Below are 461,373 nucleotides of genomic sequence, written 5' to 3'. Positions count from 1 at the left end.
AAAGATAAATACAAATGGAATTTTAAAACCGAAAAATTACAAGAGTGCAATAAAAGCAACTTGTGATTCTGATCTGACTTATATTTTTTTTACCTCTGGGACCACCGGAACACCTAAGGGAGTTCCCATTACATTTGGAAATCTACATAGCTTTTGTAATGCCTTTGACCAACTTGATTGTCCGATTAAAAAGGAAGACAGGTGTCTTCAAATGTTTGAACTGACATTCGACCTTTCAGTAATGTCCTACTTAATACCTATCCTAAAAGGAGCTTGTGTATTTACTATTCCAAAGGACTCTATTAAATTTACCTACATTGTTGAATTAATGGAAGATCATAAAGTTACTTTTGCCTTAATGGTTCCATCGATAATTCTTTACCTTAGACCCTATTTTCAAGAAATAAATTGTCCTCATTTAAAATACAATTTATTTTGTGGTGAGGCCTTACCTAATGATGTTGTGCAGGAATGGTCAAATTGTATCCCTAATGCAAAAATATTAAATGTTTACGGGCCAACAGAAAACACCATTTTCTGTACGTCGTATACATTTGATCCAAGAGGAAATAATGAAGTTTACAATGGAATCTTATCTGCCGGTAAGGATATGTCAAATACCGAGAGCATTATTTTGGATGTTGATGGTAATGTAATTGAGGGCAACCAAAAAGGAGAACTTTGTCTCGCAGGAAATCAGCTAACCCCAGGATATTGGAAAAACGAAGAAAAGAACCATGCGAGTTTTTTCATGCTCAGTATTAATGGAGTTCCCAAAAGATATTATAGGACCGGGGATCTTTGCTTTAAGGATAATAATGGTAATCTAATGTATTCAGGTCGTGTAGATTTTCAAGCCAAGATTGAGGGGTTCAGGGTCGAACTTTCCGAAGTCGAGCTCTATGCCAAACAAGGGTTGGATAAGCAAAACGTTGTCGCTATTGCTTTTAGCAATTCTGTGGGAAATACTGAGTTAGGACTTGTTATCGAAGGTCTTCCTGTGCCTACCAGGTCCATGATTGGTCATATGAAGCGAAATCTACCGAATTACATGATACCGAAATCAATTAAATTTATTGATTCTTTTCCACTGAATACCAATGGTAAAATTGACCGAAATAAATTATCACAATTATTTGAGTCTAAATCTGACAAACCAATAACTCATTAGTTTATGGAAAAGACTACAATTAAATTGAAAATATCAGAAATTCTTTTTGAAGTTTTAGAACATAACAACTTCGAGATTCGAGACGAACTTACTGCACGCGATGTTGATGGATGGGATTCCCTTTCACACATGATTATCATTACTCAAATTGAAGAAAATTTCGGAATTAAATTCAAATTAAGAGACCTTAATAAATTGAAAAATATGGGATCGCTGGTACAAGTTATAGAATCCAAACTTTAAACTTATTTTTCTTGGTTTTTAATTCCGTCTTATTTCTTTTCTTCTTCTTACTAATTTTTACTCTATACTGGATTATTGGAGGAAAGAACAGGGTTTACCAAAATTGGTTGCTTCTGACTTCAAGCCTATTTTTTTATGGCTACGCAGAATTGCAATTTATGTTGCTAATAATAATATCTATACTCATTAATTTTATTTCTGGCTTGAAGATCCGGAACTCATCAAATGAAATAATTTCCAAATATTGGCTTTATTTCGGGCAACTTTTCAATATTGGATTGCTTTTATATTTCAAATATGTAAACTTTTTTATAGAGAATATCAATAATTTATTAGTAGAAATAGGATTTGACCAAAGTTTACAAAGTCTAAGTCTAATAGTTCCGTTAGGAATAAGCTTTTTTACCTTTCAGAATATTGGATACCTAATTGACGTTTATAACGAGGAATGCGAACCTTCAAAGAATTGGTTAGAATTTTCAATATACGTGATATACTTTCCTAAGATCCTTTCAGGACCAATTGAACGTAGCTATCATTTTTTACCCCAACTAAGTCAAAATAGGAATTTTGATCCCATTCTATTTGCTGATGGCCTGCGACAAATTCTATGGGGTCTTTTTGCGAAAGTCGTAATTGCTGAAAATTGTGCTTTCCTTGCTAATCCTATATTTAATAATCCAGCAGGCAGCAATAGTATAGAGCTATTTTCAGGTGCTTTTTTCTATGCCATTCAATTGTATGCAGACTTTGCAGGATACTCAAATATGGCAATTGGAATTTCTAAATTATTAGGCATACAGCTATCCAAGAATTTTTCAACACCCTATTTCAAAACAAATATTGCGGATTTTTGGAGATCATGGCATATGACCCTTACCAATTGGATGATGGATTATATATTCACTCCATTATCATTTACATTGAGAAAAAGAAAGAAATATGGATTAATTATTTCCATCATTACCACCTTCATTTTGGTTGGATTTTGGCATGGCGCGAACTGGACATTTATCGTGTATGGATTTCTACATGGAGTTTATTTTTTACCCTTGGTACTGTCTAAAGACAAGTTATCAAGTGTAAAATCGAAAACTAATACCAAGACAGGAATTCTTTATTACCTCAAGATGTTCGCTCTTTTTATCCTTGTGATGTTAACTGCTGTGATCTTTAATTCACGTAGTCTTGATCATGCTCTTATTTTTTATGGGGAACTATTTAAGTCAGTATCCCTAGATAACTTGATGTATTTATTCCAGCCCAATACGCTGCTTACTATAGGATTAATTGGATTTTTTTTGATGATCGAGTGGGTTAATAAAAAACACCTTCATGATTTTGAGATAAGTCGATGGAGCACACTAATTAGATGGTGCTTTTACATCCTAATATTTTGTACAATCCTTTTATTTGGAAGAAGTTCAAATTCCTTTATATATTTTCAATTTTAAAATGAGGCGGTTTATACAAAAATTATTATTATTCGGATTCCTGGCTTTAACTATAATATCTTGTATATTAATGCTTTGGGGTGGACGTGTTGATTATTTTTACAATAAGTTTACTAGTCAGAAATCTGCCTCATTAATAATAGGAGACTCCAGAAGTTTCCAAGGAATTCAGCCTGCAATTCTTAATGAATTTCTTTCAGATAGTTATTTGGAGTTGCCCATACTTAATTACAGTTTTACAATAGGCCAGGCACCTATGGGCCCTCTTTACAATCAAAGTATTAGTAAAAAGATTCTGACTAATAGAAGAAATGGACTATTTATAATTTCAGTAACGCCCTTAATGTTCACAAAAAATAAGGGTTATGATCACAAGAAGGGTCAATTCCCGGAAGCCAATCAACCTCCGCATAATATGCATTTTGTTGAATTAAATCCAAATTTTGAGTATTTGTTAAAGAATCTCTCATTTTTTCATTTTAAGGCAATTTTTAGAGGTAATGCAATAACTCATAAAGATGGGTGGTTGGAAGAAAAAAACATTTCACGGGACAGTTTGAGTTATAGAAATATGGAAAATCATCAGTTGAAAATATTCTTTCAAGATTCTGAAATACAAGGGTACTCTGATGTCAGGCTGACCGCTTTTAATGATTTATTAAAATTGTTAAGCTCAATTGGAAAGGTGTTTGTAATAAGAACACCTATAAGTAATAACTTCATTACAAAAGAGAATGAATATTTCCCAAATTTCAATCAAAAAGTAGATTCCATGGCTCAAAAATTTGATGTTCCGTTTATTGATTTCAATGAGCACCCTCTAAAACATAAATTTGAGACATATGATGGTCATCATTTAAATAAAAGAGGAGGTAGATACTTCACGGAAGTTTTATCTGACTCAATCTTATCTCGTCTATGAATTCTTAACCGATTACTTCGTGAATTATAAGCTTAGTATTATATAAAATGAAAAAACTGATAAGAATAACTACTGTTCCAATATCACTGGGCGGATTATTAGAAGGACAGAGCAAATTTATGAGTCAGTATTTCGAAGTGATTGGCATTTCATCTGGAGGTCATGGTTTAGAAAGAGTTGGAAAACAAGAAAAAATCAGGGTTATTCCTGTGGAAATGACCCGAAAAATTACACCTTTCAAAGATTTAAAAGCTCTTTGGCAACTGTACAGAATCCTAAAAAAAGAAAAGCCTTTTATAGTGCATTCACACACCCCAAAGGCAGGCACGCTTGGAATGCTGGCCGCCAGATTTGCAGGGGTACCGCACAGGCTTCATACTATAGCCGGTCTCCCTCTGATTGAAGCGACCGGCGCTAAAAGATGGTTACTGAATTGGGTGGAGCGTATCACATACAGTTGCGCAACAAGAATATATCCCAATTCTGCAGGTCTGCGTAATATCGCCATTGAGAACAACTTTGCAAAACCTATCAAACTAAAAGTGCTTGGAAAGGGAAGTTCCAATGGGATCGACACCAATCACTTTAACCCTGATTCTATTTCTGAAGAGCAGAAAAAAAAGCTGCGGGAGGAATTGAACTTAACAGAGGAGGATTTCGTCTTCGTTTACGTCGGTAGGCTTGTAAAGGACAAGGGGGTTAATGAATTAATTGAAGCATTCAATAAATTTAATTTTAATAAAAAACGGGTTAAACTTTTGTTGGTAGGGCCTTTTGAAGACGATCTGGACCCGCTTTTGCCTGGAACGGTTGAGGCAATTAAAACTACCGAGAACATACTTTATCTGGGATGGCAGGATGATGTGCGTCTGCATTTCGCCATAGGTGATTGTTTTGTTTTCCCCAGTTATCGAGAAGGATTCCCAAATGTAGTGATGCAGGCCGGGGCCATGGGACTTTTCAGTATCGTAACCGACATTAACGGATGCAATGAAATTATTGAAGATGGTATCAATGGAAAAATAGTGCCTCCAAAGAATCCGGAAGCCTTAAAATCAGCCATGAGATTATGTCTGGAATCCGGTGATGATTTAAAAAAGCAAAAACGAGTATACAGAAAAATAATCAGGGAGCGCTATGAACGGACTTTTGTTTGGAATGAGATCTTAAAGGAATATAAAAGTTTGGAAAGTTAAGATGTACAGGGCTTTTGGGAAAAGAATTATTGATTTTAGTATGGCGCTGGTCGGGTTTATCCTTCTATTTCCCCTATTCATAATTCTCTCCATAGGATTATGCATAACTCTGAAGGGGAATCCTTTTTTTGTACAGGCGCGGCCTGGAAAAAATGAAGAGACCTTTTTTATTCTAAAATTTAGAACAATGTCCAATGAGCGAGATGATAAGGGAGAATTTTTACCAGACAATCAAAGACTTACCAAAATAGGTTCACTTATTAGAAGGTCCTCCCTGGATGAACTGCCACAACTTCTCAATGTAATTAAAGGTGATATGAGTTTTATCGGCCCCAGACCTTTATTGCATAGATATTTACCCTACTACACTGATAAGGAAAAAAAACGACACTCGATAAGACCAGGTATTACAGGATTGGCCCAGGTTTCAGGCAGAAATAATCTATCTTGGGATTTACGATTGGCAAAAGATGTTGAATATGTCGAAAAGCTCGGTCCTAAAATAGACATGCTAATTATTCTTAAAACTATAAGAAAAATAATCAAGTCAGAAGATATCAATGTTTTACCCACCACACAAATGAAAGATTTGGATGAGGAAAGACGAATATAGTATTTTAAAAGCTCGGGATAATGACATAGAATTTATTCTGGAGACTATAAAACTTTCATTTAGAACTGACCTGCTTATTCCGACCATTTATCGGGCAAGAGGAGCGAATAGATATCTGCAATATCTAATAAAACAACCCCTTGGAAAGCAACGAATTGAAATAATAAACTACAATAGACGTAAAGTAGGATTCTTAATATACACGATGAATTCCAATAGTTTGTTTCTCGATTTGATAGGCATAATGCCAAACGAACAAGGCAAGGGTCATGGAAAATTCATTTTAGATTATCTGCAAGTCAAGTCAAAACCAGGTCCGTTAGGATCAATAAGACTTAATGTCTTTGAAAGTAACCAAGCAGCTGTTAAATGGTATTTCAGTAACGGATTTGAAAAAGAAGCAACAAGATACTTATGCGAAGTTTCATTGAAAGAAAAATTTGAATTGGACAACTTTTATCTATTGGATTATCCTAAATATAAATTACAAGAAGAGGTATTTGGCTTTTCAAAAATTAAAGTAGAGTATCAAGACCTTCTATTTACATTCGGACAAATTGAAGAGTCGCTCTTTTTTAATGATGATTTTTCTATGAAAGCCTTATTATTACAAGAAAAATTAAAAAGGGTATTAAACAAAGAGCGTTGCTTTTTCTATAGTAATGATTTGGATATAAATGAAAACCTCATTTTACTAAAAACGGACCCTTTATATACTTTCAGCCTAACATTTTAGAGACAATATCTAAAATAAAGAGCTGATCATCTAGAAACTATACCCATTAGACTTTATAGATTTAATTTAGTGGTTCGGTTATAATCTATTGATCAATTTTAACCAGCGATATTCTAGCCTTATGTACCAGCACTTAGTTAAAGGAGTATTTGATAAGCTTTTATCCTTTATTTTATTGCTGCTTTTTTCACCTATACTAGTTACCCTAACTTTTATCTTATTAGTTGTGAATTCAGGCAATCCATTTTTCCTTCAAAAGAGGCCTGGAAAGGATGGTAAACCTTTTAAAATTATCAAATTTAAAACGATGAGGGATCTTAAATCAAATAAACAATACGATGTTCACAATCCTGATCGTATTACTAAAGTAGGAGCAATCATACGAAAATTCTCCCTTGACGAGACATTGCAATTGATAAATGTTCTGAAGGGAGACATGAGCATTGTGGGGCCCAGGCCATTATTGATTGAGTATTTACCCTTGTATAACGAAGAACAGAGCAAAAGGCATAAAGTACTCCCAGGGATAACGGGATGGGCCCAGGTAAACGGCAGAAATGCCATTAGCTGGGATGAAAAGTTCCAACTGGATGTGTGGTATGTGGAGCACATTAGTTTTATACTTGACCTTAAAATTATGATTAAGACCATCCTGAAGGTGTTGCGGAAAGCCGATATCAATCAGGGAGAAGAAACCATAATGCCTGTATGGAAGGGGAATGATCGATATTCTGAACCAGCCTGATTTGATTATATTACATTCAAAAATGAAAAAAATAAGAATATACGGTGCTGGCGGACACTCCCAGGTAATTCGAAAAGTGTTGGAACTTTGTGGCCATCAGGTTTCTGATACTTTTGATGACAAACCCGAAGGAGTTCACCATGCCTACTCTAAAACCACTATAGAAGGAGGGGTACGAGGAGCCCTCGCCAGTTTTCCACATACCGGAGATCCGGTAATTATTGCCGTGGGTAATAATCGGGAACGGGCAGAAATTGCGCAGTTCTTAAAAAGCGATTTCGAAAAGGCTATTCACCCTTCAGCAATTATCGCCAAAAGTTCACAAATCGGGAATGGAACAGTAGTTTTCGCAGGAGCTATTATACAACCTAATACAAGTATTGGAAAACATGTAATTATAAATACAGCAGCCAGCATTGATCATGATAATATTATAGGGGATTACGCCCATATATCACCAAAAGCAGCGCTCTGCGGTCATGTCGAAGTTGGAGAAGGCTCCCATATAGGTGTTGGGGCAGTAGTTATCCCTAAAGTCAGGATTGGAAAATGGTGTACCATCGGGGCCGGAGCCGTTATAATAAAGGATGTACCAGACTATTCAACCGTGGTGGGTAACCCTGGGAAGATCATAAAAATTAAAAATCCTAAAACAGAAAAATAATTAGGGTAAAATGGCGCCTAATGAATTCAATTATGGATAAACAACCCATCAGGCTTTATGGCGCGGGAGGGCATTCTCAGGTAATTCTTGATCTGCTGGCAGACCAGCCTTTCCAGGTCACGGCAATATTCGATGATCATCCTGAGGGAAAGCATCCAAAAGCCCCAGAAGTTCATCCTGGTATCTCAGTTGATATAAAAAGTTTCCCTTTTAAAGGAGATCCATGTATTATCGCTATTGGAGACAATGCTGCCAGGGCCCGTTTATCAAAGGAATTGGCTCCGAATTTTATAACCCTCATTCACAAGACGGCTGTTGTAAGCCACTCAGCTCGTCTGGGAACGGGAACTGTGGTGTATGCCGGAGCCATCATTCAACCCAATACCCAAATCGGAGAGCACGTAATTATCAATACGGCAGCAAGCGTTGATCATGACAATGTGATTGGAGACTTTGTCCATATCTCCCCAAAGGCAACCCTTACCGGCCATGTGACTGTAGGGGAAGGCACCCATATTGGAGCTGGGGCAGTGGTGATCCCAAAAATTAAAATTGGGAAATGGTGCATCGTTGGGGCGGGTGCGGTAGTGATAAAAGATGTGCCGGATTATGCCGTGGTGGTCGGTAACCCGGCTAAAATTATTAAATACAACAAATGACACCTAAAACGCAACAAAAAAGCGGGCTTCAGGATTATCTTTTTATTGGGTCCGGGATTTCTTCGGCCTTTACCCTGTGGAATTTTCTCAATAAAATCCAAAAGGTTAAGAATTTTCGTCCCCTACAAATAACGGTACTTGACAAGTACGGGGAGTTTAATAAAGGTATTCCTTACGGAGAACGCTCCGGGAAAGCCGTTTTGTTAATTACCAATCTAAAAAGTTTCCTTCCGGAACCCGAATTAACTCCATTTATGGAGTGGCTATCTGCCAATAAATCCTGGTTATTAGAAGAATTTAAGGCGGATGGGGGCGTACGCTCAGCAGTATGGTTAGAAAAAAACCAGGATGCTATTGCAAACAATCAATGGGCCGGGATGTTTCTTCCGCGTTATTTTTTTGGATGTTACATGGCTGAACAGGTTGGAAAAATAGTAGGTATAATGGAAGCTGCTAATCAAATTCAGATTACATTCAAACAAGCTGAAGTTATAAATATAAGTCGGCTGGATGACCTCTGGATGGCAGATACCGGACATTCCGGCTGCATTACTGCCAAAAAAATAATTATGGGCATCGGATCCCTGCCTACCAATTATTTATGGAAAGAAAAGCATGAAATCAGGGAGAAAAACTTGTTGTTTCTAAATGACCTTTATGCAAATAATTTTGGTCAGGCCGTAGACCAGGTTCATAAACAAATTTCAAAACAGTCCGGGCGCAAGATCAATGTCCTTATGGTAGGGGCTAATGCCTCTGCCCTTGAAGTTTTATACCGTCTGAATGATCGTGAAGATATAGCGGTACACTGTAATAAATTTTATTTCCTCTCTACTTACGGAATTCTTCCAGATTCCGAATTGGATACCGAAAAACTAAAGACCTTTAAACCAGGTAATCTCAAGGCCCTTATGAATAAGGCCAAGATCAGCTCAGCTGAAATTAACGAAGCGGCTACCAGGGACCTGGATAAAGCAGCGAAAATTGAATTAGGCGCCTTTTCGACAGTTGGTGTGATTTCTGAGGCCATTGGAAAACTACTTGGACGTCTCGATCCTCTGGAACTTGAAAATTTTGCCTGTTTCCACGGAAACGAAATTGGCCGTCGTCAGCGATGTGCAGGAGAGCATTACGTGGAAACCGTTCGAATGCTGGAATCGGAGAAGCGGTTTGAGCATATTGCCGGAAGGTTTCACGACCTGCAACTAACAGAAGAGGGAGCCCGGGTATTTTATAGCGAAACGGAAAGTGGTAAAATTAAGTCCTTAAACGATACCGTTTCCGTCGTTATAAATTGTTCAGGAGGGATGTCTCTGGATAATCCTAAAATTCCAAAAGTGCTGCGTAAACTGATTCAGGGTGATCTTCTGGCACCAAATGCCTCCCGAATAGGATTTAAGGTAAACGACTCGCTTGAAGCACAGCCCGATTTTCACATCGTTGGTCCACTGTTGGCGGGTAATGTGATTGAGAACAAGGCTGTGTGGCATGTTGAACACTGCGGCAGGATCATTTGGCTTTCCAAGATTCTGGCAGGAATATTATCGGATCCCATTCTCTATAAAAAGGAACTGGATGAGACTGAATTCCACTTATTGCGCATTGGCCAAAGTGAAGAACATCGAAGTATCTATACCCAGGCATTAAAGGAGCTGGCCGATGGAAATCCGTATGGTTCATTTCCTTATTTTGCCCATCATCAATCAGAAGATCATGACTTGATTGCATTTCTGTTTAGATCAGGTAGCAGGACCATTGGCTTAATGCCCATGGTTTTGCGCCCAATAGCCTCTGAAGAACTCTCCGGGAACTACTATGATGTAATATCCCCTTACGGTTATAGTGGTCCCATTTTTGAAAAGGATTTACACGCCATATTTATCAGAGAATTTTGGCATCAGGCTGATCAGTGGTATAAGGAGAACAAGGTGGTTTCTGAATTCATACGCTTCAGCCTGAATCAAAACCATATAGGCTATTCCGGGGAATTACAACCTACCCTTAAAAATGTTAAGGGTAAAATTTTGCCTGACCAGACCCGGCAATGGGAAAATTTCATTTCAAAAGTTCGGAACAATTACCGAAAAGCTTCGAAATATGGACTTTCTTTTGAGGTTCTGAAAGGCGAAAGAATAGACAAGAACCTGGTTGCGGAATTTCACAAAGTATATATTGAAACCATGGACCGAAATAATGCGTCCAGCAGTTACTTCTTCTCCCTGCAATACTTTTATAATTTAATCTTCCAGAATCCGGAAAAATTCGCCATCGCCATGGTGATGAAAGATGATTCCATTATTTCTGTGGAGCTCATTATCAGGCACCAGGATACTATCTATGCATTTCTGGGAGGAACCAGGCAGGAATTTTTTGAAATGCGACCGAATGATTATCTGCGGGTAGAATTAATCCGCTGGGCTTCTTCTGAGGGTGTTTCATTTTATATTCTCGGAGGAGGCCGGAAGGATGATGATGGCCTTTACCGCCATAAAAAGTCACTGTTTCCCAAAGATCCCGATGTTATTTTTTATACCGGTCGGAAAATTATTCTTGAAGAGGAATATCGAATATTATTGAAAGAGCACATCAGGGAGACTCCCATTCATTTCGAAACAGTACAGTCTACTTTTTTCCCGACCTATCGAATTTAACACAATTCAGTTTATATTATTTCTCCTGAATTATAATTTCATAATAGCCTTACAACCTGCATGATTGAGATTATTCGAAATAAAAAGGAATGGAACGCTGTGCTGAGCAAATGCAAAGTTTTTGACACCTACCATACCTATGAATATCATCAATTATATAAAAGGGATGGGCAACCCGTGCTTCTGACCTATTCATCAAACAGAACGGTTATAGCCTTACCCCTGCTGATTCGCACCATACCCGGAACTGATTTTAAAGATGCCTGCAGTGTGTATGGTTATACAGGGCCCATCTCTAATTTGGATGACATATCCTTTGCGCCTGAAGCATATCAAACGGAATTATTGACTGCCTTAAAAAAGCTGGAAATTGTAACTGTATTTTCCCGTCTACACCCCTTTATAACCGGACAGCGCTTTCTGATAAAATCTTTAGGAAAAATCGAAGACACTGGAAAAGTTGTTTATGTCGATTTGAATCTACCTGAAAAGACTCAATTTTCAGCCTATAATCGCAGGTTGAAGTCCTATATTCGAAAGGGCAGAAGTCAATTTGAGGTCATCCAATCTAATAATGCTGCAAACATAGCTATATTCAAAGCAATCTACGAAGAGAATATGCTCAGGGTGGGTGCCCGGCCTTCTTATTTTTTTTATGAACAATATTTTAAAGAATTGCTTAGAAGCAGTGAGTTTACAGCAAGTCTTTTTCTTTTGAAAGACTTAGAGAGCGGGGAAGTAGCTTCAGGAGGGATACTTATAGAAAAAAATGGATTTGCCCACTATCATTTATCCGGAACAAAGCGTGAATTTTTGAAGGAATCTCCCTCCAAACTCCTCATAGACGAAATGCGCTTAAAAGCTATGGCTAATGGCAATCATATTTATAATCTGGGTGGTGGAAAAGGAGCCGGAAATGATTCATTATTTCATTTCAAATCTCTTTTCTCAAAGGAAACTAAACCATTTTGCACCTGGAAACTTATTGTTGATGAGAAAATATTTAGAGCATTAAATGTAGAGCAACACTCTACGAATTTTTTTCCTCCATACAGAAAGGCTTAAAATTCAATTTCTCTAAGGGAGCATACTGTAGTATTTAAGAAAATCTGCTATTTCCGCTGCTATCAGCCCCCTCCCATAATCATTCCAGTGCTGGTCGTAAATCAGGGTAACCGGTTTGGCAGCCTTATCCAGCGCAGGGCCGTAGTCCAGATACGAAATATCCTGCCCTTCTAAATATTGAATGAATCCCTCCGGAAAGGTCTTTTTATCCAGGAGTAAAACAATCTTCCCGGATTCTGCGACCCATTCTTCCCACAACTTTTTGAAGTTCGACAAATATCTCTTTTCCATTGCAGAAGGCGAGATGTCGGTATTTCCTGGCCTATTATCCGTAGGAATTAAGACCGTCTTTAGCTGTGATATGGAGCGGGTTATAGCACTCAGAAGCCCAATATTCTGGCAATAGACTAATACTTTACTATACTTTAAAAATCGGTAAATACCTTTTTCGAGCCGCATCCGTTCCTGACTTACTGAATAGGTGTCCCTTCTGAGGTCGTCCGGATATTTCAGGTAAATAAATATTTTATCGATTTTTTGGAAGACAGAGTCATAGGCCTTGATCAAGTGGAGCTCGTCGGCAAGGTCATAGCCAGCATAACCGTATTCATATACGTTGAAATCGGGTAGCTGCTCCTCTATTTTCTTCCCGATGGATTGATCATAATCCTGGTGAAACCCCTCAATAAAGGAGTCTCCAATCAAAGCAACTTCATATGCCTCAATTGTTGGGTTAAACTCCCGATAGGAATTGAAGCCGCTGGCGTTGATCCGGTATTCCCCCACATTCTGCCTGCGGTTTCCGGTTACCGAATATCCCTGTTGATTCGGAGCCCACTTCTCTACCCCGTAGGCATCAATTATACGGGAAGGCGTGTCTTTATGTAAATGAAAGACGCGGACTAAAACCTCTAACAGGCACAAAATCAGCACACCATAAATAACTATCCGTAGTATGAATTTCCGAATCTTCATGCCTTAGAATTGAAAATAAATAAAAGAGCGGTCTGTTCCGCTATCGAAAAACAACAAAAGCCCAAGGACTAAAAGTGTATAAACCAAGAGGCGCACTGCCCTTTTTTCAAAGGGAATGGGGCTTCGTTCATCCTTTCGGATACGGTATTCGTAGGTGATAAAAACACCCAGAAGAACAAAATAATCTAACATTCTGTATCCCTGGGGGTGGGAATAGTATTCAATATTGAATTGTGTGAACAACTGCCAGAGATATTCATTGGCAGCGCCCAGGTTTTCTGCCCTGAAATAGGTCCAGGCGAGAGTAACCAGAAGGAAGGTAAGACCTACCTGCAGAATTTCCCGAATATTCGTTTTCCAGCTACCCTGCCCCAGATGCGCCCCAACATAAACCCGGTTTTTCCCCATTAAAAATACAGGGATATACAAAGCTGCGTGTATCCCGCCCCAGATGATAAACGTCCAGTTGGCCCCGTGCCAGAAACCGCTCACCAGGAAAATGATAAAAATGTTCCGCAACGAACTTAGTTGGCCCTGTCGGGATCCCCCCAGGGGGATGTACAAATAATCCCGGAACCAGGTGGAAAGGGAAATATGCCAGCGGTGCCAGAATTCTGAAATATTCCTTGAAAAGTATGGGAACTTAAAATTCGACATCAACTCTATCCCAAAAAGTTTAGCCGTACCTATAGCGATATCTGAATAACCACTGAAATCCCCATAGATTTGAAAGGCGAAAAAGACCAGCCCAAGGGCAAGGGTACTCCCGGAGTAGTCCGTATGGTTCATAAAAATATCATCGACCATCACAGCCAGGGAATCAGCAATAACCACTTTTTTAAAAAGCCCCCATAGGATTAATCTCAGGCCATCCACAGCCTGCGGGTAACTGAATTTCCGCTTAGAAGTAATTTGAGGCAGCAAATTGCTAGCACGTTCAATGGGCCCCGCTACCAGTTGCGGAAAAAAGCTTACAAAGGTGGCGAAGGAAATAAAGTCATCTGTGGGTTTTAATTTCCCCTTATAAATATCCAGGGAATAGGACAAGGTCTGGAAAGTATAAAAGGAAATCCCTACCGGAAGAACGATGTTCAACGTCCAAAGGGAGGCTTCACCGAGGCCATCCGTCAAAAATGCAGCTGCAAAAGATTCTACAAAGAAATTATAATATTTGAAAAAGCCCAGCATCCCGATATTAAACAGGAGGCTCAGCCAGAGGTATTGCTTCTTCCGGGATTTGGTTTCCGAGTGGTAAATGGCCCTGCCCACGAAGAAATCTACCACACTGGAAAGGAAAATGAGGGACAGGAAACGGTAATCCCACCAGCCATAAAATACATAGCTGGCCAGCAATAAAATAATATTCTGGAGTGCAAGCTTTCGCTGGCAAACAAACCAGTAGATGCAAAAAACCGCTGGCAGGAAAATAAAATAAGCCAGGGAATTAAAAAGCATACTTTTTTATTTGGTCAGGTGAAAATTCCCGATGATCAGGTCATCCAGCCCGGTTGAAAAGAAACAACGGATCGCATCCTTGGGAGATTCTACCACCGGTTCCCCCTGAATGTTAAAGCTCGTATTGAGTACCACAGGTACTTTGGTTTTTTTACCTAACTTGTCTATGACTTCGTAATATCGGGGATGTAATTCCTTTCGGACCGTTTGCAAGCGAGCGCTGCCGTCTACATGGGTAACCGCAGGGATTACACTCTGTTTTTCAGGCAGCACGTTGCATACCTTTAACATAAAAGGTGCCTCCACTTCCAGGTCAAAGAAATCATCTTTGGCTTCTACTATGGCGGAAGGTGCAAAAGGCCTGTAGGCCTCCCTGAATTTTACCTCTGCATTGATCTTATCCTTCATATCAGGAAAGGCCGGGTTTGCAAGGATACTCCGGCTGCCCAGGGCCCTGGGGCCAATTTCCATTTTACCCTGAAACCAACCGATAATCCTGCCTTTCTCCAAAAGGCAGGCTGCTTTTTCACAGATATCTTCATGGCGCGTATACTTCAGTTTGGCGCCTTTTAGTATTTTTTCTATTTCGTCATTGGAATATTCAGTTCCCACATAAGGATCCAGATGTACAAAATTGCGTTCCTTATTAAATATTCCATTATAAAGATAAAAGGCGGCTCCTATAGCCGTTCCGTTATCCCCGGCAGCCGGCATTACATAAACGTCCTTAAACTTGCTCTCGCGGACAATACGCCCGTTCATTACACTGTTAAGGGAAACCCCCCCGGATATGACCAAGTAATCTGCCCTGGTTTTCTGGTGCAGGATTTCACAGATTTCCAGTACCCGGTCCTCCAGTACCCGCTGAAAAGCTGCCGCTACATCCATATGATGCTTCTGGAAGTCTTCCCCATGTTTCCTTCCAGGGCCAAACTCCTTATAAAATTTTGGGGACAGGCGCTGCCAGTGCATGTTCTGGAAATTGAAATAGCTCAGGTCAAACTGCAGGCTTCCGTTCTTGTCCACCCAGACCATTTTGCCAACCTTGTCCTTGTAAACCTCGGCATCACCCATGGGAGCCAGGCCCATGGTCTTTCCTTCGTCATAACTGGTGCGGAAGCCGCAATATTGGGTTACCGCTTCATAAAAGGAGCCCAGGGAATTTGGAAAAAAGCTTTCCCCCAGACAGTCAATTTTAGTTCCTTCTCCATACCCTAACCAGGTAGTTGCCCATTCCCCGGAACCATCTATCCCCAAAAGGGCCGCCTTCTGATAAGGAGAGACGTAAAAAGAGCCCGGAGCATGGCTGTAATGGTGAGGTATAAAATGAACCTTAGGTCCGTTCTTTTTGGAGGTATAATGATACTTATACCAGTTCCAGAAGCCCTTTTGCTTGTTGTAAGCATGTACAAACTCATGGTTTACAAACACCTTAAATGTATTCAGGCGACCGGCCAGATATCCCAGCTTTTTCCCCAGGTTATGGGTTGGCTTGATGGAGATGGCAATATGGTCTATATCATTAATTCCCAATCCCGCTATTTTAAGGCAGCGGTCTATCGCCATCTGTGGAAAAACCCTGGTGTGCTTATCGCGGTTCAGGCGCTCTTCTTCTATTGCCGCAACCAATTGACCATTAACCACTAAACAAGCCGTGGAATCATGAAAATAATAATTGAGTCCTAGTATTACCATAAAAGTTTACTCGTTTCAATATTGCTGGTGGGGGAAACCATGAGTTAGATTATTTAAGCTAACAAGTATAGGGCAATCCTTTTGAACTGTAAAAAATTCCTTTCAAAATACTTTTTCTCTCGACAGGAGTATTTCATTCGGTATAAATTCAAGCAAACTGGTTATATATTTAATATATCTTTTATTTTAAGTATTTAAAATTCTGCTTTATGCAGCATTCTGATAGTCGGGATTAATGGGTTTATTTAAAAGTAAAGTTCATTCTGGCTCTGATATTTAGTGGAACTCACATTTTTCTTAATAAAATCAATTAGAAATTTGAATGAATTTACTGTTGACATTGTTAAATCTGGAGTGGATTATTAACTTGGTAGATATTATCCAACATAAAAATTAGAAATCATTCGTTTAAAAATGGGAAATCCCTTTCTGTCGGGGTGTTTTCAAAGGGTATGGCTGAGTCATTTCGGAGAAGGCCGGCAGGTTTTGCGACTGGCTTCAATTCCTGAGGTTCCTTTAATAAAAAATTCCAAACGACCCATTTTTTACAATGTAGGCCAAACCCAAACTAAAGGTTTTTCTTATTCATTAAAATATTCTCATACCGATGAGGAGAAACAGGGATTATGTGTAGTATTGTTCGACATCCCTTCCTACTCCAAAAGCCCTCATAAATCAGAACGTATGCCGTTTGGGCTGCTCCGGGTACCACAATACAAAGGATATCGCTGCAATTTTCAAGAGATTAATACCCTCGAAGGGTATATGGAAAAGGTTATTAGTTCCAGAAGCAGGGGAAAGTTTGGAAGGACTCTTAGGAATTTCAATAGCAAGTTTTCTCTGGCCTGTAAATTCTACGGTCAGGGCACAAACAAAAATAAACTGGAGGAGCTCTTGGATTTGCTCAATCAATGGATGAGCCAGCGATTTTCTGAGCTTAAAAGGTATAATAACAATCTGGACCCTGACGAATGGGCTTTTCACAAGGATGTAACCCTCGCACTTATCTCGGAGGGAAAGGCAGGCTTATTCTGCGTTCTTAATGGGGATAAGCCTGTAGCCCTGACCATTCTATATTTATCGGAAACCACTGCTTTTGACGTTATACGGAGTTTTGATATTGAGTATGCAGCCTATCGCCCCGGAACCATTTGTACCATGAAGCAAATTGAATGGTGTATCGAAAATGGCTTTAAATACCTGGATTTCTCAAAGGGGCATTTCGAATATAAACAACGCTGGTGTAATGAACCTTATGACTTCGAATATCATATCTTATTTGACAGAAAATCGCTTAAGGCGCAATTTTTTGCTTGTTATTTCTTCGGGTACTATCAGTTAAAAACATATTTGAGAAGGTTGGGCCTGGACCTCATCTGGCAACGGCTGAAGTACATACAATCCTCCCATAAATGAGGAATGATATTTCCTGGAAGTCGTTTATAAAAGACTTTCGCTGCTCCTAAAAAAAACTGCGTAGATTTAAAGTATTAATTTCTCAAAAATTCAATGGTAATAAAGGACCTGCTAAGCCCTCCTTCTCAACGCGTTATTTTTGATCTGTTTCTCCCAAACAGGCGTCCTCTTATTTTTAAATCCAGACTTATTAATTCCATATCTGGAAAACCAATTGAAGTTCAAGACACCTATACAGAAGAGTTGGAGGTGCCATTCCAAATAATGGATGTGCCGGACTACCTGAAGTATAGCTTAAATGATAAAGCCGGATCTGTTAGCATAAAATCCCTGAAGCAATATAATGGATATGTGTTGGACCTAACCAATATTCAAAGTACAGAAGATTATACGCTACAGCATCTCAGCAAGGCGAGTCGGAATAAGGTATCCTATAAGCTTAGAAAACTGGAACGGCTACATGATATTACCTATAAATTTTATTGGGGCAAAATGGATCGCGGTGTGTTTGATACCCTTTTTGACAAATTTTACGAACTGTTAGAAAAAAGATTTGAAGAAAAAAAATCAGACAATAGATACTTATCACAATGGAAGGATATTGCCTCCTTAACCTACCCTAAAATATTAAACAAGACTGCTTCCCTGTTTGTTTTATTCGATGGTCAGAAACCCATCAATTTCGGACTGAACTTTCATCTCGGAGATATTTTGTTTGCCTATATTCAAACTTTTGATACCGACTACGGAAAATATAGTATGGGGGATATAAGCATGCTAAAGTACATTGAATGGTGCCTGCAAAATAAGATCTCTACTTTTGACCTTTCAATGGGTGCAACATCCTATAAGTTGAGATGGAGCAATCATCAATATACATTTCACTACTTATTGCTTTATTCAGATCAATATTGGTCTCATTTGCTATGGGTAAAAGTTATGTCGTTCAAGCTGAAAACTAAACAATACCTAAGGGACAGGAACATTATAGGAAAATACTTTTCAATGGACAGGATTAAATACATACTGGGGAAGTTAAATTTTGGTTTGTTCGGGCGTAAAGGGTAAGAAGTACTTATGTATAACAGACCATAAATGAAAATATCAACCTTAACTGCCCTCCAAGCCGCCCTCTCCGCCGGCAAAGCCATCCTTAACTACTATAACGAGGATGATTATGAGCTAGGCTATAAGGAAGACAACACTCCCCTCACCTCCGCAGACCTGGCCGCCAATACCATCATAACCGAGGCCCTTGGCAAAACCGGTATTCCCATCATCAGTGAGGAAAGCCCGAAGGTTCCGTATTTGGAGCGTAAAGACTGGGAGCAGTGCTGGATTGTTGACCCACTGGACGGGACCAAAGAGTTTGTAGGCAGGAATGGGGAGTTTACGGTCAATATCGCCCTTTGCAGACTGGGGAAGCCAGTGCTGGGCGTTATTTACGTACCGCTAAGCCGGGAGCTGTATTTAGGGGATGTGGAGGTTAAGGCTGCTTATAAACACACTCTTGGGGAGGGACACCAGTTACCGAATGAGCCTTTTGCGCCACAGCACCGAATTTATGCTGCTAAAACGGATACATCTGTATTGAGAGTGCTGTGTAGCCGCTCCTTCCGGGATCCGCAGACCGAGGCCTATATCCGGGATTTGCAAAAGAAGCATAAGAGGGTGGAGATCATCCCAAAGGGCAGTTCTATAAAGTTTTGCTGGATGGCGGAAGGGAAGGCAGATTTGTATCCGCGCTTTTCCTCCATTATGGAATGGGATACAGCAGCCGGGCAGGCCATCTGTGAGGCGGCGGGCTTGTCGGTCCGCAATATCGATAACGGCAGCCCTATCCGTTATAACAAAGAGGATCTGAGGACTCCGGGATTCATCGTCAGCAGCAATGACGCATCTAATTCAACGCATCCTTAAAGCGCTCCTTATAGGCCTTTTTATAGACCTCCTCGTACATGGGCAGGATATTGTGGATGTCAAACGTACAGGCCAGGTCAAAGGCCCGCTGTTTGAAGCCCTCCAGCGTTTTATCGTCTTTGAGGATTTTCAGGGCATTGGTGACCATGTCTTCCACATCCCCTACTTCACTCAAATATCCGGACACCCCGTGTTTGTTCACTTCCGGGATACCACCGGCATTACTCGAGATAACAGCTACCTTGTTGATCATCGCTTCCAGTGCCGCCAGCCCAAAGCTCTCGGTCTCGGAAGGCAGCAGGAACAGGTCTGAAAAACACAGGATACGGTCAATCTCGTTGCTGTTCCCCAGGAATATCACTTTATCTGAAATGTCCAGGCGCTCACAAAGCAATTCCGCTTTCTCCTTTTCAGGGCCCTCCCCTACCATGACCAGTTTGGCCGGGATCTGCCGCTGTATTTCGTAAAATATATGGATAACATCCGGTACCCGCTTGACTTTTCGGAAGTTACTGATATGGGTGATGATGCGCTCATCCTCCTCGGCCATCATACTGCGCTGGCAATCCGTAAAGTCCTGGGCGTATTTGCTTTTATCTATAAAGTTGGGGATGACCGTGATCTCCCGGTTGATTTCAAAGAGTTCCAGAGTGTCTTTCTTAAGGCTATCCGAAACCGAGGTAACAATATCCGATTGGTTAATACTGAAATTAACCGCCGGCTTGTAAAAAGGGTGATTTCCCACCAGGGTGATGTCGGTCCCGTGCAGGGTAGTGATCATGGGGATAAAGATCCCTTCCTCCTCCAGCATCTTTTTAGCCATATAGCCCGCATAGGCATGTGGGATGGCATAATGTACATGCAGCACATCAATCCCGAAGATCTTGATGGTATCCACCAGCTTACTGGAAAGGGCCAGTTCGTAAGGCTGATAGTGAAAGAGCGGGTACTCCGGAACGTGTACCTCGTGGAAATGTATGTTTTTACTGAGCAAATCCAGGCGGACAGGTTGTTTATAGGTCACAAAATGAACTTCATGCCCGCGCTGGGCCAGGGCTATCCCCAGTTCTGTGGCGACCACCCCACTTCCGCCAAAGGTCGGATAACAAACAATGGCAATTTTCATATCTGCTAAATTACAGTTTAATTCTGTTCAGAACTGATAAGGGAATCATAAATCGCCTGCTGTATGCGGGTACGGAGCCCGGAGCGGATCAGCAGTGTATTGGTGGAGGAAGGATAGGTGCGGTTGGAGAGGAAAACATAGACAATTTCCGTTTCCGGATCTGCCCAGGTATAGGTGCCGGTAAAACCGCTGTGCCCGAAACTCTTTCGGGAAACACAGCCGCAGGTAGGTCCTGGGTCTTCCAGCTGGGGTTTGTCAAAGCCCACGCCCCGGCGGACGTTCTTGTCACAGAAATAACATTTGTTGAATTTCTCCACGGTACGGGATTCTATCAAACGGGAGCCGCCATAATAGCCTCCCTGCAGGTACATCTGCATGATTTTGGCCACATCATTGGCATTGCTGAATAAGCCTGCATGCCCCCCTACTCCGCCCTGCATTGCTGCACCCATATCGTGCACATAGCCCTGGATTTTCTGGTAGCGGTAATAATTGTCCAGTTCCGTGGGAATAATCTCTTCTTTAGGGATGGTTTTCAAGGGGTTAAAGTGGGTGCGCGATGCCCCCAGCGGTTTGTACAAAGCCTCGTCTGCCAGAAGGTTCAGGGGCTTTTGCAAGGTCTCCTCTATATATTTTTTAAAGACGTAATAGGCCACATCACTGTAGCGGTAGCGGTTGGATTTAAGGCTTTGCCGGGCGATACGGTCGTAAATAGAATCCTTGTAGGCATCGGTAAGGTACAGGCGCTCGGCAACCTTAATGGAATACCCGGTTTCGCTTTTATTCCGGTAGAATTCAGAGGAAGGCTGCCGGTTTTTCCCCAGCGTATCCAGATAAAAGGCGATCCATGAAGGCAGGCGCCCATAATGGCTCAGGGCCTTCAGGACAGTTACATTTTTTAGTTCGGATTCGGCCAGTTCGGGGCTTAAATCCCCAAAAGTGGCATTCAGGCGGATTTGACCCCGCTCCTCCATTTGCATCAGCAAGGGCAGGGTTGCCAGGATTTTGGTGAGGGATGCCAGGTCATAGACATCGGTTAGCTTTACCCCTCCTTCCGCATCATAAGCAGGCTTGCCAAAGGCCTTGTGATACACTACCTGACCCTTTCTGGAAATGAGCACCTGAGCCCCCGGGAACATAAGCGAATCCAAACCATCCCGCACCAGACTGTCTACCCGGGCCAGTTTATACCGGTCAAAACCCACCCGTTCGGGAATGCTGTACCCCAGCCTCCTGAGGCCTGCTGTCTGCAGCCCGCTTCCTTCCGGAAAGGCACTGTGGGCACTCACGGGGAGCTTACCCCGGGCCGCAAAGACCCCAAAAAGCATTTCCGCGGCGGTCTGCTGTGCAATTTTACTATTCTGGTAGGCCATCACCAGGCCATCGATATTGTCGTACGAGAGGATGTCCCTGAGGATATAGGGCCTGGCAAATACGGTAAGGATAACATTAGAGCTGCGCATCCGGCTGATTTCCTCCAGCCAGAAACGCTCCTTTTCGGTAAAGGCATGCTTTTTCCAGGGCGACTCATTGGACTGGTGCATGCCAATGATAACCAGGTTAAATTCCTCCAGCTTTCGGGTAAGGCTGGCAATATCGTTGGCCGAAACTGCGGTAACATCTGCATACTGTTGCAGGCGCTCTAGAAAAGGGAGATGCGGGGCATCCCCGAATTTGACGTAAGCGATTTTTTTGTTCTCCAACCGCTTGATACCCAGAATATCCACCTTGTTCTGTAAAACCGTTATGGCCCCCTCCATAGCCTTTTCATATAAGAGCGAATCTGCCGGCTGGTTCAGGTTTGCGAACAGCCCGGGGATTATAACAGGCTTAAATTGATGCAAACCCGCCTTGTATTTGGCCTTAAGTATTTTTTTAACCGAGCGTTCCAGGCGGGCCTCGCTGATGGTACCGCTTTTATAGGCTTCCAGGAATACCGGGAAATCCCGATCCAGGTCGGGTGGCATCAAAAGCATATCATTGCCGGCGAGAAAGGCGGTCAGCGAAGTATTCTTCTCCCCGGTGTAGCCGGTAACCCCTTTCATATTGAGGGCGTCAGTGAGGATAAGTCCTTTAAAGCCCAGTTGCTCTTTTAAAACCGTCTCGATCAGCCGGGCTGAGAGCGATGTAGGTTCTGTTTCGGAACCTGTCAGGGCAGGAACGTTTAAATGCGCGATCATTACACTGCTCAGACCCTGTTTAGAGAGCCGTTTGAATGGCAGGAGTTCCACGCTGTCCAGGCGCTGCCTTTCAAATAAAATCTGTGGCAGGGCCTTGTGGGAGTCTACAGCTGTATCCCCATGCCCGGGGAAGTGTTTGGCACAACTCAGGACCCCGGCGCGCTGCATGCCTTTCATCATCAGGCGGGCATGCCAACTCACTTTTTCCGGGTCTTCCCCGAAAGATCGGTTTCCGATAATGGGGTTGTCCGGATTGGTATTGATATCCACCACCGGGGCAAAATTGATATGAACGCCCAGTCTTTTTGCCTGTTCCCCAATGCGATACCCGATTTGCTCAAGAAGGGTACTGTCCTGAATAGCCCCGAGCGTGGTGTTCCAGGGGTAGGCAAACGTAGAATCCAGCCGCATGGCCAGCCCCCATTCAGCATCCATTCCTATCAGCAAAGGGGTGGAAGAAAGCTGTTGTAAACGATTGGTCATTCGGGCCTGCCGCACCGGCCCGCCGGTACTGAAGATTAGCCCGCCAATATGGTAATCCCGGATCCAACGGCTGATTTTTTGCATTTCGGCTTCCGGCTTATCTGAAGTCGCCATCACCATAAAAAGCTGCCCGATGCGCTGCTCCGGGCTCATTGCGGCGTAGCGCTGGTTAACCCAGCCCGCCTGTTGCAGGCTATCCGCAGTCTGCAGCGGGTCCGCCTGGGCGTAGCCATAGAAAACACTGCAGGTGGCAAGGAACAGCACTAAGGCTTTCCCAGACCGCTTTAAAATAAAAATGCTCAGCAGTTTTCGTAACATGAATAACCAAATCTTGGTTGCTTTTGGGTGGGTACCCTAAAAAAACCGGCTGTGCCAGCTTTCCGATGCAGGTACCTCCCAGTCCTGTTCGTACTCGTATTTGTTGTTGACCAGGTTGTTGAAGACAATGGTTTTTGGAGAAACCGCTTTGGCTTTGGCCATTTTACGGAATTCGTCAAGCGGCTTATAGGCGATATACTCCCCCTGTTTGTAGGAAACATTCATCCGGTCCAGCAAGGTTACCCCATATTTCTTTTCCAGGGATTGTATAAAATGTACCGACGCATCGATGGAGCAGCCGGAGGCTGCCGCCTGCTGCTGGTCCAGCCCAATGACTATAAAACGATTGTAAGGCGTTGCAAAACCCGCTTTCAGGTCGGCCCCATGGGCGGTCCATTGCTGCAGGAATTGCTGCAATTCATCCTTGAGAGACTTCATCTCCTCCTCCGTAAAGGTCCGGTTTGCCTGGTATATCCAGACCCTTGCAGTTTCCGGTAAACTATCAAATGCTACAAACATAGTGTTTTCAGGGATTTAAAGATCTGCCGCGTCTGCAAGCAGTTCGGCCAGGTCCAGTACCTTTATACTCGCTTCCTTTTCCTTGTTTTTGACCCCGTCGGTCATCATCGTATTGCAAAATGGGCAACCGGCTGCCACAACATCCGGCTTTGTTTCCAGGGCTTCTTCCGTACGCTTGATATTTACATCCTGATCCCCTTTTTCGGGTTCTTTAAACATCTGGGCCCCACCGGCCCCGCAACAGAGTCCCCGTTGTTTGCAGTTTTTCATCTCCACCAGTTCTGCATCCAGTTTGCGGATCAATTCCCTGGGAGCTTCGTAAATCCCATTGGCCCGGCCCAGGTAACAGGGGTCGTGATAGGTTATGCGCTTGCCGCGAAAACTGCCACCTTCAAGGCTTAGCCTCCCGGCCTGTAACAGGTCTTTCAGGAACTGTGTGTGGTGTACAACCTCGTACTCCCCGCCCAGGTCCGGATATTCATTCTTAAGGGTATTAAAACAATGCGGGCAGGTGGTCACTATTTTTTTGATTTCATAACCGTTCAGCACTTGTATATTGGTGGCTGCCTGCATTTGGAAGAGGAATTCATTCCCGGCGCGTTTGGCAGGATCCCCGGTACAACTCTCCTCCGTTCCCAGCACCGCAAAAGAAACAGACGCCTTCTGAAGCAACTTTACGAATGCTTTGGTTATTTTTTTGGCCCGGTCATCAAAACTACCCGCACAGCCCACCCAGAAGAGCACTTCCGGCTGTTTGCCTTCCGCGAATAATTCCGCCATAGTCGGGATTTTAGGTAATTGCTCCATATAGCTGCTTATTTTTCACTGGCCCAATTGAGCCTATCCATTTGATTAAACGGCCAGGGGGCTCCGTTATTCTCAACATTCCCCATCATTACATTGAGTTCTGCCGGTGCTGCAGACTGTTCCATTACCAGGTATTGCCGCATATCCATGATGATGGATAAGGGGTCAATACTTACCGGACAGGCTTCCACACAGGCGTTACAGGAGGTACAGGCCCAAAGTTCTTCCCGGCTGATATAATCGTCCAGCAATTGTTTTCCATCCGGTTCCCACTTGCCCTTGTTCTGGTTGAGTTGTTTGCCCACTTCCTCAAGACGGTCGCGGGTGTCCATCATGATTTTTCGTGGCGATAACTTTTTTCCAGTCTGGTTGGCCGGGCATTCACTGGTACATCGGCCACATTCTGTACAACTGTAGGCATTTAAAAGTTGGATCCGGCTCAAGTCCATTACATCCGAGGCTCCAAATTTTTCAGGGGGCGCAGCATCCTCAGCAGGGGCCGCAAAAGGATCGGCATTGGGATCCATCATCAGCGCAACTTCTTTTTTTACAGACTCCAGATTGCGGAAAGCTCCCTTAGCCCTCAAATTACCCCAATAGGTATTCGGAAATGCCAGCAAAATGTGCAGGTGCTTGGAATAATATAAATAGTTCAGGAAGAAAAGAATACCCAAAATATGCAGCCACCAGGCAGTACGCTCTACCATTATCAGGCTTCCCTGGGAAAGGCCCTGCATCCACTGTGCTATTATGGAACTGATCGGAAAACTGCCGGCCTCGGCATAATGAGCAGCCCCAAGTTGCTGTAACTGGAAATCTGCCGCATTCATGGTGAGAAAAAGGCACATTAAGACCACTTCTATATACAGGATCAGGTCTGCATCCCGTTTGGGCCACCCCTTCATCTCCGGTTTCCAGAACCGCTGCAGGCGCAAGGCATTCCTTCGCATCCAGAAAACCACTACCGCTACAATAACCAGCAATGCCAGGATTTCGAAAGAGGCGATAAGGCCATCATAAACCGGCCCCAGGAAGGCGAAAATCCGGTGGGTGCCAAAGAGGCCATCTATAATAATTTCCAGTACCTCTATGTTGATTATCACAAAACCTAGATAAACAATTATATGCATAATCCCCGCCACGGGGCGGACTACCATCTTGCTCTGGCCCAGGGCAATCCGGGCCATCTGCCCGAAGCGCTCCCCCTTGCTTCCTCCCGGATGCGTCTCTTTGCCCAGCTTTATGTTGCGGATAAGTCTTCGGATGTTTCTACTGAAAAACCCGATGCCGGCTATGAGTGCCAGCAGAAATAAAATGTTGGGTAGGTACTGCATTAATTAGGGTCTTTTTCTACTGCAGGGTCATTTTCCGGCAGGGTATACTCCTTTTGTTTTTTTCCAAAAACAGAAACGTTCACATATCGTTTGGGATTCAGGCGGAAATCTTGCAGCAAGAGATCCAGTTCCCTGGAAGCTTCTGCCAGGTTCTGGTAGAGGGCCTCATCCTTCATTAGTTTTCCCATGGTGCCTTCCCCCTTCTGAATGCGGCCCATTAGCGTGTCCAGGTTTGCAAGGGTTGCTTCCATATTGCGAATGGTCTTTCCAAGCCCTGCCTGGGCCAGGGAGTCCGAAATATCCGAGAAGTTGGCCGTCATGTTTTCGATATTCCCCAGGGTGCTATCCAGCTGCGAGCGGTTTTCGCTGAGCAGCTCATTGAGGACATCCGCACTTTTTTGAAAAGATGCCAGCAACTTGTTGAGCCCGGCAACACTCTCCCTGAGGTTTTGCTTGGTGTCCAGGTCCAGCAGCTCGTTAAAATTGATAAGTAATGAATCTGCGTTGGATACAGCTCCTTCCACCTTTAATTGCAAAGGAGTTAATTTTTGTTGAACCAATTCGGTGAGTCCGGGACGAATATTCCCGGGCAGGGTATCCCCGCTTTTGGCTATGGGAGCATCGTCAAACACGGGTCGTATTTGTATCCCTTTACCGCCAATGATCCCGGTATCGTATAATTCCGCTATGCTATTGGCTGAAAATTCGAAGTCCTTATCCACAGAAAACGTGACCAGCAGTTTCCCAGAACTGTCCTTAAATTGTATGTCGTTTACTTTCCCGACACTATATCCGTTGATACTTACCTGGGTACCTGCCTGCAGGCCGCCTACATGATCGTAAACGACATAAAAGGTTTTGCTGTTATCAAAGATGGGGGAAGATTTCAAATAACTGAATCCCAATATAAACAACAGGATACCGCCAATTACGATAATTCCTGTTTTAATTTCTCTGGATAGTTTCAAATGTCGCGTTTTGGGTTCCTAACAAAATTAGAAATATTTTTCGGAAGGCACCCGATTAATTAGACAGGCTTTGCAGGGCTTCTTGTAAAGGTATACGCTTCCCGTTTTTATAAGCAACTATATAAGAAGTAGTATACCCTTTAAGGTCTGCATTGGCCTTCAGTAATTTAGCTTCTTCGTATGAGGCTGTGTTTCCGTACATTATGCGGAACATCCTGCCTACAGGCTCCTTTGAAAGCTTATTGAGCCCTCTGTAATCTGCGCGGTTCAGGTCCGGATCTTTACTCACGGCCATTAGTTGTACTTTAAATATGAGATCTGAAGCGTTCTCAGCTGTCTTAGCGGCTAATGCCTGTGTTTTTTCCGTATCAGCAGTCTCAGTCTTTGCACCTGCCTGTACGGTTTCTTCTGATGTTCGCTTTGTAACTGTTGGAGTTTGTCCTGTATCCCCAGCATTTTTGGCCACTACCTGTACTACCTCCTTTTTAGGCACGTCTTCCTGTACCGCTGCCGGCTTTTTCTCCGGCACAGCTTTGGGCTCTGCCGGTTTGTTTACAACAACCGTTTCAGGGGTGTTCTCCTTTTCAATCGCTTTCACTTGCCCACCGGCCTGAGGGACATCATTGACCCAAACCGATTTTTTGTATTCCCGGATGGCATCGGCTATGGCCGCCCCCATCTCCTTCTGTCCCTTTTTGGAATTGAGGTAATTCCCCTCTTCTTTGTTGGTCAGAAAACCGGTTTCCACCAGTACGCTGGGCATAAAAGTCTGATGCAGTACAATAAATCCGGCTTGCTTAACCTTACGGTCATTGCGTTTCAGTTTTCCGGTAAAGCGATCCTGCATCAGTTTCCCAAGCAGAATACTCTGGTCTAGGAATTCCTCCTGCATAATGGTTAGTCCGATCACGGATTCAGGGGAGTTGATGTCGTATTCAGAATACCGGCTTTCATAATTATCTTCCAGGTAGATTACCGAGTTTTCCTTTTTGGCAATTTCAAAATTCTGCTTGTTCGCGTGCAGGCCAAGCACGAAAGTACCTGCCCCATGGGCATTGGAGGTGTGCGAATCGCAGTGGACCGATACAAATAGGTCTGCCTTAGCTTTGTTTGCGATCTCCCCTCGTACATAAAGATCCACAAAGGAATCATCGTCCCGTGTATAGATCACTTTCGTGTTCGAATCGTTCGCCAGGGCCTTCCCTACTTCAAGTACAATATTCAGTGCGATGTTCTTTTCCAGGAACCCATTACCCAGGTTTCCGGGGTCATGCCCACCGTGGCCGGCATCCAGTACCACCACAAAAGTATCGTCCAGGAAGGCGGCGCTTGAAGGCCCCTGAGACCAGACATTCCCGCCCAGCAGTAACAGGGCAGCCAGTAACCCCTGCCTGTACATGCTTAATAATTTAGTGCATTTCTTCAATTTTCCCGGGGTTAAATTTGTTTTAATGTAGGCGTTGCGGAGGGAAAAATATGTAAGTTTGAGCCCTGAATCCCACGCATTCGCTTTACAAAAATAGGATTTATAGCCTTGCAAGCAAATAAACATCTGGTACTTTTCACGGGGATCTTTTTCCTGCTTACAGCAAACCTCCTGGCCCAGGAAGACTTGCCTGAACCGCTGCCAATCAAAGCCGTGGGAGATAGCCTGACGGCGCCAAAACTACCGGATTTGCTGGGCTCGGCAAGCTCGGAGCAGGACAGTGTGCTTCAGGATAGTGTTCGCCCGTCACAGGGGACCCTTCTGGACAAGATCCAATACAAGGCGAAAGACTACGTTCGCATTGATCAGAAAAAACAAAAGATTTATCTCTATAACGAAGCGGAAATCTACTACCAGGATACCGAACTCAAAGCCGGTATTATCATCCTGGATTACGTTAAAAATGAAGTATACGCCGGGCGGCTGAAAGATTCGCTGGGCAATTATACCCAACTGCCTTTTTTCAAGCAGGGTACCAATGAGGTGATTCCAGACTCCATCCGCTTTAATTTCGACACGGAAAAGGCCCTGATCTGGAACTCCCGAAGCGAAGAGAAGGCAGCCCTCGGGTCAATGGGAAGTGAATCCATGAAGGTCTATGCGCAAAGAACCAAAAAAGAAAACGACTCCGTATACTTCCTGAGCGAGGGTAAACTGACAACTTCCAAAGACACTATTGATCCCGATTATTATATCCGCATCCGCAAGGCCAAATTTGTCCCCAAGAAAAAAGTAATCGCCGGGTTCAGTAACCTCTATATCGTGGATGTGCCCACCCCCATTGCACTTCCCTTTGCCTATTTTCCGCTTACCACGGGCAGGACGGCCGGGGTGATGATGCCAACTTTCGGGAATGACCCGAACCGGGGCTATTTTCTGCAAAACGGGGGGTATTACCTGCCCATAAGCGATTACCTGGACCTGACCCTTACCGGTGACCTGTATACCAATGGAAGTTATGGCTTCCGGGGGCAGTCCGTTTATGTAAAACGCTATAAGTTTCGGGGTAATATCAATTTTCGATATGAAAACCTGGTTACCAGCCAAAAAGGTTTTGACGATTACAGCCGCTCCACCATCTACAACATTCAGATTTCCCATACCCAGGATCCGAAATCCAACCCGAACTCGCGTTTATCGGCATCCGTGAACCTGGGGAGCAGCCAGTATTTCAGGAATTCCCTGATCCAGCAGAATTTACCCAACACCCAGGTAAACAACCTGTCCTCCTCTATTTCCTATTCCAAAACCTTCCCGGAGTATCCCTCTGTGAACGTTAGCCTTACGGCAACCCATAACCAAAACACCAATACCAACACGGTAGATGTTACCCTGCCTACCCTACAGGCCAGTATGGAGCGAATCTTCCCTTTTGCCAACAGGGACGGGATCAAAAAAGGAGCGCTGCAGAATATCAACTTCCAGTATAACGTCAATGGACGCAATAGCATCCGTACCAATGATGAAGACTTTTTGACCGGTAAAATGTTTGACGATGCCCGTTTGGGGGCCCGCCACCAAATTCCCATAGCTACCAACTTCAAGGTAGCCAAATATTTCAGTGTCAGCCTGGGGGGTACCTATGAGGATGTCTGGACCTGGGATACTTTTGAACAGCGGTTCGATGCAGATACGCAGGCCGTGGTTACAGACACCATCAATGGTTTTGACCGGTTTAACCAATACAACCTGAGCGCCAGTATTGGTACCACGGTCTATGGAACCTTCAACCGTGGCGAAGACAAGAAAATACAAGCGATACGGCACGTGATGCGACCATCGATCAGTTACGGCTATGCCCCCTCCTTTGATCAGTATTACGACGAATTCCTCAATGAGGCCACAGGGGAAAATATTACCTATACGCGTTTTCAGAATACACTTTACGGCACTCCCAGCCGGGTAAAATCCAGTGCCATGAGTTTTTCCCTTGCCAATACCCTTGAGGCCAAGGTACGGGATAAGGATTCCACCGCTACCGAACCCAAGAAAGTGATGTGGCTGAACAGCCTGAATTTTACAACCTCCTACAATTTCGAAGCAGATTCCCTGAAATTGAGCCCGATCAATATGACGGGGGGAACCAACCTTTTTGAAAACAAGATGCAGGTCAACTTCGGGGCCAGCCTTGACCCGTATGCCATCGACAATAACGGGAGGAGGATCAATACCCTGAATATCAGTAATGGAGGGGGCTTATTCCGCGTCACCAGCGCAAGGCTGAACGTCAGTTATGGCTTTAGCAGCAAAGATTTTGACAAGGATGCCGAAGACGAAGAGGATGAGGATACCGACCCCTATGACGGGGACACCTATGTGGCTTCCAGTGGCGGGCGGACAGACGGGCTTTTCGGAAGGGCCAATGACTTTAACCGAAGCCGTTTTGCAGACCGGGACCCCGACGATGTAGATAACCCCGTATATGGCAGCAGTATCCCCTGGGATGTACGGCTCTCTTATGCAGCCACCTACAGCAACCGTAACCGGGACGGGGAGCTTACAAATCACTCCCTTATGTTCCGGGGCAATGTTAGCCTTTCCCCCCGCTGGCAGGTAGGGTTCTCTTCTGGTTATGATTTTAAAAACAAAGGGTTCTCCCTGACCTCCTTTAATTTTGAGCGGGACCTCAAAAGTTTCCGCCTGACTTTTGACTGGACCCCGTTTGGCAACTTTGAACGCTGGTATTTCTTTATCGGGATCAAAGCCAGCGTCCTGAAAGACCTGAAATGGGAAAACCGCAGCCAGCCACCCCCGCGTTAACCATAAAAACCAGTAAGATGAAAAAAATCATTAGAACCGAAAAAGCCCCTGCACCCATTGGCCCGTATAACCAGGCGGTCCTGGCCGGGGATACGCTCTATGTTTCCGGACAGATTGCGCTTGATCCTGAAACAGAAGCCATGGTCCTGGGTACAATTGAAGATGAGACCGAGCAGGTCATGAAAAACCTTTCGGCCGTACTTTCGGCTGCCGGCCTCAATTTCAGCCATGTGGTAAAAAGCAGCATTTTCGTAAAGGACATGCACCAGTTCGCGAGGATAAACGAGGTCTATGCCCGCTACTTTGAGCCTGCCGAAGCCCCGGCACGGGAAACGGTGGAAGTCGCGAACCTCCCCAAGTTTGTGAATGTTGAAATTTCGATGATTGCAAAAAAGCCAGCTTAACACCTGAAGGCGTTAAATTCCAAGTACCACCCCGATAGTTATCGGGGCCAAGCACCAAGCACCAAATTCTAATTGGGATCTGGTCCCGATAGCTATCGGGATGGAATTTCTAAATGGTTTCTTTATGGAATTCCACCAACCCTTCGATGGGCCGTTGGCGGATCACTCCGCAGATAAGGTCATTGCGCTCGATCACGGCTTTTAGCTCTTCCCTCAGGTAGTAGGCAATACTTCCCACAAAATGCACCGGCACCTTGGTGGCCAGCTCAAACTGCATAATGTGGTTATTGACGAATTGCTGGAACCCCTTGTCAATAACTCCTTTACAATAGGGATGTTCCTTATGCTCTACAATAAAGCGGGCAAAGGTTGCCAGATAGGTATTCGGGTTGGGTCTTTTATACAGGTGTTCCTTGATGAAATCCGCATCCAGATTGTACTCCTTGTCAAACATCAGCCCCAGGTCCTGAGGCATTTTATGGTAGAAGTAATCGCGGATCAGTTTCCGCCCGAAAAAGTTTCCGCTCCCATCATCCATCAGGATATAGCCCAGGGAAGTTACTTTTTGGATGAGCTGATGGCCATCGTAATAGCTGCAGTTGGAGCCGGTCCCGAGAATACAGACTATCCCCTGATGCCCGATCTTCGTGGTGGAATAGATGGCAGCATAAGTATCTTCCTTGACCTCAACCTTCGCATTCGGAAAAAAGCTTTTAAAGATATTCCTGAGGAATTTCCTCATGCGCGCAGTCCCACAACCGGCACCGTAAAAATGGAGGCGCTTTACCTTTTTGCTGTTTTTGGCCAGCTCAAAATTGTTGGCCATCCGCTCTTCGATGACCTCCCGGCTGAGCACTTCCGGGCTCAATCCCAGGGTCTGGGTTATAAACAACTGCTCCCCCTTCTCATCAAGGGCTATCCAGTCTGCCTTGGTTGCCCCGCTGTCTACAATTACTACCATAGGTTTATTATAGTGAAAAAGCCCCCGGGAAGGTCATATCAGCTATGACTTCACAGAGGCTTATTAGGTTGTCATCCTCTAAATTATAAACTGTGAACGTACTGGGCCAGGTCTACAAGTTTATTGGAGTAGCCTGCTTCGTTATCATACCAGGAAACCACCTTGAAGAATTTGCTGTTCAGTTCTATCCCGGCATCCGCATCAAAAATACTGGTGCGCTTGTCTCCCACAAAATCCTGGGAAACAACCAATTCCTCTGTATACCCTAAAATTCCCTTTAGCTCTCCTTCAGAAGCTTTTTTAAAGGCTTTTTTGATCTCCTCATAAGATGTTTCCTTCTCCAGGCGCACTGTCAGGTCTACCACGGAGACATCCGCTGTAGGCACCCGAAAAGCCATCCCGGTAAGTTTTCCTTCCAATGCAGGGATTACTTTGGTAACGGCTTTAGCCGCCCCGGTTGCAGCCGGAATGATATTCAGCATGGCACTTCGCCCGCCCCGATAGTCTTTTCTGGAAGGCCCGTCAACAGTAAGCTGGGTGGCCGTAGTGGCATGTACGGTGGTCATCAGGCCTTCTTCAATCCCGAAGTTGTCATCCAGTACCTTGGCCAGAGGGGCCAGGCAGTTGGTGGTACAGCTGGCATTGGATACAATGGTATCCGATGCTTTTACATCCTTGTGGTTTACGCCCATTACAAACATGGGGGCATCCTTGGAGGGCGCTGAAATAACTACTTTTTTGGCTCCCCCGTCAATATGGCTTTGTGCCATATCCAGTGTAGTGAAGATTCCGGTACATTCTGCTACTATCTCCGCCCCTACAGCATCCCACTTCAGGTTTTTGGGGTCACGTTCTGCGGTTACCCGGATGGTCTTGCCATTTACAACCAGGTTTCCGTCCTCAACTGCAACGGTCCCGTTGAAACGCCCGTGAACGGAATCGTACTTCAGCAGGTATGCCAGGTGTTCTACGTCTAGCAGGTCATTGATCGCTACCACCTCTACATTATCCCGCTCCGCGGTAGCCCTGAGAACCAGTCTTCCGATGCGTCCAAATCCGTTTATTCCTATTTTTAATGTTGCCATTTCTAAAAAGTTTTTAGTTTAAATTGTCATTATATCGGAAACCCGTATGAGCTCCCGGTCTATTTTGGTATGTCCTTTAATTGCTTCCTCTATAGGAGTAAGTACTATTTCGTTGTCTATCATCCCTACCATCAGATTGGTCTTGCCATCCATCAGGGATTCAACGGCTTTTACGCCCATACGGCTTGCCAGAACCCTGTCAAAGGCAGTTGGGCTGCCTCCACGCTGCATATGGCCCAATACAGAAACCCGCACATCGTAAATGGGCAGGTATTCTTCGACGTATTCTTTCAGTTCAAAGACGTTCTTTCCTGTTTTGTCGCCTTCTGCCACAACTACAATACTGGAAGATTTTCCGGTTTTTTTGCTGCGCTTGAGTGAATCCAGCAGGCGTTCCAGCCCCAGGTTCTCCTCCGGGATCAGAATCTCCTCTGCCCCCGCGGCTACCCCTGCATTCAGGGCTATATGCCCTACGTCCCGTCCCATAACCTCAACAAAAAATAAGCGGTTATGCGAACTAGCAGTGTCCCGTATCTTATCAATGGCTTCCACTACAGTGTTCAGGGCCGTATCGTAACCCAGGGTATAGCGGGTTCCGAAGATATCGTTATCTATGGTCCCCGGAATGCCAATGACCGGGAAGTTGTACTCCTTATTGAAAATGGTCGCACCCCTGAAGCTGCCGTCCCCGCCGATTACCACAAAACCTTCAATCCCGGCTTTGGTAAGCTGTTCATGTGCCAGTTTGCGACCTTCCGGGGTTTTAAAATCCTCACAACGGGCCGATTTCAGGATGGTACCTCCTTTGTTGATGATATTGTTCACGCTGCGCGCATTCATAGGGACAAAGTCTCCCTCTATCATGCCCTGGTACCCCCTGTAAACCGCCATACACTCAACGTCCAGGTAGGCACAGGTCCGCACAACGGATCGTATAGCCGCGTTCATGCCCGGGGAATCCCCGCCGGAAGTCAGTACGGCTATTTTCTTAAGTGCTCTCTCCATTATTGTTTTAAGAACTGCAAAATTAACAAACTTCTGCCACAATACGAACCAAAAGAGGGCATTTCGGCTGCAATAATCCCGAAATCGTTTTCGTAAATTATTTGCAAAATAGCTGCAGATTAATCAATAAATTCTCCTGATTTCAGAAAGGTTTATTGTTTTTGGAGTAAAAACGTATGATGCTATCCTGCCCCATACCCCCTTCAGGAGCGGGTCTGGCTCCCCTGTTGTTTTGTGGGCTGTCCACTCTTTCCTTTTTGGTAAAAATACGCCTGAGCAGCTCCCTGAAACTATTAAAGTCTACCTCATAGGAAAGACCTACCCCCTGGGTATACCCCTGGTTGTCTGCCAGGAATTGCTGGATTTCATTTTGGCGGTTAAAGATGCGCATACTCAGGGTCCCTTCCTCGTTTAGCAATAATTGCACCTCGGCATCTCCTGCCACGGCAGATTCGCTTACCCCGCCTACCGGCACCCCGAAACGGCCGTTAAACAAAATGCGATCGCTTATTTTTGTTGAGACCGTAACCCCGATCCGATCTTCGGTTGCCACTTCGGCATTCGGATCCTGGTACCCCCCTTCATAGGAGAGTCCCAGATTGAATTTGTCCCCGTTGCTACCGAGTACCTGGTTGACCAGGCTGGAAGCAGTCTGATACAGGTTACCGGCCACTGCCTGCTGGTTAAGCCCGCCGGTCTCGTTTACAAAAGTACCCTGTGCCAGCAAGAAAAGGGCATTCCGCTCTTCAACAGTAGGGTCTTGCAGGCGGTATTCTAGTTCAGACTTTACAATAGAACTGGTCCCCGGAAACTCGATATCGAAATCCACGGTGGGTTGTTCGAGTTCGCCGGTGAGCCTGACGAGTACTTCAGTGGGAATCCTGCGGGTATAGGAAGCATTATCCAGTAGTGGTGCCGGATTGGCATTCAGGGAGTAGATCGCCTCCATGTTCAGGATGGCTTCCAGGGGTTCCCCGTCCCAGTTTATGGTACCTCCGGGCCGAACGGAGAAGGTGCGGTTAATTACTCCGCCCAGCTTGTAATTATACTCCCCGGTGACTACAACGAAGTCACCCCACATATTGAACTTCCCGTTGGTATTGATTTCCATAAATATAATCCCCTCCCCTGTGCCTTTCAGGGAGCTGCCCGTACGCTGGTCGATTACGATGGCCACCTCCGCGTCCGGGGTGACCAGCAAGTCAAACTCCAGTTCAAGACCCTGGTAATTTCTCAGGGTCCGTTGAGCCTCCACCGACTGCCGGGCATCCTTTTCGATAAAGTTGATAAAGGAATAATCCCCCACGGAAGTAACATCACTGATGGGTATTTTTAAGGAAGTCCCCCGGGCAGAGGAGCCGTCAAATTCTATTTTCAGCGCATTCGTTGGCCCGTAAATCCGTCCGTTGCCCGTAACAAAAGCTGTCCCATAATACAGTTCATCTTCACTGAATTCCGTATTGAGGATCAGAAAGCGGTTATTACCGGTGGCCACATTCAGGTCCAGTTCCCAGTTCGAAAAGAACTCGTGGGTTATAGTGCCGTCCAGGGTAGCCTGGGTGGCCTCGCTCACGTCTGTAAGCCGGATGTTCTGGAAATCAAAGGTCTGATTCGATAAGCTTACCACAGATCCCGGGGCAAAGTCGTAATTTACATTCAGATAGGGTATACCGATTCCGGCCTCATCCATTGTGAGGAAGCCGCCGAAATCCGGGTTGCGCAAATCCCCCTGAATGGCAACGGTCCCATTGAGTTTCCCGCGAATATCAGAAATTACCCCTTCCCCCAGGGGGCTGAATGGTTCCATCTGGAAATCCTTAAAACTAGCGGAGAGGTTGGCAGTAGGAACTTCACCGGTGTTCTGCACTGTCCCGATGACACTTAATTTCTCCCGGTCCTCATCGGTAATACGCGTATTTACCGAAAACTCCGTAAGGTTTTTATTTCCAACGATCCCGATATCCAGCTGACCCATGGGAATGCCATTTACTCCAAAATCTGCAATATTCAAATTGCCGATTGGCAGGTAAATATCATCTTCCTGACGCACATTCAGCACCCCGTTGATTTCCCCGCTGAGCTTCAGGCTGTCTATTGCCGGTGTTATCTTGTTCAGGGAAACGATTTTAAACCGGAGCTCCAGGTCTTTATAGGTTGAATCGGCCAGCTGTCCCTTTAAAATGATTTCTTCCCGGTTGTCATTGTTCATGACTATTTCCTCTATCTGAATGCTGTCCAGGGTTCTGTTAACAATCACCTTATTTCGATCGTTCCCGCTGCGGTTCAGCACCCAGGTATTCCCCTTAAAACTAACATCGGATCGTTTCAGGCCAATGACAGACTTGTTTTGCCTGTCAAATGTGTGGTAGAAATTCAGGTTGTAGCTGTCATTGTATTCACTTCCGCCTTTAAATTCCGTACGGAAAAAGAGGGTGTCGTTCAAGGTGGTGTTGATCAGATTGAAATCCTTCAGGTCGTAATAGACCGTAGACACATCTTCCACGGCAACATAAGTGTTGAAAAGCGGGTTTTTATTGTCTATACGGATATCGATATTATCCAGGGTATTTCCAAAAGCTGTAATGCTGGGGGATTTGAAATTAAGCTTGAAATCCCCACGGTCGGCTATGATATTTCCCCTGATAAAAGTATTGGGCCCAAAAGATACCTGAGGAAAAAAGACATCCACAATCTTATTGTAGATCTTAAAATTGAAATTCAAGCGTTGTCCCGGGGAAATCTCGTAGGGCTTGTAGTTGGTGTAAATACTTCCAATGGAATTCTGTAGCAGGCGGCCCAATTCCCGAACCTTAAAATTCCCGCGCATATAGCCCGTAATGATATCGGGGGAGTTGATTTCGATAGTCCTAAGGGTATCTGCATCAAAGCTGGATTCAATTTTAAAATCCTCAAAATAATAGGTGTTGTTTGCGTTTTTAAACTGTGTTTTACTGAAGCGGATATCCCCGCGAATATCATCCAGCGTATTCCCGATCACGTCCATGGCCAGGTCTCCCTGAAAGACGGAGACACTGTCTTTTATAAAATTAAGTTTAAAGAGATCTGCCTGCTGTACGTTGGCAACAAAATTAAAGGTGTGCTGCTCACTCCCGAAATCTGCCAATCCTTCAAAATTAAATATAAAATTGGGGTCTCTACAGATCAGGGAGCCATCAAACAACTGGTCCTTCAGGACTCCGGATACCGATATGTCCTTATAGTCATAACCATTGAAACCGAGGCTGTAAACCTCACCAATGACCTCTGTATTCAGGTTATCCTGGGTAAAACCCTGCCCTTCCACATTTAAATCCATGGAGGTTTTACCGAGGTTGGAATCCCCCGTAAATTTCCCCAGATTAAAATCGATCAGCGAAACGAAACCTTTATAGGTGGCTTTGTCGATATTGTCTACATTGGCCAGCTGCAAATCTACATAGCTGCTTCCTACCGCGCTGTTAATATTGACCTGGGTATCAACCGAAGAGGTAGTTACAACAGACTCCCCCCTGACTGTAAACTGCCCCAGTTTCTGTAGCGCAGAAGGCAGGGAATTCCCCAATAATTCAGGCATCAGCCCGCGCAGCTGATAATAAGAAGTGGTGATGTCCCGGATAGAAGCCTCCATCCGGAAATCGCCGTCTCTTTTAAAGAGGTTATAAAAATTGAAGTTACCACGGATCCCTGTATTATCGGTTACCAGAAAGAGATCTTCAAGAACTAGTGCGTTCAGTGTACCCTTAGCCGAGGTGTTTACTTGTACTTTCTTTCCTGCCCCGAATTTCGGGTACAGTTTATTGATTTCATCCAGGGCTACCTCTGAATCCACGAAACGGGCCGTTACCTGCACCTTATCTGTAAAGGCCCTGAAATCTTCGCGCTCGTAGTCAAACAACAGGCTCCCTTCCAGGCGGGATTCAGGGGTGCGGATGCTCAGGGAATCAAATCGCATTTGCTGTTTGGTGTAGGTAAAAGAGGTGGCCAGGCGGTCTACTTGCAAGTCACGTGGGCTTTTCAGGGATAGTGCCTCTATCTGCGTACGGACTTCAGGTCCCAGAATGGTAAAATCACTCGCAGCGATGTTGAGTTTTGTAAAGTCGAGTATTTGCGGGGAGTCCAGGTTTTCGTCCCTCAGGGAAAAGCGGCTCTGTCCAATGTCTACGCGCGAGGCGAAGAAATAAAAGGGGGGCGTCCCTTCGGCCCTGGGTTTCCCATCATCCAGTTTATCTATAAAAATCCCCAGGTTGGTATCAGGCCCGTCCCTGTAAGTCTTTAAATTCAGGTAGAGGTTCTGGATTTCAATGTCGCCAAATTCAAGTTTCCCCCCGGCCAGGTCCCTCAGGCTCAGGATGGAAGTATTTAACTCATTGATAAATACCAGGGTATCTTGCTGGTAATCTTCTATATAGATTTTCTCCAGGGCCGTATCCCAGCTAATTAGCGAGATACGTAACTTATCGATTTGTATATTGGTGCCAAACTCCTTGTTTATGCGGTCTGTGGCATAGCGCGCCAGGCGTGTTTGCACGGCAGGCAGGGAAAGGATAACCGTTCCCAGTACACAAAACACCAGGACAGCCAACAGGGTACGGACAAGTATTTTACGGAATTTCCTGATAGGGCCTAATGTTTTACCTTTGTATTTCCAATTTTTATTCCAAACGTGCCGAATTCAAAAGAAATTTATATCCTCGCGATAGAATCGTCCTGCGATGACACCTCCGCGGCTGTATTACACAACCGTAAAATGTTGAGCAATGTAGTCGCCACACAGCGGATTCACGAGGAATACGGCGGGGTTGTACCCGAGTTGGCCTCCAGGGCGCATCAGAAAAATATCGTCCCGCTGGTTCACCAGGCACTGGCCAAGGCAAATATCGACAAAAAACTAGTATCGGCCATAGCTTTTACCAGGGGTCCGGGCCTGATGGGATCCCTCTTGGTAGGTACCTCCTTTGCGAAGTCTCTCTCCCTGGGCTTACAGCTGCCACTGATAGAGGTAAATCACATGGAAGCACATATTCTGGCCCATTTTATCGAGGAGCCAGGCAAAACCCCTCCATCCTTCCCTTTTCTGGCCCTTACCATCAGCGGGGGGCACACCCAGATCGTTCTGGTACGGGATTATTTTCAAATGGAGGTGCTTGGGGAAACGCTGGACGACGCCGTAGGTGAGGCATTTGATAAAAGCGCCAAACTTATGGGCTTGCCTTATCCGGGAGGACCCCTCATAGACCAATATGCAAAAGATGGGGACCCTGAAAAATTCCCTTTCCCTATTCCAAAGGTAGATGGCCTTAATTTTAGTTTCAGCGGTTTGAAAACAAGCATTTTATACTTTCTCCAAAGGGAAAGCCAGCGGGATCCGGATTTTGTGACCCGGGAACGCAACCATATTTGTGCTTCAATTCAGCACACCATTGTCCGAATCCTAATGGAAAAGCTGACTCTGGCATCGGCACAAACGGGAATTAAGGAGATAGCCGTCGGAGGCGGAGTTTCTGCGAATTCCGGGATTCGGGAGGCCCTTCGCAATGCAGAAAACGAACTGGGCTGGAAAGTACATATTCCAAAACTTGAATACTGTACGGACAACGCCGGGATGATAGGCATTGTAGGATATTTGAAGTATCTTCAGGGTAGATTTACGGATCTGGGTGTAACGGCCCTTGCCCGCTACAGCATCAATTCCGGAAATTGAACAACTGTTTTTCTCAGCTTTCTGAACCATGGCTTACAATCAACAGATAGAACAAGAACTCAACGAATTGGTTATGGAACTGGGCACTGAGATAACCGATAACATACAGGTCAAAAAAATGTTTGGAGGCCTGGCCTACCTTTTTAATGGTAAAATGACGGTAGGGATCCTAAAAGATTCTCTGATGGCCAGGGTGGTGCCGGAAAAAATGGAGTCTACCCTGCAAGAGGAGTGGGTTTCCCCTATGGACTTTACGGGGAAGGTGATGAAAGAATTTGTACAAGTTTCCCCGGAAGGTCTACAAAGCAGGAAGCAACTGCGGCATTGGTTGCTACTGGGGCTGGAACACGCAAAAAGTAAATTGGAATAGTACTAAACAATATTGATTAAATGAATTACTTCTTTAATCCGGAGCTGGAACAAAACAGTAAAAAATTTTCATTCAGCCCCGAAGAGAGCCGTCATATCGCAAAGGTTTTACGGAAAAAGGAGGGGGATGAGATCCATGTAACCAATGGTAAGGGAATTTTATTTCATTGCCAGTTAATCCAGGCAGACCCAAAAAACTGCATGGCTGAAGTTCAGGAGGTCCGTAAAAATCACCCAAAGATGTATTCGCTGCACCTGGCAGTGGCCCCGCCCAAAAAGCTGGACCGCTTCCAGTGGTTCCTGGAAAAGGCAACCGAAATTGGCGTTAACGAAATAACGCCTATTATCTGTGAACGGTCTGAGCGCAGGACCCTCAGCAGCAGCAGGCTGCAACGGGTCATACAGGAAGCTATGAAACAAAGCCTGCGTACCTTTTTGCCCAAACTCAATGAACCGGTATCCTTTGCAGAATTCCTGGAACAAGAACAACCTGTGCTCCAATTCATTGCCCATTGCGAAAAGGAAGAGAAAATGGAATTGAAGCGAAGGGTAGCGGCTGATAAGGATATTGTAATATTGATCGGGCCGGAAGGGGATTTCAGTCCGGACGAAATCGCCGCCTCCTACGATAAGGGCTTTATTCCCGTATCCCTGGGCGAAAGCCGTTTAAGAACGGAAACAGCAGCCCTGGTGGCCTGTGCCACGGTGAACCTGATCAATAACACCTGATTAAGCCAGGTATAAGCGCCACTTAATAAACCCTTATGTTCTGTTTATGTTTACAGCAGTACAAACAGAATTTATAACTTTAATCTTATGAAGTTCGATCAGAAGCGTTTTTTCTTGTCCCTTAGCTGCCTTGTGCTGTTTGGTGCCAGTGCAGCTGCGCAGAGCCTTGGACTACTGAAGTATAAAGGAGGTGGAGACTGGTATGCAAATCCTACGGCGCTGCCCAACCTGGTAGAATTCTGTAATGCCGCTATAGGGACCCAGCTTGAGGCCACCGCCCAGACGGTGGAATTGGGCAGAGATGAATTGTTTCAATATCCGTTTTTACACATGACCGGGCACGGGAATGTACTTTTCAGCCCGGAAGAAGCCGAGACCCTTCGCCTGTATTTGCTGGCCGGGGGGTTTTTGCATATAGACGACAATTATGGGATGGCTCCGTACCTGCTCAAGGAATTGCCCAAAATATTCCCGGACAAGGAATTGGAAGAGATCGGCTCAGACCACCCTATTTTCAGGGAACCCTACCGATTTGCAGAAGGACTTCCCAAAATACACGAACACGACGGCAAAAGGCCGAGGGCCCTGGGTTATTTTCACGAAGGGCGACTGGTGCTGCTTTTTACCCTGGAGACTGATCTGGGGGACGGATGGGAAGACGCTGAGGTCCATAATGATCCCGAAGCGGTACGAAGGAAAGCCCTTCAAATGGGAGCCAATATCATTCACTACGCCTTTAAAAATTAAGTTTCTATGAATTCAAGAATCATCGCCAGTGGTATCTTAAGGGCGGTAGGGATCCTTACAGGGATCGTGCTCATCCTATATTTTTTATATATGATCCGCTCGGTAATCGCCTATGTCGTGATTGCAGCGGTCATTGCGCTGATCGGCAGGCCTGTAACCCATTTTCTCAGGAAGCGTTTAAAATTCGCGAATACCCTGGCAGTTATCTGTGTAATGCTGCTGATGGTTGGTATACTGGCTGGAATAATTTCGCTATTTGTCCCGCTGATTTCCGAACAGGGGAAAAACCTATCCCTCTTAAATATTGAGGGGCTCCGCGCCAACCTGGTCTCCCTCTACAAGCAAATTACCACCTATTTTGGTGCCTCCCCCGAACAGGTGTCTGATGTTATAGAGCAAACCCAGTTCGATGCCGAAATACTGCAGGGTTTGGATATGGGCTTTATTCCAAACATCCTGAATTCCTTTATGGACATACTGAGCAATGCCAGTATCGGCCTTTTTTCCATCTTGTTTATTTCCTTTTTCTTTTTAAAGGACAGCAACCTGTTAAAGAACAGCCTTCTTACGCTGGTTCCCGATCAGAAAGAACAAAATCTAATCCACTCCTTTGAAAAAATAAATAACCTGCTCTCCCGCTATTTTGTGGGGCTCTTGTTACAGATCAGTGTGCTTTTTGTGATTTACACCATTGTTTTACTGCTGGTGGGTATAGAAGACGCAGTGGTTATTGCCTTCCTTTGCGCCCTCTTTAATGTTATTCCTTATATCGGGCCTATTATCGGAGGCGTGCTTATGATATTGCTGACCATGACCAGTAACCTGGGTGCCGATTTCAGTTCAGTAATCCTGCCGGATGTCGGCTGGGTTTTTCTCGGTATTGTAATCGGCCAACTCGTGGATAATTTCTTTTCCCAGCCCTTTATTTTTTCCAGCAGCGTGCGCTCCCATCCACTTGAAATATTTTTAATAATAATAATCGCAGGTCTCTTGTTCGGGGTAGTCGGAATGATTGTTGCAGTGCCCGGATATACCGCTATAAAGGTTATTTTAAAGGAATTTCTGGCCGAAAATAAAATTGTAAAAAATCTGACCCAGAATTTATAGTTTTACTTTGAATAAAAAAATATTAAATACTGGTGTACAGGATTTTATACGAAAAAAATTAAAGGCTGACATCCTGTCAGTTTCCCTCTCACGGAGCCCTTTTCCGGACATTGATTCCCGGGAACTGGCCCAGCAGCTCTCCGGCTTGCAAAAAGCCGAAAAAAAACTACCGCTCTGGTTTGAAAAAAGGGAGATTTACTATCCTCCCGGCCTGAATCTCGAACAGAGCTCCTCCCAACTTACAGCCGGGTATAAGGCAAGCCTGGTAGGTGGAAAATCACTGCTGGACCTGACCGGCGGCTTCGGGGTAGATAGCTTCTTTTTCAGCCGGCAGGTGGAGTCAGTTTTATATTGCGAACACAACCAAGAACTGGCCGAAGTAGCCCGGCATAATTTTAAAATCCTCGGTGTTGAAAACATCCGGGTATACGATAAAGACGGTCTTTCGGTCCTGGATGAAATGATCCAAAAAAACCAGCTTCTGGATTGGGTTTACGCAGACCCTTCGCGCCGGGATGCAGCCAAACGCAAAGTTTTCCTGCTGGAAGACTGTGAACCCAATATACCTGAAATCCTATCCCGGGTTTTTCAGCTCAGTCCGCGAATGATGATCAAAACCTCTCCGATGCTGGACCTGCAGGCCGCACGTCAAACCCTGAGCGGGGTTCGGGAGGTTCATATAATTGCTGTAAAGAATGAAGTTAAGGAACTGCTCTTTCTCTTGGAAGGCCAGTGGGAAGGACCTGGCAGAGTGGTTACGGTGAACCTGCAAACCCAGGACCAGGCCTTTTCCTTTTATCCGGAAGAGGAAATGGCGGCGGAAAGCAGCTACAGCCTACCATTGCAATATCTCTACGAACCCAATGCAGCCATCCTCAAATCAGGGGCCTTTAAACTGGCAGGTACTCGCTTCGGGCTTCAGAAACTGCATCGCCATACACATCTGTACACATCGGATAGCTTGGTTGAGTATCCGGGCAGACGCTTCGAAGTCAAACAAGTTTTACCCTATAAGCCCGGGAAACTACCTTTTTCAAAGGCAAACATCAGTTGCCGGAATTTTCCGGAATCCGTTGCACGGGTCAGAAAACGAAATAAAATCTCGACCGGAGGGGATCAGTACCTCTTTTTTGTTCGCTGCGCAGATGAAAGCCTTCAGGTTATTGAGACTTCTAAAGTCTGAGGGTACGGTGGTCATTAGGGGCATTCCCATTTAAAATCGGCCACCGCATAGGCAGATGCAGCCTTCAGATTATAATGCCACCACTCCGTCCGTATGGACCAGAAACCGTGGGCTTCCATTACGCTTTTTAAAAGACGTCGGTTTTCCAACACATGGGCCGGTAAGGCTGTGTGATCGTGATGTGCCCGGGGCCCGAAAAAATCAAAATCTGTACCCATGTCCAGCATTTCCCCGTCCGGGCTTTCCAGGGTGATGTCTACCGCTCCCCCCTTGTTATGGATAGATCCTTTTACGGGGTTCGCGACATATTGTGGGTTGGGGAAGATGTCCCACATGGCGTACTGCACACTATTGGGGCGGTAACAGTCAAAAAAACGGATGCGGTAGCCCTGGCTCTGAAAAACGGCATTCGCGGCTATAAGTGCACGCGCTGTGCTGACCCGGGTATAGCATTCCGCACATTCATATACTGCCTCCTTTAAAAAATTATTGGCTGTGGCATAGCGGAGATCATACGAAAAGGCATTACTGTAATCCGCCAGACGGATAAACAGGCTGTCCGGAAGCGTTTCCAGTGGCGGCAAGGTTGGAGCCTTAACCTCAACCTCAGTGGTGTCTGAAGGGATTGTATCGGCTGGCAGGCCCTGAAGGGCAGGCTGTTCCCGGGAAGGTTCGCCTTTGCAACTGAACAACTGTAAACTACCCGACAACAGTAAAACAGTAAGAATGACTATATAAAGGTAACTCCTATGCTTTCTCCGCTGAATCATGGGCTTAAAGATAGGAATTCCTTCCTGAGGAATATCCCGCAGGGCGCATACGTATGAACCAATTGCTTACCTTTAGGTGCAAACCCATATTTCCCTGAAATCTTGAAGAATTATATACGTTTTTTCCTGTTATTTATCCCCTTTGCCCTGAGCTCGCAGCAGCCCTGGCTCACCGGTTTCACCAAACCCGAAATTAACCCGGTATTGCAGGCGGATGCAAGTTTTCGCTTTTACTGCCCTGTGAAAAAAGACAGCGTAAACTGGCAGCAGGCCGATGTTTTCAACCCGGCTGCCATCGTTCGGAACGACACGGTTTTTATGTTCTTTCGCGCGGAGGACAACCCGGACGCCAGGCTTGGGGAACGCACCTCGCGCATTGGCCTTGCCTATAGTACCGACGGGCTTCATTTTGAAAAGTATCCGCAGCCTGTTTTATTTCCGGACAATGATGCCTTTTCCGAGTGGGATTACCCTGGCGGGGTGGAAGACCCCAGGGTGGTAGAGCTTGAAGACGGGAGTTACCTGATGCTGTATACCAGCTGGAACCAGCAGACCGCCAGGCTCTCCAGTGCGACTTCCCGGGATTTATACCACTGGACCAAACAGGGGCCTGTGTTTGAAAATGCTTATGACGGTGCCTTTCTCGATACCTGGAGCAAATCAGGCGCCGTAGTGACCGAACTGAAAAACGGACGACTGATCGCCAAAAAAATAAACGGAGAGTACATCATGTACTGGGGGGAACTTTTTGTAAATGTAGCCCGTTCCGGCGACGGAATGGACTGGATACCAGAGCGGGATTCTGAAGGACAGCTCGCTAAAAGTTTTTTGCCAAGCCCGGGCAAGTTTGACAGCCATCTGGTGGAACCCGGCCCTCCGGCACTCTACACTGAGGAGGGTTTCCTGCTGATCTACAATGGGAAAAACCTGAGCGGTCCCGGGGCCGGAACAGAAACCCCGGAAGGCACCTATTGCGGTGGTCAGGCCCTTTTTGACCGGGATAACCCTTCCAAACTTATCAAACGTCTTGAGAAGCCCTTTATCTGCCCCAGCCTGCCACACGAACTCAGCGGCCAGTACCAGGCCGGTACCACCTTTACAGAGGCCCTTGTGTATTTCAGGGATCAATGGATATTGTATTACGGCACAGCTGATTCTATGGTTGGGGTTGCAATACGGCCCGCAACAAATCACTAGTTTTGGTCTTCAGGGGGTTAATCTTTTACGGAGCTGAGCTGCTTGAGATAAGCCAGGCTCTTCGGGAGCTGCTCCAGTACGGAATCTGATTCATCTTCCAGGAAAATATAGGAAATACCCAACTCCCCTGCCCGTTTGACAATGGCTGCGATGTCTATTTGCCCCTCCCCCAGAATTACATTCGTATTGACGTCTGCCTGCCCGCTGAAATCGCCTTTATATCCCCTTTGCATGTCCTTGAGGTGCAACAGGGGAAACATCTGTGGATAGGTATTGAGAAGTTCCAAAGGATCCTGCCCGGCATGCTGTACCCAGTACACGTCCATCTCGAAACGAAAGTGCTCTGCCCTGGAGAGCAGTTCGTCAAAAAGCGTTCCGCTGCTGTAGGGTTTGAATTCATAACCATGCGGGTGATAGACCAGTTCCAGCCCTGCTTTTTCGAACAGTGCCCCGGCCTTGTTAAAGACCCTGGCCGCTTTTTCAATATCAGCCAGGCCAAATTGATTCTGGCGGTGCGGGATCCAGGCGCACATTATAAATTCAGCTCCGTATTCCCTGGCCAGGGCAAGCACTTTTTCCGGTTCACGGTCCAGATGCTCGAAGGAGGCCCCTACACTTACAGCCTGTAAACCATACCTTTTGAGCAATGCCAGGAATTCCGGGAGGGGCATCCCATAGGTATCCCCACCCTCTATATATTGAATGTTGTTGCTTTTGATAAATTGGAGCGTTTGTTCAACATCGGACTTGAACTGCTTGCGCAGGCTGTAGAGTTGCAACCCGATTTTTTGTGCGTTTGAAACCATTGAGCACATACAGAGGGCTGCAAGGATAACAATAAACCAAAAGTTGGTCTTCCCCATCAGACGAATCAGGTCAGCAAATTTCCCTCCTCGTCCCATTCAGCAATAATCCCCCGTTTGCTCTGGTCTACACAACGGGATTCCCATTCGGGATCATAGGCCATGCCATGGGCATCCAGCACGTCCTGAGGGACCCCATCCCATACGTTGGGCATATTGCCTTTATACCCCAGGTCTTCGATGCCGATCTTGGAGGTATAATACCCGCATACCGTGAGGTTGCGCATCAGATTAAAAAACTGGATCTCCAGCGGGTGGTCTCCCATGGGTAGGTCTGTGTCGTAATAGGCAATGCCGTCCAGCAGGGCTTTCTGCTTTTCGGGTTCCGTAATTTTAAATTCGGTACCAAAGTCCGTGTTACTGCGGTGGTCCAGCCACATCAGGCCGCCCCTGAGGGTGGTTTGCAATTCGGGAATGTCTTTGGCCATAAATTCAATAAATTCCGGCACTCCTGCATCTACAGCCCCTCCGGAAGTTTCATTGGGCGGCAGGATCAGGTTGGAAAGCACTGCTATCGTTTCCATTTCATGCGGATTGAAAAAGGTTTCCGCCTGCAGTTCCGCAATAAGTTCCTTTTCCTCCGGGGTTCGTCCGAAAAAGCGTTCATCCACCAGTGCCTGCAGGTCATCAGCCCCTTCTCCTGAAGGTTTACAACCGTAAAGGGCCAGCCCCCCGGCCACACTTCCCAATAAAATTGATTTTAAACTCGCTCTGCGGTCCATATCAGATATTTTGTTGTTTGAGTTGATCTACAATGTATTCCGATGCCCTCCAGGAAAGGGCAAGGATGGTCCATGTACAGTTCTTGTCTGCCTGTGAGACAAAAGGCCCCGCATCGGTAATAAATACGTTATCCACCTCGTGCAATTGCTGAAAACGGTTGGTTACCGAGGTTTTCGGATCATCCCCCATTCGGGTGGTGCCCACCTCATGTATTATCCTTCCCGGGGTTTCCAGGCCGTAATCCCATTCGGCAGCCGGGGTACTCCCCAGGGGCTCACCGCCCATGTTATAAATAATCTCTTCAAAGGTTTGCTGCATGTGACGGGCCTGCTTTCGCTCGTAATCGGACCATTTGTAGTGAAAACGCAGGACGGGTATCCCGAATTCATCTACAGTGGTCGGATCTATTTCACAATAGTTGTCCTTGCGGGCAATGGATTCTCCACGCCCCCCAAAGCCCACTACCGAACCGTAGTATTTTTTCACATCCCTGCGCAGTTGCTCTCCGTAGCCCCCGGTTTTCAGACCAAAGAATTTATTGAAATCATTGGGGTTAAAACCAAAGCCGTAATTGGGCATCCCCATGCCGCCCCACACTTCTATATGGTAACCCCGGGGGAAATCCAGATTTTTATTGTCCAGCCACCAGGGGGAATAAACGTGCATGCCCCCTACCCCGTCCTCGTTGTATATCTTCCGGTCCATCAGTGCCGGGATAAACCCGGCGCGGCTGGCCCCGGTTGAGTCGTGCAGGTATTTGCCGACTATATCACTGCTATTACCAAGTCCGTTGGGGTGTTGGGTGCTTTTTGAATTCAGGAGGATACGGGCCGAACTGCAGGCGGAGGCTGCCAGGATTACTACCTTCCCCTTTAGGCTGTATTCTTTGCGGTCTTCCTTATTGATGTAGGAAACTCCCGTGGCCTTTCCCTCGGCATTGGTAGTAACCTCCCGTACCATAGAATTTACAAAAAGGTCTACCTGCCCCCTGCTTTTCTGGGCAGGAAAAATAAGGCAGCTGCCGGAAGAGAAATCGGCATATACCTGGCAGGCACGGCTGCACTGCCCGCAATAGAAACAAACGCCCCGCTCCTTGTTAATTTTCTTGGTCAACATAGACATACGGGAGGGGATTACGGGTATTCCTGCTTTGCGCGCACCTTTGATATAATACAGTTCGTGCAGGCGGGGTTTGGGAGGCGGCAGGAAAAAGCCGTCCGGCTCATTGGGCAGGTTTTCCCGGGTTCCGAATACCCCTATCAATTTGTCAACTTTATCGTAATACGGTTTTACATCCTCATAGGATATGGGCCAGTTATCCCCAAGGCCATCCACATCCTTATGCTTAAAATCTCTGGGGCCAAAACGTAGGGAAATGCGGCCCCAGTGATTGGTACGGCCCCCCAGCATCTGTGAGCGGAACCAGTCAAAACGAGTGCCGTCTTTGTGGGTGTAGGGCTGACCCTCTATTTCCCATCCGCCATAGGCGGCATCCCATTCCCCGAATGCCCGGGTGGTCCCGGCACCCCGACGCGGGGATTCATAGGGCCATTTCATTTGAGTCTGCTGTTCGGGGTTTTTCGGATCAAAGAAGGGGCCGGCCTCCACTACCGCAACTTTCAGGCCGGCATCTGCCAGCACCTTGGTAGCCATTCCCCCTCCTGCACCGGAACCGACAATTATGGCGTCGTACACGGTGCCCTGTTCTTTAATTTGCATGTTGGTTTGTTCTTTCCTACTAAAGATACAAGCCTTCTGCTGTTTTGACCAGCATTTATTTTAAAATTTTAATAGGATTCAGAAAGGCTGAGGTAGGGACAAAATAAGGCTGTCCTTCTCGTTCAGCTGGGAAAGCGCCCTTTCAACTGTGGTCACAGGGAGTTTGCAACTGTGGTTCTGGCAGACATAAATATAGGTTTCCCCGGCTACAAAACGCTGGTCGTATAGCGGTAATTCCGAAGGCATCTTACTGGCAACCACCAGGGCATTAGGCAGGAAATTCCGGTTCATTTCCGCTTGGAGATCCCTTGCCTGATCCCCGACAATGGCCACTTCGTAATAATTATTCTGCTGTAACAGCAACAGGCTACCCCAGGCGGCGTAGTTCTGAGGGCTCTGTAAAAATCTACCGCTGAGCAGGCGGAGCATTTCCTGGTGTTGCTGCAGGTAGGCCTTGTCATACTTAAAATGGCCCAGCTTCAGAAATAAATCCGCCATTACGGTGTTGGGCGAGGGCAGTACCCCGTCTGTGGTTTTTACAATGGCTGCGATGAGTTCATCGTCTTTTTTAAACCGGTAGAGCGGAGAATCCGTTTTCCGGAAACGCGCTTCGGCCTCTGCTATCAGTTCTTCTGCGGTATTCAGGTACGCCTCATCGGCCGTTGCCTGATAGAGCCTGAAAGCCGCCTGGGCCATATAGGTGTAATCTTCAAGGAAGCCGGGCTGGGTTGCAGCTCCTTTTTTAAAGCTGTGCTGCAGGTCTCCGGAATCATAGGTCTGTTCCATCACTCTGGCAAAGAGACCTGCTGCTTCTTTCAGGTAGTCAGCATTGTCAAAGGCCTCGTAGGCTGTTACCAGGGAAGTGACCAACAATGCATTCCAGGAGGTAATGATCTTATCATCCATCCCGGGGCGTGTCCGCTGGCTTCGCTCTTGCATAAGCACTTTATGCCAGTTGCTTTTCAATGCACTTAATTCAGGAAGGGTTATGCCCCGCTTTTGGGCGTACGCCTCGTCTGACTGGCTGCGATACAGTACCCAATCCGCTTTGTTCTGGCCGGCTGTCCCTTCAATTCCGTAATAGTCCGCAAAGGTGTCAAACTCCCCACCCAGGAGTGACTTCAGGTCCGCTCCAGACCAGGTATAGTATTTTCCTTCAACCCCCTCACTATCCGCATCCAGGGCTGCATAATAGCCTCCCTCAGGGTTTTTCATTTCCTGCCTGAGGAATCCAAATATGCGTTCTGCTGTTTCCCGGAATTCGGGATCCTGATAAAATTTAAAAGCCCTTGCATACACCCCAATAAGCTGGGCATTATCGTAAAGCATTTTTTCAAAATGGGGAATTCTCCATTCAGAGTCGGTACTGTAGCGGTAAAAGCCCCCGCCCAGTTGATCAAAAACACCCCCTCTGCTCATCAGCCGCAGCGTTTTCCTGAGATGTTCCCCTGCCTGCTGATCTTTTGTAAGGTATGCGTAATCCAAGAGGAAATCCAGGTTTGAGGGCAACATAAACTTCTGCTCTCCCCTGAACCCACCCCATTGCAGGTCCCAGTCGTTTTTCCAGAGCTCCACAGCTCCTGAGATCGTCTCCATCCCCGGGATTCCTTCGGCAGCCGGTGCTTCGATCAGGTTTACTTCTGCGATCCCTTTGGCCACACGGTCTGCATATTCATTTGCCTTTTGGGGATCTTCCCGGTAGAGGCGGTTGATTTCTGTCAGGACCTGCATCCACCTTTCGGTTGGATGATACGTACCTCCGTAAAGGGGTTTTCCGTTGGGTAAAACCAAAACGTTCAAAGGCCATCCGCCCGAGCCGGTCATCAGTTGTACGGCTGTCATATACACGTGGTCCACATCAGGCCGCTCTTCCCGGTCTACTTTTACGTTTATAAAGTTTTCATTCATAAAGCGTGCGACCGAATCATTTTCAAAGGTTTCCTCTTCCATCACATGGCACCAATGGCAGGAAGAATAACCGATGCTGATTAAAACAAGCTTATCCTCGGCTTTGGCCATCTCCCAAATATTATCGCTCCAGGCTTGCCAGTGCACAGGGTTTTCGGCATGTTGTAACAAATAGGGGCTGGTTTCCCCGGCAAGCATATTGCGCCGGGAATCAGCTTCAGGTCCTTTGCATGCCCAATTTAAACAGCAAAGAAACAGCAAGAGGCAAAGAGGTTTCAGGTATACAGGGAAATGTGTTGATAGGGCCTTTTTCATAGCAGGCTAAAATACAAACTAATTCGGTATCGGGGCAGCGCTACGGGATGCTTTGGTCTGCTGCCCCATCCAATCATAAAGTAAATCCATTAGGTAGGCCTGTTCCCAGACACTATGACCTTCCCCCTGGTAAACTGTAAATTTTACCGGGTAACCCATCTCCTTTAGTTTGGCTACCATCTGCTGCGATTCGGAAAAAGGAATCACGGCATCCTCCGTACCGTGAAAGACCCAGATAGGCATGTCTTTGTCGATCCAGGACGCATAGGGAAGCGGCGTCATCCCGCAGACCACGGCCATGGCTGCAAAGGTATCCGGAAACTGCACAGCAATGTCCCAGCAGGCACTTCCACCCCGGCTGAGGCCGGTCAGATACAGACGGTCCCGGTCTACGTGGTTTACCGACACCACGGTTTCCAGCAGCTGCATGACGGCCCGGATATTCCACCATTGTTTTTCGTGGGGGTTTTGGGGCGCCAGCACAATAAAAGGGAAATCCCTGCCTTCAGCCATCATACGCGGGGGGCCGTTTTTTTTTATGGCCGCCAGGTCTGCCCCCGACTCGCCCCCTCCGTGAAGGAACAACATAAGGGGGTATTTTGAGTCTGCGTTTGCATCATAACCGGGAGGGTAATACAAATAATACCTCAATGTTTCGTCAACAGTGGTCTGCTGCTCCCCGAATACCAGCCGGGATTGGGCTTCGCAGCCTGAAGAAATCATTACAGAAAGCAGCAGGAAGCAGCTATTTTTGATCATTTTATCCATGCCCGGTGAAGATATCAAAACTATCCCGAAAAGAAGCCTCTGCACAAATCAATAGTAATTGCGAGTTATTTCTAAAAAGGCAAAAAAATAGGTGCCGGACTGATGCTTATCATAGTTCAGAAAAGACTACAATCTTAAATTTATTAATGATCCGGGCTCAAATGTCCGGCCGGAAATCAAATCGAAAAATTTAAAAATAGTAGTATGGAGCAAGCACTTCTTTATAACACAGACCTGCATTTTGAGCACAAGCTTTGGAATTCCACCCTTAATTTTTACCTGGATGAACTTAAAATTTTCAACCACCGCCTGGAGGAGTTGGTGGTACGCTACAACGATCCCGACATTTTAAGGTCCCTGGAGCATTTTCAAAATGAATTTATCCTGCACCAGGCACGGATTGAAGACCTGAAGGAAACGATTGAAGAGCATGAAATCCGAATTACCGGGCAATCTTATGACAAAAAGGAAAGTATGGACAGAATCCTGGTAAGGACACATTTGGAAACACGAAAAAGGATGGAGCAGGAAATGGCTATTTATGCCGATCTGAAGAAAGCATTTTTTGCCTTTTTGACGGAACATTATTAAACGGTTTACCTACTTGCAAAAGACCATTAAAAAAAAGGCTTACGTTCCGCTGGGTTACGTAAGCCTTTAACTTTTTAAAGCCTCTATTATCCTATCCTACCAGTGGTGGCCGGTTATTGATAAAAGGCTGGTGGTAATACCGCCTTCCGGTTGCCTTGTACATGGCATTGGCAAGAGCTCCCTGTATAGGCGGAAGGGAAGGTTCTCCCAGTCCGGTAGGGTCAATTCCGTTATCCACAAAAAAGGTTTCTATTTCTTTGGGCGCCTCCACGTTCCGGATCAGGCGATAGGTATCGAAATTATCTTGCTGGGGTTTCCCGTTTTCAAAGGTTAGGGCACTATAGGTAGCATGGCCAATTCCATCTACTATACCTCCCTCGATCTGGTTTTTGGCACTCAGCGGGTTAATAACGATCCCGCAGTCTACCGCACACCAGACTTTGTCTATTTTAGGCGTATTCCCCTGCATAGTCAGGTCCATAACCTGAGCCACATAGGAATTGTGGCAATAATAGGCAGCCACTCCCCTGGCCTTTCCACCACCATCGCTGCCCTTCCAGTTGGCCTTTTCCCTGACCAGTTTCAGAACACCGGCATAGCGCTCAGGGTCGTAATCATTCTTTTCGGGATCCCCCACCGGGTTGTTGATGGCCCGGTCAAAAAGCTCCAGACGGAACTCAATGGGGTCTTTACCGGCAGCCTCGGCCACCTCATCCATAAAGGCCTGCTCAGCCCCGGCAATAAAGTTGGATCTGGGTGCCCGCCAGGCCCCTGTGGTTACATTGGAAGACAGGCCGGTTTTTTCAGCCAGATAGTTTTCCACTGCTCCTGCAGGAAAGCGGTTTTCAAAAACCAGGTCGTCATTGGTTCCTGCTCCTCTTACGTGCCAGGCGATTAAATTGTCATTTTCATCCAGTGCGGCCCGGTACTTTACCATATAGGAAGGACGATAAGTACCCTGTGTCATGTCGTCTTCCCGGGTATAAACCAATTTGATGGGTGCCTGCATTTTCTGGGATATTACGGCAGCCTCTACGGCAAAGGTCCCATAAAGACGACGGCCAAAGCCACCCCCCATCCGGGTCATCATAATATCGATTTTTTCCTTGGGCATTCCCAGGACAGATTCCAGAGTCATTTCCAGAAATTCCGGGGTTTGGATCGGGCCCAGCAATTCCGCTTTATCCGGAGTTACATGGGCAAAAAAGTTCATGGGTTCCATGGTATTGTGTGCCAGGAAGGGCGCACTGTAGACACTTTCCACGACCTTGGCTGCCCTGCTGAAGGCTTTCTCCACGTCCCCGTCTTTACGGGCCGGTTTCTCCGGTGCCTTGCTAAGAAGGTTGGCAAGGCCTTCGCGATGGTAAGCACTGCTTTCCGGTTCGGAGGCCTGCTCCCAGGCTACCTGCAGGGCCTTTTTGGCCTGCATACATTCCCAGGTACTGTTCCCGACAACTACGGCCAGTTCCGGGATGGCTCCCCCGTCTGACCACTGTTTTTGAGCATCTTCAGGATAAACCACAATTGGGAAAACATCTTTAATTCCGGGCATGGACTTGATCCCTTCGGTCTGTACCTCTTTTAATTTCATCCCAAAGGCCGGCGGATGCACGATCATAGCAATTAACATGCCTTCCCTTTGAATATCCAGTCCAAAAAGTGGCTGCCCGGTTACAATTTTAGGGCCGTCCACATTTTTACGGTCTGTTCCAATTATTTTATAATCTTTTGATTCCTTCAATTGAACCTCTTCGGGAATTTCCAGTGCTGCAGCAGCGGATGCCATTTCCCCATAACCAGCAGATTTCCCACTAGCCTTGTGGTGTAACATCCCTTCGGTGGTGGTAATCTCATCTACCGGAACTTGCCATTGGGCAGCGGCAGCCTCTTTGAGCATTTGACGACCGGCAGCTCCTGCCATCCGGAGTCCATCCCAGCCCTGCCGGATACTCTGGCTTCCACCGGCCAGCTGACGGGTAAAAATATCTGTATTTAACGGAGCCTGCTCCACTATTACATCTTTCCAGGCAACATCCAGTTCTTCAGCCACAATCATGGGCATGGCCGTTTTCACATTTTGTCCGATTTCAGGGTTAGGAGACATGATGGTCACCATGCCGTTATCACCAACCTTTAGAAAGCCGTTAAGATCATACCATTCTTCGGGCAAGGTGGCTAACTCCTCCGGAGTCATTTTACAGGATGCCAGCCAGTTGAAACCTAAAACGAGTCCGCCTCCGGCCAGGCCGGTATTCCGGATAAATGCCCGTCTTCCTATTTTTGTTTTTACAAGTGCCATGGTATACTATTTTATGAGTTCGCTGCAGTCTTCACCGCTTTTCTTATTCGTACGTAGGTTCCGCAGCGACAAATATTGCCGTTCATTGCCATTTCTATTTCCTCATCCGTTGGATTCGGGTTTTTTTCAAGGAATGCAGCTGCAGTCATAATCTGCCCTGCCTGGCAGTAACCGCATTGCGGAACATCCACTTCCAGCCAGGCCTTTTGTACCGGGTGTTCCCCGTTTTCAGACAGGCCTTCGATAGTTGTGATTTCCTGGTTCCCAACTGCCGATACCGTAAGCATACAGGCCCTCACGGCCGTACCATCCAGGTGAACGGTACAGGTCCCGCACTGGGCAATACCGCAGCCGTATTTTGTTCCAACCAGGTTTAACTGGTCTCTCAATACCCAAAGGATTGGGGTGTTTGGATCCACGTCTACCTCCCGACGTTCTCCATTGATGTTAAGTGTAAATGTTGCCATGATTTCAAAATTCCTATTAATTTATGAGTTTTTTGACATATATAAGCGGAGTGCACCTTATTTTTTTTGAAAATTAACATTGATTCACAGCTATGGCAATATGTGATTTCAAATGAGCTGCTTAGCACCAAATGTGTCTGTCACAGCAGTAACCCAAGAAAGGCATCTATTAATTCAATCAGAATACCATAAATTGAATTAAGTTTTCTTAGTTTTGCCGAAAATTTGGCAATTTTAATTATTCTAAATTGTCAATGATTTTAATTACGGTCGCGTAGCTCAGCTGGATAGAGCATCTGCCTTCTAAGCAGACGGTCCCAGGTTCGAATCCTGGCGCGATCACTTAAAGCGCCAACCCCGCAATTTTGTTGCGGGGTTTTGTTTTTCTGAAATACGTCAAATGCTTGCATTTGTAAGTATGGAGGGAAAACAAAACCGCACTGCCTTTGGCAGTGCAGGGTTGGTATTTTCAGGCGGGAACGCAAAGGATCACCGTCAGGTAATCCTGGAAAAATTACATCCCGATAGTTATCGGGACCAAATTCCAAGTACCAAATTGTCCCTGCGAGGGAAAACAAAAAGCCGCACTGCCTTTGGCAGTGCAGGGTTGGTATTTTCAGGCGGGAACGCAAAGGATCACCGCCAGGTAATCCTGGAAAAATTACATCCCGATAGTTATCGGGACCAAATTCCAAGTACCAAATTGTCCCTGCGAGGGAAAACAAAAAGCCGCACTGCCTTTGGCAGTGCAGGGTTGGTATTTTCAGGCGGGAACGTAAAGGATCACCGTCAGGTAATCCTGGAGAAATCCCAAATTCCATCCCGATAGGTATCGGGACCAAATCCCAAAATCCAAGTTTTCCCGGGTGATATGAATTCTTTTTCATGTTACAGCACCCAGGGATCACCGCCATTAGCGAAAATATCAGAAAGGCTACAAAACTTCTTTCTTTATCTCCTCCACTACTTCCGGATTCAGCAGTGTGCTGATATCGCCCAGGTCTTTCGCATCCCCGGAGGCAATTTTCCGAAGGATGCGGCGCATGATTTTACCCGATCGGGTTTTGGGCAGGCCAGGAACAAACTGTATTTTATCGAGTTTGGCAATGGGCCCTATCTGTTCGGTGATCTGCTGGTTGATTTCCTTGCGCAGGTTATTCCTATCCCGGCCCTCTCCGGTTTCTTTCAGGATTACGAAGCCATAAAGGGCATTACCCTTGATCTCGTGAGGGAAACCAACTATAGCAGATTCGGCCACCGCCGGGTGCTCATTGATGGAGTCTTCAATGGGAGCAGTACCCAGGTTGTGTCCGGAAACAATGATCACATCGTCTACCCTGCCCGTGATCCGATAATAGCCAACGGCATCCCGCAAAGCCCCATCTCCTGTAAAGTATTTATTTGCAAAGGCAGAAAAGTAGGTGTCCTTGTAGCGCTGGTGGTTTCCCCAAATGGTCCGGGCCATGGATGGCCAGGGAAATTTAATGCAAAGCCGTCCGGAAACCTGATTTCCTGCAATTTCCTGACCCTCTTCATCCATCAGGGCCGGTTGTATCCCGATAAAAGGAAGTGTGGCGTAAGTGGGGGTGGTCGGGGTCACGAAGGGGATAGGGCTGATCATGATCCCGCCTGTTTCCGTTTGCCACCAGGTATCCACAATCGGGCTTTTCTTTTTCCCGATATTATTGTTATACCAGTGCCAGGCCTCTTCATTTATGGGTTCCCCAACGGTACCCAGCACTTTTAAGGAAGAGAGATCGAACTTTTCCACATAATCCAGGCTCTCTTTGGCCAGGGCCCGGATGGCAGTGGGAGCCGTATAAAATTGATTGACCTTATGCTTTTGTACCACCTCCCAGAAGCGGCCGAAATCCGGATAGGATGGCACCCCTTCAAACATCAGGGTGGTCGCCCCGTTGGCAAGGGGCCCATAAACAATGTAGGAGTGGCCGGTAATCCAGCCAATGTCTGCGGTACACCAGTAAATGTCGTTTTCCCGGTACTGAAAGATGTTCTTAAACGTATAGGCCGTATACACCATATACCCTCCGGAGCTGTGCACCATCCCCTTGGGTTTCCCGGTAGACCCTGACGTATAGAGGATAAACAACGGGTCCTCTGCATCCATTATTTCAGCATCACAACTGGTGGCTGCCTTATCCACCAGGGGCTGCAGCCATAAGTCCCGCTTGGGTTGCATCTCTATATCAGCCCCGGTTCGTTTGACCACCAGGACCCTTTCTACACAGGGTGAATCTTCCAGGGCCGCATCTACAATGCTCTTTAAGTCCAGGACTTTATTTCCCCTGAAGGAACCGTCTGAGGTAATGACCATTTTACATTCGGCATCATTGATCCTTGTTGACAGCGCTGCAGCGGAGAACCCTGCAAAAACCACTGAATGAATGGCCCCGATACGGGCACAGGCAAGTACGGAGATAGCGAGTTCCGGGATCATGGGAAGATAAATACAAACCCGGTCTCCCTTCCCAACCCCCTGATCCTTAAGGACATTGGCCATGCGACAAACCTGCTCGTGTAATTCGAGGTAAGAAATATGCCGGGATTTTTCAGCGGGGTCGTTTGGCTCAAAAAGGATAGCGGTTTTATCGCCCCGGGTGGTTAGGTGGCGGTCCAGGCAGTTTTCCGTGATATTCAGCCGGGCGCCTTCAAACCAGGCCACTTCCGGTTTGCTGAAATCCCAGCGCAGCACCCTGTCCCACTTTTTACGCCAGATAAAATGCTCTTCGGCAATTTCCTCCCAGAAGCTTTCGGGATCCCGTACCGATTTGCGATACACCTGGAAATATTCCTCCAGATGTTTGATATGGTAATTACTCATTTCAGTAGTTTAAATATTCTTGTCAGGGCTGACTGCCCCGAATGCAGGCTATTAAAGGTAACAAAAGATTGCTAAAATTGTCATTCCGCCAGTGGCGGAGATGGATTGTCAAAGTCGTGATCCGGGATACGGATTTCCTCCACCATCTGCTGTATCTCCTCCGGTGGTGGGCTGCTAAAGGCATTTACAATCAATGCAACGGCAAAATTAAATAGCATGGCTACCGAACCAAAACCTTCCGGCGAAATACCAAACCACCATTGGCTCTCCAAAGCCCCTGCAAACTCCTGTCCGCCGTCAAAAACCCCGAATTTAAATTTCAGGATATAGTAGCTCATCAGGCTCACCCCCGAAACCATCCCGGCAATGGCCCCTTTACTGCTCATTTTTTTATAGAAAATCCCCAGCAATATGGCCGGAAAGAAAGAGGCAGCGGCCAACCCGAAGGCCAGGGCCACCACCGCGGCTACAAAGCCCGGCGGATTGATCCCAAAATAACCTGCAACCACTACGGCAAAAGTAGCCGCCAGGCGGGCAACCCATAATTCCTGTTTTTCTGTGATATCCGGTCGGAAAACGCTTTTAATCAGGTCGTGCGAGATGGATGAGGAAATCACCAGCAACAGCCCAGCTGCCGTTGAAAGTGCCGCCGCCAGGCCCCCGGCCGCGACCAGGGCAACTACCCAGGCGGGCAGGCGCGCGATCTCGGGGTTGGCCAGCACCATTATATCCCGGTCAACATATAATTCATTGCGGTTGCGGTCTGCCAGGTACTGTATTTTCCCATCCCCATTCTTATCCTCATACTGGAGGAGGCCTGTATTTTCCCAATTCTTAAACCACTCTGGCATCTGGTCGTAGGGCTGTTCGCTGACGGTGCGGATCAGGTTTGTTTTTGCAAAAACTGCCACAGCCGGGGCGGTAGTATAGAGTATTGCGATAAAGAGCAGGGCCAGGCCGGCAGATTTGCGGGCATCCCGGACGCGTTTGACCGTGAAAAAACGGATAATTACATGCGGGAGGCCTGCGGTCCCGGCCATCAGGGCCAGGGTAATGGCAAAAACATCCGTCATAGCTTTGCTTCCATCGGTATAGGCAGAAAAGCCCAGTTCTTCTGAAAGCCCGTCCAGTTTCTCCAATAAAAAAGTTCCGGACCCGTCATTGAGGGTCCCCCCCATCCCGAGTTGCGGGATAAAGTGTCCGGTCATCTGTATGGAAATAAAAATGGCAGGCACCATAAAGGCAAATATCAGGACACAGTATTGGGCTACCTGTGTATAGGTGATGCCCTTCATCCCGCCCAGGACCGCGTAAAAAAGTACGATTACCATCCCGATGATCACACCCAGAGTAATATCTACCTCCAGGAAGCGGGAGAAAACCACGCCTACGCCACGCATCTGCCCGGCTACATAGGTAAACGATACCATTAGTGCGCAGATCACTGCCACAATCCGAGCCGTTTTGGAGTAGTATCGCCCTCCGATAAAATCGGGAACTGTAAATTTTCCAAATTTGCGCAGGTAGGGTGCTAAAAGCAAGGCCAGCAGTACATAGCCCCCCGTCCAGCCCATCAGGTAAACCGAGCCGTCATAGCCCGCAAAAGCAATGATCCCGGCCATTGAAATAAATGAAGCTGCAGACATCCAGTCGGCCGCGGTGGCCATCCCGTTAGCAAAAGGCGAAACACCGCCTCCAGCAACATAAAAATCTTTTGTGGAAGCTGCCCTGGACCAAATGGCGATCCCAATGTAGAGCAGGAAGGTTATCCCAACCAAAATATAGGTCCAGGTTTGTACGCTCACGAGCCGGGGGTATGTGATTCAGATTCCGGGGGATTAAACCCATAGCGGGTATCCAAACGGTTCATCAAAAGGATGTAAACAAAAATGAGGAGCACAAAAATGTAAATAGCACCTTGCTGGGCAAACCAGAACCCCAGCTTAAAGCCGCCCAGGGTAAATTGATTGAGCCAATCCTTAAAAAGAATCCCGGCGCCATAGGAGCACAGAAACCATATCGCCAGAAGGATTCCGACAATCTTCAGGTTTGCCTTCCAGTAAGCCCTGGCTTTTTTATGTCCTACTTCCATGGGAGCGATCTGCTGGTAGATAAAAATAGGGAATTCAACGGTTCATACAAGAAGGAAACCTTATTTGCCTCTAATGATCCAAATCAGTTCGGGGGATTTAAAAAATAAAGAACTTCGTCTTTAGGTTGAGAATTCAATCATATCAGAATAAAACAATGAACATGCCCGTTATTTTTAAACATGGTTCCAAATTAAATCGCTGGGTACAGGCTTACAGCCTGGAAGAGTTGTTTTCAAAGGCGCTGAACAGCATGAACGGGATTTTACACCCTGACTTATGCGAGCAAAAAAGGCATTCGGATTGCTGCCTGAGGGTTCAATTGAGGGCTGAAAACAGCCAGGGACTGATGGAGGATTTTCTCTCTGAGGTACTTGCACAAACCTATATCCAAAGGGCCGTTTTCTGTTATATTATTTTTGATGAACTGGAGGCCGAAACGCTTATTGCCCATATTTACGGAAGGTGGTACCAAAACCTGGAAACAGAGGTGTATTCCGTTAAATGTAAATCCACAACAAGAGCCACGGGAACGGAACAATACCAGGCAGGACTGGTTTTTGAAGTATAAGATAAGCTGGATTGCTGTATCTTTCTGTTACAGAAAAAGCGTTATCAATGGCAGAATCCCGCAAGAAAAAACCTGTAAGATATGCCCTTGCAGAAGATCAACCCTTCCTTGAGGGCCCCCGAAACCGCTTGCATGAACTTTGGTTCACCTTTAAGGTGCAGTACCATTTTATCAGGGCTTTTCGAAAATTGCACTTTATCGGACCCTGTGTAACGGTGTTCGGCTCTGCCCGTTTTAAAGAGGATAACCCCTATTACCAACAGGCGGTGGAAGTGGGCAAGGCCCTTACAGAAATTGGTTTTACGGTAATGACCGGGGGCGGTCCCGGAATTATGGAGGCTGCCAACAGGGGAGCCTTTGAAAATAATGGCCTCTCTGTCGGATGCAACATCATCCTGCCAAAAGAGCAAAACCCCAATCCGTATTTACATAAATGGATCAACATCCCCTATTTCTTTATCCGTAAATTCATCTTGCTGAAGTATTCCTATGCCTTTGTTGTCATGCCCGGAGGAATGGGCACCCTGGATGAACTCTTTGAGTCCCTGACGCTTATCCAGACTCAAATGATTCAGAATTTCCCAGTGATCCTTTTTGGGAAGGAATACCACCGGGAATTATATGAGCATTTGCATTTGATGGCGGCCAGTGGAACCATTTCCAAATCCGATCTGGACCTGTTATTCCTTACGGACTCCGTATCTGAGATGCAACAACATCTCGAAAAATGCGCTGTGGAAAAATTCGGACTGGTTCGTAAACCGCGTAAGTCTTACTGGTTTCTGGGAGAGCCAAAAACTAACAGACCCTAGAACCCTTTTAAAGCCTGTCAGCCATTTTGTTCCAGATGATCCCAGGCCAGGGCAGCAGGCCCCAGGACCGCTTCTGCGCTGCTGTAGGAAGATAATAATACCTTTATTTTACCCCGGTATACGGGAAAGAGGGAGGCTTCCAGGCTTTTTCTCACCGGGTCCAGCAAAAGATTCCCTGCCTTGCTCAGCCCCCCGGAAATAATAAAAGCTTCCGGATCCAGATGTGCGGCTGTATCTGCCATTTTCAATCCCAAAACCGTGCCGGTATAAGTGAAGGCCTCCTGGGCAATGGCATCGCCATTCAAGGCTGCTTCTGAAATGATTTTTCCGTCTAATTCCTCAAAGGCGTATGATCTAAGGACAGAATCCGCATTATCCCGGGCGAGTAACTCAAAAACGGTTCGCCTTATCCCGGTCACGGAAGCATAGGTTTCCAGGCAACCTTTAAGGCCGCAATTACATTGCCTTCCTTTAGGATATACATTAATGTGGCCGATTTCGCCCGCCATTTCATTGTGGCCAGTGAGCAGCTGCCCATGGCTGATTATACCACTTCCCAGCCCGGTACCCAGGGTCAACATTACAAAATTGCGCATCCCCCTGGCAGCCCCGAACCTCCTTTCGCCCAGCGCTGCGGCGTTGGCATCATTGGTTAAAAAAACGGGCAAATCCCAAAGCGACCTGATAGTGGCAAGCAGCGGCACCCTGGAGCCCCACTTAAAATTAGGGGGGTTGATCATGCTACCTTCACGACTGCTGGCATTAGGGGCCCCTACCCCAATCGCAAGGGGCGGATTTTTGTCTGTTATTTCCCTGTATAGCTGCAGATGATTAGACAAGCGTTTTTTAAATATTGAATACGGATCATTTGCTTGCGATTTAAGCACCTTCACTTCCCGGATATCCCCCTTTGAACTTACCAGTCCAATTTTAACGAAAGTACCCCCGATATCGATAGCCAATACCTCAGAATTGGGTATTGTGTCTGCTTCTTTTGGCATGATTTATATATTATAAATTAGAAAATCTGCTGCATCTAAAGCTTGCGCTGGAAGTAAAAGTTGAAATTAGGAAAAAAAAACGCGAAGCCCTGCAAATTAGGGATACCATTGGATATGTCAGTACAAGCCAAACTCATTCATTCCTTCTGCATTTTCCGGACCATTCACTAATTTTGATACGGTATACCACGGGCAGTCCTTCGCTGTTGGCACGGCTGGAAAAATCCTTTATAAACCTGGGTTCGGAGGCATCGGCGTCTTTTAGAATATTCCGGACCCCCTCAGCAAACCTGTGCAGATACTGTTTTGCATCTATCTGATGTAACTCTTCATAAGTGCCGTGTACCAGTACAGAGCGCCATTCATTTACCGAATCCAGTTCATAAACCCCGAGGGCGACCTGAGGATTTTCCCTCAGCGCAGCGATTTTATGGCCTTCCATTGAGTAACTTACGATGCAGTTCTCCTCCCGGCAATAGAAGTAGGTAACCGGGAGCACGTAGGGCATACTGTGGGCTATAAATGCCAGGGATCCGATGCAATTATTTTCCAGCACATCAATTAGCTGATCTTCAGTTAACTCCAGGATCAAATCATCCGATAATTCTGCCTTGCCTTTCATAAGTACTCGTATTAGTTCCGCTCTAAGGTAGTTTGAAGCAGGGGAAATTTATATGACATTGATCAGGAAGAAAGGATCCTCCCAAACTGACGCAGGTCATTTTAGGAGGGCAAACAGTATAGTATTTTTGAAACGCTGTAATCAGGTACTGTCCTGTTACGGCATCAGAAAGCAATGTTTCGCAGGGGATATTGTTTTCAGGACGGTTTGAGATTGGGGAATTTCTGTTTATAAAGCCTTGGTTTACTACTAAAGGCTGTTACAAATCGAAATTTAACAAGTTCAGACCCTTCAGGAAGAGACCGGGTCGCCTCACTGATCCGGTCTCTTTATTTATATATCCCTTTGACGGTCAAGTCTGCAAACCAAAGGGTGATCTGTCGGAATTCAGGCTTAGCGGGAATTCCACCCTCGTACATTCCCCATTTCAATCTCCACGAACCAGACCTTGTGGCTCCTGGGTAAAAGCGTGCCCGATTCTGTGGTCAGCCAATCATCCCAGCTCGCTTCAATTCCTCCGATCGGAAGGATACCCACCCACATTTTAAAGGCCCGGGGAAGGCCATTTTCATCCAGCAGCCATAGGTAGGAGTCCCCGGGAGTGCTGCCGCCTGAGGTGTAGGTAACCATCAAGCCCTCCTCTCCGTTTTCCAACCGGACCAGCCGCCTTTCAGTGCCCGGGTCAAATACCTTGTGGGGGGCTACCAGCCAGAAGGAATCATTGTTGAAATAATCTGTTGCCTTCTCTACCAATTCAGTCCGTTCTGACCCTTCCTTTAGTTCTCCTGCAATATAAACTTCACTTGCGCCGGGTTGGTTTAAATGCAGCAACACTTTGTTTTCTCCCCATTCTACGGCAACCGTTCCCTTTGTCTTATCCCAGCGGTAGTGGTGTACACCAGAAAAAGTCCATTCCAAAAAGCGGGTATTCCTGTAAGCTTCATGGTTCACGGCTTTAAGCATTCGCCTGGCTAGGGTATCTGCTTTTTGGGATGGTTCGCCTTCGGGAAGCTGTTCATTAAAAATAAGATAGGTAGCCAGCGAAAGCAAGAGGATTGTAAGTGCGGTCCATCCAAATATTTTAAATAGTTTATTAAACATGTGCGGTATAATTCGTTTTCATATGGTATAATGATCACCCGGAAAGTTCAGCTTTGTAAATTACGTACTGCGAAGGATGCGGGATGTTAAAGTTAAGACAAGTTCGCCTAGGCTTAATTCTTTTGATAGTATCTTTAATAAAATTGAAAGTATTACTATTATATACTTATGGATTTACTATGAAAATAAACATACTGGTAGTTATTATAGTCTTTCTCGGTTTCTCCATAAGTATTTCCGGACTTATGGCCCAACAGGCCGAGCCCAAAACTTCGGGTTGGAAACAGCTGTTTGAAAATAATTTGGAGGATTCGGAGCAACAAACCGACCGCGATTCGCTGATTACCTGGCAGGAACAAATATTGCTCCACCTGGACAAATCCGTCTGTAACCCGGGAGACCCGTTATTCTTTAAGGCATATACCCTTACCGGCCCAAACCGTGTACGGGCTACTTTAAGCAAGGTGCTTAAGATGGAGTTGCTGGATTCAGATAATCAAATAGTGTCTACCCAGTACCACAAAATAGAGGACGGCATGACTTCCGGGACCTTTGAGGTTTCCAAAAAATTGAAGGAAGGCACCTACACCCTTCAGGCCTATACCCGCTGGATGCAGAATTACGGGCCGGAATCCTACTTTTCCACCGATCTCACGGTAGGTGAAATAGAAGATAATACAGGCGCAGAACCGGAAATTGCATACAGGCAGGTGAACTTCTTCCCCGAAAGCGGGTATCTTGTAAACGGCTTGCAGAACCGGCTTTACCTGAAAAGCCTTAACAGGGAAGGGAAACCGCTGGAATTAGAAGGGACGATCGTATCCACAAACGGAGAAGCGTATCCGATTACCAGCTTTGGAAATGGGGTTGCATCTGTGCTGTTTACACCTTCTTCAGGCAGGCAATATCAACTCAAAACCCGTGATGGTGCTACATACGAGTTGCCTGTAATACAACCGAATGGTTATTTGGTGCAGGCCAATAACCTGGATGCAGAGTGGTTACGAATTCGGATCCAGGCAAACCAGACCCGGTCTGGCAGCCCCCTGTGGGTTACCGGCTACCTGAATGGAATCGCCTATTTTAGACAGGAAGTACTGCTGGAAGATAATTCCTGTCAATTCGAAATCGCCAAGGAAGCCTTCCCGAGTGGCACCATGAAAATTGCCCTTGAGGATGCCTTGGGAAATATTATGGCCAGCCGGCCCGTGCTTATTGAAAGGAAAGAACAGCTTAACATCCGCATCCAACCCCTGGAATTTGCCGGAGGGGAGGACAGCAGGCGTTTTAAAGTGATGGTAAGCGATGCGCAGGGGAAGCCCATGCAGACCAGCTTTTCCCTGAGTGCAGTTAGTTTAACGGGTATATTAACAATTTCGGGCTGGGATAATGATTTCCTGCAACAGGCCGGGTGGTCCCCGGAGCGAAAGAAACGCTTTGAAAGGGATATACAAGTTTTGATTTCGGGCGGCACAGATGTGCAGAATATTGTCCCGAAGCAACAAATCAAATATCCTTTTCAAAAAGGCCTGGACCTTTTTGGATATGCCTATGACCTGAACAACAATCTCCTGAAAAATACCAAAATACAAGTGCTAAGTACACAGAGCGAGGAGCTAACCCTCAAAGAAGTACAAACAGATGCAACAGGTCTTTTACGCCTCGAAGGGCTGGACATAGTAGGCGATACAGAACTCGTTTTCCGGACAGAGGGAGAATCTACAGAGTCAAGATTGGTAAAATTGAAGCCTATTCAGCAAAAATCTGCTACGGAAAAGACTTCTGGAGGTACTCAAAAAGAATCCGCTGCAATAGTTGATACCAATCCCAGACCTGGAATAGCAACAAGGCCCTCTCCCTGGGAGCCTTTTAAAGCAGATAATCTTATAGAACTGGAGCCTGTGGAGGTCAGCGATAAAAAAACAGAGAGAAAGCGCCCGATAGAACCCACCTACGGATTGGAAGCAACCGGGAAACGCTATGCCATACAAGATAACGAAAAACCTAAATTTGTCTGGCAGCTATTCAATCAAATTCCCGGGGTGAGCATGTCCGAAAATAGTCTTGCCTTTACGGGCTCCCTGGCCAGTGCTACCAATAGCCCGGGTGGAAGGGGGGACACTCCATTTCTGTCCAGCGCACTGGATGCTCCCGGCCCGCTATGGGTTATAGATGGATTCATTGTTGGGAACTCCCCCGGCCTGGACCCCACCTGGGGGATCACTATGTTGAATATTGACCGCATTGAAGTGTTACGACCTGCGGAAGGAGCCATTTACGGCAGCCGGGCCGGAGAGGGTGTGATTTTACTCTATACCCGCAACGGGTCCGAATTTGACTATACGAACCGAAAAGAGGGAGGACTGTTATTTCAAGGCTACCATCAATCTGAAGGTTTTGAATCCTATGCGGAACAGTTATCGAAAAAACCCCGAAGATACGAGGGGCGACCGGCCACCCTTTTCTGGAATCCGGATCTGCAAACGGACGCCAACGGAGAGGCCATCGTAGAAATCGATTCTCCCGTAGCCCTGGAACAGTTGGAGATAAAGGTCAGCACGGTCACTGAAACCGGGGCCATAGGCAGCACCCGGCTGGTGTTCAAGCCGTAATCAGGTAATTTAGGATTTACAGGGAGGCCTGTTGATTCCCTTGCTGCTGACCGGCCTGTTGTTTTTTTAAGGCCTGTAAAATTTTTGGATCAAAGCGTACACCGTCTGCGTGCATGTCGGCCAGTGGTAACTGGCTGCGAAAGTCTTTTCTCTTTTTCATCTTATATGATTTTCCATTAAAGTTACACTTTTTGTTTAATTTTTATCCTAGAACGTTAAACATTTTATAAATGCCTTCAAATCTTTCGTGCCCTGCCTGCTTTTTAGTATCCTAAATAGAGAAAGAAAATAACACGGATCGAACTATCTATCATCGATCCCCTCATAATTGAAAAAAGAAATAATTATATGAAATCAGAACACCGTATCACGATCAGGAAGATCGTTTCCATAACACATGATGTGCTTCAATTCACCACTGATAAACCTAAGGCATATTCCTTTACACCCGGACAGGCCACTATGATGGCCATAGACAGGGAAGGCCTGAGAGAAGAGAAAAGGCCGTTTACCTTTACCAGCCTGCCGGAAGATGCCGAATTGGAGTTTACTATAAAGATATATCCCACCCATGACGGATTAACAGATGAACTCACCACAGTGAAGGTGGGTGATTCTTTGCTTATTGAAAACGCCTGGGGAGCCATCAATTACAAAGGCCCCGGAACATTTATTGCAGGCGGAGCGGGGATAACGCCTTTTATAGCCATCCTGAAAGACCTGAACCGCAAAGGTGAAATAGACGGGAACCGCCTGTTATTTGCCAACAAGACCTCAGAGGATATTATCCTTCAAGAAAATTTAAAAAGCTGGCTGGGGGATGACTATGTCAACATACTTTCCGAGGAGGATACCGCCTCAGCAGAAAAAGGACACATCAACCGCGAACTTCTCGAAAAATATGAGCTGAATACTTCAGACTTCGTATACCTCTGCGGCCCGCCTGCCATGGCGGAGGCTGTAACTGCGGACTTATTTGCCATGGGGCTAAGCGAGGCACATTTAATAACAGAAGAATAAACCTAAAGAGCCGATTGTATACTCTAAAACTTTCAGAGAGGAAGTTTTGATTAAAAAAATTCAGAAAACGAAATGAAAAAGATACTGTATTGCTTTTTGCTGTTGCCGATTATTATTGGCTGCAAAGACCGGAAAACCCCAACCGGAGAAATCCCGGCCAACCAGTCTTATTTCACCGATGTGGATTTTGACCGGACGGTAATGGAAATCCTGGACCAAAGCCCTGAATACAACAGTTTCCTAAAGCTGGTAAACGCTGCCTCCTATTTTGACGAGATAAGGGAAATGAATAATGTTATGGTCTTTGTCCCGACAGATGAAGCCTTTGGACCCGGTCTTGAAATGATCAATGAGCTCAGCAGGCCCGAAAACCTGCCCAGGCTGACTGAAATCCTCAAATATCACTTTGTCCAGTCTGAACTGGATGCCGATAACCTCTATAGCTTTCTGAGTATAGAAGGAGATCCCCTTCAGCTGCAAACTCTGAATGGTGGTTTCCTGGCTATCAGCCTGGAAAACGGAAAACTGAAGATTTTAGATGAAAAAACCGGTATTTCCTATATTGGCGAAAGCAGCATCAGAGGCTCCAATGGAATTGTTTTTACGATTGACCGTGTGATGCGTCCCAACCTCAAGATTTCGTCTGAAACAACCGTAGTAGCATCTAAATATTAAAAGGTCAATTGAGACCCGCAGCAATGGAAGCTGAATAAATTGATCCTAATTAAAAAAATTTAAATCATGAACGGAATATCGAGTGACAAAAGGCTATTGAAGGTTTATATGAATTCCAAGGATCCGAATGACCGGGAGGCCAAAACCTACCTATCTTCCATACAAAAACGCGTTTTGTTTGTGGACCTTACAAAAGATTCTCTTACGCAACGGCAGTGGGCAGAAATTTTGGATGACCTGGATCTACACCCCAGTAAGATTGTAGACCACAATCATGAACTCCTTCAAGACAAGAACGGAAAAAAGGTAGACCTATCCCTGCAAGACTGGCTGGATGTACTGGCTAAGTCGCCACAGATCATTATGGGTACCATTATAATTGAAGGAGACAAAAGCATGTATTTTAAATCCCCTAAAGACCTTATAGAATTTGTCGCTGCAAGGCCGGAGAGTCAAAACGATTCCCGTGAGTAACGGCAAAGGAAACAATCTGCACTACTGATCGAAATAATCATTTAGTTCAATATTTTAAATTATACAGGGTGCACCTTTTCAGGTGCATTTTTTATTAGGGATAGAACTGAACAGAATTGATTTACTGTTTAGTCCGGATAACTATCGGGATCAGGATTACGCCTGCGGCATGATCCGGACCGAACGGCCAAAAGGGCTCCGGCGGAGCGCTTTTAGTGAGGGGCCAGCCGGTGCGCTGGCCAGTATTACACCGCTTCTAAATCGTGACCTTTTTGTTGGTGACTGGAACAAACCCTCCACAGCGCTTATATCTGTTGGTATTGATGTAGCACAGCTACAATAACTTGGAATTTGGTCCCGATAACTATCAGGATGGAACTCACAGGATTACGCCTGCGGCGTGATCCTGAGTGGGGGGGAGACTGAAAAAAACCCTTACTTCTGCCTTTCGGCAAGTTATCCTTTTTCTAAAAGAAATTTGGAATTTGGTATTTGGTCCGGATAACTATCAGGATGGAACTCACAGGATTACGCCTGCGGCGTGATCCTGAGTGGGGGGGAGACTGAAAAAAACCCTTACTTCTGCCTTTCGGCAGAAGTCGGTTTTTCATTCCTTCCGCCATCCTGAAGCCAGCTTCGATGGCTCCAGGAATGAAAAAACCCCGACGACTTTGTCGTCAGGGTTTTTTTCGTCGGGGTGGCAGGATTCGAACCTGCGGCCTCCTGCTCCCAAAGCAGGCGCGATAACCGGGCTACGCTACACCCCGGGCCGAGCGATCAAAAGGGCTCCAGTGGAGCGCTTTTAGCGAGGAGCCAGGCGGTGCGCTGGCGTTATTACCTCTAAGCTCAAACCTTTGACTCTGCCAGTAGCAGAGAAGAACTTCCAAATTCCAGATCCCAAATTCCAGATCCCAAATTCCAAGGAGTATGGGATTATTTTATATCTCGGCGGGAATTAATCGCCGAAGCCCTTTATAAGGGTCTATGGCGGAGAGACTGGGACTCGAACCCAGGCGACGGTTACCCGTCGACAGATTAGCAATCTGCTCCGTTACCACTCCGGCACCTCTCCAATTTCTTGCAAAGAACATCCCCATTTTTCCGTGGGGCAATTGCGGATGCAAATGTAGTTTTTCAGAATCAGGGAAGCAACTTTTTATAAGTTTTTTTAATCCTTAAAAAAGAAGCCCCAAACCTTAGGTAGTTTATTCCGGATATTCCACCCTGAGATGGTAAATATTTGTGAGGCGTTGCTTGAGTACTTTCTTCACGGTCTCAATTTCCTTAAAGGTGATATTGGCGTTAAGGAATTGCCCGCCCTGCATCTGCCCGCCAATGATCTTGTCCACAAAATCATTGATGATATTAAAGGTGGGGTTAACCAGGCTTTTGGAAGCCGCCTCCACAGAATCTGCCATCATCAGTATGGCCGTTTCCTTTGAAAATGGGATGGGCCCGGGGTAACGGAAGTGTTTTTCATCCACATTCTCGCCGTCTGCTTCCTTGGCTTTTTTATAGAAATAATACACCCGCGTAGTTCCGTGGTGGGTACGGATAAAATCGATTACCCGATCGGGCAGGTTATTCTTGCGGGCCATTTCAATCCCCTCAATAACGTGCTTTACAATGATTTCGGCGCTGGAATAAGGGTCCAGGTCGTCATGCGGGTTTACATTGGTAGTTTGGTTTTCTGTAAAATAGGTCGGGTTGCTCATCTTCCCGATATCGTGGTAAAGGGCCCCTACCCTCACTAGCATGGCATTCGCCCCAATTTCATTGGCCGCTGCCTCGGCAAGGTTGGCTACCTGCAGGGAATGGTTAAAAGTACCCGGGGCCTTGTTTGACATTTCCTTTAGCAAGCGGGAGTTTGTATCGGAAAGTTCCAGCAGGGAAACATCCGAAACCATCCCGAACATCTTTTCATAAATATAAATAAGGGGTTGGGCGAACAGGGTAATCATACCATTGAGCAGGAAAAAGCCAAAATTGACCCAGATCACATTTTCCAGATTCCCCTCGTGTATGATATGAAAGGCAAAATACCCCACAATATAGATAAGGGTGATCTGCCCCACCGAGATAAAAAGGTTGGCCCTTTTGTACAATTCGGAGACGGTGAGAATGGTCACAATCCCTGCGATGATCTGTAAAAAGATATATTCGAAACTGTTGGGAACCACAAACCCCAGGATCAGCACGGTGAGTACATGTACAAAGAGCCCCAGGCGGGCGTCAAAGAAGGTTTTTAGGATAAGGGGTAAAATACAGAGCGGTACTACAAAAACCAGGGCTTCATTATACTTAACCACCAGGGTGGTAACGAAGACCATCAAGAGTATGTTGAAAAAGATAAAGGTGACCCGCACATTGTTCCGGTAGACCTCCGGCCGGTATCGTTTAAGAAACAAGAGCAACATCATCAGCACCAGTGCCACCAGGATGGTATAGCCGAACAAGATAAAATAATAGTTCCCCGCAGCCCAGAGTTCGGATTCGTATTCGGACTTGAGGGATTCCAGGATCTTCAGATTTTCAGCCTCTACCACCTCGCCTTTGGCGATTATCAGTTTCCCTTCATCCACGCTCCCGCGAGTAAGGGAAATTCCGGCCTGTTCGTTTTCGAGTTCAATGGCAGAAAGACGCTCATCGCGGCTAACATTGGGCATTACAATCTGGAAAAACAATTTCTGAAAGGATTCCGTAAAAGCTTCGGTCCCTGTCTTCCGGGCAAAGTATCTGACTCTTCCATCCAGATCGTTGAGACGGTTGATTTCGGTGAAAAAGATTCGCCGGGCCTCAGTATCTTTTACGAGGAATACTTCTTTGGTATCAGGGACTGTACTTCCCCTCCAGAATCCGGTCTTATATAAACTGTCCAGAATCTGGTTTCCGGCTTCCCGTATCCGATTTAATTGCCTGTTGGAATAGTTCTCCCTGGAGAAATATTCCCCAAAACGATTGTCATAGGCTTCCCTTACCTCAGCAGCAATTTCGGTATCATAACGGTAATAGGGAATCTGATTTTCCTCAATGATCTGCCGTTCTGCCTTTAGTTCCTCGGGTGTTTTTTTAATCGAAAAATCGAATGGAGCATACAGGTTTTCGTATTGCCAGGGTTTCCCTTTCTGAAATTCATATTTGAATTTCCCTCCCCTTGGGAAGAAGAATACAATACAGCCAATGGTGACAAAGTAAAGCACATACTTGTAAATCACCGATTGGTATCTGTAAAGCGTATCCAGTGTCTTTGGCATAAGATATCCGTATGGGGTAAAAATAGAAAAAACCCATGGGTTACAACGGCTTTTGCCTTTTTAAAGTAAAGGGATACAGTATTAATTTAGTAATTTCGCATCAACCAAAACTGATAAAATGAAAGAGGTTGTTATTGTTTCAGCAGTACGTACACCTATTGGTAGTTTTATGGGGGCATTGTCTACCGTTCCCGCCCCGAAACTGGGTGCAGTTGCCCTAAAAGGAGCCCTTGAAAAAATTGGATTGGATCCCTCAAGCGTAGAGGAAGTGCTGATGGGGCACGTGGTACAGGCCGGTGCCGGTCAGGCCCCTGCCAGGCAGGCAGCCATTTATGCCGGAATCCCCGATACAGTTCCCTGTACTACCGTAAATAAAGTATGCGCATCCGGAATGAAAGCAGTCATGCAGGCAGCTCAGGCAATTGCCCTGGGAGACCGCTCCATCGTTGTAGCCGGGGGCATGGAAAACATGAGCCTGATACCTCATTATGTGCACATGCGTAACGGCCAGAAATTTGGTCCGGTAAATATGGAGGACGGAATGCAGAAAGATGGCCTGGTTGATGTTTATGACCAGCAGGCCATGGGCGTGTGCGCAGATGCCTGTGCAGAGAAATACAGTTTTAGCAGGGAAGAACAGGACGCGTATGCCATACAGTCTTACAAGCGTTCCGAAGCTGCCTGGGCAGCCGGGAAGTTTAAACAAGAAGTTGTTCCCGTAGCAGTACCACAACGCCGGGGGGAACCGGTTATGGTCAGTGAAGACGAAGAGTTCCGCAATGTTCGTATGGATAAGATTCCACAGTTACGGCCCGCCTTTACCAAAACAGGAACCGTTACGGCAGCCAATGCCTCAACCATTAATGACGGAGCTGCTGCCATGGTGCTGATGAGTGCTGAAAAAGCAAAGGCACTCGGCCTGGAACCTCTTGCCAGAATCCGCAGTTACGCCGATGCGGCCCAGGAACCCAAATGGTTTACAACCGCTCCGGCCAAGGCTCTTCCCCTTGCACTGGACAAGGCAGGACTGAGCCTGGATCATATTGATTATTATGAATTCAATGAGGCCTTCAGCGTAGTAGGGCTGGCAAACATAAAATTACTCGGGCTTTCCGATGAGAATGTCAATGTAAACGGCGGGGCCGTTTCCCTTGGGCATCCCCTGGGGTGTTCCGGGGCGCGCATCCTGGTGACCCTGATCCATATTTTACACCAGCAAAATGCCAGTCTGGGGGCAGCCGCAATATGCAATGGAGGCGGAGGGGCTTCGGCCATGGTAGTTGAGCGACCTTAAAGGCCCATAACCAGCATGCGCTACGGTATCTGCCCATTGAGTATTGTTCCGGTTTACGAATCTCCGGACGCCAACAGTGCCCTGAAATCACAATTGCTTTATGGGGAATTGTATAAAATCCCTGAATCGCGTAAGGTCTGGAGTCGTATCCGGTGCCAGCTGGACCAGACCGAGGGCTGGGTCCGCAATGATCAGCTTTATTTTATAGAAGAAGACCGGTACAAGGATCTCAGTACAGTTAAGAACGCCGGGGTCGCCTCAGACCTGGTCGCCCACGCCTGTAATGCAGAAGGTTTATTGATCCCGGTACTTATGGGGTCAACCGTATCGCATTGCACAGAATTAAATCATCAATTTGAGGGAGCAGTTTTTTCCGGGGGAAACCCCCGGGAGAACCTGGTAAATACCGCGCTGCTCTACCTGAACAGTCCGGAACTTTCCGGAGGTCGGTCACCTTTTGGGATAGACGCCTCAGGTCTCAGCCAGATGGTCTACAAAAGTATCGCGCAGGAATTAAAACGTTTGCCGGAACAACAGGCCATGCAGGGAACAGCGCTCAGTTTTATTGAAGAAAGCAGTCCGGGGGACCTCGCCTTTTTTGACGGGCCTGATGGCAACATCCACCATGTGGGGATCATTATGAAAGATAATTACATCATACATGTAAACGGGAAAGTGCGGATTGACCGCCTGGACCATACCGGGATTTTTAACAATGATCTCCGCGATTATACCCACCCGCTCAGGGTCATTAAACAAATCCTATAAAAAAAGCCCCGACTAACGGGGCTTTTAGAAATATCATCTAAAGGAATTCGAATTACTCTCCGAGTAATTTTTTGACCCTCATAAAGTTCTCATTGTCCCCTAAGGCTCCGTAGATATTCTTGAGCTGGCTTAGGATTCCCTGGTTATCTGGATTGTTCTTCAGGGCTGCTTCCAGTACAGTCGCTCCTTCCTGAAATAATTCATCCTTTTTCTTTTTCAGCTCATCGTATTTGGCGATGTCTGCGCGGGAAGTTCCCAAAGTATTCATTTCGTCAATCAAACTGTTGCCCTCGTTTACGTAAGTGGTGGATAAGTTCAATTGCGCATTAACATATCCCGGGTTGATTTCGATAGCCTTTTTGTAGGCTTCCCTTGCGGCCTCCAGATTTCCCTGTTCCATATTGATTACACCGATGTTATAGTGCAGATCAGGATTATCAGGAGCCATGGCAGCTGCCTCGTTCATAAGTGTCTTGAAGGTATCCTTATCACCCATCTGGTAATATAGGTTAGCTTCATTCAGTACCAGGTTTACATCATCCGGATTGTCGGCCCGCGCATCTTTGTATGCCGTTAGGGCTTCTTCATTTTTACCGAGTTGTGTATAGATCAAAGCGATATTCCTTACAACCTCAGCTTTTTTGGACTCCGTTTTCTCATCGACCGGATTCGTATAAGCTCCTGATTTTACCATCAGGTCCCGCTGCGTTTTGTTGCCAAGGTTTTCAACCTCTCCGGTTTCAACATTGGTCGCCTTGTATTCGGTTGTACTTCCGTCAAAATTGAGATCTTTCAGCTCGTTGTAATATTTCAGGGCTAACTCATAATCCCTTCCATTAACCGCACTGCTGGCTGCATAGTATAAATACATGGTGTCCTTTGGGCTCAGCTTGAAACTTTTGTACAGTTTTTGAGCTCCCGCAGTGAAGTTTTCATTTTTATTGTCTTCAACGGCTGCGTTTACAAGGTCTGCAGACATGGATGTCAATTGTCCATTGGCTTCATCCGAGTAACGGACTTTCCCGCTGGCTTCTTCAACTTCCACCACTTTTCGGAAAGCTTCTATCGCTTCATCAAAAGCAGCATCGTCTCCCTTTTTGGCAAGGTCGGTGAAGACCTGTCCGCGGACAAAATAATACTGGGCTTGCAGTTTTTCATCTGCTCCGGAAATCATCCCCTTCGCGGCCTCTAGGCTTGCTTTGGCTGACGCCGCATCCCCATCTTTGAGGGCTTTCTCTGCATCCCTTATTTCTGATTTTTGTGAAATTCCGACCGCACTTATCAACAAGGCAGCCAAAAGTAGCATTCTGGTTCTCATGAAATTGTGTTTATTCAAAATTACTATTTTAATATTTATTTTTCTGATTCCGGACTATCCTTATCAATAGCTGTGCCATCTTCGGTGTCTACCTCCATATTTAATATTTCGGCATCGTCCAGGTCATCTTCTTCCTTCATGACCTTGGCTACTGCAGCAATGGAATCATTTTCACGAAGGTTGATTAATTTAACCCCCTGTGTGGCCCTGCCCATGGTGCGCAGATCTTCCACACTCATTCGTATGGCGATTCCGGATTTATTGATAATCATCAGGTCATCCGAATCGGTTACGTTCTTAATTGCCACCAGTCCGCCCGTTTTCTCGGTAATAGAAATGGTTTTGACCCCTTTCCCCCCTCGGTTGGTAATGCGATAGTCTTCAATACTGGAGCGCTTGCCGTAACCATTTTCTGAAACCACCAGGATTTCATCGTCAAAGTTGTGCACGGAAACCATGCCGATCACCTCGTCTGAATCATCCGCAAGGGTTATTCCCCTGACCCCGGAGGCATTACGCCCCATAGGCCGTGTCTTGCCCTCTTCGAAGCGGATTGCCTTCCCGGATTTCAAGCCGAGGAAGATCTGGCTGGAACCGGTCGTCAGTTTGGCTTCCAGCAATTCATCCCCTTCCCGAACGTTAATGGCAATAATTCCATTTTGTCTCGGACGGGAATATTGTTCCAGGGAGGTTTTTTTAACGGTCCCTTTTTTGGTTGCCATGATCACGTAGTGGCTGTTTACGTAATCCTCGTCCTTTAGGTCCTGAGTACATATAAAAGCCTTAACCTTATCATCTGTAGAGATATTGATCAGGTTTTGAATGGCCCGGCCTTTAGAGGTACGGCTGCCTTCCGGGATTTCGTATACCCTTAGCCAGTAACACTGCCCCTGCTGGGTAAAAAACAGCATATACTGGTGGTTGGTACCTACAAATAGGTGCTCCAGGAAATCTTCGTTCCTTGTGGATGAAGCCTTTTGCCCCACTCCTCCCCTGTGCTGTGTTTTGTATTCTGTGAGCGGGGTCCTTTTGATATATCCGGCATGAGAGATAGTGATGACCACCTGCTCGTCCGGAATCATGTCTTCAATACTGAGATCCCCTCCGGCATAATTGATTTCCGAGCGGCGTTCGTCCCCGTACTTTTCTTTGACCTCCAGCAATTCTTCCTTAATGATTTCCATGCGGCGGTCTTCACTGGCCAGGATATCTTTGAGGTCTGCGATGGTTTTAATGATTTCTTCGTATTCAGAGCGCAGTTTGTCCTGTTCTAGGCCGGTGAGCTGGCGCAGGCGCATCTCTACAATGGCCCTGGCCTGAACTTCTGTCAGTTCAAAGCGTTTGATCAGGCCTTCACGCGCCTCGTCGGCATTTGAAGAGGCCCGGATGATCTGTATAACTTCATCGATATTGTCCGATGCGATGATAAGCCCTTCCAGGATATGCGCCCGGTCTTCCGCTTTTTTAAGCTCGTATGTTGTGCGCCTTACCACTACTTCGTGACGGTGGTTTACGAAGTGGGTAATCAGCTCCTTGAGGTTTAACAACTGTGGCCGTCCGCCTACCAGAGCAATGTTGTTTACACTGAAAGAAGATTGCAATGCCGTATATTTATACAGCATGTTCAGGACGATATTCGGAATGGCATCCCGCTTGAGTACATAAACTACCCGCATCCCCTTCCGGTTGGATTCATCCCGTATACTGGCGATCCCTTCGATCTTTTTATCGTTTATCAGGTCCACGGTCTTTTTGATCATGTCCGCCTTGTTGATCTGATAAGGGATTTCCGTAACCACAATACATTCCTTCCCCTGTACTTCTTCAAAATTGGCTTTTGCACGCATCACCACCCTGCCGCGACCGGTGTGGAAGGCTTCCTTTACGCCCTCGTACCCATAAATGATCCCGCCGGTTGGGAAGTCAGGCGCTTTGATGTGCTCAATGAGCTCATCTATTTCAATGTCCCGGTTATTAATAAAGGCTACAGTGCCGTCTACCACTTCGGAGAGGTTGTGGGGAGGCATATTGGTGGCCATCCCAACAGCAATACCTGAGGCTCCGTTTACCAAAAGGTTTGGGATCCGGGTTGGAAGTACGGTAGGTTCCTGCAGGGAGTCGTCAAAATTGAGCTGGTGGTCTACGGTTTCCTTGTCGATATCTGCCAGCATGTCGTCCGCAATCTTGCGCATACGTGCCTCGGTATATCGCATAGCCGCCGGGCTGTCACCATCTACGGAACCGAAGTTCCCCTGCCCGTCTATCAACATGTACCTGAGACTCCAGTCCTGCGCCATCCGCACCATAGTATCGTATACCGAGGTGTCTCCGTGCGGGTGGTATTTACCCAGAACCTCCCCGACAATACGGGCCGATTTTTTATGTGAGCTGCTAGATCGGACTCCCAGTTCATGCATTCCGTAAAGGACCCTGCGGTGAACCGGTTTTAGCCCATCCCTGACATCCGGCAGGGCACGTGACACAATGACCGACATTGAATAATCAATGTAGGCAGATTTCATTTCATCTTCGATATTGATCGGGATCAATTTTTCTCCTTCCGCCATCTTGTATTCTTAAACGCTTTTTGGGGTTAAAAAATCATGCCAATATACGTAAATTCATAGCTTTTGAGTCAAACTCCGCGGCATTTATTAAAGAATTTATCAACACTTTTGACCGGTTATCAAGTTGATAAATTGCCTGTTAAATATTTTGTAAATCAGTGTTTTTTTCGTCATTTAGTTCGGGTTTATCGAATATGGGTACGGTATTTGACGATCTTCCAATTAGATTTACTAATTTTAAAGTTGAATAAGCAGGATTTATGGATGATAATTTTTCACCGAGGGTAAAGGACGTTATTGCATACAGCAAAGAGGAGGCGTTGCGGTTGGGCCATGATTTTATTGGTACCGAACATTTGATGCTTGGATTGCTGCGCGATGGCAACGGGAAGGCGATAAGTATACTGGATGCACTGGAGGTAGATCTGGACCACCTCAGGCGAAAGGTTGAAATCCTGAGTCCCGCAAACCCCAATGCCAATACCCAACCCAAGGATAAGAAAAACCTGCACCTGACCCGTCAGGCAGAACGCGCCCTGAAAACGACCTTCCTGGAGGCTAAATTGTTTCAGAGTTCCTCAATCAACACCGCACATTTATTGCTGTGTATTCTGAGGAATGAAAACGACCCCACTACCAAACTACTTCACAAGATGAAAGTGGATTACGACGGGGTGAAGGAACAATTCAAGAGCATGATCACCAGCGACGACGATTATACAGACAGTCCTACTTCCGAGTCTTTCCCAAGCGACTCCGATGACGCCACTGAAGGCAAGGAAGGCGCCTTTGGAGGAAGCAGCTCCCAAAAAGGGAATAAGAAATCCAAAACACCCGTACTGGACAATTTCGGTCGCGATCTTACCCGCCTGGCCGAAGAGAACAAGCTCGATCCGGTTGTGGGGAGAGAAAAAGAAATTGAAAGGGTATCTCAGATATTGAGCCGGCGCAAGAAAAACAACCCCTTGCTGATAGGGGAACCGGGAGTAGGTAAAAGTGCCATCGCAGAAGGCCTGGCCCTGCGTATTATCAATAAAAAGGTTTCCCGAATCCTCTACAACAAACGGGTAGTTACCCTGGACCTGGCATCCCTGGTGGCAGGCACTAAATACCGCGGGCAGTTCGAGGAACGGATGAAGGCGGTGATGAACGAGCTGGAAAAAAATGACGACGTCATTCTCTTTATTGACGAGATACACACCATTGTGGGCGCCGGAGGCGCAACGGGAAGCCTGGATGCTTCCAACATGTTCAAACCGGCCCTGGCCCGTGGAGAAATACAATGTATCGGTGCAACCACCCTGGATGAATACAGGCAGTACATCGAGAAAGACGGGGCACTGGAGCGTCGCTTCCAGAAGGTTATGGTAGAGCCTACTACCGTGGAGGAGACCATAGAAATCCTTAAAAACATCAAAGGCAAATACGAAGATCACCACAACGTAAATTATACGGATGAAGCCCTGTTGGCCTGCGTTAAACTGACAAACCGTTACATGACAGACCGCTTCCTGCCGGACAAGGCCATAGATGCCCTGGACGAAGCCGGGTCGCGGGTACACATTGTCAATATGGACGTACCCAAGCAGATCCTCGAACTGGAAAAACAGCTGGAGGAAGTACGCGACCTGAAAAACAACGTGGTCAAAAAACAGCGTTATGAAGAAGCCGCCAAGTTAAGGGACGATGAAAAGCGCCTTGAGAAGGAACTGGCCCTGGCACAGGAAAAATGGGAAGAGGAAAGCAAGCTGAACCGCGAAACGGTATCAGAAGACAACGTGGCGGATGTGGTTTCCATGATGAGCGGAATCCCGGTAAATAAGATAGCGCAAACGGAGAGCAACAAGCTGGCCGAATTGCCCCAATTAATCAAAGGGAACGTAATCGGACAGGACGAAGCGGTTGCCAAAGTGGCCAAGGCCATACAGCGGAACCGTGCAGGGCTGAAAGACCCGAATAAACCCATTGGCAGTTTTATCTTCCTGGGGCAGACCGGAGTGGGTAAAACCCAATTGGCCAAAGTCCTCGCTAAAGAACTCTTTGACTCGGAAGACGCTCTGGTGCGTATTGACATGAGCGAGTATATGGAGAAATTTGCTATCTCAAGGTTGGTAGGAGCCCCTCCCGGATATGTCGGCTATGAAGAAGGTGGCCAGCTCACTGAGAAGATCAGGAGAAAACCGTATTCCGTTATCCTCCTGGACGAGGTGGAAAAAGCACATCCGGATGTTTTCAACATGTTGCTGCAGGTACTGGATGACGGTTTCCTTACAGACAGCCTGGGTCGAAAAATCGATTTCAGGAACACCATCATTATCATGACTTCCAATATCGGGGCGCGGCAGATCAAAGATTTCGGGCAGGGTGTTGGTTTTGGTACGGCAGCTAAGAAATCTCAGGCAGACAGCCATCAGAAAAGTGTTATAGAAAATGCCCTTAAAAAGGCTTTCGCTCCTGAATTCCTGAACAGGATAGACGATGTTATCGTCTTTAACCCACTGGAAAGGGAACATATACACAAGATCATTGATATTGAACTTGAAAAGCTTTACCAGCGAATCAGGGATATCGGATACAACCTCAGCCTTAGCGACAAGGCCAAAGACTATATAGCCGAAAAAGGCTTTGATAAGCAATATGGAGCACGCCCGTTAAAGCGCGCAATCCAGAAGTATATTGAGGATGCCCTGGCGGAAGAAATCGTCAATTCTAAACTGAACGAAGGGGATAGCATCAAAATGGATCTGGATGAGAAAAAAGATGCATTGTCTATCACCATAAAAAAGGGCAGTAAATCTTCCAAGGAAGCCTGATCGGGTAGGAAAACAGTTTCAAAAGGGGTCATCTATCCATGACCCCTTTTTTTATGCGGTTTCAGAGCTTCGTAAGAATCGGGGTACAACTTTATGGTCGGCCCAACCGTATAAACGATAAATAGGCCTTTAATCTAATATTTTTCTTCCCCAATTGCCTTGCTCCTACTTTCGTTACCGGACACTATAATGAACATGGAATGAAAATCGGACCGGTTAAAAAGACCGTCATCGTAAGGGAGTACCTGCTCGATGTTGGCAAAATACAGGTATATGAGAATTACATGGTATCGATCTTCGATGAAGGGGCTACACTAACCCTTGAGCGAGCGTACCAGATTATCGGAATATCTGAAATCCACTTCAGGGACAAAAACTTTGGTTTTATCTCTTTCCGCAAGAATTCTTACGCCATAGATCCGATTGTCTACACCTATTTAAGGGAACTGGACAACCTCAAAGCATTCGCCATTGTATCTTCCAAAGAGGTGGACATGCACAACTTTAACATCGAAAAGATGTTTTATAAAAAACCGATGAAGTTTTTTATAGACTACAATAACGCCCTTAGGTGGGTCCGCAGAAGGATAAGTTAAAACAATTGCTACCCTGTCTGCTGCTTATTTCAAACTCAGGAAGCTTCATTTTCTCCATTATCCGAGGCCGGTTCCGAATGAAATAAGTCCAAAAAGGCGAGCCGGATTCCGCTGATCAGTGTACCGGCAGTAAGCGCTTCATATCCGTATTCAGGAAGCTTTAAATCTCCTGCCTTACTGTGCAGGTAAACACCCAGGCAGGCTGCCTCCATGGGAGGATACCCTTGGGCGAGCAAGGCCGTAATCATCCCGCTAAGGACATCGCCGCTCCCGGCTGTGGCCATACCCGGATTCCCATGAATATTGACAAAACCCTGCCCGTTACCAAATATAAGGGTGTAGGCCCCTTTTAAAACAAGGATACATTTGTACCGGTTTGAAAACTCCCATGCTTTTTCAATTTTATCGAAATCGTCGGACCAGGAACCCATAAGTCGCTGCATTTCGCCGGGATGCGGGCTCAGGATACTATTTTCAGGTAGATGCTCCAGAGCCGAGGGGTATTTACTCAGTGCATTGAGGCCATCCGCATCGATAAGGAGCGGCTTTTTGTGCCCCTCCAGCCATTTTACAAAAGCTTTTTGTACCCCATCGGAGGTACCCATACCCATCCCGACACCATAGGTATGCCGCTCTGAAAGCTTCGGGAAGGTATCAATTTCATGTTCTGCCGAAGCCGTTTCCACCATAATCTCGGGCTGAGCAGACTGCAAAGGCAGCGCTCCGCACTGGGCCGTATATGCCGTAACCAGCCCGGCCCCAGTTCTCAGGCAAGCGCCTGCGGCCAGGGCCAGGGCCCCTATTTTTCCATAACTGCCTCCAACAAGCATGGCATGCCCGTAGTGCCCCTTATGGGTAAACCGCTGCCGGGTTCTGTACAGGGTCCTGGCTTCTGCTTTTCCAAAAAGCTGAAACCGGGTAATTACCTTCTCCAGGAATTTCGCATCCAGGCCTATATCCAGAATCTCCCACTCTTTGGTGAAAACCCCTGTTTGCGGCAGGAAAAATATAAGTTTTGGGGTCCCCAGGCTCAAAACATGGTTCGCTCTGATGGCCGTTTGAAAGGACTTCGGGAATTGGTGCATATACAGGCCGGACGGGATATCCACAGACAAAATAAAGTTACCTGAATCATTTAGCCGTTCCATGATGGAAAGAACCCAGGGGGCTGGTGGCCGGTTAAGTCCAATACCAAAAATGGCATCTACAATAATGTCGGCAGAATCCAGCTGTGGCATTTCACTTCCCTCTTTGAGATAGGTGGGCCATAGCCTTCGCTCTTTTAAACGGGCAAGATTGATCAGGAAATCCTCAGATCGCTTTTCACTGTAGTTCACCACATAAACATCGATATGATAACCGTGTTCCAGCAAATGCCTTGCAAGTGCCAGCCCGTCACCGCCATTGTTCCCGATTCCGCAAAATATATGGATATGGACCGGGGCTCCCTGCAGCTTGTGGTGCATCCAGCCAAATAGCGCCTCAGCAGCGCGCTCCATTAACTGCTCACTGGAGATACCCTGCCTTTCCAGTGTTATGCGGTCTGCTTCGTAGATCTGAGCCTGACTGAGCACTTTCATATATCTATCTCTTGGTAGCCTTAGGGCTTTAATTATTACCCGAAAATTAGACAAATCGGCGAGGATTCGTAAAGAAAATAGTTCAAAATATATCGAGAAGCCAAAAATGAACTGAAAATTTGCGAAGGATTGCAAATATGCTACTTTTGACGGGTATGAGAATCGCTATGCTTTTAAAACAGTCTTTTCTGGGTTCAGGGGTCTTTTCTTTCCGGACCAATCCCGTAGTCCCCGGGACGCGCACCCCTTTGGGGTAGACAAGTCTTTTAATTCCGCAATCTGAACACGATCTTTCGTACCTTTTTAATCCATAGACACTTTTTACATGAAAATCCTGAAATTCGGAGGAACCTCGGTTGCAACCGCCGAAGCCATACGAGCCACTCAAGCCATTGTCAGTTCAACACCAGGCCCGGTTGCCGTGGTGGTCTCCGCCCTGGGCGGGATTACCGATCTGTTACTGGAAATGGCTTCCAAAGCGGCTTCTCAGGACCCCGGCTATGTTCAGGTGCTGCAGGACATCGAAAAAAGACACCTGGATTGCATCCGCCAACTGATTCCGCCTTCAGAACAATCGGCTGTAATCGGGAAGGTCAAAACAGATCTGAATGTTCTTGAAACCCTGGCTGAAGGTGCTTTTCTGATCGGGGAGACTACCCCTAAATTGCTGGATAAGATGGTTAGTTTCGGTGAATTGCTTTCCTCCTTTATCATTGCAGCCTACTACCGGAGTTCCGGTCTGGATAGCCGCTTTAAGGACAGCAGGGAACTCATCACAACTGATGATGCTTTTGGCGGAGCCCGGGTTCAACGCGATAAAACAGCTAAAAGTGTAATAGAGTACTTCAAAGAACCCTCGCTTATAACCGTGCTTCCGGGATTTATTGCTGCTTCAGAAAACGGAGAAACCACCACCCTTGGCAGGGGAGGTTCAGATTACTCTGCAGCCCTTTTTGCAGCTGCCCTGCTTGCTGAAGAATTGGAAATATGGACCGATGTTAGCGGCATGTATACGGCAAATCCAAAAATTGTAAAACAGGCCAGGCCCATTAAGGATATATCCTATGAAGAGGCCATGGAACTGTCTCACTTCGGAGCCAAGGTATTGTATCCGCCCACCATACAACCCGTACTGGAGGTCGGAATTCCTATTGTTATCAGGAATACTTTTGAACCGGAAGCTGCAGGCACCCGCATTCACCAGGAAGGGAACCCAGGAGGCAGGACGGTAAGGGGAATCAGCCATGTGCCTGATATTGCATTGCTGACCCTGGAAGGACCCGGCATGATCGGGGTCCCCGGTATCAGCAAAAGACTTTTTGAAACGCTTTCACAGGTAGGGATCAGCATTGTCTTTATCACTCAGGCATCTTCTGAACACTCCATTTGCCTGGGGATTGCCTCTGCCTATGCCCCTCTGGCTGAAAAGACGGTTAACGAGGCCTTCGATTTTGAAATAAGCAAGGGGAAAATAAAGCCGGTGGCAATGGAATCCGGCCTGGCCATCATAGCCCTAGTTGGAGACCAAATGAAACAGCATCAGGGACTTAGCGGTAAAATGTTCAGTACCCTGGGCAAGAACAATGTGAATATCCGGGCGATCGCCCAGGGAGCGTCTGAACGGAATATTTCAGCAGTAATCCGGAAAGAGGATGTCAAAAAAGCCCTGAACAGCCTTCACGAGGCATTTTTCGAGGCCCGGGTCAAGCAGTTGAATATATTCATAATGGGAGTGGGCAATGTAGGCTCGCGACTGCTGGAACAGATCCGGAAACAGCAAAAAGTTTTGAAATCTACCCTTGGCCTACACCTCCGGATAGTGGGTATCGCCAATTCAAAAAGAATGCATTTCGATGCCCATGGCCTGGATATAGAAAACTGGTCTGATTTACTGCAGCAGGGGGAAACCTCCGATCTGAAATCATTTTTCGAAAAGGTGAAAAAGCTGAATCTGAGAAATTCTATTTTTATTGACAATACTGCAAATGCAGCGGTGGCCTCCAGCTACGGTGCCTACCTGAAGGAAAGCATTGCCGTGATTACCTGCAATAAAATTGCGTGTTCGGACCGCTATAACACCTATGCCAGCCTCAAACAGCTATCGCGAACCTATGCCGCCCCCTTCCTGTTTGAAACCAATGTAGGAGCCGGTCTTCCGATAATTGATACCCTAAAAAACCTGGTCCTCTCAGGGGATCGTATTTTGAAAATCCGGGCAGTGCTTTCGGGTAGCCTGAATTTTATTTTTAATAATTATCGGGCAGAAGCCCCTTTTCATGAAGTAGTTCAGCAGGCGCAGCAGGAGGGATACACCGAACCGGACCCCAGGATAGACCTAAGCGGAGTGGATGTGATGCGCAAAATCCTGATACTGGCCCGGGAAAGCGGACACGCCCTTGAAATGGAAGATATAACCAACAATGCTTTCCTTCCGCCAAGCTGTCAGGAGGCATCCGATGTTGCGAGTTTTTACAAGGAGTTGCAAGCGCATTCCGAGCACTTTGAAAAATTATACAAGGAAGCATCGGAAAAGAGTTGTCGCTTGAAATATGTAGCCAAGTTTGATCAGGGAAAGGCGGCTGTAGGATTGGAGGAAATTCCGGAAGGTCATGATTTTTATCATCTGAGCGGAAGTGATAACATTGTACTTTTCTACACCGAGAGATATCGCGAACAACCCCTGATTGTAAAAGGGGCTGGCGCCGGCGCCGAAGTAACGGCATCCGGTATATTTGCCGATATCATCCGCAGCGGTAATTTTTAAGCTTATGGAAAATCCTGCACAAAAAAGCATTTCAATTTTTTCTCCGGCTACCATAGCCAACCTTTCCTGCGGCTTTGATGTTCTGGGGCTGGCACTGGATGGGGTTGGAGATAAGATGAAGATTGGGCTCTGCGCTGATCCGGGTTTGCGTATTACCCGCATCACCGGCTGCGACCTGCCCATGGATACAGATAAAAATGTTGCCGGAATTGCAGCCTTGGCCCTGCTGGACGAATCTACATACCGGGGAGGCGTGGAAATTGAAATCCATAAGCAGATAAAACCAGGCTCGGGAATTGGCAGCAGTGCAGCCAGCGCAGCCGGAGCGGTTTGGGGACTAAACAAGTTATTGGGAAACCCCTTTGAGGCAACCGAGCTGGTTCGTTTCGCTATGCAGGGAGAAAAGCTGGCAAGCGGAGCGGCACACGCCGATAACGTTGCTCCTGCAATTTTTGGTGGGATAACGCTGGTGCGCTGCTCAGACCCGCTGGACATTGTGAGTATTCCCTGTCCGTCGGAAATGTTTGCCTGTGTATTGCACCCGCAGATTGAGATCAAGACTTCGGATTCCAGGGGCTTATTAAAAACGACTATCCCCCTTAGCAAAGGCATAAGACAATGGGGGAATGTTGGCGGGCTGGTGGCCGGGTTTTTCAAATCAGACTACGGCCTGATAAGCCGCTCCCTGGAAGATTGTATCATAGAACCAACGCGCTCCCTGCTGATACCGGGCTTCGCGGAACTAAAAACCGCTGCCATGCAATCCGGGGCGCTTGGGTTTGGGATTTCCGGTTCTGGGCCTTCCATGTTTGCGCTCTGCAGGGGCAAGCAGCAGGCCCGGAAAACGGCACGGGCCATGGAGGCTTCTTTTACAACCAAAAGTATACCCTTTGAAATGCACATCTCCCGAATTAATAGCGATGGAATTCGCGAAATAGAACATGACGGTAAACAGGAATCCTGAAGCTTTTCATCCTATGCAATACTACAGCCTGAACCAAAACGCACCTAATGTCAGCTTCAAAGAAGCCGTTATCCGGGGGATTGCCCCTGACCGAGGTCTTTACTTTCCTCTGGAAATTCCCAAATTTCCCACACACTTCTGGGAGCAGATTCCTTCACGCCCCTTTAAAGAGGTAGCTTTTGACCTTATGCTTCCCTTTACAGGAGATAGTATTCCGGAAAACGTCCTGAAAGATATCCTTGAACATACCCTCGATTTTGAATTTCCGCTGGTCGGGCTTAACGATCAGATAGCGTCTTTGGAACTATATCATGGCCCCACCATGGCCTTTAAAGATGTGGGATCCCGCTTTATGGCGCGCTGCCTGGGACACTTCTCCGAAAGCGGCAGTGCAGATATTACGGTTTTGGTTGCTACCAGCGGAGATACTGGTGGGGCTGTTGCCAATGGTTTTTTGGGGGTTCCCGGGGTTCGCGTGGTAATTCTCTATCCGGATGGCAAGGTCAGTGACATTCAGGAAAGACAGCTTACTACACTGGGGAAAAATATTTACGCACTTAAAGTGAGTGGAAATTTTGATGATTGCCAGCAAATGGTGAAACGGGCCTTCCTGGAAGATCAAATCTGCAGCAGCATGCAACTTACCTCTGCCAACAGCATTAATGTGGCCCGATGGATTCCCCAGCTATTGTACTATGTATCTGCAATCCGCCAGCAGCCTAACCAGCAACCTCCTGTTTTTTCAGTGCCCAGCGGGAATTTTGGAAATATTTGTGCGGGGATGCTCGCCCATCAGATGGGGATGCCCTGTTCCGGGTTTATTGCGGCAACCAATGTCAATGACACCGTTCCGAGGTACCTGGCAGGTGAAGCATATGAGCCCAGGCCCGCGGTACCGACTATTTCCAATGCAATGGATGTAGCAGATCCCAGTAATTTCATACGCATCCGCCAATTGTTTGAAAACCGGTTCGAGGACTTGAAATCAGTATTATCTGCCTATTCCTATACCGATGAGCAGACGCGGGAAGCCATTCGCGAATTGCAACTCAAATACAATTACACGGCAGACCCCCACGGGGCTATTGGGTATTTGGGACTGTCTGACTACATCCGGGAAAATCCGGGGGCAAAGGGTATTTTTCTGGAGACGGCTCATCCTATTAAATTCAGGAAAGAGGTGGAGGGCTGCATTGGAAAGGAGTTGGAAATCCCGGCCCAAATTCAAAGGGTTCTGAACAAGGAAAAATCGGCTACTGCAATTGCTTCCTTTGGAGAGTTACAGGATTTTCTGCTGTCGATGAAAACGGAATAAGCTTAATGCCAAAGAGCCTGCATCGGCTGCCTTCGGATCGAACATTTTTCAATACATTTGCCCTGAATTTAAAACAGTCCGATGAAAGAGACAGCGCTGGCCCAAACACACGTGGCCCTTGGAGCAAAAATGGTCCCATTTGCGGGGTATAATATGCCGGTTTCCTATGAGGGAGTGAACGCAGAGCATCAAACGGTTCGCGAATCTGTAGGAGTTTTTGACGTCTCCCACATGGGGGAGTTTCTGGTAGAAGGCCCTAATGCTCTTGAACTCATACAGAAAGTTTGTTCCAACGATGCCGCCAAACTGGAGGTTGGCCGGGCACAGTACAGTTGCTTCCCCAATGAAAAAGGGGGTATTGTGGATGACCTGATTGTCTATAGAGTAAAGGAGGAAACCTACCTGCTGGTAGTAAACGCTTCCAATATTGAAAAGGACTGGAAACATCTGTCTAAATACAATACTGAGATTGGAGCGGAAATGCGCAACCTTTCGGACGATTATTCGCTGCTGGCCATACAGGGGCCCAGGGCTGCCGAGGCCATGCAATCCCTGAGTTCGGTCGATTTAAAAGGCATTCCCTTCTATCATTTTGTAATCGGCGATTTCGCCGGAATTCCCCATGTTATCATATCGGCAACCGGCTATACCGGTTCTGGCGGCTTCGAAATTTACTGCAAGAATTCAGAGGTACAACAGATTTGGGACCGGGTAATGCAAGCTGGAAAAGACTATGGAATCAAACCCATCGGCCTGGCTGCGAGAGATACCCTGAGGCTGGAAATGGGCTATTGCCTCTATGGTAACGACATCGATGATACCACCTCCCCCCTGGAAGCGGGATTGGGCTGGGTTACCAAATTTTCCAAGGAATTTGTCAATTCAAAGGCCCTGCAGCAGCAAAAAGAGGCGGGCGTAACGCGGAAACTGGTTGGCTTTGAATTGATGGAAAAGGGGATTCCCAGAAAAGACTATGAAATAACCGATGCTAACGGACAGCTTCTTGGCAGGGTCACCTCTGGTACCATGTCCCCCTCCCTGGGGAAAGGTATTGGCCTGGGTTACGTAAACACAGACCAGGCAGGTATCGGGAATACAGTATATATTCAGATTCGTAAAAACAGCGTCCCGGCCACCATTGTCAAACCTCCATTTTACAAAGGATAGATAAAAATACCTAAAGAGAAAAGCGTGGAGGAAGGCGGAAAGCGGATTTTGATTTTAGGGGGTAGTGGCTTTTTGGGGTATGCAGCCTATAAGGAGCTCTGTAATTATTACGATACCTATGCGACCTATTGCAGTTCGCGCAAGAGATTTGAAGAAAACCAGCAATTCCTCCGCTATGACATGCTGGAAGATGACGTTTATGTGATCCTTGAAAAGTTACGGCCGGATATCATTATTTCGGCCCTTCGGGGGGATTTCGGGGCCCAGATACAGGCACATTCTCATATAGCGGAGTACCTCAGCAGAAACCCCGCTCAATTATTATTTCTCTCCTCTGCAAATGTGTTTGATGCCTATAGCAAGTTCCCTTCCTATGAGTTTGATAAAACCCTGTCCGAAAGCATTTACGGCAGGCTTAAAATCCGGATAGAAAATATGTTGCTGCGGCTGCCCGGCAAGAAAATGGGTATCCTCAGGCTTCCGATGGTCTTCGGAAATACGTCCCCCAGAACACGGGAAATAAAGGAATCACTGCAGTCAGGAGAGGCAATAGAAGTCTTTCCAAACCTGATCATGAATGTTACTACGGATGATAAATTCAAACAGCAGTTGCACTACATCATCAACCGTAAAAAACACGGAATTTTCCATTTGGGGAGCAAAGACTTGGTTCACCACGAAGATTTTATACGCGAGATCACAGCCCACCTTTCTCCCCGCAGGCCCCTATTTAAAAGAGTTTTTACTACCAATGATGAGCGTTATCTGGCCGTGCTCCCAAAACACAACCTGTTACCCAAAAATCTGCAATTGAGTTATCAGGAGGTTATTGACCACCACATCAAACAATAGTGCCCGAAAATCCATATCTTCCAGCTAAATCAAAATATTTAACATGGACAAATTAAGCCCCTCCGAAATTGAAGACCGCCTTAAAGAGTTAAGCGGCTGGGAATTCCATGAAAATGCCCTGGAAACCACCATTGAGTTTGAGAATTTCAAGGAAGCCTTCACCCTTATGTGCCGGATTGCTTTTGAGTGTGAAGCCCAGAATCACCACCCGGATTGGTCCAACGTTTACAATCAGTTGCATATTCGCCTGAATACCCATGATGCGGGTGGCGTAACGGATAAAGACTTCCGTCTCGCCCGTTCTATAGACAGGCTTATCAGTACTTCGGATTAGGCAGTTAATTGCCCTGACAGCCACTTGAATTTGCATTGGGATTTGCTAAATTTGCAGGGACCAAAAATCTAGAACATTCCCATGGGAAGAGCATTTGAATTCCGGAAAGCCAGAAAGTTAAAACGCTGGGCAGCTATGTCCAAGGCTTTCACCCGAATTGGCAAGGACATTGTGATGGCCGTTAAGGAAGGTGGACCCGACCCCGATGCCAATTCACGCCTGAGAGCGGTCATTCAGAATGCCAAGGCTGTTAATATGCCCAAAGACAATATTGAACGCGCCATCAAACGCGCTACAGATAAATCTCAGGGCGATTACAAGGAAGTCCTTTTTGAAGGTTATGGGCCACACGGGATAGCGATCCTGATTGAAACAGCCACAGACAACAATACCCGAACAGTAGCTAACATCCGCTCTTATTTCAATAAATGCAACGGGAGCCTGGGAACCTCCGGCTCTGTGGAATTTATGTTTGACCATACCTGTAATTTCCGTATTCCGGCAGATGGAATAGATCCGGAAGAACTGGAGCTGGACATGATCGACTTCGGGGCTGAGGAAGTATTTGTTGATGAAGACGGAATTCTGATATATGCCCCATTTGAGTCATTCGGGGCCATTCAGAAGGAGCTCGAATCCAGGGGAATTGAGATTCTGTCTTCCGGCTTTGAGCGCATCCCTCAGGTTACCAAGGAGCTTTCCGAGGAAGAGGCTGAAGACATTGAAAAACTACTGGAAAAGATCGAGGAAGACGACGATGTCCAAAATGTGTATCACACCATGAAAGAATAAGGGCCTTCCCCTGATGAGGGAGGAACGCAGGGGTGGTTTATTCAAAACTATACTCGGGTATTTTACCTTTGACCCCCTTGTAAAATACCCGATATTTTTCATAGTCCTTATCATACTCCCCGCTGGGCTGCATAGCCTCAGAAATGCGCACTTCTTTTTTGGAGTAGTCAAAGGCCACCAGTACAATGGGAACTTTTGCTGCCAGCGCCATATAGTAGAACCCTGTCTTCCAGGAGCTCACTTTTTTGCGGGTGCCCTCCGGAGCAAGGGCCAGTCGGAACTCTTCCCGGGAATTAAAGATATCGGCTACCGCCTGTACTGTGTCTGCATTTTTAGAACGATCCACAGGAGCGCCGCCCATTGCTTTAAAAAACCAACCAAAGGGCGGTTTAAAAAGGCTGTGCTTGCCGATATAGTTAATGGGTACCCCGATCAGTTTGCGAACAAACAGCCCGATTATAAAGTCCATCCAGTGGGTGTGGGGTACCACAATTACCACGCATTTACGAACCTGCGGGAAAGCGCCCAGAATTTTCCATCCCATAAGCCCTTTAAATATCCAAGCTGAAAGCCATTTCATTCAGTATTCCGTATTAAATTTTCAGGTAAATCTCCTTCAAATCGGCAGCACTGATGAGCGATTCCCAATTTTCCCCAAGGGCATTTTCCCATAATGGGGTCATCTCCATCGCTACACGCACCATGGTGTCCAGCTCAGATTCAGAAAGCTCCTGGCAAACGCCCTGTGGCAACTGTATCTCATGTCTTTGAAGCATTTTCTTGAAATTTCTTACCCCTTCCGGATAGAAGGCCTCCAGATGTTGAAAAACCAGGCAGTTACCAAGGCCATGAGGAGTTCCCATTACAAAAGAGAGCCCGTAACTCAGGGCGTGGGCCACTCCCACCTGTGAATAGGCAATGCTCATCCCCCCGTGCCAGGAAGCCATCATTAGTTTTTCACGGCTTTCCTCTTCCGGTAAATCCTTTAAAAAAACCTCCTCACAAAGCGCCATGGCCTTTTCTCCGTAGCTCTGGCTGAAGGCATTCAGATAGGTTCCCTGAAGCGATTCCACACAGTGTATAAAACAGTCCATCCCTGTATAAAACCACTGTTCCTTGGGTACACCGGCAGTTAATTCCGGATCCAGAATTACCTGATCAAAGGTGGTGTGGTCCGAATTAATTCCCAATTTGCGTTCAGGCCCCATCAGGACTGTGGTCCGCGATACTTCTGCCCCGGTGCCGCTGAGGGTGGGTATCCCTACATGATAAATGGCTGGTTTGGCGACAAGGTCCCAGCCCTGATATTGCGAAGAAGAACCCGGGTTTGTGATCATTATGGCCACCGCCTTGGCCAGGTCCAGCAGTGTCCCTCCTCCTATTCCGATAATTCCAGAGGGTCGATATTCGTAGGAATTCAGGATTTTATCAACCAGTACATCCACCTGTGCTGTCTTGGGTTCTTCGCTGGCAGAGATCAGAATTATCTGGTCTTCAAAGATCGCGGGGATGCGTTGCAGTAATTCATGATCCTCGAAAACATCGTCTACCAAAAATACCATGGGTGCCTCAGCATGCTGTCGCTTAGGCATGAGTATCTCCCCCAGCTGTGCAAAACTCCCTTTACCGTAAACCACTCTGGGAACCATGGGAAAGTTGCGGAACCCGGTTTTGGCCCCTTTGGAAGGCTGCTTAGAAGGATTGTTTTTCACTTTAATCGGTTCAGTTGACATATTTTAACAGTTCTCTTAAATTACTAATGGTCAAATGTTTATTATCGTGCGCGTCATCCGGTACTTCTTCATGTGCCCAAGTGGTATGAAAGGGTATATGTACCGCCCTGGCCCCGATGTTTAAAATAGGCAGCACATCGGATTTCAGGGAATTCCCAACCATCAGAAATTCTGAAACATCTATCTCCAGGTGCTCCAGTAATCGTTTATAGTTTGTTTCTTTTTTATCGCTGAGGACTTCCACATGGTGGAAATATTCCAGCAGGCCTGAGCGCTCCAGCTTTCGCTCCTGATCCAGCAGGTCACCTTTGGTCAGTACCAGCAAACGATATTTCCCCTGAAGCTGATGCAAAACCTCTTCCACCCCGTCCAGAAGTTCCAGTTTATGCGAAATCATATTCTTGCCGATATTGAGAATCTCAGCAATGCTATTAGCGGGTACCCGGTTATTAGATAACTCAAGGGCCGATTCGATCATGGAAAGAACAAATCCTTTGATTCCATAGCCATACAGGTTCAGGTTGCGCATCTCCATTTTAAAAAGCTCCTGGTCTATGGTATTTTTTGTTTCATAGCCATCCAGCAAAGAGGCAAATTCCTCCTCGGCTTTACGGAAATAGGTTTCATTCACCCACAGGGTATCGTCCGCATCAAAGCCGATTGTAGTTATATGTTTAAAATCTAATTCCATGCAGCCTTGGCTTTTTCCAAATCCTCGGGGGTATCTATCTCGATCCCGCTGATACGGGTTTCTACCATTTTTATTTTCTTGCCATATTCCAGGTAGCGAATGGCCTCAATTTTTTCGACGGCTTCCAGGGGTTGCATAGGAAGCCGCCTGAAATCCATCAGGGCGCTTTTGCGGAAGGCATATATCCCCTTGTGCTTGAAATATCGGGCCTTCTCCGTTTCAGAACGCTGGAAGGGAATAGGTGCCCTGGAAAAATACAGGGCAAAGCCCCGGTGATCGGTAATTACTTTTACCGTATTGGGGTTGCTGATCTCTTCCGGATCTGTGATTTCTGCCATCAAAGAAGCCAGGTCTATCTCGCCTGCCTTATCTTCCCGGAATACCCTGAGGAGTTTCTCCAGGCTCTCCCGTTCGGTAAAAGGCTCGTCTCCCTGCACATTTACGACAATATCTACCGCCAGATCGGAAACAGCTTCAGCGATCCGGTCGCTTCCTGTTTCGTGTGCCTCCCTGCTCATGATTACCTTCCCTCCTGCCGCTTCAATGGTCTGTTGAATTTCCACACTGTCGGATACTACAATTACCTCCTCAAAAAGACCCGTTTTCTGGGCTGCCTCATAGGTCCTCAGAATTACCGGCTTTCCCGCCAGGTCTTTCATTAATTTCCCGGGAAACCGCGAGGCAGCGTAACGGGCCGGTATCATTGCAATTATTTTCACTTTAGCTTAGGATGGTTACGATTTCTATTTACAAATGTACATTAAATTAAATGCCATCAGGAGCGCCTTTTTGGCCTAAGTTTACGGTAAATCCTAAAGATAAGCGCAAGTACCAGGGTTACCAGAAATGCGGCCAGAACCGGGGCCAGAACAGAAACGATGCTCAGGGTGGTGGCCACCGAAGTCTCAACGGCGGCAAGGGCGGGGTTTGCCAACCCTCCTGTAGTGGCAGTAGAGGCCAGCCGACTTCCGGCTGCAGCCCCTTTAATGGCCGTAGCTGTCCCGCCTCCCGCAATGATAGCCAAAGACCAGCTTACAACCGGATCGAGCCCCGCAACCGTGGAAATAACAACGGCTGTGCCGGCAAGTGCGGTAAGTGGAACGGAGATGGTATCCAGTAAATTGTCCAGCCAGGGAATGAAATACGCCAGGAGTTCCACCAGGCTGGCCACCCCAAAGGTTATTAGAGCGGTGAGGCTTCCGATCCATTCCCAGTGCTCATTTAATTCCCACCTACCGGTATAGGCTGCCAGGCTCAGAACCAGCAAAGGGAGAAAGACACGGAAGCCTACAGAAGCAGCCAGCCCGATTCCCAGGAAAATACTCAGAATAGTGTCCCCACTCATCAATAGCGCTTTTCCCCTAAAATACGTTATTCGGCGTTCAGAAAAAAATCGCTGCGGAACCCGATCAGGTACAGTTTGGTTTTAGCCCGTGTCACTGCCGTGTAGAGCCACCTGAGGTACTCCCGGTCTATTTCTCCGGGAAGGTAAGGCTGTTCCACAAAAACAGTTTCCCATTGTCCGCCCTGAGATTTGTGACAGGTTATGGCATAGGAAAATTTGACCTGTAGTGCATTGAAAAAAGGATTGTTCTTCACACCCAGGAATTTCTTATAGCCGGATGTTTCATGCTGGTAGTCTGCCATGACCTCCTGATACAGGCGATTGCCCTCCTCATAGGAAAGTGCAGGGCTTTCAGCTTTTATAGTGTCCAGCAGTAGAACCGTTTCAAAGGGCTTTTGCCTGGGGTAATCCACCATGCGGACCTTGACCTCAGCAAAACGAAAGCCATAGAGCTCCTTTATTGCAAAAAGCTCCAATATTTCAAGGATATCCCCATTGGCAATAAACCCGGCATCCGAAGAGCTTTTCAACCAGAAATAGTTGTTCTTTACTACCATCATATAATCGCCAACGGCAATTTCATTTTCCAAAAACAACAGGCGACTGCGGATATTTTCATTGTATAGGTTAGCACGCTTGTTGGAACGCACTATCACGGCCGTTTCTTCCTTTCCATTTTCATCAAAAGCCCGGTTAATGGCATCCTGTATCTCGTAGCCATCTATCAGGCGGACGATATCCTGAAAACCTGATACCTCAAAGCGAAACCCTGACAGGCTTTCCTGTTCCAGAGACTCCCTCAGGTGGGTGGCATTCATAAGAATTCCGGAATCCTCGGCCTGGCGTACAACCTCATCCAGTTCGATCTCGGTTATATGCTTATTATACTGCAATTCAAGCAATCCGGCGTTCAGTGCAGGACTTAGGGACAGCTTTACAGGAGGCAACTGTGCCGTGTCTCCCACCAGCATTAAACGGCATTTAAACCCTGAATAAACATACGTCATTAAATCATCCAGCAGTGAGTTCCCGGGGTTTTTATCCCCTGGAGCAGGAGAATCGGGTATCATTGAAGCCTCATCTACAATAAAGAGCGTATTGCGGTGCCGGTTCGGCGCCAGGGTAAACCGAACACCCCCGGACCTGTCTTTTTTTGGGAAATAAATTTGCCTGTGGATGGTAAAGGCCTGGGTACCTGTATAAGAAGACATTACCTTGGCAGCCCTGCCCGTGGGGGCCATCAGCACCGCCTTTTTTTTACAATGCCAGAGGTTTGAAATCAGGGTTCCCAAAAGCGTTGTTTTCCCGGTACCTGCAAATCCTTTCAGGAGAAAAATCCGGTCAGGAGAATTGTCCATTGTAAATTCCGCAAGTGATTTGAGGGTTTCGGATTGTTTCAGGGTGGGCTGATGCGGGAATTTGTCGAGCAAAAGCCCGTAAAAAGAAGCGGCTGTAAGGGAATCCATAGGCCTTCAAAGATAAAGAGGTTTTTGAGGCAAAACCTTTTACGATTAAAAAAAAATTGTAGATTTGTGAATAACCACTAAGTCAAAATAACACCGCAAAAATGAAAACCGTATTACAAATTGTTCTTTGGATTGCTTGTATTGTATTGGGGTTCCTGATTTATCGCTCCGTTACCGGCCCTATCGAGTTTGATAAGGTCAAAAAAGAACGTTTTGCCGAAGTAATTGCAAAACTAAAAGATATACGCAAGGCTCAGGAAGCATACAAAACGGTTACGGGAAAATATGCCAATAATTTCCCGTCCCTGATCACTTTTGTGGATACAGCTAAATACACCATTACCCAGCAAAGGGATTCCTCTTATATGGAGTTTGACAAGACCTATCAGATTGACATGCTGAAAGAGGTTAAAATTATAGATACCCTGGGCTTTGTCTCGGTGAAAGATTCCCTCTTTAAAAACAGCGATCGCTATAAGAACCTGGCCTCGGTACCTTACGCTCAGAACAATGAGCAATTTACCATAAAGGCAGATATGGTTGATAAAAGTGGATACAGGGCACCTGTTTTCGAAGTAAAGGTGGATAAAGACATTATTCTTTACGACCAGCCTAAAGATTTGAGAGACCGTGAAAATGCACATGTGAGCGTAGAAGAAGTTAACGGACCAGCCATCAAGGTTGGATCCCTCTCAGAAGTGAGTACCAGTGGTAACTGGCCACCTATTTATGATAAGAAAGGAGATCAATAACAGCCTGGAACACACAGAAGATAGTTTTCAAAAATTGTCCATTCAGGTAAGCCTGAATGGACTTTCTTTTTGTGTACTCGATACCATTGGCAAAAAACTGGAGGTTAGTTTTTCAAGGACTTTCCACAAGGAACTCACACCCTTTGAACTTGAAAAAGAACTCAGGGATGCGCTGGGAGAAAAAGACATTCCCAACTATCGTTTTTCCGAAGTGGTGGTCATCCACAAGAACGCCCTTTATAGCCTGGTACCACAGGCCCTGTTCCAGGAAGAAGAACTTTCGAATTACCTGAAATTCAATGCGAAAATTTTTGCCACAGACCATCTGGATTACGATGTAATGGAGAGTCTGGAGGCCGTTAATGTTTACGTCCCCTTTGCGAATGTGAACAACTACGTTTACGAACTGTTCGGGGAGTTTGAATTCAAACATTCTGCCACAGTCTTACTGGAAACTCTAATCAAATTACCCCTGTCCGGACAGGGCAAAAGTTGTTATGTGCATTTGTCAGAATCCCAGATGGATATGGCCGTTTTTTCAAACAAACAGCTCCTTTTTTTCAATAGCTACTGGTACACAACAGAGGAAGATTTCATGTATTACCTCCTGTTTGCCCTGGAACAGCTGCAACTGGATCCCGGCACCCTTAAGCTGCGTTTAATGGGTGATGTGGAAGAAGGGGATCCACTGGTAAATATTTGCGGGGAATACCTGGAACAAGTCTCATTATTTATCCCCGCAAGCCAGAACTTTGAGGAGCTTGAGAACGGCCCACCATTAGATTTTACCCTTAGCAGCACCCTGTGATACGGATCATTTCAGGCAAACATAAAGGAAGGCGTATCAAAGCTCCGCAAAAACTGCCTGTTCGGCCTACTACCGACAGGGCAAAAGAGGCCCTATTCAATATTCTGCAAAACCAGTACTTCCTCTCAGACCTCAAAGTCCTTGACCTGTTTGCAGGGACCGGAAATATCAGTTTTGAATTTGCTTCCAGGGGCACCACCGAATTGATCGCGGTAGACGCGCACCCGGGTTGTGCAGCTTTTATCAGGACTACAGCTGAAACCCTCGATCTGCCTATCGCAACTGTCAAAAGCGACGTAATCAGCTATCTCAAACGCTCAACAGGGGTATTTGATCTGATTTTTGCAGACCCACCCTATGATTTTAGTGAAGAACAACTATTGGAACTAATCGGCCTCTGCACAGCACCTGATCAATTGAAGCCTGAGGGGAGTTTTATTCTCGAACACACCAAAGAGAAAGATTTTAGCAGCCATCCAAGCCTGAGCGAATCCCGAAAATATGGAGGATCTGTTTTCAGTTTTTTTGAACTGAAAAAATAAAAAGCAGGTCATAAGCCGGATTCTGTCTACCCGGCCGAAACCGGGCTACTTACCATTTATCTGGACCCACGGTTACCCGGGGGTTCTATCCGCCTACCCGTCAACTCAGGCGTGCCGCCCTCAAATGTTGAACTACATGGCGTTTCACCGCATAGAGTTTGCCGATTTCACTACAGCCGAACTGTACTTGCTTTCTGTTGCACTGGTCCTCACCTTTCGATGGACGGGCGTTACCCGCTATGCTGCACTTTGGTGTCCGGACTTTCCTCCCCGCTGCCTTTGCAGTGGAGCGGTAAGCTGACCTGCTGTTCTGCAAAGGTACGACTATTGTTAATAAAATAAGCGGCCTCAAAGCAGCATTACGGCCGTATTAATAGCCGTGATATGTATATTTGTATACAAGAGGTTAGCCCGTAAAAGCAAACCTAAACTGCAGATCATGGAGCCCTTTATCGTTTCGGCCAGAAAATATCGCCCACAGCAATTTGAAGAGGTAGTAGGCCAACAGGCTATTACCCAAACCCTGCTCAATGCGATTGAAAATAACCACCTGGCCCAGGCACTATTATTCTGTGGTCCGAGGGGCGTGGGAAAAACGACCTGTGCCCGTATCCTCGCAAAAAAAATCAATGAGGATGGCAGTGAAAGCAGGGATGAAGATTTTGCTTTTAACATCTTTGAGCTTGATGCCGCCTCCAACAATTCTGTTGATGATATCCGCAGCCTGATCGATCAGGTCAGGATTCCCCCGCAGGTTGGCAAATACAAGGTCTATATCATCGACGAAGTCCATATGCTTTCGCAGGCGGCTTTCAACGCTTTTTTGAAAACCCTGGAAGAACCGCCCGGGCATGCCATTTTCATCCTGGCAACAACAGAAAAGCACAAGATCATCCCAACCATTCTCTCACGCTGTCAGATTTTTGATTTCCGCAGGATAACCGTTATGGACACCGTATCCTATCTCAGTGAGATTGCAGAGAAACAAGGGGTAGAGGCTGAGGAAGAAGCCCTGCAAATCATTGCCCAAAAAGCGGATGGCGCCCTGCGTGACGCACTTTCTATCTTTGACCGGGTTGTGAGTTTTGCCGGGAAAAGGCTCAGTCGAAAGGCAGTGGCGGATAATCTCAATGTCCTGGATGTGGAGGTGTATTTCAAAACCACAGATCTGATACTGAAACAAGACATCCCTTCCCTGCTATTGCACTTTAACAAAATCCTCAGCCAGGGGTTTGAAGGGCATCACTTCATCAGTGGTCTGGCCTCACATTTCAGGGACTTGATGGTCTGCCGGAACCAGGAAACCATAGACCTGCTGGATGTTAGTGAAAACACTAAAAAACAATATCTGCAGCAGGCGGAAAATACCTCAGCTGAGTTCCTTATTCTAGCTCTCGATTTGGCCAACCAATGCGACCTGAATTACAAGGCGAGTAAGAATCACCGCCTTTTGGTGGAATTATGCCTGATGCAGCTGGCTTCCATCGGTACAGAACAAAAAAAAAAATCCAGTAAAGGAAAGGCGCCCGAATTGATTCCGGCCAGCCACTTTCACAACCGGGAGGCTTCGGAGCGAATATTGACAGACCCTGAAGTTACCCCAGCCGCAAACGAGCAGGGAATTGCTGAGCCAGAACCTATGGCTGCTGAAGAAGCTAACACCGCAATACCGGATAAGGCCTCACCGGCCCAGACCGAGGCAGAAGCCCCGGCACAAAAGAAGGTAACCATCAATATTCCCGGAAGGCAGACCGAAAAAGTGTCTGGCTTGTCACTTTCCAGCATCCGGGCGAAAAAGAAACACCTCGCCGAAAAAAAGGCTGCTCTGCCCGAAGAGGAAAACCTTCCGGCCGAACCCTTCAGCGAGGAAGACCTGAAAACATACTGGGAACAGTACATCGCGCAAATAGAGAACGAAGGAAGAAAAATTCTGGCTTCCAGCCTGGCTACGGACCAACCAAAGATCCTGCCGGAGCACACTATCTGGATTGAACTGCCGAACAGTACAATGAAGAAGGAAGTGGAACGGGAACAACTGGGCGTCCTGACTTTTCTAAGGGAACAGCTCAATAACTACCACCTCAAATTGAAAATAACCGTCAATGAAGAAGTGGCCAAGCAATTCGCCTTTACCCCGGAGGAGAAATATCAGAAGCTCCGGGAGAAAAACCCGGCTATTGACCTGTTGCGTAAAACCTTCGACCTGGACCTTTAAAGGGCTCCCGGCCAAAACGGCTTTCCTGCCCGGAAAGTTTCTTTTAACTTTACAAAAATTTATACCATGCTGGGACTGAAACTACCCACAGACCCCCGTTGGGTCAATATTGTAGAGAAAAACATAGATGAAATTCTGACGGATCATGCCTTTTGCGAACAAAAAGCTGCCAGCACTGCCATTTCACTGATCGTAACCTTTCCGGAATACCCGGAACTGGTAAATGAAATGGTCGCTCTGTCCCGGGAGGAAATGGGCCATTTTAAAATGGTTCACGACCGGATTTTGGCCCGGGGTAAGACCCTTGGAAAATATCGCAAAGATGAATACGTAATAGAACTTATGAAATTCTTCCCCAAGGGTGGGGACCGCACAACCCAGCTTGTGCACAGGCTTTTATACGCCGCGCTGATCGAAGCCAGGAGCTGTGAACGTTTCCGGCTCCTATCTGAGGAATTGGAAGATAAGGATCTGGCTGAATTCTACAGGAAACTCATGATTAGTGAGGCCGGGCACTATACGCTTTTCTTAAAGTTTGCGCGAAAATACGGAGACCGCAAAACCGTAGACGCTAAATGGGAAGAATTACTGGCTTATGAAGCTGAAATAATGAAAAAGCTGGGAACCAAAGAAACCGTTCACGGGTAGTCTTTAGTTTAAAGGTTTCCGGATTTCTCAATTCCCGGATTGATCTACCTGTTTTTCGTATAGTTTTCGGATAATTCCATCTGCCAGGCCAATCTGTGGCACATGAATCCGTTTGGCTTTACTCCATTTGGCAGCCAGCACAAAGATTCTGGTGGCAGGTATGATCACATCGGCCCGATCCGGATTCAGGCCCAGGTCCCTTACCCTTTGTTCGTAGCTCATGCTACTGAGAACCTTGTATTGTTCGTTCAACCAAAAATAGGACAGTGACTGGCCCGGTTTACGGCCCGACATTTTATAAAGCTTGTTGATATTTCCCCCGGATCCGATTATGGAGAGGTTGGTTAAATCCCCTGTTTTGTCGCGGATCCAGGCCTCAAGTCCTTTCCAGTCATCCTCACTTACCTGTTCGTTAAGCAGGCGTACCGTACCGATCTTAAAGGATTGCGAATCATTTACAGAGCCCTGCGTAAATAGCGTGAATTCTGTGCTTCCGCCACCCACATCCACATAGAGGTAGGTTTCATCCTGCTGTATGAGGGCTTTTAAATCTGTTGAAGCGATAATCTGAGCCTCCAGGCTCCCGTCGATCAAATCCACTGAAATCCCGCTTTCCCTGTAAATTTGTTCCAGTACCTCTTTGCCATTCGAGGCTTCCCGCAGGGCTGAAGTGGCACATGCCTGGAATTGCTCTACCCCGCTTACCTCCATCAGCAGGGAAAAAGCCTTTATAGTCTTTACGATACGCACTGTATTCTGCGATGAAATTCGCCCCGGGCCAAAACTGTCCGCCCCCAGCCTGACCGGCACGCGAACCAGGGCATTTTTAAAGAAGCGGGCGGGTTCGCCGGGTATCTCGATAACATTCTGCACCAATAACCGGATGGCATTGGAGCCAATATCTATTGCCGCGAACTTTCGAATCCTCACTGATTTAATTCAAGTTTTCTGAGGTAGTAATCGTACATTTCAAACTGAGACCGAAACAAGGGCTCATCGTTTTTCCGGTATTCATTGTTTTGTTCCACATTGAATACGCGTGCCTTTACATTATCCTTCCAGGAAATTTCGAAGGTATCGATCAGCTCCTGCTTTATATCGGGATCGTAGATAGGACAGCCTACTTCAACCCTGTGGTCCAGGTTGCGGGTCATCCAGTCGGCAGAGGAGATGAAAACGTCCGGGTCCCCGTCATTTCCGAAAATAAAGATTCTGGGGTGCTCCAGAAACTTATCCACAACACTGATAGCCTCTATATTCTCACTCATGCCCTTAACGCCGGGGATCAGACAGCAAATGCCCCGTATCACCAATTGTATCTTTACGCCCTCCTGACTGGCCTGATAGAGCAGGTCTACCATATCGTATGAAGTAAAGCTGTTCATCTTGATTTTAATATAGGCCTCCTTCCCTTCACGGGCATTGGAAATTTCCCTGTATATGAGTTTTTTAAAACGGCTGCGGGTGTAGTGGGGCGAAACGATCAGGTGTTTGTACGTCTTGATCTTATAGGTAGTCTCGAAGAAATTGAAAATTTTATTGAGCTCCTTTAAAATGGAATCATTCGCCGTAAACAGGGTATAGTCCGTATAGATACGGGCGGTGGCTTCGTTGAAGTTTCCGGTACTGATAAAGCCGTATCGTTTCAGCCCTTCAGACTCCTCTCTTTCTATAACACAAATTTTGCTGTGCACTTTAAGTCCCGGAACCCCAAAGATCAATTTGACGCCTTCCGCCTGAAGCTGTTCCGCATACTGTATGTTGGCCTGTTCATCAAAACGCGCCTGTAATTCAATTTGTACGGTAACCTTTTTCCCGTTCTTTACAGCATTGATCAGCGACAGGGCTACCTGTGAATTATCAGCCAGGCGGTAGACCGTTATCTTGATACTACGCACTTTAGGGTCCAGAGCAGCTTCCCTCAGGAACTTCAAAACATAATTAAAGGTGTGGTAGGGGGTGTACTGCAGAAAATCCCGTTCAGCAATCCGCTCCAGTAAACTGCCCTCAAAGCTCAGTCCCTTAATTGAAAGCGGCTTGATCCGCTCGTAGAGAAGATCTGTCCGGCCCAGGCTGGGAAAACCCATATAATCCCTTCTGTTGTGGTATCGGCCGCCGGGAATAACACTGTCGGTATCTTCTATTTTCATCTTTTCCTTTAAGAAATGCAGCGTATCGGAAGCGATGTCCCTGTCGTATACAAAACGTACCGGGTCACTGATTTTCCGATGCTCCACACTACTGGATATTTTCTCAATAAAACTTTTACTCAGGTCGTTATCGATATCCAGCTCCGCATCTCGTGTGATCTTGATCATATGGGCCGAAATATTTTCAAAAGAAAACATATTGAAAATACTCCTGAGTGAATAGCGTATCAGGTCGTCCAGGATAATGATGTAATTCTTATCTCCTTCCTTGGGAAGTTCGATAAAGCGGTTAATACCCTTGGGAATTTCAATGAGTGCATAGCGGTTTTCTTCCCGGTCCATCCCGCCATTTTCGGTGTCAATCAACTCCATCTTGACGGCAAGGTAGGCCGCAGTATCTTTCAGCATGGGGAAACCGGTATGTTCATCCAGGATGATGGTCATCAAAACCGGGCTCACATTTTGCATGAAGTAAGATTTAAGGAAATCTTCCTGCTGGGGCTGAATCTGTTGCTCATCGATCAGGATGATATTCTCCTGCTCCAGTTCATCCTCTATCTCCTTGAGAATTTCCAGGCTCTCGTTTTGCTGATTGATTACAATATTGGTGATTTCGTCCAGCAGGTCCTTTGCCTTTTCACCGCCCAGTACACTTTTACCTGATTTGCCGGCCTCAACTATTCTTTTAACGGTGGCATAGCGTACCTTGAAGAATTCATCCAGGTTATTGGAAAAGATTCCCAGGAAACGAAGCCTTTCAATAAGCGGTACCCGTTTATCCGCACTTTCCTGTAACACCCTTTCGTTAAATCGCAACCAGCTGATTTCCCGATTGATATATTGATTTTTTGCCATATGCTATTTTAGTTCCCTGGGGAAAAGGGTTTTTTGTGTTTTACCGTAGGCTACCCCTTCCCATGAGGTTGTTTCGAATGATAAGTGAACAAAGCCGGCCGTTGGAACATTGTCTATATACCTGCTTCCCCAGCTATTGGCCAGGTTCGTAAAGGCATGATTATGCCCAAAGATCATTACCTGATCCAATTGGTCCGGTAAAGAATGAACAAAGGCCTTTACGCTGCTCCCCGAAAAATCATAGAGATCCTTATTTATGTTTAACAAATCTAAAGATAACCCCAGCTCCCTTATCAGGATTACAGCTGTATGAAGGGCACGGCAGGCCGGGCTCGAATATACGGCTTCTATTGGTGGTATCCTGTCGGTTAACGCCTTTGCAATTAAATGAGCATCCTTAATCCCCCGTTCACTAAGCGGGCGATCCGAATCTCCCACATCGTATTCCCACGAGGACTTTCCGTGTCGGATAAGTATCAGGTGTTTCATGTTTGTTCACTAATGCTATTGGTTGTTTTGTTTATGGTTGTCCAAAATGCATTCCATCAGGGTGCCAGGCGTTCCAGAATCCAGTCTAAATCCTGACCCAGGGTATACCGCAGCCTGTCGTGCAGCCGATTGGGCCGCCCCTGCCAGAATTCAACGGAAGACGGGCGAACCAAATAGCCTCCCCAATAAGCCGGCCGTTCTATTTCCTTTCCTTCGTATTGGTCTTCCAGGGCTTTCAGACGTGTTTCCAGGTAATCCCGTGAAGGAATTACTTCACTTTGCGGGGATACGATCGCACCCAGCTTGCTTCCCTCAGGCCGGGATTCAAAATAACCATCTGAAAGGTTTTCCGCAAGTTTTTCTGCTTCACCTTTTACAATTACCTGCCGTTCCAGATAGGGCCAGAAAAAGGAAAGACAAATTTTTGGATCTGCCGCAATTGCACGGCCTTTTTCGCTCTGGTAATTGGTATAAAAGACAAATCCTTCATAGGTAAACCGCTTTAGCAGCACTACCCTGCTTTTTGGGAAACCATCCAGGCCATTTGTAGATACGGTTACGGTATTGGGTTCATCTGTACTTCCACTGCTTTCCAACTCATGGAACCACCTTTTAAACAGTTCCATAGGGGATTCAGGAGCATCCTTTTCAAGGAGTTGCTTTTTAGTATAGGATTTTCTGTAGTTTCCGAGGTCTTTTTGCATGGATTTATCTCTATTTACAAGATAAACAAAGTTGCTAAAAACTCACGGAAGGCTCAAAAAAATAAGCCCTTAAAACAAAAGAAAGCCCAGGTTAACTACCAGGAAAAAATTTTGCCGTCTTCGGCCAGTTCCACACGCGGAAAAAATGCAAGGGCCTCTTCCCTGAACCTCGAAAGGTCTTTATAGCGGGACGAATAGTGCCCCAGAATCAGGGATTCAACCCCGGCAGCAGCCGCAAGGCGAGCAGCCTCCGCAGCAGTGGAATGCCCGGTTTTCATGGCCAGATGTTCTTCGGTTTGCAGGAAGGTGGCTTCGTGGTAGAGCCTGTCTACCCCTTTAATACGTGGTGCCAATTCAGGGTCATAAGCCGTATCGGTACAGTAAGCATAGGTTTTCGGGAGTTTAGGAGGGGTGGTCAATTCCTCATTGGGAATAACTTTACCGGTCTCACTGATCGCATCTGCCCCCTGTTTAATCTTCCTGAAATACGCTTTATCTATCCCGTACTTTTCAGCCTGTTCTGCTTTTAGACCGCGCATTCCGGATTTTTCTGTAATCAGGAAGCCATTTGTATAAATCCTGTGTTTCAGCGGAAGGGTGCTGATGGAAATACCTGAATCCTCATAAATACACTCGGGTTCCTCAGAGGTCAGTTCATGGAAATGCAAGGGATACTGCGTCCAGGAATCGCCCAGTTTTAAAAAGAGTGTGATGGCTTCCTTCAGCCCTTTTGGCCCGTATATATGCAAAGGGGTTTCGCGGCCCATCAACCTGAAAGTAGCAACCAAACCGGGTAATCCAAAAAAATGGTCCCCATGCAGGTGGGAGATAAATATCCGATTTATTCGTGAAAATTTGACTTTATACCGACGCAGCTGCATTTGGGTACCTTCCCCGCAGTCCAGCAACATCAGTTGATTTCCCGCTTCGAGCACCTGTGCGGTGGGGGCAGCCTGAACTTTTGGAGTTGCAGCATGGCATCCGAGAATCTGTAATTTCACCCTTCGTATTTACAAGCCTCATTCATAGATCCAGGTCCCTTTCTATCTCCTCCATCTCAATCATATCGCGTGCTTCCTGAATGGAGGGAACCACACAGATTTCATCGGGCACCTCGTCATATGAGATGGCATCTGTTACCAGTACAAAAGATTTACCCGAAGCCCTGTGGGTATTGGAAAGATCCAGAAATTCCAGGATATCTCCGGTCTTCAGGGAATTAAATGAAAACAGGTTGATTATCAGGTGATCATTCTTCAGTTTGGGATAGGCCGATAAGAGGTTTTCAATAAAAACCTTCAGGGAAACTTTTTCCTGTAGTACAATTGTGGTGTTGCCTTCGTTATTAAAAACCATCTGTTACTGTTTTATCTTGGAAGCGAGTAAATAAATCACGGCCATTCGGATGGCTACACCATTTTCCACCTGGTTCAGGATAATGGATTGATCTGAGTCTGCCACATCGGAAGTAATCTCCACCCCCCTGTTTATAGGCCCGGGATGCATAATTACAATCTCCTTGTCCAGACTGTCGAGAAGTGCTTTATTGACCCCGTACTGCCGAATGTATTCCCGGGTTGTGGGAAAATAACTCATATCCATGCGTTCTTTCTGTATCCGCAGCATATTGGCCACATCGCACCAGTTCAGAGCCTTCTTTAAATCCGGTTCTACCTGTACCCCGAGAGATTCCACATGCTTCGGCATCAGTGTTTTGGGTCCGCAAACCCGTACTTCAGCCCCCTGAAGCTTCAGGGCAAAGATATTGGAAAGGGCGACCCTTGAATGCAGAATATCACCCACTATAACAACTTTTTTGCCAGCTACTCCTCCTAATTTTTCACGAATCGAATACGAATCCAGTAAAGCCTGGGTGGGGTGTTCGTGTGCCCCGTCACCGGCATTGATAATAGAGGCTTTCACATGGCGGGATAAAAAGATTCCTGCGCCCGGATTCGGATGGCGCATCACCACCATATCTACCTTCATCGAAAGGATATTGTTGACCGTATCGATCAGGGTTTCGCCTTTGCGGACAGAAGACTGTGCAGCCGAAAAGTTTACCACATCTGCAGACAGTCGTTTTTCGGCCAGTTCAAATGAGAGTTTGGTCCGGGTGCTGTTTTCAAAAAAAATATTGGCGATGGTAATGTCACGCAGCGAAGGGACTTTCTTAATGGACCGGCTTAAAACTTCCTTGAAATGGTCTGCCGTTTTAAAAATGAGGTCCAGGTCTGACTGCTTCAGGTACTTGATCCCTAATAAATGTCGCACACTTAATTCACTCATTTCTAACTACTTATAAGATATACTGCATCCTCTCCGTCATTTTCCTTCCAACAAACTTTAACCTTTTCCTTATTGATGGCATCCACCTGCCTGCCCCTGTAATTGGGTTGTATCGGCAAATGGCGGCTAAAACGCCTGTCAATCAGGGTCAGCAATTCAATTTCTTTTGGCCTTCCAAACGATTGAATTGCCGTTAGCGCCGCCCGGATGCTGCGCCCCGTATACAATACATCGTCAATAAGGACAACCCGTTTCCCTTCTACCAGAAAATCAATGCGGGTTTTGCTGGCTTCCAAAGTTTTATCCCCTCGCCTGAAGTCATCCCTGTAGAAAGTAATATCCAGTAAACCGTATGGAATACCCTGTACCTTGTAGCTGGTCCTCAATAAATCAGTGAGTCTGTTTGCCAGGTAGGTACCACGGGGTTGTATGCCTATAAGAACGGTATCTTTAAAATCGAGATGATTTTCTAAAAGCTGGCAAGCCAATCTGTGCAGGATTATCTGGATCTCTTTGGAGGAAAGCAGCACTTTTTGACTCATAGATGCTCGGCCATATGACATTCGGTAAGCAAAAATAGGCAATTCTGCCTAATTGAATGTGCTTTTTGATCATGTGGAGGGCTCTAAATAAAAAACCCCGGATGAACCGGGGTTTTATATCGCTATAAGCGGAGAACAAAATTATTTCTTTTTGCTCCCAGCTTCCATCTTATCCTTCAATGCCTGAAGTTGTTCATTGGCATCTCCAAGGGTTGGTTTGGATTCATCAGCCGCAGCAGCCTTTTTCTTGGCAGCGCGAACATTCCTTTGCTCTTCTGCTTTAAAAATGGCTGTATGGCTGGCTACCACACGCTTATATTCCTTGTTGAACTCGATGATTTTGAATTCGGCTTCCTCCCCGCGGGTGAGTTTTTTACCGTCTTCCTTCTCCATATGCCGCTGTGGTACAAAGGCGGTGATGTCATCATTGAATTCAATGATGGCTCCCTTGTCCACTATTTCGGTAATGGCTGCTTTATGGACAGTGTCCAGGCCAAATTCCTTTTCGTATTTATCCCATGGGTTTTCGGTAGTCTGTTTGTGGCCAAGGCTCAGTTTACGGCCATCCACATCCAGTTCCAGTACTTCAACCTCCAGGGTATCCCCTACGTTTACAAACTCAGAAGGATGCTTGATTTTCTTGGTCCAGGAAAGGTCTGATATGTAGATCAGCCCGTCTATTCCTTCTTCCAGTTCTACAAACACTCCAAAATTGGTAAAGTTCCTTACAATTCCCTTGTGACGGGAACCTACCGGGTATTTGGTGGTAATATCAGTCCATGGGTCAGGCGTCAGTTGTTTGATTCCCAATGACATTTTACGGTCTTCGCGATCCAGGGTAAGGACAACGGCTTCCAGTTCATCACCCACTTTTACGAAATCCTGGGCGGATCGCAGGTGGGTAGACCAGGACATTTCCGATACGTGGATCAATCCTTCCACACCTTCAGCAACTTCCAGGAAAGCTCCGTAGTCTGCAATAACAACTACTTTTCCTTTTACCTTGTCTCCAACTTTGATTTCATCACCAAGGGCATCCCATGGATGCTTCTCCAATTGTTTCAGACCCAATTGAATCCTGGATTTGTTATCGTCAAAGTCGAGTATAACCACATTGAGTTTTTGGTCCAGTTCCACCACTTCATTCGGATGGTTGATACGGCTCCAGGAAAGGTCGGTGATATGGATCAGTCCGTCAACGCCACCCAGGTCAATAAATACTCCATAGGAAGTGATGTTTTTCACAACACCTTCGAGTACCTGTCCTTTTTCCAGCTGGCTGATGATTTCTTTCTTCTGCTCCTCTATATCCGCTTCAATAAGCGCTTTGTGGGAAACTACCACGTTCTTGAATTCCTGGTTGATCTTAACCACCTTGAATTCCATGGTTTTCCCAACGTATTGGTCGTAATCCCTGATAGGCTTCACGTCAATCTGAGATCCGGGCAGGAAGGCTTCAATTCCGAAGACATCCACAATCATACCTCCTTTGGTACGGCATTTTACAAAACCGGTAACTACTTCTTCCTTGTCATGGGCCTCGTTAACACGCTCCCATGCCTTTATGGTGCGGGCTTTACGATGCGAAAGGACCAGTTGTCCGCTTTTATCTTCCCGAATATCGATCAGGACTTCAACCTTATCCCCAATCTTCAGGTCAGGGTTGTAGCGGAATTCATTCAGGGAAATTACCCCTTCGGATTTTGCATTGATATCAATAATCGCTTCGCGGTCAGTGAGGTGAGTAACTGTACCCTCCACAACTTCTTCGTCAGCGGTGTCGACAAAGTTCTCCGCTACCAGTTCCTCAAATTCCTTCAGTTTGGAATCGTCTACCTTCTCAATACCTTCTTCGTACTTCTCCCAATCAAAATTTGAGAGGAATTCCTGAGGATCCTGCTTTTGTGCTGGCGCTTCGGCCTGTTTTACGGTTTCTGCAGTTTCTACTGCTTCAGCCACTTTTTTTTCTTCAGCCATGTGCTGATTTTGTTTTGTATTTCAGATTCCCCTAAGATTTAAACGCCTCCTCTGAAAGTTATTTATACATTGTTTTTCTACCCTTTTTTCTCTTAGGTCATCGTAAAAAAGGTTTGCAAAAATACAACTTATCCGCGGTTTTACAAACTATTTGGATTACTGCCTTTGCATATGTGTAATAATTGTATTGAAACCATCAGAAAACCGCACTATTTCGTATCTTTTCTACTGGAATTAAATCAATAAATAAATTAACGAGAATGAGTGCAAAAGACAAATACCAGGCTGTCCTGGAATTGGGCGAAAAACTGGGCATTAAAGAAGGGAAAGTAAGCGAGGAAAATGGAGTCCTGAAAATCAAAGGGACCGCTTCCACCCAATACGAAAAGGACATTCTATGGGATAAGATTAAGGCCATTGGCGGGGAAAAACCGGCAGATATCATGGCTAACATCTCCGTGGAAGATGCATCAGTATACCACAGGCATACTGTAAAATCAGGGGAATCCCTCAGTAAAATAGCCAAACACTATTACGGAGATCCTATGAAATACAAGCAGATTTTTCAGGCCAATACCAATATCCTAAAAAATCCGGATCTGATTCACCCGGACCAGGTCCTGGTTATCCCAAACCTGTAAAAACAAAAAGGCGCTCAGAAGGGCGCCTTTTCTTTTTGGACAATCACGCGAAGTGCATGGGCGTGTATCCGTTCAAATTGTTCTTTAAGACTCATATCGCTATTGTCCACCTCAATGGCATCATCTGCCTTTTTCAGCGGTGATATCTCGCGGGTAGAATCCAACCTATCCCGGTGTCTTACATTTTGCAGGACGGCTTCATAAGATACCGAATCCCCTCTTTCCAGTAATTCCTTATAGCGTCGGTTGGCCCTGATTTCCGGGCTGGCAGTCATAAATATCTTCAGGTCCGCATCCGGGAATACTACCGTTCCAATATCACGGCCATCCATTACCACCCCCTTTTCCTTTCCCATGCTTCGCTGCAATTCCACCAGCTTATGCCTGACCTCCGCTATTGCCGAAATTTCGCTAACCTTCCGCGACACCTCAAGGCTTCGGATTTGTTTTTCAACATTCTTACCATTCAGGTGGATTTCAGACTTGTTATTTTCTGGATTCAGGTCAAAATGCAACTCAATTGAAGTGAGTTTGCCAAGTAGTTTTTCGGGATCCAAAAGGTCGTGTTCCAGAGCATACAGGGTTATAGCCCGGTACATGGCACCTGAATCGATGTAGACATACCCAAGGGCTGCAGCCAGTTGCCTGGCCAGGGTACTTTTACCTGTAGAGGAAAATCCGTCAATGGCTATGGTAATCTTCTGCATGCTCAAAAATAGACAAAAATCAAGCGGAATCCGTTAATGTGATTTAACAGTGGTCTAATTCCGTGTCTATAACTGTTTGGGGTTTTTAACTTTTTGACTGGTGATCGCCATTTCTATTACTTCCCGCATCTCGCTAACATAATGGAAGGTAAGCCCTTTGAGGTATTCTTCCTTGATCTCCAGAATATCCCTTCGGTTTTCCTCACAAAGGATTATCTCTTTAATCCGGGCGCGTTTGGCAGCGAGGATCTTTTCTTTGATCCCGCCAACCGGCAGGACTTTACCCCTTAGGGTAATCTCCCCTGTCATGGCGATACTCTTTTTCACTTTCCGCTGCGTAAAGAGGCTCACCAGGGAGGTAAGCATCGTTATTCCGGCACTGGGGCCATCTTTAGGGGTAGCTCCTTCCGGCACGTGTATGTGTACATTGTACTTCTCAAAAACCATCGGGTCAATCCCCAGTTCTTCTGCATTTGATTTAATATACTCCAGGGCAATGGTGGCAGACTCTTTCATCACTTTCCCAAGGTTCCCCGTAATATTCATGGTTCCCTTCCCTTTGGAAAGGATGGATTCTATAAAGAGGATATCCCCTCCTACACTGGTCCAGGCCAGGCCGGTAACTACTCCGGCAACCTCGTTGTTTTCATACTTATCACGCTCCAGACGGGCCGGCCCCAGGACTTTTTCAATATCGTCCCGGCTTACTTTAACAGGATATTCCTGTTCCATGGCAATATTCTTTGCCGCATACCGCACCATTTTTGCGATTTGTTTTTCGAGGCCGCGTACCCCGGATTCCCGGGTATAGCCTTCTACTATTTTTTCCAGCTCCCTTTTCCCGATTTTCAGGTCTTTAGGCGTTAGCCCATGCTCCTTCAATTGCTTGGGCAGCAGGTGGCGTTTCGCTATTTCCACCTTCTCCTCAATGGTATAGCCGGTTACGTTGATAATTTCCATCCGGTCGCGCAGGGCAGGCTGGATATTGGACAGATTATTGGCCGTTGCAATAAACATCACTTTGGAAAGGTCATAGCCCATTTCCAGGAAGTTATCGTAAAACTCATTATTCTGTTCCGGATCCAAAACCTCCAGCATGGCTGAAGAGGGATCTCCCTGATAGCTGCTGGAAAGTTTGTCGATTTCGTCCAGGATAAAAACGGGGTTGGACGTGCCGGCCTTTTTAATGCTTTGAATAATTCGCCCGGGCATGGCCCCTATATAAGTCTTCCTGTGCCCCCTGATCTCGGCCTCATCCCTAAGACCTCCCAAAGACATACGGACATATTCCCTTCCGAGTGCCTCCGCCACAGATTTCCCCAGGGAGGTTTTTCCAACTCCGGGCGGGCCATAAAGGCACAAAATGGGGGACTTCATATCGTTTCGCAGCTTTAACACGGCCAGGTATTCAATGATCCTCCGTTTTACGTCCTCCAGCCCGTAATGGTCCCGGTCCAGGATTTTCTCCGCCCTTTTCAGGTCAAATTTATCGGCAGAATACTCATTCCAGGGTAAATCCAGGAACAGATCCAGATAGTTGCGCTGAATGGAATATTCGGCTACCTGCGGGTTCATCCGTTGCAGTTTGGCCAGTTCCTTTTCAAAATGCTCGCCAACCTTCTCGCTCCATTTTTTCTCCCTGGCCCTTTCCTGCATTTCGTCCAATTCCTCGTCATAAGAAATGCCCCCCAGTTCCTCCTGTATGGTTTTCATTTGCTGGTGCAGGAAATATTCGCGTTGTTGCTGGTCCAGGTCAGACCGGACCTTTGAATGCAGTTCGTTCCTCAGTTCCAGCTTTTGCAGTTCTGTATTCAGGTGTTTAAGGGTAGCCAGGGCTCTTTCCTGTAAATTTGGAATTTCCAGCAACTCCTGTTTCTCCTTCACGGTCAGGTTCATGTTGGAGGAGACAAAATTGATCAGGAAAGAATTACTCTGAATATTTTTGATAGCGAAAGCGGCTTCACTGGGGATGTTCGGATTGTCCTTTATTATTTTGAGCGCCAGCTCTTTAATAGAATCGATAATGGTAGTGAACTCTACATCAGTTTCATCGGGCCGTTGCTCGCGCGTTTCCCTCACCGTTGCCGTGAGATAGGGCTTTTCAGTAAGTATTTCAGCTATTTCAAATCGCTTTTTCCCCTGAATAATAACCGTTGTATTACCGTCGGGCATTTGTAAAACCCGCAGGATGCGAGCCACTGTACCCAGGGTATTGATGTCTTTAATCCCCGGATTCTCAACGGATTCGTCTTTCTGAGATACCACTCCAATTACCTTGGACCCGTTGTTTGCGTCTTTGATAAGGTGGATGGAGGCATCCCTGCCCGCTGTAATAGGCACTACCACACCAGGGAATAATACTGTATTCCTGAGGGGAAGTATTGGGAGGGTTTCAGGTAATTCTTCACTATTCATTTCCTCCTCATCTTCCGGAGAAAGCAGTGGAATCAATTCAGAATCCTCATTGAGGGACTGTAGCGACAAATTGTCAAATGAACTAAATTTCGATGTTGCCATATGTATTTTTTCCAGCCATTCTGTCAGAATGACCGTTTATTTATCCTTTTCATTAAAACTCCTTTAAGCTGTACTTTATTGATTAACAAAGAATTAATGTGCCAAAGGGAGCCTATCTTTCCCTATTCAGGGCAATTCCTGTGCCAATAGCGAAACTTTGTGTTCCCGAAACTGTAACAATCCGTAAATTGATTCATCTATAAGACAAACGAACAACTTTTTGAGCCAGCTTACTGAACATACTGATGTGCTGTTACAGGCGTGTTTAAGGGGTGAGTCCCGTGCACAAATGGAAATGTATGATCGCTATTACAAAGCCATGTACAATACGGCCCTGAGGATTGTAAAGGATTCTGCCACGGCGGAAGATATTATGCAGGAATCCTTTCTGAGTGCCTTTACCAAATTAAACACCTTTAAAGGGGAGGTAACTTTCGGAGCCTGGTTGAAGCGAATTGTAGTTAACAACAGTATTTATCAGTACAGAAAGCAACAAAAACAAAATGAAGTACCTCTTGAAGGTGTATTGTACAAGGTCGAAGACAAGGATGAAACTGATGCTGATTCCGGGAGTACAAAACAAATGGCTCAAAAAGTGATGGAAACCATGAAACAGCTAAAAGACAGTTACAGAATTTCTTTGACCTTACACCTAATAGAAGGCTACGACTACGAAGAAATTGGAGAGATAATGGACATGAGTTATGGCAATTGCCGCACCACCATTTCAAGGGCAAAAGAAAGCCTTCGGAAAAAATTAAGCTCACAAAGCGTATGAAAGATTTTGACAATATAACAGACCTCTTTGAAGAATTAAAGGGAAGTTTTGACCTGGAGGAACCACGGGGAGGTCACCGGATGCGTTTTGAAGAAAAACTCAATGAACAGGCCGGATCAGCAAAGGGGCGCTATGCTTCTTCCTGGTGGAAGCCTTTATCCATAGCTGCTTCCATTGCCCTGCTGCTAACAGCATCTGTTTTCTGGCTGGGGCCCGAAAACTCGGAGCAACAGCAACTGGCGGCAATTTCACCAGAGGCCTCACAGACTTCCTATTATTTCAACAACCTGGTCGCACAGCAGGTCAGCGAGTTGGAAAAATTAGGGTCGCCTGAAACCAGGCCCCTTATTGATGATGCCATGAAACAATTAGCTCAGTTGGAAAAGGATTACGCCAGGCTGGAACAGGACTTGCTAAATGGTGGGAACAGTAAGTTTATACTGGGAGCCATGATTACGAATTTTCAAACGCGAATAGACCTCCTGAAGGACGTTATGACCACAATCGAACAAATAAATCAATTTAAAAATGAATCCAATGCGACGAATACAATTTAAAAATCTTTGCCTTGCCCTTTTCTTATCGATGGGGGTCAGTCTGGTCTACGGCCATGATTTCAAGGGAAAGCACACTAGGGAAAAAACCATTAAAAAGGAGTTCAATGTCAATGAAGATGCACTGCTGAAAATTCGCAACAGCTATGGCAACCTGGTATTGAATTCCTGGAATGAAAATCGGGTGGTTATTGAAGTTCACATAACTACCAACGGAAACAACGAGGAAAAGGTGCAGAAAAAACTGGATGAAATTACCGTTGAATTTGAAGCCAGTGCCTCTATGGTCTCTGCACGCACCATTTTTGAGAAAGAGAATGACTGGGGTTGGTGGGGCAAGAAAAACAATGTTAACATGCAAATCAACTACACGGTTAAGATGCCTGTTAAGAACAGCGTACACCTCAGCAATGATTACGGAAATATTACCCTGGACAGGGTAGACGGACACGCCAAGATCAATTGCGATTACGGCAGGCTTGACCTGGGCGAACTGCAGGGACGCAACAATGAATTACGCTTCGATTACACCTCCAAATCCCGGATCGGTTATATGCGAAGTGGGCAGATCATGGCAGATTATTCAGGCTTTACCCTGGAAAAAGCGGGGGATCTGTCCATCAAGGCAGATTACACGAATTCCGTTATAGGGGAAATGGGTAATTTACAATACTCAAGCGATTACGGATCCCTCGAAGTAGGCACGGTGGAAAATGTACAGGGCAAGGGCGATTATATCGGCATAAAACTGGGGACCGTACACGGCAATATAGACCTGATGTCTGACTATGGCTCCATCCTAATCGAAAATATGGCCGCAGATGCCGGAAACCTGAGTATCCGATCCGATTACACAGGTATCAAAATCGGGTACGACCCTGCCTACCATTTTGATTTTGAAATCAGCACCCAGTATGCCGGGCTTAGCGGGAAAGATGATTTTGAAATCAGTATCAGCCGGGAGAAATCTAACGACAGATACTACGAGGGCTATTACGGCAGTAAGGGCAGTGGAAAAAGAGTTTCCATCAACAGTGAATATGGAGGGGTTACCTTTAAAAAGAATTAATCAAACACAAATAAATCTTTAAAATCACCAAAATGAAAAATAGTATTATACTGGTTCTCAGCCTCTGTGCTACCTTTAGCCTGAGCGCCCAATGGGGAAATGGAAAACAAGTAAAGGGCAACGGGAATGTTGTAACGGAGGAGCGTTCCGTAGGGGAATACCAGCAAGTGAGCCTTTCAGGAAGTTTTGATGTGGAGCTGGTAGACGGAAAGGAAGGTAACCTCATCCTTAAGGGAGATGAAAACTTACTGGAATACCTTATTACAGAAGTTAAGGACGGCAGACTGGTTATAAAGGTTAAAAAGGGGTATTATCTGAAATCTTCTTCATGGAAATCCGGTGGTATTCTTATTACCGTTCCGGTTGAAGAGATTAACGCAGTGTCCATGTCCGGTTCCGGAGACATCGTTGGAAAAAAGACCCTCAGGGCAGAAGACTTTGAAGTGAGCATGTCAGGCTCAGGGGATATTCAGCTCGATCTGGATGCCCGAAATGTTGAAGCATCGCTTTCAGGTTCAGGGGATATGCTTCTTAGTGGCGCAAGCAGCAGCTTTTCGGTTCGTATTTCCGGTTCAGGAGATATTGAGGCATATGACCTGGAAGCCGATGATGTGGAGGTTGTGGTTTCCGGTTCTGCAGATGCCCAGGTAACCGCCAGAAAATCACTTCGGGCAAGGGTTTCCGGTTCAGGGGATGTTTATTATAAAGGGAATCCTGAAAAAGTTGACACCAAAACATCCGGTTCCGGTGATGTTAGCAAAGGGTAAATATTAAATCAAAAAACAGAGCAGTCGCCCGGAGGCCCTTCAATCAGGCCTCCGGGTTTTTTATTCAGCAGCATCGGGGGTCTTTTCATTCAGCCGTGGAACTCTGGAAAGCAGGAAAATCCCCAGTAAAAAGAAGATCCCAAGGAAAATGGTAGCATTGCGCATACTTCCGGTATACTGGGCTACAAAGCCGTATAAGAAAGTGCCGATTACTATCCCTATTTTCTCGGCAACATCGTAAAAGCTGAAAAAGGAGGTAGTGTCTTTGGTTTGGGGCAGGAATTTTGAATAGGTAGACCTGGAAAGGGCCTGTATACCCCCCATGACCAGCCCAACAAAGCCGGCAGCTATATAAAAATCCAGGGGGCTTTTAACGAAATACGCATAGATACATATAAAAACCCAGAGAAGATTGATGATCAGAAGGGTTTTGATATTTCCCATTCTACCCGAAACACGGGCTGTAAAGGTTGCCCCGGCTATGGCTACCAGTTGGATAACCAGTATACTGACGATCAAGCCTGTGGTGCGTTCCGAGTCAGTTCCCCAGGCTATTTCCTCTTCACCAAAATAGGCTGCAATCAACATTACGGTTTGCACGGCCATGCTGTAAACAAAAAAGGCCGCCAGATAGCGCTTGAGCCTCAAAATGGATCCGAGTTGCTGCCAGACGCTTCTTAGTTCCCGAAAGCCATTGAGGATGATATGCTCCTTTTTCCCTGCTTTTTTATAGCCCCTGGGCAGGTGGTAAAAGGTATACTGACTAAAGAGGATCCACCAAATCCCCACAGATACAAAGGAGTATTTCATCGCCAGGATTTCGGCTGCTTCCCCACCCCGGCTGCTGATTCCAAAAAGACCGGGCTTCAAGACCATTGCGAGGTTCAATAATAAAAGGAGGACGCTGCCGATATAACCAAGGGAAAAGCCTTTGGCACTGATGCGGTCTTGCTGTTCGGGAAAGGCAATATCGGGCAGGTAGGAATTGTTGATGGCGAAACTAACCCAGAAGCCCACCAGGCCAAAAAAATAGGCTACCAGTCCGAAGTAGATGTTTTCCAGTGAAAACCAGTAAAGCCCGATACAGGAAATACCTCCCAAATAGCAAAAGAACTGCATAAATACCTTTTTGTTACCGAGGTAATCCGCTATTCCGGAGATCAGCGGAGTAAGCAGGGCGATAAAAACAAAGGCAATGGAAGTGACATAACTGATCAGCGGGGCACGCGCAATTTCCCCTCCAAAAACCATTACTTTCTCTATCCCGGCAATCCTGAAAAGGGCCCCGTAGTAGATTGGGAAAATTGCGGAGGCGATTACCAGGCTATATACAGAATTAGCCCAGTCATAAAAGGCCCAGGCATTTAAAAGCTTTTTACTCCCCTTTAGTGCAATAATTTTAGACATAAAAAACCATTCGGCTAAGAATGGTTTCAAGATACAATAATAAAATTGGCGCTGCTGCCTTATTGAAAGGTGGTAACGCCAAACTTGCGGGCTTCCTGTTTGGCCGCCGGCGCCCACTGCGTAAGATTATTGATACGGGTATCATTGGAGGGATGCGTGCTTAAAAATTCCGGAGGCGCCTGATTTCCACTGTTCGCTTTCATACGCTTCCACAACTCTGCGGCCTCGTCCGGATTATACCCGGCAATTGCCATAATCTGCAGGCCAATACGGTCTGCTTCTGTTTCATGGCTGCGACTGAAAGGGAGCATCCCCCCTACCGTAGTCCCTATCCCATAGGCATTGTTGAAAATATTCAGGGTTTGCTCATCCTTGATGGCTACATTCCCGATAACTGCCCCGGCCTGTTGCAGGGTACCGGCACTCATCCGCTGGGCCCCGTGATCTGCCAGGGCATGCGCAACCTCGTGCCCCATAACAACTGCGACCCCAGTTTCTCCCTGACAAATGGGTAAAATCCCGGTATAGAAAACGATTTTGCCCCCGGGCATGCACCAGGCGTTGACCATCTCATCAGATACCAGGTTATATTCCCATTTATAATCCTTCAGGTAGCCGGGGTAGCCGTTAGCTGTTAACCATCTTTCCGCTGCAGTGGAAATGCGCTGGCCTACCTTGGTAATCATCTCAGCTTCTGAGGTCCCCTTTACCACCTTATTTTCTTCAAGGAACTGGTTATACTGCGCAAAGGCAGTTGGGAAAATCTGGTTATTTGGATAAAAATTGAGCGTGCTTTTACCTGTAAATGGATTGGTTTTACAAGCCGATATGACTAATAAAAACAAAATCAGGCCAACTACTTTTTTCATAATAACTTCTTTTTCAGAGAATTAAAAATACAAAAATTTTACTTCCCAATAATTTGAAGCTGGGTGAAATTCTTGCTGATTTCGATGGTGTTATCCCCGTTGAGGCGAACATCTTTGAGGTTTACTTTTTCATTATCCACCAGGACCTTATCAATCCTGAATGGAAGACCAATTAGATTTACCTTGAAGTTCTCGTAAGTGGTGATAAAATCCCCATCCTTAAACTGCTGGATAATGATCTCTTTCTCCTTTCCCTGGAACTTAAAATTCCTGAGGCTAAAGCCCCCTTTTTTATAATCGTAGCCGTCCTGATCATCTTCATAAATGGTAGACTGCTCGGTTCCCATTTTGTAATATACATTCAGGGTAAGCTGCTCAATCTTCAATTCTCCCACATACTGCTGCACGGGATATTTCGGGATGATGGCGCCCTCCTTTATAAAGAGCGGAATCTTGTCAATATCGGCAACCACCCATTTCTCAGAGCCTCCTTCTACGATTTCCCCGGTCCAGTAGTTGTGCCATTTCCCTCTGGGCAGATACATTCTGCGACCTTTGGCGTTTGGTTCCTGAATGGGACAGACCAGGATTTGTTCTCCAAACATAAACTCATCCGTTCTGAAATGGGTCTGTTGGTCTTCCTGATCATAGTATACCAATGATTTGATCATGGGAACCCCCTCTTTGGCGTATTTCCAGAACATGGTGTACAAATACGGCAATAACTGATACCTCAGCTCAATAAATTTACGGACGATACCGGTAACTTCCTCATCAAAGGACCAGGGTTCCTGGTCTCCGTGGTCTCCGCTGGAATGCACCCTGCAAAATGGGTGGAATACGCCCAGCTGTATCCAGCGTGCAAATAACTCCCCATTGGGTTGTTCCGCGAAGCCTCCAATATCGGTACCCACAAAAGAATATCCGCTTAGGCACATTCGCTGTACCTGTACATTGGCAATCCACAAGTGTTCCCAGGTAGCTACATTATCCCCGGTCCAGGTGCAGGAATACCGCTGTGTACCGGAATAGGCCGCACGGGTAATCACAAATGGCCTTTTAGGGAAAACATATTTCTTGACCCCTTCATAGGTGGCACGTACCATCTGCATCCCATAAATATTATGTGCCTTTCGATGGCTGCAGGGGTGCCCGTCATAATCGTGTCTCACATCCAGAGGGGCCGTTTTGGAAGGCACCTCCATTACCGCCGGCTCATTCATATCGTTCCAGACTGCATGCACTCCTGAATCCTTGATCAGGCCCTTATACAGATCTGCCCACCAGGCCCGGACTTCCGGATTGGTGTAATCGGGAAAACTACAGGGGCCCGGCCATACCTTGCCCTGCATGATGGGCCCGTCTGCCCTTTTACAGAAATAATCGTTTTCCAAAGCTTCATTGTAAACCCAGTAATCCCGGTCTACCTTGATCCCAGGGTCAATCATGACCACGGTTTTAAAGCCGTCCTTTTCCAGCTCCCCAATCATTTTCTTTGGGTCTGGAAACCGCTTATTATCCCAGGTAAAGCAGCGAAATCCATCCATGTAATCGATATCCAGATAAATGGCATCACAGGGGATTTTAAGCTTGCGAAATTTGCGGGCCAGTTCCTTTACTCGTTTTTCAGGATAGTAACTCCATTTAGACTGGTGATAGCCCAATGCCCATAGTGGCGGAAGTTCCGGAGTCCCGGTCAGGTCTGTATAGGCCCGCACCACGCGTTCCATTTCCGGACCGTAGAAAAAATAGTAATTCATCTCCCCTCCGTCTGCCCAGAAACTGGTGATATTCCGGCGTTCATGGGAAAAGTCAAAATGCGTACGGAAGGTATTGTCGAAAAAGATCCCATACGAAATATTCTGGTGCAGCCCTATAAAGAAAGGAACCGCCTTGTAGAGGGGCTCCTGGTCTTTGCCATAGGCGTACTGATCAGTTACCCAATTGTTGACACGTTTTCCTTTGAGGTTGGTATGCATGGCCTTGTCCCCCATCCCGTAGAAACTTTCAGAGGCCTGGGTAATCTTGCTCATCTTTACCGTATTCCCACCATAGGTGTAGTTCTCCTCCCAGTGAAAACCGAGTTCGTCCTCATTGATAATATTCCCTTCCAGGTCCGAAATCTGTACCCTGAAATTTTTCTTATCGATCAGCACCTTTAATTTGGAGGTGTAAATCAGGTATTCGGTATCCGTTTCTTCATCTCGTAAATCGCTATACCCACGGCTGTGGTCAGGGTCGATGGCATAAGAAAAGTCCGGCTCGAAAACATGCTCAGTGGCATATCTGAATCTTAAAACACTATTGCGGATGACCGTTACCTCAAGGATAACGCCATTTTCAGAAGTGTAGTAAAATTTATTGGAATCTTTATGGGTTTCTATTATGTGGTTGGGATATAAATTGCCTTTATACTCCAGTTCAGTATTCGTAATCATAGTTGGTTACTTTTTAACCTCGCAAAAGAAAGACATTCGGGGCAGAAATTGAAATCCACCCGCCTCCAAATATAAACTACAACGATTGCGGTTGTGATTTTATCTGAAAACTACTACTCCAAGGGGCGGGAGATTCACTTCGATGGATCTCTCATATCCGTGCCAGGGGGTTTTACTGACCGAAGCAGTAGTATTTTCCATCCCGCTGCCTCCGTATTTTTTAGCATCACTATTAAAGATTTCTTTTAACTGACGGGTTTTAGGCACCCCAATCCTGTAATTTTCACGAGGAACGGGAGTAAAGTTGCAGGCTATGATAAGATCGTCCTTTTTGGCGTTCCCCTTGCGGATATAGGTCAAAACAGAATTTTCGGCATCCCCGTAATCTATCCACTGAAAGCCTTCCGGGCTGAATTGTTTCTCATAAAGGGCCGGATACTCCCTATACAGGCTATTCAGGTCTTTTATAAGCTGCTGCACTCCAATATGGAAATCGTATTGCAGCAAGTGCCAGTCCAGGCTTTGCTGGAAGTTCCATTCGGATGACTGTCCGAATTCGCCCCCCATAAAGATCAGGTTGGCTCCGGGGTGCGTAAACATATAACCAAAAAGCAGCCTGAGGTTGGCAAAACGCTGCCATTCATCTCCGGGCATCCGATACAACAACGATTGCTTTCCGTAAACCACCTCATCATGCGAAAACGGAAGCATAAAGTTTTCCGTAAAGGCGTAGGTCATACTAAAGGTTAGGTCGTTCTGGTGGTGTCTTCGGTAAACGGGTTCTTTTTTAAAGTACTCCAGGGTATCGTGCATCCACCCCATCATCCATTTCATGCCAAACCCGAGTCCGCCTATGCTGACCGGCTTGGAAACCATTGAAAAAGAAGTGGATTCTTCGGCTATGGTCTGTACCCCGGGGTAATTCCCGTAAACTTCGGTATTGAGCTCCCGGATAAAAGAAATGGCCTCCAGGTTTTCATTATTGCCATAAATATTGGGTTCCCACTCGCCTTCTTCTCTTGAATAATCGAGGTAGAGCATGGATGCCACTGCATCCACCCGCAGGCCGTCTATATGGTACTGGTCCAACCAGAATAGCGCGTTGCTGATCAGGAAAGCGCGTACTTCGTTACGCCCGTAATTAAAAATGAGGCTTTTCCAGTCAGGATGGTACCCGCGGCGCCTATCGGGGTGTTCGTACAGGTGAGAGCCATCAAAATTACCCAGGCCATGGGCATCTTCAGGAAAATGCGAAGGAACCCAGTCCAGGATGACTCCTATTCCGTTCTGGTGCAGCGCATCTACCAGGAGCATGAAATCTTCAGGCTTCCCGAAGCGGGAGGTTGGGGCGAAATAACCTGTTAACTGGTACCCCCAGGAAGGATCATAGGGGTACTCCATGATGGGCATAAACTCAACATGGGTAAAATTCATTTCCTTTACATAGGCAACCAGGTCTTCCGCCAGTTCTGCGTAGGAAAGGAACTTATTATCCTTGGTGCGTTTCCAGGAGCCCAGATGTACCTCATAGACAGAATAGGGCCTGTCCAGGGCGTTGTGCTCCGCTCGCGTTTCCATCCAGCTGGAATCTTTCCATTTATGTTTTGGATTCCAGACAACAGAAGCCGTTTTGGGTGGTGATTCACACAATCGGGCAAAGGGATCTGCCTTTTCGGTCTTTACATCGTGATTGTGCGAGTGGATTTTATACTTGTAAAGGGTACCCTGTTCCAGGCCGGGAATGAACCCCTCCCATATCCCACTGGCATCCCAGCGGACATTTAAGGGATGCTCCCCTTCCAGCCAGTAATTGAAGTCTCCCACAACGGAAACAGCCTTGGCCGTAGGTGCCCAAACCGCAAAGTAGACGCCTTTAACTCCATCTACTTCAATTTGGTGGGAACCCAGTTTCTCATAAAGCCTGAAATGTTTTCCGGACTTAAATAATTCAATATCAAAATCTGAAAATAAACTATGCGGGACTACTTTACCCATAATATTTATTTGTTTAGTCGTTTATAATACTTCGGATTCCCTCCAGGGGAATCACCGCCCAGCTTGGACGTGAATTCATTTCGTACCCCAATTCATAAACCGCCTTTTCCAGCATACAGTACTTTAGTAAAAATATACGCTCGGCACTGTAGCCGATGTTTAGGTTGTGTTCTTGAATGAGTTGTACATAGTTTTCCAGGAAGACCCCTATAAAATATCGGTACAGGATCTCACCGGCCTTAAACAAAGATTCCTGGGGAAAAGGGTATTTATCCGGGTTGTTGAATATTGTTGCATAAATGGCATAATGGAAGGAGCGGAACATCCCGGCAATATCTTTTAGCGGGGGCTGCTTTACCTTGCGGTCCCGGATCGTGCTCTCCGGCTCGCCCTCAAAGTCCAGCAGGTAAAAATCGTCTCCCTGAACCAAAACCTGCCCGAGGTGGTAATCCCCATGAACGCGGATACGTTCCCCCTTTAACTTGGTCCAGTCAAAATTAACAAAGCGCTTCCGTATCTCGTTTTTACGTTCCAGAAACTCCTTGGCCAATTCCAAAGATAGCCCTTCCAGCCGACTTAGTTTGTTTTCAACCATATTCAGGCGGTTCTGGAACTGGTACAACAAGCGGTTCTTGAGCCATACCTCATAGTCCCCGTTAAAATGTGTGGGCGTAAAGGCAGTATCTTCAAACTCAGATCCCAGCGCAATGTGCATTTCTGCGGTCCGCTGGGCAAGTTTCTGTAACCTCAGGAAAACCTTAAGGCCTGCCCAGTCTATAATTTCAGGGGGCACGTCCCGGATTTTCAGCCGTTCAAACAGGGGGATATCCGGCAAACGTTCAATTCGGATACCCTTGTATTCGAGGTTGCTGAATACCTTGTGCAATTCCTTGAGCAGGTAGTCCCAGGCATCTCCCTGATTGGGTACCAGCTCCTGCATTAAGGCTATGGTTATATTGGCATTATCCGTATCCATAATACTCAGGCTGCCCTGATAGGCCGGGGTATTCTTAAACCCTTTACGTTCCGAAAGAAAGCGGCTCATCTCATAATCCGGGTTCTTGTCTGCATAAATCCGTCGAAAAAATTTGATGACTGATTTCCCATTGATGATTATGGAAGTATTGCTTTGTTCCAGCCCCATAAACTTGGAACTTTCGTATTCCGTAGCCTTAAATTCAACGCTTTTGTGATAGCGCACCCGGGTAGTGTCATTGGGTTCGGCGCTCAGGATACGTTCGTACACCAATTTCCGGAAAGCTTCCAGGTTTACCGCATCGATAATATAGCCCTCCTGTCCTTTAATGCTCACCGGGAGGATACGGTCTTTTTCTGCAAAATTTTCATCGGAAACAAAGGCGATCGGCAAAAAATAGTGCTGGTAAAAAGCTTCTTCAAAATTGACTTCCAGCAACAAGCCGTAATAGACCTCTTCCCGCTGTTGAATCCGGAAATACTCCTGAAGTTCAATATACTTAAGGGTACTGGACTTTCCGCCGTACCACCGCTGTTTCTGAACATACTGCTCCAGGACCTCAGAGAGGAAAACTTTCATAAAACTGCCATCGTCCAGGAGTTGTTCCCAGGGAACATCAAAACTGTAATGGTTTTTCTTTTTGGTATCTGATTCCGTCTTTGACATAATCTTTTAGCGCCTGATATGAAATATATGAAAGGGTAAATTGGGCTGGAGTTCGATAAAATTCCATTCTAATCCCCATTTGTAAGTGGTTTGTGTCAGTAAATCGTGAAATTCAAGAGGAGTGCCCTCCTTTACCCCCATAACCTCAAGGGGGAGTTGGACATACCCCTGCTGTAGGTGGTGGGCATCCAGACTAACTACAATGAGCAGTTCATCCTTTCGTTCTTCATCCCATTTATAAAAAGCAAGCAACTGCTCGTTTTCGATTCTGCAGAAATGAATATTATTGGTTTGTTGCAAAGCCGGGTGGTCTTTTCGGATTTGGTTGAGTTTGGTGATCAGGTGAATCAACTTATTCTTTACATTCCAATCCCAGTGTTTGATCTCGTATTTTTCCGAATTCAGGTATTCTTCTTTGCCCGGATAGGGCTCGGTAACCATATACTCGAATACAGGACCGTAAATACCCAGATTTCCGCAAAGGGTGGCGGCCAGACCATAACGTATAATATGCATGGATTCGTTAGCTCCCTGCAGGTGGTAGGGATTGATATCGGGGGTGTTTGGCCAGAAATTGGGGCGGTAATACTCCCGCATATCTGTCTGGGTCAGCTCAATCATATAATCGATGAGTTCCTGCTTGTGTACCCGCCAGGTAAAATAGGTATAGGATTGTGAGAAACCCTGCTTGGCCAGTTGTTGCATGATACGCGGGCGGGAAAAGGCCTCCGCGAGGAATAATACATCTGGATGTTTCTTTTTGACCTCGCCGATTAGCCAGTTCCAGAAATAATACGGTTTTGTGTGGGGGTTGTCTACCCTGAATATCCGTACCCCGAATCCTACCCATTTCAGGGTTACTTCAAGCAATTCCTGCCACAGGGCTTCATAAGCCTCGGATTCAAAATAAAAGTTGACGATATCCTGGTATTTTTTGGGTGGATTTTCGGCATACTGCATGGTCCCGTCCGGCCTTTTGCGAAACCACTCCGGATGTTCGCTAATATAAGGGTGGTCCGGGGCTGCCTGGAAAGCCAGGTCCATTGCAATTTCCAAACCTGAATCGTTCGCCTTGCTTATCAAGGTCCTGAAGTCCTCCTCTGTTCCCAGTTCAGGGTGTAATTCCCGGTGTCCTCCAAATCGCGACCCGATTGCCCAGGGAACTCCGGAATCTCCTTCCTTAGCCTCCGTGGTATTATTTTTTCCTTTCCTGTTTTTCTCACCAATCGGATGCACAGGTGGAAAATAAAGGGTATCAAAACCCATCTCTGCGATCCTGGGGAGCAGGCGTTCGCAGTCTTTAAATGTTCCATGTTTTCCGGGTTCTTCCGAGGCCGATCTTGGAAAAAATTCATACCAGGTACTGAAAGCCGCCTGTTTGCGGTCTACATATACCTGCAGTTCTTTTGAAGTATTGGCAAGCCTTCGCTGCGGAAAATCCAGGAAGAGCTGGTGCAATCGATCCGAAACGGCCCCTTCCACGGCCGGAACGTACAAATCCGGTTCCTGAAAATACTGAATCAATTCCTCTACATAGGCCTGGTCTGAAGTGCCAGCCTCCCCCAACAAATATTCCAGGTATTGCACGCCGTCCAGCAATTCTGATTTCACATGCTGCCCATCCTTGATTTTAGCCTCAATACCGTGCTGCCAGTTCAGGGCATAGTCTACCCAGCCACGAATCTTATAAGCGTAAAAACCCTGCTTCTCTACCCGGAAATCGGCCCGGTACCGGTCATTCTCCAGTGGATGCATGCGCTGTGTCCGCCACTGTTTCTGGGCCTCGTGCTTGTACATGACCTCTGCCTGCATCACATCGTGCCCATCGGGTAACACATCTGCTTCCACCACTACTTTCTCACCGATTACCCGTTTAATAAAAAACCTGCCACACTCCAGTTGTGGAGTGATGGCATCAATAACAACCCTTTCTTGTCTTAACATGTCAAATTCTTGCTGTACTTCTTAAATGTAATTATTTATTACTGTTTCCTAAAATAATCAATAGCCGGACACCGCCCGCAACCAATCTTTAAAATACTATACTTTCCTGGTGCCTCAACCCACTTCACTTTCCGAAATGCCGGCCGTATCGTGAACTCTCAGGGTAAGCAGGCCTGCAAGTAGCATGGAGCAACCGCCAACTATCAGGGCATAAATCGGTTCTCCCCCAAACAATGCACTGACCAGAAAACCCAGAATGGTAGCTGCCACCATCTGTGGAATCACGATAAAGAAATTAAAAACGCCCATATAGTATCCCATTTTCTTGGGAGGCAGCGCCCCGGAAAGCATGGCATAGGGCACCGAAAGGATGCTGGCCCATGCTATGCCCACCCCAATCATCGAAACCAACAGCCAGTCCGGGTCGGAAATAAAGTAAATGGATATCAGTCCGGCCCCGCCCAGGCTGAGGGCAATCAGGTGGGTAAGTTTCCGGCTGGTCATTTTAGCCAGCACCGGCAATAAAAAAGCCACCAGGGCCGCAACCCCATTATATAGCCCAAAAAGAACCGTAACCCAGTCTGCACCATCATTGTAAAGTTGGGAGGCTGTGTCATTGGTTCCGTAAATATGACCTGTAACTGCCTGGGTGGTATAAATCCACATTGAAAACAAAGCAAACCATGAAAAAAACTGCACATAGGCCAGTTTTTTCATGGTGCCTGGCATATATAAAAGATCCGTCATGATAATGACGAACCCGGTACGCCCCTTCAATCTGCGGGCAACCGATGCGATCAGGAACAGACAACCCACTACAAATACGCCAATAGTTAGGATGTATAATTCTTTCTGCAGCTTGTAATAATAGGGTAATAGCGTGGTAAGGAAACCCAGTGACATAAAAATCAGTCCGAATCTGCGAAGCTTGTCAATGCGGTGGGCGTTTTCTTCCGGGGTAATTTCCGGTGCCTCATGCGACTTGTTTTCTTCAAAGGCTTCCAATTCTTCCGGGCTGTATTCCTTGGACCGGATCACTGTCCAGAGCACTGCACTGAAAAAAACAATAGCCCCAACATAGAAAGACCATTTCACCGAATCCGGGATAACGCCCTCCGGGGCTGTATTGCTGATCCCCAACCAATTGGTAAAAACATATGGCATTACAGAGCCTACTACAGCTCCCACCCCAATAAAAAAACTCTGCATGGCAAAACCCAGCGTCCGCTGGTCTGATGGAAGGTTATCTCCCACAAAAGCCCTGAAAGGTTCCATGGAAACATTGATGGAGGCATCCATTATCCATAACATCCCGGCTGCGACCCAAAGTGCCGGGGAATTGGGCATGATGCACAGTGCGATAGATGCAAGAACAGCACCGACAAGGAAATACGGACGGCGCCGCCCCAGGCGGGTCCAGGTCCTGTCACTGAAATATCCGATAATGGGCTGGACAATTAGGCCGGTAACCGGAGCAGCAATCCAGAGGATAGGGATGTTGTCCACCTCGGCTCCCAGGGTTTCAAAAATCCGGGATGTGTTGGCATTCTGAAGCGCAAATCCAAATTGAATCCCCAGAAACCCGAAGCTCATGTTCCAGATTTCCCAAAAGCCCAGCTTTCTTTTTTTCATGTTGTCTGGTTTGGTCAGCCGCAGAAAGGCAAAGGTTTTCCAACACCTTGCAGCCCCTAAATATAGCATATTTTTTGAGGATTGAAGGCCATGATGGCCTCCCGGAACCAGGGTTTCGATCACTGTAATAATTTAACGATTAGCGACCGGAGGAAGCCTTACAATTATTTTTTGGAACGCTTTTTGATCCTGTCAATAAAAATAAATAGTCCATTCGTGGTATTCATACCCTTAAAAACCATTCTTATGAAAAAATTCAGTTTATTATCCGCAATGATTATTGCCTTTTTCAGTCTTTCCTGTGAAGGGCCTGTAGGACCTCCCGGCTTTGATGGCCTTGACGGCCTTGACGGCTTGGACGGGGTCAACATCCTCGGTACGGTTTACGACATTACCGGAGACTTTACCCCTGGAAATGAATATTCCCTCTTCTCCGAATTTTCACTGGATGCCCCGGGCCTTGAAGTATTTGAGACCGATGTAGTTCTGGTGTATATATTGTGGGACCAGATCCCGGATGCCCAGGGAGGTGCACCCATTGATATCTGGAGGCTACTGCCGCAGACGCGCCTGCTGGACCAGGGTATTCTGCAGTATAATTACGACCATACCTTCCTGGATGTAAGCATTTTCCTGGAGGCAGATTTTGACCTGGCTACCCTTCCCCCGGGGGATACGGATAACCAGACCTTCCGTATCGCCATCCTGCCTGCCGACGGCATAGGCGCCGCCAAACTGGATGTTTCAAACATGCAGGCGGTTCTGGATTATATGAATGTGCAGGAATCGACCATTCAGAAAGTATATACGGATTAAGCGAATCCGGCATAAAAATCCCCGCCTGCTGGTCGGGGATTTTTTTTTGGCCGTATTTTTGTCAGGAACAAGGGACTATTTCGTCCAAAAGAAAAACTGACAAATTTGAATAATGCTATGAAGAAAATTATGTTAGCCCTGGCGTGCACCTTTATTTTTGGTTGCCAGGGAAATTCCCAGAAGAAAAATGAGGTGGCCAATACGGCGAAAGAGGCCAAAGAGCAGTATGCCGTACAGAAAACGGATGCGGAATGGAAAGCCGAACTTACGGCTATGGAGTATTATATCCTCAGGAAAGCAGGCACCGAAAACCCGGGCAGCAGTGATTTGCTCTACAATAAAGAAGCGGGCACTTATGTTTGTGCAGCCTGCGCTACCCCCCTTTTTAAAAGTGAGCATAAATTTGAATCGGGCACTGGCTGGCCCAGCTTTGACCGTGAAATTGAAGGAAATGTTGCCTACAGTGTGGATACCGCTTATGGTATGACGCGTACTGAAGAACACTGCGCCACCTGTGGCGGGCACCTCGGTCATGTTTTTGATGACGGGCCCGCAGAAACTACCGGAAAAAGGCACTGCATAAACGGTGCGGCCCTGGATTTTATTCCCGAAAAATAATTGGAAAGAATTTGAAAAAGACTGCCCCCGGGCGGTCTTTTTTTTTGAGTGCTATTCTACGGTTTCCAAACTGGGAGCATTCGGAATGGTTTCGTACCTTTGGCACTCAAAATTTGAGAATTAAACCACTATGAGCACCTTTGACGTAATTGTACTGGGAAGCGGCCCGGGAGGCTATGTAACGGCTATCAGGGCATCCCAGCTGGGATTGAAAACAGCTATAATCGAAAAAGAAAGCCTTGGGGGCGTTTGCCTGAACTGGGGGTGTATCCCAACCAAAGCCCTTCTGAAATCAGCCCAGGTATTTGAATACCTTCAGCATGCCGGAGACTATGGACTAAAGGTTGAAGGGGCCGACAAGGATTTCGGAGCAGTTGTTAAACGCAGCCGGTCTGTTGCCGAGGGAATGAGCAAGGGAGTGCAATTCCTGATGAAAAAAAATAAAATTGAGGTTATTGAAGGTTTTGGAACGCTGCAGCCCGGTAAAAAAGTAAGTGTTAAAACTTCAGACGGGAAGGAAACTACCTATAGTGCGTCCCATATAATTATAGCCACAGGGGCCCGTAGCAGGGAACTCCCCAGCCTGCCACAGGACGGAAAGAAAATTATCGGATACCGGGAGGCCATGACTCTTGAGAAGCAACCCGAAAAAATGATTGTGGTGGGTAGCGGTGCCATAGGGATAGAGTTTGCCTATTTCTATAACTCCATGGGGACAGAGGTTACTGTAGTGGAATTCCTCCCCAATGTTGTTCCCGTGGAAGATGAAGAAATATCCAAACAACTCGAGCGCAGTTTCAAGAAGAATGGCGTAAAAATTATGACATCTTCTGAAGTCACAAAAGTGGATACCAGCGGAAAAGGCGTCAAAGCCACTGTAAAGACGTCCAAAGGAGAAGAAGTCCTGGAGGCAGATATCGTGCTTTCAGCAGTGGGCATCAAAACCAATATTGAAAATATAGGCCTGGAAGCGGTTGGGATTGCAACCGACAGGGATAAAATTATTGTGAATGATTATTACCAGACCAATATCCCCGGCTATTATGCAATCGGAGATGTAACACCGGGGCCTGCTCTGGCACACGTGGCTTCCGCAGAAGGGATCCTCTGTGTTGAAAAGATCGCCGGCATGCATGTGGAAGCCCTGGATTACGGGAATATACCCGGATGTACCTACTGTAGCCCGGAGATTGCTTCTGTGGGGCTTACCGAAAAACAAGCACGGGAAAAAGGTTTCGATATCCGGGTGGGAAAATTTCCTTTTTCTGCCAGTGGGAAGGCGAAAGCTTCAGGAAATCCCGATGGGTTTGTAAAAGTGATCTTTGATGCCAAATACGGGGAATGGCTGGGCTGCCATATGATAGGGGCCGGCGTTACCGATATGATAGCCGAGGCTGTGGTGGGTCGCAAGCTGGAAACCACCGGACATGAAATCCTGAAGGCGGTTCACCCGCACCCCACCATGAGTGAGGCGGTTATGGAAGCTGTGGCAGATGCCTATGACGAAGTAATCCACCTGTAAACGGGATATATAAACACCTTATGTTTAAAGTCTTTCGATCGGTAGCCCTGCTGGAAGGGGTATCCTATTTGATGTTATTTGCCCTGAGTATGCCGCTAAAGCACTGGGGCGACATTCCTGAACCCAACCTGTACATCGGCTATGCGCACGGATTTTTATTCCTGGCGTACCTGGCTTTGGCTGTAATGGTCTGGATGGAGCGAAAATGGAAGATAAAGCAGTTGATTATTATGGTCGCCGCAGGCCTCCTGCCTTTCGGGACCTTTTATTTAATCAACCACTATTTCAAATACCGGTTTAAATAAGAAAGCTGCGAATAGCCAGCTCATAGCCCTTCAGGCCGAAACCAAAAATTACCCCAGCTGCTCCCGCAGAAATGTGGGACTGGTGCCGGAAAGCTTCCCGAGCCGCAATGTTGGAGATATGTACTTCCACTACAGGGGTCTCTATGGCCTTTACGGCATCCCCCAGACCCACTGAAGTATGCGTATAGGCTGCTGCGTTCAGGATTATCCCGTCGTAATCAAAACCGACCTCCTGAATTTTCTCAATAAGTTCCCCTTCAATATTGGATTGAAAATATTCCAGCTGTACCTCTTTGAATTTGAACTGCAGCTTACTAAAGAAGTCTTCGAAAGTTTCTGAACCGTAAAGTTCCGGTTCTCGTTTCCCTAAAAGGTTCAGGTTTGGGCCATTTATAATGATCAGTTTCATATACCGGGAGTTCCAAAAAAGGGTCTCAGCCCTTCATTTAAGGGTTAAATGTACAAAGTTCCTGAAAATAAAAGCGGGTCCCTGTGGAACCCGCCTGTAATGTAATGCTGATTTTCTCCTGTAGGATCAGAGGTGTAAAACAAAACCAACCCGGATTTCGAAAATCCCGTCTTCTGAAAAATCATTGTTCAGGCTGAAATTGTAACGTGCCCCCGGTTCTATGCTTACATACTGATTCAGGAAAATAGCATATCCGCCCTGTAAACCGAGCCAGAGTGGGTTTATATCAGAATCCTGAATACTGGCCCCGGTAATGTCTACCTGGAAAGGGATCTGGCTGTTTACGTAATATTTCGCGCCAATCTTATACGAAAATAAGCTGAAACCGTCCAGGTCAGTATACCCCAGGCCAGCCTTTAGCGCAAGGTCATCCTTAATGAAGTACCCCCCCTCAAATCCAAGGGCCCAAATGGTGGTCCCGTCAGAGGTTGATAATCCGAAGCTGGTATTAGCGCCGTTACCTGCAGCGTCTCCAAAACCGGTATTGGCTTCAATGAGCCACTTACCTTCCACAGTTTGCCCCCCGTCTGCATCCTGGGCCAGTACGCTACCCAAAGCACACAATCCGAGAAACACAAAAATTCCAAATTTTTTCATATCTGTTTATTTAAAGGTTTTATTAAAGGTATTACATTGGAAAGAAAAAACGTACAAAAACAATCTGTTTCTGTACCCATAAAAACCCTTTTACACAATCGGCAGGGGATAAAAAAAAGCGAAGGGAAGACCCTTCGCTTTTCTTATGTTCTGTAAGTGTTTGTTACAGGGACAGCATCAGTCCAAGATTCAGGGTATCCCAGCTACCACCATCAAGACTGATTCCGGTATAGGAAAAAGTAAGGCCTAATTTCTCGCTTAAAGAATACCCCACCATTGGGCGGTAGTAAAAACCACCGTCATTTCCGTCACTGATTCCCAAAGCATACCCAAGGTCTGCACCCAGGCTGAAATCTTCACTTACGTGAAAACGTCCTGCAGCCGCTAAAGGCAGGAACTGAACATCTTCGATTTCAATGGATCCGATTTGTGTATCAATGGTTTTCCCAAAGGCATTGGTAAAACCAACAGCTACACCAGCGTCAAGTGACTCAGCGGCAGACCATAAGTAATTGAAGTCTACACCTATACTGAATCCCGAAAAATCCCCGGCATCTCCAATAGGAAGTCCCAGATTAATACCTGCGTTTGCTCCTTCCTGAGCCTGCATGCTAATTCCGGCTACCAGAAAGGCAGCAATAAATAATACTTTTTTCATGTGATTAAATTTTAGTTGAGGCCAAAACTACTCCCAATCCCTATTTCCAGCCATAATAAAGTTGTAAACGGGCCATTCCCTGTGGTAAGAAGGCACAAATCAGTGGTTATAGCCCAGGATCAATGGTTAAAAACTGTACAAAAGACAGCTGTATTGGCCTATATTTATCCTATGAAATGGACCGATGCCCTAAATGACTACCTGCATTACCTCCGGCTGGAACGGGGCTTGTCCGCCAATTCTATAGATAATTACAGAAGGGACCTAAAGAAACTGATGGCCTTTGCCGGGAAGGAAAGCAGCCAAATAGACCCGCTTGGGGTTAGCCGGCAGGATCTCGAAGATTTTGTTCACGAATTGGGAAATCAGTTACACCCCCGTTCCCAGGCCCGTATCCTTTCTGCACTGAGGGGGTTTTTTGGGTATCTGGTGTTTGAAGGGTACAGGGAGGACAACCCCATGGAATTGATTGAATCACCCAAGACCGGGCGAAAGCTTCCCGATACACTCTCCGTGGAGGAAATAGACCTGCTATTGGGTGCTGTTGATCGCTCCAGGGCTGAAGGGGAACGGAACCGGGCCATGCTGGAGACGCTTTATGGCTGTGGCCTTCGGGTTTCCGAACTCCTTAACCTGCGGCTGAGCGACCTTTTTTTTGAGGAGGGCTTTATTAAAGTAACCGGCAAGGGTAATAAACAACGCTTTGTTCCTCTGGGCGATTTGAACGCAAAAATCCTGCAATTGTATTTGAAGGAAATTCGCGTGCAATGGCAGGCCCAGAAAGGGCACGAGGACTTTCTTTTTTTAAACCGGCGCGGTAGAAAACTGAGCAGGGCCATGGTTTTCACAGTAGTAAAGCAATTAGCAGAAACCGCCGGGATCCAAAAAAACATCAGCCCTCACACTTTCAGGCATTCCTTTGCCACCCATCTGCTGCAAAACGGGGCAGACATCCGCGCCATACAGCAAATGCTGGGGCATGAGAGCATTACCACTACAGAGGTCTATATGCATCTGGACCGAAAACACCTGGCAGCTGTGGTCCAGCAATACCACCCCCGGGAAACAAGAAGTTGATGCCTTCATTTTCCTATACTTTAATTTAAGGGGTAGCTGCGGGGATGTCCCCCTAAATCAGGTCTTTTAAGGTGATTGAATTTTAATTAACTTTAGCAGCCAGCCTTAGCCGGAACTGAAAAAATTTTCCTGAGGCCCCTAAATGTTCAAAAAACAAAATTTCCATAAATACTAAATCATGAAATACCGCGTGCTACTTTCTTTCCTCATCCTGGCCATAAGTTTACAGGCTCAGAGCGAACAACTGCAGGAACTGGATCAAAAGACAAAAACCTACGGTGCAATCGCCCAACAGATATGGGAATGGGCCGAAATGGGGTATCAGGAAGAACGCAGTTCTGCTTTATTGCAGCAAACCCTGGAAAAAGAAGGTTTCCGTATACAAAAAGGAGTAGCGGGAATACCCACAGCCTTTGTTGCAGAATACGGTAAAGGAGGCCCAGTAATTGGGATATTGGGTGAATTTGATGCCCTTCCGGGACTATCACAACAGGCAGTGCCTGAAAAAAAATCTGCCGGGGGTGCTGCCGGACACGCCTGCGGGCATCACCTTTTTGGTACAGCATCTGCAGCAGCTGCCATTGCGGCAAAGAACTGGTTGCAAAGCAGCGGAAGCGAAGGAAGAGTGCGCTTTTACGGTTGCCCTGCAGAAGAGGGCGGGTCCGGAAAAGTTTATATGGTTCGCGCCGGGCTTTTTGATGACCTGGACGTAGCCCTGCACTGGCATCCGGGAGACCGCAATGATGCAAGCGCCGGGGCGGCCCTTGCCAACAAGTCTGCCAAATTTCGGTTTTACGGGGTATCTGCCCATGCAGCCGCTGCCCCGGAGAGGGGACGTTCGGCACTGGATGGGGTGGAAGCCATGAATGCCATGGTCAATATGATGCGGGAACACATCCCGGAGCGGGCCCGCATCCATTACGTAATTACAGATGGCGGAAAAGCCCCTAATGTGGTCCCTGATTTTGCAGAGGTTTATTACTATGCCCGCCATGAAAGGCGGGATGTCGTTATCGATATCTTTGACCGTATTATTAAAGCCGCAGAAGGTGCCGCACTGGGTACGGGAACTACCATGGACTATGAAATGATCGGGGGCACCCACGAACTGCTCCCCAACCTGCGCCTGCAGCAATTAATGTATAAAAACCTTCAGGCAACCGGAGGGGTGAGCTACAATGTTGAAGAAAAGGCCTTTGCCAAAAAAATAGCCAGCTCGCTGGGAGAGAAAGAACTGCGAGAGGATATCGCCTCCGGGGTACAGTCCTTTAAGGAAGTTGGTAGAGCCGGAGGCTCAACAGACGTAGGGGACGTTAGTTTTGCGGTTCCCACGGGAGGTTTGCGGATCGCGACCTGGGTACCCGGCACCCCTGCCCACAGCTGGCAGGCTGTCGCAGCCGGCGGGACTTCCATTGGAACCAAAGGAATGATGGTGGCTGCCAAAACCCTGGCTGCCACTGCTATTGATCTTTTTAATAACCCGGATGCCATAAAGGAAGCCCGGGCAGAATTTGAAGAAAGAAGGGGAGCAGATTTTCAATATATCCCGCTGCTGGGAGACCGGGAACCTGCCCTTAATTACAGAAACTAAGCCCTTACAGGAATTATTAAGCAGATTGGCCTTTCCGGGCCGGTCTGTTTCTTTTTTCGTCCAAAGGTTTGTAACAAATGTCTTCAGAAGCCTACTAATAAGCTAGAACCAACCAGGGGAGTGACAAAAGAACTTGAGCACCAATTCGTATCGGAACTTGAGAGCAATCAGAATATTGTTCACAAAGTATGTAGCCTGTATACGGATAACCGTGAAGCTCATAATGACCTTTTTCAGGAAATTACCATTCAGTTGTGGAAAGCGTATCCGAAGTTTCGCGGAGATGCCAAATTCAGTACCTGGATGTATAGGGTTGCACTGAATACAGCTATTACACTGTATCGTAAATCAAAGAAACAACCCAGGACACAAGGGGTAGATTCGGTGATTTACAAAATCCGTTCAGAGCCCTATGACCCTACTGAAGAACGGCAGATCGCACTGATGTACAGTGCCATCAAGGAATTGGGAGATATCGACAAGGCCCTGGTCTTCCTTTACCTGGAAGATAAAAACTATCAGGAAATAGCAGAAACCCTCGGTATTTCAGAGGTGAATGCCCGGGTGAAAATGAACCGGATCAAAACCAAGCTAAGAAAGATACTCAATCCGTAGACGTATGATGGATGAACTGGAATTATTGAAAAAGGACTGGCAGAAACGGGAACAGGACCTGCCCAAGCTCAGCTATGATGAGATTTACCAGATGATCTGGAAAAAATCATCCTCAGTGGTCCGCTGGATATTCTATATAAGTATTATTGAGTTTTTGCTCCCGCACCTGCTCTACCTCCTGCCCTCCTTCCGGGAAGGAATGAACTATGACTTTTCGGAACAACTGGGAATCAGCAATACCCTGCTGGTACTTACCATTTTACAATATTCAGTCGCCATTTATTTCATAGTTCAATTCTACAGGCGGTACCGTGAAATTTCCGTACTGGATAACGCCAGGAACCTGATGATCGGCATTTTAAGGACCCGGCGTACCGTTAAACACTATGTGATTTTTGCCCTCTCTATGGTCCTGATTTTCTTCGGGGTTTTCATTGTTGGGATGTACCTTGATGAAAACCTGACCGAGACCCTGAACCTGAATCCGGAGAATGCCAATACCAGTCCGGAACAACTCAAGTGGATAGTTATGGGCGTTATGGCTATTGCAGGAGTACTTTTTACCGCGCTGATGGCCGGAATTTATTTCCTTTTATACGGCCTGCTTACCCGAAAGTTATTCAGGAATTACAAAGAATTGAAACGGATTGAGAATTAGTCCTTTTTACTTCTGCGCCATTGCCGCTGTTTATGGGCGGCCTCATAGGCTAGTAATTCTTCTTTGGGAATTACTTTCAGGAAAGACGGATGCTGTTCTATTGCGAATTCGAGTTTTTCTAAGATCTCCTCTATTGTTTCATTATCGTAGTCTATCTGTAGTGGCTCCTTGATTACCATAGACTGCAATATTCCTTTTTTCTTGATAAACAATCCCTTCTTGTCAAAAGACCTTCTGAAACCATCTATTACCACAGGAACTACCTGTGGTTTATATTTTTTGATAATGTGTGCGGTCCCTTTTCGCAAAGGTTTCCAGGGGGTAGTAGTACCCTGCGGGAAGGTGATGACCCAGCCGTCATCCAGGGCGATCCCGATATTGGTGATATCACTCATCTTCACCTGACGGTTAACGTCCTGCCCGTCTGCCCTCCAGGTCCGTTGAATACTTATGGAGCCGGCATAGGCCAGGATTTTGGTAAGCAGGCTTTTTTTCATTGTTTCTGCCGCAGCCACGTAATAGATATTCAATTTCGGATTCCACAAATAGCCTACGTTCTTTATGGAATCATCTCGGCCACTTATACTCGCATTAAAAACATGAAACATGGCAACTACATCGGCAAAATACGTTTGGTGGTTGCTTACAAAAAGCACATTGGTTCCGGGGAGGCTCTTAATAATCTCAGAACCTTCTATCTCCAGTTTATTAAACCCTTTGTAACGCTGATGGGTCATCAGGCCCAGGATGCGTATGAGCCACTTCTTGAGGAAAAGAATATGCCCAAAAGGATTTCTCTTAAAAATTGCCATAGACGGTAAAAATAAGAAATTAGGTTTAGAAGATTTCTTTTAAAAGGGTCCGTATTTCATTTAACATCATCGCAGTGGCCCCCCAAACCAAATGCTCGCGAAAAAGAAAGGCCGGTACTTCAATGTTTTTGGCATAGGAGGTGTTAAGGCTCTCAGTGGTGAGGTTACCTGAATCCAGGATGTCTTTCAGCGGTATCTCAATCAGGGCAGCCACTTCTGATTCCTGAGGGACAAAGCTGGGGGTTTCCCTGCTAATCCCCATAAAAGGACTTACTGCAAAATTGCTGGGCGGGATGTAAAGCGGGCTGAGAGACCGGATAGTTTCTACCATTGCAGCAGGCACGCCCACTTCTTCTTCGGTTTCCCTGAGTGCGGTGTGCAGGAGGTCTCTGTCTGATGCCTCCAGCCGCCCTCCCGGAAATCCAATCTGATCGGAATGTACCCCGGGATAGGATTTTCTCAGAATAAATAAAAGATGTGTTAAACGGTCTGCCCCAGGGTAAAAAAGCGCCATTACCCCGGCTTCCCTGGCGTTTTCAGGAATCTTTCGCAGGTGTTCCAGCTCGCGCACGCGCATCTCAGGGGCCATCTGAAAATGCGCTTGCTGCCCTGGTAGGGGAAGATTCTTTATTTTTGGAACCGAATTGGCAAAATCCTTAAAATTCATGAAGTCTTATTTGCAAATTGCGTCTTTACTTTTATGGTTTGGCTGCCTGCTCAGTTGCGGGCAGCAAAATAAAGAAAAACCATCGAATCCATCCGAATCAAAACAGGCTGATACAAAGGCAGACAGTCTCACCCTGCCGGAAGGGGCGGCATCTGAAGCAGCATCAGAAGAAACTGCGGCTGACAGTACTTTTGTACTAACCGAAGATAACGCAATTGATTTTTTCTTTGAATACCAAAAAGACCTGAAAGTCAATAAAGTCAGGTTAACCACAAGCATGGGGAACTTTACCGTTCAGCTTTACGATAATGTTCCTTACCACAAAGCTAATTTTATTTACCTAACCCGAAAAGGCTATTTCAACAATACCATGTTTCACAGGGTAGTAAAAGACTTTATAATACAGGGAGGCAATGCAGATAACGTAGAGACTGCACGGAAAAGGAGTGAAATAGGGCGGTATCTGCTCCCTCCGGATACCCGCAAGGGCTACCGGCATGACAGGGGTACTATTTCCATGCCCTCATCGGAGATCAACAACCCGCATATGCTCGCTTCTCCCTACGAGTTCTTTATTGTGGTGACCCATCCGGGTTCCTACCACCTGGACGGGGATTATACGGCCTTCGGAAAAGTCATTGAAGGAATGGATGTAGTGGATGCCATCAACCAGGTAGAAGTTGATGACGGGGACTGGCCCATGAAAAATATCTACATTAAAAAAGCAGAGGTACTCCGGTAAGCCGGATCAGTTCTCCTGTTTTCGATATATATTCGGGAGGGATATATGGTAGTGCACTGCCAGCAGCCTTATGGCAATAACCAGCAGTATCCCGGAAACGTATGAAAAGCCCTCCGGGATATATAAATTGAGCATCAGAAAATACACTGCTCCCCCCAGTATACAGGCTGTCGCATATATTTCCTTGCGAAAAATAACAGGGATTTCATTACACAGGATGTCCCTCAAAACCCCTCCAAAACTGGCTGTCATCGTTCCAAGGGCTATGCAAATGATCGGGTGTAAACCGGCTCCCATGCCCTTTTCTATCCCCACCAGGGTATATAGCCCAATCCCAAGGGTGTCAAACAGGAAAAGAGAGGTCCTGAGGTACTTCAGGCGGCTCTGAAAAATAACCGCTACCCCTACTGTTCCGAGAATTACATAGATATATAGCAGATCCCGCATCCAGGTAACCGGGGTTGCGCCGATTAGGAGATCACGGAGGGTACCTCCGCCTATCGCCGTAACACTGGCTATAATAAGTACCCCAAAAAGGTCCAGCTTCTTGTCCATGGCAACCAGTACCCCGGAAATCGCAAAGGCGATGGTCCCCAGCAGATCGGCCGCTAAATAAACCTGTTCCAAAATCAATTTTTTGTTGAGCCACCAAAGGTACAATCCCTGCTTACGGAATTAAAACATCTGAATATAATTTACTTAAACAATTTCCGCCTGGCCACCTTAGCCAGTATTAAAAATGAAATCCCCTCAATCTTCGTAACTTTTAAGTCAAATAACCAAGGATATGGAGAAAATCGACATAAAAGAAGGCCCCAAAATTGAAGATTACCGCGCCTACAGCAGCCTGAAAAGCACTGTAGACCATTTTCTGGAGGCTGCCCCCGGGCACATTGCTGCATTAAAAGGGCGAACTGTCTGGATGGTCAATTCTACCGCAATAGGCGGTGGGGTAGCAGAAATGCTGCCAAGCCAGTTACGAATAATGCGGGCCATGGGCCTGAAAATAGAGTGGCTGGTCATAGAAACGGCAGATACTGAATTTTTTAACCATACCAAGCGAATCCACAACGCTATTCACGGTAGTGGTGACGGGAGGTTTTCAGAGGCCGACCGTGAAATTCACGAAAGGGTAAACCGAAAAAACCTGGATCGTGCCCTCGCCTTGATTGCTAACGGTGACATAGTGGTGATCCACGATCCACAGCCGATGCCCCTGGCTCGGATGCTCAAAAAAGAAAGGGATATTTACTGTGTTTGGCGCTGCCATATAGGGCTGGAAGAAAGCAACTCGGTTACCAAAGGCGTTTGGTCTTATTTGCAGGAGTATTTTGAAAGTTACGACCGTTTTGTTTTCAGCCTGGAGGAATATGTATTGCCTGATATAGCTGATCGGACCAGCCTGATCCCACCCTCCATAGACCCGCTCAGCCATAAAAATCGTACCCTGCAGATGCACAAGAGTGTCAGCATCATGGCCCAGGCTGGTATCCTGGAGCCACGCGGGCCGCAGCTATATGAGCCTTACGCCCACCAGGTTCGTCGCGTTATGCCGGATGGGAGTTTTGGGCGGGTTAACCAACAAGATCCTTTTGATCTGATTTACCGGCCCATAATTACCGAAATCTCCAGGTGGGATCGCTTGAAGGGCTTCGAGGAACTGATGCGGGCCTTTGTGCATATGAAAGAAGAAAACCGCAAAAAGAATGATCCGGACTCCATTGCCTATAAAAGATTGGAACTCTGCAGGTTGGTTTTGGGTGGCCCCGATCCTGAGTTTGTAGCCGATGATCCGGAAGGCGAGGAGGTTTTATCGGAACTGATAGCTTTCTATAAAACCCTGCCGGCAAATATTCAGAAAGATATTGGCCTTTTCCTTTTACCGTTGGATAACCCAAAGGAAAATGCCCTTATTGTAAATGCTCTTCAGCGATGCTCCCGGATTGTGGTGCAGAATTCCATACAGGAAGGTTTTGGACTGACCGCCACAGAAGCGATGTGGAAACAAACACCTGTGCTGGTATCCGGGGCCGCCGGCTTAAAATTTCAGGTTGCCGATGAAGAAACTGGAAAAATAAATGAAGACCCCAAGGATATCCAGGGCCTGGCCACTACACTGGAATATATGATTAACCATCCCAAAGAACTGGATAAATGGGCCTTTAGCGCACAAAGTCGTGTTGTGGAGCGCTTTACCCTTTTCAGTCAGATCCAGGCCTGGCTCCAATTATTCAATACAATGGTTACAAAAAACTAAACCTTAACAAATGAAATTGTACCTACTCCTGCCATTGATTTGTTGTTTTTCATTTCAGTTGTATCAGCAAACTCCCATTAAAACAGATAGTGTCCGCCTAGCAGCTACCATGAAGCAACTTTCCACTTTTGGGAAAACGGATTTGGGGCAACCTAATCGGGTAGCCTTCAGTGACGGGGATCTGAAAGCCAGAGAATATGTAATAGAAATAATGCGTTCAGCCGGGCTACAGACCCGGGTGGATGCAGCAGGAAACATAATCGGCAGGCGGAATGGCACAAAGAGTAATCTGAAGCCTATTGCCTTTGGATCACATATAGATATGGTCCCGCTTGGAGGGAATTACGATGGGTGCGTTGGCTCCATGGCAGCCATTGAGGTGATCCGAACTCTGAATGACAGAGATATCAGGACTTCACATCCGCTGGAAGTCATCATTTTTTCCAATGAAGAAGGAGGGGTAATGGGGAGCCGGGCCATGGTAGGGGCTCTTGGTAAAAATGCACTTAGTGTTGTGAACAGTACAGGCTATTCTATGGGAGAAGGAATACAGCGCCTGGGCGGAGACACCACCCAACTGGCGTCGGCCCGGCGCGAAAAGGGTAGTCTGGCCGCCTTTGTGGAACTGCATATTGAACAGGGAGGGATACTGGATACCCGCAAGCTGGACATCGGAATCGTGGAAGGGATCGTAGGCCTGAACTGGTGGGATGTGCATTTTAAGGGAATGGCCAATCACGCCGGAACTACACCCCTGGATCTCAGAAAAGATGCCCTGCTGGCTGCAGCCCGGTTTATTGAAGCTGTAAATGAAGAAGCCAGGGCCCTGAGCGGGCAACAAGTAGCAACCGTGGGCCGCATTAAAGCTTTTCCGGGAGTCCCCAATGTGATTCCCGGTGAGGTGGTTTTAAGCCTGGAAATCCGCGATTTATCTACGGAGGTAATTGAGCAGCTTTTTGGAAAAATCAAAGCAAGGGCAGATGGGATAGCAGAACAATCCGGGGTGGCTATTGAATTCAAGGCACTGGATACCACGGGCAAACCGGCGCTAACCTCGGAGGCCATTCAGAAAGCCATTGAGTCGGTAGCCGATAATCTCGGGCTGAGCCATCTGTATATGCGCAGCGGGGCCGGCCATGATGCGCAGGATATCGCCCTGATCGCTCCTGTAGGTATGATTTTCGTACCCTCGAAAGGCGGGATCAGTCATTCTCCAGATGAATTTACCTCAGTGGAAGACATGGCAAATGGAGCCAATGTATTACTAAATACCATTCTGAAACTTGATAAGCAGCTCAACTAAGCCTGGAGTGTTGAAATTTCCGAAAGGGCCTGTCTGAACTCCTCCATCATCTGCCTTACAATTGTGGCAGCAGGCAGAATGTCGTGAATGATGGCTGAGACCTGCCCGATTTCCAGCTCCCCTTCTTCCAGATCGCCTTCAAACATCCCGCGTTTGGCCCGGGCCCGTCCCAAGAGTTCCTTCAATTCTTCGGGACCGGCACAATTGGAATAGGCTTTTCGGATATCCTCATAAAATTTGTTCTTCAGTAGCCGAACAGGCGCTAACTCCTTTAGCGTCAATTCTGTATCCCCTTCACCTGCCGCAACAACCTTCTCCTTAAAAGCGCGATGTGAGGAGGCTTCTTCACTGGCCACAAAACGACTGCCTACCTGTACCCCATCGGCCCCAAGTATCATAACTGCCAGCATGGCCCTTCCGGTGGCAATTCCCCCGGCCGCAATAAGCGGAATACGCAGTTGCTCTTTCACTGCAGGGATAAGGGTTAAAGTGGTTGTTTCATCCCGGCCATTGTGCCCCCCTGCCTCAAAGCCCTCGGCCACCACGGCATCTACCCCGGCCTGCTGGGCTTTAAGAGCAAATTTTACGCTGCTTACCACATGGACGACCGTTATCCCCTTTTCTTTCAGGAAGGACGTCCAGGTTTTTGGGTTTCCGGCAGAAGTGAAGACAATTTTCACCCCTTCCGCAACCAGAATTTCCATGAGCTTGTCAATGTCCGGGTATAACATGGGAACATTCACACCAAACGGCCTGTCAGTTGCAGCCTGGCATTTTCGGATATGCTCCCGCAGAACTTCCGGGTACATGCTCCCGGCCCCGATCAGGCCGAGCCCACCTGCATTGGATACAGCGGCGGCAAGTCGCCAGCCACTGGCCCAGACCATTCCCGCCTGGATAATCGGATATTGTATATTGAATAGTTTTGTTATGACATTCTCCATATAGTGTTGTTTGGAAAGCCAGAGGTATGGCCCTATCAGGAAATCACCCCGGAACCGATCAGTTCATCTTCCTGATACCAGGCTACAAACTGCCCCTCGGTAATGGCAGCCTGTTTATTTTCAAAATCGACATAAAGCCCCTGAGCTATTTTATATAAGGTAGCTGGTTGCAACTCCTGTCGGTAACGTATACGGGCCATTACTGCCATCTGCTGGTCCGGCTCAAGTGCCAGGTCTGGCCTTACCCAGTGCAATTCATCCTCAGAAACAAAGAGGGCTTTGCGATATAAACCGGGATGACTTTTTCCCTGCCCAGTGTAAATTATATTATTGGCTACATCTGTCTGAATGACAAAGAGGGGCTCAGGAGTACCCCCTACATCAAGTCCCTTGCGCTGCCCAACCGTAAAATAATGTGCGCCCTGGTGGGTGCCAACTACCTTCCCGTCTTCAGGGGAATAGACCAGTTTATCGGAATAATATGAAAGTTCTTCAGCCCTGGATTGGAAGACCGGCAATGGCTGGTGGAAAGCCGGGTATGATTCAGGTACTTCCACTATCTCTCCTTTTTTCGGTTGCAGTTGTTGCTGCAGAAACTCAGGCAAACGCACCTTGCCAATAAAGCAAAGACCCTGGGAGTCTTTCTTCCCGGCTGTTATCAGGTCGTTTGCCGCGGCCACCTCCCGCACCTCCGATTTTAGCATATCCCCTATTGGAAAGAGGGCTTTGGAGAGCTGCTCCTGGTTTAACTGGCACAAAAAATAAGACTGGTCTTTATTGGGGTCCTTCCCGGCCAGTAAGCGGTAATGGGTATTCCCGTCGGAATCGGTACCGGTAGCCTTACGGCAATAATGGCCGGTAGCTACAAAATCTGCGCCCAGGTTCATGGCAATTTTCAGGAAGAGGTCAAATTTGATTTCCCGGTTACAAAGCACATCAGGATTGGGCGTACGGCCCTGTTCGTATTCCCGGAACATATAATCCACAATCCGTTCTTTGTATTCACTACTGAGGTCTACCGTCTGGAAGGGAATGCCCAGTTTTTCCGCTACGATCAAAGCGTCGTTGCTGTCATCCAGCCAGGGGCACTCCTTGGATATGGTAACGGAATCGTCGTGCCAGTTTTTCATAAACAGGCCGATTACCTCATATCCCTGTTGCTTTAGCAAAAGAGCTGCAACACTGCTATCCACACCTCCGGAAAGGCCTACCACTACTTTTTTCATGCTGAAGAATTCCCTGCAAAATTACAAAATATTCACGGCATCGAAGCAGCAGCATCCCCTCCTGCGAAATTCCTGTAATTCGTCTGAAAAATGGTTAGACTCTCTATCAGGTCAAGTGAAGCTTCTAGGATTTTTCGTTTTAACCGCTTGATTTCATGCAACTTAAATAATTTTTCTGTTAAACTTTTATTAAGTCCTCTATTTTTGTTTAACTATATTCCTAATTTCGATAAACAAAATACAAATCTTTAAAAACAATCCTATGAAAAAGAACTTGCTCCTATTGAGATCTGCCTTTTTGGGTCTCTTCCTTTTAACCGCAGTTTCCTGTTCCGATGATGACGGAGATGGCAACAACCAGGCTGGCCCTACAATTGCTGACCTGGCCGCGGCCACAGCAGACCTCAGTAACCTGTATGCCGCCCTAGAACGTGCTGATCTGGTAGCCACACTGGATGGATCTACCGAATACACGGTCTTTGCCCCTACCAACGCTGCATTCGAAACTTTTTTGGCTGACAACAACTTCAGCGGCTTAGAAGATGTACCTGTTGACGTTCTTACTCAGGTATTGCTCAATCACGTTGTGGTTGGAGAAGCCCTGTCAACATCGCTTAGCACTGGATACGTCAGTTCTGCCTCTACGGCAGGCCCTGGTGGTGCTAACCTTAGCTTGTATGTAAATACTGCTTCCGGTGTTTCGGTAAATGGTGTTTCTAATGTAACAGATGCAGACATTGATGCATCAAACGGGGTTGTACATATTGTAGATGCGGTAATCGGCCTGCCAAATATTGTAGACCACGCTGTAGCCAATGATTCCTTTAGCACATTAGTGACTGTCCTTACTGCAGGAGGAAATACCACTTTTATAGACCTGTTATCTGATGATACAGAAACCTACACCGTGTTTGCACCTGTAAATGACGCTTTTGCAAGTTTCAATAACACCAATGGAAACGACATAAACAACATCCTGTCAAACCATGTGATTGCAGGAGCTGCTGCTTTCTCAAGCACGCTTACCAATTCATATGTGAACACTCTGGGAACCAATGCAGACGGAGACTTCCTGAGCGCCTACATCAATACCGATACCGGTGTAAGCATCAATGGAATAGCTGATGTAGCTGTGGCCGATGTAGTGGCTACCAATGGGGTAATCCACGCAGTAGACGCGGTAATCGATATCCCAACCGTTGTGACTTTCGCTGTTGCTGATCCTAACTTTTCCACCCTGGTTCAGGCACTAACCGAGTTGACCCCCGCAACCGATTTTGCCGGAATCCTTTCCAGGACAGAAACCGGAAACGGAGATGGAATCGATCCCGACTTTACCGTTTTTGCCCCGGTCAACAGTGCTTTTGATGCATTGTCTGCCATTCCAGGCGAGAGTGAATTGACGCCCATTCTGCTGCACCATGTGGTAGCAGGTGCCAATATCCGTTCAGGAGACCTCAATAATCCTGGAAACACTCCTGCAACTACCCTTGAAGGAGATGATATCATCATTACGCTTCCTGCTACCGATAACGGTGTAAACATTGCAGACGTGACCGACGGTTCAGGCAATACAGGCATTGGAATCATCGCAGTGGATGTACAGGCCGGAAACGGGGTAATCCACGTACTGGATCAGGTACTGATCCCGGATACCTCAAACTAAAACCGTTTTATTGCAAAGCAAAAACCTCCCATCTTGGGAGGTTTTTTTGTTTTTACAGGGAGGGTACTACTAACAACTTCCGGTTAAAACATGCCGCATTTCCTCAACTGAAATGCCGCTGAGCTGCAACAGGCAAACAAAAAACCCTGAAAAGACTTTCAGGGTTTTATCAGCTTAAGGCTGGGCTATTCTTCTTCTTCAAGCAATTCGGTTATTTCAAAACCGTCATCTACTTCTTTATAAACGGCATTGTTTAATTCGTAGGAAGTAACCCCGTCCAGCACAATTTCTTCAGCATCTTCAGGGAGTTCGGGAACCACAGCACCCACAGGGGTTTCTGTTACTTCGTACTCCTCATTGGTCTTGGTGTAAAAAACACCTTGTGCATACCAGTAGGGTCTTCCGCGAACCACAATCCTTAGTGGGGTAACAGCCAGGGTCCGGACACGGAACCCCCGTGGAGGAAAGGTCCTTACATATACTCCTTTTCTGGCGATAAAGTATTGCCCGCGTACGGGGTAATAGGAAACGGATCTGAAGGCAACAGCCCTGGTTCCGGCAGGAAGGCACCTGAGGGTTCTGCGATGGATACGACGCTTGGTCCTGCGGACTTTACGCTTTGCTGGACGGTTTACTTTTACTACGGTTGTACGGCTTGCACGCCTTACCTGTGCCTCTGCTTCTGCAGGAAGCGCCATCATCAGGCTAAAGAACAGGATACCGATCAGGGATGAAATTTTCATGGCATTATTTTTTTTGGTTATTACAATGCTTTGACCTGTAGAACGAAAGAAGGTTTAAAAGGGTATTGGATTTTCGATGAACGGTACAATTTTTTCCCTTAAACCATAGGATTTTCCAAAAATAAAGCCCCGAAGGCGGGGCTCTATTAATTCCAAAGAACAGGTACTCGCTTATTTTTTGCCTGCCTTTTTCTGCTGTTCTGCCTGTTCCATCATCTCTCGCATCTTGCGCTGGAAGCGATTTTCTTTTTTGGGCTTTTGTTTTTGCTCCTGTATCTGGGCATGAATCTTATCCTGGTCCAGGATAACATTTTTAATGACGAGCATTATACCGATGGTAATCAGGTTGGATACAAAATAATAAAGACTCAGCCCACTTGCGTAATTGTTGAAGAAGAACAACATCAGCAGCGGGGACAAATACATGATAAACTTCATATTGGGCATCCCGGGCTGGGTTTGCATGTTTTGTCCGGTAGTCATCATCATATAGAAAAAGATGGCGACTGATGCCAGGATGGGAAAAAGGCTGATGTGATCCCCATAAAACGGTATACTGAAGGGCAACTGGGCAATGGTATCATAGGAAGAGAGGTCTTCCGCCCAGAGGAAAGACTTCTGCCTTAGTGCAAAACTCGTCGGGAAAAACATAAACAGCGCGTAGAAAATAGGCAACTGCAACACGGCAGGGACACATCCGCTCAGGGGGCTGACCCCGGCCTTGTTGTAAAGTTTCATGGTTTCCTGCTGCCGCTTCATAGCGTTGTCTTTCAGCCGTTCGTTGATTTCTGAAATCTCAGGTTTCAGCACCTTCATCTTGGCCTGAGACAGGTAGGATTTATAAGTAACCGGAGACATGAGGATCCGAACAATAATGGTCATCACCACAATAGCAATCCCAAAGGGCAGAAAGGAGCTCAGGAATCCGTAAAAAGGCGTAAAAATATACCGGTTGATCCAACCAAAAATCCCCCATCCATAAGGAATGGAATCTGCAAGGGCCAGGTCTTCGTACTCTTGCAATACCTCAATGTCTGTAGGTCCGAAATACCAGTGCATTGCCCGGGACAGTTCTCCCGAACCAGCACCCAACTCGGTACTCAATTCAAATTCTTTGGTAAAAACGGTTTCCTTGCTTTCTTCCTCGACAAGATTCTGAGAGCGCAGGCTAACCTGTTCAAAGGGCTCACTGGCCGCCAGGATAGAGCTGAAAAAGTGTTGCCGGAAAGACATCCAGCGAACATCCGCCTCAATTTCCTCATCGTCGCTGGTTTCTGAAAGTTTGCTGATCTTATCCTCTTCGTGCCGGTAGGTCAGACGGGTATAGCGGTTTTCGTACTGTACACTTTTGTTATGTCGGATCCCGCGAAGTTTCCAGTTAAGGGCCACCGGCTGATTGCTGTTCAGTATCCCGTTAAGACCCCGGGTCTGGATGTCAAAATCCAGCAGGTATTCTTTTGGTTTGAGCGTATACCTGTATTCCAGGTACTGCTCCGGGCCTGCCTTGGCCCGCATACTGAGGATGGTATTGTTTCCATCCTGCCTTAAATCCGGCTCAAAAAATAGCTCGGATGTATTCAATACCCGGTTGTCTGTAGTGGTAAATTGAAGGCCAAAAGCAGAATTGCCGTCTTTTACCAGATATACCGGAATAGAATCGTAAGTTACAAAGGACTTCATCCGGGCATGGACTACCTGCCCGCCCTTATTTGCGATCTCCAGGTATAGCACCTCGTTCTCAAGAACAGTAATCCCTTCTTTGGCCGGCGTATATGAAAAGGCGCCCAGTTTCTGGCTATAGGCCAGTTGAGCGAGGGAATCATTCTGGTATACAGGCTGCGATTCGGGAGTTGCCAGGGGTTGGGGCTTTTCATCTTCCGCTACCTGATCGATTTGTTCGCTGGCTTGCTTCTGCGCTTCAAGCTCTTCAGGAGTAGGCTGATTCTGATAGAACCAGAATAATAGAATTCCAAAAATGAGTATGAATCCAATAATGGAATTTATGTCGAGTTTCTTTTCTTCCATGAATGTTTATTTACCCCGGCCGGGTAGTTTTACCTGGCCTGAATGTATAAAGGTTTGCAAATATAGGACCAATTGGACGGTTTATGCCAAATGGGCATTGGTTCTTTGCATTTTATGTTGCAGCACTGCCTGTACAAATCCTACGAACAACGGGTGCGGATTGGCGACGGTACTCTTGTATTCCGGATGGTATTGAACCCCTATAAACCATGGGTGGGAAGGAATTTCTATAATCTCCACAAGTCCGGTTTCCGCGTTAATCCCGGAAGCGATAAGTCCGGCTTTTTCCAGGGCCTGTTTATAGTCATTGTTAAATTCATACCGATGCCGGTGGCGCTCCGAAATGGTCGGGATCTGTTTATAAGTTTTATATACTAGGGTATCCTCGGTGAGTTCGCAGTCCCAGGCACCTAGGCGCATGGTCCCCCCTTTATTGACAATGGTCTTCTGCGCCTCCATCAGGTCAATTACCGGATGGGTGGTATTCTCATTCATCTCGGTAGAATTGGCGTCTTCCATGCCCAGAACGTTCCGGGCGTATTCGATGACCGCCATCTGCATCCCCAGGCAAATCCCCAGAAAGGGAATGCCATTTTCACGGGCATACTTTACAGCCTTAATTTTTCCTTCTATACCCCGCTCCCCGAAGCCCGGAGCTACCAGGACCCCGTCCAGGTCTTTCATTTTCTTTTCCAGGTTGTTCTCACTGATGTGCTCCGAGTGGATGGAAACAACATTTACATGGACCTCATTAGATGCGCCGGCATGAATAATGGACTCCTGAATACTTTTGTAAGAATCCTGCAGTTCCACGTATTTCCCGATAAGGCCGATGGTGACTTCCGTTTTTGGGTTTTTAAGCCTTTGAAGAAATTCCTTCCATTGTTTCAGGTCCGGTTCTGAAGTGCCGGATAGTGCCAGTTTTTCAAGTGTAACTTTATCCAGGCCTTCTTCCTGCATCATTAGTGGAACCTCGTAAATAGTACTGGCATCTATAGACTGAATAACCGCCTCTTTTTTCACATTGCAGAACAGTGCCAGTTTTTGCTTGATTTCCTCCGAGAGTTCATGCTCGGTTCTGCAGACCAGGATATCTGCCTTAATCCCACTCTCCATAAGTGTCTTAACAGAATGCTGTGTGGGTTTGGTCTTGAGCTCCCCCGCCGCGGAAAGGAAGGGCACCAGGGTCAGGTGCACCACTATGGCATTGGAATCTCCCAATTCCCATAATAACTGGCGGACAGCTTCAATATAGGGCAGCGACTCGATGTCACCCACTGTTCCGCCTATCTCGGTAATGACCACGTCGTATTCTCCGCTATTTCCAAGGATTTGAATACGCTCTTTAATTTCGTTGGTAATGTGGGGTACCACCTGTACCGTCTTTCCTAAAAATTCGCCCCGTCGCTCTTTCTCAATAACGCTTTGGTAGATCCTCCCGGTAGTCACATTATTAGCCTGGGAGGTGCGAACGTTCAGAAAGCGTTCGTAATGCCCAAGGTCCAGATCCGTTTCGGCACCATCATCCGTAACATAGCATTCCCCATGTTCATATGGGTTCAGCGTTCCTGGATCAACATTAATATAGGGATCGAGTTTTTGTATCGTGGTCTTCAAACCACGGGCCTGAAGCAGTTTGGCAAGAGAGGCGGCAATGATTCCTTTCCCCAAAGATGAGGTTACTCCCCCCGTAACGAAGATGTATTTGGTAGCTGGCATTTGCGGGATGTTTGTTACGGGATTCAAAGATACGAATTGCCTGAGGAAATCAAGAGGCTTCCTCGGGAAAATCTTTTTGAATACGGTAAATCAGGGCTTCCAGACCATTCTCCCGTATCTCTAGCATACTTTGTAAAAATTGTCCCAACCGCCCCTCGGGAAAACCCTTCTGGCGAAACCAGAGCAGATATGGCAGGGGTAGCTGTACCAGGTAACGTCCTTTGTATTTTCCAAACGGCATGCGGTAATGTGCCATTTTGATAAGTTGTTTCCGGGCCAGGTGATTGGACATAGGTAAATTTAATATCTTATCTTTAATTAAATCTGTTTGCCGCGTGAAAAGAAGACGATTTGTTCAGCGATCCCTCCTGGCTTCCACCGCAGCCCTGAGCCCCGCGCTTAGCCTTGGTAAAGACGGGCATTTACGAGCTGACGGAGCGGGCTTGAAATTAAAAAACAATATCCACCACAGTGTATGTTACTGGTGCTATAACTCCATTGAACTGGATAGTTTCCTTGGGGCCCTGGCAGCAATGGGCGTAAAGGCGATAGACCTGGTTGGGCCGGATGACTGGCCCCTTCTCAAAATACACGGGATACATGCCTCCATGTGCTGGGGAGCAGAGTTAAACCTTACCGATGGCTGGAACGACCCCAATTTCCACGAACAACTTATTGCGAATTATACTGAGATGATTCCCAGGGTTGCAGCTGCGGGTTATACCAACCTGATCTGTTTCAGCGGAAACCGCCGCGGCATGGATGACCTGATCGGCCTACAGCACTGTGTTGAAGGCCTGAGCCGGGTACTACCCCTGGCCGAAGAACACGGGGTGGTGTTGCAAATGGAACTCCTCAATTCCAAAGTAGACCACAAAGACTATATGTGCGACCATACGCTTTGGGGCGTCGAATTGTGCCGGCGGCTGGCTACGCCGAATTTCAAATTGCTATTTGATATCTATCACATGCAGATAATGGAAGGGGACATCATCAGGACCATAGAAGAATACCACAGTTATATTGGGCACTACCATACGGGCGGCAATCCGGGACGGCACGAAATTGACGAAAGCCAGGAACTGAACTACCCGGCTATCATGAAAGCCATTCTGAATACTGGGTTTACCGGCCACGTGGCCCAGGAATTTATTCCTTCCTGGGAAGATAAACTCGCTGCCCTGCAACAAGGGATATCCATTTGTGATGTGTGAGGTCTTTTCAAAGGTCTTTCCCCAGTTCCCTGGAAATCCTGGCATTCCATTCCAACTGGGCCCCGCGGTTCCGGGAAAAATCCGTTTCCAGATCATAGCGGTCCTGAAAAAGGGACAATTCACGATTGATTTCGGTAAATAACTCCCTTACTTCTTCCCTGACGTTTTCAGAAAAAACCCTTTGGGATAAAATCTTCCTGAATTTACGCGCAAAGAGTTCAGAAATATCAAAATGAAGCTGTTCGTGGCTCAGGATTACAGAGTCTACAAGATCCGGATGATACCATGATTTATCGGGATAGAAAAAAGTATCTACCTGGAAATCCAGTTTGTATTTTCCATCCACCCCTTTTGCCGAGTAATTATAACTCAGGCCGCTGGCGGTGGTTGCCGCTACTTTCTTCCCAACGGGAGGAGCTGCCCTGAAATCTCTCCATTGCAGCGCATTTTCAGGCTGCCACAAGATGGCGCCTTCCTGGGCAAACAAAGATCCGGCGGATAAGAAAAAAAGTAATAGTATGTGTTTTATAAATCCCAAAAAAATCGAACTTCTTTCTCAATAGCTTCATGCAGACTATACCAGACCGGACAGGTTCTCCCTGTTTTTTCAAGAATTTTACGGTCTTTTTCCCCGATGGATGAAGGTAAATGCAGATCCAGTTCAATTCTGGAAATCCTTCTTGGGTCGGCAGCCATATGTTTGGTTACCTCCCCGTATGAACCTTCCAGATTGGCGTCCATCTTGTCGGCCTTTATGCCCATAACAGTCAGCATACAGCTTGCCAGGCCAGTAGCTACGGTATCAGTAGGGCTGAACGCCTGGCCCAGGCCGTGATTATCCACAGGGGCATCGGTAATAAAAGTATTACCGGATCTGAGATGTGTACATTCCGTGCGCAGGGCGCCTTTATAAGTTACTTTGGAGGTCATTGTTCGGATATTTCCCTGATTTGCAGGTTTTCGTATTTCAGGATATAGAATGATGTATTGTAGTAGCCGGATTGTGGATCTTTGATATAGTTGAATTTGTTACCGGTATAACGGGTTTCCCCTATCTGGTCTGCCACATCAAAAAGGTTCATTTTATAAGCCAGGCGCAGCAAGAGGTCCATTCCCAGATCAAAACCCCGGACAGCGTAACGGTCCGGGTCGCCGCCAAACCTCCTGCGATACCTGCTGATAAATGCAGAATTCGGGGCCTCCCGATAAACCGAAGGATAGGTAAATTCCAGATTGGATAAATGCGTTGCTGAAATCACGTCGCTATCAAAGGCCCTGTTTTTATTGGTAGTGAACATCCTGATGCGGGTGGTATCGGCATTGGAAGAATTCAGGATGGAGGTTACACTGGAAAGGATTTTAAAATTATCGGTTTCAACAAAAACCCAGTTGTCCTTTTCCTCAACCAGCCGGGACCGGAAATCTTCCATATCCAGTGAAATATTCTTCTCCTCTTCTTTCAGGGGGATCAGGTCCGCATCCGGAAAGGATTCCAGAATACGTCCCTCAGCATCCCTGTTTTTCTGATCGGAGATTATCATGATATGCTGATCCGTAACCGCTTCCTCCATGTACTCCAGCATCCGTTCCCGCAACAGCTTCTCGGTGGTGTAGGTGTAAAAGATATTTTCAAGAGGTAAATCCGAATCCACCGGGACCGGTGCTATTACAGGGACCCCCAGGGAAGCCGTACGGGCAGCTACCTGACTTATGGCTCCTGGTTCCAGTGGCCCGATAATGGCGCTAAGGCTACCCAGATCTTCCCGCATGATCAGGCTGTTAACCTTTTCGGCATTTAATTCGGTATCGTAGGTTTTCACATCTACCGAAACCCCCATATCGGCAATTGAATCCATAGCTACCAGCAATCCGGAATACAGGCCCAGACTGTATTTCAGGGCATTGTTCTGCTCTATACGTTTTTGGGTACCTGCTTCATCCTCCAACCTGAGGCGATCCAACCTGAAAGGAAATAAGATCATGAGTTTAGGGGTATTCATGACATTGATGCTATCTCTCAGGTCAAAGGCATCCAGGACCAGCGCATTCTTTACCTCAAGGCTGGCCGCCTTGTCTCGCGGGATCTTCAGGACCATCCCCGCTTTCAGGCCCATGGCAAGGTCCGGATTCAGGTCCAGTAATTCGCGATATCCCAGGCCCAGCTTGCGGGTAAGGGAATATTCGGTCTGTTTGGGCTTTACCTCGTAGAAAACAAAATTCTCAGTGTTGATTTCAGTAGAGTCTGCCTTCCTTTCCGGCAGGCGCAGTACCATGCCTTGTTGCAGGTTCCCCCTCTCGATAATCTCCGGATTCAACCGTATGATCTCTTCCCTGCTGATTTTAAATTCCTGACTCAGGCTGAAGAGGGTCTTTTTGGGAGGTACGGTATAGGATATATAGAGTTCGGTTTCCTTCTGCTCCACGTCGCTCCCGGCCGGTTTTGGGAGCTTCAGTTCCTGCCCTATTGCCAGATAGCTTGAAGATTCAGATAGCTCCGGGTTCAACTTCAACAGACTGTCAATGGAAATACCGTTGGCATGTGCAATACTCCAGCGGGTTTCCTTGGGTTTAACCGTGTAGGTAATCAACTCTGTTTCTTGGGCTGTCTCAGCATCCCGTCCTTCCGGATATACGGGTATCCTCAGAACCATCCCCTTCTGCAGGGATTCGGAATAGAGTGCAGGGTTATATCGCTTGAGCTCATCTTCCGTAATTTCATATCGCCTTGTGATGCTGAAAAGGGTTTCCCTCCGCCGCACCCGGTGGGACCGGAAAGCCGTGGGTTTATTCAGGTCGGTACTGTCGGTTGGTTTTGATATTGTTGAAGCCGCTTCCTCAACCCGGGTTCCACCGGGGATAACCAGGATGGTATTGGGTCGCAAGGGCGCATCTGCCCGTAATTCTTTATTGTATTCCAGTATTTTAGCCGGGGAAATCTGGTATTTCCGGGCTATGGAACTGATTGTCTCCCCTTTTTTTACAGCGTGCGTCCTGAATTGCTGGCTGCTGGCTTTACAACCAATGAGGAGGACTGTAAAAAGCAGTATCACATACCTGTAAGCGAAATTCATCTTATTCCCATTCTATGGTTGCCGGGGGCTTGGAGCTGATATCGTAAACCACTCTGTTCACACCCGGAACCTTATTGATAATATCATTTGAGGTCTTCTGCAAAAACTCATAGGGCAAATTAACCCAGTCTGCGGTCATCCCATCCGTGCTTTCCACTGCCCGTAAAGCTACACATTTTTCATAAGTCCTTTCGTCTCCCATAACCCCAACACTGTTAACGGGAAGCAGCATGGCCCCGGCCTGCCAGATCTTATCATACAACCCCCACTGACGGAGGCCACTGATAAAAATATGATCCACCTCCTGTAAAATGGCAACCTTCTCCGGAGTAATATCGCCCAGTATACGGATGGCCAGACCCGGGCCGGGAAACGGATGCCTTCCCAGGCGCTCATCTTCTATCCCCATACTGGCCCCCACACGGCGGACCTCATCTTTAAAAAGCATTTTCAGAGGCTCCACGACCTTTAATTTCATAAAATCTGGCAGCCCTCCTACGTTGTGGTGGCTTTTTATGGTTGCCGAGGGTCCTCCGGAAACCGAAACGGACTCAATAACGTCAGGGTAAATGGTCCCCTGCCCCAACCATTTGGCGTCTTCCACCATATGGGCTTCATCGTCAAAAACTTCTATAAAGACCCTCCCGATAATTTTTCGTTTCTTTTCCGGGTCTTCTTCTCCCTTGAGGGCATCCAAAAAACGTGCCGAAGCATCTACCCCCTTGACATTTAAACCCATATGCTTGTACTGCTCCAGCACTTCTGCAAATTCATTTTTTCGCAGGAGCCCGTTATTTACGAAAATACAATGCAGGTGAGGCCCTATAGCCTTGTGCAACAAAACGGCGGCAACCGTTGAGTCTACCCCTCCCGACAGGCCCAGGATAACCTTGTCACTCCCTATTTTTGCCTTCAACTCCTCCACAGTGGTTTCCACGAAGGCATCCGGGGTCCAGGTTTGTTGCAAGCCTGCTATATCTACGAGGAAATTCCGCAGAATGGTTGTCCCCTCCTTGGTATGGTACACTTCCGGGTGAAACTGAATCCCGTAAATCTTTTCTTTTTCAATCTTGAATGCTGCATTTTTCACATCATGCGTGCTCGCCAAAAGCTCCGCACCTGTCGGTAATTCTTTGATGGTATCGCTATGGCTCATCCATACCTGGCTACCGTTGCCAACATCCTTAAAAAAGGGGTCTTTGCTGATTGTGGTTAAATTAGCCCGTCCGTATTCCCGGGTATTTGAAGGTTCTACCTTACCCCCGCTGAAATGAGCAATATACTGGGCACCGTAGCAAACGGCCAGGATAGGCTTTTTACCGCGAATATCTGTAAGGTCAGGATGCGGTGCATCATCTGCACGTACCGAGAAGGGTGATCCTGAAAGGATAACAGCTTTGTACTCACCGAGGTCTTCGGGAAGGTGGTTATACGGTTTTATTTCACAGAAAATATTGAGTTCCCTGACGCGCCTGGCGATCAATTGGGTATATTGGGAACCGAAGTCGAGGATCAGAACGTTATTTTGCATGGGCAAAAATAGTAAAATGCCCAAACTAAGATCAGCGCTTATGTAGAATATTTTTTATAGATGTCAACATTTAAACCTGGGGCCAAAAATTTTCCGGGCCCTCATTTTTCACTAAAAGAAAAAGGACTGTAGTTCAGCCGGGGCTGATATCTCAAAGAACCGCTGGTACAGAAATACAGCTCAGGAAATAGTCTTTCTCCCTGAGAAAAAACCAAAATAAAGCTTATCTTAATTATATAAACTTATTAATTAAATGATAATTCTTATATAACTGGTTATTATAATTTTAAATCAATTCCTACAAATTATTTTTTGCCGTATGCCGGCCAATTTTTTCAACTTTTCAGGGAGTTGTGCCTGTACCAAAAAAAATCCCGGTGAAACCACCGGGATTCTTTCTTCCCCCGGTCTCCCGGGATCAAAACCAACCTAAACACATGAACTAATTATGACACAAAATTGACTAATTCAATATTTTCTGTGTTGCTTTGGAAAGCCTCCCTCAGATTGTTGTGACAGCTGAAGAGAGGCGTATTAATTTCCTTTTTCATAGCAACTTTGATATTATAACAACCCAGCTCTGAAATACCCTACCCCTAAATGGATTTTTTTTTTAACTTTAATAAAAGATTCAAAATTGAACGAACACTATTGGCAGGAATTAAAGGAAGATTTGCAACAGGGTTGCAGTAAGAAAGATCACCCTTTTCGCTACGCTACCTTCGCTACTTTAGGCCTGGACCGGATTCCAAGATTGCGCACCATTGTCTTAAGAGAAATGAACCCGGAAGACATGGAATTGTTGTTTTATACAGATTCCAGGTCCAAAAAAATTCTGCACATAAAGGAAAACAAGCAGGTAAGCTTATTGTTCTACAATCCGGATAAGTTGATGCAATTGCGCATTGAAGGCATTGCGATTCAGGAGAAAGACCCAAAAATCGTTCAGCAGCACCGGGAAGGGGTGGCAGCCAGCTCCCGTAAAGATTACACCACCAAGGCCGCTCCCGGATCCGAAATTGGCAACCCGGACCAGGTTGAATACCTGGATAGGGGCGATTTTTTTACTCTGGTGCGCATTTACCCCTTTAAAATTGAATACCTCAAACTCAAAAGGCCAACACATCTGCGGGTACGCTATTCCAAGGTAAAGGACGGAGATGGCTGGAAAAGTGAGTTCCTAGTCCCTTAAGGTATCCAGGATCATTTCAATATCCTTTTCCTGAGTATCCGGATTGATAAAACAAAATCGCAGTACGGTTTCGGCCTGCTGGCCATGACCCCACTTTGTAGGGGTAACTAAAGCCAAGCCCGCTTCGTGGTTGCGGTAGGTCCATTCCGTATAGTCCGAAGGCCCCCAGGCAGGCTTTCGAAAAAGGACGCAGGACAGGCTTGGTTCCCGTACCAGTTCCAGACCTTGCCGTTCCCTGATCATTTCCCCGGCCCGGTTCGCCAGGTGTATTCCCCTTTCGACTGCCCATTTATATTTATCCGTTCCGTGTGTTGCCAGTGAATACCATAAAGGAAGCCCCCTTAGCCTGCGGGTAAGCTGTATCTGATAGTCTGCAGGGTTAAACCCCCTGGCCCCCTCATCCTTGAAAATATCCAGATAAGAGCCCTCCTGTGAATGAGCTTTTTGCGCCAATTCAGGATTTTTGTAAATGATCGCTCCGCAATCATAAGGAGAGAAAAGCCATTTATGAGGATCAATGGTCACGCTGTCTGCAGCTTCTATCCCGTTGAATAAATGCCTTACGGAATCGGCAGCAAGTGCTCCGCCCCCATAGGCAGCATCAACATGGAACCAAAGTTCTTCTGTTTTACAAATGGCCGCGATACCCTGCAGGTCGTCAATAATTCCTGCATTAGTAGTCCCCCCGGTGGCCACGACCGCGAAAAGGCGGTCCCGTCTGGTTGCGTCAAGAGCTGCGATGCTTTGCTGTAACTGCACCCCTCCCATCCGGTCTTCAGTATCCACAAGGATTACCTCAGCATCAATAACCTGGGCCATGGCCTTGATGGATGAATGTGCCCCAATAGAGGTAATGATAATTCCTTTTTGCTGGGCGTGCCGGCTTTCGGAGCGCCAGTGCTCCCTTGCCGTTACCATTGCAGATAAATTGGCTGCCGTGCCACCGCTGGTAAATACCCCAAAAGCCCCTTCCGGCATTCCGGTCAGGGAGACGAGCCAGTCCATAGCCCTGTTCTCGCAGAATATGCCACCGGCCCCTTCCATCCAGTAAGCCCCGTGTACAGACGAAGCAGATGTAATCAGGTCAAACAGGATTGCAGCGCGGGTAGGGGCTGCCGGCACAAAAGCCAGATGCCTTGGGTGGTCAATGGGGACCGTAGCTTTGATCAGCACGTCCCTGAATAACTCAAATGCCTTCTCCCCTCCTATCCCGGCCCGGGTAATGGTTTCACCAACAACTGCTTTGAGGTCTTCTTCTTTCCGGGGTTTTCCCAGTTCCGGGCTGGTATTGGTGATACGGCTGATGGCATATTTCATCACATCCAGTGTCATTTCTACCGTGTCGATATCTAGCTGATGCATATCTGTGGGTTTAACCACAAAGATACGGCAGGCCGGATGATAATTCCGTAAGTTTCAGGGATAGATCAGAATGGAAAACTCCTGTGAAAGGGGGTTAAAGGCCTCAAGCAATTCATCAATCAGGCCGGGGCCGGATGCTATGTAGAATTCAGCAAAGTTCATGCTGCGTTCCTGCAGGTTTCCATTGGGGAAAAGGGCGTTCTGAAGGATGGTAAGCCGGTTGAGGTGGTCTTTTAATTTGCGTTTCTGCGCTTTTAGCAACCGTTTTTCAAGATGGTCCAGGCCCTTCAGTTGCTTAACTTCCTGGGCTTTTACCGCCCCCAGAAAGGATTTGTCCGTTTGTTCGGCCAGGGCGTATAATTCCCTGAATTGTTTTTGCAGATGCTCGCGCTGCGGGCTGAAATCAATATCGATTTCGGATATCTCACGGACCTTTTTGTCCAAAAGACGCTGCTGGTCCAGGAATAGTTCCTGCAGGCTAATATTCAGTTTATCTGCTTTTCGTGCCTGTTTCTCCGATACCAGTACTGCAGAATTTCTCAGAAGCAAAATGGGAAAGGGAACCTGGCTTTTTTGAAAGTATTTCTGCAATTCCAGCCAGTAAGCCAATTCCCCGCCCCCACCTATATAACAAAGGTTGGGAAGGATGCTTTCCTGATAGAGCGGTCTTGTAATCACGTTGGGTGAGAACCGCTCCGGGTATTGCTTTAGTTCGGCCTTCAGATCAGCGGGACTGAATTTCAAATCCGTGTTCAGGACATGAAAGAAGCCGTTTTCCTCCACCAGCCGCTCCCGTATTCCTTCCTGCAGATAAAAATAATTGATTTCCCTTGGGCTTACCTGAACCGGATAGGCCCGCTCCAAGGCTTGCAGCTGTGCTAGCTGTTCATTTACGGCCGTATGTCCGAGATTGTCAAAAATATCTGCTTCCATATAGGGGGTAAAGGCAGCTTTCAGCTCTTTGTCGTCCCCGTCCAGGATTACCAGACCGGTTTCTCCAAAAAGCCTGTTGACCAAAAATCTGGTGGCATCCGTAAGTTTAGAATGTTCCAGGTATGCCTCACGGAACAATCCTTTCAAGGCTGAAGCTGCGTCCCCCGGACCGAGGTCTGCCGCAAACTGACGGTAAACTTCCTGCAACCCCTCTGTAGACATCCTCCCAACAGCCCCGCCACTTTCCCGGTTCCAGTGAAATGCCTTCCCGCGGAAGTTAAAGTGGTTTATTTCCTCAAAATCGTGGTCTTCGGTTGCCATCCAGTAAACGGGAACAAAGTAATACTCCGGATAGTGCTGCCGTAACAGCCTGGTTAGCTTTATAGTGGAAACGATCTTGTGAAAAAAGTAAAAAGGTCCTGTAAACAGGTTTAGCTGGTGCCCGGTGACTACCGTAAAGCAATTTTCATCAAGAAGAGCCTCCAGGTTCCGTGAAGTTTGGGAACTTGTCCGCATTCCCTTGTATTGCCGTCTCAGCGCCTTTACCAGGGTGTCCCGGTTCGCGTTGGGGTAATGACTCCCTTTTTCCCTTATTTGCTCTTCAAAGGCCTGGATTTCGGGAAATCGGCTATAAAACTGGCTTAGGTCTGGGTCCTGGTCCAGGTAATCTGTGATCAGACTGGAGAAATAACCGGTTTCCTTAAAAGGGATACCCTCTGCTTTCATCTGTTGGTTTGATTGTTCCAAAGATAGTATTCCGAAGGCTAGGATATCCTAAAAATACGTTAAGAAACCTTCCTGAACCCCTTAGGGCTGCCACTTGTCGAATATTATTTTGAGCAGAAAAGATATGCTTTAGATTGTTTAGATTTGGAGACTTAAAAACCCGGGAATACCTTATGAAGTACCTCTATTTGATCCTTAGCCTGTTTCTTGCATTCACAAGTACAGCACAAAAACTCCAATCTCCTGCTGAGTTTTTGGGGTACCAGCTGGGAACACAATTTACCCGGCACCATGAGGTTTTGAAGTATTACAATTATGTTGCCGAAACCCTTCCAAAGCAGGTGCAACTGCAAAGCTATGGCAAGACCTACGAGCGCAGACCGCTTATGCTGGCCACCATATCTTCAGGTGAAAATATGGCCCGGATAAACGAAATCAGGGTGGAGCACATGAAGGGCCTTGAAGGAGCCGGGGCCTCAGAAATTGCAATCGTCTGGCTCAGCTATAACGTACACGGGAATGAAAGTGTCAGTACGGAAGCTTCCATGCAAACCCTCTATGAATTGCTGACTTCCAAAAAAGGGTATCTGGAAAATACTGTGGTTATCATAGACCCCTGTATTAATCCGGATGGAAGGGATCGATACGTAAACTGGTATAACCAATACAAAAACACCCCTTTCCAGGTAGACCCCAACAGTCGGGAACATCACGAAGGCTGGTGGTCCGGGAGAAGTAATCACTATATGTTTGACCTGAACCGGGACTGGGCCTGGCTTACGCAGACTGAAAGCAGGCAGCGCCTGGAAAAGTTCAATCAGTGGTATCCGCACATACATGTAGATTTCCACGAACAGGGCGTGGATGACCCCTACTATTTTGCTCCGGCAGCCGAACCTTACCACGAAGTAATTTCAAACTTTCAACGGGAATTCCAGGAAACTATCGGGAGAAACCACGCACGCTATTTTGATGCAGCGGGATGGTTTTATTTTACAAAAGAAGTGTTTGATTTATTCTATCCGAGTTACGGAGATACCTACCCCACCTACAATGGGGCCATTGGAATGACCTATGAGCAGGGGGGCAGCGGCCGGGCAGGACTGGCCATAACCACCTCAATCGGAGATACCCTTAGTCTGAAAGACCGTTTGGAGCACCACCTGACCACAGGCCTGAGCACCGTAGAGGTAGCTTCCGGACATGCCCAGCGCCTAACGGATGAATTCAGGGCTTTTTACAAAAAACTCCCCGCCTTTAAATACAAGAGTTATGCGCTCAGCGGGAATCCTGGAAAAATTAAAATTCTCACAGACCTGCTGGACCGGCACCAGATTAAATACGGCCGGGGAGTTTCGGGGACCGCCAGGGGTTTTTTATACAGAAGCGGGAAATCAGGATCCATCAAACTGGATTCCAGCAGCCTGATTGTGTCTACAGACCAGAAGAAGGGCCGGCTCGTAAAAGTACTTTTTGAACCCAATGCACGCCTGAGCGATTCCCTGACCTATGATATTACTGCCTGGTCCCTTCCGTATGCCTACGGCCTGGAATCTCTGGCATCAGAAACCCAGCTACCCTCCCGGCCCGGAAGTTGGGTACTCCCGGCTTCAACAGCCCAGCCATCAAAAGGGGAGGCTTATGCCTATCTCGCCCCCTGGGGAAGTATGGAAGACGCCCGTTTTCTGGCATCCCTGCTAAATGAGGGCATCAGGGTCCGGCGGGCTGAAAAAGCCTTTAAACTGGAAGGTCGCAGCTGGGAGCCCGGCACCCTCATCATCAGCAGAGGGGATAACAAGTCAAATGTGGACTTCACGGCCCATCTTAGCGAAAAGGCAGCGAAGCATGGTGTAATACTAATCCCAGCTCCTACAGGTTTTGTTGATAAGGGCAAAGATTTCGGTTCGGATGCGGTAAGAGTTGTTAAAGCGGCAAGGGTTGCTGCCCTCTCGGGAGAACCCGTGTCAACCCTCAGGTTTGGCGAGGTCTGGCACTTTTTTGAACAACAACTGGGATATCCGCTCACCGTTTTGGGCTCCGACTATATCGACAGGATAGATCTTTCGCAGTACGATATCCTGATATTGCCCTCTGGTTATGGCTATGGCGAAATCCTGAATGAAAAGATGCTGGCAGAGCTTAAATCTTGGGTCGCCACTGGCGGTCGGCTCATCGCCATGGGTTCAGCCATAGGGAAGCTCGGAGGAGAAAAAGGATTTAAAATAAAGACCAAAGAGCCGCCGCAGGAGGAAGAAGACCCTGAGTTACTGGCCTATTCGGAAAATCAGCGGGAACGGATAAGGGATGCTATTACAGGCGCTATCTTCAAAACCCGGGTAGACAACACCCATCCGCTTGCTTTCGGTTATCCTGAAACCTACTTTAGCCTGAAGCTCGGAAACGCAGCCTATGAGCCCCTTAAAAGCGGGACGGTGGTACACCTGGAGGACAAAGCAGGTCCAGTGGCGGGCTTTGCCGGGAGCAATGCCCTGGACAAAATCCCCAACAGCCTGATATTCGGCGTTGAAAATTATGGCAGGGGCGAAGTGGTTTATTTGGTAGACAACCCCCTTTTCCGGGGCTTCTGGGAAGGCGGAAAACTCTTCTTCGCCAATGCCCTGTTCATGTTGCCATAAAACCCTTCAGCTACAGAAAACGGATTAGCAGATCCTAAACCGGCTGTCCCTTAAGCTTCTCAGAAACGTCCTCCGGGCTGCCAAGCAACACCTGGTCCAGGTCCAGGCCTTCAATCTCGGCTACCCGTTGTTTCCGGGCATCCCATTCTATCCTTCTCCCGAGCTTCCAGGAAAGGCCTGCCATATGGGCAGAGATGGCTTCCTCGAAACCCTCCTGAATCCCGCAGCTTAACCCATGGTTATTCCTGAAGCTGCTGAGCCATTCGCGAAGGTGCAGGAAAGTGGAATCGACCCGTTTCCCATCTATATAGGTCCACATCAGGCCCTTATCTGCAAAATATTGGGAAGTCGCAGAAGAAACACCGTCCAGGGCACTGCTCGATGGGTCGTAGGAATAGATCGGACTCCTGGGGTTCATCTTACCTTCCTCCAGCAGGTTTGCATAGCGGGTGGAGCTGCCATCCGGCCAGATGGTGAGGCGGTTGCCCAATTCCAGGCTGGCATCATGCCCCATAAGCATGGTAGGCCTGCTCAGACCATTACCAAGCGTAGCGCTATAGGTAAAGGTCATCCCCCGTTCTTTGCCTTTTACCTGGCTGCTGCCGGTGCTGAAATCCGGAAACTCCATATTCACCTGTAATACATCGGGAACATTGCGCCCGTCACGGTGCGTATAAATGCCCCCTGATGCCATAACCGCCTTGGGAATACCCATATTCAGGACGCAGTTCAGGCGATCGTAATCATGGGTAAGAAGGTCTCCGGAAAGTCCCGAGCCGTATGCCCACCATTTGCGCCATCTGAAAAAATGATTTTTATTAAAGGGTATTTGGGGGGCCGACCCCAGGAATTGTTCCCAATCGATAGTCTCAGGGCTCGCCTCCGGATGTAAGTCGTAATTCCAGGCCCCGTTGTCATCATTCCGATTGGTATTGGTGGTAATAAGGGAAACATGCCCCAGCACCCCCTTATCAATAATATCCCGGGCGGTTTTAAAACTGAGGGTCTGACGGTGCTGATGCCCGATCTGTAATTTTGCCTGAGACGCTTCGGCCACTTCTTTTAGCTCGTAGGTTTCGGCCAGGGTATGGGTCATGGGCTTTTCCAAATATACGTGGACATTACTGCGAAGGGCCTCCATCGCCATGGGTGCATGCCAGTGGTCCGGGGTAGCAATAATTACCGCCTCCACTTCCCCGCTGCCAATCATATCTTTATAAGTCCGGAAGCGTTTAACAGGATTTCCTTCCGAACTAAAGGAACGAATCGCTTTTTGTGCGCGGGCATCAAAAATATCACAGACTCCTGCGATAGTTACATTTAATTTTTCCTGGTTCCTGAAATCTTCCAGGGCAGTAAAAGGCCTGCCCTCAGCTTTGGCTACTTTTGCTTCCTCCTCCATCTCCAGTAGCCACTCGTCTGTTGCAAAGCCCAGTGAGCGACAGAGTTGTTCCCCCCTGATCCCGAAACCAATGATTCCCATGCGCACAGGTTCTCCTCCTATTGCAGGAATGGCTTCCGGCAATGAAGGCTGTATATTGAGGGTTTTCAAAAGGTTTTCCCGTTCTTTTTTAAGGCCGGTTGCCGAGGCGGCACCTGCCCACCACACTGCGCCTAAAATGGGTATTCCCCCCAGCCCTAATAATGCTTCTCTTCGCGTCCAGCTCATGATAATTCCGATTTAGATGTTGTTGTTTTTTTTACTAAAATGCGCCCGAGGCCAAAGACAGAACCCGTAGGTTGCAGATATAAGAGGGAACAGGCCACTAATTCTATCAGGTTTTTATTGACAAACCAGTAGCTTCCTTCCACGTTTATCTGATCCAGCCAGGGAAAGGAAGGGTGTGCCAGATAATAAAGTGCAAGCAGCAGCATCCCCACCAGGGCACCTGCGCGTTCGAAAACTCCTAGCAGTAAGGTGAGTCCCGTAAAAACAAGCGCCAGCCAGTTAAGGGTATCTACCCAGGGCAACAAATCCGGGTTGGCCAGATAGGCAAACAATGACTTTAAAGGCCCCTGTGCAGAGGCGAGGTATCCAAAACTGGTCCAGTCCGGATTGTATAGCTTTATCACCCCTTCGTACAGGAAGTGCCACCCTATAAGGATTCTAAGAAGGACCAGGCTTTGCCTGAAACCCCATTTTCCATTTGTAGCTGACATAGTATCGTGTTTAGAAATTTATTGCAGGATTCTTCGGGATTTTAATAAATGCCAAAATGCAACCTTAAAAGTAAGATAGCCCCAAGACTGAGCCTATGACCATTATCATCTTTTTGATAGCCAGGACTCCAATGTTCATCAGGCCCTCCTGGCCAGGGTTTTCATCGCCTCAATAAATGCGTCCAGTTCTTGCATACGGGTATAGACATTGGGGGTGATACGACAGCCTTTTACGGAAGGACTGTTAATGGCTACCGTAAAGATTCCGAATTCATCCAGCAGGGTTTCAGACAAGGCGGCCGGCTCCATCCCCAGTATACCGACATTGGCAATGCCACAGCTGCGCTCTTTGGCCTCAGGGGTGTTCAGTTGTATTTTATCTACACCTCTCAGGGCGTCTGTCCAATAGCGCTGAAGGCTTTGCAGCCGTTCCGCTTTGCGCTCCAGACCCATCAACTCCAGGTAATCCATGGCATTCTCAATGGCCAGATCTGTATGCACCGGATGTGTCCCTGTATGGTTCAGTTTTCGGATATGTCCGGGCTCTGGTTTGTGCTCGGCCAGCAGCGGCCAGATTTTTTCCACCTTATCTTCTTTTACGTATAAGATACCTGCCCCCAGGGGAGTACTCAACCATTTATGTAAACTGGAGCCGTAATAATCGCAGTCCAGCTCGGTGAGGTCTACAGGGATATGCCCTACGCAATGGGCCCCGTCTACCATCACTTCAACCCCATGACGGTGGGCCATATCGCAAATTTTACGCACGGGAAGGATCTGCCCGGTAATATTAATCATATGGCAGATCATCAACAAGCGGGTCTTCGGGCTGATCTGTTGTTCGTACAGGTCTACCAGTTCCTGGTCGGAAGCAGGATGGCTGGGGACCGAAACCACTTTGTTTACTACCCCGTACCGCCTGGAAATCATCCGAAACTGATCTTGCATGGCGCCGTAATCCTGTTCTGCAAAAATGGCCTCATCTCCCGGTTTCCAGGGAAAGCCGGAAATCACAAGGTCAAGCGATTCAGTTGTATTTCGGGTTATGGCCAATTCGGATTCCCGACAATTTAAAAAGCGGGCCAGCCTTCCGGCTATCCTACTTTTATTCTCCCATTGAACCGTGCGCATATAATAAGACCCCTCATAATTAATACGGGATACATGTTCCATAAAGCGGGAAAGGGTTGGCCGCGGAATGATATTGTAATAGCCATTTTCAAGATTGATATAATCGGGCTTGAGGGCATAATCTTCCCGTATTCGTTCCCAGAAATCGGGCTCATCTTTGCCAGGATAAGGCCTGGGATAGGGAGCGGCCATTATTTGGGGTGCGGATAACAGACAGGGAGCAGCCAGGGTGAACTGGCCCATGCGTTTCAGAAAGGTTCTTTTTTCCATCTCAGGTTGTTTGTATACTACAAGATAAATAATGTATGGCGAAGCCGTACAGGGATTATGTATCTTTAATTAAAAAAAGACCTTAAATGAATACGGAAATTATAAATCGTCATACCCTTTTTGTTTTATGCCTGCTTTTAATTTCATCCAGTATGTCCGCACAAACCTCCAAAGATTCAGACCTGCCCTACCAACAGATTCCCGATTATCCCGAAAATTATGGAGCCGAAACCGTTGTAAAGCGGCTTCTGGACGGCCTGGGTTTTCGATTTTACTGGGCAACAGAAGGCCTGAAGGAGGCAGATTTAAGCTATAAACCCTCTCCTGAGGGCCGTTCCCTTCAAGAAACCCTCGACCATATTCTCGGTTTATCGGAGGTAATCCGCCAATCCGCCCGAAAAGAAAAGGTGATCAGGGGAGAAAGGCCTGCTGCCGGGCTCAATTGGCAGGCAAAGAGGGCTTTGGTTCTTCAAAATATACAGGTGGCCTCCCGCTTATTCGAAACAACCGAATCTCTGGACATACATCCCATGATATTCAGCTATCCCAAAGGCGAACGCAGCTATCCCTTCTGGAACATGATAAATGGACCCATATCTGATGCATTATGGCATTGCGGGCAAATAGTTTTACTCAGAAGAGCTGCAGGAAACCCCATGCCAATAGGGGTAAATGTACTGGAAGGAATCCGAAAAGGCTCCTGATATATAGGGTCTTCCCAGCCACTGGCATCATCTGAATATTTACTACCTTTACAGGGGTATTAAAACAGATTTAAATAAAGTAATTACAAGACATTTCAGTACAAAAAGCCGCATGCTAAGAGAGAGAATTTTAATAGGAATTTTACTGTTTTTGGTATTTTTCAAAATGCCGGCCCGGGCACAGGAAACTGCCGAACAGGAACCTTTCCAGTCCTTTCGCGGGGTAGTCCTGGACGCTATAAACAAGGACCCCTTGATTTTTGCCACCCTGAGCGTGGAAAGTCTCAATATTAGTACAATCACCAATTCTGAAGGGGCTTTTCTTCTTAAAATACCAGAGGGAAATACGGAAGCCGAAGTAGTCGTTTCTTTTCTGGGGTATAAAACAAAAAAGATACCATTGCTGCAATTTCTGCAGGAGGGTAATGAAATAATGCTGGAGGTATCGGTTACACCCCTGGCAGAAGTGGATTTGGTGGTTCCCAGGAATGCCGAAGTTCTGGTAAAAGAAACCCTGAGAAAAAAAGGCGACAATTACATTCAGGACCATATCCGGATGACTGCTTTTTACAGGGAAACCATAAAAAAGCGCAGGCGAAACGTATCCCTTTCCGAGGCAGTGGTAACCATATACAAAACACCTTATTCGTCTCCCAGAAGAGACGTGGTGGAATTGTATAAAAGTCGTAAGAGTACTGACTATGATAAACTGGATACCGTAGCCCTGAAATTACAGGGAGGCCCTTTTAATGCCTTATATGTGGATATTATGAAGTATCCGGAGTTCATTTTTTCAGATGAATATATCGATGACTATGAATTCTTTTTTGAGCGGAATACCCGAATAAATGACCGGATGATTTTTGTTATCGGTTTCAGGCAAAAGCCGGAAGTTAACGAACCGCTGTACGCTGGTAAATTATTTATTGACGGGGAGCGAAAATTACTGACCAGCGCCATCTTTTCTCTGAACATTACCAACAGGGAACTGGCCAGCAGGATGTTTGTAAGACGCAAACCATCCAACGCCTCTGTTTACCCCACTGAGGTGGCCTATCGGGTAGATTACCGTGAGAAAGACGGTAAATGGTATTACGGGTACAGCAACGCCATATTGGAATTTAAGATAGACTGGGACCGGAAATTATTCAATTCCGTATACAGCCTAACCTGTGAAATGGCCGTAACGGACTGGGAACCCAATCCTGAAGCAATAGTTCCGAGAAACAGGGACCGCATCCGTTCCAATATTATCCTCAGTGAAGCGGCATCCGGTTTTTCGGATCCTGATTTCTGGGGTGCCTACAATATAATTGAGCCCGATAAGTCCATAGAATCGGCCATCCGGAAAATCCAGCGCCAGTTAAGGAGGGATCAAAGGGATAGTGGAAAGAACTAACAGGTTGCAACAGATTACCTTTTACTTATAAACAATTGTTTATATCTACGGTTAATATTATGTAGATTACTTTTTCGCATAATTATTTGCTAATGAGGAAGATAAAAGCTACTTTAGTTTTGCAATCGAGTAGTTAAACCAGTCCATGGTTCTAAACGAAAGGTCGCTATAAAGTTGACGTTCTTTATACTGTTGATTAGTCTCACAAAATAAATAGCAGCAATGCCCATTTATTTCAAAGACGAGCGAGATTGCGGGGGCTGTAGCTCCGGTAAAATTCGTGGGGACTTTTACGTTACGTTGCAAACCCAGGTTGGTCACGTAAGATGAAAGAACTAAGCAGCAGGACGAAATGCTGTCTGATTGCTCAGTTGAAAAACAGAGCAGCAACGCTTTTCAAACGTTGAAACAGGGATACAGACGCAATCAATGGTTGCAATGCCAAGCCTCGGCGGGTATATATGATCTGAGAACTGTTTCTAGAAAGCCATGTCAATGTACTCGTTACAATGATATGGCTTTTGTTTTTTTGCCTCCCCGAATTTATAAGGTCCACATTCCTTTATTATATCCACTGCCGGCTTATTATGCCTTTCTAAGCTGCATTAAAATTGTATATTTGCTGCGCTTTAAAGAAGACGGAATTTATGGCCACAATACACTATACAAAAACCGATGAAGCGCCTGCCCTTGCAACGGCTTCATTTTTACCCATTGTTAAAGCGTTTACAGGCACTGCCGGGATACAGGTGGAAAGCAGGGATATCTCTCTGGCTGGAAGAATTCTGGCCGTCTTTCCGGAATACCTCACTGAATCCCAGCGCATTCCGAATGATTTGGAATTTTTGGGAGAACTGGCCAAGTTGCCGGAAGCGAATATCATCAAGCTCCCGAATATATCTGCCTCAATACCACAATTAAAAGAGGCCATAGAAGAATTACAATCCAAAGGATACGCACTGCCCGATTATCCGGATGAACCTTCCAACGGGGATGAAAAAGAAATTAAAGCCCGATACGACAGAATAAAGGGAAGTGCCGTCAACCCGGTTTTACGGGAAGGTAATTCGGACAGGCGTGCCCCGAGGCCCGTTAAGAATTTCGCGAGGAAAAACCCTCATAGTATGGGTGCCTGGAGCCGCGATTCCAAAAGCCATGTTGCAAGTATGGCTTATGGTGATTTCAAGGCCAATGAGAAATCAGTTACGCTCGCCAAACCTGCAAACCTCAGCATAGTATGGTCTGACGGAAAGGGAGCCTCAAAAGTACTCAAGGAGGAAATCAAAGTACTGGCCGGGGAGATTGTGGATTCAAGTGTTATGGAGAAAAAGGCCCTTCTTGAATTTTTGCACACCCAATTAAAGGATGCGAAAGAAAAAGGGATTCTTTTTTCAGTACACCTGAAGGCGACAATGATGAAGGTATCGGACCCCATCATTTTCGGGCATGTATTGAAATGTTATTTTGAAACGGTTTTCGACAAACATGCCGATACTTTTGAAAAATTGGGCATTGATCCGAATAACGGACTGGAAAGCCTGCTGGAAAGCCTGGATAAATTATCGGCGGCTGCATCTTCAGAAATCCAAACCGATATTGACAAGACCATTGAAAACGGTCCGGATCTGGCCATGGTTAATTCTGATAAAGGGGTTACCAACCTTCATGTGCCCAGTGACGTGATCATTGATGCCTCCATGCCTGCCATGATCAGAAGCTCAGGTAAAATGTGGAATAAGGAGGGCAAACTACAGGACACCAAAGCTGTTATCCCTGACAGCAGTTATGCAGGCGTTTATCAGGAAACCATTGATTTTTGTAAAGAGCACGGGGCTTTTGACCCGAGAACCATGGGAACGGTTCCCAATGTTGGGCTGATGGCACAGAAAGCCGAAGAATACGGTTCGCATGACAAAACCTTTCAGATAGAAGCCAGTGGTGTTGTACAGGTGGTAAACAAGGAAACCAATGAGGTTCTGATGGAGCACCCCGTTAACCAAGGCGATATCTGGAGGATGTGCCAGGTAAAAGACCTGCCTATACAGGACTGGATCAAACTGGCAATAAGCAGAGCCCGGGATTCTGAAACCCCGGCGGTTTTCTGGCTAGACAGTGAGCGGGCTCACGATCGGGAATTAATCAAAAAAGTTGATCAGTACCTCCCCGAAGCGCTCCGCAAAGAATTGGACATTCGGGTGCTCTCCCCTGTAGAAGCTACCCGGTTTACACTAAGCAGGTTAAAGGCCGGAAAAGATACCATCTCCGTAACCGGAAACGTCCTGAGAGACTACCTGACAGACCTGTTCCCTATCCTGGAGGTAGGAACCAGTGCCAAAATGTTGTCAATTGTCCCCCTTATGAATGGCGGGGGCCTGTTTGAAACCGGTGCGGGAGGCTCTGCGCCCAAGCACGTTGAACAATTCAGGGAAGAAGGCCACCTCAGGTGGGACTCCCTTGGCGAATTTATGGCGCTGGCTGTATCCCTGGATCACTACGGGAAGAAAAATAAAAGCCGGGCAGCAAGTATTCTGGGAAAGGCCCTGGATGATGCCACCGAAAAATTCCTTGAAGAAAATCGCTCTCCTTCCCGCAAAGTAGGAGAACCGGATACACGCAGCAGTCATTTCTTTCTGGCCTTGTACTGGGCAGAAGCCATGGCACAGCAGGATGAAGATTCAGACCTGAAACAACGATTTGCCCTGGTGGCGAAAAGCCTGCAGGAGCATTCTCAGCAGATTCAGCAGGACCTTATTACCGCACAGGGAAAGGCACAGGACATCGGCGGTTATTACCTGCCGGATCCTGAAATGCAGACCCGTGCCATGCGGCCCAGCGAGCGTTTCAACCACCTTCTTGAAAACCTCTGACAAAGGAACCATTTAAGAAGATTTTGACGGTCATTGGTCTTTCCCAAGTCTTTGGTAGATGATTATTATTTTCCCTATTTTTAGGGAAATAACTTGCATGAAAAAGATTTGCTGGGTGCTGCTCACCCTTCTTTGCACGTCAATTTATTCCGAATTGATTGCCCAGACCCGCTACACGCTAAGCGGGACCATTACAGAGGCCAGAAGTAACGAAACACTTATAGGGGTAAGCATAGTGGTTCCCGAATTGCGCACAGGGGTTACCACAAACGAATACGGCTTTTATTCATTGAGCTTGCCTGAAGGATCCTATGAGGTGGTAATCTCCTACCTCGGGTTCCAGGAGATTCGACAGCAGCTGGATTTCAGCTCCAACCAACGCCTCAATTTTCAGCTTGAAGAAAAAGCAGAACAACTGCAGGAGGTAGTGGTTACGGATGATGCTGAGCGCCTGGATATCCGAAAACCACAGATGAGCGTAAATACCCTCAAAGTAGAGACCATCAAAAATATTCCTGTGGTCCTGGGGGAGGCAGATGTCATCAAATCCATCATTCTGCTTCCCGGGGTAACCAATGCAGGAGAAGCCTCTTCCGGCTTCAATGTACGCGGCGGGGCGGTAGATCAGAACCTCATTCTGCTGGATGAAGCCACTATCTTTAATTCTTCCCACCTCTTTGGCTTTTTCTCGGTCTTTAACCCGGATGCCATCAAGGATGTAAAACTTTTTAAAGGAGGGATCCCTGCCCGCTATGGGGGAAGGGTATCATCAGTGCTTGAGATCTTTCAAAAAGAAGGGAACAGCAAAGAGTTTAAAATGAACGGGGGCATCGGAGCCGTTGCCAGCAGGTTGCTGGCAGAGGGTCCTATTGTCAAGGACAAGGCTGCCTTTTTAATCGGCGGCAGGGCATCTTATGCCCATTTATTCCTGCCCCTCTTCGATATTGATAACCGGGCGTACTTCTACGACCTGAATACCAAACTGAACTATAAGATCAATTCCAGGAACAGTTTGTTTTTATCCGGTTATTTCGGTCGCGACTTGTTCAGTATCAATGACCTCTTTGTCAATACCTATGGGAATGCCGTTTTGAATTTCAGGTGGAACCACCTTTTTTCTGATAAGCTCTTCTCCAACCTGTCCCTGATCTATTCCGACTATTATTACGGGCTTGAGCTGGATTTTGTAGGCTTTGAATGGGATTCAGGTATCCAGAATTTCAATATTAAATACGATTTAAAAAACTATATAAACGACAAGTTCCAGATCAATTACGGGATGCATAATATTTACTATGTGTTCAATCCTGGAAAAATTATCCCAAACAGGCCTGATTCGGGAATCCTCCCGGAGCAATTAACCAAAAAGTACGCCAATGAAAATGCCCTCTATGTAGACTTTTCACACGAAGTGAGCCCAAAATTAAGCCTTAGTTACGGACTCAGGGTGAGTCAGTTCAACCGCCTGGGCCAGGACGAATTTTTTGTCTACGAAAATGGAAACCCCGTGGAATTTGATCCCTTCAGCCTGGTATACCGCGAGGGGACGCCTACGGATACCATTAGTGCAGGGCGTGGGGAAACCCTGGAGAAGTTCCTGAACCTGGAACCAAGGGTCTCGCTTTCCTACGCGCTCAATGACAATAATTCCTTTAAGGCCAGTTTTATACGCATGGCTCAGTATCTGCACCTGCTATCCAATACCAGCTCTCCCACTCCCCTGGATGTATGGACTCCCAGCGGTCCATACGTAAAACCTCAGTTGCTCAACCAGTATGCCCTGGGGTATTTCAGAAATATCGCCTCCGGAGATTACAGTTTTGAAACCGAGCTGTTTTTTAAAGAAGTGGACAACCGAATCGATTATATAGACGGAGCCAACCTGATTGCAAATGAGGCTATAGAACAGGTCATCCTCAATGGAGAGGCCCGCGCCTATGGCTGGGAAGTGCTGTTGCGTAAAAACAATGGCCCGCTTACCGGCTGGCTGGCCTATACCCTCTCAAAATCCGAACAGCGTACCCCGGGCAGGCCTCCTTTTGAAGACAATGGCCGTTCCAATCAGGAAACCGGAATCAACTTCGGAGAATGGTATAATACCCCCTTTGATAAAACCCATGATATAGCACTTTATGGAAATTACGAACTGAATAAGCGCTGGAGTTTTAACGCGAATTTTATTTTTCAAACCGGACAGCCGACCAATTATCCCGTGGGTCAGTTCGAGTTTGAAGGCCTGGTGGTGCCCTATTATGGACTGCGAAACCAGGAAAGGCTTCCGGATTACCACCGCCTGGATATTGGGGTGAGTCTGAAACCTACCCCAAAGAAAAATTCAGGTTTCAGAGGGGAATGGGTCTTCAGTATATACAATGTTTACAACCGAATGAATGCCGCCTCCATAAATTTCCGGCAGAACCAGGATACGGGGCGCAATGAGGCTATACGAACTTCTATTTTTGGGATAGTTCCGGCCGTAACTTATAATTTCAGTTTCTGATGCGAAATAGGCATTTTTATATCGCGATACTACTGGCGTTGGGAATGGGATGTGAAGATGTCATTGATGTAGATACCCCATCGGAAGCTCCGCGACTGGTTGTAGAAGGCCTGCTCCGGGTAGACCTGGCAGAACCTTTTATCCCTATCGCTATTCGGATAACGGAAACAACGAATTTTTTTGAGACCTCCAGCCCGGTGAGCAACCTGGAAAGCATTGTTATCATTTCAGAGGTTTTCGAAGATGGTATTTCTCAAAGCACACGGGTTTCGAGCCTTGCTGAATTACAGCCGGGAAGCGGGATTTATGAACCAGACCCCACCTTTGACAGTGACCAGCGTATCCCAACCAGTGTATTGAGCCAGGACGTGGTATTTACCCTGGTCATACGGCATAACGATAAGGGATATGCCGCTCAGACCAGATTCGTGCCTTCTGTGACGATTACATCCCTGGAACAGGGTACAAATACCCTTTTCGGGGAAGATGAAACAGAGGTAAAGGTGGGGTTTCGCGATCAGCCGGATGAGGATAATTTCTATGTTTTTGACTTTGGTTCCGGAAATTACCTCCCTACCGAGGACACCTTTTACCAGGGACAACTTTTTGAATTTTCATATTTTTACGACCAGCAGTTTGAAACGGGCACAAGCCTGGAGATAGGATTATTAGGCGCCGATCTGGATTTTTACAATTATATGAGCCTTCTGGTAGAACAATCCGAAGGACCGGACGATCCTTTTCAAACCCCGGTTGCCACCGTCCGGGGGAATGTTTTTGACATAACCGACCTGGATAACCTGAATAATTTTGATAATACCAACCAGCCGGAGGTCTTTCCTTTAGGATATTTTGCCGTTGTAGAGGAATATACGGCCCAACTAACTATTCAATGATGAATGCTATGCGAAACTTTGGTGTTTACTTCATGTCACTTGCCCTTATACTGCTAAGCACGGGTTGTGAGGAAGTTATTGAGCTGGAATTGGAGGGGGAAGCCCCGCGCCTGGTGGTAAACGGCCTTATACGGGTGAATGAACTGGAGGCCTTCGTGCCGGTCAAAATACGGCTTACGGAAACCAATAATTTTTTTGAAGAAATCCCGGTTACCCAGGCCGAAAATGCAATCATAATTATCGAACGCTTCGACAATGGGGAACCCATTGAGACCTTTACTTCATCACTGGCAGAAGAAAGTCCGGGAAGCGGTGTCTACATCCCAGATCCGAATGCGTCCTTTGACCAGCGAATTCCCGTTGAGCTGCTCAATGACGAGACGCGATTCACCCTGCAAATTACCCATAAAGGCAGGCAATATGTGGCGGAAACGGTTTACCAGCCAGTGGTTCCCATAGATTTTGTCGTTCAGGGCAACCGCACGCTGTTTGAAGGGGATGAAACGGAGGTCATTGTTGCTTTTACGGACCTTCCGCAAAATGATGATTTCTATGTTTTTGATTTTAGCTTTGGAGAGTTTCTGGTAACCGAAGATACATTTTACCAGGGACAATTGTTTCAGTTTTCCTATTTCTACGAGGATGAAATTGAGGCCGGGACGCAGGTTCCTATCAGTATAATGGGCGCAGATGAGGCCTTCTATAATTACATGGACCTGCTGATTACCCAGAGCGGGGACCTGCAGGGGCCTTTTCAAAGCCCCGTGGCCACGGTTAGAGGTAACATTATTGATGTTACCGGGATCAATAATCAGGATATTTTTGACAATGCTTCCCGCCCGGATGTTTACCCCCTGGGGTATTTTGCGGTTGTTCAGGAAGACATAGAGATCCTTACTATCAATTAACTACTTCATCTTCTCAAACCAGCGGGAAACTGCTTCTGTTGTTAATTTGGCGGCATGCTCCATGTTGTAAGCCAGGTCTTTATCCGGATGGGCTATTTCTATAACATCGGTAAGCCCTGCCCTAGCCAGTATTTCCCTGTCTGCGGTGCAAATTCCACATACGGCCAGAACAGGTATTTCATGTTCCAATCCCAGATTCAGCACCCCTTCAATGACCTTTCCTTTCAGGGTCTGTTCGTCTATTTTCCCCTCGCCGGTAATAATGAAGTCAGGAGTATTTTGTTTCAGATAGTCGGCAACGCCGTTAAGTTTAAAGATGTAATCGGTACCGCTGATGAACGAAGCATTGAGAAAGGCATGCAGACCATAGGCCGTTCCTCCTGCCGCCCCAGCTCCCGGCAACGAACCTGCCTCTTTGCCAAGCTGTTGGATTACGAGCCTGTCCAGGTGCTGCAAACCGGCATCCAGCTGGTCCACCATCGCTGGAGTCGCTCCTTTTTGAGCTGCGTAAACCCTTGCTGCCCCATCCGGGCCCCACAGCGGGTTATTGACGTCATTGACAGCTACTATGCTAACGCCATCCGGTAACACAGGGTCCTTTGGGGGCAGTATGGTTTTAATGGCATTCAGCTTACCCCCTACCGCTTCCAGTTCCCTTCCGTTTTCATCTATAAAAGTAAATTCAAAAGCTGCAGCCAGGCCTATACCCCCGTCATTTGTCGCGCTTCCGCCCAGCCCAACATAAATGGTTTTCGCGGATTGTTCCATAGCGTATTTCAGGAGCTGGCCCGTACCCAGAGTTGATGTCAGCAAGGGGTTCCGCTCAGCCTCATCAAGAAGTACCATGCCGGAGGCTACTGCCATTTCAATAAAAGCCTCAGAGGTATCGTAATCTATAAGAAAAGAAGCTTTTACAGGGCGCCCGAGAGGATCCTGAACGCTAACTTCGCATTCTGAAACCCTGCGCACAGCCTTTACGGCTTCCAGGAACCCATCCCCCCCGTCAGAGACTGCAAAATTCCGGAATCTTGTATCTGGAAACCGTTCCCTGATCCCGGATTCCAAAGCCCTTCGGACCTCTTCTGCCGTAAGGGATCCCTTGAATTTATCCGGCATTAAAACAATATCCATATACAGTATTTAGCTTTAAGAGACACCTTACTTTAAAATTTTACAAACCGCTGCTTAAATTCCCGCCCCAAAATTCTTCTTGTGCGCTCTAATAGAGATTGTGGGGCCCAACCCCAGGGGGGCAATTGTAATATAGTAAATCTTAGTATTTTTGAGGTTTAAATCAATACTAATGGGAACAGATAAAGGTTTACTCGTAAAAGGCCTGCAACGCCTTTTTTTTACGGCGGCATTAATGTTTGCGGGGCCTATAGTTCTCTACCAGGCTTTTAAGAATACAGAGCATCCTATGTTTATTCCGGTGCTGATATTCGGGATTATCCTGGCCCTGGGGGCAGTACTGATGGGTTTTTACAGCATAAAGACCCTGTTGGACGCTTTGTTTAATTCCAAAAACTGATTCCCGCCTGCTTACTGTTACAAATGGTTGCCTGCCAAGGCGGCAGGTATTATCTTTGCTTGCTTTTAGCCAATACAAAATGATTCAGATTACACTTCCGGATGGAAAACAAGTAAAACACCCCAAGGGTACAACCCCCCTGGAGGTGGCCCATTCAATTAGCCCTGGCCTTGCGAGGGCTGTGATCTCTGCCAGATATGACAACCGTAAAGTGGAGGTAAACACCCCGCTTACCGAAGACGGGGAGCTGGTATTGTACACCTGGAACGATGAAGAGGGCAAAAAGGCATTCTGGCACTCCAGCTCACATGTTGTAGCGCAGGCCCTGGAAGAACTCTATCCCGGAATCAAACTGACCATTGGCCCTGCTATTGATGCCGGTTTTTATTACGATGTGGATTTTGGGGATCACAGTATTTCCGAAAAAGATTTCCCCGCTATTGAAAAAAAGGCCATCGAAATTGCCAGGGGAAAGCATGATTTCAAAATGCGTGAGGTCTCCAAAGAGGATGCCCTTGCCTATTATCGCAAGCAGGAGAATCCTTACAAGCTCGAGCTGATAACAAATCTGGAAGATGGTGACATCACTTTCTGCGATCACGATACCTTTACTGACCTCTGCCGCGGAGGGCATATCCCGAATACCGGGCTCATCAAGGCAATCAAAATACTCAATGTAGCCGGGGCGTATTGGCGAGGCGATGAGAACCGTCCGCAGCTCACCCGTGTTTACGGGATTTCTTTTCCAAAACAAAAGGAACTCACAGAATATCTCGAACTGCTGGAAGAGGCCAAAAAAAGGGATCACCGAAAGCTTGGAAAAGAGCTGGAACTGTTCACTTTTTCCCAGAAGGTAGGGCAGGGTCTTCCTTTATGGCTGCCAAAAGGGGCGGCACTTCGGGAGCGACTGGAACAATTTCTTAAAAAGGCACAAAAAAAAGCAGGGTACGAAATGGTGGTCACACCCCATATCGGGCAAAAGGAATTATATGTTACCAGTGGTCATTACGCCAAATACGGGGAAGATAGTTTTCAGCCCATCCATACCCCGAAAGCAGATGAAGAATTCCTGCTAAAACCCATGAATTGCCCGCACCATTGTGAGATTTACAATGCCAAGCCTTTTAGCTATAGGGAGTTACCCAAGCGTTATGCCGAATTTGGCACCGTATATCGTTACGAACAGAGCGGGGAACTGCACGGCCTTACACGGGTAAGGGGTTTTACCCAGGACGATGCGCATATTTTCTGTACGCATGACCAGTTGGATCAGGAATTCAAGAATGTGATAGACCTGTCACTCTATGTGCTGGGCTCCCTTGGTTTTGAAAACTTTACCGCCCAGGTTTCCGTACGGGATCCTGAAAAACCGGAAAAATATATCGGTTCGGTAGATAATTGGGAGAAAGCAGAGGCAGCTATTATCAATGCAGCCCGTGAGAAGAATCTCGATTTTGTAATAGAACCCGGGGAAGCTGCATTCTACGGTCCAAAACTGGATTTTATGGTCAAGGATGCCCTGGGAAGGCAATGGCAACTGGGTACTATACAGGTAGATTACAACCTCCCGGAACGATTTGATCTTACGTATAAGGGCAGTGACAACGAATTACACCGGCCCGTAATGATCCACCGGGCTCCCTTCGGGAGTTTGGAACGCTTTGTGGCACTGTTACTAGAGCATACCGGTGGGAATTTCCCGCTTTGGCTCATTCCGGACCAGGCCATAATCCTGCCCGTTAGCGAGAAGCACGAAAAATATGCCGAAAAAGTTTTAAATTCACTGGAAAATCACGAAATTCGCGCCCTCTTGGACGCTCGCAGCGAGACAGTTGGCCGGAAAATCCGGGAAGCGGAGATGAATAAGCTCCCTTTTATGCTGATTGTGGGAGACCAGGAAATGGCTCAGGGCACTATTGCGGTGCGCAGGCACGGGGGGGAAGACCTTGGTTCAATCTCCGTGGAAGATTTTGCCGCCTTGGTAAGCAGTGAAATTAATAGTACCTTAAAGTCGTTTAAAAATTAGTTTAATTAAAACCATAAAGTCATAGCAATACGAAGAAGATTTAGACCTCAAACCCAGAGGGAAAACAAAAACCCTCATAAAATCAATGAAAAAATCACGGCCCCAAAGGTCCGTTTGGTTGGGGATAATGTGGAAATGGGAGTTTACGGAATCCGGGAAGCCCTGAATAAATCAGAGGAATTAGGCCTGGATCTGGTGGAAATATCCCCCACGGCTGACCCTCCGGTTTGTAAGATTATTGATTACAAGAAATTCCTGTACGAGCAGAAAAAGCGCGAAAAAGCCATGAAGGCCAAAGCGACCAAAGTAATCGTAAAGGAAATCAGGTTTGGTCCGAATACAGATGACCATGACTATGAGTTTAAAAAGAAACACGCAGAGAAATTCCTGAAAGAAGGGGCTAAATTAAAGGCCTATGTATTTTTTAAAGGAAGGTCCATCGTGTATAAAGATAAAGGGGAAATATTGCTTTTACGCCTGGCCCAGGAACTGGAAGATTACGGGAAAGTAGAGCAAATGCCCAAACTGGAAGGGAAGCGCATGACTATGTTCATTGCGCCGAAGACCAAGAAATAAAGAGAGAGCGAGGAATCCATCATAAATCTGTTAACAGACAAGACAATGCCTAAAATGAAGACTAAATCCAGTGCCAAGAAGCGATTCAAGCTTACTGGTACCGGTAAAATCAAGAGAAAGCACGCTTACAAGAGCCATATCTTGACCAAGAAATCCAAAAAGAGAAAATTAAAACTCACACATTCTACTTTGGTCCATGAGGCCGATGAGAATAGCATCAAAGAACAGTTGCGCCTGAAATAGGGAATGCAAGTGATTCGGTACTAGTGTTTAACCATGGAGTCAGGCCTATAAAAGAATCCGCTAATGCGGGACGCCTGCTACAAAAAAACGAAAAGAAATGCCAAGATCAGTAAATTCAGTCGCTTCACGGGCCCGTAGAAAAAAGGTCATGAAGCAAGCCAAGGGGTACTTCGGAAGACGTAAAAACGTCTGGACAGTAGCCAAAAACGCGGTGGAAAAGGCCATGTTATATGCCTACAGAGACCGCAGAAACAAAAAAAGAACCTTCCGCTCCCTCTGGATTGCGCGAATTAATGCAGGAGCCCGTTTGCACGGAATGTCCTACTCGCAGTTTATGGGAAAGGTAAAAGCCAATAACATCGAGCTGAACCGCAAGGTGCTCGCAGATCTGGCCATGAACCACCCGGAAGCATTTAAGGCCATTGTAGACAAGGTCAAATAAAGATTTCAAATCGCTCTTGAAAAACCCCGGTAAACTCCGGGGTTTTTTTATATACCCCAAAGATTCAGGACCAGCCTGCGACCCGATGCCCGGTTGCGATGTTCACAAAGGTAAATCCCCTGCCAGATTCCCAGGTTGAGCTTTCCGGAAGTCACAGGAATCTGAAGGGAACTCCCCAGCAAGGAGGCCTTTATGTGTGCCGGCATATCGTCGGGACCTTCCAGGGTGTGCATATAATAGGCCGCATTTTCGGGGACCATTTGGTTGATATGGCTTTCGAAGTCTTTCCGTACCGTAGGATCCGCATTTTCATTAAGGGTTAGGCTGGCCGAGGTGTGTTTTATAAATACCTGCAAAGTACCCATTTGAAAATCGGCAATTTCCGGTAGTTCTGCCAGTATCCTGGAGGTAATCAGGTGGAAACCCCTTGAAAATCCGGGTAATACAATTTCCTTTTGTATCCAGCTCAAATTGGTTTGCAATTTCATTATTAACGGTTTTGACACCTTCAATTTACACAGAAAAAATACCTTTGCCCTCATACTTGTACTAAATGGACCTGAAAGATATTCGCCTGGTTGTCACTGATATGGATGGAACCCTGCTCAACAGCCGGCACGAGGTAAGTGAGCGCTTTTTTGAACTGCAGGCAGCATTGCAGCAAAAAGGCGTTCGCTTTGTGGCTGCGAGCGGACGCCAGTACCGCAGTATAGCAGATAAACTGGACCGCATACAGGAAGAGCTCATCTTTATTGCTGAAAATGGAGGTCTGGTACGATACCGCGGGGAAGAATGGCTGTCTACCCCCCTGGATAAGTCCTTGAGGCAGGAAGTATTGGAGGTACTTTCAGGCGTTGAAGGGGCTCACAGCGTGCTCTGCGGAAAACAGCAAGCCTATCTGGAAGATCCGGGGCAGGCTTTTTTGAAACACCTGGAGGAATATTATTCTGATTATGAAATAATCGACAATCTCCGGGGATTCCAGGGAGAGATCATGAAGATAGCCGTCTACCATTTTGAAAACTCCGAGGCCTTTATATATCCTGCCGTTCAACCCTTTGAAGACCGATTAAAAGTAAAAGTTTCCGGCAGGCACTGGGTGGATCTTTCCGACCGGAAAGCACACAAAGGGTATGCGCTGCAATTAGTACAGCAAACCCTTGGGATTGGCCCGGAACAGACCCTCGCCTTTGGCGATTACAACAATGACCTGGAAATGTTGGGCCGGGCAGCCTTTAGTGTTGCCATGGGCAATGCCCATCCCAATGTTAAACGGGTGGCGCGCTTTACCACCGCCAGCAATGACCAGCAAGGGGTTGAACAGGTGCTTGAGGAACTGCTCGGGCAGCTTTAGGTTTTCTGCTTCTTTTTACGGGCAGCAGGAAAGAGTACATTGTTGAGGATCAAACGGTACCCGGGGGAGTTTGGATGCAGTTCCAGCTCGGTTTTAGGATCCCCTACCCTGTGTTGATAGTCCTCGGGGTCATGTCCTCCGTAAAAGGTAAAAAACCCTTTTCCCTTTATACCATGTATATACCTGGCCTCTCCATTAAGGCGGTTTTCACCTAATACCAGAACCGTTGGTTTCACCTCTTTTCGGTTAAAAGCCGTGGTTTGCCCCATAAATCCCTTTACCAATGCTGTGTGATTCTGGCAGAGCATGGTGGGGACAGGATCCCATTTAGCAGAAAAATCCATCAGGCTGAAATAATCAGACTCCATGCGGATGCCTTCCCGCTGGTTGGTCATATCGATAGAGGAAAATTCATACCTGAGCGGGTTGCGTTCCAGGGTGAAATTCGCAAATGCAAACGTCTTACTAAAATCAAGGCGTTGCTGGTAGTTGGGATCGGACGGATCTCCGTCAAACATGGGTTCACAAATATCCACGCCCTCGGCCGCCAGGGCAATGTCAAAACTATCGGTGGCAGAGCACATAGCGAACATAAAGCCGCCTCCTATAACGTAATTCCTAATTTTCTGGGCTACAGCACTTTTTTCATCGGAAACTTTTGAGAAACCCAGCCGATTTGCAAGCGCTTCTGCCTGATTTTTTCCTTCTATATACCAAGGGGTAGCCCGGTAGGCCGCATAGAATTTTCCATACTGCCCGGTGAAGTCCTCATGATGCAGGTGCAGCCAGTCGTAAAGCGCGAGCTTATCGCCCAGTACCTCTTCGTCATAAACCGTAACATAGGGGATTTCCGCATAGGTGAGGACCATGGTTACCGCATCGTCCCAGGGTTGATTGTCCTTTGGGGAATAGACCGCAATTTTGGGAGCCTTTTCCAGAATAACCGCCTCCTGGTTCTGAGAAGGGCTGGAGATCCCATCCAGAATGGACTCGGCTTCTGCATCCGAAAGGACTTCAAAGGAAACCCCCCTGATCCTGCACTCGTTGCGGATCGGGTCTCCATCGGGTAAAAGGAAGGAGCCGCCCCGGTAATTCAATAACCATTGCACCTTTTGCTGCTTGGTGAGCACCCAATAGGTTATACCATACGCCTTTAGATGGTTCTCCTGGCTCTCAGCGTCCATGGGAATAAGGATTACAGATGCGGATGCTGCAAAACCATACCCAAGGGCGATTAAAAGAAGGAAGAGAGATTTAAAATTATCGGCTATTCGTGCGTGAATCAGGCTAAAAAGGTACATCATTGTCATCCGGGTCTGCATCGGGAAAATCGTTCAGGGAACTTCCAAAAGCCTGATCTGCATCAGGTAGGTTTTTGGTTATAAACGGATTTTCACCATCGGCATTCATTTTGGATTGAAACTCAAATGGAGAATCAAAGTCATCCAAATTATCAAATTTACCCAGTTGCGCAATGAATTTTAACCTAATATTATCGAGTCCTCCATTCCGGTGTTTGGCAACGATGAATTCTGCCTGACCCTGAGTAGGGGTGCGTTCCTCATCATCCCACTCGTCAATTTTATAGTACTCGGGACGGTAAATAAAGGAAACGATATCGGCATCCTGCTCAATTGCTCCAGACTCCCTAAGGTCGGAAAGTATAGGGCGCTTACTCCCGCCACGGGTCTCTACAGCACGAGATAACTGGGATAATGCGATCACAGGGACATTTAATTCTTTGGCCAGGGCCTTGAGGTTCCGCGAAATGGTGGATATTTCCTGTTCCCTGTTCCCCCCTTTCTGACTCGCTCCCGAGGTCATCAACTGCAGGTAGTCAATTACTATCAACTGTATCTTGTGCTGTGAAGCCAGCCGCCGCGCCTTGGCACGGAGGTCAAAAATTGACAGGGATGGGGTATCATCAATAAAGAGCGGGGCTTTCTCCAGAGCTTTTACCTTTACATTGAGTTGTTCCCATTCGTGCTTCTCCAGTCGTCCGGTTCTAAGCTTTTCTGAAGACAGACCGGTTTCAGATGAGATCAGTCGTGTAATTAACTGTACCGATGACATCTCCAGAGAGAAAAATGCAACAGGGATATTGGAATTAACCGCAATATTCCTGGCCATTGACAGGGTCAGAGCCGTTTTACCCATCCCGGGACGTGCCGCGATAATAACCAGGTCACTGGGTTGCCAGCCGGAGGTTAGTTTATCCAGTTTGTCAAAGCCGGACGGAATGCCGCTTAATCCCTCCTTATTGGATATCTCCTCGATTTTTTTCTTGGCCTGTATAACCAGGTTCTGGGCTGTTTCAGCAGATCGTTTCAGATTTCCCTGTGTAACATCGTATAATTTTGCTTCGGCATTATCCAGCAAATCAAATACATCCGTGGCCTCATCGTAGGCCTCTTCAATAATTTCATTGGAAATCTTGATCAGGCTCCTTTGAATATATTTTTGCAGGATTATTCTGGCGTGGAATTCAATATGTGCGGAAGAAGCTACTTTTTGGGTAAGTTTTATCAGATAAAAATCCCCTCCGACGGCCTCGAGCTTCTCATCCTGCTTCAATTGGGCCGAAACGGTTAATAAATCCACCGGTTCCGAAGTTTCGAAGAGCTTAAAGATGGCCTCGTAAATGAATCGATGCGCATCCTTGTAAAAAACATCAGGGTGCAAAATATCGATAACCTCATCTACCCCTTTCTTGTCAATCATCATGGCCCCGAGAACAACCTCCTCTAAATCAACTGCTTGCGGAGGGAGTTTCCCCCTTTCCAAAGGGATTACCGCAGATTTCCCAATGCGTTGTCCTACAAGTGTCCTCGATTTTTCCATTGGTGTAAAAGTAGGGAATTAACACTAGCTTAACTTGAGCAGACCATTTGCGATATCCACCATTACTTAACAATTGACCTGTTAATAAGTTACGATTTTTGTTTATAACCAAAAAATCCGGAACGCTAAATTCCGGATTTCCCTGACTTATTGAAGTATAGCCCAATTATCCGTGAAATACACCCATGGAACTATATTTTTCCATCCGCGTATTTACCAGATCTTTTGTAGATAACTTTTTAAGGTCCTGATAGTGTTTTGCAATTTTGTTTCTGACAATTTCAAAAGCCTTCTCCCTGTCACTATGAGCACCTCCCGCAGGTTCTCTCACAATCTCGTCAATCAGCTTTAATTTTTTCATGTCTGTGGCTGTCAGCTTTAAAGCTGCCGCAGCCTGTTCTTTATATTCCCAACTCCTCCACAGTATTGACGAACAGGATTCAGGTGATATCACGGAGTACCAGGTGTTTTCAAGCATTAAAACCTTGTCACCCACTCCTATCCCCAGGGCTCCCCCGGAGGCACCTTCGCCGATAATCACTACTATTATTGGAACTTTTAGCCGGGTCATTTCCAGGATATTCCTGGCAATGGCTTCCCCTTGTCCGCGCTCCTCTGCTTCTATCCCCGGATAGGCTCCGGGAGTATCGATAAAGCAAACAACAGGAATGTCAAATTTTTCGGCAGATCTCATCAATCGCAGGGCTTTGCGATATCCTTCGGGATTAGCCATCCCAAAATTCCGGTATTGCCTGGTTTTAGTATTGTATCCTTTCTGTTGCCCGATAAACATATAAGACTGGTCCCCAATTTTCCCAAGACCCCCTATCATGGCCTTATCGTCCTTTACATTTCGGTCTCCATGCAATTCCAGAAAAGATTCCCCACAGATGGCCCGGATATAATCGAGCGTGTAGGGACGGTTGGGATGCCGGGAAAGCTGCACCCGCTGCCAGGCTGTAAGGTTTTTGTAGATTTCCTTTCGGGTTTCAGCCAGTTTTTTTTCGATTTGCTTACAGGTCTCCGTTACGTCGACCTCGCTCTCTTCGCCTATGATCTGGCATTTTTCTAGTTGTTCCTCAAGTTCTTTGATTGGAAGTTCAAAATCCAGGTATTCCATGGAAATTCAGCATTTAAGTAATCAGCGCTCCAAAGATAAACTATATCTTTAAACCTGCCATAAATGATAAAAATTTCCGGTAAAGGCTAGCGCTTGGCCTGTTGCAGCAGGTAATAGCCCAGTATTCCAAATAATATATTCGGGATAATTACAGCCATTAATGGCGGAAAGCCAGATTGTTCGGCTAGGGTGCCGAAAACTTTGTCCATAAAGATATAGATAAAGGCAACCCCGATCCCGAAGGCCAGGTTTACACCCATCCCCCCTCTCCTTTTTATAGAGGAGACCGCTACCCCAATAACAGTCAGAATAAATGCAGCAACCGGCAGAGCCCATCTTTTATATTTGACCATTATATAGGTGTTGATATTAGAAGCCCCTTTCCTTTTCTGGTCCTCAATAAATTGATTCAATTCGAACAGGTTTTTAGTTTCAGCCACGTAGGAAACGGGGGTCAGGTCTTCAATCTGGAAGTTAAATACCGTATCGAGCCGCCTGCCGGTCATCACCATTTCTACCGAGTCCTTTAAAGTGCGCATACTGTAGCTGGTCAGACGGTAAACGCTGTCTTTTGGAATCCACCTGATATTGGCAGCTGCCAGTTTATATTGCAGTTTGCCGTCGGGCCCGAAATGTTCTTTGGTAAAATTATATCCGATTAACCGGGCCGGGTCAAAACTGCTTACATAAATATAATCCTGATCTCCCAGCTGGTTGAAAATGTTTTGTGTGATCCGGTCTTGTTTGCCCTTTTTCAGGTACTTGTATTTGAATTCGTTATATCCTTTGCTGGCAGATGGGACAATAAACATCCCCATAAAGAACATCAACAAGGCAATAATGGTCGCGCCAATCCAGTAAGGCCTCAGAAACCTCCCAAAAGAAACCCCTGAAGAAAGGATGGCGACAATTTCGGTATTGTTTGCCAGCTTGGAAGTAAAGAAAATGATGGAAAGAAAGAGGAAAATGGGAAACAGCAGGCTTCCTATATAGATGGTGAAATTTACGTAGTAGATCACGATCTCGATCAGTGGGGCCTCATTGTCGATCATTTTTCCGATCTGCTCTGCCAGGTTCAGCATAATCCCGATCGGGATGAACAAGAGCAGCATCAGTCCAAAAGTGAACAGGTATTTTTTGAGTATGTAGCGGTCTATAATGGTCATCTCAAAGGCGCTTGTCCATTTGTTTTACCATTTTTGATTTCCAGGGACCAAAGGTACCGTCGAGAATCCTTCTGCGTGCCTCTCGAACCAGCCAAAGGTAAAATCCCAGATTGTGAATGGTGGCAATTTGTTTTCCAAGATACTCATTGGCAGCAAATAAATGGCGCAGGTAGGCCTTGGTATATTCCGTATCCACAAAGGTATGCCCCATGGGGTCGAGGGGGGAAAAATCATCCTCCCATTTCTTGTTTTTAATATTGATAGTGCCCTCCGAGCTAAACAACATGCCATTGCGGGCATTTCGGGTGGGCAATACACAGTCAAACATATCCACGCCCAGGGAAATGTTCTCCAAAAGGTTGACAGGGGTACCCACCCCCATCAGGTAACGCGGTTTGGATGCCGGAAGGATATCGCAAACCACCTCCGCCATAGCATACAATTCTTCTGCAGGCTCTCCCACAGACAACCCCCCTATTGCGTTTCCGAAGGCATCAGCCCCGGCGATATACTCGGCAGACTGCTTCCTCAGTTCTTTGTACACAGAGCCCTGAACTATGGGGAAAAAAGCCTGCTCATAGCCGTATTTGGGCGGTACGCGCTGCAGTTGATCCATACAGCGATCCAGCCAGCGATGGGTCATATGCATAGACTGTTCAGCATAGCGGTATTCGCAGGGATAAGGGGTGCACTCGTCAAAAGCCATAATGATGTCTGCGCCGATGCTGCGCTGCAAATCCATCACATTTTCAGGGGTGAAGACGTGGTAAGACCCGTCAATATGCGATTTGAATTTTACCCCTTCCTCTTTTATTTTACGGTTGGCAGAAAGGGAATAGACCTGGTACCCACCACTGTCAGTAAGAATAGCCCGGTCCCAGCCCATAAAACTATGCAGCCCACCCGCACGCTCAAGAATGTCCATCCCAGGCCTCAGATATAAATGGTAGGTATTCCCCAGAATAATATCCGGATTAATATCATCCCGAAGTTCCCTCTGGTGCACTCCCTTAACAGAAGCAACTGTCCCAACAGGCATAAAAATAGGGGTTTCAATGGGGCCATGGTCTGTTTCCAAAAGCCCGGCACGGGCCTTCGTATCTGGATCGGTATGTTGGAGTGTAAATTTCACTGCATAGACTTCTTCAGCAGCTGCCAAAGATACGCAACTCCCTACCATTTGTCCTTAAGAAAAAAATAAAGTTCCCTTTCTCAATCGTTGATAACTACTTAAAAGAACCTTTGGGAAGCAGCAGGAATGCTATTATTTTTGGTTTTCTATAAAAGCAACCGACATGGCTGACATTAAAAAATTGGAAACGCTTGTACAACAGGTCCGCAGGGATATCGTCCGGATGGTCCATAAGGTGAACTCCGGGCACCCGGGAGGATCTCTGGGATGTACTGAGTTTTTTGTGGCCCTCTTCAATGAGGTAATGGAATTAAAAGAGGGCTTTGATATGGATGGGATAGGCGAAGACCTGTTTTTCCTTTCCAATGGCCATATCTCCCCTGTTTACTACAGCGTTCTCGCACGCAGGGGGTATTTCCCGATAGAAGAGTTAAATACTTTCAGGCTGATCAATTCCCGTTTACAGGGCCATCCCACTACACATGAGGGCCTTCCGGGAGTGCGCATCGCTTCAGGTTCCCTGGGACAGGGCATGTCGGTCGCCATCGGAGCCGCCCAGGCAAAAAAACTAAACGGGGACAAGCACCTGGTCTACAGCCTGCACGGAGACGGGGAATTACAGGAAGGCCAGAACTGGGAAGCCATAATGTATGCAGCAGGTAAAAAGGTAGATAACCTTATAGCAACAATTGACCGCAACGGCCAGCAGATAGACGGCGGAACGGAAGAGGTGATGCCGCTGGGGGATGTAAAGGTCAAGTTTGAAGCCTTTGGGTGGGAGGTACTCTCCCTTGACGAGGGAAATGACCTGCAGGCCATCATTCGCACCCTGCAAACGGCAAAGGAGCGAAGCGGGAAAGGAAAACCGGTTGCCATCATCATGGAAACGGTTATGGGCCATGGGGTGGATTTTATGATGCATACCCATGCCTGGCACGGAAAAGCCCCGAATGACGATCAACTGCAAGACGCCCTTGCCCAAAACCCTGAAACCCAATTAGGGGATTATTAATATCAAAATCCATTTGAACATGAATCAATATAAAGACCAGGGAAAACAGGATACACGAAGCGGTTTTGGCGCCGGGCTCACGGAACTGGGAAGAAAAAACCCCAAAGTAGTTGCCCTGTGCGCAGATCTGGTGGGATCACTTAAAATGGATGATTTCATCGCGGAAAACCCTGAGCGTTTTTTCCAGGTGGGGATTGCCGAAGCCAATATGATGGGAATTGCCGCCGGGATGACAATTGGAGGCTATATCCCGTTTACAGGCACATTTGCCAATTTCTCCACCGGAAGGGTATACGACCAGATTCGTCAATCCATAGCCTACTCGGATAAAAACGTGAAAATATGTGCTTCCCATGCAGGGATAACCCTGGGAGAAGACGGGGCAACCCACCAGATTCTTGAGGACATAGGGCTTATGAAGATGCTCCCGGGCATGACTGTGATCAATCCTTGTGATTTTAATCAGACCAAGGCCGCAACCCTGGCAATTGCCGATTATCACGGCCCGGTTTATCTGAGATTTGGCCGGCCCAAAGTAGCCAATTTCACCCCTGTAGATCAAAAATTCGAGATCGGCAAAGCCATTATGCTGCAGGAAGGCACGGATGTGACTATATTGGCCACAGGCCACCTGGTCTGGGAGAGCCTGCTTGCTGCAGAAACCCTTGAACAAAAGGGAATTTCTGCAGAGGTAATCAACATACATACGATCAAACCCCTGGATGAGGCAGCCATCCTTAAATCTGTAAAAAAGACCGGCTGTGTGGTAACTGCCGAGGAGCATAATTACCTGGGCGGGCTGGGTGAAAGTGTTGCCCGGGTACTTGCGGTTAACCACCCTGCCCCGCAGGGGTTTGTGGCCACCCAGGATACCTTCGGGGAAAGCGGTACACCTGAGGAATTGATGGAGAAATACGGCCTGAACAATAAAGCCGTAACAGCCGCCGTTTTAAAGGTGTTAAAAAAGAAAGCCTGATTCCTGGTATTGTTTTTGATACCACAGGCTCAAAAAGAACACCATTATGAAACGTACCTTAATTAGTTGCCTGCTGATTCTATTCAGCCTGTCTGCCTTTGCGCAAAACAATCCCGGATTTGGAATAAAAGCGGGGTTAAATTTCAATTCCAATGGGGATTACAAATTCGATCAGGCCCCAAACCTGAGTGCCGATTCAAAGATCGGGTACCATCTCGGGGTTTTCGCCACTTTTGGCGACGATATTTACCTGCGCCCCGAACTGATTTTTACCAAAACCAAATCAGACTACAGCGGAGACGACTTTGACATGTCCAAGCTCGACCTTCCTGTCTTACTCGGATTCAAAGTGATTGGTCCGCTGTCTGTTTTTGCCGGACCGGATTTTCAATATATCCTGAATACGGATTTTGATGGGGTTACCCTGGGCGATGTCGAAAATGACTTTACCGTTGGCCTCCACCTGGGTGCCGCTGTAAATCTGGGCAACCTTGGGGTAGACCTGCGTTATGAAAGGGGACTCAGTTCAAATGAAGCAAACTTCGTCGGTTTAAGCGACCGGCGCCTGGATACACGCCCAAGCCAGTTTATCCTTAGCCTTTGGGTGAAATTATAAGGCGAGAATAAAAAATTAAAAAGCCCCTGAATCGGGGCTTTTTTTATTTCATCAACTATTGTCTTTATCCAGATAATCCGGGATGCCATCCCCGTCTGTATCCGGGAAGGTGATACTTCCGTCAGGATTGATTATTATTTCCTCCCGGGTGGGGGTATCGTCGCCGTCATCGTCATTATCCAGGAAATTAGCGGTAAGTAAACCTCCGAAAGCACTGCGCTCCTGGGATTCATTGGTGTTGTCATTGTACAGATAGCCATCGCCATCGAGATCTTCCTGAATAGAGGGAATGCCGTCCCCGTCGTGGTCTGTCTGCTCCACTGCAAATATTTCAACCGTAAAGATCAATGGGCTGTAGGCAGCTATTACACTCCCCTGAGGCGGCCGGTTGTAGAAGCCGAGACCCGAAGGCATTATTATAAGGCCTACACCCTGGTTCTGGGCCGAAAGCGTCCCATCGGGGTTGACTGATATTCCTGTGGCTGCCTTAAAGAAGCGCATGCCTTCCGTAAAACCCCTGGCACCCTGCAAGGGTCCCTGCAAACGGGCAAGGTCAAACCAGACGGGTTGTGAAAAAGAACCGTCAAAGTCCCTTCCATCCAGTAGCGTCCCCCGGTAAGCCACAAAGGCCGAATCCGCAACTGTAGGGGCTTCCCCCCCGCCTTCCAGTGCTTCCAGGTAATACAAATTATGTGTAACATCCGGAGCTTCTTCCAGATTAAACTCTTCAGAGCGCACGGTAATCTGTGTAATCTGTACCTGGTCGATCAGCGGTATTTTGGAAGCGTTATCTCCGGCTATGGTATCAATGACTATACGGAAGTCAAAATCGGCCGGCGGGGTCTCAAATTCTTCATAATTATAAAAGTGGGTGCTCAGAAAATCGCGAATGGCCGCATCGTCCTCCGCGAGCACGTCACTCAAGGGTTCCGGGGGTACAACCTCTATATTTAAGCCATCATCGTTCCCGCAGGCTGCCAATAGTAAAAGCCCCAGTAGCCCAACACAATTTTTCTTCCATCCCATAAAGCCAGTTTCTTAAAGGCGGCAAGATACAATTTTCCCCTATTTTTGTGGAGCGGATTAACAAAGATTTTATTAATGCGAATCGATAAATACCTCTGGTGTACCCGATATTTTAAAACCCGGTCTCAGGCCACAGAGGCGGTCAAAAAGGGACAGGTGCGCATCGGGGGAGCGGTATGCAAGCCCTCCCGGGAAGTATTGCCCATGGATGAAATAAGCCTTCGCAAAAACCAGCTCAACCTACAACTGAAGGTCCTTGATATCCCTCCACAAAGGGTTGGGGCTAAATGGGTGGGTATATATCGGGAAGACATCACGGATCCGGCAGAGCTGAAACACTTCGAATTAATGCAGGCCAGCCGGGAACATTATCGAAAAAAAGGGGAAGGACGGCCCACTAAAAAAGATCGACGCGATCTGGAAGATTACCTGGATGAATCTGAATAAGGAATACTGGGAGGCCCGGTACCGGGAAAACCGTTTGGGCTGGGATATAGGGTATGCAGCACCCCCAATCACCAAATACATAGACCAACTTGAGGACAAAAATATTCGGATTCTTGTTCCCGGAGCCGGAAACGGCTATGAGGTGGAATACCTGTTCCGAAGTGGTTTTAAAAACATACAGGTTCTGGATATTGCAGGCCCGCCGCTAAGGAGCTTGCAGGAAAAACTTCCTGGCCTGCCGCGTACAGCCTTCCTGGAAATGGATTTTTTTGAACTAAAGGAAGAACCGTACGACCTGATCCTGGAGCAAACCTTTTTTTGCGCCCTTCCGCCAGCAAAAAGAGACCGCTATGCAACTAAAATGGTTGAACTACTCAGGGAAGGCGGTGCCCTGGCTGGTCTGTTATTTGACTTTCCCTTATCCTCTAAAGGGCCACCCTTTGGAGGTTCAGCTACAGAATACCGGCGGCTGTTTCAGCCGTACTTTACAATAAAAACCCTGGAGCGGGCCACAAACTCTATTGCGCCAAGGCAGGGAACCGAACTCTTTTTTATCTTTGAGAAGAAATAGCGCTCCTATGGACAACAAAATCCTATCGCATCAGCAGATTAAGTACAAAATCAACAGGATTGCCTATCAGATATATGAATCCAATGTTGAGGCCGAACAAATTGTTATTGCCGGAATAGAGGGAGGTGGGCTGGATTTTGCCAAAAAAGTGAAGGCAGCACTTGAAAAAATTACCCCGGCTGAAATTCTGTTATGCAGGGTGAAGATGGATAAATCCGACCCGCTGAAGAGCGGGATCACTACTTCCCTGAAACCTGAGGAATACCAGGGGAAGTCTGTGGTTTTAATCGATGATGTACTGAATTCGGGAAGTACCCTTATCTATGGGGTACACCATTTCATTAAGACTCCGCTGAAACAGCTCAAAACAGCCGTGCTCGTAAATCGCAATCACAAACGATACCCCGTCAAAGCCGATTTTAAAGGATTGTCCCTCTCAACCTCCCTTAATGAACACGTGCGAGTAGATCTGAGCTCAAGGGAATACGCCGTTTTCCTAGAGTGATTTCCGGTGGATCTCTTCCACCAGCTGCTCAATTCCCTTTTCCTGAACAGCGATGTGATGGGGTGCCATATTGTAGAATTTTACCCGCTCAAACATATGTTTTCCGATAAAATCTGGAAGTTCCTCTGGTTTCAGGTGCGCTATCAGCGGACGTTTCCCAGACTCATGTTGTAGCCGGGCGGCTAATAGGGGAACGCTGAGCATCAGGTAAAATACCCGGGAAGTGTGGGATAAGACCAATTCCATATTCCCGGCATAACAGGGTGCTCCACCCCCCAGGGCCAGTACCAGTTCGTCATTGTTTTCCAAAACTTCTTTCAGTAATTCGTGTTCCTTTTTCCTGAAGTAGATTTGCCCTTTCTCCTCAAATAATTCCGGAATAGTCTTTTCTGATTTCTCTTCTATATAGGTATCCAAATCCAGAAACGGAAATCCCATAGATTCTGCAAGGGCCTTGCCAACGGTAGATTTCCCGCTTCCCATATACCCGATAAGTACGATTATCATCTTCGCCATTTGTTCGCTGATTGAGGTAAATATGCAGCTTTTTCAATAAATCTGAAATTTATAGCCATTGAACTTGAAAAATAAAGAATAGGTAGTATATTTGCAGCCGCAAACCGCGATAAGTTGCGGTTGTTTTTTTTGACTTGGTAGCTCAGTTGGTAGAGCATCTCCCTTTTAAGGAGAGGGTCCTGGGTTCGAGCCCCAGCCAAGTCACAATCAAGCGCAAAACCCCCGCCAAAATGGCGGGGGCTTTTATTTTGAGAGAAATCGTGAGCTTGCTCAAAGATTTCGAACGGAATAAAAACCTTTCGGCCTGCAGAAGCAGGCCGGGGGTTTTGCATTTGGAGCATGGGGCTGCTGGGTCCAACAAGCGCAGCGAAGTTAACCCCAGCCAACACAATTGGAAATTCCAAATCCCAAAATCCAAATACCGATCCTTAAGTCGGCATTTGCAGGCCAGCGCACCTGCTGGCCCCTCTTTACAAAAGGTCCACCGGACCTTTCGCGACCGTTCGGTCCGGGTCCAACAAGCGAAGCGAAGTTAACCCCAGCCAACTTTGTTGGAAATTCCAAATCCCACCCCGATAGTTATCGGGGCCAAATTCCAGTAGAGTTTTCTTTTGCGGCCCAATGTACAAGCTGCCCCATATTACTGACCGTTTATAATTATTTTATGATCAGAAAGATTTACAGCGCATAAACAAGTATTCTGTAATATGCCTAAGCAATGGGTTTAAGGAATTTTATTCTTTCTAAATTCTTTTTTTGCCTTTTCCAGAATAAGTAATGCCCTAGAACTATTGCCAAACCCTTGGGAAGTAATTAAATCAGGGCCTTTGTAGTTCGAAAACCATATTTGTAATATATCACAAACACCATTAAAATACAGTTGTAATTCTTCAATATCGTTTATGTCACCGAATGGTGAATCTACTGAAACTGCTATCAATTTATCGTCATGTTCTCCTCGGTCCTTAAGGAAGAGTACTCCTATTATTTTCGATTTTACTAAATCTCCCCGCTCAATTGGGGGACCAAGAATTATCACATCCAAAGGATCGCCATCTCCCCCAAGCTCTTTTGGCAACAATGTGTTCGGGATAAACCCATAATTGGCGGGATACCCAAGATAATTAATAATGCGTGGCACCCCTTGAACATGCTCTAATTCAATTGCGCCCTTCAATTTGTTGTATTCCCATTTTTCATTCGTCCCTGCTGGAATCTCTACAAGCACATCGACAAAATACTGGTCCTCCCCTTCTTGCAATTTCTTATTCTGCCACCCAACGTTTTTGGAATCTTGTTGAGACACAACTTTATCGACATGCTTTCCCTCTCTTTTGCAAGATAAAACCAGAACAATGATTAAGAATAAAGCATACTTTTTACTGAAGAAAATCATAATAATATTCTATAGATCCAAAGTCCAAAATGGAATTTAATTTCTGTTAGATAAAATGAAGGATTAGAAGGTTCGTATCTTCCTCAATCAAGCGGTAAAATCATAATACAGAAAATTAAGATGCTTTTCGCTCGTGGACTATTCCAGCGAACTATCCATTAATTAAATCTATAGATTTAAAACCTCTCACGTATTTTGAGTTACGCGTAATTACCAGTTTCAAGTCGTCCAGGAATCCAAGATTTACGTCTTCATCCCTATTGAATTTTACCTCCATGACGTTATTTTCCTCCTTCTTGGAGAAGAATGTCTGGGGATTTGTATACTTTATTTCCGTATCCAGGGTTACCCTAATTTTTAATGAATTTTCAAAATATTGCCTTTGATATTGGTTGATAAGGGTAGGCTTCATAATGCAGTGGAGCCTGTCATTTATAGTGCGGGTTAAACTTTCGAGAAGGAAATTGACATCCTTTTGATCACTATATGGCTCCTTTTTAAGCTTGATAACCTTTTTTCTCCCCAAATGAGAGGCTTTTATCTTTTGTTCAAGGAAAAGATCCTCGGTGAAAATATTATGGAAGCCTCCGTACCATCGGATTCTTGTTTTAGATCGATCCCTGTAACCCTCGATATTTTCTACTAGCGCACTAAAATTAAAGTAATCAAAATATATATTATTGATTTGTCGGTCCATATACGACATAAAAAATCCGTTTTCAATCAGTTTCGATTTGATTGTAAAGAGGTCATCACTTTTAAAGCGAAATTTTATTTCATTTCTCATTATCGCTTGGAGGCTTTACCGTAGAGGTTTCCATACATGAGGTCCTCTACTTTTTTGGTTATAGTAATTTTTTCATCGAAGTAAGGTATCACGTATGACTTTTTTTCGATCAGATAATTTTTCTCGTTCAGGACGTCATTATAAATAAGGAGGGGATCATTGTAAAAATCTTTCTTCATAAATACGGCTATGTCAACGGTGTTTCCTGCAAAAGAGTCCTTTTCGGTCTCCAGGACAGAGCCATCTTTAACTACTAACCCTATACTCGAATCTACCATCTTATTGTTGTTGGATTCAACATTGGAATATTCCCCTGCACTAATACATTTATCTCCCACGTTCGTAAAAACATTATTCTCGAGAAGAATATCAGAACCGCTGAAATCAACGCCATCATTACCAATCCTTAGAAAATTGGAATTTGAAATAGTTCCTTCCGAAAAATCAGAATCTATGGCGTCATTTGGGATATCTTTGAACATAGTTGCATCAACGCTAAATTGGGATGCGTAAAAATTCACAAAATCATCTCCGGTAATATTGCTGAAAAACGTACTATTTCGAATAGTAACATTTGATTTTATAAAAGTTAAACCAGAGGGCAGTGTGAAACTATCTGACGTGTAATTGGAAATTCCCGAAATCTCAACAGAATCTATTATAACTTTGGGACAATTGCGCATTATGATTGCATTTTGGCCCATCGCGATTATTTTAAGTTTCCTAAAATCAATTTCACAATTGTCGAAAAATAGATTAGCCTTTCCATTTAATGTGATCGTTACCTGATCAGTATTATTTATTACCATATCCTCAAAGGAACGGTCTTCGATTAATTCAAAGTCCTGCTCAAAAGTTTTCTTTTTCGTACGCTCTTTGGATTCAGATTCTTTAATGTTCCCTGATTTTATCCGTTTAAAGTTTCCCTTAATCAAATCAGGCAAAACAGTATAGCCTTTGGATAGGGGATCTTTCAAGTAAATAAAACGGTCAATCTGATACTTCTTTCCTTTTCTTTCAAAAACAAGATTATTCTTCGTTCTTGAAATTATCAAGCTTGTATCCGGGATTTCATTAGTAAAAAAAGCAAATCGTTCATTGGACAATTCCATGTTTTCCTGGTCGATAAATGGCACCATCAGGTACTCTTTTTCATCGTATGGATTAAATCGGACGGTTATTGGATTGGCTTCGATCTCTGATCTACCATGGAGATTCAATCCACCGTTCTTAAGACCTTCAAGGAGAATAACCTTTCGATAATTCTTCCAGATATTTTCCTTGGAATCCAGAATTAATCCATGATCAATTTTTTTTACGATTACTTCCACGGAGTCATAATTTGTTTTTATGCCTCTTATCTGATACAATGGGTTACCGACGTCTAATGAAATGATTTGCTTGCGCGAAAGATTAATTACATGGTAATCATTAGCAGGCTCCTTATGGAAGAACATAAAGTAAAGGACGACCAATCCCAACATAAAAAGATATGGTAAACTGTCAATAAACTTCATGAATCAGGTTTATATTTGTAGTGTCGTTGACATACTCATTTATTAACTCCAAAGAAAGAATTTTTTCCGCGAATGGAATTAGATTCTCAGTGAACTTAGTCCTGAGTTTCTCATTATCCAAGCCATATTCCACAGGATTGATATTAAATTCATGTTTATTGTTGATTAAGACTTTTAAATCGACATACGTCTCGGAAGTAATTCGTAAAGTGTCATTTTCGTGTATAACGAAACTCAATCCTGTTTTTAAGTACTCCTTAAACTTTTCTATATTAAAATCTAAATTTTTTTTAAATGTTTTTTGCCATAAATCTTGTAAAAAGAACTCATCATTATAAGTCAAATGTTTCTCATAATTAGATAGGAATAATTGATCAAAGTCAGAGATAAGTTCTTCTTTCTCAGAGATCATTTTTTTAAAAATTCTATTTCTTTTAGTTCTTATTGAATCATTGGTCAATAATTGCCTAAATAAGTCATAGGAGGGTGCACCGGGATGATGGCTAAAAATAACTTCGTCAAAGGCTGATTTAAAAACTGTGAGTGCATTCACACCATTTTCATTTCTAAAAAGAGGAACCAAATTGTTGTTTACGTTCAACCATTCTAAGTTGTCACCGGTAATTTGATGACCATTTCCAAATAAATAGATCAAAGCCAGATATCGACCCAAATAATCAATTTCGAATTCGTTAGGAGTGAAATTGAAGTTTTTTAACGTCCTCCATTTATGGAACCCTATATTATCTTTTATTTCAAAGTTCATTCTATCCTCAACGTTATAGTATAGATTGTCGAATGGACTTGTGTGTGTGAGCCAATTTTTATGGTTCTTATAAATAAAATGCAAAGTATCTCCGAATTCCTTAAGGACATATTCAGCATCGAACTCGGGATAAAGAAATCCATCTCTTAAAACACCGTTAAATCTATAAGAAACAATTTCTCCTTGATCCTGAGTGTAAACACCATACTTTCGACCGGTCTTGTTTGCATAAATTGTTTTATAGTCCATTTCAGAACCAGCAATGATGTTAAATGTTTTTAATCCATTAATTTTTTCTTTTGATTTAACTTTAACACTATAATCACCCATAATGTATGGGTATGGATGTGAACCTCTTAGTTTGAATTTAATCTTGAAAAGGGAGTCTTTATATATTAGTTCCGCGTTACGGTATTTCTTAGAATCTTTAGTAAAAATTCCCCGTTTTATACCTAGGAATACTACACTATCAACTATTTTTTTATCATTAGCAGATAATAAAAAATTAAACTCTGGTGATTTCTTCTTAAATAACGACTTTGGATAATATAACTTCCATCTTAATGTTCTTAATTTTAGCATTAGGGACTCGTAATTGCTCAAATACCCCCATCTAGGTTGAAGATACAAACCATCGGTTGCAGTTGACCATTCCCTTCTATTTTTTTGTGTATCTAAATGCTTAATCCCGATGTAAATGGCAATTAAAGTCGATAACAGTATCAAGATTTTATACCTCCAATGTACTCGTTTCAAACGCGTAATCATTATTTAACTCGTTATAATATTTTAAAATAGAATCTAATTGCTCTTTGGACTGTACTCGGTAAACCAAGTTAAGATAGTCATCAAGACTCTTGTTCATGTAAATTAGGTTTTGTTCAAACTCATTGCTAATCACGGAGCCTATCTCACCTTTATCAGGCTTAATTTTAATGTTTATCTTATAGCCATTAGAGCTATCAGATTCTTTTCGGTTAAGGAAATAATAGGAGATAAAGTAAAATGCCAGCAAGATGATAGCCAAGAGTTCTTTTTCTGCTGCGATTGATACCGCACAACCCATCACAAGCAATAAAATAATGATTTCTTCAGGTTCCTTTATGGCTGTCCTGAATCGGATTATGGACAAAGCCCCTATCAAACCAAGCGATAAAGCCAATGAAGACTTGATTACAGAAACGATAATCAAAATTGATATTCCAAATGGAATTAAATTCTTCGAAAATTTCAATTTGTTATTGTAAGATTTGGAAAACTTCACATAAAACTGAGAAATAATCAAAGTTTGGGCTATCAACAAGAACACTCCAAATATTAATCTCAAATAGTCAATTTGTACAAAATCCTCTTTAATAAATTCGTCCATAATAAAAAATTTATTCGCAAAGAATTAATAAATATTTAACTAATCAAAATAAAATCATTCAAAGAACTAAAAGACAGACAAAATGCCACTTCTTATCCTAAAATTTAAAAGTACTGCATTTAACCATTATTAAATTGATAAACAACTTTAACAGAGTTAATCTTGGTTTCCACAGTTGATAATCCCAAATTTCAATATCTGCCCTGCTAGGTTATACTACTTCTTTAATCCTCTTCCTCATGCCTTTTAGCCTAAATATGGTTATCTTGTGATAGCGGTATGGGTCTCGTACATCATTTTTAAGGTCCTGTAAATTACGATCCCTACTACTGCTCCAACCCAACCAGATACCACATGAACAAAACCACCCTCTTCCTTTGCTTTATACTGATTTCCCTGACAGCCTGCACTTCTAGAAAGTCGGATGAATCTGCACTGACAGTCTTGCAGGGAGCCACCATCTTCGATGGTAACGGTGGTGTCCTTGAGCAGGGTGTAATCATTGTACGGGATGGCCTGATAGAAGCTGTAGGCGGTTCGGAAGTACCCATTCCAGAAAATGCGGAAATCCTGGATTTGAAAGGGAAATATATCAGCCCGGGGCTGGTAGATTCGCACGTACATTTTGGCCAAACCGGTTTTTTTGATGGCAGGCCCGATGCCCTGGATATCAGGGATACCCTTGGTTATGTTGAACTGCAAAGCTATCTGCAACAACACCCTGAACGCTATTATGAGGCCTATCTACGTTCGGGGGTCACAGCTGTCTACGATGTAGGCGGGTACCTCTGGACCCTCGGCCTGCAGAAAACGGCCGAAGACAACCTGAATGCGCCTCATGTGGCCGCTGCAGGCCCTTTGTTGTCGCCAGTCCCGGATGCCAACCTGGTAGCGGTCAATACCCCTGGTCAAAAACAGCTTTTACACCTCTCCTCGGCCGATTTTGGCCGGCAAACGGTACGCCAGAATACAAGCCTCGGGGCTACCGGGATCAAAATCTGGCAAATAAACCTGGAGGATCCCCAGTTCATGGAAGCCCTTGCGGCAGTGGTTGATGAGGTGGCATTGCAGGGTAATAAGCTCATTGTACATGCCACGGATTTGGACCAGGCAACCGAGGCCCTGCGGATGGGAGCACAAATCCTGGTGCACAGCGTGGACGATCAGGTGGTGGATTCCACATTCCTGGACCTGGCCAAAAAATCGGGAGTTATCTACTGCCCTACCCTTATAGTCGGGAGGGGGTATCTGAATGCTTATAAATCCCTGAAAGAAGGCTTTGGTATTTCGGACCCGAATGGGGTGGTCGATCCCCAAACCAGGAATTTACTTTTATCAGCAACCAAGTTCTTCAAATACTTGCCCAATCCGGATGGCTATGAAACCATGATATCCAACTATAAAAGCTATGTGGCAGCCAGCGAAAAAAATATGTTTGAAAACCTCCGCCGGGTTCACCAGGCGGGCATTCCCATTGCCGTTTCCACAGATGCAGGCAACCCGGGAACCCTGCACGGAATTTCCATTTACGATGAGATGGAGACCATGCAGCAAAATGGGATCCCTGCCCGGGATATATTAATCATGGCTACACGCAACGGAGCACTGGCAATGGACCGCTTGGATGATTTCGGCACCCTGGAAAAAGGCAAGATGGCTGACCTGATTATCCTGGAAAATGATCCGACCGAGGATATAGCTAACATGAGGTCTGTTACCCATGTGATGCGCGCAGGCCTTTTGCGGCCGGTAAATGTTCCTTTTGACAAAACCGGCAAACAAGAATAAAATGCATTGACCGACTCCTTATAATAACACACTTTAATAACATTTTCAATGAGAAAAGCACTCCTACTCTTCGCCCTCACCCTTTCTTTCTCTATGAGTACATTCGCACAGGCCGTTGGTACAGCGGATCTGGAAAAACTCGATGCTTATTTCTCCCAAATGGTAAAAGACTGGGGTATCCCCGGGGTATCCATCGGAATCGTAAAAGACGGGAAATTGGTATTCACCGGCAATTACGGGCTGCTTGAGGTCGGAAAGAATCAAAAACCGGATGAAGACACCCTCTATGCCATTGCCTCTAATTCCAAGGCTTTTACCTCAGCCATCATCGGGATGCTGGTACAGGAAGGAAAACTCAATTGGAATGACAAGGTGAGGAAATACATTCCCTACTTTGAACTATACGACAGCTATGAAAGCGAACATACCACAATCCGGGATATCCTGAGTCACAGGGTGGGCCTGGGCACCTTTAGCGGGGATAATATCTGGTACAAATCGGAGCTGCCTGCATCCGAAATTATTAAGCGAATACAATACGTCCCCAAAGCATATGAATTCCGTGCCGGGTATGGCTACTCGAACCTCATGTTTATAACGGCAGGGGAGATTATCGAAAAAGTTACCGGAAAGAGCTGGGGCGAAAATGTAAGGGAGCGCATTTTAGAACCCCTTGGCATGGAACGCACCCTCTATACAATAAACGATTTGGACAAAATGGGGAATTTTGCCAGCCCTCATGCCATCAAGGAAGGAAAAAACTATCCGATCCCCTGGACCAGCTGGGACAATGTTGCAGCCACAGGCGGTCTGGTTTCCTCGGTTGCTGACCTTTCCAAATGGATGATCTTCAATCTGGATCACGGAATTACAGGGACAGATACCCTGCTGAGCAAACGCACCCGGAACATGGTCTGGACGCCTCACAACAACCATATGGTAGACCACACCAGCGAAAATGACTTTGACAGGCATTTTAATGGCTATGGGCTGGGCTGGGGGCTCAGTGATTACAAAGGACGCCTGAAGGTAGGGCATACCGGGGGTTATGACGGGATGATAACTGCCCTTACGCTGATACCGGATGAAAAACTCGGGGTGGTTGTCCTGACCAACGGGACAAAAAGCCCGATTATGGCTGCTACCTATTACGCACTTGACACCTTCCTGGATGCAGAAAGCGAGAAAGACTGGTCTGCGGATTACCTGGCAGCTGCCAACAGGCGAATCAACGCGGATACCCGCATTGCCGAGCGCATAGCGAAACGGGTGAGCAACACCCAACCCAGCATTTCGCCGGATGCCTTTGCGGGCCGCTATCATTCTGATTTGTACGGGGAACTGAGCATTGTCCAAAAAGATAACAATCTAAAGCTGGAGTTTTCACACTCCCCCCTGCTATCGGCTACTTTAACCCACTGGCACTACAATGTCTGGAAGCTCAACTGGGACCACCCGCAGGCCTGGTTCAGTTTCGGGACCATTCAAATACAGACCAACAATATGATGGAGGTAAGCGGCTTTGCATTTGATGTGCCCAATGACGACTTCTTTTTTGAAGAAATAAAGCCGAAAAAGATCAAAATGTAGGATCCGAATCTGTTATCCCTTTTAAAAAGATAACGGTTTTAATTGACTAAAGACCGGATCACATAGCTGTAATTTCAATTGTTTCAGCTAATAGCTACAGCCTATCCCTGTCCCGGCAGCTTCCGGGTTAACCACCCCCGGCGGTTGGCTGTTACAATGGCATAGGGGGTAATCCAGAAAAGACCAAAAGTATAGAGGATACTATACGAATACGCCCAGAAAGATTCCCTGAGGTTGTACTTCCGCGCATAAAAAATAACCGGGAAAGTAGCAGCCAGTAAAATCCCGAATAAGGTAGAACTTAAAAACAGTAAGGGGTGAGACAGCAGAAAATAAAACATAAGGATCAGGAGGGGGTAACACATAATTATCTTAAGTGCCTGTCCCATAAAGAGGATTCGGGTGCCGGCTTTTGAACCTTCCCTGAAGCCGGAAAATACATACTTTGCCATCTCTATGTTTTCCCTGACGTTGCTCCTGCCCCAGCGAGTAAACATCTTATACAGGCCTCTGTACTTTTCAGGTACATTGGTATAGGCAATCGCATTCTTCTGAAAAAGGACATGATAACCCTGTTTCAGGATCATATTGGTCATGGCGCGGTCTTCCCCTATATCGGAGGGCTGCCCCATAAAGGTCTGATTGATCCACTTATCCAGACAATTGAAAACTGCCTCCCTGCGATAGGCGGCCAGGGCTCCCGGCGTACACAAAACAGAATTTAAGGTGCTTTCAGCGGAACGGATGAATTCAAAGCTCAAAACAAAACTCACATCCAGCATTCTGGGCAATAATGCCTTGCTGGTATTCAATACCCGTATATTACCTGCTACTGCCCCGCATTTCGGATTAACCACAAAGGGACTCACCAGATTTCTGAGAGTGTCGGCATTTACTTCGGAATCGCTGTCTACCGTAATAAAGACCTCTCCTTTGCCAAGTTTGAAACCGCGGTAAAGGGCATGGCGTTTCCCCATGTTCTTTGGTTGCTGGAATATTTCCACTTCCTCTCCCAACTCGCATTTGGCCTGTTGCATCCATTGCCAGGTATCATCGGCACTGCCGTCATCAATACTGATCAGTTGTAGTTTCTCTTTGGGGTAATTGCTGCGCGCCAGACTCCTCAGGGTGGCCCAAACCTGTTTTCCTTCATTATATGCAGGTACGATTACTGTACATAGAGGTAAATCTGAATCGCTGACGGATTTGATTGACTTGTATTTAAAATAGCGGAACAGAACAAATAGAAAATAAAAAATTCTGAAGAAAAACATCCCGGCAGAAACAGCGAGAAATATCAGACCAACAGTCGTGTTGACACGATTCAGCCGGTACTGTTCAAAATCGCTTTGCAAAATATACACCAGGTAAACTGCACCTGTTAACAAAACGAAGGTACTCCCCTGTATAAAAATGCTCCAGGCATCTGCTGTGTCTAAAAAGGTTTTGAGTCTATTAGTTGCTAAAAGTTTTAAATTTTTTGTTTTCTGCCCAAAGCGGTTAAGCGGGTTCATATGGTTCATGAATGTATTTTATTCCTGTTTGGTAATTGAATGCTTCTCAAATACGGTTCAGACTGGCCTTTAGATTCCCGTTTTTAAAGAATTAACACAAATTTTAATCCCCGGCCGCCACACGATCCAACTCCTGAAACTCCGTTTTTGGAGTAGCCCTATTAGTATCAAACACTTACAACAAAAAAGGCATCCCGAAGGATGCCTTTAAAAGATTGGAATAAATAAATTTTAGTTTGCTAAAACGCCAGCCAGTTTACCATTACTGCGGTTCGGTCTTTTAAACCATTTTTTAAAGGGATGAAAAATACTCCCAAGGCTAAAGGGTTTAAAGTCGAATTGCATCAATACCTCTCGGTCTGCATCCGTCTCGATTTTCAGTTCTGAATCCAATTCAAAATCGATGTGCTCAATTCCGGATAAGGTTTCACGGGACCGATCGGAATAAACAAAACTGTTTTCCCCGTCCGCCAGGTAAAACCTGAAACCGGTATAGCTGCCTTTTTCAACTGATAAGGTAGCTTTTTGCCTCACAAAGAATTCTGTATCCATACCTTTTGAATGGAGTTCAACATAAGAAGGAAAATCCTTTATAATATGTTCCACTCTGGCAGTATCGATAGCTGTTACTTTGGAAAGCTGCAGGTGCATTTTTGATACCTCCAGTTCTCTGGCCGTTTTATTACTTAGTTGCAGGGGCTTGGCATTGACGCCCCTCTCCCATTCATCTACCAATGCAAATGCAATAAAGTGTTGTTGATAGGCGAAGGGATTCGTATGAAATGTTGTTGGATAAAATGTTCTTTTACTCATAATGCAGTTTTTTAAAAATTGCAATACAAAATTGCGAAGAACGGTCCGGGCAGAAAAGATGTATATTGGCCAATATATGTGCTATATTAACATCAAAATACGCCAATGCATGCTTATTGTGGTAATATATGTTATATTTATGTTAAAATTAATGAGGAGATATACAACAGATACGTCCTGATTATCCCATTAAAGCTTTTGACAGGGTATTACCCGCATCCTGCTTTATGATTTGATTCGCTTTCCCTTTATCAGCTGCAATTCGGAATTCTTCAGACGGGTATTGAGCTGATCGACCTCCACCTCCATAAAGCTTTTGAATTTCTGGTTTACCGCTTCCAGGCGCTTGTTGAAGATGCTGTAAACCTCGCGTTGCTGGTCCGTAGGCTTAAAATCGGCTCCAAAACCGCTAATATCGCTGGCCAGAGCACTCAGGCGGCCATATAGTTTCATGGGAGATCGGAAGGCATCTTCCCGGGCTCCGGTCAGGTGGATATCGTAAAGGCTTGCTGCAATATTAACTGCCATCTCCCGTAAGCTTTCCGCCTTTTCAAGGTCTTCGGCTTGTTTAAGCCTTGGGATGATTTCGGACAATTCCGCCCGAATGCTTTCAATCTGGTTGATCATGGTAACAGACTGGTTAATGGCGTCCCGCAATTCCAGGGAAAAAGCCACCTGCTGTTTTATTTCCTCCAGGCTTCCCTCAGAAACGGGGTCCTTCTTTACAACCAATTCCCGGGTATATTCTTTGTCACCCACAATTAATTTTACCGTATAGGTGTCCGGCACAACCCTCGGGCCATATTGCCCTCGCATCAGATCCAGATCCCAGGTAACCAGCGGACGCCATCCTTCTCCGTTAAGCTGCACCCAGGGCCTGCCGGGGGGCGTGGTTTGGAGTCTGGGCTTATAGGTGGGTTCATATCTCAGGTCCCAGACCACACGATGAATACCCTCCTTATTACTGGCTTCCAGGGTACGGATGAGTTCCTTATTTGCATTCAGAACCTGGACTTGTACTTGCTGCTCGGTACTGTCCCTGAGAAAGTAATGGATATCTGCCCCGTAGGCGGGGTTTTGACCGGAATTCAGGCTGGGGCCGTCTGTTTTGATGCTTTGGCGGTTTACAAACCGATAAGCAGGTCGCAGGCTGAACAGGTGGGCTTCCTTCCCGGCAGCTTCCAGATCGAATTCACGGATGGGAGCTATATTATCCAGGATGTAGTAACCCCTTCCGTAGGTACCCACAACCAGGTCGTCGAAGCGTTCCTGAATATCCAGCCAGTAAACCGGGGCCGGCGGCAGGTTGTTCCGCAATCTATTCCACTTTCTTCCGTCATCCACGGAAAAATAAAGGCCATTATCGGTGCCTGCCCACAACATCCCTTCCCGTTTGGGATCTTCCCGGACCACATGTACAAAACTGTGCACAGAGCGGGGAATACCCCCGCTTATAAGCCTCCAGTTTTGGCCGTAATCTTCGGTTTTATAGACATAGGGATCAAAATCCGCCATCTGGTGTAAATCCACGCTAATGTAGGCCGTCCCTTTTTTAAAGCGGGAAGGTTCAATATTCGCAATAGTCCCCCAGGACGGCAGGTCCGGGATATTTTTGGTGACATTGAGCCAGTTTGCCCCGCCATCCCGGCTGAGCTGTACCTGTCCGTCATTGCTCCCGGTCCAGATAAGCCCGGGTTCCAGGGGGGATTCTGCAATGCTGAACAGTACCGAGCCGTCAAAGGTCATCAGGTTATCAATGGCTACGCCCCCTGAATTTTGCTGATGTGTTTTGTCGTTCAGGGTAAGGTCCGGGCTGATCTGCTGCCAGCTCTGGCCCCCATCATCACTCTGGTGGACAAACTGACTACCCGCATATACCCGATGAGGCTTATGGGGAGAAAAAGCCAGGGGGAAATTCCAGTGCCAACGGTATTTCAATTTACCGGGTTCCCAGCCATATCCGGCTTCCGGCCAGACCCTGACGTCCCGGGCATGACCTGTTTTTGTATTGTACCGCTGCAATCCCCCGTCATAACACCCCGACCAGACTATATCATTGTCAAAGGGATCCGGTTGGGCAAAACCGCTCTCACAGCCCCCTACCCCTGTCCATAACCCCAGGGGGATATAACCCTGCAGGCTGTTGCTTGGGCCTTTGTAGGAATACCCATCCTGCCGGTTTCCATAGACATTATAGGGTATCTGATCGTCTGTGGTCACATGGTACATTTGGGCTATTGGCAGCACAACCCTCTGGAAACTCTCTCCATGGTTCAGGGTAATACTGGCACAGCCATCGTGGGCCACCATCATCCGGTCCGGATTGGTCGGATCCAGCCAGATATCATGGTTGTCCCCTCCTGCTTTATAACCTCCCTTAATCGTTTTACCCCCGTCTTTGGAAGTGCTGAATTTCACACTGGCAAAATACAGTTCATCGGGGTCTCCGGGAGACACCGCCATTCGGGTATAATAGGGTGCCCGCTCGGCAATATCGTGATTCCTGGTTTGCAGGGTCCAGCTGTTCCCAAAATCGTCCGAACGGTAAAGGGCCGGGCTGTCTATTTCAAAGAGGGCGTAAACTATATCGGGATCTGAAGGTGCAATAGCCACGGCAGTTTTCCCAACCTCCTGCCCCTCACCACCCGGCAATCCATAGGCAGACAGGGCTTCCCAGCTATTTCCGGCATCCGTGCTACGATATATCCCGCTTCCGGGACCACCACTGCGCAGGCCCCAGGTATTGATGTGGACAGACCACATGGCTGCCATAAGCCGGTCCGGGTTTGAGGGGTCCAGGGCCAACTCGGCAGCCCCGGTATTTTCATCTATAAACAGTATGCGTTCCCAGTTCTTACCCCCGTCGATCGTTTTGTATACCCCGCGCTCCTGCTGGGGACCGTAAGTATGCCCAAGTGCCGCGGCATATACGATATCCGGGTTTTTGGGATGCACGATAATCCTCCCGATCCGCCCCGTTTTTTCCAGGCCCATATTTTTCCAGGTCTTGCCGGCGTCCTCTGATTTGTAAATCCCGTCTCCCATTGCATGCGCCGGCCGGATTACGAAAGTCTCTCCTGTACCTACCCAGACCTGTTCCGGCTGGCTTGGAGCTATGGCCAGGGAGGCCACGGAGGAAACATCCTGATCATCAAAGATCGGATCCCAGTTGATGCCGCCATCAGTGGTTTTCCAAAGTCCGCCAGAAGCAGCTCCGATATAATTGATCATTGGGTTTCCTGCTACCCCGGCTATGGCGATGGCCCGGTTGCCCTCAGGCCCTATAAAACGAAATTTTAGTTCTTCAAAAACACTGACGGGGCTTTGTGCAGAGAGCATCAGATTAAACAGGAGCAGTACAGTGACGGCGAATATTCTGGAATTCATAACAAGGGGATAAGGTTGGTTTGTATCAGCTCTAAGATAACCAAGTTTTGCTGAATGGCCTTTTCCTGATTTTAGCTCCCTGTTCTTAAAAGTTACTATTATTTTGCCCCTTTCTTTTTAACTTTATAGATAGTGGGAATAGCAATTGCTGAGCCGGCAATATTTTAGACCATTCCAGCCCTATTAACCGATAAACAACAAACTATGAATCGATTATTTCTTGTTACGATCTTCCTGATCGGAGGGTTTATCTGGGGGTGCAGGACACAACAAACGGAAATAGCCTCTGCTCCTGTACATGAAGACTGGTCAGAACTACCCGAAGGGTTTAAAGCCGGGGCACTATGGGTGCCGGAAAACCACGATGATCCCGAGGGTACCAAAATCAAAATCTCCTATTTTATTTTAAAAGCAAAAGACAGCAGTTCTAATGAGTATCCTGTGGTTTTTTTCTCAGGAGGCCCCGGAGGCAACACCCTTGATCCCGACATGCTCGATTTTGTGAGAGATCTCCCCCAGAGGGAAAAACGGGATGTGATCTTTTTTGACCAAAGAGGTATCGGTTATTCCTCCGCCATGCCGGACATGTCCTTTGCTGCCTTTGAGATTTTGGCAGCAGATGCGGATGAGCAGGAGGAACTGCAGCTCACCCGGGAAATGCTGGCCGATTACAAGAAGCAGTGTAGGGATAAGAATATCCACCCGGAATATTACAACAGCCTGCAAAATGCCCGGGATGTGGGGATGCTTTTCAAAAAACTGGGATATAAAAAATACAACCTGATGGGGGGCTCTTATGGAACCCGCATTGCGAGGGTAGTACAGGATATGTACCCCGAATACATTCATGCTGCTGTCCTGGATTCCCCTTCCCCCCTGAGTGGAGATTTCCTGATGGACCGTCTTTACAGCTACTCCCTGGCTTTATCGCGTATTTTTGAGTATTACGAAAATCAGGAGGAATGTTCAACAACCCATCCCAACCTGAAACAAGATTACTTCCGGGCCATTGAACGGCTTGAAAACAAACCCCTACAGATAAATTTCAATGATTCCATAGAGGTAACCATCAATGCCCAGGATGGCATCTATTTGCTCCGGCGGCTTTTATACATAGGCAATGCCCGCGAAAAAGCCCCGGAACTCATTCAGGCCTTCCTCATCGGGCAGGGGGAAGTACTACAGGAAGTGCTGCAATTTGAATACGCCCTTACCGGAGGGCTCAACCTGACTATGTTGCTTTCGGTAGAACGTTTTGAGCAATTCAATGAGGAAAACAATACCGAAAAGATTGAAGCCGCCTACGCCAATTACCCCTTGATTCCCGTAAAGCTGGGGTTCTTCGATGCCTTTTATCAGGCCGGAATGTCCTGGCACGAGGCGCGCTTACCAATGGAAGATCGCGTTTTCAGGGATTCGGATATCCCCACCCTCATCTTTGTTAACCGTTATGACCCGGTAACCCCACCCAAAAATGGTCACCTCTTTATGGAAAACCTGTCTAAGGGAAAGCTGTTAATACTGGATGAAGGAGGCCATGGCAGCGGAAATCAGCAGTGCAAAGACAGTGTGGTAAGCGCTTTTCTGAGCAACCCGCAGGCAACTCTGGATACCGGCTGCCTGAATCTGTATCAGGAGTGATTCCTGATAAGACATAAGTATAAAGTACTGGCACAGATTCGGACTATATTTTTTGTATCTTAATTATCACTTCTGTCAGCCACAGAAACGACCTGTAGCCATACTTTTAATGAACCCTAAGCTGTAAACCATGAAACCACTACGCAAAGAAGATATCCGACAGGAAGTATTTGACCTCTATGACAAGTATGCCCATAATAAGCTGCAACGCCGTGAATTCATAGAAAAACTATCGCTCTATGCAGTTGGAGGGGTTACGGTTGCCTCCCTGATGAGCTTTTTGATGCCCAATTACAAAGACACCCTGCTGGTACGACCCGATGACCCGGAATTGGATTCGGGATTTATAACCTATAACTCACCAAAAGGCGGGGGTGAAATCAGGGGATTGCTCTCCAGGCCTAAAGCGATTTCTGAAAAACTGGGCGGGATCGTGATAGTACACGAAAACCGCGGCCTTAACCCCTATGTTGAAGATACGGCAAGGCGGGCAGCCCTTGCGGGCTTTATCACCCTTGCTCCTGATGCCCTGAGCCCGCTGGGCGGGTATCCCGGGAATGACGATGAGGGCCGGGCCATGCAAAGACAGCGAGACCGAAATGAAATGCTGGAAGATTTTATAGCAGCCTATGATTACCTGAAAGGCCGGGAGGAGTGCAATGGTAAAATTGGAGTGGTTGGATTTTGTTTCGGGGGCTGGATTTCCAACATGATGGCTGTTAGAATACCCGATCTGGCCGCTTCAGTTCCGTTTTACGGCAGTCAGCCCAAAGAAGACATTGACAAAATAAATGCCCCGCTTCTATTGCAATACGCCGGGCTGGACGAGCGCGTAAATGCCGGATGGCCGGATTATGAAAAGGCTCTGAAGGCGGCCGGGAAAGCATACCAGGCCTACATCTATCCGGATGTAAACCACGGATTCCACAATACTTCAACTCCCCGGTATGATAAGGCAGCTGCAGAGCTGGCCTGGAAGCGCACCATTGAATTCTTTCAAAAGCACCTGAGCTGATCCGGCAGTAGACCCTTTTCAGTAATTCTCAAACCAGGAAAAGCGTTCCTCGATAATCCGGTCTTTATCGGCTTTTATATATTTAAGAAAGGCCTCGGCCGTAGGCGATAATTTTTTGGACTGCAGCCAGATCAGATTCCAATGGGTAATGATGGGAAGCCCCCGGTATGGGATAATCTCCAAATCTTTGTTTTTCAATTCATTTTTCAAGCCGATCAAAGGCATAATGGAATATCCTAATCCGGCCACAATGGCTTGTTTTAACGCTTCATTACTGGTGAGTACCAATTTTTTGGGGTTGGTAAAACCTTTTGAACGCATAAAGGTTTCCATAGCATTACGGGTGGCGGAACCACTCTCCCGATAAATAAGGGGTTGCTCCTGGAAGATCTTCCCTTTCGGATACTGAGACGGCAACTCCCGATTGCTGCCCCCGACCAGAAAAAGTTTGTTTTGCATTAATTCCACCCGGTTTATTTTAAGGTGGTCCGGGAGAACCGATACCATGGCAAAATCCAGCTCATTCTGTTCCAGGCTCTTGATTACCTTGGCCTTGTTGGTTACGTCCACACTGAGATCTACAGCCGGGTTGGTATCCATGAAATCCGTAAGGAAGTAAGGCATTACATATTTGGCAGTTGACACCGTGCTGATCTTCAAACGACCGGCAATTTGCCCCTCATAGGCGTGGGTCTTGTAATTAATGGCTTCTACCTGGTTCAGGATTTCTTCTGCTGCCCTGGCAATTTCCCTTCCAAAATCTGTGATAAAAAGTTTGCGCCCCACCACTTCTGTAAGGGGAATGGAGAACTGATCCTGAAAATTTTTCAATTGAATGGAAACAGCAGGCTGGGTTAAATGCAGCTCTTCCGCAGCTCGCGTTATGCTCTGATTTTGTGCAATGGTGTAAAAGATGTTCAGTTGGTTGAGCGTGTAATTCATAAAATATGATTATGTATTTCACTCTAAATATAAATTAGATTATATGAATAATTACATAAATACAAGCAATAACTTATCTGTTCCGGCTTTGATCCCGTAGGATCACAACTGACTTTTATCATTTTTATCCTCAGGCAATTGGGGTAATTTGAAGCTATTATTAACAGCCAAAATTAATAGCCATGCAAGTAAAGAAGAATCCTAAGGCAGACTTGAACAGAAACAGCGGGCTCTATTTTGTAATGGGCCTCACCCTGGTATTATTCCTGACGTGGAGGGCGTTGGAATACAAGTCTTACGAAGACACCCAGGAAGATATTGTACAATTAGTGGTTGGTGATAACCTCGATGAAGACGTTCCGGTAACCGAAACGATCCGCACTGCACCTCCTCCACCCCCACCTGCTGCTCCGGAAGTAATTGAGGTGATTGAAGATACCGAGGAAATAGAGGAAACGGTAATAGAGAGTACAGAGATCAGCCAGGAAACGGTTATTGAAGATGTAGACCTGAATGCCTCTGATATAGACGTAGACGAGGTAGAAGAGGAAATTACAGTTCCCTTTGCCGTAATCGAAAACGTACCTATTTTTCCGGGTTGTGAATCTGTATCCAAAGCAGAACAAAGGGCTTGTTTCCAGGAAAAGATGCAGGAACATATTATCAAAAATTTTAAATATCCCAAAACAGCCGAAGAATTGGGTATTCAGGGACGTGTTTTTGTACAATTTGTAATTGGTACCGACGGATATGTAACAGAAATCAAAACCCGCGGGCCAGACCTGCTGCTGGAAAAAGAGGCTAAAAGGATTATTGCCTCTTTGCCTAAAATGATACCAGGACAGCAACGAAAAAGACCGGTTCGGGTTCCCTACAGTATCCCTGTTAATTTTAAATTACTGTAACTTATGGGGAAATAGTTCTGTATCGTGCTGATACCAACCTTAATAACCTTATATATCTTAGTGGCAATATCAATTGTCATCAGCCTCCTGCTGAATGGTGTCCGACCCTCGAAGACATTGGCTTGGCTGTTAGCCATCTTCACCATTCCGGTAGGAGGCATTATTTTATACCTGCTCCTCGGGAGAAACCGCAGAAAACAAAAGCTCTATTCCATTGCTCCAAATAAACCTGAAATATCCCCTGGGGATGCAGACCTCAGCGGCCTCAGTAACCGTTCCAGGCAAATTTCAATGCTCATATCCAGGCATACTGGTTTCCCTGTAAGTGCAAAAAACAGTATAAAACTCCTGCGGAACGGAGAGGAAACCTTTTCAAGTATATTCGATGCCCTGCAGAAGAGTGAAGAATACATTCATTTGCAATACTACATTTTTGAAGAAGGAGAGCTGGCCGACCGTTTGCTGGAACTCTTTCGCACCAAAAAGGCGGCAGGAGTAAGCATCAGACTTATATACGACAATATAGGTAGCTACTCTCTGAGCAATAAATACCTCAGGAAATTGAAGGAATTAGGCGTGGAGGTTTACTCCTTTTTTCCGTTTCGCCTGGGAAAATTCATAAGCTCTCTCAATTACAGGAATCATCGCAAGATTATTGTGGTAGACGGGCATACTGCGTTTACCGGGGGGATCAACGTTTCTGATAAATACCTGAAAGGGGATACTGCTCTGGGTACCTGGCATGATATGCATTTAAAAATCCGCGGGGAAGGTGCCCATCATCTGAATTGCGTCTTTGTTCAAGACTGGAACCTGGTTAGCCAACAGAATATTGAAGCTATTGCTCCAAAGCAAATCCCGGAAACGGGCAAGGTAAAACTGCAGTTGCTTGCCACCGGACCCGATGATGATTTTCCGTTTATGGAACAATTGTATTTCTCCCTGATTAACAGTGCCCGAAAACACGTATATATAACCAACCCGTATATCATTCCCAGCCATGCTATACAGATTGCATTGCAGACCGCTGCATTAAGTGGCGTGGATGTAAGGCTGATGGTATCTGCCAAGGCAGATTCAGCCCTGGTTAGCTGGTGCGTGCAGTCGTATTTTCAGCGCTTTTTAAAAGCAGGAGTAAAAATATATTTATACCCTGAGGGCTTTTTGCACAGCAAGATTATTACGGTAGACAACAAATTGGCTACCATTGGCACCGCCAATGTAGATGACCGGAGCTTCCAGCATAATTACGAAGTAAATGCGGTGATCTACAATCGCAATACGGCAGGCCACCTGAGTGAAATTTTCCTGAGGGATTGTGCCATAAGTGAACAGCTGGAATTTGAAGTATTCAGGCAACGCCCCTGGTCTCATAAACTCGCCGAAGGAGCTGCCAGGACTATTAGTCCTTTATTGTGAAGATAATTGTGCAGCACCAATGATCAGTTCCTCCGCCTGCATTTGTTCCAAGACGAGTTTTACATAATCCCTTACCACCCGATCAGAACTACCGGGGTTATTGATTTCGTAATAACTCCTCCAGATCAGGTCAATATCTTTACCGACACAAATACAGTAAAGGGAGGTTTCTGTCAGGTATTTGGTTGTCTTTTCATATGACTCCGGGTCCAGGTAGATACCCTGGTGTGCCAGATAATCTTCACTGAAACTTTTAATAGCAGTCCCCTGCTCATCGGTATTCTGACGAAGCATGGTCTCGGTCTGTGCATCCACAACCTTGGTGAACAGGATGGCATCAAAATCCTTCTCCAACAGCTGTTCTTCCACCCGGGCCAATTCCTCACGGGAACGCCGTGAACTGGTAAAATCCACATCAAAGAGGTCAATGCTCTTCATGGTTTCTATGCCCCTTTTTGAAAATTCCAGTTGCAGGGAAGTTTCAAATGCATCGCGCAAACAAACCTCGGAGGTCATCCCAACTACCAGCAATTTATTGGCGTTAAATAGCACGATATCAGGATTGCGATAGGTTTTGTGTAATCGAACAGAAGAGCATCCCAACAAAATACTGAGTATTGAGATTCCGATAAGCAAATGTTGCTTCATGCAGTTAATTTAGCTTCCTTGTTCCTACAAGGTACCAAAAATTATTCATTCATATTTTGTCAGCCATATATTCCCAGATCTCTGATTTCCAGATCCAGAAATTGCGCTCGAATAATTTTAGGTCATTGCTGCCATCTATCTGCAGTTTTTTGAGTTCCGCCATCAGTTCAACCCCTCGGTTCTTAAAGAGCTCCAGGCGCTCAAAAAGGTTGGGGGCATCCGACGGAAATTTGCAGGAGCAAAGTAATTTGTTTGTGAATTTCAAATCATTTTCCATGGCCGTGAGGCGGAAAACATTCTGCTCGTCCGAAGTAGCAGTTATTCCGGGTATGTGAATAGGATTGTACATGATTGATGATTTTTAATTACATAAAGTAATTGTTTTTGAATTCAGGTGAAATGATAAAAGTCAGTTGCTTGCTAGGGCAGGATAGTGACTGTTTGAAACAAGGCGGGAATAGTACTGTTCCAGTTCCGCTCCATCTTTAGCTTTATGCGCAGCGCCTCGGTAGCCGTGGGCTCTCCATGCACCAGAAATATTTGTTGGGGCGGGCGCTCCAACAGGGCTGTCCACCAAAGCAATTCACCCTGGTCTGCATGGGCCGATAGGGTTTCCAAAAGGTGTATCCTTGCAGCAACCGGAACATATTTGCCGAAGATCTTCAATTCATGTGCTCCTTCCTGCAGGTTACGCCCTCTGGTCCCTTCTGCCTGAAACCCCACAAGGATTAGCCGGGTAGCGGGGCGCTGAAGGTATTTACTAAGATAAGTCAGGACCCTGCCGCCACTGAGCATCCCGCTGCCGGCTACCACTACTTTCGGGCGTGAATCATCAATAGCTTCCCAGGTTTCTCCATAATGGCTGACAATGTTCATTGCTGCTGTCATTGCTTCGAATTCCCCGCTTTGAAACCGGTGCCAGTCCGGATATTTTTCAAAAACTTTCAGAACATTATTACCCATTGGGCTGTCTATGTAAACTTGTAGTGGAGGAATTCGATTCTTACGGATTAGTCTCCATATCAGATACATGAGGGTCTGCAGGCGTTCAACAGCAAAGCTTGGGATTATGCAAGTACCGCTTTCCCTTATGGTTTCCCGGATTATTCGAGCCAGTATTTCCTCTGTATCCTCATCCGGATGCAGCTTATTGCCATAGGTGCTCTCCAGGATCAGTACATCGGCTCTCTCAGGTCTCTCGGGATCCTCAAGGAGAGCGTCTTTTGGACGGCCCACATCTCCGGAAAAAACGAATCGCTTACCCCCTGCATCCATTTCGATAAAGGCAGCCCCCAGTATGTGACCTACCTTACGGAATCGGAACTGAAGGCTGCCAAAAGTCTTCCATGTGTTGGCTTGCAGAGGATGAAACTGCTGAAGGCAGGCCTGAACATCGGAAGTTGTATACAGGGGCAAGGGATTTTTATGTCGGCTGTACCCTTCTTCTGAAGCCCTTTTAGCCTCTTCTTCGTGAATTTTGGCACTGTCCTCCAACACGATCCTGGCAATTTCCAGGGTAGGTGGTGTTCCAAAAACCGGCCCCCTGTAACCATCCCTGACCAGGCAGGGTAACATCCCTACATGATCCAGGTGCCCGTGTGTCAGGAGCAAGGCATCTATTGTTGCAGGAGCCATTGGCCATGCGCTCCAGTTTAATTGTCTGACGGATTTCAGACCCTGAAAGATCCCACAGTCAATAAGCACTTTTTCCAGATCCGTTTCCAGCAGGAATTTTGATCCAGTTACCTGCCCTGCGGCCCCCCAGAAATTGAGTTTCAGCTTGTTCATGGCCTGAAAGGATTACAAAGCTGTTGAAATTCACTCAGAATCCGTCTTTTCCTGGAGTCAGAAACCCCCAGATGGTCAAGGTAATGCGGATGTTTCAGCAATTCCTTTCCGAGTACGACCTCCCTGGCAAGTAAAAAGTCCTTTTCCCTGGAGCTGAGTAACATACTTACGGTAATTGGATAGAGGTAGTAACGATCTATGCGGGCTTTCAGACTGTCTTTTTCAGGATAATTCCAGCTTAAAAGATACAGGCCGGCACACTTGCCGTATTCCATGGCATCTGATGTAAAACGGGTATTGGTAACTACCCAGCCCGGCGTAAACTCCCTCCGGGGGTTATCTGCTGTATTTTTGAGAATATCCCGGTAGCGGGAATCTATATACAGTGGAACTTTAACATTGCACTTACGGCCTTCGTCCGAATGAAACTTACATTCAATAAGGGTAACGGCTGTTCCATTAACGGCTTCAACATCTACCTCGTGGGAAATACAAGAGCCCCCGTAAACCACGTTGGTCCGGGCGCGGTAACCCGATAAATTCAGAAGTGCGCTAATAAATTTCTCAAAAGGAAAACCAGTAGGCCCCAATTCATAAATAGCCTTTTTTAGCTTGTAGCGGGAAGCACAGGATTTCTTGTATTTTTTGAGTAATGCAAAGGCACGGTTGTAAATCTCCCGTGTGGTCATCCCTTCAAAGGACTCTTTTGTAAGCTGGTCTGTAATGGCAGCAACCACCCCCGGCTCAGCCCCGCTGTGCTGTAGCGAATTTTTCAATTTTTCAGCGGAAAAGGGAACCGGTTCCCCTGAAGATTTGACAATTAGCAAGGGTGATTTTTTTTCCGCGTTTTTCATGTTCCTGCTGCAGGAGACTCGGAAAAGTAATCCCGGACTTTGGCTTTAAGCTGATTTAAAGTCATTTTGTCTGCGGGCATCACCAATTTCACTTTTGCAGCCATGGAAGGTTCCGCCTCATCCAGCCACTTTTTAAATTTTCGATTAGTTCCTGCAGGACCGTACAGCACTATTGCTTCAGAACCTTCAAGAGCCTGGTGCAAATTTTCAAAGTATTGTCTGAGCTGGTGTTTTTCCCTTTCCAGATAACGACTATCCTGAACCACTTCCTGTGGACCCCATTTGGTCTTGGATCGGGAACCACCTTTGGGATTAAAAAATTCAACATCTGACTCCAGGCTGAGGGAATTGCTCTTTTCACCATCCCAGTTAACAACCTGTGCTTGTTTTTTATCCATCCAGATACCTGTTACTTTCATGATCTTTGTATTTTAATTAAGCTTCCGTTCCTTTTGTTTGAGTCAGTGCTTTTTGGGCCGGGGGTAACACCATAAAAGGGATCTTTGAATGAAACCCGATCACGTCTATTACCGGGGTAACCAGCAGGTTTTCAAGAAAAGTATGCGTATTGCGAACCATTAGCAGCAGCTGAACAGGGGTCCTGCCTGCAAATTGGTTTATAGCTTCAATAATCGGTTGCTGTCCTTCTTCGGAGATTTGAAAAGACAAGCCTTTCAACAATTTTTGAAGTTGTTTTTTCCCTTCAGTTCGCCTCTTTTCCGAATCAGCCGGATCATAAGTATGCAGTACAAAGAGCTTCCTGCCAGCCCCGGACAGGATGCCAAATAGTACTTTTAGCTCCAGGTTTGCAAAGTCCTGAGAATAGTCGGTAGGAAACAGGATGTTCTGCAGGGCTGCTACTTTTGCCTGTTCCGGGATTAGCAGTACCGGACAACTGGCCTTATGCACAACCTGTACGGAATGGGAGCCGAAAAGGATTTCCCTGGCACCGGTGGCCCCCTGTGTACCCATTACAATTAAATCGAGGGCTTCCTTTTCTGCCATTTCCTCCATTTCATGGGCCAGGGTATTAAAAGCAGCATGGCAGAAATACCGGTGGTCTGCATCCCCGGATATTTCTTGCAACTCTTTTTTAAGGGCTTCCAGACGGTCCAGTTCGCGTTGTTTGTAAACATCCCCCAAACCGAGGTTCCCGGGGCTGGAAAAGAGGTATTCGGCCCGGTATACTGCCGGGGTGTAGGTGTGCACTAAAAAAAAAGTACATTGATCTTCCCGGAACAAATCAATGGCGTACCGCGCTGCTTTGAGTGCATTATCGGAATAATCTGTCGGGATGGCTATTCGCAGGTTCATTGAAATGTCTTAAGGCTTTATCCTTAAAATTAGCCAATTCAACCCGCCCGATTCATGATTTACATCATATACAGTTTTGGTTGGTCCGCCGTACTTTTGTAAGTGTAATATCTGTAATTATGAAAGGTTCATTTAATAAAATTATTCAATCAGAAATTCCTGTATTAATTGACTTTTATGCAGATTGGTGTGCCCCCTGCAAAGTGCTGACTCCTATCCTGAAGGAAGTAAAAGAGGAGCTGGGAGATGCAGTCAAGATCGTCAAAATAGATATAGACAAAAATGGCTCTATTGCAGGTCGTTTTCAGGTCAGAGGAGTTCCTACCATGATCTTATTTAAAGAGGGTACGGCCCTTTGGAGACAAGCCGGGGTACTGCCTAAAGATCAATTACTGACTACCCTGAGGCAATATATATAAGGGTCCGTCATGTTTAGCGGATCCGATCCCAGCGAAGTAGCAGCAACATGATTCCCAGAAAAACGACATTTTTTATGATATACTGACCCACCAGTGTAAGCCCAAAGGGGATTTCTGTAAAGCACCATTGCGGGAAAAAGATCAGAGGGAGGAATGTACAGCAAATATGGACAATGGCTGCCTGCAGGGCAATTCTTTTAAAAAGACCCGTGAGTAATAGCAATCCCACCACGGTTTCCCAAACCGCCAGCAAGAACAAACCCGTTGGCGCATCCAGCAGGCCCAGGGTCAGTTGTGAAATAGTGGCCCCGGCCAATTCTTCTGCCGGGCTAAGACCCGAAAAGAATTTTAAAAATCCAAACCAGAGGTAGACCAGCCCCAAGCCCCTTAAAATGAGCCAGGTTCTATCAATTCGCCTAATAATGACAAGGGGGTTACTCAGCATCTGTATAGTGTTTAGCGGGCAAAGTAAATTTTTATCATACCTGAAAAAATGATAAACGTCATATTTGGGCTAATTCCGATAGCTGGCCTACTCTGGATAGGCTCTCCCGGGCGAGTTCGGCAGCCTTTGATTCGTTATATCTGAAAATATATGTATCCCGGAGCTGCCCACTGCTAAATGAGATTTATCATAAAAGAACGAAGGCAGTTGGTGTAACTTACCAAAATACAAATGAGGTACCCATGGCAATAAATCGGAGGTTAGTAAAGTATTCCGGATTTCTGGCGGTTTTTTGGTTGGTGGCCTGTGGATCGGGTGATCCGGCCGTATATCCTGAAAAAAGAGATATTACGGCTTCCGTATATGCCTCTGCAACCGTTCAGCCCGATAGTATGTACCGCGTACACGCTGCTGTAAGTGGTATTCTCGAAAAAAACCTGGTAAGCGAAGGGGATTTGGTTCTTCCTGGCACCCCCCTTTTGCAGATTGCGGACAAGACCCCCAGAATTCAAACAGAAAATGCCCGGGTCGCCCTGGAACTGGCAGAAGAAAAATACCTTGGGGAGTCCTCCCTGCTGAATAATCTAAGGGCTCAAATCCGAACCGCAGAATTAGGTTTTAAAGACGACTCCCTTAACTACGAACGTCAAAAAAAGCTCTGGTCCCAACAAATAGGCTCCCGCACACAGCTGGAAAATCGCCTGCTGGCCTATGAGCGATCCCGAAACAATTTACTCCAACTAAGAACGGAATTGGAACGAAGCAGCAATGAACTGGAGTCTGCAAGGATACAGGCGCGAAATAATTACGAAGCCTCTCTTGTAAATGAGCAGGAGTTTACCGTTCGAAGCACCATCAATGCCATGGTCTATGCCCTGTATAAAGAACCCGGTGAATTGGTCCTGCCCAATGAGCCCCTGGCCATGCTGGGAAGCCCCGATACTTTTATGATCAGCATGCTGGTTGACGAAGTGGACGTAGTGGAAATCCGCTCCGGACAGAGAGTGGCCCTTGCCCTGGATGCCTACGGGGAAAAGGTATTTGAAGCAGCGGTTTCAAAAATTTATCCGCAAAAAAATGAGCGAAACCAAACCTTTACTGTAGAAGCGAGGTTTCTGTCGGCTCCCACGAGACTGTATCCCGGCCTTTCAGGAGAAGCAAACATTATAATTTCTGAGCGGCGGCAGGCTATGGTAATCCCGAAAAATTATTTGCTGCACGGAAACAGCGTACGCACCCAAGATGGAATCAAAGAGCTGGAGCTGGGAATCGAAACCCTGGAGTGGGTAGAGGTCCTCTCGGGCCTGAATATGGAAACTGCGCTGCTTAAACCGGAAGAATGAAACAGTGGAAACTTATCCTGAGCATTGCCAGAACGCATTTGCTCACCAAACTGAAATCTACCGTTACCGCGGCGCTTGGGGTAACTTTCGGGATAGGGGCCTATATTACCCTGGTCAGTTTTATGACGGGGCTCAATCACATGCTCGATGACCTTATCCTGAATCAAACTCCCCATATCCATTTGTACAATGAGGTACAACCTTCTCAGCGGCAACCCCTTGAAAGAATAGCCGCCTATTCAGACGACCTGCTCGATCTGCGGTCTGTCCGTCCCAAACAGGGACAACAAAAAATACACAATGCGCTCCCCATCCTGGACTTCCTTAAAAAAGACCCAAGGGTTTATGGCGCCAGCCCACAGTTGCGAGCCCAGATATTTTATCTTTCAGGCTCCCTGGACCTGGGCGGAGTACTATTGGGGGTAGATATCCTGGAGGAAGAACGGCTCTCCAATATCGGAGATTACATTTTAGACGGTTCTGCCCAGGCCCTCGAGAATTCGGATAATGGGATTATTCTGGGGATGGGCCTTGCCAAAAAAATGTCGCTGGCCCCAGGAGACCGGATACAGGTTAGCACAACCGAAGGCGCAGTCTTCCCTTTGAAGATAGTAGGCCTGTATCAGAGCGGCATTGCAGAAATCGATAATTCCCAAAGCTATGCCAAGCTGAAAACCGTACAGCAAATCCTGGGAAAACCATCTAACTACCTTACAGACATCAATATTAAGCTGTATACGATTGAAGAGGCCGTGCCCATGGCACGGGAACTGGAAAGGCAGTTCCGGGTCAGGGCAAGGGATATTCAGGACGCTAATGCACAATTCGAAACCGGCACCAGTATCCGGAACCTGATTACCTATGCGGTTTCAATAACCCTGCTGATTGTGGCAGGCTTCGGCATCTACAACATTCTCAATATGCTGATTTATGAAAAGATGAACGACATCGCCATTTTAAAGGCAACAGGCTTTTCGGGAAGGGATGTGCAGAATATCTTTATGAGCCAGGCACTGTTGATAGGTTTGGCGGGTGGCTTGCTGGGTTTGCTAATCGGTTGGTTACTCACCTTGCTAATAGACACCATCCCTTTTGAAACGGAAGCCCTGCCCACCATAACTACCTTTCCGGTAAACAAGAATCCCTGGTATTACCTGATTGGAATCACCTTTGCATTATTATCGACCTTTATAGCCGGATATTTGCCTTCTGCCCGGGCCAGAAGGATCGATCCTGTGCAGATCATAAGGGGTAATTAAATCGTGCTGATGAAAACGGTCCTGAACGCCAGAAATATCGATAAGTACTTCTACAAGCCGGTGAAATTCCACGTGCTCAAGGATATCAATTTTCAATTAAAAACCGGAGAATTTATAAGTATCATGGGGAAATCAGGTTCCGGAAAATCGACCTTGCTGTATATCCTCTCCACCATGGATACAGATTATGAGGGCTCACTTTATTTGCAGGAGGAACTCATCAGCGGAAAACCAAAGGATTACCTGGCCCGCCTGCGCAATACGCATATTGGATTTGTATTCCAGTTCCACTACCTGCTTGGGGAATTCAGTGTGCTGGACAATGTGATGCTCCCGGCCCTTAAACTGGGGTTGAAAAGCCCCGAGGAGATCCGTCAGGATGCCCGGGAAAAATTAAAGATGCTGCATATTGAGAAACTGGCAGAAAAAAGGGCCTCCCGGATTTCCGGGGGCGAAAAACAGCGGGTAGCCATTGCGCGGTCCTTGATCAATAACCCGCTGATCCTCATGGGAGATGAGCCCACCGGGAATCTGGACAGTTACAATTCAGAAAATGTCTTTCAGATATTAAAGCAATTGCAGCAGGAAGCCGGTCTTTCGCTACTTGTCGTTACCCACGATGAAGATTTTGCCAATAGGACAGACCGTATCCTGGAACTGGAAGACGGAAGAATTATCCGTGGAAATGAGTAACCCTGTTTATGTGCCGTAGCGCCCCAAAGCTCTTCTGAGTTGCAGTACTTCTTCTTCCAGCTGCTGTACGCGGTTCAGTAAATGATCTACGGCCTGAAGCCCCTGTGGGTTAATATGCAGGTCCCTGTGCAGGCGCAGCAATCGCTCCAGCCGTCGCAGTTCCCTCCTGTGGAATACCTCTTCCTTTTCCAGCTTCTGAATGGATATCAATTCGAATTCCTGCAACTCGTACAGAAACCGGGTCTCCAGCCCGTGCCCTTCACAAAAATCAATGATTCGGATGTATTTGTCTCTTTCCATATTGCTTATAAATTCGATTTTTTTAGTGCCTCAAACAGGCTTTTCTGTTCTGCATTCAGCTTATCAGGCAATTGAACCTCGTAGGTGATAATCAGGTCGCCAAAGGATCCTTCCTGTTTGTATTTTGGAAATCCTTTGCCTTTTAGTTTTACCCGGGTATTGTTCTGCGTCAGGGGTTTCACATTTAACTTTACTTTCCCATCAAAACTGTCTGCGGTGAGTTCCCCTCCCAGAACAGCTGTAGTAAGGGGTATGCGTATGGTCTTGTACAGGTTGGCTGCATCCCTGCGGAAATTGGTGTTATTTACAATATTAAAGGTGAGGTAAAGGTCCCCTTTGGGCCCGCCGTTTATCCCCGGGCCGCCATATCCCTTAATTTTGATCGTCTGACCATCTTCTATCCCTGCCGGAATGGTTATACGGATATTCTTATCTCCAATAGTTAAGGTTCGTTTATGTGTCCGATAAACATCCTTTAAGCTCAATTGCAAACTGGCGTTAAAATCCTGACCCTTAAAACCCTGCTGTGACCTTCGGCCGCGTCCTGCCCCAAAGCCGCCAAACATGGATTCAAAGAAATCGGAAAATTCGCTTTCTCCTCCCGTAGAATAGGTATAACGCCGCCCAGTCCCCCCGGGTTCTTCACGGGCCTTTCGCGCTTGTTCGAAGGCCTCTGCATGTTCCCAGTCTTTCCCGTACTGGTCGTATTTTTTCCGTTTTTCTGGATCGCTTAACACCTCATTGGCCTCATTGACCTGCTGGAACTTTTGCTTAGCGCCTTCGTCATTCGGATTGAGGTCCGGATGGTACTTTCTGGCGAGCTTGCGGTATGCGCTTTTGATCTGCTTCTCAGTCGCATTTTTATCCAGCCCGAGTATTTTATAATAATCTATAAATTCCATCTCTGCAAAGACTTAAAGATATTATCGGCGTATTATCCCTGCCGGGCTTCTATCCGGTATGCACCGGAAATATCGGTATTCCCAGACCGTGCACCAGGAGGGTTAAAACGCCTATAAAAAGTAACAAAAACAATACAAATTTTCTAAATTGATCCTGGCTGATTTTATTCAGGATCAGCTTCCCAAGATAGGTACCCACAATACTGACCACTATCAGAATGGGAATCAGGTACAAGTCGTGTTTATGGATATAGCCGTTGTAGGCATATACAATTGACCGGCTGAAATCAATGCCCAGGTCTATTGCCGCAGAAGTGGCAATAAATTGTTCCTTGGGCAATTTAAACGCAGCCATGGTGGCACCCCTGATAGCCCCTCCCGTTCCCAGCAGCCCTGCCAGGATACCAGACAGGGCACCGCCGGAAATGGCGTTCGTTCTATTGGGTCTTATCTGAATTCCCTTCTTAATTAAAAAAACCAGACTGAAAAGCGTCAGGAAAATCCCCAATGCAATACTCAGGTAAATGGGATTGGCATAACGGCTCAGAAAAGCACCCAGGGACACAAACAAAACTGCAGGTATTCCCAAATTAAGGATCAGGCTTCGGTTAAAACCTTTCGAAAAGAAGGAGATTTTAGTGATGTTGCTGGATAGGTGAAAAAGGGCTGTAATCCCTAAAACGGATTGAAAATCGAGATAGTAACTCGCCAGGGGAACAAAAAAAACTGAAGAGCCAAAACCTCCTACTGTTCCGAGAACCTCTGCAAGCAAAGCGAGGATTATAAACCAGGGTAAAAGCCGAGTAAGCATGTGGTTTTACTTGTCTGACAAGGTAGTAAACCCGGGTATTTTCGGGGATGATCTTTATCAGGGCCGGCCAATTTTACTGCTGCGGAATTATTTTCTTCCTTAAAGTATTGTCTGAGTTGGAAAAAGCGGGTTATATTTGTGCCGCTTATTTAAGCCCACGTGGCGGAATTGGTAGACGCGCTACCTTGAGGGGGTAGTGTTCTTATGGACGTGCTGGTTCGACTCCAGTCGTGGGCACTTAAAGCGTAAACCTCGCTCGCAAGAGCGGGGTTTTCTTTTTTGGGGATCCGTCAGGGATTTATTCCTGTAAGGAAACCCGGAAAAGAAAAGTACAGGGCGGCAGCCCTGCAGGTTGGCATTTTCAGGCGGGGCCGCAATGGAGCACCGCATAGAAAAATAAGGTACTCCAGTCGTGGGCACTTAAAGCGTAAACCTCGCTCGCAAGAGCGGGGTTTTATTTTTTAGGGGAACCGTCAAAAATTTATTTTTGTAAGGACTTCCTGGGGGAAAAGGCAGGGTGCACTAAATCGCCAGCCGCATCGTCTCGCGCCTCACTGCAAAAGGTCCACCGGACCTTTTTCTGATCGTTCGGCCGAATTTTCAGGTGAGGCCGCAATGGAGCACCGCATAGAAAAATAAGGTACTCCAGTCGTGGGCACTTAAAGCGTAAACCTCGCTCGCAAGAGCGGGGTTTTCTTTTTTGGGGATCCGTCAAAAATTTATTTTTGTAAGGACTTCCTGGGGGAAAAGGCAGGGTGCACTAAATCGCCAGCCGCATCGTCTCGCGCCTCACTGCAAAAGGTCCACCGGACCTTTTTCTGATCGTTCGGCCGAATTTTCAGGTGGGGCGGCAATGGAGCACCGCATTAATAAAATAAGGTAACCCAGTCGTGGGCACTTAAAGCGCAAACCTCGCTCGCAAGAGCGGGGTTTTGTTTTTTTGCGGATGTTCAATTCAGATTTCGGACCAAATGGGTACTTTAGCAAGTGCTTATCCTAGATAATCTATGAGCAAGAAAATTGTTGTGATAGGAGGAGGTATTATGGGCCTTAGCAGCGCCTATTACCTCCATAAAGAAGGGTGTGAAGTTACCGTGTTGGACAAGGGCGAAATTACAGCCGGAGCATCTTTTGTAAATGCCGGCTACCTCACCCCCAGCCATATTATCCCCCTTGCCGCCCCAGGGATGATGGCCAAAGCCATAAAATGGATGTTTGACAGCAGCAGCCCATTTTACATGAAACCCAGGCTGGATACCAATTTTCTGAAATGGGCCTGGAGTTTTAACCGTTCCGCACGTTCTTCCAGGGTACGCCAGGCCATTCCTGTTATTGCCGAAATCAATACATTGAGCAAGTCGCTTTACCAGCAACTTCTTGAGAGTGGTGACTTAGGGGAGTTTCAGCTCGAAAAATCGGGTCTGCTTATGCTTTACAAGTCGGCGGAACTGGGTGAAGCCGAAAAAAAAGTAATGCAAAGAGTACTGGATTTAGGCCTTGAAGCCCGGGCCCTTAGCCGGGAAGAACTCCTGGGCCTGCAGCCAGGCCTGAAAGAGGATGTTCAGGGTGCGGTCCACTATGCCTGCGATGCCCATACAACCCCGGGGCAAATAATGCAGCGAATGCTGGCCTATTTGCGAAAAAAAGGGGTTGCCATCCATACCGGTACAAACGTAGTTGGATTTGAGTCAGAAAATGGCAGGATAGCCCGCATAAAGAGTAACCAGGGTATTTTCGAGGCTGACGAAGTAGTGCTGGCTGCCGGGGCCTGGAGCCCTAAGTTGAGCCAAAAACTGGGGTTAAATCTGCTGCTGGAGGCAGGAAAGGGGTATCGAATTGATATAAGTCGGAATACCCCTGTAAAAATTCCAGCTATCCTGATGGACTCTAAAGTTGCCATAACCCCTATGGAAGGATTTACCCGTCTGGCGGGAACGATGGAATTTTCAGGGATTAACCATAAAATCCGAAAAAACCGGGTAAAGGCAATAGCCTCTGCAGTAGAGAGCTATTATGAAGGTCTTGCAGTACAGGAGAAGGAACTGGATCAGGCTGCCTGTGGATTGAGACCCGTTAGCCCGGATGGACTTCCCTATATTGGAAAAGTTTCTAAATGGAATAACCTGTATCTGGCCACCGGGCACGCCATGATGGGATGGAGTCTGGGTCCTATTACCGGAAAGCTGATATCCGAACTGATAGGCGGAAAACCAACTTCCATGGATATAAAACCTTTTGAACCGGAAAGACGGTTTTGATTGTTTGGTCCTATATCGCTGATTAAATAACAAACCCACTAAAAATAAGGTCCTAAAAATACGTACTGCTTAATTTTGGTCAATTTTAACGATTCATGTAGCCCTAACTGCATTAAATTTAATATTTTTGTTTAAGCTTTAGGTAAAAAAAATGAACAGCGTTAAAAAATCATTTGGGATACGAGATCTTGAAAATCTTTCAGGAATAAAGGCACATACAATTCGGATCTGGGAAAAACGCTACGGACTTTTCGCACCAGAACGGACCTCAACAAATATCAGGACCTACAGTCTTGAAAGCCTGCAGAAACTGCTCAATATTACGCTGCTTTACAACAATGGTTATAAAATATCTAAAATAGCCAGTATCCCTGAGGACGAACTGGCTCAGCAGGTGCGCGAAGTAGTCGCACAAAATTCTGTAAAAAGCCACGCAATTAATGCCTTTAAGCTGGCCATGGTAAATTTTGACCAGTCCCTTTTCCAGAAAACCTATGCGGGTCTCTTGGCAGAAAAATCTTTCAGGGAAATCTTTTGGGAAGTGTTTATGCCCCTGTTGCACGAGCTTGGGCTTCTGTGGCAAACCGACACTATTGGTCCGGCTCATGAGCACTTTATCACGCACCTGATCAAACAAAAAATATCCACCAGCACGGAAAAGCTGCAATCTCTTGAACCAACACGAACCGACAAGGTTTTCATCCTTTTCCTCCCGGAAAATGAAATCCATGAAATTGGCCTGCTCTTCGCGAACTACGAATTGGTGTTAAGGGGTTACAAAACCATATATCTTGGGCAGACCATTCCCCTGGAAAGCCTGGTAGACCTGAAAAAATACTACGACGACCCCCATTTTGTATCTTATTTCACGGTTACCCCTACCAAACCGGATCTGGCCAAGTATTTATCTGACTTTAAAGAAAATCTCCAGCAGGACAGCGAGAGCCACCTCTGGATACTCGGCCGGCAAACCGAACACCTTGCAGAGTTAACACTGCCCAAAAACATCAGTGGCTTTAGTTCTATTGAACACTTGCTGAGCGCACTGTAATGCCGTCTCAATACCAATCTTCAAAGGAATGAAAAAGAAAGCTGCAATCATTGGGTCGGGCTTCTCCTCCCTATCGGCTGCGTGTTATCTGGCCAAGGCCGGATACAGTGTGGATGTATACGAGAAAAACAGCCAGTTGGGCGGCCGGGCCTCACAATTGAAACGAGAGGGGTTTACTTTTGATATGGGCCCAAGCTGGTATTGGATGCCCGATATCTTTGAAAAATTCTTTTCTGATTTTGGAAAAAGCAGCTCCGATTACTACTCCCTGGACCAGCTGGATCCTGCTTACCAGATCTTTTTTGAGGATGAAGTGGTAACTATCGGGAGTTCTATGGATGCCATCTGCAGCGAATTTGAGCGGATTGAACCCGGCAGTGCCGCACCGCTTCGCAAATTTATTTCCAAAGCGGCCGAAAACTATGACATTGCCATAAACAAAATGGTTTACAAACCGGGGAAATCGCCACTGGAGCTGGTTTCTTTAGAAACAATGGCCCGCGTAGGACAATTTTTCAGTACTATCAGCCGGGATGTTCGCAAGCAATTCAAAAACCCTAAACTTATCTCCATTCTGGAATTCCCGGTCCTATTCCTGGGAGCCAAGCCATCCAATACCCCTTCCTTTTACAGTTTTATGAATTATGCAGATTTCGGCCTGGGTACCTGGCATCCAAGAGGAGGAATGTATAAAATAGTAGAAGCTATGGAAGCTTTGGGTAGCTCCCTGGGGGTTACTTTTCATACCAATGCCGAAGTTTCGGAAATCAGGCTGGATAAAAGCAAGGCTTGTGGCTTGCAGATTAACGGCAATTCGGTACATGCCGACCTTATAATCAGTGGGGCAGACTACCATCATACCGAGAGCCTGCTGCCTGATGATTTCCGACAATATTCCGAATCGTATTGGGAAAACAGGACCTTTGCCCCTTCTTCCCTCCTCTTTTACATCGGCTTTGATAAAAAGCTAAAAAATATCCGGCATCACAATTTATTCTTCGATACAGATTTCGAACAACACGCGGTAGCCATATACGACCAGCCGGAATGGCCTAAAGATCCTCTCTTTTATGCCAATTTCCCGTCTGTTACTGACGCAGAAATGGCCCCCGGGGGTAAGGAAACCGGTTTTTTCCTGATGCCACTGGCGCCGGGTTTGGAAGACAGCACCGAGCTCCGGGAAAAGTATTTTGATATTATAATGGATCGATTTGAATTGCGGACCGGCCAGAAAGTGAGAAATAATATTATATTTAAGGAAGCTTTCTGTGTGAAGGATTTTGTTGAACGTTATAACTCCTATAAGGGAAATGCCTATGGAATGGCCAATACCCTCAGGCAAACAGCGTTTTTAAGGCCCGGGCTGGAAAGTAAAAAAGTAAAGGACCTCTATTTTACGGGGCAGTTAACCGTTCCGGGGCCAGGAGTCCCACCTTCCCTGATATCAGGTAAGTTGGTCTCTGAACTAATAATACAACAAAACGATTAGCAAAAGGGCATGAAATCTTTATTCGATACGGTTTCCCACGGATGCAGTAAGCTGGTTACCCGGCGTTACAGCACTTCCTTTTCCCTGGCGACCAAAATGCTGGCCAGGAGCATCCGGCAGGAAATCTACAATATTTACGGGTTTGTGCGCTTTGCTGACGAAATTGTGGATTCCTTCCACGATTACGATAAAAAAGAGCTGTTCGATCGCTTTGAAGAAGACCTGGAACGGGCTCTGGAGCAAGGAATAAGCCTGAATCCTATTTTGAATGCCTTTCAGGAAACCTATCACAAATACAATATCCCACACCACCTGGTAGATGCTTTTATGAAAAGCATGCGCATGGACCTGCACAAAAAAGTCTATCGAACGGAGGAAGAGTACAAGGAATATATCTATGGTTCTGCAGATGTTGTAGGCCTGATGTGCCTTTGCGTATTTGTAAAAGGGGACAAAGCCCGTTATGAGGAACTCCGGGAGGAAGCCATGGCATTGGGATCGGCATTCCAGAAGGTTAATTTCCTCAGAGACCTTAAAGCAGATTACGATGGGCTGGACCGCTCCTATTTTCCGAATACGAACCTGCTGGAACTGGACGAGGTCTCCAAAGCGAGCATAGTGGAGGAGATTGAAGCAGATTTCCGTAAAGGGTATCAGGGAATCCTGAAATTGCCGGGGGAATCCAAGTTCGGGGTCTATATGGCCTATCGTTACTATTCGAAACTACTGCACAAATTGCAAAGACTGCCTTCCGTAGAAATAAAAAATGCCCGGGTGAGAGTACCGAATTATCAAAAAGTTGGGTTACTGGCCCGCTCTTATGTTCGCTATCGACTAAATTTGGTATAAAATGCAAGTGATTTACTGGATTGGAATTTTTTTGTTAGCCTTCTGTGTTATGGAATTTATGGCGTGGTTTACCCATAAATATATCATGCATGGCTTTTTGTGGAGCCTGCACAAAGACCACCACCGCAAAGATCACGATTCATGGTTTGAGCGCAACGATGCCTTTTTTATTTTCTACGCAATCGTGAGTATGTCCTTTATAATGATTGCCTCTGAAACTTCCTTCTGGCAGGGCTACCCCATTGGCCTGGGAATCCTGGCCTACGGAATTGCCTATTTCCTGGTTCATGACATTTTTATACATCAGCGTTTTAAACTGTTCCGAAATGCCAACAACTGGTACGCCAGAGGTGTGCGTAGGGCGCACAAAATCCACCATAAACACCTTGGAAAAGAAGAGGGTGAATGCTTCGGGATGCTCTTTGTTCCCTTCAAATATTTTAAGAAATAATCAGGCATGGCCAAAGCGTGCATTGTAGGTGCCGGTATCGGAGGGCTTGCTACGGCTATCCGTCTCAGGGCCAAGGGATATGAAGTCAGTGTTTTTGAACAGAATTCCTATCCGGGCGGGAAATTACACGCCGAGCGATATAAGGGGTACCGCTTTGATCTGGGACCGTCCCTTTTTACCATGCCGCAATTGGTGGATGAGCTCTTCGAGCTTTTCGGGAAAGATCCAAAAAACTATTTCAGCTATCACCGCAAAAAGGTCCTTTGCCATTATTTCTGGGAAGACGGAACAAGGTTTGAGGCCCCGGCAGAGCCAGAAGCTTTTATTACTGAAGCATCAGACGTTTTTGGTGAGCCAGGGGAAGCATTGAGGGGATATCTGGATCGCAACCGACGAAAGTATGAACTAACAGCCCCTTTATTCCTTGAAAAATCCCTGCATAAAATCCGGACTTACCTGAATACGCAAACCTTTCGGGCTGCCACAGCCATGGCTGGCCTGGGGATATTTAATAGCCTGGACCGGGAAAACAACCAGGCTTTTAAAAATGAGAAGCTGGTGCAATTGTTCAACCGCTATGCAACCTATAATGGATCCAACCCCTACCAGACCCCCGGGATTATGTCTATGATCCCGCATCTTGAGATGCAGCTGGGCACCTATTATCCAAGGGGTGGAATGCATGAAATTACCAGGAGCCTTTTCGAGCTGGCAAAGGCAGAAGGGGTCCGCTTTCATTTTCAGCAAGGGGTTGAACAGATTCTTACCAGCGGCGGTTCTGCCTGTGGAATTCAAACCTCCAAGGGAAATTACCACTTTGACCTGGTTGTTTCCAATATGGATATTTACCCTACCTATAGAAAATTGCTGCCGGGAGAAAAAGCCCCTGAAAAAACCCTGAAACAAGAGCGTTCCAGCTCCGCATTGATCTTCTATTGGGGAATCCGGAAATCCTTTCCGCAGCTCGATCTGCACAACATTCTGTTTAGTTCAGATTATCAGGCCGAATTCAACTGTATCTTTAATGAAAAAAGCCTGTTTGAGGACCCTACGGTTTACCTGAATATTACCAGCAAGGAAAGCCCGGAAGATGCTCCTGAAGGATGTGAAAACTGGTTTGTAATGGTCAATGCACCAGGCGATTACGGCCAGGACTGGGATTCCCTTATCAGCGAATGTCGCAGCAATATCATTGCAAAAATCAACAGAATACTCAACACAGATATCGAAAAATTGATCGAGGTAGAAGAACTGCTCACCCCCATAGGGATTGCGGAGAAAACGAGTTCTTACAGGGGTGCGCTGTATGGTGCCGCCAGCAACAACCGTTTTGCAGCCTTTCTCAGACATCCCAATTTCAGTTCCAGGCTTGCCAACCTATACTTCACGGGCGGATCTGTGCACCCGGGTGGGGGCATCCCGCTTTGTCTGTATTCGGCTAAGATTGTAAGTGAAACGATTCCAACTGCGAAATGACAGAACTGAGAGCCCTTTTAGCAACCTACAGGACCACAATAGGGGTATTTCTGGTCTGGCTCTTTCACCTAAGCGGGCTAATTGGAATTTATCTGGGATACGAAGACTGGTTTATTTCCAAAACCCCTCTGAACCTCTTTCTAAGCGGTTTGCTCTTTATCTGGATCTATCCGCTTTCAGGAAGGAAAGCCTGGTTGCTATTCCTGCTTTGCGGCTTCCTGGGCATTGCAGCCGAATGGGTTGGTGTACACACCGGATGGCTTTTTGGAGCTTATGCCTATGGGGAAAACCTCGGCCCCAAAATTTTTGAAGTACCTCTGCTGATTGGCCTCAACTGGGCATTGCTGACCTTTATAACGGGAAGCCTCAGCCGTCGCTGGCTTCAGAACAGGAAACTGCAAATGCTGGCGGGAGCCTTGCTGATGCTCCTGCTGGATTTTTTTATGGAGGCGGCAGCGCCACACTTCGACTATTGGGAATTTAAAGGGGGGGTCGCCCCGTTATGGAATTACGCCTGCTGGTTCCTGCTGGCATTTTTGTTACAGGCTATCTTTCAGAAGACTGAACAGCTTGGAAACACGCGTTTTTCGGCACAATTGCTTTTGGCTCAGCTTGTTTTTTTTATCGCTATGTTTTTTCGGTACTGAATTCTTGCCTAAGCAGCTCCATTCCCTTACAATCAGACCAGTTCCCCAACATTTTGAAAGGCTGGAACCTGGCAAAAAGTTCTTCGCTGTACCAGCCCAGTTCACGGGTACGCCTGATAGCCCGCTGATGTCCGTCAGCAGAATACGCGAAATCCATCATGCTCTGCATATCTTTCCAAAGACTGAAAGTGGCCATATGAATAAAGGGGGTTTCTCCAATACCCTTGGTATACAAAAGGCCCTCCCGTTGTTCCAGGGATTCGCGGGAAGCGGGAACCGAATTCCAGAACTTCCATAAATATTGCCGTTTGATAGTGGCACGGGTGATTACCGCCAGCAAAGGAATCGAATTGGCTTCGGAGGTTTTGGCTTCAAAAGGGTTCTGGCCATTCCACAGGCCTTTCGAGCGAAGCGGGCGCATAAAAAGGGTCCAGTTTTCAACAGAGCGGTTCCTGTATTTTTGCAACCACTGGTGCTGCCCAAAGAAGTTTTCGGCATCCCCGAGGCTCTCCCAATGTTGTAATAGGGAAAAAACCTCCCAGTCAGGAGAGGTGCTGAACCCCTGTTTTCCGGTACCCAGCAATTTATAAAACAGCAGGCCGTTCACCTTATTCAGAAAGGGTTTGGCGAACTGCATCTGCCTCAAAGCCCAGAATTTACTTCCTGCCCCCTTAAAACGAAAAAAGCTGATTGTGCTTACTGAACCCATATACAAAAGCTGTTTCTGATCCGAATTACTTCCCCAGTAAGACGTCCAGTAATTCGTGAACCCTTGCAGAATTCCAGTCGGCAATGCCCTGCTGGTTTACCACAACGTAGCCCTCCTGGTCTATCACATACGACCGGGGTGGGTCTGAGGTATCCACGGGACTGCGATTGCCAATAATCAGGTAAGTAACCGGAAAGGTAAACCCGTATTCTTCCATAAAGGTTTCAACCGGTTCCCGTTCTTCATCGGTTATGATATAAAAATCTACCTGGTCTCCGTAGGTATCGTAAAGCTTCTGTATCCCTTTAAGCTCGGGAAGACTGGGAAGTCTCCAGGAAGCCCAGAAGTTGATAAACACCACCTTTCCCTCAGAGCGCTCGAAATTAAAAAAATTCCAGTTGGCGTCCTTCAGTGTCCAGTCGTAGTCAGTAATCTGTTCGCGTTCCGCCTCTTCTGTCACTTCCGGGCTGAATGCGAAAAGCTGCATCAGCCAAATCTTGGAATGGTGCCCCAGTGGTGTCACAAAAAATGACAACACAAACAGGATGATCGCAATGTTGATAACCGTCTTCTTGCGTATTTTCATCTGGTATTTTCCAGGTAGTTGGCCCTCACTTAGGAAGCGTTTTCTTTTTTAATCACATTCAGTGCGGAACCTTCCCGAAACCACCCGATCTGTGTGGCATTATAGGTGTGGTTTGCTTTTATGTAATCTTTACTTCCATCGTCGTGAACTACCTCTATTGTAAGGGGCTTATCGGCTTGGAAATCCGCTATATCCGTAAAATTGAAGGTGTCATCCTCCTGTATCAGGTCGTAATCCGATTCGTTGGCAAAGGTAAGCGCCAGCATCCCCTGCTTTTTGAGGTTGGTTTCATGGATACGGGCAAAAGATTTAACCAGTACCGCTGCAACCCCAAGGTGCCGTGGTTGCATGGCTGCGTGTTCCCTCGAGGAACCCTCACCGTAATTGTGGTCTCCAACTACAATGGTTTTTATACCCCGGGCTTTATAAACACGTTGCGTATCGGGTACGCCACCGTATTCACCGCTTAGCTGGTTCTTTACAAAATTGGTTTTCTTGTTGAATGCGTTTACGGCTCCAATAAGGGTGTTGTTTGCAATATTATCCAGGTGTCCCCTGAAGCGTAACCAGGGCCCTGCCATGGATATATGGTCTGTGGTACATTTCCCGAAGGCTTTGATCAGCAACTTCATACCCTGCAGGCTTTCATTTGAAATGGGCTCGAAGGGATCCAGTAATTGCAGGCGCTCTGAATCCTTGGCGACCTTTACCTCCACGCTGTTGCCATCTTCTTTGGGGGCGACATAGCCTGAATCCTCAACCGCAAAGCCCTCCGGAGGCAATTCATAGCCCCTGGGCTCATCCAATCGGACTTCTTCTCCTTCCTCATTGATCAGGGTATCTGTAATCGGGTTGAAATCCAGCCTTCCGGCTATCGCTATAGCGGTTACCAGTTCAGGAGACCCCACAAAAGCTAGCGTGTTCGGGTTCCCGTCTGCGCGTTTGGCAAAATTGCGGTTAAAGGAATGAACAATCGTATTTCGCGGACCATCTGAAGCTTTATCTCCATAGCGATCCCACATCCCGATACACGGGCCGCATGCATTTGCAAAAACGGTTGCCCCAATATTGTTGAAGGTATCGATAAAGCCATCCCGTTCTATGGTAAAACGCACCTGTTCAGATCCCGGGGTTATGGTAAAGTTCGATTTAGTCTTTAGTTTCTTATCCGAGACCTGCTGAGCCAGAGATGCGGCTCGCGAAATGTCTTCATAGCTGGAATTGGTACAGGATCCGATCAGGCCGTATTCCACTTTTAAAGGCCAGTCATTTTTACGGGCAGCCTCTTTCATTTTGGAAATAGGGGTCGCCAGGTCTGGTGTGAAAGGACCGTTTAAATGGGGTTCCAGCGTTGAAAGATCAATTTCGATTACCTGATCGAAATAGGAATCAGGGTTGTCGTATACTTCCGGATCAGCTGTCAAATACTCCGCTACCTTATTGGCCGCATCTGCAACGTCCGAACGGTCGGTAGCCCGAAGGTAACGATCCATAGAAGCGTCATAACCAAAGGTCGAGGTAGTGGCGCCGACCTCTGCACCCATATTGCAGATAGTGCCCTTCCCGGTACAGGACATGGAGATTGCCCCAGGTCCGAAATACTCTATAATCGCCCCTGTACCCCCTTTTACAGTAAGTATTTCAGCAACCTTCAGGATTACGTCTTTTGGTGCGGTCCAGCCAGACAAACTCCCTTTGAGCTTTACCCCGATAAGCTTTGGAAACTTGAGTTCCCAGGCCATTCCAGCCATTACATCAACGGCATCGGCACCCCCAACACCTATAGCTACCATCCCAAGACCACCGGCATTTACGGTATGCGAATCGGTTCCGATCATCATTCCACCAGGGAAAGCATAGTTCTCCAGTACTACCTGGTGAATAATCCCGGCCCCGGGGCTCCAGAACCCTATTCCGTATTTATTGGAAACAGATTCCAGGAAGTCAAAGACCTCATTGCTGGTTTGATTGGCCCTTTTCAGATCGGCATCTGCGCCAACCTTGGCCTGTATCAGGTGATCACAATGTACCGTAGTTGGAACAGCCACTTTGGGTTTCCCTGCATGCATAAACTGCAACAGAGCCATTTGTGCTGTGGCATCCTGGCAAGCTACCCGGTCAGGTGCGAAATCAACATAATCCTTACCCCTTCGAAAAACCTTATCAGGGTTGCCATCCCAAAGGTGGGAATAGAGAATTTTCTCGGAAAGGGTCAGAGGTCTGCCTACCAGCTCCCGGGCTTTATCTACCCGCTCCGGCATGGAAGCGTAGACCTTTTTGATCATGTCTATATCGAATGCCATTGTTTATAAGGTTTATCTATTAAAATTGTTGCCCAAAAATACTAAAAAGCAGAGGGAATTAAAATAATTACAGCACTCAATATACGCCTTTTGCGAATGTTTGGTGTACTGAAAGATGAATTGTGAAAGATGATCAGGTCTGAACGGGTGCAAGAGCGTTACCCTCCCCTTTTCAAAGTAACTTTGATATAATATCCTCATCAGATATGCCCTCGGCTTCAGCCTTGTAATTTCTGAGGATCCTGTGTCGCAATATTCCCATAGCAACAGCCTGCACATCAGCAATATCCGGAGAAAACCTTCCGTCTACGGCCGCGTGGGCCTTTGCTGCCAGGATCAGGTTTTGTGAGGCTCTTGGACCGGCACCCCAATCCAGGTACTGGTTTACCAAATCTATGGCACCGGCCTCCCCGGGTCGCGTTTTATGTACCAGTTCAACAGCATAGCGTACAACATTATCCGGAACGGGAATACGACGGATAAGGTGTTGTACTTCCAGTATTTCTTCCGCACTGAAAAGGGTTTTGAGCTCCGTTTTCCGATCGTCCGTGGTTTTTTTGACAACATCGATCTCCTCTTCCACACTGGGATATGTAAGTTCAATAGCAAACATAAAACGGTCTAATTGCGCTTCCGGAAGAGGATAAGTACCTTCCTGCTCAATCGGATTCTGAGTAGCCAGCACAAAATAAGGCGCCTTCAGCTTATACTGCTTCCCGGTAATGGTAACCGCCCTTTCCTGCATAGCTTCCAAAAGGGCCGCCTGTGTTTTGGGAGGGGTCCTATTGATTTCATCTGCCAGCACAATATTGGCGAATACAGGACCTTTAATAAATACGAAATTGCGATTCTGGTCGAGTACTTCACTTCCCAGGATATCACTGGGCATCAGGTCCGGAGTAAACTGTATGCGTTTAAAATCCAGGCCCAGGGTTTGCGCAATTGTATTGACCATCAGCGTTTTTGCCAATCCGGGTACCCCGATCAGCAGAGAATGCCCACCGGTGTATATAGACCAGAGTATCTGATCGATTACGGCATCCTGGCCTACAATTACTTTTGCAATCTCTTTTTTTAGGGCCTGGTGCCTGGCAACTAACTTCTCTACAGCCTGAACGTCCGACATCCTATTTTTTTAACCAGTTATTGGCGAAATTACAGTCGCGGAACGCCCCATTAACGCTTATATAGGTTTCTTCGATATGCGTTTTCATCCATTCCCTGATGGCCTTAAACTGTTTATCCCGCAATGCCAGTTCCTGGATTTTCAGGTAATCCCTTGCAAAGTCAGCCTCATGTTCATCATAGCGGTTTGTCACCATCAGGATTTTATAACTGGCCGGGCCACCCCTCGGATCTTCTTCCAGTATGGGGTTGGATATTTCATTATCCTTCAGGTTTCTGACCTGGTTATAAAGGGTGGGATCCATTTTGGTGAGTTCAAAACGGGATCCATAATCACTGGGGTTTCGCAAAACACCGCCGTCGAATTTAGTCTCCTTCTCATCCGAGAAGTTACGGGCTGCTTCTGCGAAAGTGTACTTCCCGTCCATCACCTGCTTGCGGATAGTATCCAGTTCCTTTCGCGCATTGTCCATGGCTTCCTGCGGAACCTCCGGCTGGATAAGGATGTGCCGTAAATCCAGCTCCTGCCCCCTAATTTTTTCAATGTAGATGATATGGTAGCCAAAATCAGTTTCAAAGGGCTCGGAAATCTCCCCCTCCTGCAAACTGAAAGCCACATCCTTAAACTCCTTCACAAAGTTGGTTTTACGGGTCATGCTGTAAAACCCTCCCCGTGATTTTGAGCCCGGATCCTGAGAATACAGTATGGCCTTAACCCTGAAATTGGCATCATTATCCTCTACATCTGCCTTGATTTCATTGAGCTGGTCTATTACCTTTTGTTTCTCCTCTTCAGGGATCACAGGCCTTTTAACTATTTGAGCAATTTCCAGTTCTGCGCCAAAAACGGGCCGCTGATCTTCCGGAATGCTATTAAAAAACTGCCGGACCTCTTCAGGGGTTACCTGAATCTCCCCCACCACTTCCTGCTGCATCCGCTGAGAAAGCATTTGCAGCTTATTGATTTTGTAAAGCTCATCCCTCAGGTCTTCTACCGATTCCTTTTTGTAGAATGCAAGTACTTTTTCCATCGATCCGAGACGTTGCACAAATTCCTGAAGGTACTGATCACTGGAACTGTTCACCTCATCATCCGAAACCAGGATACTGTCCTGAACGGCCTGATGGGCGTAAAGCCGGTCTTCCATAAGCTTCCCCAGTAAACCGCAACGATCAATGTCCTGGGCTGTGGCCCCCTGGTTTCTCAAATCAATGAGGGTTTTTTCCACATCTGATTCAAGAATCACATAATCGCCAACCACTGATGCAATCCCATCCAGTTTAATGCGCTGAGTGGCACTGGCCGGTTTGCTGTCTGCCAGATCATCTGGCGAAACAGGAGTTTCAACAGGGGTTTCTTCTGTCTGAGGAACCGTGTCCTGTACCTGTGCGCTAAGACCTGCTGTCAGGACAAAAAGGCTAATTTGTAATAGTATTTTCTTGTGCATTGTCATAAATTTCAAATTCATTCCTTCGTATCGCTTCATTGATCAGATCTGATTCCAGCTCGCGAAGATACTTCATCTTTCTTCTGTTCAGCAAAACCTGCCGAAGCCTGGGTTCTATATAAGAAAGCGGGGCAATCTCATTGACCCCGAGTACGTCTGTCACCTTAATCAAATATACCCCTGAACCATCCTCCAGCTCTATAAATTGTGATTTTTTTAAGTTATCGCTCTCATTCTCTGCCGTCAGCGGTGGGATTTCATCCAGAATTCTCGAAACAGGGACCCAAAGTGAATCGTTAAAGTGCAGTTTACGGAATTGTACCCCTACCGAGTCCAGAAAGCGCAGATCGTTTTCGTTAAAACGCCGCAACCTTTCAGTAACCTCCTCACGGTTCAAAAATTGCAAGGGCAGCTCTATAAATCGCAACTGCACAATTTTTTCCTGCAGCCGAAAATTAACCCTTTCTTTTTCGTAGAATTCACTGAGTTCACTGTCCAGTATGAGTGTATCTTCTGACTGTGCTACCAGGGCTTCTTTGTAGGCGCGGGTATACAGATCTGCTCGATAATCCGAAATCAGGGATTCAAATTCTGCTATTTTATCCTCGGAAAGGTTGAATTTGGCCCTGGAGAGTAACAGGCGCTGGGTGGCCCATTTGGTAATCAGGTTGGAGGCCAGCGCGATGCTGTCTTCTGCGCTGAGATTATCTGCAAATAAATCAGAAATATCGTCCAAATACAGATATTCTTCACCTACCCTGGCTACAACCTCCCTTTCAGGCTCCTTCTTCCCGAAGGAATCGCATGAAATACAGAGCAGCCCGGCCAGCAAGCAAGTACCCACCAGTAAGAATTTCAGCGTTCCGATTTTTACAAGGCGCATCCGGCAAAAATAATAAATACCCCACGGGGAACAAGTAAAGTTCGGATGGATTAACACATTTTTATCAGGCATCCTATCCCAATTTTTTAGTAACTTGAAGAGTAAACAGACGCCTTATGAAGTACAGCTGCGAAATTACAATCCAGCTCTCCAGGGAACGTATGCTGGAAATTCTGGACAATCCAGAGAATATGAAACACTGGCAAAAAGGGCTTCTGCGCTATGAGCATACATCAGGTCCGCCTGGAGCAGAAGGCTCCCAGATGGAATTGGAATATCAGATGGGAAAGCGAAAAATCACCATGATAGAGACGATCATCAAAAAAGATTTGCCCGAGGAATTCCATGTAACTTATGACGCCAAAGGGGTACATAACCTCCAGAAAAACTACTTTGTTGAGCTCGATAAAAACAGCTGTAAATGGGTGTCTGAAACCGAATTCACCTTTTCAGGATTTGCAATGAAACTCATGGCACTGCTAATGCCTGGGGCATTTAAAAAACAATCTATGGCCTATCTGAAGGATTTTAAAAACTTTGCAGAATCCGGCCAGTCTGTTGCAGGTCTTTAAGCCATTGAATATGCAAAAAAGAATAAAGGTTATTTGGGATTTCAGGGGACCTGCTGCTTCCCAAACGGCCAGGCACTACTGCAATCACTTAAGGGAATATCCGCTGCAACCAGGCCCATTGGAAATTGGATCTAAAGACGTGAGTGCTATTCACAGCATGGCCTATATGGTAATATTGGAAACCGAACTGGCCGAAATACGGGATTCGCTTAAACCACATCGTGGCGAGTATGTGTAAATAAAAAATATGGATGCAACACATTGCCGGATTATGAGCCTTATTAAATCCCTTTTCCTGCTTTTGATAAGCTGCAGCCTCCTTGGTTGCCTCTCTGCGAGCCGCGAAAAGGACCCGCTTAAGGAAATCCTGAATTCAAGGGATCCTGCCATCCGTAAGGTCATGAAAGATCCAGGCCTGTACGAAGTCCAGATTCGCTATACCCGCATACTGAGGGAAGGCGGGGCTGTCCGTTTTAAAGATTACGATTTCAGAGTTGATTCTGAGGTGTATTTTTATCCTGCCTCCACTGTTAAATTTCCTATCGCAGTACTGGCACTAGAAAAACTAGGCACCCTGGATAGCCTGAATCGGGATACCCGCTATTATATCGAGGGCGACAGTGTGGAAAACAGTTTTGCAGAAGATATTGTCAAGGTCTTCGCCGTAAGCGATAATCACGCGAACAACAGACTGCTGGAATTTTTGGGGCAGGATGCCATCAATGAGCGCCTGGGGAGCCTGGGGGTGGAACCTGCCAGGATCTCGCACAGGTTGGGATTCCATAGCGATGATGTGAGTACGCGCCCCCTGATAGTGTATCTGAATGACAGCACCACAGTACAGTCCAAACCAATTGTGAACCATCCGCCTGTTCCCCTGGAAATTTCCGCGGTTTTAAAAGGCCGGGGCTATTACAGGGATGATTTCCTTTATATGGCACCCTTTGATTTCGGGCTGAAAAACTACCTGCCGGTTGCTGCATTATCCGGGCTGATGAAAAGAGTGGTCTTCCCGGAGACCTTTTCAGAAAATGAAAGGTTCCGTCTCAATCCGGATCAACGCGAATTCCTTTTAAACAGTATGAAGATCATCCCTCGAAAGGCGGGTTATGATCCTGTAATGTACCAGGACGGTTACTGTAAATTTTTTATCTATGGAGATACGGAAGATCGTATCCCCGATCATATCTCTATTTACAACAAAGTGGGGTTTGCCTATGGCACATTAACGGATTGCGCCTATATCACTGACAAAGAAAATGGGGTAGAATTTATGCTCACTGCCACCATTTTGGTGAATTCCAACGGCATTTTTAATGATGACCAATACGAGTATGACGAAACTGGGCTGCCTTTTCTGGCGGCATTGGGCAGGGCTGTCTATCAGTTTGAACTGGAACAGCAATGAAACTATTCAGGACTCAGACACCAGAAAAAATACTACTTTGCCACGTTAACCGAACGGGTTTCCCGAATAACGGTAACCTTTACCTGCCCGGGATAAGTCATATCAGTTTGTATTTTCTGAGAAATTTCAAAAGACAACTGGGCAGCCTTTTCATCGCTTACCTTCTCGCTTTCTACTATTACGCGTAGTTCCCTTCCGGCCTGTATGGCATAGGCCTTTTGAACCCCTCCAAAACCAAAAGCGATTTCTTCAAGATCCTTTAATCGCTGTATATAGGAATCCAGTACCTGCCTTCTGGCTCCTGGCCTGGCTCCGCTGATGGCATCACAAACCTGAACTACCGGCGAAATGAGGGTAGTCATTTCAACTTCGTCATGATGGGCCCCGATTGCGTTGCATACTTCCGATTTCTCTCCGTATTTCTCAGCCCATTGCATTCCTAGTATTGCGTGTGGGGTCTCCATTTCGGCCTCCGTATTGGGCACCTTTCCAATATCGTGAAGCAAACCGGCCCGTTTGGCCAATTTCGGGTTCAGCCCCAATTCTGAAGCCATAACCCCACAGAGTTTAGCTACCTCCCTGGAATGTTGCAGGAGGTTTTGCCCGTAGGAAGAGCGGTACTTCATGCGCCCGACCACCCGGATCAGTTCGGGATGCAATCCGTGTATCCCCAGGTCAATAACGGTCCGTTTCCCAACCTCTACGATCTCCTGTTCTATTTGTTTTTCCGTTTTCCGTACTACTTCTTCAATCCTGGCCGGGTGAATTCGCCCATCCGTGACCAATTTGTGAAGGGATAAACGGGCTACTTCCCGGCGTACCGAATCAAAGCAGGAAAGGATGATGGCTTCCGGGGTGTCATCAACAATAATCTCAACTCCGGTTGCTGCTTCCAGCGCCCGGATATTCCGACCTTCCCGTCCGATGATACGGCCCTTAACATCATCTGATTCCAGGTTAAAAACCGAAACGCAGTTTTCAACAGCTTCCTCAGTCCCGATTCGCTGAATGGTATTAACGATTATTTTCTTTGCCTCTTGCTCAGCCGTCATTTTGGCCTCTTCAATAGTTGTCTGCAAAAAGGCCATGGCATCCGTTTTGGCCGTTTCCTTAAGCGATTCTAAAAGCTGAGTCTTGGCATCCTCTGCAGAGAGGCCCGAGATGACTTCCAGTTGTTGCACCTGGCTGTTGTGCAATTTCTCCAGTTCCCCTTGTTTCCGTTCAAAGAATTCCCTTTTCTTGTCCAGTTCCCTGGCCTTAGACTCCAGCTGCTCATTTATTTTTTTGGTCCGTGCCAATTCACTGCTAACCTGCGATTCTTTATCACGGGTGCGTTTTTCCGCTTCGGCAATTTTTTTATCCTTGTTGATAATGACCTTTTCGTGCTCGGCCTTTAGTTCAAGAAACTTTTCCTTTGCCTGAAATATTTTGTCCTTTTTGATATTCTCAGCCTCAGCATTAGCCCCTTTCACAATGGAAGCAGCCTCTTTTTTGGCTGCATCAATGGTTTTGGAGGCTTTCCCTTTTTCCAGGATTTTGGCTATAATAAAACCTATCCCCAGGCCTATGACCAAAGCGATGATTCCCGTTGTAGTGTCCATTTGTAGTTCTTTTTAGTTTGCCTGTTCAGGCAATGAATACGAGTTCATGCATAGCAAGGGTTTTTTGCCCCTATTTCAGGTAGAAAATTCAAAAAAAAACCCACATTGGTGAAGTTTTGTACAAACTCCAAAAAACAGGTTTAGGGCTAACAAATTGCTCAAGGATCCTTTCTGGAAGGCCTGCTTTTACAACTTAAACTCACCCTTTTTAATTAAAATAATGTTGAGTTTGTCAAAAATAAATACCAATGTGGGCAGTATTGTTTTTGCTATGTAAAAGAACTTAGTGCATGCTCATTTTAGAAGCCACCAATGCATCGAGCGATTTTAAACGCTCGGTTACTTCCTGTGTGTCTTCTTTTTGTTCTATACCCCCCTGCTCCAATTTGGATGCAAACTGTAAGGCACACATGGCCAGTACATCCTGTTTATCGCGAACGGCATAGTTCTGTTCAAACTTTTTGGCAAGCTGTTCGATGTTCTTTGCTGCCTTTCTGAGCCCCTCTTCCTGAGCGGGATCAATGGTTAGCGGGTACACCCTGTCAGCTATTGAAAGCTTTATTTTTAGCTTCTCCTGCATATTTGAACGTTTGCATTACTCAGATAATTGTACGATACAATGATCTAGTTCTCTGATTAATGCGTTTATTTTGAGCTTGGCTTCTGTTTTATTCGTTTCACTGCCCAACATTGAATTAGCCATTTTCAGGGAATTGTATTTCTCCTCCCATTCAGCTGCAGTTCTTTGGGCGTCCTCATAGGCTTTATTAAGCTGATCGAGTTCCTTCTTCAGGTCTTCCCTGCTGCGCTGGGTCAATTCCAGTTTATGCAACAGTTTACTGATCTTATTTTCTAATGAGTCTACAATTTCGACCAATTCACTCATTGGCTTCCTTCAATGTATTTACACAAAGTTAAGATTCCCCGGCCGACTTCGCAATAGTTTTTCGTTAATAAAGCAATTATGGTCCCCGGTGGCCCGGTATAACAGGGATGAAGCAGTAATCCCAGCGGAAATTGAAGCTTTTGTGTTTCAGAATTGCATCCTGAATGTTTAATTTCGCATTAACTAGCCGTCTATGAAAAGAATTTTATGCTGTTTGATGATGCTCTCAGCATTGGGTATGAATGCCCAATATGCGGGCCCTGATAGCGATTTTGCCCCTCCCCTGGACATCCCCCTGATTCTCGCAGGAACCTTCGGGGAATTGCGGTCTAACCATTTTCATTCCGGAATAGACATCAAAACCCAGCAGCGTCAGGGACTGCCCGTATACGCCATCGCTGAAGGCACCGTGAGCAGGGTCAAGGTCAGCCATTGGGGGTACGGAAAAGCTTTATATATTTCACATCCAAACGGCTATACCTCCGTATACGCCCATTTGCAGAAATTCAGTCCTGAAATTGATGAATATGTAAAAAAGCTGCAATATTCCAAACAATCGTATGAGGTAGAAGCCTTCCCTGAATACGGCACCTTAAAAGTGGCCAAGGGGAGTGTGATTGCCTATAGCGGTAACACAGGAGGGTCTTCCGGGCCACACCTGCATTTTGAGGTACGCAGCAGCCTGGACGAGAAGCCTACCAACCCATTGCTCTACAACTTTGAGGTAAGGGATGCCACCAATCCCGTATTGGAAAAAGTATACGTATATCCATTATCCGAAAAATCACAGGTGAATCAAAGCGCGGAAAAAATTGAGATCCCGCTTAAACGGCAGGCTGATGGCAGTTACCTGGCAGACACTGTATATGCAGACGGCAACATAGGGTTCGGAATTGTGGCATTTGACCGCCAGGATATGGCTGCCAACAAAAATGGCGTGTTCCGTATTGAGCAAAGGGTAAATGGAAAAACCTATACCCGAATTGATTTCGATAAATTTTCTTTTGGGGAAACACGGCTGATCAATACGCTCATAGATTACCCCCATTACTACAAATACCGGGACCGGATTCAAAAATGCTTCCGGGCAGCCGGTAATAAATTAAGTTTATTCGAAGCTTTTCAAAACAATGGCGAAATAGCCATTCGGCCGGGTTTAAGCTATCAGGTGGAGCTTGAGCTAAGCGATGTTGCCGGGAATCGTACCCTGGTCCGCATTCCGGTTGAAGGCAAAAAACAAGCCGTACTGATCAGTTCGAAAGATTCAATAACGTCCAATTTCATATTGGCTTCCAAGCCCCATAGTTTTAGTGCGGGCAGTGCCCGGGTCTATTTTCCGGCCGATACCTTTTATGAGAATTTCTACCTGCAGCTCTCACATTCGGGCGATACCCTGTACCTTCACAACCCATCAGTTCCGGCACACCGAAATTTTACGATCACTTATGAGGTTTCCAAGTACTCCCCTGAGGAGAGAAGAAGACTTTTTGTTGCCAGGCTGGGCAGAAATAACAGATTGGAATACGAGCGAACCTATAAGCGGGGGAATACGTTTAATATTCGCAGCAGGGAATTGGGCAGTTTTGTGCTGGCCCAGGATACAATCCCACCCAAAATTTCCCCAAAAAACTTCAAGGAAAATCAATGGCTTACCAATTACCGTTACCTCAGCCTGAAGATTTCCGATGACCTCAGCGGTATTGAAAGCTATAGTGCTACCCTCAACGGCAAATGGATCCTGATGGAATACGAGCCAAAGACCAACACAATCACTTATAATTTTGACGACCAAATTCTGAACGAACGCCAGTGCCGACTAAAGGTAGAAGTTACAGACAATGTAGGGAACTCTAGTGAATTCACAGCAAATTTTTACCGGAGATAGCCAGCTAATTACCCCCCTTTAACCTAGCCACTTTTTTGCGTATTTTTGCACTGCCAAATATCTCGAATAAAGAGAAGTACTGGTTTCGAGAATATAATGAGTGAATTGAAACGCATGAATAAGCTTATTTTTCTGTTTGCCCTGTTTACCGTATGCGGGTTAAGCGCCCAGAAAGACATCTTTCAAAGCAACCGCTTTGACCAGCTAAGCAGGAATCATAGAACGCTGGCGATTATTCCATTCTTTGTACATCTGGACCTGGACAACGGGCTTTCAGGAAAGGAATTGAAGGTGCTGGAGGAAAAGGAAGGTTATGCTGTGCAAAACGCCCTGGAGACCTATTTTGGAAGAGGGAAAAAGCGTAAAAAATTTACAGTGGCCTTTCAGAATAGCGAGGACACCAATGCCCTTCTGGCCAAAAAAAATATTTCTTATAACAATATAGACCGGTATACTATCAGGGAACTTGCTTCTGTCCTGGATGTAGACGGAATTATCAGCGGTAATTTAGACATAAACGTATTGCTTTCGGAAGGCCTTCCTGAAGATTTCAGTTTTATGGATTATATCCTGGGTGATGCCGATTACGGCAGAATCGGGATAAAAATAAGCGATGGGGACTCCGGAAAGCTACTCTGGAAATACGAGCAGGAAATCAACAAGAAATCAGGAAAGAATACAGATGACCTGATCGATAAGATGATGAAGAAAGCGGCGAGGAGATTTCCATACGACAAAGAGAACCGCAGGGACAGAAGCTAATTCAGGCAGCAGCAAATTCCTGTAGCACCTCTACCACATAATCCAGTTCCTCCCGGGTGTTGTAGTGTGAAAACGAGAATCGGATGGAGGGTTGTTTCAGCGCCTCTTCGTCCAGAATTTCGTTTAAAACATGAGAGCCCGTATTACTGCCGGACTGGCAGGCACTCCCTTTAGAACAGGCTATTCCTTTAAGATCCAAATGAAAAAGGAGCATTTGCCCCTGTGCTTCGGTAAAGGGCAGGCGAACATTTACCAGGGTGTACGTGCTTTTTTCAGGATCCCCAGACAGGCCATTGAAAGTAACGCCAGGGAGGCTTGAAGTCAATTTCTCTATAAAATATTCCTTTAGCTGTTTCACGTAGTCCCGTTCTTTGGCCATGTCCTGATAGGCTGTCCTGAAGGCCGCTTCCATCCCGATAACATTGTGATAGGACTCTGTGCCCGCACGAAACCCCCTTTCCTGGGAGCCTCCCAATATAAGCGGCTTCAAGCCGGTATTCTTCCGGATAAAGGCAAAACCAATCCCTTTAGGGCCGTGAAATTTATGGGCCGCAGCTGTAAGAAAATCTACCGGTACCTGTTGTACATCCCAGGGGAAATGCCCGATGGACTGCACAGTATCAGAATGAAACAAAGCCCCGGACTGCCGGCACAGATTACCGATTTCTATTAAATCGATCATGTTGCCGATCTCATTGTTGACATGCATCAGGCTAACCAATTTACTTGAACCATCCGCAGTAAGCAGGGTTTGCAGATGCTCCATTTTCGGGTTTCCCGAATCGTCCAAATCAACAAACCGCAATGCAATACCGTATTCCACAACCAGGGCCTCAGCCGTATGCAGGACCGCATGGTGCTCAATTTTTGAGGTGATCAGGGTTTGAACACCCAGGTCTCGCACCGCTGAGCGAAGAATCATATTATCAGCCTCCGTACCTCCGGAGGTAAAGATGATTTCGCTGGGTTGGGCCCCCAGCTCTGCAGCGATGCTTTTACGGGCCTTTTCGATTCCGGTCTTGGCAGTTCTGCCAAAGGCATGGGTAGATGAGGGATTGCCGTAGCATTCGCAAAGCGCCTGATGCATGCTTTCGATCACTTCCTCCCTTAGTGGAGTGGTGGCTGCATTGTCCAAGTATACTTTATGCATGGTCTGCTTTTTTTTGCGTTTTCAAAAATAACCGTTTCAAATGAGATTCAAATAAAATTGCAGCAAAACGTTTGGGATATTAGGTGCCTAATCCAGTATCTTTGAAATTATGAAAAAGGGAATACTGCTTGTTTTTGCCGTTAGCCTGCTAAACTGTTCCAGCGGGGACCTGCAAATTGAAACCCTGGATTTTAACGCTGCTTCCATACAGTTTTGCGGAAGCCTTACTACTGCCACCCAGGTTTTCTTTAAACTTAACGACCGGGAGGCCCTTATTCTGGAATTGCAGAGCGGTCTGCTGCAGAATAGCCCATCCGAAAACAGCATCAGCAGTGCCATTCCATCCCAGTCTCAGCTTCGATACCGTGCATTCTCAGGTACCGTAGACAGTGGTTATTTTTGTGATGATGTCCCCCCTGTCGATCCGGTGGTGATTGAGGAAATTTCTGCGGCCGAGGGAAATGTTCTTATCAGCACCGTACAAAATCCAAGCGATACTACTCAATTTACACATACCATCAGCCTGGAGGGGGTCTCTTTTGTAAATGCTGCCGGAGAAAGACTTACCAACCTGGCCCTGGAAGATTTCGGGGAAATCATTACTTCAGAGAATTAGTGCATTAAGCGCTGTGGAATATAAACTTCAGTTGCGCCACTCCCATAATTCCGATAATCGGCTTCCTTTATTGTGAGGCCTTCATATCGCCTCAGGCGGGTATGTAATTCGGCCTTCAGGACCCCCTCCCCCAATCCGTGAATAAAGACTACCCGCTGAATCCGCTTTCTCATAGCAAAGGCAAGTTGCTGCTCTGCGGTATCGAGTTGAAAATCCAGGGCTTCGTATTCTGAGAGTTGTTTACCACGGGGCAGTAATTTTTCCAGGTGCAGGTCCACCTCCAGTACAGGAATAGATTTTCGGCTGCCCCCGGTATTTCTTTTTTTTCTCTCTGTCCTGTCTTTTGCAGTCTTTTCAAGAAATGCAGCCTGCTCGGTTCCCGTTGGGAGATCTGGCTTCTCCGGGAGTAAAACAACTTCATTTGCAGGCAGTTCCAGCTCAAATCCTTCAGGAGTTTCTATGCGGACTTGCCCGTCTGGGCTAACCTCCAATACCCTTCCCCCCAGATCTTCATCCAGCAGCTGTACCCGGTCTCCTTTTTTAATCGGATTCATTTCCATTTGATTTGTCTGTATCTTCTGCCTTACCGGAATCTTGTGAGCGCGATATCCCGTACAGTCCGAACATAAGCAATACAAAGCCGATGGCCAGGCCGAATTCTTTCCGTATAAGCGAAGGCCCGGCAATAAGGCAAGTAGCACCCAGCAGCATCAACCCCAAATAAATAGGTTGTTTTATTTTCATTGCTCAAAAATAATAGTAATTTTCCGACTGTGAACCAAGTGAAATGTTCGATCTGATCAGCCGGATATATTTAGGGATTGAAGGGTACATGCTCCCCTGTATGAGCAAACAATTATTTGGCCTGGAATGTCCGGGATGCGGGTTTCAGAGAGCAGTCCTATTTTTATTGAAAGGAGACCTGGTCGCATCTTTTAAAATGTACCCGGGGCTGTTTCCGATGATCTTATTATTTTCATTCCTCTTCCTGAACCAGTTCAGAGAAATCCGGAATGCTTCCAAAATCATTATTGGGCTTGCTTCAGTCACCATCATCTTTATACTGACAAATTTTGTTTTAAATTTAATGCACTAAATAATCATCAATGGAACAACAAAAATTACCCAACGTTACCCTTTCGCTGGTTCTGGCTATCTTATCCTTCCTGTGTTGTTGTTTTGCCGGATTACCTGGTACACTGCTTGCAGCCATCGCCTTTTTCCTGCTTAGAAAGGACGAAAAGACCTATATTGAGGATCCCGAAAAATATTCGAATTACAAGCAATTAAAAACCGCCAAGATCATTGCGATTATCGGAATGGTTATAGGTATTCTGTATTTCCTTCTGAGCATCTACAACATCCAGCAAATGGGTGGATGGGATGCCTACATGGAAAAAGTACAGGAAATGAGTGAACAATGGGGCGGTTAAATCCAAAACAAAACTAACAGATGAGTCAACAACCATTACCCGGTGCCAGCACGGCCATGACCATGGGAATTATCTCTATAGTAGGAGCCCTGGTTTGTTGCGGGCCTTTTGCGGCTATTTTCAGCATCATAGGGCTTTCGAGCGCAAAAAAAGCAGAAACTGCCTTTAATGAAAATCCGGAACTGTACGGCGGGATTGAAAATGTAAAAACAGCCAGGGTACTCTCTTACGTAGGCCTTGGATTATCACTGGTAATGCTGGTGTTCGCCATCATCTATTTCGGGGTAATTATTGCTATGGTATCGTCTGAATTTCGGTAAGGTATAAAAAACCCGGCGCTAAGGCCGGGTTTTTTTAATTCGCCACCTCGCTCATAAATTTAAGCCGGTACAGCCGTAGTTCGTCATCCTCGTATTCCCCGTCGAACTCAGTCATTGCTGCTTCAATATTGTCCGTTTCGGCTTCCAGAAAATACTCGTGTATTTCATGTTGCTGGTCTTCATCCAGGATTTCGTCTATCCAGTACCCCAGGTCCAGCTTGGTGCCGCTAAAAACGATTTGTTCCATTTCTTTGACCAACTCGGGAATCTCAAGTCCTTTAGCCGCAGCGATGTCATCCAGGGGTAATTTCCGGTCCACATTCTGGATGATATATAATTTTAGGCCTGAATTTGCGCCGGTACTTTTCACCACCAGGTCATCCGGACGGGTGATGTCATTTTCGGATACATAGGTGGCAATCAGATCGAGAAATGGTTTTCCGTATTTTCTGGCCTTGCCTTCACCCACCCCATGCACATTAATTAATTCTTCCTGGTTTACCGGATATTTTAAAGCCATGTCCTCCAGGGATGGGTCCTGAAAGATAACAAAAGGTGGGACTTCCCGTTTATGCGCCTCTTTTTTCCTGAGGTCTTTTAATAATTTCAGCAGCGTAGTATCGGAAGCTGCCCCGGCAGATCGGTTGCCGCCAACAGGGCTTGCATCAGCGGTAGCCGAATACACGTGGTCCTTGGTCATCATAAAGGACCGCGGATTCTTCAAAAAGGCTTCCCCTTTTTCAGTAAGGTGCAGTATTCCGTATTGTTCAATTTCCTTGTGGAGCAGGCCAGCTACCAGCACCTGACGGATCAATGCCATCCAATAGGCCTTATCCCGGTCCGACCCGGAACCGAAAACTTCCTTTTTCTCTGTTTTGTGTGAAGCAATCAGGGCATTTGTGGATCCTGTAAGAGTTTTAACTATTTCCTTTGCCTTAAATTTTTCCTTGGTCTCTTTTACAGCTTTAATAAGTTTGACGACGTTGTCCCTGGCTTCTTCTTTTTCTTTGGGGTTGCGGACGTTGTCATCCATATTCGCCCCCTCCCCGTTTACCTCGTCAAATTCCTCGCCAAAATAATGGAGTATAAACTTTCGCCTGGAAATGGAGGTTTCGGCATACGCCACTATTTCCTGTAAAAGGGCATTCCCGATCTCTTGTTCGGCCACGGGCTTCCCGGCCATAAATTTTTCGAGCTTTTCTATATCCTTGTAGGAATAAAAGGCAAGGCAGTGGCCTTCTCCCCCATCCCTTCCGGCCCTTCCGGTTTCCTGATAATAACTCTCAATGCTTTTGGGAATATCATGGTGGATCACATAACGCACATCCGGTTTATCTATCCCCATCCCAAAGGCAATAGTGGCTACTACCACGTCTACCTCCTCCATCAGGAACATATCCTGGTATTTGGAACGGGTTTTCGCATCAAAGCCGGCGTGATAGGGAACCGCACTTACACCGTTTACCTGTAATACCTGTGCCAGTTCTTCCACTCGTTTTCGGCTAAGGCAATAGATAATCCCGGACTTACCGGCATTTTTTTTGACAAAACGGATGATATCTGCATCCACCTCCTTGGTTTTGGGCCGGACCTCGTAATACAGGTTTGGCCTGTTAAAGGAGGCTTTAAAGACATGAGCATCGGGCATCCCGAGGTTCTTAAGGATGTCCTCCTGTACTTTGGGCGTTGCGGTGGCTGTAAGGGCAATTAATGGGATGTTGTCTCCCAGACGGTTGATAATACTCCGAAGGTTGCGGTATTCCGGCCTGAAGTCGTGGCCCCATTCGGATATGCAATGCGCCTCGTCAATGGCCACAAAAGACAGTTCCACCCCTTTCAGGAAATCGACATAATCTTCCTTTGTAAGGGACTCGGGAGCTACATAAAGCAATTTGGTCACTCCATCTTTTATATCCTGCATCACCTGCCGGACATCTGCCTTGGAGAGGGATGAGTTCAGCACATGTGCAATGCCGGCCCTGTCCGATACCCCGCGGATGGCATCAACCTGGTTCTTCATCAGCGCAATTAAAGGGGAAACAACAATAGCCGTACCGTCTTTGATAAGCGCTGGTAGTTGATAACACAGCGATTTCCCGCCTCCTGTAGGCATTATTACAAAGGTGTCTTCTCCCTGAATGATTTTTTCAATAACGTCTTCCTGAAGACCCTTAAACTGGGAAAAACCAAAGTACTTTTTTAGTGATGCCTTAAGATCAATTTCATTCAAAGTCATGCCTCAATACTTTATTCATGTGCGACACCCGCTGTTATGGGCGGCTTCACCGATCAAATAAATTGGTAGGTTGTAAAACGAGTAATTTGATTGCGAAATTTGAAATGCAGATAGATTAGATGCTTTCTAATAAGTTTGCGTAATTTTGTTTTCTTAAATATAAAACAAAGTTTTAGAAGTAGGTCCCTTTTTAAGCACATTTTAAGGAAACTGAAACACCTTTGTTAATTCTTGCAAAACCTTGAAGGACAGCAAAGCGATACTTGACATAGCCCGAGAAACGATTACCGCTGAGGGCAATGCCATACACCACCTGGCAAGCCTTATTGACCCCCAATTTTCAGAAGCTGTAAACTGCATTCTGAAAGCGGAAGGCAGGGTCGTGATCAGCGGGATAGGAAAAAGCGCCATAATTGCCTCAAAAATTGTGGCAACTCTAAACTCTACGGGTACCCCGGCCATTTTTATGCATGCGGCTGATGCCATCCACGGAGACCTGGGAACCATACAGCGGAATGACGTGGTAATCTGCATTTCCAAAAGCGGAAATACCCCGGAGATAAAACTGCTGGTACCCTTACTTAAAAAAGGTGCCAATGCTCTTATTGGCATGACCGGAAACGCCGAATCCTATCTGGCTCAGCAATCCGATTTCGTGCTGAATACCTTTGTGGAGAAGGAAGCCTGCCCAAATAACCTTGCCCCTACCACCAGTACTACTGCCCAGTTGGTTATGGGTGATGCGCTGGCCATTTGCCTCTTGAAGCTAAGAGGGTTCAGCAGCAGTGATTTTGCGCGTTTTCACCCGGGAGGCACCCTGGGAAAAAGGCTCTATCTGCGCATCAGCGATATCATTCTCCAGAACCAGGTACCCCAGGTTGGGCTGCATACCCCCGTGAAAGATGCTATAGTTGAAATTTCAGAGAAAATGCTTGGGGTAACAGCGGTGATGGACGATGACAGGCTCGCCGGGATAATTACCGATGGGGATATTCGGAGAATGCTCAATAAGCATGACAATATCAGTGGATTGGTAGCCAAGGATATAATGAGTGCCAACCCCAAAACAATCGGGTTGGATGCCCTTGCTGTAAAAGCCCTGGATATAATGCAACAAAACGATATTTCTCAATTGCTGGCAGTGGAAGGAGACCGGTACAAAGGCGTCGTACATATCCATAATCTCATGAAAGAAGGTATTCTCTGATGGCACAACAAACCAAGGACCCCAATGAAATGTCCTTCCTGGATCACCTGGAGGAGCTTCGCTGGCATTTAATTCGTTCCACCGTGGCCATAGTGCTTATCGGAATTATCGCCTTTCTGATGAAGGATTTCATTTTCGATACGGTGATTTTCGGACCTAAGAAAATGGATTTCCCAACTTACCGTCTCTTCTGCAGGATTGCTACCTGGTTGGGATTCGAATCGGCTTTTTGTGCTGAATCCCTTCCTTTTACCATTCAAAACCGCACCATGGCCGGGCAGTTTTCTGCGCACATATGGACTTCCATCTGGGCCGGTTTTATTGTTGGTTTCCCTTATGTGCTGTATGAATTGTGGAAATTTATCAGCCCCGGCCTCTATGAAAAGGAGCGCAGGAATTCGAGAGGCTTTATCCTGATAGCTTCCCTGCTTTTCTTTATCGGGGTCTTATTCGGCTATTATGTTGTAGCCCCCTTGTCGATTAATTTCCTCGGGACCTATCAGGTTAGTAAAGAGGTTTTAAACGAGATTGATATCAGTTCATTTATCTCTACCGTCAGGGCATCCGTTATTGCCTGTGGGATTATGTTTGAACTTCCTATAATCATTTACTTTTTTACCAAAGTAGGGCTGGTAACACCCGAGATCCTCAAAAAATATCGGAAAATAGCCCTGGTGCTGGTACTGGTCCTCTCGGCTATCATTACGCCACCGGATGTGGCCAGCCAGATTATTGTTGCCGTGCCCGTCCTGATATTGTACCAGGTAAGTATCTATATCTCTTCTGTTGTTTTGAAACGGGAAGCTAAAAAAATGAAAAAGAATGCCCAATCAAGTTGATGAATTCAACGCCTATCGTTCGCGGATGAACGAGAAGCTGCTGGCAGAGAACAACAAACTCGTCAAGCGCATTTTTAATCTGGATACCAACGCCTATGCCCCTGCGGTACTGGACAAGAAAACCAAAGAGTTCTTAGGTCTGGTAGCTTCGGCAGTCCTCCGCTGTGACGACTGCGTGAAGTACCACCTGCAGGCACTATACGAATCAGGAGCCAGCAGGGAGGAAGTAATGGAAACCCTTGGCATCGCAACTCTGGTAGGTGGAACCATCGTAATTCCCCATCTGAGGAGAGCCCATGAATTCTGGGAAGCCCTGGAAGAGAAGGGTTAAATAAATCTCAATTGCTTTCGCCTGCCGGGCAAAATTGCTAGTTTTGACCTTATGTCCATGAAACTTAGAGCGGAAAACATCATGAAATCCTACAGGGGCCGCAAGGTCGTCAAGGGGATTTCCCTGGAGGTCAACCAGGGGGAAATAGTAGGTTTACTGGGGCCAAACGGAGCCGGGAAAACCACATCCTTCTATATGATTGTAGGTCTTATCAAGCCCAACGGGGGCAAAATTTTCCTTGACCAGACCGAAATCACCCGTTTTCCGATGTACAAACGGGCACAATACGGGATTGGCTACCTGGCCCAGGAAGCATCCGTGTTCCGCAAACTGAGTGTAGAGAAAAATATCCTGAGTGTGCTGCAACTCACCTCTCTGAGTAAGAAAGAGCAGCATATGCGTATGGAAAGCCTGCTGGAGGAGTTCGGGATCACCCATATCCGTAAAAACAGGGGCGACCTGCTGTCTGGTGGCGAAAGGAGGCGGACCGAAATCGCCAGGGCCCTGGCCACCGACCCCAAATTCATACTGCTGGACGAACCCTTTGCAGGGGTAGACCCGGTTGCTGTGGAAGATATACAGCGCATCGTCGGGCAATTGCGGAATAAAAACATTGGTATCCTAATAACGGATCACAACGTACAGGAAACCCTTGCCATTACAGAGCGCTCTTACCTGATGTTTGAAGGTGGTATCCTGAAATCTGGCGTGCCCGAAGAACTGGCAGAAGACGAAATGGTCCGCAAGGTATACCTTGGGCAGAACTTCGAATTGCGCAAAAAGAAATTATTGTTTTAATCCAGCATTACCGTCGGGATTCGTACCAGCTGAGATCCTGATATCAGCCCTCCATCCGGGGCCATCCCTTCAATATAAACCCTTATTTCCGGGATAGGGGTCCGGACCATTTTAAACCCTCCTTCTCCCTTTTGATCGAGGGATAGCTCTGCCTCCCAGTGGACTATCCCGAACGCCTGGTAGGAACGATCAGAATAAGTGGGATACTTTGGGGAATAATAGGTTTTAGCGGGCTCGAAACCACCCTCAACCAGGAATTCGAAGGCATTCTTCTTAACCCCCGATCCTGTTGTAAAAGTGAGCTCTTTCCCCCTGCGTGTATACAGGTATAAGACCTCTCTTCCATTGCTGAAAATACCTTCCCTTCGGGAAAGTTTATCGAAATAAAAACTTTCTATCTGGGTCATGGGCAGGTTATAGAGTACGTTCAGGCTGGGCTGGCGTACCCCATCCAGTATCAGTGCAAGACCTCCCCCCCTGTAAGAACGGACATCTAGCAGGTCCCCCCCCCCTACAGAGACTTTGATATCATACCCCCGCATCCGGATCAGGTCGGTAACCAGGGGAAATTTTATTGCGAAATCCTGGTCCACCTCCTCTACCTTGTTCCAGAGGTAGGGGGGTATAAATATGTTCTCCTTCACTTTTTTGCGAAAGCGCTCTGTTCCCACTGTTACTTCGTCCAGAAAAATAGTGTTTTCTGCAAATTCCGGCGGTGTCAGGATGGGGTTTCCAGCTGCTTCCTGGAAGGTCCGATCAATAAACGGTCTGGATTCCGGAGGAGAGAATGAATTGGATTCAGTCTGTTCCAGAATTCTCAGATAGGTCCCGGGTTTTGTCATTTTACCTTTGCGGTCCATCAGGGAGAGGTAGATTTTTTCGCCATTTTGAGGGAAAAACTCAGTGATCATAAAACTTGATTTCTCCTCATCCAGTTCGAGTAGCTGCATCCCGTGATTCTCAGATGCATGGAGTACTATTTTACTTCCTGCTTCAGTATTGACGCCATTGAGCGACCCAAGGAGTTGTAACCCGTTATCAAAAGGAAAACCCAGTTCCGGGGGGCCTTTATAAACATTGTCCCAATTGTACTTGCTCCATCCCTGGGTAAGCAGGAGCAAATCCATTTCATACTGTTTGCGTACAGTTATATTCCTGAAGTAATCCCCGGCGTTTTCCACCATCCCTTTTACATAGGGTTGTAAATAAAACTGGCTGTAAATGGTATTATCGTGTCCGTAGGCCAGTGTTTCCGGGGGTAATACCGAAACACTCAACTTATAGTCCCGGGATATGGAACTCTTGATTTTCAAATCCAAAGAATCAGTGGAAGCACTTCCGGCAAGGATTCTCAATTCCGGAAATTCGAGTCCGTTATAATTAAAGAATAGCCTTTCTGCAACCGGTTTATTGTCCGGGGAAAAGACCGTAAAGATATTCATCCCCGGGTTTAATTTTTCCGTTTGGAACAAAAGGGAAGCTTTGTTGCTATTGTTGTCAAATTCGAGTGGATGCTCGGAATACAGCTTTTTGTTATGAATATATAGGGTGTAGTTCCCTCGGTCTGGATCTGCGGGTAGATCCCCATTGGCAAATAGTTCAAAAGTTAACTGCCCCGTTCTCGGGTTGCTCTTTAGGGAAAGCGCTAGGCCGCGCCTGGAAGCCTGTGGTAGCGGAAAAACAGCCTGGGTCCCGTCGGGAAACCGCAAAAGGGCCTTGTAGGATTTATCCTGATGGGGATATAGCTCAAATTTGCCCAAACCGTTGCTATTGGTAGTGAAATTCGTTATTTGAGACCCTTGTTCGTCTACTATCAGGGCCTCCTTTATTGGGGTGCCATATCCCAGGGAATTAGTCGCCTTTACACCGATGGTATTTCTTACCCCGGTTAAGAGATTACCGCCTTCCGGCAGGAACTGCAGGTCGTATTTAAGGGGATCTGGAGTTTGGGCAACCAGGGTGTCTGACACAATCCGGAGCTGCTGTGTATAGCTCAAGTCTTCCTTAAAATTGCGCATCCAGTTGGTGGATGCCTTTATAAAATAGGCCCCGGATTCGTAAAGGGAATCTATGGGCAGTTGTCCCTTCGTATACCCCCCCTGGCAGTAGAACAATTTTTTAGTCAGCAATTCCCCCTGTTCGTTGTAGAGGGATACATAGAGGTTTGAAGTCTCAAGTAAGGGCCTGCCGGCTTTGCCATTGTAGATATACCCGCTAAACCAGAGCGTTTCGCCCGGGACATACAGGTCTTTGTTCAGGTGCAGGAAAACGGATTCCCGGGCGGGTTCAAAATACTTTTCCAAAGCCGCCTGCACATCCGGTTTTGAAGGGGGTTCCTGTGCGGATACCGTCAGGATTGTAAAGGACAAAATAAAGGTCAGTATCTTACAAGGAGGATAGGGCATTTTTTCTTTTGAAAATAGCCTAAATATTGAGATTAAACAAAAGGCATACCCGGTTGAATCCTGTAATAAGGCCACAATGCAATCTCAATAGATTGATTGTATGAAAGTTAGATTCATAAGAATTGTCGTACAGAAAATCAGGTCTCCTCTTTCCCTGACCGCAGCAGCTGCGAAAAAACAGACATACCTATATAAAGCCCAATAATAAGCGGAACCGCAAGAAACTGCAGGGTCAGCAGTAATACTGCACTGATTATCAGAAATATATATTTATCTCCATTATCCCTGAAGTTGGTGTTTTTAAATTTAAGGGCAAACAATTGTAACCTGGAATTGAGCAGATAGGAACTCAGCAGGGTCAGGATCAATAACACCCATGGATTCAGAATAACGTCATTGGTAAATTCGCTGCCATTGTAATACAAAATAAGTGGCAGGGATAGGATCCAGAGGGCATTGGCCGGGGTAGGTAATCCGGTAAAGGAACTCACCTGGTTTTCATCTATGTTGAATTTGGCCAGCCTGAAGCCCGATGCCAGCGTAATGAGCAGGCCTGAAAATGGAATCCAGTTTTCCAGCCACTGGTCTCCCTCAAACGCATTTATAAAAAAACTTTCAGAGTTCCAGCCTCCGTCCATTGCCATTCCGAGCAACTGGCACATCACCAGGCCCGGCACGAGCCCACTGGTCACCATATCGGCCAATGAATCGAGCTGCACCCCCAGCTCAGACTGAACGTTCAGCTTACGGGCAAGCAATCCATCCAAAAAATCACAGATAACACCTGCCATAAAACAAAGGGCTGCCCATTCCAAATGGTTCAAAACTGCAAAAATGGCTGCCAGGGACCCGAAAAAGAGGTTCAGAAGGGTTATAGCGTTGGGAATGAATCGCATACTTGTATTGGTTTGAGTAAAAATAGGATAATTCCTGTAATCCAATGCCGGATTAATACACTGCTTTGTAACAGCAGGATTGGCTTTTGATAAAATATTTGGATATTTGTCCCGGTTTGATTCCCCCATGACCCATGACTGCTACCTGATGAAACTCAGTTACTTCCTTTTATTCTTTTTATTCCTGGGGATCCACGGTTCCGCTCAGGCACAGGAAATCTCGCTGGGGCCGGAAGCGAAAATCAGCGTTATCAGTTGTGGCCCCGGAGAAGACCTCTATGCCTCTTTTGGCCACAGCGCCTTCCGGGTTCAGGATCCATCCCAGCATATAGACTGGGTATTCAATTACGGCACCTTTGATTTTGATACGCCCAACTTCTACCTGAAGTTTGCCCGTGGCAAACTCCTGTATGCCTTAAGTTTACAGCGGTTTGAAAATTTCCTCTATACCTATCAGCTGGAAAACCGATGGGTACGGGAGCAGATACTCGACCTCAACGCGGACCAACAAAACAGTCTTTTTAAGTTCCTGCAGGAAAACCACCGCCCTGAGAATCGGTATTACAAATACGATTTCCTTTTTGATAACTGTGCAACCAAAATTCCGGAGATTCTCAAAACCGTACTGGGTCCTGAACTGGGATACGAATATACCTTTGCAGCAGCTGATAAAAGTTTCAGGGACCTGATACAAATGAACCTGAAGCGGAACAGCTGGTCGAGCTTCGGTATTGACCTGGCCCTTGGATCTGTAATAGACCGGCAGGCCCGCCCGGAAGAATTTATATTCCTGCCTGAATTTGTTTACAGCCAGATGAAGGAGGCCAGCCTGAACGGCAAACCATTGGTTCAGCGGGAGCGCCTGATTCTGGATTTAAACAACCCAAATGTCGAAACGTATTTTACGGTAACCCCACTCTTCTGGCTACTAATATTGTTACTCTTTACCTTGGCTTTCACGCTGATAGATTACAGGAATGATACAAGGAACCGCTGGTTTGACTTCCTGCTCTTCAGCTTCAGTGGTTTGTGCGGCCTGCTTATTGCGTTTTTGTGGTTTTTTACGGACCACTCCTCCACCCAGTGGAATGCCAATATCCTGTGGGCCTTTCCCGTCAATCTCATACTGGCTTCCTTGCTGATACAGAAGGTGCCATCGTCAAAATACCTTATCCCCTATTTAGTGCTTTTACTGGCCTTTTTAGTAATTGCTGTAATTCTCTGGATTTCTGGCGTCCAGGAGTTTGCCCCGATAATCGGAGTCTTATGGGGCTGCCTTGGCCTGAGGTATGTCTTTTTGATCTGCCATTTTAAACCCCGCCTGTGAACCTGCTAAGTGCTGAAAATCTTTCTAAGAGTTTTGGGGAGCGAAACCTCTTTACCGATTTGTCTTTCGGGATCAATCAGGGTCAGAAGATCGCATTGATCGCCAGGAACGGGACAGGAAAAACCACCCTTCTGAACATACTGGCAGGGAAAGACCAGGCAGATTCGGGCAGGCTCAGCTTCCGTAAAGGGCTCAAGATGGCGTATTTAGAGCAACAGCCAGAACTGGAACCCCATCTGACCGTTGGGGAAACGCTTTTTAGTTCTGAAAATGAGGTAATCGGCATCATTGCCAGATATGAAGAAGCCCTCACAAAACCTGAAGATCAAAAAGGCTACCAGCGTGCTTTTGAGGCAATGGAACGAGCCAATGCCTGGGACCTGGAAACCCGATTCACTCAAATACTGTCCAGGCTGCAATTAAACGACCAAAGCCTTAAAGTTGCCACCTTATCTGGTGGGCAGCGCAGGCGCCTGGCCCTCGCCCATGCACTGATTGACGACCCGGAACTGCTTATTCTGGACGAACCTACAAACCACCTGGACCTGGAGATGATCGAATGGCTGGAATCGTATTTTGCGGCGCATAACGGCAGCCTTTTTATGGTTACACATGACCGGTACTTCCTGGACCGGGTCTGCAATGAAATACTGGAACTGGAAGACGGGCAGCTGTACACCTACAAAGGAAATTACGCCTACTATCTGCGGGAAAAAGAGGCCCGCTCCACCCTGGAAGCAGTTAATGCACAAAAAACAAAGGCTTTGTACAAGAAGGAACTGGAATGGATGCGCCGGCAACCCAAGGCGCGCACCACCAAATCCAAATCCAGGATCAGTGATTTTGATGAGATAAAGGAACGGGCACTAAACCGTCGTAAATCTCACCAAATGGAATTGGAAATCAACATGCAACGCCTGGGTACCAAGGTAGTGGAACTACACAAAATCTCTAAATCCTATGGAGATAAATTACTCTTTGAACCCTTTACCTATACCTTTAAAAGAGGTGAGCGAGTGGGGCTGATCGGGAAAAACGGAACAGGGAAGACCACTTTTCTCAATATCCTGACCGGGGCAATCCCTGCAGACAGCGGAAAGGTCGTACACGGGGAAACCCTTCAGATAGGGTACTATACCCAGGCAGGGCTGGATATTAAAAGCGGGCGTAAAGTCATTGATGTGATCCGGGATTACGGGGACTATATCCCCCTGAAACAGGGTCGGCAGATATCTGCCCAGCAGCTGCTGGAGCGCTTTCTTTTCGATCGGAAAAAGCAATACGATTTTGTGGAGAAACTCAGCGGGGGAGAGCAAAAAAGGCTTTTCCTCTGTACGGTCCTTATCCAGAACCCCAACTTCCTTATATTGGACGAGCCCACAAACGATCTGGATATCCTGAGCCTGAATGTGCTGGAAAACTTCTTGCTGGATTATCCGGGAACGCTTCTGATCGTATCCCACGACCGCTATTTTATGGATAAAATCACGGACCATCTCCTGATTTTTGACGGAAAGGGGAATATAAAGGACTTTCCGGGTAATTATTCGGACTACAGGGAATTTGCAAAGACGGAAGAGGAAAAACAACCCAGGACAACACCACAGACAGACCAGAGCGAAAAAAGGAACGATAAAACTCGGAAACTCAATTACTCCCAGCAACAGGAATTCAAAAAACTCGAAGAAGCCATCGCCGGTTTGGAGGCACGTAAAGCGACCATTACTGAGCTTTTTTCAGATCCCGGGCTGGAAGGGGAAAAACTTAATGAATTGTCCAAAGAGCTTTCTGAAATTGTATCGGAACTGGAATCCAAAACGGAACGCTGGTTCGAACTGGCTGCCATTGCAGAAGGAGAATAAAGCCGACTACCCATGTTAAACCGAATTCTTTTTTGGCTTCAATCCAAAAACCGTCATGGAATCCATTCTCCTTTTGTTTATAATTTTTTGGACAGGGCCCTCTACCAAAAGTCTTTACAAAAATATACGGCCCAAAAAAGACTCCTCCTGGCCATAACGGATTACCTCCCCTTAAAAAAAGTAGGGTACCCGCCTGAGGCAGCCGGATCCTTCCAATGGTTGGTTCAAGAGAGGGCTCTGCTGGAAGAAGGCCCACCACCCTACGATCTGTATATATTCGATCGGCCTTCGCAAAAGGTTTTGCAAACCCTGGGGCAGAAGCATATGTGGCATAACAACAGTGTTGTATTTGTCGGGAAGCTGGATCGAAATAAACCAGATTTCGCCTTTTGGAAGCAGGCCTGCAGGCAGCCTGGGGTCTCTGTGGTTCTTGAAGGGTATAGCGCAGGCCTCATATTTTTCAGGAAGGAACAGGCCCAGGAGCATTTTAAAATCCGGATTTAAAGGAGTAATTTTAAAGCCGTTATGAACAATGTTATATTCTACATTCTGGGAGGGCTGCTGGCCGTGTATTTCCTGATTGCCATGTATAACAAAAGACAGGGGCGCCAAAGAAAATCCAGGTCATTTATGGAAGGAAGGCGTCTGAGGGACCGCAAGGAAGATCGGGAGAATACCCGCTCAGATCAATAGCCGGTCTAAATATTTTTTTGCTATGAAAATTTACACAAAAACAGGGGACCAAGGAACTACTGCTTTGTTTGGGGGAACCCGGGTTCCCAAACACCATATCCGAATACAGAGTTACGGGACCGTAGACGAATTGAATTCCTGGCTGGGGCTTATCCGGGACCAGCCCATTGACGCCCGGCACAAAAAGGTCCTGATGGGGATACAGGACCGCCTCTTTACAGCCGGGGCCATGCTTGCTACTGATCCGGAAAAAGCGACAGACAAGAAAGGGAAAGAACGCCTTAACATTCCTAAAATCCAGACTTCCGATATTGAATTCCTAGAAAAAGAGATGGATACCCTGGATCTGGAATTACCCCCCATGACTCATTTTGTACTTCCCGGTGGAAACACAGTTGTGTCATACTGTCATATTGCCCGTACCGTTTGCAGAAGGGCCGAACGAATGACCACCCTTTTACAGGAACAAAGCCCGGTGGATGCATTGGTGCTGGCGTACCTGAACCGATTGTCTGACTATTTGTTTGTCCTCTCCCGAAAATTGGCAAAGGAGTGCGATGCGGATGAAATAAAATGGATTCCGGACCGCAAACAGGAATAAATTCACAATTTCTTCGTTCTATTTTTGCTTAATCCGGATTTTTTGATTTATTCTGGTAAATAAACGTCCATTTTCTTGGCGGTTTAGGTTTAAAAATTATTTTTGCAAAAATTATAAAACAAGCGAATTACGATGTACTGGACATTAGAATTGGCCTCCTACCTGAGCGATGCTCCCTGGCCCGCAACCAAAGATGAGTTAATTGATTACGCCATTCGCACCGGGGCTCCGCTCGAGGTTGTGGAAAACCTTCAGTCCATGGAAGAAGAAGGAGGTGAAATTTATGAATCCATCGAAGAGATCTGGCCGGATTACCCCACGGAAGAAGATTATCTCTGGAATGAGGATGAATATTAAAAGCCTCTAAATAAGCTAAAAAGTCTCATCAGAGGCTTTTTTTTTATGTAATTTTGACAGCCCTGTCAGGTCAGGCGGGGGGTTTGATGAAATTGGAACGCCTTTTGAGTACCATTGATGATGTTTCGCACAAAAAAACGCCAATATTGCCACGGCGGCTGTTTTCAGAATAACTTCCGGGGAACGGCACCAAAAATATACTAGCAGTTATGAGTTTTATAAATAGCGTCCTTAAAGCTTTCGTTGGAGATAAGGCCAAGAAAGATGTTAAGGAATTACAACCTATAGTAGCCCAAATAAAAACCTTTGAAGCTTCCCTCGAAAAGCTCAGCCATGACGAGCTTCGTCAAAAAACAGCAGCCTTTAAAGAGCAGATACAGGAGGGGATTCAGGAAATTCAGTCGCAGATAAGCGAATTGAAAAAACAGGTACAGGAATCTGACGATATAGACCAGAATGAAGAGTTGTATGCGCAGATCGACCAGCTGGAGGAACAAGCCTACGAAAAAACCGAAAAAATCCTGGAAGAGATTCTTCCTGAGGCATTTGCTGTTGTAAAAGAGACAGCTAAAAGATTTGTGGCCAATGAAACGCTTAAGGTAACTGCCTCAGAATTTGATCGTTCCCTCTCAGGAAACAGGGATTATGTGCAACTGGATGACCAGTATGCCCTCTGGAGCAACTCATGGGATGCTGCCGGAAAAGAAGTGACCTGGGATATGGTTCATTACGATGTTCAGCTTATTGGCGGAATTGCGATGCACCAGGGTAAAATTGCCGAAATGCAGACCGGGGAAGGAAAGACGCTTGTAGCAACGCTGCCTGTGTACCTCAACGCCCTTGCAGGCAAAGGTGTTCATTTGGTAACGGTTAACGATTACCTGGCCAAGAGGGACAGCGCATGGATGGGACCCATTTTTGAATTCCATGGGCTCTCCGTGGATTGTATAGACAAACACCAGCCCAATTCTGAAGGCCGCAGGGCTGCCTACAATGCAGACATTACTTACGGAACCAACAATGAGTTTGGCTTTGACTACCTCAGGGACAATATGGCGCATACCCCCGGAGACCTTGTACAACGGCCCCATAACTACGCAATTGTGGATGAGGTGGATTCCGTACTTATAGACGATGCCCGGACCCCGCTGATTATTTCCGGTCCGGTCCCTGAAGGAGACCGCCACGAATTCAACGAGCTCAAACCCAAGGTTTCAGAACTGGTACAAAAACAGCAGCGCTACCTCACCGGAGTGCTGGCGGAAGCCAAAAAGAAAATAGCAGAGGGGGATACCAAAGAAGGTGGCCTGCTTCTGCTCAGGGTTCACCGCGGGTTACCCAAAAACAAAGCGCTTATCAAATTCCTCAGTGAGGAGGGAATCAAACAACTGCTGCAAAAAACAGAAAACTTCTATATGCAGGACAACAATCGGGAAATGCCGACTGTAGATGCCGAGTTGTTGTTTGTAATCGATGAGAAAAACAACCAGATTGAACTGACAGACAAGGGAATACAGTACATCTCAGACGACCAGCAGAAAGATTTCTTTGTCATGCCCGATATTGGGACCGAAATCGCCAAAATCGAGAACCAGAACCTGGAAATAGAAAAAGAGGCCGAACTCAAGGAAGAGCTCTTCAAGGACTTTGCTGTAAAAAGCGAGCGCATCCATACCATGACACAATTGTTAAAAGCCTTTGCCCTCTTTGAAAAAGATGTGGAGTATGTGGTTATTGACAACAAGGTAATGATAGTGGATGAGCAGACCGGACGGATCATGGAGGGACGTCGCTATTCTGACGGCCTGCACCAGGCTATAGAGGCCAAGGAAAGTGTAAAGATCGAGGCCATGACCCAGACTTTCGCCACGGTTACGCTGCAGAATTATTTCCGGATGTACCGCAAGCTCTCCGGGATGACCGGAACGGCTGTAACGGAGGCCGGGGAATTCTGGGAAATCTACAAACTGGATGTGGTGGAAATCCCTACTAACCGGCCCATCGCCAGGGATGACCGCCATGACCTCATCTATAAGACCAAGCGGGAAAAATACAATGCCATTATTGACGAGGTAACGGAGCTTTCCAATGCAGGCCGGCCTGTTTTGATCGGAACCACTTCGGTTGAGATTTCCGAATTACTGTCACGGATGCTCAATATCCGCAAAATGCCGCATAACGTGCTTAACGCAAAATTGCATAAAAAGGAGGCAGACATTGTTGCAGAAGCTGGAAACCCGGGGGTTATAACCATTGCGACCAATATGGCCGGTAGGGGTACGGATATCAAGCTTACTGAGGAGGTTAAGAAAGCAGGAGGCTTGGCTATTATCGGTACCGAAAGACACGATTCGCGCAGAGTAGACCGACAGCTCAGGGGACGCTCCGGACGACAGGGAGATCCGGGAAGTTCGCAATTTTATGTTTCCCTGGAAGACAACCTGATGCGATTATTTGGTTCGGAGCGCGTGGCTAAGATGATGGACCGCATGGGGTTAAAAGAAGGGGAAGTCATTCAGCACTCCATGATGACCAAATCCATAGAACGGGCCCAGAAAAAGGTTGAGGAAAACAACTTCGGGATACGAAAGCGCCTGCTGGAATACGACGATGTGATGAACGCACAGCGGGAAGTGGTATACAAGCGACGGCGGCATGCATTGCAGGGTGACCGCCTCAAGGTAGATATCGCAAATATGATTTACGATACCTGTGAGGTAATCGCAGAGACCAACAAAATGGCAGGCGATTACAAAAATTTTGAATTCGAGCTCATCAAATTCTTCTCCATAACCTCACCAATTGAAGAAGAGGCCTTTGGGAAAATGAGTTTCCAGGAGATTGCTCAGAAAATTTATGCCGAGATTTATACCCATTATCAGGATAAAATGCAGCGATCTGCTGCAACTGCCTATCCGGTAATCAAAAAGGTATACGAGGATAATGCCAACAATTTCGAACGCATTGTAGTACCCTTTACCGACGGTATTAAAACCCTGAACGTAGTCACCAATCTTAAAGATGCGTATGAAAGCAACGGAAAGCAGCTGGTTACAGATTTTGAGAAAAATATTACCCTGGCCATCATAGACGATGCCTGGAAAACCCACCTGCGCAAAATGGACGAGTTAAAGCAGTCGGTACAACTGGCTGTCCACGAGCAGAAAGACCCGCTTTTGATTTATAAATTTGAAGCCTTTGAGTTGTTTAAGGGCATGATCGAAAAGGTAAATAAAGAAGTGGTTTCCTTCCTGTTCAAGGGAGAACTGCCCAGCGGGAACACTCAGGAGATACAGGAAGCCCGGCAGGTACGCAGGCCTAAGGAGAAGTTACGCACTTCCAAGGAAGAAATCCCGAACAGCGATGAACTGGCCGCCCGGAACCGGGCTGCAGGGCAGCATCAGGGACAGCGTCCTCAGGTTACAGAAACGATCACGCGTGAAAAACCCAAAATTGGACGAAACGAACGGGTCACCATTAAAAATGTGATGTCCGGGGAGAATAAAACCTTGAAGTTCAAGCAGGCCGAACCCCTTATTGCCAAAGGCGAATGGGTGCTAATTGAAGATTAAGGCTTAAAAGCGTTTAAAAAAGATCCCTTAGCGGGATCTTTTTTTTTTGCAGATACTTCCTTCCTAGCCCGATTTTGAAGCATATCTAAAAAATATAAGTAGATTTACGTCAGCTAAGGATACAACCCGCTTAAACAGAGTATTTGCCTATGTCCGAAAAGCCGATTTTCATTAAGATGAAAAAAAAACTGAAGCATCAGGAACGGCTTAGAGATAAATCTGCCCTATTCTTTAAACTCAGTAGCCTGGCATCTCTCGCTGCACTGATCCTGGGGTTATTGTGTTTTTTCCTGCTGAATATACGGGAAATTATTCCATGGGTGCTTTTTGCTTTTGCAATATTAAATGGGCTGAATATCCTGTTGTTTCGCTTCCATCAAAACCTGGATATTGCCTACCACATCAGTTCTGTTATGGCACTGGTAGGGACCCTGACCATAACCCTTTACAGCGGTGGAATAAGCAGCCCTTTCCTCTTTATATTGGCATTATTGGTTTTTACGGGCTATGTAAGTACACGAACCTATGGCAGAATTTACCTCGGGGTAAGCCTTTTGGTGGCCCTGTTGCTATTTATCCTGCAGAAGAGCAGCTACGGCCTGCCGGAATCTGTAATTCCCGGGCCTTCTGAGGAGCCCTTTGCCCTGATGATCCTTTTGGTTGTCATTCTGATGATGGGCGCAGGTTACGGTCGCTACCTGCTCAGTACCCACCATCGGCTTTATCACGTAAAGGGAGAGGTAGAACAGCGCCTTCAGGAAAAAGAAATGCTCTTGAAAGAGGTGCATCACCGGGTAAAAAATAACCTGCAGACCGTTTCCAGCCTTCTGCGGATGCAGGGCCGTGAAATTGAAGATCAAACCACACGGAATCTCATCAAAAGCAGCCAGAACCGGGTAGTTGCTATGGCCATGGTCCATGAAATGCTCTACATGCGGGAAGACCTCTCAAAGATTCAATACAGATCCTATGTGGAAGAATTGGGGGAATACCTGATCAAATCCATTAAAGGGCCTGAAAGCAAAATAAAACTGAATATCGATATTCCACAGATTGAGCTTGGAATCGATACGGCTATCCCGCTCGGGCTGCTAATCAATGAAGCCGTTACCAATGCTTTGAAATACGGATTTAAGGATCAGGATGAAGGGGAAATCAGTATTCTACTGGAAAAGGAAGATGCCAGTGAGTACGTTTTAAGAATCGGTGACAACGGGATAGGGTTCCCAGAGAATATTGACCACAAAACCACAAAATCCCTTGGGTTAAAATTGATTCACAATCTCAGCCGCCAGCTTAAAGGCAGCGTCATCAGGGATTTATCCAAAAAAGGGACCTATTACATCATCAGATTCCAGGAAACCAATCAGAATCCGCTTCATACCCTGAGCTGAACCGGGTTCCATTTCGGGTGCTAAGGGCTTTAAAGTATCTGTCAATTATTCTTATATTTAGAATTCATTCTAAATTGAAATTCCAACCCATGCGCAAGCTGTTTTCTTATCTGCTCCTGCTGAGCATTTCCATTTGTTATTCACAGGATTATTTTCTCAAACAATACGAACCTTTTGACCAGGACATTCCTTCTCCGGAAGATTTTCTGGGGTACGGGATAGGATCATACCACACCCGCCATGACCGTATTGTGCATTACCTGCAAACCCTGGCTGCCGCTTCAGACCGGGCCGAAATTGAAGTATACGGAGAGACCCATGAAAAACGCAAATTGGTTATCCTGCGCATTAGTTCGGCTGCTAACCTTCAGAATCTGGAATCCCTCAAGGAACGTCACCTGAGCTATGTAGACCCTACGGCCAGCCCTGCTGTGGATGAAAGCCTGCCGGCCTTTATCAACCTGGGTTACAACGTACATGGAAATGAGCCTTCCAGCTCAGAGGCGGCCCTGCTTACGGCTTATATCCTCCTGGCCTCTCAAAACCCGCAAATTGTGCGTTACCGAAATGAGGCCGTTATATTCCTGGATCCGACCATCAATCCGGATGGAAGGGACCGGCATACCCAATGGGCCAATTCCTACCGGGCTAACCCACTGGTTTCGGATCCGCAGGATGCAGAACACAATGAATATTTCCCTGGAGGACGTACAAACCATTACTGGTTTGACCTCAACCGCGACTGGCTTCTGGCCATCAACCCCGAGAGCCGCGGCAAATTAAACTGGTACCATACATGGTACCCCAATGTGGTTACTGATTTTCACGAAATGGGCACGCAGAGCACCCACTTTTTTGAACCGATGAAAGCCAATGGCTCCCTGTACCCGATCATGCCCAAAGAAAACTACGAAGACCTGAATGAACTTTTTGGCACCTATTTCGCCAGTGCCCTGGACAGCATTGGCTCCCTATACTTTACAAAAGAAGTATTCGATGGCACCTATCCGGGATACGGTTCCTCCTATCCGGATTTACAGGGAGGGTTGGGCTTGCTTTTTGAACAGGCCAGCTCCCGCGGGCATTCTCAGAAAACCGCCTACGGCACCATTGATTTCCCCTTTACCATCCGGAACCAGCTGGTCTCGGGGATGGCAACGGTAAAGGCAGCCGTGGAGAATAAGGACCTGCTGCGGAAATACCAGCAGGATTTCTTCAAATCTGCCCTTCTCAGGGCAGCGACGTCCAGGGTAGAGGCCTACAAAATTGAGGAAAAGCAGGATAAAAACCGGATGAAGGCCTTTCTGGATAAATTGCTTATCCACCGGATCGAGGTATATAAAGATGGGAAAGACGCCTTTGTGATTCCGACCCGCCAGCCCCAATTCCGTATGGTGCAAACCTTTTTTGAGACCTACAACCGGTACAGGGACAGTGTCTTTTACGATGCCTCCGCCTGGTCCGTCGCCAATTTCTATAATATTGACTACCGCCCATTGCGCAGTTTCAGACGGGGCGAGGCGGTTACCAGTGTCGAAGGACTTTTCCCTGTCTCCCCGGTTCAAAAGACTGACTACGCCTATATTATCGATGGCAATGACTACAATTCCATAGCCCTTGCCTATCAGCTGCAAAAAGAAGGAGTCGTTGTTGCCTCAGCCTTTAAACCCTTTACCACCCGGGTAAATGGGACGGAAAAAAGTTTTGATTATGGCAGCATGGTTGTTGCTGTGAGCCCGCAGGAGAAATCATCTTCAGATATCCACAAAATACTTACGGCAGCCCAGGAACAATTTCAGGTACCTGTTTATGCCGTAAAATCGGGCTATCACCTCAAAGGTGTAGATCTGGGCAGCCGCTATATTCGGCCCATGGAACAGCCCAAAGCGGCCATGCTTATCGGGGAAGGCGTTCGCTCTTACGAGGCCGGGGAGGTCTGGCATTTGCTGGATACCCGGGTACATATGCCCATTACAAAGCTGCCCTTACGGAATTTTGACGGCATCGACCTGAAGCAGTACAATACCCTGGTTATGGTCAGTGGCCGGTATCGCCTATCTGATAGCCAGCAACAGCGCATCAAAGACTGGGTAGCCGCGGGCAATACGCTGGTAACCATAGCCGGGGCGGCTTCCTATGTTATCGACAAGGAATGGGTAAGCGAAAAGCGCCGTAAAGCAGAAAAAGACAGTGCGGCACTAACGGAACGGCTTCCCTATGTGGATGCCCCGGAAAATATTGGCAAAGAAAGTGTTGGTGGCGTTATTCTGGAGGTAGATCTCGATCCTACTCACCCTCTGGCTTTTGGTTACGGCAATGCGAAAATTCCGGTCTACAAGAACAACGAGGTGTGGATGGAACCCAGTAAAAACCCTTATTCTACGGTGGCCCAGTATACTGAAAACCCCCATATAGACGGGTTTTTAACTGAAAAAAATAAGAGGGAGTTCCTCAAAGGAGCTGCCTCCCTCCTGGTCAGCAAACTGGGTAGTGGCAGGGTAATCCTCTTTGCAGATAACCCTAATTTCAGGGGGTCCTGGTATGGCACAAACCGCCTGTTTTTAAACGCACTTTTTCTCGGAAATCACATTCGGATTCCCGAATAAATCTCAGATAATCCTGTAAAAAGATCAACCAAGCATGAAAAAATTCAGCCTATTAATTTTAACTGCCTTATGGGGTGTTACCTTCGCTTTAAATGCCCAAAATTCCTTTTCAGAAGGCCCGTTTGAACAACTGCTTATAAGGGGCGCGATGCTTATAAACGGGAATGGTGCCCCACCCATCGGCCCTGTGGATATTGTAGTTCAAAATAACAGGATTCGTCAGGTAAAGGTTGTCGGATATCCCGGGGTTGCCATAGACCCTGCTAACCGGCCGCAATTACAAGCCGGAGGAAAGGAAATCAATGCCGAAGGCATGTATGTCCTCCCGGGATTTGTGGATATGCACGGGCATATCGGGGGTACCGCCCAGGGGGCTGAACCAGACTACGTTTTTAAACTATGGATGGGACATGGGGTCACAACCGTAAGGGAACCCAGTGGCCGGGGGGTAGATTTCACCCTCGATTTAAAGAGAAAAAGCGCGGCTAACCGGATTATCGCCCCCAGGATTCTGGCTTATACCGGTTTCGGACAGGGAAGTAATGGCCCCATCAGCACTCCCGAACAGGCCCGGGAATGGGTCAGGGCCAATGCCAAAAAAGGTGCGGATGGCGTCAAGTTTTTTGGGGCCGCTCCCGAAATCATGGCTGCAGCCCTGGATGAAAATAAAAAGCTGGGGTTGCGTTCGGCCTGCCACCACGCCCAAATGGATGTAGCCCGCTGGAACGTGCTGCATTCGGCCCGTGCCGGGCTCACCAGTATGGAACACTGGTATGGCCTGCCAGAGGCCCTATTTGAGGATAAAACCGTACAGAATTACCCTTTAGACTATAATTACAACAACGAACAGCATCGTTTTGAAGAAGCCGGGAAATTGTGGGAGCAGGCAGCTGCCCCCTACTCCGCTCACTGGAACGCGGTGATGGATGAATTGCTGGAGCTTGATTTTACCCTGGATCCCACCTTCAATATTTATGAAGCCAGCAGGGATCTACACCGTGCACGCAGGGCAGAATGGCATGAAGAATATACCCTGCCTTCCCTCTGGCGTTTTTACGCCCCCAGCAAAGTCTCACATGGCTCCTACTGGCATTATTGGGGAACGGAACAGGAAGTGGCCTGGAAGCGGAATTATCGCCTCTGGATGACCTTTATAAATGAATATAAAAACCGGGGTGGCCGGGTCACGGTAGGGTCTGATTCAGGGTTTATTTACCAACTATACGGTTTTGCTTATATCAGGGAGATGGAATTACTGCGGGAAGCCGGGTTTCACCCGCTTGAAATAATACGAGCGGCTACCTTAAACGGGGCAGAGGCCCTGGGGATGGATGCCGATATCGGGACAGTGGCCGTTGGGAAACTTGCCGATATGGTAATCGTTTCGGAAAACCCCCTTGAAAACTTTAAGGCCCTATACGGTACAGGTGCCATCAAGCTGACCGAAAACAATGAAGTGGTTCGGGTTGGGGGCGTTACCTATACCATAAAAGACGGTATTGTTTACGATGCCAAGGCATTGCTTGAGGATGTTAAAAAACAAGTTGCTGCAGCCAAAGCAAAGGAAGGTTTTGAGATAAGACAACCCGGGAGGGATTAGGGGTAATTCCGTTCTGAACGCTCATTAAAAAAGGCCCCTCAGAGGAGCCTTTTTTAATTAGTTGAAAGCCTTATTTTATCCTTCTTTTTCCAGAGTGCACGCGAACAGGCTTAAGTTTTCGAACGGACAGATAAAGTAAAACACTTATTCCTGAAAGTGCAATGATTGTCAACATCATAAGATTAGGTTTTAAATGGCACTATTTGGGTCTAATTCAAATAACGCCTAGCTAATATAGGAGACCCCTTACAAAGACTGCAAGATTTGGGTTAAAGGGTGTGTTTTTTAGCTAAAGTGCTCATTTTGAAACAAATCAACCCTTTTAGACTGTCAAGATTTATAGTTTGAACACTGGACGGCTCATTTCCTGCTGATATTACTTGCCAAAAATCCGTATCTTGACAGGGCTATGAAGAAATTACGCTTTCCCATACCGGGACACCGTTTATTCGGCTTGTTTCTCTGCCTTATATCCCTGCCGCTAATTTGCGGGGAGGGCCTGGCACAGCAATCACGGCCTGAAGATAAGCTGTTCGATTGCATCCGGGGTGCTTATCCAAATGCGGGGCTCAGCCTGGACAGCCTGATGCTTACCTTTGAAGGGGAACTTATAGAAGAAGGGCTGCTTGAAACAAATTCAGCGTCAGATTACCGGGGCTTATTGCAACAGATTGCTTCAGGGCAGCGCATAATCCGACCCGTAGAACGCAATTTTGGGCCAAGGTTCCTGCAATTGGAGAAAGATTCACTGGTATATCTGGATTGCCGGGATATGCAAAGCAAACTACTCTCTGTAACTGAGGAAAGTACCTTATATCGTTTTGCGATTACCAAAAATAATTTACTGCAACAACAGGCTAGCGCTTCGGTTGAAGCGGCAAACTTGTTGGAAGTTTTGGCGGACACAGACTTTGAGCTTCCCTACTACAGGCTTTTTACCTACTATATCATCGATATGTCGGCAACGGAGGTTAGCCTCGAGCTCCCAAGCCTGGCCGAGCTACAGGCAACCGGAGGCCTTCAAAGTTCCGGGGCAAATATTTTAAGGATATACCTTAACGAGGAACAACAACTTGTTGTTAATGATAACATATACAGTCTGGAACAACTCAAGGAAACCATCAGTACCCATATACTGCAGTTTCAGAAGGATGCCGTATACATTCTGGAAGTGGAATCGGACGTAAAATACAGCGAGCTGACCCGGTTGAAAGATGAAATTGCACTGTCAATCACTACGGTGCGCAATAATTACGCACGAAGCCGGTTCAATAAAACCTTTCTGGAACTGAATCCTGAGGAAACCGCCCTGGTGACCCGGCAGTTCCCCATCCTGATTGTATCCCCTTAATCCACTTTTTTCTTAGATTTAAGTGATTAATACACTTTGATGGAGAAGCTCATTGTACGGGACTCGAAAAGACAGCAAATCATCTGGGGGGTACAGGCAGTAATTTTTACCATAATTGGAATCCTAAATTTTACCCTTGAGGATAACCCTTTTTGGCTGGATTATGCCTGGCTTTTCTTAGGTCTAGCCTATGCAGGAGGTTTCCTGTGGTACCGATTCCTGCCTTATGCAAGCCTGGAATCCGGTACGCTTACCGAATACAGTTTTCGCAAAAAAGAGGTTGATCTGAAGGAATTAACCACTTTAAAAACCTTTGCGGGAGAACTGATCCTGCAATCCCCGGATCAGAAAATAAAATTGAATTTGGGTATTATAAATCCCGGGGACAAGGAAAAATTAATGAATGCGCTAGAGCCCTTCGCGCCGGAGTACCTGCAGGGGAGGGCTGTTTAAAACCGGCCGGCTGTTGAACAATCCTATTCCCAGCACCAACAGGCTAATGCCCGGAACCACTACCAAAAAGGGTATCCAGGAAGGGATAAAACTCATTTCAAAGACGCCGTAGGCCAGTAACTGAGTGGCTACCAAAGCGAGAAGAGAACCCATAATACTTCCAATTGCCCCCAGGAACAGGTACTCCAAAGCCGTAATTTTAAGGATCTGGCTGGTACGGGCCCCCAGGGTCCGCAACAAGACACTTTCCCTGATCCGTTGTACCTTGCTGGTGCGGACGGCCCCGAGCAGTACAATCAGGCCCGTAAGAATACTGAAGAAGGCCATAAAACGGATAATCCAGCCAATTTTATCAAGGATATCCCCAACAACCTCCAGCAGCTGCCGGATATCCAGAACCGAAATGTTCGGAAAATCCCGTACCAGTTCCTGTTGCAGGGCAGCAGAACGGCCAGCATCTTCGGCATAAGTCGTCAGGACATGGAAACGGGGAGCTGCCTCCAGTACCCCGGTCGGAAACACAATAGAGAAATTCAGTTGCAAACGGCCCCAGTCCACTTCACGGATACTGCCAACCACAGTTTCCATCTGCACACCCTGTACGTTAAACAATAATGTATCCCCAACCACTACTTCGGCATCCTGGGCCACATTGGAAGAAAGGGAAATAGGAACTGGTCCCGTTTGATTTTTAAATTGCGGAACCCATTCGCCAGAGAGCAGTGTTTCAGATCCAATAAGGGAATCCCGATAGGTGGTTCGGAATTCGTGGTTCAAAATCCAGCCATTTACGGTAGCGGTAGTATCCTTACGGAGGTCCTCAACCGTGCGATCTTTAATTTTTTCAAGGCGCATGGTAACAATCGGGATATTTTCAAGCACCGGGAATCCCTTGGGCTCTATTTGGGAAGCCACTTGTTGTTCCTGTCCAGCCTGTACGTCCAACAAAATAAGATTGGCTGCAGGGGTTTCATCTTCCAGTTTTGCCCTCGCCAGCAGCATATCCTGTGTAAAATACAGGGTACTTATCAAAAAACTTCCGATTCCAATGGCCAGAATCAGTACCAGAGTCTGATTATTGGGACGAAAAAGGTTCCGTAGCCCCTGCCTTGCCTCAAAATTCCAGGAATTTGGGAAATACCTTCTGATAAGCCGCATCAGACCCCAGGCGATCAGTGCCAGAATGGCAAAGGTACAGGCAAGCCCGGCAACAAAGCCCAGGGCCCGAAGGGGTCGTCCCAGAATCTGGTTGGCTACCAGCCAGATACCCAAAAGAATTAAAGCAAAAACCAGTGTTTTCAGACGCTTTGAAATCGCAGGGCTTCCTTCCTGAATCCTGAGGACGGCCAGGGGGCTTACGAACCAGCTGCCCAGTAAGGGAAGCAAACCAAAAAGCACAGACATAAATACGCCAAGGCTGAGTCCGAGCAGAACAGGAGTCCAGTGGGTTGCCCATTCCAGGTCAACCGGCAAAAAATCCTGAATAAAAAAGGGGAAAACCTGCTGCAGCAATAAACCGACAGATGTCCCCAAAATACCCCCCAGTAAGCCAATGCCTACAATCTGAATCAGGAAAATTAGGAAACTCTGTTTTCGGGAAGCTCCCAGGCATTTCAAAATGGCCAGGAATTGCCTTTTTTCCTTCATATAAATATGTACCGAACTGGCAATCCCCAGGCAGCCCAGCAAGAGTGCAACAAAGGCAACCAGTTTCAGGAAACGCCCTACATTGTTGAAGCGGCGCCCGAGTCGCTGGCTGGTATCGGTGTGCAGGTCCATATCGGCGCCATTGATATCCAGTTCCGGATCCATCAAATTGTAATGTGCTTCGAGATCAAAACCGCCAGGTGCCTTGTAGTAAAAATTATAGCCCACCCTGCTGCCAGTCTGAATAAGCCCGGTAGCGTCCAGCTGATTATAAGGTATCCATACTGCCGGGGCTACGGAGGTGGTTACAGCCGTATTACCCGGGGCTTCGAGTATACTCCCACCTATATGAAAGATGCGGTTCCCCAATTTAATGGAATCTCCGGGCTGTAGCTTAAATTGGAGCATCAGGGAAGCATCCACCAGGGCTGTTCCATTTTGCTGGTAGCCGGATGCTGCTTCGGAAGGTTTCGTGAGCAGCTCCCCATAAAAGGGGTAATTCCCCTCCATAGCCCGTACCCGCACCAGTTTGGTGCCCGGCTTTTGTTGGAACGATGCCATGGATACAAAGCTGGCTTCCCTGGCCGAGGCAATAGCAACACTGTCACTTTGCCTGAGCAATTCCGTGGTTTCCTCCCCGGGAAGGGCATCCATATCGATTAAAAAATCCGCCCCCATCAATTCCTTGGATTGCCCTGCAATGGTCTCTTCCAGGGTTATCCCGAAATTCTGGATGGCGACCAGTGCCGCAATCCCCAGGACAATAGCACTCATAAAGAGGAAAAGCCTGCGTGTACTGGCTTTTCCATCGCGCCATGCCATTTTTAAAAGCCAGCCCATACCGGCCTTGTTATTTCTTTTGGTAGTATCTATCATCCCGTAACGGCTGAAGATTCCACTACAATCTTCCCGCCCTTAAGCTGCAGGATGCGATCGCATTTACGGGCCAGTTCCAAATCGTGGGATACGATTACAAGAGTGGTCCCGGCCTCCTTATTCAGGTCAAACAATAAGTTTTCTACCTTCTCTCCGGTATGGTCGTCCAAATTTCCGGTGGGTTCATCTGCGAATAAGATTTTTGGGCGATTGGCAAATGCCCTGGCGAGGGCCACCCGTTGCTGTTCTCCCCCGGACAACTGGCTGGGGTAGTGATGTCCGCGATCGGCCAGCCCAACTTTATCAAGGAGCTCCTTTGCCACTGGAAGGGCATTACGGACTCCCTGCAGCTCCAGGGGGACACAGACGTTTTCCAGTGCTGAAAGCGTCTGGAGCAGCTGAAAATTCTGGAAAATAAACCCAACCTGCTGATTTCTGAGTACTGCCCGCTGGTCTTCCGACAACATTTCAATCTTTTCCCCACAGAGTTCAATACTACCGGAATCCGGAGTATCCAAACCCGCACAAAGCCCCAATAAGGTGGTTTTCCCGCTCCCTGAGGGCCCTACAATTGCAAAACTGGTTCCTTCCGGTACCGAAAACGAGATATCCTGAAGGACTTTAAGAGGCCTCCCGCCACTGTTGTAGCTTTTCTCCAGCTGGTAAACGTTTAATATATTTGACATGTCTGTATCTTTCATCTCCCAAAAGCGCTGAAAATACGGAATACTAATCAAATACCCGTTTTGGAACCATGCCGGAAATCTTAAAGTTTCGTTATATTTTTTTATGCCTGATGTGCCTGCTGCTCAGTTGCGGGGATACCGATAAAAAAGCAACTCCTCAGGACGATTCAACACCAGAAGAACAGGTTGCCGAATTGGGAAATGAGCAAACGATCCTTTTTTTCGGGGATTCCCTTACAGCAGGTCTGGGGCTTGATCCGAACCAGGCTTTTCCGGGCGTCATCCAGAAGCGCCTTGATTCATTGGGGTACCCATATACAGTGGTCAATGCCGGGCTTAGCGGAGAAACCACAGCTAGTGGTAAAAATCGACTGGATTGGGTACTTCGGCAGGAGCCGGCCGTATTTGTCCTTGAACTGGGTGCCAATGATGGCCTCAGGGGCATCCCGCTATCGGAAACCCGGGCAAATCTTGCGGAAATTATTAGTAGAGTACGAGAGAAATATCCGGATGCCCGCATTGTTCTGGCAGGCATGCAGCTCCCTCCCAACATGGGCCCGGAATATACAACGGAGTTTCGCCTAATTTTCCCTGAACTGGCAGAGGAACATCAATTGGAGTTGATACCCTTTTTGCTGTTGGGGGTTGGCGGGGACCCCGAATTGAATCAGGCAGATGGTATCCACCCTACCGAGGAAGGTCATAGAATTCTGGCTGACAATGTCTGGGAGGTGCTGGGGCCGCTACTGGAAACCGAACCCGGCAAGACATCTTAAGCGATACCCCTGTCCCTTTTGGTAGAAAAGCTCAACGCCTTTTTTACACGTGCATTAGGACGACGATACAGACGGGCTACTTCAGTGCTGCTTATCTGCTTCTTGTTAACATCGATCTTAGTGATCTCCACCATTTCCATTTGAACAGTTTCAACTTTTAATTCCTGGGCTTTCTGAGCCTGAGCAGCGATTCCGATAAAGAGAACAAATACGATGGTAATTATAGCTTTCATGACTTGGGGTCTTTTACTATAATTAAAACGGGCAGGAGCGTGTTTCAACGGCTTGCATTTCGCCGAAAAACCCTTATTTTTCGGTATCTGGCAAGAATCCGGATAAGCGGTAAAAAAACATCGGTGAACGGATCGGACACCCGAAACCGCTTATCGGTTTAAACTGTTTTTAATCGACAGGAAGATGGATTAAGACGGCTGTATTTTTACATACAGCCGCTTAATCACAGCATTGGGGTTGCATCAATCTGAAAGCTATAATTGATCTTATCCCTTTTACCTTACTGAATATTTCTTTTACACTGGAATATCCGGCCTGTTGGTTTATGCATGGCGAGCCATTCCTTTAATATCTAATTGTATTTTCCCAGTATCCTGAATTTTCATTTACTAGGCTACCCCTCTGTCCCTTTTGGTAGAAAAGCTCAAGGCCTTTTTTACACGTGCATTAGGACGACGATACAGACGGGCTACTTCAGTGCTGCTAATCTGCTTCTTGTTAACATCGATCTTAGTTATCTCCACCATTTCCATTTGAACAGTTTCAACTTTTACTTCCTGGGCTTTCTGAGCCTGAGCAGCGATTCCGATAAAGAGAACAAATACGATGGTAATTATAGCTTTCATGACTTGGGGTCTTTTACTATAATTAAAACGGGCAGGAGCGTGTTTCAACGGCTTGCATTTCGCCGAAAAACCCTTATTTTTCGGTATCTGGCAAGAATCCGGATAAGCGGTAAAAAAACATCGGTAAACGGATCGGATAGCCGAAACCGCTTAGCGATAAAATGGGTAGTTAATCCGTAAACCTTTTACTGATAGTTTAAAAAAATGAGCGGATCGGGGCAATTCTGCCGGTAAAAATCCAGTGAGGATGCGGTACAGACCCCGGGATAGTCCCCGGAATAAGACTCTAATTCCCGAATGAGTTGAAAGTGCAGGTGCGCTGCATAGCCCCCATTAACCTCTACATCCCCAAGATGGGCCAAAACCTGGCCCTGACGAAATACCTGGCCCTGATGCAGCCCCTGCAGGTCTGCAGGGGCTAGATGGCCATATAACGTATGCATCTTCCCGGAGCCAAAATGGTGTTCCAGAATAATAACAGGGCCATAATCTCCGGCATTTTGTCGATTGGCCCAGCTATGGACCTGCCCATCTAGAGGAACCATTACAGGGCTGCCTGCAGCTGCCCAGAAATCAACCCCAAGGTGAATGTTCCGATCTTCTTTAAGGGTATCCTTAAAGTGCGCAAAAGAAGAATACAGTGCGCGTTGCTCGAGGTATCCGCCATAGGCTATCCCGGCACCGTGTTGCCGCAGTTGCTCGTCCAGGTAGGCCTGACAGGCCTCCGGATCCCGTACAGAAGCCCCCAGATCCGGATTGGATACAGATAAATCAACCCGCAGGTATTTCTCCCGCTCAAAAGGGATATGCATTAGTGGTAAAGGCATGCCGGTCTTTTCCATAATTGGTCTCCAAATATCTAAAATACTTTTGGCTGCCGGGAGGCTTCCGGGATAATAAATTCGTGATACCTGAGAATTAACATTTCTTAAAGGCACCCGCAGGGCTGTAGTTCGTATTTTCGAAAAAGAAAAAGAAACCATGAGAAAAGAATTTAAATTATTGATTACCGCCTGTTTATGCCTTTTGATGGTATCCTGCCAGTCCAGGCCCAAAAAAGAAGATCAGGCAGCTAAAATCCCAGAAATAGCAGAAAATAAAGAAGTCGCAAAAGGCTTATCCCAGCAAGACTTATCGCAATACGAAACAGCCTATTTCGCCAGCGGGTGTTTCTGGTGTGTTGAAGCAATCTTTGAAAGTGTAAAGGGTGTAAAGGAAGTGGTTTCCGGCTATGCCGGGGGGACTGAAAAGGATCCTACTTACGAACAGGTCAGTTATGGTCGCACCGGTCATGCAGAGGCAGTTGTGGTATATTATGACCCTGAAGCAATCAGCTTTTTTGAACTGGTACAGGTTTTCTTCGGGTCTCATGACCCAACCACCCTCAACCGGCAGGGCCCGGATCAGGGAGCACAATATCGATCCATCGCCTTTTACGAGAATGAAGAAGAACAAAAAATTATCCTGGCCTATATGCAGGCACTCAGGGAGAATAAGGTTTACGACCGGCCTATCGTTACCGAGGTAAGCCCCCTGACTAAATTTTACCCTGCAGAAGACTACCATCAGGATTATGAAAAAAAACATCCGAACAATCCGTATATCCGAAATGTTTCCATTCCGAGGCTCAACCGGTTCAAGGCAAATTTCCAGGATTACCTGAAGGAAAATGCGCATTAAACCTGTGAAAAAAAGATAGTTTTTAGGAATGCGGCCTATTTACGGGCCGCATTTTTATATCTGTATCCAAGAAGGAAGTATCTTTATTTATAAGAATTCCGGAAGCTTAGGACCTCCATAAGACGCCGAAATTATTATCCGAATCCGCCCAACAATAGAAATATGAAAAGAATACTGTTTGTCGCAATGCTCCTGCCCCTGCTGTTCTCCTGCTCAGGGGAACGTCAAAAAGAAAACCATCAAATAATCCCCGTAAACAAAAGCCGTTCGGAAATTGTGCTGGACGGCAATGCCCAGGAGGCCAGCTGGGATGAACAACAATGGTATACCCTGGATCAGAACTGGCTGGGCGACACCTATGATTTTGAAGATTTTTCTGGCCGCTACAAGCTCTTATGGGATGATAAAGCACTTTATCTCTATGTGGAAATTACGGATGACACGCTTTACGACCAGTATTCGGACCCCCTGAAACTCTGGTGGGACGATGATTGCCTTGAAATTTTTGTCGATGAAGATAATTCTGGGGGCCTGCACCAATACAACCACAATGCCTTTGCATACCACGTAGCTTTGGACGGAAACGTAGTAGACCTGGGTCCTGACCGGGAACCACATCTGTATAATGAACACGTCAGGTCTTCCAGGAAACAAGTGGGGAATATCAGTAGTTGGGAAGTGGCCGTTGCACTATACGGGGATGACTATACAGAAGGCGGGAAGCATAGCCCGGTAGACCTGAAAACGGATAAACAGATAGGCTTTGCACTGGCTTATTGCGACAATGACGGGAGTAAGGAACGGGAAAATTTTATAGGGTCGGTTTTTGTTCCGGGAACAGATAAAAACCAGGGGTGGATTAATGCGGATATATTCGGGACGCTGCTGCTGAAGGACTAATCAGTTGTTAAGGTTTACCTGACTATAAGAGGCGTTAATTACGATGGAACTTCCCGAACCCTTTTTCAGGAAATATCCTTTACTGGCTGATCCTGCAGCCCCTTTTCCGTTTTCCCAGGTAATCCCCTTGGGAAGCAACACTTCAGAGGCTTTGTTGTTCAGGCTAATAGCATAGGCTACAGTCGGCAATTTCCCATAAAACTCCCCATTTTGAACAGATACTTCCAGTTCTCCAAAATTATTTGATAACGAATGAATGGTCAGGGAACCGAGGTTGTTTTGTATGGAGGTTTTTCCCTGTATCCGGTCTATTTCAATATTGGAAGATGTGCTGTTGAGCACCAGGCGGGCCACTGCATCCAGTGTTATATTATCCGAAAAATCGGCACTGAGCTTCCCTCCCTTCCAGGATTTGACCGAAATAGGCGAATATCGGGCCTCTATAAGCGTATTTTCGCCTTCGAGGGCCGAAGCAAGCAAACTTGAATAAGACAAGTTTGCTCGCATGTTTAATGTATTTCCGGCCATTTTCACCTCTCCGTGCCTTACATTCATTTTCAGGCGGGTGTTCTTTGGCATTTTTATTTTAATCGTCTTTTTGATGGTAAAATTTTGCCTGCCCTTAGCTCCGCGCATATAAAAAACGGAGGCTTTATCCCTTGCCTTTTCCCGTACCTCAGCCCTTGCCTTCGCAGCTTCCTCTCGGGCCTTTGCCACCTCTGCACGTATTTTATCGCGTTCGGCTGCCATTTTTGCGCGCTGCTCTGCCCGCATTTCTGCCTGTTCCTCCAGGCGCTCCATCCTTTCGGCCTTGCGCTCTTCCCATCTCGCTGCCCATTCACCGGCACGGGCCTCCATTTCCCTGGACCATTCTTCCATTTCCTTTTGATACTCCTTATCAAAGCTTTTCTCAAACTCCTTTTGCCATTTTTTCATATAGGCCTCACCGTCTTTCTGATACGCCTCGTAATCGAAGTTTTTGAAAGGCATCGGGGGCATGGGGGGCATTGCAGCTATCTCGGGGAGATCAGCCATTATATCACTGATCATGGGGGCTAAATCAGGCATTTCGGGAATCTCGATATTAAAATCACCCATATCGAAATTCGGAGCATCCATCCTCCAGCTCCAGGCTTCATTTCCCCTGGTGCTGATCATCACTGTGGAACTATTCCCCATTATTTCGATTCCGGCACCCTCAAAATAATCCTTTGCTTCTTCTTTAGAAGCCCCTTCCAGAGTGATTACCGCCTCTACTACCACCTCATTTTTATCCCAGGTTTCAAATTCGATATCTGCATAGGAAGTGTTCAGTTCAATAACCGCATCTTTATCTACCCTGAAGGATTCCTTATAGGTCTTTGAATTCTGAGCCAGAGCGGGTTGCATACAAAGCAAACCACATATTATCAGGCCTTTAAACGCTATTGACGTTAACTGTTTCATTTTTTGTTGATTTTAATTCGTTTAACTTCGATTTCAGTTTTAATAATAATTGCAAACGGTATTGAAAATTCCTGATCATAGCCGAAATGGTTTGCTCATTCGGGCCAATTTCATTTAACTCCTGGCTCAATAACTTGTATTCAGAATCCAGTTCCCTGAGCCGGGCTATAAAATCATCCGCAACCATCCTGTTTTCCTCGGAAATATCCAGACTCGCCAGTTCCATGTTTATATTGGTGGTGTAATACTGTTCGAGTTTTTTAAGATCCGGTGACAGGTCTCCCAGCGAGATGGCAGCAGGAGTTTGGGTACTATCCCGGGCTACCACTGTTTGCGAATCTTCAACCGCTAACTTTCCGTCAGGCAGGAAGTACCAGATTCCAAAGCTCAGCAACAAGGCAAGCGAGGCAGCTATTCCCAACCAGGAATAGGAGCTTTTGCGCTTTTGCGGAAAAGATTCCTGAAGTCGTTTTCGGAAACGGCCCTCATGTCCCTCCGGCATTGGGTGCTCCTTCTCCCGATCTGCTTTTAATAAGTTCCTAAGATCTTGCGACATGGCTTTCTTTTTTTAATAGTTCTTTCAGATACCCTTTGCCCCGCATCAGACGGGTACGACAGGTGGTTTCATTAATCTCCAGTATTTGGGAAATTTCTGAATGGTCATATCCTTCAACCAGATACAGCTGCACCACAAAACGATATTTCTCGGGTAACTCATCTATACAGTTTTTGACCTGTTCCACGGATACTGCATCAGAAACAGTCCAGTCATCTTCCTCCGCAATGCTAAGCCGATGTTCTTCCAATTCTACAAAATGCTGGCGCCGGGCTTTCAGAAAATCAATACAACGGTTTACCACTATGCGTTTCAGCCAGGCCCCGAAACTTACCTCTCCCTGGAACTGATCGATCTTCTGGAATGCCCTAATAAAGGCTTCCTGGGTTACGTCTTCCGCATCTGCAGTATTTTTCAAAAACCGCATGGCCACACAAAACATCCCATCGGCATACTTGCGATAAAGCTTTAATTGAGCCTTTTGGTTATGTTTTCTGCACTGTGAGATCAGATCTGACTGTACAAACAAAGTTTCCAGCTTGGTATTTTTTAGTTGCTATCTTAAGGACGACACAAAATATGCAGTGTTTCAAAAAAGAGTATTTTTAATAAAATTTTTGTAATCCTCTTGGAACAAATTACAATAAAAAACAGCCATTTAGAGCTAAAAGCCCTGAATTACGGGGCGGTCATTCAAGCCTTGCAATTTCGTGCCGGGAACGGCAACATTCAGGACCTGGTAGTGGGGCTGGACCAGCCACTGGACTATCTGGAAGACCGGTATTCCCTTGGGGCCTGTATAGGGCGATATGCGGGCAGAATTGGAGGAGAAACCCTTCAATTATCTGAAAATTCCTTCCCTTTGAACCATACGGACGGTATTGTTCTGCACGGGGGTACCAAAGGCCTGGCCAAGAGGTACTGGACAATAGAGTCCGTCAAGCAGGACGGGGAAGAACCCTTCATTCATTTTTCCTATCGCAGTCCGCACCTGGAAGAAGGATTTCCCGGCAACGTGAGTATCCACCTCTGGTATATCCTGCAGAAGAACAGCCTTTTGATCCGGCATAAAGCCACCTCTGACCAACCTACCGTTCTGAACCTTACGAACCATACCTATTTTAAGATTGATGATGAAGCGGGGATCGCACATTATGAAATGTGCTTAAACAGCCGCAGGAGGCTGGAAACGGATGAGGATTTAATCCCTACGGGAGTCATCCTGGAGAATACCGGAATTTATGATTTCAGCAGTCGAAAAACCCTGGGGAACATAAAACTGGACACCCCTTTTGTCCTTGAAGAAGGGGTAAAACAGGCAGCTGAACTTTTTTCAGGGATCTCTGGAATTCGATTACGGGTGTACACCAATCAGCCGGCAGTTATTGTGTTTACCCCGGAGACATTTGCAGGAATCTGTTTTGAAACCCAGAATTACCCGGATGCCCCCAATCATCCAAACTTCCCCTCGGCCATTCTCCTCCCGGGAAATACGTATCTGAATGAATCACTTTTTACTTTTGACCTGCCTTAACATAGATTAAAGGCCACAGATAAGTGAGGTAATCCCTGATCGGGAAAATTAGTCCACGGCAACTGGAATGTTATCCTTAAATTAGGGCTAGCAAATAAAAGTAAGATGAAAACACTAAAATGGGTACTGGGCATAATTCTGGCATTTCTGCTGCTCTTTTACTTTGTGGGGATGCCTTACCTGAGGGAACAAACCAAAAAACACAGTCCTGAAAAAACGGCTACCTATGAATCCGGAGATACGCTGCTCAGCGTAAATTACAACAGTCCTTCAAAGAAAGGCAGGGATATTTTCGGGAAATTGGTTCCCTACGGCAAGGTCTGGAGAACCGGAGCCAATGAACCCACAACCTTTAAAACGAGTACTGCGATCCGGGTTGCCGGAAATACACTTCCCGCAGGGACCTATTCCCTGTGGACTATTCCTGCTCAAAAGCAATGGACCGTAATTTTCAACAAAGAAGTTCCTGACTGGGGGGTTACGCTCTTAAGCGGAGGATCTGAGACCACCCGCAATCCGGAAGCCGACCTCCTTCAGATTGTGGTACCTGTGATGGTAAGCCAGCAGCCTTCCGAAAATTTCCTTATAGATTTTGAGGAAGGGGATCAAAATATTTTTTTAAGTCTGAAATGGGACCAGACGGAAATCCGGGTACCCTTAAAGCTGTAACATTTGGCAAAATCACCATCCGCATCGGAAAGCAAAATAGCACGTATACGCGATTCCCGAAGGGCACAACGGGATATCCCCACCCTGATCAAAGCCATACGCGAGGGAGATACGGTAGCCCTGGCACGGGCCATTACCCTGGTTGAAAGCACCCTGAGCTCAGATTATGAGGCCGCCCAGAAAATCATCGAGGCAACCATCAGCCAGGCAGGACGATCGGTCCGCATTGGGATAACAGGGGTACCCGGGGTAGGAAAAAGTACCTTTATAGAGGCCCTGGGCTTACAATTGCTGCAGCAGGGTAAACGGGTGGCCGTACTGGCAGTAGACCCGAGCAGCAGCCTGACCAAAGGGAGTATACTTGGCGACAAAACAAGGATGCAGGAACTCAGCAGGGCCCCTAAAGCCTTTATTCGTCCTTCCCCTGCGGGAGACTCCCTTGGGGGTGTGGCCCGAAAAACACGCGAGAGCATTATTCTGTGTGAAGCGGCCGGGTTTGATGTGATCCTGGTGGAAACCGTTGGGGTCGGTCAGAGCGAGGTTGCCGTGCACGGCATGGTAGATTTTTTCCTTTTGCTCAAACTTGCCGGTGCAGGAGATGAATTACAGGGGATCAAAAGAGGAATTGTGGAAATGGCCGATGCTATTGTCATTAACAAGGCAGACGGCACCAACCTGCCTCAGGCCAAACTGGCCCGTAAAACCTTCGAAAATGCCCTGCACCTTTACCCCCCTAAACCCGGAGGCTGGGTCCCTAGAGTGCTGCTGTGCTCCTCGGTTGAAGGCAGCGGGATTGCAGAGGTCTGGAAACTGATTACAGACTATGTCAAAAAGGCTAAGGAGGCGGCTCTTTTTGAGGATAAGCGTCGGGAACAAAACCGCAACTGGCTAAAACAGCGTATAGAACAGCAACTCAGTGCTGACTTTTATTCGCATCCCAAAATTGCAGGCATATTGGCGGAAATAGAGGCCCAGGTCCGGGAACAACAGATTACACCCTTCCAGGGAGCCTCAAAATTACTGGAGATTTACAGGTCTGAGGGCGATAACCGCTAAACTTCGAATTGCCCAAAAAAGAATTACCTTTGGCAGCAAATCAATGTACCATTACATGGATGTGATTACCGACGAACTGCTTTCCATTGTTGTGCCCTTGTATAACGAAGAGGAAAATGTTGGGCTGCTAACGGAAAAAATTCACCAAAGCCTTAAAGGGTACCAGTACCAGATCGTTTATGTAGACGATTTCTCAACCGACCGCACCAGGGAAGTGGTCCGCGAATTGAAGGACCCGAAAATCCATATGATCGCCCTGAAAAAGAATTACGGGCAGAGTCTGGCACTGGCAGCCGGTATTGATTATGCCTCGGGTGAATACATCATTACCATGGACGGGGACCTGCAAAACGACCCTTCTGATATCCCCAATATGCTTCCCTACGCCCTGAGCGGAGAATACGACGTAGTTACCGGGATCCGTCAAAAGCGGAGGGATTCACTGGTCAAGAAGATCCCCTCAAAAATTGCCAATTTCCTGGTAAGACGCGTCACCAAATTAGACATAAAGGATAATGGCTGCGCCCTGAAAGTATTTACCAAAACCATTGCCAAAGACCTCAACCTGTATGGAGAAATGCATCGGTTTATTACGCTGCTGGCTCATTTGGAGGGCGCACAGATCAAACAGCTGCCGGTAAAGCACCACGCCCGTCATGCGGGGGTTTCCAAATATGGCCTGGAACGTGTTTTCAAGGTCATAGCAGACATGATGCTACTGCTGTTTATCCGCAAGTATTTCCAGAGGCCCATCCACTTATTTGGGATCTTCGGGGTTTTACTGATTATTCTGGGAGTGCTCATCAATGTGTATCTGCTAATTGTCAAGCTTGGCTTTAACGAGGATATTGGTACCCGCCCGCTGCTGATTTTCGGGATGATGTTCATTCTGGGAGGGATACAGCTCTTTACCATCGGAATAGTGATGGAATTGCTTATCCGCACCTACTACGAATCACAGAGCAAGCGCCCATACCGTATTAAAAATATCCAGATCGGTGGGGAAGTTGCGTAAAAAAGGGACTACCCTCTTAAAATTCATTTTCAGTGCGTTACTCCTTTATCTGGTATTCAGCCAGATCCCGCTGCGTTCCGTTTGGGAGGTTTTAAGCCAATGCAGCCTGCTGCTGCTCCTGCCCGCCCTGCTATTCTTTATGCTTTCCAAATGGGTAGCGGCCCTTCGGCTGAACCGATATTTCCATCAGATAAACACCCCCCTGACTCATAATGCCAATTTGAGATTATACCTTCTGGGGATGTTTTACAACCTTTTTTTGCCCGGGGGAATCGGAGGGGATGCCTATAAAGGGTACCTGCTTAATAAAACGTTTGACAGCCCGACAAAAAAGCTTGTTGCCGTGCTCCTGCTCGACCGCATCAGCGGGATGTATTTACTTTTCCTTTACAGTGGGGCGTTACTGCTTTTCCTAGCTCCCGAATGGTTAGACGGGTATCAGATATGGACTGTGTTACTGCTGGTAAGTAGCCTTGGGATATATTGGGTTGTCCACAACAAATTTTTCAGTTACCTGCAGGTCGTGTTTTGGGGGTCACTTGGGTTTTCGGCAGTGGTACAGTTCTCACAACTGATCTGTGTGTATTTCATTTTTGCGGCACTGGGCCTTGAAGAGGGCCTGCCAATCTATCTGTTTGTCTTCCTGGTCAGTAGTATTGTTGCGGTACTTCCCTTTACCATAGGCGGGGTAGGCAGCCGGGAGCTTGTTTTCTACTACGGAGCCCTATGGCTCGAATTAAGGGAGGATACAGCTATTGCCATCAGTCTTGTTTTCTTCCTGATAACCGCCCTATGCTCGCTGCTGGGGATCTACTATCATTTTAAAAAGCCGGTCTTGAGCCTGACAACTGAAGCTGAAAAGAAGTTTTAGGGTTTGGTCATACGCAGCAGGTGCCGCTTACGAAGCAATTTTTCCCTGGTCCCGGGGTTTAAAAAACGGGCTTGTAGCCTGCTGATCCTGAACTGGTTTACTGTATACTGTTCCTGCCATCCCAATCCCATTTCCCTGAGGTTTTCCAGTTCCTGTTCTGTGGCGTAGACCCAGAGCACTTCCTCTGACGCAATATCCCCGGTTGAAATCGTTTTCAGCGGTTTGCCAAAATAGAAATCCAGGGCCCAGCTATGGTCTTCATTGAGTTTGTAGATGGTATTGATTTGCAGGTTCCTTTTTTCGATCAGTTTTGCCATCTCAGATCCCGCCTGGTACTTAAGCAATTCCGGATAAAAATGCAGATTCAGTACACTGTTTAACACAAGGCTGGCCAACAGGCTGATTCCCAGCAGGCGGGGTAATGGGGCTTTATGGCTTCTGATAAACCATACACAAAATACCGTAACCCCTCCGACCAGGGTTACCGCCAGGAATACACTCAGAGGAAATACCCAGAAAACGATAAGGGACACGGCCAGCAGCACAATCCCAAAAATCCCCAGCTGAAAATACGAGGCTTTTAGCAGCCAACTGCTACGACCGGAGGCAGCCATCGTATCCAGGAACCCGGCGGTAAGTACGGCAAAAAGGGGGATTGTGATATTGAGGTAATGAGGCAATTTAAATTGTGCAAAACTGATGATCAGAAAGATGGTAGTAATCCCCCCAAGGGTGAGCACCTCGGTGGATCCCGTCCTGCTTTGTGCCTTTTTCAGAAAGGTTTTTGCCCGGTCCCAGTAGGCGGCCAGCCCCAGCAGTGTCCAGGGCAGGAATACCCATAAGAATGTGTGGAAAAAGAAGAAGTAATCTGAGCTGTTCTTTCCAACCCCTTCTCCGCTAAGGCGTTCAAAACTCTGTTCCCACAGGATAAAGAGGATCCCGGAACGGTTATCCCTCCCTCTGATCATCTTCTCAGGATGTAAGTCAAATTGCTGATAATAGGCATAGAGCATGGGGGTGATAACGATCCCAAAAACAACCAAAGCCCAGATTATTTTTGGATTGAACAAGCGTTTCCAATTCCGGGTATAGCCCAGCTGACAGATCAGGGGAAGCCCGATTACCACAATTGCAATCTGCCCCTTGGTAGAGAAAGCTATTCCGGTTGCCGCTGCCCCGATAAGCAGTGGCCTGAGCCTGCCGTAGCGCAGGTATTCCATCAGTTTCCAGATAGCCAGGACGGTAAAGCCGGTTAAAACGGCATCGGTCCGGACATCGATCAGGGAAAGTACTATGGTCTGGGAACTGAGAAAAATCAGGGCCGCAATTTTCCCCGCATTCCTGCTATACAACAACCCTCCCAGGCCATAGCAGCTATAGGCCCCCAAAAGAGTTGCCAGAATTGCAGGGATTCGGTAGGCCCAGTCTTCTATCCCAAATAAACTGTAAGAAATGGCAGCAAGCCAATAATGCATATGGGGTTTATCCAGGTATTCCTCCGTGCCTTTCCACAGGCTGAAGAAGTCCTGTTCCTGTACCATGCGCATGGCCATAACGGCGAACTGGGCAGAGTCATTTTCCATCAGGGTTGCAAACATCCCGGCCAGGTATACGCCAATTAACGCAAAGAGAAAGGCCCAAAAAAAACGAGCGGAGATCATGATGCGAATTTTAAGGATGCAAAAGTATAAAGTCTGTGGAATAACCAGCCGAAAAAGCTACCGGCCATGGCACCACTTATAACATCCAGCGGATAATGCACCCCGAGATAAATTCGGCTGAAACCAACCGCCAGGGCCCACATAATCAGAAAAAAGCAGAACCAGCGCCAGGCCTTCCCAAGAAAGAAACAAAAAAAAGTGGCCAGGCCCATGGCATTTGCCGCGTGGGCTGAAAAATACCCATAGCGTCCCCCACAACGGGCCTTTACCAGCCGTACTACAGATTGAAGGTCCGGGTCGTGGCAGGGCCTGAGCCGGCCCACCCCGTATTTAAAAAAATTAGCCAGCTGGTCGCAGACTGTTATCAAAAGGGCGATAAATATTAAAAACAAAAGGGTCTTTTTCCATCCGAGCCTGCGAAAGCTTATAATCAGCAGTAATAAATAGAGGGGAATAGCTGCCCACTTATCGGAAAGAAAAAGCCAGAAACCGTCCCAGGCGGGTGTTCCCAGGCCATTCAGGTACAAGAATAACTCCCGATCTTTTTCGATGATCGCATCCCACATATCAATCCTCGTATCTGGCAATTTCCCGATCGTAGAATTCGGTTGCCTGTCTGATAAGTCCTTCCGTTTCCTCAGCTAATTCCGCTTCATCCTCAGGGCTGAATTCCTCCAGCCACTCCACCTCGTCATTCTCAAGATTGATAATAAAGCGGGGGTACTCGGTATGGATGATAAAGATAGCCGACGGATAATCCGTATTATCCCCCAGCAAAAATTTAGGTAAGTCCATCTTAACTCTGTCTTAAGTACTGCTTAAGCCTGTTTTAACAGCAAGCGGTTGGTCATATAACGAAATCGAAGATACAACATTATTGCCGAGGCCGTAAGCCCGGTTAACAACCCAACCCAGATGCCGATGCTTTTCAGGGCAGTGTGAAGGCCCAGGTAATAACATATCGGGAAAGCGATCAGCCAGTAGGAAATAAAGGTAATCCAGGTAGGGATTTTTACATCCTGCAACCCGCGCAAGGCGCCCAGGACTACCACCTGCAGCCCGTCGGATATCTGGAAGAAAGCTGCGATCAGCAAGAGTTCCGACGCCATCCCCATTACTGCCAGGTTGTCTGTCCGGTTCACCATATCGTTCACATCGAGGTAGAGGGTGGGGAGCCAGTTGCGTCCGAATAAAAAGAGGAGTGCAAACAGCACCTCCAGCAGAGCAGTCATTAAGAAAATAGAGGTAGCTATACGCCTGAGCTCTGAATAATTGCGCAATCCCTTCTGATTCCCTACCCGAATCATAGCAGCCACGCCCAGGCCCATTCCGAACATAAAGGTCATACTACTAAGGTTCAGGGCGATCTGGTTGGCCGCCTGCGGGTTTTTGCCCAGCACCCCGCTGATCCAGACTGCTGCGGTAAATATGCCAACCTCGAAAAACATCTGGAGTGCTGAGGGAAACCCCAGGTCCATAATTTTCCGCATCATTTTCTTGCGGATTTTACCAAACTGCAGCCCTTCCACATATCTCTTAAAAACAGGGCGCCTGCTCAGGATAAACCAGAGGAAAACACACATGCCAATCCGCGCTACCAGGGTACCAATAGCTGCCCCTACAATTCCTAGTTTGGGAAACCCGAGGGATCCGAAAATCAGTAAATAATTGAGGCTGATATTGATGATATTAGCCACTATGGTGGCATACATCGGATGACGGGTTTGAGAGAGTCCTTCCGAGAATTGTTTCAGGGCCTGAAAGATAATCAGCGGAATCAGAGAGAAGGCCACCAAATCAATATACGGTCCGGCAATAGCAACCACTTCCGGTGGCTGGTCCATCAGGTACATCAGGGGTTTGGAGAGCAGTATTAACCCGAACAGGGCTATTCCAAGGAGGGTACACAGCAGCAGGCCGTGCCGGAGTACAGAACGTCCGACCTCCGTGTCCCCTGCCCCGTCTGCCTCAGCCACAAGTGGCGTAATGGCCGTCGAAAACCCAATTCCCAAAGACATGGCAATAAAAACAAAGCTATTGCCCAGGGAAACAGCCGCCAGCTCGGCTGTCCCCAGCTGGCCCACCATGATATTATCCGCAAAGGCAACGAAGGTGTGCCCCAGCATCCCAAGGATTACCGGGGATGCCAGTCGGATGTTGTATCGAAACTCTTTAGTATAGGCCTTAAACAAAAAACTAAGGTTTATGAGGTGCAACTGCCGGGCGAACCTCTTATTCGTTACAGAAGCTTCCTATTCCAGGTTTTTGGCTGCCTCCCAGTGTACATCCATTTCGGCAAGGGTCATTTCCGAAAGGGTTTTCCCTACGGATTTTGCCTGAGCCTCCAGATATTGAAATCTCTGAATAAATTTTTTGTTGGTACGCTCCAGAGCATTCTCCGGATTGATTCCCAGAAAACGCGCATAGTTGACCATGGAAAAAAATACATCTCCCATTTCTGCCTCCAGTGCTTCAGGGTTCCCATTTTGCTGTTCTTGCTCCATCTCTGCCAGCTCCTCACGGACTTTTTCCAGTACCTGCTGTGGGTTCTCCCAATCAAAGCCGACCCCGGCCACCTTTTCCTGTATTCGGTTGGCTTTTACCAGGGCAGGCAGGCTGTCCGGAACGCCCTGCAAAACACTTTTCTTACCCTCTGATAACTTGATCTTTTCCCAGTTCGCCTTAACCTCAGCCTCCCCGTTCACAGATACATCTCCATAAATATGCGGATGACGGCGAATAAGTTTATCACAGATATCGTTGGCTACATCCGCAATATCAAAATCGCGGGTTTCCGAGCCTATTCGGGCGTAAAATACAATGTGTAATAAGAGGTCTCCCAGTTCCTTCTTTACCTCTTCCAGGTCGTTCTCCAGGATGGCATCCCCCAACTCATAGGTCTCTTCAATGGTCAGATGCCGGAGGGATTGCATGGTTTGTTTCCGGTCCCAGGGGCATTGCTCCCTGAGCTCGTCCATGATGGTCAGTAAACGATCAAACGCCTTAAGCTGTACTTCCCGCTTATTCATAGTCCTGAAATTTCGGCAAATGTACGAATACCCCTTTTTGGTTACCAGCCGGATTTACAGTAATTTTAAGAGACAACAACCTATCTGATAAGATGAACAAATACGCTTTGTCCTTTTTACTTGCCGTATTACTGACGGTTAGCTGCAGCACTTCGCCCTCTTATGACCTGATTATCCGTAATGCACGCATCCTGGATGGTACCGGTAACCCGGCTTATGATGCGGACCTGGCCATACAGGCAGACACCATTGCCTTTATAGGTGACCTGAGTAAAGCAGTGGCCGCTGAGGAGCTGGATGCCTCTGGCTTGCACCTGGCACCCGGCTTTATCAACATGCTTAGTTGGGCGAATGTGACCCTGCTGGTGGACGGGCGTTCACAAAGTGATATCCGGCAGGGGGTTACCCTGGAAGTAATGGGGGAAGGCAGATCCATGGGGCCACTCAATGCGGAAATGAAGTCAGAAATGATAGAAGGCCAGCAGGAATTGCAGTACGAAGTTCCCTGGAACACCCTTGGAGAATATCTGGAACATTTGGAATCTAAGGGGGTTTCTACCAATGTCACCTCCTTTATTGGAAACGGGACCCTTCGTAAGTATGTGATGGGATACGAAAAACGCCCGCCCAGTTCAGAAGAAATGGATAAAATGAAATCCCTGGTCCGGCAGGCCATGGAAGAGGGGGCAGTAGGCATGTCTACCTCCCTGATCTATGTCCCCAGTGGACATGCCGGAACAGCGGAAATAACGGAACTGGCCAAAGTGGCGGCTGAATATGACGGCATGTATATCTCCCATATCCGCAATGAGGAAGACAGCCTTCTCTTTGCCGTAAAAGAACTGATTCAAATTGCCCGGGATGCAGACATCCGTTCTGAAGTTTATCACTTCAAGGCTTCCGGAGAAGCCAATTGGCACCTTTTGGACAGCGCCATCAGCCTTATTGATAAGGCAAGGGAAGAGGGGCTGCAGATTACTACTGATATGTATATGTACAATGCGAGTTCTACCGGCCTGAATGTCCTGCTGCCGGCATGGGCTAAAGACGGTGGCCATCTGGCCACTATGGAACTTATGGCAGATCCCGCCCGGCGAAAACAGATGATTGCAGAGGTGTCCTTCCACGTACCCCCGGAAAATATTCTGCTGGTGGGTTTTAAAAATAAAGACCTGCGGGACCTTATAGGGAAAACCCTTGCCGAGGTGGCAGCCGAGCGGAATATCAGCCCGGCAGAAGCGGTTGCAGACCTGATCTACGAAGATGACAGCCGGATTCAGGTGGTTTATTTCTCCATGAAGGAAGAAAATATTGAGAAAAAATTGAAGCTACCCTATATGGCTGTTTGTTCAGATGCCGGGTCTTACACAAACGAAGGGCCCTTCCTGGCACAAAGCACCCATCCCCGGGCATACGGATCTTTCAGCAGGCTGCTGGCACATTACGTCAGGGAAAGAAAGCTAATTTCCCTTGAAGAGGCCGTACGAAGGCTGAGTGGGTTACCGGCTGAAAACCTTAGACTAAAAAAACGAGGCTTGCTCAAAAATGGCTATTTCGCAGACCTGGTACTGTTTGATCCTGAAAAAGTACAGGACCATGCCACCTTTGAGAAGCCTCACCAGTACGCTACTGGGATAACCCATGTTTTTGTAAACGGGCAGGCCGTTATTCGAAACGGGGAACATACTGGGGCTTTTCCAGGCAGGTTTGTAAGGGGACCCGGTTACGGAAAGAAAGTCAATAAATAATCCCTGCAGGGCTAACACTATTTCAAATGGCGCACAAAATGTCACCTTTACTGCTATTTTGCCTCCTTTACCTGGGATGCAACCCTGGTGGTAACAAAGGTAACTTCGGGCAGGGCTGGCAAAAGATACCCATAGAACTGATTGAAGCAGATCCGGATACTATTGAGAATCTGCGTTCATCGCCGGGGAGATTGCGGTTACTGACGGTCTGGGCCAGCTGGTGTGAATCCTGTAACGAAGCATTTCCAGATTATATGAATTTGCAGCGGAAATACGGTTCTGGAAAATTCGAGGTTGTGACCCTTTCTGTTGATCAGCTGGCTCATAAAGAATCGGTACTCGAATTTCTGAAGCAAAAGGGAGCAGCCGTGCCCAACTACATTGCAAGGGTATCAGTGGAAAATCAAATTATAGAGAATCTTGATCCGGATTGGGCAGGCGAGCTCCCCTTAACCCTTCTGCTTTCGCCTGAGGGAGAAGTACTTTACCGGCAACAAGGCCTCGCGGATATTGAGAAAATCCAGTTTTCGATTGAAAATCAACTGTTTAAAGAATATCTTGACCCAGAATCCTTAAAAGAACAAGAAAAAGAGTCTGCCCAGAGCTATTAAAAAAAATAAAAAGTATCCTAAATTCAGTAACTTTCGGAGATAAACAGAAGGCGGTATTTTACTGGAGGATAGTTGCTTCTGCACTATTTTTGACAAAACGTCCTGCCCGAACCCATCAAATTCAATTGCTATGACCTCGAGACTTAAATGTTTTGGATTTTTTCTTTTGATACCGTTGTTTTTATCCGCTCAAACGGAACAAATTCGGGTTGCCCATGAGCCCGTGCCAGGCGTCAATTGGGAAGGGGGAGAAAAAGACTATTTTTCTAACATCTGGCAGAATCAGGTAATAACGAATGTGTCGGAACCCGTGATGGAGGTCTTTTACCCGCCTGCAGAGCAGCATAATGGGGCTGCGGTTATCATTGCCCCCGGAGGAGGGTTGTATGCGCTGAGTATCGAAAGCGAAGGACGGGAAGTGGCAAGATGGCTTAGCGAAAAAGGATTTACGGCTTTTGTCCTGAAATATCGCCTGGTTCCCAGCGGGGAAGACGGGGTGCAGGAAATAACGGTCCTCAGCCAACAAAACCCTGCCAAAATTATGGAAGAGGTTTCAAGGGTAATGCCCTATTCCGTGCAGGATGGGCTCAATGCCATTTCGCACATTCGAACCCATTCAGATAAATATAACATCAACCCTGCCAAAATCGGCTTTATGGGGTTTTCCGCAGGAGGTGCGGTTACTATGGGGGTAACCTATAGAAGCGAGGCAGCTAACCGCCCTGATTTTGTGGTTCCCGTCTATGCCTGGACCACAGCTTATCCAGTGGAAGCGGTCCCACAGAATGCTCCGCCTATGCTGGTTATCTGTGCATCTGATGACCCCCTTGACCTGGCCCCCGGCAGTGTGGAATTATACAATTCCTGGCTGGAAGCAGGCAAGGTAGCCGGCCTGCATATGTACAGTACCGGAGGGCATGGCTTTGGAATGAAAAAACAAAACCTCCCCTCCGACCAATGGATTTCCCGATTTTACGACTGGTCCGGGGTACACGTACTAAACGATTCCAGATGAGCCTTACAGGACTTCCGGGCAAACTCCTTTCCGGATCCCCTTACAGATTTTACCTTTTTTTAGCGTTTGTACCTGCCCTCTGCCTCCAACTAAATGCTCAGGATCCCCGTCGCTTTAAAACGGAGATAGAAGACCTGGCCAATAAATACGACAGTATTTGGAACCCTGAGCAGGCTACAGTTGTCTTTACCGGTAGTTCCAGTATTCGACTATGGAGCGGGCTGGATAGTGTTTTCAGTAAAAAGCAAATCGTAAACACGGGGTTCGGGGGTTCCCAGGCTACAGACCTGCTTTACTACCTGGATGTATTGGTTTTGAAATACAAGCCTGAACAGGTTTTTATTTATGAAGGGGATAATGATCTATTTGAAAAAAAACGACCCGGGCAGGTCCTGAGCACCTTAGCCGAAATTGTGGGGGAAATACACGCCCGATTTCCGGGAATCCCCCTGGTACTTATCTCGGCCAAACCCAGTGTAAGTCGTTGGCGTCTAAGGGGTAAATACCGGCGATTCAACCGCAAGCTGGAACAATTCGCCAGCGAAAATGATCTGTTGTATTTTGCAGATGTATGGAACCCGATGCTGAATGGCAAAACACTGGATCGCTCTCTGTTTATAGAAGACGGCCTGCATATGAACCGGAAAGGCTATATCATATGGACCCGAACCCTCAGTCGCTTTTTTGAATTAAACCCGAAAAATAATACCCGTAAACCATGAGATTATCCCGATTGCTTTTCCAATGCCTATTTTGCTTTGCCCTTTTGGTCATCTTCAGCCAATGTGCAGACAATAGCGTCCCCCAAATCCAATTTCCCAAGACCGACCTGGCCGCCGTTCCCCTTATTCCGAAGCCAGCCAGTGTTATTGCAACTGAAAACGCGTTTGGCCTGGACCAGCATACCGCTATCTATTCCGGTGCCGGCGATGCCGGGCTTGCCGAAGTAGCCGCTATGCTGTCAGATTATATTAAGGAGCAAACGGGCCTGGAAGTCCCGTTGAACGGTGCGAATACCGCTGAAATTCACCGTGCGGTTTATTTAAACCTTTCTGAGGCAATGGCTGAAGAAGCCTATGAACTTTACATCAGCCGGGATACGGTCCTGGTCAATGCCGGAAGTGCAGCAGGTGCATTCCGAGCCGTACAAACCTTTCGCCAGATCATCCCCGAAGCATCCAATGACACCCTTGCACCCTACCCCATCTGGCCCCTGCCCAGCGGAAAAATCACAGATGCCCCACGTTACGCCTACAGGGGCAGCATGCTGGACGTGGCCAGGCACTTTTTTTCTGTAGAGGATGTCAAGAAATACCTGGATGTGATGGCTTATTACAAAATGAATGTCCTCCACCTCGGCCTGACCAATGATCAGGGCTGGCGAATCGAAATCAAGTCCTGGCCAAAGCTTACGGAGGTGGGTGGAAGTACAGAGGTAGGTGGCGGGCCCGGCGGGTTTTATACCCAGGAAGAATACCAGGAGCTCGTAGCTTATGCGGCGGCAAGGCATATAACCATTGTTCCCGAGGTGGATATGCCCGGGCATACCAATGCAGCCTCTGTTTCTTACCCCTTTCTGAACGGTAATGGGAAAACCCCGCAACTATACACAGGGACAGCTGTCGGATTCAGCACTTTCGACACCCGCAAGGATACAGTATACGCCTTTATAGAAGATGTGGTACGAGAAATCTCCGCGATGAGCCCGGGGCCTTATTTCCACATTGGGGGGGATGAAAGCCATTCAACCCGCAAATCAGATTATGTTTATTTTATTGAAAGAGTTGCACCCATTGTCAAAAAATACGGGAAACGTGTAATCGGCTGGGATGAAGTGGCCACAGCAAAACTCGACAGCAGTGCCGTAGCCCAGTTCTGGGCAGATGAAGAGAATGCTACCCTGGCTGTGAATCAGGGGATGCAGGTACTTTTTTCCCCGGCTAAAAAAGCCTATCTGGATATGCAATACGATTCCCTTTCGGTCTTCGGGCTGCACTGGGCGGCTTATATACCAGTAGATACGGCCTATTCATGGGATCCGGAGTCTTACGTACCCGAAATCGGGCAGGAAAATATCCTTGGGATAGAAGCACCACTCTGGTCTGAGACCATCAGCAACATTGCCGAATTGGAATATCTGGCCTTTCCCAGGTTGATTGGCTATGCCGAGATTGGCTGGACAAAGCCTGAATTACGGGAGTGGGAAGACTATAAAAACCGATTGGCAGCCCAATTGCCCTATCTCACTCGTAAAAAGATTCAATTCTATCCTTCAGAACGGGTCCCCTGGGGAAAGCCCGACTCCGAGCTCCCCTGGTATACAGAAAAGTAATCGGGACTACTCTTCGGTTCCGGGTAGCCCTTCAGGTACGGGCGTATTCCATGGAAATGGCCCGGCTTTTTTAGGTTCCGGCCATACCTCATCCAGCGTATCGGCCTGGTAAACCCTGCCATTCTTGATCACATAGGATATTTTAGTGGTATTGCTTAAATCATCCAGCGGGTTTTCATCCAACACCACCAGGTCTGCCAGTTTTCCAGGCTCCACCGAACCGAGATCCCCCGACAGGCCAATGGCTTTGGCTCCTTTGATGGTTGCGACCTTCAGGGCGGATAGATTATCCATTCCCCCGCTGGCCACCGCCCAGAGTTCCCAGTGATAGCCCAGGCCCTGCAGCTGCCCGTGGCTGCCAACCCCTGCCAATCCGCCTGCCTCTACCAAACCTTTGATAAAGGCCGCATGTTTTTTAAACACATGTTCTTCCTCCATAAACCATCCCGGCCTCCTTCGCGACTTCTGGGCAAGCTCTTTGTAAGGGGTAAATCGCTGTAATTTTTCATTGCCCCAAACATCCTCCGTGGCATAAAAGTAGTTTTCAGCCCAGGGACCTCCGTAGGCTACCAGCAGGGTTGGCGTTACTGCCATCTGGGAGCTGGCAATCGTATGGGTGACATCTGAATAAATGGGATAGATAGGGAGGGAATGTTCATGACCTGGATACCCATCGAGCAATTGGGTCATATTCAACTTAAAATCCAACCCGCCTTCAGTGGTGGGCATCAGTTCCAGTTCCTTAGCTGCCATAACGATCCACTGGCGGTGCTGCCGGTTACCGGTCAGATACATTTTAATGGTCTTGGTATTGTAATAGTCACTGTACTGACGGAGTATTTTTCGGGTCTGGTTCAGACTGCTCAGCTTATACCTCCAGAAGCCAACTCCAGGGCCGGTACTGTAAATTCTGGGGCCAGGCATACGCCCGGCATTGACCATATCCGCATAGGTAAGCACATCAGTAGTTGCCGTTTGGGGATCACGGGTAGTGGTAACCCCATAAGCGAGATTGGCAGCATAATTCCAGATTGTATTTTTGTGTACTCCCCAATTGGGCCACATATGGGCGTGGGTATCCACAAAACCTGGCACTACTGTTTTCCCGCTTAGGTCCATGCGTTCAACCTTACCTGGAACGTCAAGTGTTCCCGCAGGTCCAATGGCCTGTATCCGGTTATTACGGATAAGGATATCCGCATTCTCCAGAACTTCATCCCCTTTCATGGAAATGACCCGGACACCTTGTAACAATAAATTCCCTTTGGGGATATCCTGTGTATAGTTCAGGGCTATCCTGAATTCGCTGGCCCGAAATATTTTATCTTCTTCTTTGGAGTCATCTTCCTTAACCTGGGTTGAATCCTTTGCAATTGCTTCTTTTTTTGCCTTTTCAGCCGCAGCCAGACTGTCTTTAAATTGCTTTCCTGCAAGCAGGTCATACCTGAAATGGCTGGCCCCAAGGGACCAGTGTACATACTTGCTGTCATAAGACCATGCAGGGAATTCTCCTCCCAGTTCCGTTAATTTCTCGGCAGGAAAACTGGCAGTCTCGGGTTTTGCCACAGAGATAACCGGGGTTTTTCCATACCTGGGAATGACCACTGAATAGACATCATTGTTAATTTGGGCAAGGGCGCGGCTGCCATCTGGAGAAATCCGGATTTCAGTAGGCCGGGAAGCTTTGTCATTGTTTTCCATACCGGCATCGGCTTCCGGCAGTACATGGTGGTCTTCCGGATGATCAAATATATCGCTGGAACCATAGGTTACAATTCCCTTGAGTTTTAAATGCTCCTTTTCGTCCGTCCCATCCCAGCGAACCGATAAGAGGCCTTTAGTGGGATGGCTGAGGTAAATTCGATCGTCTGTTTTTGAAAAATGCGGGCTGTTTCGTCCTTTGGCTTTGTCGATAACCCGAATGTCGCCGCCCTCGGCCGGGACCCACGCCAGATCCTCCTGAGCCCTGGCAGCGGTTGGTCCGAAAGCATTCTGATAGGTTTGTGCGGAGCCTTTTAAAAATACAATGCGGTTGGAATTGAAAGACCAGGATGGCTGGGTGTAAATACCGGCTTCCCTGGTAAGTTGTACCGGATTCCTGTTACCACTTATCTGGACTTTATACAGATGTCCCCCATCCGTTTTCCAAATCGTAAACACAATAGACTTCCCGTCCGGGGACCAGGCCGGATGCGCTTCGGTAAAATCATTGCGCGTAAGCCTTCTGGGGGTCCCGTCAGGCAATTCCATCAGGTACAAACGGTTAAGTGCTGTAAAGGCCAGGTGCTTTCCGTCCGGGGAGGGCACCCCGTCCCTGATTTGGGTAACCGCCTGTTCGGGTGAATCGGAAATGGGATACTCAAATTCCAGTCTGGGGCCCATTTCCAGTTCCACCTGGGCGTTAAATGGGATATCACGCGCAGTCTTATCAGCAATAGAAACCGCTTTAATTTTTCCTCCATAGGATACGATCAGTTCTTTACTATCCGGCGTAAATGCCATTCCCGGTAAGACCCCAAGCGAAGCGATGGATTCCTGTTCATCCCTTTGAACAGGATAGGCAAGCCAGGATTCGGCACCACTTTCAAGGTTACGCAGGACCAGGCCGGTTTTTTCCTCGAATCGCGTCCCGTAAACCATCCATTTTCCATTCGGTGACAGGGTAGGTGTAAAAGCAGAACCGTAACGCGAGGTAATTACTTGTTCATCCCCATCTTCCATATCATAGGTTCCAATCTGGTACTGCGGCAATTGCGCATTGTAATTCCAGGCGCGGTTGCGGCGGGAGTAATAAAGCAATGACCCGTCAGCACTAAAGGCAGGATCTATGGTTTTCAGGTTATCCGGTTTGTCGATAAGTTGTGAACCTACTCCCCCGTCTTTATGAAAGAGGTGCATTTTTATATTTCGCCGCCCTTTGGCCCCGGCGATATAGTCGCCATCAGGAGTCCAGTCGGCAGAAAAAAAGTGCTGATCCTTATCCTTGGTAATCTGTTTCTCTTCTTTAGTCTCCAGATCCATTATCCAGATATTTTCAGAGCCGCTTTTATCAGAAATATACAGTAGGGATTTTCCATCCGGACTAAAACGCGGATGCACCTCATACGCCAATCCCCTGGTTAGGGGCTCAGCTGTACCACCCGAAATCGGAAGGGTGTACAGGTCTCCCATCAGGTCAAAAACCAGTTGTTTTCCATCCGGGCTAACATCCAGGGAAATCCAGGTGCCCTCGCGAGTCTCAAATGAAATGTTTCGCTCCGGTTCCAGCGGTAATTCTTCGGTAGCTTTTTTGGTGGAATCTTTCGGAGAGGTCTCCTTTTGTCCGTACAAGGCGGTGCACCCCAGCAGCATAAATATGCTCAGGCGCGCAAGGAAAGTTGGTCGCATCAGTTGTCTTTAAAAGTTACAAGATGCTAAATATAGAAAATTAAACAGGTCGTATCACCCTGTTTGTGAGCTTATTCCCCTTCTTCTGAAGTTTCGGAATCCTGGGCAGGGGTTTCCGGTTCTGAAAAGTCATCAAGGCCCTTGGAGATAAGCAAATTATACCACTGTATTATCTTTTTAATATCACTGGCATAAACCCGGTCTTCATCGTAATTCGGCAAAATTTCAAAGAAGTACTCTTCTAGTCGAATTTTCTCGGCCTTATGATCGATCTCGGTTTGCTGACCGTTTTCTTTCTGCTTGATTTTTTCAAAAACAGTCCTCAGGGGGAGCTCCTCCTCCAGGGTATAAATTGCGATCTCGGAAAGAACACTTACGTTCCCGCTGAGACCAACTGTCAGTTTCCGGCCATCTACCAGAGATTCGGCTACAAAGCCCGATCGGGTCTGGGTAAGCAAGCGGTATAATCCGGGTTTACCCCCTATTGACAAAATCTTGTCTAAACTCATCTCTTTTTCAATTTTTGCGCAAAGATGCTAATTTCTTTTTCTTCGGTGTAATCTCTGGGAAATTTCATTACTCATTTGCAGGGTGCAGGTATGTCTGTTTAATTACGGCCCTTTTTCATAGCCGGAAAACGCATTTTGTAATCTACTTCAATTTTCCCCTTTGAAATATTGGTGAGTTTCCCTTTTAATAATCGTTTCTTGAGGGAGGAAAGTTTATCTGTAAAGAGTATTCCTTCAATATGGTCGTATTCATGCTGGATTACCCGTGCCAGTAAGCCGTCAAAGGTCTCGGTCCTTTCTTCAAAATTCTCATCCTGGTAGGTGAGGGTAATGGTATCCTTTCGGCTCACATCTTCGCGTATATCCGGAATGCTGAGGCAACCTTCATTAAAGGCCCATTTCTCCCCGGTTTCCGAATCCATGCGGGCATTGATAAATACCCGTTTAAAGCCCTTAAGTGCTGCTCTTTCAGATTCGCTTAGTTCTTCATCTTCTGCAAAGGGTTCCGTATCGACCAGGAATAGACGGATCGGCCTGCCAATTTGAGGGGCAGCCAGCCCCACCCCATTTGCATTGTACATGGTCTCCCACATGTCGGATATCAACTGCTCAAGATCGGGATAATCCGAATCCAGGAAATCTGCCTTTTTGCGGAGCACCGGGTCTCCATAAGCTACAATTGGTAAAATCATATAATTTTCTTACTTAAAAAAGACTGCAGGATCAGGGTGGCGCTAATTTCATCGATTCGCCCCTTTTCCCTTCTTTTTTTCTTTTTCATGCCGCTTGCTATCATACTTTTGACGGCCATTTTGGAGGTAAATCGTTCATCCTGACGTTCAACAGGTATCCCCGGAAAACGCTTTTGCAATTTGCGGATAAACTTCTGTATGGCACCCTCTATTTCCGAAGGGGTATTATCCATCTGCCTGGGTTCTCCAACTACAAATAATTCTACCTCCTCTTCTTTCAGATAGCGCTGCAGAAAATCAAACAGTTCTCCGGTAGGCACCGTACTGAGACCGGAGGCAATAATTTTAAGATGGTCCGTTACCGCAATTCCCGTGCGTTTATATCCGAAATCAAAGGCCAGAATTCTTCCCAAGCGTCATTTTTTGCAAAAATAGGGCAATAATTGTTATAGCTGAAAAAATCCGGGTTCAATTCCCTCATAGCCCTTATCTTTGAACAAAATTTTTAAAATGACAGCCATTCGCCAGCGTATAGAAGCAGCATGGGATAACCGTGACTTGTTAAAGGAGCCTGAAACCCAGGCAGCTATCCGGGAAGTTATCGATCAGATTGATCAGGGTAAACTCCGTTGCGCCAGTCCGGGGCCGGATGGCTGGGAAATCAACAGCTGGGTCAAAAAAGCGGTGGTGCTCTATTTTCCAATACAGAAAATGCAGACTCTGGAAGCGGGTATATTTGAATATCACGATAAGATCCCTTTAAAGAAAGGGTATGAAGCAAAGGGGGTACGGGTAGTACCGCATGCTGTGGCACGGCACGGTGCCTATCTGGCGCCCGGAGTCATTATGATGCCGAGTTATGTAAACATAGGTGCCTATGTGGACGAGGGAACTATGGTGGATACCTGGGCTACCGTAGGGAGCTGTGCCCAAATTGGCAAAAATGTTCACCTTAGCGGTGGAGTGGGTATTGGAGGGGTTCTAGAACCCCTGCAGGCATCCCCAGTCATTATTGAAGATAATGCCTTTATCGGAAGTCGCTGTATAGTGGTGGAAGGGATCAGGGTTGGAAAAGAAGCGGTATTGGGTGCCAATGTTGTTTTAACCGCTTCCACAAAAATCATTGATGTGAGCGGGGAGGAGCCCGTGGAACACAAGGGGTTTGTCCCTCCGCGTTCAGTGGTAATCCCCGGGAGTTATACCAAAAAATTTGCAGCCGGCGATTATCAGGTGCCCTGCGCCCTAATCATCGGACAGCGGAAAGCCAGCACCGATAAGAAAACATCCCTGAACGACGCCCTCAGGCAATACAACGTTTCCGTTTAGAAGCCATTGCGCCTTGGGATATCCACATTAAAACCAGGTATAATTTAAGGGATGAACAGCATGCCATGTGCTTTTTTGAAAGGTTCATAAATTACAGAAACATCCCACAAATTCCTGATTTTAAACAATTTTTTCCTCGTTTCTTTGTTATGGTTTTACGTATTCGTTTAGTAAATCACAATGCAACCAGAAAATCAAGCCCATATCTCCGCCCTTGTCATTACCTATAATGAAATCGGGTATATTGAAAAATGTCTTGAATCCGTCACCTTTGCCGATGAGATCATCGTTGTGGATTCCTACAGTACGGATGGGACATACGAATACCTGAAACAACAGGAAGGCATAAAGGTTATTCAGCATACATTTGAGAATTTTACGGCCCAGAAGAATTTTACACTACAGCAGGCTTCCCACGACTGGGTACTTTTTGTGGATGCCGATGAGGTGGTAACCCCACCCTTAAAAGATGAAATCCTCAAGACACTGGCTGATCCTACTCCGGGAGTAGATGCATACTGGTTTTATCGTAAATTTATGTTCGGAAAGCGGCCCTTGCAGTTCAGCGGATGGCAGACCGACAAAAATATTCGCCTCTTTCGAAAGAGCCGGGCAAAATATTCCAGTAAGAGATTAGTACACGAATATCTGGAACTCCAGGGAAAAACCGCCTGCCTGAAGGCAAAACTGGACCACTACTGCTACAAGAATTTCGAGACCTACAGGCAAAAAATGTTGCTATACGGACAATTAAAGGCCAGGGAAGCGTTTCGTAACAACAAGCGATTCACCTATGCGAAACTACTCTTGAAGCCATTCTGGAAATTTTGCTATAATTTCTTCTTCCGCCTTGGGTTCCTGGATGGGATAAACGGACTGACCATCTGCTACCTAGGAGCACTGGAAGATGTAGAGCGATATCGCGCGCTCCGAACTGCCGAACAACAATACCGCCTGCAACAAGCAGGTTACAAAGGCGTTGCGAAAAAGGTTTATAAGGTTGAACCCTTAGCAAACTAAAAGCATCTGCCTGATTCCTTGTTTTCCGTAAATACATACCTCCCAAAAAAAATTCAGGTGAACCTGAAAGTTCACAGCCCTTCCGTAGCTTTGTGCTTATGGCATACAATCTAAGATTGGAAGGGGAAAACCTGCAGGAAGCAGAATCATTGCTGGAGCAGGTCTGCCAGCTCATGGAATCCGCAGGCATGACCTACTGGCTGGAGGGAGGGACTTTATTGGGTATCCGAAGAGAAAACCGATTACTTCCCTGGGACAACGATATAGACGTTTCCATGATGTCTCCCGAACTCCAACACCTCGATACTTTCCTGCGAAAACTTAAAAAAGCCGGCCTTCGGGTCCGAATACGTAAGTTTGGACCTGGCCAACCTCCATTTGAAGCTGGAAACATCAGGATGATAAAGGTGCGAAAACGGCGTCTCTTTGGCTTACTCAAAGGAAAGGTAACCCTGGATATTTTTATTAAATACAAGCATGGAGATAAGGCCTTCTGGATGATTGATGGAAAGACAAAATCCGTGCCCTTCGCGTATTACAGCAAGATCAGTTCCTTACAATTCTTAAACCATTCCTACAGCGTTCCTGCGGATACAGATGGATATCTGACCTACCGTTACGGGGATTGGCAAACGCCCAAAAAAGACTGGGATACCACTAAAGACGATAAAGCCCTTTCCTAATTTCTGGGGTTTAGGGTAAGTTTCAGCGTATCCTTAAGAATAGTGCTGCTGATACTTTTTGTGTACGGGAAATATTCCATCTGACAGCTAACGGCAGGGTAGCGTCCCTTCCAGTCATCTCCAACTGAAATCGCGTCAATGCGGTAGGTGTCTACAATCTTTTGTTTGTTTTTGTCCACCTGGGGGATCACCTGATCTACATACGATATGGATTCCAGAACCCTGGCCCGTTCTTCGTAAGGAATGACCGGGCGTCTTCCTTTTTCTTTCTCGATTAACTCATCGGTGGAGACTCCTACAATCAGGTACTCACACAGGTCCTTGGAACGCTCCAGGATATTGAGATGTCCAAAATGGAAAATGTCAAAACATCCGGAGGTATACATGCGCTGATATTTTTTGGGAGCGCGGTTTACCACCTTAATAATGGTCTGCGAACCGCCATGAATACAAATTTGCAGATCCCCTTTTACATCTGAAGCCTGAATCGCCTGTACCAGTTCGGAGGTATTGGCAGCCGCCTTCTTTCCGGCGGATGACAGTATCCATCCCTCAGGCCCTGCATCCACAAAATCCCACTCCCTGAACTGCGTCCTTAAGCTGTCTACCTGCGATTCATTCATTGCAATTGAATTTTGTGGCAAAAGTAATAAAATCACATCAATAGCTTTGAGACACTGCCGAACATACCAACATTCCCTGCCAGAGCCACCTATTTCACCAGTTACCCAAGAAAGATTACCTTTGCGGCAATCCGGTTCCAAAGCAGGAAATGGCCTTGCAGGGACCTGAAAATCGACAAGATGAAGATTGTTATTTTAGCTGCAGGCATTGGTTCGCGTTTGGGCAATCCTTTTCCCAAACCTCTTACGCCTCTGGCTAATCAAAAAAGCATTATGAGAATGCAGGTTGAAAACCTGTCGCGCTATTTTAACGTAGACAACATACAGGTAGTGGTAGGGTTTAAAAAAGACCTCATCATGGAGCGTTTTCCCGAACTGACCTATATTTATAACCCTTTCTTTGACCAAACCAACACCTCCAAAAGTTTGCTCAAAGCCCTGAAAAAGAACCAGGGAAATGACATCTTATGGCTAAACGGGGATGTAGTTTTCGATCACCGGCTCCTCGAGTCACTATTACCCTCCCTTGAAAAGGGAAATTCCTTTGTGGCAGTAAACACCAACAAGGTTGGCGAGGAGGAGGTAAAGTATACCCTTAACGGTGAAGGCAGCATAGACCAACTTTCCAAAGAAGTAGAAGGTGGTCTGGGAGAGGCTGTGGGTATTAATTTTATAGCCGCTTCGGACCTGGAGGCCTTTATCCGACGTCTGGAGGAATGCGGCAATAACGACTATTTTGAAAGAGGTCTCGAACTTGCCATCCAAAAAGATGGAATCAGGATAGAGGCCCTGGATATCTCCAGCTATGACTGTATGGAGGTGGACTTCAAGGAGGACCTTGATGATGCCAATTCGATGTTCCGCCAATGAAGGTTATTCTTTTTTGCCAAAATGCTTATGCCTTCGGGATTATGGGCCCGATCCGCGATGCCCTGAAAAAGGAAGGGCATCCCTACATCTGGTTCGTTACCGAAAAACTTCTTGACGGCTTCCCATTCGGGGGAGATGCGTATTCCAGTCGGATATTGGATCTGCAGCATTTCTCGGCAGATGTGATTTTCGTACCCGGCAATGAAGTCCCCCATTATTTAAAGGGTGTAAAAGTGCAAATCTTTCACGGGCTGGCCGGAGAAAAGAAAGGGCATTTCAGGATTCGGCACTACTTCGATTTGTATCTGACCCAGGGACCTTATTTTACGGATCGCTTCAGGCAGCTCATGAACAAACACGGGAATTTCGAGGTTCATGAAACGGGCTGGCCCAAGCTCGACATCTTATGGAAACCAGCGCTGCGCCAGGAATGCGCCGCGGAAAAATCACAACTTTTGGAGGAGCACCGGGCTTCCCGGGTACTTTTGTACGCCCCTACCTTCTCCCCCAGCCTTACTTCGGCTCCATTTTTACTGGATGAAATTCAAGATCTGGCCAATGATCCTGAATACCTCGTTTTGATAAAATTCCACGACCTTATGGAAGCCAGGGTAGTGCAGCAATACCGGGATTTAGCCGCAAACCATCCCCGTATTCGGGTGGTTGATGAGAAAAATATTGTGAAATACCTGATCCTTTCGGATCTACTGATCAGCGACACCTCTTCCGTTATTTACGAGTTCCTGCTATTGGACAAACCGGTAATCTCCTTCCGTAGCATTGCAGAAAACATTCGATGGGAAAATACTATGGAGTATAAAGACCTGCGAAAATTAGTAGCCTCTAACCTGCTCGATGACCCGTATCAAAAAGAACGGACGCAAATCAAGCAGTCTTTTCACCCCTACGAGGACGGGAAATCTGCCGAGCGAATGATTCGGGCAGCACGGGAATACATAGAACTACGGGGCGTACCCGATAGACGCGAATTATCCTGGTTCCGAAGATTGAAGATCAGATATCTTTTTGGACCCCACTTGACCAATCCATACTCAGGTAGCATGGCAACCCCGATCTCTGCCCTGCTGATCACCTATAACGAAATTATCCATATCCGTAAAAAACTGGAAAACCTGAATTTTGCAGATGAGATAATAGTGGTGGATTCCTTTAGTACAGACGGAACGGCAGCTGTTGTTAAAAACCACCCCAAGGCCAGACTCCTGCAAAGGCCTTTTAAAAATTTTACCGATCAAAAGTCCTTTGCTTTGGACCAGGCCAAACATGACTGGGTCACTTTCACCGACGCAGACGAACGGATCCCCGATGCGCTCCTGGACGAAATATACCAAAAAGTAAACGAGCCGGAAAACCCGGTCAGTGCCTATTATTTCCGCAGAAGATTTATGTTTAAGGATAGGGTTTTGCGATTTAGCGGGTGGCAGAGCGATAAAAATTACAGGCTTTTCCGAAAAAGCAAATGCCAGTTTAACGACAGTAAGATCGTGCATGAAACCCTGAAAGTTGACGGGCCTTCCGGTGTCCTCGAACACCAGCTTATACACTACTCTTACAGATCTTATGAGGACTACAGGGGGAAGATGCTCCGATACGGACAAATGAAGGCCCTGGAAGAATTCCGGAAAGGGACCCGTTTTAACTGGCTGGCGATGCTGCTCAGACCGACATACAAGTTCCTGAACCACTTTATACTGCGCCTCGGCATACTGGATGGCCGGAAAGGGCTGATCATCTCATACCTTAATGCCCTGGGGGTATATTCGCGCTACAAAGAACTGAAGCGATTAGGACGCAATCAACAATAGAAATCAATAATTGTATTTCATTTGACAAGCGCGAAGTGGTACCTTTGCACCGTTAATTTAAACCCCTTTGGAACTGGCCTGGGGGTAGCCCTGAATTCTTTAGTATGCCGTCTGAAAAATTCTATACCGAAGCACTTGAAAACCCGGTTTTTAAATTGATTGGGCAGGCCGCCAGTGAAGGAGCTATGGAGGCCTATGTAATTGGGGGATATGTCAGGGATTTCTTTTTGAACAGGGGGCAAAAAAAAGATATTGACATCGTTGTCCTGGGCAGTGGTATAGGGCTGGCCAAGGCTGTGGCGGCAAAACTTCCCGGGAAACCCAAGGTTACCGTCTTCAGGAACTTCGGAACGGCCATGCTCAAACAGGGAGACCTGCAGCTGGAGTTTGTAGGCGCCCGTAAAGAGAGTTATAATCGGGACAGTCGTAAACCAGTGGTGGAGGACGGTAGCCTTGAGGATGATCAGAATCGGCGGGACTTTACTATAAATGCCCTCGCCCTTTCGCTTCAAGAGGATTCCTTCGGGAAATTATCCGACCCTTTCGGGGGGCTCGCAGATTTGGAAAGGAAATGCATCCGAACCCCTCTGGAACCCAGTAAAACCTATTCAGACGATCCTCTGCGCATGATACGGGCTATCCGTTTTGCCGCGCAGTTGCAGTTTGAAATAGAAGAGGCCTCCCTCGAAGCCATTAGCGCGCAGCGCAACCGGTTAAAGATTGTATCCAACGAAAGGATTACGGAGGAGCTGCATAAAATCCTGCTTACAGACCAGCCCTCCGTAGGCCTGGAATTATTGCACCGCACAGGACTTTTAAAGCTGATTATCCCCGAACTGATAGCCCTGCAAGGAATAGAGGAAATTGAAGGACAGCGGCACAAGGATAATTTCTGGCACACCCTGGAAGTGGTAGACAATATCTCCAGAGCTACCGATGACCTGTGGTTGCGCTGGGCGGCCCTCTTGCACGACATCGGCAAAGCTCCAACCAAGCGATTTGACAAAAAGGCCGGATGGACCTTTCACGGACATGAATACGTAGGTTCCAAGATGGTGTATAAGCTCTTTAAACGCCTGAAACTGCCTTTAAATGAAAAGATGAAGTATGTGCAGAAGCTGGTTATGATGAGTTCCCGCCCAATTGTACTTGCCAATGACTATGTTACCGACTCGGCGGTGCGCCGGCTTATTTTTGATGCTGGGGAGGCCATTGAGGACCTGATGACCTTGTGCGAAGCCGATATTACCACCAAAAATCCAAAAAAACAGAAAAAGTACCTTCGGAATTTTAAGCTGGTCCGGGAAAAAATAAAGGAAGTAGAGCAGCGCGACCACATCCGCAATTTTCAACCCCCCGTTAGCGGGGAGGAAATAATGGAGGCTTTTAAACTGAAACCCTCCCGGGAGATTGGAATAATCAAAGACGCCATCAAAGAAGCTATCCTGGATGGAGAGATCCCAAATGAGCGAGAGTCTGCATTAAAATTTATGCTGAAAAAAGGAATGGAAATTGGGCTCACCCCTGCAGCGGAGACTTCAAAAGATAAAAAGTAAAACAATGAGAACCCGAATAAAAATGGCATTCCCGGCACTGGCCCGAACTTCGCTGATACTGGTCTATCTGGTAATCCTCGCCGGGGCTGTTGTACGCATGACCGGAAGCGGGATGGGTTGCCCGGACTGGCCCAAATGTTTTGGATACCTGATTCCGCCTACCGAGAAAGCGGAATTGCTTTGGACACCGGAAAAGGAATATCCCAAAGGCGCCGTCATTATTGTTGATGAAAAACTTTTGCTGTCTAAAGAGGAATTTATCAGTGGTTCACAGTACAATCCAAAGAATTGGGAACCCTACGCCAAACACGATTATGCAGAATTTAATGCAGCCCATACCTGGATTGAATATATCAACCGGCTACTGGGGGCCCTGGCCGGGCTGAGTATACTGTTGATGCTTATCTCCTCCCTTTTCTGGTGGAAAGAAAAGTCGGGCCGCTTTGTCTCTTCCCTTATCGCACTGGTCGCGATTGGTTTTCAGGGCTGGCTGGGGGCAACGGTGGTTTACTCGGTACTGGAGCCTGTGAAAATCACACTGCACATGTTTATGGCCCTTGTAATCGTTGCAATTCTTATCTATATCGTCCACCAGTTAAAGCCCCAGGATCCGTTAAGGCGGAACAATACCCAAACCCTGCGACTTTGGATCCTCACTGGTATTCTGAGTCTTGCCCAGATCCTGATGGGAACCCAGGTCCGGCAATTTGTGGATGAGCAAAGTGAGTTGTTGGGAGCTGAAAACAAGCAGTTATGGCTGCTGGAACCTGAATTGATCTTTTATATTCACCGCTCTTTCTCTATCATTGTCCTGGTATTGCACCTCTGGGTGGCTTACCGGATTTATTCCCGCAACCTGGGTTATCCAAAGATCTACCCGCTGCTGGGGATACTGTTTATGATCATTTTTACCGGGGTAGCAATGAATTACCTGGATTTTCCCTGGGGAAGCCAGCCGATCCACCTGGTCATGGCCGCATTGCTGTTCGGCCTGCAATGGAAGCTGCTGCTGGAAATGATTCAGGCCGCCAGAACGCGCATTTCTTTGTAACTTTGCCGGAATTTAAAAATGAACAGTTGATGATTTATAAAATCAGGGTCATACTGGATGCAGAGGAGGATATTTTTCGGGACCTCGAACTGGAAGCCGGAAGCAATCTGGAGGAATTGCACAATGCAATTACACAGAGCTTTGGATTTTTGGGAGAGGAGATGGCTTCGTTTTATACCTGTGATGAAAATTGGGTTCAGGACGAAGAGATACCGCTGTTCGACCTTTCCGAAGGAGATCAGGACGGACATCTGATGCGGGCGATCACCCTTTCGGATGTGATGGATGAGGATTCCCCCAAATTGCTTTACGTATACGACTTTCTCAATATGTGGACCTTCTTTGTTGAGCTGGCAGATATCACGCCTAAGGAAGACGGCAGAAGCTATCCAAATCTCCTCTTTAGTTTCGGGGAGGTACCTGAATCTCCCCCGGAAAAAAGGTTTGAGGCCGATGAAGGTCCTGAACTCGATGAGCCTTTTGGCAGCTATGACGATCTGGACTTTGACGAAAACTGGAATTAATCCGCAGTAGCTGAAATATCCCAATTTAAACACAATTTTATATGCTTAACCTCTACGCCACACAGTTAGAAGCCGTTTCCCTGCATCGGGTCGGAAACAAACATCGGGCAGAACCCCTCTTTTTATCTGAGAACCCTTATCGCCTCAACGATGAGATCAGCGGGCTGCTTAAGGAATTTTTCTTTAAGCCTTTTAGGGAGAAAGAGGAAAATTATTATCGGTTTCAACACGATGCCGGGCTGGAATTCCATTCCATATTTGAGGCAGCCAGCCGCGTTTTTGAGCAACCGTCCAGCCTGCACCAGGTTTCCAAGGATATCGCCACCCACCTGTTTTCGCAATCCAACCACCCGCATATCAAAAGCGGAGAATGCTATGTAGCTTATTTTACGGACGTTTTGCTGGATAATGAGAAGACGGATGCCCTCGGGATCTTCAAAAGTGAGTTAAAACAGGATTTTTTACAATTTCAGGAAAAAGGGGCTGACCTGGACATGCTCATTCAGCAGGGGGTAAACCTGCATCGCCTGGACAAGGGCTGCCTGATATTCAACCGGGATAAGGAAAATGGGTATAAAGTTCTTTCTTCAGACAGCAATCGCTACGATGCCAAATACTGGCTGCAGGAATTTCTGGGGCTGGCGCCACTTACTGACGAAACCTTTTATACCAAGAATTACCTGAAGTTCTGCCAGAATTTTGCCAAGGACGTTGTTTTCCCGGCTGAAGACAAGCAGCAGGAGGTCCTTTTTATGAACCGGGCGGTAAACCACTTTGCCAAAAATGACACCTTTGAAGAGAGCCAGTTCCTCAATGAAGTGATGGAAAACCCGGAACTGATCCCGGAGTTCAAGCACTACAAGACCGAGCGTGGCCCCAAATACAGTATTGAAGACGTCTCCAATTTTCAAATAGCGAATAAAGCCGTTAGCGATTCCCGAAAGAAAATTAAAAACGTCATACAGCTGGACACCAATATTCAGATCAAAATGGATTTTATCAACCCGGAGTCTGCTGAAAAATTTGTAGAAAAAGGATGGGATGAGGAACGGCAGATGTATTACTACCTGGTATACTTTAACCGGGAGCAGAAAAGTTAAGTATCCTCGTTAGTTATTTGTTTACTCGTGAACCTGAAATTTTACAGGCCCGTTTGCCGGCAGCTGGCTTCCAAAGGCTTCGCCTGAGCGCAAATAAGTATTGAAATACCTTCGGAGGAGCTCCCTTCCCACTTTAATTCCCATATCGGGAGGGATTGTATAATTATAGGCTGAAGGGCTCAAATAGGGGCCATCCGTTAAAGAGTTATGTCCAAACCCTTCTAATTCCAGCATAAAGACCGTACGGCTGCGGTTGTCTATTAGACTGAAATAATTTTCCCTGGCATAGGGCCATGTACCGCTGCTACACAGCATGGCAACAGGAATTTCCAACTTCCCCTCATAGCGAATGTCCCTTGGCGGAATCCCTTCCATAGAAATATAAGCAGCTACCCTGGGTTCTTCAAATGCAAATTGCCCTGCTATCCGGCCCCCTAGCGAATGTCCGAATAGGCCTATCTGGCTCATCCCTATTTTCCCAAAGAACCGCCCGGCAGGATTTTCTGAATTCAGTCTACTGATATTTTCCACTGCCAGGTGCAGGTCCAGGACACCCATCCGGGTAGGAGTTTCAAAAAAAGCATCTACTTTTTCATAAGGCCCGCCCATCATGCCGGGAGGCGTCTGAAATTGCTGCGAGGGTTCAATCCGACTACCGTCTGCGTAATCTACATTTCCGATCTGGGGCATATTCACCACGGCAACAATATAACCATGGCTGGCGAGATCTTCAGCAATTGTTGAATAGAGATATCCAGCTGTACCCCTGCCTGGTGCAATCAGGACCAATGGGTGGGCAGCATCTTCAGAAATGGGTAAAGCCCCTTCGAAACTATTGGTCTCAACCCTGGCATAACGTGAGTCAGCAGGCGCGTAAGTTGTTTTCAGGGAGCTGGTTTCGTGCTTACAGGGATACCATATCCGGACCGAGATAACTCTTGGTCCGCCAGCAATAGAATCCTGCATGAGTTTCCTTACCGGGTCCTCCCACTCAAAATTGGCCGTGCCCACAAGGTTTTCCCCCGTTGCTGGCAATAAGGCGAGATTCTCTTCCTGTGCGTTTACCTGAAGGCAACAGCAGAGACTAACCAGCAGGCTTATGGTAACCAACCCTCTCACAATCCGATTTTATTATTGAATTTTGATCCGCTTTTCAATGATCTGCTTCATGCTTACGTCTTCGTAGTTCCGCTTGACAAAGTCCAGGGCTTCCGCCAGGATCTCCCCCATGGTCTCACATTTTTTAAAATTCACGTCCAGGGTGAGGTCGTGAATTTCCGTCCGCAGCCGGTCTACATTTTCCGGAACGGAGATCTTATCCCCTACTGCAATCTGGATAAGCCTGCGGATGCGATTCCCGGAACTGATGATCCGTTTGGCCACAATAGACCGCTCTTCCACCTTGTATTGCTCCACGGAATCGTTCAGCAGCTTGTTGCCGACCAGATTCACCATCGTATTGTTTTCCTTAAAAAATTGGGGTAGGTACACCTTTAATTTCCCTTCGTAACTCTGCTGGTCAAAATCAATCGCACGGATCCTGTATACCACATGGTCAAAATCGTGGACGGGTACAATCACGTAATTGTAAGAGCGCATATCCCCGAGTAAACGGATCATACAGCGCTCATTGAATTTAACAAACTCCTTGGCCAGCTGCGCTTTTTCAGATTCTGTGCAATCGGGTAGCATATCCTTTATAAAAACATCCCCGGGAATACCCGCAATATGTTCTTCAATCAATGTATCCTGGAATACCAGGAAATTCAGGTTGTACGGGGAAAGCATATGCTCCAGCTCCAGCCCGTAGATTCGGGAAGCATCCGTTTTCTTTACATAGAAATACGTAAAATTGTCATTGAGGATGTTCCGAACCCTGATGCGGAAAGGTTTTGAATTGCCAAAAGTGCAATAATCCACGGCATCCACATTGAGGTACTGAAAGATGCGGTCGCTCCCATCTGAATGCAGGATGGAATAAACCCGTTTCAGGCTAAGGTCAATTTCCAGCCGGTCGGAGTCGGAATAATATACCCGAACCCAGAGGGTGTCTTCCCCCTCATTGTCGTAAACCACCACAGAGCCAGCAAAACGCAAGAGGTCATCATAAAAGATCGGGATCTCGATTTTGCGGTTATACTGATCCAGATAGGCATCCAGGGCCTTACACACGGGGAAAGCGGGTTTTTTTTTGGACATCAGGCGCTCTTGGGCCATATGGGAAGATTTATTATTTGTTTGTAACAAATTACGGATTTCTTCGTCAACTAACTAGAGTCACCACTAAATAGATACTCTTTGAAAACCATTTTAACTGTAACCAACCTCACCAAAAAATTTGGTCATCTGACCGCTGTCAAGGACCTTTCCTTCACAATTGAAAAAGGCAACGTATACGGGATTTTAGGTCCGAACGGCAGTGGGAAATCCACTACGCTGGGGATAGTCCTGAATGTTGTAAACCGGACCTCCGGCAGCTTTAGCTGGTTTGGGGGAAATACCTCAACCCATCAGGCGCTTAAAAAAGTAGGGGCCATCATAGAAAGGCCCAACTTCTACCCCTATATGTCTGCGGTGCAAAACCTCAGGCTGGTCTGTAAGATCAAGGAAGTACCCGAATCCCGCATTCAGGAAAAATTGGAACTGGTGGGCCTCTGGGAGCGCAAAGACAGTAAATTCAAGACCTATTCCCTTGGGATGAAACAGCGGCTGGCCATAGCTTCTGCCCTGCTGAATGATCCGGAGATCCTGATCCTTGACGAACCCACCAACGGGCTGGACCCTCAGGGCATCCATCAAATCCGGGAACTGATCAAACAAATTGCCGCCCAGGGTACTACTATCCTGCTGGCCTCACATTTGCTGGACGAGGTGGAAAAGGTGTGTTCACACGTGGTCATCCTCCGTAAGGGTGTCAATCTTTACTCTGGTTCTGTGGATGGCATGATGGCGAGCCATGGATATTTTGAACTTAAAAGCGAAACCCCGGACAGACTCCTTGAATTCCTTAAAAACAGTGATGATTTTGTCAATATCAAAAATGAAGATGATCTGATTATCGCCTATCTCGCAGAGCCCATGGAAGCCGCTCATCTAAACGATACCTGCTTTAAAAATAAGATAGTGCTCTCCCACCTGGTTAAACGCAAGGAAAGCCTGGAAAAGCAATTCTTAACCATAACCAATAACCACGACGCCCAACAGCGTTAATCCACAACTGCATGAAACGCTTGCTTCAAATAGAATTCATTAAACTCTGGAATAATCGTTCCAGCAAATTCCTGATCCTGTCCTATTTTATTTTGCTGACCTCTATCGCCTTGATAGCGGCAATAAAATTCGACATTGGGCCCATAGAATTCCACCTGGCCGACCAGGGAATTTTCAATTTTCCCTACATCTGGCACTTCAATACGTTTGTGACAGCCATTTTTAAATTATTCCTGGCAATTGTGATTGTCTCCATGATGTCCAATGAGTACAGTAACAAAACCATCAAGCAAAATCTGATAGACGGGCTTTCCAAAAAAGAATTCATCGCCTCAAAATTCCTGACCGTACTCAGTTTTGCAGGCATCTCAACCGTTTTTGTCTTTGTGGTTTCCATGATCCTTGGCCTTATTTACTCGGACTATACAGAGTTATCCATTATTCTTTCCGATTTGGAATTCCTGCTGGCATTCTTCGTTAAACTGGTAGCGTTTTTCAGCTTTTGCCTCTTCCTGGGTATTTTGGTCAAACGATCTGCTTTTGCACTGGGTTTTCTGATTATCTGGGCCATTCTGGAACAAATTATTTTCGGGATCCTGGGGTGGAAATTTACCAGCTGGGACACGGCAAACATCATCAAGGATTTCTTCCCCCTCGAATCCATGGCCAATCTGATAAAAGAACCCGTAACCCGTCTGAATGCCGTTCAATCGGTCGCCAAACAGGTAGGGGAAACCCTGGAGCTGAACTACCAGGTACACTGGTATGAATTCCTGATCACCCTGTTCTGGACTGCCCTTTTTGTATACTGGTCTTATGCCTTGCTGAAAAAAAGGGACCTGTAGGGCTCTCCCTTAAAACCCGCCTTTGCAGAAAGGCTTAACCATTGATCCTGAATGCTATTACTCTTATCGGGTGAAACGCATCAATAGAGCAGAATTTCGTATTTTACAAGGCGCGGGAAATATGAAATGTTAAAAAAATTGCTGCTATTTATGAGCCTCGCATCCGGCCTGTCCGGCTTTGCGCAGGAATGCCCGGAACCCACGTTCCCCTTACCAGGGAGCACTGGAGTACCCGTCGATGTCACCATCAGCTGGGAGGATGTGGTGGGTGTTACCGGTTACCTCATTGGTATCGGCAGCAGTCCCGGGGCGACGGATATTGCCAATACCACATCCGTGGGTAGTGCCACTAGCTTCAATCCGCCCTTTGGATTACCCGGAAACACAGAGGTTTATGTAACCATATCCCTGTTCCTGCTGAACCGGCCCAACATAATCTGTCCGTCTTTCTCCTTTACCACGGCCCCGATAACCTCCGCTCCGCTATGTACCGAACTGGCCAGCCCGGCAGCTGGGGCAACCAATGTGCCAGTTTCTTCTGGTATTCGTTGGGATTACAGTCCCACGGCAGAGGAATATGTCCTAACCATTGGTACCAGCCCAGGAGGATCGGATATTGCCAATAATGTTGTGATCAGTAACGCCCTGGAATACAATCCCCCTGCTGATTTACCTCCGGAGACAGATATCTACGTACGAATTATCCCCAGGAACTCCGTTGGATCTGCAGTTGGCTGTACGGAATCGGTATTCACCACCGGACCACTGGCTACCCTACCGGCTTGCTCCGCCCTGTTAAACCCTGCTGACAACTCCCTCAACAACCCATTGTCAACCGGGCTTCAGTGGGCTAGTGTTGCAGGGGCCGAAGGTTACCGGGTCTTTATAGGAACCTCCCCCTTTGAAAATAATATCCTGGAAGGGGGCGTCTTTACCACTAATTCGACCAACATTTTTCAATTGGAACCCAATACGGTTTATTATATACGTATTGTCCCTTTCAATGTTGCCGGAGAAGCCCAGAATTGCCCGCAACAATCCTTTGCGACTACCCTGGGTTGCGGCCCGTATTTTGATCCGGGAGGCAACCTGGTCGATTTCAGTCCTGAGGTCAGCTTTCCGGATACAATAGGTATCTGTGAAAACGACTCCTTTGTTGTTTCTGCGACCGATGCTGCAGACGGATATCGCTGGTATGCAGTAGATAGCCCTACTCAGGAACGCCTACTGGCTGAAACTCCGGATTTCCTAATTCCAGGTCAGGGGGAATACCGTTATGAAGTATACAATACAGTCAGCGGGGCATCGGGAAGCCTGGAGTGCTCCAATTCACAGGTGTTTTCAGTGGTAACTTCGGAGGCTCCAACAATTGAGGGTACTGACGTCTCCCTGGGAATTGGGGTCATCACCATATCTGTGGATGTAAGCGGCGGCGGGGACTATGAATTCGCGTTAAACGATATAACCGGGCCCTATCAGGACAGCAATCGATTTGGCAATTTACCCGTAGATACATATCGGGTTTATGTACGGGACAAAAATGGCTGCGGTACCGCAGAAACCCTTGTACAACCCGACCTCACCCTCGAGGGCTTTCCAAAATTCTTCACCCCCAATGGGGATGGGGTCAATGATCTCTGGCAGTTTATCCTGCCCGAATCCGGGATTAACCCCATCCGCTCCATTTACATCTTTGACCGCTTTGGAAACCTGCTGGCGCAGCTGGACCCTTCTTCGCCAGGATGGGATGGCACCCTGAACGGGAGGCCCCTGCCCGCCAGCGATTACTGGTTTCGGGCCATAAACAATTCCAATTCAGAAGTACGCGGGCATTTCAGCCTGAAACGCTGAATATTTTACGGGACCAGGGCTACCACCCGGACATACAGTTTTGTATTTTTGAAACATGAAATTTAAGGTAGTATCTGAATTCAAACCTACCGGGGATCAACCCCAGGCCATATCCCAGTTATCCAGCGGGATAGTGGAAGGGGATAAGTATCAGACCCTGTTGGGGGTCACTGGCTCGGGAAAGACCTTCACAGTGGCCAATGTGATTTCCGAAGTACAGCGACCTACCCTGGTGCTGGCACACAACAAAACGCTTGCAGCCCAATTGTATTCGGAATTTAAAATGTTTTTTCCGGAGAACGCCGTGGAGTATTTCGTTTCGTATTACGACTATTATCAACCAGAGGCCTATATCCCTACTTCAGGGCTTTATATTGAAAAAGACCTGTCCATAAACGAAGACATTGAAAAATTAAGGCTGAGTGCTACCTCCTCTCTCCTTTCAGGGAGGCGAGATGTACTGGTGGTGGCCTCCGTATCCTGCCTATACGGGATCGGGAATCCTATAGAATTTCAAAAAAATGTGATCCATTTGCATCAGGATCAGGTCCTGGCGCGAACAAAGCTGATGCATATGCTGGTTCAGAGCCTGTATTCCAGGACCACAGCAGATTTCAGGAATGGGAATTTCAGGGTCAGGGGCGATGTGGTGGATATCTTCCCCAGCTATGCCGACCACGCTTTCAGGATCCATTTCTTCGGCGATGAAATAGAAGAGATAGAAGCCTTCGACCCTTTTAACAACACGGTTCTGGAAACCTATGAAAACCTGAATATCTATCCGGCGAATATGTTTGTGACTTCCCCGGATGTATTGCAGAATGCCATCCATCAGATTCAGGATGACCTGGTGGCGCAAATTGACTATTTCAGGGAAATCGGGAAACCCCTGGAAGCGAAACGACTGGAAGAACGCACCAATTTTGACCTGGAAATGATCCGGGAACTTGGCTATTGTTCGGGCATCGAAAATTATTCGCGGTACCTGGATGGACGGGAACCGGGGACCCGTCCTTTCTGCCTTCTCGATTATTTTCCGGATGACTACCTGATGGTAGTCGATGAAAGCCATGTAACCATCCCGCAGGTCCACGCCATGTATGGGGGAGACCGCTCCCGAAAAGAGAACCTGGTAGATTACGGCTTCCGGCTACCTGCTGCCATGGATAACCGGCCCCTTAAATTTGAAGAGTTCGAGGCCCTGCAAAATCAGGTTATTTATGTTAGTGCCACCCCAGCAGATTACGAGATGCAAAAAAGCCAGGGAATTTATGTGGAACAAGTAATCCGCCCCACTGGTTTACTGGATCCTGTGATTGAAGTAAGGCCCAGCAAGAATCAGATAGATGACCTGGTGGAAGAGATACAAACCCGGGTACAACTGGACGAACGCACCCTGGTGACCACCCTGACCAAGCGCATGGCCGAGGAATTAACGAAGTACCTGACCCGTATTGACATTCGCTGCAGGTATATACATTCGGATGTGGACACCCTGGAGCGGGTTGAAATTATGCAGGATCTCCGCAAGGGAATCTTCGATGTATTGGTTGGGGTCAACCTTCTTCGCGAAGGCCTGGACCTGCCCGAGGTGTCCCTGGTTGCCATAATCGATGCGGACAAGGAAGGCTTTCTGAGAAGTAACCGCTCCCTCACCCAGACGGTAGGCCGGGCAGCGAGGCACCTGAACGGGAAGGCCATTATGTATGCGGATAACATTACGGACAGTATGCAGCGAACCATTGACGAAACCAATTACCGGCGCGAGAAACAACTGGCCTATAACAAAAAAAACAACGTTACCCCAAAGGCCCTCAACAAAAGCCTGGACAATGTTCTGAGTAAAAATTCAGTATCCACGTTTCATTTTGAGAAGAAAGCCCAGGAATCCCGGGAACCTGACCTGAAATACCTGACCGGTGCCCAGAAGGAAGACCTGATAAGACAGAAACGAAAAGCCATGGAAAAGGCGGCCAAGGAATTAGACTTTATGATGGCCGCCAGGCTTAGGGACGAAATAAAGGTGCTGCAGCAGGAGTCCACATAAAAAAAAGCGCCCCCGCAAAGGAGCGCTTTCCCTAACTAACCAACTAAACAAACCAACCATTATGAGGCCCGTTAGGTGGGCCAGCCATAATCTTATTTGCCTGCTATCTCAACCAGCCTTTTCGGCTTTGGCAGGGCTTCTTTCTTCTTGGGAAGACTGAACATAAGGATCCCGTTTTCATATTTGGCCTCAATTTTATCGGCATCTACCGTTTCGGGTAGCGTAAATGCCCTTTTAAAGGCACTGTAATTGAATTCTCTGCGGGTATATCCACTATCCGTTTCTTCCTGTTCTTCCTTATTTTCCATGGAAATAGTGAGCAGGTTGTCATCGATTTCCACGTTAAAATCTTCTTTTTTCTTCCCCGGGATTGCAAATTCCAGGTAAAATTCTTTTTCTGCTTCCCGGATATTAACTGCGGGAAGGTTGTGCGTTTGATTGGTTCCGCCAAACCAGTCTGGGGTTAGCCAATCATTCCACATATCAGAAAGTACTGCAGGTTTTCTTCTTACTATTGTCATTTGTATATGCTTTAAGAGGTTAGACTTCAAATTCACCTCTTATAGAGCAAAGGGTATACCGCAGTGAAAATACTGCCGTTTTGGCGGTTATACGGATAATTTAGGTGTCATTTTGACAGCAATTGAGTGCTGCTATTCCAATTAATTGTAATGTGCTTTAAAAATATTGAAGAGCACCTCGGGGGGTACAATTTTGTCCGGATAGCGGTGCATGAGGACTAACACCTGATCAATTGCAGAAGGCGGCAGGCCCATATTAAGGCCAATATCGTGGATTTTCCGTATCTCGTTCATCTCCTGTTTACGGTCCACATTCATTAAAAGAACCAGGCGGTGAAACTGCAGAATACGCTCGGGCTGAGACTTGGGAATTATCTTTTTTACTTTGGAATTGAAAAGTTTTTCAAAATCCTCCTGATGCACCCCTAATAATTCTGCCACCCCCTGTAAAAAACTGAATTCCGAATCTTTGATTTCTCGCTCTGCGCGCGCAAAGGAAATCATTTCGGATATAATACTCAGTTTTTCTTTATAGCTGCTCATACTGTCCGTTTGTAAGGCGTTAGTATGTTAACTCTGTTTCGCAAACTTTCGTATGTTTTTTCGGGCAACTACCCGTTTAAGCCGCTCTTTTCGACTAACCACCTTCCAGAGCATAAAAAAACCCGGTTTATACCGGGTCTTCATTTGCTCCTGTAGCGTTTTAGCTGGTAAAGCGGATAGCTACCCTGTAGGTCTTCCCTTCTTCCAGGCTGCTATTTCCCAATTTGTGGTAATTCAGGCGGTTTTTGACCAGGCTTTCGATTGCTTCATTCTCCGTATTTACAGATAGCACAACGATTTCATTCTCACTGTTTACCGTAATGCGAACCCAGGCGTACAATTCCTCATTGTCTCCTATTTGAATGTCATTCTTGTGAAGGAGTTCATGGATTTCTTCGGAAATCTTTACTTTGGGGTTAATTGTAGCCGGATTGGTGGCCCAAACGCTTCCGCTGAATAACAGGGCAGCAGCTGCAAATAATACACTTGCTTTTTTCATGATTATGATTGTTTAATGATTGATGAATAATTGTTGTTCTTCTAAATAGACGCGGCGTGGTAGGAGATGTTACGATCTAGTCAGTTTTTAACAATTTTTTAGGCCAAAAACGGTTTTACCCGTAGTTTTTAGCCAAAAATGGCATGTTTTTAAAGGTTTTTGCCTGATTTGTCCTGGGGGTTCAAGAAAAAAAAACCGCACCCCTGGGGGTGCGGCATATGCTTTATAAAATATAAAAAAACTAGGAAAGAACCTCCTTTACCTTGTCTGCAGCTTCCTGGAATTGTACGGCCGAATGCACAGCCAAACCAGAGTTGTCCAGAATTTCTTTGGCGAGTTCTGCGTTGGTACCCTGAAGCCTGACAATGATGGGCACCTTAATGGCATCTCCCATATTCCGGTAGGCATCCACAACGCCCTGGGCTACGCGGTCACATCGCACAATGCCCCCGAAGATATTAATCAGGATGGCCTGTACATTGTCGTCTTTCAGGATGATCCGGAAAGCTTCCTCTACCCTTTTGGCATCGGCAGTTCCGCCAACATCAAGGAAGTTAGCGGGTTCACCCCCGGCCATTTTAATCAGGTCCATGGTTGCCATGGCCAGACCGGCGCCGTTTACCATGCAACCGACATTGCCGTCCAGGTCTACATAATTCAGCCCAACTGCCCGGGCTTCCACTTCAATAGGGTTTTCCTCCCTTAAATCCCGCATTTCGGCATATTGCTTCCTTCGGTATAAAGCATTGTCATCTATGGACACCTTGGCATCCACGGCCATAATTTTATCGTCGGAAGTCTTTAAAACTGGGTTAATCTCAAAGAGGTTGGCATCACTTTGCTCGTAGGCCCGATACAATGCGCTTACAAATTTGGTCATTTCCTTAAATGCGGTTCCTGAAAGCCCCAGGTTAAAGGCTATTTTCCTTGCCTGGAAAGGCAACAGGCCCGTGGCAGGGTCAATTTCCTCCGTAAAGATCAGGTGGGGTGTTTTTTCGGCTACCTCTTCAATATCCATCCCCCCTTCGGTGGAGTACATGATCATGGTACGCCCCTTGGACCGGTTTAGCAGAACTGACATATAGAATTCACTGGTCTCGCTGGGTCCGGGATAATACACATCCTCCGCCACCAAAACCTGATGTACTTTCTTGCCTTTGGCCGAAGTCTGAGGTGTTACCAGGTTCATCCCAATAATGTTGCCTGCAATTTCTTCCACCTCTTTAAGGTTTTTGGCAACCTTTACACCTCCGCCTTTTCCACGCCCTCCGGCATGTACCTGCGCTTTTATCACATGCCAGCTGGTACCCGTTTCCTGGGTAAGCTGTTTGGCTACATCTACGGCTTCTTTGGCATTATGCGCAACGATTCCGCGCTGTATGCGGACGCCAAAACTGGCGAGGATTTCCTTTCCCTGATATTCGTGTAAATTCATCTGTAGTTCATTCAGTAGTTGATTGCAAAAATAGGAAACCGAAAGCATTTCCCCTAATGCTTGCCACGAGCATTTATTCCAGTTTGAAATCTTTAAAATCCAGGGGGTCGAAGTTCCGGAAATGGCCATTCATTTCGATGAGTTCCCGGGTCCGGTTTAATTGTTTTAATACGCTAATGGTCGCCTGAAGATGGTCAATCAGAAAGCGCAAGCGGATTTTTTCACTGGCCAGTTGTAACAACTGGTATTCCTGTTTAAAAGACAGGCCCATCTTATGGGCGAGGGTGTAGCTGTTGAAAACTTCTTCTTTGATGGGCCCGAAAGGAATTTCCATAAGCTCGTATAACTCCCTGCATGATTCCAGCAGCATATGGGTAAGTTCCGGGGCTGCATCTTTAATAGGATCCAGAAATTGTACTTCCCCGCCGGCATAGAGTTTTTCTCCCATTTGGGGCTCAAAGGTGAGAACCTTGAAGACTTGCCGCGCCACGCACAACACGTCCATGGATCCGTCCGCATAGGTTGTAACCACTTCCTTGAGCTGCACTTCCGTCCCGAAAGACAATTGATCGTCAATATAAACCGGAATTCCAAAGGTGGCTGCTTCATTTCGGCAATCCGAAATAAGCTGTTTATAGCGTTCCTCAAAAATATGCAGGGGTACGGTTTCGCCAGGAAAAAATACGGATCTCAATGGAAAAAGGGGGATCTTCATAATCGTTTTCCTTAAAACTACAAAGCCGGAGCGAAACTATCAAATCATATGCCGCGGCAAGTTGTTTTATTTATAACATTTTGTTTTAATTTAAAAAATACTGAACTCTTTTTTTGGGAAGAAACCAAAGTGATTTAGCTTTGTTGCAAACTTGGATTCATGAAAGCCACTGATTTATTGGAAATTGCCGGAGAATACGGCGCTCCTGTATACGTCTATGATGCCGAAAAAATCAAATCGCAATACAAAAGACTGACCGAAGCGTTTAAGGTTGTTCCCAGGCTTCAGTTAAACTACGCCGTTAAAGCCCTATCCAATATCAGCATCCTTAGGTTGATGAACCAGCTGGGAAGCGGTCTGGATACGGTTTCTATTCAGGAAGTGCAGCTGGGCCTTATGGCAGGCTTCCGACCAGAAGACATTATTTATACGCCAAACGGCGTTTCCCTTGAGGAAATAGAGGAAGCGGCAGGCCTGGGGGTCCGCATCAATATCGACAACCTCTCCGTTCTTGAACAATTTGGGAGTAAACACCCGGACATCCCCGTATGTATCCGCATCAATCCGCATGTAATGGCGGGCGGCAACACAAATATTTCGGTTGGCCATATCGATTCCAAATTCGGGATCAGTATTCACCAGATTCCGCATCTGCTGCGCATAGTGGAGCTGACCAAAATGCGGATTAACGGCATTCATATGCATACCGGGAGCGACATCCTGGATATTGACGTATTCCTCTACGCCTCCGAAATCCTTTTTGAAACGGCAAAACACTTCCCAAACCTGGATTTTATAGATTTTGGAAGCGGTTTTAAAGTACCCTATAAAGCTGGTGACATACAGACCAATGTGGAGGAACTCGGCGAAAAACTGGGCTCCCGTTTCAATGAATTTTGCCGGGAATACGGGCGGGACCTCACCCTAGCCTTTGAACCCGGAAAATTCCTGGTAAGCGAGGCAGGCTTTTTCCTGGCGCGTGTTAATGTGGTCAAGCAGACTACCTCAACGGTTTTTGCCGGGGTGGATTCCGGTTTTAACCACCTTATCCGGCCCATGCTCTACGGGTCTTCCCACCAAATCGAAAACCTCTCCAACCCGGAGGGCAAAGAGCGTTATTATTCAGTGGTAGGCTACATATGCGAAACTGACACCTTCGGGAACAACCGACGTATAAACGAAATTACCGAAGGTGACATTCTCTGTTTCCGGAATGCCGGGGCTTATTGTTTTACCATGGCCAGCAATTACAACTCCCGATATCGTCCGGCAGAGGTACTCTGGATGGATGGAAAGGCCCATCTGATCAGGAGCCGCGAAACCTTTGAAGACCTGATTCGGAACCAGACAGACACCCAGGAACTCTTTTCGTCTATCAAAGCCAGGCCAACATTGAAATAAAACGGAGATTTTATCGTTAAATTTGTATTGAAAGAAGACCTGTGTCTCTTTAGCGCAATACTATGAAAGACAGACTGACAACCGCCCTGGTATTTGTAATGATCCTGGCCGCCTCCCTGGGGCAGGCACAGGAAATAGAATGGATGAGCTGGGACGAAGCCGTAAGCCGGGCTGCTTCAGAACAAAATCCCAAAAAGATATTTGTGGACGTGTACACAGACTGGTGTGGCTGGTGCAAACGAATGGACAAGGATACCTTTCAAAATCCAAAGGTTGCCGCCTACATGAGAGACAATTTCTACATGGTTAAGATGGATGGCGAAGGAAAAGAGCCCATTGAGTTCAACGGGAAAACCTATACCTACGTACCTTCTGGCAGAAGGGGGTATCACGAACTGGCAGCGGCCTTGTTACAGGGGCGCCTGAGTTACCCTACCGTAATCTTCCTGGATGAAAATGTCAAGATGCTTTCCCCGGTACCCGGGTACCAGAAACCGGACGCCTTTATAAAAATTGCGCGCTACTTTGGCGAAGACATTTATAAAAATACCGACTGGCAGACCTACGATAGGGATTCCAGATAAGCCCTTCAGGCACCTTTAAAATTACTCGCTTTTATCGACTGTAATTAGGAGATTCCTTCGTAATGGTTACATTATGAGGATGGCTCTCGTGTATCCCGCTTGAGGTGATCTTGACAAATTTCCCTTTTTCCTTCAGGGTTTCAATATCCTTTGCCCCGCAGTAGCCCATCCCGGCACGAAGCCCGCCTACAAACTGGTGTATACTTTCATAGAGATCCCCTTTATAGGGAACCCGACCAACAATCCCTTCCGGGACCAGCTTTTTAATATCATCCTCCACATCCTGGAAATAGCGGTCTTTACTCCCCTGTTTCATGGCTTCCACGGATCCCATCCCACGGTAAGACTTAAATTTCCGACCTTCATAAATAATGGTCTCCCCTGGTGATTCTTTTGTACCTGCAAGCAGGGAGCCCAACATGACACAATCCGCCCCGGCGGCAATGGCTTTTGGTATGTCTCCGGTGTAGCGGATACCCCCGTCGGCAATTACCGGAACTCCGCTGCCTTTAATGGCGGCGGCTACTTCAAGCACGGCTGAAAATTGGGGAAACCCGACACCGGCAACCACCCGGGTAGTACAAATGGAACCCGGACCGATCCCTACTTTCACCGCATCGGCACCGGCATCAACCAGGTAGCGTGCCGCCTCAGCCGTGGCAATATTCCCAACAATGACTTCCAGGTCGGGAAAGGCTTTTTTGATCTCCTTTAAGACCCCTACCACCCCACGGGTATGGCCATGGGCCGTATCTATGACTACGGCGTCCACCCCCGCTTTTACCAGGGCTGCTGCCCGATCTTTGGCATCGGGGGTAACCCCGATGGCAGCTGCCACCCGAAGCCGGCCGTACTGATCCTTATTGGCAATGGGCTTCTGGGTGAGTTTGGTAATATCCCTGAAGGTAATAAGGCCAACCAGTTTATAATTCTTGTCAACAACCGGTAATTTTTCAATTTTGTTTTCCTGCAGTATATCCTCTGCCTCTTCAAGAGAGGTTCCCTCACTAACAGTCACCAGGTTTTCTGAGGTCATTACCTCTGAGATGGGCCGCTCGTTGTTTTTTTCAAAACGCAGGTCCCGGTTGGTGACAATCCCTATGAGGATACCGGCATCATCCACAATGGGGATACCACCTATACTGTGTTCCCTCATATTCTCCTTTGCGTCCCTTACCAGGGCAGTAGAAGGGAGGGTTACCGGATCCAGAATCATCCCGCTTTCCGCCCGCTTTACCTTGCGCACCTTCATGGCCTGTCCTTCAATACTCATGTTCTTATGCAGGACCCCTATTCCCCCTTCCCTAGCAATGGCAATAGCCATACGGGATTCGGTTACCGTATCCATGGCTGCGGATACAATGGGAATGTTAATGCGGATATTACGCGTAAACTGGGTCTGAATGTTCACTTCGCGGGGAAGGACTTCCGAGTAGGCAGGTACGAGCAGTACATCGTCGTAAGTAAGGCCTTCTCCAAGGATTTTTGAAAGGTGGGCTTCCATGGCAATTAAGGATTAATTGCGTGCAAATATACTACTTTTAATCATTGCATCTTTTATTCCGAAAATTTAATCCTCCTAACCTGCTGATTACAAAATCCTAAGCCGTTTTCTATTTATATTTATTCTAAATAAACTTTGAAATTTCCAAAGCTGGAATTACTTTTGCCTCTATAATTTTATTTATAATTAGTCTAAATAAATCAATGAGAAGGTATTTAACTGTATTTTGTTTTAGCATGGCCCTCGGCCTGTATGCTCAGCAAGACACAACCCAGACCGGTAAACTGGTCCGCCTCAATGAGGTGGTATTGCAAGCCAAGGTAATTTTCGGGAGTAAATTTGAAGCCCGGAACCGGACGGGTTCCTCTTATTATATTTCCCCTCAGGAAATCCAGCGATTTAATTATACGGATGTCAACCGTACGCTCAGAGCCGTTCCGGGGGTAAACGTTTACGAAGAAGACGGCTTTGGCCTCCGTCCGAATATCAGCCTCAGGGGTACCTCCCCAGAGAGAAGTTCCAAAATTACGCTGATGGAAGATGGGGTCCTGATCGCCCCGGCCCCATACAGTGCCCCGGCGGCCTATTATTTCCCCACCATAGCGCGTATGCAGGCGGTAGAGGTCCTGAAAGGGAGCAGCCAGGTACAGTTTGGCCCATATACTACAGGAGGGGCCATCAATATGGTGAGCACAGAGGTGCCGGAACGCTTCAGGGCATTCGTCAATACTACTTACGGCAGCTTTCAGTCCGGGAGGATCCATGCCCAACTGGGGGACAGCCAGAAAAACTTTGGATACTCCATCGAATATTTGAACTATAACTCCAATGGTTTCAAAGAACTGGATGGTGGAGGAGACACCGGCTTCGATAAAAATGACCTGGTGGCAAAATTCCGGCTGAATACCAGTCCCGGGGCGGCCATTGCACAGGCTCTTGAATTTAAATTCCAGTATTCTGACGAAACCTCAGACGAAACCTACCTGGGGCTGACACAGGACGATTTTGAGAGCAACCCCTTCAGAAGGTACGCCGGTTCACAGGAAGACCAGATGAACACGGAACACAACCAGTTTATGCTGAGCCATACCCTGGATTTCAGTGATTATTTCCGGGTTACCACAGTTGCCTATCGCAACAATTTTAAAAGGAACTGGTACAAGCTGGATTACCTTACCCTGAATGGGGAAAGGGAGGGAATTGCCGATATCATATCCAATCCTGAAAGCTTCGATGACTACTACCAGGTAGTTAGCGGCAATGCAGACAGTGGGGCTGATGCGCTAACCCTTAAAAACAACAACCGCGAATACTACTCCACCGGGATACAGACTAAATTGGACGTACACTGGACAGGGGAACGCACTTTCCACGATGTGGAAGTTGGCCTGCGTTACCACTATGACGAGGAAGACCGCTTTCAATGGCTCGATGACTACGCCATGCTGAACGGGCAGTTATCCCTTACCACAGCAGGTGTTCCGGGTACAGACGCTAACCGCATCAGTGACGCCCGGGCCTTTGCCGCCTATGGAATGTACAAGTTCAAATACGACAACCTGACCCTAACCCCGGGGATCCGTTACGAGAATATCAGCCTGTCCAGGGAAAACTTCGGAAGCAATGACCCGGCACGAACCGGAACAGACCTGAGTACCCGCGAAAACCAGGTAGATATTTTTATCCCCGGTATCGGTTTTAATTACAACTTTCAGAATGTATCTGTTTTCGGAGGGGTTCACAAGGGCTTCTCTCCCCCGGGTAACCAGGAAGGACAGCTTCCGGAAGAGAGTATCAACTACGAATTGGGAAGTCGCTTCAGCTATGGCGGTTTCAGCGGCGAACTGGTCGGTTTCTTCAATGATTTCAGCAACCTGCTTGGAAGCGATCTGGCTGCTACCGGGGGTACGGGTTCCCTGGAGCAATTTAATGCCGGAGAGGTTAATGTTGCCGGCCTTGAGGTGCTCGTAAATTACAACCTGCTGCCCAACAGCAATCAATTTATTTTGCCAGTTACCTTTGCCTACACCTTTACGGATACCGAATTTCAGAATAGTTTTGGAAGCGATGACGACCTCTGGGGAGAGGTAACGGCAGGAGATGAATTGCCATATTTGTCCAAACACCAGTGGAATGCTACCCTGGGCCTTGAGCACAAAGACTTTGAACTGAATTTCAATGCACGATACAACGGAGCTTTTCGTACACAGGCAGGCTCCGGAAGCATTCCTGCTTCAGAATTGGTGGATAATAATTTTATTCTCGATTTTGCCGGGAAGTACCATTATAACGAGCATATAAGCCTGACAGCCAATGTGATCAACCTCCTGGATGAAACCTATGCTGTCTCCAGGGTGCCGGCTGGTTTGCGCCCCGGACATCCGTTTGGAATATACGCCGGGATCTCCCTGAGGTATTAATTTGGATTGATTCTGTTTAAGTGTTTTTGTTTGCACCCGGACTGGTTCCGGGTGCTGCCTTTTCAGGCATAGGCGGAAAATAATTCGGAAGCCTTGTTAAAAGCTGCCTCAAAAGCCATCCACTTTACCCCGGTATCCACTTTTTTGGCAGTAAAATAAGAGAGCATTTTCTCGGTGGGCATATTTCCGGTAAGCTCGTCCCTGGCCATCGGGCAGCCCCCGAAGCCCTGTACGGCCCCGTCAAACCTGCGGCAACCGGCACTGTAGGCAGCATCTACTTTCTCATGCCAGGTATAAGGGGTAGTATGCAGGTGTGCCCCGAATGTTACCTCAGGGTACCTGGGGATCAGGCCGGAAAATAATTTGGAGATAACCTCTGGGGTTGAACTCCCAATAGTATCGGAAAGGGAGAGGATGTTCACCCCCATCCCTACCAACTTTTCAGTCCAGTCTGCTACAATTTCGACATCCCAGGGATCTCCGTAAGGGTTTCCGAATCCCATGGAAATATAGGTAACTACTTCCTTATCGTGCTTTTTGGCCAGCTCCAGGATCTGCCCTAACACCTCAACGGACTGGGCAATGGTCTTATGGGTATTGCGCATCTGGAAATTCTCGGAAATGGAGAAAGGGTAGCCCAGGTAGTCTATCTGTTCGAAGCCAACCGCAGTTTCAGCCCCCCTCAGATTGGCCACTATAGCCAGCAAGCGGGTGTCGGTCTCGGAAAGGTCGAGCCTGGACAGGACCTCAGCTGTATCCGCCATCTGCGGAATAGCCTTGGGGGAGACAAAACTTCCGAAATCCAGGGTATGAAAGCCGCAATTCAGCAATGCCTGCAGGTAGCGTGCCTTTTCAGGGGTGGGGATAAAATCCCGTATCCCCTGCATTGCATCGCGTGGGCATTCAACAATATTAACAGTGTCTGACATCTGAAGCCTGATTCGATCTCAAAATTACCACTATTTTAAATGAATTTGATAAGATCCCCTTAAGTAGCAGATAAGCCGAAAATAAACAGGTATTAAATACCTGTTAACCAAAACATTCAGGCTTCGGGCGTCTTTAATCGGCTGTGGTCTCGAGAAGGCGCCGGTTGATTCGCTTTACAAGCCCCGGCCCCTCGTAAACAAAGCCCGTCCATAATTGAACCAGGCTGGCTCCAGCCTGTAGTTTTTCAAGGGCATCCTCCGGGCTGTGGATCCCTCCCACCCCAATCACTGGAAAGGCATTATTGCTCTTTTCCACCAGAAACCGAATCACTTCTGTACTACGCTCCCGCAGGGGTTTCCCACTTAGCCCACCATTTTGTTCCACAAGAATATAGTCTGATTTCAGCTTGTCACGGGCAATGGTGGTATTGGTTGCAATAACCCCATCCAGCCGTGTCTTCGCAATGATGTCAATAATATCCAGGAGCTGGGAATCGGTAAGGTCCGGGGCTATTTTGAGCAAGATGGGTTTTTGTGCAACTCCATTTTGTTCAGCAAGCCGTTTATTGTCCTTTTTAAGCATCTGCAAAAGTTGGGTAAGGGGTTCTTTCTCCTGCAACTCCCGAAGCCCGGGTGTATTGGGGGAACTAACGTTTACCACAAAGTAGTCTACGTATGCAAAAAGCACCTCAAAGCAAATCAGATAATCTTTGGCTGCCTCCTTGTTGGGAGTGGTTTTATTTTTCCCAATATTCCCCCCCACCAGGACCTTGTGCCCTGTTTTTAAGTGTTCCACGGCTTCCAGGACCCCTTTGTTGTTGAATCCCATCCTGTTGATAATAGCCTGGTCTGCCTTCAGGCGAAATAAGCGTTTTCGGGGGTTCCCGGCTTGGGGCTTGGGGGTAAGGGTCCCTATTTCGATAAAACCAAACCCAAAGTCTGACAATTCCCTGAAAAGGCGTGCATCCTTGTCAAACCCGGCTGCAAGGCCTACGGGATTCGGGAATTTTAACCCAAAGACTTCGCGCTCCAGGCGGGGGTCCTGCAAGCTGTAAATTTTGCGGATCAGAGGGGAAAGCCCAAGCCTCCTGCTCCAGCTGATGGCCCAAAAGGAAAAATGATGTACGGCTTCGGGGTCAAAAAGGAACAGCAGTGGACGAATGAAAATACGGTACATAGGGGTGCCAGAATTTGGGGCAAAAGTACAAACTTATGTAGTACCTCCCGGGGCGGATACTGACTAATTTTGATCCGGCAGTTCCTCCTCCGGGTCCTTCCAGGGGGCGAGGGGTTCCCTGGATACCGCCTTACAGAGCTCCAGGTAGCGGGCGTATTGCAGCTGGTTTAAAATGCCGAGTAATCTGCGGTCATAGGAAATAGTAATCTCAAGGATTTGTGCCCGGAGTGCTTCGTATTTACTGCCCAATGCGACCAGTTCGGATTCCGTTTCCCTCGGGTGTGTTTCCATCAATGCCGTAAGCTTCTCCATAAGCCGATCCGTTTCCTTGCTGAGTTCCCGTTGCCATTGCCCCATCTTTTGCAGCTGGGACTCGTTTAGTTGAAAAGCACTGGCAATATTGGTAGAATCTGCCCCGCTGATATTCAGGGTGCATTCCTGCCCAAACGCACCACCCAGGCCCAAAAAGAGTAAGGCAAAACTGATTTTCTTGAGTATCTTCATCTTTTTAATTCCGCGTATTACACAGCAAGATAGGCTGTCGCGGTTTAATTGCTAACTCAAAATTCAAATAAAAAGTATATGCAGCCATTGGTTTCCCGTTTCCTGAAATACATCGCCATCGATACGCAAAGCGATCCGGACTCTCCCAGTACTCCGAGCACCGAAAAACAATGGACCCTCGCAAGGCTGTTGGCAAGCGAACTCCGGGAATTGGGTCTGGAGCAGGTAAAACTGGACGAGCGGGCCTATATAACTGCCACCCTGCCCGCCAATATTGAAAAAAAGGTGCCAACAATCGGCTTTATTTCCCATTTCGATACCAGTCCCGACTTTTCTGCTGAAGCAGTCAACCCCCGGCTGGTAAGGGATTACGATGGAAAAGATATTATCCTGGACGAGCAGCAGGGGATAAAACTTTCGCCTGATTATTTCCCGGAATTAAAACAATACACCGGCCAAACGCTCATTGTCACGGATGGAAAAAGCCTGTTGGGGGCAGATGACAAAGCGGGCATCGCAGAAATTATGACTGCTATGGAGTACCTGATTGCTCATCCGGAGATTCCACATGGGGATATCCGTATCGGTTTTACCCCGGACGAGGAAATCGGCAGGGGTGCGCATCATTTTGATGTTAAAGGCTTTGATGCAGACTGGGCCTACACGGTTGACGGCAGCCAGCTGGGGGAACTGGAATACGAGAACTTCAATGCTGCCAAAGCCCGAATTCAGATAAAGGGGAAGAGCGTACACCCGGGCTACGCCAAAGATAAAATGATCAATGCCATCTCAGCCCTTACGGAACTACTGGCTTCACTGCCCCCGGAGGAAGTCCCTGAGAAGACAGAGGCCCGGCAGGGATTTTTTCACGTCCACGAGATCTCGGGCAGTATTGAAAATGCCGTTGCTTCCCTGATTATACGGGACCACGATGCCGAAAAATTTAAGGCCCGTAAGGAACGGTTAGCGGAAATCTGCAGCCGTATCCGAAAAAAATACAATACCGATCTGCAGGTGGAAATCAGCGATCAGTATTACAATATGCGGGAAAAGGTAATGCCTGTATTTCACATAGTTGAAATTGCGAGGGAAGCCATGTTACAGGTGGGCGTAAAACCGATAATCAAACCGATACGCGGTGGGACAGATGGGTCCCAGCTAAGTTATATGGGGCTGCCCTGTCCGAATATTTTTGCGGGCGGACATAATTTCCACGGGAAATACGAATACATCCCGGTAGAAAGTATGGAAAAAGCTGTTGACGTTATCGTTAAAATTTGCGAACTTACTGCTCAGACTTCTGCCAATACTAATGGATAAAGCCGCCAGACTGAACGCCTATTTTGAGAAGGAGCAACCCTTCCGCGACGGGATTGCCCGTTTGCGGGAAATTGCCCTGCAATGTGGGATGGAAGAACGGCTAAAATGGAATGCCCCAGTATATTGCGTGGAAAATAAGAATGTCTTAGGCATCCTTGCCTTTAAAAATCATTTTGGGCTTTGGTTCTTTGACGGGGCTTTTCTATCCGATCCCTTATCCGTTCTGGAAAATGCGCAGCAGGGCAAAACCAAAGGTATGAGGCACTGGAAGTTTTACGAGCCGGGCAATATCCCAATAGAAATGGTACGGCAATACATTGAGGAGGCCATTGCAAATGCGATAAAAGGCATTGGCCTGAAACCGGCCAAACCCAAAAAAACAGAAATACCTGCCGGCTTATATAAGGCGCTTCAGGCCTCCCCTGAATTACAAAAAGCATTTGATGGGCTAACCCTCTACAAACAAAACGAGTATGCCGAATATATAGCATCCGCCAAACAGGAGGCTACCAAACAGAGGCGGCTACAAAAAATACTTCCCATGATAGCGGCAGGAAAAGGGTTAAACGACAAATACCGTTAAAGCCCACAGCACAGTACAAATAAAAAAACACCGGCTGCGGACCGGTGTTTTTACAAGGCAGGTGTTTTACAGCCTTAATCTTTACTCGTATTCAGCTTTTTACTGAGTTCCATGGAAATGGCAGAGCGGTCGAATTTCATTCGTCCCGCCATGGTTTCGATAATGCAGGAAAAATCCTTGTCATTCAAATCGACAACCTTGCCGTAAAGGCCACTCTTGGTAATGATTTTGTCTCCCTTTTTCAGGGCAGCCGCGAACTTTTTCTCGTCTTTTTGTTTCTTGATCTGCGGTCGGATCATAAAGAAATACGCCACTGCAAAAATCAGCAGCATAGGCAAAAATTGACCTATGTTATCCATAAAGGAATATCTTATTTAAATTATTGTTGTCTTACCGGGCCTACAGCAGCGGAAGTATTGGACTTTGGATTGACAAAGGCCTTGATGCGGAGCATCTCCTGCCCTTTTGCCGTATTGGCCATTACTGTTACTGTTTTGGTGACCTGGTTCATCCCGGAGCCGTTAAACTTCACCTTGATCTCTCCTTGTTCACCCGGAGCGATTGGGGTATTCTTGGGATAATCAGGAACGGTACATCCGCAACTGGCGGTAGCATTGGTAATGATCAGCGGGGCATTTCCCGTATTGGTAAACACAAAGGAAGTTTCCTGTGGCGTGTTTTGTTCAATGGTTCCAAAATCGTGTTCAGCCCGGTCAAAAGTCATTACCGGCAGGTTTTTGGCAGCTTCATCGCGTTGTGCAGCTACCTCCACATTGGTGGCTTCGATCTTTTCAGATGCTTTTTCCTTGCAGGATATAAAGGCCGTAAGGGCCAGGGCACCTAAAATGACAGTTGCTTTTCTCATGATGTTATTTTTTTTAATTCCATGCAAAATTAAGGAATAATTACTTACAATAAACCCCGGCCGGTCTTTTTAAGTTTTCCTTCCTTTTTGTAATCTTTCACCAGTTTATCCAATATGCCATTGATAAAGATGCTGCTCTTGGGGGTGGAATACTCTTTGGCAATCTCCAGGTATTCATTAATGGTAACCCGCTCCGGAATAGAAGGAAAATACAAAAGCTCACAGATAGCCATCTTAATTAGGATGCCGTCTATATCGGCTATACGCTCCTTATCCCAATTGGGGGTTTTGCCCTCCATCTCCTTCTCCAGTTCCTCATACCGCAACAGGGTTTTCTTTAAAAGCTCCTGTCCGAATTCCATGTCTTCCTGATTTTTTAACAATCGGGGCATAAAAAATTGTTCGGCACTACCTGGTTTCAATTTTTTGAGCTGTTTGAGGATATAGGTATTGACAAGCGGCAGGTCGTCTACCCAGGTAATACCTTCGTCTTCCAGGAAGTCATAGACTTTTGAATTGGGGGCAATTACCTCCTTAAAAGTCCCGATCAGAAAATCCCGGTCTTGTTCATATGCCCCGGCTACAGGCAGGTATTCCCTGTAGCGCTCGCTTTCCAGTATTTCTCTGAACAGGATTTTGATGTATTCCTCATTGAGATACCACTGCTTAAGTTTGCGTTTCTTGAATGCCTGGTCCAGTAGGGTATTGCCGGCAAGCTGTTTGAGGATGCTGTTTTTTGCGAGGGCGTCAGGCCCTGCTTTGTCCGGGGAATCCAGGTATTTACGGGAAGACTGCTGCAGATGCAATTCAGCCAAATCGTGGAGTTCCCTGAAGATACCGAGGATTAAGAGGTAAAGGGTAAAGGTTTGGGCAATGCTTTGGTTCAAAAATTTTTGCTGTTTCTCCATGGAGTCTTCCCTGGATGAGGAAAGGGCGTAAATGCATTGCATTACTTTAATCCTGATGTGCCTTCTCGTGAGCATGTAAAGAACTTTGCGATTATGGAATCGCGGCAAAAATAGGAATTGATTTTGAATCCTGCTTTCAAAAACATCTTATAATTATTATAACAGTCCCATCCGCAGCAATCGCCTATATTTGCGAAAGCAGCCGTAAGGGCTGCCAGACCAGCTGCAGCTCAGACCTATGAAAGAACTCAAACACCTCAATAAATACTTCCGCAAATACTGGTTTAAATTACTGATGGGGATACTGATTACCATCATTGCCCGGGTATTCCAGTTGGTTATGCCCTCTTATGTAAAGAATATCATAGAGACGGTGGAGCAGTATCTGGAAGGGGGGATTACAGAAAGCCTGGCCCGGGAACAGTTGCTGGAATATATCGGGATTATTATCGGGGCGGCCCTGCTTTCGGGCTTTTTCACCTTCCTGATGCGCCAAACCATCATCAATGTCTCCCGCTATATAGAATACGACCTGAAAAATGAGGTTTTTGACCATTACCAGCGCCTGAGCCTCAATTTTTACAAAAGCAACCGCACCGGCGACCTTATGAACCGGATCAGCGAAGACGTGAGCCAGGTCCGTATGTATGCCGGGCCCGCCATAATGTATGGGATACAAACCCTCACCCTCTTTGTCTGCCTGATTCCGCTGATGTTTATAAAGGCACCCACCATTGCCTTCTATGCCCTGCTACCCCTGCCGGTTCTCTCTGTACTGATCTACTGGATCAGCCGGGTAATCCACCAGCGCAGTACCCGGGTACAGGTATACCTGTCTACCCTCTCAACCTTTGCACAGGAAACCTTTTCGGGAATTTCGGTAATCAAGGCCTATGTGATGGAACCCCGTATCAACAATGAAGCCGGGGAACTCGCCTACGAGGGCAAGGACAAAAGCATGGATTTGGCCAAGGTAAATGCCTGGTTCTTTCCGCTGATGATACTGCTGATTGGGGTCAGCAACATATTCGTGATCTATGTGGGGGGGTTGCAGTACCTGAAGGGGGAAATAGATACCCTGGGAACTATCCTGGAATTCATCATCTATGTGAACATGCTTACCTGGCCAGTAGCCATTGTAGGGTGGTTGACGTCCATTGTACAGCGTGCTGAAGCTTCTCAAAAACGGATTAATGAGTTCCTGAAACAGGAACCGGAAATCCAGAACAAAGAGGAAACCCCCAGCGAGATAGTGGGCAAAATTGAATTTGACCAGGTTAGTTTCACCTACCCGGATACCGGGATACAGGCCCTTTCCGGGGTTTCTTTCAGTCTGAACCCGGGTGAAACCATGACCATACTAGGGAAGACCGGGGCCGGGAAATCTACAGTGCTGGAACTTATTGCCCGACTGTATGATGTACGTTCCGGTACCATCCGCGTGGATGATACTCCCATAGAGGAACTGAATCTGAACTCCCTGCGATCTGCGATCGGGGCGGTACCACAGGATGCCTTTTTATTCTCCGATACCATTGAAAACAATATCCGCTTCGGGAAAGAGGATGCCACCGAATATGAAATAGAGGCTGTGGCCAAAATGGCCGTGGTACACGAAAATATAATAGGCTTTGCGAAAGGCTATCAAACCATACTGGGCGAGAGGGGAATTACACTAAGCGGTGGCCAGAAACAGCGCGTTTCCATCGCAAGGGCCCTGTTAAAAGACCCTGTAATCTATTTGTTTGACGATTGCCTTTCCGCGGTGGATACGGAAACGGAAGAAACCATTCTCTCCAATCTAAAAAAGGCTTCCCAAAACAAAACCACCATCATTGTAAGCCACAGGGTTTCTTCAGCCATCAATGCGGATAAGGTGATGGTGCTCGAAAACGGAAAAATAATCCAGTTTGGCAAACACGAGCAGCTTGTCAGTCAGGAAGGCTATTACAAAGAGCTTTATATCAATCAGCTGTCAGAGAAAGAAAACTAGTTTTTTTTTGTTGATTCAGCATTTTTTTCACATTTTTGATAGCCTTAAACGATCTTCTTTTAACATTACGGACTCATGAGTGATAAAGATTTAATGGATCAGGAAGAGATTTTTTCCAAAGTATTGCGGGCCGGCAGAAGGACGTATTTTTTTGATGTTCGCAGCACTAAAGCAGGTGACTATTACCTTACGGTAACCGAAAGCAAGAAATTCACTCACGACGATGGTTCCTTCCATTACAAAAAACACAAGATTTACCTTTACAAGGAAGACTTTGAATCTTTCCGGGAAATTCTCTCGGAAATGATGGATTATATCATCGATGAGAAGGGGCACGAAGTGATTTCCGAAAGACATCAGAAAGACTTTAAGAAAACCAGCCCTTCAGAAAACGGCACCATAGAATCCACAGGTAGTAATTTTACCGATCTGGACTTCGACGAACTTTAGTAAGATATCCTTAAAAGGCCCTCTATAAGCGGCCTTTTTTTGTTATTGTTTCTTACTGTCGGCTACATTCAAACAACCAAACCACATCAACAACATTCGGGCAGGCCCCTGTGGCCCTGACCCATAAAACATATATTGACTATGCAACTTATGAAGCGATTTACCCTTATTTTGTCATTGATGATGTGCCTCACAGCACTGGCACAGGAAGAATCCGGGCTTTCGTATTTCCTTCCGGACGGAATCAGTTACGATCCGTCTATCCCCACCCCCGAAGAGGTAATCGGCCATGAGGTAGGTGCCTGGCACGTGACCCACGACAAGCTGGTAATGTATATGCAGGCACTGGATAAGGCCAGTGACCGCATTTCACTGACCAGCAGGGGGGAGACTTTTGAAGGCCGGCCCATTTTGTTACTGACCGTTACGGCTCCCGAAAACCATCAGCGGCTGGAAGACATCCGCCAACAACATCTGTCACTGACCGAGTCCGGCAGCGCTTCCGCCGACATAGACCAGATGCCGGTAGTGGTCTACCAGGGTTTTTCCATACACGGCAATGAGCCCAGCGGGGCCAATGCAGGGCTAGCATATGCCTACCATCTGGCTGCAGCCCAGGGAGCTGAAATGGAAGCCATGCTCAAAGATATGGTAATCCTGATGGATCCCTCCTTTAACCCGGATGGCTTGCAGCGCTTTGCCTACTGGGCCAATACCAATAAAAGTATTAACCTGAATCCCGATAATAACGAGCGTGAATACCATGAGGTATGGCCGGGCGGTCGGACCAACCACTATTGGTTTGACCTGAACCGCGACTGGTTGCCCGTGCAATTACCCGAAAGCCGGGCGCGTATTGAAACCTTTCATAACTGGATGCCCAATGTCCTGACAGACCACCATGAAATGGGTACCAATGCCACTTTCTTTTTCCAGCCCGGGGTACCCAGCAGGGTTCACCCGCTCACCCCGAAAATCAACCAGGAACTCACTGCGGAAATCGGGACTTACCACGCCAGGGCACTGGACCAGATCGGTTCGCTCTATTATTCAGAAGAAGGGTACGATGATTACTATTACGGGAAAGGATCCACCTTTCCGGATGTAAACGGAAGTATCGGAATCCTGTTTGAACAGGCCAGCTCCCGGGGGCACATACAGGAAAGCGAAAACGGCATCCTGACTTTCCCCTTTACCATCCGCAACCAGTTCACCACAGCCCTCTCTACGATAGAGGCGGCCTGGAATATGCGGACCAAACTACTGGATTACCAGCGGGATTACTACCAGGACATTCAGTCAGAAGTAAAACGCAACCGTACCAAGGCCATTGTTTTTGGGCACCCTAAAGACGGAGCCAGGGCATGGCACCTGGCGGAGATCCTGAAACGGCACAAAATCCGGGTACACCAATTGACTGCCGACTGGAATCACAATGGCAAAGAGTACAAAAAGGATATGAGTTTTGTGGTCCCCATGGACCAGAAAAACCCCAGGCTGATCCAGGCCATGTTTGAAAGGCGGACCACTTTTACCGACAGTTTGTTTTATGATATTTCTGCCTGGACCTTCCCGCTGGCCTTCAACCTGGAATACGACGAGCTCAGCAGCCTTCCTTCCGTAGGCCCGGCATTGGAAAAGCTACCTGAAATAAAGGGGAAGGTAGATCGGAGCAGCAAATACGCCTATCTTTTTGAATGGCACCAGTACTACACCCCTAAGGCGCTGAACCACATCCTGCAAAAAGGACTTCGGGCCAAGGTAGCCACCAAGCCCTTCCGCCTTCTCGGACGGGATTACGATTACGGAAGCATAATGGTTCCCGTACAGGGACAGAACCTGGCTGCGGACGAATTACACGCATTTCTTAAGGAGGTCGCAGCAGAATCCGGCCTGGAGATAATGGGCGTAGATACCGGCCTGACTGAGGGCATAGACCTGGGAAGTCGTGATTTTGAGGCCCTCAAGCGGCAGAAAGTAGCCATCATTGTGGGAGACGGAATCCGCTCCTACGATGCCGGCGAGATCTGGCACCTCTTCGATACGCGCTACGGGATGCAGCTTACTAAAATCGATACGGAATACCTCAGTAGGGTAAACCTTAATTCCTATACGGATATAATCGTTCCCGGTGGCTGGGGAAGCGGCGGGCTTTCCGATGGGAACATCGCCAAACTGAAAGATTGGGTCAGCGAAGGGGGTACCCTTATCGGGTATCGCAATGCGGCCAACTGGCTGGAGAAGAACGAATTTTTGAAATTAAATTTCAGGAAAGACACCCTCGTTGCGAAAGACATCAGCTTTGTTGAAAAAAGGGATTTTCAGGGGGCCCAGGTTACCGGGGGAGCCATTTTTGAAGCGAAACTGGACCTTTCCCATCCCATCAATTACGGGTACACCCGGGATCGGATTGCACTGTTCCGGAATACCAATATTTACCTGGACCCGGAGGAAAATTCATACGACAATCCAATACTCTACACACAAAATCCATTGCTGAGTGGTTACATTTCCGAGGAAAACGCTGCTCTGATTTCCGGGAGCGCCCCCTTTAAAGTACAGCGCTCCGGTCGCGGGAGGGTAATCCTCTTTACGGACAACACTAATTTCAGGGCTTTTTGGTATGGGACCAATAAACTACTGATGAATGCTATCTTTTTCGGAGAATTTATGTAGCAGCCTGGCCGGTTTTTACATAAAGGAGGTTGAAAAGAAAGAGCAGCAGTACTCCTGCCAGGGCATATCCCGCTCCTGCCAAAAAGAACAGGGTTATTCCCAATAAAGTAAAATACAGGGGATAGATCAGGAAAGCATAGCCAAACCGAAAGGTACTGAGAAACTCGGGTTCCCAGACCTTATTGGCTGCGAACCATTTCCAGCCCAGCAAAACAGGAAGGTTCGATATTGTAAAGAACGGGTGGAGGATTCTGTGCAGGCGCGACCAGGCATTTCGACGACGGGGAGGTTCTGTTTGTTTATCCAGAATAAAATAATTTACCGCTTCCGGCTGCAGAAAATCGGCTTGAAACTCATGCAGGGAGGCTGCAACTTGCTCGTAATCTGCCTCAGGTGGAATATGTGTGGTAAGCCGGGTAAGTGAAGAAAAAACGGCCTCTTTCAACAGGGGTACCCAATGGGAGTCTTCCTGGTTTGCAAAATAATCCGATACAGCAATTTGTTTTCCGAACCGGAAACAAACGCTATCGGGAAAGCCGGCCGCCTGCTGGTAATTGATCCCCACCGGGACAATACGGATATCCAGATCCGGATACTTTTCCAGGGAAGCCTGCAGGATGCGCGTAAACCCCTTGCTAAGAGGGCGCACCTGTCTCCTGAGGTTGTGATTGGCTTCGGGAAACAGGAGCAGCTGGGCATTTTCCCGAAATAGATCCGCACAGCTATCAAAAATCCCCTCATTATATTTCAGGTTCTCCCTGCCATCGCGAAAGCGGTAAATGGGGATCATATGAAGCATTTTAAAAAAACGCTTCAGCCACGGCCGTGTAAAAACATCAGCCCGGGTAAGGAACCATGGGCGAGCGGCAGGTGCATAGGCCGCATACAACAGAGGGTCCAACAATGCATTCTGATGGTTGGGCAAAAGCATTACCGGCTTATCTGCCGGGATATTCTCAAGGCCTTCCCAGCGCACTTCCCGGTAGTAGCAGAAAAATCCAAAACGGACTAATATTTTTAAAAGGGCGTAAATCATCAGTCCTGTATTACAGTTGATTTTTTCAAGGGTTTGCGGGCCCAGTATCCGGCCAGGAGCATCCCGCTCACCAGGTGCCAGATACCCCAAAATGCAGCTATCAGCGCCATTCCCCCCATGCCGTCAAAGAATGAAAAAATAAGCAAAAGGCCCAGGCCTGAATTTTGAATCCCGGTTTCCAGAGTTATTGTTTTAACGGCTGATGCTTCCAGGCGAAAAAGCCTTGCCAGCAGATTCCCGCTTCCAAGGGCTATCGCATTATGTACTAAAACGACTAAAAAAACCAGGCTTACGTAATCCCAGAAAACTGTGCGATTATTATATAAGGCCAAAGCGATAAGGCCAATAAAGAACAGGAGCGATCCGTACTTAAAACGTTTTGCCAGATAAGCGGCCGGCCCCGGATACCAGTATCGGACGGCCATCCCCGCCAGCAGCGGTATCCCCAGAAGCAGCCCCACCAGTTGAACCATCTCCAGGATGTCTACACGTACCTGCTGAAGTAGTGCTGCAGAGGGCTCATACAAGCCTCCCCAAAATTGAAGGTTCAGAGGGGTCAGCAATACGGCAAAAAGCGTGGCAAAGGCAGTAAGACTTATAGACAGGGCCGTATTACCACCCCCCAAGTGGGTCATAAAATTGGAAACATTGCCGCCCGGGCAACAGGCAACCAAAATCATCCCCAGGGCAAAGCTGGGAAGCGGCTCAAAAAAGGTTACCAGGCCAAATGTCAGGGCCGGCAATAAAAGGAACTGGGAACCAATGCCAACCAGCAGTGGTTTGGGTGCCCGTATTAACTGCCTGAAATCGCTCAGGCGGATATCCAGAGCAATCCCGAACATGACTAGCCCCAAAGCCAGGTTCAGCATCCACAGGGCCTCCGTATCAAACTGAATACGGATCTGATCGATGTCTGCAGGTATCTGGCCGGACTTCAACGGTCAATTTTAAGCTTGGCAATAATATCCGCGGGGATACTACCCGAATAGGCACCATAGGCATCAACCAACAGCCCTTTATGCCCGTCCGAGGTTTCTACAGCATACAAAATACTGTTATCTCCCGGATCTGTCTTTCCTTCAAAGCGATAAAACTTCCTCACATGAAGTTCCGCTGCCGGATAAATACAGTTTTTCCGCTTATTTTCCAGCCCGGAATCACAGAAGTTCAGGTTTTCGGTATAGCCCTGCTCCTGCAGATCTTCAATGGCTTTTGAAAGCGAAGAATAGGAGTGCTTTTGGTTCAAAATAATATACTTTTTTAGAATTGGTAATGCTTTCCAGAAGATAAGCATCTGCTCAGGAATACGCAACTAATTTAATACCTTTGCAATACACCCATAACTTCAATCCCATGGCAAGAACACCCAGTAATATGCTGGCATTGGGAACCCGGGCCCCGGGTTTTACCCTCCCCGACACCTCATCCGGCAATACGTATACGCTCGAAGAGCTTCAGGGTAAAAAGGCTACGCTCATCATGTTTATCTGTAACCACTGCCCTTTTGTAAAGCATGTAAACAAAGCTTTGGTTAGCCTGGCAAATACCTACCAGCAAAAGGGAATTTCCTTTATTGCCATCTCCAGCAACGACGTGGAAAATTACCCCCAGGACCATCCGGATAAAATGAAAGAAACGGCCCGGGAAGAAGGATATCCTTTTCCATATTTATACGATGAAAGCCAGGAGGTGGCCAGGGCCTACGACGCCGCCTGTACCCCTGATTTTTTTCTGTTTGACAGCAATCTGGAATTAGTGTACCGTGGCCAGCTGGATGATTCCAGGCCGGGCAACGGCATTCCGGTTAGCGGAAAGGACCTGGAAACCGCCATGAAAAACCTGCTTGACGGGCTGCCGATCCCCGAGCTACAAAAGCCCAGTATTGGCTGCAATATTAAATGGAAGGAAACCGCCTGAACCATTTATGAAATCCGAAACTATCCCAAACCTCCGGGAGCTGGATGCAGCAGGGATTCCGCTGTATATTCAAACGGGAACCCACGCCTACAACGACCATTACCGTCATCTCTGGCCCGAAGGGAATACCACGCCCTATCTCAGCCATAATTTTACCCGCAAAAAGCTATTAAATGAATTGCAGCAGCCCGGGGTCAGGAACTGGATTGTAGAGGCTTCCGCTGAAGCAGTCGGAATCTGTAAACTCGTTTTTAATAAAAATCTGGAGGCTTTCAGTGCAGACAATGGCCTGTTTATTGAAAAAATTTACCTGGTCCGTACAGCTACCGGGATGGGGTACGGCAGCCGTCTTTTTGCCTCATTTGAGTTAATGGCACAGGAGGCGGGCCTGCAGTATATCTGGCTGGAGGCCATGCAGAAAGGTCCGGCCCTGCAATTTTACCTGCAAAATGGATATCGCATCTTCGGGCCTACGCGAATCCCATTTTCGCAGGCCATTGAAGCGGAAAGACCCATGTGGATCATGCTCAAGGAACTTTAAAGCTTAATCCAGCCAGCCGCGTCGTTTCAAAAGGTTTTCTATATGTGCCAGATGGTGGTTGCCATGCCAGGCATAACGCCCGATATTCACTTCCAGCGTAGACTGCTGGTTGCCATCGGGATGAACAAAGGTACGTTGCAATTGCGCCTCCGTTAGCCCGCGTAACAGGTACACCAGTTTAGCGTGGACCACCTCCAGGTGTTTCAGGGAGAAATCAATGGGGGCAGACCTGGAATCAAATAGATCGGCCCAGGCCTTTTCGTCATAGGGTTTGATAGTAGGGTTTTCTTCCGTCAGGGCCCATTTAAACCTGAGGTAACTGTTATGGTGGCTGTCTGAGATATGGTGCACCAGTTGGCGGACGGTCCAGCCCTCGGGTCGGTAAGGGGTTTCCAGCTGTTCTTCCTTCAGAGGAACAACCAGGTCCGATACCCGAGTAGGAAGGGCTTCCAGTTCAGCAATCCAGTCATTGCGCGTGGCCCGGCTGATTGTATCCGGGGCAACAAAGTGCCCGATCGGGTACCTCAGCTCTTCCAGTTTTTGTGTTTTCATCTGTAGTGTGTTTTTACTAATGTTCTATCCGATACTGCACAGCCCGAGTGACTCGGGACATTTCCGATCAGACCCGCTGCATTCCTTTAAATTTAATACAAGTTTAACCAGAAAGCAAAGCGATCTCCATATTAATCTATTATTTTTATAGGCTAAATATACTATTTACTTATGGCGACATTACGATTGGGCGATACCGCCCCTGATTTTACAGCAGACAGCTCTTTGGGACAGCTGAATTTTTACAATTATCTGGGAGACGGATGGGGAATACTCTTCTCTCATCCGGCAGACTTTACCCCGGTCTGCACCACTGAATTAGGCACTGCCGCCAAATTCAAATCGGAATTTGACAAGCGAAACGTCAAAATGCTGGCCCTGAGTGTAGACGGGGCAGCCTCCCATAAGGAATGGATCAGGGATATTGAGGAAACCCAGCACACCCAGGTCAATTTTCCAATTATCGCAGACGAAGACCACAAGGTGTCCGACCTTTACGATATGATACATCCCAATGCCAATGATACCCTTACGGTGCGTTCTGTGTTTATCATCGGGCCAGACCGAAAAATAAAACTGATCCTCACCTACCCTGCCTCTACCGGCCGAAATTTCTTTGAACTACTGCGGGTTATTGATTCCCTGCAACTGACAGCCTACCATAAAGTGGCCACGCCGGCCAACTGGAACGAAGGGGAGGAAGTAGTGGTAAGCCCGGCTATCCCTACAGACGAGGCTCGAAATATCTTTAAAAAGGGCGTGAAAGAAATAAAACCTTACCTGCGTATGACCCCGGACCCACGGGCTTAATTCCTTTATTTTTAGGAATTTATTTTAAATAAATGACCGAAAAGCGAGTATGTTTCAAATTTAACACTACCTTTGCGGCTTATTAATTATTTTATTTTTATTTATTATGAGTTCAGGAACAGTTAAATTCTTCAATGAGTCCAAAGGTTATGGTTTTATCACTGAAGATGGTTCAAACACCGATCATTTTGTACACGTCTCCGGTCTTATTGATGAGATTCGCGAAGGTGATGTTGTAGAATTTGAACTACAACAGGGAAGAAAAGGATTAAACGCCGTAGATGTTAAAGTCGTAGACTAATAAAACATTAGATTTCTTTGTTAAACCCCGGCAGATGCCGGGGTTTTTTTATGTCTTTAATCCGGCTTCAGGAAATCCCTTCCAGGGATACATCAAACAGCAGTGGTGCATTGGGTGGAATCACCCCTCCGGCACCCCTGGCCCCATATGCCAGTTCAGCAGGAATCAACATACGGGCCTTATCTCCTACCCGAAGCAATTGTATTCCTTCGTCCCAGCCCGGGATGACCTGTCCTTCCCCCAGCAGGAATTCTATGGGTTCTTTTCGCTGAAAGGAGCTGTCAAAAACGGTACCGTCCAGCAAAGAGCCTTCATAATGCACAGATACCCGGTCACCTTTGGCCGGTTTTGGGCCTTCTCCCGCTTCCATGATCAAATACTTCAAGCCTGAGGCAGTGGTTTCGAACCCTTCAGAGATTTCAGCCATTTTTTCCTCCATCTCCTTTCTTTCTTCGCGCAGGCGGGCTTCCTTGGATTTTCTGAAGTTTTCAAAGGCCCCTAAAGCATCCCAGGCTTCGGCCTCAGCACCTATTCGTACTATCTCCAGAGACTCTATGGAATCGCCCTGAGCAATGGAGTCTACAACTTCCTGCCCCTGGGCTACGTGTCCAAAAACGGTGTGTTTACGGTCCAGCCAGGGAGTGGGGACATGGGTGATAAAGAACTGGCTCCCATTGGTGCCCGGGCCGGCATTGGCCATGGAAAGCACCCCCGGTTCGTTATGTTTGAGGTCTGGGTGGAATTCATCATCGAATTTGTAGCCCGGGTCTCCGGTTCCTGTCCCGGTAGGACAGCCCCCCTGAATCATAAAATCGGGGATTACCCGGTGAAATTTTAGCCCGTCATAATACGGTTTCCCGGCCTCCCGGACGGCATTGGGTAAACTCCCTTCGGCCAGGCCCACGAAATTCCCCACGGTCCCGGGGGTTTTATCGTGGGTCAGTTTGACAAGGATTTCACCTTTAGTAGTATTGAATTTTGCGTATACTCCTTCCTTCATGTTTTTGCATTTTAGGCGGCAAAGTTAGGCATTTAATTGCTTTTGGCAGGGCCGCAGCCCAGCCCATTTACTCCCCTTTGCCGGTGTCCCCGGCCGGTAAACCATAGCGGTCTACCAGATATATCAAACTGGCCATGGCCGCTGCCCCCAGTTCCAGTTCCCTGCGGTTTACAGCCTCAAAAGTGTCGCTTTCTGCGTGGTGGTAGTCAAAGTAGCGCTGGCTGTCCGGTCGCAGCCCGGCCAGGACCGGACCCTGAGACCTAAGCGGACCGATATCGGCCCCGCTGCCGCCTTGCACAAAATGATAGACCATATAGGGCTCGAAAAGGGGTTTCCATGCCAACAAGCGGGCAAATTGCGTTTCTGAACAGTCAAAAGAAAATCCTTTAGGGCTGAAACCCCCGGAATCGCTCTCCAGGGCAAAGTGGTGGGTTTCCCCTTTGCGCTGGGCTTCCTCTGCGTATTTTCTCCCCCCTCTGAGACCATTTTCCTCATTCATAAAGAGTACCACCCGCAGGGTCCTTTTGGGACGATAACCCGTTTCCTTCAAAATACGCAGGACTTCCATACTCTGAACACATCCTGCACCGTCGTCGTGTGATCCATCGCCCAGGTCCCAGGAGTCCAGGTGACCGCCTACTACTATAATCTCATCTGGAAACTCGCTCCCGCGGATCTCGCCTATCACGTTATAGGACTGTACGTCCTCCAGTTGCCGGCAATTCTGTTTAAAGTAAAATTGTATTTCCGGGTTTAACCGCAGGGTGGTACTGAGCAGCTCGGCGCCGTTGGTACTGATGGCCGCTGCAGGGATACGTGCATTAAGCGGCTGTTCCCCATAGCGCATGGTCCCTGTATGCGGGTAATTGTCCAGGCGGAGGCTCATGGAACGCACAATTACGCCCACCGCCCCGTACTGGGAAGCCTCTACGGCCCCTGAAGATCGCTGGTTTACAGCCCCTGAATACGCTTCAAAAGTATTGATCTTGGCAGGGTCCATCGGCCGGTTAAAAAAGACTATCTTCCCTTCAATGGCTTTCCTGCCCAGGCGTTTTAATTCCTCAAAGTCCTTAACTTCCACCACCCCGGCTTTCAGGCCTCCGGGAGGGGTAGCTACTGACCCCCCAAGAGCACAAATAGGAACATTGTTTGTATTTCCCGGGGTACTTTCTATATAAGCAAATTCCGGGATGCCCCTTACCCACTTGGGAACCATAACCGGCTGCAGCCAGACGCGATCCAGGTCCAGGGTTTCCAGTTCTGCCCTGGTGTAGTCAACGGCCTGCTGGGCCTGGACCGAACCGGACAACCGGCCCCCTATCTGATTGGAAAGGTAATTCAACCAGTCATAGGACTTGCCCTCCTGCAGCGCCTTATCATATAGTTTGCGGATCATTTCGGCGTCCTCGGCCTGGGCATTCAGGGCCAATGTAGCCGCCAGGAACAAAAACACACAAAAGGATCTGAGGAAAAAAGAATGGGGTTTAGAATTCATTGTATAAGATTATTTTCCCGTTTGCTTGGCCTGGGCTTCCAGTTGCCTTCGGTACTCTTTCAGGTTGGACTTGATTTCTTTGGATAATTCGGGTTCGCGAATGTCTTTGTATTGTTGCATAGACTGCAGCAGGATGGAAGCGACAATTACCCTGGCAGCAGGTTTATTATCCGCCGGGATCACATACCAGGGGGCATGCTCCTTACTGGTCTTTCGGATGGCATCCTGGTAGTATTTACGATACTGGTCCCACAATTTGCGTTCTTCCAGGTCGCTGGCCGAGAATTTCCACTGTTTCTCGCGCAGGCGCAGGCGCCTCAAAAGGCGTTGGCGCTGCTCCTCCTCAGAGAGGTGCAGGAAGAATTTAAAGACCAGGGTCCCATTCTGGTGGAGTGTTTTTTCGAAATTGTTAATCTGCTCAAAGCGGCGGGCCCAAAAGGCATCGTCTACATCTTCCACCGATTGAACATCAGGCAGAAATTCCCCCAGGATGTATTGTGGATGCACCCGGGTAACCAGTACGTTCTCATAATGGGTGCGATTAAAAATCCCGAATTTCCCCCTTGCCGGGAGTGCGATATAGTGCCGCCATAAAAAGTCGTGCTTGCGTTCCAGTTCAGTGGGTACCTTAAAACTGTGTACAACCACCCCCTGGGCATTAAAGTCCTTGAATACTTCCCGGATCAGGCTGTCTTTCCCGGCAGTATCTATTCCTTGCAGGCAGACCAGGACGGCATATTTACCATGGGCGTACATCACATCCTGAAACTTTCCGAGTCGTTTGCGCAGGGTTACCAATTCCCGCTTGAGTTTTTTCTTTTCCATCCCAAAATCCTGGTAGGTGGGAATAGCATCCAGGACTATTTCCGAATGGGCCTTGTAGTCTTCTATGGGTACATGTTTCATGGGATCAAGATAAAATAATTTGATCGGTCGCAGGGCATTCAACCCCCAAAAAATGCCGTTTATCCGCACAAAATTGACGGGTATTACCGAAAATCCGCAGAGTTTGGCCCCTGGTCGAAAAAAATGGGGTACAGCAGGGCCCCGGCCTATCTTTAACCTAACCAAATCCCTTTCTGCGCCAGCAGGATACAAACCTACTGTTATGCAACTACTCAGGATTTTTATTTCTGTTACTGGGGCTTTTCTGCTCCTATCGGCAAGTCCGAACCAGGCCTGTATCAATGCGGGATCCCTTATCGGATTTATAAAGAACCACACCCAGAATGCCCTGAAAGCGGATGATCTGGAGATCAGTAAATACCACACATACAAGGCCCTGAATACCCTGGACAAGTCTAAAGACCAATTTGAAGCCTGCGGCTGCGATTATGCCCAAAAAAGCATATCAGAGACGCGTAATGATCTGGTTATGGCTACAAAAATAGGCTCGCTCAATGGAGCTCAGGTTCTGCTCAAGCGGGCCCTGGAAAATGCCACAGACAGTATGGATGCGCTTATGGAGCATGAAGAAACGCATAAAAGCGATTATGACAGTGACGTACTGGCTCTAAATACAAAAGATTATACTAAATCCCGCCTCAAAGAGGAGGAGGTAGAAGCCAAAATAGACAGCTCCCTTCAAAAATACCGCAATTCCCTCGAGAAAGTAGTGAACGAGGTTCCCTGTGTGGAAGCGGTGGTATTTGTACGAAGGATTTACGAACACTGCGAGCGACAGCTGCTGAAGCCCAACCTCAGCCCTGCCAAGCGCTATTACAACCTGCAAACCAAAGAGATTACAGAGCAGGCCCTGCAGCAACTCCAAAGCTGCGATAGCCGTTAACTATTTGGAAGCAAAAAGCTCCACATCCTCCTCGGACACCTCTTTTCCGCCCAGGATAATGAGGCGTTCGACCACATTGCGCAATTCCCTGATATTTCCAGTCCAGTTGTAGTCCTGCAATTTGGCCAGTGCCTTCTTTGAAAATTGCTTGGGCGAGATACCCTGTTCTTCTGCTATCTTGCCTGCGAAATGGCTAACCAGCAAGGGAATATCGTCCCTGCGGTCATTCAGGGAAGGCACCTTGATCAGAATTACCGCAAGGCGATGGTATAAATCTTCCCGGAATTTTCCATCTTCAATCTCCTTTTGCAGGTCTTTGTTGGTAGCCGCCACTACCCGCACATCTACCTTGATATCCTTGTCTGAACCCACCCTTGAGATTTTATTCTCCTGCAGGGCCCGTAATACCTTTGCCTGGGCAGAAAGGGACATGTCTCCAATCTCATCCAGGAACAAGGTGCCGTTATTGGCAGTTTCAAACTTTCCGGCCCGGTCTTTTACAGCCGAGGTAAAGGCCCCTTTAACATGCCCGAATAATTCACTCTCGATGAGTTCGGAAGGAATGGCTGCGCAGTTCACTTCTATAAAGGGTCCTGCAGCGCGGGCACTTTTTTGATGGATCCAGTGGGCAACCAGTTCTTTTCCGGTACCATTTGATCCGGTAATTAGAACCCTGGCATCCGTAGGGGCTACTTTTTCAATCATTTCCTGTATGGATTTGATCTCCGGGCTTTCCCCTACCATTTCAAAGGATTTACTCACCTTTTTCTTCAGGATCTTATTTTCAACCACCAGCTCTTTCCGGTCCAGGGCATTGCGGACAGTGGTCAGCAGGCGGTTCAGGTCCGGGGGTTTGGAAATATAGTCGAAAGCCCCCAGGCGCATAGTCTGTACTGCCGTATCCAGGTCGCCATGGCCGGAAATCATGATAAAGGGGATTTCCGGTTTGATCTTTCGGGCTTCCTGCAGCACTTCCACCCCATCCATCTTGGGCATTTTGATATCGCAGAGTACCAGGTCGTAATCGTTCTTTTTGATATGGTCCAGGCCCGAACTACCGTTTTCAGCCTCTTCCAGCTGGTACTGATCGCTTTCTTCGGAGAGGATTTTTACAAGAACGCGCCGGATGGCCGCCTCATCTTCTATCACCAATATTTTTGACATATATTTTGCTTTGAAAGTCCCAAAGGTACAAGCACCGTGCCAGAAATCCCAGCCTTGTGCGCCCTAAAGGGTTCATTATTACTGCCCGTTAACGATCTCGGTTTGCTGGTCGGTTATGCTCATCATCTGCAGTTCCATGGTAAAGGCCTCCAGCTGCATCTCCATTTCCATCTGCATTTCGGAATGGTAGGCCCGGAAGAACTGCTGTTGAACGTCGTACGTTACTTTTCCGGTGCCCGTCCCGCTGGCATTGATTTCATATCCTTCTACTGCTGTTTTCATCTGTAACTGCTGGTCCACCTTAAAAAAGGCAAGGCCCCCTTCCACCCTTTCAAGCAGGTAATCGGAGATGATGTCCATTTCCAGGACTATTGGCCCCAGGGGGAGCTTTAAGGGAACGGCGTGTTGAAACCCTTCGCCAGGGCTGAGCTGCTGCTCCGGAAACTGCATTTGGTTCATCATGGATTCTACCGCGCCCATAACCAATTGCTGCATCTGCTCGTCCATAGCCGAATTGGCGATGGAATCGATACGGGCCAGGCCCCCTTCTGAGAAACCATAAAACATCGTACCCTTTCCAAGGGCAGCATTGGAGGATTCCAGCATTTCAATTTCAATGGGAAAGTTGTCCGGGGACCCCGGCCCGGTTCGGGTAAGGCTAACCGTTATGGTGGAGTCTGTAACCACGGTTGGGTTGGTAACCCCACCCTGCTCCAGCTGGGCCAGCATTTCCTCGGATGCGATATAATTGATGGTATTGCGCGATATCTGCTGCTGGCTGAGTCGGTATTGGGTATTGGGCTGATACCCCACCCTAAAGGTTATGGTTTGCTGGGCAACTGCCGGCATAACGATCAGGAAAAGGAGGGCCGTAAAGGCGCTCCCAAATAGGTATTTCATATTTTAAAATTAGTCCGGTTCGGAACCATCTTGCTGCCCTGCCTTGCGTTTTCGATCCAGGCCTCCCCCGATGGCGATTCCCAGTACAATGCCCAGGCTGATCCACAGGCCCGGCTTCTGGGTAGCCACCCCGAGGGCCGCCCCTATTCCGGCTCCCAGGGCAATGCCCGTGGCTGTGTAGTTTTTTGGTTTCATGAATTTAAAGGTAGGGGTTTTTCTTTTTCTTTCTTTTCTCTCTTCATTTTCTTTGCTTGTCCAAAGAAAACGAAGCAAAAGAAACGACACTTTCGCAAAGGCGTTTTTGCAGTTTTCACTGCAAAACCGGAAGTAGGAAGCTAAATTCCCTCCAAGGCTTCGCGAATTTTTTACGCTTCCCACTTCCTACGCTGATGCGAAAGCAAATCCAGAAATAATTTTTTGGTATTTATGCCTGAAGCCATTTCAAATGTGAAGCAATTTTATAAACCTCATCTTCATTAAAAAGGGCATCAAAATGTTTTATGTAATCATTTAGCTCGTCCAGTGTTTTGACCTTCACATGCTTAAACTTCTCCTTTGGTTTATGATTTATCATAACTATCAGGCTTTTGATAGGTACTTGTTTTTCGCCCCAATGATGTGAATCGAATGACAGGTTCCCTCCCGATTTATGACTATTGAGCAACACAAAAAGGGCGTAACTTACCCGTTTAATTTGATCAACCGGAGAACGAAGATCCAGGTTTGCAAGGGATTTTTTACTCCAGTTTTTTGTCTCTATGACAAATATTCCGGCATGGGTTACGAGCAGGTGGTCAATTTGTATACTAAAAATTCGATCCCCTGTTTTCTTGTTGTATATCGGTGGGTCAAAATGCAAAGAGAAGTCATTGAAGAGCACACAATCCTCAGGTAACTTGCTTAACTCTTTGGCCACTCGGTTTTCTCCGATAGCCCCAGCAACCAATGGGTTTAATTCGGATACCAAAGCCCGGGTTCGTTCCAATTGCCGAGATTCTTTTCGATAGCGTACTGAAATCAGATTATGTTCATTTGCCTGTAACCAGTATAAATGTTTGCGTGCTTTATCCAGTTCAGCTTCTGTGTGTTTGGTTCTTTGCCTAAGGATTGAATTGTGGCGCCTGGTGAGGATAAATTTTAACCCCAATATTAGTTGTAGATAATACCAATCAGCCAACTCCAACACAGCATTTGAAGCCGTTTTGTTGCGCAAGTGTTCACTCTTAGTATTCAACCTATCTAAGCGTTCTGTAAATTTTGATGCTTTATCGGCCTTTTCATTATCGAGTCGTTTCTCCAGGTCTTCAACTCGTTCTATAGCTTTTTGTAAACTATCAGCATAGTCCTGCTCAATGTTAAAAAGTAATTCTTCCTGGTATCTTTCGTAGCGAAGCGTGAACCGATTCAGGTCTTTAACGGAATTAAACCGGGTAATACCTTCTTGGTTTAATCTTTCTCGGATACGTTTAAGGGATTCTATTTTACCAAAAACTCTGGCCATTGAAGCAAAATATTCGAAAGCTTTATAAGAACGAATGAAAATATGGATAATTGTCTCTAAAAATCAATTCGAATCTATTGCAAACTGCAGAAAAGTCAATAATCATTTATATTACTAGAACTGACGCAGAGATAGTATTTCTTCAATTATTTCAAGTAGTATAATCCCCTTTTCCGGGGATGATGTTCCTCACCCCCCCAACAGGATTATTCACATCTCCTTTTCTTCTGGGGATTAAATGCATGTGGCAATGATTCACCGTTTGCCCGGCATCTTTCCCGATATTGAAGCCAATGTTAAACCCGGAAATTCCCGGGTCCTCTGTTATCAATATTTCCCTGTGTTTATGGGCAAGCCTGTGCATGCTATTTAATTCAGCCTGGGAAATCTCGAAATAGGTCTTACAATGCCTCTTTGGAATCATCAGTAAATGACCCTCAGTAACTGGATATTTGTCCCTGATAACAAAGGCGAGTTCATTGGAATCGATAATACGTCCTTTGTTGATGGTACAAAAAATACAATTCTGCTCCCTATGGGAATACACTGCATTCATTTTTCTGAAATCCGTATCGTCGGTATCCCTTTTATTGGCATTACATGTAAAACATAACGCCTGGTAATTGTCCAGCGAATCTTCTCCCCCATGGTTCTTCGGCACGATGTGGTCAACTTCCAGGGCCTTTTCTTCCATTGAAATACCGCATAGTTCACACCTTCCCTTGGCCCTTTTTAAAACTTGGTAACGGATGGAGCCCGGCACAGCCTTCCTGTTTCGCCTCCTGTGCTCCCAGATTTTATCCCCCCGCTTATCAATGTATTCTGCAATTTTGGATTCGCATAATCCGATTAATGCTTCCACTTCTTCAGCAGACAAATCCTTGAAACTGATCAGGGAATAGTTGTCTTTTTCCTTCTTCGCAATCCCATTTTTCCTCAGTACCCGTCCCACCATATTATTAGTTATCCTTATATAATATTCAACCTGTGATATATCATAAGACAGAATATCCTTCGCAATTGCTTTTTTGTGAGCCACTCCCCCATTTACCAGCAAGGTTTTGATCATTACCGGCTGATAAACATGAGACATGCTCATTTTATTCTCGATATAGTCTTTTAAAGTACCCATGTACAATATTCAATTTTCGAATTGAAGATAAGTATATTGGATTTTATAGAAACCCTTCCAGTTTTATTGGATTAAAAGCCAAGGAAATCAAGAGTTTGTCTGGTATGTAAACAGAAGTGTTTTGTACTAAAGGCGAAATTAGGAAACCAGCCTATTTTCCCGTTCCGTAAGAAATCAAGGAGGCCTTGCCCCTGGCATCAGGAAGCCGTTCCCACAAGGGTGTAACCCTGAGGACTGAACGGCGCGGCAGCAAGGGCTCCGTAGTATTTCAAGAAACGGAAAATAAGACTAGCGTTTTTTGGTTCTTTTTTGGGCAATGCAAAAAAGAACAAATAAAAGAAAAGCCGATTTCGGGTCCTAAAGCCTATTCCTTGGAGGTATTCTGAAGCACAACAGGAGACCTCTGATAAAAATGCACATCCCTCTGAGGAAACGGAATCGTAACCCCATTCTCACGGAACAGCGCATCAATCGAATAGCGCAACGCACTCTTGGTGCGCAGCTCTGAAAAGGCGTCCGTAATAAAGAAATTAAGCGTAAAGATCAGGGCAGAGTCCCCGAAATCGTCAAACAGCACAAAGGGCTTGGGGCTTTTCAGCACCGCCTTCTCCTGTTTGGCCGCTTTGAGCAGTAATTCTGTGACCAGTTGCACGTCACTGCCGTAGGCCACCCCCACGCTCACAGATTCCCGGGTGGTACGGTGGTTTTGTGTGTAATTGAAGATGATATCGGAGATAAACTTGTGGTTGGGGATTACCAGCACTTTGTCATCCCGTGTGAGCGCCCGGGTAGTGCGTAGTTTTATTTCGAAAACCTTCCCGACAATGCCATCAACCTTTACAATATCGCCTACCCTGAGGGACTTGTCTACCACAATCAAAATCCCGGCAATGATGTCCTGGAAGAGTTCCTGCAACGCCAGGCCAACCCCCACAAAAAAGGCGGCAGAAGCCGTGATAAGCAGCGTAATATCAATCCCCGCTGCACTCATTGTGATCAGGATCACTATTACATAGATCAAATAACGAATGTACTTAAAGACCGAAATGAATTTCTGTTTGTCTTCCTGTTCCATCTTGCGGGTAAGCAGCTTGCGCAGGGATTTCATCACAAAACTGGTCGCCACAAAAGCTATAGAGAGCAAGAGCAACAGCCCTATGGTGATGTGGATGGAATTCTCCCCTTCCCCCAGGTGCAAACCCAGGTTAAGGAACTCCTTGATGGCGGTGAGTACATCGGTTTCTATAAAATCTTTGACGGGTGTTTCCTCCTGTATCATATCAGTATTTTAACCATTTGTACAATTCCTTATAGGTAGGCTTTTTACCGTACATCAATATCCCGGTACGGTAGATTTTGGCCGCCACCCAGACAATTCCCAAAAAGGTTACGGCCAGCAGCGCAATGGAGGCCAGCAGTTGCCAAAGGGGTACGCCCCCTTCGCCCACTCCCCCGGGCAGGCGCATCAGCATTACGATGGGCGAGGTAAGCGGGAAGATGGAAAAGCCCACGGCAATGGGCCCATGGGGGTTAGAAAACACCGAAAAGAAGCCTACGTAAATGGCCAGCATTAGCGGCATGATGATGGGGAAAATAAACTGCTGTGTATCAGTCTCGTTGTCTACGGCGGCCCCTATGGCTGCATAGATGGAGCTGTAGATGAGATACCCCAGTAAGAAATAGATGATAAAGCAGCCTATCAGCAGCGCCATGGGGATCTTGATAAATTCTTCCATTAGCAGCAGGGTGGTCTCGTCTGTGGGCAGGTTATCCGCATCAAGGCCAGCCTCCATTCCGGGTGGCAGGTTGGTACTGCCCATTAGCAGGGCCGGATCCAGGTCCAGGAAAAGAAATACCAGTACCATCAGGAACCCGGCGGAAATGATCCAGATGATAAACTGGGTAATGCCCGCCAGGGAGGTCCCCAGGATCTTGCCCAGCATGAGCTGGAATGGCTTTACCGAGGAGATAATTACCTCAATGATGCGGCTGGTTTTCTCCTCAATTACCGAACGCATCACAAAACCGCCATAAATGATGATAAACATCATAATCAGGTATCCGAAGGCCCCGCCCACAATCGCCTTGAATTCGTTTATACCCTTGCCGCTTACCTGCCCGTCAAAAGTAGCCGTCTGTATTTCGTACGTATCGCGAACCTGGGCATATTGCTCAGGGGAAACCCCTAATTGCTGCAAGCGGTATTGCCGAAGCGGTTCTTCCAGGATACCTTCTATCTTCTCCAGCACCATGGTGTTGGGTGCCTCTTTGGTATACAGGAAGGCCCGGCGGGCCACTTCTTCCAGGGGCTCTGCCAGTGGCAGGTGCAACAGTCCGCTAAAGCCCATGGCCTGGGTACTGTCTTTAGCCTCAGCCAGGGAAATATCCTTAAACTGTACAAAGGAAACCCCCACCCGGGGTTCAAATTCCTGCTGGAAATAGCCGCTTTCATTCAGCACGGCCACTACCCGTTTTTCGCTGTCGTTTACCTGGGTGAGGTAAGCAATCAGCACAATCAGGCCTACGATCAGGAAAGGGCTTAAAAAGGTCATGATCACAAAAGACTTGTTGCGGACCTTGGCCAGGTATTCCCGTTGGATGATCAGCCAGAGTTTAGTCATTGCTTTCCTGTTTTTGTACGGTTCGTATAAAAATATCATTGGCCGAGGGAATCACTTCCTGAAAGGACTGTATGCTCCCTTTTTCCGACAACACTTGCAATAAGTTCCCTTTTTCGGTTTCCTGAAGTTGCACGGTAAAATCCCAGCTGGCTGAATCCTCGTCAAAATGGCTGTTTTCAAAAGCGTAGCCGTTCCTGAGGGCCTCCAGATCGCGGAAGGCTGCCCTGGGCGCCCAGCGCAGGCGGAATCGTTGTTGTTTATAGGCATTTTTGATATCGGAGAGCTTCCCTTCCAGGATTACCTGAGATTTATGGATCAGGGCGATATGCTCACAGAGTTCCTCCACCGATTCCATTCGGTGGGTGGAAAAGATGATGGAAGCCCCCTGTTTTTTCAGTTCCAGTATCTGGTCTTTGATAAGGGCTGCGTTGATGGGGTCAAAACCGCTGAAGGGCTCATCGAATATCAGCAACCGGGGTTTATGCAGCACCGTAACGATAAACTGTATTTTTTGGGCCATCCCCTTGGAGAGCTCCTGTACTTTCTTGTTCCACCAGTCCCCGATTTCCAGCCTTTCAAACCAGTATTTGAGTTGGGCACGAGCCTCTGTTTTGGACAGGCCTTTGAGCCGGGCCAGGTACATGGCCTGTTCCCCCACCTTCATGCTTTTGTACAGCCCCCGCTCTTCGGGCAGGTACCCGATTTGGGCCACGTGCTCGGGCCGCAAGGGTTCCCCGTTAAGCAGTACCCGGCCCGAATCCGGATAGGTAATCTGGTTGATGATGCGGATCAGGGTGGTTTTTCCTGCCCCGTTGGGCCCCAGCAGTCCGTATATGGTATGTGCCGGGATCTCCAGGGATACCTTGTCCAGGGCCTTGAAAGGCCCGAAGGATTTGCTTACCTCCTCAATACTGAGAATGCTGCTCATGAATTGCAATTTTTTTGGAATTTAAAGATAGGCATTCGCCCTAAATTTTATGGCCTTGGGGTAATGAAAGGTCCTGAAAAGAAAAACCCATCCTTAATAAAATTAAGGATGGGAAAAAAATTGCTATGAAAAAGAAAATTAATATTGGAGTCCCAATATTAATCCAAATATACGTTTTTTATTTAAAAACCATCAGAATTCTCGTTAAGAGAACATATCCTTTACTTTTTCAAAAAAGGATTTGTCTGATTTCTCGGGTTTTGGGCTGAAATTATCGTCTTCCTGCATGCGTTCGAAAAACTCCCGCTGCTCCTTGTTGAGTTCTTTGGGCGTCCAGACGTTTACATGTACCAGCAGATCCCCGGTTCCGTAGCCGTTTATGCTTTGTATCCCTTTGTTTCGCAATCTCAGGATCTTGCCGGATTGCATCCCCGGTTCCAGTTTAATGCGCACTTTGCCCCCAACGGTATCGATTTCCTTGGAAGTTCCCAGCACGGCATCCGGGATGCTCACGTATAAATCGTAGTGCAGGTTGTCCCCTTCCCGCTTGAGGGTAGGGTGTTCTTTGGTTTCAATAGCTACCAGCAGGTCTCCGGGTACCCCATTCCCGGGGGCCTGGTTTCCTTTTCCGGAAACTTTTAGCTGCATACCCGATTCCACTCCAGGCGGGATCTTGATGGAAACCGTCTCTTCTTCCAGGTGCATCCCCTGGGAATCTGCATCTTTGGGTTTATGGTCAAGCATCTGCCCGGCCCCGCCACAGGTATTACAGGTGGTAGCGGTTTGCATGCGGCCCAGGATGGTATTGGTGATCTTGGTTACCTGCCCGCTTCCACCGCAGTTACTACAGGTTTTATAGGTTACCCCCGGGGCCTGAACCTTCCGTTTTACTTTTACTTTTTTCTCAACACCATGGGCTACTTCTTCCAGGCTCAGGCTTACGCGGATACGCAAATTACTGCCCTTAACGCGTCGCTGCCCGCCGCCAAAGCCACCGAAGCCACCAAAGCCACCGCCAAAAGCGCTGCCGAAAATATCCCCGAACTGGCTGAAAATATCTTCCATGTTCATGCCGCCGCCGCCAAAACCACCGCCTTCAAAGGCTGCATGTCCGTATTGGTCGTAACGGGCCTTTTTATCCGGGTTGCTCAGCACCTCATAAGCCTCTGCCGCCTTCTTGAACATTTCTTCGGCCTTGGCATCCCCTGGGTTTTTGTCCGGGTGATACTCCAGGGCCTTTTTGCGGTAGGCCTTTTTAATTTCAGCTGCGGAAGCCCCTTTGGAAATTCCGAGTACTTCGTAATAGTCCTGCTTCATAATATTAGTTTCCTACAACTACCTTGGGATGGCGGATAATGCGATCCCCCAGTTTGAATCCCTTCTCGATTACGTCTATCACCTTTCCTTTAAGGCTTTTTTTAGGAGCCGGGATCTGAGTTACGGCCTCGTGCAGTTCCGCATCAAAGGTGTCACCCTCCTTTACGGTAATTTCTTCCAGGCCTTTGTTCTTAAGGGTTTCGCGAAACTTGTTGTTGATCAGACCCACCCCTCTGAAAAGTTCTTCATCTTCCGATCGCTTGAGTTCTTTAAGGGCACGGTCAAAATCGTCCATTACAGGCAAAAGCGCTGTAATTACTTCCTGCCCGGCAGTTTTAAAGAGCTCCATACGTTCGCGGGTAGTACGCTTTTTGTAGTTCTCAAATTCAGCAAACAGCCTGAGAAATTTGTCTTTTTCGGTTGCCAGGGCTTGCTCCAGTTGTTCCGTCTCGCTAAGAGATTCAGTCTCGTTTCCCGCTTCAGACGCCTCGGGATTGTCCTGTTCGGATACACCGGATTGCTCAGCCTGCGCCTCAGGGGCCATCTCCTCCGTATTATCTATATCGTTGTTCCTGCTCATGGATTATACTTTTGTAGTCTATGCTTTTCACAGAACGGCAAAAGTACTGCCATTTCTTTAAAAATGTCAAAATGTCACGAAAAATAAGGGGATTATCCGCCAGCTGAGGCAGCCTGTATCACAAAAGGTCCTGCAGGGCCTGATGAATGTTGGGAAATTGGAATGAAAAGCCTTCCATCTGTATCTTTTCACAGCTGACACGCTGGCTGGCCAGCAGGATATAGGCCATTTCCCCCAGCACAAGTCGCAGCAGACCGGCAGGTATACTGGGAAGGAATACGGGTTTGGAAAGCACCTCCCCTATTTCTTTGGTGAGTTTACGGTTGCAAACCGGATTGGGGGAAACCGCGTTGTAGATCCCCTCCAGGCGCTGATCCACCAGAAAAGTAATCATACCGCTAAGGTCTTCCAAATGGATCCAGGATTGCCACTGATCTCCGCTGCCCAAGGGGGCACCGACATAATATTTTACGGGCCTGGCAATCTGTGGAAGGGCTCCTCCATCAGCAGTCATCACCAAACCAATACGCACAATACTGTAGGGGATTCCGAGTTCCTCAAAACCTTTCATATGCTCCTCCCAGAGTTTTACTGTTACCCCCAGAAAGGAATCGTCCACCGCTGTATTTGCCTCAGTGTAGTATTCGGTCTGTGAACTGGGATAAATGCCGATGGCAGAAGCGCCCAGAACATACTCCAGTTCAGAGGTCCCGTAGGATTGCAATCCCTTTATGAGGGTGTCAATGCTTTGGGTCCGGCTCTCGATAATGCGTTTTTTGTTTTTGGCAGTCCAGCGCTGGGAAATAGAGGACCCGGCCAGGTTGATCAGTACACTAACGCCCTCAAAACAGGCCGTATCGATCTCCCCTTCTGCAGGGTTCCAGTAGAAACCGCGGTAATCCGGGTCTGCTTCAACTTTTGATTTTCGGGTAGTGAGATAATGAACGGATACGCCTTCAGAGCGGAAGGCCTTCGTCAGGGCCGTTCCTACCAATCCTGTAGCGCCGGTAATAAGTACTTTCAAAGGAATTTTTTTGCAAAGATACCGGTTCTGACCCCGGCAACCCGGGGCTTTAATTTTGATTTAACAAATGACCCGGAGTCTTTAGGTATCCGGGCGCGTGGCCCGTAACATTTCCCGTTTTCCCGGTGGCCCCGGCAGACGTTCTACGGTAAAGCCAACCGCTTGCATGGCCCGACGGACACTTCCTTTGGCAGCATAGGTGACCAGGCGTCCGCCGGGTACCAATGCTGCGAACATGGCGCCAAAGATCTCCTCCGTCCAGAGATCGGGCTGCACTCGCGCACCAAAAGCGTCAAAATAAACAAGGTCAAAACACGGCTTGGATAAAAAATCTTCAAACCGCTGTTGTTTCTTATGCAACTCAAAAAAAGGCGTAATCTGGCTCACTTCTTCCCAGGGGGCCTTATGCAGGGCCCGGAAATATTCGGGAGCGTCCTTTTTTTGAAGGGCATTTCCGTAATCAAGGGCTATCCATTCGGCCTCAGTAACCGGATAGGCCTCGAGGGCCGTGTAGGAAATCTGAAGGTTTCGGGATGGTGCCTCCAGCAGGCTGATCAGCGCATTGAGCCCGGTCCCGAAGCCCATCTCCAGGATACGGACCGTACTATTTTTATAGCAATCCAGGCCCTTGGAAATAAAGACATGATAGGCTTCCTGCAGGGCTCCGTGCATGGAGTGGTATTGCTCCTGCCACTCCGGCAATTGCAGGGTTGCAGAACCATCTGCCGTCTTAACGATCCTGCGTTTCACTTTCATTGCAGGATTCGGACCCCGATGGCTTCAAAGCCCGGAGCTGCTTCGGCGCCTTCAATCGCGCGTATTTCCTCTTCGCTGGCACCCCCGTCCTGGGCCAGGTGCCGGCGCTCCTCTTCAGAAACTTCTGAAATAAAAGCAAGGCCTTCCACTTCCACAGTTTTCCCGGCGATGTCTTTGGGCACAAAGAAACCGTAATCTTTAAAGCGGACCATTACGGTCTCTTCTTCCGGTAGCTGCAGGCGCATCCAGCAGCCTTTGGCCTGGCACACCTCCAGAACTTCTGCCCTGAAAGCGGTTTTAAGGGTATCGGAAACGACAAGGGTATCAAATACCTGTCCGATTTCCGACTGGTTTTGTATCTCCACACCCGAAAAAGGGGCCCCAACTTCAATATAGGCCATTTCCGTTTCAGTTTCTGCAACTGCTGCCGCCTGAGATTCTTTTTCCTTACAGGCACTGACAAGGCAGAAAACGATAAGGATTATGTTAAAATATTTCATGTTTGACACTGTTCTGATTACATCTGCAAAACTCCGGATTTTCTTGCTTAAAAAGCAAGATTTACTGCCAATATTTATGTAATTTTAGGGGTTTAAATGACGCATGTATGGACCTATCTTTAAAGCAGATCCGTGTCGAGAAGACACCCCACTCCCGGATAAAAAGTGTAAATTTTGACAAGCTCCCCTTTGGAAAGGAAGTTTCGGATCATATGTTTGTTTCCAACTACAAGGATGGTAGCTGGCAAGACCCCAGGGTAGTACCCTATCAACCCCTTTCGCTGGAGCCCTCAGCCAAAGTCTTCCACTACGGACAGAGTATTTTTGAAGGCATGAAAGCCTATAAGGATGCCGAGGGAAAGGTATGGCTGTTCCGTCCTCAGGAGAACCAGCGTCGGTTGAATACATCGGCCAAGAGGCTGGCCATCCCGGAAGTGCCTGCAGAACTGTTTATGGAAGGCCTGAAGGCGCTGCTGGAGGTAGATTCTGACTGGATCCCAACCTCGGAAGGCAGTTCACTTTACATCCGCCCCTTCGTATTTGCATCCGGGACCGGCTTTCACGCCTCCCCGGCAGACGAGTATACTTTTATTATAGCAACCAGTCCCTCCGGGGCATACTTTGGGGGTAAAATTGGGGTCAAAATAGAAGAAAAATATTCCCGTGCCGCCAATGGGGGTGTGGGATACGCGAAAGCCGGGGGAAATTACGCCGGGCAATTCTACCCTACCCAGCTGGCCGTAAAGGAAGGCTACCAACAGGTGATCTGGACCGATGACCACAAGCACGAATTTATTGAAGAAGCCGGGGCCATGAATATCTTTATACGAATCGGGGACACCCTGCTCACCAGCCCTACCAGCGACCGTATTCTTGACGGGGTAACCCGCAAGAGTATCCTGAGCCTGGCAGAGGCCGAGGGCATTCCGTTAGAGGTCCGCAAGGTTCGAGTTTCGGAATTAGTGGCAGCGGCAGAAAATGGCAGCCTGAAAGAATTATTCGGGGCCGGGACGGCCGCAGTGGTCTCCCCTATCCACAGTTTTGGGTATAAAGACAGGCGTTTTGAGCTCCCGGAGCTGCCAGAAAGCTATGCTTCCCATTTCAAAAAACGCATCACGGATATTCAGTATAACCGCGCAAAAGATCCTTTCGGTTGGCGTTATGCCGTTAAATAATGAAAAGCCCCGCCAAGAGCGGGGTTTTTTTTAGCTTTCCAGTATGGCCTGTATATCTGGCTTAAAGTAATTGGGACCTTTCAGGACCTTCCCGTCTTCCCGGTAAATGGGGTTTCCGTCAGCTCCCAGTTTGCTCATATTGGAGCGCTGTATCTCTTCAAAAACCTCTTCAATCTTATATTGCATCCCATGCTCCAGGATAGTCCCGCATAGTATGTAGAGCATATCGCCCAAGGCATCCGCCACTTCCACCAGGTCGTTATTCCCGGCAGCTTCCAGATATTCTTCATTTTCTTCACGCATCAGCTTATAACGCAACAGATTTTTATCCGTTCCCAGGTCGGCTTTGGGCTCGGAAGCAATTCCCAGGCCAAAGGCACGGTGAAAATCAGCAACAGCAGCAATTTTTCGTTTCATTCTCAAAAGAAATTAGGTTAGTTTTGCCCTAAAAGTAACAAGATGTTCTCCACCGGACAAATCGTTTTTGCGCTGCTCTTTTTAGTGGTTTTTATACTGGTCATGATCAGGATGTACCGAAAGGACAGCAGCTGGCACAAAAAGCAATATAAGGGATCTCAATGGGTACTGCTTTTCTTTGTCATTTTCATAGCCTTGTTGCTCTTTCTTAAGTATATACTCAAATAAAAGGCCCTAAAAACGCATAGACCACAAAAATTGCGGTCTTGACAACCATTTCCTACAAATCCTTCGTATACTATACCAAAAGGCGTAATTTTACGTTACCTAATAAACAAACAAGATCGATGCTTGCATTTTTCGCCATATTTTTGGGTCTGATCATTTTAAACATCCTGCTTCTGGTCTTTAGTTCTTCCCTTAAATTAAGGTCAAAGAACAAAACAAGCCTTTCCTTGTCTTCCCCCATCAAAGGAAAGATCTATTCGTTGCACCGTCTAGATCCAAAATACCAGAAGGCAGTATAACCTTAAGATTTTTTACTAAGTTTACATCCGATAAAGCCTGTAAACGGGCTTCCTTGCCTCAGACTGTACTTAAGTGGTTAACGGATGAAACACCTATTACTGGTTATTCTGGGTGGCGGATTGGGCAGCGGCCTCAGATACGCCATCAGCCGATACCTCAACCCGCTCTTTCCGCATTTTTACCTGGGAACTTTTACCGTTAATATAATAGGATGCCTGCTAATTGGTCTGGTGTTCGGCCTCAGCCTGCGAAATGAGTTCATCACTCCTACCCAGACAGCCCTTTTCGCCACTGGTTTTTGCGGCGGGTTTACCACCTTTTCTTCTTTTAGCTTTGAACAATTGATGCTGCTGCGGGAGGGCGCTTATTTCTCTTTTATAGGATACACCCTGGCAAGCCTGGCCTTTGGATTAGTAGCGGTAGGGATCGGATTATGGATTTCCCGAATGCTATAGATCAGCTCGTTTTTGCAATTTCCTTCCATTTTTATAAACAATTTAGGCCTCTTGTTAACAATTACGCAATAATTGTAAGAATTTACACTAAGAATTGCAGTCTTTTCGGGGTCCATATCATAATTTTTCAAGGATATGCCAAAATTATAGTTTTTAAAATGTCCTACCCCTAATTTAATGGGGGTAAGATTATTAGTATCATAAAAATGACCTGTATACCCCCTCAAAATTAGGAGGGGGTTTTTTTATTCCTATATATTTGGCCCGATCAATTAAAACTTATACCAATGAAGAAAGTGGAAGCTATTATTCGGAAATCGAAATTTGATGAGGTAAAAAAGGCCCTGCATCAGATTGAAGTTAACTTTTTCAGCTACTGGGACGTAACCGGGGTTGGCAATGAAAAACAAGGACATGTATACCGAGGTATTGCATACAGTACTTCAGACATTCAGCGAAGGTATTTATCCATCGTTGTTTCAGATGAATTCCTGGAGCGAACGGTCAATACACTCCTGGAGTCGGCCTACACCGGAAATGTCGGGGATGGTAAAATTTTTGTCTCCGACGTTATCAACGCCTACCGGATCAGGACCAAAGAGAACGGGGAAGCCGGAATTAACTAACTAACGCACAAAAAGCTTTATATTATGGATACAGGATTATTTACAGCAAACAATATATGGATGATGGTATGCACCGCTCTGGTGTTCTTCATGCATGCCGGTTTTGCCTTTCTGGAAATCGGACTGACACGACAAAAAAATACCATCAATATCCTTTTTAAGAACATCTTTATTATTACCGTTGGCCTGCTGATGTATTATATAGGCGGGTTTAACCTGATGTACCCCGGGGAGTTCAACGGATACCTCGGCTTCGCAGGCTTTGGCCTGGGAACCGATGCCGCGGGGCTTACTCCTGAATACGCAGACGGGGGTTATACCTACTGGACAGACTTCCTCTTTCAGGGGATGTTTGCGGCAACAGCAGCAACTATTGTTTCAGGAGCAGTGGCCGAACGGATCAAGATTGGCCCGTTTATGGTCTTTACCCTGATTTATGTAGGCCTGGTCTACCCGATTGTCGGTTCCTGGCAGTGGGGTGGTGGCTTCCTCTCTACCCTGGGTGGCGATGAGGCTGGTTTTTACGATTTTGCCGGGTCTACCCTTGTTCACTCTGTTGGAGGTTGGGGAGCCCTGGTGGCCATCTACTTACTGGGTGCCCGTATCGGAAAATTCGGCGAAGACGGAAAACCTAAAGCTATCCCGGGACACAACATCCCGCTGGCAACAGCAGGGGTACTGGTCCTCTGGCTGGGGTGGTTCGGCTTTAACGGGGGCTCTGTCCTCTCCGGCGATCCGGCCCTGACTTCCCTGGTATTGGTGACAACCAGCCTGGCTGCAGCAGCAGGAGGGGTTAGTGCCTTTGTTGTATCGGCGCTGGCTTACAAAAACTATGACCTTACCATGTTCCTGAACGGAATCCTGGGCGGGCTGGTCGGTATAACGGCCGGTGCAGACCTGATGTCTCCTAACGAAGCGGTGATTATAGGTCTGATTGCAGGTGCTGTTATCGTTGGCGGAGTAGCATTTATTGACCGGATCCGTCTGGATGACCCTGTGGGTGCCGTTACGGTTCACCTGATCTGCGGAATCTGGGGAACCCTGGCCGTAGGGATCTTCGGGGACAAGGCAGGTTTGGATCAATTCCTCTACCAGTTGGCAGGGGTTGGAGCTGCAGGGCTCTTTTGTATCCTTAGCGCTTTTATAATCATTTTCAGCCTGAAAAAGACTGTGGGAATACGCGTAGACCGCGAAGAAGAACTGGACGGTCTGGACCTGCACGAGCATGGGATGGATGCCTATGCAGACTTCAGGTTGAACCAGCATTAAATAAAAAAAGCGGAGCGTTTGGCAGAACGCTCCGCAAAAACAAATCAATTCAACAACAATGTAGATCATTAACCAACTCTCATTGAGAGAGTTAAAAACACTGTATTATGAAATCGATTATTTTCTCAAATTACATAAAATATTTGCTTTTCGGAATAGTCCTGAGCCTGGGAATAAACCTGCAGGCACAGGAAGAAGAAAGTCCGAGTCCGTTTACCTTATCCGGAAGTGTTGATGCCTATTTCAGGACCACCTTTAGTGATGCCGGAGCGGCTACAACAGCAACACCAACCTCTTTTGCCAACCAGACTGGTTTTGCATTGGGTATGGCCAACCTGATTGGTACTTATGAAGCGGGTTCGACTGGTGTAGTAGTGGATTTGGTATTTGGCCCCAGGGGTACAGAAGCCACATTCGAAAATGACGTTTTAAACGGAATAATCAATCAGGCTTATGCCTATTGGAATGTCTCTGAAAATACTACGCTCACCATTGGACGTTTTAACACCTGGGTAGGTTATGAGGTAATTTCACCGGCGGCGAACTTCAACTATAGCGTTTCTTACTTATTCTCCAACGGGCCCTTCTCCCATTTAGGGGTGAAAGCAGATTTTACATTATCTGATGACATTAGTCTCATGCTGGCGGTAACCAATCCCTGGGACACAAATGACATTAGCGGTAGCGGGGAGTATGCCCTCGGTGGGCAGTTAGGAGCTTATGGGCAGTACCTGAACCTGTATTATGACAGCGGTTCGAATGGTGGTTTGGGCTTTGAGATTGATTATACCGGAGGATTTGACCTCACCGAAGACTTCTTTATGGGTATCAATGCAGCTTACAACACCAATTCCGAAACAGATCTTGGATTTTATGGCGCAGCGCTGTATCCCCAATTGAAAACTTCAGACGATTTTGCCGTTGGATTACGAGGTGAATACTTTGCCTTTACAGAAGACGGCTTTGATGATGTTCCTGTTTTTGGACTGACATTAACCGGAAGTTTTACCAAGGAGAACTTAATTATCAAGCCAGAAATCCGGTTGGATAGTTTTATGGATGACAATGAACCCTTCCTGGACAGTGATGGGATTGCCACGAACAACCTGTCGTCTTTCTTAATTGCAGCCATCTACTCCTTCTAGCAAAAAGCCTGACCACTTTTAGTTTAGTTTAATTTGAGCGAAGCCCCGGCCAAAAAGGCCGGGGCTTTTCGTTTAGGGTTTAAAGTCTTTAAGGCCTGCACTTACCGGGATCTGCAGATGGTTTACCCGGGGTACCAGCGGGCAGGAATATTTGGGGTTATAAACGCAGTAGGGGTTGTAAGACCGGTTAAAATCAAGCAGGATGGAATCTCCTTCAGGGATTCTGAGGTCCAGGTAGCGTCCGCCGCCATAGGTAGCCTCCCCATTGGTCTGATCGGTAAAGGGCAGAAAAAGGTAATCTTCATAACCTTCTTCTATCATCAGCTCAGGGCTCTGATAAACCTCCAGGCTGAAATCCTGGCCTTTCAGTTTAAAATACAAAGTACCGTATTTACGCTCCACCGCCTTGCGGTCGGTGGTTGTGGGCATGTCAAAAGGCAGGGCCGAAGGGCTTCGCTCCAGCCGGGCCCACACCCTGAAGCTGGTATCCGGGCTAAAAAAGTCCAGGCCCTCAAAATTCTTGCGGTAGCGGTCCGGCAAAGGAGAAGTTTCCGGGTCCCGGAAAAAGGCATTGGTTTCCTCCTGAAAGGCCAGGATTCCGCGAAGCAAACTGTCTTTTTGATCTGTTAGCTGTACAGGGGTCTGGTCGTGATAGCGCTTGGCTTCCCTGCAACCGATTAAAAGGCAGCCCGCCATAAGGCAGAATACCCATAAAACCTTAACCTGCGATTTCATATTTTTATCAATGAATGTATCAAACGGATTGGCAGCCAGGCCTGCCATACAAAAATAACAATTCCAAGCTGGATAAAATCGTAACTTGACCCTATGGGACTTTATAAGCTACATGTTTCGTTCAGGCGTTTACTGTTATGTAGTTGCCTTTTGATAGCAGCTTGTCAGGAACAGCCCAAAAACCGGATTGAAAGCGCATCACCAAACTTCCCTGACAGTCCGCATTACAAAGTTGGATTCCTGATAATGGACGGGGTGTATAATACAGAACTCACCGCCCCTTATGATATTTTCCAGCACACCATCTACCGGGAAGGGATAACACCTATGATCCCCTTTACCCTGGCCAAGGAACCCGGAGCGGTACGCACATTTGAAGGCATCGAAATTTTACCGGACTTTGTTTACGGATCTGGCAACTGGCCGGAGATTGACATCCTGGTCGTCCCCAGTGCCGAGCACCATCTGGACACAGACTTGCAGGACAGCACCATGATCCGCTTTGTTCAGGAGGCTGCCAAAAAGGCCCGCTTTGTAACTTCCCATTGTGACGGGGCCTTTGTTTTGGCACAGGCAGGTTTGCTGGATGAGGTAGTCAGCACCACATTTCCAGCAGATATTGAAACCTACCGGCAGCGGTTCCCGCAGCTGCAAGTGGTCGATTCTGTTTGGTTTGTACACGATGGCAAATTTATTACCTCTGCCGGAGGAGCCCGGAGTTTTGAAGCGGCCCTCTACCTCTGTGAGTTGCTCTATGGGGAGGCTATTGCACAGGACCTGGCCAGAGGCCTGGTGATTGACTGGGACCTCAATACGGTCCCACACCTGCTAGTCCCTTAGTCATAGCGCGCATCTTCCAGATATTTGGAAACCAGTTCGTTGAATTCCGGACTGATCCTGAGCAGGGCTGTATGTTCCAGCCCGTACAGTTTTTGTTTATCCGTAAAGCCTTTTTTGAGGGCCTCTTCCAGATAAAAAAGGGCTGTTCCGTAATCTTCGTATTTTGAGGTAAGGGATACTACTTTTAAGTAAGCTTCAAAATCCGTGGACTCCGTTATCGTTTTTAACATGTAAAGCAGAATCAGTGAATCGTCGTCTATAGTTTCCTGTGCGTTGTGGAAGCGGATATACTCGTTAATAAGTGTGTTCACATAATCCTGGAGCCGTTCCCCCATACGTTTTTCGGCGAGTTTTTCACTATCCTTTAATTTGGTCAAAACCCCCATCTGGTAATTCCACCAGCCCAGGTTATTGAGGTTAAAACGTTCCATGTCTTCTTCCAGGTAATACAGATAGTCCTCGCGCATAAGTTCTTCTTTAAATCGCAAGTTATCCACTACCCTGCTCTCGTATTTATAGGCCGACATTTTACGGACCCGTTTCTTTCGGCTCCACAAGGTTTCCTCAACCTTAAAAGGCCTGAACAGGGATATACCTTCTTCTATCTGATCCATGGCTGTGGTTAAATCCCCGGTTCTGATATACCGGTCAACTAGTCCCAGATAATCATCCAATTGAGAGCGTACATAAGCCGAATCAGCTGGAATCTGGTTTTTGGCCATCCCTGAAAGGGTAAAAAATTGCAGGGCCCTGCCGATATATTCTGTATCCGGCCACTGGTGGCCTCCGTCGAAATACTGTATAAACAAAGGAAATCTCTTATTGACAAGAACCTCCTTATCGTTGATAAGGCTCACGTACCTTGAATCAGTAAGCCCCATTAATAAGGCAATTGGGTAGGAAGTTTTAGGGTTGAGAAAATCCGGGCTGGGCACCATTGATCCAACCGCAAGGCTGCCATTAAAATTTTTAAGCAAACTGGGCACAAGGGTTGCCAGTTGCCCGCCTGCCCCGAAACCCGCGGCAATTATGCGCTGGTTATCCAGGGGAAAGATGCCGTTTAAATAGGAAAAGGTATTGTATATATCCAATATTTTGTCAGTCAGGCTCGCGGAATCCTGCAGGTTTTTGGAAGCGACCAGGATATACCCGTTTTCATTGGCCAGCTCTGCCAGATAGCGCATACTGATAAGCGATTTATCCTGCTCATCACAAATAAAGAGCAATGGCCAGCTTTGCTGCTGGTTAAAAGACTCCGGAAGTAACAGCCGAATTTGAGAGCCAATAGAATCCTGAACCGGCAGGGAATCCATCACCATTCCTTTTTTTAGAGCGAATTCCTGTGTGTGGGCAACAGGAACACACATCAGGGACAGAAAGAAGAGCAGGTAAATTTTTTTCATATGCAATTCCCATCAAAAATCCCGCCAAAAATTAAATTTCAAGGCAGAAGGCATTCGGGGTTCATTTTTGTATTCTAATTTAAACATTATTCGGCTTCCCATGGCAATCCATCCTGAACTTCCCTTTGGCAGGTTTGTTTTCTCATGATTTCCGGATTTGTCTAATGGGGGCATCTGTTATTACCTCAGACAGTATAATATGTGTTCGGGTTTCCCCATACTGGATAAGCTGGTCAATAAACTGCTCCAGATGATGCTGGTCTTTGAGGACTACCTCCATGATAATATTTTCGTTTCCCGTGATCCGGTAACAATTAAGCACCTCATCAAAGCTCTTTACTTTTTCAAGGAAGGGTTTTAGTTTTCCCACGAAGGCCCTTAAGGTAATCATCGCTTTGAGTTGGTACCCCGCCCGGGTATGCGAAACCATTGTACGGTATCCTTCTATATACCCCAGGTCTTCCAACCTTTTTACACGTTCGGCCACGGCAGGAGGCGTAAGGCCGATAGCCCTTCCGATCCCGGCCAGGGAGGCCCGGGCATTGGTCTGTAAGGCCTTTAGGATACTCCAATGCAGTTGATCTAATTTAAATTCCAAAGCAAATAGTTAATAATACTTTATAATATAAGGTAAGATAGTATTTTAAGTTTAATTTTTAAATATAAATTTAGCCAGAATGCGCTAATTTTATATAAAATTGAGAAAAAGAAATGTCCTACAAGCGGATACATAAGCTTCCTGTTTACCGGAAGGCCGTTGCCCTGCGTACCCTCAGCCGGGAAATTGCCTCCTTTGTCAGCTACAATAAAAACCTGCTAACCCTGGCACAATCACATAGCCACAGGGACCATATTGCCGATGCTATCCTGACGGATGCCATCCTGATTCCGCAGCAGATTGCAAAAGCGGAAAGTGCGAATTCCCTGGCCATTCGCCAGCGGAGCATTGATTTCATTAACGTGATGATACGCAATCTCAGCACCTACTGTACCGGCCTGGAGAAAGACGGGGTTCGGGAAAAAGAATACCTGGACTTGCTTCGCAGAGAAGTTAAAAGTTTCCGACAGTCCTTTAAAAAATGGCGCAAGGGGCTTAGTATCTGACATATGTCAGAAATAAAACCGGAATGAGGCTTACATATTACGCCTGTACTGCCCGCCTACCTCAAAAAGGGCCTGGGTAATCTGTCCCAGGGAACAATATTTGCAAACTTCCATCAGCACTTCGAACATATTTTCATTGGCAACGGCAGCCGCCTTGAGCCGGTTAAGGGATTCCGCTGCTCGGCCTCCGTATTGTTTGTGTACCCTTTGCAGGGTAGCTATCTGTGCCTTTTTCTCATCTTCGGTAGCCCTGATGACTTCCGCCGGCAAAATGGTAGGGGAGCCTTTGGAGTTCAGGAAGGTATTGACCCCGATAATCGGGTATTCCCCGGAATGTTTCAGGGTTTCATAGTGCAGGCTTTCATCCTGTATGCGGGCCCGCTGGTACATGGTTTCCATGGCACCCAGCACCCCTCCCCTTTCGGTTATTCGGTCAAACTCGGCAAGCACAGCCTCTTCCACCAGGTCGGTTAGTTCTTCAATTATAAATGAACCCTGTAAGGGATTCTCGTTCTTTGCAAGCCCCAGTTCTTTGTTAATGATCAACTGAATGGCCACTGCCCGCCTTACCGACTCCTCGGTTGGGGTGGTAATCGCCTCATCATAGGCGTTGGTATGCAGGGAATTGCAATTGTCATAAATGGCGTACAAGGCCTGTAGTGTGGTACGGATATCGTTAAAATCGATTTCCTGTGCATGCAGGCTGCGGCCTGAAGTCTGAATATGGTATTTGAGCATCTGCGCCCTGGGGTCTGCTCCGTATTTTTCTTTCATGGCCTTGGCCCATATCCTTCGGGCTACCCTACCGATAACAGCGTATTCCGGGTCTATCCCGTTGCTGAAAAAGAAGGAAAGGTTGGGGCCGAACTTGTTGATGTCCATCCCCCGACTCAGGTAATATTCCACATAGGTAAAGCCATTGGAAAGGGTAAAGGCCAACTGGGTAATCGGGTTCGCTCCGGCCTCAGCTATATGGTAGCCGGAAATGGATACCGAATAGAAGTTGCGCACCTGCTGCTCTATAAAATACTCCTGTACGTCCCCCATCAACCGCAGCGCAAATTCTGTCGAGAAAATGCAGGTATTCTGCGCCTGGTCTTCTTTGAGGATGTCTGCCTGCACCGTTCCCCTAACCTGCCGCAGGGTCTCTGCCTTTATTTTATTGTAAATCGCTTCGGGCAAAACCTGGTCTCCGCTTACGCCCAGCAGCATCAGCCCCAGCCCGTTGTTCCCCTCGGGTATCTCTCCTTTGTAGGTCGGTTTTTCAATTCCCTGTTCCCTGAACAGGCTGTCGATTTTTTCCTGTACCTCTGCCTGCAAGCCTTCTTTGAGAATGTATTTCTCGCAGTTCTGGTCTATGGCCGCGTTCAGGAAAAAACCAAGGAGCATGGGGGCAGGACCATTGATGGTCATACTGACCGAGGTTTTCGGGTCGCTCAGGTCAAAACCGCTGTATAATTTTTTGGCGTCATCCAGACAACAGATAGATACTCCTGCATTCCCTATTTTCCCGTAAATGTCCGGACGGTGGCCCGGATCGTGCCCGTACAGGGTTACCGAATCGAAGGCCGTGGAAAGCCGCTTGGCAGGCATATCCAAGCTGAGGTAGTGGAACCGCCTGTTGGTGCGTTCCGGCCCGCCTTCCCCGGCAAACATGCGGGTTGGGTCTTCCCCGGTCCGCTTAAAGGGGTACAGGCCAGCTGTATAGGGGAACCGCCCAGGTACGTTTTCCTGTAAGCTCCAGCGAAGAATGTCTCCCCAGCTCCGGTATCTCGGCAAAACAACTTTGGGAATCTGCAGGTGGGAAAGGGATTCCGTATGGGTTTCGATCCGCACTTCTTTCCCCCTGACCTGAAAACTGTATACCGCTTCCGAATACTGTTCCTTAAGGGCATCCCATTGCAGTAACAGGTCCCAGTGATGCGGGTTCAGGTTTTTGCGTTCTGCCTCGAATGCCGCCAAAAGGGCTTGCAGCACCTTTTCATCTGAATTCCCGGTATTGCCTGGCAATTGCTCAACATCAAGGCCGGAGCTACTGAGATACTTTTTACCGGCTTCTGCCTCCTGCCCGGAAAGGTTCAGAATAGACAAATAGTAACCATAAAGCTTTTCAGCAATGCGGGCCTGTTGTTCTACCTGTGCATCATAGGCCCGGTTGTTTTCCGAAATTTCAGAGAGGTAACGGGTCCTGGCCGGAGGGATGATAAAAATCTTCTCGGAATCCCCGTCAACTGCTGTGGTGGCCTCCCCGGCCCAATCCAATCCATTCGCTCCCAGGGCCTGCATAATAGCCGCATACAGGCGGTTCATTCCAGGATCATTAAACTGAGATGCAATGGTTCCGTAAACCGGTAGATCTTTCGGGTCTGCCTCCCAAATGCCATGGTTGCGCTGGTATTGTTTCTTAACATCCCTAAGGGCATCAGCAGCCCCTCGTTTATCGAATTTGTTGATGGCCACCAGGTCTGCAAAGTCCAACATATCGATTTTCTCCAGCTGCGTGGCAGCCCCGAACTCCGGGGTCATTACATATAACGACAGGTCTGAATGTTCCAGGATCTCCGTATCGGATTGCCCGATCCCCGAGGTTTCCAGGATAATAAGGTCAAAGCCGGAGGCCTGTAAAACAGTAACCGCTTCTTTTACATGCTTTGAAAGGGCCAGATTGGACTGGCGTGTGGCCAGGGATCGCATGTAGACATTCGGATGGTGGATGGCATTCATCCGGATACGGTCTCCCAGCAGCGCCCCTCCCGTTTTGCGTTTGGACGGATCTACCGAAATAATCCCCAGACGGCGATGCGGAAAATCATTCAGAAACCGTCGTACCAGTTCATCTACCAGGCTGCTTTTCCCGGCCCCGCCAGTACCGGTGATTCCCAAAACCGGTGCGGTTTTTTTAGGTTTAGGGAAGTGAGGCTGTAGCTCGCTGAATGCGTCGGGCCGGTTTTCCGCCAGGCTGATGAGCCGGGCAAGGGTTGGCACGTTTTTATCTGTCATCTTTGCGGCCAGCTTTTCGGGCTCCGCAATAGGGATGTCTGCCACTGCATGATCGGCACTACCCACCAGGTCATTGATCATACCCTGAAGCCCCAATTCCCTGCCATCATCAGGCGAATAAATTCGTGTAATCCCGTAATCCATCAGCTCCTCGATTTCAGAAGGAAGGATCACCCCGCCTCCACCGCCGAAGATCTGTATATGTCCTGCCCCTTTTTCCTGCAGCAGGTCGTGCATGTATTTGAAATATTCGTTGTGCCCGCCCTGGTAAGAAGTCATTGCAATGGCGTTGGCATCTTCCTGTATAGCGCAGTCTACCACCTCAGCTACCGACCGGTCATGCCCCAGGTGTATTACCTCTACCCCCGTAGCCTGTATAATCCGCCTCATGATATTGATCGCAGCATCGTGCCCGTCAAAAAGGGAAGCGGCCGTTACAATTCGTATTTTGTGCTGGGGCTTGTAAGGAGGTTTGGCTTTCATAGAAAGTGGAACAACTAAAAGTCTATATTAAAATAATAAAAGTCTTATTTAGCGAAAATGAAAAAAACAGGTCTTTCCATTTAGAATTCAACAAAAATACAAAGGTATTTCCCATTTCTATTCCTAATCCCGTAATTTTAAACCAAAATAATGACGTGGTTGTTACACTTTTAATGCATTGCCGGGATCAGCCCGGGATCATCAGCGCGGTTACGGGTTTTATACACGGCTGTAAAGGCAATATCATCTATCTGGATCAGCACGTGGAACCAGAGATAGGTATCTTCTTTATGTGGCTGGAGGCACAGCTGAGCTTCGAATCCGGACGGGAGCCCTTTCTATCGGATTTTGAAAGTGAGATCGGAAAAAGGTTTTCCATGTCCTGGGATGCTTTTTTTGAAGACAGCCTGCCCAATATGGCCCTCTTTGTCAGCAAATACAACCACTGCCTCTATGACCTGCTAAGCCGTTATGAAGCCGGAGAATTAAAAGCCCACATCCCCTTTATCCTGAGCAATCACCCGGATTGCGAGCCCATCGCCAGGCAGTTCGATATCCCTTATTACCACGTCCCTTTCTCAAAGGAGCATCGGAAAACGGCAGAGGCAAGGCAACTGGAGATCCTCAGGGATCACAAGGTAGATTGTATCGTGCTGGCGCGTTATATGCAGATAATTGGTCCTGACCTTATCGGGGCCTATCCCAATCGCATTATCAACATACACCATTCTTTCCTGCCTGCATTTGCAGGAGCCAAACCCTATCACGCGGCATTTGAACGCGGCGTAAAGATCATCGGGGCCACTTCGCACTATGTTACTGAAGAGCTGGATGCCGGGCCTATTATCGCACAGGATGTTATCCCGGTATCACACAGCCACCGGGTGGCCGATTTGGTTGAAAGGGGAAAAGACCTGGAAAAAATAGTACTGGCCCGGGCTGTGCAACTGCACCTGAAACGGAAAACCCGGGTTTATGGAAATAAAACCATCATTTTTAACTGATTTGGCATCAGTCGGGAAGTTTCCAACTCATCATTCTAAAAAAGATTAAGAGGCTTCATACTAAAGCCCTGAATAATAACGTTATAAGTAGAACAAGGGCATTTTCATCAAACCGCTCCAAAGAGTGGCTGAAAAAATTATTTGAGTTAGTATTTTTTGAGTTAGTTAGTTTTAAAACCCCTGATCCGGAATGATCAGGGGTTTTTTTGTTTTGTTTGGCAAGCCCCTTATTCTTTTTTGCGGTACAGCCCGTCAAAAACAACCTGTACTGACTTTCTATCCTGCAGCAGCTCCCAAAGTTGCCTGACGCTTCCGTCCTTGTTCAGGGTCCAGGTAATGCGGTTAACAGATGATACCCCCTGGGCATTCAGAAAAGGTTCCGAAGAGAGGATCATCTGATCACCCTGCCTGTTGCCGCTCAATTTTAGTACATTTCCCGAGCTATCCACCCACAATTGCTCCCACTGCCCAACCGCAGCATTGTAGAAATTCAGGCTGGTTCCGGTAAAGCCCTGGGATGCACTGCTCCAGAACTCCTGTAAGACACATCCATTTTGAGACCTTACAATACGATTGGTGCCGGCAGGCTGCCCAGTGGCCAATTCCACCTCCCACTGGCCTATCCAGAAATCAAAAGCCCTGTGGTTTTCTGTACAACAGGGACAGGCAGGAGTTTCCGGTAGTTGCTGGGCGCTTGCGAAGATGCTGCCAATACTGAATAGCAGAGCAGCCGCTCTAATTTTGTTCATAATCGTATTCTTTCCTTAAAGATAGGAAATCCTGCCCGGCCGACTGGCCAAAATACACGCTCCTTTTCAAGGGAGGCCCAAAACCATCCTATTGAAAAAGAAGCTTCATAAGAAGAAGTAATGAAAATGTTAATAAATAGACAAATTACCTGATTATTAGTTAAATAGACGGTATTCTCAACATCCCTGAGCGTTTTTTCAACGTATATTTGTTAAAAGCCTAGTTATGGAAAAGCAACATTGCAAAGTTGGCGCCCAGAACCCCATCCCCGGCGGCAACAAGGCTATCAGAAGCCTGCAGTTACAACAACAATTTTTTATCAGAAAAGCCCAGGAAGCTTCCGGGGCCAACCGGCAACTCATGGATTTTTTCGAAGCAAAAGCGCGAAAGATAGAGCGGATGCTGGCTGAGATTGCCTAAGCTCACCCTTTTTCCAGGATTTTTGCCATTTGGGTTTGCAGAGCCCTGGCTTTTTGTGCCGCTTTTTCAGCGAAGTCTTGTTCTGCAGAGGCGTAAATAATGCCCCGGGAGGAATTGATTAGTAAACCTACGCCCTCATTCAAACCGTACCTGCACACTTCTTCCAGGCTACCACCCTGTGCCCCCACCCCGGGGATCAGTAAAAAAGCTTCAGGGATGATCTTGCGAATGTCCCTGAGATATTCCGCCTTGGTGGCCCCTACCACATACATCAATCGTTCAGAGTGCCGGTAGTTGCTTGCCGTTTTCAACACCTGCTCAAACAGGCGAACACCGGCATCTTCCCGGGTCTGGAAATCAAAGGCTCCAGGATTGGAGGTCAGCCCCAGCAGTATGGTGTATTTCCCTTCGAATTCCAAAAAGGGTTCCACCGAATCCCGCCCCATATAGGGTGCAACGGTTAACGCATCAAAATCCATAGTCTCAAAGAATGCTTTGGCATAGCGGGTGGAAGTATTCCCGATATCCCCCCTTTTAGCATCGGCGATTGTAAAAATTTGAGGGTACTTTTCGTTGAGATAGGCGATGGTTTTTTCAAGGGAGCGCCAACCTTCAGAACCATAGGCCTCGTAAAATGCTGTATTGGGCTTATAGGCCACGCAAAGCTGATGGGTAGCATCAATAATGGCCTTGTTAAAAGCGAAAAGCGGATCGGGTTGTTCCCGCAGAAATGCAGGGATTTTATCCAGGTCCGTATCCAGGCCAATACACAGGAATGACTTTTTGGACCGTATTTGTTGTTCGAGTTCTTGAGGGGTCATGGATGGTTAAAAAATCTCGGAGGCCTCCTTTAGTTTTTCGGTGTTTTCCACCAGCATCAGCTCGTCTATGATTTTCTGAATATCTCCATTGATGATATTCTGAAGATCGTACAGGGTCAGGCCAATGCGGTGGTCGGTTACCCGCCCCTGCGGATAATTATAGGTGCGGATCTTGGCAGAGCGGTCTCCGCTGCTCACCTGAGAATTCCGCTTGGCGGCATCGGCTTCCTGCTTTTTGGCCAGCTCCATATCATAAAGTCGGGAACGGAGTACCTTGAAAGCCTTATCCTTGTTTTTGTGCTGTGATTTCTCATCCTGGCACTGGGCCACAATCCCTGTGGGAACGTGGGTAAGCCGGACAGCTGAATAGGTGGTATTCACAGACTGCCCTCCCGGCCCGGAAGAACAGAAATAGTCGATACGGACATCCTTGGGATCTATCTGTACATCGAAATCTTCCGCTTCAGGCAAAACCATAACGGTAGCTGCACTGGTATGTACGCGTCCCTGTGTTTCGGTCTGCGGCACGCGCTGCACCCGGTGTACCCCGGCTTCGAATTTCAGGGTCCCGTATACATCTTCCCCGCTTACCTCGAAATGTATCTCCTTGAAGCCTCCGCTGGTGCCCTCGCTCAAATCGATCACGTTGGTCTTCCAGCCTCTGGATTCACAATATTTGGTGTACATCCTGAAAAGGTCCCCGGCAAAAATACTGGCCTCATCACCCCCGGTCCCGGCACGGATTTCCATTACCACATCCTTGGCATCTTCCGGGTCCCTGGGGATCAGCATCAATTTGATCTCCTCCTCCAGAGCCGGCAGCGCCTCCCGTGCTTCTTCCAGCTGCATTTTAGCCATTTCGACCATTTCGGCATCACTGCCATCCGAGAGGATTTCCTCAGCTTCGGCAATACGGTTCTGCAGTTGAATATACGTCTCCCGTTTATCCATGAGCTGCCGCAGGTCTTTGTACTCCTTGTTGAGCTGTACATAGCGCTTCTGATCCGATAGGATATCGGGCTGTATGATCAGGTCGGAAACCTCGTCAAAACGTTGTTTTACGATATTTAATTTATCGAGCATATAGGGATGAATTCCCTGCGAAGGTACAATTTTTTTATGCGGAAATCCAGCCCCTGCCAAGCTGAAAAACGCAGGTGCGCGAGGGAGCTACTCCCTGAAACGGAAGGTATATTCAATACCGAAAACAGCTTTGTTCTTATTCGAAGATGCGCAGGAGGTCCCCATTGAGGGAGGTCTGGAAAATCTTCAGCGGGTTCTGGGTGATGGCATTGAGCGGGGTGCCGTTCTGATCGAACTGAGACCCGTGCACAGAACACTGGAAGATACCGCCCTGGCTTTGCACAAACCGGACCTGATCATACCCCTGATGACTACAAATCTGGCTGGCTGCCACAAAGTTTCCTTCCAGGTTTCTGACAACTACAACGTCATTTCGGAGTATAAAATCACCGTTATTTTGCAGTGCCGTCCCATCCGGACCGCTCAGGTCTACAGTAAAATCGATACCTGTGGGGATGGGTTGTCCTCCCCCATCACCATCCTTGGAACAGCCCTGGACACAGGGAAATGTCAGGGCAAAAGCGGCTCCTGCCCCAAGGGTTCTTAAAAAAGCTTTCCTTTCCATATTGAATCTTTTTGGCAGAGCAATGTGCTCTTACCCAAAACGCAGAAGGGGCTTAATTCGTATGCCCTAATAGTTAAAGTCTCCGTAAGGGCCGGAAATAGTGAGTTTTTTGGAAGGGGCGGCTTCCACCCGACCCACAATTTGGGCCTCTATATTAAAGGATGCTGCCAGTTCGATTACGGATTGGGCCAATTCCTGGGGCAGGTAGACCTCCAGGCGGTGGCCACAATTGAAAACCTGGTACATTTCCCTCCAGGAAGTCCCGGACTGCTGTTGTATCAGTTTGAACAAAGGAGGCATAGCGAACAAATTATCTTTGATAACATGCAGGCCTTCAATAAAATGCAGGATTTTGGTCTGGGCCCCGCCACTGCAATGGATCATCCCATGAATTTGTTCGGGGCTGTACATTTCCAGTAGTTTCCGAACCACAGGCGCATAGGTCCGGGTGGGTGAAAGTACCAGTTTCCCGGCATCCAGCGGGGTGTCCGGTACCGAATCCAAAAGGGAAGTACTGCCGGAATACACGAGGTCCGAAGGGATATCCGGATCATAGCTTTCCGGGTATTTTTCAGCCAGGTAGGAGGAGAAAACATCGTGGCGAGCAGAGGTAAGCCCGTTGCTGCCCATTCCCCCGTTGTAGGAGTCTTCATAGGTTGCCTGCCCGAAAGATGCCAACCCGACAATTACATCACCTGCCTGTATGCGGCTGTTGTCTATAACCTTATCGCGACGGATCCGGGCGGTAACCGTAGAGTCCACAATAATGGTCCTGACCAGGTCTCCCACATCGGCTGTTTCCCCACCCGTACTGTGTATATTCACTCCCCATTTCCGCAGATCAGCCAGCAGCTCTTCTGTTCCCTGAATAATGGCGGCGATTACCTCCCCGGGAATCTTGTTTTTGTTCCGCCCAATGGTAGAACTCAACATAATATTGTCAGTGACCCCAACACACAAGAGGTCATCCAGGTTCATTACCAGGGCATCCTGGGCAATTCCCTTCCAGACAGAAAGGTCTCCCGTTTCCTTCCAGTACATATAGGCAAGGGAAGATTTGGTACCCGCACCGTCTGCATGCATAACAATGCAGTAGGCATCGTCTCCACCCAGGTAATCGGGTACGATTTTGCAGAAAGCCTTAGGGAACAGGCCTTTGTCTACATTTGCTATAGCCTTGTGAACATCTTCCTTGGTGGCTGAGACGCCTCGTTGCTGGTATCTTTCGGATGCATTGCTGCCCATGTTTCGCTTTTAGGATCTGTCACAAAAATAGGGGAAAGCCACGGAAATACCCCTGAATTTCCCTTTCAGATCGGGAGATTTTTTACCTACTTTATAAACAGCAGGTCTCTGTATTTCGCCATCGGCCAGCATTCATCGGACAAGAGGCGCTCCAAACGGTCTGCATGGTATCGTATCTCCCCGAAATAAGGAAGTACAGACTCGCAGTAGCGCACGGCCTTTTCCTCCACCTTCTTTGTAGCGTTGGCAACTTTGCGTGCTTCCGTCATGGCATCTGTTTTCTCTTTGAGTTGCTGCAGGTGTTCCGCACAGGCCTCCAGGATGTTGAGCTGGGCGGCTGCCAGCTTTTTATGGGCTGCCCCATATACCTCCTTCAGGCCGTGAATATTCTGCAGGAGGCTGTTCTGGTATGAAATGCTAGCCGGTATTAGCTTGTTATAGACCAATTCACTGAGGACCCTCCCTTCTATCTGGGTCTGCAGGATGTAGGTTTCCAGTTCCACCTCTTTGCGCGCCCTTACTTCTTTCTCTGTGAGCACCCCCATATTTTTGAAGAGTTCAAGGGATGATTCCTGGGTTAATATTTCCAGCGCAGCCGGGGTGTTTTTATTATTGCTCAGTTTTCTCCGGGCCGCTTCGGCTTCCCACTGCCCGCTGTATCCATCCCCGTCAAAACGGATGCGCTTGCTGGCCTTAATATATTCCCGCAGCACATTGAAGATTGCTTCATCTTTTTTTAGTTTCTTTTTGCGGATCAGCGTATCCACCTCAGATTTAAAAGCAATCAACTGGCTGGCCACGATAGTATTGAGGACCGTCATCGGTTTGGCGCAGTTGGTTTTGGAACCCACCCCCCGCATCTCAAATTTATTTCCGGTAAAGGCAAAGGGAGAGGTGCGGTTGCGATCTGTATTGTCGAGCAGGATTTCTGGTATTTTTCCGACAACGTTCAGCTTTAGCTCCGTTTTCTCCTCCGGGGACAATTTTCCCTGGGAGACCCCTTCCAGTTCATCCAATACTGCAGACAGCTGTTTTCCCACGAAAATGGAAATAATGGCCGGGGGAGCTTCATTGGCACCCAGGCGGTGATCATTGCTGGCAGAGGCTATAGAAGAGCGAAGCAGTTCTTCGTATTTATCCACAGCCATGATAGTGTTTACAAAAAAGGTCAGGAACTGCAGGTTTTTCATAGGGGTAGACCCCGGGCTTAGCAGGTTGGAACCCGTATCGGTACTCAGCGACCAGTTATTGTGTTTCCCCGAACCATTAATACCTGCAAAGGGTTTTTCGTGAAAAAGCACCATCAGCCCGTGGCGGTCTGCCACCTTATCCATTACATCCATCAGCAGCAGGTTGTGGTCTACGGCCAGGTTGGCTTCCTCAAAAACAGGGGCCAGCTCAAACTGGTTGGGAGCCACTTCGTTGTGGCGGGTTTTAACCGGGATTCCCAGCAACATGCATTCCCCTTCCAGATCCTTCATAAATCGGAAGGCTCTTGCCGGGATCACACCAAAATAATGATCATCCAGTTGTTGTCCTTTGGCTGCGGCCTGTCCGATCAGCGTCCGGCCGGCCAGCAGGATATCGGGGCGGGTCCGGGCCACTGTCTTGTCAATCAGAAAATACTCCTGTTCCCAGCCCAGGGTGGCAATTACTTTATTTACGTTCTTGTCAAAGTAGCGGGCAACGGCTGTGGCCGCCTCATCTACAGCATGCAATGCGCGCAGCAGCGGCGCCTTATTGTCAAGGGCCTCGCCGGTGTAGGAAACAAAGATGGTTGGGATACAAAGTGTGCTCCCATAAATAAAGGCCGGGGAGGTAGGGTCCCAGGCCGTATAACCTCTGGCTTCAAAGGTATTGCGAATCCCACCACTGGGGAAACTGGAAGCATCCGGCTCTTGTTGCACCAATTGATTGCCTCCGAACTTCTCAATAGCCCGCCCATCGGGGAGAAGGTCAAAAAAGGCGTCGTGCTTTTCTGCAGTTGCCCCAGTAAGGGGCTGGAACCAGTGCGTGTAGTGGGTGGCCCCCATGCTTATGGCCCATGCCTTCATGGCCTCGGCAACCTGATCGGCAATTTTACGGTCGATCTTGGAACCCGAATAAATAGCTCCTTTTACACTCCTGAAAGCATCCTGAGTGAGGTACTGTTGCATCCTGTCTTCATTAAAGACGTGCTTTGCAAAGATCTCTGAGCGCCTTGAGGCAGGTATTTCAGAGGGGTTTTGGTGTTGGGGATTCCCGGATGATAGGGTCATATATATAAGGTTATGATTTGTGTGGATTTTAAACGGGCGATAAAATTAAACAATTCGCATAATTATTTTAAATTATTCGATTAATGACAATATACCCCTTAAAAAAAGGGGGTGTTGATAAATATGCCTTTATTTTTGAAAATTTACCCCCAAAATATTACGGATCGCTTACTAAAAACCATATTTTTGACGCTCGTAAAAATAAACTATTTTAAACTTTGGAATTATGAACAAAGCAAAATTAGAATATATCTGGTTGGATGGCCATAAACCAACGGCCAACCTCCGGAGTAAAACCAAGATCGAGTCAGATTTCAGTGGTAAATTGGAAGATTGCCCAATATGGGCTTTTGATGGAAGTTCAACGGAACAGGCCGAAGGTGGTTCTTCGGACTGCCTCCTGAAACCCGTTGCCATTTTCCCGGATCCGGGTAGAGAAAACGGATACCTGGTAATGACTGAAGTGCTCAATGCTGATGGAACTCCGCACCCATCCAACTCCAGGGCTACTATCTCCTCCGATGTAGACGACGATTTCTGGTTTGGTTTTGAGCAAGAATACTTTATTATGGATACCCAAACGGACTTGCCACTCGGCTTTCCTCCAGGGGGATATCCCGGTCCACAGGGTCTGTATTACTGCTCTGTTGGCGGAAAAAACACCCACGGACGCGACCTGGTAGAACGTCATGCAGACTACTGCCTGGAAGCCGGCCTGAATTTTGAAGGAATTAACCAGGAGGTTGCCTGCGGACAATGGGAATTCCAGATTTTTGCCAAAGGAGCGAAAAATGCGGGAGACCAGATCTGGGTGGCACGTTACCTCCTCGACCGACTTACCGAAGATTACGGTTGGTATATTGAGTACCATCCCAAGCCGGTTAAAGGTGACTGGAACGGGAGCGGAATGCATGCCAACTTCTCTAATACCCTGCTTAGAACCTGTGGTTCGAAAGAGATCTATGAAAAGGTTTGTGAAGCCTTCCGTCCTGTAGCAAAAGAACACATCGCTGTTTATGGTGCTTACAATGACGAGCGACTGACCGGAAAGCATGAAACTGCTTCTATCAACGATTTCAGTTATGGGGTATCGGATCGAGGTGCTTCTATACGTATCCCGATCCTGACGGTTGAAAAAGGCTGGAAAGGCTGGCTGGAAGACCGCCGCCCTGCTTCCAATGGAGACCCATATAAAATCGCTGCAAGGATAATTGCCACGGTTGAAGGCGCCGACGTATAAAAGCAGCTGATCCTTATTATATAAATACAATCCCGGGCTTGCCCGGGATTTTTCTTTAAGTAAAGGTGGTATACAGGAAAATACCGTAAACCAGCAATAAAACAAGGCCATCCCTCCAGTTAAGCCGTAGCCCCTTGGGCAGGAATACCAGGGGAAGGATCAGGAAGGAAATCGCCAGCATCCAAATGACATCGTGGTGCAGCAGGGCCTCATCCTCAATACGAATAGGCTGTACCAGGACGGTAATCCCTAAAACCGCCAGCAGGTTAAAGATGTTTGATCCGATCAGGTTTCCAACAGAAATAGCCCGCTCTTTTTTCAACATAGCGATTACGGATGCCGCCAGTTCCGGAATACTGGTCCCTACCGAGACTATGGTAATCCCTATAATACGGTCGGAAACCCCGAAATCCTGCGCCAGACCAACTGCCCCATTAACCAGGAACTCAGAACCCGCCCAGAGGGATACCCCTCCTATTCCCAGAAAAAAAGCCGTTTTGTAAAGAGGCAGAACGGTAATGAACTCAGGCAATTCCTGTACAAAGGCCGGTTTTTGAAAACGCAGTAAATAAATCAGGAACAAGAACAAAAGTACAATCATGATCAACCCTTCGTGGCGCTGCAGTTCCAAATCGAAAAAAATAAAACCAAAGAATACGAACGAGGCAATCATCAGCACCGGCCAGTCCGTAAAGTAAAAACTTCTGCGAACCTCAACGCTGCCCAAAAGCAGGGTTATTCCCAGGACCAGGCCCAGGTTGGCAATATTGGAACCCACAACGTTCCCCAGGGCCAGATCCGGGAACCCGTCCATGGCTGCCTGAATACTAACGATAAGTTCCGGGGCTGAAGTAGCCAGGGAAACGACTGTCATCCCGATAATAATTTTGGGGATGCTCAGTCTCAGGGAAAGATCCACAGCTGCTTTTAAGAGCCAGTTTCCTCCGGCCACAAGCAGGAACAAACCAATTACAACCAGCAAGCTGTCTATTATCATTAAGGGTCGGTTATTTCTGCAAATGTAGCATTACTGATGAGATATGAAAGACTGCCGCTGAGCTAATCGAATTCACTAATTTTATAGTTTTTTAACTATTTTTTTAGTTAACGAACTATTTTTTTAGTTATGTTTGTTCCAAAGTAAAATCACACATGCAAAAACTCACCAATAAGGAAGAGGAAGTAATGCAACTCCTCTGGAAACTCGAAAAAGCCTTTGTAAAGGAGCTCCTGGATGCTTTCCCGGGAACGCCAAAACCACATTACAATACCCTTTCCACCATGGTACGCAACCTGGAAGAAAAGGGATTTGTGGGGCATGAGGCCTTTGGCAATACCCACCGTTATTTCCCTGTGATTAGCAAAGAGCAGTACCGGCAGAAGTATATTGGGGAGACAGTTGCGGATTATTTTGACCACAATTATAAAAACCTCGTCTCCTTCTTTGCAAAGGAGGAAAAGATCTCAGTACAGGAGTTAAAGGAAATCATCAATCTAATCGAAAAAAAATCGTAGATGGAAGCACTGGGCTGGTATTTATTAAAAGCATCTGTGGTTTTAGGCCTTTTTCTGGGTTTTTACCACCTCTTACTTAAACGGGAAACACTTTTCAGGCTCAACCGCGTATTCCTGCTGAGCGGCCTGGGCACTGCGCTTATCTTGCCGCTGATTACCATAAAAAAAGAAATCATCATCCCGGCCGGGATCAATCAGGCAGGGGCGGCCCCAATTAGTGCCCAAGAGGCCCTTGCAGGAACTGGTTTTGCCTGGGAAGGCTTGCTTACGGCTGCTTACGGCATTGGCCTGTTTTGCTGCGGGATTATGCTGCTTTGGCAATTGCTGAAGATCTTCAAACTCATACGGTCCCAGCAAGGGGTACGCCAACAGGGCTTTGTTTATATAGCTACCCGGAATACTAAAGCCCCTTTTTCCTTTTTCCGCTATATTTTTTACAATCCGGACCAACACGAGGAAAAGGAACTGGAACTGATACTGGAGCACGAACGGGCACATGCGGGGCAATACCATTCCGTGGACATCCTTTTCGGGCGGCTCTTAACCATAGTCCTCTGGCTGAACCCCTTAAGCTGGCTGTATCAGAAAAGCATACAACAAAACCTGGAGTATTTGGCAGATGCGGAGGCTATCCGGAAGGTTTCCTCCGTCAAACAATACCAGTATACCCTATTAAAGGTATCCGGCAATCAGTTAACCCCCAGTCTGGTTAACACCTTTTACAGTTCATTAATCAAAAAACGAATAGTCATGTTACATCAAAATCAAAGCAAAACCATTCACGCATTTAAACACCTGTTGATCATACCGGTACTGGCCCTTTTCCTGATGGCCTTTAATACGGAGAAGGTCTATGTGCTCGAAACCCCATCTGCCCTTTTCGAAGTTTCAGACAGCAAAAAAATAGAAGTCACCATAGACAAGAAAACTACGGAAGAAGAGCTTCAGAAAATGAAAGCGGACCTGGCCAAGGATAAGATTGATTTTTCCTATAACACGGTGCGCAATGACGCCAGGGAGATCATCGATATCTCCATACAAATCAGTGGCGAAGCCGAAAACGGGAGCACCTTTAGCGGATCCTATAATGCCGATTCGGAAGAACCGATTGAGCCCATTCTGATAAGTATCGATACAAACGGCAGCTTGTTTATAGGGAATGCCGCCAATGTTTCGAAGGAGATTCACTTTGGCAAAACCGATCACACTACAGTCTGGGTAGATGAAGACGGAAACAAAACCACTGAAATCATCAAAATAAAATCAGATAAGGGGGAAGATATGATCTGGGTTGACGGAGAAGAAGTTGATGAAGAAAACATTAGCGAAGATGCCGATGGCAATGTATTTGTCATCCAAAAGAAAATCGACAAAGACGGGAAGCACGAAATTCATAAAATAAAAACCCGGAAACTGGATAAGAGTAAAAACGTTATGATTATTTCCGATGAGGATACCGAGATGGATTTCGGGGAAGATGAGGACGCGGACTACAAAAAAATTAAAATTCGGGTTACTAAGGACGATGATGACGAACAGGTCAACACCTTTGTCATTAAAAGCTCGGACGATGCCAGTGAGTTTAAGGGAAAAAGCCAGGTGCGAATGATAAGTGATTCTAAGGCACTGATCTACATTGACGGCAAAAAAGCTTCCCGAAAAGAAATGAACCAACTGGACCCCTCCGAAATTAAAACCATCAACGTGTGGAAAGGGGATAAGGCTACAGAGAAATACGGTAATAAAGCCAAAGAGGGCGTAATCGAAATAACAACCAAAAAAGGAAACTAACCGGCAGCCTTTAAACAAGCTGTTGCAAACCGGGAAACCAGGCCTTATGCGGCCTGGTTTTTTGTTTAAAAAAATGAAAAGGGCCTAAAATGGGTTAAAACAGCCTCTTTTCCCTCTAGGAATTCAAAAACAGACTGAAAAAGCCCCTAGAAATATTACTGTTTTTTAGTTAAAATACAGATATGGCTTAATTAATGTAAGCTTATTGTAGAGTTAAGTATTACATATTTAAATCATATTAATTTTTACACTTACATACCCGCAGGCAGTTTCATTATTTTATCCCATTTTTCTTGGCGGATATATACTACATCAGATATCTTTCGATTTCGATTTTTAAAAAAACACTGATTACAACCATTAAATTACAATTGAAATGATCGCTTTGGCAAAATACATCCTCTACTTTTTACTGACTATCCTGGTGGTATTTCTATAGGGAAGGACTGCGAACATATTGGTTCCATTTTGCTGAACTACTTTTAGTGACTTTTGCCGGAAATGGTATCTTTACACCATGCAAAAAGCACTATTTAAGGCCCTGGCAAAACTCAACAAATGGGTTTTACCTTCCCTGACCAAAAGGAAAAAAGACCTTGCAAAAGCCTCAAAGCTGGAACTTGCACTTATTGGCTGGCGCTACTATGTGACCACCCGCGCCCTTGACTAGTATTCAATCAGGGAGCGATAAGGGGTTCCCGGCAATTTATCTGAACCATTCAGGAAAGTAAGTTCAATCAGGAAGTTACACTGTACCACCTCCCCACCCAGGGAACGTATCAGGTCACATATGGCCCGGGCCGTCCCCCCAGTGGCCAAAACATCGTCGTGCACCAAAACCTTATCTCCGGGGCTGATGCTCTCGGCATGGATTTCCAGGGTATCCGTCCCGTATTCCAGTTCGTATTCCTGTTTGAGGACCTGTCTGGGTAACTTACCAGGCTTGCGGGCCGGGATAAAACCGGCTTCCAAATGGGCCGCCAGCAAGGGTGCAAAAAAGAACCCCCGGCTTTCAATGCCTACCACCTTGTCTATATGCAAACCATCCGTAAAATGAAACAGGGCCTCCCCGGCCTTTCGGAAGGCAACAGGGTCTTCCAGTAATGGAGTTATATCTTTGAAAACGATACCCTTAGAAGGGAAATCAGGCACTTCTCGAATATAGTTTTTAAAATTCATGGATTTAGACAAGGAGTTATTTTGCCCTAAATGTAAAAAGAAATATATTTGCATCCCTTTTTAAGGGATTTACACAACGGCCACGTGGCGCAACTGAATAGCGCATCTGATTACGGCTCAGAAGGTTCCAGGTTTGAATCCTGGCGTGGTCACATCAAGCAGGAAACCCCGCTCTATGGAGCGGGGTTATTTTTTTGGACACGGCGTCAAAAGCAAGCTTTTGTAAGGCGGGGACGAAAAAAGAACCGCAGCCCGGTAGGGCTGCTGGGTTTCCCTATTTGCAGAAGGGTCTTAGGCAAGGATCAGGAACTAATCCTGGCGTGGTCACTATATTACAATTAACCTATTGATTAACAAGGGGTTATTTTTTTTATGTGCCCTAAATTGTGACCAATATTAGTAATTGAGATTCAATTTCTTCAATCATTATACTTGCAAATCCAAACGAGTAAAACGTACCTTACCTTCTTTATCAAATGTGGGCTCTTCATTCTGTTTTACTACAAGAATCTTGTTTTGGTATAGTGATTTTAAGTAATTTCTTTTAGTTTAAAATTTGGAATATTAGGCTTTAAAAGTCCTATATTTGAATAAAATCCAACTTAACTAATGCCTGATCAAAAAGAACTAAAGTGTAAGTACATCTTTTCTGATGATTATAATCCGACGTATGTAAATGGAGCACATGGAGGGATTACTCCCAAAGGTGAAATATCAATAAATTTCTTTTTTGAAAGAAATGCTCTTCCAAATTCACAGACCTACAATGTTAATGAGCAGGGCGGATTAGCAGGTGAAGTGCTCGAAAAAGCAGAACCAGAGGATCTCAATTCTAGTTTTGTCCGATTTATTAAAACTGGAATAATCATGAATTACAATTCAGCAAAGGCTATACATGTTTTCCTTGGAAAACATATTGACACCTTGGAAGCAGTACAAAAAACGATCTCAGAAGAAAAATGAAATTACTAAAGGCTTCAACCACAGTTCCTGTATTGACTCCATTGGCAATAATGACAGTCGCTGACACTGGAGTAGAAAAATTCGTGAGTGATAAAACCGAAACTGATTCAGAAAAAGAATTTCTTTGGTTATTATCAAATTCTACTGAATTGGATAATTCTCTACCCTCCCTTTTCTATGCTATCAAAAGAAACGTTGATACCTTAGATGAATTTTTGGGATTTCCTGAAAATTGGAATGGCCATCATGGTGAAAAGTTCTCTGCGCCATTAATTGGGCGAGTTAAATCACTCGTTCAAGAATTAAAATTTCAGCCAGAAATATTTCCAACTGGCAGAGGCTCAATCCAATTAGAATATGATCACAATGAAAATTACTTAGAAATTGAAATTTTTGAAAATCAAGTTCAAGTTCTCATTGAACGAAATGATGTTGAGATTGAAAAAGAAATTGCTTTCAATCAAATCGATCAAGAGATTGAAAACTTTTTTTCAGAGTGATAACTTACCCACAGAAATCCAAGACCACGAATTTGTTTATCGTGGAATTATCCGAAACAATTGGAATTTTAAACAAAATAGAGTGTCCTCCTCTGCATTCAAAGATTCCAAAGGTTGTTCCGTAGATAGAAGTGCAAATAGATCGGATATCGACTGCATTTCCTTTCTCTGTTCTAATAGCACCAAAGAATTTGTTAAGGTCGCAAAGGTTAATAAAGGCTTTATCGTCAACGAAGTGCAGGTTCAGGTTCGGTATTCCCCGAAACCCGAAAATACTTTTCATTCAGAGATTCATAGAAACAATAATACACCCGAGTTAACCACGGGTCAATCAAGAAATATTTGTAAGAATTCGGAGATATTACAAAGTTTAAATGGTTAGTTTTGTGGTTATTAGATCAAATAATCAACTCATTAGTTATTTATTAAATCGACAAACTAATCGAAATGAATAAATATTTGCAAGTTGCCATCTTTAGGGAAAGTCGGACCTTTATGTATCTTTCATATCCCTTCTTTTCTCCTTCTCCTTAAGTATTTGATCCACATATTTTTCTAGTGCTTTTTCATTTTGCACTTTATTCTTCTTTACGTATCCTATAATATCGTTCAATTGATTAACCGATAATTCGTATCTATCGAGAATAAATTTCAAAATGTTATCTGTTACCATTTTAGGATTAAAAGGTTTCATAGAAACAATATCAAATTCATTTATTGGCTTTAGAGGTTCTTCTCTTATTCTCAGCAAATCAAATCCTGCCGATAAGATTTGCTCACTTTTTATTTGATCAAATTCCCTATTCCCCTTATGCCAATAACTACCATCGAACTCGATTGCTAAATTCAATTGGCTAATAAAAATATCTACCGAATGTAAAGTCCCATTTATCCTCGTCTTGAATCCTTTTGGGTTAATTTGAAAAAATTGTTGTAATTCAAAACTGATCGTTAACTCTTGACGTGATTGCGGTGTAAGTGTACAGTACGGACAATCTGTTCCTTTATAGGTCCTACTATCTATAGAAGTTTTCCATTCGTGAGTTGGATTTCTTTTGCATTGCCACCACACCCTTTTACCAGATTTTAACGGAACGTCTTTAGGTGTAAGTTTCCCATTTTTTGTAGGGTGCCATTCTTGGGCTACTCGTTCATTCAGAGTTGCAAGGCTATTAGAATTAACTACAGTTAATCCCCTGCATACCGAACATCCCTGCCCACGTGTTCTACTTGAAACCTGTGCTTTCCATTCATGGTCATCTCCCTCTGGACATTTCCACCAAACTTTTTTATGACTATTGGCCACTACATCATTTGGAGATAAGTCACCATTTTTAGTTGGGTGCCACTCCTTTGCTATTTCTGGATACAGTGTTGAAAGTGCATTAGAAACTGATGTCTTTCTTCCTGAACAGATTGGACAATTTCTTCCGTTGGTTCTTTTAGCAACTGACGTTCTCCATTCATGGTCATCTCCCTTTGGACATTTCCACCAAACTTTCTTATTTGAAAGGGGGGTTACATCTCTTGGTGTTAATTTTCCATTCTTGTAAGGATGCCAATGAACGGCAATTTCAGGATTTAAGGTTTTCAGACATGTAGAATCAACTACAACCAATCCTCTACACACCCCACAACCCTGTCCTTTGGACCTGTTGCTTATAGATGACAACCAAATATGGTCATCTCCCTTAGGGCATTTCCACCATACTTTTTTACCACTATAAGGAGTGACATCGTATGGAGTTAACTTTCCATTGCGAGAATGACACCATTCTTTAGATAATTCTGGATTAACAGTTGCCAGGCAGTTTGAAAGAACAACTTTTTGTCCAGTACATACTGGGCAACCTTGACCTTTCCCTCTAGTCCTGTTGTTAACTGTTGACTCCCATTCATGGTCTTCTCCTTTTGGACATTTCCACCAAACTTTCTGTGCAGATCCATAGGAAACATCAAAAGGTGATAAATCTCCATTTTTCGTAGGATGCCATTCTTTACTTAAATCAGGATGAAACTCCCCTAAGGTATTTTTCACTAGTTAACTAATTATGATTCTCAAAGCATGTAGTAGTTTAGTCTTATTTAAATTGAAGATCGGTAGGGGATTTTTGATTTTAATATTGCGATGCTTCTCTCTGTACATTTGGAATATAATCTCGATTTAAGAAAATTTATTTTGTCAGTAGGGCTTATACTAGGACCTATTGTTAATTGTGTTATTGGCAGCATAAATCTTTGTTTAATTTCAAGCAAATCTCTTAATTCAACATAGGGTCTTTCTCGTAGATATTGGACTCTTTTGTCAAATTCTTGACTTAAGGAAGGGATATAAACGAGTCTTGCCTCTCTTTCATCAATAAATCCTTCATGTTTAAAGATTGATGGGATAAATAGGCAAACAAGGGCTCCGGCCTCAAAAATTTCGTTTATCGAAATAGTTCCAAATTTTTCCTCTAACTCAAAATTCAGATTGCCTTCCGTTCCTCCACTAAGTTCACCACGAAAGTTTAAAATAAGATCATAGATTACTCTAAAAAACGATTTCAAGAAAAACTCTTTTTGATTTTCCTTATAAATCACATCAACTAAATATAAACCCGGAATACCCTCTATTAAACTACTAAGTCCAGTATATTCAAAACCTATACAAACGCCTTGCCCATCTTTTGCATAGCCTCTCCACATTGATAAATTATCATGAGGCCATAAGGTGTCACCAGGATCAATTATTTCAGGGAATCTGGGTTTACTAAAGGAAGTGATGTATGCAAACCAATTCTTGTTTAAAACCTCATATTCCTTAATCAACTTTGAATAAATGTCATTAAGAACTTCTGTTTCATATTCTGATCTTTCATAATAATCATCCCTAATTTCATTTTTATAAAACTTCGGTGGATTATTAAGAGGATCAAAAAGATAGTATTTGACTTTTTCCAATCCATCTTCATATTCTTGTTCATCATTACAGTAGCGAGAATCAAATAGCCATAAATTATCAGAATTGAGGATCTCACTAAAAGTATTCAAGTTAGTATAGTGGAACAACAGTTCTCCAAATGTTGACAAAGTCACTTCTTTGTTATCTAAAAAATTTTCATTTAGTAATTGATAATTATGTTTTAGAATAGCCTCAGCAATTTGTAAACTTTTACTCTTCATATAATCGTTATCAGCAAAAATTTAAGAATTTTTATCTGGATATCTTATGAACTTAAACCTAAATATTAAGTATTCAATTTGCTATATCCCAGTCTATTGGTTCATTTATTGTATGTAATGCACTGTTAATCCTTGGAAAAACGTATGGCATTAATTTAATGATTACATCGAGCCTATCTTTAGTAGATAAATTATCAAGTTGAGTTCCTATTGTCTGCAACTCCTGATACAATATCTCTTTGAGAATCGTTCTTAACTCTTTTGTTAATCTATTTGGCGTTCCTTTTTTTCTACCTTGAAGACATAGGTGTCCGAAAGCAATTTGAAATAGCGTTCGCTGCGTTCGAAGATTTCCCCGGCCCAGGAACAGGTGCGCCAGGACAGGCCCAAAACCCCGTAATCCTCAATCTTCATTTGCTGCCCGACCCGAATCGAAAAACCGGGACCCAGTTCTTTATCCAATATTTCATGGAGCTCGAAAAAATGGTCGGCCGGGACCGCCTGAATACCATCGAGTGCGTCATGGGGAGTAGGCAAGCGCTTCAATGCCTTGGCACTGATCCCTTCAGCCAGGGCACAGTTTACCATTTTTCGGTAAAGGTTTATCGAAATGTACTTCAAATCAGGGAGGTGCTATGAGAGTTCCTTATTGATTCATTATAATGACCTTCAAGTTACTAAAAAACCTAAAAGCAGATTGCCCCTTCCTTTCCAACTTATCTATTTAACAGGGAACAAATCAGGAAAAGAAATCCCAATGGCTATCTGGGCCTAACTGCTGGTCCGGGGCGGTGCCATTTTTGCATTTTCAGCTTTAAAGCACCTTTTACCCTCTTTTGCTTCTTAAGCGAGACTGAATAAATATGTGAATTATGTAACTATTTGTGCCCTATGTGTAAGCCTATAAGGGTATTTCTGTCAGACCTTTGCCGTATAATTCAAAAATTATAATATGAAAATTAAAATTTTAACCCATACTGCCATATTTATGGTATTCGGCCTGCTCTTTATAGGATGCAAGGAAGAAACAAAGCCTATAGATACCTCTGCAGAGAAGGTACAGGAAGCCGAAAAAGAGGTTGTGGCTGCCAAACAGGACCTTGCGGATGCCATTGCGGTTTTTCAGAAAGAATCTGCAGCAATCATTACAGCAAATGAAAAACGGATCGCCGAAATAAAGCTCGAGATAGCTGAAGAAGCCATGGATAACAGAGATGAATTCCGGCAGGAACTGGCCAAAATAGAAGAAAGGAATGCCCAGTTGAAGAAGAAACTATCAGACTACAGCAGCGATGGAAGTCAAAAATTGGATGCTTTCAAAGAAGAGTTTAACCAGGACATAAAAGAGTTGGGGAAAGCCTTCGGTGATTTAACCGTTATCAATACCAGGTAACAGGCTAATACAATCCCATAGTTCGGAAAACTAATTAACGGGACATTTCTGGAAGTCGGTTCGGATTATTTGGAAATCGCTATAAACCTAAATAATGTACATGTACCAGGCCCGCATGTTTTAAAATGTTTGTTTTTGTTGGGGGGGGCCTACTCCCCCACCCCACATTCAAATTAACCTTCCATCCTGCAAACTACAATCGGCATCCCAAAAAAGACTAAACCTTTACTTACTGAAACCCAATCTCCTCAATGGCCTTACGGCTCACCTTAATGGCTTGCAGGGGCTCCATGGTAAAAGTCCGGTCCTGCTCCACCATATAGTATTCCATCCCGGACTTTTCTTTGGCTTCCAGGATCCTGCCAAAGTCGATGGTCCCCTTCCCTACCGGGGCGAACCGCCCCTCTTTATCCATGTCCTTAACATGCCAGGCTTTAAAGCGGCCCGGGTAGCGCGCAAAATAATCGAGCGGGTCTGCCCCGGCCCTGGTAACCCAGAAGAGGTCCATCTGGAAGTTTACAAATTTCGGATCGCAATTCTGAAGTAAATAATCGATTACGACCACCCCGTTTTCATCTTTTTCAAATTCAAAATCATGATTGTGATAAAGCAATTTCAGGCCAACCGTAGACGCTTTTTTTCCAAGGGTATTCAGGATCCCCGCCAGCTTTTCGGCTCCCCCGGTCATCCCCATCTCATTCGTTTCAGCATCATAGGTAAACATTCCCATGGGCGGGATGGGCACTACAAAGTATTCAAAGCCTGCTGCTTTAACATCAGCCATCATCTGGTCTGCATTCTCCAGGGTAACACTACCCTGATGGGCGCTAAGGGGGTTCAGGTTCAATTCTGCCAACAAGGACTTAAAATCCTCCGGTGACATTCCGTAAAACCTACCATCTTCATACCCTGCGGATTCTATATTCTTGTATCCTACCTCAGCCACAGCCTTTAAAGTTCCCACCGCATCTTTTGCCATTTCATTGCGAACCGTATAGAGTGCCAGCCCGCCCAGGCGCTGCTGTCCTATCGCAAAAACGCAGGTAAAACCGATGAGCAGGGCTGCGAGTGCATACTTTTTACATTTTAATCCTATTTTTAGCATAATAGCCTGATTTTTATTTGATTTATTGCCAGAGAAAGGTACTTATTTGTTGCGATTTATCCGATGTTCATGATTAGAAGTTTATCCCTCAAAGCTAAAAGAAACCTGGCCCCATCGGAAACGTATAAGTATAATTCTGTTGGCAGGGTGCAATTAAAAGGACGGGAAGCACCCATTGAACTCGTTTCGGTAAGCCGCCGGTGAGTGCATACATCTACAGGAAATGAGTATCTTGTAAGGTAGCAGCACTGCTGTCCCAAAGACCGTTTTTATACCGATCAATCAAACTGATAAAATAGGACCAATGAAAGCCGACCTGGATTTTATCCGCTCCCAGTTTCCAGCCTTTTCAGAGCCTTCCCTGGGTGGATGGGCCTTTTTTGAAAATGCCGGGGGTTCCTACCCCTGCAAACAGGTTATCCAAAAACTCACTGATTTTTACACCCTCAACAAGGTGCAGCCCTATTATCCTTATCCTGCCTCCCAGAAGGCCGGGGCTCAGATGGATACCTCCTATCAGCGGATGGCAGAATACCTGAATGCCGATCCTTCTGAAATCCATTTCGGGCCTTCCACAACCCAGAATGTATATGTGCTGGCCAATGCCATGAGACCCATGTGGAAAGACGGGGATGAAATAGTGGTTTCCTGCCAGGACCATGAAGCCAATGCAGGAGCCTGGCGCAGATTGGCCGAAAGGGGTATCAAAGTAGTGGAATGGCATGTAGATTCAGAAACGGGCCTGCTGCATCCCGAACAACTGCAGCAACTGATTACCTCCAGGACGCGACTACTCGCCTTCCCGCATTGTTCTAATATCATCGGGGAAGTGAACCCGGTTAAGGAAATTTGTAAGACCGCCCGTGAAAAGGAAATAGTTACGGTAATAGATGGTGTTGGATACGCTCCCCACGGCTTTCCGGACCTTAAGGAGTTGAAGGCAGATGTTTACCTTTTTTCGCTATACAAAACCTTCGGGCCACACCTGGGGCTGATGTATATCAAAAAATCCCTGATGGGTAAAATGCAGAACCAGTCCCACTTCTTTAAGGAGGGGATTACCCGCAGCATGTTTACCCCGGCCGGGCCGGACCATGCCCAGGTTGCTTCCGTTTCCGGTATTCTGGATTATTTTGATGCGGTTTACACCCACCACTTTAAGAAAGAAGCTACAGGGCCCGCAAAGAACAAGGCGCTAAATGCTTTATTTCAAGAGCACGAGAGCAGTCTGCTTAAACCCGTACTGGAATTCTTTAACGCCCGGGAAGGTGTACGTCTGTTGGGCAGTTACAGGCTTGGGACCCGGGCCCCTATAGTGTCCTTCCTGCCCTTAAAGAAGACTGTCGAGCAGGTTTACAAAGCGCTCATTGACCATAAACTGATGCTGGGGATGGGGGATTTTTATGCAGCACGTCCGCTAATGGATATGGACATCCCCAGAGAACCAGGGGTCATCCGCATCTCCTTTTTGCATTACACCAGCCGCGAGGAGATTGATCAGTTGCTGGAAGGACTTCAAATATCCTTATAGCCCATAAGCACTTTTGATCCTTCCTTTGAACTTTATGATTTCATCTTTTTTACTATTTTCACCTGAATGCTGATATATTTTAAAAAAATCAGGACCCATCTGCTCCGGTCAGCCGCGTTTCGTAAATATGTACTTTACGCCATAGGGGAAATAGTGCTCGTCATGATCGGGATACTGTTGGCCCTGCAGGTAGATACCTGGAATACGCAACGGGAACTTCATAACAAAGAGTTGGTGTACCTTAGGGAAATTAAGGGCAACCTTCAGGCAGACCGGGAAACTTTAAAAAACGTTCTTTCCTTCAATGCCTTAAAGGACTCGGTGCTGGACACCACTCTGAAGATGTTTTTTTCCGATAGCACCGAAGTGGCTTTTGCGCTCACCTTTGAATCCAGTATGCCCTTACTGGCACAATACCAGGTCTTTGAGTCCAACAGGATTGCCTTTGAAAATATGTTAGGTGCCCAAAGTATCGATATTATAAGGGATGACTCACTGCGCATTTTGCTTTCCAGCTATTACAGGGACCGGGGATTTGACGATGGGACCCAGGAGCGGGTAAAGCAACTGACCCGGATATTCGTTGACAATATCACCCCAAAATTGATGAATGCTGAAATCATTCAAAAATATTACGGAAAAGCCTCGGACTTTGAATCTGCTGCGGAAATCAGTATGAAAAAAGATCGCGAGCTGTTCGGGGACCTTTTCGGGATGCAGCAAAACCTTTTTTCGCATAATATCTATCTGGAGGATATTAAATTGGAAGTAAACACCTTGTTTGCCGCAATTGAATCCTATCTGAACAGGATGGAATAACTGGCTCTTGATCCACCGGAGGCCTTAATTTTTTCGTATCCGCAAGGGCCCGTTTTCAGTTGAAAGGAAAAGCAAAGACCCTCCGCCATTGATACTGGTACGGTAGCTTATGGGGTAATTAGCATACTCTGAAATGTTCAGCTCTTTGATATCGGCCGCTCCCTGCAGCTGAAAATCTGAGCGAATAAATCCATTTTTCCGGGAAATAAGGCGTACTTCACGAGATGCATCCTCCGGGAGTGACACACTAACCTCCCCGTTCATGGTAACCAGGGAAACAGGCTTACGGGGGTCCAGACTGGCAAAAGAAGCATCAATGGAGCCATTAGCAGCATTTACCAGGGCATAGTTCCCAAGGGCTTCCAATCTGACTGAACCATTCAGAATATTGACCTCCAGGCCACCTTTTAATCCATGGACATAGATGTTGCCGCCCCTTATCAATTGAAGGTTCACAAATAGTTCTTCGGGTAGCCTCAGCTCCATGTCCACAGATTCGAAGCCCTTTGGTTCACGCGCCTTAATATAGAGAACTTCCGCTTCTTCCGTTATGGATATAAAGGGCGCCAGATCTCTGGATAGCCGTTGTTTATTGTGTGAAGTATCTGTGTAGGCAGCGCTGAGTTGAAAAGGTCGGTTATCACCTTTTTTTGTTGCGGTTACGGATAATTCACCCCATTGGGAAACAACAAAAACCGACTTAACATTTTGGTATTCTGAAAGATTCGTTTGGCCATATCCCAGAAAGGAAGCCAACATTAGGAGTAATACACCTGCATTTTTCATGATGATTGAATTTTGATTAATGATTTATTTAAGCTTTTGATAGACTTCAGAAGCGCGTTCGGCCACTGAAACATCCAGGTCCTGCCGGCTCGAAAAATCGCGTATTGCTTCCCGGGAGAACGGCTCCTCAATTTGTTCCAGTACATGCAATAGTGCCATTTGTACTGTGGGAATCCGGGACTGCCGTAATTCTGCCGCGAATTGCCGGCTGAGCTTATGTCGGTTCTGATCCAGCAAGTCAATCAGCGTGATTTTTATATTTGGCTGTCTTTCGCCTTGCAATAATCCTTCAAGCCAGTGTACTTCAGAAGGCTTTAGTTCCCGACTGTTCAGACTGTAGATAAAAGCCAGTCGATCTGCATTGTTTTCAAGGGAAGCATAGGTTTCCTTTAATTTTTCATCTTTTCCGAACCATAGAAATACAGCCAGTAATAGGGAGGCCGCCATTGCTATTGCAGCTATGTACTTGCGCTTGTTCCACAACGGCTTGCGGTTCTGTATTTCCGTTTTTTCAAGAAATTTATAAAATCGGTTCTTTTGCTTTTCAGAAGTAGCAGGATAACTCAAAGTATTGAGTTCCTCCAGCAAATCCCGTATTTGCACAGCCTCCCTTTTCAATTCAGGGGTCTTGGGTTCTGAGTCCTTTTCTAAAAAGGCCATTATTTCATTTATTTCATCTTCCTCTTTCATATCCCTGATGTTTTTAGAAGTTTGTTTAGTTTTCGAAGGCCCCTGCAGACCAAAATCCTGGCGTTGTTTACGGAAATGTTTTCCTCTTTGGAGATTTCTGCATAGGTCATTTCCAGCAGGTAATACATATGGATTACGCGTTTCTGGGCGATTGGCAATCGATCCATAGCTCGTCTTAAGAGGGTTTCACGTTCTTCCCGAGCCCCTGGGTATTTAAATTCTACTGTTCCTTCTCCTTCTTTAGATTCAAATGCGGATTTCTTTTTTTTCCTGAAATAATCCCGGAGGCAGTTATTGGCAATCTGGTACAACCAGGGGCGAAAAGCACTTCCCTCTTTAAAACTCCTGCGGTATGAATATAGCCTCTCAAAGGTTTGCATCAGCAGGTCATTACTTGCATGATAATCTCCTGTAACGCCTGTAAAATATCCCATCAACCGCCCCTGATAACGATTGTACAGCGGTTCGAGATGTTTTATTCCCTCGTTTACCAGCTGTTGCATGATTATTTCATCGGTAACAGGTTTCATATATGATATATACTCGCCAAATTGGAATTCATTTCAAAAAAGTTGCTATGCTGCCTATTTATTTGAAAATAAGTATCAGCACCAATATTTTTAAAGCAGATAAATCTTAATAAAAGAGATCAAAATCCTGTATAAGCCCCCACAAGAATGGCAACAATCCCAATGCCAAAAAGGATCAGAATTGGCTTCCAGACAAAAGCAAGCCATTTATCATAACTTACACCCCCCAGGGCTATAACCGCCATCAGGGCCCCGTTGGTTGGTACCACCATATCCATCAGTACGGCCCCGTACTGGTAAGCAAGCACGCAAACCTGACGGGAGAGGCCTACCAGGTCTGACAAGGGAACCAAAATGGGCATGGTCATAATGGCCTGGCCGGAATAACTGGGTACCGGCAGGTGCAGTACGGCATGGGCCAGCAGCATGCTCACTCCGGTCAGGCCGCTGGGCAAATTTCCAAGAGGACCAAACAGCCCCTGAATAATACTGTCAATCACCATCCCTTCCTTGAGTAAGAGCGTAATGCTGTAAGCCAATCCAATAATGACCCCGGCAAAGATCATTTCCCGAAAGCCTTCAATATAGGTTTCACCGGTTTTGTTGATTCCCATTTTCCCCAGCAGGCCCGCCACAAGGCCCAGTAGGAAGAAACAGGCAGAAAGTTCATTAAAGCTCCAGTCCCACTGCAGCAGGCCGAAGGTCACCAGGCCAAAAGTCGCCACCAACAGGCTAAGGATAAGGAAACTCCCGGAGTCCATTTTATGGTGGTCCGTATCCAGGGCAATTTTCTCGACCCGGTTTTTACGTGCATAGCGCAGCAGATAGGCCGAATAAACAATAAAGGCAATAACCAGTACCACAAGTCGGAAGCCACTCCCGGAAAGCAAAGGAAGCTCTGCTTCTTTCTGGGCGATCAGTACGGCAAAAGGGTTCATGGGGCTGAAAGCGCTGCCCAGAACCGTAGCCCCGTAACTAACCCCAATCGCAACGAAGGTATTGTAGCCCAGGGCCCGGCTGAATAAAATAAGGACCGGCATCATTCCTATTACTTCTTCCTGCATGCCTATTGTAGCCCCAGCAGTTGTAAACATGGCCGTTACCGCTATCAGAGCAATACCTTCTCTGCCTGATACCAGGGAAACGATTTTCCCCAACCCCTGTGCCAGGGCCCCTGTTTTCTCGATCACATAAAAGCAGCCCCCAATCAGGAGTATAAGTACGATTAAATCGGCACGCCCTATTAAGCCATTGGGGATACTGAGCAGGAAATCCATTACCGATACAGGATCTCCCTCTATTTGATGGTAGGTATCGTTAACGACCCGGCTGATACCCGTTGCCGGATCCGTAACCCGCTCGAAGGACCCCTGCGGGATGATAAAGGTGAGCATCCAGGCCAGGAAAATAGCTCCCAGCATAATAATAAAGGCATTCGGAAATTTCTTCATGGGTGGTCGGGTTGGTAAGGATTCTGGTCCCCAAGCTAAATATATACCAAAAATGGCTATACCTCTGGCTTGGCAGGTCTAATTCTGTACCAGTCAATACCGACAAGAAGACCCCTGATAACTCACTTTAGCTGAAGGTCACAAGAGAAGCTCTCCTACCTGCTGCCAGTCTTCGGCCCTTTCAAACCCGGTAGTGTGTATATTATGAGGAGAGGTGAAAAGGATACTGCGCCCCTGAAAAGACTCCAGGTTGTGGCTCCTGTCATCAATAAGGACATCCCCCCTTAAAATATGTTTGTCCCCGCAAAGGATGCGGTTGCGCCAGTTAATAAAGGGAAAATGTTCATCCAGCCACTGATGCTTTTCGATCAGGGAATTGGGAAACTGCATGGCAGCCGAGGCTACATAAACCTCATATTTCCCGCTTAAAGCCTGTAAAACCTCCCGGCTGTAAGGAATGGGGTCCAGATTCCTGAAAAATCCGGGTTCGTAATAGTGTTGCCAGAGCTGATCCCGATGTTCGGGGACCTGCTGCCAGACTTCCCCTCCCATGCATTGTTCGCGCGTCAGGCTCGCTCCGAATTTCCGGTTGTATCTGCGGATGTGCTCGCCGTAGGTATCGGCGATTACCTCATCCATGTCCACGAAGATGGTCATATAACAATTTTTTACGAAGTACTTAAAAAAATTGTTGTAAGTCAAAATCAATGATACTCCTGGTACCTTTAAAGAAGGCAAATATCTGGAGTAATCATCTGAAGCCAGGCAATGTTCATCCCGAAATACAAACAATTTGTTGCCCTGAAATGGAATGAGTATCTTGTTGTAATCTATAATTTTAAAGCGATGCGGCTTTTTGTTATTGGCTTATTATGCCTTTTGGCCCTTTCCTGTTCCAAAAACGATGACGGACCTTCAACCAACCCGAATCTGGCGCTGGTAACCGGCACCTGGAACCTGAGCACCCTGCAGATAAGTCCGGCTCAGGATATTGACGAGGATGGAACAACTACCAATAACATCCTTGAAGAACTCAATTGCATCTCAGCCACCCTGGTAATTAATGAAAACAACACCTGGGATTTTAATGGGAACGATGTAATAATTACGACTATAACGGGAGGTCTGTTCAAGTTTTTTTGTGATGCCCCGCCCCGAAGCAATTCCGGGGTATGGGACCTGCAGGATAATATCCTGAGGCTGTCAGACGGCGTTTCGCTTACTGAACTGGCAATTGACGCAGAGAACCTGACCCTTACCAATACCATTGGGGAATCACTACCCGGTTTGCAGGCCGAAGTGTATACCAAACAGTAATCCCCTTCAGCCGCACTTAGTGTAGCGCTAAAGGGGTTACTTGTCTTGTTGATTAAAGATATACCCTTATTTGCTCTACTTTCCCGGTCCTCCTGAAAATTTCGTCACTATGGGATGCGTCCAGCTTGAGCCCCTCAAACCGCTTAACGGAGCCGTCATTAAGGTGAAGCTCCACACTTCCTTTATTTGCCTGTGAATAGACAATCGGGACCTGACAATAGGTGAAGGCCAGGCTCCCCGCCGGAACATCCAATTGTTGTTTCTTTCCATCGCAATCCACATAGTTGAATACAGAAGTGGTTTTCAGGTATTCGGCTTCCTGGAAAATTCCCTTGCCAAAATGCAGGCATCCTCCCTGAATCCTCAGACCCAGTTCATCCTTTCGGGCCAGGATATCCTCCTTGACCTGTCCGGTCATTCCTGGCTGCTGCGCTCCCCTGTGGGCAGGGGTATGCGAATAAGGATCGGTGGGAAAGGCCCCGTAGAGTGCAGGCGGTTTATGAAATCCTATCCCTTTGTTGATATGCTCGTAGTGTTCAATGAGTCTGTTGGTAATTGAAGCATCAGCCCCACTGTCCAGTGCCTGCAGGCAGCATTCCTCAACAGCCAGCAGCAGTTTTGAAACCATATGCCAGTATATAGACCCGAGACCTTCATATCCAAAGAAGGTGCCCGAACGCCCCGTAAATGATTTATGGTCAAAGACAGCTTCAAAAATATCCAGAACTTTTTCCTTATCGGATTTAACGAGGTCCTGGTATTTCTCAGGCAAGCCTTTCAAGGCCTCCTTCAGGGAGCCTGCATTGATGAAATTTCCATTAAAGTGGTAATCCCCGTCCACATCCTGCTCGATAAGCTGCCGGTTGCCGTCTGCAACTAATTGTTTGAGCAAGTCAGAAGCTTTAACCTCTTTTGCGGGCACCGTGTTTTTATCCACAAAGCGGGGAAGGTTTTTATCCGGGTAGAGGATATAGCTGTACTGGTCTTTCCGGTACAGTGCACTTTTACGCAAGGCATCCATGACTTGCAGGGCGGCCGCTGGCTGCAGGTACCCCGAACTGAGCACAGCAACCTGTCCTTCCAGCATTTCATTCAGGTAAGAAATACCAATACCATCTCCCTTAACAGACATCAGGTTATACGAATGATATAACTTATCTGCACGTTCATTGGCCACTATAGTATGGTCCAGATATTCCAGGGTAGTATTGGTAAAGTGCAGTAGGCTTTCCGAAGATACGGCCGCTTTTGCTCCGGAATAACCATTCTTATAGATATCCCAGCGATAAGTACTTGCAGCCTTGCCAAGAGCATCTACAATGGCTTTGCGCTGTTTATCGGATACTTTTCCCTTTAAAACCCCCTTATGGGATTCCAGGGTGTCCGACATACTGCTAAAAAAGTCATTTAACTCGCTGGAAATATGAACTGATTCCGGTTTATAGTTCTCCAGCATCTCCCTGAAATAACTCAGGAACCTGCGCATGTAATAAAGCGTCACCATGGAAACACCGTTGCCTACCAGGGCGTTGTTGGCGTCATTCCACTCGGGGCGTTGGGTATTGAGCCAGATCCCGCCTTCCGGGATAAAATTGGATACTTTGGCCAACAGGGATGCCAGTAATTTTTCAAGCAGGTTAACATGATGGGGGCGCTGATCTTTTGACCAGATCACGGCCCCGTCTGCACCCAGACCATCCTTTCGTTTAACAATAGCGTCTTCCAGTTCGTGATCAAAATCAATGGTATCCTTAGGATTCTCGAGTACCTCCTGGTAGGTTTTAATTTTATAAGGAACATTGGCATAGACAAAGATTTCTGCGCCCCAGTAGTCCATTAAGCGGCCCGGGTAGTAGTCTTCAATAAACTCCAGGAACTTTAGCAGGTAAATTATCTGATGGTCTCCCCAGTAGCCAATGTAAGACCAGGGGTCATCCGGTTCAATCACCTCCCAGTCAATCCCGGATTTGGTTACTCTGTAGGGGTTATATCCGTCAAAGGTGGAAGCGTTCAGGAACTTATGGATCATACTGTCAATAAACTCGGGATACGAGTGGGCCAGAGCTTCCCAGTTCTGGAATATATCACGCCAGTTCCCTTCGTAATCCAGGATTTTTGAACCGTCAATTTCAGATTGGGTGTTAATCGAAAAGCGATTCCAGGGACGGCTGGGGTCTCCGTGTCTTCGGCTAAATTTTAAGGGGAGGTATTCGTAGGCCAGTCGCATAAAATCAGCATCGGAACTGCCGGAGGCCAGCTTTCTGAGGGCAAACAAATCAAATATCTCGGGAAGCGCCTGCAGCTTGCTGGCCTGCCGCTCATATACGGCCTTATTGGCCTGTTTCAAATAGGGCAGGAAATCCCGCTTTTCCAGTTGGTAGTTGGAGTCGATAATCCCGCCGCGCATAATATTGTACATCACATTGGAATAGTGACGCATGGTCCGGATGCGGTCTGCTGTAAGCTGTAATCCGTCTGCCGAGGCAGTTAAATGCACCAGGCGCTCGGTACCTTTGTCGATATCTGCAAGCAGTTCTTTTTTTAGTTCAGAAGGATTTGAAAGGGACTCCAGCATTCGGGCAATATCTGTAGGCCCCTGGTTTACGTTGGCTACCAGCATCCACCGCTCTATTCCTCCTGCTTCCAATTCCATCCGGGTATGAATGAAATAGGCACCTTTTTCCCCACGGATATCGCTTTCCTGCTCCAGGTTTTGGCCCGTACGGAATGCATCAAGCTGCATGGAGGATATTAAATACAGGGGCTTCTTAACTCCCAGAGACCAGACAATATTGGCCTTGAGGGCTTCTGCCGGCTCTGCCTTATCCACAATGATAGCGCTCAGGGCATAAATCCCCAGGCCCTGCTTTGCCTCCAGCTCACTTTTCTTATAGGCATCCACCAGGTTACTCCTTGAGTTCTGCACTTCCGGATTTACACCGTAGGGGATAATATTCTGCAGGCCGTCCAGCAACTCGACGGCTGCCTTTCCTTTTCCATGGTTTTCAATGGAGGCCTTCTTGACGAAACCGTAAAGGTTACTGCTGTTCCATTCATACCTGAAGGTCAGTTGCAGGTCTTTGTTGACTTCCTCGAAGATGATCTTATTACAAAAAGCATTTTTATAGAGATTCCGCTGTATCTCGTACATGCCCTTGTACCGTCCTGAAAAAGGCTCCCACAGGAAAACCTTCTGGTCCCGGCTCAGCCGGACAAGGGTTTTACTACCCGTAATATCTGCAGATTCGGTTATTTTATCGTCCGTATAATACGGGAATAAGGCGAAGTCACTGTTTTTTCGCCCTGCGGTTAGGCCACCATTGCTGGAGATAAACATCCAATGGTTGGAGTCACTAACCACACTCATAAAAAAGGGCCGCATCCGATCACTATTGCTGATCTTGTAAAAGGTTTCCCCGTCCATTTCGACAAGTTCTCCCTGAACCGGGGAGGAATTAGGCTGATACTCTGTTTTTGATACGTATATTGACTGACTCATAGGTATTATTTTCTTACTAATAATTCTTCTACTTCTTCCAGGGTCCTGCCTTTGGTCTCAATTACAAATTTCTGGACAAAAAGCACGGCGCATAGCGATAAAATAGCATAGATAAAGAAGGTCATGGTGGGACCCAGGTTGGACAGCTCCCAGGGGAAGACCTGGGTAACCGAAAAGCTCACCAATGAATTGAAAAACCCGACAACCGAAATGGCAATCCCCTTGATTTTACTGGGGAATATCTCTGAAATCAGGGTCCACATCACCGGCCCCAGCGAGATGGCAAACGAAGCCACATACAACAGTATGGCAATCAATACCAGGGTTGCATTGATTTGTATAAAATTGGTGATTTCATTTCGCTTGAAATCGAGGAATTGCGCTTCGCTTACCCGGCTGCTGACGGCTTCAAAAAGCACGGCCTGTCCGTCAAAGGACTTTCCTTTAAGATCCGTGAGTTGCTCCCTCAGCTCTTCATTACCCATTTTGGCAAGGGTCTGCTCATTAAAATCATAGGTGGCATTATTAAAGGCAAGGGTAGCCATTAACAGTGCAATTGTCATACAGGAGGTTCCCAATAACAACAGGGGCTTCCTCCCCAGACGGTCGATCAGCCAGATGGCCACCAGGGTAAATACCAGGTTGGTAAGGCCTACTACAATGGCCTGCAGGAAAGACGAATCTGTACTGCCCCCTGCCTGTTCGAAGATGGTTGGCGCATAGTAAAAAATAGCATTGATGCCGGTTATCTGCTGGAAAAATGCAATTCCCAGCGCAATGATCATGATGGTGGTGTATTTACTGTTAAGGATGTCGGAGAGTTTTCCCTTGGTCTCTTTTTTATCGACTCCTCGCTGAATCTCATCTATTGTGGCCTGGGCGTAGTGCTCCCCTCCTATTTTTTCCATTATCTGCCGGGCCCTGGCCGCTTTGTTGCGTTTCTGTATCAGCCAGCGCGGACTTTTAGGAACAATAAAAAGGGTAAGGAAATAAATAAGGGCCGGGATAGCTTCCACCCCCAGCATCCACCTCCAGCTATCCTCTCCCAGGTTGACCAGGAAGTAGTTGGAAAAATAAGCCACCGATATCCCGATCACAATGTTCAACTGGTTAAAGGAGACCAGACTTCCCCTTAATTTCGGGGGCGCAATTTCAGCGATATAGACCGGGGCAATCAGAATGGCACCTCCAATCCCAATCCCTCCGATAATACGGGCAATGATGAATTCTGTGTAACCTGTTGCCAGGGCAGACCAGGTTGCCGAGATCGTAAAAAGGGCCGCAACAACAATGAGTACGCTTTTTCTTCCAAAACGGTCGCTAACCGGGCCGGCCAGCAGGTTTCCGGCCATTGCACCAAATACGACACATCCTACCGAAAACCCGAGCATCCACTCGGTCATTTCAAAATAAACGGTAATCCCGCGGACCGCTCCTGAGATCACGGCACTGTCAAAGCCCAGCAGAAAACCGCCTAAAGCCACTATCAGGCTAATTAATACGGTATAGGTTTTATTCATCTTATTAACTGCAGTCTCGGTTTGCATGGTTGGTTTTTTAATGGTTGATCTGTCCACCATTTGAGCCGGAAAGGGTTTCCATCCCAAACGTCGAAAAATACGCATTTTATTAAAAAAACCTTCACCTTTTAGCAAATTGCTGATGATATTCAGATATAATTTGAGGGCAATGAGACACTCCGGAAATATGGGGCAATGGCATACTGAGGTGCCTAAAATTCAAACAAACCTGATCCTTAAGGAGGTAGCGAGGCTTACTGCTGAATGCATTCTTTATAAAAGACAATAATCAAGAATAGTTGGTTGCACTAATTTTTGTTCAATAATTTGATAGGAGTAAAAACAAAGGCGGTGGAAATAAATTACACCTACCATTCTCAACTATTCAACAAAATAGAAACTGTGAGCAAAATAAAGTAAGAGACTTGGAGGTTGAGGCACGTTGGGGCAAGGGGGTCTATTATAGATTCCGGTAAATCCGAATTTACAGGTTCGCTCTAAACGATCTCAGCACTCAGTCCTGCCTGCAACAATCGGGAACAGCGCGGTTTCAGGTCATCGTACTCTCCTGTTTTAACGGTGCATTTCCCATTGTGATGCACAATAAGGGAACACTGTTCGGCCTGTTCAGGACTGTGGTCACATACCTCGATCAGCGTCTGAATCACGTGGTCAAAGGTGTTAACCTCATCGTTAAAGAGGACTATTTCATTGAGGTGCTTTTCCAGTTCCTCAACTTGCAGGGACTCCAGTAAACGCTCTTTGGTACTCATATACAGGGGGTTTGCTACGAATATAATAAAATTTTATTCTCGTGAAGAGTGTTTATAAAAAGTTATAACCCAAAGATATTCATGCCATTACAGATTGCTTATACAAAAAGATTCTCAAATATCCTTTGAAAAACCAGCAAGGGCCCACTGCTCTTTAAATGATGTGCCCTGCTTGAGCAGCCCACAGTTATATGCGGTCTGCTCCAGGTCCGGTATGTCCTCCCCGTAGAAGCCGCTCAGCAGGAGCAGCCCGCCGGGATTAAGTGCTTTCGCGTAGCTGGGCAGATCGGCCAGCAGAATATTTTTATTGATATTCGCCAAAATTATATCAAAGGTAAGACCCTGGATTTTTTCTGCTCCCCCCTGTAGTACTTCCGTTAGCTTTACTTCATTGGCTAGGGCATTTTCGATGCAGTTTTCCACGCACCAGGGTTCAATATCTACCGCAAATACGGGAGAAGCCCCTTTTTTGGCAGCCAGAATACCCAAAACACCGGTTCCGGCCCCCATGTCCAGAACGGCTTTTCCTTCAAGGCTTTCCATTTGCAGCAGGGCTGAAAGCATCAGGTAGGTGGTTTGATGATGCCCGGTCCCGAAGCTCATTTTTGGGGTAATTACCAGGTCATAAGTTACGGCTTGGTCGGGCTTTGGGTGGAAATCAGCCCGTACCACACATTGATCTCCAATGGTAATGGGCTGGTATTCGGATTCCCATACTGCATTCCAGTTCTCCAGGGGTACCCGGTCTATCTGATATTCCACAGACCAGTCCGGGTGGTTGTGATAAGCTATGGCCGCAAAAGCCTGTTCATCCCAGTGTTCTTCCTGAATATAGGCCTTCAGGCCATCATCTGTTTCTTCGAAACTTTCAAAACCCAGTTCTGACAAGGCGGCAATAAAAATCTCGGCAGCCGGCTGAGGCGGGTTAAGGGTCAGGGAACATCGGATATACATACCGCTCAGCCTATGGCTTTAACAATAGCCATAAAGTCATCCCCTACCAGGGAGGCTCCTCCGATAAGACCTCCGTCTACATCCGGTTTTGAAAAGATTTCGGCCGCATTTCCAGGCTTTACGCTGCCCCCGTAAAGGATGGATACCTTTTGCGCAATACTGTTTGTATAGGCATCTGAAACAATTTTACGGATATAAGCGTGCATTTCCTGTGCCTGTTCCGGGCTGGCCGTCTCCCCCGTTCCAATAGCCCATACCGGTTCGTAAGCCAGGACAATTTGCGCCCAGGCAGACTCGGGAAGGTCAAACAGGCCATTCTTTAATTGTTTGGCCACTACATCGAAATGCTTGCCTGCCTTTCGGTCATTGAGCTCCTCCCCGAAACAAAAGATGACCCGCATATTTTTCTCAATAGCCTGTTTTACTTTTTTAGCAAGCAATTCATCCGTTTCATGGAAGTAAGCCCGTCGTTCGGAATGCCCCAGGATAACAGTATCTACCTCAATATCCAGCAACATATCCGCGGCTATTTCCCCAGTATAGGCCCCATTGTCCGCAAAATGCATATTCTGGGCTACAACCTGAATAGCCGAACTTTCCAGTTGGCGTACAGCATCCGTGAGGTTGACAAAGGTGGGGGCCACCATTACCTCGGCATCCGTGTCCGGCAATTTGGCGGATAATTCATTCAGCAGGATTTCGGTCTCCCGGGCCGTTTTGTTCATTTTCCAGTTTCCGGCAACAATTTTTGTTCTCATTGTGTGGCTTGTTTTTGGCGTTCTTGAATTTCTTTGACTTCTTCCATGCTATAAACACGGTAAGCTTCCCCATCCAGTATTTGCAGGGCATATTCCTCAACTGTCTGGGAAAATCCCGCAGCTCTCCTGCGCGCGTTTACCTCAGTCGGATCCTGGATGGGCCAGATCAGGTTTACCTGTTCCGGGCTATTCCAGAAATAGGTCATGGCCTGGGTGCCGTATTGCTGGGGCCGCCCCTGATTCATCAGGGAACGGTCCAGCATCATGGCATACAGGCGGAAAGGGAGTTCCCCTGTTTCAGCTGCTATTTTTATTTGAGGCAGGTATTGCTCAATACGGTCTGAATGCTGAGTTACGTACCAGGCCGCCTGGTCCGTATTCGGACCCACCAGGCTGGTACCCGGGTATCCGTAGTGAGCGATGATGGAATCGATATAGATAATGTTTTGCTGGTCAATCTGATTTTGTTTGCCCATATTTTCCGGGCTGGGGTTTCCGCGGTACAACTGGTCCAGCTCCAGGATGCTGTCTAAGCTTTTCTTCAAGGGTTGCAGGTACCGCTCTTCTGCCGGAAGTTCTTTTAGTTCCAGCTGATCCAGGTCGTTATAGTGCAACTTTTGCACAATGGTACCTTGCTGCAGAAGCAGTACTCCCGGGTTGGACCGCACAATAGTCTTCAGGGTGGTCTGGTCCGTAAAATACCAGGGAAAGGACAAGCCGTATTGCTGATTTAAAGCTTGCGTTTGTTCCGGCGAAGAGGCAGACATGCCGATTACCGAATATCCCTTTTTGATGGCCGCGTCAGTTAAGGTTTTGAGTTCATCAAATACCTTTGGTTCGCTTTTGTTCAGGTCATAGGCGATTACCATCAGCAGGTTTTTTCGCTTCAGAATCCCTGAGGCCAGGTCTGTCCCCTCTTTTTCAATAGTGAAATCATGGATAGGGGGCTCGTAACCGGGCTGTATTTCCCGGGTCCCGTCCAGGCCTACAAATTCCCCTTCTACTTCCGGATAGGCCCCATTGGTAGTAATAACCTGATCTTCCCCATTTATGCGGAAGCGCCAGTCATACTCAAAAACAGGTTTGGGGGCATCTTCCGGGATTTCCATTCCGCGGGGGATACTGGCACCAATATGATAGGGTCTGAAATCCACCGATGGTAAATGGTTGAGCACCTGGTTTGCAAATAGGATACAGGCTGCGACGGATAAGAGCGTAATTCCCAGTCTGACCTTCGGGCTGCCAAGTGGGGTCAGATACTTTCTGCCCCAGAATAAAAGAAGAATCGCCACCAGTAATACCACATCCTTTGTAAAGGATTCCCAGGGGGTCAGTTTAACAGCGTCGCCGAAACAGCCGCAATCTGTTACCTTATTGAAATAGGCCGAATAAAAAGTCAGGAAGGTGAAGAACACAATCATTGCAAGCAGTGTCCACAGGGTGAGGTTTTTGCGGAATCCAACCAGCAGGGCAACCCCCAGCACTACTTCCAGGATTACCACAAACAAAGCAATGGCCAGGGCATAGGGTTCCAGGAAAGGGATATTCAGTACGGCCGCACTGAAATATTCCTCCAGCTTAAACGAAAAACCGACCGGGTCGTTGAGCTTGATCAGCCCGCTGATGATAAACAGCATACCTACAAACAGGCGAAGGAACCAGGTGAGGATTTTCATGGGCAATCAGGATTTTAGGGCAGGTTGGCTATTCTCTTCCAGGTGGATCATAGCGAAGACCGCATAATTGATGATGTCCTGATAATTGGCATCCACCCCCTCGCTAACTTCCGTTTTTCCCTGATTGTCTTCTATTTGTTTTACACGCAGCAGTTTCTGCAGAATCAGATCGGTAAGCGAACTAACCCGCATATCCCGCCAGGCTTCCCCGTAATCGTGATTCTTTGCCTCCATCAGGGCTTTGGTCCGGTCAATGTGTATATCGAAAAGTGCCAGGGCTGCCTCGGTATCCAGATCTGGGGTTTCCACTACCCCTTTTTCAAGCTGAATAAGGGCCATTACAGAATAATTGATGATACCGATAAATTCGGCCTCCTGCCCTTCGGCCACCTTTTGAACCTGCTTTTCCTGCAGGCTGCGGATCCGCTGGGCCTTGATAAAGATCTGGTCTGTCAGGGAGGGCAGTCTCAGAATACGCCATGCGGCTCCGTAATCCTTCATTTTCCGTCCAAAAAGGTTACGGCACCTGGCAATTACCTGATCATAAGCTTTTGAAGTTTCCTTCATAGGTTGCTTTAATTTATGTACTTTTCCTGCGACTTTTAACAGGGCTTAAAAGTACTTTTTTTCTCGGAGCAATCCGACTAAACCTTCCAAAGGTATTGATTTATGACGATTTGTTGTAAGGGCAGGCTTATAGACCTCAGCATCCCCAAAATAATGGGTATTCTGAACTGCACCCCTGATTCCTTTTACGATGGCGGGCAGTACAACATACCCGAACAAGCCTTCAGGCAGGCTGAGACCATGCTGGAGGAGGGGGCAGACTTTATAGACATAGGCGGCTACAGTTCCCGGCCGGGAGCTCTGGATATTTCGGAATCCGAGGAGGCAGACCGGGTGCTCCCTGTAATCGAAAAGCTGTTACTGGCCCACCCGGAGGCACTTATTTCCATAGATACTTTTCGTTCTCAGGTTGCCCGGCAGGCCCTCGAGGCCGGGGCAGCCATGGTAAATGACATCAGCGGGGGCCTCAGGGATGCCGGGATGTTACCTTTAATAGCTGACAAGAACGTACCCTGTATCCTGATGCACATGAGGGGAACTCCCCAAAATATGGCGCGGCAGACGGAGTACGATAATTTGCTGATCGATCTGCGCTATTATTTTTCAGAACGCCTGTCCGAAGCCCGGGCCCTCGGGATTACCGATTGTATTATCGATCCTGGTTTTGGTTTTGCCAAAACCAGGGAGCAGAATTTTGTCCTGCTTAGGGAACTAAGGACCTTGGAAATCCTGGAGGTCCCAATCCTGGCCGGGATCAGCCGGAAATCCATGATTTACAAAACCCTTGATATAACTGCCCGGCAAGCCCTTAACGGCAGCACTGCCCTGCACATGATCGCACTGCAGAACGGCGCCAATATTTTGCGGGTCCACGACGTAAAAGAAGCGGTTCAGTGCGTCCGGCTGCATCAGCAACTTCAAGCAGAGTAAATGGAAGCTGGTTCTGTTAATTTTTCTACTTTTACAAAAAGCTGCGCAGATTGGACTTCTTAAATTTTCTGGATTTCAGGGTAACGGATTTTATAGACATCCTGCTGGTAGCTGTGTTATTATTTTACTTCTACCGCCTGGTGCGAGGTACCGTTGCCATCAATATTTTTATCGGGATTGTGATCATCTGGGCGTTCTGGAAACTCACCGAGCTTCTGGATATGCAAATGACCAGCAGCATGGTGGGCGGTTTTATGCAGGTAGGCTTAATTGCGCTGATCATTGTCTTTCAGCAGGAAATCCGAAAATTCCTCCTGGTCATCGGCTCCACGAACTTTGCGAATAAAAAACGTTTTATCAAACACTTTAAATTCCTAAAACAGGAGGGATTGGGCACCCTGCTGGATGTGGATGCAGTAATGAGTGCCTGTGAGCGGATGGGAAAAACCGGCACAGGGGCCATCCTGGTCATTGAAAGGGATACCTCCCTGGATTTTATCCGCTCTTCGGGCGACCCCATGGAGATTGAGATAAATCAGCCCATAATCGAAAGTATTTTTTACAAAAACAGCCCCCTGCACGACGGAGCGGCCATCATCAAAGGGAATTACATAGTAGCTACCCGGGTGATACTCCCGGTATCGCGGGAGCGTTCCATCCCGCAGCGATTCGGGCTGCGGCACCGTGCGGCAGTGGGTATCACAGAGCGCTCGGATGCACTGGCACTGGTGGTAAGCGAGGAAACCGGGCTGATTTCCTATATCAAAAACGGGGAGTTTGTACTCTATAAGGATATGGACGAACTCGGCAAAATGATCCGAAAAGACCTGAATTAAGATGCAGTGTAAGAATTGTAAAACCACCCTGAGAACTGATTTTTCCTTTTGCCCCGGCTGCGGTGGAAAAATTGTGCTGAAACGGATTACCTTCAAGGGACTGGCCTCCGATTTTTACGACCATTACTTCAACCTGGACAATACCTTTTTACAGACTTTTAGAGATCTTTTTGTAAAACCAGGTGCGGTGCTGCAAGCTTATATTGAAGGGGTCCGTCGCCGGTATGTAAACCCCATGAATTACCTGGCAATTGCGCTGGCCCTTTCCGGAATCCTGCTATTTGTAATGAAGTGGCAGATTGACAAAATCGATATGGAATTATTTGGTTTTGGAATGGGCACGGATGCCACTCGCAAAATCATGGACGTAACTATAGAGTACAATGCCCTGATTTTTCTTCTATACATACCAATTATTGCTCTGGCTGGATATCTTGTTTTAAATAAGAATGATTATAACCTGCCCGAATACACCACAGCGGCTACTTATGTGTTGGCCCATTACAGTATTTTCAGTTTTCCAATAAGCTTGGTTCTCTTAGTCTTCGCCCCTGAAGGCTATATGGGATACTCCCTTATTGGTCTCCTAATGATTTTAGGTTATACTTTATACGCCCTTGGGCGCTTTAATGGAGGAAAACTGAGAAGGCAGATTTTTCGGATGTCTATCTTTATTATCCTCTTTTTAATAGGCTATTTTGGAATCTCTCTTCTGCTTAACCTGATCTTTTTCCTGACCGGGATATTGGAATTAAAGGATTTCGTGCCCAATAAGGGCGTTTAGGCAACCTCTTCCGCCATAAACTGGGCCTCGTACAGCTTGCTGTAATAGCCGTTTTTGGCCAGCAGAGATTTATGGGTACCTGTTTCAACGATTTCACCTGCCTCCATTACCAGTATTTTGTCTGCCTTCTTGACGGTTGCCAGGCGGTGGGCGATGATGATGGAAGTGCGCCCCTCGGTTACTTTTTCACTGGCTCGTTGTATAAGTTGTTCGGAATAGGTATCCACTGAAGAGGTGGCCTCATCCAGTACAAGGATACTGGGGTTACGCATATAGGCCCTTAAAAAGGCAATAAGCTGCCGCTGACCGCTGGAAAGCATACTTCCCCTTTCCTTTACATTGTACTCGTATCCCCCTGGCAGGCTGGAGATAAATTCGTGAACGCCTATCTGCCGGGCCGCTTCTTCAATGTCTTCCCGGGCTATATTGGGGTCGCGCAGCGAAATATTATTGGCAATGGTGTCTGCAAACAAAAAGACGTCCTGCAATACCACGGCAATGTTATTCCGCAGGGAAGCCAGTTTGTAGGATTTAGAATCATGCCCATCCAAAAAGATGCTGCCCGAATGGATTTCGTAAAACCGGTTCAGCAGGTTAATAATCGTAGATTTTCCGGCCCCTGTAGCCCCAACGATAGCCACTTTTTCCCCGGGCTTGGCCTCAAAAGAAATCCCGTGTAAGACTTCCTCATCTTCTACATACCCAAAACGCACATCTTTAAAAGAGATGGCGCCTTCCATGTGCTCCACTTCTATAGTCCCGGTATCTTCTATACGGCTGTCGGTATCCAGGATTTTAAATACCCTGCTGGCAGCCACCATTCCCATCTGCAGGGTATTGAATTTATCTGCAATTTGCCGCAGTGGCCTGAAGAGCATTTCTATAAAAAGGATAAAGGCAAAAATAGTTCCCGCTATATCCTGATCGATGTTGGCGATATTCTGCAGGCCTCCGTACCAAACTACCAGCCCGATGGCTATGGAGGTCACTATTTCAGCAACCGGGAAAAAGAAGGAATTGTACCAGACTGTCTTTAACCAGGCATTCTGGTGCTTTTCATTGATCTTCCTGAATTTTTCAGATTCTATGGCCTCCCGGGTAAACAATTGTACGATTTTCATCCCCGTTAATCGTTCCTGAACAAAGGAGTTCAGGTTGGAAACCTGGGCGCGCACTTCCGTAAAAGCCACTTTCATCGCTTTCTGGAACAACCGGGTGGCATAGAGGATAACCGGAAGGATTGCAAAGACTATAAGCGCGAGTTTCCAGTTGAGGATCAGCATGATCAGGGACGCTGCCAGCATCTTGAGCAAATCAGCCACAATGGTAAAAAAACCTTGTGAAAAAATTTCCCCTATCCGTTGCAGGTCGGCCACTGAACGGGTAACCAGCACCCCTATGGATGACTTGTTGAAATACTGCATCCGAAAACCGATCATCTTTTTAAAAAGGTTGATCCGCATGTCCTTGATAACCGATTCCCCCAGCCAGTTGGCATAGTAGGTAAAGAGCAATTGGCAAACTACCTGCCCCACTAAAACGGCCAGCATCAGCAGCGAAAGGTTGAAGAGCAACTCCCTGTCCTTGCCCGCAATGGCATCATCTATGATATCCCGCAGAATAAGAGGGGACCAAACCGAAAAACCTGTCAGCAGGATCGCCGCCAGGGCCGTTCCGTAAAAGGTAAGCATATAGGGCTTGGTGTAGGCCAGCACCCGCCTGAACAAAAAGAGGTCAAAAGCTTTTCCTGTTTCTTTATCCATTGCTTTGATATATCCGGTCCGGATAAACGATTTCCGTCAAATATAGCCCTTTTGCAGGTACAGAAACCCCCGCACGAGACCGATCCCTGCTTTTTATAATAGTCTTAACATCTGCCACCGTCAGACGGCCTTTCCCTACCTCCACCAGGGTGCCGACAATGGCCCGAACCATATTGCGAAGGAAGCGATCTGCTGTAATATGGAAGATCCACAGCTCCCCGGAGGCTACCCATTCGGCACGGCTAATCTCACAGTTATAGGTCTTAACATCCGAGTGCGCCTTGGAAAAGGCTTTAAAATCCTTAAATGCAATCATACTGGCTGCAGCCCGGTTCATGGCATCGAAATCCAAAGGGAGGTTTACATGCCAGGCCGATTCCTGTGCAAACGGGTTTTTTTCCTGTACCAGGTGGTATTCATACGATCGGCTGAGCGCATCAAAACGGGCATGGGCTTCATCGGATACAGGTACAATGCTTTTTACCGCAATATCAGCGGGAAGGAAGGCATTCAGCCGGGCTATAAAGTCTTCGGGCGGCGGTCCCTCCAGGTCAAAATGCGCCAGCATTTTCCGGGCATGCACCCCGGCATCTGTACGCCCGGCCGCTGTAAGGGCTACAGGGGCACCCAGCAGGGTACTGCTGCGCTCTTCAAGCACTTGTTGTACGCTCAGGGCATTGGGCTGCCGCTGCCAGCCATGGTAGTTGGCCCCGTTATAGGAAAATTCCATAAAATACCGCATAGGTCTGTGGGTATGGGAGTGCAAAGATAATGAATCAGACCTCCTTTGGCCTTCCTTTTTCATGGAAGCGGGTATTTGCTGAACTGATTGGTTTTTACAGTGGGAACGGGTAAGTTGTAGTCAGGGGGCGGGGGCTTCCCCGGGGCCCGAAAATTATGTGCCCCTTAAGTTGTACTTAAGCCCTGCTTATCTCTTTCGCCTTCCGGGCTGTTCAGACCTTCCCCCTTTTCCCGAGTTCGATTACTTCCAGGTCTTTGATATCACTGCCGTCAACCGCAAAACGCAACATGGTGCGAATTTGGTGGAACCCGGAAACACCACAGGCCCCAGGGTTCATGTGTAAGAGATTAAAGCGTTTGTCATATTGCACTTTCAGGATATGTGAATGTCCGCATATAAAAAGCTTTGGTGCATTTATATTCAGTTCCTCCCGAACCCTTTTCTGATAGCGCCCCGGATACCCTCCAATATGCGTAATCCAGACAGCCACATCCTCGCAACTGAAGCGGTTATCCAAAGGAAATTCCCGTCTTATTTTGTCATTGTCTATATTCCCATAGACCCCCCTGAGCGTTTTTAATTGCTGCAGGGCATCGGTAACTTCAAGGGAACCGATATCCCCGGCATGCCAAATTTCATCGGCCTCCCCGGCATAGGTAAGTATCCGCTCATCTATGTGGCCATGGGTATCGGACAATAATAATATCCTGGTCATTTGCTTGGCTAAGGGGCAAATATAAAAAGGGTGCCTGAACTATATGAGCCTCAGGAATTAAAAATTAAGTTTCAATCGATGGTTTTTTAGTAACTTCCTGCAAGAATAGCTTCACCTCAGGTGAGCCACCACAATTTTCATTCCCGATGAATTACTGGCAAACATCCGTTGGATTTAAATTTAGGACCGCTCCATGCGCATGAATCCAAACCTGAATAAACTCAAGGATGTAATATCCGCTTCCAGGTCTATTTCCCCTGAAAAAAAGGAGGAATTGCTAGGACAATTGAGGGAAACTGAAAACCTGCTCGCAGAAAATGAAAACAAACTGCTTTCCCAACAGCGGGAACTGGAAATAGAAGCAGCTCAAGAACGCGTGCGGGCCCGGTCCATGGCCATGCAGTCTTCGGATGAAATAAGCGATGTGCTCAGCCTGCTTTTCCAGCAATTTGATCTTTTGGGTATAAAACCCCTCACCGTATGGCTGACCCTCTGGAACCCCGATAAAAATACCTTCACCTACCAGTCTACAGGGACTTCAGGGCATCGGATTCAGGCTCAGCAGGAAGTAGCTATAGCGGGGATGCAAATCTGGCAGGAGTTATATGAAAAATGGAAGCGGGGGGACTCTGAGGATGTAGAAATACTCTTTTATTCACAGGAGGACGCCCGTCAGCTGTTCAGCCTTATGCAGGAGACCTTTTCTGCCATGCCCGAGGAAGAACGTCTGACAGCCGAGCATTTCCCGGAAGGAGGCTACAGCGTGCAGGGGCACTGCAAATTCGGGTATATCGGGTATACCCACACACTTAAACCCACAGAGGAAGAAATTGAAATACTCACTCGTTTTGCCACTGAATTTGGCAGGGTATACCAGCGTTTTTTAGATATCCAGAAGGCGGAAGCCCAGGCCCGGGAAGCCCAAATCGAAGCTTCGTTGGAAAGGGTCCGGGCTGCCTCCATGGCCATGCATAGAACAGCGGATATCGCATCAGTGGTACAGGTGCTCTTTGAAGAGTTAAAGCAGCTGAATATCCCTTTCGAGCAGGCCTGGATAAACATTTTCCATTTGGAGGAGGGTTATTTAGATGTCTGGTTCTCGCCATTAGACGGTATTTACGAGGAACCCACCCATTTTAAGATGCCCACCGCCCCATTTGAAGAAACTGCCATTAAATCCTGGAAATCGGGCGCTACTTTCTCCTATACGTCGCTTAAAACAATGACGGAAGTGGATCAATTTATGGAGGCTTGCGATCAGATAACCGATTCAAATTACTTTACCAAATCCCAGAAAAAGCTCAAGAATAATCGACTGGAATTCCTCGAGGCGCGTCACAACTATGGTTTCCTTAGCAAAACTACGGTAGAAGAACCTACAGAAGAGGATAAAGCCATCATGCAACGATTTGCAAAAGTCTTTGAACAGACTTATACGCGTTTTCTGGACATCCAAAAAGCAGAGCAGCAGGCCCGGGAAGCACGAATTGAAGCATGCCTTGAAAAAGTAAGGTCCCAGTCCCTGGCCATGCACAGCACCAGTGAAATGCAGCTGGTGGCCAATGCGATTTACGAACAGCTAAGTGCGCTGGGGCTTGAAATGGATGCTGTTGGGATGAGCGGGGCCATTGAAGCAAAGCAGGATTACGATGTATGGGTAGGCGGGGCACCAATGGGTCAGGCCCTGCGCATTCCCTATAACGAAGAAACCAAAGTACAGCGCGATTACAATAAGATGCTCAGAGACCGGCCGGAATTGTTCGCAAGAACCTATTCGGGGCAGGTCAAAAAGGAATACATAGATCGCTTGCTCACCCATGGGGAATTTCCGAAAGCGCTCAAAAAAAAGATGGTGTCTTCAGACGCATTCACCACCCTGATCGCCCCTAAAAAAAATTCCGGGATACAGATAGTGCGCTATAATGACCAACCATATACCGAACAGGATGCAGAGATCCTGAAACGGTTCGCCGGGGTTTTTGAGCAAGCCTATATCCGCTTTATGGACCTGCAGAAGGCCGAAACACAGGCCCGCGAATCTCAAATTGAAGCTGCTTTGGAACGGGTTCGGGCACGAACCATGGCGATGCACAATAGTAGTGAACTGGGCGAAGTGGCGGCCGTTTTGTTCGAACAGATCAGCCAGCTGATATATACACCGGAGCGATTTAACATCGCAATTGGCGACCCGGAAAAGAAGCAATTTGAAATATGGGTTACCGATCAGAAAGGCCACGAGGTAAACAAGCAATTTAACTTTCATGTAGACCAGTCACCGGTGGTAAAGGAAGTTTACGAAGCCTGGGGAAAAAAGCCATATATCGTTCAGCATTTGCACGGAAAGAAGCTGGAGCAATGGATAAGCTACATGCATCGGGAAGTTGGAATCCCATTTGATAAAACGCAATTAAAAGAACACCGATATATCAATTCAGTATTCTTTGCGCAAGGCTGTATCGGGATCACCACCAATGAGCCCCCTGCGCAGGAATCCCTTGAAATAATTGAACGCTTTGCCAATGTGTTTGAACAAACCTATACCCGATTTCTGGACCTTCAGAAGGCTGAGATTCAGGCAAGGGAGGCCGAAATCCAGCTGGCTTTGGAACGCGTCCGTGCTAAGGCCATGGCCATGCAGGGAACAGAAGAATTGGGGGATGTACTGTGTGTGCTGTTTGAACAATTTGATTTTCTGGGAATCAACCCCGCACTAACCCACCTGACCCTCTTTGACGAAGAAAACGAAACCTTCAGCCTGCGGATCACAACCAGCCCCGGCAATAAGGTCCTGGCCGAACAGATCATCGATATTGAAGCGGTGGAAAGCTGGAAGGCCTCCTTTGAAAACTGGAAAAAAGGAGGTGACCACACCATAGATTGCATCGAATATCCACCCGAAATACTCCCGGCTGTCTGGGAGATCATGGATGTAGTAATGACTGCGCTTCCGGAAGGGCATAAAATATATCCGTCCGATTTCCCCGATGGCCTGTTTACCACACAGGGACATTGTCGCTTTGGATATATTGGCATGAACCATACACGTCCTGCCACCGAAGAGGAAAAGGTTATTGTGGGCCGTTTTGCCAGTGAATTTGGCGTAGTTTACCAGCGTTTCCTGGATTTACAAAACGCTGAAGAACGGGCCCGGGAGGCGCAGATTGAAGCAGCCCTGGAACGGGTACGCGCCCAGACCATGGCCATGCATAAAAGTTCTGAATTAGTGGATGTGGCCGATGTGTTATTCAAGCAACTTCGGGGCCTGGGTGGCACTTTGACGGAACACTTATGGGGGTGTGGGGTTGTAATCTGCAAACCTAATTCAACAGATGACGAGGTTTGGTTTGCCAATGAGCACGGAGTAGTGCCTCCGGTATCCATGCCTCATACAGAAGATCCAGCTCATAGAAAGCTGTACGAGGGCTGGCAAAAGGGGTTGGAGCAGTTCGCCACCTTTGCCGGGGGAACCGAACTGGAAACCCACTACAAGTACTGGTTATCCCTTCCAAAAACGCGTCCGATCTTCGAATCCATGCTAGAGGCCCACCACTCATTCCCAAAATGGCAAAAGTGGCATGCAGCTTACTTTTCCCAAGGTTATCTGCTAATCATTACTACTGAGGAGTATGAGGACGAAAAACTATTTACACGCTTTGCCAGGGTATTTAACCAGGCTTACACCCGCTTTCACGATCTTCAAAAAGCCGAAAAACAAGCACGGGAAGCCCAGATCGAAGCGGCCCTGGAACGGGTACGGGCCCGATCTATGGCCATGCACCACAGTAGTCAGTTATATGAAGTGATTACCAAACTCTGCGAGCAACTTGGGGAATTGGGCATCCATATGGATGCTGCCATGATTAATGAGGTAAAGGAAAATACAAAAGACTGGTATATCTGGCTGGCAATCTCCTCAAACAGTCCGGAAGTTTACCAGAAGACCGAAAAGGTTTATGTACCCTATCTCCGCAGTGCTGCCTTTGACAGAATACGTAGTGCCAGAAAGAAGAATTTAAGGGTGTTCTCAGATCAGCTTACAAAAGCACAGAAGGACCTGCTTTTTAACCATTATTTCAATAAATCGAATCATTTGGATGTGCCCAAAGCCCGGCAAGATTTTATTTATGACAGCCCGGGGATATCCAGGACCACTATTCTCAATCAAAATTCCTTTATACAGTTTTTCCGATACAGTAAGAAAGCATTCACTGACCAAGAGAATGAAATCCTGATGCGGTTCGGAAAGGTCTTTGAACAATCCTATACGCGCTTTTTGGATATCAAACGCGCCGAAGCCCAGGCCAGAGAGGCTCAGATTGAATCATCCCTTGAAAAGGTAAGGGGACGTTCACTGGCCATGCACAACAGTTCCGAATTGCAGGAGGTGATCAAAACCGTTTACGATCAATTCCTCAATCTGCAACTGGATATTAGCGGAGGGGCCTTCATTACAGTAAACGAAGACATTGATAGGGAGCTCCTGTGTTGGGGCGCCGGCGGTGCTGCCCATTATATTGAAAGAGTACACATTCCTTTTTTAGATATGCCCATTTACACGGAAATACTAAAAGGAATAAAGAAAGGGCCTGGTTTTTTCACGGAATCTTTTACCCAAAAAGAGAAAAAGGCTTTTTTTGAGGAGCTTTTCAAAAACCCTCCCTATAATAAAACACCAACCCCCCAAAAAAATGAAATCCTGGGCAGACCCGGCGGATACACCCGTTCCTGTGCCGTCTTCAAACACACCAGCATCTTTATCATCAATCACCACGGAAAGCCATTCTCAGACCAGGACAACGATGTTTTAAGGCGTATGGGCAGGGTTTTTGAACAGGCCTATACCAGATTCCTGGATTTGGAGAGAGCTGAGCAACAAGCAAGGGAATCCCAGATTGAAGCGGCCCTGGAGCGTATTCGGGCCAAGACCATGGCCATGCACAACACCGATGACATTGCCAATACGGTTATCACCTTTTTTGAAGAGCTGCTGGGGCTGGGATTAGACAAATCCATGCGGGCAGGCATCGGCATCCTGAGCCAGTCTGATCTCATGGAAGTCTGGACGGCATCCATCCCGGAGACTTCCAAAACCATTCTGCACAAGGGCTCGCTGGATATGACAACGCATCCCTTGCTGGTGGGAGCGAAACGTGCCTGGGATCAGGCAGATCCTTTTTTCACCTATAAACTTGAGGGAGAAGACCTAAAAGATTATTTCCGCAACCTCACTGAGGCACCCGACTATCCTGCGGAATTCGATCTGGACAAGCTTCCAAAAATCGTGAATCACCGTAGTATTCCTTTCGCAGACGGGTTTTTATTCACCTTTACGGAATCTCCTCTGCCAGACGAAATCATCCGTATCCTGGAACGCTTTGCAACCGTCTTCGGGCAAACCTACACCCGTTACCTGGATTTACAAAAAGCAGAGGAACGCGCCGGGGAGGCCCTTAAACAGGCCTCTATTGAACGGATTCGGGGGGAGATCTCCAGCATGCGTTCGGCAGCAGACTTAAAACGCATAACCCCTCTTGTCTGGAACGAACTAACCACCCTGGGCGTGCCGTTTTTCCGTTGCGGGGTCTTTATCGTCAATGAAAAAGAAAAAAAAATCCTTTCATTCCTTTCGAACCCCGAAGGCGAATCCCTGGCTGCCTGGCAAATCGGGTTCGGAGTTATTCCTGTGTTTGACGAAATGGTGAAAAGCTGGCAGATGCAGGAGGTATTCCGCACTGTATGGGACCGGCAGGGCTTCCTGGATTTTTCACGACAGCTTATTGAGCACGGGTTGGTCGATGACCAGGAACGCTACCAGTCTGGCAAAAATGCCCCCGAAAACCTGGTGCTCCACATGCTGCCTTTTAACCAGGGGATGCTCTATGTAGGCAGTCAGGTTCATCTGGATACCGATCAAATTGAGCTGGTCCAATCCCTTGCCAATGCATTTTCGGTAGCCTATGCGCGCTACGATGATTTCAGGCAACTGGAAAAAACCCTGGCCGACCTGAAAGCTACTCAAAACCAGCTGGTACAGTCTGAAAAAATGGCCAGCCTGGGGGAACTCACAGCAGGTATTGCCCATGAGATCAAAAACCCCCTGAATTTCGTCAATAATTTTTCGGAGGTAAGCAAAGAACTGCTGGAAGAGTTACAGGAAGAACTGGCCCGTGGCGATATGGAGGAGGTAAAGGCCATTACCGCAGACCTCATCCAGAACCTGGAAAAAATAGTACACCACGGGCAGCGGGCAGATGGTATCGTAAGGGGGATGCTACAACACAGTCGCAGCGGGGACGGTAAAAAAGAACCCACTGACATCAACGTCCTGGCAGATGAATACGTACGCCTGGCCTATCACGGTCTAAGGGCCAAAGACAAATCCTTTAATGCCACCATTGAGACGGCCTTCGAGGAGGGTATCAAAAAGGTGGAACTGATTCCTCAGGATATCGGGAGGGTACTGTTAAACCTGCTGACCAATGCCTTTTACGCAGTAAACGAAAAGCAACACCATTTGAAAGATTCCGCCAAAAGCAGCTTTAAGCCCACTGTAAGTGTTAAAACCCAAAGCAACGGGGAACACATCCTTATTTCAATACGTGATAATGGAAACGGTATCCCTGAAGAAGCAAGGGAAAAAATCTTCCAGCCCTTTTTTACCACCAAGCCCACAGGGCAGGGAACCGGGTTGGGCCTCAGTATGAGTTTTGACATTGTCACCAAGGGTCATGGCGGAAACCTCTATTTTAATTCAATTGCAGGAGAAGGAACAGAGTTTATAATGGAAATACCAATAACGGCCAACTAGAAAAAAACATGAGAAACCCAGAGTTTCATACCATTTATTGTTGTTTTGGTTTCTTGCTGACGGTTTTTTGCGTTGCGCAACTCAGCGGACAAAATCTGGGGGTCAACTTCAAATTGATTACACGAGTTGATGAGGTAAAACTGGGCAAGATAAATGCCATCACACAGGATTCATACGGCTATTTATGGTTTTCAGACCAAACCAACCGCAGCCTGCTCCGGTACGATGGAAGTACCATTGAGGAGTTCGCCTTTGATCCCGGTAAACCAGATGGCATCGGGGGGTATTATCCCAAATGCCTGGCAAGCGAACAGAACGGGGTGATATGGATCGGGTATAATGACAGCGGGCTGGATTGTTTCGATCCGAAAACCCAGACGTTTACCCATTATGTTAATGATCCGAATGATCCAGCAAGCCTGATTGATAATACGGTCAGCGTCGTAATGGTAGACAGGGACGGTCTTGTATGGGTGGGGACCAATAAGAGTGTAGACCGATTGTACCCCAAAACCGGAAAGTTTACCCACTTCCAGCCGTTTTTTACCACCATGCCCACAGGGCAGGGTACCGGACCCGGGCTTTCGCTGAGTTATGATATGGTAACCAAAGGACATGGGGGGGATTTAAAGGCAGAAAAAGTCCGGGGATGGGGGACAGCCATGATCGTTTTACTTCCTATTCAGAAAATGAGATGATCATGAAAAAAAAGAACCGCTATATTCTGTATTTATTTCTCCTAATCATTTTTAACATCCGATCACAGGATCTGAAAATTAGCAGCGTAAAATTCCCCCCATTACACAAACTATCCACAATTTCAGGCATGACGCAGGATCATCAAGGAAATATATGGATGACCAGCGAGGGGCTTATGAAATACGATGGGGAAAACTTTATTGATTACTCTCACATCTCAGTTGAAAAAGACGATATCAACTCGATTAATTTAGAGTGTATTTACACAGACAGAGATGGCATTATCTGGATAGGGAGTAAAGATAGAGGTTTGATTCGATTTGACCCTGTTACCGAAACTCATACTTATTTTCAACATAAGAAAGGAGACCCCGGGAGCGTCGCATCAAACGCCATAAAATCGATTGTTCAGGACCATGATGGCGGTTTATGGATTGGTACGCTGGAAGGTCTTGATTATTTCGATACGAAAACAAATCAATTTCAAAACGTATTCGGCAATAGCGCTGATGAAAAAATACTGAGCTCAGGAGAGGTCAGGGTATTGTATGTAGATCGTTCAGGAACCTTATGGGCTGGGGTTGGAAATCCATTTTATTTTGGAAACATGTCAGAAGGTGGTTTGTATCAAATTGATATTAAGACCAAAAAAGTAAAGAGATATTCCAATTCTCCTGATCCAAACAGTCTTGTGGACAACCGAGTGACCGCTATACTTGAAGACAGTAAGGGTAATTTCTGGGTGGGTACGGCTGAAGATGGTTTACACATAATGGACAGGCAAACCGGAGACTTTACGCGATATCCCTATGACCCGCGCAATCCTGAAAAGTTGAGTCGCCCTCCCCTGAAAGAACTTCACTATGGAGCAGATCATATTCGTTTTATTGTTGAGGATATTAAAGGGTTTATATGGATCGGCACAATAGGTAACGGTATTAACCGATATGATCCCTTAAACAAGACCGTTAGTCATTTCGGCCCTTCAGAAAAAGGAGTCCAAAAGCTTCCTTGGAATCACTTTTGGAGCCACCTTCAAACCAAAGACGGATTACTCTGGGTAGGTGGCTGGCTTTTTGAGCCTGGAGATGATAAAGCGGGAGCCCTTATGAAAATTGATTTATCTCCGATTGGCTTATTTGAAGGGGAACTTGGTATGGGCCGCATTCAGTCCTTTATAGAAGACAATGCAGGAAATATCTATATGATCTCTGGGAATAATTTGGTACAGGCAGATAACCTTGGGAATGAAAAAATAGTATTTCAATTCAATGATTCCAACCAGGCAATATTATCTGATATCGTCAAAGATGAAACAGGTAATTTCTGGATTTCAAGTAATAGAGGCTTGTTCTGTTATAGCCCTGAAACCAACTTATTAAAATCATTTTTCATTGATGAAAAAGCGTCTCCGGGACAGGGCAACCAATTAAACACCTTGGAATTTATTAGTGCAGACAGCCTTATTGTTGGTGCAAGAAACGGGCTTTATTTATTTCATAAAAAGCAAGAAAAATTTACCGAAATTCCTTTAAGCACCCAAAATAGAACTATTTCGAACCCCAATTGCACCAAAATATTCATCGATTCTAAAAACGTCATTTGGTTAAGTTTCAGGGACGATGGTCTGAAACGATTAGATTTAAGCACAAATGAAGTTGTAGATTATCCGGTAAGGAAAGATTCACTGGATTGGGTAAACACAATATATGAGGATGAATATAATCACCTTTATATAGGGAACAATCAGGGCGGACTTCATAAATATGATCGTATAAAGGATCGCTTCAGTTTGGTCAAAGATCAAACAGGACTTCTAAATGAAGATACTCAGATCTTTGGAATTTCAAGAACAAGAGATTCAATCCTTTGGCTGTCAAACCTGAAAGGCCTTATAAAATATGACCTGGTTTCAAATAAAGCATTCATGCTAAGTGAAATTTGGGGTGTACCGTTTCCCAACACCTCCACCATTTACAAATCTTCCAATGGAAACCTATACATGGGAAAGGATGGACCGGGTTATATAAAATTTCGCCCTGAAGAACTGGAGAAAAGCAAGGATGTTGATAAAAAGCCCTTTATTTCCAGTTTTAGAATGGATGGGAAGTTAATGCCCATTTCAGAAAGGGCACAAGAAAATCAACTCATTTTCAGTCATAATCAGAACAATATTATACTGACACTTGGCTATGTAAACTTTGATACGGGCTTCAGAAATACCACTTTTCAATACAAATTGGAAAACTATGATGAGCAATGGCGAGAGGCTAGAAAAGAAGAAAAAATATCATACTTTAAATTAAAACCCGGGGATTACAACTTTACTTTTAAGGTAATTGATATTTATGGCGAGACCTTGGCAAACTCGCTTTCATTTAAAGTAAGGCCTCCCTGGTGGTTTACCTGGTGGGCATACTGCATTTATGGTTTGTTATTTGCTCTGGCAGTATGGGCCACCCATCGCTTTCAAAAAGCAAAAGTTTTACGGCAGGAAAGGGAAAAAATTAAAGACAGGGAACTGGCCCATGCACGGGAAATCGAAAAAGCCTATTCCGAATTAAAGCAGACCCAAAACCAGTTGATCCAATCCGAAAAAATGGCCAGCCTGGGGGAACTCACCGCAGGCATTGCCCACGAAATAAAAAACCCGCTGAATTTTGTCAATAATTTTTCAGAAGTCAGCATGGAACTGCTGGAGGAGATGCAACAGGAAATAAAAGAGGGCAACCTGAAAGAAGCCGGGGAAATCGCCAAGGACCTCACACAAAACCTCGAAAAAATTGTCGGTCACGGCCAGCGTGCGGATGGTATTGTAAGATCCATGCTTCTGCACAGCCGAAGCAGCGACGGCAAGAAAGAACCCACAGACCTCAACGCCCTGGCCAACGAATACCTCCGCCTGGCCTACCATGGGCTAAGGGCACGGGACAAATCTTTCAACGCGGCCATGGAAACCGACCTTGACCCCAAACTGCCAAAAGTGAATGTTGTTCCTCAGGAAATCGGACGGGTACTGCTTAACCTGTTTACGAATGCCTACCAGGCTGTAAGTGACAAAAAGCAGGACGCACCCTCCGGCTTTGAACCCAGAGTGATTGTCAAGACCCGGAGAACATCACTGGGCGTGGAAATTACCGTAATGGATAACGGAAAGGGAATTCCTGAAGCGATAAGGGATAAAATCTTCCAGCCCTTTTTTACCACCAAGCCCACCGGGCAGGGAACCGGGCTCGGGCTTTCCCTGAGTTATGACATCGTAAAGGCACATGGAGGGGATATTGCGGTAGAGTCTGAAGAAAATGCTTTTACGAAGTTTACAATCAACCTGCCCTTGTCATGAAGAATAAAAAAGTGGAAAAATTTGACGGACATTCCATTTATGAGCGGTTGATTGCCGTCTTGCTGGATTTTAAGCCCGTGGAAGACCTGACGGACATAGTCCATCCGGATTTTATGGGGTATGGCTCGGCTGCACACGAAATTTTCAGGACGCGTGAAGACGTGAAGAAAATGGCCGAGATGCAGGCAGAGCAACTCAAAGAACAGGGCCTCAAGTATACCCGAACTTCCCGCAGGGAACGTCTGTTTGCCAACGGAGCTATTTATTTGATCCTCGAAGAATTCCACCTCTATTTTCCGGAAAACGACCACGAATTACTCGTACGGGTTTCGACCTTGCTTGAAAAAGTAGAAGGAAAATGGCAGGTAACCCATTTTCATGGCTCCTCTCCGGATTCGGATATTGCAGAGGACGAAGCCTTTCCGGATCAGGGACTGCGCAAAAAGAATGAAGAACTGGAAGCAAAGATCAGGGAAAGGACACGGGAACTGGAAGTTGAAACAGCTCTGGAGCGGGTAAGGGCCCGCACCATGGCCATGCAGCACAGCGATGAACTGGCGGAGGCTTCCCACCTGCTGGACGAGCAGGTCCGGGTACTGGGTATTAAAACCTGGGGCTGCGCCTTTAGTATCTACCGGGAGAAGGATTCAATAGAATGGTTCGGCAATGAAGCCGGGCTCTTGCCCACCTATACCGTTCCCAGGGAAGGAATTTTCAAGGAGTATTACGAGGCCGGCCAAAAGGGCGAAACCCTTGTTGTAAAAGAATTTTCCGGGGAGCAGTGCGTTGCCCACTACGAGTTTATGAGCACCCTGCCTGTGGTGGGCGAAGTATTACGACAACTCAAGGAGACCAATGGCTCTTTTCCCGAATATCAGATTGACCATGTCGCGTATTTCAAGTATGGCTACCTGCTGTTTGTTACCAGAGAATCCGTTCCCGAAGCCCATGATATTTTCAGGCGTTTTGCAGGTGTTTTTGAACAAACCTATACCCGCTTCCTGGACCTCAAAAAAGCTGAAGAACAGGCCCGGGAAGCTCAGATAGAATTGTCTCTGGAACGTATACGGGCCCAGGTTACGGCCATGCAGGAATCTTCCGAATTGCTGGACATTGTGGTTACCATGCGTTCAGAGTTTTTCAAATTAGGGCATGAGGCACATTATTTCTGGCACATGCGCTGGCTGCCTGAGCACTATGAGAAAGCCATGACCTCCGGAGATGGCACAAGGATAGGTATGGTCATGAAACTGCCCAGGCATATGCATGGTGATATTAAACTGCTCGCCAATTGGGAGAAAAGCCAAACCGCTACGGTGGTTTACGCCATGGATGCGGAGGAGGCTGTGGCCTATGTAGATAAAATGGTCTCCCTTGGGGATTTTCAGCAAATAGACCCTCAGGCCCCTTCAGCGGATGATATTCGGCACATCGGGGGGCTGACCTTTGTAATGGCTCGCACAACCCATGGGGAAATTGGTTTTAGCCTTCCCGGGGTAGTCCCCAACCCGCCTGAAGAATCCATCGAAACCCTGGTCCGTTTTGCTGCGGTGTTTGACCTGGCTTACCGTCGTTTTGAGGATCTCAAGGAATCGGAAAGGCAGAAGCGAGAGGCCGAAATAGAACTGGCCCTGGAGCGGGTCCGGGCACAAACCATGGCCATGCACCAAAGCGAGGAATTAGAGGGGGTTATCAAGCTTATCTTTGAACAGTTTGTATCCCTGGGATTGAATGTAGACCACACAGGGTTTATCCTGGACTACAAGACGCGGGATGATATGCATATCTGGCTGGCAGACCAAAATGCAATAGTTCCGGAAATAACCTTTCCCTATTTTGACTCCCCGCACTGGAATAGTTTTTTAAAAGCCCGAAAATCAGGGGAAAGCCTGTTTACCAACCTCCTTTCCTTTGAGGAGAAAAACCAGTTCTACAAAGACCTTTTTGAACACCTGCCGGAAATTCCGAAAGAAGTTCGGGCTCACTATTATAAAGTACCTGGCCTGGCCATATCAACTGTCCTTCTGGATACCGTGGGCCTGTATATAGAAAATTTTAAAGCTGCCCCCTACTCGGAACATGAGAATGAGATTTTGATGCGTTTTGGAAAGGTCTTCCAGCAGTCCTATACGCGCTTCCTCGACCTGAAAAAAGCCGAAGCACAGGCCCGGGAGGCCCAAATAGAAACGGCCCTGGAACGGGTCAGGAGCAGAACCATGGCCATGCATAAAAGCGAGGAACTTGCGGAAGTTGCTACGGTCCTTCATATCGAATTGACGAATTTGGAGGTCAGTGAGTTTTCGGATGCTTCCATAGTCATCTTTGACGAGCCCAATAACCAGCAAATTGTATGGGGTGCCCGAACGGAATCCGAATACCTTGAAAAATCCATACTGCCGCTTCTTGGGGATCAAATCCTCCAGGAGCTTTATGATAATTGGCATTCGGGGGAGACGTTTTTCACGGTAAAGGTCGGTGGATCAAGGCTTAAGAATCATAATGAATTTGTTTATCCCGTATTCCAGCGAACAGAATTAGAGGATCGGGTTCTAAAAAATATGCCGGATCCAACTTTCTTTCATTGCGCCGTTTTCGCTATGGGGTATCTTGAGTTAATGTCGGACCGGGAGATAAGGGAAGAATCTGCATTATTATTAAGGCGTTTTGCAAATGTTTTTGATCAGACCTACACCCGCTTCCAAGACCTCAAAAAAGCCGAGTCACAGGCCCGGGAAGCCCGGATTGAAGCGGCTTTGGAGCGCGTGAGAGCACGGACAATGGCCATGCATCACAGCGATGAACTTTCGGAAGTAGTCGCGCTTTTATATAAACAAATTCAGATCCTTGGTTTTAACGATTGGGGCTGTTCAATAATTATTTGCAACGAAGAGGCCCGGGTCATGCGTTATTGGTATGCCGAAGTAAACCTGTCGAATTTGCCTTTTTACTGCGATGTGCCCTTAACCCATAAAATTGTAAAAAAGACCTGGGATTTATGGCGGTCCGGGACATCCCAATTTGAAATCAGCCTTTTGGGTAAAGAAAAGGAAGACTACACCAACTTTATGCTGAATGATACAGCCTATAATCACATCTTGCCTGAAGATGTCAAGGAGGAATGGAGAAAACCCAAAGACATATTCTTTTCCTATTTCACATTTAAATATGGCTTGCTTGAGATTGTAGATGTAAAAGCTATAGATAGTGGGAATTATCCAACCTACCGTCGCTTTGTACAGATTATTGAACAAACCTATACCCGCTTCCTTGACCTTAAAAAGGCAGAAGCACAGGCCCGGGAGGCCCAAATAGAAACGGCCCTTGAAAAAGTCAGGACCCGGACGATGGCCATGCAGAAAGGAGAGGAACTCAAAGAGGTCGCCGTCCTTTTATATAAAGAGCTTATCGCACTTGGGGTTACCAATTTTGTAACCTGCGGATATGTGGAAGTAAATGAGGAGGCCAAAAGGCAATTTACCTGGGTCACCTCCCCGGGCGGGGATACCATGGATTTGTTTTACCTGCCCTTAAACGGGGATGCTACTTTTGATGAGCGCTATGCGGCCTGGAAACGACAACAAACCATCTTTCACCAAACCGTGGCGGGTGAGGTGCGAAACAGCCATCTGGAATTTGCAATAACCACCTTTAATTCCAAAGCAGCTGAGGAAATGGTACGCAGCCAGTTTCCGGACCCAACCGTATTTTATTGTTTTAACTTTTCCCATGGATACCTGCACCTGGTATGCCCGTCTGTGTTGACGGAACAAGAAGAAGTTTTACTGGCCAGGTTTACCCGGGTTTTTGAACAGACTTATGCCCGATTCCTCGATCTTAAAAAAGCGGAGGCACAGGCCCGGGAAGCCCAAATCGAGAATGCCCTGGAGAAGGTGCGCTCCCGCACCATGGCCATGCAGCACAGTGACGAACTGCCAGAAGCGGCCAATGTGCTTTTCCTGGAGGTACAGGCCCTGGGTATCGCGGCCTGGAGCTGTGGCTACAATATCCTGGCGGAGGACAAAAAATCAGCTACTTGCATCATGAGTAGCGAAGGGACGTTGCAAACACCTTTTAAACTAAGGCTCCAGGGAGAACGTTCATTCGACCAATTTGGGGAATTTGCAAGGAGTGATGAGGATTTCATGATTCAGGAACTGGAAGGGGAGGCACTTGTTGCGCACTACAACTTTATGAAATCCTTTCCGGATCTGCAGCCTACCTTCGAGGAGATAGAACGATTAGGCCTGGACCTTCCCACCTACCAGATCAACCACCTCTCAAAATTTACCCATGGGTTCCTCCTTTTTATAACCTACGAACCGGTGCCAGAGGCACATGACATATTTAAACGGTTTACGGCGGTATTCGAACAAACCTATACCCGATTCATGGACCTGAAAAACATAGAAGCCCAGGCGCGGGAATCCAAGATCGAAACGGCCCTGGAGCGCGTTCGGGCGCGTGCGCTGGCCATGCAGGAGCCTGAAGAACTCACCAATGTTGCCGAAGTACTTCGCTCCGAGATGGGACTATTGGGGGTGGCGGAACTGGAGACTTCCAGTATCTTTATTTACGATACGGAATCCAACAAGGCCGAGTGCTGGTATGCCATAAAGGATATCCGAACCGATCAAAATAAACTGGTAAGCGACCAATTTGGACTGGACCTCAAAGCCACAAGGGTAGGCCGGCAAATGCTGGAATTCTATACATCGGAGGAAGAGAAAACCTCTATCGCGATGAAGGGGCCAGACCGAAAAGAATGGATTGCCTATTGTGAAAAACAGTCCAAACCTCTAAAAGGGTACTATGGAGCCGAAATACCCGATCGCACCTACCACCTGTACAAGTTCTCACACGGGGCTATTGGGGCAGCCTCGCCTGCTGCATTATCTGAAGAGAACTGGCGCCTGCTACAGCGTACCGCATCTGTTTTTTCGCTGGCCTATTCCCGTTTCAAAGACCTGACTCAGGCCCGAAAAGACCTGCAGCAGCTTAAGATGGCTAAACAAAAGGCGGAAGAGGCCTTTTCTAACCTGCAGGCCACCCAACAGCAACTGGTTCATGCCGAAAAGATGGCTTCCCTTGGTGAGCTTACTGCAGGAATTGCCCACGAAATCCAAAACCCCCTGAATTTTGTCAATAACTTCTCCGAAGTAAGCGAGGAGCTCCTGGAAGAGCTATTGGAAGAATTGGAAAAAGGGGACCTTGAAGAATCAAAGGCGCTTTTGCAGGACATAGTCCAGAATCTGCAGAAAATCAGCCACCATGGCAAAAGGGCGGATGGTATCGTCAAGGGAATGCTTCAGCATAGTCGTAGCGGAAACAGCGCGAAAGAACCTACCAACCTCAATGCGCTGGCAGATGAATACCTGCGCCTGGCCTACCACGGCCTTAGGGCCAAGGATAAATCCTTTAACGCCACCCTGGAAACCGACTTCGACCCGGCCGTAAAGAAGGTAAATTTGGTTCCCCAGGATATCGGCAGGGTGCTGTTAAACCTCTATACCAATGCGTTCCATGCCGTTGATGAACGCAAACAAAAAGAAAAGAAAGATTATACCCCTACTGTTTCTGTAAAAACGCAAAAGACCAAAGAAGGGGTTGAAATTACAGTAAGTGACAACGGGGACGGGATCCCGGATAATATCAGGGAAAAGATCTTTCAGCCCTTCTTTACCACCAAGCCCACAGGAGAAGGCACCGGGCTGGGGCTTTCCATGAGTTATGATATTGTTACCAAGGGGCATGGGGGGACCCTGGAAGTTGAAAGCAAAGCTGGCAAAGGCAGCTGCTTTACCATCATATTGCCTATAAAAAACCAGCTTGCCACATGAGAAAAATACTTGTTCTTCTAGCTTTACTTCCCCTGAGCCTTATGGGCCAGGACCGGATTTATTCGGCCCTGGACAGTATAGAATATTCCGGACGCTGGCTTTGGCTAGGCAGTGATTGGCGATTTCAGAAAGGGGATAACCCGGACTGGGCCCAACCCGAGTTCGATGACAGCTCCTGGAAAAGCTTTACCCGGACCTCAAATCTGGTAATACTGGATTCCGTCGAGACCCTGGGGATTAACGAGATCGTCTGGTACCGAAAATACCTCAAATTAGGCCGTAACCTGAATGATATCCTACTCCTGAGGGTATTTCAAACCGGTGCCATGGAAATATTCCTCGACGGAAAACTCCTCTACAGTTTTGGAACCATAAACCAGGACCCCAATAAGGCTGAAGCCCACAATCCCTGGACCAAAGAAATGTTTCCCCTGCCATTAAGTCCTTATGACGAGCATACTCTGGCGATACGCTTTATGAATCTCAAACCTCCGGGGCCCGTTTTGGCCAACCCACGTTTATCAGGGGCATTTCTGAGAGTAATTCCATTTTCCCATATTAATCCCAAGGAATTCAAGCTAACTTATGGAGACGCCCAAAAAGAATATTGGACCAACGCGATGTATTTGGTGTCGGGTATTGCCATCTTTATGTTCGTCCTATTCCTGTTGTACTTCCTGTTTTTTCCAACAGAACGATTAAATGGTTATTTCGCCCTCTGCGGCCTGCTCTTCTGCTTTTTCATGGTCGCCAATATAATGAACCTCGAAAGTATAGGCTCCGGGTATTACAGCAACCTGGCGGTTGGAATCTTAGCGATCCTCTATTTCTTGCTTTTTCTCTATTGCATATATCGAATCTTCGAAAGGCCCCTTGGTAGATTTTTTTGGGGCGTAACCCTATTGGGTGGTGGATGTATCATGGGGTTTATTCTCTTCGGACTGGATGTCCTGCTCCCCATTTTCGGCGGGCTTGTCATTTTTGAAACCATCCGAATCAGTATTTTATCTTTAAAAACTCACAGAGTAGGAGCACTAATATTCTTGGCATCAGGTGTTCTGCACATTATTTTCATGGCGATAATTTTTATTGATATACTGGATATTTTTGAAGAGCAGGATTTTCGAAATTACTACCCCTTGGGCTTCGTGGTTTTGCCTATGTGCATTGCCATCTACCTGGGTTATGCCTTTGGAAAACGCAGCCAGGAACTACGTCTTAATCTGGAACGGGTTCAGAGACTCTCAGAAGAAAAAGAAACTATCCTGGAAGGGCAGAAAAAAAACCTGGAAAAACAGGTAAAGGAACGCACGAAATCCTTGAATGCGTCCCTGCGCCATTTAAAAGATACCCAAACCCAACTCATACAATCCGAAAAAATGGCCTCTTTGGGCGAGCTCACCGCCGGGATTGCCCACGAGATCAAGAACCCCCTGAACTTTGTCAATAATTTCTCCGAAGTGAGCCGGGAACTCATCGACGAGATGAAGGCAGAGATAGCTGCAAAAGATTTTAAGGAAGTAGAAGCCATTGCTGAAGACCTGAAACAAAACCTTGAAAAAATCAACCACCACGGACAGCGGGCTGACAACATCGTCAAAGGCATGTTGCAGCACAGCCGCAGCGGGGACGGCAAAAAGGAACCTACCAACCTCAACGCCCTGGCAGACGAATACCTGCGCCTGGCCTACCACGGCCTCAGGGCCAAAGACAAATCCTTTAATGCCACCCTGGAAACGGACTTCGACCCTGCCGTAAAAAAAGTAAATGTGATTCCCCAGGATATCGGGCGGGTGCTGTTAAACCTCTATACCAATGCGTTCCATGCCGTTGATGAACGCAAACAAAAAGAAAAGAAAGATTATACCCCTACTGTTTCTGTAAAAACGCAAAAGACCAAAGAAGGGGTTGAAATTACAGTAAGCGACAACGGGGGCGGGATCCCGGATAATATCAGGGAAAAGATCTTCCAGCCCTTCTTTACCACCAAGCCCACAGGAGAAGGCACCGGGCTGGGATTGAGTATAAGCTATGACATAGTGACCAAGGGGCATGGGGGAGATTTACGCATGGAAAAAAATGAACCGCAGGGTACAAGATTTATTATTAACTTACCTATTCAGTAGTGCAGTTGACCAATTACTTCGTTCCCTCCCCTGACCCTCCGCATCACTGAAACCAACCGAGTTATACCATGCCAAATAAAAAAGGGCTTTACTTCTTCAGTTCACTTCTGTTCTTCTTAATGGGCCTGTTTGGCGCATGGGCCCAAAAGGATAAAATTGCTTTTGAAAAATACGGAGTGGCCGAGGGGCTTCCGGAGGAAATGGCCCGTTATCTGGTACAAGATACAAAGGGCTTTATCTGGGCCTCTTCCCAAAATGGCCTGGTGAAATTCGATGGCTATAAAATAAAAGTTTTCAAAAAGTGGCTTGAAAATGAAACCACCTATCAGCTTCGCAACATCAATGGCGGGTTGCTGATAAGCCGGGAGGGTCTTTTGTGGATAGGGGGTGTCCGTGAGGGAGGAGGACTTGTCTCCCTTGACACCAAAACAGAAAATTTTACCGCATATCCCATCGATTTTGAAGATCCGACCAAAGTACCCTATAGAGATTGCCTTTTGCTTTTTGAAGATGTCTTGGGCAATATCTGGTTTAATTCGTATGATTACTCGGGTAAAGCAATCCTTTGCTCAATAAATCCATATACTGGAACCGTCTCACGCTATGATGTGTCTGCAGGAGGAGGCAGGGTAAATGACATTGTTCTTAATTGGAGCATCGCTGAATCCAGGAGAGACAGCAGCCTGTGGATCAATACAAACGACGATCAACTGATGCGATTTGATCGCAAAAAGGATACTTTTGAGATCATCCTGCAGAAAGGTGAAGTTATTCCAGGGACAGATCGAATCGATTCCATACAGGATGTTATTATGCCCGGAAATAGCGGATTGATCCCGATGGGCAATAACAGGCATCTCTACCTTTGGGATCCTATCAAAAGGAAGGCGGTAAAAACCTATGATTTTACAACAAGGAAAGACACTGCCTACTTTGGAGCTTTCTTTGAAGACAAGCGAGGCAATATCTGGAATACCTCATTTGAAGAAATTGTTCGCATTGACCTGAAGGATTCCAATAGGACCGTGTACCATGTTGGGCAAGGAGTTCTGGATTTTGAAGATGCACCCGAAAACATCAGGTCCATAGTACCAATTTATCAGGATATTGATCTCATAGTATTTGAGGTAATTGGCAGCAACTTAAGGGAAAAATGTTACCTCCAGTATATTTTTGATTCAGAGACTTTTATGTGGTTTGATCATAAATTTAATGACCCAAAAAATGAATTTGTTTTAAATGGATTTGGATATAACCTTATAAAGGACAGGACAGGGCTTTTTTGGATAGGGACACGTCCGAATATGTACAAAATGGCTCCAAAAAAGCGCCAGATTAAGCATTACCAGAGCGATTCTGAGGCTGAAAACAGTCTTCACAATGATACTATTTACAGGCTGTTTGAAGACAGCAAGATGCGCCTCTGGATCGGTACCCGGAATGGGATTTCCCGCTTGACAGCTGAAAATACATTTAGGCAATATTTCAGTAGCCCCAACAGAGTAGCCAAAAAATCTCTGGGCGGTATTCGGAAAATTTACGAAGATTCTCAAGGCCAAATATGGGTAGCCACCTGGAATAATGGTCTTTTTCGATGGAAGGAAAATTCTGAATATTTTGAACCCATTCCTTTTAGTCCAGGGGTTAGGAATATACAGGGCCTGGAGGAAGACGGAGACGGGAACCTATGGGTTGTTGCCTGGGGTATTGGAGTTTTTGTACTGGATTTAAGTTCGGGAGAAATACGTAAGTCTTTTAAGCCCGAGGACAGTGATCAACATTTGTTAACCAGCACATCTACAGGTGTTCTTTTTAAGGATCTATATAACCAAATCTGGTTAGGAGATCCAAGGGAAAATGATCAGGGCCTGTTCAGGTATATAGAGGAAAAGAATCAGTTTGAACACTACAAATTTGACCCTGAAGACACACTTTCAATAAACAGCAATGAGCTACGCGGCATGGGAGAAGACGATCTCGGCAGATTATGGGTTGGCACTGACGGTGGCCTGAACCTATATGATCGGGAAAAAAACCATTTTCTCAGAAATGATAATTTGGTTTCTCTTCCAAGTATTTCAGGGGCTGCCAAGGCAGGAGACGGAAGGCTTTGGGTTATTAGCTACAGTGGCGATGGCCTTGTCCTGGTAGGGCCTGGAGTGAATGATATTGAGATCTTCGGGGAAGAGAAGGGCTTATTGCACAACGATGTATTGGGTAATCAGGGTATTTTGCAAATGGATGATCTTGGCCAAATTTGGCTGCCCACAGAAAGGGGTTTATCGGTTTTTGACACAAAAACCAGGACTTATTCGAGTTACTTCAGGAAAGATGGTTATCAGGATTACAATGAAGTAAACACCGTTGCCCGAACAATAAATGGCGACATCTGGATTGGTGGTAATCAGGGCCTTAATCACATAGTACCCGAAAAACTGGCTGCCAAAGACAGTACCCTTCCCAGTATGGTTATCACCAAAATGGAAATCATGGACAGGGTTTATTCAGCAGCCGATGGCGACCTGTTTGAAAGAGCTGTTTCTTTTACAGAAGAACTTACCCTTGATCATTCCCAAAGGGATCTCACCTTCGAATTCGTGGCCCTTCACTACCTCCGCCCCGAAGAGAACCTCTATTCCTGGAAGCTCGAGAATTACGACGATGACTGGTCGGAACCTTCCAAAGACCGGCAGGCCAAATATACCAACCTCTCTCCGGGGACGTATACCTTCAGGGTTAAAGGATCCAACGCAGATGGTGTCTGGAACGAAGAAGGGGCACAGTTACAAATCACGATTAATCCTCCCTGGTGGCAAACCTGGTGGGCCTATGGTGCCTATTTCCTGATCTTTTGCTTCCTTGGCTACAGGTTCCACCTGTTCCAGAAAGCGCGTACGCTGGCCAGGGCCAAAGAAGAAGCCCGTGCAAAAGAGCTGGAGCAGGCAAAAGAGATCAAAAAAGCCTATGCGGAACTCAAAGCCACACAGGACCAGTTGATACAGTCCGAGAAAATGGCCAGCCTGGGGGAACTAACCGCCGGGATTGCCCACGAAATCCAGAATCCGCTCAATTTTGTGAATAACTTCTCGGAGGTAAACCGCGAACTGGTAGAGGAACTCAAAGAAGAAACTGCCAAAGACCTTAAAACACGGAATTCGGAGCTGGAGCAGGAATTGCTTACCGATATCGACCAGAACCTGGAAAAAATTTCCCACCACGGCAAGCGGGCCGATTCGATTGTAAAAGGGATGCTGCAGCACAGCCGCAGCAGTGACGGGAAAAAGGAACCCACAAACCTGAATTCCCTTGCAGACGAATATCTGCGTCTGGCCTACCACGGCCTGAGGGCGCGAGATAAGTCTTTCAATGCCAACATGGAAACAGAATTTGACCCGGCCATCGGAGAGGTCAGTATAATCCCTCAGGATATCGGGCGGGTACTGCTCAATTTGTTTACCAATGCCTTCCATGCCGTTATGGAAAAGAAAAGAGAAACTACTGAGAGCTATGAACCAACGGTCACAGTTCGGACCCGTAAGACCACAAAAGGGGTTGAAATACAGGTAATAGATAATGGGAAGGGAATCCCTTCTAGCGTACAGGACAAAATCTTCCAGCCCTTTTTTACGACAAAAAAGACCGGGGAAGGCACGGGCCTGGGCCTGAGCATGAGTTATGACATTGTCACCAAAGGGCACAACGGCCGGTTAAAAGTAGAAAGCACCGAGGGCAAAGGGGCTGTATTTATTGTTATCTTACCTACAGATACTGCTAAGCAATGATTCCAGGATTACGCAATACTACCTCCGCTTTTTTAGTGCTTTGGATATGTTTTTCCTTCCATGTCAGTTATGGGCAAAAAAGTGAAGCAGCAACTGATCCCGGGCTGGACCTTTTCTTTGAGGTACTGGAACTCCCCAATGGCCCGGAGGGCAACAGTGTACAGGCAATTGTGCAGGATTCCCTTGGCTATATGTGGTTCGGCTCCCAGGACGGCCTGCATCGGTACGACGGGAAAAACTTTACCAGCTATTACTCCGATCCCATCAATCAGAATACACTCATCAGCAATTATATTGAAGCCCTGTATCTGGAGAGCAACGGAACACTATGGCTAACACATTGGTCCGGAGGGGGGCTCACTGCGTTTAGGCCTGACAGTGGAACGTTTACCCGTTACCTTCATGACCCATACGACCCGGAATCCATAATGTCAGGGGAAACCGGGGTGATGGCTCAGGATGCTGCCGGTAATCTCTGGATCGGAGGCAGACAGGGCCTCTCCGTGCTCGATATGGAATCGGGGAAATTCAAACGGTATTTTCACAAACCGGAGGATCCCACTTCCCTTTCAGATAACGATGTCCGGGACCTTTATGTAGATTCAGAAGGGACCTTATGGGTAGCCACCGGAATGGCCTGGAATCTGGACGGCAAAGGCGGGCTCAACCGGTATGATCCGCAAACCGATTCATTTGAACGGTTCCTGCATGATCCGGACAACCCCAAAAGCCTCAGCAACAATAAGGTAGGGAGCCTGTTTGAAGATAGCAATGGAAACTTTTGGGTGGGCACTGCAGAAGACGGGCTACATCTTTTTGATAGAACCACCAAAACTTTCGAACGATATAAGTTTGATCCCACAGACGCCACGCGGCCGTCTATGCCTTTCCTTGAGGGTGAAGACGTCGGAAATACCCAGCAGTATACCCACATCACCTCTTTTTTTGAAGATAGCCAGAACAGGCTCTGGATATCTGCTGTATACAGCGGCCTGAACATCTATGACCCCGGGGCTGGAATGAACTGGCATTTCGAGGCCCGGGAAGGAGACTCGGACCTGAAATCCAATTTCATCTGGCAGGCGTACCAGAGTGATGATGGTACCATCTGGGTCTCGACGGCCGGGGAAGGCAGGACGGTTTATAAAGTCCTGGAAAACAAATTCCGTTTTCCCTACTACACCTTTCCCGAGCTTAGGGATACGCTAACTGTCAAAAGGGGCATCCTCGAAGACCGGAACGGGGACATATGGATAGCTCAGTCCCCTCCTAATCCCATTGTCACCCCACAGATTTCATCCCTGTGGAGGATTGATAATGAAACCAATGCCATTAAAAAAATAAAACTGGATGCAATTGGAACATCGGATAACCTGCAGGGGTTTATAGGAAGCCTTACCACTGATGTGGCAGGTAACATCTGGGTGGGGACCAGTGTCGGTTATTTTATTGGCGATCCAGATACGGAAGAATTCGAAAAATTCTTGCCCGAATTTGCCAAGCCGGAAGATTTATGGGTTGCACCCATATTTCAGAGCAGTTCAGGGGCTATTTGGATACCCTATTGGAACCACGGCCTGATCCGTTATGATTCCGACTTGGAAGAATACAAGATTTTTGAGTACGACGCAACGACCCCCGGGGGTATTTCCGGGCCCTTTGTATGGGCCATCCGGGAAGACGGGGCTGGTGCTATTTGGATAGGCGGCGGAGATGCCGGATTCAATGCGGATTATCCTCCATTTGTGGATCGATTCGATCCCGAAACAAATGTTTTTGAACCCTACATATCTACAATATTATCCACTGGGATTATTTCTAAATTGGTTGTGGATTTAAACGGGAATTACTGGTTTATTGACTGGAATCAGGGATTTTATAAGCTGAACCCAAAAAATAAGGAATTAAGACGTTTTTCAGCCAGTAACAGCCTTTTGCCCGGAAAAAACATCAACGGGATTTTAGCCCATCCCAATGGGCAAATCTGGCTTAGCACCGAAGACCAGTTAATCGCTTTTGACCCTCTGCTTGAAACAATTTCTGCATATGATTCCTATCATGGCATACGGCCAATTTCAGGCAGCACCAACATTGGTACAATAAGCCGCGAAGGAGACCTCTTGTTTGCCCGCTGGAATGGCTACCATGCCTTTAACCCGAATGCGCTTCTCAGTAAAGCTGAAGCAAAGGAACCTGATTTGAGAATTACGGGTTTTAAATTAATGGATGAGACTATGGCCAGCGGTATTACAGGACAAACAGGAAATGTCCTGAAAAAACCAATCTGGGAGACTAATGAAATAGTCCTTGGTAGCGGCGAAAACACCTTCGCATTTGCCGTGGCCTGCTTTGACTTCTATCGGCCGGAATCCAACAGCCTCCAATTTATGCTGGAAGGATATGACAGGGGTTGGCGCAGTGACCTGCGCAATGGAGAGACACCCTATTACGTCAATGTAGCCCCCGGCGAATACACCTTCCGCATACGAGGGTCTAATGGGCTTGGGGTGTGGAATAAAGAGGGCATTCAAATGCAGGTCACTATAAACCGGCCTTGGTGGCAAAGTGGGTGGGCTTATCTTCTTTATTTTATTTTAATATCTTTTTTCGGATATCGCATCCACCTCTACCAGAAAGCGCGTACCCTGGCAAGGGCCAAGGAGGAGGCTCGTGCCAGGGAACTGGAGCAGGCAAAAGAGATTAAAAAAGCCTATGCAGAACTCAAAGCCACCCAGGACCAACTAATACAGTCCGAGAAAATGGCCAGCCTGGGGGAACTCACAGCTGGGATTGCACATGAAATTCAGAACCCGCTCAACTTTGTAAATAATTTCTCAGAGGTAAACCGGGAATTGATAGAGGAACTCAAGGAGGAGGCCACCAAAACACCCAAGGAGCGCAACTGGGCACTGGAGCAGGAACTACTGACAGACATCGATCAGAACCTGGAAAAAATTGCCCATCACGGAAAGCGGGCAGACTCCATAGTTAAAGGGATGTTGCAACACAGCCGGGCCAGTGATGGAAAAAAGGAGCCAACAGACATCAATGCACTAGCCGATGAATACCTCCGACTGGCTTACCACGGCTTCCGCGCCAAGGACAAATCCTTTAATGCAGAGCTGGAAACCCATTTTGATCCCGAGCTTGGTAAAATCGCGGTAATTCCGCAGGATATCGGTCGGGTAATGCTGAACCTGATTACCAATGCCTTCCACGCCGTCCAGGAGAAAAGCAAAGCAGACGGAGCAACTTTTAAGCCAACGGTTGTTGTGAGCACCAGAAAAACCAGAAAATCAATACAAATAGAAGTAAAAGACAACGGCTCGGGTATTCCCGAAAAAATCATCAAGAAGATTTTTGAGCCCTTTTTCACCACAAAGCCATCCGGGCGGGGAACCGGACTGGGCCTTAGCATGAGCTATGAAATAATCACCAAAGGCCATGGGGGGGAACTAAAAGTTGAATCTGTAAATGGAGCGGGAACCACATTTACCATCGAATTGCCTGTAGGTCAGGGAAGTAAATCGAAGGAATAAAACATTAAACCAAACAATAATCCAGAATACCCATGAAAATATTGGTAGTAGACGACGAAAAAGACGTACAATTACTCTTCCAGCAACGGTTTCGCAAGGAAATCCGCAAGGAGGTCATTGAATTCGTTTTTGCCTTTTCAGGCGAACAGGCCCTTAAAAAACTCAATGCCATGGATCATGAAGCCGTATTGATTTTATCGGATATCAATATGCCGGGGATGAGCGGTCTGGAATTACTGGAGAAAATCCGCAAGGAATATGATAACCCCCCTCCGGTGGTAATGATGATTTCGGCCTACGGGGACGAGCAAAACCGTTCTACAGCTGCCCGGCTGGGAGCCAATGAGTTCCTGACAAAGCCTTTGGATTTCAGTCTTTTAAAAGACAAACTATTAAATCTCTCATGATGGCCAAAATATTAGTGGTAGACGATGAGACCGATCTGGAAGTACTCATCAAACAAAAATTCAGAAAACAAATCCGCGAGAATGAATACGAATTTGTTTTTGCAATCAATGGGATGGATGCATTGGAAAAATTACAGGCTAACCCCAATACGGACCTGGTCCTGAGCGATATCAATATGCCGGAAATGGACGGGCTTACGCTGCTGTCCAAGCTAAGTGAGGTAAACCCGCTCCTAAAATCCGTTATTGTTTCTGCCTACGGAGACATGGAGAATATCCGTACGGCCATGAACCGTGGGGCTTACGATTTTATAACCAAGCCCATCAATTTTGAGGACCTCACCATCACCATGGAGAAAACCCTGAAACATGTAAGACAGCTGAAGGAGACCTTAAAAGCCATCAAGGAAAATAACATCCTGAAGATGTACGTAGATGAAAACGTGCTGAACTTTATGGGCGGGCAACAGGTGGAAAACACCATCATGACCAACGAAAATATCGAAGCCACCGTAATGTTCATTGATGTATGCGGGTTTACGGCCATCAGCGAGGAAACGGAGCCAGATACGGTGGTGACCCTTTTAAATGCCTATTTTGATTTGATGGTAGGGGAGATCATTACCCATGAAGGCTATGTAGACAAGTTTATGGGAGATGCCGTAATGGCTGTTTTCCGGGGCGATTACCACCTGGACAAGGCCATTGATACCGCCCTGTCCATAAGGTCAAAAATAAACCAGTTTCCCGAATCGGATGCCCAGACGGATTACCGCCCCAAGGTTTCAATCGGGCTCAAGAGCGGAGAGATGGTTTCCGGAAATATCGGATCTGCCAGCCTGAAAAGGCTGGATTATACCGTAATCGGGGATACCGTGAATGTAGCTGCCCGGCTGCAGGGGCTGGCCGCTGAAAACCAGATTGTAATATCAGAAGCCTGCTACCTGCAGGTCAAAGAGGCCTTTAAATGCAAAAAATTGGGCGATTTTGAACTGAAGAACAAGGCAAAGCCGGTTACCTTGTATGAAGTGCTGGAGTAAAGTCCGGAAATGGAATGGGCCCTGCATGCATCATTCAGCTTTGAAGAGTAATTTTAAACCGGGGGGTTTAGGGGGGCTTTCCCCGGGATGTCAACCCTGTCCCTAAAAATGCAAAACCCCGAAGTAGAGCAGAGCTCACTACGGGGTCATCGCACTAATACTACTAAGATATAAGGCTTATCGCAATCGATCCACAGATTTTACGAGATCTTCATCCTTTTTGATAGCCCTGTTGGCCAGGACCAGTAAAACGATAGAAAAAACAGGAATCAGCATCCCAATACCCTTCTCAGAGACCGCCGTCCCTCCGGATAAATTTAGGGCCCGATACACGAAAAATCCTAGTAAAAAAAGTTGTAATAAGATATTGAAGCGATTCAATACAAATTGTGATTTTCTGTTTTTAAAGCGCAATATAGATACCACAGCCAGCAGGGCTGCAGCGTAAAAGGCAAGGGATACGGCCATTTCATCACTGGCATATACTGGGGTTCCGGAATCTTCCGTCCATAAATGCAACCAGTAAGGTAGTACCCCTGTTAACAGGGCTACCAAAAGCAGGTAAAGCGTTTGTATGCGTTGTATCAAAATACCTCTTTATTGCGGTTAGCAAAAATAAAGAGATTTTATATTTTAAGTAAACAAAGGCGATAAAACTTTATAAGCCTCCATTAAGCAATACTTAACGATTCATTATTAAGGGCTTATCTTCAGATATGCTACTTAAATTCCTTTCAAAAAGCAGGAATGTGGAAAATTATTCGTAATATTGCCTCGTTATTCGTTATAGCACTCACCACAAGGAAAACTCTTTTCCTGCAATATTCAAATAACATTTCTTCAATTTTTTAGATAACGATACAAGAAGTATAACTTTTTTCACCATTACATGTTTGAAATTTCCGAATTAAAGGCGAAGAAGCTCCCTGAGCTTCAGGACATAGCTAAAAACCTGAATGTCCCTAAATACAGAAGCCTTAAAAAATTAGATCTGGTTTACCAAATCCTGGACCTGCAAGCCAGCAACCCCAATGCAGTTAAAGAACAAAAGGCCGAATTAACCGATGGGCAAAGCCCCGCAGCAGAGCCAAAAGAAACCCCTCAAAAAAGGAACAAAAACCCCCGATCCGGTTCCCGTCCTCAGCCAAAAGCTGCTCAAAGACAAAATGGGCAGGATACAAAAGACACCCGATCAGAAAGCCAGGATTCCGGCAAACCGGATTCCAGTAAGCAAGAGTCCAGCAAACCGGAATCAAGACAAAAACGCAATGACGAGCGCCCAGCCCGAAAGGAGCAGGATTCAAACCCTAAAAATCAGGGGCGTAAAAAAGATCATGGCAACAAACACAGCGGGCACGACAAGAAGAGCAGCAGCCACGATAAAAAAAGCAGCAATTTTGACAAAGACCTGAAAAACAAATACAAGCAACCCGAATACGAGTTCGACAGTATTATTGAAAGTGAAGGTGTACTGGATATCATGTCTGACGGCTATGGGTTTCTGCGCTCTTCAGATTACAACTACCTCTCCTCTCCTGACGATATTTATGTTTCCCAGTCGCAAATCCGATTATTCGGCCTGAAGACAGGGGATACGGTTTTAGGAAATGTTAGACCTCCCAAAGAAGGCGAAAAATATTTCCCGCTTATTAAGGTCAATAAAATAAATGGCCTTGACCCGCAAGTGGTCAGGGACAGGGTTTCTTTTGAGCACCTTACCCCTTTGTTCCCAAAGGAAAAATTTAAGCTGGCGGAACGGCAAAGTACCATTTCCACCCGTATTATAGACCTCTTCTCCCCTATCGGAAAAGGGCAAAGGGGTATGATCGTTTCCCAGCCCAAGACCGGTAAAACCATGTTGCTGAAAGATGTGGCCAACGCTATAGCGGCCAACCATCCGGAAGTTTACCAGATCATTCTCCTGATAGACGAGCGTCCCGAAGAAGTTACCGACATGCAGCGCAATGTGCGCGGGGAAGTGGTTGCTTCAACTTTTGACAAAGAGGCCACCGAGCACGTAAGGGTAGCCAATATTGTACTGGAGAAAGCCAAAAGGCTGGTAGAATGCGGCCACGATGTAGTGATCCTTCTGGATTCCATTACGCGTCTGGCCCGTGCCTACAACACCGTACAACCGGCTTCCGGGAAAGTCTTAAGTGGGGGTGTGGATGCCAATGCGCTTCACAAACCCAAGCGATTTTTTGGTGCAGCCCGAAATATAGAAAATGGCGGTTCGTTAACCATTATCGCCACGGCACTTACCGAAACCGGATCTAAAATGGATGAAGTGATCTTTGAGGAATTCAAAGGTACCGGAAACATGGAATTGCAACTAGACAGAAGGATCAGCAACAGGCGAATTTTCCCTGCAATAGACCTGATTTCTTCCAGTACGCGTCGCGATGATCTATTGCTGGATGAAAACACCATACAACGCATGTGGATTATGCGTAAATACCTGGCCGATATGAACCCAATAGAAGCCATGGAATTCATGGAACAGCGCATCAAGCAGACCAAATCCAATGAAGAATTCCTGATGACGATGAGTCAGTAAAACTGATTAAAAATTAGTCAAAAGCCCGATATTTTAAATACCGGGCTTTTTTTATGCCTTCTTGCCCGAAGCTCCGGCCTGCCTGTAGTCCTAAATAAAAATTATTATAGTATTTTTAGTACAGTTTCCCCTCAAAACAAATAAATATCGCGAAAACCAATTCCATGAGAAACATCAGTTACTTTCAAAAAATCACCCTTTTTCTGGCTGCCGCCAGCCTGTTACTCAGCTGTAATGAAGCAACCAAAGGTGCAGAATCACAGTCAGAACCCGTACCAGCCCCCAGACAAATTATCAGCCTGGAAAAAGCCCAGAAATTGTATGGGAACTATACCACCAGACGGGTACCGCTGATACGGAAATACGAAGATTCCATCAACCTGAGGATGGCGGACCCAAAAATGCAGGAAGAAGCGCCCAAAAAGTTTGATGTGGCCCGTTACGGCTATTACGATTACAAAACCCTAAAACAATACCTCGCCTACATTGAACAGGAAACCAAAAAAACGGGAGACAGTATCTCCACCATCCGTATCTATTTTGCAAATTACCCTGATGAACCGGGTTACGTCCATAAAAGGCAGAGTTCCTTTATGCTTATGCCAACCGTAAAAAAAGGGGGGCGTGAATACGCATATGCCATTTCGGAAGGGGAAAAGCCGGAGGCCATCCTGATTGGGGATGACCTGCAAACCGCAGATGCCGCTCAGGCCTTTTTCGGTGAGGCAATAGACCGGAAAGCTGCAGAAGCCAGCTTAGTTCCCATGTTGTCACCCAAACCTCCGGCAAATCCATTTCAGTTGGGAGGAAGCCTGATCCTGAATGAATCTCAGATGGTGCCCCCACCCTATAACTAAGCCTTTCTGGTCCTTGGATATCATTTATATTTTACTGGATTATTCGTTTTTACCGGTGTATACCCTTACCCTGGTATTATCGTTAATGCGTTTTCCGAAATACTTCGATACTCCCCTGAGGTTTTTTCCGATTATTGTCTGCTACACGCTTATTACGGAACTTCTGGGATTTATCATTCGCACCTTCGATGAGTACGACTTTTTCTTTAACGAGATCTACAACAATTACAATACGCCCATTTACAACGTGTACAATGTTGTCTTTTGTCTGTATTTCTTCTATGTATTCAGGGCCTATATAGAATCTGAAAAAATTAAAAATCGCATCGAATACGCAAGCATCCTCTTTGTTGGGATTACCCTGGCAAACCCCTTATTGCAGGATTTTCTGACCCAGCCCCAATTTTACAGTTACATCTGCGGGGCGCTCTTATTGCTGTATTGTGTTTTTGAGTATTTCAGGCAAAACCGGCGTATGGTAGGGGTATATTTTCAAAATCGGGACCTGCTTTCCTGGATAGGCCTGGGGATGGCTATTTTTTACACGCTCTATATTCCCATCAAAATAATTAAGCATGTGTCTTTGATTACATCCGTGGAGCAGGCGATGATGGCTCGCCGTATCACCCTAAGCCTCATTATCCTGATGTACGGGTGTTACTGCCTGGGCCTTATACGAATGTTCCGGATGCGATACCAGAAGAACTAAGCGGCCCGTTCGTTTGAGTGAGCAGTAAAATAAAACCCCCGAAACCAAAGGCTCCGGGGGCTATTTTTTTAAAAGTAACAGCCAGTTACAGGCCAGCTACCTGCTTCGTCAGTTTACCCTTGAGGTTGGCAGCTTTGTTTGCATGTATGATGTTTCGCTTGGAAAGCTTGTCAATCATACTAACCACAGAAGGTAACAATGCCTCTGCTTTTTTCTTGTCCGTCTCGCTTCTCAACTTCTTGATCGCGTTACGCGTGGTTTTGTGCTGATACCTGTTGCGCAGACGAACAGCCTCATTTCTGCGGATTCTCTTTAAAGCTGACTTGTGATTTGCCATAATCTACTTCTTACTATCTTGTTTGTAATACAACTTGTAGCCCGTAGGGGAATCGAACCCCTGTTACCAGGATGAAAACCTGGCGTCCTAACCCCTAGACGAACGGGCCATTATTTCAATTAAACGGGATCCTACAAAGGTTAATTCCCTTTTTGTAGCCCGTAGGGGAATCGAACCCCTGTTACCAGGATGAAAACCTGGCGTCCTAACCCCTAGACGAACGGGCCATACCTGTTAAGCTCTATTGAGATCTCAATTAGGCAGGTGCAAAAATACAATTATTTTTGAGTCGAACAACAACTCCAGGAGATTTTTTCGACTACTAATAGGCTTTGGCAAAAAGGACCCGAAAAGGAGAAGGTTTTCCCGTTACCACGCAGGTACCTGCCTCTTTTTTAGGCTGCAGTGGAATACACCGGATGGTGGCTTTTGTCTCCTCTTTGATCCGCTCTTCGGTCTCGGCACTACCGTCCCAGTGGGCGGAAATAAAACCGCCCTTTTCTTCCAGCACCCTCTTGAAATCTTCGTAGGAATCTACCTCGGTAATATGCGCATCCCGATACTCCTCGGCCCTTTTATAAATATTATCCTGTATTTCCTCCATCAGACCTTCAATATGACCTACTACCTTATCTGCCGGGATGGTTTGTTTTTCAAGCGTATCCCGCCGGGCCACTTCAAAGGTGTTGTTCTCCAGGTCCCTTTGCCCGATGGCCAGCCTTACCGGTACTCCTTTTAGTTCGTATTCGTTGAATTTAAATCCGGGTTTGTGCGTATCCCGATTGTCAAACTTAACCGATATCCCTTTTGCCCGTAATTCTTTCAAAAGAGGCTCAATTTTTTCGCTGATGGCTTCCAGTTGGTCCAGACCCTTGTAAATAGGGACAATGACTACCTGAATAGGGGCAAGTTTTGGAGGTAACACCAGGCCGTTATCATCACTGTGGGTCATGACCAGCGCCCCCATCAGGCGGGTTGACACCCCCCAGGAAGTTGCCCAGACGTAATCTTGTGTACCCTCCTTATTTGCAAATTTCACATCGAATGCCTTTGCAAAATTCTGACCCAGAAAATGTGAGGTTCCGGCTTGCAGGGCTTTTCCATCCTGCATCAGGGCCTCAATACAATAGGTTTCTATAGCTCCGGCAAAACGTTCGCCCGGAGTTTTGGTCCCCCTGATTACAGGAACGGCCATATGGGCCTCGGCAAATTTGGTATAGATGTCCAGGATGGTTTCGGCCTCTGCAATAGCTTCGGCTTCTGTGGCGTGAGCTGTATGCCCTTCCTGCCAGAGGAATTCAGCAGTCCGGAGAAATAAGCGGGTCCTCATTTCCCAGCGCACTACATTGGCCCACTGGTTGATAAGTAGCGGCAGATCCCTGTAGGATTGTATCCATTTCCGAAAGGTATCCCAGATAATGGTTTCCGAAGTAGGGCGTACAATCAGCTCTTCTTCCAGTTTAGCGGTTTCGTCTACCACAATGCCACTGCCATCCTCCGCATTTTTCAAACGGTAATGGGTAACTACAGCACATTCCTTGGCAAAGCCTTCTACATGACTCGCTTCTTTGCTCAGGTAAGATTTCGGGATAAAAATGGGAAAATAGGCATTCTCATGGCCCGTTTCCTTAAACATCTTATCCAGGGCTGCCTGCATCTTTTCCCATATTGCATAACCGTAGGGTTTGATGACCATACAGCCACGTACTCCGGAATTTTCAGCCAGGTCTGCCCGGACTACCAATTCGTTGTACCATTTGGAATAATCCTCGCTCCGTTTCGTTAAATTTTTACCCATCTTTAGTAGTTTGGCACAAAACTTGTGCCTTTATAGTCGAAAATAGTTCGTCAAAACTAACTATTTTTAGTATGTTCAACAATATAAATTTGCATCGATGATACTTTCATTACCCCACAAAAAAATACGTTTTACCGCCCTGGTAGGCCTTTTAGGATTGCTGGGCGTCTCCTGTGGTTCCTATCAGCAGGCATCTTATTACGATAATGA

Annotated in this window: 413 protein-coding genes, 8 tRNA genes and 2 other RNA genes (2 of these 423 cut by a window edge); 209 read left to right on the top strand and 214 right to left on the bottom strand. The window is 46.8% G+C overall.

What is annotated here, in order from left to right; translation table 11 throughout:
- The 12 genes from ACT6NU_RS12175 to ACT6NU_RS12120 all read left to right on the top strand — a co-directional run.
- A protein-coding gene (locus tag ACT6NU_RS12175; protein ID WP_445381943.1) for an AMP-binding protein crosses the window boundary here: on the top strand, window positions 1–1,171 show its 3' portion. It extends 347 nt beyond the left edge of the window; 1,171 of the gene's 1,518 nt are visible here — the last part of the coding sequence; its start codon lies off the left edge, out of view; its stop codon occupies window positions 1,169–1,171.
- Between the two features lie 3 nt (window positions 1,172–1,174).
- On the top strand, window positions 1,175–1,414 hold the full coding sequence (locus ACT6NU_RS12170; protein WP_445381942.1) for an acyl carrier protein: 240 nt from the start codon (window positions 1,175–1,177) through the stop codon (window positions 1,412–1,414).
- A gap of 203 nt (window positions 1,415–1,617) precedes the next feature.
- Window positions 1,618–2,868, top strand: coding sequence for an MBOAT family O-acyltransferase (locus ACT6NU_RS12165; RefSeq protein ID WP_445381941.1), 1,251 nt, complete (start codon window positions 1,618–1,620; stop codon window positions 2,866–2,868).
- Window positions 2,828–3,790 (top strand): hypothetical protein, encoded by a 963-nt coding sequence (locus ACT6NU_RS12160; RefSeq protein ID WP_445381940.1) that lies wholly within the window; start codon window positions 2,828–2,830, stop codon window positions 3,788–3,790. The genes ACT6NU_RS12165 and ACT6NU_RS12160 overlap by 41 nt, the downstream gene beginning before the upstream one ends.
- Window positions 3,791–3,837: 47 nt before the next feature.
- Window positions 3,838–4,986 carry a glycosyltransferase family 4 protein gene (locus tag ACT6NU_RS12155; RefSeq protein WP_445381939.1) on the top strand — a complete coding sequence of 383 codons (1,149 nt, stop codon included), beginning with the start codon at window positions 3,838–3,840 and terminating at the stop codon, window positions 4,984–4,986.
- Window position 4,987: 1 nt separating this feature from the next.
- A complete protein-coding gene (locus ACT6NU_RS12150) occupies window positions 4,988–5,599 on the top strand; it encodes a sugar transferase (RefSeq protein ID WP_445381938.1) in 612 nt (203 codons plus the stop codon).
- Window positions 5,580–6,335 (top strand): GNAT family N-acetyltransferase, encoded by a 756-nt coding sequence (locus tag ACT6NU_RS12145; RefSeq protein WP_445381937.1) that lies wholly within the window; start codon window positions 5,580–5,582, stop codon window positions 6,333–6,335. Before ACT6NU_RS12150 ends, ACT6NU_RS12145 begins: the two co-directional genes overlap by 20 nt.
- Window positions 6,336–6,456: 121 nt before the next feature.
- Complete coding sequence (locus ACT6NU_RS12140) at window positions 6,457–7,080, top strand: sugar transferase (protein WP_445381936.1); 624 nt, start codon at window positions 6,457–6,459, stop codon at window positions 7,078–7,080.
- 22 nt (window positions 7,081–7,102) lie between these two features.
- A complete protein-coding gene (locus ACT6NU_RS12135; RefSeq protein WP_445381935.1) occupies window positions 7,103–7,744 on the top strand; it encodes an acetyltransferase in 642 nt (213 codons plus the stop codon).
- 20 nt (window positions 7,745–7,764) lie between these two features.
- The gene (locus tag ACT6NU_RS12130) at window positions 7,765–8,403 is read left to right on the top strand and encodes an acetyltransferase (protein WP_445381934.1); all 639 of its coding nucleotides are present in this window, start codon (window positions 7,765–7,767) and stop codon (window positions 8,401–8,403) included.
- Window positions 8,400–11,054: a GNAT family N-acetyltransferase gene (locus tag ACT6NU_RS12125; protein ID WP_445381933.1), complete on the top strand. Its 2,655-nt coding sequence runs from the start codon at window positions 8,400–8,402 to the stop codon at window positions 11,052–11,054. Before ACT6NU_RS12130 ends, ACT6NU_RS12125 begins: the two co-directional genes overlap by 4 nt.
- A 60-nt stretch (window positions 11,055–11,114) precedes the next feature.
- Window positions 11,115–12,119, top strand: coding sequence for a GNAT family N-acetyltransferase (locus ACT6NU_RS12120; RefSeq protein ID WP_445381932.1), 1,005 nt, complete (start codon window positions 11,115–11,117; stop codon window positions 12,117–12,119).
- Between the two features lie 12 nt (window positions 12,120–12,131).
- Here ACT6NU_RS12120 and ACT6NU_RS12115 read toward each other — a convergent pair whose 3' ends face one another.
- From ACT6NU_RS12115 to ACT6NU_RS12105, 3 genes are read right to left on the bottom strand one after another with little or no spacing between them, the layout of a single operon-like run.
- Window positions 12,132–13,094 carry a hypothetical protein gene (locus ACT6NU_RS12115; RefSeq protein ID WP_445381931.1) on the bottom strand — a complete coding sequence of 321 codons (963 nt, stop codon included), beginning with the start codon at window positions 13,092–13,094 and terminating at the stop codon, window positions 12,132–12,134.
- Window positions 13,095–13,097: 3 nt separating this feature from the next.
- Window positions 13,098–14,549, bottom strand: coding sequence for an MBOAT family O-acyltransferase (locus tag ACT6NU_RS12110; protein WP_445381930.1), 1,452 nt, complete (start codon window positions 14,547–14,549; stop codon window positions 13,098–13,100).
- 6 nt (window positions 14,550–14,555) lie between these two features.
- Complete coding sequence (locus tag ACT6NU_RS12105; RefSeq protein WP_445381929.1) at window positions 14,556–16,244, bottom strand: carbamoyltransferase family protein; 1,689 nt, start codon at window positions 16,242–16,244, stop codon at window positions 14,556–14,558.
- A gap of 414 nt (window positions 16,245–16,658) precedes the next feature.
- Here ACT6NU_RS12105 and ACT6NU_RS12100 point away from each other — a divergent pair, with 414 nt between their 5' ends.
- The 3 genes from ACT6NU_RS12100 to cysQ all read left to right on the top strand — a co-directional run bounded on the left by ACT6NU_RS12100 (window position 16,659) and on the right by cysQ (window position 19,580).
- The gene (locus ACT6NU_RS12100; RefSeq protein ID WP_445381928.1) at window positions 16,659–17,660 is read left to right on the top strand and encodes a GNAT family N-acetyltransferase; all 1,002 of its coding nucleotides are present in this window, start codon (window positions 16,659–16,661) and stop codon (window positions 17,658–17,660) included.
- A 93-nt stretch (window positions 17,661–17,753) separates the two neighbouring features.
- Window positions 17,754–18,728 (top strand): GNAT family N-acetyltransferase, encoded by a 975-nt coding sequence (locus ACT6NU_RS12095; protein ID WP_445381927.1) that lies wholly within the window; start codon window positions 17,754–17,756, stop codon window positions 18,726–18,728.
- Between the two features lie 27 nt (window positions 18,729–18,755).
- Window positions 18,756–19,580, top strand: a complete 825-nt coding sequence (cysQ, locus tag ACT6NU_RS12090) for a 3'(2'),5'-bisphosphate nucleotidase CysQ (RefSeq protein ID WP_445381926.1) — start codon at window positions 18,756–18,758, stop codon at window positions 19,578–19,580.
- On the opposite strand, the gene bshA is transcribed toward cysQ, so the two are convergent.
- The 7 genes from bshA to ACT6NU_RS12055 are packed head-to-tail and all read right to left on the bottom strand — an operon-like array spanning window position 19,561 to window position 28,714.
- Entirely contained in the window at window positions 19,561–20,706 is a 1,146-nt protein-coding gene (gene bshA, locus ACT6NU_RS12085) for an N-acetyl-alpha-D-glucosaminyl L-malate synthase BshA (RefSeq protein ID WP_445381925.1), read from the bottom strand. The two genes, cysQ and bshA, sit on opposite strands and share 20 nt — an antisense overlap.
- A gap of 17 nt (window positions 20,707–20,723) precedes the next feature.
- On the bottom strand, window positions 20,724–23,687 hold the full coding sequence (locus tag ACT6NU_RS12080; RefSeq protein ID WP_445381924.1) for a glycoside hydrolase family 3 N-terminal domain-containing protein: 2,964 nt from the start codon (window positions 23,685–23,687) through the stop codon (window positions 20,724–20,726).
- 36 nt (window positions 23,688–23,723) lie between these two features.
- Window positions 23,724–24,206 carry an ABC transporter ATPase gene (locus ACT6NU_RS12075; RefSeq protein WP_445381923.1) on the bottom strand — a complete coding sequence of 161 codons (483 nt, stop codon included), beginning with the start codon at window positions 24,204–24,206 and terminating at the stop codon, window positions 23,724–23,726.
- Window positions 24,207–24,221: 15 nt separating this feature from the next.
- A complete protein-coding gene (locus tag ACT6NU_RS12070) occupies window positions 24,222–24,986 on the bottom strand; it encodes a (Fe-S)-binding protein (protein WP_445381922.1) in 765 nt (254 codons plus the stop codon).
- Window positions 24,987–25,021: 35 nt separating this feature from the next.
- Window positions 25,022–26,347 carry a 4Fe-4S dicluster domain-containing protein gene (locus ACT6NU_RS12065; protein WP_445381921.1) on the bottom strand — a complete coding sequence of 442 codons (1,326 nt, stop codon included), beginning with the start codon at window positions 26,345–26,347 and terminating at the stop codon, window positions 25,022–25,024.
- Window positions 26,347–27,315, bottom strand: a complete 969-nt coding sequence (locus ACT6NU_RS12060) for an MlaD family protein (protein WP_445381920.1) — start codon at window positions 27,313–27,315, stop codon at window positions 26,347–26,349. Before ACT6NU_RS12060 ends, ACT6NU_RS12065 begins: the two co-directional genes overlap by 1 nt.
- Before the next feature lie 55 nt (window positions 27,316–27,370).
- The gene (locus ACT6NU_RS12055; RefSeq protein ID WP_445381919.1) at window positions 27,371–28,714 is read right to left on the bottom strand and encodes an N-acetylmuramoyl-L-alanine amidase; all 1,344 of its coding nucleotides are present in this window, start codon (window positions 28,712–28,714) and stop codon (window positions 27,371–27,373) included.
- Between the two features lie 135 nt (window positions 28,715–28,849).
- Here ACT6NU_RS12055 and ACT6NU_RS12050 point away from each other — a divergent pair, with 135 nt between their 5' ends.
- Both ACT6NU_RS12050 and ACT6NU_RS12045 read left to right on the top strand, forming a co-directional pair.
- Complete coding sequence (locus ACT6NU_RS12050) at window positions 28,850–31,561, top strand: putative LPS assembly protein LptD (protein WP_445381918.1); 2,712 nt, start codon at window positions 28,850–28,852, stop codon at window positions 31,559–31,561.
- Window positions 31,562–31,578: 17 nt separating this feature from the next.
- Window positions 31,579–31,965 carry a RidA family protein gene (locus ACT6NU_RS12045; RefSeq protein ID WP_445381917.1) on the top strand — a complete coding sequence of 129 codons (387 nt, stop codon included), beginning with the start codon at window positions 31,579–31,581 and terminating at the stop codon, window positions 31,963–31,965.
- A 109-nt stretch (window positions 31,966–32,074) separates the two neighbouring features.
- On the opposite strand, the gene ACT6NU_RS12040 is transcribed toward ACT6NU_RS12045, so the two are convergent.
- The 4 genes from ACT6NU_RS12040 to ACT6NU_RS12025 form a co-directional block, all read right to left on the bottom strand.
- Complete coding sequence (locus tag ACT6NU_RS12040) at window positions 32,075–32,926, bottom strand: N-acetylglucosamine kinase (RefSeq protein WP_445381916.1); 852 nt, start codon at window positions 32,924–32,926, stop codon at window positions 32,075–32,077.
- Window positions 32,927–33,009: 83 nt separating this feature from the next.
- The gene (gap, locus tag ACT6NU_RS12035) at window positions 33,010–34,011 is read right to left on the bottom strand and encodes a type I glyceraldehyde-3-phosphate dehydrogenase (RefSeq protein ID WP_445381915.1); all 1,002 of its coding nucleotides are present in this window, start codon (window positions 34,009–34,011) and stop codon (window positions 33,010–33,012) included.
- Window positions 34,012–34,029: 18 nt separating this feature from the next.
- Window positions 34,030–35,016, bottom strand: a complete 987-nt coding sequence (pfkA, locus tag ACT6NU_RS12030; RefSeq protein ID WP_445381914.1) for a 6-phosphofructokinase — start codon at window positions 35,014–35,016, stop codon at window positions 34,030–34,032.
- A gap of 142 nt (window positions 35,017–35,158) precedes the next feature.
- The gene (locus ACT6NU_RS12025; RefSeq protein WP_445383862.1) at window positions 35,159–39,601 is read right to left on the bottom strand and encodes a translocation/assembly module TamB domain-containing protein; all 4,443 of its coding nucleotides are present in this window, start codon (window positions 39,599–39,601) and stop codon (window positions 35,159–35,161) included.
- Window positions 39,602–39,679: 78 nt separating this feature from the next.
- Here ACT6NU_RS12025 and tsaD point away from each other — a divergent pair, with 78 nt between their 5' ends.
- The 6 genes from tsaD to ACT6NU_RS11995 all read left to right on the top strand — a co-directional run bounded on the left by tsaD (window position 39,680) and on the right by ACT6NU_RS11995 (window position 44,852).
- On the top strand, window positions 39,680–40,717 hold the full coding sequence (gene tsaD, locus ACT6NU_RS12020; RefSeq protein ID WP_445381913.1) for a tRNA (adenosine(37)-N6)-threonylcarbamoyltransferase complex transferase subunit TsaD: 1,038 nt from the start codon (window positions 39,680–39,682) through the stop codon (window positions 40,715–40,717).
- Window positions 40,718–40,745: 28 nt separating this feature from the next.
- Window positions 40,746–41,087: a TfoX/Sxy family protein gene (locus ACT6NU_RS12015; protein WP_445381912.1), complete on the top strand. Its 342-nt coding sequence runs from the start codon at window positions 40,746–40,748 to the stop codon at window positions 41,085–41,087.
- Between the two features lie 20 nt (window positions 41,088–41,107).
- Complete coding sequence (locus ACT6NU_RS12010) at window positions 41,108–41,815, top strand: 16S rRNA (uracil(1498)-N(3))-methyltransferase (RefSeq protein WP_445381911.1); 708 nt, start codon at window positions 41,108–41,110, stop codon at window positions 41,813–41,815.
- 87 nt (window positions 41,816–41,902) lie between these two features.
- Window positions 41,903–42,562: a DUF4159 domain-containing protein gene (locus ACT6NU_RS12005; protein WP_445381910.1), complete on the top strand. Its 660-nt coding sequence runs from the start codon at window positions 41,903–41,905 to the stop codon at window positions 42,560–42,562.
- A 6-nt stretch (window positions 42,563–42,568) separates the two neighbouring features.
- Window positions 42,569–43,669, top strand: coding sequence for an AI-2E family transporter (locus tag ACT6NU_RS12000; protein WP_445381909.1), 1,101 nt, complete (start codon window positions 42,569–42,571; stop codon window positions 43,667–43,669).
- A gap of 7 nt (window positions 43,670–43,676) precedes the next feature.
- Window positions 43,677–44,852, top strand: coding sequence for a THUMP-like domain-containing protein (locus tag ACT6NU_RS11995; RefSeq protein ID WP_445381908.1), 1,176 nt, complete (start codon window positions 43,677–43,679; stop codon window positions 44,850–44,852).
- A gap of 14 nt (window positions 44,853–44,866) precedes the next feature.
- Here ACT6NU_RS11995 and ACT6NU_RS11990 read toward each other — a convergent pair whose 3' ends face one another.
- Window positions 44,867–45,622, bottom strand: coding sequence for a M15 family metallopeptidase (locus tag ACT6NU_RS11990; protein WP_445381907.1), 756 nt, complete (start codon window positions 45,620–45,622; stop codon window positions 44,867–44,869).
- Window positions 45,623–45,724: 102 nt separating this feature from the next.
- Between ACT6NU_RS11990 and ACT6NU_RS11985 the strand changes: the two genes are divergently transcribed.
- Complete coding sequence (locus ACT6NU_RS11985; protein ID WP_445381906.1) at window positions 45,725–46,819, top strand: glycoside hydrolase family 130 protein; 1,095 nt, start codon at window positions 45,725–45,727, stop codon at window positions 46,817–46,819.
- Between the two features lie 17 nt (window positions 46,820–46,836).
- On the opposite strand, the gene ACT6NU_RS11980 is transcribed toward ACT6NU_RS11985, so the two are convergent.
- The 5 genes from ACT6NU_RS11980 to ACT6NU_RS11960 all read right to left on the bottom strand — a co-directional run bounded on the left by ACT6NU_RS11980 (window position 46,837) and on the right by ACT6NU_RS11960 (window position 53,115).
- Window positions 46,837–47,721, bottom strand: coding sequence for a sugar phosphate isomerase/epimerase family protein (locus ACT6NU_RS11980; RefSeq protein ID WP_445381905.1), 885 nt, complete (start codon window positions 47,719–47,721; stop codon window positions 46,837–46,839).
- Window positions 47,691–48,404 carry a gluconate 2-dehydrogenase subunit 3 family protein gene (locus tag ACT6NU_RS11975; protein ID WP_445381904.1) on the bottom strand — a complete coding sequence of 238 codons (714 nt, stop codon included), beginning with the start codon at window positions 48,402–48,404 and terminating at the stop codon, window positions 47,691–47,693. Before ACT6NU_RS11975 ends, ACT6NU_RS11980 begins: the two co-directional genes overlap by 31 nt.
- Window position 48,405: 1 nt before the next feature.
- Window positions 48,406–50,124, bottom strand: coding sequence for a GMC family oxidoreductase (locus ACT6NU_RS11970; protein WP_445381903.1), 1,719 nt, complete (start codon window positions 50,122–50,124; stop codon window positions 48,406–48,408).
- A 78-nt stretch (window positions 50,125–50,202) separates the two neighbouring features.
- Window positions 50,203–52,347, bottom strand: a complete 2,145-nt coding sequence (locus tag ACT6NU_RS11965; protein ID WP_445381902.1) for a thioredoxin domain-containing protein — start codon at window positions 52,345–52,347, stop codon at window positions 50,203–50,205.
- An 18-nt stretch (window positions 52,348–52,365) separates the two neighbouring features.
- The gene (locus ACT6NU_RS11960; protein WP_445381901.1) at window positions 52,366–53,115 is read right to left on the bottom strand and encodes a carboxylesterase family protein; all 750 of its coding nucleotides are present in this window, start codon (window positions 53,113–53,115) and stop codon (window positions 52,366–52,368) included.
- A 204-nt stretch (window positions 53,116–53,319) separates the two neighbouring features.
- Between ACT6NU_RS11960 and ACT6NU_RS11955 the strand changes: the two genes are divergently transcribed.
- On the top strand, window positions 53,320–53,706 hold the full coding sequence (locus ACT6NU_RS11955) for a hypothetical protein (protein WP_445381900.1): 387 nt from the start codon (window positions 53,320–53,322) through the stop codon (window positions 53,704–53,706).
- Window positions 53,707–53,797: 91 nt separating this feature from the next.
- Here ACT6NU_RS11955 and ACT6NU_RS11950 read toward each other — a convergent pair whose 3' ends face one another.
- Together ACT6NU_RS11950 and ACT6NU_RS11945 are read right to left on the bottom strand one after the other, a co-directional pair.
- The gene (locus ACT6NU_RS11950; RefSeq protein ID WP_445381899.1) at window positions 53,798–56,005 is read right to left on the bottom strand and encodes a molybdopterin cofactor-binding domain-containing protein; all 2,208 of its coding nucleotides are present in this window, start codon (window positions 56,003–56,005) and stop codon (window positions 53,798–53,800) included.
- Window positions 56,006–56,016: 11 nt separating this feature from the next.
- Window positions 56,017–56,472 (bottom strand): (2Fe-2S)-binding protein, encoded by a 456-nt coding sequence (locus tag ACT6NU_RS11945; protein WP_445381898.1) that lies wholly within the window; start codon window positions 56,470–56,472, stop codon window positions 56,017–56,019.
- Window positions 56,473–56,740: 268 nt separating this feature from the next.
- On the opposite strand from ACT6NU_RS11945, the gene ACT6NU_RS11940 reads away from it, so the two are divergent.
- A tRNA-Arg gene (locus tag ACT6NU_RS11940) sits at window positions 56,741–56,814 on the top strand.
- A 58-nt stretch (window positions 56,815–56,872) separates the two neighbouring features.
- Window positions 56,873–57,301 (top strand): hypothetical protein, encoded by a 429-nt coding sequence (locus tag ACT6NU_RS11935; protein ID WP_445381897.1) that lies wholly within the window; start codon window positions 56,873–56,875, stop codon window positions 57,299–57,301.
- Between the two features lie 105 nt (window positions 57,302–57,406).
- Here ACT6NU_RS11935 and acs read toward each other — a convergent pair whose 3' ends face one another.
- From acs to ACT6NU_RS11920, 3 genes are all read right to left on the bottom strand, one after another.
- Window positions 57,407–59,314, bottom strand: coding sequence for an acetate--CoA ligase (acs, locus tag ACT6NU_RS11930; RefSeq protein ID WP_445381896.1), 1,908 nt, complete (start codon window positions 59,312–59,314; stop codon window positions 57,407–57,409).
- An 80-nt stretch (window positions 59,315–59,394) separates the two neighbouring features.
- Window positions 59,395–61,119, bottom strand: a complete 1,725-nt coding sequence (locus ACT6NU_RS11925) for a sodium:solute symporter family protein (protein ID WP_445381895.1) — start codon at window positions 61,117–61,119, stop codon at window positions 59,395–59,397.
- The gene (locus ACT6NU_RS11920; protein WP_445381894.1) at window positions 61,116–61,406 is read right to left on the bottom strand and encodes a DUF4212 domain-containing protein; all 291 of its coding nucleotides are present in this window, start codon (window positions 61,404–61,406) and stop codon (window positions 61,116–61,118) included. Before ACT6NU_RS11920 ends, ACT6NU_RS11925 begins: the two co-directional genes overlap by 4 nt.
- Window positions 61,407–61,567: 161 nt before the next feature.
- Here ACT6NU_RS11920 and ACT6NU_RS11915 point away from each other — a divergent pair, with 161 nt between their 5' ends.
- Together ACT6NU_RS11915 and ACT6NU_RS11910 are read left to right on the top strand one after the other, a co-directional pair.
- Window positions 61,568–61,975, top strand: coding sequence for an archease (locus ACT6NU_RS11915; protein ID WP_445381893.1), 408 nt, complete (start codon window positions 61,568–61,570; stop codon window positions 61,973–61,975).
- A gap of 47 nt (window positions 61,976–62,022) precedes the next feature.
- Window positions 62,023–62,787 carry an LOG family protein gene (locus ACT6NU_RS11910; RefSeq protein ID WP_445381892.1) on the top strand — a complete coding sequence of 255 codons (765 nt, stop codon included), beginning with the start codon at window positions 62,023–62,025 and terminating at the stop codon, window positions 62,785–62,787.
- Between the two features lie 17 nt (window positions 62,788–62,804).
- On the opposite strand, the gene ACT6NU_RS11905 is transcribed toward ACT6NU_RS11910, so the two are convergent.
- From ACT6NU_RS11905 to ACT6NU_RS11895, 3 genes are all read right to left on the bottom strand, one after another.
- Window positions 62,805–63,788: an ROK family protein gene (locus tag ACT6NU_RS11905; protein WP_445381891.1), complete on the bottom strand. Its 984-nt coding sequence runs from the start codon at window positions 63,786–63,788 to the stop codon at window positions 62,805–62,807.
- A gap of 133 nt (window positions 63,789–63,921) precedes the next feature.
- Complete coding sequence (locus ACT6NU_RS11900) at window positions 63,922–64,410, bottom strand: pyridoxamine 5'-phosphate oxidase family protein (RefSeq protein WP_445381890.1); 489 nt, start codon at window positions 64,408–64,410, stop codon at window positions 63,922–63,924.
- A gap of 393 nt (window positions 64,411–64,803) precedes the next feature.
- Entirely contained in the window at window positions 64,804–65,511 is a 708-nt protein-coding gene (locus ACT6NU_RS11895; protein ID WP_445381889.1) for a hypothetical protein, read from the bottom strand.
- A gap of 179 nt (window positions 65,512–65,690) precedes the next feature.
- Here ACT6NU_RS11895 and ACT6NU_RS11890 point away from each other — a divergent pair, with 179 nt between their 5' ends.
- Complete coding sequence (locus ACT6NU_RS11890) at window positions 65,691–68,123, top strand: TonB-dependent receptor (protein ID WP_445381888.1); 2,433 nt, start codon at window positions 65,691–65,693, stop codon at window positions 68,121–68,123.
- 16 nt (window positions 68,124–68,139) lie between these two features.
- Here ACT6NU_RS11890 and ACT6NU_RS11885 read toward each other — a convergent pair whose 3' ends face one another.
- Window positions 68,140–68,283 carry a hypothetical protein gene (locus ACT6NU_RS11885; protein WP_445381887.1) on the bottom strand — a complete coding sequence of 48 codons (144 nt, stop codon included), beginning with the start codon at window positions 68,281–68,283 and terminating at the stop codon, window positions 68,140–68,142.
- A 188-nt stretch (window positions 68,284–68,471) separates the two neighbouring features.
- On the opposite strand from ACT6NU_RS11885, the gene ACT6NU_RS11880 reads away from it, so the two are divergent.
- The 4 genes from ACT6NU_RS11880 to ACT6NU_RS11865 all read left to right on the top strand — a co-directional run bounded on the left by ACT6NU_RS11880 (window position 68,472) and on the right by ACT6NU_RS11865 (window position 70,635).
- The gene (locus ACT6NU_RS11880; protein ID WP_445381886.1) at window positions 68,472–69,143 is read left to right on the top strand and encodes an FAD-binding oxidoreductase; all 672 of its coding nucleotides are present in this window, start codon (window positions 68,472–68,474) and stop codon (window positions 69,141–69,143) included.
- 72 nt (window positions 69,144–69,215) lie between these two features.
- Window positions 69,216–69,818 (top strand): fasciclin domain-containing protein, encoded by a 603-nt coding sequence (locus ACT6NU_RS11875; RefSeq protein ID WP_445381885.1) that lies wholly within the window; start codon window positions 69,216–69,218, stop codon window positions 69,816–69,818.
- A gap of 66 nt (window positions 69,819–69,884) precedes the next feature.
- On the top strand, window positions 69,885–70,292 hold the full coding sequence (locus tag ACT6NU_RS11870; RefSeq protein WP_445381884.1) for an arsenate reductase family protein: 408 nt from the start codon (window positions 69,885–69,887) through the stop codon (window positions 70,290–70,292).
- Between the two features lie 82 nt (window positions 70,293–70,374).
- The gene (locus ACT6NU_RS11865; RefSeq protein WP_445381883.1) at window positions 70,375–70,635 is read left to right on the top strand and encodes a hypothetical protein; all 261 of its coding nucleotides are present in this window, start codon (window positions 70,375–70,377) and stop codon (window positions 70,633–70,635) included.
- A gap of 349 nt (window positions 70,636–70,984) precedes the next feature.
- On the opposite strand, the gene ACT6NU_RS11860 is transcribed toward ACT6NU_RS11865, so the two are convergent.
- The 3 genes from ACT6NU_RS11860 to ACT6NU_RS11850 form a co-directional block, all read right to left on the bottom strand.
- Window positions 70,985–71,059 (bottom strand) — tRNA-Pro (locus tag ACT6NU_RS11860).
- A 218-nt stretch (window positions 71,060–71,277) separates the two neighbouring features.
- A tRNA-Ser gene (locus tag ACT6NU_RS11855) sits at window positions 71,278–71,364 on the bottom strand.
- 133 nt (window positions 71,365–71,497) lie between these two features.
- Window positions 71,498–73,546 carry an HD family phosphohydrolase gene (locus ACT6NU_RS11850; RefSeq protein WP_445381882.1) on the bottom strand — a complete coding sequence of 683 codons (2,049 nt, stop codon included), beginning with the start codon at window positions 73,544–73,546 and terminating at the stop codon, window positions 71,498–71,500.
- A gap of 118 nt (window positions 73,547–73,664) precedes the next feature.
- On the opposite strand from ACT6NU_RS11850, the gene ACT6NU_RS11845 reads away from it, so the two are divergent.
- Together ACT6NU_RS11845 and ACT6NU_RS11840 are read left to right on the top strand one after the other, a co-directional pair.
- On the top strand, window positions 73,665–74,840 hold the full coding sequence (locus tag ACT6NU_RS11845; protein WP_445381881.1) for an acetyl-CoA C-acyltransferase: 1,176 nt from the start codon (window positions 73,665–73,667) through the stop codon (window positions 74,838–74,840).
- A gap of 15 nt (window positions 74,841–74,855) precedes the next feature.
- Window positions 74,856–75,608, top strand: coding sequence for a C40 family peptidase (locus ACT6NU_RS11840; protein WP_445381880.1), 753 nt, complete (start codon window positions 74,856–74,858; stop codon window positions 75,606–75,608).
- Between the two features lie 52 nt (window positions 75,609–75,660).
- Here the strand turns inward: ACT6NU_RS11840 and ACT6NU_RS11835 are convergent, their stop codons facing one another.
- Window positions 75,661–76,926: a tetratricopeptide repeat protein gene (locus tag ACT6NU_RS11835; RefSeq protein ID WP_445381879.1), complete on the bottom strand. Its 1,266-nt coding sequence runs from the start codon at window positions 76,924–76,926 to the stop codon at window positions 75,661–75,663.
- Window positions 76,927–76,961: 35 nt separating this feature from the next.
- Window positions 76,962–79,493: a DNA gyrase subunit A gene (gene gyrA, locus ACT6NU_RS11830; protein ID WP_445381878.1), complete on the bottom strand. Its 2,532-nt coding sequence runs from the start codon at window positions 79,491–79,493 to the stop codon at window positions 76,962–76,964.
- 260 nt (window positions 79,494–79,753) lie between these two features.
- On the opposite strand from gyrA, the gene ACT6NU_RS11825 reads away from it, so the two are divergent.
- Complete coding sequence (locus ACT6NU_RS11825; RefSeq protein WP_445381877.1) at window positions 79,754–82,306, top strand: ATP-dependent Clp protease ATP-binding subunit; 2,553 nt, start codon at window positions 79,754–79,756, stop codon at window positions 82,304–82,306.
- 200 nt (window positions 82,307–82,506) lie between these two features.
- On the top strand, window positions 82,507–82,902 hold the full coding sequence (locus tag ACT6NU_RS11820; protein WP_445381876.1) for an STAS/SEC14 domain-containing protein: 396 nt from the start codon (window positions 82,507–82,509) through the stop codon (window positions 82,900–82,902).
- A 35-nt stretch (window positions 82,903–82,937) separates the two neighbouring features.
- Here the strand turns inward: ACT6NU_RS11820 and ACT6NU_RS11815 are convergent, their stop codons facing one another.
- On the bottom strand, window positions 82,938–84,482 hold the full coding sequence (locus ACT6NU_RS11815; RefSeq protein WP_445381875.1) for an NAD(P)H-hydrate dehydratase: 1,545 nt from the start codon (window positions 84,480–84,482) through the stop codon (window positions 82,938–82,940).
- Between the two features lie 325 nt (window positions 84,483–84,807).
- Here ACT6NU_RS11815 and thrA point away from each other — a divergent pair, with 325 nt between their 5' ends.
- From thrA to ACT6NU_RS11780, 7 genes are all read left to right on the top strand, one after another.
- The gene (thrA, locus tag ACT6NU_RS11810) at window positions 84,808–87,246 is read left to right on the top strand and encodes a bifunctional aspartate kinase/homoserine dehydrogenase I (protein ID WP_445381874.1); all 2,439 of its coding nucleotides are present in this window, start codon (window positions 84,808–84,810) and stop codon (window positions 87,244–87,246) included.
- Window positions 87,247–87,250: 4 nt separating this feature from the next.
- Window positions 87,251–88,210 (top strand): homoserine kinase, encoded by a 960-nt coding sequence (locus ACT6NU_RS11805; protein ID WP_445381873.1) that lies wholly within the window; start codon window positions 87,251–87,253, stop codon window positions 88,208–88,210.
- A gap of 13 nt (window positions 88,211–88,223) precedes the next feature.
- Entirely contained in the window at window positions 88,224–89,525 is a 1,302-nt protein-coding gene (thrC, locus tag ACT6NU_RS11800) for a threonine synthase (protein ID WP_445381872.1), read from the top strand.
- An 81-nt stretch (window positions 89,526–89,606) separates the two neighbouring features.
- The gene (gene gcvT / locus ACT6NU_RS11795; RefSeq protein ID WP_445381871.1) at window positions 89,607–90,692 is read left to right on the top strand and encodes a glycine cleavage system aminomethyltransferase GcvT; all 1,086 of its coding nucleotides are present in this window, start codon (window positions 89,607–89,609) and stop codon (window positions 90,690–90,692) included.
- Window positions 90,693–90,716: 24 nt separating this feature from the next.
- Entirely contained in the window at window positions 90,717–91,544 is an 828-nt protein-coding gene (locus tag ACT6NU_RS11790; protein WP_445381870.1) for a sugar nucleotide-binding protein, read from the top strand.
- A 43-nt stretch (window positions 91,545–91,587) separates the two neighbouring features.
- A complete protein-coding gene (locus tag ACT6NU_RS11785; RefSeq protein ID WP_445381869.1) occupies window positions 91,588–91,878 on the top strand; it encodes a 4a-hydroxytetrahydrobiopterin dehydratase in 291 nt (96 codons plus the stop codon).
- Window positions 91,879–91,959: 81 nt separating this feature from the next.
- Window positions 91,960–92,670 carry a YebC/PmpR family DNA-binding transcriptional regulator gene (locus ACT6NU_RS11780; protein ID WP_445381868.1) on the top strand — a complete coding sequence of 237 codons (711 nt, stop codon included), beginning with the start codon at window positions 91,960–91,962 and terminating at the stop codon, window positions 92,668–92,670.
- A gap of 37 nt (window positions 92,671–92,707) precedes the next feature.
- Here ACT6NU_RS11780 and ACT6NU_RS11775 read toward each other — a convergent pair whose 3' ends face one another.
- The 6 genes from ACT6NU_RS11775 to ACT6NU_RS11750 form a co-directional block, all read right to left on the bottom strand.
- The gene (locus ACT6NU_RS11775; protein ID WP_445381867.1) at window positions 92,708–93,214 is read right to left on the bottom strand and encodes a lysophospholipid acyltransferase family protein; all 507 of its coding nucleotides are present in this window, start codon (window positions 93,212–93,214) and stop codon (window positions 92,708–92,710) included.
- A 49-nt stretch (window positions 93,215–93,263) separates the two neighbouring features.
- Window positions 93,264–94,319 (bottom strand): iron-containing alcohol dehydrogenase family protein, encoded by a 1,056-nt coding sequence (locus ACT6NU_RS11770; RefSeq protein ID WP_445383861.1) that lies wholly within the window; start codon window positions 94,317–94,319, stop codon window positions 93,264–93,266.
- Between the two features lie 73 nt (window positions 94,320–94,392).
- Window positions 94,393–95,094, bottom strand: a complete 702-nt coding sequence (locus ACT6NU_RS11765; RefSeq protein ID WP_445381866.1) for an HAD family hydrolase — start codon at window positions 95,092–95,094, stop codon at window positions 94,393–94,395.
- The gene (gene kdsB / locus ACT6NU_RS11760; protein WP_445381865.1) at window positions 95,085–95,798 is read right to left on the bottom strand and encodes a 3-deoxy-manno-octulosonate cytidylyltransferase; all 714 of its coding nucleotides are present in this window, start codon (window positions 95,796–95,798) and stop codon (window positions 95,085–95,087) included. The genes ACT6NU_RS11765 and kdsB overlap by 10 nt, the downstream gene beginning before the upstream one ends.
- Window positions 95,799–95,869: 71 nt before the next feature.
- On the bottom strand, window positions 95,870–96,439 hold the full coding sequence (locus ACT6NU_RS11755) for a DUF4126 domain-containing protein (RefSeq protein ID WP_445381864.1): 570 nt from the start codon (window positions 96,437–96,439) through the stop codon (window positions 95,870–95,872).
- Window positions 96,440–96,465: 26 nt separating this feature from the next.
- Window positions 96,466–97,905 (bottom strand): ATP-dependent DNA helicase, encoded by a 1,440-nt coding sequence (locus tag ACT6NU_RS11750; RefSeq protein ID WP_445381863.1) that lies wholly within the window; start codon window positions 97,903–97,905, stop codon window positions 96,466–96,468.
- A gap of 101 nt (window positions 97,906–98,006) precedes the next feature.
- Here ACT6NU_RS11750 and ACT6NU_RS11745 point away from each other — a divergent pair, with 101 nt between their 5' ends.
- The 3 genes from ACT6NU_RS11745 to ACT6NU_RS11735 are packed head-to-tail and all read left to right on the top strand — an operon-like array spanning window position 98,007 to window position 100,007.
- On the top strand, window positions 98,007–98,657 hold the full coding sequence (locus ACT6NU_RS11745; RefSeq protein WP_445381862.1) for a hypothetical protein: 651 nt from the start codon (window positions 98,007–98,009) through the stop codon (window positions 98,655–98,657).
- Window positions 98,635–99,465, top strand: a complete 831-nt coding sequence (locus tag ACT6NU_RS11740; protein WP_445381861.1) for a DUF3822 family protein — start codon at window positions 98,635–98,637, stop codon at window positions 99,463–99,465. Before ACT6NU_RS11745 ends, ACT6NU_RS11740 begins: the two co-directional genes overlap by 23 nt.
- A complete protein-coding gene (locus ACT6NU_RS11735; RefSeq protein WP_445383860.1) occupies window positions 99,465–100,007 on the top strand; it encodes an RsmD family RNA methyltransferase in 543 nt (180 codons plus the stop codon). The genes ACT6NU_RS11740 and ACT6NU_RS11735 overlap by 1 nt, the downstream gene beginning before the upstream one ends.
- Here ACT6NU_RS11735 and rnpB read toward each other — a convergent pair.
- Window positions 100,004–100,316: RNase P RNA component class A (rnpB, locus tag ACT6NU_RS11730), an RNA gene on the bottom strand. The two genes, ACT6NU_RS11735 and rnpB, sit on opposite strands and share 4 nt — an antisense overlap.
- Window positions 100,317–100,446: 130 nt before the next feature.
- Between rnpB and ACT6NU_RS11725 the strand changes: the two genes are divergently transcribed.
- Together ACT6NU_RS11725 and ACT6NU_RS11720 are read left to right on the top strand one after the other, a co-directional pair.
- Window positions 100,447–102,222 (top strand): DNA polymerase III subunit gamma/tau, encoded by a 1,776-nt coding sequence (locus tag ACT6NU_RS11725; RefSeq protein ID WP_445381860.1) that lies wholly within the window; start codon window positions 100,447–100,449, stop codon window positions 102,220–102,222.
- Between the two features lie 66 nt (window positions 102,223–102,288).
- Window positions 102,289–102,870, top strand: a complete 582-nt coding sequence (locus ACT6NU_RS11720; protein ID WP_445381859.1) for a tRNA-(ms[2]io[6]A)-hydroxylase — start codon at window positions 102,289–102,291, stop codon at window positions 102,868–102,870.
- 27 nt (window positions 102,871–102,897) lie between these two features.
- Here ACT6NU_RS11720 and ACT6NU_RS11715 read toward each other — a convergent pair whose 3' ends face one another.
- From ACT6NU_RS11715 to rpsA, 9 genes are all read right to left on the bottom strand, one after another.
- A complete protein-coding gene (locus ACT6NU_RS11715) occupies window positions 102,898–103,800 on the bottom strand; it encodes a Ppx/GppA phosphatase family protein (protein ID WP_445381858.1) in 903 nt (300 codons plus the stop codon).
- Entirely contained in the window at window positions 103,797–105,875 is a 2,079-nt protein-coding gene (gene ppk1 / locus ACT6NU_RS11710) for a polyphosphate kinase 1 (RefSeq protein ID WP_445381857.1), read from the bottom strand. Before ppk1 ends, ACT6NU_RS11715 begins: the two co-directional genes overlap by 4 nt.
- Window positions 105,876–105,878: 3 nt before the next feature.
- The gene (locus ACT6NU_RS11705) at window positions 105,879–106,364 is read right to left on the bottom strand and encodes a SixA phosphatase family protein (protein ID WP_445381856.1); all 486 of its coding nucleotides are present in this window, start codon (window positions 106,362–106,364) and stop codon (window positions 105,879–105,881) included.
- Window positions 106,365–106,420: 56 nt separating this feature from the next.
- Window positions 106,421–107,068, bottom strand: a complete 648-nt coding sequence (pdxH, locus tag ACT6NU_RS11700) for a pyridoxamine 5'-phosphate oxidase (protein WP_445381855.1) — start codon at window positions 107,066–107,068, stop codon at window positions 106,421–106,423.
- A 95-nt stretch (window positions 107,069–107,163) separates the two neighbouring features.
- Complete coding sequence (locus tag ACT6NU_RS11695; protein ID WP_445381854.1) at window positions 107,164–108,069, bottom strand: ribonuclease Z; 906 nt, start codon at window positions 108,067–108,069, stop codon at window positions 107,164–107,166.
- 22 nt (window positions 108,070–108,091) lie between these two features.
- Window positions 108,092–108,424 (bottom strand): ribonuclease Z, encoded by a 333-nt coding sequence (locus tag ACT6NU_RS11690; protein ID WP_445381853.1) that lies wholly within the window; start codon window positions 108,422–108,424, stop codon window positions 108,092–108,094.
- Window positions 108,425–108,427: 3 nt separating this feature from the next.
- Complete coding sequence (locus tag ACT6NU_RS11685; RefSeq protein WP_445381852.1) at window positions 108,428–109,357, bottom strand: aspartate carbamoyltransferase catalytic subunit; 930 nt, start codon at window positions 109,355–109,357, stop codon at window positions 108,428–108,430.
- 2 nt (window positions 109,358–109,359) lie between these two features.
- The gene (gene pyrR / locus ACT6NU_RS11680) at window positions 109,360–109,899 is read right to left on the bottom strand and encodes a bifunctional pyr operon transcriptional regulator/uracil phosphoribosyltransferase PyrR (RefSeq protein ID WP_445381851.1); all 540 of its coding nucleotides are present in this window, start codon (window positions 109,897–109,899) and stop codon (window positions 109,360–109,362) included.
- A 141-nt stretch (window positions 109,900–110,040) separates the two neighbouring features.
- Complete coding sequence (gene rpsA, locus ACT6NU_RS11675; protein WP_445381850.1) at window positions 110,041–111,876, bottom strand: 30S ribosomal protein S1; 1,836 nt, start codon at window positions 111,874–111,876, stop codon at window positions 110,041–110,043.
- 260 nt (window positions 111,877–112,136) lie between these two features.
- Here rpsA and ACT6NU_RS11670 point away from each other — a divergent pair, with 260 nt between their 5' ends.
- Window positions 112,137–112,517, top strand: a complete 381-nt coding sequence (locus ACT6NU_RS11670; RefSeq protein WP_445381849.1) for a LysM peptidoglycan-binding domain-containing protein — start codon at window positions 112,137–112,139, stop codon at window positions 112,515–112,517.
- A gap of 14 nt (window positions 112,518–112,531) precedes the next feature.
- On the opposite strand, the gene cmk is transcribed toward ACT6NU_RS11670, so the two are convergent.
- Both cmk and lon read right to left on the bottom strand, forming a co-directional pair.
- A complete protein-coding gene (cmk, locus tag ACT6NU_RS11665; RefSeq protein ID WP_445381848.1) occupies window positions 112,532–113,224 on the bottom strand; it encodes a (d)CMP kinase in 693 nt (230 codons plus the stop codon).
- A 66-nt stretch (window positions 113,225–113,290) separates the two neighbouring features.
- The gene (gene lon / locus ACT6NU_RS11660; RefSeq protein ID WP_445381847.1) at window positions 113,291–115,741 is read right to left on the bottom strand and encodes an endopeptidase La; all 2,451 of its coding nucleotides are present in this window, start codon (window positions 115,739–115,741) and stop codon (window positions 113,291–113,293) included.
- A gap of 220 nt (window positions 115,742–115,961) precedes the next feature.
- Here lon and ACT6NU_RS11655 point away from each other — a divergent pair, with 220 nt between their 5' ends.
- Genes ACT6NU_RS11655 through ACT6NU_RS11640 form a run of 4 tightly spaced genes read left to right on the top strand, consistent with a single transcriptional unit; the run spans window position 115,962 to window position 118,909 of the window.
- Entirely contained in the window at window positions 115,962–116,519 is a 558-nt protein-coding gene (locus ACT6NU_RS11655) for an RNA polymerase sigma factor (protein WP_445381846.1), read from the top strand.
- On the top strand, window positions 116,516–117,076 hold the full coding sequence (locus ACT6NU_RS11650) for a hypothetical protein (RefSeq protein ID WP_445381845.1): 561 nt from the start codon (window positions 116,516–116,518) through the stop codon (window positions 117,074–117,076). The genes ACT6NU_RS11655 and ACT6NU_RS11650 overlap by 4 nt, the downstream gene beginning before the upstream one ends.
- Window positions 117,057–118,142: a hypothetical protein gene (locus ACT6NU_RS11645; RefSeq protein WP_445381844.1), complete on the top strand. Its 1,086-nt coding sequence runs from the start codon at window positions 117,057–117,059 to the stop codon at window positions 118,140–118,142. Before ACT6NU_RS11650 ends, ACT6NU_RS11645 begins: the two co-directional genes overlap by 20 nt.
- Window positions 118,143–118,174: 32 nt before the next feature.
- Complete coding sequence (locus ACT6NU_RS11640) at window positions 118,175–118,909, top strand: head GIN domain-containing protein (RefSeq protein WP_445381843.1); 735 nt, start codon at window positions 118,175–118,177, stop codon at window positions 118,907–118,909.
- A gap of 60 nt (window positions 118,910–118,969) precedes the next feature.
- Here ACT6NU_RS11640 and ACT6NU_RS11635 read toward each other — a convergent pair whose 3' ends face one another.
- From ACT6NU_RS11635 to ACT6NU_RS11605, 7 genes are all read right to left on the bottom strand, one after another.
- The gene (locus ACT6NU_RS11635; RefSeq protein ID WP_445383859.1) at window positions 118,970–120,316 is read right to left on the bottom strand and encodes an MFS transporter; all 1,347 of its coding nucleotides are present in this window, start codon (window positions 120,314–120,316) and stop codon (window positions 118,970–118,972) included.
- Between the two features lie 59 nt (window positions 120,317–120,375).
- On the bottom strand, window positions 120,376–121,185 hold the full coding sequence (locus tag ACT6NU_RS11630; protein WP_445381842.1) for a M48 family metallopeptidase: 810 nt from the start codon (window positions 121,183–121,185) through the stop codon (window positions 120,376–120,378).
- Window positions 121,186–121,223: 38 nt separating this feature from the next.
- A complete protein-coding gene (locus tag ACT6NU_RS11625; protein WP_445381841.1) occupies window positions 121,224–123,623 on the bottom strand; it encodes a glycoside hydrolase family 31 protein in 2,400 nt (799 codons plus the stop codon).
- A gap of 99 nt (window positions 123,624–123,722) precedes the next feature.
- Window positions 123,723–125,618, bottom strand: coding sequence for a 1,4-alpha-glucan branching protein GlgB (gene glgB / locus ACT6NU_RS11620; RefSeq protein WP_445381840.1), 1,896 nt, complete (start codon window positions 125,616–125,618; stop codon window positions 123,723–123,725).
- A gap of 13 nt (window positions 125,619–125,631) precedes the next feature.
- Window positions 125,632–127,260, bottom strand: a complete 1,629-nt coding sequence (locus tag ACT6NU_RS11615) for a maltokinase N-terminal cap-like domain-containing protein (RefSeq protein WP_445381839.1) — start codon at window positions 127,258–127,260, stop codon at window positions 125,632–125,634.
- Between the two features lie 6 nt (window positions 127,261–127,266).
- Complete coding sequence (locus tag ACT6NU_RS11610; protein ID WP_445381838.1) at window positions 127,267–129,204, bottom strand: alpha-1,4-glucan--maltose-1-phosphate maltosyltransferase; 1,938 nt, start codon at window positions 129,202–129,204, stop codon at window positions 127,267–127,269.
- Between the two features lie 114 nt (window positions 129,205–129,318).
- Window positions 129,319–130,836, bottom strand: a complete 1,518-nt coding sequence (locus tag ACT6NU_RS11605) for an MFS transporter (protein WP_445381837.1) — start codon at window positions 130,834–130,836, stop codon at window positions 129,319–129,321.
- A gap of 246 nt (window positions 130,837–131,082) precedes the next feature.
- Between ACT6NU_RS11605 and ACT6NU_RS11600 the strand changes: the two genes are divergently transcribed.
- The 4 genes from ACT6NU_RS11600 to ACT6NU_RS11585 all read left to right on the top strand — a co-directional run bounded on the left by ACT6NU_RS11600 (window position 131,083) and on the right by ACT6NU_RS11585 (window position 134,097).
- Window positions 131,083–131,652 carry a collagen-like protein gene (locus ACT6NU_RS11600; RefSeq protein ID WP_445381836.1) on the top strand — a complete coding sequence of 190 codons (570 nt, stop codon included), beginning with the start codon at window positions 131,083–131,085 and terminating at the stop codon, window positions 131,650–131,652.
- Window positions 131,653–131,769: 117 nt separating this feature from the next.
- Window positions 131,770–132,270, top strand: a complete 501-nt coding sequence (gene msrB, locus ACT6NU_RS11595) for a peptide-methionine (R)-S-oxide reductase MsrB (RefSeq protein ID WP_445381835.1) — start codon at window positions 131,770–131,772, stop codon at window positions 132,268–132,270.
- Between the two features lie 130 nt (window positions 132,271–132,400).
- Window positions 132,401–133,792 carry a dihydrolipoyl dehydrogenase gene (gene lpdA, locus ACT6NU_RS11590; protein WP_445381834.1) on the top strand — a complete coding sequence of 464 codons (1,392 nt, stop codon included), beginning with the start codon at window positions 132,401–132,403 and terminating at the stop codon, window positions 133,790–133,792.
- A 20-nt stretch (window positions 133,793–133,812) separates the two neighbouring features.
- Window positions 133,813–134,097 (top strand): DUF3817 domain-containing protein, encoded by a 285-nt coding sequence (locus ACT6NU_RS11585; RefSeq protein ID WP_445381833.1) that lies wholly within the window; start codon window positions 133,813–133,815, stop codon window positions 134,095–134,097.
- Here the strand turns inward: ACT6NU_RS11585 and aroQ are convergent.
- From aroQ to ACT6NU_RS11570, 3 genes are all read right to left on the bottom strand, one after another.
- Window positions 134,090–134,506, bottom strand: coding sequence for a type II 3-dehydroquinate dehydratase (gene aroQ / locus ACT6NU_RS11580; RefSeq protein ID WP_445381832.1), 417 nt, complete (start codon window positions 134,504–134,506; stop codon window positions 134,090–134,092). The genes ACT6NU_RS11585 and aroQ overlap by 8 nt on opposite strands.
- Before the next feature lie 126 nt (window positions 134,507–134,632).
- Window positions 134,633–135,163 carry a hypothetical protein gene (locus ACT6NU_RS11575; RefSeq protein ID WP_445381831.1) on the bottom strand — a complete coding sequence of 177 codons (531 nt, stop codon included), beginning with the start codon at window positions 135,161–135,163 and terminating at the stop codon, window positions 134,633–134,635.
- 163 nt (window positions 135,164–135,326) lie between these two features.
- Window positions 135,327–135,821, bottom strand: coding sequence for an outer membrane beta-barrel protein (locus ACT6NU_RS11570; protein WP_445381830.1), 495 nt, complete (start codon window positions 135,819–135,821; stop codon window positions 135,327–135,329).
- A gap of 171 nt (window positions 135,822–135,992) precedes the next feature.
- Between ACT6NU_RS11570 and xerD the strand changes: the two genes are divergently transcribed.
- The 4 genes from xerD to ACT6NU_RS11550 all read left to right on the top strand — a co-directional run bounded on the left by xerD (window position 135,993) and on the right by ACT6NU_RS11550 (window position 139,762).
- The gene (xerD, locus tag ACT6NU_RS11565) at window positions 135,993–136,898 is read left to right on the top strand and encodes a site-specific tyrosine recombinase XerD (protein ID WP_445381829.1); all 906 of its coding nucleotides are present in this window, start codon (window positions 135,993–135,995) and stop codon (window positions 136,896–136,898) included.
- 178 nt (window positions 136,899–137,076) lie between these two features.
- Window positions 137,077–138,489 (top strand): amidohydrolase, encoded by a 1,413-nt coding sequence (locus ACT6NU_RS11560; protein ID WP_445381828.1) that lies wholly within the window; start codon window positions 137,077–137,079, stop codon window positions 138,487–138,489.
- A 120-nt stretch (window positions 138,490–138,609) separates the two neighbouring features.
- Window positions 138,610–139,104, top strand: a complete 495-nt coding sequence (locus ACT6NU_RS11555; protein WP_445381827.1) for an RNA polymerase sigma factor — start codon at window positions 138,610–138,612, stop codon at window positions 139,102–139,104.
- Window positions 139,105–139,108: 4 nt separating this feature from the next.
- Complete coding sequence (locus ACT6NU_RS11550) at window positions 139,109–139,762, top strand: hypothetical protein (protein ID WP_445381826.1); 654 nt, start codon at window positions 139,109–139,111, stop codon at window positions 139,760–139,762.
- Here the strand turns inward: ACT6NU_RS11550 and ACT6NU_RS11545 are convergent.
- On the bottom strand, window positions 139,759–140,574 hold the full coding sequence (locus ACT6NU_RS11545) for a lysophospholipid acyltransferase family protein (protein ID WP_445381825.1): 816 nt from the start codon (window positions 140,572–140,574) through the stop codon (window positions 139,759–139,761). The two genes, ACT6NU_RS11550 and ACT6NU_RS11545, sit on opposite strands and share 4 nt — an antisense overlap.
- A 25-nt stretch (window positions 140,575–140,599) precedes the next feature.
- Entirely contained in the window at window positions 140,600–141,241 is a 642-nt protein-coding gene (locus ACT6NU_RS11540) for an NUDIX hydrolase (RefSeq protein WP_445381824.1), read from the bottom strand.
- On the opposite strand from ACT6NU_RS11540, the gene ACT6NU_RS11535 reads away from it, so the two are divergent.
- Complete coding sequence (locus ACT6NU_RS11535; protein ID WP_445381823.1) at window positions 141,240–141,983, top strand: peptidylprolyl isomerase; 744 nt, start codon at window positions 141,240–141,242, stop codon at window positions 141,981–141,983. The genes ACT6NU_RS11540 and ACT6NU_RS11535 overlap by 2 nt on opposite strands.
- A gap of 6 nt (window positions 141,984–141,989) precedes the next feature.
- On the opposite strand, the gene ACT6NU_RS11530 is transcribed toward ACT6NU_RS11535, so the two are convergent.
- The gene (locus ACT6NU_RS11530) at window positions 141,990–142,610 is read right to left on the bottom strand and encodes a trimeric intracellular cation channel family protein (protein ID WP_445381822.1); all 621 of its coding nucleotides are present in this window, start codon (window positions 142,608–142,610) and stop codon (window positions 141,990–141,992) included.
- Window positions 142,611–142,770: 160 nt separating this feature from the next.
- On the opposite strand from ACT6NU_RS11530, the gene ACT6NU_RS11525 reads away from it, so the two are divergent.
- Window positions 142,771–144,240, top strand: coding sequence for a glycosyltransferase (locus ACT6NU_RS11525; RefSeq protein ID WP_445381821.1), 1,470 nt, complete (start codon window positions 142,771–142,773; stop codon window positions 144,238–144,240).
- Window positions 144,241–144,250: 10 nt separating this feature from the next.
- On the top strand, window positions 144,251–145,543 hold the full coding sequence (locus ACT6NU_RS11520) for a Zn-dependent hydrolase (RefSeq protein ID WP_445381820.1): 1,293 nt from the start codon (window positions 144,251–144,253) through the stop codon (window positions 145,541–145,543).
- On the opposite strand, the gene ACT6NU_RS11515 is transcribed toward ACT6NU_RS11520, so the two are convergent.
- Together ACT6NU_RS11515 and mnmA are read right to left on the bottom strand one after the other, a co-directional pair.
- The gene (locus tag ACT6NU_RS11515) at window positions 145,540–146,523 is read right to left on the bottom strand and encodes an NAD(P)H-dependent flavin oxidoreductase (RefSeq protein WP_445383858.1); all 984 of its coding nucleotides are present in this window, start codon (window positions 146,521–146,523) and stop codon (window positions 145,540–145,542) included. The genes ACT6NU_RS11520 and ACT6NU_RS11515 overlap by 4 nt on opposite strands.
- On the bottom strand, window positions 146,523–147,713 hold the full coding sequence (gene mnmA / locus ACT6NU_RS11510) for a tRNA 2-thiouridine(34) synthase MnmA (RefSeq protein WP_445381819.1): 1,191 nt from the start codon (window positions 147,711–147,713) through the stop codon (window positions 146,523–146,525). The genes ACT6NU_RS11515 and mnmA overlap by 1 nt, the downstream gene beginning before the upstream one ends.
- 262 nt (window positions 147,714–147,975) lie before the next feature.
- On the opposite strand from mnmA, the gene ACT6NU_RS11505 reads away from it, so the two are divergent.
- Window positions 147,976–149,379, top strand: coding sequence for a fasciclin domain-containing protein (locus ACT6NU_RS11505; RefSeq protein WP_445381818.1), 1,404 nt, complete (start codon window positions 147,976–147,978; stop codon window positions 149,377–149,379).
- A gap of 185 nt (window positions 149,380–149,564) precedes the next feature.
- On the opposite strand, the gene ACT6NU_RS11500 is transcribed toward ACT6NU_RS11505, so the two are convergent.
- From ACT6NU_RS11500 to ACT6NU_RS11485, 4 genes are all read right to left on the bottom strand, one after another.
- On the bottom strand, window positions 149,565–150,122 hold the full coding sequence (locus tag ACT6NU_RS11500; protein WP_445381817.1) for a DUF6515 family protein: 558 nt from the start codon (window positions 150,120–150,122) through the stop codon (window positions 149,565–149,567).
- 171 nt (window positions 150,123–150,293) lie between these two features.
- Window positions 150,294–152,147: a membrane protein insertase YidC gene (yidC, locus tag ACT6NU_RS11495; RefSeq protein WP_445381816.1), complete on the bottom strand. Its 1,854-nt coding sequence runs from the start codon at window positions 152,145–152,147 to the stop codon at window positions 150,294–150,296.
- 81 nt (window positions 152,148–152,228) lie between these two features.
- The gene (locus tag ACT6NU_RS11490) at window positions 152,229–153,866 is read right to left on the bottom strand and encodes a CTP synthase (protein WP_445381815.1); all 1,638 of its coding nucleotides are present in this window, start codon (window positions 153,864–153,866) and stop codon (window positions 152,229–152,231) included.
- 49 nt (window positions 153,867–153,915) lie between these two features.
- A complete protein-coding gene (locus tag ACT6NU_RS11485) occupies window positions 153,916–154,158 on the bottom strand; it encodes a DUF3820 family protein (protein ID WP_445381814.1) in 243 nt (80 codons plus the stop codon).
- Window positions 154,159–154,201: 43 nt separating this feature from the next.
- On the opposite strand from ACT6NU_RS11485, the gene ACT6NU_RS11480 reads away from it, so the two are divergent.
- Window positions 154,202–155,080 (top strand): hydroxypyruvate isomerase family protein, encoded by an 879-nt coding sequence (locus tag ACT6NU_RS11480; protein WP_445381813.1) that lies wholly within the window; start codon window positions 154,202–154,204, stop codon window positions 155,078–155,080.
- 7 nt (window positions 155,081–155,087) lie between these two features.
- Here the strand turns inward: ACT6NU_RS11480 and ACT6NU_RS11475 are convergent, their stop codons facing one another.
- Genes ACT6NU_RS11475 through guaA form a run of 4 tightly spaced genes read right to left on the bottom strand, consistent with a single transcriptional unit; the run spans window position 155,088 to window position 159,682 of the window.
- Window positions 155,088–155,567 (bottom strand): DUF922 domain-containing protein, encoded by a 480-nt coding sequence (locus ACT6NU_RS11475; RefSeq protein WP_445381812.1) that lies wholly within the window; start codon window positions 155,565–155,567, stop codon window positions 155,088–155,090.
- 38 nt (window positions 155,568–155,605) lie between these two features.
- On the bottom strand, window positions 155,606–156,010 hold the full coding sequence (locus tag ACT6NU_RS11470) for an OsmC family protein (protein WP_445381811.1): 405 nt from the start codon (window positions 156,008–156,010) through the stop codon (window positions 155,606–155,608).
- A complete protein-coding gene (locus tag ACT6NU_RS11465; protein WP_445381810.1) occupies window positions 156,007–158,151 on the bottom strand; it encodes a LysM peptidoglycan-binding domain-containing protein in 2,145 nt (714 codons plus the stop codon). The genes ACT6NU_RS11470 and ACT6NU_RS11465 overlap by 4 nt, the downstream gene beginning before the upstream one ends.
- 1 nt (window position 158,152) lies before the next feature.
- Window positions 158,153–159,682 carry a glutamine-hydrolyzing GMP synthase gene (guaA, locus tag ACT6NU_RS11460; protein WP_445381809.1) on the bottom strand — a complete coding sequence of 510 codons (1,530 nt, stop codon included), beginning with the start codon at window positions 159,680–159,682 and terminating at the stop codon, window positions 158,153–158,155.
- 637 nt (window positions 159,683–160,319) lie between these two features.
- Here guaA and ACT6NU_RS11455 point away from each other — a divergent pair.
- The gene (locus ACT6NU_RS11455) at window positions 160,320–160,874 is read left to right on the top strand and encodes a pyridoxamine 5'-phosphate oxidase family protein (protein ID WP_445381808.1); all 555 of its coding nucleotides are present in this window, start codon (window positions 160,320–160,322) and stop codon (window positions 160,872–160,874) included.
- Here ACT6NU_RS11455 and ACT6NU_RS11450 read toward each other — a convergent pair.
- Window positions 160,863–162,236: a pyridoxal phosphate-dependent decarboxylase family protein gene (locus ACT6NU_RS11450; RefSeq protein WP_445381807.1), complete on the bottom strand. Its 1,374-nt coding sequence runs from the start codon at window positions 162,234–162,236 to the stop codon at window positions 160,863–160,865. The two genes, ACT6NU_RS11455 and ACT6NU_RS11450, sit on opposite strands and share 12 nt — an antisense overlap.
- A gap of 54 nt (window positions 162,237–162,290) precedes the next feature.
- On the bottom strand, window positions 162,291–163,895 hold the full coding sequence (gene bshC / locus ACT6NU_RS11445; RefSeq protein ID WP_445381806.1) for a bacillithiol biosynthesis cysteine-adding enzyme BshC: 1,605 nt from the start codon (window positions 163,893–163,895) through the stop codon (window positions 162,291–162,293).
- A gap of 173 nt (window positions 163,896–164,068) precedes the next feature.
- Here bshC and ACT6NU_RS11440 point away from each other — a divergent pair, with 173 nt between their 5' ends.
- Window positions 164,069–166,531: a M14 family metallopeptidase gene (locus tag ACT6NU_RS11440; RefSeq protein ID WP_445381805.1), complete on the top strand. Its 2,463-nt coding sequence runs from the start codon at window positions 164,069–164,071 to the stop codon at window positions 166,529–166,531.
- A 34-nt stretch (window positions 166,532–166,565) separates the two neighbouring features.
- Here the strand turns inward: ACT6NU_RS11440 and ACT6NU_RS11435 are convergent, their stop codons facing one another.
- The 3 genes from ACT6NU_RS11435 to ACT6NU_RS11425 all read right to left on the bottom strand — a co-directional run bounded on the left by ACT6NU_RS11435 (window position 166,566) and on the right by ACT6NU_RS11425 (window position 170,092).
- Window positions 166,566–168,200 carry a Gfo/Idh/MocA family protein gene (locus ACT6NU_RS11435; protein ID WP_445381804.1) on the bottom strand — a complete coding sequence of 545 codons (1,635 nt, stop codon included), beginning with the start codon at window positions 168,198–168,200 and terminating at the stop codon, window positions 166,566–166,568.
- Window positions 168,197–168,691 carry a DoxX family membrane protein gene (locus ACT6NU_RS11430; RefSeq protein WP_445381803.1) on the bottom strand — a complete coding sequence of 165 codons (495 nt, stop codon included), beginning with the start codon at window positions 168,689–168,691 and terminating at the stop codon, window positions 168,197–168,199. Before ACT6NU_RS11430 ends, ACT6NU_RS11435 begins: the two co-directional genes overlap by 4 nt.
- Window positions 168,692–168,829: 138 nt before the next feature.
- Window positions 168,830–170,092 carry an aminotransferase class V-fold PLP-dependent enzyme gene (locus tag ACT6NU_RS11425; RefSeq protein ID WP_445381802.1) on the bottom strand — a complete coding sequence of 421 codons (1,263 nt, stop codon included), beginning with the start codon at window positions 170,090–170,092 and terminating at the stop codon, window positions 168,830–168,832.
- 86 nt (window positions 170,093–170,178) lie between these two features.
- Here ACT6NU_RS11425 and ACT6NU_RS11420 point away from each other — a divergent pair, with 86 nt between their 5' ends.
- The 6 genes from ACT6NU_RS11420 (at window position 170,179) to ACT6NU_RS11395 (ending at window position 179,366) form a co-directional block, all read left to right on the top strand.
- Window positions 170,179–170,796: a DinB family protein gene (locus ACT6NU_RS11420; RefSeq protein WP_445381801.1), complete on the top strand. Its 618-nt coding sequence runs from the start codon at window positions 170,179–170,181 to the stop codon at window positions 170,794–170,796.
- Between the two features lie 112 nt (window positions 170,797–170,908).
- Window positions 170,909–172,195 (top strand): carboxypeptidase-like regulatory domain-containing protein, encoded by a 1,287-nt coding sequence (locus tag ACT6NU_RS11415; RefSeq protein ID WP_445381800.1) that lies wholly within the window; start codon window positions 170,909–170,911, stop codon window positions 172,193–172,195.
- Between the two features lie 647 nt (window positions 172,196–172,842).
- Entirely contained in the window at window positions 172,843–175,062 is a 2,220-nt protein-coding gene (locus ACT6NU_RS11410; RefSeq protein WP_445381799.1) for an NADP-dependent isocitrate dehydrogenase, read from the top strand.
- Between the two features lie 97 nt (window positions 175,063–175,159).
- A complete protein-coding gene (locus tag ACT6NU_RS11405) occupies window positions 175,160–177,562 on the top strand; it encodes a TonB-dependent receptor (protein ID WP_445381798.1) in 2,403 nt (800 codons plus the stop codon).
- The gene (locus ACT6NU_RS11400; RefSeq protein ID WP_445381797.1) at window positions 177,562–178,458 is read left to right on the top strand and encodes a DUF4249 family protein; all 897 of its coding nucleotides are present in this window, start codon (window positions 177,562–177,564) and stop codon (window positions 178,456–178,458) included. The genes ACT6NU_RS11405 and ACT6NU_RS11400 overlap by 1 nt, the downstream gene beginning before the upstream one ends.
- A gap of 32 nt (window positions 178,459–178,490) precedes the next feature.
- A complete protein-coding gene (locus ACT6NU_RS11395; protein ID WP_445381796.1) occupies window positions 178,491–179,366 on the top strand; it encodes a DUF4249 family protein in 876 nt (291 codons plus the stop codon).
- Here the strand turns inward: ACT6NU_RS11395 and ACT6NU_RS11390 are convergent, their stop codons facing one another.
- Complete coding sequence (locus ACT6NU_RS11390; RefSeq protein WP_445381795.1) at window positions 179,367–180,497, bottom strand: glycerate kinase; 1,131 nt, start codon at window positions 180,495–180,497, stop codon at window positions 179,367–179,369.
- 172 nt (window positions 180,498–180,669) lie between these two features.
- Between ACT6NU_RS11390 and ACT6NU_RS11385 the strand changes: the two genes are divergently transcribed.
- The 5 genes from ACT6NU_RS11385 (at window position 180,670) to rplT (ending at window position 184,184) form a co-directional block, all read left to right on the top strand.
- Entirely contained in the window at window positions 180,670–180,897 is a 228-nt protein-coding gene (locus tag ACT6NU_RS11385) for a DUF6095 family protein (RefSeq protein ID WP_445381794.1), read from the top strand.
- 79 nt (window positions 180,898–180,976) lie between these two features.
- Window positions 180,977–182,923: a threonine--tRNA ligase gene (gene thrS, locus ACT6NU_RS11380; RefSeq protein WP_445381793.1), complete on the top strand. Its 1,947-nt coding sequence runs from the start codon at window positions 180,977–180,979 to the stop codon at window positions 182,921–182,923.
- Between the two features lie 81 nt (window positions 182,924–183,004).
- On the top strand, window positions 183,005–183,499 hold the full coding sequence (gene infC, locus ACT6NU_RS11375) for a translation initiation factor IF-3 (protein ID WP_445383857.1): 495 nt from the start codon (window positions 183,005–183,007) through the stop codon (window positions 183,497–183,499).
- Window positions 183,500–183,544: 45 nt separating this feature from the next.
- Window positions 183,545–183,742 carry a 50S ribosomal protein L35 gene (gene rpmI, locus ACT6NU_RS11370; RefSeq protein ID WP_445381792.1) on the top strand — a complete coding sequence of 66 codons (198 nt, stop codon included), beginning with the start codon at window positions 183,545–183,547 and terminating at the stop codon, window positions 183,740–183,742.
- A 97-nt stretch (window positions 183,743–183,839) separates the two neighbouring features.
- Entirely contained in the window at window positions 183,840–184,184 is a 345-nt protein-coding gene (rplT, locus tag ACT6NU_RS11365) for a 50S ribosomal protein L20 (protein WP_445381791.1), read from the top strand.
- A 47-nt stretch (window positions 184,185–184,231) separates the two neighbouring features.
- On the opposite strand, the gene ACT6NU_RS11360 is transcribed toward rplT, so the two are convergent.
- Window positions 184,232–184,654, bottom strand: coding sequence for a secondary thiamine-phosphate synthase enzyme YjbQ (locus tag ACT6NU_RS11360; protein WP_445383856.1), 423 nt, complete (start codon window positions 184,652–184,654; stop codon window positions 184,232–184,234).
- 83 nt (window positions 184,655–184,737) lie between these two features.
- On the opposite strand from ACT6NU_RS11360, the gene ACT6NU_RS11355 reads away from it, so the two are divergent.
- Window positions 184,738–185,538 (top strand): HAD family hydrolase, encoded by an 801-nt coding sequence (locus ACT6NU_RS11355; protein ID WP_445381790.1) that lies wholly within the window; start codon window positions 184,738–184,740, stop codon window positions 185,536–185,538.
- Here ACT6NU_RS11355 and ACT6NU_RS11350 read toward each other — a convergent pair.
- The 5 genes from ACT6NU_RS11350 to tgt all read right to left on the bottom strand — a co-directional run bounded on the left by ACT6NU_RS11350 (window position 185,535) and on the right by tgt (window position 191,797).
- A complete protein-coding gene (locus tag ACT6NU_RS11350) occupies window positions 185,535–186,842 on the bottom strand; it encodes an asparagine synthetase B (protein ID WP_445381789.1) in 1,308 nt (435 codons plus the stop codon). The genes ACT6NU_RS11355 and ACT6NU_RS11350 overlap by 4 nt on opposite strands.
- Complete coding sequence (gene dnaB, locus ACT6NU_RS11345) at window positions 186,826–188,379, bottom strand: replicative DNA helicase (protein ID WP_445381788.1); 1,554 nt, start codon at window positions 188,377–188,379, stop codon at window positions 186,826–186,828. The genes ACT6NU_RS11350 and dnaB overlap by 17 nt, the downstream gene beginning before the upstream one ends.
- A 166-nt stretch (window positions 188,380–188,545) precedes the next feature.
- Complete coding sequence (locus ACT6NU_RS11340; protein ID WP_445381787.1) at window positions 188,546–189,499, bottom strand: acetyl-CoA carboxylase carboxyltransferase subunit alpha; 954 nt, start codon at window positions 189,497–189,499, stop codon at window positions 188,546–188,548.
- An 86-nt stretch (window positions 189,500–189,585) separates the two neighbouring features.
- Window positions 189,586–190,665, bottom strand: a complete 1,080-nt coding sequence (locus tag ACT6NU_RS11335; protein WP_445381786.1) for an LptF/LptG family permease — start codon at window positions 190,663–190,665, stop codon at window positions 189,586–189,588.
- 1 nt (window position 190,666) lies between these two features.
- The gene (gene tgt, locus ACT6NU_RS11330) at window positions 190,667–191,797 is read right to left on the bottom strand and encodes a tRNA guanosine(34) transglycosylase Tgt (protein ID WP_445381785.1); all 1,131 of its coding nucleotides are present in this window, start codon (window positions 191,795–191,797) and stop codon (window positions 190,667–190,669) included.
- Window positions 191,798–191,960: 163 nt separating this feature from the next.
- Here tgt and ACT6NU_RS11325 point away from each other — a divergent pair, with 163 nt between their 5' ends.
- Genes ACT6NU_RS11325 through ACT6NU_RS11315 form a run of 3 tightly spaced genes read left to right on the top strand, consistent with a single transcriptional unit; the run spans window position 191,961 to window position 194,401 of the window.
- Complete coding sequence (locus ACT6NU_RS11325) at window positions 191,961–192,809, top strand: transketolase (RefSeq protein ID WP_445381784.1); 849 nt, start codon at window positions 191,961–191,963, stop codon at window positions 192,807–192,809.
- Between the two features lie 19 nt (window positions 192,810–192,828).
- On the top strand, window positions 192,829–193,785 hold the full coding sequence (locus ACT6NU_RS11320) for a transketolase family protein (RefSeq protein ID WP_445381783.1): 957 nt from the start codon (window positions 192,829–192,831) through the stop codon (window positions 193,783–193,785).
- Window positions 193,786–193,831: 46 nt separating this feature from the next.
- The gene (locus ACT6NU_RS11315) at window positions 193,832–194,401 is read left to right on the top strand and encodes a porin family protein (RefSeq protein ID WP_445381782.1); all 570 of its coding nucleotides are present in this window, start codon (window positions 193,832–193,834) and stop codon (window positions 194,399–194,401) included.
- Window positions 194,402–194,452: 51 nt separating this feature from the next.
- On the opposite strand, the gene ACT6NU_RS11310 is transcribed toward ACT6NU_RS11315, so the two are convergent.
- Entirely contained in the window at window positions 194,453–195,427 is a 975-nt protein-coding gene (locus tag ACT6NU_RS11310) for an FKBP-type peptidyl-prolyl cis-trans isomerase (protein ID WP_445381781.1), read from the bottom strand.
- A gap of 75 nt (window positions 195,428–195,502) precedes the next feature.
- Here ACT6NU_RS11310 and ACT6NU_RS11305 point away from each other — a divergent pair, with 75 nt between their 5' ends.
- Genes ACT6NU_RS11305 through ACT6NU_RS11295 form a run of 3 tightly spaced genes read left to right on the top strand, consistent with a single transcriptional unit; the run spans window position 195,503 to window position 196,950 of the window.
- Window positions 195,503–195,874 carry an RNA-binding S4 domain-containing protein gene (locus ACT6NU_RS11305; RefSeq protein ID WP_445381780.1) on the top strand — a complete coding sequence of 124 codons (372 nt, stop codon included), beginning with the start codon at window positions 195,503–195,505 and terminating at the stop codon, window positions 195,872–195,874.
- Window positions 195,861–196,445: a methyltransferase domain-containing protein gene (locus ACT6NU_RS11300; RefSeq protein ID WP_445381779.1), complete on the top strand. Its 585-nt coding sequence runs from the start codon at window positions 195,861–195,863 to the stop codon at window positions 196,443–196,445. Before ACT6NU_RS11305 ends, ACT6NU_RS11300 begins: the two co-directional genes overlap by 14 nt.
- A 7-nt stretch (window positions 196,446–196,452) precedes the next feature.
- Window positions 196,453–196,950: a phosphoribosyltransferase family protein gene (locus ACT6NU_RS11295; protein ID WP_445381778.1), complete on the top strand. Its 498-nt coding sequence runs from the start codon at window positions 196,453–196,455 to the stop codon at window positions 196,948–196,950.
- Here ACT6NU_RS11295 and ACT6NU_RS11290 read toward each other — a convergent pair.
- The gene (locus ACT6NU_RS11290) at window positions 196,942–197,466 is read right to left on the bottom strand and encodes a shikimate kinase (protein ID WP_445381777.1); all 525 of its coding nucleotides are present in this window, start codon (window positions 197,464–197,466) and stop codon (window positions 196,942–196,944) included. The genes ACT6NU_RS11295 and ACT6NU_RS11290 overlap by 9 nt on opposite strands.
- A 131-nt stretch (window positions 197,467–197,597) precedes the next feature.
- On the opposite strand from ACT6NU_RS11290, the gene ACT6NU_RS11285 reads away from it, so the two are divergent.
- Window positions 197,598–197,670: transfer RNA gene (locus ACT6NU_RS11285), tRNA-Lys, on the top strand.
- A 520-nt stretch (window positions 197,671–198,190) separates the two neighbouring features.
- Here ACT6NU_RS11285 and ACT6NU_RS11280 read toward each other — a convergent pair.
- From ACT6NU_RS11280 to ACT6NU_RS11260, 5 genes are all read right to left on the bottom strand, one after another.
- The gene (locus ACT6NU_RS11280; RefSeq protein WP_445381776.1) at window positions 198,191–198,862 is read right to left on the bottom strand and encodes an inorganic diphosphatase; all 672 of its coding nucleotides are present in this window, start codon (window positions 198,860–198,862) and stop codon (window positions 198,191–198,193) included.
- A gap of 151 nt (window positions 198,863–199,013) precedes the next feature.
- Complete coding sequence (locus ACT6NU_RS11275) at window positions 199,014–199,649, bottom strand: VTC domain-containing protein (protein ID WP_445381775.1); 636 nt, start codon at window positions 199,647–199,649, stop codon at window positions 199,014–199,016.
- Window positions 199,649–200,980 carry a right-handed parallel beta-helix repeat-containing protein gene (locus tag ACT6NU_RS11270; protein ID WP_445381774.1) on the bottom strand — a complete coding sequence of 444 codons (1,332 nt, stop codon included), beginning with the start codon at window positions 200,978–200,980 and terminating at the stop codon, window positions 199,649–199,651. Before ACT6NU_RS11270 ends, ACT6NU_RS11275 begins: the two co-directional genes overlap by 1 nt.
- Before the next feature lie 172 nt (window positions 200,981–201,152).
- Window positions 201,153–202,688 (bottom strand): hypothetical protein, encoded by a 1,536-nt coding sequence (locus ACT6NU_RS11265; protein ID WP_445381773.1) that lies wholly within the window; start codon window positions 202,686–202,688, stop codon window positions 201,153–201,155.
- Window positions 202,663–203,301 (bottom strand): DUF4956 domain-containing protein, encoded by a 639-nt coding sequence (locus ACT6NU_RS11260; protein WP_445381772.1) that lies wholly within the window; start codon window positions 203,299–203,301, stop codon window positions 202,663–202,665. Before ACT6NU_RS11260 ends, ACT6NU_RS11265 begins: the two co-directional genes overlap by 26 nt.
- 354 nt (window positions 203,302–203,655) lie before the next feature.
- Here ACT6NU_RS11260 and ACT6NU_RS11255 point away from each other — a divergent pair, with 354 nt between their 5' ends.
- On the top strand, window positions 203,656–205,089 hold the full coding sequence (locus ACT6NU_RS11255; RefSeq protein WP_445381771.1) for an amidohydrolase family protein: 1,434 nt from the start codon (window positions 203,656–203,658) through the stop codon (window positions 205,087–205,089).
- Between the two features lie 48 nt (window positions 205,090–205,137).
- Window positions 205,138–206,679: a serine hydrolase gene (locus tag ACT6NU_RS11250; protein WP_445381770.1), complete on the top strand. Its 1,542-nt coding sequence runs from the start codon at window positions 205,138–205,140 to the stop codon at window positions 206,677–206,679.
- 101 nt (window positions 206,680–206,780) lie between these two features.
- Here ACT6NU_RS11250 and ACT6NU_RS11245 read toward each other — a convergent pair whose 3' ends face one another.
- The 3 genes from ACT6NU_RS11245 to ACT6NU_RS11235 all read right to left on the bottom strand — a co-directional run bounded on the left by ACT6NU_RS11245 (window position 206,781) and on the right by ACT6NU_RS11235 (window position 212,393).
- Window positions 206,781–208,193, bottom strand: coding sequence for a glycosyltransferase (locus tag ACT6NU_RS11245; protein WP_445383855.1), 1,413 nt, complete (start codon window positions 208,191–208,193; stop codon window positions 206,781–206,783).
- Window positions 208,194–208,424: 231 nt separating this feature from the next.
- Window positions 208,425–209,006 (bottom strand): hypothetical protein, encoded by a 582-nt coding sequence (locus ACT6NU_RS11240; protein ID WP_445381769.1) that lies wholly within the window; start codon window positions 209,004–209,006, stop codon window positions 208,425–208,427.
- Window positions 209,007–209,231: 225 nt separating this feature from the next.
- Window positions 209,232–212,393, bottom strand: coding sequence for a WD40/YVTN/BNR-like repeat-containing protein (locus ACT6NU_RS11235; RefSeq protein WP_445381768.1), 3,162 nt, complete (start codon window positions 212,391–212,393; stop codon window positions 209,232–209,234).
- Window positions 212,394–212,597: 204 nt separating this feature from the next.
- Here ACT6NU_RS11235 and ACT6NU_RS11230 point away from each other — a divergent pair, with 204 nt between their 5' ends.
- Together ACT6NU_RS11230 and ACT6NU_RS11225 are read left to right on the top strand one after the other, a co-directional pair.
- Window positions 212,598–214,034 carry an alpha/beta fold hydrolase gene (locus ACT6NU_RS11230; protein WP_445381767.1) on the top strand — a complete coding sequence of 479 codons (1,437 nt, stop codon included), beginning with the start codon at window positions 212,598–212,600 and terminating at the stop codon, window positions 214,032–214,034.
- A 130-nt stretch (window positions 214,035–214,164) separates the two neighbouring features.
- A complete protein-coding gene (locus ACT6NU_RS11225; protein ID WP_445381766.1) occupies window positions 214,165–215,049 on the top strand; it encodes a dienelactone hydrolase family protein in 885 nt (294 codons plus the stop codon).
- An 18-nt stretch (window positions 215,050–215,067) separates the two neighbouring features.
- On the opposite strand, the gene ACT6NU_RS11220 is transcribed toward ACT6NU_RS11225, so the two are convergent.
- Complete coding sequence (locus ACT6NU_RS11220) at window positions 215,068–215,991, bottom strand: LysR family transcriptional regulator (RefSeq protein WP_445381765.1); 924 nt, start codon at window positions 215,989–215,991, stop codon at window positions 215,068–215,070.
- A gap of 182 nt (window positions 215,992–216,173) precedes the next feature.
- Here ACT6NU_RS11220 and ACT6NU_RS11215 point away from each other — a divergent pair, with 182 nt between their 5' ends.
- Window positions 216,174–216,896 carry an energy transducer TonB gene (locus ACT6NU_RS11215; protein ID WP_445381764.1) on the top strand — a complete coding sequence of 241 codons (723 nt, stop codon included), beginning with the start codon at window positions 216,174–216,176 and terminating at the stop codon, window positions 216,894–216,896.
- 24 nt (window positions 216,897–216,920) lie between these two features.
- Window positions 216,921–218,315 carry a cardiolipin synthase gene (gene cls, locus ACT6NU_RS11210; protein ID WP_445381763.1) on the top strand — a complete coding sequence of 465 codons (1,395 nt, stop codon included), beginning with the start codon at window positions 216,921–216,923 and terminating at the stop codon, window positions 218,313–218,315.
- Here the strand turns inward: cls and ACT6NU_RS11205 are convergent.
- The 6 genes from ACT6NU_RS11205 to ACT6NU_RS11180 all read right to left on the bottom strand — a co-directional run bounded on the left by ACT6NU_RS11205 (window position 218,307) and on the right by ACT6NU_RS11180 (window position 222,919).
- Window positions 218,307–218,963: a hypothetical protein gene (locus tag ACT6NU_RS11205; RefSeq protein ID WP_445381762.1), complete on the bottom strand. Its 657-nt coding sequence runs from the start codon at window positions 218,961–218,963 to the stop codon at window positions 218,307–218,309. The two genes, cls and ACT6NU_RS11205, sit on opposite strands and share 9 nt — an antisense overlap.
- Before the next feature lie 49 nt (window positions 218,964–219,012).
- On the bottom strand, window positions 219,013–219,312 hold the full coding sequence (locus ACT6NU_RS11200) for a hypothetical protein (protein WP_445381761.1): 300 nt from the start codon (window positions 219,310–219,312) through the stop codon (window positions 219,013–219,015).
- Between the two features lie 71 nt (window positions 219,313–219,383).
- Window positions 219,384–220,751 (bottom strand): MBL fold metallo-hydrolase RNA specificity domain-containing protein, encoded by a 1,368-nt coding sequence (locus tag ACT6NU_RS11195; protein ID WP_445381760.1) that lies wholly within the window; start codon window positions 220,749–220,751, stop codon window positions 219,384–219,386.
- Entirely contained in the window at window positions 220,748–221,605 is an 858-nt protein-coding gene (locus ACT6NU_RS11190; protein WP_445381759.1) for an ATPase, read from the bottom strand. Before ACT6NU_RS11190 ends, ACT6NU_RS11195 begins: the two co-directional genes overlap by 4 nt.
- Complete coding sequence (locus ACT6NU_RS11185; RefSeq protein ID WP_445381758.1) at window positions 221,602–222,024, bottom strand: hypothetical protein; 423 nt, start codon at window positions 222,022–222,024, stop codon at window positions 221,602–221,604. The genes ACT6NU_RS11190 and ACT6NU_RS11185 overlap by 4 nt, the downstream gene beginning before the upstream one ends.
- A 16-nt stretch (window positions 222,025–222,040) precedes the next feature.
- Entirely contained in the window at window positions 222,041–222,919 is an 879-nt protein-coding gene (locus tag ACT6NU_RS11180) for a universal stress protein (protein WP_445381757.1), read from the bottom strand.
- Window positions 222,920–223,038: 119 nt separating this feature from the next.
- Between ACT6NU_RS11180 and trxA the strand changes: the two genes are divergently transcribed.
- Complete coding sequence (gene trxA / locus ACT6NU_RS11175) at window positions 223,039–223,338, top strand: thioredoxin (protein WP_445381756.1); 300 nt, start codon at window positions 223,039–223,041, stop codon at window positions 223,336–223,338.
- 13 nt (window positions 223,339–223,351) lie between these two features.
- On the opposite strand, the gene ACT6NU_RS11170 is transcribed toward trxA, so the two are convergent.
- Window positions 223,352–223,783, bottom strand: coding sequence for a doxx family protein (locus tag ACT6NU_RS11170; protein WP_445381755.1), 432 nt, complete (start codon window positions 223,781–223,783; stop codon window positions 223,352–223,354).
- Window positions 223,784–224,025: 242 nt separating this feature from the next.
- On the opposite strand from ACT6NU_RS11170, the gene ACT6NU_RS11165 reads away from it, so the two are divergent.
- Genes ACT6NU_RS11165 through ACT6NU_RS11155 form a run of 3 tightly spaced genes read left to right on the top strand, consistent with a single transcriptional unit; the run spans window position 224,026 to window position 227,078 of the window.
- Window positions 224,026–225,126 carry an efflux RND transporter periplasmic adaptor subunit gene (locus ACT6NU_RS11165; protein WP_445381754.1) on the top strand — a complete coding sequence of 367 codons (1,101 nt, stop codon included), beginning with the start codon at window positions 224,026–224,028 and terminating at the stop codon, window positions 225,124–225,126.
- Window positions 225,123–226,385 (top strand): ABC transporter permease, encoded by a 1,263-nt coding sequence (locus ACT6NU_RS11160; RefSeq protein ID WP_445381753.1) that lies wholly within the window; start codon window positions 225,123–225,125, stop codon window positions 226,383–226,385. The genes ACT6NU_RS11165 and ACT6NU_RS11160 overlap by 4 nt, the downstream gene beginning before the upstream one ends.
- Before the next feature lie 9 nt (window positions 226,386–226,394).
- A complete protein-coding gene (locus tag ACT6NU_RS11155; RefSeq protein WP_445381752.1) occupies window positions 226,395–227,078 on the top strand; it encodes an ABC transporter ATP-binding protein in 684 nt (227 codons plus the stop codon).
- 6 nt (window positions 227,079–227,084) lie between these two features.
- On the opposite strand, the gene ACT6NU_RS11150 is transcribed toward ACT6NU_RS11155, so the two are convergent.
- Genes ACT6NU_RS11150 through ACT6NU_RS11140 form a run of 3 tightly spaced genes read right to left on the bottom strand, consistent with a single transcriptional unit; the run spans window position 227,085 to window position 229,091 of the window.
- Window positions 227,085–227,378, bottom strand: a complete 294-nt coding sequence (locus ACT6NU_RS11150; RefSeq protein ID WP_445381751.1) for a chaperone modulator CbpM — start codon at window positions 227,376–227,378, stop codon at window positions 227,085–227,087.
- Window positions 227,379–227,383: 5 nt separating this feature from the next.
- The gene (locus ACT6NU_RS11145; protein ID WP_445381750.1) at window positions 227,384–228,280 is read right to left on the bottom strand and encodes a DnaJ C-terminal domain-containing protein; all 897 of its coding nucleotides are present in this window, start codon (window positions 228,278–228,280) and stop codon (window positions 227,384–227,386) included.
- Window positions 228,281–228,329: 49 nt separating this feature from the next.
- Window positions 228,330–229,091 (bottom strand): sulfite exporter TauE/SafE family protein, encoded by a 762-nt coding sequence (locus ACT6NU_RS11140; protein WP_445381749.1) that lies wholly within the window; start codon window positions 229,089–229,091, stop codon window positions 228,330–228,332.
- A gap of 153 nt (window positions 229,092–229,244) precedes the next feature.
- Here ACT6NU_RS11140 and ACT6NU_RS11135 point away from each other — a divergent pair.
- From ACT6NU_RS11135 to ACT6NU_RS11100, 8 genes are all read left to right on the top strand, one after another.
- Window positions 229,245–229,328, top strand: a tRNA-Leu gene (locus ACT6NU_RS11135).
- Between the two features lie 770 nt (window positions 229,329–230,098).
- A complete protein-coding gene (locus tag ACT6NU_RS11130) occupies window positions 230,099–231,349 on the top strand; it encodes an NAD(P)/FAD-dependent oxidoreductase (protein WP_445381748.1) in 1,251 nt (416 codons plus the stop codon).
- Between the two features lie 151 nt (window positions 231,350–231,500).
- Entirely contained in the window at window positions 231,501–232,400 is a 900-nt protein-coding gene (locus ACT6NU_RS11125; protein WP_445381747.1) for a MerR family transcriptional regulator, read from the top strand.
- A gap of 28 nt (window positions 232,401–232,428) precedes the next feature.
- Window positions 232,429–233,889 carry a phytoene desaturase family protein gene (locus tag ACT6NU_RS11120; protein WP_445381746.1) on the top strand — a complete coding sequence of 487 codons (1,461 nt, stop codon included), beginning with the start codon at window positions 232,429–232,431 and terminating at the stop codon, window positions 233,887–233,889.
- 9 nt (window positions 233,890–233,898) lie between these two features.
- Entirely contained in the window at window positions 233,899–234,738 is an 840-nt protein-coding gene (locus ACT6NU_RS11115; protein WP_445381745.1) for a phytoene/squalene synthase family protein, read from the top strand.
- Window position 234,739: 1 nt separating this feature from the next.
- Window positions 234,740–235,189, top strand: coding sequence for a sterol desaturase family protein (locus ACT6NU_RS11110; protein ID WP_445381744.1), 450 nt, complete (start codon window positions 234,740–234,742; stop codon window positions 235,187–235,189).
- A gap of 6 nt (window positions 235,190–235,195) precedes the next feature.
- Window positions 235,196–236,665 (top strand): 1-hydroxycarotenoid 3,4-desaturase CrtD, encoded by a 1,470-nt coding sequence (gene crtD, locus ACT6NU_RS11105; protein ID WP_445381743.1) that lies wholly within the window; start codon window positions 235,196–235,198, stop codon window positions 236,663–236,665.
- Entirely contained in the window at window positions 236,662–237,312 is a 651-nt protein-coding gene (locus ACT6NU_RS11100; protein WP_445381742.1) for a carotenoid biosynthesis protein, read from the top strand. Before crtD ends, ACT6NU_RS11100 begins: the two co-directional genes overlap by 4 nt.
- Here ACT6NU_RS11100 and ACT6NU_RS11095 read toward each other — a convergent pair.
- The 6 genes from ACT6NU_RS11095 to ACT6NU_RS11070 form a co-directional block, all read right to left on the bottom strand.
- Complete coding sequence (locus ACT6NU_RS11095) at window positions 237,293–238,021, bottom strand: DUF3291 domain-containing protein (RefSeq protein ID WP_445381741.1); 729 nt, start codon at window positions 238,019–238,021, stop codon at window positions 237,293–237,295. The genes ACT6NU_RS11100 and ACT6NU_RS11095 overlap by 20 nt on opposite strands.
- A 25-nt stretch (window positions 238,022–238,046) precedes the next feature.
- On the bottom strand, window positions 238,047–238,607 hold the full coding sequence (locus tag ACT6NU_RS11090; RefSeq protein WP_445381740.1) for a redoxin domain-containing protein: 561 nt from the start codon (window positions 238,605–238,607) through the stop codon (window positions 238,047–238,049).
- Between the two features lie 29 nt (window positions 238,608–238,636).
- Entirely contained in the window at window positions 238,637–240,910 is a 2,274-nt protein-coding gene (locus ACT6NU_RS11085; protein WP_445381739.1) for an aconitate hydratase, read from the bottom strand.
- A gap of 172 nt (window positions 240,911–241,082) precedes the next feature.
- Window positions 241,083–242,036: an AAA family ATPase gene (locus ACT6NU_RS11080; RefSeq protein ID WP_445381738.1), complete on the bottom strand. Its 954-nt coding sequence runs from the start codon at window positions 242,034–242,036 to the stop codon at window positions 241,083–241,085.
- Between the two features lies 1 nt (window position 242,037).
- Complete coding sequence (locus tag ACT6NU_RS11075; RefSeq protein ID WP_445381737.1) at window positions 242,038–243,483, bottom strand: peptidylprolyl isomerase; 1,446 nt, start codon at window positions 243,481–243,483, stop codon at window positions 242,038–242,040.
- On the bottom strand, window positions 243,455–244,366 hold the full coding sequence (locus ACT6NU_RS11070) for a peptidyl-prolyl cis-trans isomerase (RefSeq protein WP_445381736.1): 912 nt from the start codon (window positions 244,364–244,366) through the stop codon (window positions 243,455–243,457). The genes ACT6NU_RS11075 and ACT6NU_RS11070 overlap by 29 nt, the downstream gene beginning before the upstream one ends.
- A gap of 116 nt (window positions 244,367–244,482) precedes the next feature.
- On the opposite strand from ACT6NU_RS11070, the gene ACT6NU_RS11065 reads away from it, so the two are divergent.
- Genes ACT6NU_RS11065 through ACT6NU_RS11055 form a run of 3 tightly spaced genes read left to right on the top strand, consistent with a single transcriptional unit; the run spans window position 244,483 to window position 246,346 of the window.
- The gene (locus ACT6NU_RS11065) at window positions 244,483–244,938 is read left to right on the top strand and encodes an SRPBCC family protein (RefSeq protein ID WP_445381735.1); all 456 of its coding nucleotides are present in this window, start codon (window positions 244,483–244,485) and stop codon (window positions 244,936–244,938) included.
- A gap of 10 nt (window positions 244,939–244,948) precedes the next feature.
- Window positions 244,949–245,176 (top strand): hypothetical protein, encoded by a 228-nt coding sequence (locus ACT6NU_RS11060; RefSeq protein ID WP_445381734.1) that lies wholly within the window; start codon window positions 244,949–244,951, stop codon window positions 245,174–245,176.
- A 9-nt stretch (window positions 245,177–245,185) separates the two neighbouring features.
- Window positions 245,186–246,346, top strand: coding sequence for a serine hydrolase (locus ACT6NU_RS11055; RefSeq protein WP_445381733.1), 1,161 nt, complete (start codon window positions 245,186–245,188; stop codon window positions 246,344–246,346).
- A gap of 32 nt (window positions 246,347–246,378) precedes the next feature.
- Here the strand turns inward: ACT6NU_RS11055 and rny are convergent, their stop codons facing one another.
- The 4 genes from rny to ACT6NU_RS11035 all read right to left on the bottom strand — a co-directional run bounded on the left by rny (window position 246,379) and on the right by ACT6NU_RS11035 (window position 248,833).
- On the bottom strand, window positions 246,379–247,947 hold the full coding sequence (rny, locus tag ACT6NU_RS11050; protein ID WP_445381732.1) for a ribonuclease Y: 1,569 nt from the start codon (window positions 247,945–247,947) through the stop codon (window positions 246,379–246,381).
- A 122-nt stretch (window positions 247,948–248,069) separates the two neighbouring features.
- A non-coding RNA gene (gene ssrS / locus ACT6NU_RS11045) (6S RNA) lies at window positions 248,070–248,176 on the bottom strand.
- A 54-nt stretch (window positions 248,177–248,230) separates the two neighbouring features.
- Window positions 248,231–248,527, bottom strand: coding sequence for a cell division protein ZapA (locus ACT6NU_RS11040; RefSeq protein ID WP_445381731.1), 297 nt, complete (start codon window positions 248,525–248,527; stop codon window positions 248,231–248,233).
- 15 nt (window positions 248,528–248,542) lie between these two features.
- Entirely contained in the window at window positions 248,543–248,833 is a 291-nt protein-coding gene (locus ACT6NU_RS11035; RefSeq protein WP_445381730.1) for a hypothetical protein, read from the bottom strand.
- A gap of 193 nt (window positions 248,834–249,026) precedes the next feature.
- On the opposite strand from ACT6NU_RS11035, the gene ACT6NU_RS11030 reads away from it, so the two are divergent.
- Together ACT6NU_RS11030 and ACT6NU_RS11025 are read left to right on the top strand one after the other, a co-directional pair.
- Window positions 249,027–250,718, top strand: a complete 1,692-nt coding sequence (locus tag ACT6NU_RS11030; RefSeq protein ID WP_445381729.1) for a M23 family metallopeptidase — start codon at window positions 249,027–249,029, stop codon at window positions 250,716–250,718.
- A 114-nt stretch (window positions 250,719–250,832) separates the two neighbouring features.
- Window positions 250,833–251,480: a hypothetical protein gene (locus tag ACT6NU_RS11025; protein WP_445381728.1), complete on the top strand. Its 648-nt coding sequence runs from the start codon at window positions 250,833–250,835 to the stop codon at window positions 251,478–251,480.
- Between the two features lies 1 nt (window position 251,481).
- Here ACT6NU_RS11025 and ACT6NU_RS11020 read toward each other — a convergent pair whose 3' ends face one another.
- Window positions 251,482–252,630, bottom strand: a complete 1,149-nt coding sequence (locus tag ACT6NU_RS11020) for a cysteine desulfurase family protein (protein WP_445381727.1) — start codon at window positions 252,628–252,630, stop codon at window positions 251,482–251,484.
- Window positions 252,631–252,739: 109 nt separating this feature from the next.
- Between ACT6NU_RS11020 and ACT6NU_RS11015 the strand changes: the two genes are divergently transcribed.
- Entirely contained in the window at window positions 252,740–253,246 is a 507-nt protein-coding gene (locus ACT6NU_RS11015) for a hypothetical protein (RefSeq protein ID WP_445381726.1), read from the top strand.
- Here the strand turns inward: ACT6NU_RS11015 and ACT6NU_RS11010 are convergent.
- Together ACT6NU_RS11010 and ACT6NU_RS11005 are read right to left on the bottom strand one after the other, a co-directional pair.
- A complete protein-coding gene (locus ACT6NU_RS11010; protein WP_445381725.1) occupies window positions 253,243–253,800 on the bottom strand; it encodes a Smr/MutS family protein in 558 nt (185 codons plus the stop codon). The two genes, ACT6NU_RS11015 and ACT6NU_RS11010, sit on opposite strands and share 4 nt — an antisense overlap.
- On the bottom strand, window positions 253,787–253,990 hold the full coding sequence (locus ACT6NU_RS11005) for a hypothetical protein (RefSeq protein WP_445381724.1): 204 nt from the start codon (window positions 253,988–253,990) through the stop codon (window positions 253,787–253,789). Before ACT6NU_RS11005 ends, ACT6NU_RS11010 begins: the two co-directional genes overlap by 14 nt.
- Before the next feature lie 43 nt (window positions 253,991–254,033).
- Between ACT6NU_RS11005 and ACT6NU_RS11000 the strand changes: the two genes are divergently transcribed.
- From ACT6NU_RS11000 to ACT6NU_RS10990, 3 genes are read left to right on the top strand one after another with little or no spacing between them, the layout of a single operon-like run.
- Window positions 254,034–254,342, top strand: coding sequence for a DUF2752 domain-containing protein (locus ACT6NU_RS11000; RefSeq protein ID WP_445381723.1), 309 nt, complete (start codon window positions 254,034–254,036; stop codon window positions 254,340–254,342).
- A 10-nt stretch (window positions 254,343–254,352) separates the two neighbouring features.
- Window positions 254,353–254,679 (top strand): CCC motif membrane protein, encoded by a 327-nt coding sequence (locus ACT6NU_RS10995; RefSeq protein ID WP_445381722.1) that lies wholly within the window; start codon window positions 254,353–254,355, stop codon window positions 254,677–254,679.
- Between the two features lie 20 nt (window positions 254,680–254,699).
- The gene (locus ACT6NU_RS10990; protein WP_445381721.1) at window positions 254,700–254,999 is read left to right on the top strand and encodes a CCC motif membrane protein; all 300 of its coding nucleotides are present in this window, start codon (window positions 254,700–254,702) and stop codon (window positions 254,997–254,999) included.
- A 34-nt stretch (window positions 255,000–255,033) separates the two neighbouring features.
- Here the strand turns inward: ACT6NU_RS10990 and recQ are convergent, their stop codons facing one another.
- A complete protein-coding gene (recQ, locus tag ACT6NU_RS10985) occupies window positions 255,034–257,235 on the bottom strand; it encodes a DNA helicase RecQ (protein ID WP_445381720.1) in 2,202 nt (733 codons plus the stop codon).
- 241 nt (window positions 257,236–257,476) lie between these two features.
- Here recQ and ACT6NU_RS10980 point away from each other — a divergent pair, with 241 nt between their 5' ends.
- From ACT6NU_RS10980 to lptB, 4 genes are read left to right on the top strand one after another with little or no spacing between them, the layout of a single operon-like run.
- Window positions 257,477–258,442: a KpsF/GutQ family sugar-phosphate isomerase gene (locus tag ACT6NU_RS10980; RefSeq protein ID WP_445381719.1), complete on the top strand. Its 966-nt coding sequence runs from the start codon at window positions 257,477–257,479 to the stop codon at window positions 258,440–258,442.
- Window positions 258,442–259,281: a twin-arginine translocase subunit TatC gene (gene tatC / locus ACT6NU_RS10975; protein ID WP_445381718.1), complete on the top strand. Its 840-nt coding sequence runs from the start codon at window positions 258,442–258,444 to the stop codon at window positions 259,279–259,281. Before ACT6NU_RS10980 ends, tatC begins: the two co-directional genes overlap by 1 nt.
- Entirely contained in the window at window positions 259,265–259,612 is a 348-nt protein-coding gene (locus ACT6NU_RS10970) for a carboxymuconolactone decarboxylase family protein (protein WP_445381717.1), read from the top strand. The genes tatC and ACT6NU_RS10970 overlap by 17 nt, the downstream gene beginning before the upstream one ends.
- Before the next feature lie 57 nt (window positions 259,613–259,669).
- Window positions 259,670–260,410, top strand: coding sequence for an LPS export ABC transporter ATP-binding protein (gene lptB / locus ACT6NU_RS10965; protein ID WP_445381716.1), 741 nt, complete (start codon window positions 259,670–259,672; stop codon window positions 260,408–260,410).
- Here lptB and ACT6NU_RS10960 read toward each other — a convergent pair.
- Window positions 260,407–262,815 carry a hypothetical protein gene (locus tag ACT6NU_RS10960; RefSeq protein ID WP_445381715.1) on the bottom strand — a complete coding sequence of 803 codons (2,409 nt, stop codon included), beginning with the start codon at window positions 262,813–262,815 and terminating at the stop codon, window positions 260,407–260,409. The genes lptB and ACT6NU_RS10960 overlap by 4 nt on opposite strands.
- Before the next feature lie 137 nt (window positions 262,816–262,952).
- On the bottom strand, window positions 262,953–263,711 hold the full coding sequence (locus ACT6NU_RS10955; RefSeq protein ID WP_445381714.1) for a CDP-alcohol phosphatidyltransferase family protein: 759 nt from the start codon (window positions 263,709–263,711) through the stop codon (window positions 262,953–262,955).
- Between the two features lie 106 nt (window positions 263,712–263,817).
- Here ACT6NU_RS10955 and ACT6NU_RS10950 point away from each other — a divergent pair, with 106 nt between their 5' ends.
- The 12 genes from ACT6NU_RS10950 (at window position 263,818) to ACT6NU_RS10895 (ending at window position 279,527) form a co-directional block, all read left to right on the top strand.
- Window positions 263,818–265,038: a lipoprotein N-acyltransferase Lnb domain-containing protein gene (locus ACT6NU_RS10950; protein ID WP_445381713.1), complete on the top strand. Its 1,221-nt coding sequence runs from the start codon at window positions 263,818–263,820 to the stop codon at window positions 265,036–265,038.
- Window positions 265,035–266,900: an ABC-F family ATP-binding cassette domain-containing protein gene (locus tag ACT6NU_RS10945; protein WP_445381712.1), complete on the top strand. Its 1,866-nt coding sequence runs from the start codon at window positions 265,035–265,037 to the stop codon at window positions 266,898–266,900. The genes ACT6NU_RS10950 and ACT6NU_RS10945 overlap by 4 nt, the downstream gene beginning before the upstream one ends.
- 12 nt (window positions 266,901–266,912) lie before the next feature.
- A complete protein-coding gene (locus ACT6NU_RS10940) occupies window positions 266,913–267,404 on the top strand; it encodes a hypothetical protein (RefSeq protein ID WP_445381711.1) in 492 nt (163 codons plus the stop codon).
- A gap of 21 nt (window positions 267,405–267,425) precedes the next feature.
- The gene (locus ACT6NU_RS10935; protein WP_445381710.1) at window positions 267,426–267,593 is read left to right on the top strand and encodes a hypothetical protein; all 168 of its coding nucleotides are present in this window, start codon (window positions 267,426–267,428) and stop codon (window positions 267,591–267,593) included.
- A 22-nt stretch (window positions 267,594–267,615) separates the two neighbouring features.
- Window positions 267,616–268,194: a cob(I)yrinic acid a,c-diamide adenosyltransferase gene (locus ACT6NU_RS10930; RefSeq protein ID WP_445381709.1), complete on the top strand. Its 579-nt coding sequence runs from the start codon at window positions 267,616–267,618 to the stop codon at window positions 268,192–268,194.
- A gap of 132 nt (window positions 268,195–268,326) precedes the next feature.
- On the top strand, window positions 268,327–268,551 hold the full coding sequence (locus ACT6NU_RS10925; RefSeq protein ID WP_013551418.1) for a DUF2795 domain-containing protein: 225 nt from the start codon (window positions 268,327–268,329) through the stop codon (window positions 268,549–268,551).
- Window positions 268,552–268,760: 209 nt separating this feature from the next.
- Complete coding sequence (gene secA, locus ACT6NU_RS10920) at window positions 268,761–272,123, top strand: preprotein translocase subunit SecA (protein WP_445381708.1); 3,363 nt, start codon at window positions 268,761–268,763, stop codon at window positions 272,121–272,123.
- Window positions 272,124–272,299: 176 nt separating this feature from the next.
- Complete coding sequence (locus tag ACT6NU_RS10915) at window positions 272,300–273,517, top strand: sensor histidine kinase (RefSeq protein ID WP_445381707.1); 1,218 nt, start codon at window positions 272,300–272,302, stop codon at window positions 273,515–273,517.
- An 89-nt stretch (window positions 273,518–273,606) separates the two neighbouring features.
- Window positions 273,607–276,123 carry a M14 family zinc carboxypeptidase gene (locus ACT6NU_RS10910; protein WP_445381706.1) on the top strand — a complete coding sequence of 839 codons (2,517 nt, stop codon included), beginning with the start codon at window positions 273,607–273,609 and terminating at the stop codon, window positions 276,121–276,123.
- Between the two features lie 34 nt (window positions 276,124–276,157).
- Window positions 276,158–277,723, top strand: coding sequence for an amidohydrolase family protein (locus tag ACT6NU_RS10905; RefSeq protein WP_445381705.1), 1,566 nt, complete (start codon window positions 276,158–276,160; stop codon window positions 277,721–277,723).
- A gap of 409 nt (window positions 277,724–278,132) precedes the next feature.
- Window positions 278,133–279,074, top strand: coding sequence for an ExbD/TolR family protein (locus tag ACT6NU_RS10900; RefSeq protein ID WP_445381704.1), 942 nt, complete (start codon window positions 278,133–278,135; stop codon window positions 279,072–279,074).
- A 39-nt stretch (window positions 279,075–279,113) separates the two neighbouring features.
- Window positions 279,114–279,527: a hypothetical protein gene (locus tag ACT6NU_RS10895; protein ID WP_445381703.1), complete on the top strand. Its 414-nt coding sequence runs from the start codon at window positions 279,114–279,116 to the stop codon at window positions 279,525–279,527.
- Here the strand turns inward: ACT6NU_RS10895 and ACT6NU_RS10890 are convergent.
- Both ACT6NU_RS10890 and ACT6NU_RS10885 read right to left on the bottom strand, forming a co-directional pair.
- Window positions 279,483–281,996, bottom strand: coding sequence for an ABC transporter permease (locus ACT6NU_RS10890; protein ID WP_445383854.1), 2,514 nt, complete (start codon window positions 281,994–281,996; stop codon window positions 279,483–279,485). The genes ACT6NU_RS10895 and ACT6NU_RS10890 overlap by 45 nt on opposite strands.
- 50 nt (window positions 281,997–282,046) lie before the next feature.
- Window positions 282,047–282,736 carry an ABC transporter ATP-binding protein gene (locus tag ACT6NU_RS10885; RefSeq protein WP_445381702.1) on the bottom strand — a complete coding sequence of 230 codons (690 nt, stop codon included), beginning with the start codon at window positions 282,734–282,736 and terminating at the stop codon, window positions 282,047–282,049.
- Window positions 282,737–282,804: 68 nt separating this feature from the next.
- On the opposite strand from ACT6NU_RS10885, the gene ACT6NU_RS10880 reads away from it, so the two are divergent.
- A complete protein-coding gene (locus tag ACT6NU_RS10880; RefSeq protein WP_445381701.1) occupies window positions 282,805–283,512 on the top strand; it encodes an arylesterase in 708 nt (235 codons plus the stop codon).
- On the opposite strand, the gene ACT6NU_RS10875 is transcribed toward ACT6NU_RS10880, so the two are convergent.
- The 3 genes from ACT6NU_RS10875 to ACT6NU_RS10865 all read right to left on the bottom strand — a co-directional run bounded on the left by ACT6NU_RS10875 (window position 283,509) and on the right by ACT6NU_RS10865 (window position 285,199).
- Window positions 283,509–283,745, bottom strand: coding sequence for a hypothetical protein (locus tag ACT6NU_RS10875; RefSeq protein WP_445381700.1), 237 nt, complete (start codon window positions 283,743–283,745; stop codon window positions 283,509–283,511). The genes ACT6NU_RS10880 and ACT6NU_RS10875 overlap by 4 nt on opposite strands.
- 390 nt (window positions 283,746–284,135) lie before the next feature.
- Complete coding sequence (locus ACT6NU_RS10870) at window positions 284,136–284,372, bottom strand: hypothetical protein (RefSeq protein WP_445381699.1); 237 nt, start codon at window positions 284,370–284,372, stop codon at window positions 284,136–284,138.
- Window positions 284,373–284,557: 185 nt separating this feature from the next.
- Window positions 284,558–285,199, bottom strand: a complete 642-nt coding sequence (locus ACT6NU_RS10865) for a peptidoglycan DD-metalloendopeptidase family protein (RefSeq protein ID WP_445381698.1) — start codon at window positions 285,197–285,199, stop codon at window positions 284,558–284,560.
- A gap of 154 nt (window positions 285,200–285,353) precedes the next feature.
- On the opposite strand from ACT6NU_RS10865, the gene msrA reads away from it, so the two are divergent.
- Entirely contained in the window at window positions 285,354–286,052 is a 699-nt protein-coding gene (gene msrA, locus ACT6NU_RS10860) for a peptide-methionine (S)-S-oxide reductase MsrA (protein WP_445381697.1), read from the top strand.
- Between the two features lie 162 nt (window positions 286,053–286,214).
- Window positions 286,215–286,952 carry a sugar-binding protein gene (locus ACT6NU_RS10855; RefSeq protein WP_445381696.1) on the top strand — a complete coding sequence of 246 codons (738 nt, stop codon included), beginning with the start codon at window positions 286,215–286,217 and terminating at the stop codon, window positions 286,950–286,952.
- Here ACT6NU_RS10855 and ACT6NU_RS10850 read toward each other — a convergent pair whose 3' ends face one another.
- Genes ACT6NU_RS10850 through ACT6NU_RS10840 form a run of 3 tightly spaced genes read right to left on the bottom strand, consistent with a single transcriptional unit; the run spans window position 286,953 to window position 289,483 of the window.
- The gene (locus ACT6NU_RS10850) at window positions 286,953–288,398 is read right to left on the bottom strand and encodes a DUF4097 family beta strand repeat-containing protein (protein WP_445381695.1); all 1,446 of its coding nucleotides are present in this window, start codon (window positions 288,396–288,398) and stop codon (window positions 286,953–286,955) included.
- A complete protein-coding gene (locus ACT6NU_RS10845) occupies window positions 288,370–288,954 on the bottom strand; it encodes a hypothetical protein (protein WP_445381694.1) in 585 nt (194 codons plus the stop codon). The genes ACT6NU_RS10850 and ACT6NU_RS10845 overlap by 29 nt, the downstream gene beginning before the upstream one ends.
- Window positions 288,938–289,483 carry an RNA polymerase sigma factor gene (locus ACT6NU_RS10840; RefSeq protein WP_445381693.1) on the bottom strand — a complete coding sequence of 182 codons (546 nt, stop codon included), beginning with the start codon at window positions 289,481–289,483 and terminating at the stop codon, window positions 288,938–288,940. The genes ACT6NU_RS10845 and ACT6NU_RS10840 overlap by 17 nt, the downstream gene beginning before the upstream one ends.
- 99 nt (window positions 289,484–289,582) lie before the next feature.
- On the opposite strand from ACT6NU_RS10840, the gene ACT6NU_RS10835 reads away from it, so the two are divergent.
- The 5 genes from ACT6NU_RS10835 to ACT6NU_RS10815 all read left to right on the top strand — a co-directional run bounded on the left by ACT6NU_RS10835 (window position 289,583) and on the right by ACT6NU_RS10815 (window position 294,099).
- On the top strand, window positions 289,583–290,488 hold the full coding sequence (locus tag ACT6NU_RS10835) for an aldose epimerase family protein (RefSeq protein WP_445381692.1): 906 nt from the start codon (window positions 289,583–289,585) through the stop codon (window positions 290,486–290,488).
- Between the two features lie 105 nt (window positions 290,489–290,593).
- The gene (locus ACT6NU_RS10830; protein WP_445381691.1) at window positions 290,594–291,157 is read left to right on the top strand and encodes a DUF2911 domain-containing protein; all 564 of its coding nucleotides are present in this window, start codon (window positions 290,594–290,596) and stop codon (window positions 291,155–291,157) included.
- Between the two features lie 3 nt (window positions 291,158–291,160).
- Window positions 291,161–292,213 (top strand): methylmalonyl Co-A mutase-associated GTPase MeaB, encoded by a 1,053-nt coding sequence (gene meaB / locus ACT6NU_RS10825; protein WP_445381690.1) that lies wholly within the window; start codon window positions 291,161–291,163, stop codon window positions 292,211–292,213.
- Between the two features lie 55 nt (window positions 292,214–292,268).
- Complete coding sequence (locus tag ACT6NU_RS10820) at window positions 292,269–293,228, top strand: glycosyltransferase family 2 protein (RefSeq protein ID WP_445383853.1); 960 nt, start codon at window positions 292,269–292,271, stop codon at window positions 293,226–293,228.
- The gene (locus tag ACT6NU_RS10815) at window positions 293,212–294,099 is read left to right on the top strand and encodes a lysylphosphatidylglycerol synthase transmembrane domain-containing protein (RefSeq protein WP_445381689.1); all 888 of its coding nucleotides are present in this window, start codon (window positions 293,212–293,214) and stop codon (window positions 294,097–294,099) included. Before ACT6NU_RS10820 ends, ACT6NU_RS10815 begins: the two co-directional genes overlap by 17 nt.
- On the opposite strand, the gene ACT6NU_RS10810 is transcribed toward ACT6NU_RS10815, so the two are convergent.
- From ACT6NU_RS10810 to mazG, 5 genes are read right to left on the bottom strand one after another with little or no spacing between them, the layout of a single operon-like run.
- On the bottom strand, window positions 294,096–295,760 hold the full coding sequence (locus ACT6NU_RS10810) for an ArnT family glycosyltransferase (RefSeq protein ID WP_445381688.1): 1,665 nt from the start codon (window positions 295,758–295,760) through the stop codon (window positions 294,096–294,098). The genes ACT6NU_RS10815 and ACT6NU_RS10810 overlap by 4 nt on opposite strands.
- Window positions 295,757–296,326: a phosphatase PAP2 family protein gene (locus tag ACT6NU_RS10805; RefSeq protein WP_445381687.1), complete on the bottom strand. Its 570-nt coding sequence runs from the start codon at window positions 296,324–296,326 to the stop codon at window positions 295,757–295,759. Before ACT6NU_RS10805 ends, ACT6NU_RS10810 begins: the two co-directional genes overlap by 4 nt.
- Window position 296,327: 1 nt before the next feature.
- The gene (locus tag ACT6NU_RS10800) at window positions 296,328–296,555 is read right to left on the bottom strand and encodes a hypothetical protein (RefSeq protein WP_445381686.1); all 228 of its coding nucleotides are present in this window, start codon (window positions 296,553–296,555) and stop codon (window positions 296,328–296,330) included.
- A 23-nt stretch (window positions 296,556–296,578) separates the two neighbouring features.
- Window positions 296,579–297,952 (bottom strand): MATE family efflux transporter, encoded by a 1,374-nt coding sequence (locus ACT6NU_RS10795; RefSeq protein WP_445381685.1) that lies wholly within the window; start codon window positions 297,950–297,952, stop codon window positions 296,579–296,581.
- A gap of 60 nt (window positions 297,953–298,012) precedes the next feature.
- Window positions 298,013–298,789: a nucleoside triphosphate pyrophosphohydrolase gene (gene mazG, locus ACT6NU_RS10790; RefSeq protein WP_445381684.1), complete on the bottom strand. Its 777-nt coding sequence runs from the start codon at window positions 298,787–298,789 to the stop codon at window positions 298,013–298,015.
- Between the two features lie 92 nt (window positions 298,790–298,881).
- On the opposite strand from mazG, the gene ACT6NU_RS10785 reads away from it, so the two are divergent.
- The 5 genes from ACT6NU_RS10785 to ACT6NU_RS10765 all read left to right on the top strand — a co-directional run bounded on the left by ACT6NU_RS10785 (window position 298,882) and on the right by ACT6NU_RS10765 (window position 304,495).
- Complete coding sequence (locus ACT6NU_RS10785; RefSeq protein ID WP_445381683.1) at window positions 298,882–300,537, top strand: N-acyl-D-amino-acid deacylase family protein; 1,656 nt, start codon at window positions 298,882–298,884, stop codon at window positions 300,535–300,537.
- Window positions 300,538–300,563: 26 nt separating this feature from the next.
- Window positions 300,564–301,148, top strand: a complete 585-nt coding sequence (locus tag ACT6NU_RS10780; RefSeq protein WP_445381682.1) for a TlpA family protein disulfide reductase — start codon at window positions 300,564–300,566, stop codon at window positions 301,146–301,148.
- A gap of 130 nt (window positions 301,149–301,278) precedes the next feature.
- On the top strand, window positions 301,279–302,163 hold the full coding sequence (locus ACT6NU_RS10775; protein WP_445381681.1) for an alpha/beta hydrolase: 885 nt from the start codon (window positions 301,279–301,281) through the stop codon (window positions 302,161–302,163).
- Window positions 302,160–302,885, top strand: coding sequence for a GDSL-type esterase/lipase family protein (locus ACT6NU_RS10770; RefSeq protein ID WP_445381680.1), 726 nt, complete (start codon window positions 302,160–302,162; stop codon window positions 302,883–302,885). The genes ACT6NU_RS10775 and ACT6NU_RS10770 overlap by 4 nt, the downstream gene beginning before the upstream one ends.
- Window positions 302,882–304,495: a family 20 glycosylhydrolase gene (locus ACT6NU_RS10765; RefSeq protein WP_445381679.1), complete on the top strand. Its 1,614-nt coding sequence runs from the start codon at window positions 302,882–302,884 to the stop codon at window positions 304,493–304,495. Before ACT6NU_RS10770 ends, ACT6NU_RS10765 begins: the two co-directional genes overlap by 4 nt.
- A gap of 6 nt (window positions 304,496–304,501) precedes the next feature.
- Here ACT6NU_RS10765 and ACT6NU_RS10760 read toward each other — a convergent pair whose 3' ends face one another.
- The 4 genes from ACT6NU_RS10760 to ruvX all read right to left on the bottom strand — a co-directional run bounded on the left by ACT6NU_RS10760 (window position 304,502) and on the right by ruvX (window position 309,496).
- The gene (locus ACT6NU_RS10760) at window positions 304,502–307,882 is read right to left on the bottom strand and encodes an amidohydrolase family protein (RefSeq protein ID WP_445381678.1); all 3,381 of its coding nucleotides are present in this window, start codon (window positions 307,880–307,882) and stop codon (window positions 304,502–304,504) included.
- Window positions 307,883–307,953: 71 nt separating this feature from the next.
- Entirely contained in the window at window positions 307,954–308,391 is a 438-nt protein-coding gene (locus ACT6NU_RS10755) for a DUF5606 family protein (protein ID WP_445381677.1), read from the bottom strand.
- 98 nt (window positions 308,392–308,489) lie between these two features.
- The gene (def, locus tag ACT6NU_RS10750; RefSeq protein WP_445381676.1) at window positions 308,490–309,083 is read right to left on the bottom strand and encodes a peptide deformylase; all 594 of its coding nucleotides are present in this window, start codon (window positions 309,081–309,083) and stop codon (window positions 308,490–308,492) included.
- Window positions 309,080–309,496 (bottom strand): Holliday junction resolvase RuvX, encoded by a 417-nt coding sequence (gene ruvX, locus ACT6NU_RS10745; RefSeq protein ID WP_445381675.1) that lies wholly within the window; start codon window positions 309,494–309,496, stop codon window positions 309,080–309,082. The genes def and ruvX overlap by 4 nt, the downstream gene beginning before the upstream one ends.
- 97 nt (window positions 309,497–309,593) lie before the next feature.
- On the opposite strand from ruvX, the gene ACT6NU_RS10740 reads away from it, so the two are divergent.
- The 3 genes from ACT6NU_RS10740 (at window position 309,594) to ACT6NU_RS10730 (ending at window position 312,112) form a co-directional block, all read left to right on the top strand.
- On the top strand, window positions 309,594–310,409 hold the full coding sequence (locus tag ACT6NU_RS10740) for a 2,3,4,5-tetrahydropyridine-2,6-dicarboxylate N-succinyltransferase (RefSeq protein ID WP_445381674.1): 816 nt from the start codon (window positions 309,594–309,596) through the stop codon (window positions 310,407–310,409).
- 180 nt (window positions 310,410–310,589) lie between these two features.
- The gene (locus ACT6NU_RS10735) at window positions 310,590–311,429 is read left to right on the top strand and encodes a glycosyltransferase family 2 protein (protein WP_445381673.1); all 840 of its coding nucleotides are present in this window, start codon (window positions 310,590–310,592) and stop codon (window positions 311,427–311,429) included.
- Between the two features lie 98 nt (window positions 311,430–311,527).
- A complete protein-coding gene (locus ACT6NU_RS10730) occupies window positions 311,528–312,112 on the top strand; it encodes a LicD family protein (protein ID WP_445381672.1) in 585 nt (194 codons plus the stop codon).
- Here the strand turns inward: ACT6NU_RS10730 and ACT6NU_RS10725 are convergent.
- Window positions 312,109–312,735 (bottom strand): adenylyltransferase/cytidyltransferase family protein, encoded by a 627-nt coding sequence (locus tag ACT6NU_RS10725; protein ID WP_445381671.1) that lies wholly within the window; start codon window positions 312,733–312,735, stop codon window positions 312,109–312,111. The genes ACT6NU_RS10730 and ACT6NU_RS10725 overlap by 4 nt on opposite strands.
- A gap of 180 nt (window positions 312,736–312,915) precedes the next feature.
- Between ACT6NU_RS10725 and ACT6NU_RS10720 the strand changes: the two genes are divergently transcribed.
- The 6 genes from ACT6NU_RS10720 to ACT6NU_RS10695 all read left to right on the top strand — a co-directional run bounded on the left by ACT6NU_RS10720 (window position 312,916) and on the right by ACT6NU_RS10695 (window position 319,662).
- Window positions 312,916–313,605 (top strand): phosphocholine cytidylyltransferase family protein, encoded by a 690-nt coding sequence (locus ACT6NU_RS10720; RefSeq protein WP_445381670.1) that lies wholly within the window; start codon window positions 312,916–312,918, stop codon window positions 313,603–313,605.
- The gene (locus tag ACT6NU_RS10715) at window positions 313,602–315,431 is read left to right on the top strand and encodes a CDP-glycerol glycerophosphotransferase family protein (protein ID WP_445381669.1); all 1,830 of its coding nucleotides are present in this window, start codon (window positions 313,602–313,604) and stop codon (window positions 315,429–315,431) included. The genes ACT6NU_RS10720 and ACT6NU_RS10715 overlap by 4 nt, the downstream gene beginning before the upstream one ends.
- 104 nt (window positions 315,432–315,535) lie before the next feature.
- A complete protein-coding gene (locus ACT6NU_RS10710; RefSeq protein WP_445381668.1) occupies window positions 315,536–316,987 on the top strand; it encodes a CCA tRNA nucleotidyltransferase in 1,452 nt (483 codons plus the stop codon).
- A 4-nt stretch (window positions 316,988–316,991) separates the two neighbouring features.
- Window positions 316,992–318,038, top strand: coding sequence for a COX15/CtaA family protein (locus ACT6NU_RS10705; protein ID WP_445381667.1), 1,047 nt, complete (start codon window positions 316,992–316,994; stop codon window positions 318,036–318,038).
- A gap of 29 nt (window positions 318,039–318,067) precedes the next feature.
- Window positions 318,068–318,562: an IS1096 element passenger TnpR family protein gene (locus ACT6NU_RS10700; RefSeq protein ID WP_445381666.1), complete on the top strand. Its 495-nt coding sequence runs from the start codon at window positions 318,068–318,070 to the stop codon at window positions 318,560–318,562.
- Window positions 318,563–318,603: 41 nt separating this feature from the next.
- The gene (locus ACT6NU_RS10695; protein ID WP_445381665.1) at window positions 318,604–319,662 is read left to right on the top strand and encodes a nucleoid-associated protein; all 1,059 of its coding nucleotides are present in this window, start codon (window positions 318,604–318,606) and stop codon (window positions 319,660–319,662) included.
- 21 nt (window positions 319,663–319,683) lie between these two features.
- Here the strand turns inward: ACT6NU_RS10695 and ACT6NU_RS10690 are convergent, their stop codons facing one another.
- A complete protein-coding gene (locus ACT6NU_RS10690) occupies window positions 319,684–320,781 on the bottom strand; it encodes an alpha/beta hydrolase family protein (RefSeq protein ID WP_445381664.1) in 1,098 nt (365 codons plus the stop codon).
- Window positions 320,782–320,793: 12 nt separating this feature from the next.
- Window positions 320,794–321,879: a hypothetical protein gene (locus ACT6NU_RS10685; RefSeq protein ID WP_445381663.1), complete on the bottom strand. Its 1,086-nt coding sequence runs from the start codon at window positions 321,877–321,879 to the stop codon at window positions 320,794–320,796.
- A gap of 81 nt (window positions 321,880–321,960) precedes the next feature.
- On the opposite strand from ACT6NU_RS10685, the gene ACT6NU_RS10680 reads away from it, so the two are divergent.
- The 4 genes from ACT6NU_RS10680 (at window position 321,961) to uvrB (ending at window position 327,615) form a co-directional block, all read left to right on the top strand.
- Window positions 321,961–322,872 carry an ABC transporter ATP-binding protein gene (locus ACT6NU_RS10680; RefSeq protein WP_445381662.1) on the top strand — a complete coding sequence of 304 codons (912 nt, stop codon included), beginning with the start codon at window positions 321,961–321,963 and terminating at the stop codon, window positions 322,870–322,872.
- A gap of 11 nt (window positions 322,873–322,883) precedes the next feature.
- Complete coding sequence (locus tag ACT6NU_RS10675; RefSeq protein WP_445381661.1) at window positions 322,884–323,717, top strand: ABC transporter permease; 834 nt, start codon at window positions 322,884–322,886, stop codon at window positions 323,715–323,717.
- Between the two features lie 150 nt (window positions 323,718–323,867).
- A complete protein-coding gene (locus ACT6NU_RS10670) occupies window positions 323,868–325,568 on the top strand; it encodes a T9SS type B sorting domain-containing protein (protein WP_445381660.1) in 1,701 nt (566 codons plus the stop codon).
- A 55-nt stretch (window positions 325,569–325,623) separates the two neighbouring features.
- Entirely contained in the window at window positions 325,624–327,615 is a 1,992-nt protein-coding gene (gene uvrB / locus ACT6NU_RS10665) for an excinuclease ABC subunit UvrB (RefSeq protein WP_445381659.1), read from the top strand.
- Window positions 327,616–327,707: 92 nt separating this feature from the next.
- Here the strand turns inward: uvrB and ACT6NU_RS10660 are convergent, their stop codons facing one another.
- The 5 genes from ACT6NU_RS10660 to ACT6NU_RS10640 all read right to left on the bottom strand — a co-directional run bounded on the left by ACT6NU_RS10660 (window position 327,708) and on the right by ACT6NU_RS10640 (window position 331,328).
- A complete protein-coding gene (locus tag ACT6NU_RS10660) occupies window positions 327,708–328,136 on the bottom strand; it encodes an Hsp20/alpha crystallin family protein (RefSeq protein ID WP_445381658.1) in 429 nt (142 codons plus the stop codon).
- 141 nt (window positions 328,137–328,277) lie between these two features.
- Window positions 328,278–328,679, bottom strand: coding sequence for a TerB family tellurite resistance protein (locus ACT6NU_RS10655; RefSeq protein ID WP_445381657.1), 402 nt, complete (start codon window positions 328,677–328,679; stop codon window positions 328,278–328,280).
- Window positions 328,680–328,839: 160 nt separating this feature from the next.
- Window positions 328,840–329,178, bottom strand: coding sequence for a hypothetical protein (locus ACT6NU_RS10650; RefSeq protein ID WP_445381656.1), 339 nt, complete (start codon window positions 329,176–329,178; stop codon window positions 328,840–328,842).
- Between the two features lie 241 nt (window positions 329,179–329,419).
- Complete coding sequence (gene sucC / locus ACT6NU_RS10645; protein WP_445381655.1) at window positions 329,420–330,613, bottom strand: ADP-forming succinate--CoA ligase subunit beta; 1,194 nt, start codon at window positions 330,611–330,613, stop codon at window positions 329,420–329,422.
- Between the two features lie 73 nt (window positions 330,614–330,686).
- On the bottom strand, window positions 330,687–331,328 hold the full coding sequence (locus tag ACT6NU_RS10640) for an LON peptidase substrate-binding domain-containing protein (RefSeq protein ID WP_445381654.1): 642 nt from the start codon (window positions 331,326–331,328) through the stop codon (window positions 330,687–330,689).
- A 159-nt stretch (window positions 331,329–331,487) separates the two neighbouring features.
- Between ACT6NU_RS10640 and lysA the strand changes: the two genes are divergently transcribed.
- Together lysA and ACT6NU_RS10630 are read left to right on the top strand one after the other, a co-directional pair.
- Window positions 331,488–332,729, top strand: coding sequence for a diaminopimelate decarboxylase (gene lysA, locus ACT6NU_RS10635; RefSeq protein WP_445381653.1), 1,242 nt, complete (start codon window positions 331,488–331,490; stop codon window positions 332,727–332,729).
- A 62-nt stretch (window positions 332,730–332,791) separates the two neighbouring features.
- On the top strand, window positions 332,792–333,313 hold the full coding sequence (locus ACT6NU_RS10630; RefSeq protein WP_445381652.1) for a thioredoxin family protein: 522 nt from the start codon (window positions 332,792–332,794) through the stop codon (window positions 333,311–333,313).
- Between the two features lie 31 nt (window positions 333,314–333,344).
- Here the strand turns inward: ACT6NU_RS10630 and guaB are convergent, their stop codons facing one another.
- On the bottom strand, window positions 333,345–334,817 hold the full coding sequence (gene guaB, locus ACT6NU_RS10625) for an IMP dehydrogenase (RefSeq protein WP_445381651.1): 1,473 nt from the start codon (window positions 334,815–334,817) through the stop codon (window positions 333,345–333,347).
- A gap of 203 nt (window positions 334,818–335,020) precedes the next feature.
- On the opposite strand from guaB, the gene ACT6NU_RS10620 reads away from it, so the two are divergent.
- A complete protein-coding gene (locus tag ACT6NU_RS10620) occupies window positions 335,021–337,237 on the top strand; it encodes a TonB-dependent receptor family protein (RefSeq protein WP_445381650.1) in 2,217 nt (738 codons plus the stop codon).
- Between the two features lie 62 nt (window positions 337,238–337,299).
- On the opposite strand, the gene ACT6NU_RS10615 is transcribed toward ACT6NU_RS10620, so the two are convergent.
- The 3 genes from ACT6NU_RS10615 to ACT6NU_RS10605 all read right to left on the bottom strand — a co-directional run bounded on the left by ACT6NU_RS10615 (window position 337,300) and on the right by ACT6NU_RS10605 (window position 339,847).
- Window positions 337,300–338,166, bottom strand: a complete 867-nt coding sequence (locus ACT6NU_RS10615) for a hydroxymethylglutaryl-CoA lyase (protein ID WP_445381649.1) — start codon at window positions 338,164–338,166, stop codon at window positions 337,300–337,302.
- Window positions 338,167–338,299: 133 nt separating this feature from the next.
- On the bottom strand, window positions 338,300–339,343 hold the full coding sequence (locus tag ACT6NU_RS10610) for a quinone-dependent dihydroorotate dehydrogenase (protein WP_445381648.1): 1,044 nt from the start codon (window positions 339,341–339,343) through the stop codon (window positions 338,300–338,302).
- Between the two features lie 63 nt (window positions 339,344–339,406).
- A complete protein-coding gene (locus ACT6NU_RS10605) occupies window positions 339,407–339,847 on the bottom strand; it encodes a hypothetical protein (protein WP_445381647.1) in 441 nt (146 codons plus the stop codon).
- 78 nt (window positions 339,848–339,925) lie between these two features.
- Between ACT6NU_RS10605 and pepT the strand changes: the two genes are divergently transcribed.
- Both pepT and ACT6NU_RS10595 read left to right on the top strand, forming a co-directional pair.
- Window positions 339,926–341,167 carry a peptidase T gene (gene pepT / locus ACT6NU_RS10600; protein ID WP_445381646.1) on the top strand — a complete coding sequence of 414 codons (1,242 nt, stop codon included), beginning with the start codon at window positions 339,926–339,928 and terminating at the stop codon, window positions 341,165–341,167.
- Window positions 341,160–341,750 carry a YdeI/OmpD-associated family protein gene (locus ACT6NU_RS10595; protein ID WP_445381645.1) on the top strand — a complete coding sequence of 197 codons (591 nt, stop codon included), beginning with the start codon at window positions 341,160–341,162 and terminating at the stop codon, window positions 341,748–341,750. The genes pepT and ACT6NU_RS10595 overlap by 8 nt, the downstream gene beginning before the upstream one ends.
- Before the next feature lie 74 nt (window positions 341,751–341,824).
- On the opposite strand, the gene yajC is transcribed toward ACT6NU_RS10595, so the two are convergent.
- Genes yajC through nusB form a run of 3 tightly spaced genes read right to left on the bottom strand, consistent with a single transcriptional unit; the run spans window position 341,825 to window position 343,598 of the window.
- Complete coding sequence (yajC, locus tag ACT6NU_RS10590; protein WP_445381644.1) at window positions 341,825–342,109, bottom strand: preprotein translocase subunit YajC; 285 nt, start codon at window positions 342,107–342,109, stop codon at window positions 341,825–341,827.
- Between the two features lie 20 nt (window positions 342,110–342,129).
- Entirely contained in the window at window positions 342,130–342,615 is a 486-nt protein-coding gene (locus ACT6NU_RS10585) for a DUF1573 domain-containing protein (RefSeq protein ID WP_445381643.1), read from the bottom strand.
- Between the two features lie 44 nt (window positions 342,616–342,659).
- The gene (nusB, locus tag ACT6NU_RS10580) at window positions 342,660–343,598 is read right to left on the bottom strand and encodes a transcription antitermination factor NusB (RefSeq protein ID WP_445381642.1); all 939 of its coding nucleotides are present in this window, start codon (window positions 343,596–343,598) and stop codon (window positions 342,660–342,662) included.
- Between the two features lie 163 nt (window positions 343,599–343,761).
- On the opposite strand from nusB, the gene ACT6NU_RS10575 reads away from it, so the two are divergent.
- The 3 genes from ACT6NU_RS10575 (at window position 343,762) to ACT6NU_RS10565 (ending at window position 348,642) form a co-directional block, all read left to right on the top strand.
- On the top strand, window positions 343,762–345,516 hold the full coding sequence (locus ACT6NU_RS10575; protein ID WP_445381641.1) for an ABC transporter ATP-binding protein: 1,755 nt from the start codon (window positions 343,762–343,764) through the stop codon (window positions 345,514–345,516).
- 75 nt (window positions 345,517–345,591) lie between these two features.
- On the top strand, window positions 345,592–345,966 hold the full coding sequence (locus tag ACT6NU_RS10570; RefSeq protein ID WP_445381640.1) for a PUR family DNA/RNA-binding protein: 375 nt from the start codon (window positions 345,592–345,594) through the stop codon (window positions 345,964–345,966).
- 150 nt (window positions 345,967–346,116) lie between these two features.
- The gene (locus ACT6NU_RS10565) at window positions 346,117–348,642 is read left to right on the top strand and encodes a M14 family zinc carboxypeptidase (protein ID WP_445383852.1); all 2,526 of its coding nucleotides are present in this window, start codon (window positions 346,117–346,119) and stop codon (window positions 348,640–348,642) included.
- On the opposite strand, the gene ACT6NU_RS10560 is transcribed toward ACT6NU_RS10565, so the two are convergent.
- The 3 genes from ACT6NU_RS10560 to ACT6NU_RS10550 are packed head-to-tail and all read right to left on the bottom strand — an operon-like array spanning window position 348,635 to window position 350,924.
- Complete coding sequence (locus ACT6NU_RS10560) at window positions 348,635–349,678, bottom strand: 1-acyl-sn-glycerol-3-phosphate acyltransferase (RefSeq protein ID WP_445381639.1); 1,044 nt, start codon at window positions 349,676–349,678, stop codon at window positions 348,635–348,637. The genes ACT6NU_RS10565 and ACT6NU_RS10560 overlap by 8 nt on opposite strands.
- Window positions 349,678–350,616: a bile acid:sodium symporter family protein gene (locus ACT6NU_RS10555; protein WP_445381638.1), complete on the bottom strand. Its 939-nt coding sequence runs from the start codon at window positions 350,614–350,616 to the stop codon at window positions 349,678–349,680. The genes ACT6NU_RS10560 and ACT6NU_RS10555 overlap by 1 nt, the downstream gene beginning before the upstream one ends.
- A complete protein-coding gene (locus ACT6NU_RS10550; RefSeq protein ID WP_445381637.1) occupies window positions 350,613–350,924 on the bottom strand; it encodes a phosphoribosylpyrophosphate synthetase in 312 nt (103 codons plus the stop codon). Before ACT6NU_RS10550 ends, ACT6NU_RS10555 begins: the two co-directional genes overlap by 4 nt.
- 107 nt (window positions 350,925–351,031) lie before the next feature.
- Here ACT6NU_RS10550 and ACT6NU_RS10545 point away from each other — a divergent pair, with 107 nt between their 5' ends.
- The gene (locus tag ACT6NU_RS10545; RefSeq protein WP_445381636.1) at window positions 351,032–351,595 is read left to right on the top strand and encodes a thioredoxin family protein; all 564 of its coding nucleotides are present in this window, start codon (window positions 351,032–351,034) and stop codon (window positions 351,593–351,595) included.
- Between the two features lie 7 nt (window positions 351,596–351,602).
- Window positions 351,603–352,136, top strand: coding sequence for a GNAT family N-acetyltransferase (locus ACT6NU_RS10540; RefSeq protein WP_445381635.1), 534 nt, complete (start codon window positions 351,603–351,605; stop codon window positions 352,134–352,136).
- Window positions 352,137–352,139: 3 nt separating this feature from the next.
- Here the strand turns inward: ACT6NU_RS10540 and ACT6NU_RS10535 are convergent, their stop codons facing one another.
- Complete coding sequence (locus tag ACT6NU_RS10535) at window positions 352,140–352,688, bottom strand: YfiT family bacillithiol transferase (RefSeq protein WP_445381634.1); 549 nt, start codon at window positions 352,686–352,688, stop codon at window positions 352,140–352,142.
- A gap of 171 nt (window positions 352,689–352,859) precedes the next feature.
- On the opposite strand from ACT6NU_RS10535, the gene ACT6NU_RS10530 reads away from it, so the two are divergent.
- Window positions 352,860–353,498, top strand: coding sequence for a peroxiredoxin (locus ACT6NU_RS10530; RefSeq protein ID WP_445381633.1), 639 nt, complete (start codon window positions 352,860–352,862; stop codon window positions 353,496–353,498).
- Between the two features lie 106 nt (window positions 353,499–353,604).
- The gene (locus ACT6NU_RS10525; RefSeq protein ID WP_445381632.1) at window positions 353,605–353,799 is read left to right on the top strand and encodes a cold-shock protein; all 195 of its coding nucleotides are present in this window, start codon (window positions 353,605–353,607) and stop codon (window positions 353,797–353,799) included.
- 67 nt (window positions 353,800–353,866) lie between these two features.
- Here ACT6NU_RS10525 and ACT6NU_RS10520 read toward each other — a convergent pair whose 3' ends face one another.
- From ACT6NU_RS10520 to ACT6NU_RS10510, 3 genes are all read right to left on the bottom strand, one after another.
- Window positions 353,867–354,799, bottom strand: a complete 933-nt coding sequence (locus tag ACT6NU_RS10520; protein ID WP_445381631.1) for a peptidylprolyl isomerase — start codon at window positions 354,797–354,799, stop codon at window positions 353,867–353,869.
- 67 nt (window positions 354,800–354,866) lie between these two features.
- Window positions 354,867–356,294 (bottom strand): M20/M25/M40 family metallo-hydrolase, encoded by a 1,428-nt coding sequence (locus ACT6NU_RS10515; protein ID WP_445381630.1) that lies wholly within the window; start codon window positions 356,292–356,294, stop codon window positions 354,867–354,869.
- A 9-nt stretch (window positions 356,295–356,303) separates the two neighbouring features.
- Window positions 356,304–357,200: a PPK2 family polyphosphate kinase gene (locus tag ACT6NU_RS10510; protein WP_445381629.1), complete on the bottom strand. Its 897-nt coding sequence runs from the start codon at window positions 357,198–357,200 to the stop codon at window positions 356,304–356,306.
- 202 nt (window positions 357,201–357,402) lie between these two features.
- Between ACT6NU_RS10510 and ACT6NU_RS10505 the strand changes: the two genes are divergently transcribed.
- Window positions 357,403–358,083 (top strand): hypothetical protein, encoded by a 681-nt coding sequence (locus tag ACT6NU_RS10505; RefSeq protein ID WP_445381628.1) that lies wholly within the window; start codon window positions 357,403–357,405, stop codon window positions 358,081–358,083.
- Here ACT6NU_RS10505 and ACT6NU_RS10500 read toward each other — a convergent pair whose 3' ends face one another.
- The 13 genes from ACT6NU_RS10500 to ACT6NU_RS10440 form a co-directional block, all read right to left on the bottom strand.
- On the bottom strand, window positions 358,084–359,247 hold the full coding sequence (locus tag ACT6NU_RS10500; RefSeq protein ID WP_445381627.1) for a sigma-54-dependent transcriptional regulator: 1,164 nt from the start codon (window positions 359,245–359,247) through the stop codon (window positions 358,084–358,086).
- A gap of 78 nt (window positions 359,248–359,325) precedes the next feature.
- Window positions 359,326–360,147, bottom strand: a complete 822-nt coding sequence (locus tag ACT6NU_RS10495; protein ID WP_445381626.1) for a hypothetical protein — start codon at window positions 360,145–360,147, stop codon at window positions 359,326–359,328.
- Window positions 360,148–360,156: 9 nt separating this feature from the next.
- Entirely contained in the window at window positions 360,157–360,342 is a 186-nt protein-coding gene (locus tag ACT6NU_RS10490) for a hypothetical protein (RefSeq protein ID WP_445381625.1), read from the bottom strand.
- Between the two features lie 229 nt (window positions 360,343–360,571).
- Window positions 360,572–361,648, bottom strand: coding sequence for a nuclease-related domain-containing protein (locus ACT6NU_RS10485; protein ID WP_445381624.1), 1,077 nt, complete (start codon window positions 361,646–361,648; stop codon window positions 360,572–360,574).
- Window positions 361,649–361,799: 151 nt separating this feature from the next.
- Window positions 361,800–362,780: an HIT domain-containing protein gene (locus tag ACT6NU_RS10480; protein WP_445381623.1), complete on the bottom strand. Its 981-nt coding sequence runs from the start codon at window positions 362,778–362,780 to the stop codon at window positions 361,800–361,802.
- A 364-nt stretch (window positions 362,781–363,144) separates the two neighbouring features.
- Window positions 363,145–364,059, bottom strand: a complete 915-nt coding sequence (locus ACT6NU_RS10475; protein ID WP_445381622.1) for a mechanosensitive ion channel family protein — start codon at window positions 364,057–364,059, stop codon at window positions 363,145–363,147.
- 1 nt (window position 364,060) lies between these two features.
- Entirely contained in the window at window positions 364,061–365,401 is a 1,341-nt protein-coding gene (locus ACT6NU_RS10470) for an ABC transporter permease (RefSeq protein ID WP_445381621.1), read from the bottom strand.
- Complete coding sequence (locus ACT6NU_RS10465; protein WP_445381620.1) at window positions 365,394–366,329, bottom strand: ABC transporter ATP-binding protein; 936 nt, start codon at window positions 366,327–366,329, stop codon at window positions 365,394–365,396. The genes ACT6NU_RS10470 and ACT6NU_RS10465 overlap by 8 nt, the downstream gene beginning before the upstream one ends.
- Before the next feature lie 204 nt (window positions 366,330–366,533).
- Window positions 366,534–367,646: a molecular chaperone DnaJ gene (gene dnaJ, locus ACT6NU_RS10460; protein ID WP_445381619.1), complete on the bottom strand. Its 1,113-nt coding sequence runs from the start codon at window positions 367,644–367,646 to the stop codon at window positions 366,534–366,536.
- A gap of 4 nt (window positions 367,647–367,650) precedes the next feature.
- Window positions 367,651–368,226, bottom strand: a complete 576-nt coding sequence (locus ACT6NU_RS10455) for a nucleotide exchange factor GrpE (RefSeq protein WP_445381618.1) — start codon at window positions 368,224–368,226, stop codon at window positions 367,651–367,653.
- Window positions 368,227–368,344: 118 nt separating this feature from the next.
- Window positions 368,345–369,250, bottom strand: a complete 906-nt coding sequence (locus ACT6NU_RS10450; protein ID WP_445381617.1) for a TIGR01777 family oxidoreductase — start codon at window positions 369,248–369,250, stop codon at window positions 368,345–368,347.
- An 81-nt stretch (window positions 369,251–369,331) separates the two neighbouring features.
- Window positions 369,332–370,000 carry a tRNA (5-methylaminomethyl-2-thiouridine)(34)-methyltransferase MnmD gene (mnmD, locus tag ACT6NU_RS10445; protein WP_445381616.1) on the bottom strand — a complete coding sequence of 223 codons (669 nt, stop codon included), beginning with the start codon at window positions 369,998–370,000 and terminating at the stop codon, window positions 369,332–369,334.
- Window positions 370,001–370,002: 2 nt separating this feature from the next.
- Window positions 370,003–370,506: a DUF4920 domain-containing protein gene (locus tag ACT6NU_RS10440; protein WP_445381615.1), complete on the bottom strand. Its 504-nt coding sequence runs from the start codon at window positions 370,504–370,506 to the stop codon at window positions 370,003–370,005.
- A 107-nt stretch (window positions 370,507–370,613) separates the two neighbouring features.
- Here ACT6NU_RS10440 and ACT6NU_RS10435 point away from each other — a divergent pair, with 107 nt between their 5' ends.
- Complete coding sequence (locus ACT6NU_RS10435; protein WP_445381614.1) at window positions 370,614–371,681, top strand: branched-chain amino acid aminotransferase; 1,068 nt, start codon at window positions 370,614–370,616, stop codon at window positions 371,679–371,681.
- A gap of 30 nt (window positions 371,682–371,711) precedes the next feature.
- On the opposite strand, the gene ACT6NU_RS10430 is transcribed toward ACT6NU_RS10435, so the two are convergent.
- Window positions 371,712–372,098: a hypothetical protein gene (locus ACT6NU_RS10430; protein WP_445381613.1), complete on the bottom strand. Its 387-nt coding sequence runs from the start codon at window positions 372,096–372,098 to the stop codon at window positions 371,712–371,714.
- Between the two features lie 42 nt (window positions 372,099–372,140).
- On the opposite strand from ACT6NU_RS10430, the gene ACT6NU_RS10425 reads away from it, so the two are divergent.
- From ACT6NU_RS10425 to ACT6NU_RS10405, 5 genes are all read left to right on the top strand, one after another.
- A complete protein-coding gene (locus ACT6NU_RS10425; protein ID WP_445381612.1) occupies window positions 372,141–372,326 on the top strand; it encodes a hypothetical protein in 186 nt (61 codons plus the stop codon).
- Window positions 372,327–372,709: 383 nt separating this feature from the next.
- Entirely contained in the window at window positions 372,710–373,081 is a 372-nt protein-coding gene (crcB, locus tag ACT6NU_RS10420) for a fluoride efflux transporter CrcB (protein WP_445381611.1), read from the top strand.
- A 287-nt stretch (window positions 373,082–373,368) separates the two neighbouring features.
- Entirely contained in the window at window positions 373,369–373,707 is a 339-nt protein-coding gene (locus tag ACT6NU_RS10415) for a P-II family nitrogen regulator (protein ID WP_445381610.1), read from the top strand.
- A gap of 24 nt (window positions 373,708–373,731) precedes the next feature.
- Entirely contained in the window at window positions 373,732–374,976 is a 1,245-nt protein-coding gene (locus ACT6NU_RS10410; RefSeq protein WP_445381609.1) for an ammonium transporter, read from the top strand.
- Window positions 374,977–375,083: 107 nt separating this feature from the next.
- Window positions 375,084–376,121 carry an outer membrane beta-barrel protein gene (locus tag ACT6NU_RS10405; RefSeq protein WP_445381608.1) on the top strand — a complete coding sequence of 346 codons (1,038 nt, stop codon included), beginning with the start codon at window positions 375,084–375,086 and terminating at the stop codon, window positions 376,119–376,121.
- A gap of 72 nt (window positions 376,122–376,193) precedes the next feature.
- On the opposite strand, the gene ACT6NU_RS10400 is transcribed toward ACT6NU_RS10405, so the two are convergent.
- Window positions 376,194–376,856, bottom strand: coding sequence for a DUF1684 domain-containing protein (locus ACT6NU_RS10400; protein ID WP_445381607.1), 663 nt, complete (start codon window positions 376,854–376,856; stop codon window positions 376,194–376,196).
- Window positions 376,857–376,949: 93 nt separating this feature from the next.
- Here ACT6NU_RS10400 and ACT6NU_RS10395 point away from each other — a divergent pair, with 93 nt between their 5' ends.
- A complete protein-coding gene (locus ACT6NU_RS10395; protein ID WP_445381606.1) occupies window positions 376,950–377,696 on the top strand; it encodes a DJ-1/PfpI family protein in 747 nt (248 codons plus the stop codon).
- Here ACT6NU_RS10395 and ACT6NU_RS10390 read toward each other — a convergent pair.
- Both ACT6NU_RS10390 and ACT6NU_RS10385 read right to left on the bottom strand, forming a co-directional pair.
- Window positions 377,693–379,099: an alpha/beta hydrolase gene (locus tag ACT6NU_RS10390; protein WP_445381605.1), complete on the bottom strand. Its 1,407-nt coding sequence runs from the start codon at window positions 379,097–379,099 to the stop codon at window positions 377,693–377,695. The two genes, ACT6NU_RS10395 and ACT6NU_RS10390, sit on opposite strands and share 4 nt — an antisense overlap.
- 142 nt (window positions 379,100–379,241) lie before the next feature.
- A complete protein-coding gene (locus ACT6NU_RS10385; protein ID WP_445381604.1) occupies window positions 379,242–379,697 on the bottom strand; it encodes an Lrp/AsnC family transcriptional regulator in 456 nt (151 codons plus the stop codon).
- Between the two features lie 113 nt (window positions 379,698–379,810).
- On the opposite strand from ACT6NU_RS10385, the gene ACT6NU_RS10380 reads away from it, so the two are divergent.
- Window positions 379,811–380,203, top strand: coding sequence for a hypothetical protein (locus ACT6NU_RS10380; protein ID WP_445381603.1), 393 nt, complete (start codon window positions 379,811–379,813; stop codon window positions 380,201–380,203).
- A gap of 30 nt (window positions 380,204–380,233) precedes the next feature.
- Here the strand turns inward: ACT6NU_RS10380 and ACT6NU_RS10375 are convergent, their stop codons facing one another.
- Window positions 380,234–383,686 (bottom strand): methylmalonyl-CoA mutase family protein, encoded by a 3,453-nt coding sequence (locus ACT6NU_RS10375; protein WP_445381602.1) that lies wholly within the window; start codon window positions 383,684–383,686, stop codon window positions 380,234–380,236.
- A gap of 155 nt (window positions 383,687–383,841) precedes the next feature.
- Here ACT6NU_RS10375 and purU point away from each other — a divergent pair, with 155 nt between their 5' ends.
- Complete coding sequence (purU, locus tag ACT6NU_RS10370) at window positions 383,842–384,690, top strand: formyltetrahydrofolate deformylase (protein WP_445381601.1); 849 nt, start codon at window positions 383,842–383,844, stop codon at window positions 384,688–384,690.
- A gap of 227 nt (window positions 384,691–384,917) precedes the next feature.
- Here the strand turns inward: purU and ACT6NU_RS10365 are convergent, their stop codons facing one another.
- The gene (locus ACT6NU_RS10365; protein ID WP_445381600.1) at window positions 384,918–385,439 is read right to left on the bottom strand and encodes a hypothetical protein; all 522 of its coding nucleotides are present in this window, start codon (window positions 385,437–385,439) and stop codon (window positions 384,918–384,920) included.
- A gap of 226 nt (window positions 385,440–385,665) precedes the next feature.
- Between ACT6NU_RS10365 and ACT6NU_RS10360 the strand changes: the two genes are divergently transcribed.
- A complete protein-coding gene (locus tag ACT6NU_RS10360; protein ID WP_445381599.1) occupies window positions 385,666–385,860 on the top strand; it encodes a hypothetical protein in 195 nt (64 codons plus the stop codon).
- A 2-nt stretch (window positions 385,861–385,862) separates the two neighbouring features.
- On the opposite strand, the gene pyrF is transcribed toward ACT6NU_RS10360, so the two are convergent.
- The 5 genes from pyrF to ACT6NU_RS10335 all read right to left on the bottom strand — a co-directional run bounded on the left by pyrF (window position 385,863) and on the right by ACT6NU_RS10335 (window position 391,832).
- The gene (pyrF, locus tag ACT6NU_RS10355) at window positions 385,863–386,681 is read right to left on the bottom strand and encodes an orotidine-5'-phosphate decarboxylase (protein WP_445381598.1); all 819 of its coding nucleotides are present in this window, start codon (window positions 386,679–386,681) and stop codon (window positions 385,863–385,865) included.
- Between the two features lie 6 nt (window positions 386,682–386,687).
- On the bottom strand, window positions 386,688–387,764 hold the full coding sequence (gene prfA / locus ACT6NU_RS10350) for a peptide chain release factor 1 (protein WP_445381597.1): 1,077 nt from the start codon (window positions 387,762–387,764) through the stop codon (window positions 386,688–386,690).
- Window positions 387,765–387,900: 136 nt separating this feature from the next.
- Window positions 387,901–388,329 (bottom strand): QcrA and Rieske domain-containing protein, encoded by a 429-nt coding sequence (locus ACT6NU_RS10345; protein ID WP_445381596.1) that lies wholly within the window; start codon window positions 388,327–388,329, stop codon window positions 387,901–387,903.
- 66 nt (window positions 388,330–388,395) lie between these two features.
- Window positions 388,396–389,574 carry an AIR synthase related protein gene (locus tag ACT6NU_RS10340; protein ID WP_445381595.1) on the bottom strand — a complete coding sequence of 393 codons (1,179 nt, stop codon included), beginning with the start codon at window positions 389,572–389,574 and terminating at the stop codon, window positions 388,396–388,398.
- 86 nt (window positions 389,575–389,660) lie between these two features.
- Window positions 389,661–391,832 carry a glutamine synthetase III family protein gene (locus tag ACT6NU_RS10335; protein ID WP_445381594.1) on the bottom strand — a complete coding sequence of 724 codons (2,172 nt, stop codon included), beginning with the start codon at window positions 391,830–391,832 and terminating at the stop codon, window positions 389,661–389,663.
- A gap of 226 nt (window positions 391,833–392,058) precedes the next feature.
- Between ACT6NU_RS10335 and ACT6NU_RS10330 the strand changes: the two genes are divergently transcribed.
- Entirely contained in the window at window positions 392,059–393,072 is a 1,014-nt protein-coding gene (locus ACT6NU_RS10330) for a glutamine synthetase beta-grasp domain-containing protein (RefSeq protein WP_445381593.1), read from the top strand.
- A gap of 55 nt (window positions 393,073–393,127) precedes the next feature.
- On the opposite strand, the gene ACT6NU_RS10325 is transcribed toward ACT6NU_RS10330, so the two are convergent.
- Complete coding sequence (locus tag ACT6NU_RS10325; RefSeq protein ID WP_445381592.1) at window positions 393,128–394,069, bottom strand: calcium/sodium antiporter; 942 nt, start codon at window positions 394,067–394,069, stop codon at window positions 393,128–393,130.
- 155 nt (window positions 394,070–394,224) lie between these two features.
- On the opposite strand from ACT6NU_RS10325, the gene ACT6NU_RS10320 reads away from it, so the two are divergent.
- The 3 genes from ACT6NU_RS10320 to ACT6NU_RS10310 all read left to right on the top strand — a co-directional run bounded on the left by ACT6NU_RS10320 (window position 394,225) and on the right by ACT6NU_RS10310 (window position 397,048).
- Window positions 394,225–394,587 (top strand): BlaI/MecI/CopY family transcriptional regulator, encoded by a 363-nt coding sequence (locus tag ACT6NU_RS10320; RefSeq protein WP_445381591.1) that lies wholly within the window; start codon window positions 394,225–394,227, stop codon window positions 394,585–394,587.
- Window positions 394,588–396,378, top strand: coding sequence for a M56 family metallopeptidase (locus ACT6NU_RS10315; protein ID WP_445381590.1), 1,791 nt, complete (start codon window positions 394,588–394,590; stop codon window positions 396,376–396,378). It abuts the gene before it with no gap.
- A gap of 517 nt (window positions 396,379–396,895) precedes the next feature.
- The gene (locus tag ACT6NU_RS10310) at window positions 396,896–397,048 is read left to right on the top strand and encodes an SsrA-binding protein (protein WP_445381589.1); all 153 of its coding nucleotides are present in this window, start codon (window positions 396,896–396,898) and stop codon (window positions 397,046–397,048) included.
- Here ACT6NU_RS10310 and ACT6NU_RS10305 read toward each other — a convergent pair.
- Window positions 397,045–397,557 (bottom strand): adenine phosphoribosyltransferase, encoded by a 513-nt coding sequence (locus ACT6NU_RS10305; protein WP_445381588.1) that lies wholly within the window; start codon window positions 397,555–397,557, stop codon window positions 397,045–397,047. The two genes, ACT6NU_RS10310 and ACT6NU_RS10305, sit on opposite strands and share 4 nt — an antisense overlap.
- Window positions 397,558–397,635: 78 nt before the next feature.
- On the opposite strand from ACT6NU_RS10305, the gene ACT6NU_RS10300 reads away from it, so the two are divergent.
- The 3 genes from ACT6NU_RS10300 to ACT6NU_RS10290 all read left to right on the top strand — a co-directional run bounded on the left by ACT6NU_RS10300 (window position 397,636) and on the right by ACT6NU_RS10290 (window position 399,020).
- A tRNA-Arg gene (locus ACT6NU_RS10300) sits at window positions 397,636–397,709 on the top strand.
- A gap of 457 nt (window positions 397,710–398,166) precedes the next feature.
- The gene (locus ACT6NU_RS10295; RefSeq protein ID WP_445381587.1) at window positions 398,167–398,520 is read left to right on the top strand and encodes a hypothetical protein; all 354 of its coding nucleotides are present in this window, start codon (window positions 398,167–398,169) and stop codon (window positions 398,518–398,520) included.
- Entirely contained in the window at window positions 398,517–399,020 is a 504-nt protein-coding gene (locus tag ACT6NU_RS10290; RefSeq protein ID WP_445381586.1) for a hypothetical protein, read from the top strand. The genes ACT6NU_RS10295 and ACT6NU_RS10290 overlap by 4 nt, the downstream gene beginning before the upstream one ends.
- Before the next feature lie 493 nt (window positions 399,021–399,513).
- Here the strand turns inward: ACT6NU_RS10290 and ACT6NU_RS10285 are convergent, their stop codons facing one another.
- The 3 genes from ACT6NU_RS10285 to ACT6NU_RS10275 all read right to left on the bottom strand — a co-directional run bounded on the left by ACT6NU_RS10285 (window position 399,514) and on the right by ACT6NU_RS10275 (window position 402,773).
- The gene (locus ACT6NU_RS10285) at window positions 399,514–401,058 is read right to left on the bottom strand and encodes a zinc-ribbon domain-containing protein (protein ID WP_445381585.1); all 1,545 of its coding nucleotides are present in this window, start codon (window positions 401,056–401,058) and stop codon (window positions 399,514–399,516) included.
- Between the two features lie 47 nt (window positions 401,059–401,105).
- Window positions 401,106–402,185 (bottom strand): DUF2971 domain-containing protein, encoded by a 1,080-nt coding sequence (locus ACT6NU_RS10280; RefSeq protein ID WP_445381584.1) that lies wholly within the window; start codon window positions 402,183–402,185, stop codon window positions 401,106–401,108.
- Window positions 402,186–402,449: 264 nt separating this feature from the next.
- Entirely contained in the window at window positions 402,450–402,773 is a 324-nt protein-coding gene (locus tag ACT6NU_RS10275) for an AraC family transcriptional regulator ligand-binding domain-containing protein (protein WP_445381583.1), read from the bottom strand.
- Window positions 402,774–403,137: 364 nt separating this feature from the next.
- On the opposite strand from ACT6NU_RS10275, the gene ACT6NU_RS10270 reads away from it, so the two are divergent.
- Complete coding sequence (locus ACT6NU_RS10270; RefSeq protein WP_445381582.1) at window positions 403,138–403,578, top strand: hypothetical protein; 441 nt, start codon at window positions 403,138–403,140, stop codon at window positions 403,576–403,578.
- 229 nt (window positions 403,579–403,807) lie between these two features.
- On the opposite strand, the gene ACT6NU_RS10265 is transcribed toward ACT6NU_RS10270, so the two are convergent.
- Window positions 403,808–404,683 (bottom strand): sugar phosphate isomerase/epimerase family protein, encoded by an 876-nt coding sequence (locus tag ACT6NU_RS10265; protein ID WP_445381581.1) that lies wholly within the window; start codon window positions 404,681–404,683, stop codon window positions 403,808–403,810.
- Window positions 404,684–404,752: 69 nt separating this feature from the next.
- Here ACT6NU_RS10265 and ACT6NU_RS10260 point away from each other — a divergent pair, with 69 nt between their 5' ends.
- The 3 genes from ACT6NU_RS10260 to ACT6NU_RS10250 all read left to right on the top strand — a co-directional run bounded on the left by ACT6NU_RS10260 (window position 404,753) and on the right by ACT6NU_RS10250 (window position 407,033).
- On the top strand, window positions 404,753–404,887 hold the full coding sequence (locus ACT6NU_RS10260; RefSeq protein ID WP_445381580.1) for a hypothetical protein: 135 nt from the start codon (window positions 404,753–404,755) through the stop codon (window positions 404,885–404,887).
- Window positions 404,888–404,987: 100 nt separating this feature from the next.
- Complete coding sequence (locus ACT6NU_RS10255) at window positions 404,988–406,214, top strand: aminotransferase class V-fold PLP-dependent enzyme (RefSeq protein ID WP_445381579.1); 1,227 nt, start codon at window positions 404,988–404,990, stop codon at window positions 406,212–406,214.
- Between the two features lie 66 nt (window positions 406,215–406,280).
- On the top strand, window positions 406,281–407,033 hold the full coding sequence (locus ACT6NU_RS10250) for a DUF6090 family protein (protein ID WP_445381578.1): 753 nt from the start codon (window positions 406,281–406,283) through the stop codon (window positions 407,031–407,033).
- 24 nt (window positions 407,034–407,057) lie between these two features.
- On the opposite strand, the gene ACT6NU_RS10245 is transcribed toward ACT6NU_RS10250, so the two are convergent.
- The 5 genes from ACT6NU_RS10245 to ACT6NU_RS10225 form a co-directional block, all read right to left on the bottom strand.
- Window positions 407,058–407,819, bottom strand: coding sequence for a hypothetical protein (locus tag ACT6NU_RS10245; protein WP_445381577.1), 762 nt, complete (start codon window positions 407,817–407,819; stop codon window positions 407,058–407,060).
- Window positions 407,820–407,843: 24 nt separating this feature from the next.
- Entirely contained in the window at window positions 407,844–408,509 is a 666-nt protein-coding gene (locus tag ACT6NU_RS10240) for a hypothetical protein (protein ID WP_445381576.1), read from the bottom strand.
- A complete protein-coding gene (locus ACT6NU_RS10235; protein ID WP_445381575.1) occupies window positions 408,506–409,039 on the bottom strand; it encodes an RNA polymerase sigma factor in 534 nt (177 codons plus the stop codon). Before ACT6NU_RS10235 ends, ACT6NU_RS10240 begins: the two co-directional genes overlap by 4 nt.
- A 119-nt stretch (window positions 409,040–409,158) precedes the next feature.
- Complete coding sequence (locus ACT6NU_RS10230) at window positions 409,159–410,490, bottom strand: YfcC family protein (protein WP_445381574.1); 1,332 nt, start codon at window positions 410,488–410,490, stop codon at window positions 409,159–409,161.
- A 138-nt stretch (window positions 410,491–410,628) separates the two neighbouring features.
- Complete coding sequence (locus ACT6NU_RS10225) at window positions 410,629–411,147, bottom strand: 5' nucleotidase, NT5C type (protein ID WP_445381573.1); 519 nt, start codon at window positions 411,145–411,147, stop codon at window positions 410,629–410,631.
- Between the two features lie 111 nt (window positions 411,148–411,258).
- Between ACT6NU_RS10225 and ACT6NU_RS10220 the strand changes: the two genes are divergently transcribed.
- Window positions 411,259–411,807, top strand: a complete 549-nt coding sequence (locus ACT6NU_RS10220; protein ID WP_445381572.1) for a hypothetical protein — start codon at window positions 411,259–411,261, stop codon at window positions 411,805–411,807.
- Between the two features lie 52 nt (window positions 411,808–411,859).
- Here ACT6NU_RS10220 and ACT6NU_RS10215 read toward each other — a convergent pair whose 3' ends face one another.
- From ACT6NU_RS10215 to ACT6NU_RS10185, 7 genes are all read right to left on the bottom strand, one after another.
- Window positions 411,860–415,306, bottom strand: a complete 3,447-nt coding sequence (locus tag ACT6NU_RS10215) for a hypothetical protein (RefSeq protein ID WP_445381571.1) — start codon at window positions 415,304–415,306, stop codon at window positions 411,860–411,862.
- 5 nt (window positions 415,307–415,311) lie between these two features.
- Window positions 415,312–416,853, bottom strand: a complete 1,542-nt coding sequence (locus tag ACT6NU_RS10210) for a sugar porter family MFS transporter (RefSeq protein ID WP_445381570.1) — start codon at window positions 416,851–416,853, stop codon at window positions 415,312–415,314.
- Window positions 416,854–417,323: 470 nt separating this feature from the next.
- Window positions 417,324–417,599: an ATP-dependent Clp protease adaptor ClpS gene (locus tag ACT6NU_RS10205; protein WP_445381569.1), complete on the bottom strand. Its 276-nt coding sequence runs from the start codon at window positions 417,597–417,599 to the stop codon at window positions 417,324–417,326.
- A 114-nt stretch (window positions 417,600–417,713) separates the two neighbouring features.
- Complete coding sequence (gene prmA, locus ACT6NU_RS10200) at window positions 417,714–418,553, bottom strand: 50S ribosomal protein L11 methyltransferase (RefSeq protein ID WP_445381568.1); 840 nt, start codon at window positions 418,551–418,553, stop codon at window positions 417,714–417,716.
- Between the two features lie 5 nt (window positions 418,554–418,558).
- Window positions 418,559–419,311 (bottom strand): triose-phosphate isomerase, encoded by a 753-nt coding sequence (tpiA, locus tag ACT6NU_RS10195; RefSeq protein WP_445381567.1) that lies wholly within the window; start codon window positions 419,309–419,311, stop codon window positions 418,559–418,561.
- On the bottom strand, window positions 419,308–420,987 hold the full coding sequence (locus ACT6NU_RS10190; protein WP_445381566.1) for a BT_3928 family protein: 1,680 nt from the start codon (window positions 420,985–420,987) through the stop codon (window positions 419,308–419,310). The genes tpiA and ACT6NU_RS10190 overlap by 4 nt, the downstream gene beginning before the upstream one ends.
- Window positions 420,988–420,993: 6 nt before the next feature.
- Window positions 420,994–421,554, bottom strand: a complete 561-nt coding sequence (locus ACT6NU_RS10185; protein WP_445381565.1) for a DUF1599 domain-containing protein — start codon at window positions 421,552–421,554, stop codon at window positions 420,994–420,996.
- A 102-nt stretch (window positions 421,555–421,656) separates the two neighbouring features.
- Here ACT6NU_RS10185 and folP point away from each other — a divergent pair, with 102 nt between their 5' ends.
- From folP to ACT6NU_RS10170, 3 genes are all read left to right on the top strand, one after another.
- Window positions 421,657–422,484 carry a dihydropteroate synthase gene (folP, locus tag ACT6NU_RS10180; protein WP_445381564.1) on the top strand — a complete coding sequence of 276 codons (828 nt, stop codon included), beginning with the start codon at window positions 421,657–421,659 and terminating at the stop codon, window positions 422,482–422,484.
- Between the two features lie 50 nt (window positions 422,485–422,534).
- Window positions 422,535–423,320 carry a diadenylate cyclase gene (locus ACT6NU_RS10175; protein WP_445381563.1) on the top strand — a complete coding sequence of 262 codons (786 nt, stop codon included), beginning with the start codon at window positions 422,535–422,537 and terminating at the stop codon, window positions 423,318–423,320.
- A gap of 73 nt (window positions 423,321–423,393) precedes the next feature.
- Window positions 423,394–424,104: a DUF3667 domain-containing protein gene (locus ACT6NU_RS10170; protein ID WP_445381562.1), complete on the top strand. Its 711-nt coding sequence runs from the start codon at window positions 423,394–423,396 to the stop codon at window positions 424,102–424,104.
- On the opposite strand, the gene ACT6NU_RS10165 is transcribed toward ACT6NU_RS10170, so the two are convergent.
- The 3 genes from ACT6NU_RS10165 to ACT6NU_RS10155 form a co-directional block, all read right to left on the bottom strand.
- Window positions 424,101–425,867, bottom strand: a complete 1,767-nt coding sequence (locus ACT6NU_RS10165) for an ABC transporter ATP-binding protein (protein WP_445381561.1) — start codon at window positions 425,865–425,867, stop codon at window positions 424,101–424,103. The two genes, ACT6NU_RS10170 and ACT6NU_RS10165, sit on opposite strands and share 4 nt — an antisense overlap.
- On the bottom strand, window positions 425,860–426,672 hold the full coding sequence (truA, locus tag ACT6NU_RS10160; RefSeq protein ID WP_445381560.1) for a tRNA pseudouridine(38-40) synthase TruA: 813 nt from the start codon (window positions 426,670–426,672) through the stop codon (window positions 425,860–425,862). Before truA ends, ACT6NU_RS10165 begins: the two co-directional genes overlap by 8 nt.
- 148 nt (window positions 426,673–426,820) lie before the next feature.
- Window positions 426,821–427,324: a metallophosphoesterase family protein gene (locus ACT6NU_RS10155; RefSeq protein WP_445381559.1), complete on the bottom strand. Its 504-nt coding sequence runs from the start codon at window positions 427,322–427,324 to the stop codon at window positions 426,821–426,823.
- A 193-nt stretch (window positions 427,325–427,517) separates the two neighbouring features.
- Here ACT6NU_RS10155 and ACT6NU_RS10150 point away from each other — a divergent pair, with 193 nt between their 5' ends.
- The 9 genes from ACT6NU_RS10150 to ACT6NU_RS10110 all read left to right on the top strand — a co-directional run bounded on the left by ACT6NU_RS10150 (window position 427,518) and on the right by ACT6NU_RS10110 (window position 454,905).
- On the top strand, window positions 427,518–434,132 hold the full coding sequence (locus ACT6NU_RS10150; protein WP_445381558.1) for a sensor histidine kinase: 6,615 nt from the start codon (window positions 427,518–427,520) through the stop codon (window positions 434,130–434,132).
- Between the two features lie 8 nt (window positions 434,133–434,140).
- A complete protein-coding gene (locus tag ACT6NU_RS10145; RefSeq protein WP_445381557.1) occupies window positions 434,141–434,830 on the top strand; it encodes a two-component regulator propeller domain-containing protein in 690 nt (229 codons plus the stop codon).
- Between the two features lie 128 nt (window positions 434,831–434,958).
- Window positions 434,959–438,174 (top strand): two-component regulator propeller domain-containing protein, encoded by a 3,216-nt coding sequence (locus ACT6NU_RS10140; RefSeq protein ID WP_445381556.1) that lies wholly within the window; start codon window positions 434,959–434,961, stop codon window positions 438,172–438,174.
- Entirely contained in the window at window positions 438,171–444,011 is a 5,841-nt protein-coding gene (locus ACT6NU_RS10135) for an ATP-binding protein (protein WP_445381555.1), read from the top strand. Before ACT6NU_RS10140 ends, ACT6NU_RS10135 begins: the two co-directional genes overlap by 4 nt.
- Window positions 444,008–446,137 carry an ATP-binding protein gene (locus ACT6NU_RS10130; protein WP_445381554.1) on the top strand — a complete coding sequence of 710 codons (2,130 nt, stop codon included), beginning with the start codon at window positions 444,008–444,010 and terminating at the stop codon, window positions 446,135–446,137. The genes ACT6NU_RS10135 and ACT6NU_RS10130 overlap by 4 nt, the downstream gene beginning before the upstream one ends.
- A gap of 68 nt (window positions 446,138–446,205) precedes the next feature.
- A complete protein-coding gene (locus tag ACT6NU_RS10125; RefSeq protein ID WP_445381553.1) occupies window positions 446,206–449,919 on the top strand; it encodes an ATP-binding protein in 3,714 nt (1,237 codons plus the stop codon).
- Window positions 449,916–453,458, top strand: coding sequence for a sensor histidine kinase (locus ACT6NU_RS10120; RefSeq protein ID WP_445381552.1), 3,543 nt, complete (start codon window positions 449,916–449,918; stop codon window positions 453,456–453,458). Before ACT6NU_RS10125 ends, ACT6NU_RS10120 begins: the two co-directional genes overlap by 4 nt.
- A 32-nt stretch (window positions 453,459–453,490) precedes the next feature.
- Window positions 453,491–453,865 carry a response regulator gene (locus tag ACT6NU_RS10115; RefSeq protein WP_445381551.1) on the top strand — a complete coding sequence of 125 codons (375 nt, stop codon included), beginning with the start codon at window positions 453,491–453,493 and terminating at the stop codon, window positions 453,863–453,865.
- Window positions 453,865–454,905 carry an adenylate/guanylate cyclase domain-containing protein gene (locus ACT6NU_RS10110; RefSeq protein ID WP_445381550.1) on the top strand — a complete coding sequence of 347 codons (1,041 nt, stop codon included), beginning with the start codon at window positions 453,865–453,867 and terminating at the stop codon, window positions 454,903–454,905. The genes ACT6NU_RS10115 and ACT6NU_RS10110 overlap by 1 nt, the downstream gene beginning before the upstream one ends.
- 177 nt (window positions 454,906–455,082) lie before the next feature.
- On the opposite strand, the gene ACT6NU_RS10105 is transcribed toward ACT6NU_RS10110, so the two are convergent.
- On the bottom strand, window positions 455,083–455,493 hold the full coding sequence (locus ACT6NU_RS10105; protein WP_445381549.1) for a DUF4293 family protein: 411 nt from the start codon (window positions 455,491–455,493) through the stop codon (window positions 455,083–455,085).
- Between the two features lie 301 nt (window positions 455,494–455,794).
- Here ACT6NU_RS10105 and rho point away from each other — a divergent pair, with 301 nt between their 5' ends.
- The 3 genes from rho to ACT6NU_RS10090 all read left to right on the top strand — a co-directional run bounded on the left by rho (window position 455,795) and on the right by ACT6NU_RS10090 (window position 459,028).
- Window positions 455,795–457,462, top strand: coding sequence for a transcription termination factor Rho (rho, locus tag ACT6NU_RS10100; RefSeq protein WP_445381548.1), 1,668 nt, complete (start codon window positions 455,795–455,797; stop codon window positions 457,460–457,462).
- Between the two features lie 164 nt (window positions 457,463–457,626).
- On the top strand, window positions 457,627–458,319 hold the full coding sequence (locus ACT6NU_RS10095; RefSeq protein ID WP_445381547.1) for a hypothetical protein: 693 nt from the start codon (window positions 457,627–457,629) through the stop codon (window positions 458,317–458,319).
- 13 nt (window positions 458,320–458,332) lie between these two features.
- On the top strand, window positions 458,333–459,028 hold the full coding sequence (locus ACT6NU_RS10090) for a hypothetical protein (protein ID WP_445381546.1): 696 nt from the start codon (window positions 458,333–458,335) through the stop codon (window positions 459,026–459,028).
- Between the two features lie 85 nt (window positions 459,029–459,113).
- On the opposite strand, the gene rpsT is transcribed toward ACT6NU_RS10090, so the two are convergent.
- The 4 genes from rpsT to proS form a co-directional block, all read right to left on the bottom strand.
- Complete coding sequence (gene rpsT / locus ACT6NU_RS10085; protein ID WP_445381545.1) at window positions 459,114–459,365, bottom strand: 30S ribosomal protein S20; 252 nt, start codon at window positions 459,363–459,365, stop codon at window positions 459,114–459,116.
- Window positions 459,366–459,402: 37 nt separating this feature from the next.
- A tRNA-Glu gene (locus ACT6NU_RS10080) sits at window positions 459,403–459,474 on the bottom strand.
- Window positions 459,475–459,520: 46 nt separating this feature from the next.
- Window positions 459,521–459,592 (bottom strand) — tRNA-Glu (locus tag ACT6NU_RS10075).
- A gap of 95 nt (window positions 459,593–459,687) precedes the next feature.
- The gene (proS, locus tag ACT6NU_RS10070) at window positions 459,688–461,163 is read right to left on the bottom strand and encodes a proline--tRNA ligase (protein ID WP_445381544.1); all 1,476 of its coding nucleotides are present in this window, start codon (window positions 461,161–461,163) and stop codon (window positions 459,688–459,690) included.
- A gap of 97 nt (window positions 461,164–461,260) precedes the next feature.
- On the opposite strand from proS, the gene ACT6NU_RS10065 reads away from it, so the two are divergent.
- Window positions 461,261–461,373: the 5' portion of a hypothetical protein gene (locus ACT6NU_RS10065; protein WP_445381543.1), read on the top strand. 1,291 nt of this gene lie beyond the right edge of the window; only the first 113 of its 1,404 coding nucleotides appear in the window; it begins with the start codon at window positions 461,261–461,263; its stop codon lies off the right edge, out of view.

This window comes from Robiginitalea rubriflava (assembly GCF_052540725.1).
This window is presented reverse-complemented; position numbering and strand designations above follow the sequence as displayed.

Coding starts and splice junctions, on each gene's coding strand:
- ACT6NU_RS11850 (WP_445381882.1), bottom strand. CDS start 73,546: ATGCCAAAGACACTGGATACGCTTTACAGATACCAATCGGTGATTTAC.
- ACT6NU_RS11635 (WP_445383859.1), bottom strand. CDS start 120,316: ATGTCTAAAATTATTGCACTAAAGGGGAGTAAAAAGCTTTTAAATGCC.
- ACT6NU_RS12105 (WP_445381929.1), bottom strand. CDS start 16,244: ATGGTAATACTAGGACTCAATTATTATTTTCATGATTCCACGGCTTGT.
- ACT6NU_RS11130 (WP_445381748.1), top strand. CDS start 230,099: ATGAGCAAGAAAATTGTTGTGATAGGAGGAGGTATTATGGGCCTTAGC.
- ACT6NU_RS10535 (WP_445381634.1), bottom strand. CDS start 352,688: ATGAAAACACAAAAACTGGAAGAGCTGAGGTACCCGATCGGGCACTTT.
- ACT6NU_RS10995 (WP_445381722.1), top strand. CDS start 254,353: ATGGAACAACAAAAATTACCCAACGTTACCCTTTCGCTGGTTCTGGCT.
- ACT6NU_RS10640 (WP_445381654.1), bottom strand. CDS start 331,328: ATGAAGATCCCCCTTTTTCCATTGAGATCCGTATTTTTTCCTGGCGAA.
- recQ (WP_445381720.1), bottom strand. CDS start 257,235: ATGACTTTGAATGAAATTGATCTTAAGGCATCACTAAAAAAGTACTTT.
- ACT6NU_RS12155 (WP_445381939.1), top strand. CDS start 3,838: ATGAAAAAACTGATAAGAATAACTACTGTTCCAATATCACTGGGCGGA.
- ACT6NU_RS11900 (WP_445381890.1), bottom strand. CDS start 64,410: ATGAAAGGCAAGGCAGAATTATCGGATGATTTGATCCTGGAGTTAACT.
- ACT6NU_RS11935 (WP_445381897.1), top strand. CDS start 56,873: ATGCTTGCATTTGTAAGTATGGAGGGAAAACAAAACCGCACTGCCTTT.
- ACT6NU_RS10695 (WP_445381665.1), top strand. CDS start 318,604: ATGCTTAACCTCTACGCCACACAGTTAGAAGCCGTTTCCCTGCATCGG.
- ACT6NU_RS10610 (WP_445381648.1), bottom strand. CDS start 339,343: ATGTACCGTATTTTCATTCGTCCACTGCTGTTCCTTTTTGACCCCGAA.
- ACT6NU_RS10115 (WP_445381551.1), top strand. CDS start 453,491: ATGAAAATATTGGTAGTAGACGACGAAAAAGACGTACAATTACTCTTC.
- ACT6NU_RS10615 (WP_445381649.1), bottom strand. CDS start 338,166: ATGTCAGACACTGTTAATATTGTTGAATGCCCACGCGATGCAATGCAG.
- prfA (WP_445381597.1), bottom strand. CDS start 387,764: ATGCTCGATAAATTAAATATCGTAAAACAACGTTTTGACGAGGTTTCC.
- ACT6NU_RS10770 (WP_445381680.1), top strand. CDS start 302,160: ATGAGCCTTACAGGACTTCCGGGCAAACTCCTTTCCGGATCCCCTTAC.
- ACT6NU_RS11725 (WP_445381860.1), top strand. CDS start 100,447: ATGGAGCCCTTTATCGTTTCGGCCAGAAAATATCGCCCACAGCAATTT.
- ACT6NU_RS11040 (WP_445381731.1), bottom strand. CDS start 248,527: ATGCAGGAGAAGCTAAAAATAAAGCTTTCAATAGCTGACAGGGTGTAC.
- ACT6NU_RS10675 (WP_445381661.1), top strand. CDS start 322,884: ATGAAACGCTTGCTTCAAATAGAATTCATTAAACTCTGGAATAATCGT.
- ACT6NU_RS11390 (WP_445381795.1), bottom strand. CDS start 180,497: ATGGATATTGTTTTAATGCCGGATAAATTCAAGGGATCCCTTACGGCA.
- ACT6NU_RS12070 (WP_445381922.1), bottom strand. CDS start 24,986: ATGGCGGAATTATTCGCGGAAGGCAAACAGCCGGAAGTGCTCTTCTGG.
- ACT6NU_RS10890 (WP_445383854.1), bottom strand. CDS start 281,996: ATGGCATGGCGCGATGGAAAAGCCAGTACACGCAGGCTTTTCCTCTTT.
- tpiA (WP_445381567.1), bottom strand. CDS start 419,311: ATGAGAACAAAAATTGTTGCCGGAAACTGGAAAATGAACAAAACGGCC.
- ACT6NU_RS11090 (WP_445381740.1), bottom strand. CDS start 238,607: ATGAAAATACGCAAGAAGACGGTTATCAACATTGCGATCATCCTGTTT.
- ACT6NU_RS10630 (WP_445381652.1), top strand. CDS start 332,792: ATGAAAGACAGACTGACAACCGCCCTGGTATTTGTAATGATCCTGGCC.
- ACT6NU_RS11035 (WP_445381730.1), bottom strand. CDS start 248,833: ATGAGTGAATTGGTCGAAATTGTAGACTCATTAGAAAATAAGATCAGT.
- ACT6NU_RS10530 (WP_445381633.1), top strand. CDS start 352,860: ATGGCGACATTACGATTGGGCGATACCGCCCCTGATTTTACAGCAGAC.
- ACT6NU_RS11600 (WP_445381836.1), top strand. CDS start 131,083: ATGAAAAAATTCAGTTTATTATCCGCAATGATTATTGCCTTTTTCAGT.
- dnaJ (WP_445381619.1), bottom strand. CDS start 367,646: ATGAAGCAGGACTATTACGAAGTACTCGGAATTTCCAAAGGGGCTTCC.
- ACT6NU_RS11490 (WP_445381815.1), bottom strand. CDS start 153,866: ATGCCAGCTACCAAATACATCTTCGTTACGGGGGGAGTAACCTCATCT.
- ACT6NU_RS12150 (WP_445381938.1), top strand. CDS start 4,988: ATGTACAGGGCTTTTGGGAAAAGAATTATTGATTTTAGTATGGCGCTG.
- ACT6NU_RS10725 (WP_445381671.1), bottom strand. CDS start 312,735: ATGAATGAATCGCAGGTAGACAGCTTAAGGACGCAGTTCAGGGAGTGG.
- ACT6NU_RS11885 (WP_445381887.1), bottom strand. CDS start 68,283: ATGAAAAAGAGAAAAGACTTTCGCAGCCAGTTACCACTGGCCGACATG.
- ACT6NU_RS10425 (WP_445381612.1), top strand. CDS start 372,141: ATGTTCTCCACCGGACAAATCGTTTTTGCGCTGCTCTTTTTAGTGGTT.
- ACT6NU_RS10270 (WP_445381582.1), top strand. CDS start 403,138: ATGAAAATTAAAATTTTAACCCATACTGCCATATTTATGGTATTCGGC.
- rplT (WP_445381791.1), top strand. CDS start 183,840: ATGCCAAGATCAGTAAATTCAGTCGCTTCACGGGCCCGTAGAAAAAAG.
- rho (WP_445381548.1), top strand. CDS start 455,795: ATGTTTGAAATTTCCGAATTAAAGGCGAAGAAGCTCCCTGAGCTTCAG.
- rpmI (WP_445381792.1), top strand. CDS start 183,545: ATGCCTAAAATGAAGACTAAATCCAGTGCCAAGAAGCGATTCAAGCTT.
- ACT6NU_RS12135 (WP_445381935.1), top strand. CDS start 7,103: ATGAAAAAAATAAGAATATACGGTGCTGGCGGACACTCCCAGGTAATT.
- ACT6NU_RS11230 (WP_445381767.1), top strand. CDS start 212,598: ATGAATCGATTATTTCTTGTTACGATCTTCCTGATCGGAGGGTTTATC.
- ACT6NU_RS11140 (WP_445381749.1), bottom strand. CDS start 229,091: ATGCTTACTCGGCTTTTACCCTGGTTTATAATCCTCGCTTTGCTTGCA.
- ACT6NU_RS11745 (WP_445381862.1), top strand. CDS start 98,007: ATGAAAACCGTATTACAAATTGTTCTTTGGATTGCTTGTATTGTATTG.
- folP (WP_445381564.1), top strand. CDS start 421,657: ATGACGATTTGTTGTAAGGGCAGGCTTATAGACCTCAGCATCCCCAAA.
- ACT6NU_RS10570 (WP_445381640.1), top strand. CDS start 345,592: ATGAGTGATAAAGATTTAATGGATCAGGAAGAGATTTTTTCCAAAGTA.
- ACT6NU_RS10305 (WP_445381588.1), bottom strand. CDS start 397,557: ATGAATTTTAAAAACTATATTCGAGAAGTGCCTGATTTCCCTTCTAAG.
- gyrA (WP_445381878.1), bottom strand. CDS start 79,493: ATGGCGGAAGGAGAAAAATTGATCCCGATCAATATCGAAGATGAAATG.
- ACT6NU_RS11740 (WP_445381861.1), top strand. CDS start 98,635: ATGATAAGAAAGGAGATCAATAACAGCCTGGAACACACAGAAGATAGT.
- ACT6NU_RS11145 (WP_445381750.1), bottom strand. CDS start 228,280: ATGGAATTTATAGATTATTATAAAATACTCGGGCTGGATAAAAATGCG.
- ACT6NU_RS10735 (WP_445381673.1), top strand. CDS start 310,590: ATGCAACCAGAAAATCAAGCCCATATCTCCGCCCTTGTCATTACCTAT.
- ACT6NU_RS10480 (WP_445381623.1), bottom strand. CDS start 362,780: ATGGGTACTTTAAAAGACTATATCGAGAATAAAATGAGCATGTCTCAT.
- ACT6NU_RS11945 (WP_445381898.1), bottom strand. CDS start 56,472: ATGGCAACATTTACACTTAACATCAATGGAGAACGTCGGGAGGTAGAC.
- ACT6NU_RS11080 (WP_445381738.1), bottom strand. CDS start 242,036: ATGTCGGACGTTCAGGCTGTAGAGAAGTTAGTTGCCAGGCACCAGGCC.
- ACT6NU_RS11750 (WP_445381863.1), bottom strand. CDS start 97,905: ATGGATTCCCTTACAGCCGCTTCTTTTTACGGGCTTTTGCTCGACAAA.
- rny (WP_445381732.1), bottom strand. CDS start 247,947: ATGGACACTACAACGGGAATCATCGCTTTGGTCATAGGCCTGGGGATA.
- ACT6NU_RS10400 (WP_445381607.1), bottom strand. CDS start 376,856: ATGAAATCGCAGGTTAAGGTTTTATGGGTATTCTGCCTTATGGCGGGC.
- ACT6NU_RS12000 (WP_445381909.1), top strand. CDS start 42,569: ATGAATTCAAGAATCATCGCCAGTGGTATCTTAAGGGCGGTAGGGATC.
- ACT6NU_RS10845 (WP_445381694.1), bottom strand. CDS start 288,954: ATGTCGCAAGATCTTAGGAACTTATTAAAAGCAGATCGGGAGAAGGAG.
- ACT6NU_RS11625 (WP_445381841.1), bottom strand. CDS start 123,623: ATGATTACGAATACTGAACTGGAGTATAAAGGCAATTTATATCCCAAC.
- ACT6NU_RS10135 (WP_445381555.1), top strand. CDS start 438,171: ATGAAGAATAAAAAAGTGGAAAAATTTGACGGACATTCCATTTATGAG.
- ACT6NU_RS10820 (WP_445383853.1), top strand. CDS start 292,269: ATGGATGTGATTACCGACGAACTGCTTTCCATTGTTGTGCCCTTGTAT.
- ACT6NU_RS10525 (WP_445381632.1), top strand. CDS start 353,605: ATGAGTTCAGGAACAGTTAAATTCTTCAATGAGTCCAAAGGTTATGGT.
- ACT6NU_RS10970 (WP_445381717.1), top strand. CDS start 259,265: ATGCCCAATCAAGTTGATGAATTCAACGCCTATCGTTCGCGGATGAAC.
- ACT6NU_RS10990 (WP_445381721.1), top strand. CDS start 254,700: ATGAGTCAACAACCATTACCCGGTGCCAGCACGGCCATGACCATGGGA.
- ACT6NU_RS10905 (WP_445381705.1), top strand. CDS start 276,158: ATGAAAAAATTCAGCCTATTAATTTTAACTGCCTTATGGGGTGTTACC.
- ACT6NU_RS10955 (WP_445381714.1), bottom strand. CDS start 263,711: ATGCGATTCATTCCCAACGCTATAACCCTTCTGAACCTCTTTTTCGGG.
- ACT6NU_RS11085 (WP_445381739.1), bottom strand. CDS start 240,910: ATGGCATTCGATATAGACATGATCAAAAAGGTCTACGCTTCCATGCCG.
- ACT6NU_RS10250 (WP_445381578.1), top strand. CDS start 406,281: ATGCTGATATATTTTAAAAAAATCAGGACCCATCTGCTCCGGTCAGCC.
- ACT6NU_RS10325 (WP_445381592.1), bottom strand. CDS start 394,069: ATGATAATAGACAGCTTGCTGGTTGTAATTGGTTTGTTCCTGCTTGTG.
- kdsB (WP_445381865.1), bottom strand. CDS start 95,798: ATGATACCGGCCCGTTACGCTGCCTCGCGGTTTCCCGGGAAATTAATG.
- def (WP_445381676.1), bottom strand. CDS start 309,083: ATGATTTTACCAATTGTAGCTTATGGAGACCCGGTGCTCCGCAAAAAG.
- ACT6NU_RS11190 (WP_445381759.1), bottom strand. CDS start 221,605: ATGAAAAACGCGGAAAAAAAATCACCCTTGCTAATTGTCAAATCTTCA.
- ACT6NU_RS10850 (WP_445381695.1), bottom strand. CDS start 288,398: ATGAAACAGTTAACGTCAATAGCGTTTAAAGGCCTGATAATATGTGGT.
- xerD (WP_445381829.1), top strand. CDS start 135,993: ATGAAATGGACCGATGCCCTAAATGACTACCTGCATTACCTCCGGCTG.
- ACT6NU_RS10165 (WP_445381561.1), bottom strand. CDS start 425,867: ATGGATAAAGAAACAGGAAAAGCTTTTGACCTCTTTTTGTTCAGGCGG.
- ACT6NU_RS11180 (WP_445381757.1), bottom strand. CDS start 222,919: ATGAACCTGCGAATAGCCATCCCGACAGATTATTCCGATAATGCACTC.
- ACT6NU_RS10780 (WP_445381682.1), top strand. CDS start 300,564: ATGGCGCACAAAATGTCACCTTTACTGCTATTTTGCCTCCTTTACCTG.
- cmk (WP_445381848.1), bottom strand. CDS start 113,224: ATGCAGAAGATTACCATAGCCATTGACGGATTTTCCTCTACAGGTAAA.
- ACT6NU_RS11440 (WP_445381805.1), top strand. CDS start 164,069: ATGAAGTACCTCTATTTGATCCTTAGCCTGTTTCTTGCATTCACAAGT.
- pepT (WP_445381646.1), top strand. CDS start 339,926: ATGCAGCCATTGGTTTCCCGTTTCCTGAAATACATCGCCATCGATACG.
- ACT6NU_RS11410 (WP_445381799.1), top strand. CDS start 172,843: ATGGCCACAATACACTATACAAAAACCGATGAAGCGCCTGCCCTTGCA.
- mazG (WP_445381684.1), bottom strand. CDS start 298,789: ATGAATAAGCGGGAAGTACAGCTTAAGGCGTTTGATCGTTTACTGACC.
- ACT6NU_RS10380 (WP_445381603.1), top strand. CDS start 379,811: ATGTCCTACAAGCGGATACATAAGCTTCCTGTTTACCGGAAGGCCGTT.
- ACT6NU_RS11335 (WP_445381786.1), bottom strand. CDS start 190,665: ATGACCATTATAGACCGCTACATACTCAAAAAATACCTGTTCACTTTT.
- ACT6NU_RS11385 (WP_445381794.1), top strand. CDS start 180,670: ATGGGAACAGATAAAGGTTTACTCGTAAAAGGCCTGCAACGCCTTTTT.
- ACT6NU_RS11585 (WP_445381833.1), top strand. CDS start 133,813: ATGTTTAAAGTCTTTCGATCGGTAGCCCTGCTGGAAGGGGTATCCTAT.
- ACT6NU_RS10095 (WP_445381547.1), top strand. CDS start 457,627: ATGAGAAACATCAGTTACTTTCAAAAAATCACCCTTTTTCTGGCTGCC.
- ACT6NU_RS10130 (WP_445381554.1), top strand. CDS start 444,008: ATGAGAAAAATACTTGTTCTTCTAGCTTTACTTCCCCTGAGCCTTATG.
- ACT6NU_RS11845 (WP_445381881.1), top strand. CDS start 73,665: ATGAAAGAGGTTGTTATTGTTTCAGCAGTACGTACACCTATTGGTAGT.
- ACT6NU_RS11030 (WP_445381729.1), top strand. CDS start 249,027: ATGAAAAGAATTTTATGCTGTTTGATGATGCTCTCAGCATTGGGTATG.
- ACT6NU_RS10245 (WP_445381577.1), bottom strand. CDS start 407,819: ATGAAAAATGCAGGTGTATTACTCCTAATGTTGGCTTCCTTTCTGGGA.
- ACT6NU_RS10785 (WP_445381683.1), top strand. CDS start 298,882: ATGAACAAATACGCTTTGTCCTTTTTACTTGCCGTATTACTGACGGTT.
- ACT6NU_RS10865 (WP_445381698.1), bottom strand. CDS start 285,199: ATGCCTTTACCACTAATGCATATCCCTTTTGAGCGGGAGAAATACCTG.
- ACT6NU_RS10520 (WP_445381631.1), bottom strand. CDS start 354,799: ATGAAGGAAGGAGTATACGCAAAATTCAATACTACTAAAGGTGAAATC.
- ACT6NU_RS11645 (WP_445381844.1), top strand. CDS start 117,057: ATGCGACGAATACAATTTAAAAATCTTTGCCTTGCCCTTTTCTTATCG.
- ACT6NU_RS11705 (WP_445381856.1), bottom strand. CDS start 106,364: ATGAAACACCTGATACTTATCCGACACGGAAAGTCCTCGTGGGAATAC.
- ACT6NU_RS11240 (WP_445381769.1), bottom strand. CDS start 209,006: ATGAGTAAAAGAACATTTTATCCAACAACATTTCATACGAATCCCTTC.
- ACT6NU_RS11630 (WP_445381842.1), bottom strand. CDS start 121,185: ATGAAAAAAGTAGTTGGCCTGATTTTGTTTTTATTAGTCATATCGGCT.
- ACT6NU_RS10395 (WP_445381606.1), top strand. CDS start 376,950: ATGGGACTTTATAAGCTACATGTTTCGTTCAGGCGTTTACTGTTATGT.
- ACT6NU_RS10910 (WP_445381706.1), top strand. CDS start 273,607: ATGCGCAAGCTGTTTTCTTATCTGCTCCTGCTGAGCATTTCCATTTGT.
- ACT6NU_RS10230 (WP_445381574.1), bottom strand. CDS start 410,490: ATGAAGAAATTTCCGAATGCCTTTATTATTATGCTGGGAGCTATTTTC.
- ACT6NU_RS11960 (WP_445381901.1), bottom strand. CDS start 53,115: ATGGATAAAATGATCAAAAATAGCTGCTTCCTGCTGCTTTCTGTAATG.
- ACT6NU_RS10655 (WP_445381657.1), bottom strand. CDS start 328,679: ATGAGCAGCTATAAAGAAAAACTGAGTATTATATCCGAAATGATTTCC.
- ACT6NU_RS11070 (WP_445381736.1), bottom strand. CDS start 244,366: ATGCGCCTTGTAAAAATCGGAACGCTGAAATTCTTACTGGTGGGTACT.
- ACT6NU_RS11805 (WP_445381873.1), top strand. CDS start 87,251: ATGGAAAATCCTGCACAAAAAAGCATTTCAATTTTTTCTCCGGCTACC.
- ACT6NU_RS10215 (WP_445381571.1), bottom strand. CDS start 415,306: ATGAGTCAGTCAATATACGTATCAAAAACAGAGTATCAGCCTAATTCC.
- crcB (WP_445381611.1), top strand. CDS start 372,710: ATGAAACACCTATTACTGGTTATTCTGGGTGGCGGATTGGGCAGCGGC.
- ACT6NU_RS10365 (WP_445381600.1), bottom strand. CDS start 385,439: ATGAACAAAATTAGAGCGGCTGCTCTGCTATTCAGTATTGGCAGCATC.
- ACT6NU_RS11100 (WP_445381742.1), top strand. CDS start 236,662: ATGACAGAACTGAGAGCCCTTTTAGCAACCTACAGGACCACAATAGGG.
- ACT6NU_RS11185 (WP_445381758.1), bottom strand. CDS start 222,024: ATGAAAGTAACAGGTATCTGGATGGATAAAAAACAAGCACAGGTTGTT.
- ACT6NU_RS11245 (WP_445383855.1), bottom strand. CDS start 208,193: ATGAACCCGCTTAACCGCTTTGGGCAGAAAACAAAAAATTTAAAACTT.
- ACT6NU_RS10190 (WP_445381566.1), bottom strand. CDS start 420,987: ATGAAAATCCTCACCTGGTTCCTTCGCCTGTTTGTAGGTATGCTGTTT.
- ACT6NU_RS10805 (WP_445381687.1), bottom strand. CDS start 296,326: ATGTGGGATGCGATCATCGAAAAAGATCGGGAGTTATTCTTGTACCTG.
- ACT6NU_RS11975 (WP_445381904.1), bottom strand. CDS start 48,404: ATGGACCGCAGAGCGAGTTTAAAATCAATTTTATTGGGAAGTGTGGCC.
- ACT6NU_RS10125 (WP_445381553.1), top strand. CDS start 446,206: ATGCCAAATAAAAAAGGGCTTTACTTCTTCAGTTCACTTCTGTTCTTC.
- ACT6NU_RS11465 (WP_445381810.1), bottom strand. CDS start 158,151: ATGAATTTCGCTTACAGGTATGTGATACTGCTTTTTACAGTCCTCCTC.
- ACT6NU_RS10210 (WP_445381570.1), bottom strand. CDS start 416,853: ATGCAAACCGAGACTGCAGTTAATAAGATGAATAAAACCTATACCGTA.
- ACT6NU_RS11060 (WP_445381734.1), top strand. CDS start 244,949: ATGCAAAAAAGAATAAAGGTTATTTGGGATTTCAGGGGACCTGCTGCT.
- trxA (WP_445381756.1), top strand. CDS start 223,039: ATGAAAGGTTCATTTAATAAAATTATTCAATCAGAAATTCCTGTATTA.
- ACT6NU_RS11980 (WP_445381905.1), bottom strand. CDS start 47,721: ATGGGACGAGGAGGGAAATTTGCTGACCTGATTCGTCTGATGGGGAAG.
- ACT6NU_RS10720 (WP_445381670.1), top strand. CDS start 312,916: ATGAAGATTGTTATTTTAGCTGCAGGCATTGGTTCGCGTTTGGGCAAT.
- ACT6NU_RS11430 (WP_445381803.1), bottom strand. CDS start 168,691: ATGTCAGCTACAAATGGAAAATGGGGTTTCAGGCAAAGCCTGGTCCTT.
- ACT6NU_RS10740 (WP_445381674.1), top strand. CDS start 309,594: ATGACAGCCATTCGCCAGCGTATAGAAGCAGCATGGGATAACCGTGAC.
- ACT6NU_RS11415 (WP_445381800.1), top strand. CDS start 170,909: ATGCTAAGAGAGAGAATTTTAATAGGAATTTTACTGTTTTTGGTATTT.
- ACT6NU_RS10540 (WP_445381635.1), top strand. CDS start 351,603: ATGAAATCCGAAACTATCCCAAACCTCCGGGAGCTGGATGCAGCAGGG.
- ACT6NU_RS11690 (WP_445381853.1), bottom strand. CDS start 108,424: ATGGTTTTTAATAACGAAGGCAACACCACAATTGTACTACAGGAAAAA.
- pfkA (WP_445381914.1), bottom strand. CDS start 35,016: ATGGAGAGAGCACTTAAGAAAATAGCCGTACTGACTTCCGGCGGGGAT.
- ACT6NU_RS12045 (WP_445381917.1), top strand. CDS start 31,579: ATGAAAAAAATCATTAGAACCGAAAAAGCCCCTGCACCCATTGGCCCG.
- ACT6NU_RS11420 (WP_445381801.1), top strand. CDS start 170,179: ATGAATACGGAAATTATAAATCGTCATACCCTTTTTGTTTTATGCCTG.
- ACT6NU_RS10225 (WP_445381573.1), bottom strand. CDS start 411,147: ATGACCATCTTCGTGGACATGGATGAGGTAATCGCCGATACCTACGGC.
- ACT6NU_RS10375 (WP_445381602.1), bottom strand. CDS start 383,686: ATGAAAGCCAAACCTCCTTACAAGCCCCAGCACAAAATACGAATTGTA.
- ACT6NU_RS11520 (WP_445381820.1), top strand. CDS start 144,251: ATGAAATTGTACCTACTCCTGCCATTGATTTGTTGTTTTTCATTTCAG.
- ACT6NU_RS11685 (WP_445381852.1), bottom strand. CDS start 109,357: ATGAGTGAATTAAGTGTGCGACATTTATTAGGGATCAAGTACCTGAAG.
- ACT6NU_RS10360 (WP_445381599.1), top strand. CDS start 385,666: ATGGAAAAGCAACATTGCAAAGTTGGCGCCCAGAACCCCATCCCCGGC.
- ACT6NU_RS11310 (WP_445381781.1), bottom strand. CDS start 195,427: ATGGGATGGAAGAAAAATTGTGTTGGGCTACTGGGGCTTTTACTATTG.
- ACT6NU_RS10660 (WP_445381658.1), bottom strand. CDS start 328,136: ATGACAATAGTAAGAAGAAAACCTGCAGTACTTTCTGATATGTGGAAT.
- ACT6NU_RS12110 (WP_445381930.1), bottom strand. CDS start 14,549: ATGCTTTTTAATTCCCTGGCTTATTTTATTTTCCTGCCAGCGGTTTTT.
- ACT6NU_RS11125 (WP_445381747.1), top strand. CDS start 231,501: ATGAACAGCGTTAAAAAATCATTTGGGATACGAGATCTTGAAAATCTT.
- ACT6NU_RS10155 (WP_445381559.1), bottom strand. CDS start 427,324: ATGACCAGGATATTATTATTGTCCGATACCCATGGCCACATAGATGAG.
- ACT6NU_RS11295 (WP_445381778.1), top strand. CDS start 196,453: ATGGACAACAAAATCCTATCGCATCAGCAGATTAAGTACAAAATCAAC.
- ACT6NU_RS10335 (WP_445381594.1), bottom strand. CDS start 391,832: ATGACCCTATCATCCGGGAATCCCCAACACCAAAACCCCTCTGAAATA.
- ACT6NU_RS11155 (WP_445381752.1), top strand. CDS start 226,395: ATGAAAACGGTCCTGAACGCCAGAAATATCGATAAGTACTTCTACAAG.
- ACT6NU_RS11605 (WP_445381837.1), bottom strand. CDS start 130,836: ATGAAAAAAAGAAAGCTGGGCTTTTGGGAAATCTGGAACATGAGCTTC.
- ACT6NU_RS11910 (WP_445381892.1), top strand. CDS start 62,023: ATGGCAGAATCCCGCAAGAAAAAACCTGTAAGATATGCCCTTGCAGAA.
- ACT6NU_RS11915 (WP_445381893.1), top strand. CDS start 61,568: ATGCCCGTTATTTTTAAACATGGTTCCAAATTAAATCGCTGGGTACAG.
- ACT6NU_RS10730 (WP_445381672.1), top strand. CDS start 311,528: ATGGCATACAATCTAAGATTGGAAGGGGAAAACCTGCAGGAAGCAGAA.
- ACT6NU_RS10475 (WP_445381622.1), bottom strand. CDS start 364,059: ATGATACAGGAGGAAACACCCGTCAAAGATTTTATAGAAACCGATGTA.
- ACT6NU_RS11055 (WP_445381733.1), top strand. CDS start 245,186: ATGGATGCAACACATTGCCGGATTATGAGCCTTATTAAATCCCTTTTC.
- ACT6NU_RS10800 (WP_445381686.1), bottom strand. CDS start 296,555: ATGGACTTACCTAAATTTTTGCTGGGGGATAATACGGATTATCCGTCG.
- ACT6NU_RS11290 (WP_445381777.1), bottom strand. CDS start 197,466: ATGGCGAAGATGATAATCGTACTTATCGGGTATATGGGAAGCGGGAAA.
- dnaB (WP_445381788.1), bottom strand. CDS start 188,379: ATGGAAAAATCGAGGACACTTGTAGGACAACGCATTGGGAAATCTGCG.
- lptB (WP_445381716.1), top strand. CDS start 259,670: ATGAAACTTAGAGCGGAAAACATCATGAAATCCTACAGGGGCCGCAAG.
- ACT6NU_RS10895 (WP_445381703.1), top strand. CDS start 279,114: ATGGAGAAGCTCATTGTACGGGACTCGAAAAGACAGCAAATCATCTGG.
- ACT6NU_RS10275 (WP_445381583.1), bottom strand. CDS start 402,773: ATGGTAAACTGTGCCCTGGCTGAAGGGATCAGTGCCAAGGCATTGAAG.
- ACT6NU_RS11015 (WP_445381726.1), top strand. CDS start 252,740: ATGAAAAAGGGAATACTGCTTGTTTTTGCCGTTAGCCTGCTAAACTGT.
- ACT6NU_RS11755 (WP_445381864.1), bottom strand. CDS start 96,439: ATGAGTGGGGACACTATTCTGAGTATTTTCCTGGGAATCGGGCTGGCT.
- ACT6NU_RS11020 (WP_445381727.1), bottom strand. CDS start 252,630: ATGCATAAAGTATACTTGGACAATGCAGCCACCACTCCACTAAGGGAG.
- ACT6NU_RS10605 (WP_445381647.1), bottom strand. CDS start 339,847: ATGAAGATACTCAAGAAAATCAGTTTTGCCTTACTCTTTTTGGGCCTG.
- ACT6NU_RS11115 (WP_445381745.1), top strand. CDS start 233,899: ATGAAATCTTTATTCGATACGGTTTCCCACGGATGCAGTAAGCTGGTT.
- ACT6NU_RS11650 (WP_445381845.1), top strand. CDS start 116,516: ATGAAAGATTTTGACAATATAACAGACCTCTTTGAAGAATTAAAGGGA.
- ACT6NU_RS11575 (WP_445381831.1), bottom strand. CDS start 135,163: ATGAAAAAATTTGGAATTTTTGTGTTTCTCGGATTGTGTGCTTTGGGT.
- ACT6NU_RS11525 (WP_445381821.1), top strand. CDS start 142,771: ATGGAGAAAATCGACATAAAAGAAGGCCCCAAAATTGAAGATTACCGC.
- ACT6NU_RS11010 (WP_445381725.1), bottom strand. CDS start 253,800: ATGAATCCGATTAAAAAAGGAGACCGGGTACAGCTGCTGGATGAAGAT.
- ACT6NU_RS11255 (WP_445381771.1), top strand. CDS start 203,656: ATGAACAAAACCACCCTCTTCCTTTGCTTTATACTGATTTCCCTGACA.
- ACT6NU_RS10470 (WP_445381621.1), bottom strand. CDS start 365,401: ATGACTAAACTCTGGCTGATCATCCAACGGGAATACCTGGCCAAGGTC.
- cysQ (WP_445381926.1), top strand. CDS start 18,756: ATGAAAATATCAACCTTAACTGCCCTCCAAGCCGCCCTCTCCGCCGGC.
- ACT6NU_RS11610 (WP_445381838.1), bottom strand. CDS start 129,204: ATGTTAAGACAAGAAAGGGTTGTTATTGATGCCATCACTCCACAACTG.
- ACT6NU_RS10855 (WP_445381696.1), top strand. CDS start 286,215: ATGAAAAGAATACTGTTTGTCGCAATGCTCCTGCCCCTGCTGTTCTCC.
- yidC (WP_445381816.1), bottom strand. CDS start 152,147: ATGGAAGAAAAGAAACTCGACATAAATTCCATTATTGGATTCATACTC.
- bshA (WP_445381925.1), bottom strand. CDS start 20,706: ATGAAAATTGCCATTGTTTGTTATCCGACCTTTGGCGGAAGTGGGGTG.
- ACT6NU_RS12100 (WP_445381928.1), top strand. CDS start 16,659: ATGGGAAATCCCTTTCTGTCGGGGTGTTTTCAAAGGGTATGGCTGAGT.
- ACT6NU_RS10700 (WP_445381666.1), top strand. CDS start 318,068: ATGATTTATAAAATCAGGGTCATACTGGATGCAGAGGAGGATATTTTT.
- ACT6NU_RS10320 (WP_445381591.1), top strand. CDS start 394,225: ATGCAAAAACTCACCAATAAGGAAGAGGAAGTAATGCAACTCCTCTGG.
- ACT6NU_RS11815 (WP_445381875.1), bottom strand. CDS start 84,482: ATGAAAGTGCTCAGTCAGGCTCAGATCTACGAAGCAGACCGCATAACA.
- ACT6NU_RS11320 (WP_445381783.1), top strand. CDS start 192,829: ATGAATCAATATAAAGACCAGGGAAAACAGGATACACGAAGCGGTTTT.
- ACT6NU_RS10415 (WP_445381610.1), top strand. CDS start 373,369: ATGAAGAAAGTGGAAGCTATTATTCGGAAATCGAAATTTGATGAGGTA.
- ACT6NU_RS10685 (WP_445381663.1), bottom strand. CDS start 321,879: ATGGCCCAAGAGCGCCTGATGTCCAAAAAAAAACCCGCTTTCCCCGTG.
- crtD (WP_445381743.1), top strand. CDS start 235,196: ATGGCCAAAGCGTGCATTGTAGGTGCCGGTATCGGAGGGCTTGCTACG.
- ACT6NU_RS11920 (WP_445381894.1), bottom strand. CDS start 61,406: ATGGAAGTAGGACATAAAAAAGCCAGGGCTTACTGGAAGGCAAACCTG.
- gcvT (WP_445381871.1), top strand. CDS start 89,607: ATGAAAGAGACAGCGCTGGCCCAAACACACGTGGCCCTTGGAGCAAAA.
- ACT6NU_RS11890 (WP_445381888.1), top strand. CDS start 65,691: ATGAAAATAAACATACTGGTAGTTATTATAGTCTTTCTCGGTTTCTCC.
- ACT6NU_RS11165 (WP_445381754.1), top strand. CDS start 224,026: ATGGCAATAAATCGGAGGTTAGTAAAGTATTCCGGATTTCTGGCGGTT.
- ACT6NU_RS11870 (WP_445381884.1), top strand. CDS start 69,885: ATGAACGGAATATCGAGTGACAAAAGGCTATTGAAGGTTTATATGAAT.
- thrA (WP_445381874.1), top strand. CDS start 84,808: ATGAAAATCCTGAAATTCGGAGGAACCTCGGTTGCAACCGCCGAAGCC.
- ACT6NU_RS12125 (WP_445381933.1), top strand. CDS start 8,400: ATGACACCTAAAACGCAACAAAAAAGCGGGCTTCAGGATTATCTTTTT.
- ACT6NU_RS10870 (WP_445381699.1), bottom strand. CDS start 284,372: ATGAAAGCTATAATTACCATCGTATTTGTTCTCTTTATCGGAATCGCT.
- ACT6NU_RS11970 (WP_445381903.1), bottom strand. CDS start 50,124: ATGCAAATTAAAGAACAGGGCACCGTGTACGACGCCATAATTGTCGGT.
- thrS (WP_445381793.1), top strand. CDS start 180,977: ATGATTCAGATTACACTTCCGGATGGAAAACAAGTAAAACACCCCAAG.
- ACT6NU_RS12010 (WP_445381911.1), top strand. CDS start 41,108: ATGAATTACTTCTTTAATCCGGAGCTGGAACAAAACAGTAAAAAATTT.
- ACT6NU_RS11025 (WP_445381728.1), top strand. CDS start 250,833: ATGAATAAGCTTATTTTTCTGTTTGCCCTGTTTACCGTATGCGGGTTA.
- ACT6NU_RS11195 (WP_445381760.1), bottom strand. CDS start 220,751: ATGAACAAGCTGAAACTCAATTTCTGGGGGGCCGCAGGGCAGGTAACT.
- ACT6NU_RS11400 (WP_445381797.1), top strand. CDS start 177,562: ATGCGAAATAGGCATTTTTATATCGCGATACTACTGGCGTTGGGAATG.
- ACT6NU_RS11340 (WP_445381787.1), bottom strand. CDS start 189,499: ATGGAATACCTGGATTTTGAACTTCCAATCAAAGAACTTGAGGAACAA.
- ACT6NU_RS11775 (WP_445381867.1), bottom strand. CDS start 93,214: ATGGGATGGAAAATTCTGGGCGCTTTCCCGCAGGTTCGTAAATGCGTG.
- ACT6NU_RS11160 (WP_445381753.1), top strand. CDS start 225,123: ATGAAACAGTGGAAACTTATCCTGAGCATTGCCAGAACGCATTTGCTC.
- ACT6NU_RS11405 (WP_445381798.1), top strand. CDS start 175,160: ATGAAAAAGATTTGCTGGGTGCTGCTCACCCTTCTTTGCACGTCAATT.
- ACT6NU_RS11005 (WP_445381724.1), bottom strand. CDS start 253,990: ATGAAAATAAAACAACCTATTTATTTGGGGTTGATGCTGCTGGGTGCT.
- ACT6NU_RS12140 (WP_445381936.1), top strand. CDS start 6,457: ATGTACCAGCACTTAGTTAAAGGAGTATTTGATAAGCTTTTATCCTTT.
- ACT6NU_RS11670 (WP_445381849.1), top strand. CDS start 112,137: ATGAGTGCAAAAGACAAATACCAGGCTGTCCTGGAATTGGGCGAAAAA.
- secA (WP_445381708.1), top strand. CDS start 268,761: ATGAGTTTTATAAATAGCGTCCTTAAAGCTTTCGTTGGAGATAAGGCC.
- ACT6NU_RS10765 (WP_445381679.1), top strand. CDS start 302,882: ATGAGATTATCCCGATTGCTTTTCCAATGCCTATTTTGCTTTGCCCTT.
- ACT6NU_RS11765 (WP_445381866.1), bottom strand. CDS start 95,094: ATGGAATTAGATTTTAAACATATAACTACAATCGGCTTTGATGCGGAC.
- ACT6NU_RS10120 (WP_445381552.1), top strand. CDS start 449,916: ATGATTCCAGGATTACGCAATACTACCTCCGCTTTTTTAGTGCTTTGG.
- ACT6NU_RS10235 (WP_445381575.1), bottom strand. CDS start 409,039: ATGAAACCTGTTACCGATGAAATAATCATGCAACAGCTGGTAAACGAG.
- ACT6NU_RS12145 (WP_445381937.1), top strand. CDS start 5,580: ATGAGGAAAGACGAATATAGTATTTTAAAAGCTCGGGATAATGACATA.
- ACT6NU_RS11120 (WP_445381746.1), top strand. CDS start 232,429: ATGAAAAAGAAAGCTGCAATCATTGGGTCGGGCTTCTCCTCCCTATCG.
- gap (WP_445381915.1), bottom strand. CDS start 34,011: ATGGCAACATTAAAAATAGGAATAAACGGATTTGGACGCATCGGAAGA.
- prmA (WP_445381568.1), bottom strand. CDS start 418,553: ATGTATATCCGATGTTCCCTGACCCTTAACCCGCCTCAGCCGGCTGCC.
- ACT6NU_RS11965 (WP_445381902.1), bottom strand. CDS start 52,347: ATGAAAAAGGCCCTATCAACACATTTCCCTGTATACCTGAAACCTCTT.
- ACT6NU_RS11425 (WP_445381802.1), bottom strand. CDS start 170,092: ATGGAAAAAAGAACCTTTCTGAAACGCATGGGCCAGTTCACCCTGGCT.
- ACT6NU_RS11350 (WP_445381789.1), bottom strand. CDS start 186,842: ATGATGTACCTTTTTAGCCTGATTCACGCACGAATAGCCGATAATTTT.
- ACT6NU_RS10620 (WP_445381650.1), top strand. CDS start 335,021: ATGAGAAGGTATTTAACTGTATTTTGTTTTAGCATGGCCCTCGGCCTG.
- ACT6NU_RS10875 (WP_445381700.1), bottom strand. CDS start 283,745: ATGAAAGCTATAATTACCATCGTATTTGTTCTCTTTATCGGAATCGCT.
- ACT6NU_RS12095 (WP_445381927.1), top strand. CDS start 17,754: ATGGTAATAAAGGACCTGCTAAGCCCTCCTTCTCAACGCGTTATTTTT.
- ACT6NU_RS11280 (WP_445381776.1), bottom strand. CDS start 198,862: ATGATTTTCTTCAGTAAAAAGTATGCTTTATTCTTAATCATTGTTCTG.
- ACT6NU_RS10760 (WP_445381678.1), bottom strand. CDS start 307,882: ATGCGACCAACTTTCCTTGCGCGCCTGAGCATATTTATGCTGCTGGGG.
- ACT6NU_RS11305 (WP_445381780.1), top strand. CDS start 195,503: ATGCGAATCGATAAATACCTCTGGTGTACCCGATATTTTAAAACCCGG.
- ACT6NU_RS10205 (WP_445381569.1), bottom strand. CDS start 417,599: ATGAGTACCAAAGAGCGTTTACTGGAGTCCCTGCAAGTTGAGGAACTG.
- ACT6NU_RS11825 (WP_445381877.1), top strand. CDS start 79,754: ATGGATGATAATTTTTCACCGAGGGTAAAGGACGTTATTGCATACAGC.
- ACT6NU_RS11640 (WP_445381843.1), top strand. CDS start 118,175: ATGAAAAATAGTATTATACTGGTTCTCAGCCTCTGTGCTACCTTTAGC.
- ACT6NU_RS11880 (WP_445381886.1), top strand. CDS start 68,472: ATGAAATCAGAACACCGTATCACGATCAGGAAGATCGTTTCCATAACA.
- ACT6NU_RS10490 (WP_445381625.1), bottom strand. CDS start 360,342: ATGAAACCAAAAAACTACACAGCCACGGGCATTGCCCTGGGAGCCGGA.
- ACT6NU_RS11000 (WP_445381723.1), top strand. CDS start 254,034: ATGTTCGATCTGATCAGCCGGATATATTTAGGGATTGAAGGGTACATG.
- ACT6NU_RS11780 (WP_445381868.1), top strand. CDS start 91,960: ATGGGAAGAGCATTTGAATTCCGGAAAGCCAGAAAGTTAAAACGCTGG.
- ACT6NU_RS10145 (WP_445381557.1), top strand. CDS start 434,141: ATGAGAAACCCAGAGTTTCATACCATTTATTGTTGTTTTGGTTTCTTG.
- ACT6NU_RS10935 (WP_445381710.1), top strand. CDS start 267,426: ATGAACAATGTTATATTCTACATTCTGGGAGGGCTGCTGGCCGTGTAT.
- ACT6NU_RS11300 (WP_445381779.1), top strand. CDS start 195,861: ATGAATCTGAATAAGGAATACTGGGAGGCCCGGTACCGGGAAAACCGT.
- ACT6NU_RS11325 (WP_445381784.1), top strand. CDS start 191,961: ATGGCTGACATTAAAAAATTGGAAACGCTTGTACAACAGGTCCGCAGG.
- nusB (WP_445381642.1), bottom strand. CDS start 343,598: ATGCTCACGAGAAGGCACATCAGGATTAAAGTAATGCAATGCATTTAC.
- ACT6NU_RS11540 (WP_445381824.1), bottom strand. CDS start 141,241: ATGAATTTTAAGGATTTTGCCAATTCGGTTCCAAAAATAAAGAATCTT.
- ACT6NU_RS10930 (WP_445381709.1), top strand. CDS start 267,616: ATGAAAATTTACACAAAAACAGGGGACCAAGGAACTACTGCTTTGTTT.
- ACT6NU_RS11315 (WP_445381782.1), top strand. CDS start 193,832: ATGAAACGTACCTTAATTAGTTGCCTGCTGATTCTATTCAGCCTGTCT.
- ACT6NU_RS10340 (WP_445381595.1), bottom strand. CDS start 389,574: ATGGGCAGCAATGCATCCGAAAGATACCAGCAACGAGGCGTCTCAGCC.
- ACT6NU_RS12130 (WP_445381934.1), top strand. CDS start 7,765: ATGAATTCAATTATGGATAAACAACCCATCAGGCTTTATGGCGCGGGA.
- bshC (WP_445381806.1), bottom strand. CDS start 163,895: ATGAAAGCAGAGGGTATCCCTTTTAAGGAAACCGGTTATTTCTCCAGT.
- ACT6NU_RS11470 (WP_445381811.1), bottom strand. CDS start 156,010: ATGACCTCCAAAGTAACTTATAAAGGCGCCCTGCGCACGGAATGTACA.
- ACT6NU_RS10495 (WP_445381626.1), bottom strand. CDS start 360,147: ATGAAATACCTATTTGGGAGCGCCTTTACGGCCCTCCTTTTCCTGATC.
- ACT6NU_RS10455 (WP_445381618.1), bottom strand. CDS start 368,226: ATGAGCAGGAACAACGATATAGATAATACGGAGGAGATGGCCCCTGAG.
- ACT6NU_RS11560 (WP_445381828.1), top strand. CDS start 137,077: ATGAAATACCGCGTGCTACTTTCTTTCCTCATCCTGGCCATAAGTTTA.
- ACT6NU_RS11200 (WP_445381761.1), bottom strand. CDS start 219,312: ATGTACAATCCTATTCACATACCCGGAATAACTGCTACTTCGGACGAG.
- tatC (WP_445381718.1), top strand. CDS start 258,442: ATGGCACAACAAACCAAGGACCCCAATGAAATGTCCTTCCTGGATCAC.
- proS (WP_445381544.1), bottom strand. CDS start 461,163: ATGGGTAAAAATTTAACGAAACGGAGCGAGGATTATTCCAAATGGTAC.
- ACT6NU_RS10925 (WP_013551418.1), top strand. CDS start 268,327: ATGTACTGGACATTAGAATTGGCCTCCTACCTGAGCGATGCTCCCTGG.
- ACT6NU_RS10830 (WP_445381691.1), top strand. CDS start 290,594: ATGAAAACACTAAAATGGGTACTGGGCATAATTCTGGCATTTCTGCTG.
- ACT6NU_RS10960 (WP_445381715.1), bottom strand. CDS start 262,815: ATGCCCTATCCTCCTTGTAAGATACTGACCTTTATTTTGTCCTTTACA.
- ACT6NU_RS11215 (WP_445381764.1), top strand. CDS start 216,174: ATGCAAGTAAAGAAGAATCCTAAGGCAGACTTGAACAGAAACAGCGGG.
- ACT6NU_RS10510 (WP_445381629.1), bottom strand. CDS start 357,200: ATGAAACATGTACCCATAGAAGACTACAAGGCCCATTCGGAAATAGTC.
- ACT6NU_RS12115 (WP_445381931.1), bottom strand. CDS start 13,094: ATGAAGATTCGGAAATTCATACTACGGATAGTTATTTATGGTGTGCTG.
- ACT6NU_RS10880 (WP_445381701.1), top strand. CDS start 282,805: ATGCCGGAAATCTTAAAGTTTCGTTATATTTTTTTATGCCTGATGTGC.
- ACT6NU_RS12075 (WP_445381923.1), bottom strand. CDS start 24,206: ATGTTTGTAGCATTTGATAGTTTACCGGAAACTGCAAGGGTCTGGATA.
- ACT6NU_RS10290 (WP_445381586.1), top strand. CDS start 398,517: ATGAAATTACTAAAGGCTTCAACCACAGTTCCTGTATTGACTCCATTG.
- ACT6NU_RS10390 (WP_445381605.1), bottom strand. CDS start 379,099: ATGAAAAAAATTTACCTGCTCTTCTTTCTGTCCCTGATGTGTGTTCCT.
- mnmA (WP_445381819.1), bottom strand. CDS start 147,713: ATGAAAAAAGTAGTGGTAGGCCTTTCCGGAGGTGTGGATAGCAGTGTT.
- ACT6NU_RS10585 (WP_445381643.1), bottom strand. CDS start 342,615: ATGAGAAAAGCAACTGTCATTTTAGGTGCCCTGGCCCTTACGGCCTTT.
- ACT6NU_RS11505 (WP_445381818.1), top strand. CDS start 147,976: ATGAAAAAGAACTTGCTCCTATTGAGATCTGCCTTTTTGGGTCTCTTC.
- ACT6NU_RS12120 (WP_445381932.1), top strand. CDS start 11,115: ATGATTGAGATTATTCGAAATAAAAAGGAATGGAACGCTGTGCTGAGC.
- ACT6NU_RS10560 (WP_445381639.1), bottom strand. CDS start 349,678: ATGATTTACGCCCTTTTAAAAATATTAGTCCGTTTTGGATTTTTCTGC.
- ACT6NU_RS11905 (WP_445381891.1), bottom strand. CDS start 63,788: ATGCCAAAAGAAGCAGACACAATACCCAATTCTGAGGTATTGGCTATC.
- ACT6NU_RS10310 (WP_445381589.1), top strand. CDS start 396,896: ATGCAAAAAGCACTATTTAAGGCCCTGGCAAAACTCAACAAATGGGTT.
- ACT6NU_RS10575 (WP_445381641.1), top strand. CDS start 343,762: ATGAAAGAACTCAAACACCTCAATAAATACTTCCGCAAATACTGGTTT.
- ACT6NU_RS11065 (WP_445381735.1), top strand. CDS start 244,483: ATGAAGTACAGCTGCGAAATTACAATCCAGCTCTCCAGGGAACGTATG.
- ACT6NU_RS10670 (WP_445381660.1), top strand. CDS start 323,868: ATGAGCCTCGCATCCGGCCTGTCCGGCTTTGCGCAGGAATGCCCGGAA.
- ACT6NU_RS11450 (WP_445381807.1), bottom strand. CDS start 162,236: ATGCATCAGCTAGATATCGACACGGTAGAAATGACACTGGATGTGATG.
- ACT6NU_RS11250 (WP_445381770.1), top strand. CDS start 205,138: ATGAGAAAAGCACTCCTACTCTTCGCCCTCACCCTTTCTTTCTCTATG.
- ACT6NU_RS11500 (WP_445381817.1), bottom strand. CDS start 150,122: ATGAAAATTTCATCCCTGATCGGTATCCTGTTCTTTAGCCTGATGATG.
- ACT6NU_RS10485 (WP_445381624.1), bottom strand. CDS start 361,648: ATGGCCAGAGTTTTTGGTAAAATAGAATCCCTTAAACGTATCCGAGAA.
- ACT6NU_RS10940 (WP_445381711.1), top strand. CDS start 266,913: ATGTTAAACCGAATTCTTTTTTGGCTTCAATCCAAAAACCGTCATGGA.
- ACT6NU_RS11955 (WP_445381900.1), top strand. CDS start 53,320: ATGGAGCAAGCACTTCTTTATAACACAGACCTGCATTTTGAGCACAAG.
- ACT6NU_RS11235 (WP_445381768.1), bottom strand. CDS start 212,393: ATGAATTCCAGAATATTCGCCGTCACTGTACTGCTCCTGTTTAATCTG.
- ACT6NU_RS11990 (WP_445381907.1), bottom strand. CDS start 45,622: ATGATTCAGCGGAGAAAGCATAGGAGTTACCTTTATATAGTCATTCTT.
- ACT6NU_RS10440 (WP_445381615.1), bottom strand. CDS start 370,506: ATGAAATATTTTAACATAATCCTTATCGTTTTCTGCCTTGTCAGTGCC.
- ACT6NU_RS10915 (WP_445381707.1), top strand. CDS start 272,300: ATGAAAAAAAAACTGAAGCATCAGGAACGGCTTAGAGATAAATCTGCC.
- ACT6NU_RS10810 (WP_445381688.1), bottom strand. CDS start 295,760: ATGATCTCCGCTCGTTTTTTTTGGGCCTTTCTCTTTGCGTTAATTGGC.
- pdxH (WP_445381855.1), bottom strand. CDS start 107,068: ATGCAAAAAGACCTCGGAAACTACAGAAAATCCTATACTAAAAAGCAA.
- ACT6NU_RS11835 (WP_445381879.1), bottom strand. CDS start 76,926: ATGAGAACCAGAATGCTACTTTTGGCTGCCTTGTTGATAAGTGCGGTC.
- rpsT (WP_445381545.1), bottom strand. CDS start 459,365: ATGGCAAATCACAAGTCAGCTTTAAAGAGAATCCGCAGAAATGAGGCT.
- ACT6NU_RS11110 (WP_445381744.1), top strand. CDS start 234,740: ATGCAAGTGATTTACTGGATTGGAATTTTTTTGTTAGCCTTCTGTGTT.
- rpsA (WP_445381850.1), bottom strand. CDS start 111,876: ATGGCTGAAGAAAAAAAAGTGGCTGAAGCAGTAGAAACTGCAGAAACC.
- ACT6NU_RS11535 (WP_445381823.1), top strand. CDS start 141,240: ATGAAGTCTTATTTGCAAATTGCGTCTTTACTTTTATGGTTTGGCTGC.
- ACT6NU_RS11260 (WP_445381772.1), bottom strand. CDS start 203,301: ATGGACGAATTTATTAAAGAGGATTTTGTACAAATTGACTATTTGAGA.
- ACT6NU_RS10465 (WP_445381620.1), bottom strand. CDS start 366,329: ATGAGCAGCATTCTCAGTATTGAGGAGGTAAGCAAATCCTTCGGGCCT.
- ACT6NU_RS10240 (WP_445381576.1), bottom strand. CDS start 408,509: ATGAAAGAGGAAGATGAAATAAATGAAATAATGGCCTTTTTAGAAAAG.
- ACT6NU_RS11875 (WP_445381885.1), top strand. CDS start 69,216: ATGAAAAAGATACTGTATTGCTTTTTGCTGTTGCCGATTATTATTGGC.
- glgB (WP_445381840.1), bottom strand. CDS start 125,618: ATGGGTAAAGTAGTCCCGCATAGTTTATTTTCAGATTTTGATATTGAA.
- yajC (WP_445381644.1), bottom strand. CDS start 342,109: ATGGATAACATAGGTCAATTTTTGCCTATGCTGCTGATTTTTGCAGTG.
- ACT6NU_RS10565 (WP_445383852.1), top strand. CDS start 346,117: ATGAAGCGATTTACCCTTATTTTGTCATTGATGATGTGCCTCACAGCA.
- ACT6NU_RS10255 (WP_445381579.1), top strand. CDS start 404,988: ATGAAAGCCGACCTGGATTTTATCCGCTCCCAGTTTCCAGCCTTTTCA.
- ACT6NU_RS11545 (WP_445381825.1), bottom strand. CDS start 140,574: ATGGCAATTTTTAAGAGAAATCCTTTTGGGCATATTCTTTTCCTCAAG.
- truA (WP_445381560.1), bottom strand. CDS start 426,672: ATGAAAAAGGAAGGCCAAAGGAGGTCTGATTCATTATCTTTGCACTCC.
- ACT6NU_RS10110 (WP_445381550.1), top strand. CDS start 453,865: ATGGCCAAAATATTAGTGGTAGACGATGAGACCGATCTGGAAGTACTC.
- ACT6NU_RS10595 (WP_445381645.1), top strand. CDS start 341,160: ATGGATAAAGCCGCCAGACTGAACGCCTATTTTGAGAAGGAGCAACCC.
- ACT6NU_RS10185 (WP_445381565.1), bottom strand. CDS start 421,554: ATGAAGGAAACTTCAAAAGCTTATGATCAGGTAATTGCCAGGTGCCGT.
- msrB (WP_445381835.1), top strand. CDS start 131,770: ATGAAGAAAATTATGTTAGCCCTGGCGTGCACCTTTATTTTTGGTTGC.
- ACT6NU_RS10280 (WP_445381584.1), bottom strand. CDS start 402,185: ATGAAGAGTAAAAGTTTACAAATTGCTGAGGCTATTCTAAAACATAAT.
- ACT6NU_RS11150 (WP_445381751.1), bottom strand. CDS start 227,378: ATGGAAAGAGACAAATACATCCGAATCATTGATTTTTGTGAAGGGCAC.
- lon (WP_445381847.1), bottom strand. CDS start 115,741: ATGGCAACATCGAAATTTAGTTCATTTGACAATTTGTCGCTACAGTCC.
- acs (WP_445381896.1), bottom strand. CDS start 59,314: ATGAGTAATTACCATATCAAACATCTGGAGGAATATTTCCAGGTGTAT.
- ACT6NU_RS10410 (WP_445381609.1), top strand. CDS start 373,732: ATGGATACAGGATTATTTACAGCAAACAATATATGGATGATGGTATGC.
- ACT6NU_RS10260 (WP_445381580.1), top strand. CDS start 404,753: ATGATTAGAAGTTTATCCCTCAAAGCTAAAAGAAACCTGGCCCCATCG.
- lysA (WP_445381653.1), top strand. CDS start 331,488: ATGAAAGCCACTGATTTATTGGAAATTGCCGGAGAATACGGCGCTCCT.
- ACT6NU_RS11785 (WP_445381869.1), top strand. CDS start 91,588: ATGGACAAATTAAGCCCCTCCGAAATTGAAGACCGCCTTAAAGAGTTA.
- ACT6NU_RS10545 (WP_445381636.1), top strand. CDS start 351,032: ATGGCAAGAACACCCAGTAATATGCTGGCATTGGGAACCCGGGCCCCG.
- ppk1 (WP_445381857.1), bottom strand. CDS start 105,875: ATGGCAAAAAATCAATATATCAATCGGGAAATCAGCTGGTTGCGATTT.
- ACT6NU_RS10650 (WP_445381656.1), bottom strand. CDS start 329,178: ATGAAAAAAGCAAGTGTATTATTTGCAGCTGCTGCCCTGTTATTCAGC.
- ACT6NU_RS10500 (WP_445381627.1), bottom strand. CDS start 359,247: ATGTCAAAAATATTGGTGATAGAAGATGAGGCGGCCATCCGGCGCGTT.
- ACT6NU_RS12065 (WP_445381921.1), bottom strand. CDS start 26,347: ATGCAGTACCTACCCAACATTTTATTTCTGCTGGCACTCATAGCCGGC.
- lpdA (WP_445381834.1), top strand. CDS start 132,401: ATGAGCACCTTTGACGTAATTGTACTGGGAAGCGGCCCGGGAGGCTAT.
- ACT6NU_RS12080 (WP_445381924.1), bottom strand. CDS start 23,687: ATGTTACGAAAACTGCTGAGCATTTTTATTTTAAAGCGGTCTGGGAAA.
- pyrF (WP_445381598.1), bottom strand. CDS start 386,681: ATGACCCCTCAAGAACTCGAACAACAAATACGGTCCAAAAAGTCATTC.
- ACT6NU_RS11225 (WP_445381766.1), top strand. CDS start 214,165: ATGAAACCACTACGCAAAGAAGATATCCGACAGGAAGTATTTGACCTC.
- guaB (WP_445381651.1), bottom strand. CDS start 334,817: ATGGAAGCCCACCTTTCAAAAATCCTTGGAGAAGGCCTTACTTACGAC.
- guaA (WP_445381809.1), bottom strand. CDS start 159,682: ATGCAAAATAACGTTCTGATCCTCGACTTCGGTTCCCAATATACCCAA.
- ACT6NU_RS11840 (WP_445381880.1), top strand. CDS start 74,856: ATGCGCTACGGTATCTGCCCATTGAGTATTGTTCCGGTTTACGAATCT.
- ACT6NU_RS10405 (WP_445381608.1), top strand. CDS start 375,084: ATGAAATCGATTATTTTCTCAAATTACATAAAATATTTGCTTTTCGGA.
- ACT6NU_RS10710 (WP_445381668.1), top strand. CDS start 315,536: ATGCCGTCTGAAAAATTCTATACCGAAGCACTTGAAAACCCGGTTTTT.
- ACT6NU_RS11220 (WP_445381765.1), bottom strand. CDS start 215,991: ATGAATTACACGCTCAACCAACTGAACATCTTTTACACCATTGCACAA.
- sucC (WP_445381655.1), bottom strand. CDS start 330,613: ATGAATTTACACGAATATCAGGGAAAGGAAATCCTCGCCAGTTTTGGC.
- ACT6NU_RS10715 (WP_445381669.1), top strand. CDS start 313,602: ATGAAGGTTATTCTTTTTTGCCAAAATGCTTATGCCTTCGGGATTATG.
- ACT6NU_RS11950 (WP_445381899.1), bottom strand. CDS start 56,005: ATGGCACTTGTAAAAACAAAAATAGGAAGACGGGCATTTATCCGGAAT.
- ACT6NU_RS10900 (WP_445381704.1), top strand. CDS start 278,133: ATGAAGAAATTACGCTTTCCCATACCGGGACACCGTTTATTCGGCTTG.
- pyrR (WP_445381851.1), bottom strand. CDS start 109,899: ATGAGTCAAAAAGTGCTGCTTTCCTCCAAAGAGATCCAGATAATCCTG.
- ACT6NU_RS11720 (WP_445381859.1), top strand. CDS start 102,289: ATGCTGGGACTGAAACTACCCACAGACCCCCGTTGGGTCAATATTGTA.
- ACT6NU_RS10345 (WP_445381596.1), bottom strand. CDS start 388,329: ATGGAAAGGAAAGCTTTTTTAAGAACCCTTGGGGCAGGAGCCGCTTTT.
- ACT6NU_RS11095 (WP_445381741.1), bottom strand. CDS start 238,021: ATGGGTTCAGTAAGCACAATCAGCTTTTTTCGTTTTAAGGGGGCAGGA.
- ACT6NU_RS10435 (WP_445381614.1), top strand. CDS start 370,614: ATGGACCTATCTTTAAAGCAGATCCGTGTCGAGAAGACACCCCACTCC.
- ACT6NU_RS10505 (WP_445381628.1), top strand. CDS start 357,403: ATGCAACTACTCAGGATTTTTATTTCTGTTACTGGGGCTTTTCTGCTC.
- ACT6NU_RS10430 (WP_445381613.1), bottom strand. CDS start 372,098: ATGAAACGAAAAATTGCTGCTGTTGCTGATTTTCACCGTGCCTTTGGC.
- ACT6NU_RS11355 (WP_445381790.1), top strand. CDS start 184,738: ATGGACCTGAAAGATATTCGCCTGGTTGTCACTGATATGGATGGAACC.
- ACT6NU_RS11275 (WP_445381775.1), bottom strand. CDS start 199,649: ATGAGAAATGAAATAAAATTTCGCTTTAAAAGTGATGACCTCTTTACA.
- ACT6NU_RS10330 (WP_445381593.1), top strand. CDS start 392,059: ATGAACAAAGCAAAATTAGAATATATCTGGTTGGATGGCCATAAACCA.
- ACT6NU_RS11485 (WP_445381814.1), bottom strand. CDS start 154,158: ATGTCCAATCACCTGGCCCGGAAACAACTTATCAAAATGGCACATTAC.
- ACT6NU_RS11550 (WP_445381826.1), top strand. CDS start 139,109: ATGATGGATGAACTGGAATTATTGAAAAAGGACTGGCAGAAACGGGAA.
- ACT6NU_RS10705 (WP_445381667.1), top strand. CDS start 316,992: ATGAGAACCCGAATAAAAATGGCATTCCCGGCACTGGCCCGAACTTCG.
- ACT6NU_RS10515 (WP_445381630.1), bottom strand. CDS start 356,294: ATGAATTCTAAACCCCATTCTTTTTTCCTCAGATCCTTTTGTGTGTTT.
- ACT6NU_RS10775 (WP_445381681.1), top strand. CDS start 301,279: ATGACCTCGAGACTTAAATGTTTTGGATTTTTTCTTTTGATACCGTTG.
- ACT6NU_RS10265 (WP_445381581.1), bottom strand. CDS start 404,683: ATGCTAAAAATAGGATTAAAATGTAAAAAGTATGCACTCGCAGCCCTG.
- ACT6NU_RS12055 (WP_445381919.1), bottom strand. CDS start 28,714: ATGTACAGGCAGGGGTTACTGGCTGCCCTGTTACTGCTGGGCGGGAAT.
- ACT6NU_RS10755 (WP_445381677.1), bottom strand. CDS start 308,391: ATGAGTTTAGACAAGATTTTGTCAATAGGGGGTAAACCCGGATTATAC.
- ACT6NU_RS11395 (WP_445381796.1), top strand. CDS start 178,491: ATGTCACTTGCCCTTATACTGCTAAGCACGGGTTGTGAGGAAGTTATT.
- ACT6NU_RS11895 (WP_445381889.1), bottom strand. CDS start 65,511: ATGTTTAATAAACTATTTAAAATATTTGGATGGACCGCACTTACAATC.
- ACT6NU_RS11435 (WP_445381804.1), bottom strand. CDS start 168,200: ATGAGCTGGACGCGAAGAGAAGCATTATTAGGGCTGGGGGGAATACCC.
- aroQ (WP_445381832.1), bottom strand. CDS start 134,506: ATGAAACTGATCATTATAAATGGCCCAAACCTGAACCTTTTAGGGAAA.
- ACT6NU_RS11205 (WP_445381762.1), bottom strand. CDS start 218,963: ATGAAGCAACATTTGCTTATCGGAATCTCAATACTCAGTATTTTGTTG.
- ACT6NU_RS10150 (WP_445381558.1), top strand. CDS start 427,518: ATGCGCATGAATCCAAACCTGAATAAACTCAAGGATGTAATATCCGCT.
- uvrB (WP_445381659.1), top strand. CDS start 325,624: ATGAAATTTAAGGTAGTATCTGAATTCAAACCTACCGGGGATCAACCC.
- ACT6NU_RS12040 (WP_445381916.1), bottom strand. CDS start 32,926: ATGGTAGTAATTGTAGACAGCGGGGCAACCAAGGCAGACTGGATAGCC.
- ACT6NU_RS12170 (WP_445381942.1), top strand. CDS start 1,175: ATGGAAAAGACTACAATTAAATTGAAAATATCAGAAATTCTTTTTGAA.
- ACT6NU_RS11075 (WP_445381737.1), bottom strand. CDS start 243,483: ATGCACAAGAAAATACTATTACAAATTAGCCTTTTTGTCCTGACAGCA.
- ACT6NU_RS11170 (WP_445381755.1), bottom strand. CDS start 223,783: ATGCTGAGTAACCCCCTTGTCATTATTAGGCGAATTGATAGAACCTGG.
- ACT6NU_RS11615 (WP_445381839.1), bottom strand. CDS start 127,260: ATGTCAAAGACGGAATCAGATACCAAAAAGAAAAACCATTACAGTTTT.
- ACT6NU_RS12015 (WP_445381912.1), top strand. CDS start 40,746: ATGGCTTACAATCAACAGATAGAACAAGAACTCAACGAATTGGTTATG.
- ACT6NU_RS11570 (WP_445381830.1), bottom strand. CDS start 135,821: ATGAAAAAAGTATTATTTATTGCTGCCTTTCTGGTAGCCGGAATTAGC.
- ACT6NU_RS10140 (WP_445381556.1), top strand. CDS start 434,959: ATGACGCAGGATCATCAAGGAAATATATGGATGACCAGCGAGGGGCTT.
- thrC (WP_445381872.1), top strand. CDS start 88,224: ATGCAATACTACAGCCTGAACCAAAACGCACCTAATGTCAGCTTCAAA.
- ACT6NU_RS11820 (WP_445381876.1), top strand. CDS start 82,507: ATGAAAATCGGACCGGTTAAAAAGACCGTCATCGTAAGGGAGTACCTG.
- ACT6NU_RS10885 (WP_445381702.1), bottom strand. CDS start 282,736: ATGTCAAATATATTAAACGTTTACCAGCTGGAGAAAAGCTACAACAGT.
- ACT6NU_RS10295 (WP_445381587.1), top strand. CDS start 398,167: ATGCCTGATCAAAAAGAACTAAAGTGTAAGTACATCTTTTCTGATGAT.
- ACT6NU_RS11770 (WP_445383861.1), bottom strand. CDS start 94,319: ATGGTTCCCAGAGTGGTTTACGGTAAAGGGAGTTTTGCACAGCTGGGG.
- ACT6NU_RS10315 (WP_445381590.1), top strand. CDS start 394,588: ATGGAAGCACTGGGCTGGTATTTATTAAAAGCATCTGTGGTTTTAGGC.
- ACT6NU_RS10220 (WP_445381572.1), top strand. CDS start 411,259: ATGTTCATCCCGAAATACAAACAATTTGTTGCCCTGAAATGGAATGAG.
- msrA (WP_445381697.1), top strand. CDS start 285,354: ATGAGAAAAGAATTTAAATTATTGATTACCGCCTGTTTATGCCTTTTG.
- ACT6NU_RS12005 (WP_445381910.1), top strand. CDS start 41,903: ATGAAGTTCGATCAGAAGCGTTTTTTCTTGTCCCTTAGCTGCCTTGTG.